Genomic DNA, 461,373 nt, shown 5'->3' with positions numbered 1-461,373 from the left:
TAAAGATTAACACAACGAGCAACACGACAATTCCCGCTGCTGCTACATGTTGAAAGTCAGCTTGTGGGCGTGACGTCCAGTTGTAAATTTGCATCGGCATGACAGTAAATGTATCGAGAATGTCCTGTGGCAAGTACGCCAAAAATGTCGGAATACCTAAAACAACGAGCGGCGCAGTTTCACCAATTGCACGTGACAGCGCCAAAATGCTACCTGTTAAAATACCAGGAATGGCCGCTGGAAGAACGATGCGATAAATCGTCTGCCATTTTGTTGCCCCCATACCATACGATGCTTCACGCAATTGATTTGGCACAGCGCGAATAGCTTCTTGTGCTGCAACGACGATAACCGGGAGAACGAGCAAACTCATTGTCAAACCTGCTGCTAAAATGCTTCGACCTAAATTCAACTCGCGAACGAAAATCGTCAAACCAAGCAAACCGAATACGATCGATGGAACACCTGCTAAGTTAGAAATGTTCGTTTGAATAAAATCAGTGAACCGACTTTTCTTTGCATACTCCTCTAAGTAAATCGCTGTTCCAACCCCGAGAATAAGGGAAACAGGAGCAACGATCACCATCAACCAAAGTGAACCGACCAACCCCGCTTTTATCCCTGCTTTTTCCGGACGACGAGACGGGAAGTTATTTAAAAAGTCCATGTTTAGCCAGCCAAGTGCTTGAGTGAGTATCCGATATAGAAGGACGACGAGAACAATCAATCCGAATAATGTCGCTAAGAAAAACAGAAATTTTAACACATTATTGCGTAACAGACGACCGTTCATATGTTGAACGACACGTTGTTTATCAATTAATTTTTCCATGATTAATACTCCTCCCTAAAGCGACGAGAAATGTATTGTGCGAGTAAGTTCATGGCTAATGTGAACACGAATAACGTCATCCCGACCGCATAAATGCTGTAATAAACTGTTGTTCCATATCCAGCATCTCCCGTTGTCACTTGAACAATGTATGCTGTTAACGTTTGAATCGATTTTGTCACATCAAACGTAAAGACTGGAGACGAACCACCCGCTACTGCTACAATCATCGTCTCACCGACAGCACGAGAAATCGCCAGCATAAACGATGCCGCAATACCTGACGTCGCTGCAGGAAGGACGACTTTTAACGCCACTTCTAACTTTGTTGATCCGAGACCGAGCGCTCCTTCACGAATGGAGTTTGGTACGGAACTCATTGCATCTTCAGATAAAGAAGCAACCATTGGAATAATCATAATTCCCATGACAATTCCTGGGCTTAACGCGTTAAAAATCCCGAGATCTGGAATGATCTTTTGTAAAAGAGGTGTGACGAACGTTAATGCGAAAAATCCGTACACAATCGTTGGAATTCCCGCCAACACTTCTAATATCGGTTTTAATACTTTTCTTGCTTTTTCAGACGCATACTCACTCAAGTAAATCGCTGAAGCTAAACCGATTGGGATGGCTACAACCATCGCAATCGCTGTCGTTAAAAGCGTTCCTGTCACGAGCGGAGCAATGCCGAACGAACCTGTTTTTTCATCCCATGGAAGCCATTCTTTACTCGTTAAAAATTCAACGATTGATACTCGTTCAAAGAAAATAAATGTTTCAAATAACAATGTAAATAAAATGCCGATTGTCGTTAAAACCGAAATGGTAGCTGTTAATAGTAACAATTTTGGCATGAACCATTCCATAAACTGTTGTCCGCTTTGTTTTTTCTTATTTTCTTTAATCATTTCACGGACGGAATATGAACGATTCCCATCTGTCATCGCCATAATGTGAAAACCCCTTTCCAAATTCATGGCAAGATGAGAAGCGACTGTGGTGTCGCTTCTCATCTTTACGTTTCGTTATTTCAATCCTTCAAGCTTTTTCAATTGCTCATCATATTTTTCTTGTGGAAGCGCTACATATCCAACTTCTTCAGCAAACTCCGCACCGTTCTCTAATAAAAATTTCGCGAAATCATATACTTGTGGCTTTTCTTTTAACGCCTTTACGCTTACATACGTAAATAATGGGCGAGAAAGTGGTGCATACTCACCGCTTTGAATTGTTTCATGCGTCGGTTCTACTGGACCGTTTCCGTTATCAATTGGTACAGCTCTCAACTTATCTTTATTTTCAGTGTAGTATGCAAATCCGAAGTAACCGAGCGCATTTTTATCGCCTGCAATTCCTTGAACAAGTACGTTATCATCTTCAGATAATTGCGCTGTTTTGTTTAACGGTTGTCCATCTAAAATGACTTCATCAAAGTAATCAAACGTACCAGAGTCGTGTCCCGGTGAGAACAATTTAATTTCTTCATTTGGCCATTCTGGACGAATGTCTGACCATTTGACTTTGTCATTACCGTTTACCGCACCGGATGTAAAAATTTTCTTTAGTTCATCAACTGTTAAATAATCAACCCAGTCGTTATCTTTATTTACTAAAACAGAAAGACCGTCGAATGCAACTTGGAGCTCTTCAAATTGAATACCGTTTTGCTCAGCAGCTTTCTTTTCTTCATCTTTAATTGGACGAGAAGCGTTTGAAAAGTCTGTTTCTCCTTTTGTAAACTTTTCAAATCCGCCACCTGTTCCGGACAAACCAACAGATACTTTGACATCTGGTTGTTCACCCGCATACGCTTCAGCGGCAGCTTCAACAATCGGATAAACAGTAGACGATCCATCTACAACAACGTTACCGCTTAATTGCTCTCCGCCATTTTCGCCGCCTTGCTCAGCGCCGCCACCACATGCTGTCGTAAATGCTAATACAGCGCTTGTTACACTTGCGAGTGCAAACCATTTGTTTTTATTCATCTTTTGATTTCCCCCTACTTTTTCATTAGTTTTTGTCCCACGAGTTATAGAATAATGGAAAGGTATTAAATTCGTTTTAAACAAATGTTAAGCTTTTGTAAATTCGCTTTCTTTTATCTTTCCATTGTTTGTTCATCATTATTCAACGGTTCAGTAGAGGGTTGCTCTCCGAATTGGCGCTTTGTTTTCAATTCAAAATATGCATCTAAAATTTTTCTTCCAATGTAATTATTGATCGGATAATGGTTTCTCGGATTTTGATATACCCAAGGCACAACAACAGCAAACGCCACTTCCGGATTGTTGTACGGAGCGAAGCCAACTAACGTCAAATTGTATGTTGACGTCATCCGTCTCGACTTGATCGGTCCATCATAAAACGCCTGTGCGGTTCCTGTTTTTCCTGCTGGATCATAAGGGGCGTTTGCGAAAAAGGCACGCGCTGTTCCGTGTGAACCGTGCATAACGCGATAAAATCCTTCACGCACGCGCTCAATATACTCCGTTTTCATATCAACTCGATTTAACACTTTCGGCTCAAACGAATAAATGACATTTCCCATTTCATTTTTTTCGCTAATCGGTTCGCGAATTTCTTTTACGACATGTGGTTGAATGCGATATCCACCGTTAGCGATCGTTGAAACGTATTGCGCCATTTGAATTGGCGTGTATACATCAAACTGCCCAATAGCTAAGTCAAGTAAATGCCCTGGAAGCGTACTTTGTCCAGGCCATCCGATAATTTCCCCAGGCAAATCAATCCCTGTTCTCACACCTAAACCGAACTGATTAAAATATCGCCGCATAATCGAAAACGCTTCTTTTTTAATCGGCAACGGTTGATGCGGACGATATGTAGAACCTGCGATCGCAATAGCTGTTTTAAACATATAAACGTTTGACGACATTTCAAGCGCTTTTAAATCGTTCATCGGTCCCGGACGAATACCGCTATGCGATTTTTTCGGTTTAGTATCCTTAATATATAGCGGTTCATCAGTAAGCACTGTACCAGGTCGAATGACGCCGGTTTGAAAACCGGTTAAAACAGTAGCACCTTTCACTGCTGATCCCATCGCATAAGCAGATGTGATTGTTCCAAGGGCATAATCTTTGAACACTGCTTTCCCATTCTCATCACGTGTATACAGTTTCCCAGCTAGCGATAAAATCTCTCCCGTATTCGGGTCCATCATGACAACGAAAGCGCGATCAAGCAATTCGGTTCCACCGCGCCGTTTCATTGCCGTCAATTCTTCTTCAATAATTTGCTCGACGCGTTTTTGTAGCTCCATATCGATCGTTAAAACGATGTCTTTCCCACGTTGTCCTTGCGATATTTCAATCGTTTCAATAATATTCCCCGCTTTATCGGTCACATTTTTTATTTTTGCTTTTTGTCCGCGCAACACATCTTCATATTGAGCTTCAATGTAACTTTTTCCGACGCGGTCATTTCGGCTGTAATCGCGCGCTAAATAGTAGTCAAGCTTTTCACGCGGTAACCCTTCTTCCGATGATGTAATATTTCCCAGCACGGTACGAAACGTATCACCAAATGCATAATGACGATCCCAATCTGTCGTTACATCTACCCCTGGCAATTCTTCTAAATGCTCGCTAACAACCGCATATTCTTCATTCGTTACCCCTTCATTTTTAATCATTTGTGGCGTCAACGCGTATCCACTATTCATTTCCCGAAAAATAGCGACAACTTCAAGCTCCTTTTCTTTAATTGCTTTTACATCTTCTTCTGTAATGCGCTCAAGTTGCAGTCGATAAATATCTTTATCTCCCAACTTTTTAGCGCGAAACTGTTTCCATTCTTCTTCTGTAATTTTTTCTTTCGCCTTCTCCTCATTTGTTAAAATCCAATAATCTTTTATATCTCGCTCTGTCACACGATCCGTCGGCTTTTCAATATACATTGCTAACTTTTTTGCTACTTCAATCATTTCCGAAGGTTTTGTTGTTTGCGAGCGCGTATACGTGATCGCATGAAGTGGCTCGTTATCGACGACGACTTGATAGTTGCGGTCATAAATTTTTCCGCGCGGTGCTGGTGTATTGACTGTAACATTTTCTGTGCGCTCAACTTCTTTCCGATATTGTTCACCGTAAACAATTTGAATGACACCTAATCGTAAAATAAGCGCAGAAAACAGTAAAAACACAACAAAAAACAATACGTTTAGTCGAAATGGCAACTGCATTCTTTTTTTCTTTTTCTTTACATTTTTAGCTTGTTGTATTTGCTTCAAAACAGGCGAGCACCTCCTTTACTTGCTCCTTCCCCATTGTAAAAGAAACGCTCGCAAATTTCTACATTGAAAGTCGAATGTGCCGCACAAAAAAATAAATGATGAAATGACCAGATCCAACAATTAACATTAATAATGGAATCGCCTCTTTTGCATCAAATAACGTAATGGCTAATAAAAACAATAAGACAGACGTTGCACGGCCACCGTTCAAAAATAATTCTCTCATCACAATATATTCAATGCGCCACTCCTTTGCATGATTGCTTTGTCCAATGACGTCAAATGTAAGCGACAAATATGGGACAAGCAAAATCGGATAACCAACAGCAATAAGCGCACCGTATACGATCAGTTTGAAGTAGGATAAATCGAACACGAGCAAAAATACAGAAGCATACAATAGCACGCCACCAAATAAAATGGCATGCAGTCGCCAGCGTTGCTTTATATATTTAGAGGCAAGCGAATACGTAATAAACGAAACGACCGCATTGACGAAACCAAATACGCCAAGTGCTTTTTCTGTTCCTGTTGCCATAAATAAGAAAATAGAAACGATAAACACAAACGTTCCTTCCCGAAATCCTTGAAAAAAGTGAGCGTTTGTAATCATTCTCCAATTTTTATTTTTCTTTCGTTCGGCATACGCACGTTGTAACATGAAACGGCCTGCAGATTGCCTCCGATGTACAAAAAAGCTACATACAACAGCTGCAATAAATAAACATAAAGAGGATAAAAAAATCGCCATATACCCCGTAAACTTCTCACTTGAAGCGATGACCCATCCAGCAATTGGGGGGCCGATCATTCCTGCCACAGATGTCATTGCTCCAAGCAATCCATTAAATAAATCGCGCGTATTTGGCTCAGTAATTTCAAATGTTAAGACGTTAAATGCAAGCCAATAGAAACCATAACCAACACCAAGCAAACCACCAAGGAAAAACAAATGATCCATCGCTCGATTTCCACTGAATAATACGACTAAAAAAAAGAGTGCCAAAAACGTCACGCCCATTCGTAAAACGATGACGCGATCAATTTTTTTGGCGATTTTCCCAGCAACGATAAATGCAAGCGGCTGCCATGTGACAATCGCTAAATTGTACACACCTAGGGCATGAAAACTGTTCACTTTTTTCCAAACATATACGTTTACAAACGTATTGGACAAAGCGATGCTAAGAGAATACAATCCGCCGATTGCTAGTAAAAGAAACAATTGGCGATGTGTGTGAATGTACGCAATGATTCGTTTCCATCTGTTCATAGGCAAACTCCCTTTCTTGACAGGTAGTTTGCCTACTCTTTTGTAGCGATATGCAAAAAGAGCTCGACAAAAATTTGCCGAGCTCTTCCTCATTATTTTGCTGCTGCGTAACGTTTCGCAACTTCGTCCCAGTTGACAACATTCCAAAACGCTGAAATATAATCTGGACGACGGTTTTGGTATTTTAAGTAGTATGCATGCTCCCATACATCTAATCCTAAAATTGGTGTTTTACCTTCCATTAATGGTGTATCTTGGTTTGGTGTACTTGTTACCTCAAGCTGACCGTTGTGCACAACAAGCCATGCCCAACCAGACCCAAAACGTGTTGCAGCCGCCTTTGAAAATTCTTCTTTAAACTTTTCAAAGCTGCCGAATGTATTGTTAATTGCTTCAGCTAATTCACCTGTAGGCTCACCGCCACCATTTGGTGAAAGAATTGTCCAAAAGAGCGAATGATTTGCATGCCCTCCTCCGTTGTTACGAACGGCTGTACGGATGTTTTCTGGTACTTCGTTTAAATTAGCCATTAGCTCTTCGATTGTTTTGCTTTGTAATTCTGGATGACCTTCAAGCGCTGCGTTTAAGTTTGTTACATATGCGTTATGATGTTTCGTGTGATGAATGTTCATCGTTTCCTTATCAATGTGTGGTTCTAACGCATCGTAAGCATAAGGCAATTGTGGTAATTCAAATGCCATACTTCATTCCTCCTCATTTATTATGTAATTGGTCACAAATGAAACCGATAAATGATATTTAGAAACAGAAAAGTTTCATAAGTGAACCTACTTTAAGAGTACCAAAATAAAACGAATGTTTCAAATTATTTGCAAAAAAACTCGCTAATTCACTTAGCGAGGAAAATGGACCCTGCAGGACTCGAACCTGCGACCAGACGGTTATGAGCCGTCCGCTCTAACCAGCTGAGCTAAGGGTCCGTCATATTCGATGGTAATTTTATCAAAAAAGTCACATACCGTCAATACGTGCAAATGGTGAAACAAAATGGTTGTGTAGCGAACATAAAAAGAAGTAGAATGGGAATGATGATGCGTAAAGGATGTAAAGGATGTGAATGATCATGTGGAAACGGTTGTTACGAAGTCTTTATTCGCCCATACATATTGCCCGCTTTCGCTTTCATCCGATTGGAAAAGCGATTGGCTACGTATTCTTTTTATCGCTTATTGCAACGTTGCCGATTGCCATTTATTTTATAATAAGTATAAACAAAACGATCGACTCAACGCGCGAACTATTGGGCGAGGAGCTTCCCCCATTTGAAGTTGTCGATGGCATATTGATATCGGACGAAAAAAAAACAATTGAGCTCATACATCCTGATGTGACTATTTTATTAGATAGCACAGGTACATTAACTACCGATGACGTAGCGCGCTACACAAATGCAGTGGCGTTTTTAAAAGAAGACTTTTCGCTCGTTGTAAATGGCCACGTTCAATCGTATCCGTATGCCGTCATGCAAGTAGATCGCTTTACAAACAAAGACGTATATGAATTTACACGCACGTTGCAATCATTACTTCCTATCGTCATTTCACTATCATTTTTTGTTTTATACTTTTTCACATGTACAAGCAAATTCCTTTACGTTACCGTTCTCGCATTCATCGGTCTTATTTTCCGTGAAACATTAAATAAGCGCGGGACGTACCGTCATATGTGGAGCATTTCCGCCTACTCCATCACGCTAGCAACAGTCTTTTTTACCATTATGGAGGCATTACAGATTGTCGTTCCATACGCTGTCGCGTTAGATTGGTTCGTTTCTATTACCATTTTGTTCGTGTCTATTAAAGAACTTCCTTCCGTCAAAGAAGCAGGCTGATACGCCTGCTTCTTATAGTTCAAATGATGAATGGGATGTTAAACAAATGTGAAGTGATGTAAAAGAAGTGTAATTTTTGTGCATATATGATAAGGACAAGCCATATGCATGAAGAAAGAAGAACGACAGGTGGGGAAATAGGATGAAAAAAGTAGTTACCCTTCTTATCTTCATTGCTATATGTGCGATTGCTTACCATGATGTAACAGACGGAACGATTCATACGATTCGTGCGGAAAAAACGAACAAGCGGACGAACGAATTACCTTATCGCGAAATAACCGTCCAACGTGGCGATACGCTCCTCTCCATTATCGAACGTGAAATGAACGGTAAATTGCCTGTACCCATCGATCAACTCATTACTGATTTTCAAGCGCTCAATCCACATGTAAATGCGCATTCCCTTCAAGCTGGCAAAACGTATCGTATTCCACTCTATAAACAGAAATAGCAAAAACATTGTCAACAAATAAGAAACATTGCTACAATAAAGAATGATTTGATTAATACGTTAAAGGAGCGATTGACGCGTGAGTGAAATCATTCATCGTTCGAAAACCCGCCCTGTTCGTGTTGGAAACATTACAATTGGCGGGAATAATGAGGTTGTCATTCAAAGCATGACGACAACAAAAACGCATGACGTCGATGCGACTGTTGCCCAAATTCATCGACTTGAAGAAGCTGGATGCCAAATTGTTCGCGTCGCTTGCCCAGATGAAAGAGCAGCAGATGCGATTGCTGAAATAAAAAAGCGCATTAATATTCCACTCGTTGTCGATATTCATTTTGATTATCGCCTTGCTTTAAAAGCGATTGAAAACGGGGCGGATAAAATTCGCATTAATCCAGGAAATATCGGGAAACGCGAAAAAGTTGAAGCGGTCGTTAAAGCAGCGAAAGAACGTGGCGTACCGATTCGCATCGGGGTCAACGCTGGTTCACTTGAAAAGCGCATTTTAGAAAAATACGGCTATCCTACTGCAGATGGGATGGTCGAAAGCGCTCTGCATCATATTCGCATTTTAGAAGACCTCGATTTTCAAGACATTATCGTGTCATTAAAAGCTTCCGACGTTCGTTTAGCGATTGAAGCATACGAAAAAGCCGCTCGTGCATTTGACTATCCGCTACACCTTGGGATTACGGAATCGGGTACGTTATTCGCAGGAACGGTAAAAAGTGCTGCGGGACTTGGTGCGATTTTAAGTAAAGGAATTGGTAACACCGTACGTGTATCCCTTAGCGCCGATCCTGTCGAAGAAGTAAAAGTGGCTCGCGAGTTGTTAAAAGCATTCGGTCTTGCGGCGAACGCCGCAACGTTAATTTCTTGTCCGACGTGCGGGCGAATCGAAATTGATTTAATTAACATTGCAAATGAAATTGAAGAGTATATTGCCCAAATTAAAGCGCCGATTAAAGTAGCGGTTCTCGGCTGCGCAGTAAACGGGCCCGGAGAAGCGCGCGAAGCTGACATCGGCATCGCAGGGGCACGTGGAGAAGGATTATTGTTCCGCCACGGGAAAATCGTTCGTAAAGTACCTGAAGAGACGATGGTGGAAGAGCTGAAAAAAGAAATCGATAAATTAGCGGAAGAATATGCCTCGAAAGGGAAACAAAAATAAGAGGGGACATTCCCCTCTTATTTACAAAAATCGGACGAAAAAGCTTAAAATGATGGAGACAGCACCAATTCCAATCGCCCACGCCCCTAACGTTTCCGCTCCTCGACGGCGAGCGATAAATCCGAAAATAATGCCGGCCGCCCCCATAATGACTGGCATAAGGAAAAGAGAAACAATCGATAAAGCAAGTGCAAGCCAGCCAACGCCACGACCGTCTTCTCCACGCTCTACTTCTCGATCAGAAAATCGAATCGGCTCAGCAATTTCACCTGCTGTTTCTTCCATAAAATCTTGCTCAATGTTTGGAACCGTATCTATTCGTGCGTTGTCATACGCTTGACGCTCATTGTCCATAACAATTCCCTCGCTTTCGTAAAATGAGGAGCACTATTATTATGCAATAAGCGATACGTCATTATAGATGTTACTTTATGTCAATGTTATAATGGGCAAGAAGCACCCGACATGAAAGGATGAGCAAACAATGATCAAGCAACGATTTGGAATCGATATTGATGGAACAGTCACATGTCCAAGTGCGTTTATTCCATATTTAAACAAATCATTCCGAAAAAATTTAACGCTCGATGATATTACTGACTACGATTTAGTTCCTTTTTTAGATACGACAGAAGAAGAACTGAACGAATGGATGGAACGATATGAGCCGATCATTTATAGCGAAGCTCCTCTTGCGAACGGAGCACTAGAGGTCATTAATAGCTGGAAAGATGAATATGAGCTATATTACATTAGTGCACGAGGTCGTCACTTATATGAAATAACAGAAAAATGGTTTCAACAACAAGGCGTTCATTATCATCATATTGAGCTTATCGGTTCGCACAATAAAATTGAGGCTGTGAAAAAATACAACATCGACATTTTTTTTGAAGATAAATACGATAACGCATGCGACATTGCGGAACAATGTATGATCCCTGTCATTTTATTTGATACTCCTTACAATCGTGGTCCGCTACCAAAAGGAGTCATTCGTGTGTACAATTGGCATGAGGCAAAACAACAAGTAGAAAAGTTGCTTACAACAACAAGCTGACATTACACGTCAGCTTGTTGTTTACACATCGGACACGTGCCGTACACTTCAAATTTATGTCCTGAAATGGCGTATCCTTGCAAGTCTTCCGCTAATTCATTCATCGGACACGTAACAAGTTCTTTCGTTTTGCCGCACGTCATGCAAATAAAATGGTGGTGGTGATGGCTCATGTTGCATGTAAACCGAAAATGCTTTTCTCCAGATAGCTCAGTCATTTCTAAAATACCGAGCTCAACGAATAGTGCCAGGTTGCGATAAACGGTATCAAAACTAAGTCCAGGATACCGATCTTTCATCACATCAAGCACATCTTTTGCAGTTAAATATTTATCTGTTTTCGCAAACAATTCAAGCATTTCCTCGCGCTTCCCTGTATACTTAAATCCCTTTTCTTTCATTAATCGTAGCGCTTCAGAAACGTTCACGCTTCTTCATCCTCTCTTCCATTTTTTCCACATGATTGATCCAATTAATATGCAAACCGCTAGCAAAACAATTGTTCCACCGGGAGCTAAGTTTAAATAATAGGAAAGAAATAGCCCAACAATGACCGCAAATTCACCGAACAAAACGGAAAACCATAACGCCTGTTTAAATCCTTTCGCTATTCGAATACTTGCGGCAACAGGAAGCGTCATGAGTGACGAAACAAGCAAAATGCCGACAATTCGCATCGACGCACCAATGACAAGAGCGACTAGCACAATGAAAACAAAATGGAGCGACTTTACTTTTACTCCCGATGCTTGTGCATATTCTTCGTCAAATGACAAAATAAACCATTCTTTATAAAACAGAAAAATGACGGTAAGCACAATGAAAAAAATGATGCTAATCGTCCATACGTCCGTTCGGCTTACTGCGCTTACACTTCCGAATAAATATGAGAACAAATCTGTATTAAAGCCATCCGCAAGCGAAATGAAAATGACGCTTAAACCGATCCCTCCTGATAAAATGATCGGAATCGCTAATTCTTGATAATGTTTATATACCGTACGCAGTTTTTCAATAAATAACGAACCGACAACAGAAAAGGCCATGCCAATATAAATCGGGTTTAATGTTGCAAACGTAAAAAATTTTTTTTGCACAAGTAAGCTTGCTGCAATTCCTGCTAGTGTAACATGGCTTAACGCATCAGCAATAAGCGATAACCTTCTGACGACAATGAACACACCTAAAAGAGGGGCAATAAATCCGATCAATATACCGACAACAAACGCGTTTTGCAAAAACTCATATTGAAATAAAGCTTCTAACATACACACCCCCCTTTCTACGAATGGTCATGAGCAAGTAAATGAAGATGATGCCCATAAAAGGATGCGACATCTTCTGCTTTTAACTGTGCAAACTGCTGCACACTACCATGAAAATGTAAATGTTTGTTTAAACATGCAACATGCGTCACCTTTTCCGTAATTGTTCCGACATCGTGAGTAACAAGAAGCAACGTCATATGCTGTTGTTTATTTAATCGGTCAAGCATATCGTAAAAACTTTGCACATGATGTACATCAACCCCGACAGTCGGTTCATCTAAAATTAAAAACTCTGGTTGCGATACGATGGCCCGAGCGATAAATACACGTTGTTGTTGACCGCCCGAGAGCTCGCCGATATTGCGTCGGATAAATGGGCTCATGCCAACTGCATCAATCGCTTCATATACCGCTTTTTCGTCCTTTTTACTTAACCGACGAAACAAACCGAGCTTTCCTGTTAAACCGCTTGCGACAACTTCATATACGGTTGCAGGAAATCCAGTATTAAAACTGTTTGCTTTTTGAGATACAAAACCGATTTTATGCCAATCTTTAAACTGCTCAATCGGCGTGCCGAACAAAAAAATTCGCCCCGTTTGTGGTTTTAGCAATCGTAAAACACATTTTAACAATGTCGATTTCCCTGACCCATTCGGACCAACTAAACCGACGAACGCGCCTTTTGGAATACGAAAATTAATATGTTGCAATACATCTTCATCATCATACCGAAACGAAACATCTTCAACACGCAAAATATCGTCCATCGTTTGACCACCTTAATTCAAAATGATTCCGATTCATAGTATAGCGCATTTATTTTCATTAATGAATAGCAGACTTAAATTTCGCCCCACGTACTTCTTGTGTGTTCATAATGGTAATAAAAGCATTTTCGTCAATTTCGTATACAATCGACTTCAGCTTCGTCACTTCTAAACGTGTCACGACCGCATAAATGACTTCTTTTTGCTCGTCCGTATATCCGCCTTTTCCCATCAACTTTGTCGTCCCGCGTCCGAGTCGATTTAAGATTGCATCCGACACTTCTTCATAACGGTCTGATACGATCAAAACTGCCTTTGTTTCATCTAACCCTTGAATAACCGTATCAATCGTCTTAAAAGCGATATAATAAGTCAAAACAGAGTACATTGCTTGCTTCGGTCCGAATACAAACGCAGCCCATGTAAAAATAAAGATGTTTGTAAACATAACAAACTCACCGACAGAAAACGGAAATTTTTTCGTCATTAAAATACCTAAAATTTCTGTTCCATCTAACGAACCTCCATGACGAATAACAAGTCCCACACCCGCACCAAGAATCGCTCCGCCAAATACTGTTGCTAAAATGGAATCTGTTGTAAATGGGGATACATGGTGAAACAATCGTTCCATCACAGCTAACATAACGATAGAATATAGTGAGGAAAGCATGAACGTTTTTCCGATCTGTTTATAACCAAAATACACAAATGGTGTATTCAACAAAACGACAAGTGTCGCAAAGTTCAACCATGCGTAATTTGGAAGAATGCGATCAAGAATAAGGGAAATACCGATTATCCCACCGTCAATGATTTCATTTGGCACTAAAAACAGCTCGATGGATACCGCTGCAAGCGTGGCACCAATCGTCATCATCACAAGACGATACAACAAATGGCCAATCGTCTCTTTTTTATGTTGTCTTTTCATCCAAATCCCCCTTCTTTATGTTGTCTTTTCATCCAAATCCCCCTTCATCTATTTTATTATATCATTGCACACCTTCCTTTTCCCGCTCATATCGTAAACAAGGAGGGATGTTACGTGAATGTATATCATAAAATCGTCCAACATAAAATGAAATCCATTACCGCAAATGAGTTGATGATGTATGCAAAAGAATATAACGTTTCGCTTTCACCGAAAGATGCGGAAACGATTGTTCAAATGATGCGCGAGAAAACGATTGATGTGTTTAACGAACAAGCGAGAAAAAATTGGATTCGCGAACTCGCCCATCGCACATCACCACAACTCGCCAAGCAAGCCAATGAGTTCATTCGTCAATTTATACAGTAAGAAGGCTGCCGATGACAGCCTTCTACTCAACAATTTTTTCACGAACATTTGGATCGAATTGTTGTGCACGCAACATAGCAATTTCGAATTTATATGGCGGCTTCGCAGACGTTTTCTCACCGACATATGGCGTTTCTAAAATTTTTGGCACGTGCGTAAGCTGTGGGTGATGCACTATATAATTGAGCGCATCGAAACCGATATAACCAAAGCCGATATTTTCATGACGGTCTTTACGGCTTCCACAAGCATTTTTACTATCATTAATGTGCAATACTTTGAGACGGTCAAGCCCAATGATGCGATCGAATTCATCTAATACTCCGTCAAAATCATGAACAATATCGTACCCGGCATCGTGCGTGTGGCACGTGTCAAAGCAGATAGACAATTTGTCGTTATGTGTCACACCGTCAATGATTTTCGCTAACTCTTCAAAACGACTTCCACATTCTGACCCTTTTCCCGCCATCGTCTCTAAAGCAATTTGTACTTGTTGGTCAGTTGTAATTACTTCGTTTAATCCTTCGATAATTTTTTCAATTCCTGCTTCAATACCTGCGCCAACGTGCGCTCCCGGGTGAAGAACAAGCTGCTTGGCGCCAATTGCTTCCGTTCGTTCAATTTCTGAACGTAAAAAAGAAACACCTAAAGAAAATGTATCGACATTAGTCGTATTACCGATATTAATAATGTACGGGGCATGTACAACAATTTCATCAATCCCATGTTCTTTCATATGGGCAAGTCCTTTTTCAATGTTTAGCTGTTCGATTGGTTTCCGTCTCGTGTTTTGTGGCGCTCCGGTATAAATCATAAACGTATTTGCCCCATACGATACCGCCTCTTTACTCGCGGCTAGCAACATCTCTTTTCCGCTCATCGATACGTGCGAACCAATTTTTAACACGTTCTTCTCTCCCTTATTTCTTTTTCGCTCTTTGTTTTTTCAACTGCTCTCGCAATTTTTTCTTATATCCTGGTTTTACTTTCTTTTGTTTTTTCGCTATTTTTTCAACGAGTTGTCCCACTTCATCGACTTTTTTCTCTTTTTTCCGTCCGTTCCATGCATCAAGTTCGATCCATTCACCTTGACGCAAATCACGATGGAGAAAATGAATCCCTTTCTTTTCTAACTTAACTAACGCATGTTGATCGGATGCTTCATAAATCGTTGCAGCAATCCCCTCGTAACCTGCACGTCCTGTTCGTCCAGCACGATGAACGTAAAAATCTAGGTCTGACGGCAATTCATAGTTAATGACGTGACTGACGCCTTCAATGTCAATTCCGCGCGCCGCTAAATCAGTTGCAACAATATATTGAAATTGCAAATCACGAATCGCTTTCATCATTTTTTTCCGTTCACGTGGTGATAAATCTCCGTGTAACACACCTACTTTTAATCCTTTATCAATTAAGCCATTCGCCACCTCGTCAGCTGTTTTTCTTGTATTGACAAAAACAAGCGCTAAATATGGGTTGTAGCTCACTAATACATCATGTAAAAGTTGTAAACGGTCGCGATGACGAAGTGGGATTAAAATGTGTTCAATCGTTGGTGCTGCGATCTGTTTTGGGGCGATATGAATATGAGTCGGATTCTCCATATACTTTTTCAAAAACGGCTTCAACCTCTCTGGAACAGTAGCAGAAAAGACGAGCATTTGTAAATCTTCAGGCATACGACCCGCGACGCGATCGACATCTGCAATAAACCCCATATCAAGCATCACATCCGCTTCGTCAACGACGAGCATGCGAGCCGTATGAACAAACAACGCTTGTTCGCGAACGAGATCGTCAATGCGCCCCGGTGTACCAATGACAAGATGAGGTTGTGTTTTCAGTTTTTCAATTGAACGTAACTTATCTGTTCCACCGACAAAACAGCGTGCTATAATGCGATGATCGTTCGGGCAAAACTTTGTGATTTTTAACACTTCATGATAAATTTGCGTTGCCAATTCACGCGTCGGTGCAGTAATAACCGCCTGTACTTCAGCTACACGCGGATCAATGCGCTGAATGATCGGCAACAAATAAGCATGTGTCTTTCCTGTTCCCGTCTGTGACTGGCCGATGACGCTTTCACCACGCAACACGGCTGGAATGACACGCTCTTGAATCGGTGTCGGTTTATGGAATTTTAAATGTTGAATCGCCTCTATAATAAACGGATGAAACGGAAAACGCTCAAACATCGTTTCTCATCCCCTTTCTCAGTTCAATAAAAAAATAGACCAGTTACATATTATATACGAACATCAACCGTTCATTCAACTATATGAGCTTTCTTGCATATCGTAATATAGATAAATAAGCATAACACATAAAGAGAGGAGGAACTTCATTGCGACGTCCATTTATGTTTCCACCTTCACATCCACCGATGCCATCTATGTGGCAGCAACCAATGATGTGGCAAGCGCAAGGAGGCATGTTTTCACGATTGTTCGGCAGCCAACTCCCTACACAAGCTTTCGGTGCTCAAGGAGCATTACCGAGCATTGATTCGATGTTAACAAATGTACAAAAAATGTTAAACATGGTCCAAACGATTACCCCGATGGTGCAACAATACGGTCCACTCATTAAAAGCGTACCATCGATGATGCGAATTTTTCGCGAATTGAAACAATCTGACAACATAAACGAAACAACTGAAACAGCCAATGCAACAAGTGCAGCAACAACGGAGAAGCAAATAGAGCAAAAAATACCGAGAAAACAACGCCCCGTTCCAACAATAAAGGAACAAAAAAAACAACAAACGGATGAAAAAGGGAAATCTGTTCCGAAACTATATATTTAACTTTTGTATGTTCGCTTCTTCTTTTATATAATGAAGACGACAAACACGCCAAGAAGGAGCGAATCCATATGGAAGTCATTAAAATTACGCCACGCGGATATTGTTACGGAGTCGTTGATGCGATGGTCATCGCCCGCAACGCTGCGCTCGATCCGACATTGCCAAGACCGATCTACATTTTAGGTATGATCGTTCATAATAAACATGTAACGGACGCGTTTGAAGAAGAAGGAATTATTACACTTGACGGGCCAAATCGACTTGAAATTTTAGAAAACATCGATCATGGCACAGTCATTTTCACTGCCCACGGCGTTTCACCTGAAGTAAAACAACGAGCGAGAGAAAAAGGACTTGTCACCATTGATGCTACATGCCCAGATGTCACAAAGACGCATAATTTGATTCGCGAAAAGGTCGCTAACGGGTATGAAGTCATTTATATCGGTAAAAAGGGACATCCTGAGCCTGAAGGGGCAATTGGCGTTGCTCCACATGCTGTCCATTTAATTGAAACGCCTGAAGATGTAGAACAACTGGATATTCAATCGAAACGCATTATCGTGACAAACCAAACGACAATGAGCCAGTGGGACGTGGCACATATTATGGAAAAAGTAAAAGAAAAATATCCTCATGTCGAGATGCATCGTGAAATTTGTTTAGCGACGCAAGTACGGCAAGAGGCGGTCGCTGAACAAGCGAAAGAAGCAGATGTGACGATCGTTGTCGGTGACCCAAGAAGCAATAACTCGAATCGACTCGCACAAGTATCGGAACAGATTGCCGGAACGAAAGCGTATCGTGTTGCAGATGTAACCGAAATCGACATTGAATGGATTAAAGATGCAAAAAAAGTAGCGGTTACTGCTGGAGCATCTACACCAACGCCAATTACAAAAGAAGTTATCGACTTTTTAGAGCAATTCGATCCAAACAATCCTGAAACATGGAAACGCGAACGAAAAGTACCGCTAACAAAAATTTTACCGAAAGTGAAAAAAAGAGGCGAATAAGCCTCTTTTTTATATGAACGTAAACGGCTCTGTGTTGGCTTGCGATACGTATATATCGATATCAAACTTTTGTTGTGCACACATCGTTTTTAATACGTTTGCAACCCCTTCTTTCATCACCTTTTCGACGTGATGCCCAGGATCAACGACGTTTAAACCGAGCATTAACGCATCATGTGCAACATGATAATATAAGTCACCTGTTACATACACATCAGCACCGCTCATTTTTGCTTGATGAATATATTTATTTCCGTCTCCACCGATAACAGCTACTTTCCGAACGCGATTTGTTAACTCCCCAACAACACGAACTGTCGGCACGCGCAACGATGTTTTCACATGTTGTGCAAATTGCTGTAACGTCATCTCTTCACTTAATGTCCCAATTCGACCAAGTCCATATGTCGTTCCTTTATTGTCAAGTGGATATACGTCGTACGCTACTTCTTCATACGGATGAGCTTGTAACATCGCTTGAATGACTTTTCGTTGCAAACGTGCAGGAACAATCGTTTCGATGCGCACTTCTTCTACCGTCTCTAACTTCCCTTGTTGACCAATAAACGGATTTGCTCCTTCTTCTGGTAAAAACGTTCCCATTCCTTCGCTATTGAATGTACAATGGCTATAGTTTCCGATATGTCCCGCACCGGCATCACCAATGGCTTTGCGCACCGCATCTGCGTGTGTGCGTGGCACATATATAACGAGCTTTTTTAGCGGCTCTTCATATGTTGGAACGAGCACATCTACGTTTTGTAGTTGCAGTGCTTCAGCGAGCCAATCGTTCACACCACCTTTGGCAATATCTAAATTTGTATGCGCAGCATAAATAGCAATATTATGTTTAATACACTTTTCAATCATACGTCCATACGGCTGATCGGTCACAATATGTTTGAGCGGCCGAAAAATCGGTGGATGATGCGCAATAATTAAATCGATCTCATGTTCAATCGCTTCATCGACAACATGTTCTAATACATCTAACGTAATCATAATACGATGAATCGGCTTGTTTAACGTACCGATTTGCAATCCGATTTTATCGCCTTCCACCGCTAAATGTTTTGGAGCAAACTCCTCAAACAACTGGATGATTTCATATCCGTTTGGCGTTTTCATCGTTTTAAAGCCTCCTCTACCATTTGCAATGTTTCGAGAAATTGTTGCTTCTTTTTGATCGCCTCGTCCGTTTTCGCATACTTCAATTGCTCGATGACATTCTGCCAATGTTTCATTTCCATATCCCATTTTTTCCTAAACACTTCATTTCGCTCTTTCAATAAAAACGGACCGAGCAACAGCTCCACATGAAGTTGGGTGTACGGACGATAAGGATCACCACGTTCTGCAACAAGCACTTCGTATATTTGCCCATCCTCTTCCAAGATGCGCTCATCAATTAATTCCCATTCGTTATTTAGTAGCCATTGTCTTACGATATGTGCACCGACATTTGGCTGTAAAATAAGACGTTTTACAGCTTCTAACTTCTCTTTTCCATTTTCTAAAATGTTCGAGATGAGCGTTCCTCCCATTCCGGCTATTGTTACACAATCTACTTCATTAAGCGCTACAACTTGTAGACCGTCTCCTTTGCGAACGGAAATGACGTGAGAAAGCCCGCTCTTTGCGACTTGTTGCTTTGCAGAACGAAACGGTCCATCTGCCACTTCTCCAGCAATGGCTTTTGTTATGTATCCGTGCAAATACGCATAACACGGCAAATATGCATGGTCTGATCCGATATCCGCCAGTACGCTCCCTTTTGGAATAAATGACGCGACCGTTTGTAACCGTTTAGATAGCTGTAATTCGTTCACAAACATCACCCACACTTTTTTCTTCAGTTTATCATGTTTTGCAAAAAACGAAAAATCCCTTCACCGAAGTAAAGGGACTTTTTCGCTTCGTTTATTTTAATTCAGAAAGCCATTTTGCCATTGCGTCCGCTTGGTCTGCAGGAACTAATCCACCTGGCATGCTTCCGCGACCGTTTGTGATGACTTCTTTAATTTGGTCAACAGATAAACGATCCCCGACACCTTTTAATGATGGACCAACGCCACCTTCATAGTTAGCACCGTGACATGCTACACAGCTTTTTTTGTAAATATCTTCTGGACCTGCAGCAGCTGTCTCTTCTGTCTTTGCGCCGCCTTCTTTCTCTTTCGCAACCTCTTTCATATCTCCGAGGCCTTTCACAGACAGAAAGAAAATGAGTCCAATTCCCATCACCATAATAAGTACAAATGGGATTAATGGATTACGATTCATACTTTACCCTCCCTTATGTAATAAAGCATGTTTTTCAAAATGAAAACGTTACAAACAATTTTATTGTACTTTAAATTCCCATAAAGGAAAAGCCCTGTATGTAATTTTTTTAAATGAAAAATGAAGAAATAAAAAGGATGATACCAGCAATCCCGGAAATGATGAAATACGTAAGAGAGAAACGCCAACCAATCAATAACCAGACGAAACAATTGAACATAACTGCAACGGCTAATGCGCTCGTACTGCCTGAAAAGTAAACGTCACACAATCGAATCGAAAAAAGGAGGAGCGACAAAGCCCCAATAATAAGCGCAATATGTGTCAACATTTTGTTTTGTACAAAAAAACGAACAGCTATAAAACAAATTATGACAAAAAGTGACAAAATGAGCGTTTGCAAAACGAACGACAATTCAGTAAAATAAATGACAAGAAGGGCAAACGGTAAACATATGCCGATCATCACCGCGGTTGCGCGAATCGCCCATGTCGGCACTTGTCTCGCTGGCTGTTCAATATCGTCGCGATTTCCTTCCGTATACAACGCAAGCAAAAAGTCGCAATATTGTTCCGGTAGCAATCGCGTTTGTTTCCAATATTTAATTTCATTAATAATGATTTCTTTTCGTTTTTGTTCCATTGAATACGCATTCCTTCCTAAATAAAGAAATAGCTTACTTCCATTGTAAGAAGTAAACTATTTCTTGTAAACGGTTATTCTAAAAAGTCTTTTAAACGTTTGCTTCGGCTTGGATGACGCAGTTTCCGCAACGCTTTTGCTTCAATTTGACGAATGCGTTCGCGCGTGACGCCAAACACTTTTCCGACTTCTTCGAGCGTTCGCGTACGTCCGTCATCAAGACCAAAGCGAAGACGAAGCACATTCTCTTCCCGATCTGTTAGCGTATCTAATACGTCTTCAAGCTGTTCTTTCAATAGTTCATACGCGGCATGTTCAGCTGGAGATGTCGCATCTTGGTCTTCAATAAAATCGCCTAAATGTGAATCATCTTCTTCACCAATTGGCGTTTCAAGCGACACAGGTTCCTGAGCAATTTTTAAAATCTCGCGCACCTTTTCTGGCGTTAAATCCATCTCTTCTGCAATTTCTTCTGGAGATGGCTCGCGTCCTAAGTCTTGTAAAAGCTGGCGCTGAACGCGAATAAGCTTATTAATTGTCTCAACCATATGAACAGGAATACGGATCGTGCGTGCTTGGTCAGCAATCGCCCGCGTAATTGCTTGGCGAATCCACCATGTTGCATATGTGCTGAATTTATATCCTTTGCGGTAATCAAATTTTTCGACCGCTTTAATTAAACCCATATTCCCTTCTTGAATTAAGTCAAGAAAGAGCATACCGCGACCGACATAACGTTTTGCAATGCTCACAACAAGGCGAAGGTTTGCTTCAGCTAGGCGACGTTTGGCTTCTTCGTCACCTTGCTCAATGCGTTTTGCTAACTCAATTTCTTCCTCTGCCGACAATAACGGAACGCGACCAATTTCTTTTAAATACATACGAACAGGGTCATTAATTTTTACACCAGGCGGAACGCTTAAATCGTTTAAATCGAACTCTTCGTCTTTTAAATCATCGAAGTCCGGGTCATCTAAATCCGTATCATCTAGATCAGATTCACCGACAACTTCGATCCCTTGCTCACTTAAATACTCATAATATTCATCCATTTGATCGGAATCGAGATCAAACGGGGATAATCGCTCGGCAATTTCTTCATAGGTAAGAACACCACGTTTTTTACCTAGTTCAACTAATTGTTCTTTTACTTGTTCTAACGTTAAATCGGAATGTGTTGACTTTTCAGCCATTTATTCCCCTCCTTCCAAAATACAAAGACTTTCGCATCGCAATCATTTCGCTAGCAATACGTTTCGCGCGCTCATAATCTTTTTGACGTTCAGCTTCACGCAGTTCTGCTTCTTTTTGTTTAAGCAACTGCTCTTTCGGATAATTGAGCACGCATTGGAGGTAATCTTGTAACTCAGCCGATGAAATATTTTCGTTAATTGGCATCATCGACAATTCCGTAACAATGCGTTTTAGCTGCGAATCATGAATGCGTTCAAGCAACGAGCTCACATCGGGTTCGTGTCCTTCTTCGTAAAACGCATATACATAAGCAGCAATAGCGCGATGCTCCTCGATGTTGAACGCGCCTTCGATCGCCTCTTGTACCGTAAATGCGATCGATTTGTCGCGCAACATATGGGCAATTAACATTCGCTCCGCTTTTTGAAAAGCTGGTAGCAATTTCGCCTTCGCAGGTAAGATGACTGTTTCACGGCGCTCTTGTTTACGCTCTATTTGCTGTTTCTTTCCGTGAATCATCACTTGTTCCCGTAACGCATCGAGAGAGATCGAAAACTCATCCGCTAGTTGTCGCAAATAATAATCGGCTTCGATAGCATTAGATAAGCGACTAATTTCTCTGACTGCTTCTTCAATATAACGAAGCCGTTCGCTTTCATTTTGCAAATGGCGTCCGCGCTTCAAATATTCTAGCTTAAATGCGGTAAGCGATAAGCTCGCGTCAAGCACATGATGACGAAAGCGGTCAGCACCATATTTGCGCACGTACTCATCAGGATCGAGCCCGTCTGGTATCATCGCTACCTTAACATAGCAACCAGCTTCCGTCAGCGTCTCGGAAGCCCGAAGCGCAGCATCTATTCCAGCTCGATCACCATCGTAGCACACAATGACAGATGAAGCATTGCGCCGAAGCATGCGTGCCTGTTCTTCTGATAAGGCTGTTCCCATCGTTGCTACCGCATGGGAAAGGCCAGCTTGCACAGCAGCAATGACATCCGCAAATCCTTCAAATAACACCACTTGCTGCTTTTGGCGCATCGGTAACCGTGCCTCATGGAAGTGATATAAGATGTTGCGTTTGTTGAAAATAAGTGTTTCAGGACTATTTAAGTATTTCGGCTCTTCGTTTCCGATCGCCCTTCCTGAGAAAGCAACCGTCTCTCCGTGATGATTGTGAATCGGAAACATAATGCGGTGTCGAAAACGATCAAAGTATGAGTCCTCGCCTGACTTTTTTACAATTAACCCTGCCCTTTCCATAAGGGGAAGCGAAAAACCTTTATTTGTTAAAAATGTGACGGCCGCATTCCAAGCTGGCAAAGCGTATCCAATCTCAAACTGTTCAATGATTTCGCGGGTAAAGCCTCTTTGAAGCAAATAATTTAATGCTTCTTCTCCTTCATTTGTATGCATAAGCAAATGATGATAAAACTTTTTTAGCAACTCGTGCGCAGCAATCATCGTAGCTGTTTCTGTTCGCTCAGTTGGCAAATGATCATCAACGACGTGCGACAAATCAACATTTGCTCGTGGTGCTAGCCGTTTGACAGCTTCGATAAAAGAAACCCCTTCAATTTCCATCAAAAATGAAAACACATTTCCACCTGCCCCACAACCGAAACAATGGTAAATTTGCTTTTCAGGTGAAACGGAAAAAGAAGGTGTTTTCTCTCCGTGGAAAGGACATAACCCAAAGTAGTTGCGCCCTTGCTTTTTTAGTGAGACATACTGTTGAACGATGTCTACAATATCGACTGAGCGACGGATGTGCTCAACCGTTTCTTCAGGAATGCGTTGTCCCATATTTCAACAACTCCAAACATATTTCGACAAAACGTGTGGCTTTGTCCCAACGGTTTTGTATGTTTTTATTCTCCATCGCGCGAAACAATCCTTCTTTTTAAGAAAAAATATTGTCGAAAATCCCGATGCATTGTCACTTGACAATTAGCTATAAATAGTTTATTCGTCCTATGTTCAGTCTAAACCTGTTTTATCACAATTTTTTATTATAATATAAAAAACGTTAGTTGGCTATACAAATGTTTTTATAAAAAGGAAAAGCACATATCACACGTTGTGACTGTGCTTCACTTGTTTATTTTTCTCTTTTGCGCATAATATTTATAATGACATTCGCTGTTTCTTCAACGGCTTTGTTTGTTACATCGATAACTTCACAACCAATTTTCTTTACAATTTCATCAAAATATTGCAACTCTTCTTTAATTCGGTCAATGTTTGCGTAAATGGCACGATCATCTAATCCAAGTGATTTCAAACGCTCTCGGCGAATTTCATTTAACTTTTCTGGACTAATTTTTAGACCGAAACATTTTTTAGGCGAAACTTGAAATAGTTCTTCAAGCGGATCGACTTCTGGAACGATCGGCACGTTCGCGACTTTAAAACGTTTATGGGCTAAATATTGCGATAGTGGTGTTTTCGAGGTGCGCGATACCCCAATTAAAACGATATCAGCTCGCAAAATGCCACGAGGATCACGTCCATCATCATATTTTACCGCAAATTCGATCGCTTCAATTTTTCGGAAATAGTCTTCATCTAATACACGAACAGGACCTGGTTCACAACGTGGTGCCATTTGAAATAGTTGTTCCATTTGTTCAATGAGCGGTCCAATAATATCGTATACAGGAACTCCTTCACGTGCTGCCTCCGCTAATAAAAATTGACGCATCTCGGGTATAACTAATGTAAAGACGATAATTCCTCGGTTCATTTTTGCTAAAGCGACAACCTCTGATAGCGTTCCAACATCTTCTACGTACGGAACACGACGAAATTGAACGAGCGCTCCTTGAAACTGGCTCGCTGCTGCTTTCACAACGAGTTCGGCCGTCTCCCCTGCTGAATCGGATACGACATATACGATTTGACTCATATTTTTCCCCCTTTAAAGCACGTCTTCTTTTGCTAACGCGACAAGCACCTTTGTCATGTTTGTTTTTGTAATACGTCCAATGACTTCATACCCTTTGTCGACTTTTTTAACGACTGGCATCGCATCAATTTGTTTTTCAATTAGCTTTTGGGCGACATCAATCAACAAATCATCTTTTTCACAAAATGTAATATTCGGCATTCGCGTCATAATGATATTGACAGGAATAGACGTCAACTCCTGTTTTCCGATGCTGGCGCGCAGCAAATCTTTTCGGGATAGCACACCGACAAGCAGCGACTCTTCATCCACAACAAACAACGTCCCGACATCTTCTAAAAACATCGTAACAATCGCATCATAAACGCTCATGTTTTCATGAATGACAACCGGAATGGATTGATAGTCGCTCACCTTCATTTTCTTAATTTTATCAGCAAGCAACTGTGTCCCTGTTTTTCCTGTATAAAAATAGCCAACACGAGGTCTCGCTTCTAAATACCCTGCCATCGTTAAAATCGCTAAATCCGGACGTAACGTCGCACGTGTTAAGTTGAGCTTTTCAGCAATATGCTCCCCAGTAATTGGGCCGTGATCTTTGACGATTTGCAAAATTTGTTCTTGACGTTTATTGAGTTCGATTGTCGCTCACCACCTTACAATAGGCTACATTATAACATCATATTATAATTCATCTTCGTATTTTGCAAACAAAAGTGGGAAGCGGACAACGTTATATTTGTCCGCTTTTACCGTCCAACGTATGTAGTTGCTGTAAAAAACGTTTCGTCTTCAGCGAAAGGCCCGAATATTCGTCGTAATAAGCTGAAATAATCGTTTTTATTTGTTGTTTCGTTTCCGATTTGACAGCGATTTGACCGATGCGAGACAAATCAACGTAGTAAAAAAGGCGAAGTAATTTTAAAACCGATGGGGTCATCGGAATGCGGTGTGGATCGTGCTCAAAACAGCGGTGACACAAAAATCCTCCTTGTGCAATCGAAAAAGCAAACGTCCCTTCTTTTTCTCCGCAAATGGCACAGCCGTCTAACTTCGGATATAGCCCGAATGCCGGAAGCAGCTTCATCTCGTATATATACGTCAACACTTCCGCATCGAGTCCTTCGTTCATATATGTGAGCGTTTGTAAAAGAAGTTCAAATAAATATGGATTCGGGCGTCTTTCTTCCGTTGCTTTATCCGTCAATTCGACAATGTATGAAGCGTATGCTGTTAAAAAAATATCTTCACGTATATAGCGCATCGTTGAAAGCAATTCCCCTTGATGCAAGCTTCCAACCCCGCGACTTTTTTGAATTAAAAATATACCGTATGTAAATATTTGCGTGACAGAAGAAAGGCGGCTGCTCGGCTTTTTTGCTCCACGTGCCATCGCAGCAACCTTCCCCCATTCGCGCGTAAATATTGTGACGATTTTATTCGTCTCTCCATAGTCAATTGTTCGAATGACAATTCCTTCGCATTTTTCAAACATACAACATAACCTTCCAAAGTTACAGGACGTGGTAATCTCGTTCACTTAAATGATACGTAGAATCGCTCGCCTGCTCTTTCGTTTCGCGTTCTAGCTCCTTAAACAAAAGATACGTGTCAATATTTCCTGTTTGACTAAATAGCTTCCACGTAAAATCGAGCATCGAACCACACCTTTCTCTCGTTAGTTGACGGTGATTGAGCAGCTCACTTGTAGTTTGTCCGTTTGTCGCTGTCACAATGTTATTTAAAATTTTACAGCATTAATATTCATCTTCACGATAGCCAAGGTCTCGCAAATGTGCCATTTTATTACGCCAATCTTTTTGTACCTTCACCCACAACTCTAAAAACACTTTCGAACCGAGTAGCGCTTCGATATCAGCACGTGCACGTTGACCGATTTCCTTTAACATTTGACCGCGTTTGCCAATAATAATTCCCTTTTGCGAATCACGTTCAACGATAATTGTCGCCGCCACATATACGGTATCGCTATTTTCCCGACGTTCAATCGAATCGATGACAACTGCAATGGAATGTGGTACTTCTTCGCGCGTTAAATGGAGCGCTTTTTCACGAATAAATTCGGCGATAATAAATCGCTCCGGGTGATCTGTCACTTGATGCGCAGGATAATACTGCGGTCCTTCAGGTAAGTAGTTTTTAATTTGCTGCAACAACGTTTCTACGTTATTTCCTTGCAACGCTGAAATAGGAATGACTTCGGCAAACGAATGGAGTGAGCGATATTGCTCAATCAGCGGTAATAGATCATCAGGATGCACTTCATCAATTTTATTAATGACTAAAAACACTGGCGTTTGTACTTGTTTTAAACGTTCAATAATAAACTCGTCACCGCGGCCGAGCCCTTCTACAGCATTCACCATAAATAAAATTAAATCAACTTCTTGCAACGCGCTTTGCGCTACTTTCACCATAAAGTCGCCAAGCTTATGTTTCGGCTTATGAATGCCTGGCGTATCAATGAAAATGATTTGTGCGTCATCTGTTGTGTATACACCTTGAATTTTATTGCGCGTCGTTTGCGGTTTATCGCTCATAATCGCAATTTTTTGCCCGATGACGCGATTTAAAAATGTAGATTTCCCTACATTTGGTCGTCCGATAATTGCTACGAATCCTGATTTATATCCTTCCTGAATCATAAAAACCTCCATCGCATAAAGTTATGCTTGATTTTTATTTTACCAAAATATGAGCGCGATTTCACTACTATTTATGAAAATGTAAAGAATTTTTAAAAAATACATGTAAATAAGGCAAAAAAATGGAAATGCCAATGATGATAGAAAGAAAAGCAAAGACAAGTACGGCACCAGCTGCTAAGTCTTTTGCTTCCTTTGCCAATGGTCGATACTCATCCGTCACTAAATCGACCGCCCGTTCTATTGCGCTATTGACAATTTCCAGGCTGATAACGATACCGATCGTTATCAGCAACACAAGCCATTCCATTTTCGAAACGCGAAATACCGCTGCAGCGACGATCACAATAATCGCGGCTACGAGATGAATGCGCATATTTCGCTCATAACAAACCGCAAGACGAACCCCATTTAAAGCATACCATACGCTAGTGACAAATCGTTTCCAACGCACAATCGATCATCTCGTTAAGCCGAACTGTTGTAATAATTGCTCTTGTTTTGCAAACATTACTTTCTCTTCTTCTTCCGTTTCATGATCGTAACCGAGTAAATGTAAAAAACCGTGTACAGCTAGAAAACCGAGTTCGCGCATAAACGAATGACCGTATTGTTCTGCCTGCTCACGCGCTTTTGGAACGGAAATAATAATATCTCCAAGCACAGGTGGTACATCTATACCGACAATTTCAATTTCTTCTTCACCCATCTCCTCAAGGGCGAACGAAATAACATCGGTCGGCTGATCTTTTCCGCGATAATCGCGATTAATTTCGCGAATTTTTTCATTATCAACAAACGTGACGCTCACTTCTGCATCATCTGGCACATGCTCCTCTTTTGCAGCGTGTTGCAATAATTGCTCAATGAGATTAATCTGCTCTTCGGTCATCTCATTCGTTTCATCGATAAAATCAATAATTAACATACTCTTCCCTCTCTCCGTTAAAGTGCAAAAAGGACCCACATGAGTGCGGGTCACATTTACATTCCAGCATCTTCATATGCGGCGATAATTTTGCCGACAAGCGGATGGCGTACAACATCAGCTTGCTCCAAAAAGACGAATGAAATTCCGTTTACATTCGTTAAGATATCTTTTGCAATCATAAGCCCAGAACGAACACCTTTTGGTAAATCGACTTGCGAAATATCGCCGGTAATGACCATTTTCGAACCAAAACCAAGACGTGTTAAAAACATTTTCATTTGCGAAGGTGTTGTATTTTGCGCCTCGTCTAAAATGACGAACGCATCATCTAACGTTCTACCGCGCATATAGGCAAGCGGAGCAATTTCAATGGCACCGCGTTCAATTAATCGTTGTGTATGCTCATGACCGAGCACGTCATGAAGCGCATCGTAAAGCGGACGTAAATACGGATCCACTTTTTCTTTTAAATCTCCCGGCAAAAAGCCTAAATTTTCGCCCGCTTCCACAGCCGGACGCGTCAAAATAATGCGTTTGACTTGTCCGTTTTTCAATGCCTGTACAGCCATCACAACCGCTAAATACGTCTTTCCTGTTCCTGCTGGTCCGATGCCAAAAATTAAGTCGTGGCGCTGGATAGCTGATACGTATTGACGCTGACCGAGCGTTTTGACACGAATCGCTTTTCCTTTCGCGTTTTTTCCAATTTCTTCGTTGTATAGTTCAACGAAGTAAGAAATTGTTCCGTTTTTCGCCATTTGTAGTGCATAAAGCACATCTCGCTCGCTAATCACAATACCTTTACGAATAACAAGTAACAAATGGCGAAGCAATTCATCAACAAGCTCAACATGTTGCTTGCTTCCTGACACGCTTATCGCTTCTCCGCGCGTCACAATTGAAACACCGAGCTCCTGCTCAATGCGCTTTAAATGAACATCGTGCGTACCAAATAAAGCAAGCGCTTCATCTGCATTTTGTACGTTAGGGTAAATCGTGACAAACTGTTCCGACATTCCTCAATCTCCTTGAATAATTGGTTGTGGTGTCGCAATGTTTTCAATGACTTGGTAATGCATTTCTACTTTTACTTTACCATTCTCCTTCGTCACATGCAAAACTTTTTCACCTTGGATGGTCGCATCCGAAGGCAGCTGTCGCTTTAACTGTTCACGCGCGATTTGTTTCGCCACTTTCCTTGCTTGATCGTATGAATATTCACGAACAGCGATTTCTTTTTCGTGCCACACTGCTTTTTCATAGCGAATCGGTAACGTCCATGTCAAGAAACGAAACGTTTTTTCATCGACTTGTTTTTCAAATGTTGAAAATTTCTCTTTATGATTCCAAAAAAACGGGATTTTCCACGACCAAAAATGAACGTAATGTGTTTCGCGTTTTTTCCCTGTCAACATATAAAGTTCTGTTTTCATCGGAACGACGACTGTAGACTTGTACCACGTCTCACCTAAAATTTGACCGCGCGCTGGCACGATCTTTGTTTGTCCTTCTTTCCCAATAAATCCAGAAACGAGTAGTTGTCCCGGAACGACATGATCATTTATTTCTACAACTGCTTGCCCTTGCTCAACAAACATATACGTAATAACCGCTTTTTTCTTTGCAACAAGATGTTGGGGGGTATTCGATTTCGTTTCTGTCGGTTGCTTTTTTTCAACGACTCGGCAATATAGCGTTGTTCCACGCCATTCAACACCAATCCATGTTACCGCGTCCATATTCATTAACGTACGCTGGATCGTTTCGGGACTCGGAATCACAAACTGTAGCGCACCACGTTCAACCCCCATCTTTTTTAATTGTTGCCTCACCGTATGTTCTACTTCTGGATTTGCTCCTGTGATTTCAATGCGCCAAATCATATTAGACAATAAAAAAACGATGCATATAAAAGCAACTAGTCCGACAACGATACCGCTATTTTTCCATGACGCTTTCAACCAAAACGGTGCCCCATGTCGCTCAAGCACATATAGCTTACAACCACTTTTACGCATCGCTACTCGCACGTGGCGAATATCGCGAAGAAGTATATAACACGTGAGCGAATGTTCTCCCTCTCGCCTCACGTTCCATACGTATATCCCGCGGCGTGTAAATTCATTTAATAACCGTTCTAATCCTTTTCCAACAATACGTATGCGCAAGTTGCCTGACATTCGATACATCCACTCGTTTTTCACACCCGTCCCCCCCTATTCTTCTAAATATAATACTTGACTAATTTTCCCTTCGAGCAAAATTTCTTCTGGCAAAATCGTTTTAATGCTAAACGATTCCCCTTTAACAAGTAGCTGACCATTTTTTAACAACAAGCGTAATTCGCGATCTGTAAACAGAAGTAAACCGCGATGGTTTTCTATGTAAATATGAATATGCCCAATCATCGTAATGCGGGGGAGGTCAGCGACAACGTCCGCAGGCAGTTCCATTTGATTTGTTAACCATTGTCGCATTTTGTTTTTCCATTTTCCGATCATAAACAAAACCCCCTTTCATCTCATATGTATGAGCGAAATGGGGGTTATAGCACTTATTTTCTACCGTACGGACGCTTTGCGCGCGGCGGACCGAGTACCTCTGAAAAGATCACACCTTGCACGAGCGGATGTGTCGGCAATTGTTTCGTCTTTTTATGTTGCTCTTCTGCTGGCTGTGATACAGTCATTTGCTCTTGCACCTTCTTAACTGGACGCGTCGTCACTTTCGGTTCTACTTCTGTCACAACGACCGTTGTTTTTTGTTCTTGCTGTTGTGTTCGTTCAACTGTTTCCTCCACAGTTTTGATGCGTTTTCCAATCCAAGAAATAAACGCTCCTAAAATAAACACGACAAATATGTTATCAAGAAGCCAATCGATGAGCGTCATCATTTATTCCTCACCTTTTTTCCTCATCTGGGTTTTGTGTAAGTTTCCCAATCGAATCACGCATATTCGTGTCCGCCATAATGTTTTTTAAGTTCATGTAATCCATGACACCAAGCTTACCCGAACGGAGTGCTTCTGCCATCGCAAGCGGCACTTGCGCTTCGGCTTCCACGACTTTCGCCTGCATTTCTTGCACGCGTGCTTTCATTTCTTGTTCAAGTGCAACTGCCATCGCCCGACGCTCTTCCGCTTTCGCTTGTGCAATCTTTTTGTCCGCTTCCGCTTGGTCTGTTTGCAATTCTGCACCAATATTTTTCCCAATATCAATATCTGCAATATCGATCGATAAAATCTCAAACGCCGTTCCTGAGTCTAACCCTTTTGCTAAAACAGTTTGTGAAATCATATCTGGATTTTCAAGCACTTTTTTATGGTCATGTTGGGACCCGATCGTTGATACAATACCTTCCCCGACGCGAGCAATAATCGTCTCTTCCCCTGCGCCACCGACTAACCGATCAATATTAGCTCTCACGGTAATACGTGCTTTCGCCTTCACTTCAATGCCGTCCATCGCCACGCCAGAAATAAACGGCGTTTCAATGACTTTTGGATTGACGCTCATTTGTACCGCTTCTAATACATTTCGTCCTGCTAAATCGATTGCCGCACAACGTTCAAACGTTAAATTAATATTCGCTCGCTGTGCAGCGATTAAAGCGTTAACGACACGGTCAACATTTCCTCCGGCTAAATAGTGGCTTTCTAACTGGTTAGTCGTGACATCAAGCCCTGCTTTTTTTGCCTTAATTAGTGGATTAATGACACGTGATGGAATGACGCGGCGTAAACGCATCCCAATAAGCGTAAAAATACTAATAGGCACACCAGAAGCAAGCGCGGAAATCCAAAGCATAACTGGAACGAACGAAAAGAATACAGCTAATAACACAAGCCCTAACGCAATTGCAATAATAAATAAAAGTTGATCAGGTGTCATACGACTTCCTCCTCTTTTTTACATTCTCGAACGACGACTTTTAACCCATCTACATGAATAACTTCAATTGGTCGATGTCGTTCAATATATTCTCCTTCTGTGACAACATCTACACGTTCGCCATCAATGAGCGCTGTTCCTGCTGGCCGCAATACAGTGATGGCCACTCCGCGTTTCCCGACTAAATCCATACGTGCCTCATGGGACACATATCCTTCTTCATTCCGCTGTTCGTCGGTCAGCACTATTTTTTCAAAAAGCGCCATCTTCTTTTTGCTTACTCGGCTAAGCCATAATCCCATCATAAGCGCACCCACAATGGCTACTGCTAACGACATCGTAACAAATGGGGAATGTTTTGCTGCCAAAAATAAACTCCACACGAGCGTACCGAGCCCGAGAAAACCAATGACGCCACCTGGCACAAACAACTCAATGACTAACAAAATAAGACCAATAGCAAACAACATCATCGCCCCAACGCCGGTTAAACCAGCTGCTAAATGCGATGAGAAAAAAAGCAAAAAGCAAATGAGGCTTACAGTTCCTTTCCATCCCCAACGTGCATCGTATAGTTGCCAAACAAACAACACGCTGCCGGCGATGAGTAAAAGCGCAGCAAGAAACGGATGCGTAAAAGCAATAATGAAACCGGCCATCGTTTTTCCTCCCTTCACCTTTTATTATGTACGTATGGAAAGAAAAAAAGTTTCAAAAATGAAAAAACACCTTACGAACTCGTAAGGTGTTTTTAGCTTAAATGTTGTTGAACAAGTTTGTTCACGAGCGAGCCGTCAGCTTTTCCTTTCACTTTCGGCATGATCGCTCCCATCACTTTACCTATATCCGCTTTTGAGGAAGCACCGACTTCGGCAATCGTTTCTTTTACGATTTGCACAAGCTCTTCTTCGCTCAACTGCTTCGGCATGTAAAGTTCAAGAACCGTAATTTCTTCCTTGACTTTATCAACAAGGTCTGTGCGACCAGCTTTTTCAAATTCTTGGAGGGAGTCTTTACGCTGTTTTAATTCGCGAGAAAGTACGGTTAATTCTTCATCCTCGGTCAACGTTTTGCCAAGTTTAATCGCTTCATTTTGTAAAGCGGATTTCACCATGCGAATGACCGATAATTTGTCCTTCTCTTTGTTTTTCATCGCTTGCTTCATATCATTGTTCAAACGTTCGAGAAGACTCATAAATACACCCTCTTTTAATATTTGCGCTTTCTAGCCGCTTCAGACTTTTTCTTACGTCTTACGCTTGGCTTTTCATAGAATTCGCGCTTTCTTGCTTCTTGCAACGTACCTGTTTTTGAAACCGCACGTTTGAAGCGACGAAGAGCATCTTCAAGCGACTCGTTTTTACGAACGATCGTTTTTGACATCCTACTTCCCTCCCTCCGAACAAAACCGCTAATCCTTGGTACATGTTAAAACATGTACTTTCAAAGTATAATATAACCAAGCTCATAAGTCAACTTCTTTTTATGAGCTTAGCCGAATGGCTTCATGAGCATCGTCAATGACACGAACAAATTCCCCTTCGTTATATGGATAGCCTGCTTTTGTAATTTTCACTTTCACGAGTTGACCGACCATTTCTTCTGTTGCTGGGAATTTCACTTTTAAATAGTTATCCGTATAACCGACATATAATCCGCTCGTTGGATCTTCTTTATAAAGCTCTTCTGGAATGACTTCAAGCACTTGTCCTTCAAACTTTGATGCGTACTCTTTCGCTAGCTGATCGGAAAGTGCAATTAAACGATGCACGCGCTCGTTTTTCACTTCTTCATCGACTTGATCTGGCATTCTTGCGGCTGGTGTGCCTGTCCGTTTTGAGTATGGAAAGACATGCAGTTCGGAGAAGCGTTGCTCGCGAATAAATTCATATGTTTCCATAAATTCTTCTTCCGTCTCCCCAGGGAAACCGACGATTACATCTGATGTTACAGCTAAGTCTGGAAATACTTCACGTAAACGAGCTAGTCTCTCCGCAAAAAATTCAGTTGTATATTTGCGGCGCATTCGCTTTAACACCGCGTTTGAACCAGATTGCAACGGAATGTGTAAATGACGGACGATTTTATCCGATTGTCTCAATACGTCGATCACTTCATCTGTAATTTGGCTCGCTTCAATCGATGAAATGCGCAAACGTTTTAATCCTTTTACTTGCTCATCAATATCGCGCAACAACATGGCGAAATTGTAATCTTTCATATCTTCTCCATATCCGCCTGTATGAATGCCCGTCAATACAATTTCTTTATATCCCGCGTCAACGAGTTGTTGCGCCTGACGAATAACTTCTTTCGGATCGCGCGAGCGCATTAAACCGCGCGCCCATGGAATAATGCAAAACGTACAAAAGTTATTGCACCCTTCTTGAATTTTTAGCGACGCCCGCGTTCGATCGGTAAATGCAGGCACATCAAGCTCTTCATATACACGCGTTTTCATAATATTGCGCACACCGTTAATTGGCTGGCGTTGTTGTTTAAACTGCTCAATGTACTCTAAAATTTTGCTGCGATCTTGTGTCCCGATGACGATATCGACACCAGGAATCGCCATAACTTCCGCTGGAGACGTTTGCGCATAACAGCCCGTTACACAAACGACTGCATCAGGATTGCGGCGCACCGCGCGACGAATGACTTGACGGCTTTTTTTATCGCCTGTATTCGTTACTGTACACGTATTAATAACGTATACATCGGCGTGGCTTTCAAAGTCTTTTCGCTCGTATCCTGCTTGTTTAAATAACTGCCAAATCGCTTCTGTTTCGTAATGATTCACTTTGCATCCTAACGTATGAAATGCAACCGTTGGCATGTAGATCACCTCACCTAAGTTCCCATTCATAAGATACAGCGGATAATGCATATAATGGCGCTGTCTCTGCCCGTAAAATACGTGGCCCAAGACTGCATGCGACGAATCCATGTTCTTTTAATAACGCCACCTCTTGTTCAGAGAGGCCTCCTTCTGGTCCAAAAACGATGAGGAGAGAGTCCTCCTTGCTCATCGTTTGAAGAAGATGAGCAAACGAACGGTGACGTCCTTCTTTCGCCTCTTCTTCATACGCAATATATTTATAATTGATGTCGCGCGCCCATGCAATAAGTTCACGAATCGTCATCGGAGCACAAACAGATGGCATGTAAGCTCTGTGCGACTGTTCAGCCGCTTCTTTCACGATTTTTTGCCAACGTTCCACTTTTTTATCCCCTTTTTTCTCGTCCCATTTCACGATCGAACGAGAGGTGATAAGCGGAAGAAACCCTTTTGCTCCAAGCTCTGTTCCTTTTTGTAAAACGAGTTCGTATTTATCTCCTTTTAGCAATCCGCTTGCGACATATACGTGTACAGGAAGTTCAACGTTTGCCTCTATCCATTGTATAATACGGCAGTGAACAAAATCATTGGAAATTTGTTCGATCTCACAAAGCATCGTTTCACTACGTTCATTACAACAAAGAAGGCGATCCCCTTCATTCATGCGCATCACCCGTCCGATATGATGGACGTCATCGCCAGAAATCATGACGTGATCGCCAACGATTTGCTCGTTACGTACAAAATATCGTTGCAACACGAACACCCTTTTTATTGTTTTTTCGCAATAAACGCAACCCAGTCTTCCATCGTTAACGTTTCTTCAATGGTAAAACCAGCACGAAGAAGCCCTTCCTTCACTTCTTGTTTTTTCGTTTGAATGATACCTGATGTAATAAACACACCATCTGAACGCAACAGACGATACGCATCGTCGACAAAACGAAGAATAATTTCAGCTAAAATATTTGCGACGATGACATCTGCTTGTTCATCCATTCGATCAAGTAAATTGTTTTGCGAAACGGTGACAACATCGTGCACTTTATTCAACTTCACGTTCAATTTTGCACTTTCTACCGCAACTGGATCTAAATCGAGCGCATGGACACGCTTTGCCCCTAACATCGCAGCCGCAATGCTTAAAATGCCTGATCCTGTACCGACATCAACGACTGTATCCCCTTCTTTAACCGTTTTTTCAAGCGCTTGAATACACATAACTGTTGTCGGATGCGTGCCTGTACCAAACGCCATGCCCGGATCTAATTCAATAATTAATTCATCGCTTGAAACCGGTTCATACGTCTCCCATGTCGGAACGATCGTAAATCGCTCAGAAATTTTAACCGGATTGTAATACTTTTTCCACGCTGTTGCCCATTCCTCTTCATTCACTTCGCTAATTGTAATTTTATTTCGTCCAATGTCGATGTTATATAACATTAAGTTATTAATCGCTTGTTTAATTTCTTCGACCGTTTCACCTAAAAAACTATTCACCGGTAAATATGCTTTAATAATGACGCCTTCTTCGGGGTAATCGTCAGGATTGAGTTGGTAGATTTCCCCGTAAGTCGTTTCTCGTTCTTTCGTTAGTTCAAACGGATCTTCAATGACGACACCACCAGCACCTGCTTCGTGTAAAATATTTGAAATTGCCTCGACCGCTTCGTGTGTTGTATGAATGCTTATTTCTGACCATTTCATAAATCTACCAACTCCTCCTTCACGTTACTCCCCTTTAAATGCTCGCTTCACTTTTGCAAAAAAGCTGTCTTCTTGGCCATTCCCTTGACTGAGTTGTTCAAATTCACGCAACAATTGTTTTTGACGTTCCGTTAATTTCGTTGGTGTGACAACACGAACGCGAATATGTTGATCTCCTTTTCCGTACCCATGCACATTCGGTACTCCTTTTCCTTTCAAACGGAATTTTGTTCCTGTTTGCGTGCCAGCTGGAATTTTCAACTTCACTTTACCGTACAACGTTGGCACTTCAATATCCGCTCCGAGCGCGGCTTGTGTAAACGTAATTGGCATTTCACAATAAATGTCATCGCCATCCCGTTCGAAAAACTCATGTGGTTCAACGTGGAAAACGATATATAAGTCTCCGGATGGTCCTCCGTTTATTCCTGGTTCACCTTGACCCGCTAGACGCAATTGTTGGCCATCATCGACACCAGCTGGAATTTTGACATGAATTTTTTTTCGTTTTTTCACACGACCTGTTCCATGACATGTCGAACATTTTTCTTTAATAAACTGTCCTGTACCGCCACAATAATGACAAACGCGGCGGTTTACGATGCGACCAAACGGCGTCGCTTGTTCAATCGTTAATTGTCCTGTACCGTGACAATGTGCGCACGTTTCTTTTTTCGTTCCCGGCTTCGCACCCGAACCGTGGCACGTATCGCACGTTTCTTCACGTGGAATTTCAATATTTGTTTCCTTTCCAAAAACTGCTTCTTCAAACTTCAAACGCATCGTATATTGTAAATCGGCCCCTGCACGTGGCGCGTTCGGATCACGTCGGCGCCCTCCACCAAAAAAGCTACTAAAAATATCTTCAAAGCCACCGAATCCACCAAAATCAAAATCAGCGCCGCCAAATCCACCAAACTGTTGATTCGGATCGGTATGACCGAACTGATCGTAGTGCGCGCGCTTTTGGTCATCGCTTAACACTTCGTATGCTTCTTTTATTTCTTTGAACTTTTCTGCTGCATCGGGCGCTTTATTAATATCTGGATGATACTGTTTCGATAACTTTCGATACGCCTTCTTAATTTCTTCTTTTGTCGCGTTTTTACTCACACCGAGCACTTCATAATAGTCTCGTTTACTCATGATCACCCACTCCCGACTCGTTCACATGAACGTAATTTTATCATTGTCTCAACTTGTTGCGCAATACATTTGATGTTTCCATAGCAAAAAAGTCAAAGCCAAGGCAGGCCTGACTTTGACTTTTTCGTTTGTTTACTTATCTTCTTTCACTTCTTCAAATTCTGCATCGACGACGTTATCGTCTTTTTTGCCTTCGCTTTGTTGAGCTTGCGCTTGTTTAGCTGCTTGCTCGTATAGCTTAATTGAAAGCTGTTGGACAACTTCTTGCAGCGCATTTTTCTTCGCACGAATGTCTTCGATATCTTTTTTCTCAAGCGCTGCTTTTAACGCATCTTTTGCTTCTTGCGCTTTCTTCACATCCGCTTCGTCTACTTTTCCTTCCAATTCTTTTAATGTTTTTTCTGTTGTGAAAATGAGATGATCTGCTTCGTTGCGAAGTTCCACTTCTTCTTTCCGCTTCCGGTCTGCTTCTGCATTTTCTTCTGCTTCTTTAATCATGCGTTGAATTTCTTCTTCAGATAAGCCAGAAGAAGATTTAATTGTAATCGATTGTTCTTTATTTGTACCTAAATCTTTCGCACGTACGTGTACAATACCGTTTGCATCAATGTCAAACGTTACTTCAATTTGCGGCACACCGCGCGGAGCTGGTGGAATGTCTGTTAATTGGAAGCGACCGAGCGTTTTGTTGTCGGCAGCCATTGGGCGTTCACCTTGTAAAACGTGAATGTCTACCGCTGTTTGATTGTCCGCTGCCGTTGTGAAAATTTGCGATTTGCTTGTTGGAATTGTCGTGTTACGTTCAATTAATTTTGTAAAGACGCCACCCATCGTTTCGATACCGAGTGAAAGTGGTGTCACGTCTAACAACACAACGTCTTTCACGTCACCAGCAATGACGCCACCTTGGATCGCTGCACCAATTGCGACAACTTCATCTGGGTTTACGCCTTTATGCGGCTCTTTTCCGATTTCTTTTTTAATTGCTTCTTGAACAGCTGGAATGCGCGTTGAACCACCGACAAGAATAACTTTATCGATGTCCGCAGGCGTCAATCCAGCGTCTTTTAGCGCTTGACGAACAGGACCCATCGTGCGTTCAACTAAGTGTGCGGATAATTCTTCAAATTTTGCGCGCGTCAACGTCATTTCTAAGTGAAGTGGACCGTTTTCGTTTGCGCTAATAAACGGCAATGAAATTTGCGTTTGCATCACGCCAGAAAGTTCTTTTTTCGCTTTTTCCGCCGCATCTTTTAAGCGCTGCAATGCCATTTTGTCTTTCGATAAATCGATGCCGTGTTCTTTTTTAAATTCTTCAACTAAATAGTCGATGATAACTTGGTCAAAATCGTCACCACCAAGATGGTTGTCACCAGCAGTAGCTTTTACTTCGAATACACCGTCACCTAGCTCAAGAATGGAGACGTCAAACGTACCGCCACCAAGGTCGTATACGAGAATCGTTTGATCTTCATCCATTTTATCTAATCCGTACGCTAATGCTGCCGCTGTCGGCTCGTTGATGATACGCTCGACTTCTAAGCCTGCGATGCGGCCCGCATCTTTTGTTGCTTGACGTTGCGCATCGTTAAAGTAAGCTGGGACAGTAATGACCGCACGTGTCACAGGTTCGCCTAAATATGCTTCTGCATATGATTTTAAGTATTGTAAAATCATCGCAGAAATTTGTTGTGGCGTATATTCTTTTCCTTCGATTTGTACTTTATAGTCTGTACCCATATGGCGTTTAATTGAAATGATTGTGTTTGGGTTTGTAATCGCTTGACGTTTTGCGACTTCACCAACTAAACGCTCACCGTTTTTAAACGCAACGACAGATGGTGTCGTGCGACCTCCCTCTGGGTTTGGAATAACTTTTGGTTCACCGCCTTCTAATACAGCAACGCAAGAGTTTGTTGTACCTAAGTCAATACCGATAATTTTGCTCATCCATAATCCCTCCCTATTGATTTACTTTGACCATTGCTGGACGAATAACACGATCTTTTAGTTTGTAACCTTTTTGAAACTCTTCCACAACTGTGTTTGGTTCATAGTTTTGATCGTCGACTTGCATCACCGCTTGGTGCACATGCGGATCGAACGGTTTTCCAACCGATTCGATCGCTTCGACGCCTTCTTTTTTCAACGCTTCGATTAACGAACGATAAACCATTTCCATGCCTTGCAGTAACGATTTTGCTTTTTCATCTTCGACTTGCACTTGTAATGCGCGTTCAAAGTTATCTAAAATCGGCAACAAATCACAAACTAAGCTTTGCGCGCGATATTTTTCAGCCGCTTCCATATCTAAACGCACACGGCGACGATAATTGTCAAAATCAGCATGTAAACGAAGGAAACGATTTTCTGTTTCTGCCAACTTCGCTTCCAATTGAGCAATTTTTTCATAAGCAAGCGTTAACTCATCTTTTTCTTCTTGTTGCGTTGCTTCATTTTCCACTTGCTCTTCTGATGCTTGCTCGCTTTGTGCATCCTCATGTTGTTCAATCGTTTCATCATATGTACGCTGTTCTTTCTCCATCTTCTCACCTCCCTTAAACACTCGAAAAGCGGATGGGGAAATTCCCCATCCATAATATTGACATCGCTAATATTTTTGATACCACATCGTTAACACCTTCGACAAATCCGTTGCAACAAGGTTTAGCAGCGAAATGACGCGCGAATATTCCATACGGGTTGGGCCAAGCACAGCGATTGTGCCAAGTTTCTCCCCACCGACGGAATATGTCGCTGTAATTAAACTGCAGTTTTCCATCCCTTCGACATCGTTTTCGGTACCGATTTTCACCTGGATACCTTGTTGGTTATGCTTTCTTAGTAAACGATAAAACTCTTTTTCTTGTTCAATGATGTTAAATAAAGCACGAAGTTTGTCGATGTCGCTAAATTCCGGCTGACGAAGCATGTTCATCTTTCCGCTTAAAAACATTTGCGCAGGCGCATTTAAATCTAAAGAAGACGAAATCATGCGCAACATGTGGTCGTAGCTTTGGATGTGTTCGCGAAGAACGTGCGCAACTTCCGTTTGAATTTTATCTGTCAAATCTTCTAAAGGGACACCCGTCAACCGTTCATTTAAAATGTTTACCATCTTTTCAACATCTGATGGTGGAATAGATGGCGGGAGCGTCACAACATGTTTTTCAACATAACCTGTATCGGTCACAATAATCGCGACAGCCGTTTCCGCATTGAGCGGAATAATTTGAATCGTTTTTAACTTATGTTCTTTTACTGAAGGACCGAGCACAACCGTCGTATAGTTCGTTAAGTCTGATAAAATTTGCGCCGACTTTTGAATAAGCTTTTCTAATTCGTATATTTGTTCATGAAAAATCGACTGAATCGTTTGCACATCCTTTTGTGTTAACCGAACTGGCGGCAATAAATGGTCAACATAATAACGATATCCTTTTTGAGACGGGACGCGACCAGAGGAGATATGTGTTTTTTCAATAAACCCAAGCTCCTCTAAATCCGCCATTTCATTGCGAATCGTCGCCGAGCTAAACGTAATATCCTCCTTCTTCGATAACGTTCGCGAACCAACAGGATGCCCTGAACGAATAAACTCATCAACAATCACTTTTAAAATTAGCAATTGGCGATCGGATAGCAATGCTCATCACCTCTGTTAGCACTCTAATAAAGCGAGTGCTAAATCTACTATTAAGGTATCAAATTGAGCTTGTCGTGTCAAGATGAAACGCCGAGAAACGACTGAAATACTTCGTTTCCAAGCAATTTGCCACGATGCGTCAAAACAATCGCTTCTTCTGTCTCTTCAAGCAATCCGTTTCGTTTTTGTAAAGCAATCGCTTCATCAAAGACGTCATGCACCGTTTTTCCATATCGTCGAAAAAATTCATCTTTATTTACTCCTTCGCTTTTTCGTAACCCGAGAAACATATGCTCTTCCATTTGTTCCTCTTTTGACACAACATGTGTATTGATATAAGGAAATTGACCTCGTTCAATGAGTTGGATATATTTTTTAATCGGTCCGGCGTTTACGTACCTTACGCCGTTCATATAACTATGCGCTCCCGCACCAAATCCGTAGTAGTACTCGTTATTCCAATATGTCATATTATGGCGGCTGTTAAATCCGTTTTGGGCATAATTGCTTAGTTCGTATTGTTTATATCCGCGTTGTTCCATTTGTTCCATAATGATTTCATACATCTGTGCTTCTTCTTCTTGACTCGGCAATCGTAACGCCTGCTTTTTCATTAAGTTATAAAAAACCGTTTTCGGCTCAATAATTAACGAGTAGGCAGAAACGTGTTGAATGGGTAATGAAAACGTTATGTGTAACGTTTCTTTCAGTTGGTCGATGGTTTGTGTCGGTAATCCGTACATTAAATCGATATTTATATTATGAAAACCGAGTTCGTTCGCCCGTTCAATTGTTTCGATTGCCGTTTCCTTCGTATGTGTACGTCCAATGTGTCGTAGCAGTTCATTATCAAACGTTTGTACCCCGAAGCTAAGGCGATTGACTCCCCATTGCTTGAGCACATACAACTGTTCATCGCTTACTCCATCCGGATTCGCCTCTACGGTAAACTCAACATTCGAAGCGAGCGGAACTGTGCGATGAATGGCGCTCAATAATCGATCAAGTTGTTTAGCAGTAAGCGACGTCGGTGTACCACCACCGATAAACACCGTTTGTAATTGCGAGGTCGGAAAACGTTCAAACGTCCGCTCCATTTCGATGATTAATGCTTCAATGTACGCATCGACCGGTTGCTGGTGTAAAAACACTTTATTGAAATCACAATAATGACAAATGTGCGTACAAAACGGAATATGAATATATGCTGCTTGAATCACTCGTTTCACCCTTTTCTATACAAAAAACCGCAGAATGGTTCTGCGGTTTATTTTTGATCGTCCATCTTTAGTACAGCCATAAATGCTTCTTGCGGCACTTCAACAGAGCCAACTTGCTTCATGCGCTTTTTCCCTTCTTTTTGCTTTTCAAGCAACTTACGCTTACGAGAAATGTCCCCACCGTAACATTTCGCTAATACATTTTTACGCAACGCCTTAATCGTTGAACGTGCAATAATTTTATTGCCGATCGCTGCCTGAACAGGAACTTCAAACTGTTGGCGTGGAATTAAGTCTTTTAATTTTTCAACAATCACTTTTCCACGGTCGTATGCTGAATCGCGATGAACGATAAACGACAAGGCGTCAACTTTTTCACCGTTTAATAAAATGTCCATTTTGACAAGCTTCGATGGCTTATAACCGATCAATTCATAGTCAAACGATGCGTATCCTTTTGTGCTCGATTTTAAAATATCGAAGAAATCGTATACGATTTCAGCAAGTGGTAATTCGTACGTCAACGTCACACGTCGCTCGTCTAAATATTGCATATCACCGAAAATACCGCGTTTCTTTTGACATAGTTCCATAACAGGACCGACGTAATCGTTTGGCACCATAATTGTCGCACGTACATACGGTTCTTCCACACGTTCAATTTTTTGTGGATCTGGCATGTTGGATGGATTATCGACGGCGAGTTCTGTTCCATCTGTCAAATATACTTTATATACAACGCTTGGCGCTGTTGCAATAATGTCAATGTTAAATTCACGTTCTAAACGCTCTTGAATAATTTCCATATGCAAAAGTCCTAAGAAACCGCAACGGAAACCGAAGCCAAGCGCTTGTGACGTTTCCGGCTCAAACTGCAACGCCGCATCGTTTAATTGCAGCTTTTCTAACGCCTCACGCAAATCGTTATAGCGCGCTGTATCGATTGGATACAAACCGCAAAACACCATCGGATTTAAACGGCGATACCCCGGAAGCGGCTCGCTTGCTGGATTGTCTGCGTGCGTAATCGTATCCCCGACGCGCGTATCGCTTACGTTTTTAATCGATGCGGTTAAATATCCAACATCACCAACGGTCAACTCGTCAACGACTTTCGCTTTCGGCGTAAATACGCCCACTTCAACGACTTCAAACTCTTTTCCTGTCGCCATCATTTTAATTTTTTGACCAGCTTTTACTGTTCCTTCGACTACGCGAATGTATGCGACAACCCCTCGATACGGATCGTAAAGCGAGTCGAAAATAAGTGCTTTAAGCGGTGCATCTGGATCTCCGGATGGAGCAGGAATTTTTTGAACGATTTGCTCTAAAATTTCGTCGATCCCGATGCCGACTTTGGCTGATGCCAACACAGCTTCGGATGCGTCAAGACCGATGACATCTTCAATTTCTTGACGAACACGTTCAGGATCGGCACTTGGTAAATCAATTTTATTAATAACAGGTAAAATTTCCAAGTTATTGTCGATCGCCAAATATACGTTCGCAAGCGTTTGCGCCTCAATGCCTTGCGCTGCGTCAACGACTAAAATTGCCCCTTCACACGCCGCTAAACTACGAGATACTTCGTACGTAAAGTCGACGTGTCCCGGTGTGTCAATTAAATGCAGAATGTAATCGTTACCATCTTTCGCCTTGTAATGAAGCTGGACGGCATTTAATTTAATCGTAATGCCGCGCTCGCGCTCTAACTCCATCGAATCGAGCGCTTGCTCTTTCATCTCGCGCTCAGATAGCGCACCCGTCTTTTCAAGAATGCGGTCAGCAAGTGTCGATTTGCCGTGATCGATATGCGCAATAATGGAAAAGTTGCGAATACGATCTCGTCTTTTTAGTCTTTCTTCACGATTCATCTATGTTCCACTCCTATAATTTCCGAAATACGCTAGCTTTGATTATAGCAACAACGTTCGCAATATTCAACGTAAAAAAGAAAAGGCGGATCGTTATCCGGCCTTTTGCGCAAATGAAAGCATATGTTCAACAAGCGAATGAACGAAAGTGGCAAGCTGTTGTCCCGCTTTTGAAAACATGTTAAATGCCTCAATTTGTTGCAGTTTTTCTTTTTTCTCTTCGATGGATTGACCGAGCACGATCGTTTCATCTTTTGATACATGTACAACTTGCTCGAGGGAAGGATCGTTATACCCTTTCATTTTCCGCATTCCTTCGTTCGCTTGCTGCATGCCGAGCAATACCCCGACTAAAAAAATGACGGCGATGAGTAAACTTTGCATCATAAATTTCACCATCTTACTCACCTACTTTTTTTCTGCTGGTTGTGTTGCGTTCACCTTCTCCGCTTGCCAGTAATATTCGCTAAATACGTCCGCTACAGCTGCTGCTGTTCGATACAATTCTTGAAATGTATTATCCACACCGCCAAACTCAATTAAAATGGCGTTTTCCGATAAATCTTGATTGAACTTTCCGTTTGTACCGACTCCTTTTTTCTCAAACGTGCCACGGCTCAAGCCCGGATATTTTTTTTCTAGCAGTTCATGCAATTTTGTTACCAGCTGTAAATTTTTTTTATATTTTGCATTTTCTCCACCGATAATAAACGATACTCGCGCATAATGCACTCCGTTAATCGTCACCGTCGTATCGTTACGGCGTCGAGAATCGCGGTGAATGTCAATCAAATATTGCACGTCACGATTGTTTGCCATCGCTTCAACGACCGTTTTACGCGACATATCATACGCTTGATAATATTCCATGTTATTTTTCAACAACTTCCCTATAAAATCGGTCGTATCAACAACCGTTCCAATGCCGCGCTTTTCTAGCTCTTCTCCTAATTTTTTGCCGACTTTTGTCACATTCACAGTCGGATGATGCGCAAAGTTTGGATTTGTGACCCCTTTTAATGCTGGTAAATACGATTCTTGTGTATGCGTATGATAAATGTAAGCAACTTTCTTCCCTCCTGTCGTTTGCGACGGCGCAGGAGCAGGTGGTGTTTCTTCCTCCTGAAACTGTTCTTGCGCAGCTTCACGCTCCGCAAGCAACACTTCTAAAGGAGGCGGCGATTCATATGGAATGTTTGTAAAGTCCGTTCCCTCGCCCGCTAAAATAATTTCACTATCATACAACGAAAAACCAGGAAGCTCCCGTCCGAGCAAGCTGCGTGGATCGTTCAAATTAACGCTTGTCGTCATTTGAAAAAAATATTGAGAATACGGTAATTGTTGTTTATCTTTCGGCAACGTTTGACTAAAGTACACATTTTCAAAAGAAAGCAAATGCACGAGCGATTCCGTTGAAAAATGATTCGCCACTTCATGAACAGACGAAGAAGAGAGGCGATATGTCGATGTCGCTGTCATCGTGGCGACAACTGTCAACGTTCCCATAAATGTAAACAAAATAAATACAAGCCACTTTTTTATACTCGCTCCGTGAACGGTCACCATCATGTTCATCACTTCACCCTTTCAAAGCTTGTCTACTCTATCAATATGACAACGCTTTGAAAGATAGAACGAAAAAACTAATGCGTATATGCCCCAACGTTTTCTTGATCAATCCGATGGTGCAAAGCAGCATTCAGCCCGCTCGCCAATATGTTCGCCATCTCTTCAATAAATACGTCGACTTCTTTTGGTGTAACCATTAAATTATGACCGATCGGGGCAAGCACTTCATAAATTAACCGTCGCTTTTCTTCGTCATCCAATAGACCGACCATTCCTAAAAAAGCTGAACGATCTGCCTCGCTCGGTAAATCTTCTTCCGTTAACTTTTTTTTCTTTCCAAATACAAGACTTGCTGGCGCAAGCGCACGAGCTGCTCGATTGCCTTCCTTCATCTCGCGACCGAGATGCTTTAGCAACAAATCAATCGTATCGCTTGCAATCGATACAGCATCAACAACCGTCGGTACACCAATCGCAATCACGGGAATACCTAGCGTTTGTTTACTTAACTCTTTTCTTTTATTCCCAACGCCTGCCCCAGGATGAATGCCTGTATCAGAAATTTGAATCGTCGCGTTGACTCGTTCGATTGAACGCGCCGCTAACGCATCAATCGCAATAATAAAATCTGGTTGAGTTTTTTCGACAATCCCTGCAATCACGTCGCTCGTTTCAATTCCGGTCATCCCCATTACTCCTGGGGCGAGCGCACTCACCGAGCGAAATCCGTCTTGAACACTTTCGGGTTGCAACTGAAATAAATGCCGCGTCACTAATAAGTTCGATACAGCTAGTGGACCGAGCGCATCGGGAGTTACTTCCGCATTCCCTAATCCAACAACAAGACAACTTGCCTCTCGTGAGATGCCCAGTTGCTGTAAAAAAGCATAAAAATGTTTAGCAAAAAGCTTTTCTACTTTTTGCTGTAAGTCGGTATCCTGTGTACGAATACCTTGAGCTTCAATTGTTAAATACTTTCCTGCTTTTTTTCCTAACGTTTTTGCCCCTTCTTCCGTCACTTCTACAAATGAAAAATGAACACCATCTTCTTCCCAGTCACGAATCAATACCCCCTCAAGCGAAGTTTCCTGCTTGTTTTGTAGTCGTTCTTCAATCGCTATTTCATGCGCTTCAATCGCTAAATCCGTTCGTACACTATATGGTCGTAAATCGATCATACCGCTTCCTCCATGTATTTTTTATCATTTGTTTTATCCATTTTCCTCCTTTTTCATACAATCGTACTTTTCGTCTTTGCCCTATTGCATAATTAAGAGCAGTTTGGTAGAATATCACTTGTTCTTATTGTTCATCGAACTGTCGCGTATTGAACGTATATATTTGCGATCGGTTAATGGAGGTGAAAAAAATGGCAAACATTAAATCCGCAATTAAACGTGCAAAAACAAGCGAAAAGCGCCGCGCTCATAACGCATCTATGAAATCTGCAATGCGCACAGCAATCAAAAAATTTGAGGCGCTTGTTGAGTTAAAAGACGTGGAAAAAGCAAAAGAAGCTTTCGCATTTGCGACAAAAAAAATCGACAAAGCGGCTAGCAAAGGCTTAATCCACAAAAACGCTGCAAATCGCTATAAATCACGCTTAGCGAAAAAATTAAACAGCATTACAGCATAATGAAAAAACAGCTTGTCATACACGGCAAGCTGTTTTTCTGTTTGGGAGGGGAACATATGCATTGGGTGAAAGAACAGTTAAAAACCATTTCGTTATTTTCTCAACTATCTGATGAAGAATTAGATGCGATTGTACATATTGCAACCGTCCGCACATGCAAACCGAAAACGATCGTCTTTATGCAAGGAGATCCGCTCGATCGTGTTTTTTTCATTGATGTCGAGGCGCTACAACAAAAGCGGTAGATTGTCTCTCTACCGCTGTAACTTTAAGAAAAACAACTGCAACAACAACTGTTTGTCTGTTGCACTACTTTTTAGCGCATAATCTGTTTCCGCTAAATCATATAAAATGTGCATTAACTGCTGTTCCGAAAATCCGCCGGCATAACTTGCCGCCATTTTTACACGAAACGGATGAACACCTAACATCGAGGCTATTTGTTGTTGACCGTATCCTGTTTTCATCAATTCTTTCACTTCATAAATGAGCCGAAATTGGCTAGCCAACAATGCGACAAGCTTAATCGGCTCTTCATTTTGACGTAATAAATCTTGAAGCGTTTGCAACGCATCTGTGATGTTCCGCTTGGCAATCTGTTCAACGAGAACGAAGACGTTTTGTTCAAGTGTACGCGATACAAGCAACCGAACATCGTCAGCTGTAATGGAACGCCCTTCAGCAAAAAGCATCAACTTCTCAATTTCGTTTGCTAATGTCGCTAAATCGGTGCCTGCCAATGCAAGCAACACGTCAATCGCGTCATCATCAATTTGACATTGCCCTTTCACCCATTGTTTTAACTCTTTTTCGTTCAACGGCTTAGCAACGATGACATGCGCTTTTTTTAATAACGCTTTCGTCACTTTTTTTCGTTCATCAAGCTTTTCATACGAACCGACAAACATGACACTTGAAAACGGAGCAGGTTTGTCAATATAGGCTTCTAGCCGTTTCACATCGTGCTCTACTTTTTCTTTTCCTTTTTCCGCTGTCAAAAAATACGGCTGCTTGACGATGACGATTTTCCTCTCCCCAAAAAACGGAAGCGTTTCCGCATCTTCAAGCGCCACTTCAATAGGCGTTTCTTCGCAATCATATGTACTAACATTCCATTCACGTTCTTCGTCTGACAATGCCCGACGAATGATTTGTTCATACGCTTGTTTCATTAAAAAATGCTCCGTACCATATATGACATATAGTTGTTCCATGTTCTCTTCCCCATTCTTCATGACTTTCTTTAAAGAACATACAACGTTTCGGAGCATTTTACAAGGGAGTTAGCAGATGAGAATCGCCAACTCCCATTTATTTAAACGTTGGAAAACAAGCCCTAGGAACTCGTTTATCCAACGGATATCCTTATCTTTTCCGATCTGACGCGAACTATTTGTGACAACTGTTGTCAACGATGTAGATTTTCTTTCTTTTTTCCCTTATACTAATGGGTGAGAAAATAGGAGGGATGGTCATGAACGAATTTGAAAAAAACGTTCAATGTACGCGCAACGACGCCGTTGACTCAGCTGTTGGCTTCATCGTATCATTCGGCTTTTTCGCCACGATGTTCATTATCGCCACACTTGTAAAATTTTTCGGTGCGTAATGGACACCTAAAAGAGATTGCGTGTTGCAGTCTCTTTTTTCTTGTATATTATGGCAAGAACGTCTGAATGGTGCTTATCCGCTTATGAAAACGAATGACGACCGCACCGTGTTCATCGGTGCGAAATATGCGCACGTGATCGTGACGTAAACGTTCGATGACTTCCCGATGCGGATGACCATATCGGTTGCGGCGGCCAGCTGAAATGAGCGCCACTTTGGGACGAATATGTTGTAAAAATGGTTCAGACGTTGACGTTTTGCTTCCGTGATGACCGACTTTTAATATGTCGACTGGCAACGACGGGTACGTTCTCATAATTTGTTGTTCCCCTTTTTCTTCTAAGTCACCTGTAAATAGCCAATATGCTCCTCCCATCCATGCATACAACACAATCGAACCGTCGTTTGTCGTCTCTTCATTTCCAAATGGAGAGAGAATGTAAAATTGCGCTTTCCCAACCGCCCAACGATCGCCACTTTTCACTATTTGCACACGAGCGCCTTTTTTGCTCGCTTGCTCAATTAACGTTTGTTCCAAATCGTTTCGTTGTTGTTGCATACCAACCATCAATTTCCGGACACGAACTGCTTCGAATACATCGCCCGCATCTCCAATATGATCAAAATCTCCATGTGTTGCAATAAGCGCATCGATCGTACGCACACCTTTGGCCTTTAAGAACGGAACGAGCACATCTTCTCCGACACGAAATGACTGCTTTCGCTTTTTCCACAATTCATCGGCAAACGACATCGTTCCCCCGGTATCAATGATATAAATCGCCTTTCGATATGGAAGTTCAATGTATATACTATCTCCTTGTCCAACGTCTAGCATAACCACTTCCCCGCTCGGACGAAAAAACGGTGAAATGAAATGGATAATAATCACAAAAATAAACGAAAAACGAAAAAGATGCGCTCGCTTTTGTTGTTCAAATGAAAGGAACAAAAGACAGATGGAGAGAACATAAGCAACGATCAACAACGCTGGCGGACGACCGAGCGTAAGCATCAACGTATCGGAAAGTGAAGTCACAAGCGCATTTGAATGAGCGATGACTGCCGCCAATCCATATATGATTAACGGGCTAAGAAACGGGATACATATATGGACAAATAACGCTACAAACGAAAGCGGCAAAATAATAAACGAATAAAGCGGAACAAAGATGACATTTAACGGGATCGATAAAAGAGACACTTCGTAAAAATGATAAAGCAAAAGTGGTAATGTACTCATTTGTGCAATAAACGATGTCGCAAACAACTGTCGAATAACAGAGCGTTGATTTTGAATGAATGAGGAACAAATGATTAGCGCAAAACAAACGAGGAAAGATAATTGGAAGCCAAGATGAAACATCGCATACGGGTCTTTTGCTAATAAAACGAGGCAAGCGATGCTTAATGAATCGATTGTGCGCAGACGAGAAGAAGCGAGAAAAAAGCAACTCGTCATAATTGCAGCGCGCATGACTGACGGTGCAGCTCCTGCTAAAATGACGTACAGCGGAATGCATCCAAGCAATATCATCGTCGCTCGTTCCCTTGTTATACCGAGACGAATGAATAAATAAAAACAACCACCGACAAGCAACGTCATATGCAAGCCCGAAATCGCAAGCAGATGAATAAGCCCTAACTTTTGATAACTAGCGAGTACCGTTGGCTCTATATCGCTTCGTTCACCATAAATGAGCGCTTGCATAAACGCACTTACGTCATTTGGAAAGTGATGTTGAATGTAGCGAATACCGTCTTGACGAATCGTCTGAAGCCGTTCCATCCATGTGATGTTGGCGCGCATACAACGTTCGAGTGAAGTCGGACGAACAATCCAATGTATGCGTTGGTGAAATAAATAGCGGCGATAATTGAAGGCATACGGATTAGTCGGCAAAGAAGGCCGCTCAAGCATCCCTTGGAGTGAACACGTTGTCCCTATTTGCAGTTCGTCCCATTGTCGCTTTTCTTCTTCTGTACGGAGACGATAAATCAGTTGCAGCCGTTCATTTTGCCATTGAACGACCGTCTTAACTCGATCGCCGTCAATATAAATCGGAGCAATGAATCGCACAAAAAAGGTTGTCTCATTCCCCGAAAGTTTCGTCACATTATGCGCATCTACCCATTTGCTCCATAACGAGAAAAACAAATAACAGCACATGCACGCGAAAAATAACTCTCGCTTTCGCCAGAGTAAAAAGAAACTATACACAAATGACAACACAAAACAAACAGTTGATTTTGTTAACATAGACAAGACGGCCAAAATGGCCGCCATCGCCACGTAAACGATATCTCATCTCCCCTTTGCGTGCAAAAATGTCGGAATGGATTCCATATCAAACGGGACGTGCTTGACCGTTACGCCTGCTTGTTCGAACAACTGCAAAGCGAACGGGTGGTTTTTATAGTCGTTCGCATAATAAACAGCTTTTATCCCGCTTTGAATGATCGCCTTACAACATTGTAAACACGGAAAATGAGTGACGTATATTTCCGCCCCTTCTGTTGGCACACCAAACTTTGCACATTGTAAGATAGCGTTCATTTCTGCATGAATCGTGCGTACGCAATGATTGTCGATGACATAACATCCTTCATCAATACAATGCGCCCCACCTGCGATCGAACCGTTATATCCCCCAGCAATGATGCGCTTATCGCGCACAATGGTTGCCCCGACGGCTAGCCTTGTGCACGTGCTACGTAACGCTAACAAATGGCTTTGAGCCATAAAATATTGATCCCATGTAATTCGCTCCATCTACTTCTCCCCCCTTGTCCATTATGCCTTTAGTTTATCGTCAATTTTAGCGAACGACAATTTGTTCTTTTATTTTTTCAAGCGATTTCGAACCGATTCCACTCACATTCAACAAATCTTCGACTTTTTGAAACGGTCCATGTTCCTCACGATATGCAATAATGGCGGCTGCTTTCGCAGGTCCAATTCCTTGTAACGTTTGTAACTGTTCAATCGTTGCTGTGTTAATGTTGATTTTTCCACTTGAACTGCCCGTTTGACTCGTTGTTTCCACGATGATGTCTTCGCCTTTTTTCGGCACGTAAATGACCATTTCATCATACACTTTCATCGCCAAATTTACTTTCGTTTCATCTGCTTCTTCGGTTAGCCCTCCTGCCAGTTGAATGACATCGTGAATGCGGCTTTCCGGTGCCACTTCATATACTCCTGCTCGTTTGACGGCTCCTTTCACATCGACAACAACGGAGGCTTGTTCCTCTACTTGTTGTTCTTGCTGTTCTTCTTGTTCTACCTGCTCTAAAGGGAGCGGTTGTACGGGGGTGTCCTCTTGTTGTTGAATGATCCAAATGGTCGCTCCAATGACAATTAAGCCTACATACACCCAACGTTCATACGTTTTTATCCATTTCATGCTTTCACCCTTTCATAAAAAGGATCGTTGTCGCATACATATGACGTATAGTGGTGACGGATAAGGGGGGATACCGTTGAATATAGGATTTATTGGAACAGGAAATATGGGAACGATTTTAATTGAATCGTTCATGAACGGAAATGCCGTAAAACAAGAACAACTATTCATTACGAATCGCACGCTTGAAAAAGCGTACAATATACAAAAACGCTACCCAAACATCCATGTGATGCCGACGAATGAAGAAGTCGTAAAACACGCAACGATTGTTTTTATTTGCACGAAACCGTTGCATATGCCCGATGTTCTAAAGCAACTTCGCCCGCATTTGACCGATCATCATTGCATCGTATCGATTACGAGCCCCATTTCTGTGCAACAACTTGAATCGCTCGTGCCATGTAGCGTCGCTCGCGTCATTCCGAGCATTACAAATCGCGCACTCGCTGGAAGTACGTTAATTACGGTAAGTGAACGTTGCACAGAGGCGGATCGGACAACGATTGAACATTTATTCCGTTCCATTTCTCGTCCAATATACATAGACGAGCCTATTACGCGCATCGCTTCTGATTTAACGAGCTGTGGTCCTGCTTTTTTCAGCTACTTAATTCAAAAGTTTATCGATGCAGCCGTTCAACAAACGTCCATTACGAAAGAACAAGCAACGACGTTAACGACGCATATGATCATCGGGTTAGGTGCATTGCTTGAACAACAATTGTATACGCTACCGACATTACAAGAAAAAGTATGCGTCAAAGGTGGCATTACTGGAGCAGGCATTGAGGTGTTAGAGAAAGAGGTTGGGGATTTGTTCGTTCACCTCTTTCAAAAAACGCATGAAAAATTTTATGAAGAAACAGAAAAGGTGCGCCAACAAATCGACAATATTCGTGATTAACAAAAAAAATCCTGCTTATTTGTTGAAGAAAAATCCCAAAAGTGAGGCACTTTTGGGATTTTATTTTTGCGCAATGAAAAAAATGCGCTCGCTTTCTTTTGTTGGTTGTTGCTCTGTGAAATCCGCCCATACATGCAATACATGAAACCCTGCTTGTTTTAACCACATGACATATTGATCGACATCGTATGTTCGCTGTACGTGCATTTCATCGACTCGTTCATATACACCTTCTTGTAATTGAACGAAAAACGTGAGTTCGTGTTCGACGCTATGTGGCCATGGTCCTTCGTAACAGTTCCATATGTAGCTCACTTGGTCATCATTGCTCGCAAACGTCCCATGATGCAAAAAAACGTTTTCCATTTTAAACAAAGAATGCACATCAAATAAAAACAATCCGCCAGGTCGCAATTGTTCATATACACGCATAAACGTAGCGATAACGTCTTCTTCCTGTAATAAATAATTGAGTGAATCACAAAAAATGACGATTGTATCAAACGGCTCGAACGGGCCAAAATCGCGCATATCTTGCTGAAAAAACGAGAGGTTTACCCCCCGCTCCTCTGCTTTCATCTGCGCAATAGTCAACATTTGTTCCGACAAATCGACACCGGTGACGTCAAACCCTTTTTCCGCTAACCGAATCGCAAGTTCCCCTGTACCGCATCCGAGATCAAGCAGTCGTTTTCCATTGTGATACGAAGTAACCGTTCGTTCAACGAGGGCACACCACGCATCATATGGAGCATCGCTCATTAATTGATCATACCAACTCGCAAATCGTTCGTACGTCATGCCCCAAGATCACTCTCGATCCGCTCAAGCGGTGCGTCGCCCCATAAGCGTTCAAGATTGTAATATTCGCGGTCTTCTTTATGGAAAACGTGAACGACAACATCCCCTAAATCAACTAAAATCCAACGCGCCTCGTCAAATCCTTCAACACGTTTGACTACAACACCATGCTCTTCTGCTTTTTCTTTAATTTCACGCGCGATCGCTTGTACTTGTTTATCGGAATGACCGTGACAAATCATAAAGTAGTCAGCGACAAGCGAAATGCCTTTCATATTTAACGCTACGATGTTTTCGGCTTTTTTGTCATCCGCTGCTTGTACTGCAATACGTAAAATATCTCGTTCTGTCATGAAGAAACCTCCTTCAATTTTTTAGCTATATCATTATACGTATGGAACGTATCTGGGTAAATCGGTTCGCGTTTGTCCATTAAAAATTGGATCGTATTTTGAAGCGCTCGAAACAGCGCACGATCTAGATGTTCTCGCGCCAACACACGCACTTCGTCAACACCAGGAAACGAACGATTCGGCTCAATATAATCCGCAATATATACAATTTTCTCAAGCAGCGTCATATTTGGACGTCCTGATGTATGATAACGTATCGCTTGTAAAATGTCTTCATCTTGAATGCCGACTTCCGTTTGGACTAAATATGCCCCAACAGGCGCATGCCATAACTCTGGGCTATATGCTAACAAATCTTGGGGCATATGTTGTTCGATAATGATGCGCTTCATTTCTTCTTTTGTGCGGAATTTTGCATAGTCGTGAAAAATTGCCGCCAATTCCGCTTTTTGCACATCAGCTCCGTACAATTTCGCCAGTTCAATGGCTGTTTCCATCACGCCTAATGTATGAATATACCGTTGCTCTTTTAATTGTGTGCGCACGATCGCTAACGCTTCTTCACGTTTCATACAACCGATTCTCCTTTATATATAATTGAACCGCTTCCGGCAACAAATACGTGACACTTTTCCCACTTTGAATCCGCTCACGAATAAGCGAAGAAGAAACCGCAAACGTCGGCACATCCACTTCGATGATCGGATACGGTGTACGAAGAGAATAGCCAGGCCGTTTCACCCCGACAAATTGCACAAGCTGAACAAGTTCGTCAATTCGATACCAATTCGGTAAATATTCAACCATATCTCCACCGATAATAAAGTAAAACATCGTATCCGGATATCTTTGCTTCAACAAAACGATCGTATCGTACGTATATGATCGCTCTTTTCGTTCAAGCTCAATCGTTTCAACGCGAAAGTGCGGTTGATTCGCAATCGCCGCCCGCAACATATGAACGCGATGCACGTGATCCGTCACCTGTTTATCTTTATGAGGTGGAATGTAATTTGGCATAAACCATATTTCATCGAGCTGTAACTCCGTTCGTACATCATCCGCAATTAATAAATGTCCGTAATGAGGCGGATCAAACGTCCCACCTAAAATGCCTACTTTTTTCACCACAACGCTCCTATTTCGGTAACACAATTTGTTTATGTTCACGCGATTCTTTATATAATACGATCGTATGCCCAATCAGTTGGACGACTTCCGCCCCTGCACCTTCCGCTAATTGCTCTGCCACTACTTCTTTTTCTTCTTCGCAATTTTTTAATACACTCACTTTAATCAGCTCTCTTGCTTCAAGCGCATCGGCAATTTGCTTAATCATATTGTCATTGACGCCACCTTTTCCCACTTGGAAAATCGGTGTTAAATGATGAGCTAAAGAACGTAAAAATCGTTTTTGTTTTCCTGTTAACATGTTTTTCCTCCTAACTGTTGTATGACAAGTTGTTCCATTCGTTTCGTATTTGGAAAGATCCCTGTCCACTTTTCGAACGCTAGTGCACCTTGATAGACGAACATGCCTACACCGTTTTGCACGCGCGCCCCTTTTTCTTTTGCTTCTTGCAGCCATTTCGTCATGAGTGGATTGTAAATAATGTCGCTTACGATCGTATCTTTTTTTACATGCCGAAGGGACAGCGGCGTCGCATCGACATGCGGATACATGCCGACAGACGTCGTGTTAATAATAATATCGTACTCCCCTACCCGCTCTTCTGCTTCTTCAAGCGAATATACAGATGATTGTTTGACAACAAACGCCTCTGCTTTTTTGACTGTTCGATTACATACATCGACAGCGGCGACACGATGTTTAAGAAGAGAGAAATAAATGCCGCGCGCTGCTCCACCTGCACCGACAAGCAAAATGCGCGCACCTGACAATTCGACGTCCATTTGCTCGCATAGCGCTCGGACAAATCCTTCACCATCTGTATTATAACCAATCCATTTGCCGTTTTCATTGACGACTGTGTTTACTGCCCCCATTTGCTTAGCCGTTTCATCAAGCTCATCCATATATTCCATCACCGCTGTCTTATGCGGGATCGTCACATTAAACCCAGCACATTGTAACGCTTTTAAGCCTTCTACCGCCTTTTTTAACATATGCGGTTCGACATGAAAGGCGTGATAATGCGCATGAATGCCGAGCGATTGAAATGCATCGTTATGCATAAGCGGCGACAACGAATGATGAACAGGACAGCCGATCAGCCCAAACAATTTCAACATCCTCTCCCCCTTTGTGTTAAATGAGCGACTTCCGCAACATGACACCAACGCCTTTTGGCGCATATGCGATGACTTGTGCCCCAGGCTCGTGACACGTCACCCAGCCAAGCCCTGAAAAAACGATATCTGTTTTTGGTTCTTTTAACGTAAAATGATGGGCGACAAGCGGTGGCAATTGCTCGCAATAGCTTTTGCGCGGCGGCTGCAACAATTCACCAAGATGTCTTTCATACAATTCATCGGCATGTTCACGTTTCGTTCGATGAATAAATAATTCATTCGACATATAACATACAAATGGACGTCTCCCACCACTTACATAATCTAATCGAGCAAGCCCACCAAAAAACAACGTCTGTTGTTCGTTCAATTGATATACTTTCGGCTTAATTTCTTTTTTCGGTGTAATGACTTTTAAATCTTTCTTGTCAACGAAATGCGCCATTTGATGATGGTTTATAATTCCCGGTGTATCATAAAGCGCTGAGCCATCATCGAGTGGAATTTCAATCATATCAAGCGTTGTCCCTGGAAAATATGATGTCGTAATGACATTTCCTTTACCCGTCGCTTCTTTAATAATACGGTTAATAAACGTTGATTTTCCAACGTTCGTACAACCGACAACATATACGTCTTTTCCGTTGCGATACTCGTCAATCGCCGTCATGACTTCCTTCATACCATATCCTTTATGTGCACTAACTAAAAAAACGTCACGCGGCTGTAAGCCAAGTTCTCGTGCAGTTTGTTTCATCCAACGCGTGACCTTTTCATGTTTGACGGACTTTGGCAACAAATCCACTTTATTGCCGACAAGTAACACATCTTTTTTTCCGACAAACCGATGCAACCCTGGCAACCAGCTTCCATTGAAATCGAAAATATCAACGATTTTCACGACAAGCCCATCTGCTTGTCCGATGCCGTGCAAAATGTTTAAAAAGTCGTCATCTGTTAATGATACGTCTTGCACTTCGTTGTAATGTTTTAACCGAAAACAACGTTGACAAATAATCGGATCGCGTTCAAGCGCTGAAGGAGGCGCATATCCAATTTTTTTTTCATCTTCTGTTTGAATCGTTACTCCACATCCAATACAAATGACTTGTTCACTCATTTCGATCACTCCCAATGAATCATACCTTTTTTTCGCATCATATTTAAAATTTTTCTTTCTATGTTTCGGTTAATACGAGTAAAAAAGCCGTCTGTTTGTGCAACAGGGACGACTAAAATCGTATGTAATCCGATCCGATTGCCGCCGAATACATCGGTAAGAAGCTGGTCACCGATGACGACAACCTCTTCTTTTTTCAGCTTCATATCGTGCAACGCTTGTTGAAACGCTCGCGTTAACGGCTTGCGCGCCTCGAAAATAAATGGAATGCCGAGCGGTTTAGCGAACGCTTCTACTCGTTTTTTATTATTATTGGATACGACCGTCACTTGAATGCCGCTTTGTTTCATTTGCTCGAACCACCGAACAACCTCTGGCGTCGCAAGCGGACGATCCCATTCAATTAACGTATTGTCTAAATCGGTAATAATTCCTTTTATTCCTTTTTGCTTTAGTCGCTCCGGGGTAATTTCGAAAATGCTTTTTGCATGTTCATTCGGCAAAAAATATTTTAACATCTTTGCTCATCCTTTTTTCATTTTTTACATAAATAAACAAATTACAAAATTTTTCGACAAAATCTGACCATTTTCATAACTTGTGGATAACTTTATACACATATTCCACACTTGTTTTTCAACTTTCTCCATATGTTATAAACAACACATCCACAACTTACCCACAATTACATGTGGATAACCAGAACGATTGTTCTTGTTTTTAATTTATGGTAAAGTGAAGATGAACCTACCATTATATGTATACCTTCATTCATGTATACGTTAAGGAGGCGAAAAAAATGAAATGTTTACCTGACGACTTATTAATTGAATCATACTACAAAGCGAAAGAATTGCAACTGAGCCCAGAGTTTATTCAACTGATCGAACGAGAAATTGTCTGCCGTCGTCTTCACCATAAGCTAAAGCAGTCATCATAAGTTCGGGCTCTCACTCGCTTTTTTCTTTTAGACCGAGGAGCCCGAGCCGTTGTCCCACTTTAACTTCTACCGGCGGAACAATTTGCTCATCTAACGTGAATACTCCTTTTTCGAACAACAATACGACCGTTGAGCCGAACGAAAAATATCCAATTTCTTCTCCTTTTTTGACGTAATCATGTTCGTGCGTTAGCTCAATGCTATTTACAAACATCGCTCCGACTTTCACAATTGCCGTATGCATACCATTTGTACACAGTTCGGTAATTCTTCTGTAATTTTTAGAAAGTGGAGCCTTGCCATATTTCAATCCAAGGCGGTTTACAGGGTATGACTTCCCACCGAGCTCCCACTGCTTCACTACCTCTCCACATATTGGACTATGAATACGATGATAGTGACTCGGACTTAAATACAAAATAATAAACGTACCGTGCAAATACTTTTCAGCGATGCGATCATCGCCAAGCATTTCACGTATAGAGTACGTTTTTCCTTTGACGATGATTTCTTTTTGATCCGTAATGATGCCAACATCTTCAACAACTGCGTCCACAGGGCTGACGACGCTATTCGGATGTTCATCAATTGGGCGAAGTCCTTCTTTCAGCGTACGGGTGAACAGTTGTTGTAGCGTTTCATATTCATGCAGCTTTTTTTCCATTTCTTCTTTATTAATTTTGTATACTTTCGCATAAGATGAAATGAATAACCGACTCCATTTCGATCGTGTGAACGAAGCGAGACATTTAGATGTCATTCGTCGATTTGTTAGTTCAATTAACAAGCGATATAGCCATTTCATGAACGTTTTCCCCCTAAAGTAAAGAATATTCTTTACTAGTTCGCTTATTATCAATAAAATATTAGTAACCGAGTGATATTTTTGGCAAGTGGGTCAGCACGATTTCAATAAAGGAGTGAACTTATATGTTTTTATCCGACTATATTGATCATACCATTAAAAAACTTAAAGCGCATACGGCAAACGTATTGACGTTAACAAACTTAAGCTTAGGCGGTTTCGCGATTTTATTTGCGGTAAAAGGCCAGCTGAACGTCTCTGTATTATTTATCTTTTTAGCTGCACTTGCCGATCGTTTTGACGGAACAGTCGCTCGGAAGATGAATATCGAATCGGATCTAGGCAAACAATTGGACTCAATGAGTGATATTATATCATTTGGAGTAGCACCTGCACTATTGCTTTATCAAGGTTTATTGCACGAATTTGGCGCACCTGGTTCGTTCTTTACAATTTTTTATATCGGTTGTGGAGCATTTCGCCTTGCAAGATTTAATGTTACCGAAAGCAACGGGTATTTTATCGGCTTGCCGATTACAGCAGCAGGATGTTTATTGACGCTAAGCTACTTGACGATTCATTACTTCCCACCTTACGTCTTTATTTTTATTATTTTTACGCTTTCTCTTTTGATGGTTGGCTCATTTAGGCTAAAGAAAATTTAACCCTTGAAGGTTTCCTCTTCAAGGGTTTTTTCGTACAAATTTCCCTTTTCAAACATTCGGATAAATTATATGATAAACTTGGATTTATTTTTCATTCTATAACTTGGGGTGATATCATGGACCGTACGTCCTTAATTGGGCTCATTCTTGGCATTATCGCTGTCGGTGTCGGAATGGTGTTTAAAGGGGTAAGCCCAGCTGTGCTCATTAACCCTGCTGCGATTTTAATCATTTTATTAGGGACAGCGGCCGCAGTAACAATCGCCTTTCCAACGAAAGAAATTTCGAAAGTGCCGAAACTGTTTGGAGTTATTTTTAAAGAGTCGAAAACGCCAAAAATCGAAGAACTCATCCCTCTGTTTGTTGAATGGGCAAACATCGCTCGCCGCGAAGGATTGTTAGCGTTAGAAGCAAAAGTGGCTGAAATTGATGATCCGTTTTTGCGCAACGGATTAAGTTTAGCCATTGACGGACAGTCACAAGAATTTATTCGCGATGTCATGACGGAAGAAATCGAAGCGATGGAAGAACGCCATTTAGCGAATGCGACGATTTTTACACAAGCCGGTACATACGCCCCAACGCTTGGGGTACTTGGTGCCGTCGTTGGATTGATCGCCGCTTTGCAAGATATGTCTGATATTGAACGTCTCGGTCATGCGATTAGTGCGGCGTTCGTTGCGACACTTATGGGGATTTTCACCGGATACGTCCTTTGGCATCCATTTGCGAACAAATTAAAACGGAAATCGAAAGAGGAGATTAAAGTGCGGCAAGTGATGATTGAAGGGGTGCTCTCCATCATCGAAGGACAAGCACCGCGGGCGATCGAACGAAAACTAGCTTCTTACTTGCCGATGAGCGAACGTCAAAAACTTTTAGGACAAGGAGCTCAAAATAATGGCGAAAAAGCATAAAAAACATCATCATGAAGAACATGTCGATGAGAGCTGGTTAATTCCGTACGCCGACTTACTGACGTTGCTGTTGGCTTTGTTTATCGTATTATTTGCCAGCAGTCAAATTGACTCGAAAAAGTTTATGGAAATTGCGCGCGCCTTCAATAACGTATTTACAGGCGGTACAGGAGCGTTGCAATATTTAAGCCCTATTGAGCGGGAAGAAATGGACTCTGTCATTAAAGACTCACCAAACCAAAAACCGTACGTTAAAATTTCAAAAGAAGAATACGAGGAATTAAAAAAGATTCAAAGTAAATTTAACGAATACGTGAAAACGAGTCAATTAAGCGGTAAATTGTCTGTCGCCATGACAGAAGAAGGACTGCTTGTGACGATCGCAAACGACGTATTGTTCGATTCAGGTAGCGCCGATATTAAACCGCAATATCGCGATGTCGCCAAAAAAATATCGAATTTGCTCGTCATGAACCCACCGCGCAACATCGTCATTAGTGGACATACAGACAACGTGCCAATCAACAATGCAAAGTTTGCTTCAAACTGGGAATTAAGCGTCATGCGCGCCGTTAACTTTATGAAACTATTGCTTGAAAATACAAAATTAGATCCGCAACTATTTAGCGCAAAAGGATACGGTGAATTTAAACCGATCGCATCTAACGCAACAGCTGAAGGACGAGCGAAAAACCGACGGGTAGAAATTTTAATTATGCCGCAAGAACCGGCACAATAAAAGCGAGGGGATGCCCCCATAGCCATCAAGTTAAGAATTTGATCTTTTTTCAGCGCCAAAAACATGGTATCCTTTCTAACGAAAATCATCGTTGGAAAGGATTGTTTTTTTTGATGGCAAAAAGCAGCACCCTTTCATTGACTTGTATGCTGTCACGAAACTTACGCAAGGAAGCCCCCGCCTTTAGGCACGAGGAGGAATTGCACCTTACGCAAGTTCCGCCACCCCCTTTCCATAAGCATATCCGTCAAATCGCTGAATGACTTGGACATATCTATAATTTATTCCTTGTGCGATACGCTTTCCGTCCTTGCCTTTAATATCGAAACTTCCAGTCTTTCTACATGCGACTTCGCCAAACCAAACGCCTTGATATTTCCCTCTTGGGACAACAGCCTTAACCATGTCCCCTGTTTGAAAACCAAAGAAGAATTTTTGTCTTGCAAGATAACCTCTTGGGAAGCCATATCTATCTAGGTTTGTACGAGAGCGACTACCACGCCCTTTTGCCTTGATAAATAACACTTCTTTTGTTTTGAAATATAAGTGATTTGTTGTGCTTTCGCCTACACAACAAGCGTCAAAATAATGTGTTTTCGGCAAGTCTAAACGAATACGATTCATTTTTGTTCGTGCACCTGTTCCACACTCGACATCTAATCCTGTCTGCTTTAACACTTCATACGCTTTCCATCTTGTCGAGTTGATAGCACTTGTATCCTTTAATGATTCTTTGACTTGCTTTTGAATGTGCGGATACCCGAATTCTTCTGCTGTCTTACTTCCTTTGCGCTGATTACAGTCATGACAGGCAAGACATAGGTTATCCACTCGGTCTGTTCCACCTCTCGATTTTGGAATGATATGCTCCACTTCAAGTGGAACATTTTCTTTTCCGCAATAACAACACTTCCGCCCAAACTTTTCAAGCAAATACTCCCGTACTTCATATCCTTGTAGCGTGCCTTGTTGATACTCTACACCATTGATTTCAGGATTTCGCATGAGTTGCGTGTCGAATTTGGCATTTTCGTATGATATATACCCAATGGGGCATAACTTCTTTAGGCGGTTAACCCATGTTTGGATATTTTGCACACGACTCTCTAGTGATGACGGCAACCACCCCTCCTTTCGCTTGCGGTTCAGAAAGCGTGGTTTTCTGTATCTTGTTTTTCGATTTCGTCTTGCTCGACGAAAAGCACGCCTTTTATCTATTCTTTCCTTGATGTCTGTGCGATGGTCAAGTTGCCCTAACCATACCACTTCTTGTCCTCGCAAAATCGCTAATCCTGTATGCCTGCTTCCATAGTCGATTTTTAGCCGATATGTTGCTTTAATTTCTGATTCGTCTACTGATTTTTTCAAGATGATGGTAAATGGAAATCGCCTGTAAATCGCCGCCTTCCCTTGTTTCAACAGCTTTCTTGCAACTGCTTCGTGACAAGGAGCAAGCGGACGTTTGTTTGTGTCTAACACAAAAACCATAGGGTTCTCCCCTTTCCTCTGCTTACGCAGGTCATATTCTCCTCGACCATGTTATAGATGCTTGTTATGTGCAAGACACTAGCGCTACCCACCACGCTTGTTTAACCTTGCACGACAGAGGAACGGGCTGGAGAAGCACCCGAACGTGTCATGACATCTATAACGTAGGCTCTGTTTCAAGCCTTGGTCTGGTCAACATGGGGCTTACAAGCCCATGACTTTAGTCATTGGGTTGTTGACTCTTGTTTTTCGCTCTAAATTTCTGTTCTATTTGCCATTATGACGCAAGATGATCAGATAGAGACGCTTTCCGATGTGTGCGGATTGCCCACCATATCGAAACAGCCCAGCCAAATATGATGATTGCGTAAATCGTTGCATACCAGTTGCCAGGAGTTTCCCATGCATGAAGCAAGGTGCGAACGTTTGTGAAAATGATGACTCCTCCAACCAAAACCCCGAGCAAATGGGATGGCATCTTGCGGACAAGCCATGCGGCGATTGGCGCAGCGATGATTCCCCCTAACATAAGCGTTCCTACCCAAAACCAATTGAATTGTTCCCAGCCTAATGAAATGACAAATCCAATGGTAGCAGATAAAGCAACAGCAAATTCCGATGTATCAACTGTTCCCACCACTTTTCTTGCTTCCATTCCTTTATTCGCAAGAAGAACAGGGGTGGAAATCGGGCCCCATCCTCCTCCGCCAGTGGCATCAAGAAAACCGGCCACTAAACCAAGAGGAACAAGCTGCTTATTCGAAAATTTTCGCGGCGGTTGCTGATCCTGTCTAGGAGAAAGAAACAAAAAACGATACATAATATAAAACCCAAGCGCCAACAAAAATAGTGAAATATATGGTTTAATGAAATCTCCTGGAAGATTGCTTAAAAAGCAGGCGCCGACAAACGCGCCAAGCGATCCGGGAATAATTAATTTGATCACCATGTCGCGGTCGACATTTCCAAATTTAATATGAGATACGCCTGAAGCTGCGGTTGTGACCACTTCCGCTAAATGCACCGAGGCGGAAGCGACCGCCGGAGCAATCCCGAACACAAGCAACAGCGTTGTTGATGTAACCCCATACGCCATTCCTAACGAACCGTCGATGAGCTGAGCGATAAACCCAACAATCACAAACACGATTAACTTTTTCATTTTATTCCCTCCACCCAAAATAATCGAAATATTTTTATTAATCTATACGTTAATACCAAGTAATCATAGTTGTCAACTATGAATTATAAAAAAATAAAACGGAGTTCAAACTTATCATTTGAACTCCGTTTTGTCTAAGTGTAAACCAACGGAATTTGACATGTGATCATCTCCCCAAGAGTCGTTTGATGGGCAACAGGTTTATGAGCTTTATTCTTTGCGGTGGCAAATTGAATTGCTGTTTAAAGCGTGGAAGTCCGTTTTTGATTTGGAGAAAGTGAAAAAGATGAAGAAAGAACGGTTCGAATGCCATGTATATGGGACGTTGATTGCCATTTTGGAGACTCAGACCTTTCTGTTTCAAGCTCGAACGTATTGGCAACAAACAGAAGGGATTCAAATCAGCGAACGGAAAGCACTAGATGTTCTCCAATCCTATTGGCAACAACTGCTTTTGCGCCTATCCAAGGAAGAAATCAGCCTTTCTTCTCTCCTCCTTCTATTGAGAAAACATGGAAGAAAGGATCGAAGGAAAGGAAAAGAAACGGCATCGGATCTCTTGGTTAAATTAGGTATTTATTGATTAGATTCATAAAAACGCCAAATAACCCTCTCCAAGAGGGTTATTTGGCATGCCTAAAACATGTGGTATTCTTTTTCTTCAGCTAATGAATCACAAACATTGCGTATGGACACAACGACCCTTAACACTAAACTTGACGGGTATGGGATGCTCCCTCGCCTTTGTTCATCCTGTCAATATATCGCCATTTGGATAACGAATATTTGTTTTTTTCGGCTTCGCAATCGAATAAACAAGCGTCAACGGGCCTAATTTTCCAAACAACATGACGCCGATGATCAGCATTTTTCCTACTGCTGACAAATGCGGAGTCATATTCATCGAAAGCCCAACGGTCCCAAATGCAGATACAACTTCAAATAAAAGAACTAAAAATGGAGCATCTTCGGTAAGCGTTAAAATCATCGTGACAAGGAAAATAAACAACATGCTCATCGATGCAATCGCTAACGCACGCAAAATGATTGTATGACGAATAGTACGCTGCCAAATGACCGTTTCTTCTTTCCCTTTTAAAAAGCTCACCACCGCAAAAACGATCACCGCAAATGTCGTCAGTTTAATTCCTCCACCTGTCGATGTACTTCCTGCCCCGATAAACATAAGGAAAATCATCAGCATCGCTGTCGGCTGGTCAAGTGAGCCTACATCGATCGTGTTAAATCCTGCTGTTCTCGGCGTAATACCTTGAAAGTACGCTGCCCATAGTTGTTCGCGAAACGGAAGCGAACCGAGCGTCTTCGGGTTATTATGTTCAAATAAAAAGATGGCAACAATCGCTAGAACGTTTACAATAAGCGTCATCACTAACATGAGTTTCGTATGAATGGACAATTTTCTCCAACGGCGTTGATATAACACGTCAAATACGACTGTAAAACCGAGTCCCCCAACGATGATTAATAAAGTGATCGTCACGTTGACAATGGGATTGCCGACAAAGCGTGATAAATTGTCAGGCCATAACGCAAATCCAGCGTTATTGAACGCGGCGATCGTATGAAAAAGGCTGTAATATAGCCCTTTCGCCCATCCCATTTTCGGTACCCAATCAATAGCTAGCAAAATCACTCCAATACATTCCATAAACAAAGAAAATAACAGTAAATTGCGCGCCAAACGAATGACACCGCCAAGCGATGGCTGATTTAACGCTTCTTGCATCAACATGCGTTGCTTCATTCCGATTTTTTTTCCAAGCACAATGACGACGAGCACCGCAAACGTCATAATCCCAAGCCCACCAACTTGAATAAGCATCATTAAAACAACTTCTCCAAATACGGTAAACGTAGAGCCTGGGTCGATCGGAGCTAATCCGGTTACCGTTGCGGCAGATGTCGATAAAAAGAACGCATCAAGCCAGCTAATGTCCTTCTCTGTTGCAATCGGCAACTTTAATAACACCCCACCGACAACAACGAGAAAAAGAAACATAATTGCTAACAACTGCGGTGGGTTGAGTTTTAACGGTTTTGTCATTCCTTTTTGCACGACTCATCCTTCCTCGTATAGTATGTTTAGAAAGATTTTTAAATCGAATTTCCAGTTGGATATGCTCCTTGACAATCGCATATGTGTAAGTGATTTGCCCACGGGGGAGGGGCGCGCCCCTCCCCCGTGGATGGCACTACATCGGGGTTGGACTTTTCGCGATGTTCTTGGATAATGGTCTTAGGATCATCGGGGACACTCTTCTCTCTCCTGTAGCTTTGACTACTTAGAAAGTCTGTCTCCCCGGCTCCTGTTCGGACTTCTAACCCGCAGGCTGTTCCCGTTGGTTTCCCATGCTGGAAGGAGCAGCTTCCAGGCAGCCCATGGCCCAACGTGAGTTCTCATATGCGAGGGTGACTGGTCAACAGGCGCGGTCCGGGGGCATCCCGAAGAGTCCCAACCCCACGATCCTACTACGATTGGAGGTGATCTCATGAAACTCTACGTCGGGATTGACGTGAGCTCAACGGACTTATACACGTGTATCATGGATCAAGAAGGAAACACGTGCGCCCAATTCAAGGTGGACAATCATCTCCTTGGCGCGACCTTCCTTCGCGATCAAATCCTCCTGTGGGCCAACAAGCGCCAACCATCCGAAATTCTCATCGGGATGGAAGCCACTTCGGTCTACAGCTGGCATCCAGCGATGTTTTTCCACCAACAGGAGGAGCTGAAGTCTTGGAATGTCAAGGTGTTTACCATCAATCCAAAGCTCATTCGCAAATTTAAAGAAGCGTACACTGACTTGGATAAAACGGACGGCATCGATGCGTGGATCATCGCCGATCGGCTTCGCTTTGGCCGTTTGAAAGTGACAGCTGTCATGCAAGAACAGTTTATCGCCCTTCAACGGCTCACGCGCATGCGCTATCATCTCGTCCATCAGCTGACTCGGGAAAAGCAGTACTTCCTCCAACACTTGTTTTACAAGTGCAGTTCCTTTACCCAAGAGGTGGACAGCTCCGTGTTCGGACATGCCATCTTAGAGCTTCTTCTCGAGTCGTTTAGCTTAGACGAAATCAGTCAGATGGACGTGCAACAGCTCGCTGACTTCTTGCGCCAAAAAGGACGCAATCGCTTTGCCGATCCGGAATGCATCGCCAAGTCCATTCAAAAGGCGGCTCGTTCGTCGTATCGGCTTTCCAAATGTGTCGAGGATTCCATCGACTTGCTTTTAGGGCTATCAATTCAATCCATCCGTAGCCTTCAAGCGCAAATTAAAGAGCTAGATAAAGCGATTACTCGCCATTTGGAAGGCATCCCAAATACGTTACAAACGATTCCCGGCATTGGTCCGGTCTACGCCGCTGGCATCTTAGCCGAAATTGGACAAATCGAGCGCTTTGACAACCAAGCCGCCTTAGCAAAGTATGCAGGTTTGACTTGGTCTAAGCACCAGTCCGGTCGGTTCCAAGCCGAGGAGACTTCCCTCATTCGTTCCGGCAATCGCTATCTCCGTTACTACCTAGTGGAGGCTGCCAACTCGGTACAACGGCATGATGCGTCGTTTCGCACCTATTACCGGAAGAAGTATGAGGAAGTACCAAAGCACCAACACAAACGAGCCCTCGTCCTCACCGCTCGAAAACTCGTGCGTGTGATCGATGCGCTGCTACGCAACGGTCAAATCTACACGCCAAGAAAGGGGGAAGATCGATAGGGGTATCGATCTAACTGATTTTGCATTAAAACCCAGTTAATGACATAAGACAAGACTGGGCTTCTTAAGTATTGCCTTTTTTCGGGTCATCGGACAATCGAATTTCCAATTTCGATGATTTTTCACCTTGACATATTACCGCAGGACTTCACATCATGTTTTTATATTTCACGATTATATATCATTTTCTTCATTAAACAAAGAAGGAAAAAGAAAATAAAGTGTCCAAACACGAACAAGTTTTCTAATGCATATACATACATAAGCAACAAATGACCACCTGTGAGGTGAACGAACATGGGCACGATTTTTTCTGCGCTTGCTTTGTTTGTAAAAGAGCTCGTCTTTTTAGTTTCTTATGTAAAAAACAATGCCTTTCCACAACCGCTTGATGCAAAAGAGGAAGCGATGTATTTGAAACAGATGGCGAAAGGAGATGAACATGCTCGAAACAAGCTGATCGAACATAATTTACGTCTCGTTGCTCACATCGTGAAAAAGTTTGAAAACACCGGAGAAGACCCAGAAGATTTAATTTCAATTGGCACGATCGGGTTAATTAAAGCGATCGAAAGCTACTCAACCGGAAAAGGAACAAAGCTTGCCACATATGCTGCCCGTTGTATCGAGAATGAAATACTTATGCACTTGCGTTCGCTCAAAAAAACAAAAAAAGATGTTTCTCTTTACGATCCAATCGGGCAAGATCGCGATGGAAATGAAATTAGTTTGTTAGATGTATTAAAATCTGAAGACGAAGATATTAGTGATATGATTGAAAAAAATAACGAGCTCGAAAACATCGCCCAACATTTACATGTACTGGACGACCGCGAACGCCAAGTGATTATTAGCCGCTTCGGTTTAAATATGCAACCGGAACTCACTCAGCGCGAAATCGCCAAAGAGCTCGGTATCTCACGCAGCTACGTCTCGCGCATCGAAAAACGCGCATTAATGAAACTGTTTCATGAATGTTATAAACATGATAAAGGAAAAAAAGGATCGTAGTTAAAAAGGTGTCCCACACGCACTCGGGACACCTTTTCATACGTTACTAAGCTTCCGTCTATTTCTTATGCGTTTTTCAATATAATATACAAAAATGATGACTACAGCCCAAAACAAAAAGTGATTGAAAAGGACAAGCAATGGATGGCTGCTCCCCTTCATGAAACTTCTCCGATGGCGCCATCATCCTGTCCGCTTGAGCAACGATGTTTTCAAACTTTGACTGAAACGCTTTTTCATAATGTCTTTTACATCCCACTACGTTCAGTTGAACTACCGCTAGGCTAAAGCCATAGCGGATTCCTACGAACACCGAAATCCTCTTCGGTTATTTAGTAGGCGATCCCCACAGTTCCTGCGGTTAAGAAGCCTAATCGCTTCGTTTTTAATATTGATACTTGCGTTCACATCTCGGTCGTGATGAGTATGGCACACAGGACATTCCCATTCACGCAAAGCAAGATGTTTCACGTCTTTGTTTTGATAGCCACAGCACGAACAAAGCTGGCTAGACGGAAAGTTTTTTGCTACGGTGACAACTTGTTTTCCGTACCATCTAGCCTTGTATTCGATCATGACTTTAAACATTGACCAAGATACCTCTTGAATCGCTTTTGCAAGGTTATGATTTTTTAGCATATGGCTTACAGACAAATCTTCCATCCCGATGATGTCGTGGTTTTTGACAATCTCGGTGGAAATTTTGTGTAAGTAATCATGTCGTGCATCTGTTATTTTTTCGTGCAATCGTGCAACTTTTATTCGTTGCTTATTCCAATTCGATCCACCTTTTTTTCGTCTGGAAAGAATACGTTGTGCTTTTGCTAGCTGTTCTTCTAGCTTACGAAGCCATTTCGGGTTGGCGTATTTTGTTCGATCAGAAAGAACGGCGAATTCCTTCAAGCCAACATCGATGCCAACGGCTGAACCCGTTTGAGGCAACGCTTGCACGTCAGTTTCAACCAAAATGGACACAAAGTATTTCCCGCTCGGATTTCGTCTAATCGTAGCAGACAAGATACGCCCTTCTACTTCACGACTTTTAGCAAAACGAACAAGGCCAAGTTTAGGTAGCTTGATGTGTTGATCTAGCACAGCAATATTCCCATTTGTATGCTTAGTTGTATACGATTGCACAGCATTCTTTTTAGACTTAAAGCGCGGTTTGTCGTTTTGCTTTTTAAAAAAGCGATCGTACGCATCATCCAGATGCTTGAGTGAAGATTGAAGCGCAATGCTATCCACTTCTTTTAACCAAACGAATTGTTTCTTTAATTGCGTTAATTGAGAAGAACAAGCGTTGTAAGTTAATCCCTTGCCCGTTTGCTTATAAGCATCCTCCCATTTCGCCAAAAAATAGTTGAATACAAAACGCGAGCAACCGAATGTTTTCGCGATTAATACTTCTTGTTCTTTATTTGGATAGATGCGAAATTTATATGCCTTATTTACAATCATTGATTTTTCACCTCCTTATTCTCCGAAATGGAGTATTCTTGAAATCGTTAGATTATTGAAGCAACTTACAACCTATCGAATATGGCAAAAGCATAACAAATATCTTTCTCAATATTTTTGGAAAGAAAGAACCTTTTGGAGTGATGGATATTTTTCTTGTAGTATTGGAAATGTAAGCAAAGAGATTATCCAAAAATATATTCAAGAACAAGGTTATTAGGGCTTACATCCCCTAGCCTGAAGGCGTAGGAGTTTTACGCCCATCACCCATAAAACTCAAGCCTTGATAAATTTTATAGTGTCGAACAAATAAACCTGTAATCATTTTATCCCCCAATCAGTAATTTTTTTTCATTGCAAATAACCGTTAGCATAATCGATTGTTGCTCGACTATGATGAGGACAAAAATACATAGATGCTTTTATCGAACGTGTTGATTAACCAATAAAAACAAGTTGACATCGCTCTATTCCTAACTTTTCTGCCGTAGTCGGCAAACGAACCGTTTGCCGACTAGGAGTAGCATGTCCTCCTCGAGCAATGAACGCTTTTCTTGTTTGAGGGAAAAGGCAGAAAAGCTTGTATTCAGCCATATGATTCGATGTTTTTTAGTGAAATAATGGATAATCAACACTCATGATATACTTATTGTATTTTTTACTCTCTTACCTCGATATTCCGCGCCGCTTCATACACCTCATTTAAGAACGCATGTAGTACCGTTTCTTGAAAGTCCTTGTCTGTAAATAGCCGCTTAAATAGCTGTTCGTTAGAGTTTTTGGTTGCTAGGAAGCTTTTTAATGCCTGCGGGGTTTTGGAGCGAATAAAGTTTTCCCGCGAGCTGTTTTTCGCTTGGTGAATCGTGATTTCATCATGAAGCATTTCTTCTTTTGCTTGTTCAAAAAAGACGCGGTCGCTCGGTTTAAAGTCTGTGCCAAAACGCTGATTGATTAATTCGAGAATGGCGCTTAATCGGTCTTTCTTATCTTCTGTCGCTCCTGCTGATCCGCTGTCTGTTAACCCAGTTAGTTCCGATGCTTGGCCTTCTGATAAATCAATCGATCCTTCAAACGTTTTCTCTAACCGATAATACGTTAACTGCACCTCATCATCTAATTGAAGAGCACCTGTATTTGTATTTGGCAGCTTTTTCACAAGCATTTGCACATAAACGAACAGCTTGTGCAGGTTGGCATCGGTAAACGGTGCAATTTGACTAATATACGAATACGAACGAACAAACTTATTTAGGGCGTTTTTACATTCTGCTTGTTCTTCTTCCGGCAACTTGTTATACCGAACAACTGCCTGATCGACGATGCGATGCAGTTCTGCTAATTCCCCTTTGCGCTGGCGGCTTTGCGGTCGGAAAAACACCTCCGCATATTCATCGACTTCCCGTTGTTCAAAAATTTGATAACCGAATACGCGGTTTTTCAAGTCATATATTACGTTTAAGTCTGTTGTTTCCGCCAACTTTGTCGCCTCATAGTACTGTTTAAATGCTTCGTAAATAGTTTCTGCTTCGTTCACAAAGTCAAGAACAAACGTATCTTGCTTTGCTCGATGTGTCCGGTTTAAGCGAGAAAGCGTCTGCACTGCCTGTATGCCGGAAAGTTTTTTATCGACGTACATCGTATGCAGTAATGGTTCATTGAAACCCGTTTGATATTTATCGGCGACAATTAAAAACTGGTATTTGTCCGTTTTAAACTTTTTTGGTAACTCACTTTCCGCAAATCCATTGATTTGAGCTTCCGTTACTTCTTCTCCTGTCACATCGTCATACAGCGTGCCGGAAAAGGCAACTAACACCCCGTACGGATAGCCCTTTTCCTTCATGTACCGTTGCATCGCTCGATAATAGAGAAGCGCTTGCTGGCGGCTTCCGGTGACAATCATTGCTTTTGCTTGTCCAGCGATTTTATGGCGCACGGCTGTTTTAAAATGCTCTACAATAATTTCTACCTTCTGTGCTACGTTATACGGATGCAGCGCCATATATTTTGCCAACGCTTTTTTCGCTTTCTTTTGATCTAATTCTGGGTCATCGTCAATCGCTTTGGAAAGTTTGTAATACGTTTTGTACGTCATATAGTTCGCCAATACGTCTAAAATAAATCCTTCTTCAATTGCTTGGCGCATCGTGTATAGATGGAAAGGGCGCGGCACTTCTCCGTCGTACGTTCCGAACATTTCAAGCGTTTTTGCTTTTGGTGTTGCGGTAAAGGCGAAAAAGCTAATATTAGAAGGGCGACCACGCTTGGACACTTCTTTAATTAATTCCGCTTCACTATCTGTTGTCGCTTCGGCAAGCTCCGCCTCTATTTCTTCCCTTTCGCTGACCGTATAATCGCGCAACGCTTCACGTACTTTTTGCGCTGTTTCGCCTGTTTGGGAAGAATGGGCTTCGTCCATAATAATGGCAAAGCGTTTCCCCTGTTGCTGTTCGATTTTATCAAGAATGAAAGGGAATTTTTGCAGCGTTGTAATAATAATTTTCTTTCCAGTTTGAATCGCTTCGGCTAGTTGTGCAGAGTTTTTGTCGATTTTTTGCACAACGCCTAATGTTTGTTCAAACTGGGCAATCGTCCCCTGCAACTGCCTGTCAAGGACGACACGATCGGTAATGACAATCGTGGAATGAAAAACTGGTTCGTTATTTTTATGAAGACCGCTTAAACGGTGGGCAAGCCAAGCGATTGTGTTGGACTTTCCTGAGCCAGCGGAGTGTTGGATTAAATACGACTCTCCTGCTCCTTTCTCTTTCACGTCGGCGATGATCTTCCGAACGGCATCCAGTTGATGATAACGCGGAAAAATCATCGTAACTTTTTTCTTCCCGTCTTTTTCGTCTACTTCTAAGTGCATAAAGCGCTGCAAAATTTCTAACAAAGAATCGGGAACGAGAACTTCTTTCCATAAATATTCTGTTTGAAATCCAGCAGAAGGAGGATTTCCCGCCCCACCGTTATATCCTTTGTTAAAAGGAAGAAAATACGTCGATTCTCCAGCAAGCTTAGTCGTCATATACACAAGATCGTGGTCAACGGCAAAATGGACAAGCGTCCGAATTGGATGTTTGGTGAACTTAAACATCGTTTCCCTTGGATCACGGTCTTGTTTATATTGCCGTTTCGCATGGTTGACGTTTTGCCCGGTGGGACGGTTTTTCAGCTCCATCGTAACGATTGGAATGCCGTTTACTCCTAACACCATGTCTAGCGATTTTTGGTGTTGGTTAGAGTAGTGTACTTGCCGTGACACGGTAAATCGGTTCGCTTCATAGCGAACCAATGCTTGTTCGGACAGTTCATGCTCCGGTTTAAAATAAACGAGCTTAATTTGTTGCCCAAATAAGTCGATTCCTTTTCTTAACACTTCTAACGTCCCACGAAGCTCCAATTCTTTCACTAATCTCGCGATAATTTGATTGGCTGTATCCGATTTAAAATGTTTTTCGAGCTTTTGCCATACGGCAGGCTGTGATGTTTGGATGAATGTCATTAACGTGTCATGGTCTAAACACGTATCGCGGTTGTAGCCTAGCCCACGTACATACCCGGCTTCTAATAAATCAGCTTCAATCGCTGTTTCAAGCGCTTTTTCTGAACGATCCACTGCCATCCTCATCGCCCCTTACAAAATCGTCTCTAGCTCCTCCTCCGCCTCTTTCCAATCCGAAACATCTATCTGCCCCGTCACCGCTGCGGTAATAAGCGAAGAGCGGTATTCGTCTAGCAACATAATTTGACTTTCCGCTTTTTTTATAACTTCATTTACATCATTCGTTAATTTATCAAGAAACTCTATAATTGCTGCTTGTTCTTTGAGCGGTGGAACAAAAATTTTAAAACTGGAAATTGTTTCTTGAGTCAAGGTAGGCATTACACCACCTCCAGCGAATAGACGAACTTGATTCTGAATTAAATTCGAAACAAGGGAGTAATAGAAATATTTAGTTATCAATTTTATATCTGTAAATATTACTAATTGAGGATTGATAGTTGCAGCATCCTCTAAGCCATCTATCAGAGCTACTTTTCCTATCGATGAACCAGTTTTACAAAATATAATGTCATTATTTTTTATTTGAATTTCAGGGGATTCATAGTATTTTTCCCAAGAAAGATATGTTAAGTTATCTAACGATAAACACTGATCTTTTATATTCGAAGGGCTAAATGTTATTGCTCCTTCTTTTTCACCAACTATGTCTTCTGAGCTATAACCTCTAAATCCAATTCTTCCGTTTATAGAGCAAATGTTTTTAATTCTTTGTACGATCCAATGCTCCGGCACTTCCCCCAACCATTCAATGCCTGAATCTTTCATTGGAACGTTTGGATCGAGTCCTTTTGTGACGGCTTGGGTAATCAACGAGGAACGGTATTCCCTCATTAATTGTATTTTTGTTTTTAATTTTTCCTTAATAATTTCTATTTGGCTCTCTTTCTGTTTTAATATCTCGCCTATTTTTCTTTGTGTTTTAATTGGAATTTTCGGGGTTCTCAAATTTAAAAATTGTTCAGGATATAATCTTAGCCTTGATTCGATTATACCGGTTGAAAAACGGCGAAATTCAACTTTTGAATGCTCAGAACGAAGGTAATAATGTAAAAATACTGTATCCCAATTTTCTGGATCAATTAGACGATATACATTATATGAAGGGCTTACAACACCGTTATAGTCAGAAACACCTAGGCTTCCATTCCAAGCAAGCATGGTATTTATTACTAAATCTCCTTTTTCCACACATTTATATCCTTTTAAGGTACTCGCCCTGCTTAAAAAATCGCCATCTTCTATGAGTTCTGATTTTGGCTTAATCCCACTGTATTGAGATACAGATAATAAATTGGCGTTTTCGTCTTCGTTCGGAGTATTTATTTCTTTCCATATATACTTATTTCGAATGAGAGGCCAGTTATTTTTCATTGAACAATGCCCCCATCATTTCATTTATTTCTTTTTCCAAAGACAATATCTTGTCTCTTAAACTATATATGTCCTCTTGGTTTGGGATATCATAAAAATACCGAGCGAATGAAATCTCATACCCCACCACTGTCTTGTCATGGTCAATCCATGCGTCTGGAACAAATGGTTTGACTTCGCGTTCGAAGTATTGTTCTACATCTTCTTTCAACGGGACGTTTTCGTAGTCGCGCAGTTCTGGATTAGGCTCTAAATTGCCCTTGTTGTCTTTGCAAGGCTCTGCGTCCTCATCATGTTCACCAAAGACAGAGATGATAGCTTTTACAATAGCTGTGCTCAACTTAATGTCTTGTTCTTGGGCAGCCTTTTTTAGTTGTTTTAGGAACGTATCCCGGCTCATAAAAATTTTCCCTTCAAACGAAAGAAGGAGAGTTTTAATTTGTTGCTGCAGACGTTCCCCTTCTTCTATTTCCGCTTTCGCCGCTTCCCCTTTTTTCTTTGACTTTGCTAAGTTAGAAAAAGCACTTTCTTCTTCCAAAGCAGCTAGCTTTTCTTTCGTAACCGTTATTTTTAATTTTAATGGTCGTTCTACTGTAATGCGTCTATATCCAAAATCTTCGTTATCAAAAATTTTGACATGCTTTCCTTCCGTAAAATCACCGTACAACCGCGTAATTTCATGAATATGCTCATCTAACAACTCGTTTCGCTTTTCACCTAAAGGTTTGCGCATTTTTTGGAACAAATGCGTCGCTTGGATTAACTGGATTTTTCCTTTTCGTTTTTCTTCTTTTTTGTTCGTTAATACCCAGATGTACGTCGAAATGCCTGTATTGTAAAAAAGTTGGTCAGGCAACGCGACAATTGCCTCTAATAAGTCGTTTTCAATAATCCATTTCCGAATTTCCGACTCTCCGCTTCCAGCACCTCCAGTAAATAAAGGAGAGCCGTTAAATACGATCGCAATTCGAGAGCCGCCTTCGTACGCTGGCTTCATTTTTGATATCATATGTTGCAAAAATAGTAGCGAACCGTCCGACACACGCGGCAAACCTGCGCCAAAACGCCCTTCAAAACCAAGAGTTTCATGCTCTGCTTTAATGACATCTTGTACTTTTTTCCAGTCCACTCCAAATGGCGGATTAGATAACATGTAATCAAACTTCTCGTTGGCAAGCTGATCTTCTGAAAACGAATTCCCAAGTTTAATATTTTGCGGGTTATCGTTTTTCAAAAGCATGTCGGCTTTACAAATCGCATATGATTCAGGGTTCAATTCTTGTCCAAATGTAATCAACTCAGCCTGCTCATTTAGCTTACGGATATATTCCGAAGCAACAGAAAGCATCCCGCCTGTCCCGCAGGCTGGGTCATAAATCGAACGGATAACTCCCGGCTTTGTGAGTTCATCCGTACCATTAATAAAAAGCAAATTGACCATTAGCTTAATCACTTCACGCGGCGTAAAATGTTCCCCTGCCGTCTCATTCGATTGCTCCGAAAAGCGCCGAATCAGTTCTTCAAATATGTATCCCATTTCCACGTTTGACACACGATCTGGATGCAAATCAAAGTTTGCAAAATTTTGAATGAGAAGATAGAGAAGATTTGCTTTTGCCAAACGGCTAATTTGCTTATCAAAATCAAAATGCTCAATAATATCTCGTACATTTTGCGAAAATCCAAATAAATAGTCTCTAAAGTTGTCTTCAATATGTTGCGGGTCGTCCAATAACTTTTTAAGCGTAAAATTCGACGTATTGTAAAAAGGCTGCTCCGCTGCTTGTTGAAGTAAAAAATCCCCGTCTTCAATCGTCATTCCCATCGCTTTTAATTCTTCCAATTGCGAAAGAACCGCTTCCTTCGTCGGTTCTAGCACCGCATCAATACGCCGAATCACCGTTAACGGTAGAATCACTTTTCCATATTCCGATTGCTTATAATCTCCGCGCAACAAATCTGCATTCGCCCATATAAACGACACTTTATCTTGAAATTGAATGGAATCCATGGTGTTACCTCCTGCAGCTTCTATCTTTCCTTTATTTTACTACTATTATATAACGTTTGTGTGAATAAATTCGACAAAATTCACTATCACGTTTTTAAATATCTAAAAAAATAAAAGTGAAAAAGGATTATCTATCTATCATTGTCAATAAAGGAAATAATCGTGTAAATACATTATAACAAATGTTCATACACTGATGTATAGCCGAACGAAAAGCACGCCAACAAAAGAAAGGTCTCTGGAACGTATAGACAACAAAAAAGCTGTTCCGAACAACACTTCGGAACAGCTTTTTTAATCCTTATAGGTACGATAAAAACATCAAAATGTTTTTTGGCTAACATTTTTTTATTGATATTTCAATTCCTCATAGGTACGATACAAACCCCAAAAAAGTGTTGATATACAAGCACATGGAAAAGATACACACGGCCATTATACAACCATCCGAAAATTCAGTCAATACTCTGTATTTATTGATATCACTAAAAAATTCACAAAAAATGAAGTGTCGTCGATCCCCAGGGGTTTTTGCAAGATTGGAGGTCGACGACAGTTGTGAAGTTTATCACAAATAAATTTTATTAAAAACAGTCTCCTGTTTAGAGACTGTTTTATGCTTCGGCGTTCACTTCCGCGATAATAACAAAACCGATGACAGCTGTAATGACTAAGCCTGTAATCATCCACATCATCGTTTATTCCCCCTTTACCCATTTTCTTTTATTTTACACGTTTTTTCTTTGTACGAAAACAGGGGAATTTACTGTTCATTGTCTAATTTGCGCAAATATGTGTTGGCGCGGTGAGAGAAAATGATCGATGCAAGCATAAGTACGAATACGCCTCCGATTACGAGCGGGCGCTTTGTTGCGTCGATCGCTTCTGGAATGAGTGTGCCGATATATAAAAACGCACTAAGCGCAAATAAAACGAGACTATATGCTTTATAGTCGCGCGCTTTTCCTAACCATTTTTGCTTTTGTTCGTCCAAACCGATCGCCCCCTTTCCTCTTTTCAATGTATCATAGGAGCGGAGAAAGGGGGCGATGTAATTTATGCCAACGCTTGTGCTAAATCTTCAATTAAATCATCCGCATCTTCTAAGCCAACAGAAATGCGAATAAGTCCGTCCGTAATGCCGAGTTCAGCACGACGCTCTTTCGGAATGGAGGCGTGCGTCATTTTTGCAGGGAGGGAAATTAAACTTTCAACCGCTCCTAAACTTTCCGCTAGCGTAAAGTAGCGGACGCGCGTGAGCACTTGTTCTGCTTTTTCGGCGCTGCCGACGTCAAATGACACCATGCCACCAAAGCCGTGCATTTGTTTTTTCGCTACGTCATGATTTGGGTGTGACGGAAGCCCAGGGTAATACACGCGTGTAACAGCTGGATGATTCGTTAAAAATTCAACAATTTTGCTTGTATTTTCCTCATGTTCTTCCATGCGAATGCCAAGCGTCTTCATGCCACGCATCAACAGCCATGAATCTTGCGGACCGAGAATGCCACCTGTCGAGTTTTGGATGAAGTGCAAGTCGGTCGCAAGTTGTTCGCTATTAACGACGACAAGCCCTGCGACAACGTCGCTATGACCACCTAAATATTTTGTTGCGCTATGAATGACGATATCTGCACCAAGCGCAATTGGCGTTTGCCAATATGGTGTGCTAAACGTGTTATCGACGATCGTTAGTAGTCCGTGACGTTTCGCAATCGCTGCTGCCTCTTGGATGTCTGTAATTTTTAAAAGCGGATTCGTCGGCGTTTCGATATAAATGGCTTTCGTATTTGGTTGAATATGCGCTTCAATATTCGCTAGGTCGCTCGTATCGACAAATGTCGATGCAATGCCAAGACGGTTCAACACTTTCGTCATGACGCGGTATGTGCCACCGTATACATCGTCAGTTAAAATGACGTGATCGCCGCTATTGAACAACATCATGACGGCAGTAATGGCTGCCATCCCAGAACTAAACGCAAAGCCAGCATATCCTTCTTCCACATCTTTAATAAGCTCCTCTAGTGCATGCCGCGTTGGGTTGCCTGTGCGTGAATATTCGTATCCTTTATGCACACCGACCGCTTCCTGTTTATACGTGCTCACTTGATAAATCGGAACCGAGACAGCTCCTGTATGCACATCCCCAGCAATGCCACCATGAATCAATTTCGTTTTTCTTCTCACGTTACATCCCGCCTTCATAAATATGTTTACTTAAATATCGTTCGCTGCTATCTGGAAAAACGACGACGATGTTCGTTCCTTCTTTCGCCTGTTCCGCTTCTAATAAAGCGGCATGAAACGCGGCACCAGATGAGCTACCGACAAGCAGTCCCTCTTTTTGCGCAAGCTCCTTGACGCGACGAAACGCATCGTCATCTAAAATCGTATGAATCGCATCAAAGTAGCTTGTATCCATATATGGCGGTAAAAATTCCATGCCGATCCCTTCGGTGCGATGCGGGCCTGGTGCTCCGCCGTTTAAAATGGATCCTTCTGGTTCAACGATGACCGTTTTTATCCGCGCATTTTTCTCTTTTAGAAATTTCGCCGTTCCCATAAATGTGCCGCCTGATCCAGCACCAGCAACGAAAACATCAATTTGTCCGTCCAGTTGCTCCCAAATTTCTGGACCGAGCGTTTTATAATACGTGCGCGGGTTCGCTGGATTAGCAAACTGCTGTGGGCAGTAGGAGTTTGGAATTTCAGCCGCCAACTCTTTCGCTTTTCGGATCGCTCCTTCCATCCCTTCGCTCGTTGGGGTGTTGATTACTGTTGCGCCAAGCGCGCGCATGAGTTGTTGTTTTTCGATGCTGAATTTTTCTGGCACACAAAAAATGACGCGAATGTTTTTTCCGATCGCCGCAAGCGCAAGACCGATCCCTGTATTGCCTGCCGTCGGCTCGATAATCGTTCCACCTTCTTTTAACTTGCCTGTCGCTAGCGCATCGTTTAACAATTCTTGGCCTAGGCGATCTTTGATGCTTCCCCCCGGGTTAAAATATTCCAATTTCGCAAATATGCGTACCCCTTTTGGCAGCGGAAATTGCGTAATTTCAACGATCGGCGTATGCCCGATCAATTCATGCACGTTTTTCGCCACTTTCATATTGTGACCTCCCAAAAGATGAAAAGAAGGAGAGGATGCCTCTCCCTATTTATTTAATTCATTCACGAAACTTACGCAAGGAAGCCCCTGCCTTTAGGCACGGGGAGGAATTGCACCTTATGCAAGTTCCGCCACCCCCTTTCCATAAGCATATCCGTCAAATCGCTGAATGACTTGGACATATCTATAATTTATTCCTTGTGCGATACGCTTTCCGTCCTTGCCTTTAATATCGAAACTTCCAGTCTTTCTACATGCGACTTCGCCAAACCAAACGCCTTGATATTTCCCTTTTGGTACGTTGGCTTTAACCATGTCCCCTGTTTGAAAACCAAAGAAATATTTTTGTCTTGCAAGATAACCTCTTGGGAAGCCATATCTGTCTAGGTTTGTGCGTGAACGACTGCCACGCCCTTTTGCCTTGATAAATAACACTTCTTTTGTTTTGAAATGCAATTGGAGTGGCGTGCTTTTTCCCACGCAACAAGCGTCAAAATAGTGAATTTTCGGTAGTCCTAATCGTATTCGATTCATTTTCGTTCGTGCGCCTGTTCCACACTCTACTTCGCATCCGCTTTGTTTTAACACTTCATACACTTTCCATCGAGTGGCATTCACTACACTTGCGTCTTTTAGCGTTTTTTTGACCATTTCTTGAATATGTGGATACCCGAATTCTTCTGCGGTTTGACTTCCTTTTCTTTGGTTACAATCTCGACACGCAAGGCAGAGGTTATCTATTCTGTCTGTTCCACCTCTCGATTTTGGAATGATATGCTCCACTTCAAGTGGAACATTTTCTTTTCCACAATAACAGCATTTTCGTCCAAACTTTTCGAGCAAATACTCCCGTACTTCATATCCTTGTAGCGTACCTTGTTGATACTCTACACCATTGATTTCAGGATTTCGCATGAGTTGCGTGTCAAACTTTGCGTTCTCGTACGATATATGCTCAATCGGACATATCTTCCTTAAACGTTCCACCCATGTTTTGATATTTTGCATACGACTCTCTAACGATGGTGGCAACCATCCCTCCTTTCGCTTGCGGTTCAGAAAGCGTGGTTTTCTGTATCTTGTTTTTCGATTTCGTCTTGCTCGACGAAAAGCACGCCTTTTATCTATTCTTTCCTTGATGTCTGTGCGATGGTCAAGTTGCCCTAACCATACCACTTCTTGTCCTCGCAAAATCGCTAATCCTGTATGCCTGCTTCCATAGTCGATTTTTAGCCGATATGTTGCTTTAATTTCTGATTCGTCTACTGATTTTTTCAAGATGATGGTAAATGGAAATCGCCTGTAAATCGCCGCCTTCCCTTGTTTCAACAGCTTTCTTGCAACTGCTTCGTGACAAGGAGCAAGCGGACGTTTGTTTGTGTCTAACACAAAAACCATAGGGTTCTCCCCTTTCCTCTGCATAAAGCAGGTCATATTCTCCTCGACCATGTTATAGATGCTTGTTATGTGCAAGACACTAGCGCTACCCACCACGCTTGTTTAACCTTGCACGACAGAGGAACGGGCTGGAGAAGCACCCGAACGTGTCATGACATCTATAACGTAGGCTCTGTTTCAAGCCTTGGTCTGGTCAACATGGGGCTTACGAGCCCATGACTTTAGTCATTGGGTTGTTGACCATTAATTGCACAAGTTCAGATGAGTGAAGAGCTGCTTTTTGTAAAAATTGTTCAAACGATATGTTTGACTCTTTACCAGCGATGTCTGATAACGCGCGAATGACGACAAACGGGACGTTAAACTGATAACATACTTGCGCAATCGCAGCCGCTTCCATTTCAACTGCGTATAAGTCAGGGAATTGCGTGCGTACAAAATCGACGCGCGCTGGATCGTGCATAAATGAATCGCCTGTCGCAATTAATCCTTTTGCCACTTGAATGTCGCGAATATGCGCCGCGCTCGTTTCAGCCGCTTGCACTAACCGCTCATCTGCCGCGTATCGCGCTGGCATGCCCGGCACTTGTCCGTACGCATAGCCGAATGCCGTCACATCCACATCATGATGAACAACTTCGGTTGAAATGACGATATCGCCAACGTTTAGCGACGGCGCAAAACCGCCAGCTGAACCTGTGTTAATGACGACATCTGGCGCAAACCGCTCTAACAAAATCGTTGTTGACATCGCTGCGTTTACTTTTCCAATGCCTGATTTTAATAAAACGACGTTTGCTCCGTCTAACGTGCCGCTATAAAATGAACAATTTGCTACCGTTGTTTCTGTTCGGTTCGCTATTTTTTCTCGTAAAATGGCTACTTCTTCTTCCATCGCTCCAATGATCGCTATGTTCATCGTTTCAACCTCTTTCACTTATTGTTTGACAGCCTCCATCAACCAAACGAAGCGATTCATCGGCGTAAATGTGACCGTAAAACCGTGTGTAGTAAACATGCGGTCAAGGGCTGGAATCGTCGTATAATATTCGCGCTGTAAGTCTTCCGCTAAAGCGACGAATCCTTTTTGTTTCGCTTCTGCAATCATCGCCTCATACGCCTCATGGTCAATAAACGCTGTATCAGCAAACACTATTTTACCACCTTTACGAAGAAGTGCGCTATATTTGCCGATCGCTTCTTCTTTTTCTTGATCTGTTAAATGGTGAAATGCATATGTGCTTACAATCGTATCGATCGGTTCATTTGGCAAAGGAAACTGTAAAAAGTCTCCGTCTTCAATTGACACATGACCGAGTTTTTCTTTGGCGAGCTCACGCATCGGTGCAGACGGCTCAATGCCATATACCGTCTTGTTCGCTTCAATCAATTTTTTCGTTAAATTTCCTGTGCCAACGCCGAACTCTAACACGACGTTGCCGCTTTTTTCAACGACTGTATTTAAAATCGTCTCATATCCGTCAAATACGTCACGATATTGCTCATCGTGCCCGTATACTGACGAATCGTACGACTGTGCCCACGTTTCAAAGATGTCTAAAAACTCACGTCCCATGATGTCACACTCCATTTAAAATATATAATTCCTATAAGTATAGTATGAATTAAATGTACTGCTGTTCTCAATCTATCACATTTTTTTTAGATGTTCAATGGAAATGTGTTAAACTACGTGTAGAGAGGAGGAGGACGATGATTACGTTTGATTTAATCCAAGATAAAGTAGAATGTTTTGAAAGAGGCAGCGTCCGCATTCTCGTGACTTTAGTCATGAGTAAGGACGCTAGCATATGTTATTTATAATGTGGCTATAAAACCAGATAAAATCTTGATTTTCACTCATACACATGTTACCCTACAATTAGGTGATAATATATGGCAAAAATACACTACGGACGAGGTTATGTCTATTCTATTCAATATCATATCGTATGGTGTGTGAAATATAGACGCAAAATATTAACTGACAAAATAGAACAGCGTTTGGTGGAAATATTGCACAAGATTGCCGCAGAAAATGGGTTTGTGATACAAGAAATCAACGGAGATTTAGACCACATACACTTACTCATAGAATGTAGTCCGCAGCATTATATACCAGATATGATTAAGGCATTAAAAGGTGTAAGTGCGAGGTTGTTATTTAAACAATACCCAGAGTTAAAGAAACAACTTTGGGGAGGACATCTTTGGAATCCATCTTATTTTGTCGCAATAGTTAGTGAAAATATAGAAGAACAAATAAGAAATTATATTCACTCCCAAAAGGAAAGGTAGGTGAGTTTATCTATGTTAAGGGCATACAAATATCGCTTATATCCTAATGAAGAACAAAAAATACAATTAGCTAAAACATTTGGTTGTGTAAGATTTGTATATAATTATTATCTCGCTAAAAAGATAGAATTGTATGAAACAAAAAAGAAACAAATGTCTAAAACAGATTGTAATAATCATTGTAATAGGGAGTTAAAAAGCGAATTTGTATGGCTGAAAGAAGTAGATAAATTTGCCTTAACTAATGCGATTTATCATCTGGATAGTGCTTTTCATAATTTTTTTAAAAAACAGTCTGACTTTCCCAAATTTAAAACAAAAAAATCGCACAAATACAGCTATACGACTAATTTCACTAATAACAATATAGAGGTTGATTTTGATAACAACAAAATCAAACTTCCAAAACTTAAATGGGTAAGATGTAAGTTGCATAGAAAGTTTGATGGACAAATAAAGTCTGCCACTATTTCTCAAGTGCCGAGTGGAAAGTATTTTATATCCATATTAGTTGATACTGGAATAGAACAATTACCAAAAAACAATCATGTGTATGCTTTTGATTTGGGGCTAAAAGAATTTCTAATAGACAATCACAACAACCACATAAAAGACCCTAAAGCAATATCAAAGTATGAAAAGAAATTGGCAAAGCTGCAAAGACAACTTGCAAGAAAGAAAAAAGGAAGTAAAAATTGGAACAAGCAAAGAATTAAAATAGCGAAAGTAAACGAAAAAATAAGTAATACTAGAAAAGATTTTCAACACAAGCTATCTTCGAAAATTGTTTACGAAAACCAAGTAATCATTAGCGAAGATTTAGCTGTGAAAAACATGATAAAAAATTCACGTCTCGCTAAAAGAATATCGGATGTAGCATGGGGTGAATTTTGCAGACAGATAGAATATAAGTCGATGTGGTATGGTAGAACATATCATAAAATAAACAGATGGTTTGCATCATCGCAAACTTGTTCAGCGTGTGGGTGTGTAAACAAAAAAGTAAAGTTATTATCCATAAGAGAATGGGTTTGCGATCATTGTGGCACGATTCATCAGAGAGATGAGAACGCTGCAAAAAATATACTACAACAAGGCTTAAAAGAATTAGGTTTATTTGCATAAATATCGTACGGCAGGAACTGTCGGAATCATACGCCTGTGGAGTTAGTAGGTTGCGAGGACGATGAAGCAGGAAATTCTCACTGCGAAGTGAGAAGCCCGCGACTTTAGCCGTGGGAGGTTCACCATAACAAAGCGATTATGCTTGAAGTACATCATGTTTCCTATCAAATGCAACTGCTCGAAAACGGGCAACGTCTTTATAGTGCGATGGTGCATTTTAAAGCAAAAAAATAGAGCGTCACGGACGGCGCTCTATTTCTTTTAATTGCTGTACTTTTGTTGGCTTCCACCCTTCATTTGTCACCCATTCGATAAACACTTTATAATGTTCTGTTTTATCTTTTTTGGAAACGGTAGCAACGGCGTGATTCGGGCTGCCGCCATTTCCGATAAACCAAACGATCAGATCAGAAGATGAAATGCCTGTCGCATAGCTAATCGCATCAATCATTTCTTTCCAATCAACAGAGTTTTTCTCGTATGTTGTCACGTGTGGCTCTGATTGTGTTGTGCCGATCGGTTGCCATGACGGGTTCACAGTTTCACGAATAACGTTTGAGTTTGGATCATCGACAACCGTCTCTTCAACGGTGTCGTTCGATTGTTGCTCATTTGTTTCTGTTTCCGTTTCGGATGGTTGCTCATCGTTTGGCGGCTCATTTGTCTCCACTTCAACCGATTGTGGCGAAGCATTCGTTTCTTTTGTCGGTCGGTCGTTGGCGAACAACCATTTCCATCCGAAAAATAAAATAAGCGCAAATACAAGGGTAATTAACGTATTCAATATGCGGTTTACTTTTCTTTGTTTTGAACGTTTCGCAAAACGGCTGCTCACTCTTCATACCTTCCTTTCTGTTCTAACTCATATGTTGCGCGAACGATATCGGCAAAAATAGCGTTTGTGGCTGAGGCAGATGACGTTGTTTCTAATTGTACCACAACGAGTGCATATTTGGGACGATCGGCTGGGAAATAACCCGCAAACCATTTATTTACGAGTTCTCCTTTCCCTGTTTCTGCTGTTCCTGATTTTCCTGCTACGGCATATGGCAATGATTGAAACGAATGCCCAGTCCCTTCCGGATGCGTCACAACGAGTTGTAATAGCTCTTGTAGTTTGTCGATCGTCTCTTTCTGCAATGAATCCATCGTTAACCGCTTCTCATCAAATGTGAAAAATGTCGTTCCATTTTTATACATCATTTTCTTAGTGATGCGCACTTGTTTTGCCTCACCACCGCGAGCAATCGTTGCCATCATATTCGCCACCGCAAGCGGTGAGAGGCGCACATCTTTTTGCCCAATGGACGTTTGGGCAACGGCAAGAGGAATTTTTTTATCCCGTTCATCTGTCCAAATGTTCCCTTTTTTCTCTTCACGAAGCGGGCGAAATGATGAAAAATGATACACATCCCCTTCCCAACCGACGCGCGGAAGCAAACCGAGCTTTCGAGCATATACGTCAAACATATTTTCGTCTATCGCAATGAGCTGTTTTCCTAGCTCTCCAAACGTTCGATTGCAACTAATCGCAAAGCTATCTTCAAACGAGCGCATCCCTTTCTTTTTCTCTTCTTGTTCACCGTTAATTTTACGATCACAGTTAAACGTCTGTCCGTGAACAAGCCCGTTTTCAAACGCTGCGGCTGCAACGACAATTTTAAAAACAGATCCCGGCACTTGCGGAAGAAGCGCCTTATTTTCCATCGCTCCATCTTTGTACGGATCTCGTTCATCAATGGCGGGAGCGCTCGCTAACGCAACAACATCATTCGTTCGAACATCGAGCAAAACGACCGCTCCTTTTTCCATGCCATGTTGTGCAACGATTTGCTCAACACGTTGTTGCAGAGTACGATCAATCGTCGTTTGTACCGTAATTGGATAAAACGGATTCGCCTGCTCTGTATATTTCACATCCATACCGAACAGCGGTTCACCGCGCGCATCAACATGATACAATAGCTTTGTTTCCCCATCTGGAATGAGAAATTCATCAAAAGAACTTTGTAACCCAGATACACCAATTTTTGTTTTTGGTGATAATGTTTTATCCCCGTACCGTTCTTTCAGCAATTTTTCATTTTCTCCAAGTAAACCGATGACATGTTGCGCATATTTTTGTTTGAGTTCGTACTGTTTATGAACGGCAATGACGCCTGGAATATGCAGTGCATTGATTCGTTCCATTTGCCACGGTTGTAGTTGAATCGGCTGTTGACCATCATGTAAAATGATCGGACCTTTCGCCTCTTCTAGCTGTCGTTTAATTGTTTCTTTTGACACGGAAACGATCGCAGCAATTTGATCGATTGGCCAATCCATTTTCTTTAAAAACGGAAATAAAACGAGCGTTGGAACGTATTCATATGTGAGCGGCTGGCCGTTTCGATCAACAAACACACCGCGACCATCATCGATGACGAGTTGTTCCGTTCGCTGAGCGACGCTTTCCTCAATTAAATTGATCCCATGAAACGATTCGGTGCTCACAAGTTGTAATTGAACGAGTCGACCGATCAAACCGAATATGGCTAGTTGAATCATTATTAATATGATGACCATTCGTTTTTTTACCATAAAAAACACCTCGTCTTCATTGTCGACGAGGTGATGTATTTTAAAACCTATTTGACTGCAACGATTTTGACAACCATGTCGCCGCCAGGTGTATGAACAGTTACTTCTTCACCAACGCGACGACCGATGAGCGATTTGGCAATTGGGGAGTCGTTTGAAATTTTCCCTTCGAACGGATCAGCTTCTGCACTACCGACGATCGTATACGATTCTTCCTCGCCATCTGGAAGTTCGACAAATGTGACTGTTCTTCCAAGCGATACGATGTCTGTCGTTTCTAAATCTTCTTCGATAATTTTCGCATTGCGAATCATATTTTCAAGCATTTGAATGCGTGACTCCACGAACGCTTGCTCATCTTTTGCCGCATCGTACTCCGAGTTCTCCGATAAATCCCCGAAGCTGCGCGCAATTTGAATGCGCTCAACGACTTCTTTTCGTTTCACCGTTTTTAAATATTCAAGTTCTTGCTCGAGTTTCTCCTTCCCCGCTTTCGTCATTGGGTATTCCTTTTCCATTGACATGTCATTCACTCCTTTTTATTTATGTATGGAAAATGTACGAACGAGCAGTTCGTACAAAAGACAAAAAGTTTACATATTATCTATGCTATGGTATTACAAAATAGACTTTTGTTCAAGAATCGTTTGAATTTTTGTAACCATTAAATCGATAGCGACATGGTTATGTCCGCCTTCTGGGATAATAATATCAGCATATCGTTTCGTCGGTTCAATAAATTGATTGTGCATCGGGCGCACGACGTTTACATATTGTTCAATGACCGACTCAAGCGTACGACCGCGTTCTTTAATGTCGCGCAATAAGCGGCGAATGATACGAATGTCAGCATCGGTATCGACGTACACTTTAATATCCATTAAGTTGCGCAATCGTTCGTCTTCTAACACAAGAATACCTTCTAAAATGATGACATCTTTCGGTTCGACGCGAATAACGTCGTTTGAACGCGTATGAAGCGTATAGTCGTATACAGGTTTATCAATCGGCTCATAATTCAACAATTTATGAATATGTTCAATAAGCAAATCATTGTCAAAAGCAAGCGGATGGTCGTAATTCGTTTTTAAGCGCTCTTCAAACGGCAAGTGGCTTTGATCTTTATAATAATAGTCTTGTTCGAGCATTAAAATGGAATGTCCTTGAAAATGTTCATAAATGGCTTTCGTAACGGTCGTTTTCCCCGAACCGGAGCCTCCAGCGACCCCGATGACAACCGGTTTCTTCCTCATGTTAGTGCCCCTTTCTCATCATGTTGTATGGGAAAACTTCGCGATCGACTTTAAAACGAACAATTTGGAGCGGATGACGAGCAGCATCAAGCTCATTTCCTTCCTCATCCCAAATCGTTTCAATGACTTGTGTAAAGTTTTCAATTTCAGGTCCGAAAAATTCCACTTCATCGCCCGGCTTAAAGAAGTTGCGTTGTTGCAACGTCACGATGCCCGTTTCTTTGTCATAGTCAAGCACAAGTCCGACGAAATCGTACGTCGTTTTTTTGCTGTGAACGCCAAACATTTGCTCTTTATAGCCTGGAACACCTTCAAAAAAGGCTGGCGCAGTGTCACGATTTGCACATTTATCAAGCTCATCTAGCCACTCTTTACGAATGACGAAATTGTCAGGGTCAGCGCAGTACGCATCAATGACTTTGCGATACACGCTAACGACGGTTGCGACGTAGTGAATGGACTTCATGCGTCCTTCGATTTTTAAACTATCAATACCGAGCTCAATCATTTTTGGAATCGATTGAATTAAGTTTAAATCTTTCGGGCTCATCGCAAACGGATCGTCTTCTTTGTCAAATAAGGCGACCGCTTGATCGCCTTCAAGCTTGTACAAATCGTAATCCCAGCGGCACGACTGACAACAGCCCCCACGGTTCGAATCGCGCGCAGTCATATGGTTGCTTAGTACGCAACGTCCGGAATACGCAATACACATTGCACCGTGAATAAATGTTTCGATTTCAATATCGACTTTTTCTTTTATTTCGCGAATTTCTTCCGCACTCGTTTCGCGTGCTAAAACAACACGCTCAAGCCCTTCTTCTTTCCAAAATTGCACCGCTTTCCAGTTTGTAAGCGACTGTTGCGTACTTAAATGTACTTCTAATTTTGGTGCAACGCGACGTGCGGTTTCAATAATGAGCGGATCAGCGACGATAATACCATGCACACCAACACGCTCTAAACCGCGCAAATAATCTTCAAGCCCCGGAATGTTTTCGTTATGTGCGTAAATGTTTGTCGTCACGTAAATTTTTGCGCCATATTTTTTCGCAAATTGCACACCTTCCGCCATTTCTTCAAGCGTAAAGTTGTCGGCATTTGAACGAAGACCGTATTCTTGTCCGCCGATAAAGACAGCGTCTGCTCCATAATGAACAGCCACTTTCAACTTCTCTAAGTTGCCAGCAGGAGCAAGCAACTCTGGTTTTTTCACAATGACGCGCTTGCCATTGATAATTTGTGATATGCTCATGAAGGCTCCCTCCTTTTCGTTTAATATACCGTTTCTTTAAAGAAAAAGCCGGTGTCTAACGGGCGATGTGTCGGCTGAATCGCTTCAATGCGCGCAAGCAGTTCACCTTTTTCCTCTTCGTATTGCTCGCGATTTTCTGCACATAAATCAATGGCGCGGCGATATAATTTCGTTACTTCTGTAATATAATCTGGCTCATGAAGGACGCCGTCAATTTTAAAGCTATCGATTTTGGCGTCAATCATGTCTTCAAGTTCATCAATAATGCAAATATCATTAGGGCTCATAATGTGCGTACCGTTTTCATCTTCGAAAATCGGGTATTTGTTGTCGCGTTCTTTGTCGTACAAAAAGAGCCCTTTTGCGTATTTCATTTGTTGAATTTCCATAAACTTGCCTTGATATTCGAAATAGTTACCGATGAGAGAACGTTTCGATTGGAACATGCATGTCATTCCATGTACTTGCACTTCAATTTCCACTTCCGCATGATTTTTAATATCAATGATTTCTTCCATATTCAACTCGCGGGCAAGAACGGCACGTTTTGCCCCTTTTCGTCCCCAATAGTTGCAAGCGTACCAGTTTGTCGCTGTCGTTTCTGTATTCCAATGAAGTTTCATATGCGGTGCGACTTCCCGTACTGTCATTAAGACAGCTGGGTCGCCAAACACGATCGCATCGACTTGTTGCTCTGCTAAAAAGCGGACATAGTCGCTCAGTTCATCAACTTTGTCATTATGAAAAAGTGCGTTCATTGCGACATACACACGTACACCGTGCTTTCGTGCCACGTGCATCGCATCGATCACATCTTGACGTGAAAACTCACCTGCTAAACGCAAGCCGTACCGTTGTTCACCGATGATGACAGCATTCGCTCCTGCTTGTGCGAGTTGTTCAATATGCGCCACGCTCGTTGGCGTAACAAGCAATTCTGGTTTTTTCATTCTATTCACGAAACTTACGCAAGGAAGCCCCTGCCTTTAGGCACGGGGAGGAATTGCACCTTACGCAAGTTCCGCCACCCCCTTTCCATAAGCATATCCGTCAAATCGCTGAATGACTTGGACATATCTATAATTTATTCCTTGTGCGATACGCTTTCCGTCCTTGCCTTTAATATCGAAACTTCCAGTCTTTCTACATGCGACTTCGCCAAACCAAACGCCTTGATATTTCCCTCTTGGGACAACAGCCTTAACCATGTCCCCTGTTTGAAAACCAAAGAAGAATTTTTGTCTTGCAAGATAACCTCTTGGGAAGCCATATCTATCTAGGTTTGTACGAGAGCGACTACCACGCCCTTTTGCCTTGATAAATAACACTTCTTTTGTTTTGAAATATAAGTGATTTGTTGTGCTTTCGCCTACACAACAAGCGTCAAAATAGTGTGTTTTCGGCAAGTCTAAACGAATACGATTCATTTTTGTTCGTGCACCTGTTCCACACTCGACATCTAATCCTGTCTGCTTTAACACTTCATACGCTTTCCATCTTGTCGAGTTGATAGCACTTGCATCCTTTAATGATTCTTTGACTTGCTTTTGAATGTGCGGATACCCGAATTCTTCTGCTGTCTTACTTCCTTTGCGCTGATTACAGTCATGACAGGCAAGACATAGGTTATCCACTCGGTCTGTTCCACCTCTCGATTTTGGAATGATATGCTCCACTTCAAGTGGAACATTTTCTTTTCCGCAATAACAACACTTCCGCCCAAACTTTTCAAGCAAATACTCCCGTACTTCATATCCTTGTAGCGTGCCTTGTTGATACTCTACACCATTGATTTCAGGATTTCGCATGAGTTGCGTGTCGAATTTGGCATTTTCGTATGATATATACCCAATGGGGCATAACTTCTTTAGGCGGTTAACCCATGTTTGGATATTTTGCACACGACTCTCTAGTGATGACGGCAACCACCCCTCCTTTCGCTTGCGGTTCAGAAAGCGTGGTTTTCTGTATCTTGTTTTTCGATTTCGTCTTGCTCGACGAAAAGCACGCCTTTTATCTATTCTTTCCTTGATGTCTGTGCGATGGTCAAGTTGCCCTAACCATACCACTTCTTGTCCTCGCAAAATCGCTAATCCTGTATGCCTGCTTCCATAGTCGATTTTTAGCCGATATGTTGCTTTAATTTCTGATTCGTCTACTGATTTTTTCAAGATGATGGTAAATGGAAATCGCCTGTAAATCGCCGCCTTCCCTTGTTTCAACAGCTTTCTTGCAACTGCTTCGTGACAAGGAGCAAGCGGACGTTTGTTTGTGTCTAACACAAAAACCATAGGGTTCTCCCCTTTCCTCTGCATAAAGCAGGTCATATTCTCCTCGACCATGTTATAGATGCTTGTTATGTGCAAGACACTAGCGCTACCCACCACGCTTGTTTAACCTTGCACGACAGAGGAACGGGCTGGAGAAGCACCCGAACGTGTCATGACATCTATAACGTAGGCTCTGTTTCAAGCCTTGGTCTGGTCAACATGGGGCTTACAAGCCCATGACTTTAGTCATTGGGTTGTTGACCTCGTTTTCTCGATATCGCCATTCCGTCACCGATCGGAATGATGACTGTCTCATAGCGTGGATGCGCCATCAGCCATTCGTTATATGCTTGAATTTTTTTGATAAGCTGACGAATGCGTTTTTGTTCAATCGGTTCGTTTGTTGCTACAAGCCCTTTGAATAGTACGTTATCCGTTATAATAATTCCTCGCTCGCTTAATAGCGGCTCGTACAACTCAAAAAAGCGGCGATATTGTCCTTTTGCCGCGTCAATAAACAATACATCAAACGGAGCATGTTTTTTTACTTCATCGCTTATATGAAGCGCATCGCCAAACAATAACGTCATTTGTGCTTTTGTATTCGTTTGTTCTGCATAAACAAGCGCTTGTTTATAGCGCATTTCATCTCGTTCAATCGTAACAATGTGCGCATTTGGCAACGCTTTTGCCATGCGTATGGCGGAGTATCCGATCGCGGTGCCAATTTCTAAAATGCGCGTCGGTTGAACAAGTTTTAAAATGTGCAACATCGTTTCGATGCCGAGCGCATCCATAATCGGCACATGATGTTCATGTGCATATTGTTCCATCGCTACGATCGCTTCTTCTTTTTTTGGTAGTAATCGTTCTAAATAATGAATCATTTCCTCATTTACCAACGAACTGTCCTCCTCGCAAAAACAAGAGTTCAAACGAATTGAACTCTTGTTTCATCACGATCCATAACTTTATATATACTACCATAAATCAAAACAAAAAGCGAACGTTTTATTGCTTTCCGATATATTTTGCCTTTTCGCGATTATGTTCGTCAAGTGTTTTTGTAAAAATGACATCTCCCGCTGGCGTCGCTAAAAAGTAAAAATAGTCCGTCTCCGCTGGATGAAGAGCCGCTTGAATCGATGCTTCGCCTGCGTTTGCAATCGGTCCTGGCGGAAGTCCTTTATGCATATACGTATTGTAAGGCGAGTTTACTTCTAAGTCTTTGTAGTATACACGCGATTTATGCTGTCCGAGCGCATATAAAACAGTCGGGTCTGTTTGTAATGGCATACCTTTTTCTAATCGATTGTAAAACACGCTTGCGATTTTTTCGCGATCCGCTTTTTCCGTTGCTTCTTCTTCAATAAGTGACGCCATCGTTAGCAATTGATGGACGGTCAAGCCACGCGTTTCCATGTCTTCTGTATATTTTGCTAATACTTCTTCCGTTTTCGCAACCATGGTTTCAATCATTTCTTCAAGCGAAGGTTTTTCTTCTGTAAACGAATATGTCGCTGGGAATAAATATCCTTCTAATGCGTAACGAATGTTTTTATTGAAAATGTCGGACGTCAAAACAGAAGGATATTTTTCCACTAACTCCTCGATATATGAACGATTTGTTAGTTTCGCCATAATCTCTTCGGTCGAATAGCCCGTTTTTTGTGAAATGATCGTCGCAATTTGTGTCAGTTGTTTTCCTTCTGGAACCGTTATTTTTAGCTTCGCTTCTTTCACGACTTTTCCTGTTTTTAGTTGTTCAGCAATTTGTGCTAACGTCATTGCTTTTGTAAATGTATAATTACCCGCTTGAAAATCGGCGTGGTTTTTAAATTTTACATAGTAGCGAAAAATCGTTGCATCTTTCACTATGCCGTTTTTTTCTAATATGTTGGCAATCGTATATATGGATGAGCCGATCGGAATGTCTACTTGAATCGGCGTTCTATCATTCGGATCCACAGGCTGCAATGCGGAACGAATATATACAAACAAGCCAATGCATGCGGCAATTATCAACAATAACAAAGGTGCTGTAATGTATAGGACAATTTTTCGCACCGTCTTCGCTTCATGTTCTTGTAACATACGTCATCCTCCCTCACTTTTCACATTATACTACAAACACCGACACGACATAAATAAAAAAAAAGAAGCTGACGCATAGTCAGCCTCTTATTCTTCGTCTTCTTCCTCTTCACCGAGAAATGTGTTTAGCATTTCTTCGATCATATCCCATTCTTCTTCTGTTTCGATCGGCTGCAATTCTCCTGCCTGCCCATCTTCTCCTGGGATAAAAGAAGATGCGTGAATTTCAATTTCTTCGTTGTCATCTTCTTCTGCACCGATTGGGTAGTACAAAACGTAAGATTTTCCGAATTCTTCAGATTCAAATGTAAATAGTACTTCGCAAAGTTGTTCGTTGCCGTCTTCGTCAACGACTGTAATGTGTTTTTCACCGTGTTCCATCATGTTCACCTCAATTGTTTATGGTCCAAATAAGATTGTAAAATCATCACCGCAGCCATTTTGTCAATCACTTTTTTACGTTTTTTTCGACTAACGTCCGCAGCGATTAACATTCGTTCTGCCGCCATGGTGGACAGTCTTTCATCCCACAAGACGACAGGAAGTGAAAACGTTTGTTTCACTTGTTCGGCAAAGCGTTGTGTCGCCTCGCCGCGCGGTCCGATGGTGCCGTTCATATTTTTCGGAAACCCGATGACGATTTCTTCGACCGCATATTGCTCAATCAATTGCCGCAAACGGTCAAAGCCATATTCACCGTTTTCTTCATCGATACGAATCGTCTCGATGCCTTGAGCCGTCCATCCTAACTCGTCGCTTACGGCAACGCCGAGCGTTTTCGTTCCAAAGTCTAATCCTAAAATACGCATCTGTCTATTCCTCACGATGTGTTCGTAAATAGAATTTCACTAATTCTTCAATTAATTCGTCGCGATCGACTTTGCGAATCAAGTTTCTGGCATCTTTATGGCGAGGGATGTAAGCTGGATCACCAGACAATAAGTAGCCGACAATTTGGTTAATTGGGTTATACCCTTTTTCCTGCAATGCGTCGTATACGGTAAGCAACACTTCCCGAACATCGACGTCCATCGGTTCTTCCGGAAAGTTAAATTGCATTGTGTTATCAAACGAACTCACCGTTCTTTTGCACCCCACTCTCACGTTCCACGAAATCTGGCATATCCATCCTTACATCCATTGTACACGATTTCCACCGTTTATTAAACAGATTTTACCCACTGTTCGACAAATTTAAGTGCTTCATCTACTTTATTCGCATCTTTTCCGCCTGCTTGTGCCATATCCGCTCGGCCACCGCCGCCGCCGCCGCAACGCGTCGCCACTTCTTTAATGAGTTTTCCAGCGTGATAACCGCGGTCGATTAAGTCGTTTGTGACACCAGCAATTAAGTTTACTTTATTTTGTTGTACAGAAGCAAGCACAATGATCGCTGAACCTAATTTTTGTTTTAAATCGTCGACCATTGCACGTAAGCTGTTCATATCGGCGTTGTTCACTTTACTTGTGACAAGTGGAACACCGTTTACTTCTTTTACTTGGTTCACTAAATTTTCTGCTTCCATATGGCTTAAACGCGCAGAAAGCGATTCATTTTCACGTTGCAATTCGCGCATATCGTTCATGAGTGTATCGATGCGCGTTAACACATCTTTCGGATTCGTTTTTAATTTTTCCGCTACTTCTTTTAATAATGCAATTTGATCATTCATTAAACGATACGCAGCTTTTCCTGTAACTGCTTCAATCCGACGTGTGCCTGCCCCAATGCCCGATTCAGAAACAATTTTAAACAAACCGATTTCGGCTGTATTTTTCACATGGCAACCACCACAAAGCTCTAGGCTGTAATCGCCTACTTGCACGACGCGCACGATGTCACCATATTTTTCACCAAATAGCGCCATCGCTCCCATCGCTTTTGCTTCATCAAGCGGTTTATATTCAATCGCAACAGGGAGATTGCGCCAAATTTGCTCGTTAACGATCGCTTCAATTTGCTCGAGCTCTTCTTGCTTTACTTGACCGAAATGCGTAAAGTCAAAGCGTAAACGATCAGGAGCAACAAGCGAACCAGCTTGGTTCACATGCACACCAAGCACATCTTTTAACGCTTGATGCAACAAATGCGTCGCTGTATGGTTTTTCACAATATCGACGCGCGCTGCTTCGTCGACATGTGCGATATATGTGCCGTTCGTTTGAATGGTGCCATGTTCAACGACAATATGATGTAAATGTTGGCCGTTTGGCGCTTTTTGTACGTCTTTTACGTACGCTTTTCCTGTCTCTCCTTCAATCCAACCGCGGTCAGCAATTTGTCCACCGCTTTCTGCATAAAACGGCGTTTCACGTAAAATCAATTGCGCTTCTTGTCCTTCGCTTACCTCGTTGACAAGTTGTCCGTCTTTTACGATTACTTCGACAACAGAAGAAACAGAAAGCTGGTCATAACCGACAAACGTGCTTTCTACTTTAATGTCGCCTAATACACCGCCTTGGACTTGCATCGAATCAACATCTTGACGTGCAGCACGTGCCCGTTCGCGCTGGCGCTCCATTTCACGTTCAAAACCGTCGTGGTCGACTTTCATTCCTTCTTCTTCCGCATACTCTTCCGTTAATTCCACAGGGAAGCCGTATGTGTCGTACAAACGGAATACATCTTCACCATTAATTGTATCGCTACCACGTTGTTTTTCTTTTTCGATGACGCTTGCTAAAATTGCAAGTCCTTCATTTAACGTTTCATGGAAGCGCTCTTCTTCATTTTTAATTACTTTTTGAATGAACGATGCTTTTTCTTTCACTTCCGGATAATAGTCGACCATAATTTCACCGACAACCGGAACGAGCTCATACATAAATGGACGTTGAATGTTTAATTGTTTCGCATAGCGAACGGCACGGCGCAATAAACGACGCAACACATAACCGCGTCCTTCGTTCGATGGCAGCGCCCCGTCGCCAATGGCAAACGTGACCGTACGAATATGGTCGGCAATGACTTTAAATGCCACGTCTTTTTCGGCATCCGTGCGATATGTTTCCCCTGAAATTTGTTCAGTTGCACGAATGATTGGCATAAATAAATCAGTATCAAAGTTTGTCGGAACGTCTTGTAAAATCGAGCACATCCGCTCTAATCCCATGCCCGTATCAATGTTTTTCTTCGGAAGCGGTGTATATGTACCGTCAGGGTTATGGTTAAATTGCGAAAAGACGAGGTTCCATACTTCTAAATAACGTTCGTTTTCTCCACCCGGATATAATTCTGGATCGTTCGGGTCGTTGCCAAATTGTTCCCCGCGGTCGTAGAAAATTTCTGTGTTCGGACCGCTCGGACCTTCCCCGATATCCCAGAAGTTCCCTTCCAATCGAATAATGCGTTCTTCTGGCAATCCAATTTCGTTATGCCAAATGTCAAACGCTTCTTCATCTTCTGGATGAATTGTCACAGAAAGACGGTTCGGATCAAAACCGATCCATTTTTCGCTCGTTAAAAACTCCCATGCCCAATGAATCGCTTCTCGTTTAAAATAGTCGCCGATCGAGAAGTTTCCGAGCATTTCAAAAAACGTATGGTGGCGCGCCGTTTTTCCGACGTTTTCAATGTCGTTTGTACGAATTGATTTTTGCGCATTACAAATGCGCGGATTGTCTGGAATGACGCGGCCATCAAAATATTTTTTTAACGTTGCGACACCGCTATTGATCCATAACAATGACGGATCGTCAATCGGAATAAGCGATGCGCTCGGCTCAACAGCGTGACCTTTTTCTTTAAAAAAGTCTAAAAACATTTGACGAACTTGAGCAGATGTTAGCTTCTTCACGTTTCCTTCCTCCCTTATAAAAATATAAAAACTCCCATCCCTGCTCAGGGACGAGAGCTTGCTCGCGGTACCACCCTGTTTATGGACAAAACGTCCATCACCTCAACCGCCGTAACGTGGCTTCGTCGGCAGGGTTTTCCTGCACTCAGGATTAGCGTTCTGTTACTCTTCATCTGGAATTTCTTTCAGCCACGGAAATTCCTCTCTGTGCGCCGAAAGCGCTTTAAGATGGGCTGTAACATACTCGATCCGTCATCGTTTTTGTATGTATCACTCTTGTGAAAATTATAGACAAGCCCCTTTTTTTTGTCAATTTGTTTTCAACGAGCGAATGTGTACAAATGTCGCTTTAGCAATCGCAACGATCGGAACAGCAACAATTAAACCAATGATGCCACCGATTTCTCCACCAACAAATAGGGAAAACATAATAATAAGCGGATGTAAATGTAAGCTTTTCCCTACAATAAGCGGGGATAAAATGTTTCCTTCAATAAACTGCAATAAAAAGACGATTCCAACAGTAAGAAGCAATTTGTTTACTGATACGGTTGCAGCAATAATCGCCGCTGGAATGGCGCCAATAATTGGTCCGAAATACGGGATGACATTTGTAACCCCGACGATCATGCCAAGCAAGAGGGGATATTTCATATCAATAAGCCAAAACGAAAGCGCAGCAGCCGTTCCGATCAAAAAACAGACGAACAATTGTCCACGAATATATCCACCGAGCGTTTGATCAACGTCGCGTAAAAATTGCATACCTTTATGGCGCCATTTTTTCGGAGTCCATTCCCATGCTGCTTTTTTAATAAGCTCCACATCTTTTAACATGTAAAACGCAATGAAAGGAATAATAAAAAAGATGATGATTCGATTAATGAGTTGTTTCACTCCAATAATCGCACCTGTAACCGCCTCGCTAATAAATGACTCCGCTTCTGTCATCATCGCCTCAATGCGTTGATGGACATCATAAGGCCATGTGGCCGTTTCTTCATGAATATAATTCGTCCATTGTTCATACGTACGAACAAATATCGGTAAGCTTTTATTTAAATCTTCTAGCTGAGCAATAAACAACGGTGCCCCTTTGTAAACAGCAAAACCGATTCCGCCAAAAAATAATGCATAAATGGCAAGAATGGCAAGCGCTCTCGGCATACCTCGCTTATGAACGTATTCAACAACAGGATGCAATAAGTATGTAATGAATGCGGCGATGAGAAAAGGGGTCATAATTTTAATAAATACATGTAAAAACGGCAGCCATACCGACTGAAGCTTTACAATAAAATATAAGCAAACTAAAATGAATAGCAACTTCGTTAAACGAACGAAAAAATGCAGATGTGAATGCTCCAAGACCATCCCTCCTTGTTATAGTGTTAGAATATAAAGGGGATGTTATACAAACAAACGGCAACCTCAAATGAGATTGCCGTTTTTTCGTTACATAAATGGGCGCAACATTTGTTTGCCGACTTTTCGCACATTGCGCATGTTCATGCCGCCGTTTCGTTGCGCTAATTGGTATGCTGCTACTCCTGCACCGATCGCAATTAAAGAAGCGATTGTTCGATTCATCGTCATTCTCCTTTCATTACGAAAACAAAGTTCGTTCCTGTTCGCTAAACAAATCGTCGAGCGAGCTAAGCGTTCCGTCTTCTTCTACCTGATGCGTATAAATCATTCCTTTTTGGACGGTTAGCTCAATAAAGCAATTCCAGCAATAATACTGATTAACGCCGATTTTACCCAAATCTTTACTTTGACAATTCGGACACTTTAACATAAAGGACACACTCCTCTTTATTTTTTCTTCTATCTTTGTCATTTTTTTACGTAAACATACGTCACGGAAAGAAGGAGCGTGCCAATATGTGTGTCCGTCATTATGTTACGTCATTTTCCATAAAGTCATACGGGGTAACACCTTCCATTCCGATGTTTGCATCTTCCATCGGAAGCAGCTGTTGCTCAGGCGAAATAGTATTTGTTAATTTTTCGTACAATGTCGTTTGTCTCGTTCCGTCATCTGTTCGCATGACCCCAAGCTGGAACGCTTCTTCTTCACCGCACAAAATTAAATATCGTTTACTGCGCGTAATGGCTGTGTACAATAAATTGCGCCTTAACATGCGATAATAACTTTTTACAACAGGCAAAATGACGATCGGAAATTCGCTTCCTTGCGATTTATGAATCGAACAACAGTAGGCGTGCGTAATTTGATTCAATTCTTGTTTTGGGTATGTCACTTCGTTTCCATCAAACGAAACGACAACGAGATCTTGTTTTTCTACGTTTTCGTTGGCATAGAAAATCGCAACGATCTCACCGATATCGCCATTAAACACATTTTCATCCGGCTGATTGACTAGCTGCAACACTTTATCGCCTACGCGATAAACAACATCACCAAACGTAAGCTCTCGTTTATGATCATGTTTTGGATTAAATAGCTGTTGCAACGTTTCGTTTAATCGATCAATTCCTGCATGACCGCGATACATCGGTGCGAGCACTTGAACGTCTTTTGCGCGATATCCTTTTTGTTTTGCGTTTTCAGCTACTTTTTTTACGACGTCAACGACTTGTCCGCCCGTGCAACGAATAAATGAACGGTCTTTTTGTGGAAACGTCAAATCGTGAGGAATGTTTCCATCTTTAATCGCATGGGCAAGGGAAATGATCGACGAACCTTCTGCCTGGCGATAAATGTCTGTCAAGCGAACGGTCGGAATGACGTTTGCGCGAAGCAAGTCTTTCAGCACTTGTCCTGGTCCGACGGACGGTAATTGGTCTTCATCGCCAACGAAAATGACTTGCATGGATGATGGAACAGACTTTAATAACTGATTCGCTAGCCACGTATCGACCATGGACATTTCATCGACAATTAACAACTTTCCGTTAATCGGTTCGTCTTCCCCACGTTGAAACCCGTCACCACTCCAGCCGAGCAAACGATGAATCGTCATCGCCGGCAAACCTGTCGATTCCGTCATGCGCTTCGCTGCACGGCCGGTTGGAGCAGCAAGTAAAATCGGAAACGACTCGTCCGTATCATAGCTCGTCGGATCAAGCGATAGCCCGTGCAATTTAGCGAACAAATGAACAATACCATTAATGACCGTCGTTTTTCCTGTCCCTGGTCCGCCTGTTAAAATGAACAACGGGGAACAAAGGGCTTGTTGAATCGCCTCTTTTTGTTTTTGCGAATATTGAATGTTTGCTTCTTCTTCCCATTCACCGAGCGCTAGTAAAAATTCGGCTTCAGAAAACGTAGTCATGCCCTTTTGCTCAAGCAGCCGCTTCACGTTTGACACGATACCTTTTTCCGCAAAATACAAGGAAGGGATGTAAAAACGATCTTCTTCCACAATTAACTTCCCTTCTTCAGATAAATGGATCATTTCACGGGAAATGCAAGCAACTTCAACGACTTCTTGCCGTTTCGCCTCTAACAATTGTTTCACTTCTGTAAGGAGTTGTTCATACGTCATATACACATGCCCTTCTTGCATGCAATGTTGCTCTATGACGTATAAACAACCTGCCCGAATGCGATCCGGATGATTGCCCGAAATACCGAGCTGCAAGCCGAGATCATCAGCGCGACCAAATCCAATTCCTTCAACGTCTTCGACAAGTTGATATGGATTTGTGCGAATGATTTGTAACGTTTCATCTTTGTACACTTGATAAATTTTCATCGATAATTGAGGTCCAAAGCCAAATTGCGACAAAGCAATCATAATTTGTTCTAATCCTTCATGTTCGCGCAACGTCTCATACAGCTGCTTTGCTTTTGCTTTTGTTAGCTTCGGTACGTTCGCAAGCACATCGGGATCTTCTAATATTTTTGAAATCGCTCGCTCACCTAACGTTTCTACGATCGCGGCTGCTGTTTTTTTTCCGATTCCTTTAAACATGCCGCCCGATAAATATTGAATCACTCCTTCTTTCGTTTCAGGAAACTCTTTTCGAAAATGATCAACAACATATTGTTTTCCAAAGCGCGGATGTTCTTTAAATGTGCCGAAAAACGTATATGTATCATACTCACCGAGCAAAGGGAAATAGCCTGTCACAACAACGTCTTTTTCTATATGCGCTTCATTTGTTTCTTCTACGCGTACACGAATAACTGAATATAAATTGTCTTCGTTATGAAAAATGGTACCGACATGGACGCCTTTAATAAACGATCGTCCGTCTAAATCTAACTGTTGTTGCAACGCCATCTCCCCCTTTGTTATTGCAATGCGCGTTCCATTAGCTTTTTCCCATGACCTGCTAACAAATGATCCGGTTGAATAGCCAGCGCCTTTTCAAACATCTCATATGCCGTTTTCGGATCGTCTTTGTATGCATATGCGACACCTAAATTGTAATACGCATCCGCATGTTGCTCGTTTAAATGAATCGTCCGTTCAAAATACGTCATCGCCTCATCCACGAACTGTAGTTGCGCGAAACAAAGCCCGAGCTGAAATGTCGCTTCGACATCGCGCTCGTTTAATTCTACTGCCCGCTGAAAATATGGTAGCGCTAAACGTGGTTGCTCTAAGTACATAAGCGACATGCCAAGCATAAAAAACACATCTCCATCTGCTAATCCGACTCGAATCGCCCGTTCAAATTGTTCTTTCGCTCGTTCAAATTGTTGGCGATTGTAATAAATGGATCCGAGTCCGTAATAAGCGGTCGCTGCTTTTTCATCAAGTTCAAGTGCTTTATGGAAAAAGCGAATCGCTTTTTCTTCTTCACCGACAGCTGCTAATACGTTTCCAAAATTAATGTAACCAACAGGATCGTTCGGTTGTCGTTCAATCGCTTCATGAAAACATTTAACCGCTTCTTCATATTGTCCTTGCTGCATATATTGAATGCCTTGTGCGTTGTAATCCATCTCTATCACCTCATATTCAATATTATAACAAAAAAGCCTTCAACTCGTCTGTTGAGTTGAAGGTTAGCCAACGTATGTGAGTTTTTCTCCATCGCGAAAGACTTGATCGATCGTTCCGCCACCGAGACATTGTTCACCGTTGTAGAAAACGACCGCTTGCCCCGGCGTAACTGCGCGTACGCGTTGGCTAAATGATACGCGTGCCGTCGTTTCATCAATCATTTCTACTGTCACCGGTACATCTGGTTGACGATAACGGAATTTCGCTGTACAAGCAATCGGTTCATTCGGTTTTCGATCGCTGACCCAATTGACGTTCGTTGCAATAATTGCATCAGAATAAAGCAATTCGTTATCAAATCCTTGTGCAACGTATAAAATGTTGTCTTTTAAATTTTTCCCAACAACGAACCAAGGCTCTCCGCTACCACCAATACCAAGTCCGTGGCGTTGTCCGATCGTATAGTACATTAAGCCATCGTGCGTACCTTTTACTTCTCCATCGAGCGTTTGCATCTCGCCCGGCTGTGCAGGTAAATAATTGCTTAAAAACTGTTTAAAATTGCGTTCTCCGATAAAACAAATGCCGGTGCTATCTTTTTTTCCTGCTGTCGCAAGTCCCGCTTCTTTGGCGATTTCACGCACTTTGGACTTTTGTAATTCGCCGATTGGAAACAACACTTTCGATAATTGAGCTTGGCCGAGCTGATTTAAAAAATACGTTTGATCTTTATTTGCATCTAACCCGCGCAACAATTGGTATTCTCCATCGCGATAGGCAACGCGAGCATAATGTCCTGTCGCTAAATAGTCCGCTCCAAGCGCCATCGCATGTTCTAAAAATGCTTTAAACTTAATTTCTTTATTGCACATCACATCTGGATTTGGCGTACGCCCTGCTTTATATTCGTCTAAAAAGTACGTAAATACTTTTTCCCAATATTGCTTTTCGAAGTTGACCGCATAATACGGAATACCAATTTGGTTGCACACACGCACGACATCTTCGTAATCTTCCGTTGCGGTACATACCCCGTTTTCGTCGGTGTCGTCCCAGTTTTTCATAAAAATGCCGATGACATCGTACCCTTGTTGTTTTAATAATAAGGCTGCGACCGATGAGTCAACTCCACCGGACATGCCTACTACTACTCTTGCCATCGTTTTCCCTCCTCGTATAGTATGTTTAGAAAGATTTTTAAATCGAATTTCCAGTTGGATATGCTCCTTGACAATCGCATATGTGTAAGTGATTTGCCCACGGGGGAGGGGCGCGCCCCTCCCCCGTGGATGGCACTACATCGGGGTTGGACTTTTCGCGATGTTCTTGGATAATGGTCTTAGGATCATCGGGGACACTCTTCTCTCTCCTGTAGCTTTGACTACTTAGAAAGTCTGTCTCCCCGGCTCCTGTTCGGACTTCTAACCCGCAGGCTGTTCCCGTTGGTTTCCCATGCTGGAAGGAGCAGCTTCCAGGCAGCCCATGGCCCAACGTGAGTTCTCATATGCGAGGGTGACTGGTCAACAGGCGCGGTCCGGGGGCATCCCGAAGAGTCCCAACCCCACGATCCTACTACGATTGGAGGTGATCTCATGAAACTCTACGTCGGGATTGACGTGAGCTCAACGGACTTATACACGTGTATCATGGATCAAGAAGGAAACACGTGCGCCCAATTCAAGGTGGACAATCATCTCCTTGGCGCGACCTTCCTTCGCGATCAAATCCTCCTGTGGGCCAACAAGCGCCAACCATCCGAAATTCTCATCGGGATGGAAGCCACTTCGGTCTACAGCTGGCATCCAGCGATGTTTTTCCACCAACAGGAGGAGCTGAAGTCTTGGAATGTCAAGGTGTTTACCATCAATCCAAAGCTCATTCGCAAATTTAAAGAAGCGTACACTGACTTGGATAAAACGGACGGCATCGATGCGTGGATCATCGCCGATCGGCTTCGCTTTGGCCGTTTGAAAGTGACAGCTGTCATGCAAGAACAGTTTATCGCCCTTCAACGGCTCACGCGCATGCGCTATCATCTCGTCCATCAGCTGACTCGGGAAAAGCAGTACTTCCTCCAACACTTGTTTTACAAGTGCAGTTCCTTTACCCAAGAGGTGGACAGCTCCGTGTTCGGACATGCCATCTTAGAGCTTCTTCTCGAGTCGTTTAGCTTAGACGAAATCAGTCAGATGGACGTGCAACAGCTCGCTGACTTCTTGCGCCAAAAAGGACGCAATCGCTTTGCCGATCCGGAATGCATCGCCAAGTCCATTCAAAAGGCGGCTCGTTCGTCGTATCGGCTTTCCAAATGTGTCGAGGATTCCATCGACTTGCTTTTAGGGCTATCAATTCAATCCATCCGTAGCCTTCAAGCGCAAATTAAAGAGCTAGATAAAGCGATTACTCGCCATTTGGAAGGCATCCCAAATACGTTACAAACGATTCCCGGCATTGGTCCGGTCTACGCCGCTGGCATCTTAGCCGAAATTGGACAAATCGAGCGCTTTGACAACCAAGCCGCCTTAGCAAAGTATGCAGGTTTGACTTGGTCTAAGCACCAGTCCGGTCGGTTCCAAGCCGAGGAGACTTCCCTCATTCGTTCCGGCAATCGCTATCTCCGTTACTACCTAGTGGAGGCTGCCAACTCGGTACAACGGCATGATGCGTCGTTTCGCACCTATTACCGGAAGAAGTATGAGGAAGTACCAAAGCACCAACACAAACGAGCCCTCGTCCTCACCGCTCGAAAACTCGTGCGTGTGATCGATGCGCTGCTACGCAACGGTCAAATCTACACGCCAAGAAAGGGGGAAGATCGATAGGGGTATCGATCTAACTGATTTTGCATTAAAACCCAGTTAATGACATAAGACAAGACTGGGCTTCTTAAGTATTGCCTTTTTTCGGGTCATCGGACAATCGAATTTCCAATTTCGATGATTTTTCACCTTGACATATTACCGCAGGACTTTCACGCTTTTGTTAGCCGTTTCACAATTTTTGCAATGTCATATGCTGCTCGTTCGACTTGTTCGATCGTATTGCCATATCCAAAGCTAAAACGAACAGAAGAACGAATGCGTTCGGAATCATTTCCGTACATCGCCACTAACACATGTGACGGATCAATGGAACCAGCCGTACATGCCGATCCGCTCGACGCTGCAATGCCTGCTAAATCTAAATTGACAAGCAATGCTTCTACATTTGTTCCGAAAAACGCAACATTTAATACATGTGGCAAACGATTTGTTTCATGACCGTTCACCGCGTAATGAATGCCTTCTCGTTCAAATGTCGTCAACATGATACGTTGAAACTGTTCATATAACGCTCGTTTTTCGGACATCATTTGTTGTGCGAGTTCAGCTGCTTTTTGCAATCCGACAATACCGGGTACGTTTTCTGTCCCTGCACGTCGTTTTCTTTCTTGTTCTCCGCCGTATATGTGTGGCGTCAGACGAACCCCTTCACGTACGTATAAAAAGCCGACTCCTTTTGGTCCGTTAATTTTATGGCTTGATACGGAAAGTAAATCGATGCCGAGTTCGTGCACATCGATCGGAACGAGACCATACGCTTGTACTGCATCCGTATGAAAATACACATCGTGGTCATGAAGCAATTGAACAATATCATGAATTGGTTGCAACACACCTGTTTCATTGTTGCCAAACATGATAGAGACAAGAACTGTATCGTCGCGCAAAGCGCTTTTTAGCTGTTCAATAGAAATGATGCCATGCTCATCCACAGGTAAGTATGTCACTTCAAATCCTTGTTTTTGTAAATATTTGCACGTATTTAACACGGCATGATGTTCGACAGACGTTGTAATGATGTGTCGTCCTCTCTCGCGATTCGCCATTGCTACACCAATGATCGCTAAATTATCCGCCTCTGTTCCACCGCTTGTAAAAATGATTTCGTTCGCTTTTGCCCCGATCGTTTTAGCAATGGTCTCTCTCGCTTCATCAAGGGCACGTCGTGTTTCACGACCAAATGAATGAATGCTTGATGGGTTGCCAAAATATGTTGTCATGTACGGTACCATTGCCTCCACAACTTGCGGATGAACAGGAGACGTCGCTGCGTGGTCTAAATAAATGCGTTCCAAATACATTCTCCTTTCCTAGATATAAAACATATATGCATCACCGTGGTCGTCGGTATGATTTAATAAGTCTTCAAGCGTCGTGCTATCTAATACTTCTTTTACCGCATCGCGAACGCGCATCCATAATTCACGTTTCGCTGGTTCTTCATCTTCTAGTTCTTCAACGACTTGAAGCGGTCCTTCCAACACACGAATAACATCGCCCGCAGTAATTTTTGATGGTTCATCTGCTAAAATGTAACCGCCATACGCTCCGCGAACGCTTTTCACTAAACCAGCGTTTCGCAATGGGGAAATGAGTTGTTCTAAATAATGCTCCGACAAATTATTCGTTTGAGCGATCGATTTTAATGAAATCGGTCCCTCTCCATATCGTTTCGCCAATTCAATCATAATCGTTAAACCGTATCGACCTTTTGTAGATATTTTCAAACGAATCATCCCCTCATTCACTGTCAAAAGAAACACAAGCCATTATAACATAAAAATACGAAACAAAGGAACGTTACTGCTTTTTTCGTTCGCTTAGCCGCTCATAAACGGAAGCGAGTTGCTTTTCTTCGCCGTTTTGTTTCGGTTGATAATATTGCACTCCGATTAAATCGTCAGGGAAGTATTGTTGTGCCACCCAACCGTATGGATAATCGTGTGGATATTTATACCCTATTCCGCGTCCAAGATGTTTTGCCCCCGCATAGTGAGCATCTTGCAAATGAAGCGGAATCGATTGTCCTTTTCCGTTTCGCACATCTATGAGCGCTTGATCGATCGCTTTATATGCACTATTTGATTTCGGTGATAAACACATGTCAATCGTCACGACTGAAAGCGGAATGCGTGCTTCTGGCATACCGAGACGCTCTGCGGCTTCGATCGCGCTCATCACCTTCACACCGATTAGTGGATTGGCTAATCCAATATCTTCATAAGCAATGACTGCAAGGCGACGACAAACAGCGGTAAGATCGCCACCTTCAAGAAGCCTTGCTAAATAGTGAAGCGAAGCATCTACGTCACTGCCGCGAATACTTTTTTGAAAAGCGGAAAGTAAAGAATAATACGTATCTCCTTGTTTATCATACGTTAGCGACTTGTTTTCTACACAAGACAAAACAGCTTGCACATCCACAACAGCATATTGATCCCTTTGTTTCGTTGCATATACGACTTCCTCTAAAATCGTCAATGCCGCTCGAGCATCTCCGTTTGCCCCTTCAGCAATGATCGAAAGTGCCTCATCGCTAATGTCAATATGCCAATCGCCTAATCCTCGTTCACGATCGGCTAAAGCGCGGTGCAATAATGCGAGCGTCTTCTCTTTTGTTAATGGCTGCAACTGTTTTATTTGTCCTAAGCGACTGCGAACAGCCGGATTAATCGAATGAAATGGATTTTCTGTCGTCGCACCAATGAGAGTAATCAAACCACTTTCGACATGTGGTAATAAATAATCTTGTTGCGCTTTTGTGAAACGATGAATTTCATCAATAAATAAAATAACGTTGCCTTCAAAGCGAGCATCCGTCACTATTTCTTCCATTTCTTTTTTTCCTGCCGTCGTCGCATTGAGCGTATAAAACGGACGTTGTACCGTTCCAGCGATCGCATAAGCAAGCGATGTTTTCCCGACACCAGGCGGTCCGTAAAGCAATAACGATGGCACATAACCATTTTTAATCATTCGATATAGCGCTGTATGTGAACCGATCACATCGTCTTGTCCGATGACTTCATCAATCGTACGCGGGCGCATACGATAAGCAAGCGGCTCTTGAGCAAACAACATCTTTTTCTCACCTCACAATGCTAACGCTGCACGTAAGGCAGGAACAAATTGGCGCATATGACTTTGTTGTAAATATAAAAGAAACGCATCAACAATCGCTTTTCTCAGGTCATCCTGTTGTATTTCTGTTTTTAACTGTTTGAGTAGCTCCACCATATGATGATCGCTCGCTTCTTCGATCATCTCCTCAATAAGCGCGAGTGCGCGTGTTTTTTCTGCTTGGACATCGTGGCTTAGCAATGGCATGTCATGCTGTAAACTGTCGACAAGCGCATCAAGCCGCTCGATTAAAAAAGGAGCTAATCGTTGAAAAGGAAACGACTTTTGTTCAAACAGAACAAAAAATAAATATTCTTTTAACATGCCATTTAACATGATGGCACAATCAAGCACATACGGACGAATACGTTCCCCGTATACATCGATAAGTGATTGAACGTACCAGTCAAATAAATGGGAACGAATGCGCAAAACAAGCGCGTGAACGTCTTCACTAACTTTTTGTGCATGATCGCCCATATGCATTTGTACAATTTCTTTATGCTGTTCAAACGCTTCAATTTGTAAAGAAAGCTGTTTTAAAAATTTTTCGCGCGCTGTTAATGAACGGTCTGACGCAATGCGAGCGAATTGCTGAAACAACTGATCGTAATGATACTGAAAAATCGACAACACAATTTCCTCTTTTGACTTAAAGTAATTGTATAGCGATCCTTTTGCTAACTGACTATGTTCGGCAATTTCTTGCATCGATGTCGCGTGATACCCTTTTTTCGCAAACAGTTTCATCGCGACTTCAATAATTTGCTCTTTTCTGCTCATGAGGCTCCATCCTTACTGTTCGTTTCTCGTTTTATTATAACACAACAGGCTGACCGAATTTCAGCCAGCCTGTCTCCAATTATGCTTGTCGTTCTTTTTTCGCTTGTCGGAAGAAAAATAGTTCGTATACAACAGGAACGAGAATTAACGTCAATAACGTTGATGACGTCAATCCACCGATGACCGTAATCGCTAACCCTTTAGAAATGAGCGTTCCCGATGACTTTGTCAACGCAAGCGGAATGAGTGCGGCCACCGTCGCAAATGCTGTCATTAAAATCGGGCGTAACCGCGTTTTACCTGCTTCAATAAGCGCTTGACGGATCGTCATTCCCTTTTGCTCACGATTTTGCCCGATGCGGTCAACGAGAACGATCGCATTCGTTGTCACAATTCCAATGAGCATGAGCAAACCGATCATGACGCTCACGGACATCGGTTCATTCGCAATAAATAAGCCGAGCAACGAACCGATTGGAACGAACACAAGCGATGATAAAATAATAAACGGAATACGCGCTTTTCCAAACGTAATGAGCATCGTAATATACACAAGCCCAATCGCTACAACCATCGCTAAACCAAGCTGTTGGAACGTTTCTACCGTTTCATCGCTTCCACCGCCACCTTCAAACGAAACGTCTTTTGGTAAATCCACATCTTTTTTCACACCATTGATAACATCTTGCGTCACTTGTTGAATGTTATCACCAACAATTTGGGCAGATATGCGAGCAAACACTTTTCCATCAAGTTTTTGAATAGACGTAAACGTATCGACTTCTTTTACTTCTGCCAATTGTTTCACCGGTACAGGTCCAAATTTTGTGAAAATAAGCGTATTTTCTAGCTGTTCAATTGATGTCATTTGTTCGCTATACGACAATTGCACCGTCCGCTCTTCACCATCTAGCATTAACGTACCGACTTGAACAGGGCCTGTTTGATCGGCAATCGTACCAAGAACTTGGAATCCAGAAACACCGTAATGTGCCGCTTTTTGTGGATCAATGTCCACAATGACTTGCTTTTGTTGGTCGGCAAAGTTATTTGTCACATATTTTAAATCGTTACGCTTTTTTAAGTATGCTTCTACATCTTTCGCCGCTTGTTGTAACGCCGTTAAGTTTGTCGAATATAAATCAATATTTACGTCATTGTTTGACGGCGGTCCACCAGATTGCAATTCTTGAACGCCGACTTTTGCACCTTTAACCTCCGCTTGCACAATATTTTCCATATCTCGTTCTAGCTCTTTAATAAACGTGCTGACGTTGGCACTTTCTTTGAGCGTAATAAAGTAGTTCGCTTGATTTTTTCGTTTTAAACCGCTCCGAAAATCGCGCGTACCAATCCCTGCCGTCACTTCTTTAATTTCTTTCTTTTCGTCAAACATTTTCTCCATTTTCAACGATACATCGTTCGTCTTTTCTAACGTTGTTGAAGAAGGAAGCTCAATAGCGGCAATGAGCGTTTTTTGTTCTTCGTTTGGAATAAACGTAAAACCTAGTTTTGGCACAATCGCAAATGAGCCGATTAGCAATAAAATCGATGATAATAATACAGTTTTTTTATGATTCAGCGCCCATTCAATTGCTTTGCCGTAAGCTCGTTGCAATGCGCCTTCTTTTTCTTCTGGCGGCACTTTTTTAAATGAAAACTTCGCTAAAATCGGGACGATCGTAATTGCAACTACAAGCGACATTAAAAGCGAAAACACGATCGTTAACGCAAATGGCAAGAAAAACTCACCGGTCACGCCACCAACGAGGCCGAGCGGTAAAAAGACAACGACGGTCGTGATAGTAGACGATGTAATTGCCTTTAAAATTTCTTTTGTCGAATCTTCGACAAGTTCATCTGTCATCCCGGTGTTTGACTTACGCACGCGACGGAAAATGTTTTCGATGACAACGATGCTGTCGTCAACTACTCGCCCGACCGCAACGGCCATTCCACCTAACGTCATAATGTTTAAAGAAATATCCATCCGCTGTAAGAAAATAGATGCGACTAATAACGAAAGTGGAATGGAAACAATAGCAATGATTGTGGCACGCACGTTTCGTAAAAAGACGAGCACCGCAATGGAGGCAAACAATGCCCCAAGCAATCCTTCACGCACGAGCGTTTCGACAGACTTTTTAATTCCTTCAGCAGAATCAAATCCTATTGCATAGTCTATTTTGTCTTTATATTTGTCAAGTACGTTTATCACTTTGTCCGCTACTTCAACCGTGTTCGCATCTTGCTTTTTCGTAATCGCCATCGATAAAGATGGTTGTAAGTTGTAGCGCGTAATTTCTCCTTGGTCTGTTACAGGTTGAATTGTAGCCACATCTTTTAATGTAATCATAGCTGGCGCTTGTTGAGCGCTTGCTGGCGCGCCTTGTGATGCATTCATAATCGGAGATGACAATGGCAAATTTTCAAGCTGTTTGATCGTTTCGATTTTTTGTTGAACACGAATCGGAATTTGTAATGTCTCTGTCTGTACGTTACCAGCCGGGAAAGCTAAAAACTTTTCATTAATTTGTTCTTTAATTTGCGTTAAGCTCAACCCATATTGCAATGCTTTTTGTTTATCGACTGTAATTTGAATCAAGTTTTCTTCCATCCCGCCAACCGAAATGGAATTGACACCGTTAATTTTTTTCAACTCAGGAACGATCGTATCATCTAGAAATTGCTGGATGTTCGTATCCCCTTTAGCAAACAGCGAAATGTTATAAATCGGGAACGTACCAAACGAGAAGCGATTCACTTTCGTCTGCACATTTTCCGGCAAATTCGCTTCTTTTATTAGCGACTCAACTTGCCGCTCGACTTCTTCCATGTCTGTATTAAATGGAAATTCGAGGTTAATGATTGCGATACTTTCAAACGATGTACTTTGGAGTTTTTTTACTCCTTCAATGGCTTTCAACTTTTCTTCCAATTTTGTTGTTACTTGCTCATTCATATCTTCTGGTGAAGCACCTGGGTAGATGACTTCAACAGACAGCTGCGGAAATTCAATGTTTGGCAACAAGTCTACTTTTAAAGAAGAAAACGAATATAGTCCACCTAATATGAGTAAAAATGAAATGATGAACACAGCGACAGCGTTTTTCAAACTAAACCTCGTTAAAAAATTCATCCCTCTCTTCCTTTCTTTCTTGAAATATGACCAAATGGTCGTTTTATTACGACCACACAGTCATGTTCTCACTATAATTCAAATTCCTTTTCTTTGCAACTAATAATGTGTAATAATGTGCTATAAAAAAAAGCGCAAAGGAGTTCCCTTGCGCTCATTGTTGATCGACACGTTGAATTGGAATATCTTTTAATAATTGTTGTACGACGTGCGCCGCCATAATGAGACCTGCGACAGATGGAACGAACGCATTCGATGACGGCGGCATTTTTGCCTTACGAATGGTTGCCTCATCATTTCCTACTTCTTTTCGCACGTCTTCGCGAATGACAATTGGACTTTCATCCGAGAAAACAACAGTGATGCCTTTTTTAATTCCTTCTTTCCGCAATCTCGTGCGAATAACTTTTGCAATCGGGTCCGTATGTGTTTTTGAAATGTCAGCGATGCGAAAACGGGTCGGATCCATTTTATTTGCCGCACCCATGCTCGAGATGATCGGAATATCGCGCTCTAAACATTGTTTCATTAGATGAATTTTATACGAAATCGTATCCGATGCATCAATGACGTAGTCAATATCGTACGAAAAAATTTGTTCATACGTCTCTTCTGTATAAAACATTTTTAACGCAATGACTTCGCATGCTGGATTAATGTCTGCGATGCGCTCTTTCATCACTTCTACTTTCGGACGCCCAACCGTTGATAACAGCGCATGAATTTGACGATTGACGTTTGTAATGTCAATATCATCCTTATCGATTAAAATGAGACGTCCAACCCCTGAACGAGCAAGCGCCTCAACCGCAAATGATCCGACACCTCCAATGCCAAGAACGGCCACTGTGCTTTCGCTTAATTTTTTTAAACCTTCTTTCCCGATTGCGAGTTCATTACGAGAAAATTGATGTAGCATGTTTTGCCTCCCATATGTAAGTATTTCAATCGGATATACATGCATTATGGCACAAAAAAAGCCTTAACGTAAAGCATGTTCTTTACGTCAAGGCTTTATTCATTTTTGTTTCCTAAGTCCCAATCGTGCCGTCGCTGATGGCCTTTGTTTTGAACCCGCTCTCTCACAGGTGGGTGCCCTGTTTCAAGCTTATGTACGTCCTCTCTATGTAAATGAGGCATGTACGCCACCTGAAAACCCGGGCTCCCGTATCACACATTGTTCGGTCAAAACAATAGGTGATACGACAAACACATCAGGACTTGTCGTTAATTGTATGTTATCACACTTCGAACGTATTTGCAACGTTACAAATTTAGTCTACTTTTTGAACGTCTTTAATTCGCAAATGTAATTCTTCTAATTGCTCTTCGCTAACTGCACTTGGCGCTTCCGTTAACAAGCAACTCGCGCTTGCAGTTTTTGGAAAGGCAATCGTATCACGTAAATTCGAACGCCCCGCAAGCAACATGACAAGTCGGTCTAATCCAAGCGCAATTCCCCCATGTGGAGGCGTACCGTATTCAAACGCTTCTAGCAAAAAGCCAAACTGTTCACGCGCTTGTTCTTCAGTAAAACCGAGCGTTTTAAACATTTTTTCTTGTATATCCCGCTCGAAAATACGGAGTGAGCCTCCACCTAGCTCATATCCGTTTAACACAAGATCGTACGCTTGTGCACGAATGCTTGCTGGGTCTGTTTCAAACTTTGGCACATCTTCACGAACAGGCATCGTAAACGGATGATGCGCTGCATAATAACGACCTTCTTCTTCGTCGTATTCAAATAGTGGCCAATCTATAATCCATAAGAAATGAAACGCTGATTCGTCAATCAACTGTAAATCTTTTCCTAACTTTAAACGCAATGCACCAAGCGCATCGGCAACAACCGATTTTTTATCAGCGACAAATAACAATAAGTCACCCGTTTCTGCTTCAAGTGTCTGCATCATTTGTTTTTGTTCATCTTCAGTGAAAAACTTAGCAATTGGTCCTTTTAAACCGTCTGCTTCAACTTTCAACCAAGCTAATCCTTTTGCTCCATAACGAGCGACATATTCCGTTAGCGCATCAATATCTTTACGCGAATATTTATCCGCTGCACCTTTAACATTGATCGCCTTCACTTGGCCGCCGTTCTGCACCGCGCTTGCAAACACTTTAAACCCGCAATCTTTCACTTGCTCGGATAAATCAACAAGCTCAAGTCCAAAACGCGTATCTGGCTTGTCCGAACCGTAACGCGCAATCGCTTCATCGTATGACATGCGCGGGAACGGAATAGAGATGTCGACTCCTTTTGCGATTTTCATGACGCGCGCCATCATTCGCTCGATCATTGCTAAAATATCGTCTTGACTCATAAACGATGTTTCAATATCGACTTGTGTAAATTCTGGTTGACGGTCAGCACGTAAATCTTCATCGCGGAAACAACGAGCGATTTGATAATATCGTTCAAAGCCAGCGACCATTAATAATTGTTTAAAAATTTGCGGCGATTGTGGTAACGCATAAAACTCGCCTGGATGTACACGGCTTGGCACTAAGTAATCGCGCGCTCCTTCTGGCGTGCTTTTCGTTAAAATCGGCGTCTCTACTTCTAAAAACCCTTCTTCGTCTAAAAAGTCGCGAATCGCTTTCGTTACTTGATGGCGCATTTGAAACGTCTGGAACATCACCGGGCGACGCAAATCTAAGTAGCGATATTTTAAACGAACGTCTTCGGATACATCTGTTTTATCCGAAATCGGAAACGGCGGTGTTTTCGCTTGACTTAAAATCGCCACGTGCGTTGCATGCACTTCAACCGTCCCTGTCGGTAAATTTGGGTTCACTTGCCCTTCTTCACGTTGAACGACCGTTCCTTCTACATCTAGCACGTATTCGCTACGAATCGTTTCCGCTACTTGTAATGCTTCTTTTGACACATCTGGGCTAAATACAATTTGCACAATACCGGTACGGTCGCGCAAGTCAATGAAAATGAGTCCCCCTAAATCGCGACGTTTTTGTACCCATCCTTTTAAACGCACCGTTTGCCCAACGGCTGTATGAGTCACTTCTCCACAATAATGCGTCCTTCCGAACATACTTCTCCCTCCTATTTCAATACGTTTTTCATATGTGGAACAAATGTGTTAAGAGGCACTTCTTGCTGCTCTCCCGTTGCCATATGTTTTACGTTAATGACACCTTTTTGCAACTCATCTTCACCTAAAATTGCAACATACGTCGCATGTAAACGGTCTGCGGCTTTAAGCTGTGCTTTCACTTTTCGATCTTGATAATCTTTTTCTGCCGAAATACCTTCTTTACGTAGCGCAGCAACGAGCGCAACCGCTTCTTCTTTCGCTTGTTCTCCTAAAGCTACAACATAACAGTCAATTCCTTCTGAAATCGGTAACGAAATGCCCTCGGCCTCTAATGCAGCAAGCAAGCGCTCAATGCTTAAAGCGAATCCGATCCCTGGCGTTTCCGGTCCGCCAATTTCTTGAACGAGACCGTTATAACGCCCACCGCCACATAGCGTCGTAATGGCGCCAAACCCTTCCGCCTCGCTCATAATTTCAAATGCTGTATGATTGTAATAGTCTAAACCGCGCACAAGCCGTGAATCGACTTCAAATGCGATGCCAAGCTTCTGTAAATACATTTGCACTTTTTCAAAATATGTGCGCGACTGTTCATTTAAGTAATCAAGAATCGATGGAGCAGTACGCATCAGTTCGTGGTCACGATCTTTTTTACAGTCTAAAATGCGCATTGGATTTTTATGTAACCGCGCTTGGCAATCATCACAAAACTCATGAATGCGAGGTTGGAAATGATCGATGAGCGCTTGGCGATGCGCTTTTCTACTTTCAACATCACCTAAGCTGTTGATGACAAGTTTCAGCTTTTTTAATCCGAGCGTGTGGTAAATGTCCATCGCTAAAGCGATGACTTCAGCATCAATCGCAGGATCGTTACTTCCGAGCGCTTCAACACCAAATTGCACGAACTGACGAAAACGACCAGCTTGCGGACGTTCGTAACGGAACATCGGCCCCATGTAATACAATTTCACTGGCTGATTCGGGTGGCCATACATTTTATTTTCAACAAATGAGCGAACAACTGCTGCTGTTCCTTCTGGACGAAGCGTTAAACTTCGACCGCCACGATCTTCAAATGTGTACATTTCTTTTTGAACAATATCCGTTGTATCACCGACACCGCGTAAAAACAGCTCCGTATGTTCAAAAATGGGGGTGCGAATTTCTTGATAATTGTAACGACGGCAAAGTTCGCGCGCAATGTGTTCAATATATTGCCATTTTGCTGCTTGTTCGGGCAAAATGTCTTGCGTTCCGCGCGGAATTTGAAACGACATATATTTCCCTCCTTCAGTTTTTATGCAAATAAAAATCTCCCACCCCTAATAAATTAGGGACGAGAGACGAGTTCCCGTGGTGCCACCCTAGTTGAAGCGCATGCTTCCACTTTCATCCGATAACGCCCGGAAAGCGTTCTCTCCTACTAACTGACGCGTTCAAAGAGAAACCTACGGAGTGTTCGTTCGTTAAGTCATCATGGAGAAATGCTTCCAGCCTATGGCATTTCCTCTCTGGCCATGTGTACTCTTAACTACTTTTCTCCATCATCGGCGAGATGTTGAATTTTCTTTTTATATTACGTACGAACAAACCATTTGTCAAGATGACCCTATTTTCCGAAATACTGAAGCAATCCATTACAAATCGCCTCTGTCGCTGCTTGTTGGTAGTCTTGTGACATAACAAACAACTCTTCATTCGGATTGCTTAAATAGCCAAGTTCAAGCAAGACAGAAGGGCGGCTATTTTCACGCAACACATGGTAATTACCACTTCGAATCCCGCGTTGCTGAATGCCTGTTAGACGGCTCAGCGGATCAAACATCGCATTAGCGAACGAACGATCAATTGATTTATAGTAATATATCGTTAAACCACTTGCCGTGCGGTTTAATGCGCTATCGTAATGAATGCTAATAAACGCATCTGCTTGATGTTTCCCCGCTATGTAGACACGCTCACTAAGCGATAAAAAGCGATCATCTTCGCGTGTGAAAATGACGTTCGCACCCATTTGCTTTAGTTTTTCACCTAGCAACAATACCGTTTGTAACGTTAACATTTTTTCAATTGTTCCGTTGACTCCAGTCGCCCCATAATCTTTTCCACCATGCCCTGCGTCAATGACAATCGTTTTCCCTACAATCGTTTTTTGAGAAGGCGCAGGTCTCTTTGTTACTTGAACGATCCATTCTGCGACATAACCGATCGTTTGTGCATCTACTTGTATGACGTACCATCGTCCTTCTTTTCGAATGACTGCAAACTGGTCGCCACGTTTTGCTTTAGTAATGATAGAGGACTGTGTTGAAGCAGCAGAACGAATATTTGTATTGTCATATAACATTTGGACGTACGTATTTTGTTCTGCATTTTGTTCTGCATTTTGTTCTGTATTTTGTTCTGTATTTTGTTCTGTGTTTTGTTCTGTGTTTTTTTCAACATTTGCTATGTATGAGCGATGCACCCAACCTTCTTTTCCATCCCAACGCACATACATCCAATCCCCTTGTATCATCGTTGTCGTTCCTTTTTCGTTACGATTGACATACCCGATGATCGCATACGTCGTTCCTGGTCCTTTACGAAGTCGTAATCCGTCTGCTTGGCATACAACAAGTTGTTGTATTTGTTTTTTCTTTTCCATCTGTTCGTTTTGCATTTGCACATATTTACCGTACACCCAACCTGTCCGATTCGAAGCGAGCCGAATTTGCAACCATTCCCCTCGCTTTTGAACGACAGCATATTGCTTTCCTTTCGCTACTTTTCCTTGCATCGGAAATGTCAATCCCGGACCTGTTCGTACGTTTAATCGGTCAACAACGATGCGCACGTTCATTGCTGCTGTCGCAGTTTGCACGATGAGCAGCAAACAACAAAAAACGAACAATGACGCCATAAGCGATTTTTTCATGTTGCAAATCCCCCTACGTTGTCAGTAGTCGCTATTTTATTTCTTCACAAACAAAAAAAATCCTTCTTTGAATGAAAAGGTAGAAAAATTGGGAATAATACGAAAGACATTTGATGCGAAAGGAGATTGATCATGCGCCATAGTGAAAAAGGGGAATTTATTCATTCACAATCCCCACTTATGCACGTCGATTTTCATTCATTTATTCAAAAAGAAAATGATCTCACATCGTTCGAACTCGCTTCTGAATTCGGCCTTACCCTCCGTGACGTACAAAAAATAAAAAAACATTTAGCACGAGGATAAGAAAAAACCGGGCTCGTCCACATGCGAGCACGGTTTTTATTTGCTTTCAACGATGAGCGTCACAGGACCGACGTTCGTCAACGTTACATCCATCATCGCACCAAATACACCTGTTTCTACACGAATTCCTTTTTGACGCAATTGTTCATTAAACGCCTCATAAATGTGTTTCGCGTGTTCTGGTTTTGCTGCATCCATAAAGTTCGGTCTTCTTCCTTTGCGACAGTCTCCGTACAGCGTAAATTGCGAAATTGATAAAATCGCTCCACCAACATCTAAAAGGGATACGTTCATTTTTCCGTGTTCATCTTCAAATATGCGCAAATGAGCAATTTTATCGGCAACAAATGCTGCATCTTCCTCCGTATCATCATGCGTAATGCCAACTAGCAAAACAAGCCCAAAATCAATTTCTCCGACTACTTCGCCAGCTACTGTGACTTTTGCATCTTTTGCGCGTTGAACGACAACTCTCATGGCGACAACCCTTTCTAATTCATGATCCGTCTAACTGAATAAATATCTGGAATTTGTTTAATGCGCTCCACCACTTTTTGAAGATGACTTACGTTATGAATAAAAATCGTCATATGAATCGTTGCCATTTTATTACGATGATCCGTTCTTCCAGATACAGCAGAAATGTTCGTTTTCGTCTCATTGACAGCTTGCAACACTTCGTTCAGCAAGCCACGTCGATCATATCCAGTAATTTCGATGTCGACTGTATATTCCCGTTGACAGTTTGCCCCGCTCTCCCACTGCACAGGAATAAGTCGCTCTTTTGCTTCTTCAACAAGCACGTTCGGGCAATCGGCACGATGAACAGAAACGCCACGTCCTTTTGTAATAAAACCGATAATTTCATCGCCAGGCACCGGATTACAACAACGTGACAAACGAATAAGTAAATTGTCTACTCCTTCCACGCATACACCAAAATCGCGTTTTTTCATTGGTGTGATGGTTTTCGCCTCTTGGAGCATGTCCGACAAGCGTTTCGCCTGTTCTTCTAAATCGCGTTGTTTTCGCCACTTTTCAGTTAAACGATGCGCGACTTGAGCAGCGGTAATGCCGTTATATCCAACAGCAGCATACATATCTTCTTCGTTAGCAAAATTAAATTTTTCCGCTACCCGTTTCATATTTTCAACAGTAAGCACTTCTTTGACATCAAAACCCATGTTGCGAATTTCTTTTTCGACAAGCTCTTTTCCTTTTTCAACGTTTTCTTCACGGCGTTGCTTTTTGAAAAATTGGCGAATTTTATTTTTCGCATGTGATGTTTGGGCGATTTTTAACCAATCTTGACTTGGACCATATGAATGATTGGACGTCAAAATCTCAACGATGTCTCCCGTTTGAAGAGGATGATCGAGCGGAACCATTTTTCCGTTCACTTTTGCTCCAATTGTTTTATTTCCGATTTCTGAGTGAATGCGATACGCAAAATCAATCGGCACCGAACCGGCTGGAAGCTCAATGACATCACCTTTTGGAGTAAAAACAAACACCATATCGGAAAATAAATCCATTTTCAACGTTTCGACAAACTCTTCTGCATTGTTCGTTTCGTTTTGCCACTCAACAATTTCGCGAAACCATGCTAGTTTTTCTTCAAACGTATTCGGTCGAATCGTCTTTCCTTCTTTATACGCCCAATGGGCAGCAATTCCGAATTCCGCAATATGATGCATCTCAAACGTCCGAATTTGCACTTCAAGCGGTTCGCCTTTTGGTCCGACAACGGTCGTATGAAGCGATTGATACATATTTGGCTTCGGCATGGCAATATAATCTTTAAAACGCCCAGGCATCGGCTTCCAACATGTGTGAATGATCCCGAGTACCGCATAACAGTCTTTAATGCTTTCGACGATGATGCGCACAGCAAGCAAATCGTAAATTTCGTTAAATTGCTTATTTTGCAAAACCATTTTCCGATAAATGCTGTAAATATGTTTTGGACGTCCAGAAATTTCGGCCTGAATCCCGACTTCCTGTAACCGTGCACGCATTTCTTGGATGACTTCTTCTAAATATTGCTCACGTTCTGCCCGCTTTTTCTTCATCAAATTGACGATGCGATAATATTGTTGCGGATTTAAATAACGGAGCGCTGTATCTTCAAGCTCCCATTTAATTTTTGAAATTCCAAGCCGATGGGCAAGCGGAGCAAAAATTTCAAGCGTCTCATTCGCAATCCGGCGTTGTTTTTCGATCGGCAAATGTTTTAATGTGCGCATGTTGTGCAAACGGTCCGCCAACTTAATTAAAATGACTCGTATATCTTGCGCCATCGCTAAAAACATTTTGCGATGATTTTCCGCCTGCTGTTCTTCATGCGATTTATATTTAATTTTTCCGAGCTTCGTTACACCATCAACGAGCATCGCTACTTCTTTTCCAAATTCTCTTTCTAAATCTTCTTTCGTCACAGGTGTATCTTCAACAACATCATGTAAAAAGCCCGCCGCAATTGTCGCAGGGTCCATTTCCAAATCGACTAAAATCCCTGCCACTTGAATCGGATGAATAATGTACGGTTCCCCAGACTTCCGATATTGCTCGCGATGCGCTTCTTTCGCAAATTCATATGCCCGTTCGATAAACTGTACGTCGTCTTTCGACAAATAACAGCTCGCCTTTTCAATCACTTGTTCCGCCGTTAATACTTGTTCATTTGCCATGCAATCACCTTTTATTTTAAACGTATTGACAATATTATCTTGAAAATTTTTTCAAATGTAAAGAGCAATGATGCGAAAAAGAGGAGCATTTTGCCCCTCCTTTCTTAAAATTGCATTAATGTTAAAATGTCGTATCCTTTCAATCTTTCGCGACCTTCTAAATATGTTAATTCAATTAAAAATGCAATACCTGCGACAATGCCGCCGAGCTGTTCAACGAGCTTAATCGTCGCTTCAATCGTGCCACCTGTCGCTAGCAAGTCGTCTGTAATAAGAACGCGCTGTCCTGGCTTAATCGCATCTTTATGCATCGTTAATACGTCCTTGCCGTATTCTAAACCGTATTCGACACGAATGACTTCGCGAGGTAATTTTCCTTCTTTACGGACAGGGACAAATCCAACGCCGAGCGCATAAGCAACTGGACAACCGATAATAAAACCACGCGCTTCTGGTCCAACAACGACATCAATTTTCTTTTCACGTGCGTAATTGACGATTTGATCTGTTGCGTACTTGTACACTTCCCCTTTATCCATAATTGTTGTAATATCTTTAAATTGAATTCCTGGTTTTGGGAAATCAGGAACAATCGTGACGTATTGTTTTAAATCCATTGACATTTTCCTCCTCATACAATGAATCAAACCAACGTTTCAGTTGGGAATAAGATGAGTATAAAAACATATGCTCGAGCTCTGCCTGCGCTTGTTTCAGTCGGTAAGAAGGCGATTCCGTTAAATCCCGTTTTTGGACATCGCAAACTAAAGAAACGATTCCGTTTTCAACAGTTATAAAGCCAAGTTCTTTAAACACTTGAATCATAAACAAAATCGTTTCTTTTGTCCATCCGCGCGAGCGAGCTAAGTCATCAGCGTAACGTCGCACATCAAACGGGCTACGCTTATGCAAAAATGAATATAACCACTTAAAATGTTCACGCGTTGGCAATACGCTAAAGAAGTGATTCTCCCTTTGATAGAATAACGCATAAATGCGTTCGGGTAAACTACAACTTAATAAAACTTTAACGATTTGCTGTGACGGAGGCAAATCAAGAAAAACAATATACTTTCCACTTACATCAATTATCGCTTCTTGTTCGTTCGACACATATACAATTTCATCTGCATATGCCGACAATTGCAATGCGTCTACTGTGTCGCGATGAAAAGCGATCAATAACCGCTTTTCTTTCGGTAGCGACGCCATGAACTTACTTGGATGACGAATATGACGCATATCAAACAATTGCCACTCATTCACTGCTATATCTTGAATCATTAACTGTGGCTTTCGAAAGTTGTTCCATTCGTTAATAGCAAGTTCCCCTACGATCGAAAGACGAACGTTCGGTGCAATTTCGTCACCGATGTTGCCAAAACCGAATCCGATCGCTTCTAACGTTTTTCCGTCTTCCGTTAACAACAGTTTTAAGTGGTTTTGATCCGTTCCAATTTTTCGCAACGTATCGAGTTGCACATGTTGGAAAAGGACACGCGGCTTCGGATTCCCCATTCCAAACGGTGCAAGCCGATTCATTTGTTCGATAAGTTCAAGCGAAACGTCTGGGATGGAGCAACATAAATCGATGTGAGTGATAGGAATGAAATGTTCGTCCGTTAATTGTTGCTCCGCTGCTTCGTTTAGGCGACGACGTAATTCATCTACATCATGAAAAGAAAGCGTCATTCCGGCCGCCATCGGATGCCCGCCAAAATGCGGCAAAATATCGCGACAGTTTGACAAGTTCGCAAATAAGTCAAATCCCTCAATACTTCGCGCTGATCCTTTGGCTATTCCTTTTTCTTGATCAATGCTTAACACGATCGTCGGACGATAAAACTTTTCGACTAAACGAGATGCCACAATGCCAATAACACCGACATTCCATCCTTCTTTCGCCACAACTAATACACGATCATCTCTATAATGTTGCTCGACAAGTTGAATCGCTTCTTCGGTTATCTCGTTAACAAGTTGTTGACGTTCGCGGTTCATTGCATCAATTTGCTCCGCTAGCATGTCCGCTTCGTGTGCATCTGTCGTCAACAACAGCTGAACAGCTGGATCAGCGCAATCGAGACGTCCGGCGGCATTAACGCGCGGACCGATCATGAAAGCAATCGTATCTTCTGTCACCGCTGTATGTGATACGCCACATTGTTTACAAAGTGCCTGTAAACCGAGACGGTTCGTTTGACGAAATTGTTCAATGCCCAACCGAGCGAGTAAATGGTTTTCGTCTTGAAGCGGAACGAGATCGGCAATTGTCCCGATTGCAACAACGTCCAACCATTCATACGGCACGCGCCCGATAAGCGCATGAGCAAGCTTAAATGCTACGCCGACGCCAGCTAAATGTTTAAACGGATAATTCGGGCTTATTTTCGGATGGATCGTTGCGTACGCTTCCGGTAGTACCGGACCAGGTTCATGATGATCGGTAATAATTAAATCGATCCCAAGCTGTTTCGCTACGTTGGCTTCATGTAAAGCAGAAATGCCTGTATCGACTGTAATGATAAGCGAAACACCTTGTTGTTTTGCTAGTCGAAACGCTTGTTCATTTGGTCCGTATCCTTCTGTAAAACGATTCGGAATGTAAAAAGACACATTCGCTCCTTTTTCTCGTAATGCGCTGACCATGACGACTGTACTGCTTACTCCATCGGCATCATAATCACCGAAAACGAGAATATGTTCATCGTTTGTAATCGCTTTCTCTATTCGCTCAACCGCTTTTTCCATATCGTTTAATAAAAATGGTGAGTGAAATGATTGCTTTCGCTCAAAAAAAGAACGAGCGGCTTCAACGGTATGGTAGCCGCGGCTAACAAGCAATGAGGCAACGAGCGGAGTGATATGTAGCGCTTGCGCAATCATTTGCACTTGTTGCTCGTTTACTTGTTGAATATTCCAACGGGTTTTCGATGCTAACATGTCATTCACCCCTCAACCTTTTTATTATACAAAACAATAGGCTGAGGGGCAATTCATTGTTCATCGTACGGATTAATATGCACCATCACATTATGCACTTGCGGAAACGTCAGTAGCTTTTCTTTCACTCTTTTCCCGATCTCATGCGCTTCTAAAACTGTTAAATGTGGTGACACAGCAATTTTTAAAACGAGAAGCGAAACGAATAGCCCTGCAACGGGATCTGCATAAACGAGCCATGGTGCATATAATGTTTCACCTAACATCGCGGCAACAATACCAATGCATGCAGCAATCGATGAGAACACATCTGAACGATGCTCGTACGCATTGACGTTATACTTCTGGTTCTGCTTCTAGTTGGTCGCGTTTTTGTGTTCCTGTTTTCAATTGTTTTGCTTTCCAAACAACCCATAGTTGTGAAGCAATAAATAGCGAAGAGTAAACACCACAAACAAGCCCGACTAATAAAGCTAAATTGAAATTGCGAATCGAATCGCTTCCGAAAATCAACAGCGCAATAACGGTAAAAATAACAGTTAATACCGTATTAATGGAACGAGTAAATGTTTGTTGCAATGCTTTGTTCACGATATCTTTTAAATCATCGACTGTTTTCACTTTTCGTTTTTTCATGATATGGCGAATACGGTCAAATGTAACGATCGTATCGTTAATCGAATAACCAATAATCGTTAACACCGCAGCAATAAACGTTAAATCGACTTCTAAACGAGTTAAACTGAAGAAAGCAACGACCAGAAAAGCGTCATGCAATAGCGCAATAATAGCGGCAAGCGCCATATACATTTCAAAGCGAACAGTTACATAAATAATAATGCCAACAGAAGCAATTAAAACGGCGATAAATGCATTGCGCGCTAATTCTTTTCCGACTGTCGGCGACACTACGCTTACGTTCGGTTCTACCCCGTATTTTTCTTTAAAATGCGATTTTAACTTTGAAATTTCTTTTTGATCAAGTACCCCGAGAAAACGAACGATCGCCATGTCGTTGTTATTTCCAGACAGCACGACATCTTTTGGCTCTAAATGTAATTCATTTAATTCGTCCTTCACTTCTTCAATTGTAAGCGGCTTTTTGCTCATTAAATCGACGCGCGTCCCACTTGAAAAGTCAATGCCTAAATTTAATTTTGCTGTCAACAGCAATACGACTCCAATAATAGTAAGTGTTCCTGAAATAGCGAAAAATAGTTTGCTTCGTTTTACAAAATCGAGCCGTTCAAACTTTGTCGGCACGTCTGTGTCATCTGTCACTTTCGCAATATCTAATATGTCTTTCGGATTGACGCCAAAATAACGCGGTTTTTTATCGAATAGGCGGCTTTTCACAAGCAAGCCAAGCAATAGGCGCGTACCGTATATTGCAGTAATAAAGCTCGCTAAAATGCTGATGATGAGCATCGTCGCAAATCCTTTAACAGAGCTCGTCCCATATACAAATAACACGACACCCGCAATAATCGTTGTAATGTTAGCATCAAGAATGGTTCCAAAAGATCCTCGATTTCCGATGCGATACGCCGACATTAACGACTTTCCGAGCTTTAATTCATCTTTTATTCGCTCATATGTAATGATGTTAGCATCGACTGCCATGCCGACGCCGAGAATAAGAGCGGCAATCCCTGGCAATGTCAGTACACCGTTCATCCAGTCAAAAATGAGCAAAATGAGATAAATGTATATGCTTAGCGTGATTACTGCCACAATTCCTGGCAAGCGATAAAAAACAATCATAAATATGAAGATGAGCGCAACGCCAATAATTCCTGCTAAAATGGTTTCTTGTAACGCTTGTTCACCGAACTGGGCACCGACCGATGTTGAATAAATTTCTTTTAACTCAACAGGGAGCGCTCCTGCGTTTAATAAATCAGCTAATTGTTTTGCTTCTTCAACAGTGAAATTTCCAACGATTGAAACATCTGTCTGGTTGAACACTTCGTTCACTTGTGCTGCCGAAATAAACTTCGGATGCTCTTTTCCTACTTCTTTTGCGTATGAGTCAACACCTTCTTCGAAATCGAGCCAAATGACAAGCACGTTGTTCGGTGCCATACTTAATACTTTTTGTGTCACTTCTTTAAACTTGTTGGCGTCTTTTAATTGAATTGCCACGCTTGGTTTCCCTTTATCGTCAAACGTTTGTTTCGCGCCCCCTTCAACGAGGTCGCTTCCGTCCATTAACACGTTATCATGCACGTCACGAAACGTTAATTTTGCTTCCGTCGATAAAATTTCACGCGCTTTATTTTGGTCTTTCACACCTGCTAACTGAACGCGAATACGATTGTTTCCTTCGACATCAATGCGCGGTTCGCTCACTCCGAGCACGTTAATGCGTTTATTTAACGCACTCACTGTGCTAAGCAATACGTCTTTCGTAATTTTTTCTCCTTCTTTTGTCGGCTTCACTTCGTATAAAATTTCGAAACCACCTTGCAAGTCTAGGCCGAGCTTAATATTTTTCACAATTTTCTCTGCTGTTAATCCCATCATGCCGCCTAGTAAAACGACAAGAAGGAAAAAAGCAATGATGCGACTACGTTTTACCATATAAATCCTCCTCTATTCTGGCAGCTGCCAGAATTTTTACCAACAAAACAAATTATGAATGACAGTACACTTTCTGTCAATTTCCAAACGAACAATTAAAACAATTGTTCTAACTCGGAGAGCCCTTCTTCTGTAAACCAATGATCATGTTTTTGTTCCTTTTGAACGACATATGCCATGTAATCACTTGCACGCAATGATAAAATGTCGTTAACAAGTTCAAACAGCCGCTTTTCTTCTTTGTTTTTTCTCCATTTTTTCACCATCAAACAATTCCATACATCTTCAATCGTCGCTTGCTCATAACCGAGCAATTTTAGTTCATCTACTTTACTTTGTAGCGCTGGCATTAATTGTTTTCGATCCACATTCATCTCCCCCATTTTGTCATGCTTGGCCAACATGTGCATATATTTCATTGTATAAAAGATGACCTCATTTGAGAAGGTAGGGAGGAATATGTCTAAATTTTTGAAAGGAACGATCATTTTAATTGTTGCAGGATTGTTGACGCGCATACTCGGTTTTATTAATCGCATCGTCGTAGCTCGTCTCATTGGTGAAGAAGGCGTCGGTTTATATATGATGGCAGTTCCGACACTTGTATTAGCCATTACGATTACACAGTTCGGCCTCCCTGTCGCCATTTCTAAGCTCGTTGCGGAAGCAGAAGCTTTAGGCGACAAAAGAAAAGTAAAAAAAATATTAGTCGTGTCTTTATCCATTACAATTGTTTTAAGTATGATCTTTTTTCCAGCTCTACTTGCCATTGCGCCTGTTCTTTCTCAAACGTTATTTACAGATGCACGCGTTTATTATCCGCTCGTTGCCATTGCACCAGTCGTCCCAATCGTCGCTGTATCTTCCGTTTTGCGTGGATATTTTCAAGGAAAGCAGCAAATGAAACCGTACGCATATTCCCAACTGCTTGAACAAGCTGTACGCATTACGCTTATCGCTGCTTTTACAACCGCTTTTTTGCCGTACGGCATCGAATATGCCGCAGCAGGGGCGATGGTTTCTTCGGTCGTTGGTGAGTTTGTATCGCTCGTTTATTTATTTATTACATTTAAACGAAAAAAGCCGATTCGCATTCGTTATCGCTTTTTCGCTTACGTAAAGGAAGGAAAGGATACGTTCGTTTCACTTATGCGCATTGCTGTACCTACGCTTGGGAGCCGAATGATTGGATCAATCGCCTGGTTTTTTGAACCAATTGTCGTGGCGCAAAGTTTGGCGCTTGCTGGCATCACTACAACCCATGCGACAAAACAATATGGGGAGCTGACTGGATACGCCCTGCCCCTTTTAATGCTTCCATCATTTATTACATATGCGCTCGCCACTTCACTCGTTCCAGCTATTAGTGAAGCGGCTGCTCAAAAGCAACACCGACTCATCGAGTATCGTTTGCATCAAGCTGTGCGGCTATCCCTTTTAGCTGGAGGGCTATCGATTGTTGTGTTGTATGTATTGGCGGAAGAAATAATGCAATTGATGTATGGTGCGAATGGAGCTGCAATTTTTGTGAAAGTGATGGCTCCGTTTTTCATCTTTTATTACTTGCAAGGCCCACTGCAAGCTGTATTGCAGGCACTCGACTTAGCGAAAGAGGCAATGATCAATAGCTTCATCGGAGCAATAATAAAAACAGCGCTCATTTTTTGGCTTGCTTCCCAACCGTCGCTTGGCATTATGGGGGCAGCCCTAGCGATTACGGTCGGCATTATGATTGTGACATTGTTACACGCTGCTACGATCGTTAAAGCGATTTCACTTTCTTTGTATGTGAGACAATATGTCGCTCATTTGATTATCATCGTTTCCGTCGCAACAATTGGACATGTGCTCGTTCCGCTTTTGCCTTTTTCATTGCCTATCAAAACGATTGTCGCAATCATCATCATGACGGCCATTTATATCGTTCTTGCGCGATTGTTTCGTTTAATTCAAAAAGATGAATTTCGTCAGCTATTCCGCTAATTATTCATCCTTTTCGTCAATATAAAATGTTCCGTTTTCATATGTACAGTACGAAATGTGATCGATTCGTTCATATCCGCGCTTCTTCAGTTGCTCGATTAACCAGTTGCACGTTTGATTGATAAGCGCCAAATGCTCCTCTTGAATGACACCGTCTTTAATAAGCGGCAACGCTAAAGACGGTGTTTTCTTTTTTTCTTTTGTAAATACGGACAGTTTGCCAGATGGCTCTAAAATCGCAAATTCAACATCGGCAATGTTTTTAATATTTTTTTCACGCAATTGAATAAGCAAATCATCAAAGTTGTATCGTTGTTTCCGCATCGCTTTTTCATCAATTTTTCCGTTGTTAATAATGACTGTCGGTGACCCGTCAACGAGACGGCGAAACGTTTCGCTTTTTAAAGAAAAAAAAGCAAATGCAATTTGAGCGATCGTCAATACAATCATCGGAACGAGCGTGTGGAAAATCGGATCTTTCGGCTGTTCAATCGCAATGACCGCCATTTCGCCAATCATGATAAACACAACTAAGTCTAAAATGCTTAACTCCCCGATCTCTCTCTTTCCCATCATACGAAAAATAAATAAAATGACACCGTACAATAGTAACGTTCGAAAAATAATCGTGACGTACTCCACATTCATTCCTCCTCGTTTGTTGCTACGTTTTTATTCTAAACAAATAGACAACCGAATATGTTTGTACTAAATGCAGGAAGGAGGGTTACGAATGATTCGTGCCATTTTTTATGGGGTTATAACAATTTTTATAAGTGCTATCATATGCAGCTTTATATTCGCTCTTTTGTTGAAGTTGACAAGTTATGATGAAACATCGTTACGGTGGGTCATGCACGTTCTCGCATTTTTATCGTTATTTTTTGGTGGATTGATAGCGGGGGGGAAAGGAAAGGTTCGCGGCTGGCTGCTTGGCGGGGCAACGGGTGTCATTTTTACAACGATCATTTTTTTATTCCAATTTCTTGGAATGAATCAAATGTTTTCGCCCGAACAATGGGGATACCATGCAGGATTTCTCATCACAGCCATCATTGGCGGAATGATCGGCGTCAACGTAGCGACATCTCGCTCACGAAGCGCATAAAAATAAGACAGGCAACAAACCTGTCTTATTTTTCATTGACGACTTCACGAATAGCCGCACGATCGTATGTAAGGCGCGAACCGTCGCCCGCGCGAATAACGACCGTATTTTCATCAAGTGAATCGATGATGCCATGCAATCCGCCAATCGTAATGACTTTGTCTCCTTTTTGCAAATTTGCCTGCATTTGTTGAACAGCCTTTTGGCGTTTTTGTTGCGGGCGGATAAGCAAAAAGTAAAAAAGCGCAAAGAATAAAATAAGCGGTAATAAGCTTGCTAACGTCTCCATATTTTCACCCCTTTCTAAAAGTTTTTCGCGTTCGGCTTATTGAAACCGTATTGTTCAAAAAACTGTTCTCGGAAATCGCCAAGGCGATCTTCGCGAATCGCTTGTCGCACTTGCTCCATTAATTTTATCAAAAAGTATACGTTATGGTAAGAGGTTAGGCGAATACCGAATGTCTCATCGCATTTAATTAAATGACGAATATACGCCCTTGTATAATTACGGCAAGTATAACAATCGCAATTCGGGTCAAGCGGTGTAAAATCGCGCGCATATTTGGCGTTTTTAATGACGACGCGACCTTCGCTTGTCATCACTGTCCCATTGCGACCAATGCGCGTCGGTAGTACGCAGTCAAACATATCGATACCGCGAATCGCCCCATCGATGAGAGAATCTGGCGAGCCAACTCCCATTAAATAACGCGGTTTATTCGCTGGTAATAGCGGCGTTGTAAACTCTAACACCCGATTCATTACTTCTTTCGGTTCACCAACGGACAAGCCGCCGACTGCATATCCTGGGAAATCGAGCGACACTAAATCTTGCGCGCTTTGTTTGCGCAAATCTTCAAACTCCCCGCCTTGCACAATGCCGAATAGTCCTTGCTCATTCGGACGCTGATGCGCTTTTAAGCATCGCTCCGCCCAACGGCTCGTTCGCTCAACTGACCGCTTCATATACTCATACGTAGCAGGATACGGTGGACATTCGTCAAACGCCATCATAATATCAGATCCAAGCGCATTTTGAATTTCCATCGCTTTTTCTGGCGATAAAAATAGTTTATCGCCATTTAAATGGTTGCGGAAATATACTCCCTCTTCTTCAATGCGGCGAAACTCACTTAAACTAAATACTTGAAATCCACCAGAGTCCGTTAAAATACCGCGATCCCAATTCATGAAGGAATGGAGCCCGCCTGCTTCTTTGACGATCTCATGGCCTGGTCGAAGCCATAAATGATATGTGTTACTTAAAATGACGCCAGCTCCCATTTCTTTTAATTCCTCCGGAGAAAGCGTCTTTACCGTCGCAAGTGTACCGACAGGCATAAACATTGGCGTTTCAAACGAGCCGTGCGGCGTATGAAGAATACCGAGGCGCGCCCCCGTTTGTTTACATGTTTTAATGAGCTCGTATCGGATTGGTGTCACGTATAGTCCCCTTTCTCAACTTATATAATGAGCATTGCATCGCCAAAGCTAAAAAACCGATAACGCTCTTTTACTGCTTCTTCATAAGCGCGCAACACATGCTCTCGACCTGCTAGCGCACTAACGAGCATAATGAGCGTCGACTTTGGCAAATGGAAATTTGTAATCATGCCGTCAATTGCACGAAACGTATAACCCGGATAAATAAAAATGTCCGTCCAACCGCTTTCAGCGACAAACGTTCCATCGTGACGGGATGCAATCGTCTCAAGCGTACGTGTTGAAGTCGTCCCAACAGCGATAATACGTCCGCCTTGCGCTTTCACATCGTTCAGCAATTGCGCAGTTTGTTCTGACATTTGATAAAACTCTGCATGCATATCATGTTCTTCAATGTTTTCTACATTCACAGGACGAAACGTCCCTAATCCGACGTGCAACGTAATGAAGGCGAGATGTACCCCTTTTTTCCGTACATCTTCAAGAAGTTGCTCTGTAAAATGTAACCCTGCTGTCGGAGCCGCAGCTGATCCTGCTTCACGAGCATAAACCGTTTGATATCGTTCGCGGTCATGAAGTTGTGCTTTAATGTAAGGAGGAAGCGGCATTTCGCCAAGCGACTCAAGCACTTCAAGAAAAATACCATCATACGAAAACGAAAGAATGCGTCCACCATGTTCGAGCTCCGCGACACATTCCGCACGTAAACGACCGTCACCAAATGAGATGATCGTTCCAACTTTTACACGCTTCGCTGGCTTGACAAGCGTCTCCCATTGATCGCCATCGAGCTGTTTCAATAAAAGCACTTCGATATGCGCCCCTGTTTCTTCTTTTTCTCCATATAGTCGGGCTGGCAATACGCGCGTATCGTTTAAAACAAGACAATCGCCTTCTTTCAAATACGATAAAATAGAACGAAATGTTGGCTCATGTGTCACTTCGCCTGTTTTTTTATCGAGCACCATAAGGCGTGATGCTTCCCGATTCGGAAGCGGAGTTTGTGCAATGAGTTCTTCTGGTAAATAAAAATCAAATAAATCGATTTTCATCCTATTTCGCGCAGGAGACTCCCGCTTCAACGACCAAAGGGAGTAAGTGGGAGAGGAATGCGCGTTCCCCCTTTCTTTTGTGTATGATATAATAAAGGCGTGGAGAAAACCGTTCAATAAAGGCACTCCAATAACTGCTACTCGATGTATGGAGTTGGTTACAGGAAACGTTGTAACCGTAAAACATCGAGCGTGGGTCCGTCTGTTGTGTGTGGAAGCCAAGTACTGCCAACAGACACACCGAGAGAATCGGTAACGATGCAGGCATGACCTGCGTCGTTGGGTAGTCGTCAACCTGCCCCTGATGCAACCCCAAGTCAAGGAAGGAGGAAGAAGTCCGTTTGCACTTCTGGGGAGTTGCAAGCCCTCACTTCAAGCGTTAGCTAAGTGGGGGTAGTTGACATTCGCGTCCCTTCTTTATTGTATTAACGAAAACGGCCGATAATATAAAAGATAAGCGATAAAACGACACTTAAAATGATTGATGTCATAATCGGAAAATAAAATGTTGCATTTTCTTTTTTAATGACAATATCCCCTGGCAAACGCCCAAGTTTAATAAATTGCATCAAAAAACCAACGACAATAAAAATGACACCGATGAGCATAATTGTTTTTGGCAGGTTCATCATTGTGGCACCTCCAAACCGAAATAGTTGTATGCAAGCGGTGTAACGATTCGTCCACGCGGTGTTCGTTGTAAAAAACCGATTTGTAACAAATACGGTTCATATACGTCTTCAATCGTTTGTGCTTCTTCCCCAATCGTTGCGGCAATCGTTTCTAATCCGACAGGCCCACCGCGAAATTTTTCCATCATACTTTTTAATAGTTTATGGTCAAGATGATCTAATCCTAATCGATCGACTTGCAATTGTTCGAGCGCCTCATTCGCTAAAAGAAACGTGATCGTCCCATCACCGCGCACTTGGGCAAAATCGCGTACACGTCGCAACAGTCGGTTTGCGATGCGCGGTGTGCCCCGTGAACGACGAGCAATTTCAAACGCGGCTTCTTCCTCGATTTGTACTGCAAAAATGTGCGCGGTTCGCTTCACAATATGCGCAAGCTCCTCAGGGGTATAGTATTCTAAACGGCTTAATACACCAAAGCGGTCGCGGAGCGGGGCGGAAAGCGCCCCAGATCTTGTTGTTGCCCCTACGAGCGTAAAAGGCGGTAAATCGAGGCGGACAGAACGAGCAGCTGGTCCTTTACCGATGACAATATCTAAACAAAAGTCCTCCATTGCCGGATACAACACTTCTTCTACTGCTCGCGGCAGACGATGAATTTCATCAATGAATAGCACATCACCAGGTTCAAGCGTTGTTAAAATTGCGGCTAAATCGCCGGGCCGCTCAATCGCTGGTCCCGCTGTTGTACGCAATTGTACCCCCATTTCGTTTGCGATAATCGCAGCAAGCGTTGTTTTTCCAAGCCCTGGTGGACCGTACAACAACACGTGATCAAGCGTCTCCCCGCGCATTTTCGCCGCTTCAATAAAAACCGTTAAGTTTTCTTTCACTTTTTGCTGTCCGATATATTCTCGCAGCTGTTTAGGGCGAAGACTATACTCAAGCGATGCATCGTCGTAGTCAGCTGCGCCTGAAATGAGACGCTCTTCCATCGTGCATCCTCCCTTACTTCAATAGTTTTTGTAAAGCAAGCTTAATATATCCTTCTGTCGATAGCTGCTCTTGTTTTAAAATTGGCGTCACTTTTTGAATTTCTTTTTCCGCATAGCCGAGCGCCTTTAATGCTTCAAGCGCTTCGGAAAGCGCGTTTATTTCTTCAACTGGCTCTGTAAATAAATTCGGGAAAGCATCAGGTACAATGGCTTGCAGTTTTCCTTTTAAATCTAAAATCATTTGCCGCGCCGTCTTCTTCCCGACACCTGGAAACTTACATAAAAACTGATCGTTTTCTGCTTCGATCGCTTCAACAAGTTGCTCAAGCTGACCAGCTGCTAAAATGGCAAGCGCCCCCTTTGGTCCGATGCCCGATACTTGCAATAGTTTAGCAAATAACGTTCGCTCTTGGCGAGTATGAAAACCGTAGAGCGCAAGCACATCTTCACGCACGTACTGATATGTATATACAACAATTTGTTGCTGTTTGTTCATTTGAAATGAAAACGGATTGGGAGTAAAAATTTGATAGCCTACTCCGTTATTTTCGATGACAACATATTCCGGGCAAACGTAATCGACATATCCACGAATAAATTCAATCAACGCCGCGTCCTCCTTTTCTCACGCTCTTCATTTTAGCATAATATAAGAAAAGCGGAAAGCGCGAGCCGAAACGCATATGTTTGAACGTTGGACATAAAAAAAGCCCGCTCTCATTCGCGGACTTATTTTCCGAACGGCTCATACGCTTCGATGACCCGTTTATAATTCCTTTTTGAACGAACAGAAATGCCTTTTTTCAATTTTTCCTGCTCATGACTTTCAAGCTTCTTTACATCAATTTGAAAAAACGACTGAATGACGCGTGAAGACTCGCCCGGTTTCCCTTCAAAAATGGAAAGTGTTCCATCTTTCGTAAGACCAAAATAGCCCGCTTTCGTTAACGGGGAAAGATCGTCAACGTACCGTTGAAAAACAATTTGCTCGTCATCCATATTGATGAGGTGCCACTCTTTATACTTGTTCCATATGTCCTTCATTGATGTCACTGTTTCTTCACGTATTTCTTCGCTTACTTCTCCATCCATATATACCGTTTCTAAAATGACCGTCATCTGTACAGAGGATGAACTCTGTGCAAAAAATAAACTAAGCAACAGTGTCAGTACAATCTTCATCGTTCTCACCTCATTCATATGTTGACCATTTTCTCCAAAATTAAACGGTCTTGCCATCGCAAGACCGTTATTCTAACATAGATTCATCTAAATTATGGTAAATTTCTTGCACATCATCATCATCTTCAAGCATATCAATGAGTTTTAACATTTTCGTTAAATCGTCACCCGTTAACGTCGTATACGTTTGCGGAATCATCGTTATTTCGGCTGTCGCAAACGTAAATCCTTGCGCAGCTAACGTATTTTTTACTTGTTCGAACTGTTCTGGGGATGTATAAATTTCAAATGAATCTTCCGTTGTTTCCATTTCATCTGCCCCTGCTTCAATCGCTTGTAACAGCATCTCATCTTCATCGATATGTAAATTTTCACGTGCGATAACGATTAATCCTTTTCGATCAAATAAATACGAAACACATCCCGTTTCCCCTAAGTTTCCGCCATTTTTTGAAAATGCGACACGAACGTTAGAGGCTGTACGATTTTTATTATCTGTTAAGCAAATGACCATGACCGCTACGCCACCTGGTCCATATCCTTCATAACGAATTTCTTCGTAATGTGTATGTTCTTGATTTCCTGTTGCTTTTTTAATGGCACGTTCAATATTTTCGTTCGGCATGTTCGCCGATTTTGCCTTTTCAATCGCAAGGCGCAACGTAGCGTTTGTTGTTGGATCGCCACCGCCCATCTTTGCCGCTACATAAATTTCTTTTGCCAACTTCATAAATAGTTTTCCGCGTTTCGCATCTTGTGCATTTTTGCGCCGTTGAATATTTTTCCACTTAGAATGTCCTGCCATTCGGATCCCCTCTCATATGTGAAAAATGTCCATAAAAACTATAACAAAAATAGATGAAAAAGAACAGGGGTGAGCCCCTGTTCTTTAGCCGCGATTCATAAATGGCCGTTCGATCATATCGCCCATATCGTTAAATATATCGCGAATATCGCGCTCTAGTTGATCCATCGGACCACCATCGCGAATGTCATTATCTAGCGTACGAATGCGGTTATACATGCTTTCATTTGCCACAACACGAACGGTTTTGCCCGCAGTATATGGAGCGATCGCTTCACGAACGAGACGTTCGATGCGCGCTGTATTTTTTTCTGTCGTCGATACAGCAACAACAACTCGGTCACCTGAGACGACGGCACGTGCATCTTTCACATTTCCTACGTTCGCTGCTCGTTTTGCAATTTTTTCAGCTAACGCTCCGTTATAATTACGGTAATACGACGGGCGCGTGCGTTCATCCATCGCATTTAAATGTCCATGATAGTTGCGATCGGTGCGACTAAAATTTCGATCCACTTGCGGTGTTCGTGTTGTTCGGTTCATGCCACGATCGAGCATTTCCGTAATCGGTCCATCATTGTCACGCACTTGACGAACGTTTCCATTTAAACGCTCTGTGCCGTAACGACCGTATTGAAACCCATTCATGTCGTTTTCATTTGAGTAATATCCAATCGGACGTGTACGGTCAGTATAGCGAGTATCAAGCGCTTGATTATTACAAGCAACCAATCCGCTAAGCGCAATGACTGCCCCGAAAGCTACAATTCGTTTCCGCAAAGGAAAAACCCCCTTTTTGCTTTTGTAGACGATGCGTCTACATCATTAGCTTGACGCAAAAAAGAGGTTTTATCGCTGTTAAAATTTTGGCGGAGCAATGGCTAATTGCCGTTTATGATGTGAACGTTCATGAAGCCGTTCAATAATTTCGCGGTCGCGTTCTGGAATTGGCTCACCTTTTAAATATTTGTCAATCATGTCGTATGTTGTACCCATTTCGTTTTCGTCTGTCTGTCCTTCCCAAAGACCTGCGCTAGGGGCTTTCGTAATAATTTCTTCAGGTACACCGAGAATGCGAGCCATTTCACGCACTTCTCCTTTTGTGAAATGAACAAGTGGGACTAAATCAACGCCACCATCGCCGTATTTTGTAAAGTAGCCTGTATGCCACTCCGCTGCATTATCCGTCCCGACGACGAGGTAACCATAATTATTTGCGACCGCATACAACGTCGTCATACGCAGACGTGCACGTGTATTCGCATCACCAAGGCGCGCAGCTTGCTCGTTCCATTGCCCCTTTTCTTTTAGTTGTTTCTCAATTTCACCGAATAATACGCGATGTGTTTCTGTTAAGTCGATGACATGATAATCAATGCCGCAACTTTCTACAACTTTTAATGCATGTTCTTTATCTTTTGGGTTACTTTTACATGGCATAATGAGCCCTAACGAGTTGTTAGGAAATGCCCGCTTAATTAAATGGGCAACGACCGCAGAATCAATGCCGCCACTAATCCCGACAATCGCTCCGTTCATCCCTGCTTCCTGTACGCGTTCACGAAGCCATGCAATTAGTTTTTCAATTTTTTGTTCCATCTATGTACATCCCTTTCTTTTTTGCATCATCATGTTCATTTTATCACACAAAAAGCAAAAAGAAAAAGAGGCGACATTATTGCCCCTCTTCTTCCTCGCGATACGGAACAGAAAAGTACGGATTCCCTCCATACGGTTGCCCCTGCCACCCTTGTTGCCATCCGTACGGACCATATGGCATAGCTGGTTGTGGCATATACATTTGCTGTGGCATCATCGGCACGTTTTCACCATACATTTGTTGTGGATATGATGCTTGTTGCGGTTGTTGTGAATACTCCCCTGCACCTGTTGGCATCTGCGGCATCATCGGTTGCAACTGTTGAGAATATTCATCTGTTGGCATTTGTGGCATGTATGGTGTCGGTTTCGGTTCACCACATCCGCAATCATCGTTGTTTGCCATGTTTTGTGGATATGTCCACGGCATCATTGGATACATTGGCGGAAACCATGGATAAAATCCATATCCCGGCATCATTGGCGAAATAGGAATGCACGGCATTGGTAATGGCATCGGAACAGGTTGTGGTTGCATTGGCTGCTGCGGCTGCATCGGTTGTTGTGGCTGTTCTTCCATCACTGGCGCTTGTGTTGGTGGAATTGGTGGAATGTCTGGAAACGGTGGCATTTGCACGTCATCGTCATGTTCCATCATATTTGGCATAATATTTGGTGGCTTCGGTGGCAGAAGCGGCATTTCTTGTTTCGGCTCTTCTTTCTTCACCGGTTCCTTTACAATAGGAACTTCTTTTGCAATTGGTTCAACATTGATCGGTTGTTGTAATGGTTGTTCCTTTTTATTTACATGAATATCTACATCGACAGAAACTTGTTGTTGCTGAACGTTTTGTGTTTCTTTTTTTGCTGGCTTGACTGGCGTTACTGGCGTCGGTACTTTAATTTTCATCCCCGGCATAATGTAGTCTGGATCACTTAAATGAGCGTTCATTTTTTTTAGCTCTTCAAAATCAACTCCGTATTTCTCTGCAATTTTCCAAAGGGTATCTCCTTTTTGGACGATATGAATTTTCACGTGTTTCCCCCTCCTATGTTCAGACGTGACACGTATGTCATGCTCAGCTTGTCGCTACTAGGCTTCAACATAACTTATGAACAGAAAGCTTTTTTTATGATAAAAATAAAAAAGACCGGCAAAAAAATGCCGATCCATTTATGCACGTGCTAACATGCGTTCAAGCGCCAAAATGGCCCCGTCTGCTACATCTTTTGGCACAGTAATACGATTGACGACTTTTCCTTCAAGCAATGATTCAAGCGCCCAAAGTAAATGCGGTAAATCAATGCGATTCATCGTTAAACATGGACACATATACGGATTTAATGACACAATTTCTTTATCTGGATGTTGCTTGATGATGCGATTTACTAAGTTCATTTCAGTTCCGATCGCCCATTTGCTTCCTGCTGGTGCGTTGGCAATCGTTTCAATGATATATTTTGTTGAACCTGCATCATCTGCCTGTTGCACAACTTCCCAACTGCATTCAGGATGGACGATAATTTTCATATCTGGCTTCGTTTTTCGAATATGTTCGATATGCTTCACCGTAAAGTTTTCATGAACGGAGCAATGACCTTTCCATAAAATCACTTTGATTTGCTCCATATCACCATCATATTCAAGTGTATTTGTTGTTGGATCCCATACGGCCATTTGTTCAAGTGGGACGCCGAGGTCGTAAGCTGTATTTCTTCCTAAATGTTGATCAGGTAAAAAGAAAATACGTTCTTTTTGCGTAAACGCCCATGCGACCATTTTTTTTGCGTTTGATGATGTGACTGTTGCGCCGCCGTGTAAACCGACGAACGCTTTAATGGCAGCAGTAGAGTTGACGTACGTTAACGGTAAAATCGTGTCGCCAAACCGTTGTTGCAATAGCGGCCAAGCTCGTTCGACTTGTTCAATTTCTGCCATATCGGCCATCGAACAGCCTGCACGCATATCTGGCAAAATGACGATTTGTTCATCGCTCGTTAAAATATCGGCCGTCTCCGCCATAAAATGCACACCACAAAATACGATATATTCAGCATCTTTATTTTTCGCTGCAACTTGTGCTAATTGTAATGAATCACCGGTCGCATCGGCAAATTGAATCACTTCATCTTTTTGATAATGATGTCCTGGAATAAATAATTGTGTACCGAGCTGTTGCTTTACGTCAGCTACTCGCTTTTCCATCTCTTCGACAGACAACTGTTTATATTGTTCTGGCATCGCATCATGTTGTTGCATTAATTGTAATACGTTCATCGTCATTCCTCCTACTGCACGTTTAAACTAATATCTAGCGCTTTCGCCGAATGCGTCAACATACCTAGCGAAATGTAGTCAACCCCTGTATCTCGATAATTAGAAATGTTTTCAAGTGTAATACCGCCTGACACCTCCGTGACGATAGATGATGGAACGAGTTGCACAAACTCGCGAATTTCATCAGGCGTGCGGTTATCGAACATAATGACATCCGCTCCCGCCTCGACTGCTTCGATCACTTGTTGCTTCGTCTCAGTCTCGACTTCAATTTTTACCATATGACCGAGCTTTGAACGGACGCGCTCAACCGCCTTTGCAATAGAACCGCAAAACGCAATATGATTATCTTTAATCATTACCCCATCGTATAAGCCGAAACGATGGTTGTACCCACCTCCGCACGTAACCGCATACTTTTCTAACATACGAAGCCCTGGCGTCGTTTTCCGTGTATCACAAATGCGTGTATGATCGCTATTTAATGCGCGCACAGCCTCATTTGTCAATGTCGCAATGCCGCTCATTCGCTGAAGTACATTTAAAATCACACGCTCCCCGGATAAAATAGGAACGATCGGACCAGAAACGACCGCAATCGTCTCCCCTTTTTTCACGCGTTCTCCATCTTGCTTATACAATTCACATGTAATGGCTTCGTGTAACAGCTTATATCCGATTTCGATGACACATACACCCGCGATAATTCCATCCTCTTTTGCGACAAACATAGCGCTTCCTGTATCTGTAGCTGAGAAAATCGTCTCGCTCGTGATATCGCGATCCCCAATATCCTCTAAGAAAAATTGTTTTAGTAGTTCAGTTAGCTTAACCTCATTCAACGAAATCCCTCCTTGATGAGATGCTCTGTTTTCGTGCGCACGATGCGCCGTTTTTCCCAATACTGTCGCTCAAACGGTTCATCGCTTCGATAATGAGCTCCTCGGCTTTCTCTTCTTTGTAAAGCGGAAGTTGTCACAAGCCAACCAACGATCAACATATTTACGATCGTCCGCTCCTCATCGTCGTACGGTGGCGCACAATGGATTAGTTCAAAAAGCGAATATTGTTCAAACCATTGTTTTGCTTCTAACAGTTGATCATAATTGCGCACAATGCCAACGCATTCGGTCATCGTTTGCTGAATTTGCTCTTTCGTTGGTAACGGGATACATACGTTTTCCCTAGTTTCTTCATATTTGTTTACGCCGGGAAGCTGCTCTTTTTTTTTCAAGATACTATGTGCTGCTCTCCGGCTGAAAACGAGCGCTTCAAGCAACGAATTGCTCGCTAAACGGTTTGCACCATGCACACCTGTACATGCCGCTTCTCCAACAGCATATAACCCCGGCAACGTCGTTTCACCGTCAACATTCACAACGATGCCGCCCATTAAAAAGTGAGCACCTGGCACAACAGGAATGAGACCGCTTCGCCAGTTTATTTGATAGCGCTCACAAAGGGAAGTGATCGTCGGAAAACGGGATGAAAAATGCGGAATCGCTGAAATATCTAAAAAAACGAGATGTCCATTTTTCATTTCACGATCGATCGCTCGCGATACGATGTCACGTGGCGCTAAATCTTTTTGCGGGTGCACCCCATCCATGACGTGTCGACCATCGTCTGTCACTAACGTCGCTCCTTCACCGCGTACCGCTTCGGAAATGAGACCAACTGCCTTTCCATCTACATAAAGCATCGTCGGATGAAATTGTACAAATTCCATATCAGCCACGGCAGCGCCGACCCGATACGCCATGGCAATTCCATCGCCTGTAGCCGTTTCCACATTCGACGTAAACGTATATAACTGTCCAATGCCGCCCGTTGCAACGATTGTCGCTTCGGCTACATACAGGCCGTTTTTTGTTCGCACGCCAACACAACGTCCGTCGTTTACGAGCAAATCAATGACCGGATCGTTTTCAATAAATAAAACACGACTCGAAAGCTTCTCAAATAAAAATTCCACCATCTTTTTTCCAGTCGCATCACCCCCGGCATGTAAAATGCGTCTCATGCGATGCGCGCCTTCACGCCCAAAAAGTAGTTCCCCACGCTCATCAACATCAAATGAAAAACCGAGATGCATAAACTGTTCAATCGCCTCTCGTCCTTCTTGAACTAAAATGCGTACCGCTTCATCATCGTTATGTTCACATCCCGTTGTAATCGTATCTTCATAATGAGATAACCAATGATCCGCAGGGTGAATGGCCGCAGCCACCCCTCCTTGAGCCAGCCAAGAGTTACTTACTTCTTTATTAGACTTCGTGAAAACAATCACATTTTTATGCCCACATAAATGGTAGGCAACCATTAACGCCGCGAGGCCGCTACCAACGATAATCACATCTGCTTTATGCATGATGCTCCTCCATTTCATTCTGTCTTGACACCTATATTGACATATATTTAAACTGATGACAAGACTTTTGTTTTGGGAAGTAGGTGAACGAGATGATTTATTTAGATTACGCGGCAACAACACCGATGAGTGAGGAAGCTTTAGCAGTGTATGTCGAAAGTGCGAAAAAATATTTTGGAAACGCCAGCAGTCTCCATGACATCGGAACAGCAGCAAATGAGTTGCTTACCGTTTGCCGAAAACAAATCGCTCAACTCGTTGGAGGAGAAGAAAAAGGGATATATTTCACAAGCGGGGGAACAGAATCAAACGTTCTTGCTATTCGCTCGCTTGCTTACGCCCATCGTCATAAAGGGAGACATATTATTACATCAAGCGTTGAACACGCTTCCGTTCACGCTGTATGCGCGCAGCTTGAACGAGAAGGATTTTCTATTACGTACGTGCCCGTTGATCGCTTCGGGCAAGTTAATGTTGAAGCGCTTGAACGGGCGTTGACAAATGAAACGATTCTCGTTTCGATTCAGCATGCCAATTCTGAAATCGGCACAATTCAACCGCTAAAACAAATTGGTGAATTGTTAAAGAAAAAACAAATTGTGTTTCATAGCGATTGTGTACAAACTTTTGGTAAAATACCGATAGATGTGAAACAACTTCACCTCGATAGCATATCGATTGCTAGCCATAAAATTTATGGTCCAAAAGGGGTCGGCGCTGTTTACATGAACCCGCGTGTATCTTGGCATATGTGGCTACCAAACACAACACATGAAGGCGGATTTCGACCGGGAACGGTCAACGTCCCCGGCATCGCTTCGTTTACAACAGCCGCAATGGAAGCCGAGAAAAAGAGGGAAGTCACTCAACAAAAAATGAGCGAGTTGCGTCGTTATTTTGTCGAACAAATAAATGAAAAGCAGTTGACAATTACCGTCTTTGAACATCCGACGGATCAACTACCACAAATCATCGGCTGTCTCGTTCACGGCTTTGAGGGGCAATACGTTATGTTACACTGCAATCGCCACGGCATTGCTATTTCTACCGGAAGCGCATGCCAAGTCGGAAAGCAAGCGCCGTCTAAAACGATGATCGCCATCGGCAAAGAAGAGGATGAAGCGAAACAGTTTGTTCGCCTTTCGTTTGGTGTGCATACAACAAAAAGGGAGATTGAAACGGTTGTTTCTGTGCTTGAACAGCTTCAAAAAGAAAGGATGTTACGATGAAAAAAGAGAGAAAACTATTAGGGGAAGAACGACGAACACTTATTTTACAGTGGTTGAAAGAAACAAAACGACCGATGACAGGAACAGAATTGGCAAACAAAACAAATGTGAGCCGCCAAGTCATTGTTCAAGATATTTCGCTGTTAAAAGCAAAAAACGAACCTATTATCGCAACAAGCCAAGGATACTTATATTTGTCTCCCTCTTCTGCCCATACGTATACGCGCATCATCGCTTGTTGTCACACACCAGAACAAACGAAAGATGAACTATATACGATCGTCGACCATGGTGTCACCGTAAAAGACGTAAAAATTGAGCATCCTGTATACGGAGACTTAACAGCGTCCATTATGGTTAGCAATCGGTTAGAAGTCGACGAATTTATTCAAAAGATTAACGAGACGAAATCTGCCTACTTATCTCAACTGACAGGTGGAGTTCATTTGCATACGCTTGAAGCAGATCGTGTAGAAAAGCTCGATGAAGCATGTACAGCTTTAAAACAAGCAGGATTTTTAATCGAATAAAAAACATCCCTTTACACGAGGGATGTTTTTTTTACGGTATAATACGGGTAACTTCCTAACACTTGCACCGTACAGCCGAGCGCTTCTAGCTCCGCAATCGCTCCCGGAATTAAAACGTCATCCATTTTTTGATCGATATCAATAATGAAAAAGTAGTTCCCTAAGCCTGTTTTCGCTGGTCTTGACTCAATTTTTGTTAAGTTGAGCTTTCGCCAAGCAAACGCCGATAACACTTGATGAAGCGCTCCTGCTTGATCTTTTGGCAACATGACCATTAATGTCGTTTTAAACCCGTCCTCTTTCTCTCCCACAGGCAATGTGCAACGCTCACGATGTAAAACGATAAAGCGTGTATGGTTGTAGTCATAATCATGAATGTTTTCTTTCGCAATCGCTAAACCGTATTGTTTTGCCGCGAGTCGATTGCCAATCGCTGCAATTTTTTCTTCTGGCCGCTCGCTAACGTATTTCGCTGCTGCACTTGTTGAAGTGACGTATTCGTACGTGGCATGCTTTAAATGGCGATGTAAAAATTTATGGCATTGTGCAATCGCATGTGAATGGGAATAAATACATTTAATGTGCTTCCAATCGTCCAAATGAGACGGATGAACGAGCAAATGTTGCTCGATCGGTGCAATAATTTCCCCAACGATCGGCAAATTGCATTCATGAATTAAATAGTCAATCGTTAAATTGACAGAACCTTCAAGTGCGTTTTCAAGCGGCACGACAGCAAACGGTACGTCACCGTCACGCACCGCATCCATACATTGTGGAATCGTATGATATGGAATGCTCTCCATGTGGGGAAACACAGCTTCAACGGCCGCATGCGTAAACGTCCCTTTTGGTCCTAAATATCCGATTTTCACATTTCCTCTCCTCTCTACGCCCCTGAACCGAGAATCTCTACTTTTTCAACAAAAGGCAGTTGTTTTAATTGCGAAAGTAGCTCGTCAATCGTCATCGTCATCTCGCTTGTACTGATCGATAACGTAACGTTCGCACGCCCTTGAAGCGGAATCGTCTGGTGAATCGTAAGGACGTTGCAATTGGCTGCTGCAACAACACTTAATAGCTTCGAAAGGGTGCCTGAGCGGTCTTCCAAATGGAAAAAAAGCGTGATGATTTTTTCGCGCACCATCGTATGAAATGGAAAAACGGCGTCGCGATATTTGTAAAACACGCTTCGGCTAACATCGACAAGTTGCACAGCATCAGCGACAGAATCTACTTTTTTACGTTCAATTAATTCTTTTGCGGCCAGCACTTTTTTCATCGCCTCAGGCAACACATCTTCACGTACTAAGTAAAACTTTTTATCCACCGCACAAGCGCCCCCTTTCGCATTAATCAACAAATTCAAATTCGTAATTCAACAGCTTGACAATATCTCCATCTTTTGCTCCGCGAGCGCGCAACGCGTCGTCGACTCCAAGTGAACGCAACTGACGCGCAAATCGACGTACTGATTCTTCGCGTGAAAAATCGGTCATTTTAAATAGCTTTTCAATTTTTTCACCTGATAAAATAAACGTCCCATCATCATCACGCGTAATATGAAACGGAACTTCTTCTTTTTCAAGCTTGTAAACGACGCGATGAATCGCTTCTTCCTCTTGCGGATAGAGCGGAAATTCCGGCGTCGTTTCAAGCAGGTCGGCAATCGCAAATAACAGTTCACGAATCCCTTGGCGCGTGACTGCTGAAATAGGGAAAATCGGAACGTCTTCGTTTAGTTTTTCTTTAAACTGGCGCAAATGTTCTTCAGCATTCGGCATATCCATTTTATTCGCAACAATAATTTGCGGCCGCTCCGTTAATCGTAAATTATACTGCTTTAGCTCTTCGTTAATAACTAAATAGTCTTCATACGGATCCCGTCCTTCGATGGCAGCCATATCAATGACGTGCACAATGACGCGCGTTCGTTCAATATGACGTAAAAACTGGTGCCCAAGCCCAACACCTTGATGAGCTCCCTCAATAAGACCTGGTAAATCTGCCATGACGAAACTGCGGCCATCTTCCGTTTCAACAACACCTAAGTTCGGAACGATTGTCGTAAAATGATAATCGGCAATTTTCGGCTTTGCAGCTGAAACGACAGATAACAAAGTCGATTTACCAACGCTCGGGAACCCGACAAGCCCTACATCAGCAAGCAATTTTAATTCAAGCGTCACGTAACGCTCTTGACCTGGCTCACCGTTTTCAGCAATTTCTGGCGCCGGATTCGATGCAGTTGCAAAGCGAGTATTCCCCCGTCCACCGCGACCGCCTTTTGCTACGACAAATCGTTGTCCATGTTCTGTTAAATCAGCAATGACCTCTTTCGTTTCATCATCAATGACAACCGTTCCCGGCGGCACTTTTACAATTAAATCTTCGGCATTTTTCCCGTGTTGATTTTTCGACATGCCATGCTCGCCACGTGGCGCTTTAAAATGGCGTTGATAGCGAAAATCCATTAACGTACGTAACCCTTCATCAACAACAAATACGACGTCGCCGCCTTTTCCACCGTCCCCTCCAGCTGGGCCACCTTTGGGAACGTATTTTTCGCGCCGAAACGCGACCATTCCGTTTCCGCCGTCGCCACCTTTCACATATATTTTCACTTGATCAACAAACATCGCCTTTCTCCTCCGATCTGTTCATCTTTCATTTAAAAAGATGTAAAAAGATGAAATAGTTGCACATAGCGTTAGTTCATGTTCTTGAATGACATATTCATAAAGCGAGAGCGCCTCATATTGACTATGTTTTTGAATCCATGCTTTCACCGCCTCAAATTTGTGAAGCATACCGCGATAATCAAAAAAGAGGCGCACATCTTTCTTCGTTAAATCAATCGTAATCGTTACATAGTTTTCAACATGTGGAGAAGAACATTCCTCAAGCATATGTAAAAATGTTTGACACCATGTAACAAGCATATGATCATACGCATGTAGCGAGCGTGGCTCTCCTAACACTTCATACTCTAGTTGAATATGGCGAGCTTGCCAATGGTACGTCATCAATAATTCAGCGAACCGTTCCGCTTGTAAATTCGTTAGCTTCGCTTCATGTTCTGCCTCAATGATAATTTGTTGAATAATCTCATTGACGCGATCCATCCGTTGCAACGATAAATTCCCTTTAATGAGCTGAACTTTATTGAGCCAGTCGTGCCTGGAATGACGCAACGCTTCTACAATTGTCCACCGCTTCTCCATCATTCATTCTCCCATAAACATTTTGAGTATAATTATAACATACGCCAACAAAAAGAAAACCCTAACCAAGTCGGTTAGAGTTTTCCACTTCTTTATGCTTCTTTCACGACAGGATAAACACTCACTTTTTTACGATCGCGACCCATGCGCTCGAAACGAACGATGCCATCAACTTTCGCATAAAGTGTGTCATCGCCACCGCGGCCTACGTTCAATCCTGGGTAAATTTTTGTTCCGCGTTGACGGTAAAGAATAGAACCGCCTGTAACGAATTGACCGTCTGCACGCTTCGCGCCAAGACGTTTTGCGATCGAATCACGACCGTTCTTTGTTGAACCTACCCCTTTTTTCGATGCGAAAAACTGAAGATCTAAACGCAACATGTCGTGTCACCTCCTACAACGTTTTCGTCGTTATGTTGACGTATTTTCCGTAATCACGCTCAATCGTTTGGAGCGACACGATCATTCCTTCAAGAAGAAGTTGCACGTCGGCTAACACTTTCGCATCTTCAATTGTCGGAAGTTCACAATGAAGATAGCCGTCCTTTCCTTGTTGAATGATCGGTTTCACATTCGTCAAGGCAATGATTGCATTGACCGCACCAAACGAGATAGCGGATACACCAGCACATACAATGTCTTGCCCACGCTTCGCAAACTGAGCGTGTCCGCTAATGGTAAAGGAACGGATCGTTCCTTCTGCCGTTCGATTAATCGTTATACGAATCATCGCTCATGCCTTACGCGTTAATTTTTTCGATGACAACTTTTGTGTATGGTTGGCGATGACCTTGTTTACGACGATAGTTTTTCTTTGGCTTATATTTGAAAACGATGATCTTCTTTTGACGACCATGTTTTTCAACTTTCGCCGTTACTGTTGCACCAGCGACTGTAGGGTTGCCAACTTTTACGTTTTCGCCACCTACAAATAACACTTTGTCAAATGTTACTGTTTCGCCTTCTGCTGCATCGATTTTCTCGATGTAAATGGCTTGACCTTCTTGTACTTTAATTTGTTTTCCACCAGTTTCAATAATCGCGTACATATTTGCACCTCCTAAATTAGACTCAGACTCGCCAGCTGCGAGGCGGTTCAAGCGAACGCTTAAATAGCCTTAGCTGAGCGGTTGTAGCACGGGTGCTACACAACATAGAAGATGATAGCACAAAAAGAAAACAATTGTCAATACGTATAAAGTAAATGGCCGATCGGTTCATTCGTTCGTTTTTCATGAAAATATGCATACAGCAATTCGTTTTCATCGAGCTCCATTTCCATTTGATTTTTCTTTACAATAATCGCATGTTTTTTCCCTCGATGAAATAAAAGAAGGACGCGAAATAAAGGATCATTTGCATCCACGACAAGACGTTTTAACGCCACATATTCCACTCGCTTGCCGTAATATCTTTCAAGTAAAAAGCGCATCCATACGTATGTGCGTTGCTTCCATTCGAGCCAAATGGCATGTGCTAAAAAACAAACAATGATCCATAAATTGATTTGCATCGGCGCCATCGTCAATAAACAGATAAAACATACGCTTAAAAAAAAGATCGACGCATAAAGCGCTTGTTCATGCGCCCTTCGAAACGATGTACGCATTGTACGGTAAAGGAACAATAACTTTCCTCCATCGAGCGGCCAAATCGGTAATAAGTTAATAAGTAAAATAGATGAATTATATTCAATGATCTGCTGATACCATTCATTAGATAACACGTTTGCCTCGTGAGCGATATACGCCATAAAAAAAATAAATATGTGCTGAAAAGGACCTGCTAGTGTTACGATCAATTCTTCATGAAACGGACGATTTCCATGCTCATCCATTTCGGCAACACCACCGAAAGGCAAGAGTAAAACGCGTTTGACACGCCATGAAAACAAATGAGCTGCAAAAACGTGTCCAAGTTCGTGCCAAAGCACAATCCAAAATAGTAAGAGCAGCGTTTGAAATTGCGCTGTCATAATTGCAATGAGCGCAATGAACCAAAGCAGCGGATGGATGTGAATGTTCATAAACGTAGAGAGCCATTTATTCAAAGGAAATCACCTGAACCGGGTCAATAAAACGATCCCCTTGTTTAATAGCAAAATAAAATACACCTTTCTGATTATTCGCTTCCGCCTTCCCTACTTCTTTTCCCGCTTCAATAAAATCATATAACTTTACAGAAATAGCTGATAATTTTCCATACCACGTTTCACTTCCGTCTGCATGTTGAATAATGACCGTTTTTCCATACGGTTCTTTCACACCGGCGAACACGACAATCCCTTCTTCGACTGCTTTAATGGCTTGATTAGTTTCAATAACAACGCCTTGTCCATTATGTTCGAATGTTTCTACAACACGTGCTGAAGCAGGGAAGGCATACGCTGAAGCGGTTGTCTCTTGTTGTTTTTTTGTTTGAAAAAATGCAAGCGGCTTGCCGAATGTGTTTTCATACCATTGCGCAACGGTCGCAAATTGAAAATCTTTTTCCATCACTTGTTTGACGAATGTGCGTGCCCCTTCTATTTTCGGAGAATCATATTGAAACAAAATGGCAACGCTAAAAAATAACATCGCCGCCAAAAAACTTTTCAATAAAAATATATCTTTACGAAACACCGGCGGCTCCCGATCGCCATCATACGTCACAACAGTCGGATTCCCGTATTTTTCATCCTCGCCCCAATTCGTCAACATCGTTTGAACGTAACGTTCACGCTCCTTTTTTCGCTTGGCGATTCGTTTTCGAATATGTTCAATTCGATCGCTCACACTCCCACCCCTCTCGTCCTATTTGTATTATATGTATGGGGGAGGTCGGGAACATATGAATGAAAAAAGCACCTCCAATCGGAAGTGCTAACGAGCGCTAAACAGTTTTTTAATTTTCGAGAAAAAGCCTTTTTGTTCTTCATCATCAAGCGACATAAGCGGAACCGATTCACCGAGAAGGCGACGGGCGATGTTGCGATACGCCAGGGACGCTTTACTATTCGGATCGAGAACGATCGGCTCGCCATTGTTTGATGCTTTAATCACATGTTCGTCATCAACGATAATGCCGAGTAAATCAATCGATAAGTGCATGACAATTTCATCAATATCTAACATATCATGATTTTTCAACATATGGCTGCGAATGCGGTTAATAATTAAACGTGGTCGTCTCATATGCTCTTCTTTTTCAAGCAAACCGATAATTCGGTCGGCATCGCGAACCGCTGAAATATCTGGCGTCGTCACAACGATCGCTTCATCCGCTCCTGCGACAGCATTTTTATATCCTTGTTCAATACCTGCTGGGCAATCAATTAAAATATAATCGTAATCTTGTCTTAAATCGTCAATGAGCTGTTTCATTTGTTTCGGCGTCACAGCAGACTTGTCGCTCGTTTGAGCAGCTGGCAATAAATAAAGGCGATCCTCAAACCGTTTATCTTTGACGAGCGCTTTTTGAATCGTGCAACGTCCTTCAACAACGTCGACAAGATCATAGATGATACGATTTTCTAACCCCATGATGACATCGAGATTGCGTAGCCCGATATCGGTATCAACGAGACAGACGCGCTTTCCTAGCAAGGCGAGCGCCGTGCCGAGATTGGCTGTCGTTGTTGTTTTGCCAACGCCGCCTTTACCAGAAGTAATAACAATCGCTTCTCCCACTGTCAAATGCTCCTTTCTAATCGGGTTAAATTCGGTCGTAAATGCATCAATAGTTGCAGGCGATCGACAACAATTTGATCGTGTTCATCAATATAGGCGCACTCCATTTCATTTCCTTCATCAGCACGATAGTCTGGTGCTCGATTCATCACATCGCTAATGCGCAACTGTGTCGGCTTCATAACTGACGCAGCAATGATCGCTTGACGATTGCCATCATATCCCGCATGAGCAATGCCGCGTAACGCCCCTAATACAAAAATGTTTCCTGTGGCAATAACAGTTCCGCCAGGATTCACATCACCTATTAACAGTAAATCTCCATCGACATGTAGCACTTGCCCAGAACGAATAATTTTCGCAACAGATACAATTTCATTTTTCTTCTTCCATTCTAACGCCTCTTGTTTCGTCATTACGTTGCTTACAATCGAGTGGACGATTAAGTTTTTTTTCATTCGAATGACATCGCGCAATCGTTCTTCTTGCTCACGCGTCAAATATCTGTTGCCAACATGTACATGCACCGAAACAAGCGGACCTTCTTCGTCGCGAGTTGTTGTCGTCAACAATTCGTCCACTTGCTTTAACAATTCGTCATAGGCGCACGTATCGTCGAGATACAACATCAGTCCTTCTTTCGTTCCTTTCATCGACACATATGCTCTTTTCTCCTTGCCAGCCACAACTTTCACCTCAATGAATATTTCTCCGCATTTTTTTTGTATTCCTTCACACTCGCGACGATTCGTCCTGTTTCTTATGCCACTTTAACAACGTTTGCTTTAGCGGATAGGCGGCGACCAAAATGATTATTGTGTGAATAAACAACGTTGGCAAAAAACGTGCTTGTAAAAACGTTTGGACAGACATGGTTGTTCCACCGATAACAAGTTGGATGGCGTATGCGTACCATTCGACACATGCAATCGCCACAATGGCAAAAAAAGAAGCCGTCCATGCATTTTTATGAAAAACGTTCATCGCCTTTGCAATTAAATAAGCGATGAGCGAAAAGGCAAAGGCATAAGCACCCAATAGTTCCGTATATGCTACATCGTATAATAGACCGAAGATGAATCCGTACGTCATTCCTTCTGTTTGTCCAATAAAAATCGTAATAAACACGATAAAAACGAGTAACATACGCGGAACAAGCAAATAAACATCAAATAACGGGTAGGAAAGCAACTGGACAATGATGCTTTCAAATAAAAACACGACGGTCACAAGAGAAGAAAGAAAGAAGCGATTCATTGCTCTTCCTCCTCTTGCACCATATCAATTTTCCGTTTCACAATGATCACATCATCAATGTCATAAAAATTCGCTGCTGGCTTGATGTAGGCAATTTGTGTAAGTCCGTACTCATCCGCAACGACTTCTTCCACTTCTCCGATAAACAATCCTTTTGGAAAAATTCCGCCAAGTCCTGATGTAAAGACACGCTGCCCTTTCTCGATTTTCGCGTCATATGGAATGCGTTTAAGTAGCAACATCTCCCGCGCTTCATCGTATCCCTCTATTAAACCGAATACGTTTTCATCTCCTTGAATAAATGCGGAAATGCGATTTTGCCGATCTTTTGCGCTTAGCAGTTGCACCGTTGCGCTAAATGGCGATACGCTCCGCACTTTGCCGATTAGTCCTTGTGGTGTAATAACCGCCATATTTTTTTTCACACCGTGCTGTGATCCTTTATTGACAATTAACGTCTCTTCCCAACGATCTGGGTTGCGCCCAATGACTGTCGCCTGAATAGCAACGAAGTCACGTAAACTTTCTTTTTTATCAAGCAGCTCACGCAATCGCTCGTTTTCTTTTTTTAGCGATTCCACTTCCGATTGCAAAAGAACGTATTGTTCTAAATGCTCTTTTAAACGTTTGTTTTCCTCATATGTATGGCGCAAATCACTCACATTTTCAAAGAAGCCCGCAACAAACTGTGCGGGCTTGTGCACGATCGATTGCATAAAAACAACAGTGTCTTTCACAAACTTTTCCATCCAGCTTAATTCGTTTCGCTCTTTCAATGAAAAACCGATCAAGGCGACGAGAAGCATGATACTGACAAGCAATATGATGAGCCGTTTATTTAAGAAAAACTTCGGCATAAAAACACCTTCTTATGCATTAGCGATGGTCTCGCGCTTTATTTTTAAATAAATGAATATGATCAAGCGCTTTTCCTGTACCAATCGCAACGCAGTCGAGCGGGTTTTCGGCAATAATGACCGGCATGTTCGTTTCTTGGCTAATGACTTTATCTAAGTTGCGCAACAACGCTCCTCCACCTGTTAACACGATTCCGCGATCCATAATATCGGCTGCAAGCTCCGGCGGCGTTTTTTCAAGCGTATTTTTCACGGAATCAACGATGGCATATACTGTATCACGCAATGCTTCTGCAATTTCTTCTGCGTGAATTTCAATCGTTTTTGGCAACCCTGTTAATAAATCACGACCGCGAATTTCCATGCTTCCGATTCCTTCTGTATTACCCGCGGAACCAATTTCGACTTTAATCGCTTCCGCTGTACGCTCCCCGATCATTAAATTGTACGTTTTACGAATATATTGAATGATCGCCTCATCCATTTCATCGCCAGCGACACGGATGGATTGACTCGTTACAATGCCACCTAAAGAAATGACAGCGACTTCCGTTGTGCCACCCCCAATATCGACGACCATGCTTCCTGTCGGCTCCCATACAGGCAAGTTCGCACCGATTGCCGCGGCAAACGGCTCTTCAATTGTGTAAGCGTCGCGAGCCCCAGCTTGTCTCGTCGCATCAATCACGGCACGCTCTTCTACTGCGGTGATCCCCGATGGAACGCAAACCATAACATATGGCTTTCCAGCAAACAATCCGCTGTTTTTCGTCGCTTGCTTAATGTAATACTTCATCATAATAGCTGTCGTTTCATAATCAGCGATTACTCCATCTTTCATCGGACGAAGCGCAACTACGTTTCCTGGCGTGCGCCCGATCATTTGTTTTGCTTCATTACCGACCGCAACAATTTGCTTCGTATCTTTTTGTAGCGCAACGACAGAAGGCTCGCGCAACACAATTCCTTTTCCTTTCACATAAACAAGCGTATTCGCCGTACCTAAATCTATTCCGAGATCTTTTGATCCAATGCCAAACATGTTCGTATCTTCCTTTCTGAAACAAAATGCTTTCAAAAACTCATGACAATTTATTATAACGCAATTGTGATAAAAAGAGAATGATTTACACATATCCTTTTTCTTTTAAGCTAACATACGTTTTATCACCAATGATTAAATGGTCGAGTAGCTCAATACCGACGAGACGACCACATTCCACGAGCCTGCGCGTCACTTCAATATCTTCCCGGCTCGGTGTTGGATCTCCTGACGGATGATTATGAATGCAAATAATCGATGCTGCCGAACGTTTTATCGCCTCTTTATATACTTCGCGCGGATGAACAATCGACGCATTTAAACTGCCAATGAATACCGTTTTTTTATGCATCACTTGGTTTTTCGTATTTAAATATAACACAACGAAATGTTCTTGGCTTAAAAAACGCATATCTTCCATGACATAACGCGCACCGTCTTCTGGCGAGCGAATGACGTAGCGATCGTCATATTGCATCTGGTGTACGCGCCGACCAAGTTCAAGCGCTGCAATAATTTGAATCGCTTTTGTTTTTCCGATTCCTTTAATGCTTGTCATTTCTTCGATAGTCGCATCTTTTAGCTGACGAAGTCCTTCGAAATGGGTGAGTAAATGTTGTGCAAGTGTGAGAACAGAATATTGCTTTGTCCCCGTGCGAAGCAATATCGCTAACAGTTCTTGATTTGATAAGCTTTGCGGTCCTTCAGAAAGCAAGCGTTCACGCGGACGGTCATCGGGCGGAACATGACGAATAAGCATACGTTCCCCCCTCTATTTTAACCGTTTTTTAACGAAATGGGTAAAATCCGAATTTTTTTAATTCGCGGGCAAGCCTAGCGATCGGCAAGCCAACAACGGAAAAATAATCCCCATTCACTTTTTGAACGAAAAGTGCCCCGCGTTGTTGAATGCCATATGCCCCCGCTTTATCAAGCGGCTCTTTCGTCGCAATATACGCCCAAATGTCTTCATCTGAAAGCGGCCAAAATGTGACATCCGTCTTCTCAGCAAATGTGACGCATGTGTTTGTCGTACAAATCGCTACACCTGTCCATACTTCATGCGTCGTCCCTGATAAACGTTTTAACATGCGAAAGGCGTCTTGTTCGCTCGCTGGCTTTCCAAGCACATCTCCTTCACATACGACAATCGTATCTGCACCGATGACACACGCATCGCTTGCTTGTTGCCATACCGCATACGCTTTTTTATACGCGAGCTGCTGCACAATTTCACTTGGGGATAGGTCGTCATCGAATGATTCATCGACATCGCTAACGAGGATGTCAAACGGAAGTCCAAGCATACGAAGAAGTTGTTTTCGACGAGGAGAACTAGAAGCTAACACAAGTTGCATCGTCATCACCTTTCTGTCATGAGCGTTTGTTTCAAGGAAGATACACTTGTATCGTACCAAATTTATACACAATATACAACGGTTCGACAAAGAAAAAAAAAGAAGCAGCGCGCTTCTTATTGTAAAACGTGTAATATATGTTGTTGAGCTTCCCATAATTGCTTTTGGTCATTTGATTGACGAAAAGTAAAAAGCGCTTCATATGCTTTTTTCACTTGCTCATTGTGAGGTGAATACGATTGCAGCTGTTTCCATTGTTCATTTTGAAGTTGCTGTCCATTTAACAATCGACTAATAACGGAAACAATCGTTACAAATGGTTCTTTTTCTTTTTCATCAATAGATACATTCCACGATTTCACGTACGTGTCAATGCCGAGCGGTTCATATAAACTTGCCATTTGCTTTGCCTCCTCTTTTGTCAATGCCATACCTAAAAATACGTAAACAGGCTGTTTTCCAATCATGACGCTCGGACGTTGTTGTGCCTTTATTTTTTGTACATATACATTCGCTGCTTTTTCATCTTGAAACACTCCTCCTTGAATGACAAAAACCGTCTCGGTTCGTTGCGCAATCGGGGCTTCTTCTTTTTGTTCTTGTTGCAACGTCGCTGGCGATGCTGTCTTCTCTGCTGTCGGAATAATTGTTAACACAAGGAAGCCAAAGCTTGTCCCAAGAACGACTGCTAAAGCAATCGCGAACAGAAAGGAGCGCCAAGGCGATCGTTTTGTTTTATATTGTTTATCCCATTCAATGAAATCATGTTGTTCTTCGCTTTGTTCCTCATTTTGCTCACTTGACCATTGCGGTAACGCGCTCATCGCAGTCGTGTACGGTTGTTCTTTGCCATTCACTTTAATAATAATTGCTTTTTTCGCTGGCTTGTCCATCTTTTTCCCCTCCCGCTGTCATTCTTCGCCCATCGTAACATAAAAAAAGAAAAAAAAAACGAGACATTTGTCGTCTCGTTGCGGAAGGTTTTCGTCAAATTTCGCACTACTTGTCTCGAATATCATTGACAGACAATTGATCGACAGGCACGCCGTTTTCTTTACAAATTTGCTTTGTTTCCCCTTTTAAACAAACAGCATATGTGATCGTACCGTCGCTTTGTTTTGTCACAATGACGTACGAATCACCGCTCGGCTGCAAACGCTTTGACGTATACGGATCAATGATCACTTCGATGACACCGTCATTCGCTAATTTTTCATACGTTAATCTTTCGCTTTCGTTCGGCGTTAAAAACTCTGCTTTTTGCGCGCCGACATGAAGACGTGCCGCTTCATAGAGCGAATACGCGGCCGCAACAAACGCTTGATCGCGCGACTTTTTTATTACCTCAATGACAGAAATGGTCGCAATCATCATTAAAATACTCAAAATCACAACGACAGCTAACAGTTCGATTAACGTCATTCCGCGCTCATCTTGCATCCCACCGCCCCCTTATTGATCCGTTAGTGAAGGGAATGGATTTCGCTTTTCACTCGGTTGTGGTAAGTCAAGCGGTGGCAATTGCTCAATCCATTGACGCAATTCTGGTGCGTAAAACGTTGAAACCGTAAGGGAATAAGAAAGCTCTGGCACTTCATCCATCACTGTCGTCCATTCTTCATATCCGGTAAACGATAATGAATCAACAGAAACAATGCGCTTCGATCGCTCTAGTACGTCGATGAATTGTTCAAGTGCAAAGTACGAAGGAGAACGAACAGACATGCTGACCGTCAATTTTTGAATAGGAGTTGGAGCTCCTTCGATTTGTTCGCCCTCTTGAAATGAAAGCGACAGCACGATGCTATTTGATACCGCTTCCGCTTTTTCAATTTCTAATAAAAACTGCTCAATAAACGGTTGAACAGGAATGCGTTTTTGCAGTTCGACGATGCTGACGCGCAACTCGTCTGGCGTTTGTTTACTTTGTAACGTTTGTAACAACTTTTTTTCCATTTGTAATTCCGTTTTTAATTGCTCTTGCCGATCATCGAGCGGTTTGTACACGTATATATAAAGCGCAAATGACAGCACGATAAGCAACAAAAGAGAGAGGCTGATCATTAATCCTTTTCTCATGTTTCCCCTCCTTGTTGCTGTTTTTTCCATTCTTCCATATTGAGTTGAACGGAAAATTGCCCGATATATCGTGGCATTGTCCCTTCTTCTTCCGTCTTTCCTTCTGTTGCAGTTAAGCTTGTCAGCTTCACGTCAGCGATAAACGATGCATCTTTTAACGCTTGTAAATATGCGGCACTTTCGCGTGTTGTATCAAATTGGGCCGTTAGTTGAATGGCACCATCACGGGCGTACGAAATGCTCATTAAAAAGCCGCGCTCTGGCAATCGCTCAATCAATTCATGTAAAAGCGCGACCGTATGAACAGGGTATTGTTCCGCCCATTGAATCGCTTCTTGTAACTGTGCGCCGACGGAAGCATTCGAGGCTGTTTTTTGTTTTTCTTCTTCCGCGATGCGTAGCGCCTTCGTTTGATCCAACTCTGTTTTTAATTGCGATATTTGCTGTTCCATATGTTGAATAACGAAATAAAACGTTGTCGCGCCACCGATCAATAAAACAGCTACCACAATCGATATCATTGGGATGATTTGAGATTTCCGTTCACGTTTTGGCAATAAGTTAATTTCTACTAGCATGTGCATTACCCTCTTTTAATCCGAGTCCGATTGGTAAGTAGTAAGCAGGGTCAATCGCAAGCGGCAACGTTAACATTTCTACAACAACATCAAGCCGCTCTTGTAACAAATGGGAAAACGTATGAATGAGTGGATGATCGCCGGTTATAACGATGCGCGTAATTTGCGCTTCGCCCTTTTGCAATGAAAAACGATAAAAGTTCATGACACGCTCGAGCTCTTTATATACGTCTTCAAGCTGTCGCTCTGGTTCACCTTCTTTTAACCATTTCCATCCTTCATTCGTTTTTTCCCAATATGTCCATTGTGAATCAAAGGCAAGCTGTCGTGTAAAGATCGGACGGTGCTGATGAAAGACACTGACGTTTAACGATGATAAATCGAATTGGACAAACAAAAAGTGGTCAACATCGTTCGCTAAATCAAACGTGTAAAATAAGCGATATAAACTAAGCGGAGAAATATCTGCGACAATCGGTTTTAATTTCACCGCTTCAAACAGTTCTGCATATTGCACCACGTTTGCTTCTGGAGCTGCAAATAATAAAACGTGGAGCGCTTCTTCCGTTTTTTCAAGCACCGCATAATCGAATACCGCATCATCAAACGGAAGTGGAATGGTCGCGCCAATTTCCATAAATAAATAACTGCGTATATCTTCGACGTCCACGTCTTTTGGCAATGATATTTTTCGAATGACGACGAGCGGATCAGGAACGAGAAAACGAACGCGGCGATGTTTTATTTTCCATTCGTCCACGCATTGTTCTAACACTTCGGTAAGCTGTTCTTCATTAACAATTTTTCCGTCGCGCACAATCCCTTCTGGAAGCGGCCATTCCTCGCACGTATGCAAGACGAGCGGTTGCTTTTGTTTCAGTTCTACGTAGCGAATGACATGATCTTTTATAACGATATTGCCTATTTTATTTTTTATTGAAAAAAGCCGCATAAGCTCGTTCTCCTTACATCATAACATTGACGTATGCCTCGATCATTGCTTCACCAAAAAAGTAAGCGATCATTGTTCCGACAGCAATCGCTGGCCCAAACGGCATCGGTTCACCACGCTTCACATGCCCCATCGCCATGCCGACAAGCCCGAATATTGTCCCGACGAGCGTCGATAAAAAGAACGCTAAAATCGTCAGTTTGACCCCAAGCGCCAAACCGATCACGGCAAACAGTTTAATATCTCCACCACCCATGCCACCTTTACTTATGAGCGCGATAATAAATAACATCAAAAATCCAACGATGCTGCCTAACAAACTATCCCACCACGGAGTAAGCGGCGCAAACCATAGACGCTCAATAAGAAGAAGTGGGGCGAAAAATAATAAAACACGGTTTGGAATAATCATATAATGCACATCAGAAACGAAAATAATAACGAATAAAGAAATGAGCGTCCAACTAACGATGATTTCCGCTGACCAACCGACAAAAAGTGGGGCAAGCGCAAACAGCATCGCCGTGGACAGCTCAACGAATGGGTAAACAAAGGAAATGCGCGCTGAACATGCGCGACATTTCCCTTTTTGTAACACATACGACACGACCGGAATTAACTCCAACGCCGTCAACGTTCGCTTACAAGACGGACAATGCGAACGCGGCGCAACAATCGACTCCCCTTTCGGCACCCTTAACCCAACAACGTTATAAAAAGAACCGAGAAGAAGACCGAGGAGGAAAGAAATAAAAAACAACATATGCGATCACTCTAATTGTAAATTTATTATAAATTTAGATTGTTTATTTATTCTTTTTTACTTGGCTGTGTCTATTTTTTAATGTCGTTTACTGCATCACGTTTTAAGTTTTTTTCTTCTACAGCAGCTCCACCTGTTCCAAATACACCACGTGAGCTATTAATTAGTTTCACATAATATTTTAATTTTGTGTTTTCATTTTCTATAAGTACATAGGAATAGTCTCCTTTTGGATCACTTTGGGCGGTAATTGGTTCGCCATTATAATCTTTAAGTGCTTTTGTATATGTTGTAGTATCCCCGTCTGGATCTTTTACTGTCTCTAGATAGCCCTTGTTTTCCAAATAAGCAAGCGGAAGTACTGTGTATTTCCCATTAGCCGGAATTAAATCTTTATCCGCCGTTACAGCAATTTTCGCCGCGTTAATCATTTGCTGTGCGTTTGCTACGTGCGCATCTTTTTTCGAGTTGTCAATTAATCCCCCGATGCTCGGAATTGCAATCGCTGCAATAATCCCTAAAATAACGATAACCGCCAACAACTCAATTAACGTTAAACCTTTTTCATTGCGAATCAATTTCTTTAACATAATCCCTCTCCTTTGCAATTTTTATAATCTCTCTCATCATTTTACAACATTAACAATCTAGTTGAAAAGTACTATTTTATTGTTTTTATTGTTGAATGTGATTAAATATATCAAACATCGGGACTAAAATGGATGTGACGATTGTCCCGACAACGCCGGCAAGCAAGACGATCATAAGCGGTTCAATAAGCGATTTTAACCGATCGGTCGCCGCTTCGACCTCTGCTTCGTAAAAATCGGCAACTTTCGCAAGCATCGCATCAAGCGAGCCTGTTTGCTCTCCGATCGCAATCATTTGTGTTACAAGAGGGGGGAACGCCCAATGTCGTTTCATCGGTTCCGTTAACGATTCTCCACGCTCAAGCGCATCACGCGATGTGCGAATGACACGAGCAATCACCTCGTTTTCTACAACCTCTTCAACGATCGTAAGCGCCTGTAAAATAGGGACAGCGCTTGAAAAAAGCGAACTTAACGTGCGCGTCATGCGGGCAAGCACCGCCTTTTGCATCATTCCACCGAAAATCGGCATGCGCAACACGATGACATCGATATAATATTTCGTCTTTTTTTGCCTTCTCAGCAGCATCAGTACCCCATACGTGCTAAGCAACAAAAGAAGAACGCCCCACCAATACGTTTGCATCACTTCACTTGCACGTAGCACAAACTTCGTAATGCTCGGCAAATCCGCACCAAAATCTGCAAACATTGAAACGAATGTTGGAACGACACCGACGAGTAAAAAGATGACAACAATCACAGCAATAATGCCGACAACAATCGGATACGCTAGAGCGGAAACAATTTTTTGCCGCGTGCGGTGCACTTTTTCAAAATGATCAGCTAATCGCTCTAGCGTTTCATCGATACTCCCACTCGCCTCTCCTGCTCGAATCATATTAATGACGAGCGGAGGAAAAATTTTTGAATCGTTCGCCATCGCTACAGATAACGGTTGTCCGCTTCTTAGTTGCTCTTCGATGCGCAACAACGATTTTTTTAGCGCTTTACTTTCCGTTTGTTCCGCTAAAATACGAGTGGCGTCGACAATCGTCACTCCCGCTTTTAAAAGCGTAGCAAATTGACGTAAATAAATAACGAAATGTTGTAGTTTGACGGGGTTACCGAATGTAATTTCTTTCGTTAATAACGTTTGTGGCACTTCGCGTACGTCGATCACTTTCAACCGTTGTTCACGAAGTTTCATCATCACATCGCGACGTGACGAAGCAACAATCGTCCCTTTTTTTACTCGTCCGCGCATATCACGCGCTTCATAGCGAAATTGCGCCATTTGTCATCATCCTTCCTGCAAGTACGGCTCAACCGTTTCTCTTGCAATCAGTCCTTGTTCGACAAGCTCTCTAATGTTCGCCTCAAGTGTATGCATGCCAAGCGCACGGTTCGTTTGCATGACGCTCGGAATTTGATGAATTTTCCCGTTGCGAATTAAATTGGCGACTGCTGCATTGTTTATTAAAATTTCCGTCGCGGCAATCCGCCCGTTGTTTTGGGCGCGCGGAAATAGTCGTTGTGAAATAATGGAAACTAAAACTGTCGCCAACTGAATGCGAATTTGTGCCTGTTGTTCTGGTTGAAATACATCAATAATTCGGTCAATCGTCGCAGGGGCACTTGACGTATGAAGCGTCCCGAAAACAAGATGCCCCGTTTCAGCAGCAGTCACTGCCGTTTGAATCGTTTCTAAATCGCGCATTTCTCCGACTAAAATGACATCAGGGTCTTGGCGAAGAGCAGCGCGCAACCCGTTTGCAAAGCTGCTCGTATCCGTTCCGACTTCGCGCTGATCAATGATGCAGCTGCCATGCTTATGCACATATTCAATCGGATCTTCAAGCGTAATAATATGTTTGCGCATCGTCTTGTTCATATAATCGATCATCGCGGCTAACGTCGTCGATTTTCCGCTCCCTGTCGGCCCCGTGACGAGAATGAGCCCTTGTGGTTTCGTCACCATCTTTTTTAATACGTCCGGCAATTGCAGTTCATCAAGCGTTGGAATTTTCGTCGGTACGATACGAATGGCTAACGATATACATCCACGTTGTTTAAATACGTTCACACGAAAACGTGACACACCTGAAAGACTATATGACAAATCTAATTCGCCGTCTGTTTCAAAGCGCGTCCACATATGCTCTGGAACGATCGCTTTTGCCATTTGTTCTGTATCGGTTGGCGACAACACATCTTGCCCATATCGTTTCAAATCTCCGTTAATACGAAAAATCGGAGGAATACCGACCGTTAAATGAATATCAGATGCTTTTAATTCAAATGCAGCACGCAACATCGCATCTACTTTTTGTTTCATGCTCATCACCTTACCTTATACAATGCTTACACGCAACACTTCTTCTGTTGTCGTCAACCCTTGTTTTACTTTTAACAATCCGTCATCAATTAAAAAAATCATTTTACTTTTTATCGCTATTTCACGCAATTTCGAAAGCGGTTCGCCATTTAAAATGACCTTTCTCATTTCATCAGACATGACCATTAATTCATGCAGGGCGATGCGCCCTTTATACCCTGTCATGTTGCACGTTGGGCAGCCACGACCGCGCATCACTTTTTCAATTTTCAAACCACGGCGAGCAAAAATGTCCACCTCCCGCTTCGTCGGTTCATGTTCCTCTTGGCAATCTCGACAAACGCGGCGCACGAGACGTTGCGACACAACACCAGATAGCGATGTTGCAACTAAAAACGGCTCAACGCCCATATCAATTAAACGCGCGACCGTGCTTAATGCGTCATTCGTATGCAGCGTGCTTAACACTAGATGTCCTGTTAACGACGCACGAATAGCTATTTCCGCCGTTTCGCGGTCGCGAATTTCCCCTACCATAATAATGTTCGGGTCTTGACGTAAAATGGAGCGCAACCCTTCCGCAAATGTCATCCCGACATTTGGATTGACTTGAATTTGGTTGACTCCTTCAAGCTGATACTCGACTGGATCTTCAATTGTAATAATGTTCACATGTTCCCCGTTTAAACGGTTTAACGCTGCATAAAGCGTCGACGATTTTCCTGAACCAGTTGGCCCTGTAATTAAAACGATGCCTGTCGGCTGTTCAATGAGTTGAATAAACCGTTGTAAATTAACTTTATTAAAGCCAAGCTTATTTAAATCGTTTAATGCTGCCCCTAAATCGAGGACGCGCATAACGATTTTTTCGCCATAGATGGTCGGCAATGTTGATACACGCAAATCGACAGGATGAAAATCAATATTCATTTTTATGCGCCCATCTTGTGGGACACGATGTTCCGTAATATCCATATTCGCTAAAATTTTAATGCGCGCCGTTAACATTCCTTGCATATGTTTTGGCAACGCCCGCTCCGTGCGTAAAATTCCGTCAATGCGATAACGAATAACGACTTTCGTCTCTTGCGGGTCAATATGAATATCGCTCGCTCGCTGTTCAACAGCCATTTGTAATATTTGATTGACAAGCTTTACGATCGGCGAATCATCTTCGACAATGTTCTCTTGTTCACGCGGCTCTTGTTGAGGAACGATGTTTAAAAACTCTTCAACCGTGTCGTCAATATCATAATACTTATTAATGGCTCGTAAAATATCGTCCTTTGAGGCAATGGCCACTTCGATATGAAAACCTGTCGACAGGCGCAAATCATCGATCGCAAAAAAATCCATCGGGTCAGCCATGGCGACAAACAATCGATCCCCTTCTCGTTTTAAAGGAATAAGCATATTTCGTTTCGCAAATTCTTTCGGCACAAGGTTCATTAATTTCGGATCAATTGGATAACGATATAAGCTGACATGTGGAATACCGAGCTGAAACTCTAATACTTCAATTAATTGTTGTTCTGTAATATAGCCACGTTGCAACAACGCATCGCCTAATTTTTGCCCCGGCGCTTTTTCCTTTAACGTCTCTTCAAGCTGTTCTTTCGTAATGAGCCCCGCTTCAATTAACAAATCACCTAATCGTTTTCGTTCTTGCTTTTTCATGAGGTCTCATCCTCATTTCCTTTGATTTGCTCGTTTTCATTTCCCCATATGTCTTCTTGCTCTGTTAGTTCTGTTGAAGGCGTTTCGTTTGGTGTTGATGATTCATTGGGTGCTGGTGATTCATTTGGTGTCTCACTTGTCTCGGACCGTAATCCACGCACTTCCACACGATGAATCGGCGGGTAAAAATCTTCCGAAACGAGCACTGTTTCAACTAATGTGCGGTTTCGATCGTACACTTCTTTATATAAGCGAATAAGCATTCCTTTTTTTCCCTCTTCTTTTATTCGTTTTTCGTTCGGCTTCAGCAATGCACTATATTGCACAATCGTTTTCGGATCATAATATTCAATTGGATCTGTTTTTACTGCATATTGGTAAATAAACGGAATTCCCACTAAGGCAACTTTCATTTGTCCATCTTCCGCTCTTACTTCGATCGTATACGATTGATCATTCGGGTTAAAAAATATAAAGTCTTTTTTATTTTGTTCAACAGCCGCTTCAAACCCTGCCTTCACTCCGTTTTGCAATACGGCGCTCGTATGCCGTTCAACAATTTCAAAATTTGTCGGTATTATCGCTTCATATAGTGCAGATGCAAATAACGTCATCGCTTCTTTAGATATACTTAAACCTTGTTTTTTGAAAAAGTCCAAAACAGAAAATATTTGCTTTGGCTCAATTGTCATTGCTGTTTGTGATATTGCACGAAGCTCTTCATGCAATGGAATCATGGCTTGCGATAAAACCGTTTCTTGTTGCATATCTTCCCGAACGTATTGCTGAAGCAATAGTTGAGCAGATGTAAGGGAAGCAGCCTCATGTTCTAACTGAGCTTTTACTTTTTCAACATCCATCCAATCGCTTAATGCGCCGATGGAAGTGATCGCCTGTTGTAACACTTCATGATCAACAGAAACGAGGAGAGGGGTGCGCTTTCCGCTTACCGCCTGTTTCATGCTCTCCTTGATATGAAATGTAAACGCATTCGTTGGCAGCGTCGCTTCTTTTCCTTCGAGTACGAGCGTCATCGTTGCTGATTGCTTCCACTCGTTCACTTTTTCGTTCACTTGTTTATACGCCTCATCAGCCGAACGATTCGATACATCGATCGGACCAATCATCGTCCCTTCAGCAAATTTGTCCCCGCCAGCAAACGACTCGTACGCCCATGTCGCCACTTTTGTAGTTGTCAGTAAATATGAAACGGTCAAAAGCAACGTAAAAAACAACTTTAGCGAAACGTTTTGGCGCATGACATACGCCTCCTTACTCGACATTCATCGACAGCTCAATTACAACATCTGGGCCTTCTTCTTGCGCGCGAATCACATGTTCTTTCGTCAACACCGTATCTTTTGGAAGCAACACTTGACCATTTGCATCAACAATATCTTTTAATAATCGTTTTCCTGTTAACATCTCAATTTGTTTTTGACGCAATTCATCTAGCTCGTTCCCTACCGTTTCTGGAAGCATTTGTTTAATGAGCGGCTCGACTTGTGTTCCTTTTAGCGACAATAACGCGTCAACATTGGAGACGAGTTCTTGTTGCGCATGTTCATGAACAATTAACAACTCTTTTCCATATGTAATGACGTGATCGGCACGAACGATACGAACATCCGATCCGATTTGTACTTCAATGCCTGTAATTTTCCCTGTTTCTTCATCGATATAAAACTCTGTTGCCTCCCCAAGCAATTGTCCTTTTCTCGTCATTACTTTCGCTTGTTTAATCGCAATTTTTTTGTTGACAAGCTCATTTGCAATCGGAATGACGTTTAAATCAAGAACAGCTTTTTCTTCCTCTACTGTTACCGCAAATTCACCAATCCCAATGATATGGCGAAACGGAATCGCTTTCATACTAATTTCCCAATTTTCTTGATCAACAATAAAAAAGTCAACAGTTCCTTTTTCTGGGTTTACAACGAGCGATTTCACTTGCCCAAGTTGAACACCATTTTGAATGCTAATGACTGGAAGACCAATAACTTGTGTACTACTTTTCATTTTTTCCACCCCATTTTTTGTTCAGCATAATGTATCATATGTGCTAATTGTTGTTGGATCATCGGGTAAAGCTCATATTGCCCGTACAATTGTTTCGCGACATCATATAGCTTTTCATATTGTTTCGAAGCAACGTAATGCTCCATTAATACATTGGCAAATGTGTAATAATCTTGTTCGTGTAAGCGAGGATGTAAATGTTTATGAATAAGCTGTTCATATTGTTCGTCCGACAACAATGGACGCATCGCGTATAAAGAAGCAAGTAAATTTTTCATGAACGGTCTCGGGAGCATATGCACCTCTTCATTGTTTTCTTCTACTGTTACACATTCATCATCGGCCGTTCCTTGTTCTTCTTCGCTCACTTGCTCTACTGCTTCCTCAACGCTTTGAATACTTTCTTGTTCTTCTACCATATCAGCACTCGCTTCCGTATGTATATCATCGTCTTCTACAATCGGCTCGATGTTATACAATTCATCGCTCACATGCTCGCTCGTTTCTTCGACAACAGCAATCGTTTCGATGTCGAGTAGCTGACTATCTTTTTCTTCCTTCATTTCATTTTGATCATGTATAATCTCCATATTTTCTTCACTGAGCAAATCAAGCCACTGTTGTTCTGCCACGTCTTCGGTTGTTTCGTTTACACTTGTATCGTCACTGTCTACCATATGTAACGGCTCAATGACGTCATCTACGCTTTCTATCGGCTCAATCATATGATCAAAGTCATTTTCACGGAGCGGTTCAATAGAGGTTTGTTGTTCAATTTCTTCAGGCCATTCCCTTTGAAACCATTCCTCATCGACGTTTTCGATTTCTTCTTGTCGAATCTCCTCATTTTGTTGCTCCACCACCTCTTCTATAGCAGACGGTAGTTCGTCTTTTTCGTCGCCTTCAACAATTAAATCATGTTCATGAATGCGTACATAAAATAAATGACCGAGCTTTTGTTCAAGTAAATATGTGCTTGCAATGACTAAAAGAAAAAGGAATAATGAGGCTTGCCAAAGTGGAAATTGCTCGATCGCAATCATCCCAAACATGCTTAATAAACAAGCAACCGTTAATAAAAGAGCTACTCCTTTTTTTGTCCACCCAAAAGGCAGCCGCATATAGATGGGGATTAATATGAGAAAAAAGATAGCGAAAAATAAATATGGCAAATCGTTCCCCCCATTCGCAAATGATACAACACCTAACTCTAACATATTGTATAATAAAGTTATGTATTTTAAAAGAAGGGGAAGGAAAATGTGTCAAAAGAAAATAAATATTTTTTATAATGAACGTGGATTTACGTTAATTGAAGTGTTATTATCCATTGTTATTTTATCATTCGTTATGGGTGGCATGTTTATGTTTTTTACAAACGCGATGACATACACCGCGTATAATCAATCAAAAACGGTAGCCATCAATATCGCACGTGGGGTCGTTCATTATATGGCACGTCTCGATTTTCAAACGATCAACGCCTATGTTCATGAACATATGACAGAACAAACACCGTTCATACGTTTCGATGCTTCGTCATGTTCCAATAGATCGTTATTTCCTAATGGAGACGTATGTAAAGCTGTTTTTGCACCAACAGTTAACAACGTCACATACGATAAAGAAGACGTACAAGCTTGGTTAATTCCATACAATCAAACGATATGGTCACAAATAAAAAACAACCCACCAAGTGAATTTCCTGATCCTTTAAAACAAACGATTCAAAACGAAAAGGAAATAAAAGAAAATGTAAGCGACTATTTACTTCGTTTATATGTCACCGTCCGTTCGAATAACGAACTGATCGTCTTAAAAGGAGTGATCGCCAATGAAAGTATTCGCTAACGAACGTGGACTGACGCTTATTGAATTGCTTGTTGGGTTAGCGATCACATCACTTATTGCTGCTTCCGCGTATGGCGTATTTACAACAGGGACGAAAGCGTATAAACGAATCGGTATTGAAAATCAGTTGCGAAGCGAAGCGGATATATTGATGACAACGATTTTTAACGAACTATATGCCCTTGCTCCAGACGGCTTAAAGAAGGATGAATCAAACGACTATAAGCTCACATTCGTCAATCAAATAAAAAAAGACATTGATGAGAGTACAGGGCTCGTCGAAGAGAAAGAAGTCGAAGAGAAAGAAAAAGCAGATCAAACGTTACAAATCATGATAGATAAAACAAACGAGACATTACTTATAAATGGGAAACAAGTCACGCCATCCAATTTACGTATCGTTCCCGAACAGTCTGAATTTCAATACAAATGCATGCGAGAACAACAAAACATATGTAAAAGCGGGGTCATTTCGATTCGTTTATCTGTTCAAGACAATGACCATCGCAATCCAGACGATCCGTTATATACTGAACCGTTTACGTTGCAATCACAATTTGGCTTTTAGGGGGGGAAAGAGGTGAACGAGAAAGGATATAGCCTTGTACTCGTTATGTTAACGGTCACTGTCTTTTTTATTATTGGGCTTACCATTTTATCTGTCAGCATATATCAAGCGAAATTTACACAAGTGCGCGTCGAGGATGTCACATCGCTTCACGATGCTGTAAAAGCGGTAGAAGAAACAGTAGCGGAGTTAAAAGCGAAAATTAAAACATTGCCGCTATCGACCCCAACGCAGCTTGACATCGATTTAGGAAATGCACAAACTGGCTTTTTAAGTGAACTCATGAAACGCCATAGCGTCACAATTGAAGATATCACCGATGCAAAAGGAATCGCACGCAATAAATTATTTACGCGCGTATTTCGCATCTCCGCCCCATACGAAAAAAAAACGGTATCACGTGAAGTAATTATTACAAATGCACCGAGCTTTTTAAAATATGCGATTGGCTCGCGTAAGAACGTGACATTGAACGGCGGTTCTTATATTGACGGCAATATATATGCAGGAAATGATATATACGTTACAAACGTCGCGAACTATATTTATAACTCAACGCTTTATTCGGTACAGACAACGTTTCCAACGACAAGTGAAAAAAGTATATTGTTTGTAGAAGGCAACCGTTATACGTGCGATCATGAAAATGGAGCGAGAAGTTGTTACAACCTAAATAACAATAAATTCGAGTACTCATTGCTAAATTACTCAGAACATGAGCTACCACCTTCTCTTCTTATTCAAAAGGAGACAGAAGATTTTATTGACGTGGATTTCTCATGGACGCTAAAGGATAAACTATTGCTAGCAGCTGGAGTTGAACCTTTTAGCTATGAGTATGCGAATTACATTAAAAATTCAGGGGATCCAGAACATCTTTTTAATCAGCTTAAAGAAAACGAGGCTTTTTCTCTTGTAGATGATGTCATGCTTCTTAAAGACTTTATTAAAAACAACCAGAATAGCAAATCTATCGTTCTACAATCTGCTCCTTCCTATGTGTTTGAAAACGAAGAGCTTAACTTAGAAGACAAATGGCTTATTGTAGATGGGGATCTATATTTAGGAAACAACAGTAAGTTAAAGGGAAACATCATTGTGTTTGGGGATTTGATTATAAATGGAAAATCCGGAGTACAGCTTGCTTCTACAATATACGTGACAGGGAAAACGTCAATATATGATACCAATATTTCAGGTCTAGATAATGAACAAGTTGTCATTCTTTCAAAAGGACGTCTAGAGCTTTATCGAGTGAATGAGTTTAATAACAGCTTCAGTTTCGAAAAAGAAAATCTTCAAGGGTACTTCTATACCGAGAGCAATGCTGTAATTTATGCAGTTGGTTCGTATATCAATATTAGAGGAGGATTGTTCGCTAAGGGAAATAGTGAGCAAACAATCGCTGATGGATTCAGCGAGGGAGTGACCATAAACGCTTATCGCGGAGTGGTAACATCGCTGTCAGAACCGCCTAATTCCAATCCAACACTCACAAATGTGTCCGAATCACGTTTTATCATTCGACACGACAAAAACGTCTTGATCGATCGCGGATTAGGTCTTCCATTTTCAAAAAGGTTGCATGTAATTATTGATGAATTGAGCGTAAAATAAAAAGCAGACACGAGTTAAACCCTCGCGTCTGCTTTTTACCATTTATTCCTTTTATCTTCAAACTCATCTCCTAAATTCCTATCTCTTACAATGACAAGCATAGATGCCGAAATCATCTCATTATCTCTAGCTCTCGCCGTGATTGTTGCATATCCTAACTCCTTTGCCTCTAAAACCCATTTTTCGTTTTGTTCAAAAACAGCAACATAACTTGGAGAGCTCGAACTCATATCAATTTTTCTATTTGTTGCATTACTCGGTATGAATTCAATTTCTTCATTGAGGTAAACCTTCGTGCCAACTGTTACATACAAAATCGAACGTTTAAAACGAATTCCTTCTAGCAAAACAATAGGATCTATGACTCGAATTTGTGCACTTTCATACAAATTACTTCCATCTAATGTTCTAACTGTGATGTTCACAACACCTGGTCTCTTCGCCACCACTTTTCCTTGTTGATCAATAGTAGCAATATTCGGGTCACTTGAACTCCACTGTAACTGCTGGTTCGTTGCATCAATTGGAGAAATGACTGGTCGAATAATCTGCTCATCTCCCACATTCATCTCCCTATTGTACTCAAGTCTGATGCTACTAATCAACTTGTTGTATGTCACAAAAACAGATGAGAGGCTAGGCTCTTTTGTAAATCCACCAAATGACTTAACAGAAATCGTCGTTAAACCGTCAACAGTAATCGGAATTTCATACGGCTCAACTAGTGAACTCCAATTGATATTTTGCTTTAAGTTAGCCATTTGATATTGATAAGAAACATTTTCACCTGCCACAAATCCAACAATCCGAACCTTCACAGGCTCTGTTACCACAGATCCACTTGGAATCTCTACGTTGTCAGACTTCAATATTTTTAACTGAGGCTTAAGATTTAATTCAACCGATTCGCCATCCTTGTAAGTTACCAAAATAATATAATCGTCGCTGCCCGACTTAAACGATAATGACTGGATTGGCAACATTCGTAACCCATAATCATTAGGATGCTTCGTTTCAGCAATCAAATTCGTTGTCAGTGGAAGTGTCCGCCATTTAGAAACGAGTCCTCGGCTATCTCCTTCATAATAAATGTTTGGGAACTCTAAAAGTCTCACCTTCATCCCGATTAACTTTGAAGCTATTGGCAATACAGATGATCTTAGACCATAGATACTATCTTCAAAAGAAACTGTCGCCCGAGGCAATTGCACTGCATCCATAGCCCAGTTTACCTGTAATTTTAAATCAACATTCAACAACGTATTATTCAGTTCTTTATAATCAACTTTCTTATCTGGCAACAAAAGTTCCGCATACATTGTACCGTCCTTAGTGTAAACATTAACATTTTGAGAAGCAGCCACCGTTACTCCTTGTGGAAGCGGTTGAATAATTTTTATATTGCTTAAATAGCCTGACTTACCACTTCCAACATAGCCACTAGGAATTAGCGTATATCGTGCAACAAATTGGTTAGAATCACCGTTAGTATTTCCATATTTAATTAGGGCGCTAACATCGTGGGAAACCCCTTGAAGCTCTACTTTTCCGTCAAATGTCGGTGGAACTTCATCCTTTACTACTATCGTAACTTGCTTATTAATAGACGGTTGTGTTACACCATAAACATCCCTATAAACCATCTCTGCATTCAGCGTATATGTTCCTTTTTCCTTGAACGCGATCGGCACAGATACATTTATTGGGGAAGGTGTAGACTGACCAACGTTATAATTGACGTTAAATGAAATGTAAGCATTCGTCTTAGTATCATCAATCCATACATTACCATTTTCAAAAATTTGCACCTTTCCATCGAACGAATGAAGAGGAATGCGAATTGTCCCTGACAATACTGGATCTATTGCAAGTTTTGAAAATTCATGGAAAATTTCTACTAAGTTTTGTGTTGTGCCTTGTTTGGCAATCCCACCAGTTATCGCCGATAACCGCTCTAGATAATTTAAGTCAACATCTCGATTATTTCCGAATCCAATCGAGTAAAGTGTGACATTACTACTACCAAGTTCCTTAGACATATTCAATGCATGACTACGTATTTTCTCTTTATATTTTGCATAATCTGTTGAATTTCGTGATAAAGTTGACTGTCTTCCACTTGGATAGTAGATCACTCTCTCAGAGGTTATACCATCACTAAACAATCTATATTCAACATCTAAATTGGCTGTCTGGTTATAGCATTTCCTCCACAATAATATCCCTTCACATACTTCATATGTCACTTTTTCCTTTACCTTTGATACCGTTGGCTCACCATCAGTTAAAAATATAACATATTTTTTTCGAGTAGAATCATCAAAAAAGGACTGAGCCGTTTGCAACGCAGCTAAGTAGTTTGTTCCCCCACTAGCAACTAAACCATTGGCTGTTTTTAAAATAGTCTCTAAGTGGGATGAAACATTATACACACCCGATGGAAATGGAACAACTCGATCATACTTAACACCATCTGAGAAGGGGACTAGAGCAAATCGGTCACTTGGATTAGCATTTGCCTTGAAATAATGTATAGACGAAGCTAATGCCTGTTTAGCACTTTGAAATTTCATAGGATCCGTTCCCAATTCATCCATTGAGCCGGAGATGTCAAAAACAAACACGACATCAATCGGCGGGCGAACGATGTTATCAATTTTTCCTTTTGGAGTAATGGTTATATCCAGCCGTCCCTTAGCATCCTCATTAGGAGGCTTTGCATATTCATTTTGGGACGGAACAACTGTGAAATCTAATGACGGAGATGTCTGAGCGTGACCCAGTACAGGAAAATAACAGCTGAAGAGGATAACAAAAGAGAAAACAAAAAAGAAATGTAGCAAGCTTCTCCTCACCTACCTCTCCCCCTTTCAAAAATCCTACTTTTTATCTATTATACCAACAATCTCTCGTTTAGTTATATTTATTTTTTATAAAATTTCGTACGTTTGAGATGAAATAAAGTGAACCTGTAATTAAAATGATGTCATCAGTTGCGATTTGTTTTCGCTTTTCTTTCAGCCATTGTTTCCAGTCGTTTGTCCATTGCACATTCGGATGTGTCGCTTGTTCAGCTAGTTGCTCAGCAGAAAGGGCACGCGGAAAATCAAACGTTGTAAACGTCATCGTCTCGGCAATCGATTCTAACTTTCGAATCATCGCAGCAACCGGTTTATCCCCTAACGCTGTAAACAGTACGTGTACACTGCGATTCGGATAATGAGCGTTTATTGTCGCAACGAGGCTATCGATGCCTTCTTCGTTATGCGCCCCATCAATAATGATAAGTGGACGTTCATCCATTTTTTCAAATCGCCCGAGCCATGCTGCTTTTCGAATGCCGTTGTACATATGTTCACGCTCAATCAGAAACGAATAATACGTACGTAAATAGTCGGCAACCATCAGCGCAAGCGCGGCGTTTTTCACTTGATGTGCACCGAGCATCGACGTTGTGACATCGCGATATGTCGTAAACGGTGTTTGTAAAGAAAAACGTTCTCCGTCCGTCGTTGGTTCGTGAGCGAAAATGGTAAAATCGCGATCGAGCACATATGCTTTTGCGCGTACCGATGTCGCTTTCTCTTCTACTACTTGTAGCGCCTCCGGCTGATCAATCGCTGTCATAACAGGGATTCCTGCCTTAATAATGCCCGCTTTTTCAAACGCAATTTGTTCAAGTGTATTCCCTAATATATGTATATGATCGTAACCGATGTTTGTAATCACCGATAAAAGCGGATAAATAACGTTCGTTGAATCTAAGCGTCCGCCAAGTCCTACTTCAAAAATGACAACGTCTTGCACGTTCATTTTGCCAAAATAATAAAGTGCCATGGCGGTAATGACTTCAAACTCTGTCGGCCCGCCTAATTCCGTTTGTTCTAACTCCTCTGCTAAAGGCTGAATGATTTGCACAAGTTTAATCAAATCGACATCGCTAATCGGTTGGCCGTTGATGCTTATTCGCTCGTTAAATTGCTCCACATACGGCGATGTAAATGTCCCGACACGATAACCTGCTTCTTGTAAAATGTGACGTAAAAAGCAAACGGTCGATCCTTTTCCGTTCGTCCCACCGACATGAATCGCTTTAATGCGACGCTCTGGATGATCGAGCTTCTCCATCATCCATTCCATTCGTTTAAGTCCCGGTTTGACCCCTAACTTTAACCGTCCATGAATCCATTCAACTGCTTCTTTATATGTACGAACCATGAAAAAAATCCCCCTTTTACTAAAGTGAAAGACGAATCCAAAATGGATTCGTCTTCATCATAAAACTATTGTTTTAATTGTGCAAGACGAGCGCGAACCGCTTCACGCTTTTCGAGATAATCTCGTTCTTTTTTCCGTTCCTCTTCAACTACGTGCGCTGGCGCTTTCGCTAAAAATCCTTCATTACTTAGTTTCTTTTGCACGCGCTCGACTTCTTGATCGAGTTTTTGTAACTCTTTTTCGAGACGTTTCACTTCTTCTTCAATATTAATTAACCCTTCAAGCGGCAAGCTTAGTTCTGCCCCTGTCACAACAGCGGTCATCGCTTTCTCGACCGTTGGAATCGTCGTGTCGATGACAAGCTCGCTAGGATTACAGAAGCGCTCGATATATGAGCGGTTTTTCTGAAGGGTATTCGCAATTTGCTCGTCTTTCGCTTTAATATGCAGCGTAATTGGCTTGCTTAGCGGCGTATTCACTTCTGCGCGAATGTTACGCACGGCACGAATAATATCAACAAGCAAACGCATTTGTTCGGCTGCTTCATGATTGCTTAGTTCAGAACGGACTTGTGGCCACGAAGCAACTGTAATTGACTCTCCTTCATGAGGAAGTTGTTGCCAAATTTCTTCCGTCACAAACGGCATAAACGGATGAAGGAGACGCATCGTTTGATCAAGCACATAAGCAAGAACAGAGCGCGTCGTTTTCTTCGCTTGTTCATCTTCGCCGTATAGCGGCAATTTCGCCATTTCAATATACCAATCGCATAAGTCGTCCCAAATGAAGTTATATAATACGCGACCGACTTCACCAAACTCGTATTTATCGGCAAGTTTTGTTACCGTCTCAATCGTTTCATTTAAACGTGTTAAAATCCAATGATCGGCAACCGATTTTTCGCCATGTAAGTCGATGTCTTCATACGTGAATCCTTCCATGTTCATGAGCGCAAAACGAGAAGCGTTCCAAATTTTATTGACGAAGTTCCATGTCGCTTCAACTTTTTCTGTGCTAAAGCGCAAGTCTTGACCAGGTGCACTTCCTGTCGCTAAAAAGTAACGAAGCGAGTCGGCACCGTACTGATCGATCACATCCATCGGATCAACGCCGTTACCGAGCGATTTACTCATTTTTCGTCCTTGTGCATCGCGTACTAGTCCGTGAATAAGCACATCTTTAAACGGACGTTTTCCTGTAAACTCAAGCGCTTGGAAAATCATGCGCGATACCCAGAAGAAAATGATGTCATATCCTGTTACAAGCACATCCGTTGGATAATAACGGTTATAGTCTGCCGATGTTTCATCCGGCCAGCCCATCGTTGAAAACGGCCAAAGCGCAGAACTAAACCATGTATCTAATACATCTGGATCTTGTTCCCAATTTTCGATATCAGCTGGTGGCTCATGATCGACATACACTTCGCCTGTTTCTTTATGATACCATGCTGGAATACGATGCCCCCACCAAAGTTGGCGAGAAATGCACCAATCGCGAATATTTTCCATCCAATGTAAGTACGTTTTTTCAAACCGCTCTGGGACGAAGTTTACTTTTCCTTCTGTTTTTTGTAGTTCAATCGCAGCTTCAGCAAGCGGCTTCATTTTCACAAACCATTGCGTCGATAAATACGGTTCTACAACAGCACCACTACGTTCACTATGACCAACCGAATGCATATGTTCTTCAATTTTAAATAGCACGCCTTGTGCTTGTAAATCTTTCACGATTTGCTTACGGCATTCGAAGCGGTCGAGCCCCTTATATTGAAGAGCGTTGTCGTTCATCGTACCATCTTCGTTCATGACGAGAATGCGCGGCAAGTTATGACGGTTTCCGATTTCAAAGTCGTTTGGATCATGTGCTGGCGTAATTTTTACTGCCCCAGAACCGAACGACATGTCAACGTACTCATCACCAATAATCGGAATTTCGCGACCGACGATCGGTAAAATGACTGTTTTTCCGATAAGATGTTTATACCGCTCATCTTCTGGATGAACCGCAACGGCTGTATCACCAAGCATCGTTTCTGGACGTGTCGTTGCCACTTCGATATAACCTGAGCCGTCCGCAAGCGGATAGCGCATATGATATAGCGCACCTTGCACATCTTTATATACGACTTCAATGTCCGATAATGCTGTTTTTGTCACTGGATCCCAGTTAATAATATATTCGCCACGATAAATAAGACCTTTTTTATATAGCGAAACGAACACTTCACGCACCGCTTTAGATAGTCCTTCATCAAGCGTAAAGCGCTCTCGCGTATAATCGAGTCCGAGCCCAAGCTTTGCCCACTGGGAGCGAATATGCCCAGCATACTCTTCTTTCCATTTCCACGTTTCTTCAACGAACTTTTCACGTCCTAAGTCGTAGCGCGTCTTTCCTTCATTGCGCAGCTTTTCTTCTACTTTTGCTTGCGTAGCAATACCCGCATGGTCCATGCCTGGAAGCCATAAGACGTCATACCCTTGCATGCGCTTCATGCGCGTAATAATGTCTTGTAACGTCGTATCCCACGCATGTCCTAAATGGAGCTTTCCTGTTACGTTTGGCGGTGGAATGACGATTGTAAACGGCTTTTTCGTTTCATCACTTGTTGCTTCAAAAAACTTTCCTTTTAGCCACCATGCATAGCGATTCGCTTCTACAGCACGATGATCATATTTTGGCGGTAACATACAAATCCCTCCTTCAATCAAATAAAAAACTCCTTTCATCCGAAAAGGACGAAAGGAGACTCTTTCGCGGTACCACCTTTTTTCTTAAGCGATGCTTAAGCACTCAAATCGATAACGGCGATGCACCGGCTTCTCCTACTTTCGTTCGAAGAAGCAGCTCCAGGGCGACCTTCCGACGACCACAAACCTAGGAAATCTCGCAGCTACTGATTTCCCTCTCTGCAAGGCGGGTTGCGCCGTACTCTTCCCTGTCTTCGCTTTTTTCTATTCATACATAATACTATATAAAAATCATATGAATCGTCAATAAGGTTTGCCACATTTTCACTTCGTTATACATATGATAAAAAATAAGAGCTCCAACATGTGGAGCAAAATTGAAAAGGATGTGAGCATATGCGTAGACGTTACAACCCGTACGCTTGGCCACCGTGGCTAAGAAAACTTCGCTTTATTGCTGAACAATGCATCATCCCGATTACCGTCGTTCAGGCGATTCGAACGATTTTATTTCCAACAACGATTGACGTCATTTTACTCGCTATTTTCATTCTTCTTTCCTTCGCTTTACATTACGATTGGATTTGATGTTGTTGCTTTTCTTCTTCCCATTTTCCAATGACATATTCAATATTTTTCATTTGCCAATATGCCCGTTGCCAAGCAGCTGTCAGTTGCCGGTCATGACGTTGTTGTTCGTACCGATGAATGAGACGAACAAACCGATGTGGATCAACAAGTAAATGAAAAAACAATAACCGTTCATCTTCTTCAAGCGCCAATGTTTGTTCATATTGTGCAAGCCACTGTACCGCTTCATCACACGTCAACGGATACGTATACAAATATTGGCGAAAAAATAAGAGTAAATCATGAAATGGTGGAGCCCAGCGCGCCCGTTCGAAACTAATAAAATACGCTGTGCCATCTTCTCGTTCCACATAATGTTGAAACGATGGTCGACCGTGAATATAGCAAATACGCACCGTCTTTTTTTCACGCATGCGCTCGCGCCATTCATTTAACGTATGTTCAGAAAACGAAATGGCGCGCATAACGTCGAGAAAATGAGTGCAACATTGTAACTGAAACGGGGACATATACCATTGTTTTTCACATTGTTCAATATACTGAGTTAATGTTTGTTTTGCTTTTTCAAGTGAGCTTTTTCGTTTCTTATAATAAGATTCGATTTCCGCTTCAGTCGTTTGTATTTCTTTTAATGAATGTTTATGCCATCGCGCTAAATCGTGAAAAAACGATGAGGCTGGTTGCGTCTTTTCTTTTAGCCATGGCATTGTGTAATACCATTGGCCGCCCCGTTTTTTCGTTTCATAAATCGGAATGGCAAGCGGTATGCGTAAGCGGTAAGCTTGCTCAATCGCCTGCCAATAAGCAAATGAATCGATGCGTTTAATCGCGTATGTTCCATTTGTCGTTTCCCATTTTTGCACGCTCGCTTGTTTCATCACCATTCCGCCCTTTTATACTTTACTTGGCGTTGGAATGTATAGTAACTGACCTTCATGTACATCTGCGCCACTTTCAAGGTGATTTGTACGCAACAACTGTTGAACAGATACGTCGTATCGCTCGGCAATCTTGTCCAACGAATCGCCTTGTTGGACAATACAAATTTTCAAACGAGCAAACGCCTGTTCTTCATTTTTACCAAATAGTTTTGTTAAATATAACGCATTTTCATTTCGCTTTTCGTTCGTTTCCCTTCCTTTTAGTTCAAATTGAAAAGACGTTTCTTCTCGCTTGCTCTCCTGTTCTTCTTCATATCCCTTTTGAGTATCAACCTGTTCTTCTTCATGCTCCCCTTGAACATCAATCCGTTCTTCTTTATGTTCGTCATTATCAGCTACCTGTTCTTCATGGAGCATATAAAATGTCGGTACATTGACGATTGTTTCTTGTTCTTCTTTTTCTTCTTCATATACTTCTTGACGGGCAACAGCTTCAAACGGTTCAAAGTCGTCTGCGTTGTACGCATCCCACTCTTCTTCGTCTTCTCGATCATCATCCATTTGAATACCGTGAATGGCCACTTCAGCAATAAGAAGTAATTCGTTTTTCCGTAAGTCATAATCAAATGATTCGATCAGCACATACACTTGTTCAAGATCATCGACTCGCTCTTTTGGAACAGTTACATCAATTGGAAATTGATGTAAAAATTCACCCGTTTCCTCATCACGCATACGCACTTGTTCAATGTATCGCCCGAGTTCAAATGTTTCAACATCTTCTCCATCTTCTTCACGTTTTATATATTCTCCAGATAGTTCTAGCACACCGCGAATATACACGTAATCTTCTTGTTCCTCGATTGTAATTGTCGGTTGTAGCGAAATCGATAATAGTTGATCGACGTGATGTTCACGTCGAAACGCAATCGCTTCTTCAATTGAAAAACGCAACATGCTCATCTCTCCTTCAACGTCCAAGTCATTTCACATTACTATGGTTATGAGAAGAAAAAAAGAAGTATGCATAAAAAAAGCGATGCCCTAGAGGCAATCGCTAATTTTTGCAAACGCACGTCGCGCTGCTTCAATTGTTTTTTCAATATCTTCATCTGTATGCGCAGTGGACAAAAACATGCCTTCAAATTGCGATGGTGGCAAGAAAATGCCTTCATTCGCCATTTCTTGATAATAACGAGCAAATAAGTCTAAATTGGACGTTTTTGCTGTTTCGTAGTTTGTGACGCGCTCATTCGTAAAGAACATGCCGATCATCGAGCCAGCTTGGTTAATCGTATGTGGAATATCATACGCTTTTGCCGCTTCGCTTAATCCTTCCGCTAAACGATTCGCTTTTTTCTTAAACTGCTCATACGTTTCTGGCGTCAGTTGTCGGAGCGTTTCATAGCCAGCTGTCATCGCCATCGGATTTCCTGATAACGTACCGGCTTGATAAATCGGACCACTCGGTGCAATTTTCTCCATAATATCAGCCCGACCGCCGTATGCCCCGACTGGTAGTCCACCACCGATGACTTTTCCAAGGCACGTCAAGTCTGGCTTGACACCGTAATAACCTTGACCGCTATAATAGTCGACACGGAAACCTGTCATCACTTCATCAAAAATAAGAAGGGCACCGTATTCGTTCGTCACATCGCGCAAACCTTGCAAGAAACCTTGTTCTGGCGGAACGACCCCCATATTTCCAGCAACAGGTTCGACAATAACCGCCGCGATATCTTCACCGAACTTTTCAAACGCGTAACGTACGCTTTGTAAATCGTTGTACGGTACAGTAATTGTATGTTGAGCAACCGTTTCCGGCACCCCTGGGCTATCTGGCAAACCGAGTGTCGCTACACCTGACCCCGCTTTAATTAAAAGCGAATCGCCATGTCCGTGATAGCATCCTTCAAATTTGACGATTTTATTTCGTCCTGTATAGCCGCGTGCTAAACGAAGGGCGCTCATTGTCGCTTCTGTTCCCGAGCTAACCATACGAATGATTTCAATAGACGGCATGCGCTCCATGACGAGTTTGGCGAGTTCGTTTTCAATTAACGTTGGAGCACCAAAACTTGTTCCTGTTTCCGCTACTCGTTTTAATGCTTCAACAACTTGATCGTTCGCATGACCTAAAATAAGCGGTCCCCAAGATAAGACGTAATCAATATACTCATTTCCATCAATGTCGTAAATTTTCGAGCCTTTTCCACGCGCCATAAAAATCGGATCCATTTTTACTGCCCGAAATGCGCGCACTGGGCTGTTTACACCGCCAGGCATAAGCTTAACTGCCTCAGCATATGCCGCTTTGGAACGTTCATAACTACGCATCATTTCCCCTCCTTTAACCATCGAGCAACATCTTTTGCAAAATACGTTAAAATTAAGTCGGCGCCTGCGCGCTTCATGCTTGTTAACATTTCAAGTACAACCGATTTTTCATCGATCCAGCCGTTTTGCGCAGCTGCTTTTACCATCGCATATTCTCCGCTTACGTTATAAGCGACAATCGGCAAATGAAAATGATTTTTGAGGTCGCGAATAATATCTAAATACGACAGCGCCGGTTTAACCATTAAAAAGTCAGCACCTTGCTCCACATCTGCTTCTGCTTCACGAAACGCTTCTAGCCGATTAGCAGGATCCATTTGGTACGTTTTACGATCGCCAAACTGCGGCGCGCTATGGGCTGCATCGCGAAATGGACCGTAAAATGCTGATGCGTATTTTACGGCATAGGACATAATTGGCACATATGTAAATCCTTCTTCATCTAGCGCTTGGCGAATCGCTGCGACAAACCCGTCCATCATGTTAGATGGCGCGATGATGTCCGCCCCCGCTTTCGCTTGACTGACTGCTGTTTTTGCCAATAATTCAAGCGTATCGTCGTTGACAATCGTTCCATTTTCTACGATACCACAATGTCCATGGCTCGTATAATGGCATAAACATGTGTCGGCAATCACGACAAGTTCCGGAAATGCGTCTTTGATCGCGCGAATGGCACGTTGAACGACACCGTGCTCACAATACGCTTGCGAAGCGATTTCGTTTTTCTCGTTTGGTACACCAAATACGATAATCGACCGTACACCTAATTGAACAGCCTCTTTTACATCTTCAAGCGCATAGTCAAGCGACTGCTGATACACCCCCGGCATGGAAGGTACTTCGTTTTTTATGTTTTCTCCTTCAATCACAAAAATCGGATAAATGAAATCTTCCATATGAAGATGTGTTTCACGCACCATAGCTCGTAAATTTGCTGTTTGGCGCAAACGACGATGACGTGCAAATTGCATCTTATTCACTCCTTGTAAAATCTTATAAAATATTGATTCAGCTCCTCGATCATTGCATCGATCGTATATGTATGTGGGCAAACGTGAACAGGAATGCCTAAATGAAGAGCTGTCTGTTTCGTAATCGGACCGATACATGCGATGGTGACAAAAGATAAATCAACGTTTTCCCCTGCGATCGCTTCAACAAAGCTATGTACTGTCGATGAACTTGTAAACGTAATCGCATCGATCATCCGTTGTTGAAGAAGTTCGATTATTTTTGGTTTTGCATCTTCATTGTATGTCGTTTCGTATACGATCCAATCTGTGACGTCTGCGATGCTGCTTAATTGCTCTCGCAACGTATCGCGCGCTAAGTTTCCTTTCACAAGCAACACGCGCGCATGCGTAGAAAGTAACGGTTTTAACGCTTCGACTAAACTTTCAGCGACAAATTCATTTGGAATGAGGTCGACAACAACGTTTCGTTTTTGCAATGCTTTCGCTGTTTTTTCCCCTACTGCAGCCACTTTCGGCCACGTTGGTGGTTTCATTTCGCTAATCAGCTCGAAAAAATATTTAACTCCGTTTTGGCTCGTAAATACAATCCAATCAAACGTATGCCATTTGTGTAATAAGTCTTGACCTACTTGTTTTGCCCGTTCAATGCGAATCAATGGTAACTCAATCGGAATCGCACCGTGTTGTTCTAACGCTTGCGATAACGCTTTTGCTTGCGATTTTTCGCGCGTCACAAGCACCCGTTTCCCCCGAAGCATTTACTCCAGCTCCTTTAATACTCGTTCAATGAGTTGTTTCGCTCCTCGTTCAATTAGCCGTTTTGCCGCTTCCGTACCCACTTTTTCGGGCTCTGTTCCTTTCACAACTTCTTTCAATACTTCTGTTCCATTCGGTGTTGCAACAAGTGCTGTAAGCACAATCGCATCTTCATCAACGTACGCATAACCGGCAACAGGCACTTGACAGCCACCTTCAATATGCTGTAAAAATGCTCGCTCTGCGCGAGTGGCTCGTTCCGTTTGCTTATCGGTCAACTTATTTAACCAATGTAAAAGCTCCGCATCATCTTCGCGACATTCAATAGCCAACGCCCCTTGTCCAACGGCTGGGACGCATATGTCGGTCGATAAATATTGTGTGATGACTTCTTTCGCCCATCCCATGCGATGCAATCCAGCAGCTGCCAGTATAATGGCATCGTACGCATCTGTTTGTAATTTCGCCAAACGAGTGTCAATGTTGCCACGAATCCATTGAATTTGTAAATCTGGACGAACGGCTAACAGCTGCGCGGAACGTCGTAAACTGCTCGTTCCAACAACTGCTCCGCTTGGTAGTTGTTCAAACGGAATATGCCCTTTGGAAATAAGCACATCGCGATGGTCTTCACGCTTCGGTACGCATCCGATCATTAATCCGTCTGGCAAAACAGCAGGCATATCTTTCATACTATGAACGGCAAAATCAATTTCGCGATCTAGCATCGCTTGTTCAATTTCTTTCACGAACAACCCTTTGCCCCCTACTTTCGATAACGTCACATGTAAAATTTGATCGCCTTTTGTGACGATTTCTTTTACTTCAAATTCAAACGGGGCCCCGAGTTGTTTCAGTTGTTCGATGACCCAATTTGTTTGAGTTAGCGCTAACTTGCTACGGCGCGAACCAACAATAATTTTCCTCATTTTTCTTTCCTCCAACAATCGCTAAAAATGAAATTGCGATAACGTACCAAACAAAAAGAAATTAATAAGCAAAATAAGGAACGAGCCGACATTCCAAACTGCCATTTCTTTCCCTTGTATCCCTTTGACAGCTCGCTTATATAAATAAAAACTGTATGTTGCCAATACAGTAAACGAACCGAGCACTTTTGCATCGTATAAAACGAAATGATCTACTTTCATATATGCCCAAACAACACCTAAAATTAAACTCAATAACAAAATCGGAACACCGACACCATTAAGCACGTACGCAAGGTCATCAAACTTGGCTAAATCACCAAGCCGCCATAACCGCTTTCCCCATTTTTTCTTCTTCAATAACTCGTATTGGAGCAAATATAAAAGGGAAAACATAAACGAAATCGAAAATGCCCCGTATGATAAAATAGCCATCGTAATGTGAATAAACAACAGTTCAGACATCAATTGCTCTGCGATCTCAACAGTATACGGCGTCGGTGCGAACGTATGCAATGAAAGAACAAAAAACGCTAATACGTTTGTGAAAAAGACGAGAAAATCAACGCGCAGCCACCTATTAATCGCGAGCGATAACGTAATAAGTAACCACGCGTAAAACGACAGCCCCTCCGCAAGTGTTAAAACAGGGAATTTCCCTGTCTCGACCATTCTCGCAAAAAAGAAAAATGTTTGCATCCCCCAAACAATAGAAAGCAACCCGAAAGCAATGCGGTTTGCCTTCCGGTTGTGATGAAGAAAATCAATAAAATAAAATAAAACGGACGATGCATGTAAAAGAAGCGAGAGTTCATACCATCTCGTCATATCAAACATATGTGATCTTCCTTACGATTGAAAAGATGGTTCTGTCGCTCGCTCGTGAACACAGCTTATCTCTTTTTGTTGCTGCTTCACTTGTTGTTCAATATTGAAAATTTTCATAAACAACTGAAGCGCTTCCTCTGCATTGTCCTCTGCAGCCAATTCTTTTGCGCGCAAAATCGGATCGCGCAACAATTGATTGACGATACTTTTTGTATGTTTGTTTAACACTTTTTTATCGCGTTCCGATAAATGCGGTAATTTTCGCTCTAAACTTTTCATCGTTTCTTCTTGAATAAGCATCGCTTTTTCACGCAAAGCTGCAATAATCGGCACAACTCCGAGCATATGCAACCATTGTTGAAACTCGTCCATTTCCTCAGCAATCATACGTTCAATTTGCTCGGCCGCTTTTTTCCGCTCGGCTAAATTCGCTTCAACAATATCTTGCAAGTCGTCAATATCATATAAAAAGATGCTATCTAACTCAGCAAGCGCAGGATCTAAATCGCGTGGCACAGCAATATCAATCATAAAAAACGGACGACCTTTGCGCATTTTTTCAATGACAGCCATCGTTTCTTTTGTGATGACGTATTGCTTTGCGCCTGTCGAACTAATTAAAATGTCTGCTTCCAACAACGCACATTGCAATTGTGATAATGGCTTGGCGTCCCCTTGGAATCGTTCGGCAAGTTGCTGCGCCTTTTCAAACGTACGATTCACGACCGTCACGCGTTTGACGCCGCTTCCGTACAAGTTTTGCAGGGCCAATTCTCCCATTTTTCCAGCACCTAATATAAGCACATGTTTATTTTTTAGATCGCCAAAAATTTTTTTCGCCAATTCCACCGCTGCATAGCTGACAGATACGGCATTGGCGCCGATTTCTGTTTCGGCATGGGCGCGTTTAGCAAGCGTAATCGCTTGTTTAAATAGCTGTTTAAACACCGTGCCTATTGTGTTTTCTTGTTGCGCTAAAAGAAAACTTGTGCGCACTTGCCCAAGAATTTGTGTTTCACCTAAAATCATCGAATCAAGCCCGCAAGCGACGCGGAATAAATGTTCAATCGCTTCACGCTCTTCATAAATGCGCAAATACGGAGCGATTTGTTCTTTATCAAGGCCAAACCAATCCGCCAAAAATGTTTTTATATAATAACGCCCTGTGTTTAGTTGATCGACAACTGCGTAAATTTCCGTACGGTTACATGTCGATAAGATGACGTTTTCTAACATGCTCTTTTGCTTTTGTAGCGCTTTCATCGCTTCAGCAAGTTCCGTTTGATTAAACGTCAATTTCTCACGAATTTCGACAGGGGCTGTACGATAGTTCACGCTGACAACAACGACATACATTCCCATCACGAAACTTACGCAAGGAAGCCCCTGCCTTTAGGCACGGGGAGGAATTGCACCTTACGCAAGTTCCGCCACCCCCTTTCCATAAGCATATCCGTCAAATCGCTGAATGACTTGGACATATCTATAATTTATTCCTTGTGCGATACGCTTTCCGTCCTTGCCTTTAATATCGAAACTTCCAGTCTTTCTACATGCGACTTCGCCAAACCAAACGCCTTGATATTTCCCTCTTGGGACAACAGCCTTAACCATGTCCCCTGTTTGAAAACCAAAGAAGAATTTTTGTCTTGCAAGATAACCTCTTGGGAAGCCATATCTATCTAGGTTTGTACGAGAGCGACTACCACGCCCTTTTGCCTTGATAAATAACACTTCTTTTGTTTTGAAATATAAGTGATTTGTTGTGCTTTCGCCTACACAACAAGCGTCAAAATAATGTGTTTTCGGCAAGTCTAAACGAATACGATTCATTTTTGTTCGTGCACCTGTTCCACACTCGACATCTAATCCTGTCTGCTTTAACACTTCATACGCTTTCCATCTTGTCGAGTTGATAGCACTTGTATCCTTTAATGTTTCTTTGACTTGCTTTTGAATGTGCGGATACCCGAATTCTTCTGCTGTCTTACTTCCTTTGCGCTGATTACAGTCATGACAGGCAAGACATAGGTTATCCACTCGGTCTGTTCCACCTCTCGATTTTGGAATGATATGCTCCACTTCAAGTGGAACATTTTCTTTTCCGCAATAACAACACTTCCGCCCAAACTTTTCAAGCAAATACTCCCGTACTTCATATCCTTGTAGCGTGCCTTGTTGATACTCTACACCATTGATTTCAGGATTTCGCATGAGTTGCGTGTCGAATTTGGCATTTTCGTATGATATATACCCAATGGGGCATAACTTCTTTAGGCGGTTAACCCATGTTTGGATATTTTGCACGCGACTCTCTAGTGATGACGGCAACCACCCCTCCTTTCGCTTGCGGTTCAGAAAGCGTGGTTTTCTGTATCTTGTTTTTCGATTTCGTCTTGCTCGACGAAAAGCACGCCTTTTATCTATTCTTTCCTTGATGTCTGTGCGATGGTCAAGTTGCCCTAACCATACCACTTCTTGTCCTCGCAAAATCGCTAATCCTGTATGCCTGCTTCCATAGTCGATTTTTAGCCGATATGTTGCTTTAATTTCTGATTCGTCTACTGATTTTTTCAAGATGATGGTAAATGGAAATCGCCTGTAAATCGCCGCCTTCCCTTGTTTCAACAGCTTTCTTGCAACTGCTTCGTGACAAGGAGCAAGCGGACGTTTGTTTGTGTCTAACACAAAAACCATAGGGTTCTCCCCTTTCCTCTGCATAAAGCAGGTCATATTCTCCTCGACCATGTTATAGATGCTTGTTATGTGCAAGACACTAGCGCTACCCACCACGCTTGTTTAACCTTGCACGACAGAGGAACGGGCTGGAGAAGCACCCGAACGTGTCATGACATCTATAACGTAGGCTCTGTTTCAAGCCTTGGTCTGGTCAACATGGGGCTTACAAGCCCATGACTTTAGTCATTGGGTTGTTGACCCCGAAGTTTAAAGTCATCTCATTTCATTATAGCACGTCTACATTGTTTTTTCCTTATAAAGTGTGAATACAATTTGACAACTTTCGATCTTTCTTAAATGGCGCGCATTTAGTAAACTAGGAACAGATGCTGTTTTAAGTGTCGCATGGAATTGGGGGATTTTCAATGAAAAAACGTGGTATTTTTTCTGGCATCATCTTAATCGGTTTTGGGATGTATTTTTTACTTGAGCGATTTTCACTTTTTCCATCTTTCCATACGTGGCCAACGTTGTTGTTCATTACCGGAATCGCTTTTTTAGGTCAAGCGTACATCGGAAAAGACTACTCCGCTATTTTATCCGGTGTTGTGTTCACAGGAATTGGCGTTCATTTTCATCTCGCTTCGCGCCTTTCATCATGGCCGGATCATATAAGCATGGTCACCTTTATTATCGCGCTCGGATTGTTGCTACAGTACATAAAAACGAAACAAGCATTGCTTCCTACCGTTTTACTTTTTGTTTTGTCGATCATTTTTTTATTTTCACATCGGCTTCAACAAGTGTTTACATCCGTAACGTTTGATTCACTCATTCATATTTGGCCATTGTCGTTCATTTTGATCGGATTGTACTTATTATTCATAAAAAAAGGCTAACTATACAAAAAATGTGGGTCAATCACCCACATTTTTTACATCCATTTTTGCAATGCTCCCCACGCTTCATCTTTCCCTTGTCCTGTTTCAGCCGAAAAAATAATAAGTTCGTCATCTGGAACGAGACGCAATGTTTCTTTGGCGACTTTCTCATGTTGTTGCCATTTCCCGCGTGGAATTTTATCCGCTTTCGTTGCGATGACGAGCGTCGGAATGTTGTAATGTTTTAAAAACTCATACATCATCACATCATCTTTCGTTGGGGGATGACGCAAATCAACGATCAACAACGCTGCCTTCAGCTGTTCACGTGTCGTAAAATACGTTTCAATCATTTTCCCCCATGCTTCGCGTTCTGTTTTTGATACTTTCGCAAATCCATATCCCGGCACGTCAACAAAATAAAACGCATCGTTAATGCGATAAAAGTTCAATGTTTGTGTCTTTCCAGGTTTTGACGAAGTGCGCGCAAAATTTTTTCGGTTAATCATTTTATTAATAAACGACGATTTTCCGACGTTTGAGCGCCCAGCAAGCGCAAACTCTGGGAGCTGGCCTGCTGGATATTGTTCTTGCTTCACAGCGCTAATGACCATTTCTACGTTTGTAATTTTCATTTTTCTCCACCTACCAAAGCATGTTCAAGTACATCATCAATATGTGAAACGAGAACAAACTGCAATTGTTTTTTTACAACCTCTGGAATATCTTCTAAATCTTTTTCGTTTTCTTTCGGTAAAATGACTTTCTTTAATCCGGCGCGATGGGCGCTTAACACTTTTTCTTTCACACCACCAATCGCAAGCACACGACCGCGCAATGTAATTTCCCCTGTCATGCCGACAAAGCGACTGACTGGTTTTCCCGTCAATGCAGAAATAAGTGCTGTCGCCATCGTAATCCCTGCTGATGGACCGTCTTTTGGTACTGCTCCTTCTGGCACATGAATATGAATATCTAGTTTTTCATGAAACTCCGGATCAATGCCGAGTTCTTTTGCTTTCGAGCGAATGTATGTAAATGCTGCCTGAGCAGATTCTTTCATCACATCGCCTAATTGACCCGTCAACGTCAGTTTTCCTTTTCCAGGAGCAATGGACACTTCAATCGCTAGCGTATCTCCACCAGCTGTAGTATATGCAAGACCTGTCGCTACCCCGACTTGATCTTCATTCTCTGCCTGTCCGTAATGATATTTCGGTTTTCCTAAAAATTCACTTACATTTTTTTCTGTGACTACGATGCGCTTTCGTCCTTCTGACACGATCGTTTTTGCGGCTTTGCGACAAATCGATGCAAGTTGGCGCTCTAAGTTGCGCACACCTGCTTCGCGTGTATAATAGCGAATCACTTGCATGATCGCATCATCGCGCATATGAAGCATGCGCTTTTGCAAACCGTGTGCTTCCATTTGTTTCGGTAATAAATGTTCTTTTGCAATGTGCAATTTTTCAATTTCTGTATAACTCGGAATCGTGATAACTTCCATTCGATCGAGCAGCGGACGCGGAATTGTCGCGAGCGTATTCGCTGTCGCAATAAACATCACTTTAGATAAGTCATATGGCTCCTCAATATAATGATCGCTAAAGGAATGGTTTTGTTCTGGATCTAACACTTCCAATAGTGCAGCAGAAGGGTCACCGCGAAAATCGCTTGACATTTTATCAATTTCATCAAGCAAAAATACAGGATTGATCGTTCCTGCTTTTTTCATTCCTTGAATAATGCGTCCCGGTAAAGCCCCGACGTACGTGCGGCGATGTCCACGAATTTCCGATTCATCTCGCACCCCACCGAGCGAAATACGAACGAAATGTCGATTTAACGTTTTTGCAATCGAACGAGCGAGCGATGTTTTTCCAACTCCCGGCGGGCCAACTAAACAAAGAATTGGACCTCGCAACGAGTTCGTCAGTTGTTGCACAGCTAAATATTCAAGAACGCGCTCTTTTACCGTTTCGAGCCCGTAATGTTCTTCGTTTAAAATTTTTTCTGCACGGTGAATATCGTGAATATCTTCTGTTTGTTTCGTCCATGGCAAGGCAAGCAACCAATCCAAATAGTTGCGAATGACCCCGCTTTCTGCCGAAGCAGCAGGTACTTTTTCATAGCGATCTAATTCTTTTAACGCCGTAGCTTTAACATGCTCAGGCATTCCTGCTTGTTCAATTTTTTCACGCAACAACTCAATCTCGCCAGCTTTTCCTTCTTTTTCGCCGAGCTCTTTTTGAATGGCCTTCATTTGCTCGCGTAAATAATATTCTTTTTGCGTCCGCTCCATCGACTGTTTCACGCGCTGGCTAATTCGTTTCTCTAAATGTAAAATTTCTTTTTCATTATGAAGAATTTGAATGATTTGATGCACACGCTCTTTCACATCGACCGCTTCAAGCAATCGTTGTTTTTCTTCAAGCTTTAACGGCAAATGGGAAGCGATAATATCCGCCATTCGTCCCGCTTGCTGAATGTCCATGACAGATGTATAAATATCTGCAGACAACTTTTTCGATAGTTTTATGTATTGCTCAAAATATTCAAGCATCGTACGGCGCAATGCTTCAAGTTCCATATCGTCCTTTTCATTGTCGGTAAACTGTTCAATTTGCACGACATAGCAAGGATCTTCACTTACCCATTTTAATACTTTTCCGCGCGATATTCCTTCAACGAGCACACGAAATGTCCCGTTCGGCAACTTCAATAATTGCTTCACCCGCGCAACCGTCCCCATATCATATAAATCTTCAAGTTCCGGATCATCAATTTGTACGTCTTTTTGCGACGTTAATAACACGAGATTGTCTTCAACCATCGCTTTTTCTAACGCCTGCACGGATTTTTCCCGTCCAACATCTAAATGCAATACTGTCGTCGGGAACACAAGTAATCCTCTTAACGGCAAGAGTGGAATCACTTTATTTTTCTTTCTCGCCACAACCCGCACCTCCATCATACTTCTATTGCCCTATTGTATAGTACATTATAGAGTTTGTAAAATCTTTCATCGTAAAAAATCGACTTCAACGCTCCGTTGAAGCCGATCGCTTTCACATCCGCTCTGTTTTTGGTAAATGATGACGCATCGGAACAGAACGAACGTGTTCGTGAAATAAGAAAGAAAGAACATCGCCAATATGGTCAACTGGAACAATTTCAATGCCCGTTACTTGCCTTAAAATTGACTGCATATTCTCCCGTGGAATGATAACCGTTTTTGCACCAGCTTGTTTCGCTGCCTTCACTTTTGGAAAAATACCCCCAACTGGCTTCACGTTGCCATGTACACCAATTTCTCCCGTCATTGCTATTGTTGGATGAACAGGTAAGCGATAAATCGCAGAGTAAATCCCAATCGCCATCGCTACACCAGCAGAAGGGCCGTCAATTGGAACACCACCTGGAAAGTTTACATGAATATCATATTGATCTGCAGGCACACCAAGTGAACGTAAAACAGTAATGACATTTTCAATTGAGCCGCGCGCCATACTTTTGCGACGAATCGACTTGCCCTGGCCACCAATTTGTTCTTCTTCGACAATGCCCGTCATATTGATCGTCCCTTTTTCTTTTGTCGGCAACACCGCTACTTCGATCTCTAGCAACGCTCCGCTATTTGGGCCATAAACTGCTAATCCATTCACTAATCCAATTTTCGCTTCTTGTCCCACTTTTTTCTCATAGCGTGGCGATAATTGACTTGATTGAATAACCCATTCAATATCTTGGCGTAAAATTTTAGAACGTTTCTCAGAAATGACGATTCCCGCCGCGATTTGCAACGTATTGACCGCTTCCCTTCCGTTGCGCGCGTACATCGCTAGCTCATTTACCGCTTGTTCTTCAATCGGGAGGTTTACTTTTTCTGCTGCCTTTTTCACAATTTGAGCAATTTCTTCTTGTTCTAGCTCTCTGAAAAAGACTTCCATACATCGCGAGCGAATGGCTGGCGGTATTTCGTTTGGCGTTCGCGTTGTTGCACCAACGAGCCGAAAATCAGCAGGCAGGCCGTTTTTGAAAATGTCATGAATGTGGTTTGGAATGTTCGGATTTTCTTCGCTATAATATGCGCTTTCGAAAAATACTTTTCGGTCCTCTAACACTTTTAATAGCTTGTTCATTTGAATAGGGTGCAATTCACCAATTTCATCAATAAATAATATGCCACCGTGGGCGTTCGTCACTGCCCCTTGCTTCGGTTGCGGGATGCCGGCTTGTCCCATTGCACCCGCCCCTTGATAAATCGGATCATGCACAGAACCGATGAGCGGATCCGCAATGCCGCGTTCATCAAAGCGGGCAGTCGTCGCATCTAACTCAACGAATACCGCATCTTTTCGAAAAGGGGACAGAGGATTTTTTTTCGCTTCTTCTAACACGAGACGAGCGGCCGCTGTTTTTCCAACACCTGGTGGCCCGTAAATGATGACGTGTTGCGGATTCGGTCCACATAATGCAGCTTTTAATGCTTTTATGCCATCTTCTTGACCAACAATATCATCAAACGTCTTTGGACGCACTTTTTCAGCAAGCGGCTCCGTGAGCGAAATCGAACGCATTTTCCGAAGTTGTTCCATCTCTTTTCGTGCTTCTTTGTCAATCGAAATTTTTTGCGTCCGTTGACTTTTTAATAAGTTTAAAAAATATAGACCGATAATGATCCCGAAAAACAACTGAATAAGCAGCGCAATATTTGTCCAATTCATCCTATTTCGCGCAGGAGACTCCCACTTCAACGACCAAAGGGAGTAAGTGGGAGAGGAATGCGCGTTCCCCCTTTCTTTTGTGTATGATATAATAAAGGCGTGGAGAAAACCGTTCAATAAAGGCACTCCAATAACTGCTACTCGATGTATGGAGTTGGTTACAGGAAACGTTGTAACCGTAAAACATCGAGCGTAGGTCCGTCTGTTGTGTGTGGAAGCCAAGTACTGCCAACAGACACACCGAGAGAATCGGTAACGATGCAGGCATGACCTGCGTCGTTGGGTAGTCGTCAACCTGCCCCTGATGCAACCCCAAGTCAAGGAAGGAGGAAGAAGTCCGTTTGCACTTCTGGGGAGTTGCAAGCCCTCACTTCAAGCGTTAGCTAAGTGGGGGTAGTTGACGGCCGTTCCTCCTGCATATGTACTGTATGCATAGTATCTCCGAGCGAGGAAAGAAATAAACAAAAAAAGATCGACTTTCCGATTCGGAAAATCGATCTTTTTCCATTTACGCAGATGTTTTTCTTTCGTATTCGATAATCGTTCCATCGTGTAAAATGAGAAGCGGCGCTTTTTCTCCGCGTACCGTTTGTGCAGTAATGACACATTTTTTCACATCTTCACGTGATGGCAATTCAAACATAACATCAAGCATAATGCCTTCAATAATGGAACGTAAGCCACGCGCTCCTGTTTTTCGTTCAATCGCACGTCTCGCGATTTCACGAAGTGCCTCTTCTTCAAATTCAAGTTCAACATCGTCAAGCTCAAGCATTTTTTCATATTGCTTCACAAGCGCATTTTTCGGCTTGACTAAAATATCAACAAGCGCATCTTCATCGAGCGGTTGCAAGCTCGTAATGACCGGAAGACGTCCAACAAATTCTGGAATTAATCCGAATTTTAATAAGTCTTCTGGCAACACTTTCGACAACAAGTCCTTTTCTTCAACTTCCGTTTGTGCATCCGAACTAAATCCGATCACTTTTTTACCGAGGCGGCGTTTAATAATTGGCTCTAAACCGTCAAACGCCCCACCGCAAATGAATAAAATGTTTGTCGTGTCAATTTGAATGAATTCTTGGTGCGGATGCTTGCGCCCCCCTTGTGGCGGCACACTCGCAATAGTACCTTCTAAAATTTTTAATAATGCTTGCTGTACCCCTTCACCAGATACGTCGCGCGTAATGGAAGGGTTTTCTGATTTCCGCGCAATTTTGTCAATTTCATCGATGTAAATAATTCCTTTTTCTGCTCGCTCAATATCATAATCTGCAGCTTGAATGAGTTTCAACAAAATGTTTTCAACGTCTTCACCGACATACCCGGCTTCTGTTAGCGATGTCGCATCAGCGATCGCAAATGGCACATTTAAGATGCGTGCAAGCGTTTGAGCGAGCAACGTTTTTCCACTTCCTGTCGGCCCGATCATTAAAATATTACTTTTCGCTAATTCAACATCGTCAATTTTACTGTTTGAATTAATGCGTTTGTAATGGTTGTACACTGCCACAGAAAGCGCTTTTTTTGCCTCATCTTGTCCGATGACGTACTCATCTAAAATTTCGCGAATTTCCTTCGGTTTCGGTACATCTTTAAATTCTACTTCTTCTTCCGATCCAAGCTCCTCCTGCACAATTTCAGTACACAATTCAATACATTCATCACATATGTATACGCCTGGGCCAGCAACAAGCTTGCGCACTTGTTCTTGCGTTTTGCCGCAAAACGAGCATTTTAACTGCCCTTTTTCATCATTAAATTTAAACATGTTTTCACCCCTTATTCCTTTACGATCATATGTACATAAAAATGAAAAAACGTTATGTATTCGTCATTTTATCATAAATCTTTAAAAGTATGCCAATAAAAATGCAAATGTGCGTGAAAAGTTAGAAAACTTCCATAGTGATTTATATGTGGAAAGAACAAGGCACGTGTGGCACCTTGTTCTTTCTCCTCTCATTATGCAACAACTTTGCTGTTTTCAACAAGGAAATCGATCGCTTTGCGCATTTTTAAGTCTTCTTTTAAGCCATCTAATGTGCCTAGAAGCTCTTTTAACTGATCAACAGATAAGTTGTAAAGACTTGCCATTTCTTGCAATTCTTTTTCTACCTCTTCTTCTGTAACATCGATGTTTTCTGCTTTCACAATCGCTTCAAGCGTCAACGTTACACGAACGCGTTTTTCTGCTTCTTCTTTCATTTGTTCGCGAAGTGCTGCTTCATCTTGTCCAGAGAATTGATAGTATAAGTCAAGGTTTAATCCTTGCATTTGTAAACGTTGTTCAAACTCGCGAATCATGCGATCTGTTTCATTTTTCACCATCACTTCTGGAATGTCCATTTGTGCATTTTCTGTCGCCTTTTGAACAACCGCATCGCGAAGTGCTGCTTCTGCTTCTTCTTTTTTCTCGTTTGTTAAGCGCTCTTTAATTTTTTCTTTCAATGCATCTAATGTTTCGACTTCTTCATCTACGTCTTTGGCAAATTCGTCGTCAAGTGCTGGAAGTTGTTTTGTTTTAATTTCATGCAATTTAATTTTGAACACCGCTGGTTTACCAGCTAATTGCTCTGCATGATATTCTTCTGGGAATGTTACTTCAATATCTTTTTCTTCTCCAGCAGCCATGCCGATTAATTGTTCTTCAAATCCAGGAATGAATGTACCTGATCCGACGACGAGCGAATAGTTTTCTGCTTTTCCACCTTCAAACGGTTCACCATCAACGAATCCTTCGAAATCGATGACGACTGTATCCCCGTTCTCTACTGTTCCTTCTTCTTTCACAACAAGCTCAGCGTGGCGCTCTTGCAGGCGTTTTAATTCTTGCTCCACATCTTCGTCTGTTACAGTATCGTCCAATTTTTCAACTTCAAGACCTTTATATTGACCGAGTGTTACTTCTGGCTTCACAGTTACTTTTGCAGTGAAAATTAAGCTTTTTCCTTTTTCTATTTGCTCGACGTCGATTTCTGGACGATCAACTGGCTCAATACCTGTTTCTTCGACAGCTTTTGCGTATGCCTCTGGCAATAAAATATCTAACGCATCTGCGTATAATGACTCAACGCCGAAACGTTTTTCAAATAGAGAGCGAGGAATTTTTCCTTTACGAAATCCTGGAATTTGTACTTTTTTCACTACTTTTTTAAACGCTTCATCTAATCCTTCATTCACTTTTTCAGCGTCTACTTCTACTGTAAGAACGCCTTGGTTACCTTCAAGTTTTTCCCATTTCGCCGACATGCTTCTTTCCCTCCAACTTCAAAAATAAAAATTCATGTAAATGAACTACATATATGTAGGCATACACGGTTTTATGTGTAATACAACCACTATATTATACCATACAATCATATACTTTCAACAGAGAGCCATAATTTTTCTACTTCATAAAGTTTGGAAACGAGCGGACTTGTCGATATCGTCTGTCCCGTTTCACATTGCTCGATATATGTGTATAGCGCATTCGCCCATTGTTGTACCGATTCTGTTGGGAGAAATGGATACATCACAAACATGTAACGAAGCCATATTTGTTTGCACCATTCATACATTGTCGGATTTTGTTTCGCCCACGTTTGTTCGACAATATCAAGTGCTTGTTCAATCCAATCGTTTTGTTTTTGCTCATCAAGCTCGACTGGAGCAACGGTCATCGTTTGACCAAATTTTTTTACGGTTATCAGCTCTGTCACTTGTTCTTTCTTTAATATGTGCAACATGGTCGTCTTTACAATCGGGTGTTTTGTTTCATCACACAAATAGCGAGCAAATATCGGAACAATGCGCAAAACGATGGGCGAATCTAATTGGTGAAGAATGCGCAATTGTTTTGACCATTGTTCGCTTTCAAAAATGGCTTCATATTGTTTTGCTTGTTGTTCGTACTGTGAACGAATCATTTTTTCACTAAACTGTAAAAGCGGTAAAAATGGAGTGCAATCGATTCCTTTTCGTTGAATTTTGTGAATAACTGCAACCACCTCGTCGTATTGTTGTAAATGGACGAGCATCGAGATGTATACGGACCAATCCCCACTGCCGCGCTCTAACAGTTGTTCACATCTTTCTTTCGCTTCTTCGATCTGTCCCATTTCAAATAAACAAACAACAAGCGCCATTTGTACATCATCATCATGCCATTGAAGTTGTTCTAACTGCACGAAATACGTATACGCTTCTTTATATCGCTTTCCTTTTAACGCTTCCATCCCTTCTGCCAACAATCGCTCTTTTAAATGAGGATGTGGAACGATTTTTCGATTTTTCACATATACTCACCTTCGTTCACATTTGTCTTTAAGTGTACCAATGTTTGCGGACAAACTCAACGAAAAACGCCCTCGACAAAATGTCAAGAGCGTGCTTTTTCGTAGGCGATAATATATGGTTCATACACGAACGTTAAATCAATTTCATCCCAGCCTTTTAAAAGGAGCTGTTTTCGATACGGATCGATGTCGAACGAGCTTGTAAATCCTTCATCATCAAAAACAACTTGTTGTTCAAGCGAAATCGTCAGTTCGTAATCTGACCGTTCCGCTTGTTTTAACAAATAAGCGACGTCTTCTTTTGGAAGTTTAATAGGAAGTAAACTATTTTTCAAACAGTTGTTGTAAAAAATATCAGCAAATGAAGGAGCAATAATGGCACGAAACCCGTAATCCGCAAGTGCCCAAGGGGCGTGTTCGCGCGATGAGCCACATCCGAAATTTTCGTTTGCGACTAAAATGGTCGCTCCTTCGTTTTCAGGACGGTTTAACTCAAAATGCGGGTTTGGTGTTCCGTCTGGAAGATAGCGCCAATCGTAAAAAAGAAATCGACCAAATCCGGTGCGTTCAATTCGTTTTAAAAATTGTTTCGGAATAATTTGATCCGTATCTATATTTGCTCGATCTAAGCCAGCCACTTTTCCTTTATGAACGACGAATGGTTCCAACTTTTTCCCTCCTATCTTACCACTTCTTTATACAATGTACGCACATCGACAAAATGCCCGTAAATCGCAGCTGCGGCTGCCATCGCTGGACTCACGAGATGCGTGCGCGCCCCTTTTCCTTGTCGACCTTCAAAATTGCGGTTTGACGTTGAAGCACAATGTTCCCCTGCTGGTACGGTATCTGGATTCATTCCAAGACACATGCTACAGCCGGAATCACGCCATTCAAAGCCTGCGTCAATAAAAATTTGCGCGATCCCTTCTTCTTCCGCTTGTTTTTTTACTTGTTGCGAGCCCGGAACGACAAGCGCTCTTACGCCTGGTGCGACTTTTTTTCCTTTTACAATTTGCGCTGCCTCCCGTAAATCGCTTATGCGCGAGTTCGTACATGATCCGATAAACACATGTTGCACCGCAATGTCCGTCATTTTTGTTCCCGGCTTTAACCCCATATATTGCAATGCTAACTGCACTGCTTTTTGTTCCGTTTCTGTCGCAAACTGTTCTGGATAAGGGACCGTTCCATCAATTGGCGAGCTCATTGCTGGCGTTGTTCCCCATGTCACTATTGGAGCAATTTCACTTCCATCAATATGAACGACACGATCATATACCGCCCCTTCATCCGTACGTAATTGTTTCCACTTTTCAACCGCCTGTTCAAACGCCTCTCCTTTTGGAGCGTATTTTCTTCCGCGTAAATACGCAAACGTCACATCATCTGGGGCAATTAACCCAGCTCGCGCCCCTGCTTCAATCGACATATTGCAAATCGTCATCCGCTCTTCCATTGACATGCGACGAATGACATCTCCCGTAAACTCAAGCACGTATCCTGTGCCAAAATCTACGCCAAACTTGCCAATGATCGCTAAGATGACGTCTTTCGCTGATACGCCCGGCGCTAACGAACCTGTAACGTTAACTTGCATCGTCTTCGGACGGTGTTGCCATAACGTTTGCGTCGCTAATACGTGTTCGACTTCACTCGTTCCGATCCCGAACGCTAATGCCCCAAAAGCGCCATGTGTCGACGTATGGCTATCCCCACACACAATCGTTTTACCCGGTTGCGTCAATCCAAGTTCTGGACCGATAACATGAACAATGCCTTGTTCGGGGCTATTTAAATCGGCAAGCGGAATGCCAAACTCGCGACAGTTCCGCTCTAATGCCGTCATTTGATTTTTCGCTATTTCATCTTCAACGACGAAACGATTAACCGTTGGCACGTTATGGTCCATCGTGGCAAACGTTAAATCTGGGCGGCGCACTTTTCTCCCTTTTTGACGCAATCCTTCAAATGCTTGCGGTGATGTGACTTCATGAACGAGATGTAAATCAATATATAATAAATCCGGCTTTCCATCTTCACGATAAACGACGTGTTCATCCCAAATTTTTTCAATAATCGTTTTTGGCGCCACCTTAATCCCTCCTACACATACACTTGCATAATTCGTTCAATCGCTACATCATCTAAAATCGCATCTTTTACTTTTTCGACCATTTCTGTCGTTGATAATACAAAATCTCCATGTTGAGCGATGTCTGCTGTACGATACCCAGCATTTAACACTTGCTTGACTGCTCGTTCGATGACATCCGCCTCTTCTGTCAGACCGAATGATAGACGAAGCATCATCGCTGCTGACAAAATCGTTGCAAGCGGATTGGCTTTGTTTTTTCCTGCAATATCTGGCGCAGAGCCATGAATCGGTTCATATAATGCAGGTCCGTCAACAGATAAGCTTGCCGATGGAAGCATGCCGAGCGATCCAGTTAACATCGATGCTTCATCGCTTAAAATATCACCAAACATATTTTCTGTGACAATGACGTCAAACTGTTTTGGTGAGCGAATGAGCTGCATCGCAGCATTATCGACAAGCATATGTTCAAGTTGAACGTCTGGAAAACGTTTAGCCACTTGCTCAGCCACTTCCCGCCACATTCGGCTTGACTCTAACACATTCGCTTTATCAACAGACGTTACTTTTTTCTTCCGCTTTTGTGCAAGCGTAAAGGCAAACGTAATGATGCGCTCGATTTCTGCTCGTTTATAAAACAACGTATCAACAACAGCTTCTTCGCCTTCTTCAATGCGTCGCTCACTCGGTTTTCCGAAATATAGGCCTCCGGTTAACTCACGAACGATGACAAAATCTGCTCCTTCAATGACATGCGGTTTAAGCGGTGAAGACGCTGCTAAACTTTCATAAAACGTAACAGGACGAACATTAGCAAACAAATTCATTTCTTTCCGAATTTGCAATAATCCTTTTTCAGGACGAACGTGCGGCGGATTGCTGTCCCATTTCGGCCCCCCGACCGCACCGAGCAATACCGCATCGCTTTGTTTGCACATGTGAAGCGTTTGTTCTGGGAGCGGCGTTCCTTCATGGTCAATCGCTTCTCCACCAATCAAACCGTATGAGAACTGAAACGTATGACCGAAACGATCACTAATTGCTTGTAAAACATTGACTGCCCCCTTTGTCACTTCTTTTCCGATACCATCCCCTGGTAATACAGCGATACGATACATAAAAAATCCCCCTTTGTTATTGCGCAGCAAGCGCTTGTTCTTCTCGCATTTTTTCGATGACAAACATGCGATTGACTGCATGAATATATGCTTTTGCTGATGCTTCTAGCACATCTTGTGCTGTTCCACGTCCGCTCGCTTCTTTGCCATCAAGCGATACTTTGACATATACTTGTGCTAAAGCATCCCGTCCGCTTCCGACGGATTCAATGCGATAATCAAGCAACGTCACAGGCAATTGCAACGCTTTTTCTAAAGCGTTATATAGCGCTTCAACGCTACCTGCTCCTGTCGCTGCCTCTTGAATGTCGTTTCCTTCTCCGTCTTTTAATACAACAACTGCCGTCGGAATTTGATTTGTGCCGTATTGTACTTGAATGGAACATAATTGATAAAAGTTTTTATACGTATCTAGCTTTTCATCTAAAATAAGCGCAATTAAATCATCATCGGTAATGTCTTTCTTTTTATCTGCTAAATCTTTAAAACGAACAAATAAGCGATTGACTTCTTCCTCTGTCAATAAATAGCCAAGCTCTTGAATGCGCGTACGAAACGCATGGCGTCCCGAATGTTTTCCGAGCACCATCGAATTCGATTGCACCCCGACAAGTTGCGGAGATATAATTTCGTACGTTGTTTTTTCTTTTAAAACACCATCTTGGTGAATGCCTGATTCATGAGCAAAAGCGTTTTTGCCGACGATCGCCTTATTTGGCGGAACAATCATTCCTGTTAACTTGCTTACTAAATTGCTCGTTCGTTTAATTTCTTGCAAGTTCAAGCGCGTCTCTGCTTGATAGTAGTCTTTGCGAATATAAAGTGCCACCGCAACTTCTTCAATCGCAGCGTTTCCTGCCCGTTCGCCAATGCCGTTAATCGTTCCTTCAATTTGCGTCGCTCCTGCTTCAATGGCCGCAAGCGAATTCGCAACAGCCATACCTAAATCATCATGACAATGAGCAGATAGGATAATTTTTTCAATATTCCGAACATTTTCCTTTAAAAAAGAGAATATGTCACCATATTGTTTTGGAGTAATATAACCGACTGTATCTGGGATGTTAATGACGTTTGCCCCAGCTTCAATGACTTTCTCAACAATCGTCGCTAGAAACGGGAGATCGCTTCGACATGCATCTTCTGCTGACCATTGTACAATTGGAAAATATTTTTTCGCATAACGAACAGATTCGACAGCTGTTTCAACGACTTGTTCGGGTGTCATTCGCAATTTATATTGCATATGAATAGGTGACGTTGCAATAAATACGTGTAAACGTGGCTCTGCTCCGTCCTTTAACGCTTCCCATGCCGCATCAATATCGGATTGAACTGAGCGTGAAAGACCTGTGACTGAACAGTTACGAACCGTTTGTGCGATCGCTTGAACAGCTTGAAAATCACCTTTTGATGCGGCAGGAAATCCCGCCTCGATGATATCAACACCGAGGCGCTCTAGCTGCCGAGCAATTTCTAGCTTTTCATGCAAGTTTAAATTGACGCCAGCCGACTGCTCACCATCACGCAACGTCGTATCAAAAATGTTAATTTTTCGCACCGACCGTCACCACATCTTTCTGTTTAGCGTTGACAAACGGCATCATTTTTCGTAATTCGCGCCCAACAACTTCAATTAAATGTTCGTTTTCCCGACGGTTGATCGCGTTAAACTCTGGACGATTCGCTTGGTTTTCTAAAATCCACCCTTTCGCAAACTTGCCTGTTTGAATATCTTCAAGCACTTTTTTCATTTCCACTTTTACTGCATCGTTAATGATGCGTGGCCCTGTCACAAAGTCGCCCCATTGTGCTGTATCAGAGATTGAATAACGCATGCCTGCCAAACCACCTTCATACATTAAATCAACGATCAGCTTTAACTCGTGTAAACATTCAAAATATGCAATCTCTGGTTGATATCCTGCTTCAACAAGCGTCTCAAATCCTGCTTTGACAAGGGCAGTTAATCCACCGCAAAGAACCGCTTGTTCACCAAATAAATCCGTTTCTGTTTCTTCTTTAAACGTTGTTTCAATCACACCTGCCCGAGCGGAACCGATCGCTTTCGCATACGCAAGCGCCGTTTCTTTCGCTTCACCGCTCACATCTTGATATACAGCGATCAATGCAGGTACACCTGCCCCTTCCGTATATGTGCGACGCACTAAATGACCAGGCCCTTTCGGCGCGACTAAAAATACATCCACATCGCTCGGCGGAACAATTTGATTGAAGTGAATATTAAATCCGTGCGCAAACACGAGCGCGTTTCCAGACTGCAAGTTTGGTGCAATTTCTTCTTTATATACTTTCGGTTGATGTTCATCTGGAAGTAAAATCATCACAACGTCAGCTTGTTTTGTCGCTTCACTGACAGGCAAGACGACAAAGCCATCTTGCTCTGCTTTTTCCCATGACTTCCCTTTTCGCAATCCAATGATGACATCAACACCGCTATCACGGAGATTTTGCGCATGGGCATGACCTTGGGAACCGTAGCCGATAATTGCTACTTTTTTTCCTTGAATATAAGCTTCGTTTGCATCGCCATTGTAGTATACTTTTACCATAATAAAATCCTCTCCTTTTAAATAATAAATAGTGACTTATTTGTTGATGATGCGCGTTGCGAACCGCGCGGAAACGCCGTTGTTCCTGTTCTTGCAACTTCCTTTAATCCATATGGCTTTAATAAGTCGATGAGCGCATCAATTTTTTCTGGTTCACCTGTCACTTGAACGACGAGACTATCGCGTGCTACATCGACAATTGCGGCACGAAACGGCTCAATAAGCGTATAAATTTCGCCGCGCGTCGCTGGGTTAACCGCCACTTTAATTAAAGCAAGCTCTCGAACAATAATCGCTTGATCTGTAATATCAACCACTTTTAATACGTCAATCTGTTTGTTCAGTTGTTTTGTAATTTGTTCGGCAATGCGTTCATCCTCTACATTGACGACAAACGTCATACGTGAAATGCCTTCTGATTCGGTATGACCAACTGTAATACTTTCAATGTTGTAATGTCGCTTTGTAAATAGACCTGTAATACGATTTAACACGCCCGGACGATTATTTACCGTCATTGTAATAATGCGCTTCACCATTTCACCCCCACCATCTCATGTAATCCTTTTCCAGGCGCAACCATCGGATATACGTTTTCACCTGGACAAACGTGAAAATCAAGTAAAACTGGCGCATTTGTTGCAAATGCTTCTTTCAATACGCATTCCGCCTCTTCCTCCGTTGTCGCACGCATCGCTTTCATCCCATACGCTTCTGCTAAGCGAACGAAATCTGGTTGATTCGGAATGAGGGAATGAGAATATCGTTTTTCGTAAAAAATTTCTTGCCATTGACGAACCATACCGAGCGCCTGATTGTTGACAATGACAATTTTAATCGGCAAATTTAGCTCTTGAATGACAGATAGCTCTTGTAACGTCATTTGGAACCCACCGTCACCAACGATCGATACGACCGTTGCCTCTGGCTGTGCCAATTGCGCTCCGATTGCCGCTGGCAATCCAAATCCCATCGTTCCTAACCCACCGGATGTCACCCAGCGATGCGGCTGTTTAAATTTATAATATTGAGCCACCCACATTTGATGTTGACCGACATCCGTTGTGACAATGGCTTCACCGTTTGTATATTCATGAATCATTTCAATGAGCCGTTGCGGTTTTAATACACCTGGTTCACGTTTATACATAAGCGGATATTCCCGTTTCCATTCGTTCAACTGTTTAAGCCAATCCGATACATCTGGTCGTTTTCCATTTTGTTCAATAAGCTGAATAAGCGCTTCTTTCGCATCGCCAACAATTGGAATTTTTGTCGGTACATTTTTTCCGATTTCCGCTGGGTCGATATCGATATGAGCAACTGTCGCTTTCGGTGCAAAATGTGCTAAATTGCCAGTAACCCGATCATCAAATCGCGCGCCGACATTAATGAGCAAATCACATTCATACAGCGCCATGTTTGCTGTGTACGTCCCATGCATTCCCGCCATTCCAAGAAATAATGGATGATCAGCAGGAAATCCACCAAGCCCTAAGAGCGTATGGATCACGGGAATATGTTGTTGTTCAGCGTATTGTTTTAACTGTTCATGAGCATTCGCATGAAGAACACCTGCTCCGGCTAAAATGACCGGTCGTTTCGCTTGACTGACCGCCTCAACGAGCTTGCGAATTTGTAAATGATTCGGTTTTGTAGTTGGCTGATAACCTGGCAACTGGACTTCTTGTTCATAGTCAAACTCTGCTTCTGCGACAGCCATATCTTTCGGAATGTCGATTAATACAGGTCCCGGACGTCCAGTCGTTGCGATATGAAACGCTTCTTTAATAATTTTTGGCAGCTCGTGTACATCACGTACTTGGTAACTATGTTTTGTAATTGGCATGGTAATGCCGAGCACATCCGCTTCTTGAAAGGCATCAGATCCAATGACGCTAGAAGCTACCTGCCCTGTAAAAACAACGAGAGGGATAGAATCCATCATCGCATCCGTTAAACCTGTCACAATATTTGTCGCACCCGGTCCCGAAGTCGCAATAACGACACCTGGTTTTCCAGAGATGCGCGCATATCCTTCTGCCGCATGAATCGCACCTTGTTCGTGACGCGTGAGCACGTGAAACACACCCGACTCATACAATTTGTCGTAAATTGGTAATACAGCTCCTCCTGGATAACCGAAAATCACCTTCACATTCTCTGCCTTGAGCGCCTCGATCAACATAAGTGCTCCACATAACGTTTGTTTTTTTGCCACTCTTTCTTTCACTTTCATATTCGCTGCCATTTTTTCACCCCTAAAAGAAATGTGAAATAAGAAAAGCCTTCTCACCCCTCCATCAGTCCGTGCGGACCAAAGGGGCGAAAAGGCTTGCATCCTTCCCGCGGTACCACCCTTCTTCGTGGCAAAGCCACCTCAGGAGCGCGCGACGATCGTCGCATCGCTCGTTTTAATAACGAGTGACGTGCACCCGTCCGTCCCTACTAGAGTCGATCGTTCAGGACGGCGCTCCGAGGGGAGTTCACAAACGGAGACATCACCGGTTTTCAGCTACCCCGGCTCTCTGTGGATGCCTAACCCGTCAGCTACTTATCCTCTTCAACGCTTTTTCTTTATTGATTTGTTACCCAGCATTGACATTTTGTGAAGCATATACTTTTACACCTTCAGAAACAACACGTTTGCGAAATTCTTCTAACAGTCGTTTCGTATGTTCGCCTGGCACTCCGTCACCGATAACACGACCATCGACCTTAACGACCGCAATCACTTCTGCTGCGGTTCCCGTTAAAAACACTTCATCTGCTGTGTACACATCATGACGAGTAAACGGCTCTTCTTTGACGACATAGCCGAGATCTTTAGCGATGTCGATAATCGCATCGCGCGTAATGCCTTCAAGCGCCCCGACATATCCTGGTGGTGTATATAACACGCCATTTTTAACGATGAACACGTTGTCTGCTGACCCTTCAGCCACATATCCTTGGTCATTGAGCATGAGCGCTTCGCTGACGTTTGCTAAGTGTGCTTCAATTCGGACTAATACGTTATTTAAGTAGTTTAAAGATTTTACTTTCGGGCTTAATACATCTGGACGATTCCGTCTTGTTGCTACGGTAATTACTTCAATGCCTGTTTCATACAAATGTTTTGGGAAGATCGCGAGCGGTTCAACGATAACAACAACTTGTGGCTTCGGACATTTGTACGGATCGAGTCCAAGGTCGCCAACACCACGCGACACAATGACACGAATATACGCATCTTCAAAGCCGTTTTTTTGCACCGTCTCGACGATAATATTTGTTAATTCTTCTTTTGTGTACGGAATGTTTAACAAAATGGATTTCGCTGAATTGTATAAACGGTCAATATGCTCTTTCATACGAAACACATTACCGCTATATACTCGAATTCCTTCAAACACCCCATCCCCATAAAGAAAACCGTGATCGTATACAGAGATTTTTGCATTTTCTTTTGTCACAAATTCATCGTTTAGAAAAATCCACTGTTCACTCAATGCTTTTCCCCTCTTCCCCTGCTCGCCGTCTCTTGCCTCTTCTGTTGATTACGACTTTTGTTAGATTTATTTGAAAATTATCATACGCTCATTTACGAGAACAGTCAATACCATTTCATCGAATTTTTTGATTATTTCGATTAGTTAAAACGTTTTGTATCCGTTTACATAATTGATACATCAAGGAAAAGAGTGAAAATAAAAAATTTGAACATTTTTTGACTAAACAAAAAAAATCCCCTTGCCTATGCAAGAGGATCGTCAGCGTCCCAGGAGAGATTCGAACTCCCGACCGACGGCTTAGAAGGCTTTGTCGTCCCGCACTCTGTTTCGTTTACTCAAGATGCGGTTCGTGCGGTACGCTGATGTGTATTCAACGAAGAACGCTCAAACGTGCTCTATCCAGCTGAGCATGTAAAATAAAAATCCCCTTGCCCATGCAAGAGGATCTTTAGCGTCCCAGGAGAGATTCGAACTCCCGACCGACGGCTTAGAAGGCTTTGTCGTCCCGCACTCTGTTTCGTTTACTCAAGATGCGGTTCGTGCGGTACGCTGATGTGTATTCAACGAAGAACGCTCAAACGTGCTCTATCCAGCTGAGCCATGACATATAAAAATAAAAATCCCCTTGCCTATGCAAGAGGATCGTCAACGTCCCAGGAGAGATTCGAACTCCCGACCGACGGCTTAGAAGGCCGTTGCTCTATCCAGCTGAGCTACTGGGACATATATAGACATATCACAAACATATCATCGTGGTTTGGACAATTGTTATTGTAATGATGTTTATGAAAAAAGTCAATAGGGGCGATGGAATTTTCTTGCCCCTATTTTGTTGTATATGTCGTTGTTAAATCATGGAGCGGTTTGCCGTCGATATTGTAAAAATGTACGGTTGTAGTTGCTTCGTCTATATGAAGTATGGCGTATGTTTTTTCGCGACGCATGCGCGGTAAGAAAATGCTTCCTGGATTAATGAAAAGAACGTCATCGATTTGTTCACACCCTGCAATATGGGAATGGCCGAAGCAAACGATGCGTGCCCCGACTTCTTTCGCTTTATAATATAAATTCATGAGCGTCATTTTGACGTTGTACAAATGACCATGTGTAATGAAAAAGCGAACGCCGTTTACTTCTTCAACAAGATCGGTTGGAAAACGACGTTCGTTGTCGCAATTTCCTCGCACAACAAGCATGCCTTGCAACGCTTCGTGGTCGCTTGTTAACTCAGAGTCACCGCAATGAATGATTGCATCAACATGTTGTTTGTGACGTGAAACGATCGTCTGTAATTCTTTGGTTAATCCGTGGCTATCGCTTACAATTAATACGTTCACGACTCATTCTCCTTTTCAAACAGCTTGTCCCATATATGCAAAAGATGTTGTAGCGCTTTTGCCCGATGGCTAATTTTATTTTTCTCTTCTTTCGTCAATTGGGCCATTGTCCGTTGTTTTTCTGGAACGAAAAATATCGGATCGTACCCAAAACCGTTTTCACCAACCGGTTCTTCTGTTATATATCCTTCACATACGCCATCTACTGTCGTCACATCTCCGTTTGGTTTGGCAACAGCGAGCGTACAATGAAAACGGGCGGTTCGTTGTTCAAAAGGCACACCTTGTAACTTTGTCAGCACTTTTTCAATGTTTGCTTGATCATTTTTTCCTTCGCCGGCGTAGCGAGCCGAGTATACGCCCGGCTCGCCGTTTAGCGCGTCAACGATTAATCCTGAGTCATCTGCAATGACCGTTTCATGAAACATGTTCGCTATTGTCGTCGCTTTCAATATCGCGTTTTCTGCAAACGTCTTTCCTGTTTCTTCAACATCCGGCACGTCATCGTAGTCAAGAAGCGAACGAATTTCGACTCCCTTTTTGGCAAACAGTTGCTGAAACTCAGCGATTTTCCCTTTGTTTTTTGTGGCGATAATTATTCGTTTCACTTCGTTTCTTCTCCTTCCGAACGGTTTTGCACAATTTGTTCAGCGAGCGACCCGAGCGCTTCTTTTTGCAAGGCGATAAGTTCATAAATGCCCTTTTCAGCAACAGTTAGTAAATCGAGCAACTGTTCGTATGAAAATGTTGCTTCTTCCCCTGTTCCTTGAATTTCAACAAAGCGACCTGATCCAGTCATGACAATATTCATATCGACATGCGCTTTCGAATCTTCCGTATAGTTTAAATCTAAAATAATGCCATGTTCTTCATCAATGCCAACAGATGTGGCAGCTAAAAAGTCTGTAATAGGGAGCATCGGCAACTTTTTGTCTTCGACCATTTTCCCGAGCGCTAACGCCATTGCAACGAATGCACCGGTTATTGAAGCGGTACGCGTTCCACCGTCCGCTTGAATGACATCACAATCGATCCAAATGGTTTTCTCACCTAACTTTTGTAAATCAACAACAGAACGAAGCGCACGACCGATTAATCGTTGAATTTCCATCGTTCTTCCTGATAACTTTCCTTTACTTGCTTCGCGAATATTTCGTTGTTCAGTCGCGCGCGGAATCATCGCATACTCCGCAGTAATCCATCCTTTCCCCCCTCCACGCATAAACGGCGGGACTTTATCTTCGATGCTTGCTGTACAAATCACTTTCGTATCACCAATCGAAATAAGCACAGACCCTTCCGGATGTTTTAAATAGTTCGGTTCAATATGTACAGGACGAAGTTCGTCATTTGTTCTACCATCTACTCTCACACAAAATCCTCCTCAATATATGATCACGAAATAAGAGGCAGGGATGCTGCCTCTCGACGATGAATCTTTATATAGTATAGCAAAAAATTGGTTTCAAAAACTACCTGTGTTCACATTTTGCGGTCTTGTTACCGGTTCTGATAACGGTTTTCCACTTTCATCAACTAATTCTGCTTTTCCGTTGACTGTAATTGCGACGCTTTCCACACCTGGCTGTTCTGTTAATGACAAGACTAAACAATTAAGGACATGTGTCGATACAACATTTTTCTCAACGCTACCGTAAATTGCTTCGTTAAAGTTTAACGTTACTTTTCCATTTTCATATTTTGGTGCTTCTAACAATTTTGCATCTGCTTGAAAATCGCTTAACAATCCAGAACCGTAACTTGGCCCTTTAATAAGTTCCTTCACAACTGCAGCTAACTCATCTTGCTCGCTATTCGGTACGCGTCTTGTTACCGGCACATAATACGTTTGCTCACCTTCTTGTGCTAAAAAGTAGACAATGACAGGATGTGTATTCGTAATATCGACAACGCCGTTTGTTTCAATGTTAATTCCGTCATCTCTGCTTAGTTCTTCGCTAATTGGCGTTCCATTGACCGGCATCACATTTTGATCGTGGCCGTTCATACGAATTTTTACACGTTTCACATTATCAAATTGCGTCACTGTCCATGTGATCGCTTGTAAAATGCGCTTTTCATCTTCTGGACGATAATTCGCAAATTCTTTCGAAAAATCAATGACAAGCGTGCCGTCTTGTTTTAAGTTAACGCTTAATACTTGTGTGTCAGCTGGGAGAACCGCACGGAATCCGTTCGGAAGCAACTGTGAAATCGGACCGTTTTCTACTAAATATTCGAGCACTTGTTTTGCAGCTGCGTTCGTTTTTGGCAAGGCAAACGTTTGTGGAACGACAAAACCGTTTTTATCAATTAAATACAATTCCCGTTGAACCGTTTCTGTCGCTTTTTCTTTTTCTGCCGTTTCTTGCTCTTGCAGCGCCCTCTCATCTTCTACATACGTCACATCTTTCGGTGGATCAATTTCCTTTGTTGCTTTTTCACCTCCAAATAGCCCACATCCTGATAACATAAAGATAAACATTGTTACAATGACCCACGCACGGCGCATGGACTCCCCTCCTCATACGGTTTGTACTACTATGTATACGAACCGTCCAAAAAAATAGAACAAAAAAAATCCTTCGGCGGATGCGAAGGATTTTAAGATAATTGAATCGTTTCGACATGTTCAATCGGGTGACCGAACCATTTCGAAGCAATTTGTTGGAACGTTTCTTTCGATCCAGTCGTGAAAAATATATGCTCGCGGCGCTTATTCCCCGTATAAAGCAAACCGCTATGATGTAAAATTGTACTCACTTCACGCGCTGTTTCATCGCCAGAACAAATGAGCTTCACGTGCTCGCCCATATATTGTTGAATGAGTGGGCTTAAAAGTGGATAGTGCGTACATCCTAAAATAAGCGTATCAATCGGCCGATTTTTTAGCGGTGCAAGCGATTCGGCAACAATTTGCTTTGCTTCTTCTCCTTCAAATTGTCCGCTTTCCACTAAAGGAACAAACTTTGGACAAGCTAAACTTTCTACTTTCACATCGCTATTGATCGATTTTAATGCTTGCTCATAAGCACCACTTTTCACCGTTCCAACCGTGCCGATAACACCGATATGATAGTTTTTTGTAATTTTCAATGCGGTGCGAGCGCCGGGATGGACGACGCCAATGACAGGAATGTTGAGCGTATCACGAATTTCTTCTAAAGCGACAGCTGTGGCAGTATTACATGCAATGACGAGCATTTTTATATCATATCCAAGTAAATAGTTCGTCATTTCCCATGTAAATTGTCGAATTTCTTCTCGTGACCTCGGTCCGTATGGACAACGTGCCGTATCTCCTAAATATACAATTTGTTCTTTTGGTAGCTGGCGCATAATTTCCTTTGCGACCGTTAATCCACCAACACCTGAATCAATTACTCCAATAGGTCTTTCCAATGTATTCGCCTCATTCTTTGTTGATGTATGACAAAACATTTTTCATTATATCATACATCAAATCAATAGAGAACCGGCTGCCTAAAACGAAAAGGCGAGCCGGTTCTCTCTATAGTTCAAGTTCCCCCATTCGAAGCAATTCAACAACAGCTTGTGAGCGCCCCTTTACTCCAAGCTTTTGCATCGCATTCGAAATGTGGTTGCGAACTGTTTTTTCGCTAATGAAGAGCTCACTAGCAATCTCTTTCGTCGTCTTGTCTTGGAGCAACAGTTCGAATACTTCCCTTTCTCTTTTTGTGAGCAGCGGCTTCTGATTCAAGTGAATAACCCTCCTTGCTTTTACCAGACCGAAACGGATGGGTATATATTTAGTCGACATATCGTATGCAAGAAGGGCGTGAACGGTTACATGTTTTCTATTAATCGCGCACGAGCGTTTTCGTCCCATGCGACCCCTTTTCCTGTCGTTTTAGACATTTGCACCATCGTTCCCCGACCTGTAAATGCAATCGCTCCATTTTGTTTTTTTCCTACATAATGTAAATCAACAGAAGAGTTGCCGATATGTGCAACTTTTACACCGATTTGTAACTGTTCACCGAAATATACTTGTTGTAAAAAATCGCATTGTAGATTAGCAACGACTGGGATCGCATCGTGTTCTTTTCCTAACCAGTCATTCATAAAGCCAAGATGTTCGAAAAATGCGATGCGCGCTTCTTCAAAATATACAAAAGGTACCGTGTTGTTCAAATGACCAAACATATCCGTTTCTGAAAAACGAACGCGCACCGGATGAAAAAAAGAAAAACGTTGTTCCCATTCTTTTATGTCATCAATATAAGATACTTTCAATTTCCCTCTCCCCCTCTATAAAGCAATCTAGCATCATAGATGAAACGTAAGGCCGACTCTTGAAGAGCCGACCTTTTTGTTACACTTCATCGCTACCGAAGAAATTGCGGAACATTTGAATCGTTGCTGCGCGGTTCAATGCCGCAATCGATGTTGTAAGCGGGATGCCTTTCGGACAAGATTGCACACAGTTTTGTGAATTTCCGCAATTCGCTAATCCACCATCACCCATAATCGCTTCAAGACGCTCTGCTTTATGCATCGCTCCTGTTGGATGTGCATTAAATAAACGTACTTGCGATAGCGGCGCTGGACCGATAAAGTTTGACTTACTATTGACGTTTGGACAAGCTTCTAAACATACCCCGCACGTCATACATTTTGATAGCTCGTATGCCCATTGTCGTTTACGCTCTGGCATGCGCGGTCCCGGACCTAAATCATACGTTCCATCGATTGGGATCCACGCTTTCACTTTTTTCAACGAATCAAACATGCGACTACGATCCACTTGTAAGTCACGAATGACAGGGAATGTGCGCATCGGCTCTAAACGAATCGGTTGCTCGAGCTGATCGATCAGTGCGGTACACGATTGGCGTGGCTTGCCGTTAATGACCATTGAACAAGCGCCACACACTTCTTCCAAACAGTTCATTTCCCAAGCAACAGGCGTCGTTTTTTCCCCTTTCGCATTGACCGGATTGCGCCGAATTTCCATGAGCGCCGAAATGATGTTCATATTCGGACGATACGGAATGACAAACTCTTCTTCATAAGGGGCTGTATCCGGACGGTCTTGTCTTGTGACGATAATCCGAATCGTTTTATTTTCGCTCATGATTTCACTTCCCCTTTCTTTTTCGTGTAATCGCGTTTGCGTGGCTTAATAAGCGATGTATCCACTTCACGATAATGGAACGATGGACCATCCGGTGTAAAGCTTGCCATCGTTGTTTTTAACCATTCTTCGTCGTTTCGCTCAGGAAACTCTGGCTTATAATGCGCTCCACGGCTTTCGTTACGGTTGTAAGCACCAAGCGTAATGACGCGAGCAAGTTGCAACATGTTGTAAAGTTGGCGTGTAAACGACGCACCTTGGTTGCTCCATTTCGCTGTGTCGTTAATGTTAATATTTTTATAACGCTCAAGTAATTCCTGAATTTTCTCATCCGTCTTTAATAATTTATCGTTATAACGAACGACTGTGACGTTATCCGTCATCCATTCACCGAGCTCTTTATGCAAAACGTAGGCGTTTTCTGTACCATCCATCGCCATAATTTGCGCCCATTTTTCTTCTTCTTGTTTTAAATAGCGGTCGTATAAAGAAGAAGGCATCGCATCGGCAGATTTCTCGAGTCCTTTCATATATTCAACAGCTTTTGGACCTGCTACCATTCCGCCGTAAATGGCAGATAATAACGAGTTCGCACCGAGACGGTTCGCACCGTGCATCGAGAAATCGCACTCGCCCGCTGCAAACAACCCTTTAATGTTTGTCATTTGATCGTAGTCCACCCATAATCCACCCATTGAGTAGTGAACAGCTGGGAAGATCTTCATCGGCACTTTTCTTGGGTCTTCACCCATAAACTTTTCATAAATTTCAATAATGCCGCCTAACTTAATATCCAGCTCTTTCGGATCTTTGTGCGACAAATCTAAATAAACCATGTTTTCGCCGTTAATGCCGAGCTTTAAGTCTACGCAAACATGGAAAATTTCACGCGTTGCAATATCGCGCGGAACAAGGTTTCCGTAAGCCGGATATTTTTCCTCTAAGAAATACCAAGGCTTCCCGTCTTTATACGTCCAAACTCGTCCACCTTCTCCGCGTGCTGATTCACTCATTAAGCGGAGTTTATCATCGCCTGGAATGGCTGTCGGGTGAATTTGAATAAATTCTCCGTTTGCATAATACGCACCTTGTTGATAGACGATCGATGCTGCTGATCCTGTGTTAATAATAGAGTTTGTGGACTTACCAAAAATGATCCCCGGACCACCTGTGGCCATGATGACAGCATCAGCCGGGAATGCTTTAATCTCCATTGTTGTTAAGTTTTGCGCGACAATTCCGCGACATACTTGTTCGTCATCTAAAACAGCACCTAAAAATTCCCAACCTTCATATTTTGTCACAAGTCCAGCGACTTCGTGACGGCGCACTTGTTCATCAAGCGCGTAAAGAAGCTGTTGGCCTGTTGTCGCCCCTGCGTATGCAGTACGGTGATGTTGTGTTCCACCAAAGCGACGGAAATCAAGCAATCCCTCCGGCGTACGGTTGAACATGACGCCCATGCGATCAAGCAAATGAATAATTCCCGGAGCAGCTTCACACATCGCTTTTACCGGAGGTTGGTCAGCTAAAAAGTCTCCTCCGTACACTGTATCATCGAAATGCTCCCACGGAGAATCTCCTTCTCCCTTTGTGTTAACTGCACCGTTAATGCCACCTTGTGCACAAACAGAGTGAGATCGCTTCACCGGAACTAACGAAAACAAATCTACTTTTACGCCTGCTTCGGCAATCTTAATCGTTGCCATTAAGCCGGCAAGACCTCCACCAACAACAATAATTTTTCCTTTACTCATGTCTCCTCACTCCTCCTTGTGGATTAAACGAATGCTAAAATCGCGCGTATACCAACGATCGAAAGCGCGACAAAAATCCCCATTGTCACGTATGTAGAAATTTGTTGTGAACGAGGAGTTACTGTAATTCCCCAGCTAACAAAAAACGACCATAGCCCGTTCGCAAAGTGAAACACCGCCGAAACGATTCCAACAATATAAAATGCAAGCATAAATGGGTTCGCAACGATGTTCGCCATCATGTCATAGTTCACTTCTGCACCAAACGCAGCTTGAACGCGCGTCTCCCATACGTGCCAGACGACGAAAATGAGCGTAATAATCCCCGTTAAGCGTTGCAACATAAACATCCAGTTACGGAAATACCCGTAGCGACTTACATTATTTTGCGCTGTAAACGCAATGTACAGTCCGTAGATGGCATGGAACAATAGCGGAAGAAAAATAACGAAAATTTCCAAAAAATACCGAAACGGTAGCTGCTCCATAAAAGCTGCCGCCTTGTTAAATGCATCTGCTCCTCTTGTTGCAAAATGGTTAACAACTAGATGCTGTGTTAAAAACAGCCCGACTGGAATAACTCCAAGCAATGAATGGAGTCGACGATAAAAAAACTCGCGATTTTGTGCCATACATAACCCCCCTTAAATTTGTCATCTTCCTTTTCTATGTGCTCCCATCCACATCTACTAGACTATGACCAACAGAAGTGTAAACACTTCCATTTCCATCGGTCATTGTCACATTCATTGTACTCCCAGAATGTAGGAGCGTCAAGAAAAGGTGTTCACGAAATGTTCAATCATTTCAAAAATTAAAATAACTACACTTCTAGTGAAGTCCGAAATGAGAGAAAAGTCAATACTGTTTTTCACATTGTTGTTCGTTATAATGAAAAATAGAGAGGGGATTTGATCGTGAGCGGATACGAACAATGGAAACAAACGAGCATTTCTGCTTTTAGCGACTTTTTATTTCGGCAAGAACTACTACCAAATTTATTTGGAAAAGAAACTCCATTTATTTTATATTGGGCAGGAAAAGATTTAGCGAGAAAATACCCACTAGCTACAATCGACGATGTCATTTCTTTTTTCGAACAAGCTGGCTGGGGGAAGTTATCGGTACTTGAAGAGAAAAAAGATGAATGTGAACTTCAATTAGAAGGGCCGCTTGTTGCGATGCGGTTCGATTATGGTGGGGAGTGCACGTTTCAACTTGAAGCAGGCTTTCTAGCCCAACAGTTTGAGCAACAAAAAGGATATGTCACAGAAGCGTTTGAACAGCAAAAGCGGCGCGCCAAAACCGTTTTGTTCACAGTCAAGTGGGATCGAAAAGATGAAGCTGACCGATGATGGTCAGCTTTCGTACGTTTGAAGCGCTTCGTAAACTTTTTGGGCGATGTGTTTTGGAATATTTGCTTCTTGTATTTGTTCAACGGTCGCTTCTTTCATTTTTTTTATCGATCCGAAATGTTGTAATAACGCTTGTTTTCTTTTTGTACCAACCCCTGGAATTTGATCGAGGATGGAATGGAATGCAGATTTTGAACGAACTTGACGATGAAATGTAATCGCAAAACGATGCACTTCTTCTTGCATGCGCTGTAGCAAATAAAACTCTTGACTATTTTTTTCTAACGAAATGACGCTTGGCGGATCGCCGAACAATAAATGTGATGTGCGATGTTTATCATCTTTCACTAAACCAGCGATTGGAATCGATAATCCAAGCTCGCATTCTAACACTTCTTTTGCGGCTTGTATTTGCCCCTTTCCTCCGTCGACAACAATGAGATCGGGAAGCGGTAACCGTTCGCGCAACACGCGCGTATATCGCCGCCGAATCACTTCGCGCATCGACTCATAATCGTCCGCTCCTTGCACCGTTTTTATTTTATATTTACGATATTCTTTTTTTTCCGGCCTTCCATCAATAAATACAACCGTCGCAGCAACAGCATCTGTTCCTTGAATGTTGGAATTGTCAAACACCTCGATACGATGAGGCGTTGAAATCCCAAGCGCTCCACCTAGCCGTTCGACGGCACGAATGGTTCGTTCTTCATCACGTTCAATTAAAAAGAACTTTTCTTGCAGTGCAATTTGTGCATTTTTACATGCTAAATCAACGAGTTCTTTCTTTTTCCCGCTCTTCGGCTGCGTGACGCTCACCTCAAGCAATTTCATCGCCATTTCACCATCGATTTCTCGAGGTAATACGATTTCACGTGGCTTTAAATGGTAATGTTTACTGTAAAATTGGCCTAAAAATGTTAAAAATTCTTCTTCTGGTTCTTGGTATAGTGGAAACATTGATACATTTCGTTCGATGAGCTTTCCTTGCCGGATGAAAAAAACTTGTACGCACATCCATCCTTTATCGTATGCATACCCAAAAATGTCTCGATCAACAAAGTCGTGTAAAATCATTTTTTGTTTTTCCATCAATGCCTCAATGTACGCAATTTGGTCACGGTATTCTTTCGCCCGCTCAAACTGTAACTGTTCGGCTGCTTCCATCATTTTTTCTGTTAATGCCTCTTTTACTTCTTTATACCCACCGTTTAAAAAACGCGTAATTTGTTCAACAATTTGTTTATTTTCTTCCTCTGACACTTTATATTCGCACGGTCCTAAACATTGTCCCATATGATAATATAAACAAACTTTTTTTGGCATTTTCTCACATTTTCTTAATGGATATAAACGATCAAGCAATTTTTTCGTTTCATGGGCCGCTTGGGCATTTGGATACGGACCGAAATATTTCCCCTTATCTTTTTTTACCGTTCGCGTAATGATGAGACGCGGATGCGTTTCCCCTGTAATTTTAATAAACGGATAGCTTTTGTCGTCTTTTAACATGACGTTATATTTCGGATCGTATTTTTTAATTAAATTCATTTCCAAAATAAGCGCTTCTAAATCCGAGGACGTCACAATGTATTCAAAATCAGCGATTTCATTCACTAACCTGAGCGTTTTTCCATCATGTGTGCCGGTAAAATAAGATCGAACACGATTTTTCAGCACCTTCGCCTTTCCGACATAAATGACTGTGCCATGAGCGTCTTTCATTAAATAACATCCCGGTTGATCAGGTAAAATGGCCAACTTTTGTTTTAATTGTTCATTCACGTTTTTCCTCCTCTCTCCATTCATATACGGTGATGCGCCCATACACAGGGTCAGATAATAAACTCGATTCATACGTTCGAACAAAATGAATATATGGACGAACGTCTATGCCTTGCGCTTGAAACCCTTTAACGACATGATCAGTAACATACACTTTCGCATGTGGAAATGCCGCTTTTTCACGTTGAAAAACATCAAAAGAGAATACACGTTCATGCGGAAAAGAAACACGCAAATATTCAAGCACGCGCGTTTCCTCCCATGTGAGTAAAATAAAAGGCTTTTCTTTCTGTTCAAAATCATACGCCAACTGATATGTCGCTGGCAACTGTGTCGCTTGACGCTTAACCCCTTGTATGCCGATAATCGTTTGTGAGAGAAGTAAAATAAGCATAACAGTCAATCGAAAACGTGATGACGATTGAAGGACACTGACAAACAAAAAGAATGAAACAATGACGACAATCGGCAATATATGTCTTGGCTTTTCGATGTTTTGCGCAAACAACGCCCATAAAAAATATGTCAATAAAAATAAACGATACAAAGGTGGAAGCGTTATTCGTTTCCAAGTCATAACCAACAAAACAATAAAGCAACTCAGCAACCATATTGACTGCTTAGCCATACCTGTCCAAATGATATTATAAAAAATAAGCATAATAGCTCGTTTCCAAAACGGTGCTTCATCTGTTGAAATCGCTCCACCCCATTGTGTAAAATGCCCTGTTGTAAATGAAAAAGCTAACTGCAAAAACCCCTCTCCCTCCGTCGTAGCCACTGCCATAATCCAAATAAATTGAAATGCAACCGCAATGAGACTGTATAGCAGAAGTTTCTTGAAGCGATATGCTCGCTTCCACCAAACATATAAAATACCAATCCCAAAAGGAATGTACGATAAACGAATACCAAGCATAACGCTAAATAGCCATAACGGAAGCAATTGCACACCGACACGATCCGAGTGAAGCGCACGTTGTAAACTCCATACGTACCACCATAAAACAGCGAGTGCGCTTCCTTCCGACATCGGTTGTGAAACGATTAACATGACGTAGCTAAGCGATTGGACGAGTGCAGTAACGACCCATGCGTACTTTTTTTCCACAAATGTTTTGGCAAGCAAATAAATAGGGATCGTCGCACTCATCATGAGCAAACCGTTCCAAATGGCCAACGCTTTAGCGGGATTGTCGACAAATGAATGAACAAGCATCCCCCCAAAAATAAAATACGGATACCCTGGGAAATGCGGCTGCATCGCAAGCAAATCATACCGATCAAGCGCCAAAGCAAAGTCCACTTCATCCCACGTTGCAGCAAACGGACTAGCATAGACGAAACATGATATATACACAACAACTAGCACAATAATTGAAACGATTCGCACAATAAACCCTCCTAAGCAAAAAAGTACAAGGTTCCCCTTGTACTTTACATCACTTGTTGTTCAAGCACCTTCTCATTTTGTTCGTTTTTTTCTTCTTTTTTGCCATAACGTGTTTTTACAAGTAAATAAATGACGATAAAATAGCCGATGTACGCTAATACTTCTTCAAGTGACGGCATCGATGAGTAACCGAATAACGCCTTAAGGAAAATGCCAACATCCCCAGATAGAATAGGCTCTTGACCTGTGTCGCGCACGAAATGTTCGTGGTCAATCGGGTGTTCCGGCATAAACCAAGTAATATCATAAACGTGCGGCATGACGCTGCCGATTATTTTTAAATCTTGTAGCATCGAAATGCCTTGTACGAGCAATCCGGCCGCAATCAAAATAATAAATGCACCTGTCACTTTAAAAAACGTTTTTAATGGTACACGCATCGTTCCTTTAAAGAACATATAACTTACAACAGCAGCAATCGTTAACCCTGTAATCGCACCCCATCCTTGCACCGCCGCTCCGATGTTTCCACCTGTAATAGCAGCGAAGAAAAAGACCGTCTCCACTCCTTCACGCAAAACAACTAAAAACGAATGCATGACCATACCAAATACGTCGCCTTTGGACACATATTTGCTCATTTTTCCTTCCATACTACTTTTTATATCTTTACTATGTTCCGCCATCCAAAAAACCATTTGCGTCAACAAGATGGAAGAAATAAAAATAATGCTCACTTTTAAGTACATTTCGCTTGCCATCGTTGAAAAGCCAGTAAGTACGACTTGAAATAACAAGGCGACAATCGCACTTGCAAACACGGCTAACCCTGCACCGAGCCAAACATATTTCACATAGCGCGATTGATCAATGCGCTTTAAATACGATGTAATAATCCCAACAATTAATAGCGCTTCTAACGCTTCACGAAACGTAATGAGCAGTGCTTGAACTTCCAAACTAAACGCCCCTTTCTTTACTTCCGTTTCCTTACGGCATACACAACAACCGCCACAATGACCATAACGATAGCAATAATCGGTATCCAGTTTTTCACATCAGACAAATCCGTCCATTCTTGCTTTTTTGCAGCAGCTAGTCGCTCTAAATCTTCTTCAGTAAAATGACCCGTTTCAATATTTTCTAATTCAAATTGATCTTGCAATGCTTGCAAAATGACCTTCTTGCTTTCCTTAAATTGATTGATGTTTGACTCTTTTTTTCCTACTCCGAACAACCCTGGATTTCCGAGCGATTGAAGAGCAATGTCAAACTGTTGTTTTAATTGTTCATCAAGCTCCGCATCTTTTTGTTGCACGATTGGAGAAAGTGCTTTATATGTAGCAAATGCTTTTGCTAACAAACGTTTGCTTGTATCATAGTTATCGAAGTTTTTCTCTATATTTTCTAAACGGCGGGCAACGTTTAACACAAGCACTTTTTGCATCGCTGAAACGATCGTATCTACATCTTTATTTTCAATTGCCTCCAAAATAATGGCAGAAGGTTCTGGCCCCATATGCATATCAATTTCTTCTTGTACCGTTTCATAAATCGCCTTTACTTCATCGAATTTTTTTTCTTGTGCTTTTGCCACCATTTCTTTATAAGCTTCAGCAACTGCTTCTTCGTTCGGATCACCGTATGAATAAGCGAACGAAGAAATAGGGGCTGAAGTGAAAATTAATATCATCGACAAATAAAAAAGTAAAAAGTGTTTCACTCCGATCTCCTCCTTCGATGATAATGATAATAATTATCATAATTATTGTCAAGAAAAAAATGCTAGAGAATCACTCTCTAGCGTTGCTGAACAGAACGTATTTGTTTTCGCTTCGTCGAACGGCACATTTCTTTCACAATAGCCGGGATGACATGCTTAAGATAAGCTGTAAATTTAATAAACGATTGCCCTGTCGTTCTTACTTGATATACAATCGGTACTTCTTTTAACCGAAATCCTTTCCGCACTAGGTTTAACGTCAATACTTGTGCATAGTTGTAGTCATGAATAATTTCTGCTTCTTCCATCGCTTGTCGCGAAAAAGCTCGCATGCCTGATTGACCGTCGTAAATCCATGTTTTTAATAACAGCGATTGAATAAACGTGAATATATAATTTCCAATGCGGCGATGCCACTTCATTCCGTGAATCGTCCCTAAAAAACGGGATCCCATCGTATAATCTGCTTCGCCACGTAAAATAGGCATAATGAGATCAGGAATTTGTTCGGGTGGATATTCATTATCGGCATCAATCATCACACCGATATCTGCACCGAGTTCAACACATTGTTGTAAGCCGGTACGTACAGCAGCCCCTAATCCGCGATTTCGTTCGTGTCGATAAACAAAATCGGCTCCTGCTTGTTTTGCTACATCAACGGTTCGATCCGTTGATCCATCGTCGACAACAAGGACAGACACTTCTATATTCGGTTGCATTTGTCTTGGAATACGGCGGATCACCTCACCAATCGCTTCTTCTTCATTATGTGCAGGCAAAAATATAACGACTTTCATCATTTCCCCTCTTTCTTTAGCGCTTCAACTAATACAGGGCCACGACTATGGCTCGGATATGGTGCCCCTAGCAAATAAGCAATCGTTGGAGCAAGAGAAACGAGACTATGTTTTTCGTCAATGCGTTTCCCTTTTTCAATCATTGGACCGTACATGAAAAATGGAACGTATCGCTCCCCCTCATCTAAATGACCATGTCCCCCAATTCCGTCTGCTTGTCCATGGTCCGCACAAACGATAAATGTCGTATTTTCTGCTTTCCCTTGTTCATGCAACCATTCGAAAAATTGTTTGATCAATTGATCAACTTCTTCAATTTTTTGTACATACTCATCATAATGTACACCGCGGCTATGACCCGTTTGGTCCGTTCCAATAAATTGAACGACAAATAAATGTAAATCTTGTTCGGTCATGATTTGTTTCGCACGCTCCATAATGTTACGATCTGCGACATCGTTATGCATGACAGCTGTAACCGTTTCGACATCATTTCCTAGGGAATCGACAAGATGAGCGATGCCGAGCACTTTTCCTTTTTTTCCTACTTTTCGGAGCGAATCAAAAATACTTTCGACACGAATACCTAGTTTCCATACCATATTTGAACGAATGCCGTGTTCAAATGGGTATGTTCCTGTAAGCATCGATGTAAAACAGACGACCGTACGTGCAGGATATACCGTTTCCATTTGCGTAAAGTCCGTCCCATTCGCACGAAGCGACTTTAAAAATGGGGCGTTTGCTTGCTCGAAACGATCTTTCCTCATTCCATCAACAACGAGCACAATGACGCGATCGCTCAACGGTTGATCATTTGGAGGCACGTTGTCCGTATAACGTTCAATCACTTTCGGTTTCCAATCAAATAAATAACGGTGCAAAATAAACGACCATACAAAAACAAAGGCGTAAAAAGCAATAAATGACGGAACATGTATGTCATGTTGTACTCCATATTCCCATACAGAAAGAAGAAGCAATACTTTTGGCAATTGTTCCTGTGCATTCCCACTTGTTGAATCACTATTTTTCAATACAAGTTTCCAAAAACGAGTAAAATTCAACCACGTTGTTCCAATACGTAAATGATAGTATAATGTTCCCCAAAAGAAAACGGTGAAAAAGAAATAAAGACTAACAGCAAGCAAAAGTAAACCTGTCGGAACAAACGACCAAATCATTAGAAACACAACGTACGGAACCCATAAATAGTTACGTAAAAATAACGGATAGTCATATACGTAGTACAATACAAAAAGCGGGATAGTAAACAGTAAGCTATTCCATAACTGCTTTCCTTCTTCAAAAGTGATACCATCAAACAAATGAAAAAGAACCATCGTTCCTATAACAAAAATCGGAGTAAATGGCTTTCCTTCATTTAATAAATTCCAACATCTTGCTGCTACTTTTTCAAATTTTGATGCCTTTTTCACGCTGCCTCCTCCTTTCGAACGAATGCCCATAGCGTCGGGATGCGCCACCATACGTATAGCCCAACGACATAAGAAAATAAAAATTTAAATAAATGAGTCGCCAATGCAAGAGCATATGCTTGTTCCCAATATGAATGAATACGAGTTAACGCGAACGCCATAACTGCCTCATATGTCGCTAGTCCTCCTGGCGTCATTTGAAATACTTGTCCACCAACCGCCATACTATTTACCCACAACGCTTCGGAAAACGACAGAGGAAAAGCGACCATTTTCGCCATTTCAAACAAAACGACCGCTTCACATATCCAACTAAAAACAATAGCAACAACAATCAACACAAAACGACGGCTTTTCCATATCATGTTCCAATGTTGTTTATGTTTTTGTAACCATGACAAATCGATGCGTCGAAGGAGGAAAAACAAAAAAACAATACCACCAAAAATGAGGGGGAAAATCATGGCGGAACGGATAATCATATGCATGTAAACAATTGCTCCTAAAAAAGCAAAGAAAAATAACACGATCAAATCTAAAAGGCGCAATACAATGACCGACTCGGCAACAATCGAAAATGGAATGCGATTTTGTTTTGCACATATGCCAACGCGAGCGACATCGCCGATTTTAATTGGAAATATATGATTTATGAATAAACTAGCAAATAACCCATCAATGCACGTTTGAAAACGGGCTTGCGGCAAATACCATTTCCACGCCATAGCACGTAACACAAAAGCAAAACTATACATGACAACCATATAACCTGTATGCCACGGTTGTGAAACAAGCTTGTGCATCAGATCAAACAACAGTTGGGCATCAAAGTGGTGAATCGTCATCCATATAAACGCTACAATACATATGAGGCTAATGAGTCGCATCAAAATCTTTATTTGTTTATTTTTCATATTGCTTCGCCCATTCAATCGTCTTTGCCAATCCTTCCCGCAACGATACGCGCGGCTCGTACCCGATTTTTTCTTTCGCTTTTGTAATATCAGCCCATGTAGCGACAACATCGCCAAGGCGAGGCGGTTCGTAATGAACGCGCATATGCGGAAAATGATTGCGCAACTCCGCAAGCAATTGCTTCATCGTCACAGGTTGACCAGCCCCTAGGTTAAAAACATCACTTTCGCCTTTTCGTTCTATTGCTTGAATCATTCCAGCAACAATGTCATCAATGTACGTATAATCGCGTGCTGTATGATCACCGTAAACGGTAACTGGCTCATCACGTAACAATTTGCGAATAAACTTACTAATCGCCATATCCGGACGTCCCCACGACCCATATACTGTAAAATATCGAAAAATTGTCATCGTATAGCCATATATGTGCGCATATGCGTGGCAAAACGATTCGGCACTATATTTCGCCGCTGCATACGGAGAAATGACTTGACCGGTTGCCATTTCTTCTTTTAATGGCTGAAACGCTCGATTGCCGTATACGGAAGAAGAAGAAGCAAATAACACATGTTGAACTTCCGCTTCTCCTGCTGCTTGTAATACATTGACGGTTGCTTTCACATCGTAATCAATATATGCTAATGGCCTCGATAACGATGGCTGCACGCCTGGTAGCGCGGCTAAATGGAATACAATATCTGGTCGATGATGGAAGAAAATTTGTTTCAACGAATCCAATTGTAAAATGTCTACATTGTAAAAATGAAAAAAGCCAACATTCTCTATTTGTTGAAGCTGACGTTGTTTCCGACGCGTTGAATAATATGGATGAAAATTGTCGATCACGATAAGCTCATGCTCAAGTTCAAGCAATTTTCTCCCTAAATGACTGCCGATAAAACCTGCTCCACCTGTAATACATACTTTTGCCATTTGTGTAACTCCTTCATCGTTCGTCGCCTTACTATTGTATCACAACAAAAAAGCCGCGTGTTATGCGCGGCTCTTCTATTTATTGAACAATAGTACTTACAGCATCAAGCACAGCTTTACTATGTTGAGCAGCTTCATCTTTTTTGTTTTCTGCAATAGCGTTATACCATTTTTCTGCCGTAGCAAACACGTCTGCAGCTTTTTGCTCGCCCAATTTTGCTTTCACATCTAATTCAATTGCCTTTAAGAACATGTTTCCTTCTAACGCTTTTACTTTCGCTTCAACAACGTTATTCTCATCTAACTGCGCCGGTGCTTTTTCATGATAGCCTTTCATTTTACCAAACAACGCTTTGGCGAATAATGCACCCACTTCTTCTGCTTTAATGTTTTTATAATCGTTATTTAATGATAAAATTTCATCTAAGCGAGTTGTCGCCGCTTCATCTCCTTCAGCTAAAGAGCCTTTGATCGCTTGTAAAAAGCCCCATGCTTCAGCTTGTTGACCTTTGAGTTCATCTTCTGCCTTACCTTCTTTCACACCAGCTTCAATTTTTTCAGCATATGATTTAGACGCTAAATAGTAACTACGATAAATAGATTTATCTGTCAATTGGATGTACACTTTAAAATCATCTACGTTATTCGCTTTTAACGCTTCTTCTTGCGCTGCTAAACCAGCGTTAATGCTTTGCTCGAGGCTAGATTCTCCCGTTAATTGATAATACTCATCCCGTTTCATTGCCGTTGGAACGAAAATTTCCGCTGCTAGCAACTTAATTTGGTCAAACAATGTTGTCGCTTTTTGTTGATCACCAGCTTCAAGTGCTGCTACAACATCTTTTTGCAGTTTCTTTTGCAATTGATAAAAATACGATTGCGTTACTTTATCAACAATTTGACGGGCTGGATGAACGTTTAACTCTCCGCTTTTTCCACCTTGAATCGCGGCTTCAATCGTTTGCGCAAATGTACCATCTAGTTCGTTAATTGGTTTTTGCAACTGCTCGACATATGTTTTTTCTACAAGATTCCAGTCAACTGGCTGTCCTTCTTTTGCTTTCTCGGTTTCCGCTTTGATTGCTTTATAAGCATCAATGAACGTTTGAACATTTACTTGTTCTTCCGCTTGTTCGGTTTCAGCAGGTTGTTGCTCTTCCTGTTTTTCTTCTACTTTTGTTTCTTCCTTCTTCTCTGTCGTTTCTGTTTTCTCCGCATTTCCGCAACCAGCCAGCACGCCACCTGCTAATAAAAACATGGCAAACACAGCTTTTAATTGACGTTTTTTCATTTCGTATGTATCCCCCTTTTTTGATAACGATTATCATTAACCGTTATCATTATAGTAGAGAACGATTTTCAGTGTCAATATAAAATTTCAAAAAAAATACCTCGGATGTCTCCGAGGCATGTCGATTATAAATGTTTGCTTAAAAGACCAACAAGCGATTCTTTCGGTTGGAAGCCAACAGTCTTGTCGACTACTTCTCCATTTTTGAACACGAATAGTGTTGGGATGCTCATCACACCGTATTTTCCAGCTGTTTCTGGGTTATCATCTACATTGACTTTTACTACTTTCACTTTGCCGGCAAGCTCGCGATCTACTTCTTCCAATACAGGTGCAATCATTTTGCAAGGTCCGCACCAAGGTGCCCAGAAATCAACGAGCACAACACCATCTTTTACTTCGTTAACAAATGTTTGATCTGTTGCATTTACAATAGCCATGTTTCATTCCTCCTTAAATATTTCCGTTCCATGCACATAGTATACCATTGAACGTATTCATTGCGCCAATCTTTTGCTTCGCTTCTACTATTTCCTTGTCGCAAAAAAATATGCTGAAAAGAAAAGGCAAAGCATGATGCTCTGCCTTATGCATGTACTTTTATTTTTTTAAATTCTTCGATTAAAAGTGGAACGACTTCAAACAAGTCACCAACAATCCCATAATCCGCCACTTTAAAAATATTCGCTTCAGGGTCTTTATTAATCGCCACGATTACTTTTGAGTTAGACATGCCTGCTAAATGTTGAATCGCCCCTGAAATACCGCACGCAATGTATAAATCCGGCGTAACAACTTTTCCTGTCTGTCCAATTTGAAGCGAATAATCACAATATCCTGCATCGCATGCCCCACGCGATGCTCCAACCGCACCGCCAAGCACGTTCGCTAATTCTTTCAACGGCTCAAATCCTTCCGCACTTTTCACGCCGCGACCGCCGGCAACGATCACTTTCGCTTCAGATAAATCGACGCCTTCCGCTGTTTTTCTCACAATATCACGAACGATTGTGCGTAAGTCTTTAATGTCTACTTGCACATCGACAACCGCACCTGTGCGACTTTCATCTTTTTCAAGTGGAGCGATATTGTTCGGACGAACAGTCACAAACATAAGACCGTCTGTCACGATTTTCTTTTCAAACGCTTTACCAGAATAAATCGGTCTTGTAAAGACGATATTTCCACCTGTTGCTTCAACAGCGACAACATCAGACACAAGACCAGACTGCCATTTAGCCGCAAGTTTTGGCGATAAGTCTTTTCCGAGCGCTGTATGTCCAAAGACGATTCCTTCTGGTTTCTCTTGCTCAACAACAGCTTGCAATGCTTGGGCATAACCGTCTGGCGTATACGTCGCCAATTTTTCGTGTTCAACAACAATCACTCGATCCGCACCGTAAGCAATCAGCTCAGGAGCTAATGAGCGAACGCTCGCTCCGACAACGACAGCGACAACTTCTCCGCCTTCAGCGATCGTTTTTGCAGCGGAAATTGCTTCAAATGATACGTTACGCAATGCACCGTCACGCACTTCTGCTAATGTTAATACTTTTCTTGCCATGCTCCCCATCCCCCTATTAAATGACTTTTGCTTCTGTATGAAGAAGTGAAACGAGTTCTTTTACTTGATCGGCAATATCTCCTTGCAAAATTTTTCCCGCTTCTTTTTTCGGTGGTAAAAAGATTTCAATCGTTTTCGTTTTCGCTTCTACGTCCTCTTCCTCCAAATCTAAATCATCAAGCTCTAGTTCTTCTAACGGTTTCTTTTTCGCTTTCATAATGCCCGGCAATGACGGATAACGCGGCTCATTTAATCCTTGTTGTGCTGTTACTAATAATGGTAAAGATGTTTCAATAACTTCCTCGTCACCTTCAACATCGCGCACAACTTTCACGTTTGTTCCGTCAATTTCTAACTTCGTAATTGTCGTGACATAAGGAATACCTAGCAATTCAGCAACGCGTGGTCCAACTTGTCCAGATCCGCCGTCAATCGCTACATTTCCAGCTAAAATTAAATCAGCTTCTTTATCTTTTAAATATTCCGCAAGCACTTTTGCTGTTGTATATTGGTCACGATTTTCTACATCATCTTCAATGTTAATGAGCACGGCTTTATCTGCCCCCATGGCAAGCGCTGTACGAAGCTCTTTTTCTGCATCTTCGTTCCCAATTGTAACAACTGTCACTTCGCCACCGTGCTGATCGCGCACTTGAATCGCTTCTTCAATCGCATATTCATCGTATGGGTTGATGATGAATTCGGCTCCTTCTTCGCTTACTTTTCCGTTTTGAATGACAATTTTTTCTTCCGTATCAAATGTACGCTTCATTAATACGAAAATGTTCATGATTCTCTCCCCCTTTTATTTTCCTTGAAACTGTGGTGTCCGTTTTTCGATAAATGCTGAAATGCCTTCTTTCGCATCTTCCGTGACAAAAACTTGTCCAAACAGTTGCGCCTCTTTTTCAACGCATTCATGGAACGTTTTTGTGCGAGCTTCATTAACTAGCTTCAATACCGCTTGAACAGAAATCGGGCTCTTTTGAGCAATTTTTTGTGCAAGTTGCTTCGCTGTATCAAGCAATTGTTCTTCTGGGACGGCTTTGTTTGCTAGTCCCCATTGAACAGCTTCTGTACCTGTGATCGGTTCGCTTGTCCACATCATTTCTAGCGCTTTTGCCATACCGACATGACGCAATAAGCGTTGTGTTCCTGCAAATCCCGGAATGATGCCGAGCTGCAATTCTGGTAAGCCAAGTTTGGCGTTTTCTGCTACGATGCGCAGATGGCAACTCATAGCTAACTCGAGCCCTCCGCCAAGTGCAGCACCGTGAATCGCTGCAATAATTGGTTTCGGAAACTGTTCAACTTTTTCCATTATTTGTTGACCGGCACGAGCAAGTTCCGCTGCTTGTTCGCTCGTTTCAATCGCTGTAAACTCTTTAATATCGGCACCAGCTGAAAAAAATCTTCCTTCTCCGTGAAGAACGATGACACGTACTTGTTCGTCTTCTTTTAATGCATCAAGTCGTTCTGAAAGCTCTTTCAAAACAGAAGATGCTAAAGCGTTTGCTGGTGGCCGGTGAAGTGCTAAAATCGCCACATACCCCTCTTGTTGAACGGAAAACATGTTCCCCCTCCTTCGTGTATATCGGAAGGTTGTCGTATTTACACACAACAACCTTTCGTTAACAATTGATGAACCGGTTTCGCTAATGCAACGAGATCATATTTTTGCTCATTCATGACCCATGTTGTCACCATTTCGTCAATCGTTCCAAAAATCATTTGACGAGTGAGACGCACATCTAAATCTGAACGAAATTCCCCTTTGTCAATTCCTTCTTGCACAATGCGATCGACAACTTTTAAGTATCGTTTCAAAATTTCATTAATTTTCAGACGTAATGACTTATTCGATTGGCGAAGCTCCAACTGAGTAACAATCGCTAAATGTGGATCTGCCGCTAGCATTTCGAAATGCTTTTGAATCAACAAGAACAACTTCTCCGATGGGCTCGAAATTCCTTCTATTTCTTCTTCAATTTTTTCGATGAAGTAGCCCATTTTTTCTTGAAACAATGAAATTAAAATATCCTCTTTATTTTTAAAATACAAATAGATCGTCCCATCCGCTACACCGGCTTGTTTCGCAATTTTCGATACTTGCGCTTGATGGTAGCCGTTTTCAGCAATGACAATCACAGCTGCATCAATAATTTGTTTAAACTTCGGTTTGTCACGTTTCAACTTTGCATTCTCCCTTTTAAAAATATGAATGAATAATCATTCATATTTTTATTTTAAAGAGAGACCAAAAGCGTGTCAAGAAAAAAACAATCGCCGCTCATTTTTGTTTTTCTTTTTCTTCTTCCACAAGCGTACGGCGCAATATTTTACCAACTGCTGTTTTTGGCAATTCTTTTCTAAATTCATAAATGCGCGGCACTTTATAAGCAGCTAATTTACTTCTCATAAATTGGTCAAGTTCTTCTTCTGTACACTGCTCTCCTTCTTTAAGCACAATAAACGCTTTCACCGTCTCACCACGATAAACATCTGGTACACCGATGACGACTGCTTCTTGCACTTTCGGATGCTCATACAACACTTCTTCTACTTCGCGTGGATATACGTTATAACCGCTTGCGATAATCATATCTTTTTTTCGATCTACAACAAAGAAATAACCTTCTTCATTCATATACCCTAAATCGCCCGTATACAACCAACCGTCACGAAGTGTCGCTGCTGTTTCTTCTGGTCGGTTCCAATATCCTTTCATGACTTGTGGTCCACGAACGACAATTTCACCGATTTCATTTACGTTTGCTTTCTCTCCTGTTTCTAACGAGACGATCATCGCCTCTGTGTCTGGCCAAGGCACACCGATACTTCCTTTGATTCGTTTTCCGTCCCAAATAAAGTTGGAATGCGTCACAGGGGATGCTTCGGTTAAGCCGTAACCTTCAACAATCTTCCCACCTGTTACTGTTTCAAATTGCTCTTGCACTTCAACTGGAAGCGGAGCTGAACCGCTAATACATATTTTAATTGACGATAAGTCGTATTTTTTTAAATTCGGGTGGTTGAGCAGCGCAATATAAATCGTTGGAGCGCCTGGAAATAGCGTTGGTCGTTGTTTTTCAATCGTTTTTAACGTCGTTTCGACATCAAACTTCGGCAATAAAATCATTTTATATCCTTCCATAATGGATAAGTTCATGACAGCTGTCATCCCGTATACATGGAAAAACGGAAGTACACCAAGAATCGATTCGTTCCCGCGTTCACATTTATACATCCACTTCGCACACATAAACGTGTTTGCTGTTAAGTTGTAATGTGTTAACATAGCAGCTTTCGGAAATCCAGTTGTTCCGCCTGTATATTGGAGGAGGGCAATGTCTTCTATCGGATCCACATCCGTCTCTTTCACTTTCCCACTCGCAAGCGATAAGGCTTTTGTGAATAAGTGGCAATCTCCTTCATGTTTGACGCGTACAATCATCCCTGTTTGTTTCTTTTGTACAAATGGATATAACACATTTTTCGGAAATGGTAAATAATCTTTTATACTTGTAATGATCACATGTTCAATTTTTGTATGCGCTTTCACCTTTGTGATTCTTGGATAAAGTAAATCAAGGCTGATAATGACTTTCGCACCGCTATCATTTAACTGATATTCTAACTCTCGTTCCGTATATAACGGGTTCGTTTGAACAACGATGCCACCAGCAAACAAAATAGCGTAGTAACTGATGACAGCTTGCGGACAATTCGGCAACATAATGGATACACGATCCCCTTTTTGTAACCCGAGCTGTTGCAAATATGAGGCTAGCTTGATCGCTTGCTCGTATATTTCTTTATATGTCAGCTCCTTCCCCAAAAAGTGAATAGCTGTTTTTTGCGGAAACTGCTCCGCCGCTTCCCTCAAAAATTGTTGCAACGGCTTGCGCGGATAATCAATGGAATGAGGAACTTGTTGAGGATATAACGCTAGCCATGGCTTCTCCATATCGTTTCCCCCTTTGTTATAAGATTATTTATATTTTATAATATTTTCTGAAATTTTTGTATTAAAAAATAAAAAAGGTGCCTGCTGACACCCTTTTATGCAAAAAACGTGAGATATATGACACCAATAAGCAAAAATACACCGCACAATACGAGCAATACTTTCGCTAACGTTTCCATCTGTTTCTCCTCTCACCTTATACTTGCTCCGATAACAAACGACAAGCCGATAGAAATAACCATAGAAATAAATCCTACCGCGCGATTATCGTTGGCAATCTCCTCATCAACATTAAATTTCGGAGTTAAAAACTCGTAAATAAAATAGCCAATGAGCAGTAAGACGAAGCCATAAATTCCCCAGCCAATCATCGTTAAAAGTGAATCATGATGCCCAATCGCATAACGGAAAATATTTGCAATACCAAATATTTTCCCCCCGGTTGCCATCGCTACTGCCATATTTCCTTTTTTGATTTCTTCCCAGTTTTTGTACTTTGTCACAAGTTCAAAAATAGCTAGAAATAAAACTAAACATAAAATAACAACGCTAAAATTAGCGGCAATATAAATGATCTCATTTTCCCAAAAAGTGCTCATAGTTCCTCCCGTTATTGTAATTCGACAATGGTGACGCCTGTTCCCCCTTCAGTCGCCTCACCAAATCGAATGCTTTTTACCGAGCGGTGGTTTTGTAAATATTGTTGCACTCCTTTTCGAAGTGCTCCTGTTCCTTTTCCATGAATGATAGACACGCGCGGATATCCTGCCAACACCGCATCATCAATATATTTTTCGACACGAAGTAACGCATCTTCATATCGCTCACCACGCAAATCTAATTCTAGTGGAACGTGATAGTCGCGTCCTTTTACGGTCGCAATTGGCTTTGTTTCAATCGGTGCTGGGCTGCTTACATACAGCAAATTTTCTTCATCCACTTTCATTTTTAAAATGCCGATTTGCACAAGCCACTCTTTATCGGATACTTTCTCAATCAACTGCCCTTTTTGATTGAGATGAATGACTTTCACTTCATCGCCTGGGTGTAATGATTGCTTTGCTTTTTGCGCTTGTTTTTTCTTTTTTGTATCGATTTGCGGAATCGCTTCTTCTAACTTTTTACGTGCATGAATAAGTTCGTGTTCTTTTAAGACAGCCGCTTGCTGTTTTTGCATATCGCGCAAATGTTGAATCACTTCTTCGGCAGTTTTCATCGCTTTTTTTACAATTTCTTCAGCTTGCTCTTTCGCTTTTTCCAACAAGCGATCGCGCTGTTCATTCAGCTCGTTCCACTGCCTTTCTAGTTCATTTCTCAATTGCTCTGCTTCGTGGCGGAGCCGCTCAGCCTTCTCCCATTCTTCTTCCGCGCGCTTTTTACTTTGTTCTAATGAAGCAATCATATTTTCAACTTCATTGCTTTCCGCGCTAATGTACGTACGGGCACGCGCAATAATATGCTCGTCTAATCCGAGGCGACGAGAAATATCAAGCGCATTGCTTCGTCCTGGAATACCGATCAATAGTTTATACGTTGGACTTAACGTTTCGATGTCAAATTCGACACTTGCATTCATGACGCCACGACGATTGTATCCGTACGCTTTTAATTCCGGATAATGCGTCGTTGCTACAACCCGCGCACCGCGATTGTGCACTTCATCTAAAATGGCAATTGCTAATGCTGCACCTTCTTGTGGATCCGTTCCTGCTCCAAGCTCATCAAATAAAACAAGGCTATGCTCATCCACTTGTTTTAAAATGTCGACGATATTGACCATATGAGACGAGAACGTACTTAAACTTTGTTCAATTGACTGTTCATCGCCAATATCAGCATACACCGCGCGAAATACAGCTAATTGTGATCCATCTAACGCCGGCACTTGCAATCCTGCTTGCGCCATAACGGTGAACAAGCCGATTGTCTTTAACGTGACTGTTTTTCCCCCTGTGTTCGGTCCTGTGATCACCATCGTCGTGTAATCACTTCCTAGTTCAATATCATTCGGGACAACTTGATCAGGCGAAATGAGCGGATGGCGAGCTTGGATGAGACGAATATATCCGCGCTCGTTCATCGTCGGTTTTGTTGCTTTAATCGCCTTTGCATATTTTGCTTTCGCAAACAAAAAGTCAAGCTGCGCAAGCACTTCAACGTTTTCCATAATTGTTGTCGCTAACTCGCCGACAAAAGCTGACAATTCACTTAAAATTCGCTCCACTTCTTGTTTTTCTTTCATGCGCAATTGTTGGAGCTCGTTGTTTAATTCGACAACCGACTGCGGCTCGATAAATAACGTAGCCCCAGATGAAGACTGATCGTGTACAATGCCGCCATACGTATGGCGATATTCTTGTTTCACTGGGATGACGTACCGATCGTTACGAATCGTAATGATTGCATCTGACAATGTTTTTTGCGCTGATGATGAACGAATAATACTCTCTAACTTATCGCGCACTCGTCCTTCAATCGTGCGCAACTGTTGGCGCAATGAACGCAGGCGGTCGCTCGCCCCGTCAAGTATTTCCCCACCTTCATCAATACAGCGGTATATATGTTGCTCAAGCTCAATGAGCGGAACGATTTGCTCGGCATATGCCATCATATACGTGAGTTCTGCCTCTGTTCCTTCTACAAATTTTTTTAATTGTCTCGCCGCTCGCATCGTGCTTGCGATATCAAGCAGTTCATGTGGACTGAGCATTCCTCCGATGCTTGCACGTTTCGTTTGCATCCGTATGTCAAATATACCACCAAGCGGAACATGGCCACGTAAACGAAGAACCGTTGCAGCTTCATCCGTTTCTTCTTGCCAGCGCACCACTTCTTCTACATGTGATGATGGCATAAGCGCTACGACTTTTTCTTTTCCTAACGAAGAAGATACATATTCCGCAAGCTGTGCTTTCACTTTATCAAACTCAAGAATGTGTAATGTTTTTGCGTGCACTAAGTAACCCTCCAGCTGTTTATTTTCGCAAAAAAGAGATAAGTTGTTCGATATCCCATGTGTTGATGACCGTTTCTTTTCGAATCCAACCTTTTCGAGCAAATGCAACACCAAGTTCCATATCATCAAGCATACGAACGTTGTGTGCGTCTGTATTAATCGCAATTTTCACACCAAGCTGCTGTGCTTTTTGTAAATAGGCATACGTTAAATCGAGACGGTGTGGATTCGCATTCAGTTCTAGCACCGTGTTTGTTTCTTTCGCAAGTTGAAGCAATTCGTCTATATTTACATCGTATCCGCTACGTTCCCCAATTAATCTTCCTGTCGGATGGGCGATCATATGAACGTATGGATTCATAAGCGCTTCTCTTAGACGTTTCATAATCGTTTCTTGCGGCTGTGAAAAAGCAGAATGAATCGACGCAATGACAAAATCAACCGTTTGTAATACATCATCTGGAAAATCTAACGTTCCATCTGGTAAAATATCCATCTCAATGCCAGATAAAATAAGAAAATCGTCGTACTTTTCGTTTAGGCGGGCAATTTCTTCTTGCTGCCGTTTTAATCGTTCAACCGTTAGTCCATTGGCTACTTTTAAAAACTGTGAATGATCGGTAATCGCAATATACTCATATCCTTTCTGACGACATGCTTCTGCCATTTGCTCAATTGAAAACGCCCCGTCGCTCCACGTCGTATGCATATGTAAATCGCCGCGTATATCAGATAAAGAAAGGAGCGGCGTGCCGTCATATGCATCGACTTCTTTTCCACTTTCCCGCATTTCTGGCGGAATAAACGGCAAACGAAAGTAAGCAAAAAATTGTTCTTCTGTCGCGAACGTTTTCACTTCACCTGTTTGCACGTTTTCTACGCCATACTCGCTAATTTTTTCCCCCCGCTCCTTCGCTAACTGGCGCATGCGAACGTTATGGTCTTTTGAACCGGTAAAATGATGGAGCGTTGTGGCAAAATGTTCAGGAGAAACGAGACGAAAATCAACGTTGACAATATAATCGTATTGCAATTGCAACGATACTTTCGTTTCACCGTTTGCAACAACGTCATAAATATGCTCAAGTTGCAACAACTGCTTTCGAACGAGCGCATCGTCTGTTGTTGCAATAATAAAATCTAAATCTTTCACCGTCTCACATACGCGGCGCAAACTGCCCGCCCGTGAAAACTGAATAATGCCATCGAAGTTTTCTAGCTGACGCTCGATGTCAGAAGCAACTTCCAACATAAACGCAATTGGTAAACGTTCAGGGCGTGCATTCATGTGGGCAAGTGCAGCTAAAATATTTTCTTCAGTTTTTGCACCGAAGCCGCTTAATTGTCGCACACGTTGAGCTAAACATGCTTCTTTTAATGTTTCTATATCGGTCACGCCTAGCTCATGATACAGTTTGGCAATTTTTTTGCCGCCAAGTCCCGGCAATTTTAAAAGTGGAAATAGCCCTGCTGGAATTTCTTTTTTTAACTGTTCAAGCACATCACTCGTTCCTGTCTGCAACCATTGCTGTAAAACGGCAGCTGTTCCTTTTCCGATGCCAGCAATGGACGTAAAATCATCGATGTCGGTCAAAGCACGTTCATCACGTTCTAGCGCTGAAGCTGCTTTACGAAAAGCGGATACTTTAAATGGATTTTCCCCTTTGATTTCCATATATAAAGCGATCGTTTCAAGCAGGCGAATCGCCTCTTTTTTATTTTTTTCCATCCCTTTCACTTCCTTTCGACGAAAAAACTTCTCTCGGACGGAGAAGTTTTTACGCCATATATTGCACGAGCATATTTTTTACAAAATTCGATAAAAAAGGTGTATGTTTGACGATTAAACTTGCGATGAATGAGTCGTGAAGTGGCTGTTGAATGATAGACATAGGAACAAGTGCACTCACATATAAAAGTACAAATAAAAGCAAATACACTTCTATAAAACCAAGCGCCCCACCAGCCCAACGGTTTACGCTTTTTAAAATGGGGAGCTGTGCGATGAAGTCTAGCATTGAGCCGATCACTTGCATCACAATTTTTGCAGCGAAAAATAAAACAGCAAACGCAATCGCACGATAGTACGCTTCATCTAAATTTGTGCTTTCAATGAGCAATTTTATCGTTTCCCCATCGCCAAAACTCGGATATGGCACCCATAATTTTAGTCTTGGTGCTAGTTGATCATAATAGTTATATGCAACAATAAACGCGATCAAAAAACCGGTCATATGAATAAATTGCAAAATGAATCCTCGTTTCAATCCAATCAACAGTCCCATGAGAAGGATGAAACAAATAAGCAAATCAATCATCGCTGTCATCATCCTTTTCTTTATTCATTTTTCGCAAAAGGCGTTCGTATTCATCTTTTAGTTTAATATATTCATGAACGATATTGACTGCCGTTAATACAGCGAGTTTACTCGTATCAAGCGTCGGATTTTTGGCACTAATTTCACGCATTTTGTCATCGACAATGGAAGCAACAAGCCGAATATGGCTGGAGCTTTCCGTTCCGACGATCGAATATTGTTGTCCGTATATATCTACCGTAATACGCGTTTTTTTCTGCTCCGCCAAATTATTTCCCCCATTCATCCGATCTCCCGTTCCGGCAAAATTCTACCTTTTATCTTAACATGATTTGTAGATATATGAAAAGATATACGAAAAGAAGAGCGGGCATGATCCCGCTCTTACCTAAAACCATTGCTTCAGTTGTTCGCTCGTTCCATCTTTTTTCGCCATTTGTTTCATATATGTCCAATCCAGCCGCTCCTTATGAAGAAGAACCATTCTTTTTGCCCATTCGCAATCGGATTTCGATTTCCAATGGACACATGCGCGCAGGCGATCTAATATAATGTCTTCAATTCCGATGACATATACATGCAACCCATCTTCTAACTTCAACTCAATTACTTTATCATCATCAGCATCTTCTAGTACATCGTTTGGAATTTCCACACTAACAAACAATTCATCGTGATACCAATGTCTTCCTGACGGAGTGAAACCAAGTTTAGTGAGCAATTGTCCCGCTTTTTCACGATCACTAACAATTAAATCGATATCTACAGTCGTATAATCGCCACGCGTATATATTTCAACCGCAAGCCCGCCAACAATAATGGGACGTATGCGATGTGGCTCCAACAACTTCGTTAAAATGGCTGTCACTTGAACCATTTTCTCAAACGATGTTTTCGTTCGAAGCGACTGAAGTTTTTCTTTCGCCTCTTTAATCGAATTCATAATACCACACTCGTTCATTCAAATATCGAATTTTTCCTTCTTGTTCAGCTTTTTTCCATCTTTTGATGCATAATTCATCTAATATACACATTTCCTCTTTGTCACGTGGACGTAAACGCACATGTTGCTCTCTTCCACCTTTTAATATATCTCGTTCCACATTTCCTTTGCGTGAAAAAATCCAATCGTTTAGTTCAGACATATTCATTTTTCTCACTTCGTTTCACTCCAACAACTATTTTTCACATTATATCACAAAAGAGCGGGCATCGACACCCGCTCTTACTTCATAAATGGCCACCAATTCGCCCGTCCAAACGTTTTCACCATTACCGGAATAAATAATGGCAAAACGACAAGGGCGTATAAAAATAACCCTGTTAAAATAATCGTTGCAATTTGCAATAGCGATAATACGCCAGATGGATACATCGCCGCAAACGTTCCACCTAAAATGATGGCTGCGGAAATGATGACTGTTCCCATATGACGCATCGCTTCAAGCATCGCTTCTTGAACGGTTTTGTCGCGATATTCATTAAAGCGATCCATAAGGAAAATGCTATAGTCAATACCGAGCGCCATTAAAATGACGAATGCGAAAAACGGAACAGCCCAGTTTATCCCTTCGTATCCGAGCACATCGACAAACACAAGTTCGGTAAACGCCATCGATGTATAATATGTTAAAATTAGGGATAACATTAAATATACTGGCATAATAAACGAGCGAAGAAGAATGATTAAAATGACCGCAATGCCCACAAGCATAAATACAGATGTTCGGGCATAATCAGCGGCAGAAATGTCGCGCAAATCGGAATAAATGCTCGTCACGCCACCAACGCCTACTTTCGCATGCTCAAGTTTTGTGCCATTCACCGCCCGAGCAATCGCTTCTTTCACTTCTGCGATTTTTTCCATCGTCGTCGTTTCATACGGATTGGATGAAAAGACAACATCAAACGTTATAACTTTTCCATCTTTCGACATATATTCTTCCTTCGCTTGGGCAAATTCCTCGCTCGTCAACAATTGTGGCGGCATATACCACCCTGCCATTTCTTCATCTGGCGCATTCGCTAAGTCAGAAACGTACTGTTTTGCGGACTGCAATCCTTTTTCTACTCGTCGCAATCCATTGACGCTTTGATTTAGTCCTGAAATGAGTTGATCCATTTGACCATTGAGTTGCGAAAAACCTGTAAGCAATTGCTGTTGTCCGTCGTTTACTTTCGCTAGCCCGTTTGTCACTTCTGGCAATCGTTGAACAATTTGCCCTTGACCATCCGCTGCTTGCTCTAAACCAGAACGAAGCTTTCCAAGTCCAGAGATCACTTCATCCATTCCAGTAATAAGCGCTTGCTGTCCGTTTGTTATTGTCGCAAATGATTCATTTGCTTGTTGTAAACCACGTTGAACATTTTGTAACGCGTCGTTCACTTGAACAAGTGCATCAGATAACGTATTCATTTGTGCGCTCATCTGTTGAACAGCTTGCTTTACATGTGCATACTCCGCATCTTCACGCAAGCCCGTATGACGCTCTTCAATACGATTCAACGACTGAGAAAGAAGCGGCAACTGTTCAGAAATAGCTTGCAATCCACTTTCAATTTGTTCATATCGTTCACTTAATTGACGCAGTCCACCGGTTGCTTGCTCATATCCTTTTCGCAATTCATCCGCTCCATCATGCAGCTTTTTCATATTCGTTTGTATCGTTTGCAATCCTTTTTCAAGATCAGCAGCTCCGATCGCTCCGCTTCGCACCCCATCTTCGAGCTGCTTCAATGCTTGTTGTAAATCAGTCATTCCCGTTTTCAATTTTGACGTTCCGTTGACGAGCTCGCGAATACCTCCGGTCGCTTGCTCTAGCTTCGGAGCTGACTTTGCCATTTCGCTGCTCGCTTCACTTAAACCGGAACGAATTTGTCCGATGCCGTCCGCTCCTTTTCCAAGTCCATCTTTTAACTGTTCCGCTTGCTTTGTCACAAACAATTGATCAATCGGCTCTCCAAGCGGGCGAGTTACTGAACGAACGGCTTCCACGCCATCAATATTTGCCACTTCGCGACTAATTTTTTCTATTAAATAGTAGTATTGCTCGTCATCCATCGCTTCATCATTTTTCATGACGATTTTCGTCGGCATCGCTTCCCCTTCACTAAAGTGGGCTGAAATGATGTTAAATGCTTTAACAGACGCGTAACGATCCCCGATTTCCGCCATCGAATTAAAAGAAAGTTTGCCATCGTACGTCAATAAAATCGGCAATGTGATGATCGCGACAATTGCAAGCGCCCATAACGGACGAGCGAAAGAAAAACGACCCGCCACATCCCATAATTTGCTCGGTTTATGTTCAAGCGCCCCTTTCATCGGCCAAAACAGCTTTTCACCAAGTGTAGCCATAAAAAACGGCACAAGCGTAACAAGGGCAACAAGTAACACAACGACACCGACCGCTACGGCTGATGCAGACTGATACAGTTTAAACGTCGATAAGCCGATGGACGCAAATCCGATCATGACCGCTAATCCGCTGAAAATAACCGTTTTTCCTGCTGTTTTATACGTCGCGATAATCGCTTCAGTTCGATCTTCCCGCTTCGCTAACTCTTCTTTAAAGCGACTAAGCAATAAAATGCAATAGTCTGTGCCAATTCCGAATAAAACGGCAACTAAAAACGTTTGTGTAAACGTAGAAAGTGGAAAATCAACACGATCAACAAGAAAAGCAACAATCGCTTGCGACACGATATACGTCAATCCGACCGTTAACAACGGGACAAACGGAGCAACGAGCGAACGGAACACAAGAAATAAAACGACTAAAATAAAAACGACGGTAATGCCTTCCGTTTTTTTCAATCCTTCTTGTGAACTTTGCACGACATCTTCATCAATCATCCAACTACCTGTGTAATAGTACGGCACATCAATATGCTCGATCGCCTCATAAAGGGCTGTGCTTATTTCTTTTGCTGTACGTTTGTTTCGTTCTAATTGAAGGGAGACAAGCACCGTTGTCCCGTCTTTTGACACAAGTTTTTCTTTTAGCTGTCCGTCATCAAGCGGCGAAACGATTTGTATTAAACCGAGCGATTCTTTTTTCGCTTGCAGCTGCTCTACAGCTTTCTCTATTTCTTTCCAATCCTTCTCTTGTAATCTCTCTTTGCGATGAAAGACGAGGACGGCACTCATTTCTCCTTCCTTATTTTCTTGCTTTTGCACTTCTTTTAATAACTCGCTTGCAAGCGAAGACGAATAGCCGTCTGGGACGGTAATTTGCCCTTTTTCACGCACAAGTTGTGCCATATTCGGAGCAGTCATAACGAGCACGACAGTGGCGACAACCCACGCGAGTAAAACGACCCATCTCCCACGAACGATCGCTTTCATTTGTTTTCCTCCATTTCTTGTAAAATCATTGCTAGCTTCTCATACGTTTGAATAAACTGTTCAATTTCTTCATGTGAAAGCTTTGTCATCATTGTTTCAACAAGTTCATATACTTTTCGTTCTGTTTCAACGAGCCATTGTTCACCTTTTTCCGTAAGCGAAAGAGCAATAATACGACGATCGTCTTCATCTTTGCCACGTGCAATCATTCCTTTTTCAACAAGACGGTTTGTCATCGCCGTAATCGCACTTTTATTTACCGCAAACACGTCCGCCAATTCCGTCGATGTGCACACCCCACGCTTATATATGTAGCGCAATACATAATATTGATCGTGCGTGATATCGTCTAATTCACACTTCATCAACGCCGCCCCTCGTTTATTGACAAGAAACGAAACAGATAAATATCGCTCAATAAATTGTTGTATGCTTCGCTCCATCGGTCAATGCCTCCCATCCATATAGTTCAATTATTTAACTATTTAACAATATAACGATGAAACACGAAATGGTCAATGACGAAGTGATGTGTGGTATAATATTGAAAAAAGTGAGGGATACGCGATGAATCCACAATCATCCAAACTGTATACGCATGCCGATTATGTTCAATGGGACGGGCGTTGGGAGCTCATTGACGGGAAAGCTTACAACACGAGCCCTTCACCAACATGGGAGCATCAATTTACTGTCATGGAACTATCGTTTGCGTTTCGTTCGCATTTTCAAAATAAAAATTGCTACGTTCCCATAGCTCCGTTTGATGTTTGTCTCTCTGACAGCGATGACTACACGTATGCAAAACATGTTGTGTAACCAGATATTTCCGTCATTTGCAATCGAAACAATTTAACACCAAACGGCTGTTTAGGCGCACCAACACTCATTGTCGAAGTTCTTTCTCCATCTACAGCTTTAAAAGACCGAAATGAAAAATTTAAGCTATACGAGCAGTTTAACGTGCAAGAATATTGGATTGTTGATCCCGTGTATAAAACGGTTGAAGTATTTGGGTTGGAGGATGGTTTTTTTAAAAAAAGAGAGGCATTTGGAGAAAACGACACAATCACGTCCTTTATATTTACAAACTTTTCTCTCGAAGCGAAGCAATTATTTTTTCAATAAAAAAGGCTGCCAATAACCGCATAACAAGCGAATTGGGCAGCCTTTTTCTTTTTATCATTTAAGCCGCGACGTCGCGTTTTTGGAACATCCACCATGTCACCGCATTAAAAACAGAACGAGCTTTAAAAATTTGATAACCAACTCGTAGTGCTAGTTGAGAATTAATCTCTTCCATTGATATGGTTTGAGGTGTTAAAAAATCTTAATATTATGAAAATGGACAAGGGAGCTAGGTGTACAACATATGCGTGTTATTTATCTTTCGCTACGAAAAATCCCGTCATCCCCACAGTAAAGCTTGGTGCCAAACTCCAAAGGAAAAATCCCCACCTGTTTGTCAATAAGGAAATGACTAAGAAAATCAACGGCACGAACAACATTACTCCTATGGCAATTTTCTGATATCGATTCATTCGGCTTCCTCCCTTCCCCTCCATGCCCTTATTGACCGTTCCTCCCCTTTGGAGAGTGTTGGTCAAGGGCGAATCCGATGCCATCATCCTTTTTAAATACCTTAAAAAGGAATGTAAAAAGGTCTTTTCATAGATTTTTTGACACTACCGAGCGAAAAAAGATTAGGCAATTTCGTTTCCTCCCGTCATTTCTAGAAATCTTTCTTCCAACGATTTCGCGAGCACATGAATGCCGTATACGTTGATTCCTTCCGCGACAAGCATAGCATTTAGCCGAGGAATATCTTTATAATCGAGCGTCACTTCCAATCCTTGTTCGACGAGGCGAACATCGAGATGCGGATCGTGCGCTTTCACCATTTGCGCCGCCTTCTCCTTCGGCCCGACGATAAACAGCACCTTCTCCGTTTGTTGCGACAGCTCTTGTACCGATTCGATCGTCACAAGCTTGCCATGCTGAATGATCACAAAGCGGTCGCACATCATCTCCATTTCTGATAGAAGATGGCTCGATACGACGACTGCCAATCTTTCCTCCCTTGCTAGCTTGCGCAAATAGTCGCGAATTTCACGAATGCCGGCCGGGTCCAGTCCGTTTGTTGGTTCATCCAAAATAAGAACAGACGGGCGGTGAAACGGTATTGGATCTTGGTACAACTTGCGTATGTGTACAGCATGTTCAAGTCGAACAGCAATGTTTCGGATGGGCTCGATCTCCTGCGCAAGCGAAAAGGACATTGCCTCGTGGCACGGCTGTTGATTATCCAAAATTAGGCATACTCCTCCCATATATTCGGGCATACTCAAATAAGACAGCTGCCATCTCGGATTTCCATTCGAGAGGAAGTTGCCCAGAGAAAAAACGACGGACAAACGAAAGAAAGGTAAGGGACGAGGTTGTCCGTTTTTCCGTTCGATGATATAGCCATCTCAGTAACACATAAGCGATAAATGCCGCAAAAAGTTGGTTGTATACCGCATGCTCGTTGGTGCCAAATAAGGTCGGAACGTTTAGATATTGCTTGATCCATCGGAAAAACACTTCCACTGTCCAACGTTCTTGATACATCTCGGCAATCTTTTCCGCCGATGCCTCTAAGACGTTCGTGACCACACGGATTTCATGCCCGTTCGCATCCTGAAAGATCACGACGCGATGGCGCTTTTTGGAACGACATTGTTTCGTTCCTAACTGGCAAGTAAAATCCGCCACAATAGAAGAAGAGGAGGAAGAAAGGCGCTTTAGGCTCTTTTTTTGATGGATCTCGACATTGTCTTTCATCCGAATCACAAACGGTTGCTTCTGTTCGACAAACCGATCGAGGCGTTCAATTTTAAAGTACGCTCGATCTTCGACAAGAACCGTTTGTACGTCTGTGAGCCGCTCTCCCACCGGTCCATCGTGGCGCAACCCTACGGTTTCTACGATGTCGCTCGGCATTTGTTGCTCAGGGGAATACGCGACGTGCATTTTCACTCCGGATCGTTCCCCATGATAGGGTGCCCATGTCAGGCGGTTTTTCCCCACGGTGACGGTCGTGGAGTCTACTATACGCAATGCTTTTGGAAAGCGAAGCGAACGGCGGGTTTGGCGATTGCACTTAGAAACAACCAAAGCAAATAAGCGCTTCATCACCTCGTACGGAACTTCTTTCGCTTTCTTAGAAACCGTCGAGTAATGAAACGTCGGCAATCCGTACATTTTCGCCACATCGGCACCATGACGGAAACTTTTCCATTCGTGAAGTGCCGCCAGCAGAAAAAAATCAACCAACGTGCGCACCGTAAACGTCCGCGAAGTGTCATGGTAGCCAACGGCTTCGGTAATCGACTGGAGATCTTCATCAGAAACAATTTTTTGCATCAAATTTGGGAGTGTGGTATGCTTGTGCATAGAGAGCACCTCCTAGATTTGTTTGTGTTGTTACTTACATTCTACAGGAAAGGTGCTCTTTTTTCTATGTTTTTTATGGATATTATTGGTTAATCAACACGCCTGGCCTCGTGGAGTTCATTTACAGCGCAGCGAAACAAAATATTCCCCTTGATACCGTGAAAAAACAGATCCACGTTGCATAAGGGGTGCCCTGTTTGTTCCTTTTTTAAATAGTAATTATTGTAACAAAAATCGCTCAACTACAGTTATTATTATAAAAAATACTCAACTACAGTTGACTTCATTTATAAAGAAAGTGATCATTGACATCCCCCAAACAACGTTGAATTTCTGATGACTGCATGTATGCAATCAACGGTCAGATGGCAAGCAGTGTGATCAAGAAATCAAGCTTTTCATTCGCCCTCGTAATTTGTACAGACCAAAACCGATAACGGCTCCACTCATGTTCAAAATGATATCATCAACATCGAGGCTTCTTTCACTAGGGTATTCAGCAAATTTTCCATCCATCAACGCTGTCATAAATTGAACGGATTCAATACCGCTCGAAACCAGCAAGGCAAGGAGAAGAAACGGTTTGATACGTGCAAAATAGGGATGAATCAAAGGAACAAAGATGCCCAACGGAAGCAACAGAAAGATGTTTCCCCAAATATTCACAGGAGTAATACTTGTTTCCAAAATCGTTTTAAACGGGATTAAATTATAATGGGGAAACACCTGTTCCTCTGGCGGCAGCACTGGTTGGGTCATAAAGCGCCAATAAGGAATATATAAAACCGTATAATACAAAACAAAAAACAAGTAAACATAAAAGCAAGCGTGAATCACCATATTCAACCCAATCCATTGCCGCACTTTGGACACACTCCAGCATACAAACACAAAGATGGGCAATAGATTGAGACAAATATGAATGAACACAATCCAAACCGATATGCCAGGAAAATTTCCATAGACATGATCCCAAGTCTTGAGACAAGCTACCATGACAAAAGGAATAATCGTGATGGTTTTTCGAATCATTTACCGCTTCAGCTCCTTTATTCTTTGCTTGTATTCCCTTTTTAGTTCCTTGTAACCGTCTTCGACTGAAATATTTTTATTTAGTATAATAGGAAAATATTCCCTTTCTAGTTCGTGGAAAATAGAGAGTTGTTCCAGAGTCATTGATTCTTTAATATAAGGTCCTTGTTTTCCATAATAAAATACATTTTTTACATCTATTCCTGGATATAAGTTTTCATAGGCACGAATAGTGTCTGAATCATAGTATGCAGGAAAATTTCCACCAAATGTATTTCCCCCATTATAGATTATTGATAAAGCATAGTCCTTTCCCATAGCATATCTTATAACTTCCCAAGCCAAATTCTTTTTCTCAGATTGATTAGATAATGCGATATTATGAACTTCAATACTAGCAACTTCTGGTTTATTACTATAATAAGGAGCTGGATAAATTCTAAATTCGAACTTAGCTGGATTAAATCCTAGTCCTAGATCTGCCCTTGCTTTTTTATACAACCATTGAAGTTCGTGAGGATAAGTGATTCTCATTGCCACTTTACCTGTAAAAAAAGCTCTGTCTTCAGCCATATTACGTACTCCATATTTTTGATGCATTGTTATAAACCATTTAAACCATTTCCCCCAAGACGGATGGTTATAGATCTCTTCCTTCTCCTGAAGTGGAAGCTCAAGTGGAGTGGTTAGAAGTTGAAAGTCCATAAATAATCCTTCTTCTCCTCCAGGACCAAATGAGATAGCATAAATTTTTCTGTTATGTGGATTTAGGTTCTTCCGATTAATTTTTTCAGCTATATATTCCAATTCTTCCCAAGATACTGTTTCTTCTGGAATAGGCACCTTCAAAGTCTTGAAAATGTCAAGATTAACAACTAATAGCTTTGTAGAAAAAGTTGGGGAAAGAAAATAGTAATGTCCATTCCCAGCCTTTTTGGCAATATCTAAAACCGGACTGTATAAATTTTTAACATCTATTCCACTCTGTCCAACCATAAATGTATCCAATTCAGCTAACAGATTTTTTTTAATCAATTTTTCAAAATAAGAGGTTGGCACCCCTGCAATTAAATCAATCTCTTGGTCCCTAAGTTTTTTTTCAATAGCGCTATGTATTTTAGACCAAAGGTGCTTATAATCATGTTTAATAGTATCATCCCAAATATAATCAAGTTGAATTTTGATGCCTTTTGCTTTTTCAAACTCCTTAGCAAACACTTCATACTTATCCCAATCACTTTTTAAGAATATTGCCATTTTTACATGCTCTTCTTGCCTTGAACAAGAAACGAGAAAGAAGGTCGTGAATAATGCTAAGAAAATATAATATACTCTCATATATTTTCTCACTCCCTCTAGCAATGTTCATATATCAAGGTTTCTTGGCGTCTCAGGGGGTGTCAAAAAAATTTTTTCCGACAAAAACCCATACACACATTTTCATTTTTGTTGATATCTAACCGTCTATGGTGCGCTTCGTGTTCGCTTATAGATATTTTGTAGGTTTATATGTATACGTTACACCTTGGATCGCTGCGTTTCTGATGAGTACAAACCCTCCCATGTCTCTGGGCATCCACGCGCCAACATTCCTTCGTTCGGTCTCTTCACCAGGCAGAGGCCGACTAAGATCCTATAGGAACTCAAAGTCGAATATGAAATCGTGTGCCAGCTTCTCCGTGTCATCCACCCGGTTGTTCAGACCGTTCTTTTCACGAAAGGAGGTGGCTCTAGGCTGCCTAGGCTTGGAGTGGAGAAAAGATATCTCGCATCATTCATTCCCCATTAAACGCTTGCTGTTTCACGCAAACCGCGTATAGAACCTTCCATAGCTTTACTGCATAACACCACGATCGATTGCTTCTTACGCAACGGGTTGATGGGGCGTATCATATAGTACTGGTGTGAGGCCCGGAACGCTTCGTTATAAGCAAATCAATGGCATCATCATCCGAAAGAGAAGGGGGCGCAGCCATTTTCGTCCTCGTTTCGAGATTCGCTTCTGTCCTTCCGATTTCCGATAACAGCTCCATGATCGTCGCCTCTCCTAGTCCCGGAATCGTTTAGAGCCATTCGTATTCGACGGTCGTTTGCACAAGGGCCGTCAACTCTTCGGTCAAAGCAGTGATCTCTTGTTCCAATTGGCGATACCGGCGGACGAGCGTGGCGATTTCGATACGAGCCATCGGTTTTCCTTCCGTGATCCCAATCGCATAGTGTGAAACCTCTATCAGCTTTTGAATTTTCGGTTTTTGCGGACATTTGAGTCCTTCTCTTTGACGATACCGCTCCATGAACCCTTCGACCGTCTGATCAGCGATATCTACCGGAAATGGCGTGTTCTCTAATATCGCTAATACCATTTTGCCAAACGACGGGAACACCTGTACAAACTCAGGAAAATAGCGATCGAGCCAATGAATCATTTGATTGTAGATGATATTCCGTTCCTTGAACAGCGACTCTCGAAACGTGCTTCCTGTCCGTAATTCCACTTTCACCTCTTGGAAAATGCGGAGATAGCTAAAGCATCCATCTTTGATTAGTCTGGCGATAACGAGGGCATCTTTGGCATCGTGCTTCGTTTGGTAAGTTGTCGTCGAGCTCTTTCGACCGTTTGACGTGCATCAGGTTGACCATCACCAATGGGATCTTTCCTCGAGGAAATAGGCGAGGTGCAACCAGTTATGCCCGGTCGGTTCCATACCGACGATGATCTCCGTCTTGCCAAATTCTCTTTTGCTTCTTCAATCGACACGTAGAATTGTTCGAATCCGATTCGCGATTGGAACACAGGAAACGGCTTTTTCAGTTCTCTTCCTCGTTCATCCACCATCGCTGCGTAGTGTTTGTGTTTGGCAATATCCATTCCAATTACTAAAATTTGTTCTGTCACTTGTTCAATTTTGCGATTTTGTGTACAATTCATCTCGTAGTCTTCCTTGGTCTGATGTTGGTGTTTGGTGTACCCCTACATTTATATTAAGGGGCTTTTTTCTTTCAAGTCCCTGAAAACCTTTCTAACAGGAATGCTCCTAAAAGAAAGGGACATGATCTCAATTCATAGTAGCTAGTACTTAATCTATCTTTCTAGTCAGAGATCATGCCCCTTTATTTCCAAACTATTCATATAAAACATAGGCTCCGCAAAAGCAAAAAATATTTAATAATAAAACTTTCCAGAGGCTGTTTGAGGAGTACTCTCGTTATATGCATTTCTTAAATACGCTTTCTTTTTCCCATTATAACCATTCAAGTCATTTCCTGTATCAATAGAACCAGCCCCATACTTCCAACTTACTTTTAAAACGGTTCCGTCTGTTGAACGAATTTGATAACCGACTCCGCAAGCACTGTTACTATAATACGGAGCTTGAGTTCCAATAAATCTTGCTTTGCCATCAAGTTCAAATGTTTGTCCGTATCCACCACCAAGATAAACCCCATAATCAAAGTAGTTAGAGGCATAATTGTAAGTAGCAGCATCTACTAGACTTACACTTCCCATTAAGAGTGCGCAACTTAATGCTCCTCCAGCTAAAAACTTTTTGACTTTTTTCATCTTGGATTTCTCCTCCCTTACAAATATTTTTCCTATTCAACCTGATTATACCTCCACTTTCCCCCCCTTTCACCGCCAACATGGTGTCGAACCCCGCCATTTTTTTGTCGGATACCGACACGAAATGGCGGACTTCAAAAAGAAAATGCCCTCACCGATCCGGTGAAGGCATTCACAACATATGATGCTCTGGAATGAGCCCTAATTTTTTTGCTTTTTCCACCGCTTCTATTCGGGAAGATACATGCAACTTTATGAAGATGCGTGACAAGCGTCTTTCCACTGTCCGTTGACTAATATGATATTTTTTAGCAATATCTTTATTACATAAGCCGTTGGCAACTTCCATCAGTAACTCTAGCTCGCTATGACCTAGTACAGCTGGTTGTTCGTCCCCTTCCACCTTTTCCTTTACTCCACAACAATATAGCTGATATAGCACGTGTACAGGAATGACTGCTTCATCTCGTAAGGCACAACGAATCGCTGTGACTAATTGCTCGCTTGATGCGGTTTTGCTAACAAAACCGGTAATGCCGAATTCAACGAAATAATTTAAAAAGGGAACAACATCATATCCGGTATAGATGACAATTTTCGCAGTTGGCTGTTTTTCGAGAATTCGTTTACTCAATTCGATACCGCTCATATCCGACATACACCAGTCAAGTAAACATATATCATACGCACGTTGCTCGATCATTTGTTCTGCTTCGCTCGCAGATGTCGTAATGTCTACTTGAAAATCTCCTTCACGTTCAAGCACATTTCTCGTACCTTCGCAAACAAGGAGATGATCGTCGACGATTAAAATGTGAATCATTCCATCAATTTCTCCTTTCCGTACGTTTATAATGGAATGGTTACCGTTATCTCTAATCCAGATCCATGCGATGACGCGATTTTGCATGTTCCACCTAATCCTTGCACACGCTCTTTTATTCCAAATAATCCTAAATTACCATGATGATCATTTAATTTTTCCATCTCTATTCCTACTCCATCGTCCACATAACGAAGTTGAACAGCCTCATCTTGCGCATCGAATACGAGTTGGATCGTTGATGCTTGAGAATGTTTTACGGCGTTGTTTAACAATTCTTGTATGATCCGATACATCGCCAGTTCCTGTTCTTCTCCTAATTTAGCTTGTATGTGAACATTCCACTTTACTTTTATATTCGTACGTAAATGAAATCGGTCAATAAGCTGCGAGATTGCTTGTTTTAGTCCCATCTGACTCAAAAACGGCGGTCTTAATTCATGACATATTTCTCTTGTTACATCAATGATATCGAGGATCTCCTCGTCGATATCGTTTAGCTGTTTTTGTATATCTTCCACGCATAGAGGTTGAACAAGCAAGTTTTCCACTTTTCGTCTTAACAAAATTAAATCTTGAAGCAATGTATCATGCAAATCGATCGCCAGTTTTTTTCTTTCCCTTTCTGACCATTGGAACATCAACCGAGTAAACAAAATCGAATGTTCTTTCTCTTTTAATCGATCTAACTCTTTCAATAGATCCTCCACTTTTAACATGTTTTCGATCGTCATGCTTGTATAATAAACAATGGTAGATAGCCAATCTTTTTGCTCGGTGCGAAATGAAAGAGGATGTTTCTTTTTCCCTACTAGCCATAAAGGTGTTTGACGAAATGAACCGATAAACATGACAAATAAGGAGCGATGTTCCATTACGCGACCGATCGAAAGTGGGGCACCATTTATTTTTTTGACGATATTCGCCCAATATGCTTCATTGTACTCAAAAGGAAGCGGTTCGTCTATGGACTGAATCACCTTTATTTTTTCCACGTCCAAAATTTCTTGCAATTCCTTTTCCAAACAATACATGGCTCCTTCTACTGTACGCTGTTTTTTCAGTTGTTCACTTATGCGATACAAACTCTCTTCATAAAAATGTTTTTGCATACGTAATTTTGTCCGCCATTTGCGGTCTAACCATTCTTTTATGTAAAAAGTAGCAAGGACGATGATGTAAACGATAGAAAATAAAACAACAAGTTCAGCCCATTTGCTAGAGTGATGGATCCATTGATTGTACACAATCATTATAAAAAAAGATGGGAATAATGCGAACAAACCGAGATACTTCAACCGCCCGATGGAAAATGGCAGTTGAAACAGTTGATCTGTTGCCATTAAATAAAAGAAAACGGTCGGTAAGGCGAAAAGAAAGATAACCGTTAATTCCGCTGGCAATATCCATTTTTTCATTACTAGCATAGGAAGACTATAAAAGAAAAGAAACGGGATCGTCGATAAACTAATTGCCAATACAATTCCTTTTATCGTATGTTGCAGTTCATCCCCCCTAAGCTTTCTCCACCCTTTCCCTAGCGAAGTAAAAACAGATGACATGTTGATAAAATATGCGAGCAATAGCGCGTTTGTCTCATCGATGGAATGAAACGGTGCCGTAAGCGAAACAAAAACTAACAAAATATTTAATCCATAAAGAAGAAAGACACTTGTTTTCGCAAACCACACTTTTTTCTCTTTCTCAAAATATTCATAAACAAAATGTAAAAAGACGGTAGGTAAAGCTAAAAATGTACCGTTAAACACTTGTCTTCCAATCGGTTCATATTTTGCTGATAGGCTGGCGCTCACATAACAAAGCCCCATCAACAATAACAAATAAATAAGCACAGTCGCTGATTTACCATGCGGTCGCAACTGAAGCAAAAAAATGCTAAAACGGATGGTAAATAAAAAGAAGACCGTCGGTAAAAGGATGTAATATACCCATTGTGCAACCCCATGCGACTTCATATCCACTCTCAACGTTTGAACTTGATTCCATCGTTGAATGGTTATCGTTTTTGCTTGTTCGATGACGTGATATTTTTCGACAGTAAAGTGGGAGAGTGGATGTTTTCCATTTATCTTTAATACTCGGTCATTCGGTCGAATGCCATGTTGCTTCGCCCAGCCGAACTCGTAAACACCGCTTACAACAACATCACCATTTTTCTTTTCAACTACATCAATGCCGAACAAGGGGTACGTTACATTTAAAATGGTTAAATATACTGCCACAACAAAAGCACCAATGATTACGATAACTTCTCGGTTCATCGCCATGATTTATCTCCAATATCCAAGCGGTCTAGTCGATTCGCTAAACACCTTTATCACCGCTTTTACCTCTAACTCACTTAAACCGATCAGGCTCACCGTACCATTTTGTAATTTTTCGATGACTTCCGGATGTTCTACTAAAAAGCGAATGATTTGTTGCATCACAATCTCCCTCCAACATTCTCAAATAAATGTTTTCAGCGCAGATTTATACGCATCATCTACATCTAGTTTTTCGATTTCTTGCAAAGCCTTTTCCTTGTAAATCTGGCTCATCACTTTTGCATAGTAAAACGCTCCTTCCTGTTCCATTTGCTGAAGCGCTTTTTCTTTTTGGACATACATCCTATCGTAGTCTATATCGTTGTTGAAATACTGCTTCCATAAGTTATCGTTCTTGCTTTCTAGCATATACAAAATCGGAAGCGACTTTTTCTTTGCTTGAATATCAGCTTTTTTATCCCAGTTGTATAGCGCATCAAGATCATTGTCGATTTGTGCTGCAATACCGATGTAGCGAGCATATGTTTCAAGCGTTGCGATGTCCTCTTTTCCTGCTAATAATGCTCCGATTACACAAGCCATCGCAACAAGAGAGCCTGATTTTTTCTCTACCATTTTTATATATTCTGCTTCTGTTTGTACGTCACACGCCACATCGAGCTGTTGTCCGTGTACACTTTGCAACAAGCAAGACGTAACATATGACAGTGCCTTTAATTTTTTATTACTAGGAATCGGTACATTCGCAATCGCTTGCTGGCCAAGCAGCAAGAACCCGATCGCAATATGAAGAGGAATAGCTGTATCCTCGAAACGATCTTGATCGACTACATCATCAAGTAAATCGCCAGCAAGCACGATCAATTCAATAGCCGCTGCGATATATGTTGAGTGATTTCCTTGTGTCGAAAACAAGTCATAATGCAAGTAAGCCAACCGTCCAAACAACAAATCGCTCTCTTTCATATGTTGCTCGATTGCCATCAACATGTGTGCTTTCAGTTGCGGTTCCGACATAAATTGTTCCACGATTTCCTTTATTTTTTTCGCTATTTTTTCTTTTTCACTCATCCTATCGCACCTTACACAAATATTTACAAATAGGGAATGTTCGACAAGTTCAATAAAATTCCTTCCTGAAAAATAAAAAGACTTGTCGAAGATTGTGACAAGTCTTTTGCTTTGCTATCACTTACTACCCAATAGAACGATTAGCATTGCAATAAAACTCTATACTTGTTGAAATCGTATATGTTGCACCATTATAGGAATATTTTCCTGACACAGTAATGACATATGTGCGCCCACTGTCAATTAATTCCACACTATATCCTGTCTGTGTCCACGTCCCACTGCCGGATGCTTTTGAGGAAATCGATTTAACTCCCGAAAACAGTTGCCTTTTATGAACATCACTATACTGAGTTTCAAAAGTTCCTGTCACATACAAAGTTTGAACTGTTTGTCCAACTTGGATCGTGGTTGTTTTCGTCTTTGATGCAATCGATTGAGGAGTAACCGCCCCCGATTCTTTTATCCCTTTTTGATTCGAAGTTGCCAATGAATCTTTTCCTATGCCAAATAAAATTCCTCCAACAAGCATTACCGCTACTGCTATGTTTACAAATTGACGAATCATCTTAAAAATTCTTCCTTTCGTTTTAATAGTTTGATTATACTTCACTTTTTTTCCATTCTTCACCGCCAACTTATGTTGGAACCCCGCCTTCTTTTGGCGGTGTGCACGCCAATTTTGGCTGACTAGATAAAAAACGCCCCCACCCATCCGACAAGGACATAAAAACCCCCATCCAATGCCCGTGCATCAGATGGGGGTTTCGTTTTACCCACGCAATGTAGCGCCGAATTGTTGTTCGACCGCTTTGATGACTTGTTCGTGAACGTTTGTGACTTCTTCGTCCGTCAATGTCCGCTCTGGGTCATAGTAACGGAGCGAGAAGGCGATCGATTTTTTGCCTTCTGGAAGGCGATCGCCTTTGTAAACGTCGAAAATCGATACGTCTTTCAACAGTTCACCGCCTGCTTCAATAATTGCTCGCTCGAGGTCACCTGCTACAATATGCTCGTCAACGACAAGAGCAATGTCCCGCGTAATGGATGGGAAGCGTGGAATCGCTGTATAGCGAATGTCATCTACTTCCTCTTTTAATAACGCTTCAAGATCTAGCTCAAATACATATGTTTCTTTTAAATCAAATTGTTTTTGCACGTTCGGATGTAGCTGACCGACAAAACCGATTGTCTTATGATCTAATAAAATTTCTGCTGTACGCCCTGGATGAAGGTGCTCGCGTTTTGCTTGCTTGTATGCAATGCGGTTCTCTAATCCTAGCAACGCAAACAAGCCATCTACAATGCCTTTGACAACATAAAAATCAACTGCTTTTTTCTCTCCTTGCCATAAATGAGCGTGCCATACACCTGTCAAAACGCCTGCGAGACGCTCTTTTTCGCTCGGCAGTTCATGTTCACCGTTAGCTAAGTATACCGAGCCGATTTCGTATAATGCTACGTTTTCGACTTGGCGGGCGCGGTTATAGCTTGCTGCTTCCAATAAGTGCGGCACTAAGCTTTGGCGCAAGACGCTGCGCTCTTCGCTCATCGGAAGAGCAAGACGGATCGGTTGCGCCGTTTCAAGCGCAAACATCGTCGCTTTTGCTTCGTTTGTGAGCGAGTACGTAATCGCTTGGAATAATCCCGCATCTTCTAAATAACGGCGCACGTGGCGACGCTTTGCTTGATATGGTGTGAGTTTCCCTGGCTTTGCTTCCCCGATCGGCAATGTCGCTGGCAAATGGTCGTATCCGTATAAACGCGCTACTTCTTCGATGATGTCTTCTTCAATTGTAATATCTGCACGACGTGACGGAATAGTAATCATAAACGTGCCGTCATGTTCCGTAAATGTAAATTGCAAGTTCGTTAAAATGCCTGCGACTTCTTCTTTCGTAATTGTTGTGCCAAGCACGCGATTGATACGATCTAACGTAATCGTAACGACGACTTCTTTTTTTGTCAGTGTGTTGACTTCCACAACGCCGCCAACGACTTCTCCGCCAGCATATTCCGCCATCAACGCCGCTGCACGATCAAGCGCTTCTTTCGTGCGCGCAGGATCAATGCCTTTTTCAAACCGTGTGCTCGACTCACTGCGCAATCCATGATCTTTGACCGCTTGGCGAATCGTCGCTCCGTTAAAATATGCTGCTTCAATAAATACGTTTACTGTTTCATCACATACTTCCGAATTGGCACCGCCCATCACACCAGCTAAAGCGACAGGCTCTTTCCCGTTCGTAATGACAAGATGATCTTCTGTCAACGTGCGCTCTACATCATCAAGCGTCACGATTGTTTCACCGGCTTTTGCACGGCGAACGACAATTTCGTTTGAGCCGAGGCGATCGTAGTCAAACGCATGAAGCGGCTGACCGTATTCAAGTAAAATGTAGTTCGTAATATCGACGACATTGTTGTGCGGTCGAATGCCAGCCGCCATTAAACGCGCTTGCATCCAAAGCGGCGATGGGCCAATTTTTACGTTTTTCACGATGCGCCCTGCATATAAAGGATTATCTTCTTGTGCATCGACGCGAACAGAAATATAATCATGAACATTTTCATTGTTTTCGTGAAGTTCGATGGTCGGAAGCTTCACGCTTCTTCCTAAAATCGCTGCCACTTCATAAGCGACGCCAATCATGCTTAAACAATCGGCACGGTTTGGTGTTAAACTAAGTTCTAACACTTCGTCATCCAAGTAAAGGAGTTGTAGCGCATCCGCTCCGACCGGTGCATCGCTTGGGAAAACGAAAATGCCGTCGGCGTATTCTTTCGGCACTAATTTTGACTCCACGCCAAGCTCTTGCAACGAACAAATCATGCCGTTCGATTCTTCACCGCGCAGTTTTGCGCGTTTAATTTTAAAGTTGCCAGGCAATACGGCACCAACTTTAGCAACGGCAACCTTTTGTCCTTTTGCGACGTTCGGTGCCCCGCAAATAATTTGCACTGGCTCCCCTTCCCCGATATCGACTAAACATTTGCTTAATTTATCAGCGTTCGGATGTTGTTCGCGCTCAATTACATGTCCGATGACAACACCTTGTATTCCTTTATTGCGCACCTCAACGCTTTCTACTTCAATCCCTGCTTTCGTAATGCGGTCGGCTAATTGTTTTGCCGTAATGCCTGTTAAATCCACATATTCCTGTAGCCATTTATATGAAACGAACATCGCCAACCCCTCCTTTTACACCCGACGAAATTGTTGCAAGAAACGAAGATCGTTTTGGTAAAAATGGCGAATATCATCAATGCCATATTTGAGCATTGCGATACGCTCTGGACCCATACCAAACGCAAAGCCTGTATATTTTTTCGAATCAAATCCTGCCATTTCAAGTACGTTCGGATGGACCATCCCTGCCCCTAAAATTTCAATCCAACCTGTTCCTTTACATACGTTACAGCCGTGCCCGCCGCAATTAAAACATGATACGTCGACTTCAACAGACGGTTCGGTAAATGGGAAGAAGCTTGGTCGGAAGCGAATGTCGCGATCTTCGCCAAACATTTTGCGGGCAAATTCACGCAACGTTCCTTTTAAGTCGCTCATGCGAATGTTTTCGTCCACCACGAGCCCTTCAATTTGCGTAAATTGATGGGAATGCGTTGCATCGTCGTTGTCACGGCGGTACACTTTTCCCGGACAAATGATTTTTACCGGACCGCGCCCTTGATGTTTTTCCATTGTGCGCGCTTGCACCGGAGACGTATGTGTACGTAATAAAATTTCCTCTGTAATATAAAATGAATCTTGCATATCGCGCGCCGGATGACCTTTTGGCAAATTGAGCGCTTCAAAGTTGTAGTAATCTTGCTCTACTTCTGGACCTTCAGCAATCGTATATCCCATGCCGATAAACAAATCTTCAATTTCTTCAATAACGAGCGTGAGCGGATGATGATTGCCGCGTCTGATCGGGCGACCCGGAAGTGTCACATCAATCGCTTCAGATGCCAATTTTTTCTCTACTTCTTCTTGTTCAAGCGTTGCTTGCTTTGCTTCAAGTGCTGTTTGAATCGCTTCGCGCACGTCGTTGACAAGCGCTCCCATGAGCGGGCGCTCTTCAGGCGACAATGCCCCCATCCCGCGCAGCACTTCTGTAATGGGGCTTTTTTTTCCAAGATACGCCACACGTACGTCATTGAGCGCTTTTAAATCGTTTGCTTGTTCAATTTTTTCAAGCGCTTCTTGTTGAAGCTGTTGTAACCGCTCCTTCATATGGAAATCCCTCCTTGTTATGTATAAAAAATAAAAAACTCGCCCCTTAAGTAAGGGACGAGTGCACTCGCGGTACCACCCTTGTTAGCTATGTCGTTCGCATAGCTCACTTCATTCAGATAACGGTTTACACCGGAACGCCTTTACATTTTGCATGCGCAAAATGGTCCAAGCGCCAACTCCCGAGGTGAATTCACTTGCTTCCACCATAAAAACGCTCGCAGTCTATGGCGTTTTCTCCCTGAATGGCGATCGGCAAGCTACTCTTCTCGATCATCGTTTTTTGTATGATGAAATTCTTCATTTATTATAAGCAAATGGGGAATAACGTGCAAGGTTGCGTTTATTTTTTCTGTAAATGGTAAAGTAAAATCCCTGTTGCAACGGCTACGTTTAACGATTCTGCCTTCCCATAAATCGGCACATATAAGTTGGCAGTTGTTTGCTGTAGCCACTTATCGTTCACACCGCTTCCTTCGTTTCCAACGATTAATGCAAACGATGACGAAGGAGATACAGATCGATAGTCTACTCCGTTTTGAAGCGATGTTCCATAAATCGGAATATGCCTGTTTTGAAAATGGGCGATCCATTGTCCAATATCTCCTTTTATCACAGGGAAATGAAACAACGAACCTTGTGTTGCACGAATCACTTTTGCGTTATATATATCGACGCTTCCTTCTCCGACGACAACAGCGTCTATTCCAGCAGCATCTGCCGTGCGAATGATCGTCCCTACATTCCCAGGATCTTGTACGGCGTCAATGAACAATGCCGTTTGTATATCATCCACGTTCCAATGCATTTGTTTACATACCGCTGCAATGCCTTGCGGTGTTTCTGTATCGCTAATCGCTTTGATCACTTCATCGGTCACGATCGTCATCGGAATATGAGAAATATTCCAACTAGCTGGGATGACCGCATGCTCCGCAACAATCAGTTCTTCGATATGAACACCACTTTTGACCGCCTCTTCTACTAAATGAAATCCTTCAATGAGAAACAGCCCGGTTTTGTCGCGTCCTTTTTTCGTTAAAAGCTTTTTCCATTGCTTCACTCGTTCATTTTTTGGCGATTCAATTCGTTTCACTCGTTTTTCCCCCAATGTTTCGCAATAAATTCATCGCGTCCAGATGCCGCTCGGTCTTCTTTATAATGTTTCGGATTTTTCTTATGGTAATTTTGATGATAGTCTTCTGCTGGATAAAACGTTGTCGCCGGTAAAATTTCTGTCACGATCGGCTTGGAAAAACGACCGCTTTCTTCTAGTTGTTTTTTCGATTGCTCCGCTAATGTTTTTTGTCGCTCATTATGATAAAAAATCGCAGTTCGATATTGTGGACCACGATCATGAAATTGTCCACCGTCATCCGTTGGATCAATTTGACACCAATACAACTCTAACAATTTTTCATACGGAAATACATCGGGATCAAACGTAATTTGTACCGCTTCATAATGTCCTGTCGTTCCTGTTTTCACTTGTTCATACGTCGGATGTTCCACATGACCGCCTGTGTATCCGGAAACAATGCCATAAATGCCGTCAAGTTCTTCAAACGGAGTGACCATGCACCAAAAACATCCGCCCGCAAATGTTGCTTTTTCCATTTCCCTCTCTCCTCGTATAGTATGTTTAGAAAGATTTTTAAATCGAATTTCCAGTTGGATATGCTCCTTGACAATCGCATATGTGTAAGTGATTTGCCCACGGGGGAGGGGCGCGCCCCTCCCCCGTGGATGGCACTACATCGGGGTTGGACTTTTCGCGATGTTCTTGGATAATGGTCTTAGGATCATCGGGGACACTCTTCTCTCTCCTGTAGCTTTGACTACTTAGAAAGTCTGTCTCCCCGGCTCCTGTTCGGACTTCTAACCCGCAGGCTGTTCCCGTTGGTTTCCCATGCTGGAAGGAGCAGCTTCCAGGCAGCCCATGGCCCAACGTGAGTTCTCATATGCGAGGGTGACTGGTCAACAGGCGCGGTCCGGGGGCATCCCGAAGAGTCCCAACCCCACGATCCTACTACGATTGGAGGTGATCTCATGAAACTCTACGTCGGGATTGACGTGAGCTCAACGGACTTATACACGTGTATCATGGATCAAGAAGGAAACACGTGCGCCCAATTCAAGGTGGACAATCATCTCCTTGGCGCGACCTTCCTTCGCGATCAAATCCTCCTGTGGGCCAACAAGCGCCAACCATCCGAAATTCTCATCGGGATGGAAGCCACTTCGGTCTACAGCTGGCATCCAGCGATGTTTTTCCACCAACAGGAGGAGCTGAAGTCTTGGAATGTCAAGGTGTTTACCATCAATCCAAAGCTCATTCGCAAATTTAAAGAAGCGTACACTGACTTGGATAAAACGGACGGCATCGATGCGTGGATCATCGCCGATCGGCTTCGCTTTGGCCGTTTGAAAGTGACAGCTGTCATGCAAGAACAGTTTATCGCCCTTCAACGGCTCACGCGCATGCGCTATCATCTCGTCCATCAGCTGACTCGGGAAAAGCAGTACTTCCTCCAACACTTGTTTTACAAGTGCAGTTCCTTTACCCAAGAGGTGGACAGCTCCGTGTTCGGACATGCCATCTTAGAGCTTCTTCTCGAGTCGTTTAGCTTAGACGAAATCAGTCAGATGGACGTGCAACAGCTCGCTGACTTCTTGCGCCAAAAAGGACGCAATCGCTTTGCCGATCCGGAATGCATCGCCAAGTCCATTCAAAAGGCGGCTCGTTCGTCGTATCGGCTTTCCAAATGTGTCGAGGATTCCATCGACTTGCTTTTAGGGCTATCAATTCAATCCATCCGTAGCCTTCAAGCGCAAATTAAAGAGCTAGATAAAGCGATTACTCGCCATTTGGAAGGCATCCCAAATACGTTACAAACGATTCCCGGCATTGGTCCGGTCTACGCCGCTGGCATCTTAGCCGAAATTGGACAAATCGAGCGCTTTGACAACCAAGCCGCCTTAGCAAAGTATGCAGGTTTGACTTGGTCTAAGCACCAGTCCGGTCGGTTCCAAGCCGAGGAGACTTCCCTCATTCGTTCCGGCAATCGCTATCTCCGTTACTACCTAGTGGAGGCTGCCAACTCGGTACAACGGCATGATGCGTCGTTTCGCACCTATTACCGGAAGAAGTATGAGGAAGTACCAAAGCACCAACACAAACGAGCCCTCGTCCTCACCGCTCGAAAACTCGTGCGTGTGATCGATGCGCTGCTACGCAACGGTCAAATCTACACGCCAAGAAAGGGGGAAGATCGATAGGGGTATCGATCTAACTGATTTTGCATTAAAACCCAGTTAATGACATAAGACAAGACTGGGCTTCTTAAGTATTGCCTTTTTTCGGGTCATCGGACAATCGAATTTCCAATTTCGATGATTTTTCACCTTGACATATTACCGCAGGACTTTTATGAATAGTAGTTATCATTATAGCAAAAACTACTTACGCAATACATAAAGAATGGAGTGAGTCAAATGGACTTTAACTTACGTGGTGCCGTCATGGCAAACGTTGCAAACAGCTCAAAAGACCAGCTTCAACATACGATCGTTGATGCGATTCAACAAGGTGAAGAAAAATATTTACCTGGTCTTGGTGTCTTATTCGAAGCACTATGGAATCACGCGACAGAAGAACAAAAACAATCGATGCTTGAAACATTAGAAAAAGCAGTAAAAAAATAGCCTTCGCATTGAAGGCTATTTTTATCGTAAAATAAAACGTTCCATGATGTTAATAGGACACACGAAACGTATATTTTGTTGTCGATGAATACAATTGTCCTGCCTGCAATATACAAGACGGAAAATGAGGATGATGAACCGCATCTGGCAACGCTTGTGTCTCTAAACAAATGCCTAAATACTTTCGAGATTGTAGACCATTCATTTTTTCACCATGAGGGATTTGGTTCCCAGTATATACGACGACACCAACTTCATCCGTTTCAACAACTAATGTTCGCCCACTTTCACGGTCAAATAAGACAATTTCTTCATCATGATGAGTATTTAAAATAAATGGATGGTCATATCCTTGTCCGACTAAACGAATTTGCGGATCAGTTGACTCAATGACTTCTCTCAACTTTTTCCCTTGACGTAAATCAAAAGGTGTACCTGTCACATCTTTTATTTCCCCAGTCGGGATAAATTCATGATCTAACGGTAAAAAACGGTCACTTTTCATTTTTAGTTCGTGTTGCAAAATATCTTTTTTTACGTTACCGCTCAAATTAAAGTACGTATGATTCGTTAATGTAAACGGCGTATCTTCATCAGAAATGGCTTGATAAGAAATAATTAGTTCGTTTTCATTGTTTAATGTATATGTGACTTGCACATCGACGTTCCCAGGATATCCTTCTTCCCCATCAACACTCCGATGTGAAAAACAGACACCAACTTCTTCTTTTTTCGAAAATCCTGCTGCTTGCCAAATGATGTGATGAAACCCTTTCTTTCCACCGTGCAGATGGTTTCCATTTTCATTTGCATATAATCTATACGTTTTTCCATTTAACTCAAAACAACTATTTTTTATTCTCCCGGCTACCCTTCCGATGACAGCTCCTAAATACGGACGGTTTGTCAAATACGAAGAAAAGTCATCAAACGCTAAGACAACATTTTCATATTTTCCATTTTTATCAGGCACAAGTATACTTGTAATGATGCACCCGTAGTTTAAACAAGTGATTTCCATTCCATGATCATTTGCAAGCGTAAATGCGATGATCGGGTGACCGTTGATTTCCGTTCGTTGTTCTTGTACAAGCTTCATGCGCTTTTTCTCCTTTTCGTTCATATCATAAAAGAAATAGCCTTCGCCAAAGCGGAAGCTATTTCTTTACTGTGTAGATACAACTACTTTCCCTCACAACAAGTTTTGTTGGAACAACAATTTTTTTCGGTATTTCTCTTTTCGTTTGAATTTGTTCAACAAGCAATTCAACGGCCGTCTCGCCCATAAATTCCGTATAAACTTGCACAGTCGATAACGGTGGTTGAACAAATTTCGATGTAGGAAGATCGTTAAAGCCTACGATGGCCACTTCATTTGGTACATCAATTCCAGCTTCATGTAGCGCCCGCAACGCTCCAATCGCCATCGAATCGCTTGCGATAAAAAACGCAGTTGGACGATTTGGTAGCTGAAGTGCTTGTTTCATTAACATATATCCATCTTCAGCAATAAAACGTCCGGTGAATACATACTCTGGAATGAACATGCCGCGCAAATATAAATATTCATAAAATGTACGTTCACGCTCATCTTGAACTAGTTGACCATCACCAACATATTCGCGCCCTCCAATATAACCGATATGCTTATGACCGAGATCCATCAAATATTGAAGAACACGAACAGTTGCTTTCCGAAAATCAACAACGACAGAATCAAAGCGATCTTCATCGGGAGAGTAGTCAACAAAAACAATATGTTTTGTGACTGACATGAATAAGTCAATATTTTGTTTCCCAAACTTCCCAACAGCAATAATTCCATCTAAACCTGTTAACCATTCTGATTCATACGAACCATCTTTCTTAAACAACTTGACGAGCTCAATTTGGCGATGAAAACATTCCTTTTCTACACCGAGACGGATTGCCATATAATATGGATCGTCAAGCTCTTGAGATTCCGAGTACCAGTTGACAACGCCAAAACGAAGCCGTTCTTTCGCGCTCATTTGATTGCGTTCCCTAGGCGTTTTATAGTTAAGCTCTTGGGCAATTTCAAAAATGCGCTTTCTCGTTTCGTCCGATACAGATAACGTCATATCATAATTTAATACACGCGATACAGTGGCAACGGACACCCCTGCCTTCTCTGCGATTTCTTTCAATGTAGCCATTGATGCAACCCCTTTATTATGCTAAATTTTAACGATTTGACTATCATACGGTTTGAGGGTCAAATTGTGAAACCGTTTTTCTTGATCTGTATAGTTTAAGATGAACATGTACTCACCATCATCACATACACGTCGATACACTTCAACACCTTCGTCGCTTTCTACATGCCATATGTGATGTTTTTGCACAATTTCCTTTGCAAGGTCATTCAGCACATCGTCATCTATGCCCCCACCAATATAATAAACGTTCCCATCACCATATTCATTTTCAGTTATCGCGGCGAGCGGATAAAATTTTTTTATGAAGTCGATCTGTTTCTCAAAATTCTTTTGTCGATCCGGATTGCCTTTCGCCAATGTGTAGGTCGGCCGTGTCCACGACAGCCCTTTGCGGTGCAGGAGTTTTCGCAACGCTTCGCGGGAAATGCAAACACCGAAGTGCTTTTCGACATAGGATTGCAGGAGTTTGGTGTTCCACGCCGAAGCGACGTCCCAGCCCAGTTCTACGGGAGTGGTGGTCAACACAAGCTGTTTGATCTCTTCCTGCTGTTCTTCGGTGAGAAACGGCTCCCGCCCGGGGGCGAAATCCCGATGAAGCAGGAGTTCAAGGCCGCCTTCGTTGAACAGCGACACATAATGGGAAACGGTTTGTCGGCACACGTTGACCATGGAGGACACCTCTTTGCCCAAATAGCCTTCCATGACCAGGCGAACCGCCATCACCCGTTGGCGAAGAAGGGTGTTTTTGATTTTCCGTTCCTGTTTGCGAAGTGTCCGAGGTGTCCATCCGTGATCGTTGGTGATGCACAAACGCTTCATGAATGATCCTGCTCCTTTTCCATTGGTTTCCTTAGGAACAGGATCATTGGAGTGTGCACGAGTAATTAAGAAGATTAGTTTTTAATGAACACATATTGTTAGGGCAATTTTTATTTTTCAAGATAAATGAAAACGCTAAGATGAGAAGTTTACATCATGATGCTGTTGTCGCTAAACTTTATGAATCATAAACTCAAATTCCATGTCTTGATCTGCCTTTATGACGTATTCATCGTGAACTGGGGCGCCCCAGCTGTCGTCCCCGCCAACTCCCATTTGTCGACCTGCTACCGTGACAACCGTATAATGAATATTGGGCAGCTCGTAATGATGATTGGCATGTTCAAGTTCAAAAGCTGTGTATGGCGAAAAGTTGCATTCCAACGGTTCAGTTATAGAAGAAATTTTTATTCCCTGTCCATTGTTGTTCGTTAAGCTTACTCTACGAACACCTGTTCTGTTTCCTGATTCCTGCGGTTTGAGATAGCGCGATACATTGTCAGATACTTGATTTCTAAAAATTCCAAGTCTTGCCCCCTTTGAGCGATCGACATAGTTTTCTTCGGGCCCCATTGCATACCACTCGAGTTGATTATAGTCGGCTGGAACCTTGAATGATACCGCAAAAATCGGCATTGACGGAAGATTCTCGACTCCATGATAGACCGCCTTCACGCGAATGCTGCCATCAGCATAAACGGTATAACCAATTTTCACTTCCAATTCAGGGTTAATGGAAAATTTGTAAGTAAAGGTGACATTTACTTGGGCTGCTTCCTCTTTCACATCGACTTTTACACATTTACGCGCCAAACTCGCCGCATACCAAAGCCCCGAATAGAAGTCTTGCAAAAAACCTCGGTCATTATCAGTCGTAGCCCTCCAAAACAATGGTGCAGGAGGGACCGCAATCATCTCCTTGCCTGCGTAATTCATTGAAACTAGGCTTCCTGCCTGTTTGGAAAACATGATCGTAAAATCTTTGCCGTGCACCCCAATGTTGACATCACCATGGACAACTTTTAACTTTCCGCTAGGAACAACGAACTCCTTGGAACCAATCTGGAATACAAATTGGCCGAATGCCACCTCATAACCAACATCAGCCCAAAGTGTTTTTTCTTTCAATTTAAATGATGCATGAATGCAATATTCACCTGCATCTGCCATCATCCCAAGGGGCCAGTCGAACTCGACTCTTTTCTCTTCCTGCGGTGCTACCGATACATTCAGCTTGCTTCGATACAACTCTCTCCCTTCAAGGAATAGGACGTATTCTAAATCATATTCACTTGTGTCAGTAAAAAGACTTTCATTTCTAATATTAACACCGTATTGATCCGGTGAAAGCTTAAAGTTTTGATAAAGATATTTTACTTCCTGCATCTTCGGTGACAACTCCCGGTTGGCATAGACAATTCCGTTCGCGCAGAAACCGTAATCGGTTGGACGGTCGCCAAAGTCCCCTCCATATGCCAAAAATTCTTTTCCATAACGATCTTTTTTCACAAGGGCTTGATCAATGAAATCCCAAATAAAACCACCTTGATACATCGGATACTTTTGTTCCAAATCCGTATATTTGTACATCCCGCCGAGCGAGTTCCCCATTGCATGCATATATTCGCAGCTGATATACGGTTTATCCGGATTTTCTGTTAAATACTTTTCAATTTCATGAGGCTTTGCGTACATACGACTTTCTATGTCGCTTATATCATTGTACTCGCGGGCGTGGAATACTCCTTCATAATGGACAAGACGGCTCGGATCGACTGACCGAAAATAGTTGGCGACGTTTAACAGAACTTCCCCAGCATACGATTCATTTCCACATGACCAAATCAGGATGGAAGGATGGTTCTTATCCCTTTCAAACATTGAAATCGCCCGGTCCATAACAATGTCTTGCCATTCTCGATTGTTCCCCGGAACATTCCATGTGGGGTCGACACGGCCCATTTTTTGCCACGTTCCGTGCGTTTCCAAATTCATTTCATCAATGACATAGATGCCGTATTCATCGCATAGTTCATACCAATAGCTTTGATTCGGATAGTGTGACGTACGGACTGCGTTAATGTTATGACGCTTCAACGTTTTAATATCCCATAGCATATCCTCCTTTGTGATCGCCCGGCCTCTTCGGCAATGAAATTCATGTCGGTTAACGCCTTTAAATACAATCCGTTTTCCGTTAAGGTGCATAACTTTATTGATGATCTCGAATCTTCGAAAACCGACCTTCTGTGGAACAACCTCTACCAATTGGCCAAACTCGTTAAAAATCTGAATATATAGCTTATACAAATACGGTTTCTCCGCGCTCCATAATTCCGGTTCATCGACCGCAATGGAAAATGTCCCCTTTTCGCCATGAAGCTCTCCGTCTTTTTTGGCGACAAGGTCGCCTTTCGCATCATACAGTTCAGCGATAAACCTAGAGCCGGCAGGTACCGGAGACAAAAAGGTAAGGTCCGCCGTTAACATGCCTCTCGTATAGGACGAATCCAATTCGGCGCGAACATGTAAATCATAGACATGAATATCTGGCACTGTATAAAGGTATACATCGCGAAAGATTCCAGAAAAACGCCAGAAATCCTGATCCTCAAGCCAACTTCCGGTGCTGTACTGGTAAACCTCAACCGCGAGCTTATTCTCTCCATCCTTTATAAAAGGTGTAAGTTCAAATTCTGCCGGCGTGAAAGAGTCCTCACTATACCCAACAAACTGCCCGTTCAACCAAACATAAAACGCTGACTCTACTCCTTGAAAAGAAATATACACCGGTTTATCTTTCATGCTTTTAGGGAGATTAAAAATTTTTATATAGCTTCCTACTGGATTATAATCCATAGGAACTTCTGGAGGATGAACATCGCAATGACCATCCCACGGATACATTACATTTACATACTGGGGAGTTCCATAACCTTGCAACTGAATATGTCCTGGTACGGAAATATCACTCCAGTTTGAGCAGTCAAAATCGAGCTGATAAAATTCCGCCGGTCGGCTAGCTGGATTGACTGCATAGTGAAACTTCCAATTCCCATTCAACTCATAGCGCATCGACATGGAAACTCCACTTTTTGCTTCTTCCAACGTCTCATAATAAATATGGTCCGAATGGGCAGGCAGGCGATTAACACCGAACACACGAGGATCTGAAAGCCATTCTAATGTGGGGGTTGTTAATGTTTTTTTCATTATTTCCACACTCCTTACTCATTATTTTACTGAACCGAGCATCCCAGCAACGAAGTGCTTTTGCATGAAAAAGAAGATTAGCGCCGTCGGCAAGGTAGCGATCACAACAGCGGTCATGATCATTCCAAAATCCGGATAATGACTCGATCCGAGGTTTGATATAAGCAATGGCACCGTCTGGTTCTCCGGGGACTGTAATATGACAAGTGGCCATAAATAGCCGTTCCAGCTCGACATAAATGTAATAATGGCCGCGGCTGCATAGGTTGTTTTCATGGTAGGGACATACAGCCTGAAGAAGATCCCCCATTCAGACAATCCATCAATTCGGCCCGCTTCAATAATTTCCTTCGGGAACATTTTCGTGTTTTGGCGGAAGAAAAAAATCAGAAATGCCGTTGTGACTGTCGGCAAAATAACGGCCGTCATTGTATCAATACCGATGCTTGGAAATATTTGTGATATTGTCCCAAACATTCTAAACAACGGGACCATTAAAGCAGCAAAAGGTATCATCATTGAAAGCAACAAGAAATTAAATACAAAATCTTTTGTTTTGCTTTTAAAAATTTCAAATCCGTAACCAGCCAAAGAGGAGACCAACAATGCAAGTAAAGTTGTTACAATCGCGATTTTTGCCGAATTCATTAATGCATTGACCAGATTAGTGCTATCAAGCAGGTTGCGGAAGTTTTCCATAAAGTGACTACCTGGCAATAACCGCCCTTTCGTCACTTCTACTGATTTATTCGTTGCACTAACAACCATCCACAAAAATGGAAACACAGAAACAATAGATGCAATGGTTAAAGCAGTATAGTTGAATACGTTTTTAAGATTACTCATTTTTATCACCTGCCACTTTAAACTGAATAATAGAAAAGAATACAATCATAATCACAATCGCATACGAAACTGTTGCCGCATAACCGAAATCAGGAGTATATTTAAATGAAAGATTGTAGATATATTGAGAAATCGTCATCGTTGCATTTCCCGGTCCCCCTTGCGTAATGTTCACTACTTCATCGAACAGCTGGAGCGTACCGATTGTTGAAGTGATTGACGTAAACAAAATCACAGGCTTTAACAATGGAATCGTAATTTTAAAAAACTGCTGAACTGGCGAAGCACCATCAATTTTAGCGGCTTCATAAATGGATTGATCAATATTTTGTAGAGCAGATAAGTAAAAAATCATATTATATCCTGCCCATCTCCACGTAAGAGCAATAATAATGGTCACTTTAGCCCAAAAAGGATCACCTAGCCAGTTGATTGGCTCAGATATAAGGGAAAATTTCGTCAACATAACGTTGATCAATCCATCTTCGCTAAACAAATATTTAAATATGACAGAATACGCAACTAGGGAAGTGACACATGGTAAAAAGATTGCTGTTCGGAACAATCCTCTCAGCTTTAATTTCGGATTATTCAATAGTACGGCTAAGAATAAAGCGACAATAATCATAATCGGAACTTGAATAATAAGGTATATCACTGTATTTTTTACAGTTGTTAAAAAGGTAGGATCGTTAAATAGACGAGCATAATTTTTCAGTCCAACAAAAGTTAGATTCGCACCCGAACCTGATTGTAACGAAAGAATCAATGCCTGAACCATTGGATAGAAATAAAATACGCAAATCATAATAGTAGCCAATATCACAAAAGACCATCCAACTATTGTGCTCTTAATACGGTGTTTCCGATTAATATTTCGACCTGTTTTAATCGTCAAATCTATATTCATCTTTGTTGACGGAATCACTCTATCTCAACTCCCTATCACTATTGATAACAAAAAATCCATGAACAAACTTTTACTCTCCTTCCGCGCATGAAAATAACAACTCAAGGCGCACCTCTTCACTGAAAAGCCCCGAACCACTCCGCTTCCTACGGAATGGTGCTAGTATAAAAACCAGACAGGACGGCGGAATCCCGGGGCTTAATTCATAAAACAATTGATAGATGTTCTGTATATTTATTTAACTTGTTGTTCTGCCTGTTTTTGTGCATCTTCCAACACTTTATCAAGATCTTTGCCTTTTAAGTAATCTTGCAACGCAACTGCTAAAATATCTTCGATCACATACGTATGTGCACCATAGTTTACTTGAGGAATTTCTGTCATCCATTTGGAGAAATCAGCTGTTACTTTTTGACCTCCAAAAAACTCATCTGCAACCTTATAGGCCTCACTATTAGCAGCTGGTTTGTATGTGCCAATTGCACCAATTTCTTTGTTTAGCGCTTCATAAAACTCAACATTTGATCCAAACGTTTTAGCTAGAAATTCTGCCGCCTTTTCTTTTCCAGGAATGTTAAGTACATACCAAGAACTTCCACCTAGGTTCGTAGCATTAACAGAGTTAGGAATGCCCGATTGTTTCGGAAAAGGCACAACAGCCCACTTACCAGCCTGAGAAGCTTCGGCTTTAACAGAAGCTGTAATCCAGTTTCCTGTCGGGATCGATGCAACTGCTCCACTATTAAAAGAGGAAATAAATTGACCCCAGTCAGAAACAGGTTTCGATATCCCTGCGTTTACAATTTCTTTGTAAGTTTTAAATGCTTCCTTCAGCGGCTCATTGTCTGCCAAATTCAGGGTTACTCCGTCTTCTTTCACATACCATGAACCACTACTTTGAATCATCTCACGAATAATCCCCAGATTTTTAGGATCGAGTGCAAGCATATATTTACCCGTTGCTTGTTTTACCTTTTTCCCAATTTCAATATATTTGTTCCAGTCCAATCCTTGTAAATCATCAACAGTATATCCCGCTTTTTGCAAATAATCTGTTCTCACATATAACCCAGCAACCCCTGTATCAAACGGAAGCCCATAATGTTTACCATTTAAGCTAGTAGAAGCAAGTTTATATTCAGCAAAATCTTCCGCTTTGAAATATTTTGATAGGTCATAGAATGCATCAGGATACGATTTAAGGAAGCTCTGTGCACTATAGTCTTCAATTAATACGATATTTGGCAAGCCTTTTGTTGTGCCAGAACTTAAACTTGTATTAAGCTTTTGAACGACATCCTTTTGAGCATTTTCAATAATTTTTAATTTAAAATTAGGATTCTCTTTCTTATAAAACTCTTCTGCAATTTTCATCGCTTTTACGTTAAAATTTGGATCCCACGTCCACACTGTTATTTCATTCGTACTTTTTGTGCTATCTGCAGCTCCACCGTTTTTCGTTTTTGAAGAACAAGCAGTTAATAGAAGAATACTTACTAAAAATAGTGTCAAAATCTTTTTCAAAGAAAATCCCTCCTGTTTTTTTAATTCTTATGAACTTTTGGTGAAAAAGGAGTCTAATTAAGAATATACAGCCGAAAAACATACATTTTTCAGTTGTTGTCTTAATGAAATGAGCCTTTTCACTAAGTGCGTAAGATCCAATGTTTATAGACATTGTCATCTTATGCATATTATGTTGCCAACTGTCGGAACGAGACTTCTCTAAACCTTCCCGGCTTCATCATGCTCTCTTAACACTGCTACATCAACCCCTTGAATCCTCAATTCACCTCCTCGAAAGCATTTCCCATCAATATCGCATGTTGAGGGTACAAACAGTTCCAAATAGCCATTTGCCCCCATCTTCTGACCGTTTTCACACCCATTCTTCGAATATCTTCTTCAATCATTTCTTTTGATCAGTATTCTGGATAATAGTCTACACCGATATACATCTTTTTTCCCCATCTTTATTCATTTCGTTCCTGAAGGTGTTGAATAAAGCGATGAAACGCTCGCTTTCCTTCTTCCGTCCGCTTAAACACTCCCGCATGTTCGAGTACTTGTTCAAATCGTTTTCCTACTTCTTCTTTTAATAATTCATGTACATCATCAAAAACATAGTGTCTTTCCATTATGTCTTGCACCCATTCCCAATGTTTCAATAACGACGGTTCCCATTGCTCTTTTGGCGTTTGATTTTTCATATATCGTGCGATATGGTCTAGCTCATCCGCCAATCGACTAGGCAATACCGCTAACCCCATGACTTCAATTAAACCGATATTTTCCTTTTTAATATGGTGCAATTCCTCATGCGGATGAAAAATACCGTACGGATATTGTTCTGATGTGCGATTGTTTCTTAACACGATGTCCATCTCGTACAACTCCCCACGTCGACGAGCAATTGGCGTGACTGTATTGTGCGGCACATCGTTTGTTTGTGCATATATATCCACTTGAGGATCGCTATATTTTTTCCATTCTTTATAAATCAAATCACTCACTTGTAATACATCATTCTTTGCTCCACGTATACGTATAACTGACATCGGCCAACGAACAATGCTCATTTGTACGTGAGGATAAGCTGGCAATGTAAACGAAAAATCAGATGGAGCTTTTTCAATCGCAAACGTATATTTTCCACCTTGAAAATGATCGTGCGATAAAATAGATCCTCCTACAATTGGTAAATCAGCATTAGAGCCGATAAAATAATGTGGAAATTGATCGACAAAATCAAGCAACCGCTCAAACGTTTTTCTTTCCATTTTCATCGGCACATGTTTATCGCGTAATACGATGCAATGTTCATCATAATAAACGTAAGGGGAATATTGGAAAAACCAACGTTCACCGCATAAATGAAGTGGGATGATGCGATGATTCGCTCGCGCAGGATGACGAATCGTTCCTGCATACCCTTCATTTTCAATACATAATAAGCAAGTAGGATAACGTTGTTCTTTTACATCCTTCATGCGCGCAATGTCCCGTGGATCTTTCTCGGGTTTGGATAAGTTAATCGTGATATCCATATCCCCATATTTCGTACGCGCTTTCCATCGTCTATTTTTCATCACTCGGTCTACGCGAATGTAATTGGATGCTTGACTAAGCTCATAAAACCAAGTTGTTGCTTCTTGCTTATTGCGTTTATATTTCTCGTAAAACGTTTGAATGATCGTTGATGGACGCGCTACAAAACAATTCATAATCTCTGTATCAAATAAATCGCGATCAGTAACTGTCTTTCCAACAAGCCGTCCATGTTCTTCAGCCCAATGGATCATCCGTTGTAAGATGGAAACAAGTGGGCGATCCGAAGAAGGCATCACGTCAACTTGTTGCCATTCGTCTAATTTCAACAACGCTAATATTCGATTGCGTGTATAAATGACATCTTCTCGTTCAATTAAACGATGATGTAGCGCATATTGAATAAGCGCTTCAATTTCTTCATAAATGTTTACCATCGCTTACACCTCTTCATATCCGTTCGGATTCGCTTGATGCCACTCCCATGCTGAAGCAACAATTTCTTCAATAGATGTGTATATCGGTTTCCAGCCAAGTTCACGTTTTGCTTTTTCCGATGAAGCAACTAAACGCGCAGGATCTCCAGGTCGTCTCGGCACAACTTTTTCAGGAATCGGATGTCCCGTCACGCGTCGTGCAGCCTCAATGACTTCTTTTACAGAAAAACCGTTGCCATTTCCTAAATTGTATATGTTGCTTTCCCCACCGTTTCTTAGTTTTTCTACCGCTAATAGATGAGCATCGACTAAATCTAGCACATGAATGTAGTCACGAATGCACGTGCCATCAGGCGTGTCGTAATCATCTCCAAAAATATGAATCTCTTCTCGTTTCCGTAACGGTACTTGCAAAATAAGTGGAATTAAATGGGTCTCCGGACGATGATCTTCACCAAGCATCGTTCCATACGCTCCAGCAACATTAAAATATCGTAAAGAAATATAGCGAATACCGTGTGCAACGTTCACCCATTTCATCATTTTTTCCATCGCTAGTTTTGTTTCTCCATACGGACTTTCAGGGTTTGTTTCATCTGCCTCTTGAATCGGAATTTGTTTTGGTTCCCCATACACCGCAGCCGTTGATGAGAAAACAATTTGTTTTACGCCATATTCATTCATCACATCAAGCAGCACTTCTGTACCATAAACATTGTTATTGTAATAAGCTAACGGCTGTTTCACACTTTCACCAACAAGAGAGTTGGCTGCAAAATGAATAACTGTATCGATTTCATGCTTTTTAAATACGTTGCTTAAAAAGTGGCGATCACGAATATCACCTTCATAAAATATCGCCTCTGGATGAACAGCTTTTCGATGTCCTGTTTGTAAATTATCCACGACAGCAACTCTTTCTCCTTTTTCGATTAAACGATACACTGCATGACTTCCAATGTATCCAGCCCCACCGCAAACGAGAATCATCGCGCACTCTCTCCTTCTTTCGTAAGCTGTTTTGCCCCATCGCCAATTTTAGCTACATAAAAACTTGGGGCATAACCAATCTCCATTTCATACATTTGACCGACTTGCTCAATAAACGATGGAATATGATCGTCCTTTACAATATTTACAGTACAACCACCAAAGCCTGCCCCCGTCATACGTGCTCCTATTGTACCTTCATGTTTCCATGCCGCTTCAACAAGCGTATCTAACTCTTTTCCCGTCACTTCATAATCATCACGCAATGATTCATGTGATTGGCGCATCAATTGTCCAAATGTATGCAAATCTCCTTGGCGTAAAACAAAAGCTGCTTGCTTTGTCCGTTCATTCTCTGAAACGACATGTCGCACCCGTTTTTGTTCGATCGGAGACAATACATGTGCATATTGATTAAACTGTTCCATCGTCATATCTCCAAGCGAGTTGATGCGTACATATTGTTGTAATTTCGTCAACGCCTGCTCGCATGTCGCACGTCGCTCGTTATATGCTGAATCAGCTAATCCCCTCTTTTTATTCGTATTTGCAATGACGATCGAGCAATCTTCCAAAGACAGGGGCAAATACTCGTATTGAAGCGTTTGGCAATCAAGCAGTAGCGCATGACCTGCTTTTCCCATTCCAACCGCAAATTGATCCATAATGCCACAATTAACACCGATATATTCGTTTTCTACTTGTTGGCTAATCTTCACTAATTCCAACATCTCGATATTTAATTCAAACAAATGGTTCAACATGACGGCCGTAACGAGCTCAATCGACGCAGACGAAGATAATCCAGCCCCATTCGGAATATTGCCATAGTATAAGACGTCAATCCCATTTTGTACATCTTTCGGCATAAGCGCTCGAATGATTCCCTTTGGATAATTCGCCCATCCATGACGTTCGTCATATGAAAGTTCGTCTTTTGTGACGGAGACAATTCCATCTTCATGAAAGTTTTTTGAATAGAGCCGAATCATCCCATCATCATTCAACCGAGCGACCGCATATGTTCCGATATGCAATGAGCAAGGTAACACATATCCGCCGTTATAATCTGTATGTTCTCCAATTAAATTGACACGGCCGGGGGCGAAGAAGACAGATGATCTTCCATATCCCCCTTGAAATGCTTTTATATATTCATTTTTTAAATGTTCAATCATTCTAGATCACCACTTTTGCTTAAATTTATTTTAATACTAGTTACCTAAATAATCAGAAATCCTTCTCCCATTCCTTTAATACCCAAGTAAAACTCATGAAGTCTCCTAGAATATATGGAATATTTATCCCCACATACATCAACTCATCACCACCATATACTTCCCCTTTTCCAACTAGATAGTATTGTTTACGGTGGTTCAGTCCTTTCAGACGAATAGAAGAAATTGGAGCGTTCGCCTCCGCTAATACCCTAAAGTAAGCGACAAACGCTTCGGATTGGTCTTCTGAAACGAACATCCACACCGTTTCATTAATAACCTTTTCTTATTCATTGTTATCTCCCACTAGAAATAAGTTTTATTTTAGTAAGCGCTTACTTCTGTTAATAAAAATTTTAGTAAATTATTTAACTTAAGTCAATAAAAATTTTCTAAAAAAAAGTAAAAAGTCGACCCTATTCGAGTCGACTTCTCTTCTCTTAATCAAACGTAATTTCTTTCACTTTTTCTTCATCGAGACGCTTAATGACTTCGACTAGTAGTTTTACTGTTTGTTCGTAGTCATAATAAAAGTGCCTCAGTGTATAACTGAGACACCTTACTTTTTCACCATGTTATTTCTTCTTAGCGTGCTTACGCATATCAAATGCTACAGCTAAAATGATTATTAAACCTTTCACAATAAATTGGATATATGGACTTACCCCAAGGAAGGTCAAACCGTAGTTAATAATTTGAAAAATTAAAACTCCCGCTATTACACCCGAAACGGTCCCGATACCCCCAGATAGTGAAACTCCTCCCACTACACAAGCTGCGATTGCATCTAATTCGTACATATTTCCAGTATTATTTGTAGCACTACCTACTCGTCCAGCTTCTAATGTTCCAGAAAAACCATAAAGAATTCCTGCAATTGTATAAATAATAATAAGGTTTTTCGTCACATTTACTCCTGAAACTTTGGCAGCCTCTGGATTACCACCGATTGCATACATATTTTTCCCTAACTCTGTTTTATTCCAAATAACCCATATAATAACGGATACAACTACTGCATAAATAATAAGGTAAGGAACTTCATATTGACCAACAGGGATGCCTCTTTGCGCAAATTTGATAAAACTTTCACTTAATCCACCAATCGGTTGGGCTCCATAAGGCGGACGATCGAAATAAATAGACGTGATTCCATACACCCCGATCATCATCCCTAACGTAGCAATAAAAGGCGGAACATGAAATTTTGATACGATAATACCATTTAACGCACCCAACACCCCTGTTGCTACCATAGCAATTAAAATAGGTATAAATAAAGGCAATTCAGGTAAATTAGGGTACATTTTATATGCATAATCTGGTGCTTGTAGAAGAGAAGCAGAAATTACTGCTGCAAGTCCAACCATTCTTCCTGCCGACAAATCTGTACCGGCAGTAATTAAAATTCCCGCCACGCCAAGTGCAATAATGATCCGTGATGATGACTGACTTAGTATGTTAATTAAGTTCGTAATCGATAAAAAGTCAGGAGATATAACAACAATTCCTGCCACAAGAAGTACTAAAACTACGTATATAACATTATCGACAAACCACTTTATAACGGTTGAGTTTTTTATATCTTGAGTCATCTCCTCATCCTCCTAATACAACGCTGATAATCGCATGATTTCTTCTTGAGAAGTTTTAGCAGTATCAACAATTCCTGCAACTTTCCCATTACTCATCACTAAAATTCTATCAGTAACCCCTAATAACTCAGGCATTTCTGAAGAAACCATAATAATACCTTTTCCTTCTTTAGCTAGTTCATTAATTAACTGATAAATTTCAAATTTAGCTCCTACATCAATACCACGTGTCGGTTCATCTAATAATAAAATGTCTGGTTTGGTGAGTAGCCATCTGCCAATAATGACTTTTTGTTGATTTCCACCTGATAAGCTTCGAATTGGTGTTTTTTGCGAAGGAGTCTTTACTTTCATTGAATCAATAACCCATTTTGTATCGTTATGCATTTCACTATCAGATACAAATAACCATTTTGTTTTATATTTCCGTAAATTCGAAATGATAGAATTAAATCTAACACTTAGATCAGGAAATATCCCCGTTGTTCTTCTTTCCTCTGTTACAAGTGCGAATCCGTTTTCAATTGCCTCTTGTGGTGATTTATTATTAATAGTCCGCCCGTGAATCTCGATTGTTCCAGATCGAATAGCCCTCAGTCCAAATAATGATTCGAGTAATTCTGTGCGCTTTGAACCCACTAATCCGGCAACACCCAAAATCTCACCTTTTCTTAATTCAAAGCTGACATTAGAAAAAGACGGTTGGGTTTCAGCAGTCAAATCCTTTACTCTTAGAATGACATCTCCTGGTTTATTTGTTTTCGGAGGAAAGCGTTGCGATAATTCTCTTCCTACCATGAGCCTAATTATCTCATCTGTTGTTAGTTCCTTTGCGCTCTTCGTTGTGATATATTGACCATCACGCATAATCGTCACTTCATCAGATATTTTTAAAATTTCTTCCATCTTGTGTGATATATAAATAATACTTATATTTTCCTGCTTTAACTTTCCAATGATTTTAAATAAATGCTCTACCTCTTTTTCAGTCAGAGAAGAAGTTGGCTCGTCCATCACAATCACTTTTGACTGATAAGAAACCGCTTTTGCGATCTCTACCATCTGCATTTCAGAAACAGATAGAGTACTAACTTTTCTACGAGGATCAATATGAATATCTAATCCTTTAAAAATCTCTAAAGTATCTTCATACATTTTCTTTTCATCTATCAGAACACCTTTTTTCGGATAGCGCCCCAGCCAGATGTTATCCATAACACTTCGTTGGCGAACTTGGTTAAGTTCTTGATGTACCATCGAAACTCCATTTTCTAGCGCCTGCTTCGGATTTTCAAATTTCACTTCTTTCCCATCTAATAAAATTTGACCTTCATCCATCGAATAAATCCCAAATAAACATTTCATTAGAGTAGATTTACCTGCCCCGTTTTCTCCCATTAATGCATGAACAGTTCCTGGCTTAACTTTTAATGTAACATTTTGCAAAGCAACTACTCCCGGAAATCTCTTTGTTACGTTTTTCATTTCTAGTATGTAACTAGCGCTAGATGCCGACGACATAATTAACCCTCCTACATAAACCTTATTAAAAAGGGGCTGTTTTAAATCTCTATTGAGAAAGCGCCCTAGCCACCATATATCCGATTGCACTAAGGCGCTACCTTCTTTCAATATCTACTTATTTGTAAGAATCCTTACCTACTTGGATATTTTCTTTAGTTATTGCGACATAAGGAACTCGAACAGCCTTCGTTTCATCTAATTTCCATTCAGTTCCTTCTAAAACATCTTTACCATTTGCAGCGTTTGTTGCAAGCTCAATCGTTGCTTTTCCTTGGTTTTTCGCATCGTTCAATACCGTGCCAATCATTTTTCCTTTTTCAATCATCTCAAGAGCCTCTGGAATTGCATCAACACCGACGACCGGAATAAATTTATCCCCGTTGAAATATCCAGCTTTTTCAAGAGAAGCAACTGCACCAAGTGCCATCGCATCATTATTACAAATAACAAATTCAATTTTGTCATTAAATTTTGAGATCCACGCATCCATTTTCTCAGTCGCTTTCGTTGCATCCCACATAGCAGTGTCCATTGCTAATTCTTCAACTTCAATACCTTTTTGTTTGACTGTTTCAATAGAATATTTTGTCCGTGCTTCTGCGTCAGGATGCCCTGGCTCACCCTTTAATAATACGTATTGAATCTTCCCGTCTTTATTCTTATCGTATTTGTCTTTATTAGTTTCCCACGCTTTTGCAATCAATTCCCCTTGAATGATCCCAGACTCTGCTGAGTTCGTTCCTACATAATACGCTTTATCATAGCTAGCTAACACACTTGCATCTGGCTCTTTGTTAAAAAAGATAACCGGAATATTTTTTGCCTTAGCTTTATCAATAACTGTTTGAGCAGCCTTCGGATCTACGAGGTTAATAGCTAACGCTTTTGCTCCTTTTGCTATTAACGTATCAATTTGCTCAATTTGTTTTGACTGATCGTTTTGGGAATCGTTTAGCATAAGATTAATTTTTCCTTTTGCTGTCTCTTCCATAGAACGACGTACATAAGACATAAAGTTATCATCAAATTTATAAATTGTAGCACCAACCATCGGTAGAGAATCATCTTTACTATCCCCACCACTTGTGTTATTGTTACATCCTGTTGCCATGAAAATGCTAGATGCCACTATTAAAGATAATGCTAAACCTTTTTTTCCTTTAAACATGACTTTAGTTCCCCCTTTTTTCTTTATGTAAACCCTTTCATAAAAACCTACAAAAATTTTTAAAAATCTAAAATCATAACGCGGAGATAATAGCAGATACTTTATTAAATCACCACCCTCCTTTTTTAGTCAATTTTACTTAATGTTTAAGTAAAATATAACAAAAAACATCCATGTTATCAATGTTTTTTTATAAATGTTTGTATTTTTTAAATATGTAAGACTTTTTCGCAGTATTCATTATTTATATTGAAAAATAGAAAATGTAACTAATTATCCTAATCTAGTATGTAAGGGAAAGAAGCATAAAGCCTTTCATATCACTTATAAACAAAGTGGCTTCTTATTCACGATGAACTGTTACTTGCGAAGTAGCTCATCAAGCAATAAAAAATCAACGGATTCCATCAGCTAATTGCTTCTGTTTAGAAAAAATAGAAATCCCGCCCCATAAGTGAGACGGGGCGGGTGCTGTTTATTAGAGAACAGTGCTTAACAATGAGATGAAAATAAAAGCTACCACCGAGATGATCGTCTCCATCACAGTCCAAGTCATTAATGTTTCTTTCACTGTCATACCGAAATATTCTTTAATCATCCAAAAACCAGAGTCGTTAACGTGCGATAAAATCAACGAGCCAGCACCAGTCGCCAACACAAGTAGCTCCACATTTGTACCCGACATACTGGCAGCGATTGGCGCAACAATACCGGCAGCAGTCATCATCGAAACAGTAGCTGAACCGGTCGCGATGCGGATGAGAGCAGCAATCCCCCACCCTAACAAAAGCGGAGATAAATCCGAATGTTTCGCTGCTTCTGCAATTTGTTGGCCGATGCCAGAATCAAGAAGCACTTTATTAAACGCTCCTCCCGCTCCGATAACAAGCAAAATATTTGCCACTGGTCCAAGGCAGTCATTGGCAAATTTCTGTACGCTGTCGCGGTTAAAGCCGCGGGCATAGCCTAGGCTAAAGAACGAATAAATCGTGGCAATGAGTAGTGCAACAATTGGGTCACCGATAAAACGTAATATTTTTGCTGCTTCGGATGTTTGATCAAGCGTGACGTTAGCAATCGAGGCAATAAGCATTAAGATGACTGGAAGCAAGATTGTAAATAGCGTATTTCCGAATCCAGGAAGTTCTCTTGTTTCTTTATGCTGTACGAGTTGTTCAGCAATTTCCGCTGGTACCTTTTTGTACATGCGCGAACCAATCCATTTTCCATACAACGGTCCGGCAATGATTGCCGTCGGCAGACCAACGATGATCGAATAAAGAATCGTCTTTCCAACGTCCGCTTTAAAGATACCAACAGCCGCCATCGCTGCTGGGTGCGGTGGAACAAGACCGTGCACGACCGATAAACCAGCGACAAGTGGAATTCCGATTGTAATGAGCGAAATACCTGTTTCCATCGCAATCGTAAAGACGAGAGGAATAAGCAACACAAATCCCACCTGGAAAAACACCGGAATCCCAACCAAAAAAGCAACGACCATCATTGCCCAATGAACACGTTTTTGACCAAAACGATCAATTAACGTTTTGGCAATCCGTTCAGCTCCACCGGATTCCGCCATCATTTTCCCAAGCATCGTTCCAAGCGCCAACACAATCGCTAAAAAACCAAGTGTATTTCCTAATCCAGCCTTAATCGAATCAATAATGCCCGGTGTTTCCGGTGACGGTGCAATAAGCGGCATCCCCATCGCTAGACCGACACCAACAGAGACTAAAATAAGTGCGACAAACGGATGCATTTTCGCTATAGCAATCAATAGCAATAACGCAATAATAGCAACAACAACAATGGCAATCCCCATTCCTTGTTCCCCCTTTGTTTTTTTGCACAGAATGACGAAATGAAATTTCTCACTTTCGTAAACGCTTTCAGTTTCCAACTATAAAACTGTAAAGCTACCTAAATCGGTTTAGTAACGATTCGCTGGGAAACTAAACCGATTTAGATGATAAACCTTTCCATCTGTCCCGTCGCTGAAACATTGCGATCGTATCAAATTCCTCTTTCAATCGATCATACAACCGCACATACAAATCAAACAATTCAGCGTAAATAAGTGTATGAGCTTCATTTGGTTCATGTCGAGCCGTCGTGTCAATCCATGTCTTTACCATTCCCAATGAAGACAACTCACCTAAAGCATGAATTGCTACAGCAGCAGCTCCTAATGCAGATGCTTCGTGCGTCTGTGGCACAATGAGCGGTTTTCCAAGCATATCCGAAAGTATTTGCCGCCAAAATGGCGATTTAGCAAACCCACCCGACACACGAATTTCCTCCATCGGTCCGGTCACATCACGAATGGCAAGTGCTACTGATAAAATGCTAAAACAGACTCCTTCCATCACCGCGCGGATGAAATGTTCGCGCTTATGATGAAGACTAAGACCAAAAAATGTCCCACGTGCATTTGCATTCCAATACGGTGCACGTTCTCCCGATAAAAACGGTAAAAACACAAGTCCCTCTGCCCCAGGCGGAACATGTTCAGCGTATTTTGTCAATAAGTCATACGGATCTATTCCAAGTTTTTTCGCCACTTCTCGCTCTTGCGCACCAAATTCATCGCGTAGCCACCGAAGCAAAATTCCTCCATTATTCGTTGGTCCACCAACGACCCAATACCCAGGTGTCAAGGCATAACAAAACGTTCTACCTTTTTCATCCGTCGTTGGTTTGGCTGCAATTGTTCTCACCGCCCCGCTCGTTCCGATCGTAATGGCAGCCTCGCCTGGAAGCACAGCCCCGACCCCGATGTTTGCAAGCACACCATCGCTTGCCCCGATAATGACCGGCACATCAGAAGATAATCCCATTTTTTCCGCCCATTCTTTTTTCATTCCTTGCAAAATGTGCGTCGCCGGCACAAGGCGCGGCAAATGTTCACGACCGATGCCAAGGAAGGATAGGACGTCCTCATCCCAATCGAGTGTAGCAAGGTTAAATAGACCGGTCGCTGAAGCGAGCGAGTGATCGGTGACATAGTTTCCATATAGGCGATACAGAACGTAGTCTTTTACCGAGACAAAACGTCGGGCATTTCGAAATACATCTGGCTGTTCTTCTTTCAGCCATAACAGTTTCACTAGTGGTGACATCGGGTGAATCGGCGTTCCCGTCCGCCGGTAAATATCCAGCCCGTTTTGTTTCTTAAGTAGCTTTTCTGCTTGAGAAACGCTTCGATTGTCAGCCCAGATGATGAGGCGAGTAAGCGGCTTCTCCTCCTTATCAACCGCCATAACCGAGTGCATGGCTGCGCTAAACCCTAATGCTTTCACTTGTTCAGGACGGATGGCATAGCGAACGGTCACTCCTCCTACCGCTTGAATGACCGCTGCGAACAACTCATCCGGATCTTGTTCTGCCCAGCCGGGATGTGGCTGAATAATCGGATAATCGACAGCATAAGAGGCTAGCACCCGACCTCGTTCACCAAAAACGACTGCTTTTGTGCTCGTCGTTCCAATATCGACTCCAATGACGACTTTTTCTTGAATGGCCATCGTTTCTCCTCCCTTCTTCGTCATTTATCCTTTCGTCTAATTGATGTTCGTTCCTTCAGTATCGGAGGGAAACGAAACACACGCGGCTTGCCCTTCCGCTTTTGATCAATTTGCGCAAATACCCGTTCGGATGCTTTTTTTCCCATGGCAAATGTCGGCTGGGCGATCGTCGTCAGCACCGGGGTGTAAATATCAGCAAACGGCACATCATCGATGTTAATTACCCCTAGATCTTCTGGCATGCGAATGTCGGTTTCTTTCGCAAATCGCAAAATGCCCATTAAAGTCAAATCGTTAATGGCAAACAAAGCGTTTGGTCGTTCCGGTTTAGTAAACCTTTTTTTCAGCTCTTCAGATAACACGGCGGGATTAGCAGTAATCACATTCATGTCGCCGACATCCAATCCTCTTTTCTTCATTGCTTTACAAAACCCTTCAAACCGTTCCATCCGAGGCACGTTATGAGCCACAAGTGGCGGAGTGACGATAGCGATGCGGTCATACCCATGTGTGATTAAATAATCAACAGCCATTTCTGCCGCCATAAAATTGTCCAACAATACGCTATCTATCTCTACCCCTGGCACCATCCGGTCGACAAATACAAGCGGAAAATGTTCCTCTGCAAGATGACGATACATCTCTTCGTTTTTTCCTGTCGGAAAGACAATTAGTCCATCAACCTGTTTCGCTAGAAGCATGTCAACATATTTTTTTTCCTTTTCTGGGTCATCGTCTGAGTTGCAGACAATGACATGAAATCCGCGCTTCTGGCATTCCTCTTCAACGGCATGTAGCACTTCTGTCGTCAACATATGGAGCATATTAAATACAATTACACCGATGGTGGCTGTCGTTTTTTGCTTTAGACTTCGGGCGATTACATTTGGCTGATAGCCAAGCTCCTCAATTGCTCGGGCGATGCGCTTTCTCGTTTCCTCGCTCATATATTCATAGCGTTGATTCAAGTATTGTGATACTGTGCTTTTGGAAACGTTGGCCAACTTTGCGACATCAGCCATCGTGACTTTTTTCAACGGGATCCCTCTTTCTCAATACTAAATCGATTTAGTTCAGAAAACGTTTTCATAAACCGGTTTAGTGCTATTATAAACGAAATGGAAAAGATGTGCAATATTTCTTAATACAAAAATTCTTCTAACTTTTCCTGACGTATTTAATGAGCTAAAATCTCACTACTTTTCAACAAAGCACAGTTTTTCTATTCAAGCAAACAAATAAATTTGTCACATGTTTAGGGCCTCACTATTGTACAAAAACACTTATAAAAAAGTCGACCCTGTTCGAGTCGACTTCTCTTCTCTTAATCAAACGTAATTTCTTTCACTTTTTCTTCATCGAGACGCTTAATGACTTCGACTAGTAGTTTTACTGTTTGTTCGTAGTCATCGCGGTGAAGAAGGGCAGCGTGAGAGTGAATGTAGCGCGTTGGGATGGAAATGGTGAGCGCTGGAACGCCGCGCATCGTCATATGGATCGCACCAGCGTCTGTTCCGCCACCTGGCATCGCGTCAAAGCGGTACGGGATGTTCATTTCCTCCGCAACACTAACGACAAATTCTCGCAATCCTTTATGAGAAACGAGCGTTGCATCGTATAAAACGATATGCGGTCCGCCGCCAAGTTTACCCATGGCTTCTTTTTCTGACACACCTGGTGTATCACCAGCAATGCCAACATCAACCGCAAATGCAATATCTGGTTCGATCGCAAAAGCAGATGTTCGCGCACCGCGCAAGCCTACTTCTTCTTGCACTGTACCAACGCCATACACGACGTTTGGATGCTCCACATCTTTTAATTGTTTCAACACATCGATCGCAACGGCGCAACCGATGCGGTTATCCCATGCTTTCGCAAGCAACATTTTTTCATTGTTCATAACCGTAAATTCAAAATATGGTACAATCGCATCGCCAGGGCGCACTCCCCACTCGATCGCTTCGTCACGGCTCGAAGCTCCGATGTCAATAAACATATCTTTTATTTCAACAGGCTTTCTTCTTGCTTCTACAGGTAAAATGTGCGGCGGTTTTGAACCGATGACACCTGTGATGTCGCCTTTTTGCGTCACGATCGTCACACGTTGAGCGAGCATGACTTGGCTCCACCAGCCGCCAAGCGGTTGGAAACGAATAAAGCCTTTTTCATCAATTTGCGTCACCATAAAACCAACTTCATCTAAATGACCAGCAATCATCACTTTTGGTCCATTTTCTTTTCCTACTTTTTTCGCAATTAAACTTCCGAGGCGGTCCGTCGTCACTTCATCGGCATACGGAGCGATATACGATCTCATCACTTCACGTACTTCCCGTTCATTCCCTGGAACGCCTTTTGCATCCGTTAACGCCTTCAACATCGTTAACGTTTCATCGAGCTTTTTCACATCTGTCACTCCTCTCTATGTACAACATTCATTATACTAAACATTTCGATAGTTGTTAATAATTGTGGCTTTGCCGTTCATGATTTACTTCGTTTTTCGCGATGTACGCACGTTCAATTTGCTGGGCAGTAAAAGAGAGAGCATGAGCAAGCTGGGCGTACGCATATACTAGTTGATTGTATGCTTCTTCATTTAGCTGTCCACGAAACGCGTGAACCGCCTCAAATACGCGTAAAAATTGATCAACAAGCGGTCGGCTTTCTTGTACGTTTGGCCATTGTACACCCTCATGTAAAGAAAGGTCGAGCCCGAGCGATAAAATAAAGTGAAGACCGTCAACATATTCTTCTAAAATCGTTTCGACTGCTGCTGGTGGCTTCGAACTCCAAAACTTGAAGCAACGCGTTTCATTCGCAAGTTCCCCGATTTCAACAAGAAGAGCTAACAACTTGCGCTCGACTAAACGTTCACCACGCAATCCGCGCTCCGTCTCAATTCGTTCGTCCAATTGCCGCTGCATATCGAATAATTTTCTTATATCCATTTTTTCTCCCCCTCTTACAAAAAATGACCATCCCCTCAAGGGAGAATGGTCATTTCCTTTATTACTTGTTTAAATTTTCTTTTGCGATGTTTGCAAGTTGTGTGAATGCCGCTGCATCGTTTACTGCTAAATCAGCAAGCATTTTGCGGTTTACTTCAATACCTGCAAGTTTTAATCCGTGCATTAAACGGCTGTAAGAAAGACCGTTCATGCGCGCTGCTGCGTTAATGCGCGTAATCCAAAGTTTACGGAAGTCGCGTTTACGTTGACGACGATCGCGATACGCGTACATTAACGATTTCATCACTTGTTGGTTTGCAACTTTATATAAACGATGTTTCGAACCGAAATATCCTTTTGCAAGTTTAAGAATTTTTTTACGACGTCTGCGTGTGACTGTACCGCCTTTTACACGTGGCATAACATTTCCCTCCTAAAATTATTTTACGTTATCTAACAATTGACGAATGCGTTTGAAGTCGCCTTTTGATACAAGCGTTGCTTTACGAAGTTTACGCTTTTGTTTTTGTGTTTTGTTAGCGAATAAGTGGCTAGTGAATGCGTGTGAACGTTTTAATTGACCAGTTCCTGTCTTTTTGAAACGCTTCGCTGAGCCTTTGTGAGTTTTCATTTTTGGCATAAGGTGTTCCTCCCTTTTGTTATTTGTCGTTTTTCGGTGCTAGCACTAAAAACATACTGCGGCCATCCATTTTTGGAGCCGTCTCAACCGTACCAATATCCGCACATGCTTCAGCAAATCGATCAAGCACGCGCTGACCAATTTCTTTATGCGTAATCGCACGTCCTTTAAAGCGAATTGTCGCTTTCACTTTATCTCCTTTTTCAAGGAACTTCCGCGCGTTGCGCAATTTCGTGTTGAAGTCATGTTCTTCGATCGTTGGGCTTAAACGAACTTCTTTTACGTTAATCACTTTTTGCTTTTTACGCGCTTCTTTTTCCTTCTTTTGTTGCTCGAAGCGGAACTTGCCATAATCCATAATGCGGCATACTGGCGGTTTCGCATTTGGTGCAACCATCACTAAGTCTAAATTTAAACGCGCTGCAATTTCTAACGCTTCTTGTTTCGTCTTAATCCCAAGCTGCTCTCCATTTGGATCGACTAAACGAACTTCACGTGCCCGAATGTTCTCATTAATAATAAAATCTTTGCTAATAACTAGCCACCTCCACGGTTTTTTCAAACTTGTTTGTTAAAGCAGAACGCACACAACAAAAAACGTGTGGGTACAATACACCCACACGTCTCACTCACAACATTTGTTTTGTCATGAACCTGTTAACAGCCCTACGGCGTCCATCAGGTGAGAAGCGGGTGCTTCTGCTTGTGTCAAACAAGTATTTATTTTTACTCTAACATATATACCATAAATGTCATGTTATTGTCAACCGATGTTAATTGATTACAACAAGTAACACTATAGCAAACATCGAGAGAAAATGCAACTATTTTCGTACTTCTTTTTCGATGAGATCGACAAACGCATGAAGCGGCATCGTTTCACTTGTTTGTTGGCCGTATTTTCTTACGTTTACCGCCTTCTCCTTTACTTCGTTATCGCCGACAACAAGCATGTACGGAATTTTTTGCATTTGTGCTTCACGAATTTTATAGCCGATTTTTTCTTCACGCTCATCGACTTCAACACGAATACCTGCAGCTTGTAGCGCATGCTTCACCTCATACGCATAATCCATATGGATAGATGGAGCGACCGGAATGACTTGTACTTGCACTGGTGCTAGCCAAGTCGGGAACGCTCCTTTATACTCCTCGATTAAAAAGGCAACGAAACGCTCCATCGTCGATACAACACCACGATGAATAACGACTGGGCGATGCGGTTTTCCGTCTTCACCGATGTACGTTAAATCAAAACGTTCCGGCAACAAGAAGTCAAGCTGAACAGTCGATAACGTCTCGTCTTTTCCTAGCGCCGTACGCACTTGAACATCTAACTTTGGACCGTAAAACGCCGCTTCACCTTCCGCTTCGTAATAGTCAAGCCCAAGCTCGTCCATTGCCTCTTTTAGCATGCTTTGTGCTTTTTCCCACATCGCATCGTCATCATAATATTTTTCTTTATCTTGTGGATCACGATACGACAGGCGGAATGAATAATCTGTTAAACCGAAGTCTTTATATACGTCTAAAATTAAATTAACGACACGCTTAAACTCGTCTTTAATTTGATCTGGGCGTACGAAAATATGTGCATCATTTAACGTCATGCCGCGCACACGTTGCAAACCTGTAAGCGCTCCAGACATTTCATAACGGTGCATCGTGCCGAGTTCTGCGATGCGAATTGGCAGTTCGCGATAGCTATGAATTTTATGTTTATATACCATCATATGATGTGGACAGTTCATCGGACGTAATACAAGCTGCTCATTATCCATCTCCATCGGTGGGAACATCCCATCTTTATAATGATCCCAATGGCCAGACGTTTTATATAATTCCACGCTACCGAGCACAGGCGTATATACGTGTTGGTAACCAAGCGACAACTCCTTATCGACGATATAACGCTCAATTGTTCGGCGAATTGTCGCCCCTTTTGGAAGCCAAAGCGGCAATCCTTGTCCAACTTTTTGTGACGTCATAAATAAGTCGAGTTCTTTTCCAAGCTTACGATGATCGCGCTCTTTCGCTTCTTGTAAAAGGCGCAAATATTCGTCTAAGTCTTCCTTTTTGAAAAACGCTGTGCCGTAAATGCGTTGCAACATTTTGTTTTTGCTGTCGCCGCGCCAGTACGCGCCTGCTACACTTAACAGTTTAAACTCTTTTATTTTTCCTGTTGACGGCACATGAACCCCGCGACAAAGATCGAAAAATTCTCCTTGCTCGTAAATGGAGACAACTTCTCCTTCTGGAATATCGTGAATGAGTTCAATTTTCAACGGATCGCCAATTTCTTCATAAAGACGAATCGCTTCTTCACGGCTCACTTCTTTACGAACGATGTCCAAGTTTTCTTTTACAATTTTTTTCATTTCTTGTTCGATTTTTGGTAAGTCTTCCGCTGTAATTGGGACATCGACATCAATATCGTAGTAAAAGCCGTTTTCAATGACAGGACCAACGCCAAGCTTTACATCTTTATATAATCGTTTAATGGCTTGGGCCATTAAATGCGCTGTGCTATGACGCAAAATGTCAAGTGCTTCTGGCATATCTTGTGTAATAATTGAAATGGCGCCATCTTCTTCAATCGGTGTGCGTAAATCGATCATGCGCTCATTTAGCTTTCCTGCAATCGCTTTTTTCTTCAGTCCTGGGCTAATGGAAGCCGCAATGTCTTCCGTTGTCACCCCTTTCGGAAACTCCTTTACTGCTCCATCTGGAAATGTAATTTTTACTACATCCGCCAAAGCTATTCACTCCTTTTTTAAAAATAAAAAAACTCGTCCCAAAAACGAGGGACGAGTTGGCTTCGTGGTTCCACCCTTCTTTCCGTCTATACAAATACAAAACGAGCGTATAAACGGCTTCATTTCGATAACGGCGCAAACCGTCAGCAATTACTGAACGGGCAATCGTCCCATTGTTCACTGCTGAAGTTTAGAGGTGGTAAGTGCATTTTCCGTGTTAGGAAGGTTTCAGCCTATGCCTTCCCTCTCTGTGAACCGTAAAAATACACCCGTGTCCTCATCATCACTTTTGGCTTTATTCATTATGTATGTCATTATAAGCATACTTTTTTGGAAAATCAAGAGGTGTTCGTAGCTCAATTCGCTCTTGAAATACGTTTTGAATCGTTTGAATCATCCCAACATCTGTCACATCGGTATATATCCATATTTTTTCTGGCGCAATAGAGACGAGCGGTGCTAATACAGATGTATCAATATACATCGGCTGACTCACCATCAATCTACGGTCAATCCACTGCTTCAGCTGCTGAGGTGACAAGTAGACGAATCGCTCATCGAAAAATTGAAACGATCCGTGCTCATATAATACGTGAAGAGCATTCATTTGCGGCGGGCGTGATGCAACAATTTCACGCAACATATGAACAAATGATTGGTATTCTTGCTCTAATTTGTATTCGTCAATGGCTAATTCGACATAATGCATAAGACGGTCATAATACGGCTTCAAACGAAAAGTCATAAGCGATTCAAACGAAAACAACCCTTCATGCAAACATTCATGCAACGATTGCGCAATTAATTGCTCACGCGGCATATTCGTTTTTTTTCCAAGGCGATAGTAATGTCTCTCACCGTCAATAAACGAATAAGCGAGCTGTAAAATTTGTTGTTGTTCTTCTTCGTTTTCATAAAAAAATGTGCGCGAAATGATCGATAAAAGCCAACGTGCTTCAAATGCTCGAATGATGCATGAAGTAAAAATCGGAATGAACAATGCGCGCATATGCGCAACATTCGATTCATGAAAAAAAACGGTAATCGTCTTGTCGTCGTAAAGCAATTTTCCATATGGTTGTGGCGCTTTACTTAATTCTGCAAATAGTCGTTGTGCATCTTGTCCATCTTGAAATACGATATAAATCAACGGTGCCCCCCCTTTTCCCGAAACATGCTTGTTTTATATATATGGGGGACACCGTCTGTTTATCACATGTCGATTCGGCGATTTTTTCCTTTCATTTCGATCGGAGTAGCTAAATAGACAATTCGTTCAATGATTCGCGCTGCTTTCACTTGCTCTTCTTCACCGCGCTGCGAATGGGCAAGATGGTGAGTAAGACGTTTTAAATCGAAATTTGATGTAAAGCATGTCGGCAAATGCTCAAGCATGCGATATTGCAAAATCGGACCGAGCACCTCATCGCGCCACCAACTTGACATTAATTCTGCTCCTAAATCATCAAGCATAAGCACAGGCACTTGCTTCGCATATTCGATCGTATCTTGAAACGCGTCCGTTTGAAGTGCCGATTTTAATGAACGAACAAATTCCGGCACGTACACAAGAAATGAAGCAATATGTCTTTGAGCTAATTCATTCGCCATCGCTGCTAACAAGTATGTTTTTCCTACTCCAAATGATCCATATAAATATAGCCCTTTTATTCGTTTACCTACTTCATACGTCGATGCAAATGTATTCGCAAGTTCGATCGCTTCAATACGCCCAAGATCGTCCGTTTCTAGCTTATCAAATGATGCTTGTAACATATCACGCGGGATAAACAAACTACGAATGAGCGATTGTTGTTTTTTTCGTTCATCTTCTTGCACTTTGCGAGCGCAGCGCTCGTATTGCACATCAATGTTTTTCCCTTGCCAAATTAAATGTGGTGTATAACCTTTCAGCAAATTAGGACACTGTTCTAAACTTGAACAACGCTCACAATGTTTACTTTGTTGTACAAACTCATACAATTTGCCAAGATGGCGATTTAACATCGCATCTGTCACATCATGACCACGTAAAAACGATTGAACGTGTGGATCGTTTAAAATATCGCGTTTCATCGCCTCATATCGCTCTTTAAAATCATGACGATTCATCAAATGGTGGATAGTTTCCCGAATTGGTTTCATCATTTATCCCCTAACTTTTCGGCTTTTTCAACCGTTCTTCCAACTCGCGCCGTTTTTGTTCTAGCTCTTCTTCCGATCTCATTTGTTTTCGTTCAAATTGTGAATAGTCTGTTTGTAACCAATCTGGCAACATCTCAGTACGAATCGGCTTTTTCGACCCTTTTTCCTCTTTTTCTTTCATAAATGTTTCGTATTCACGCGCTTCTTTTTTCGCCAATTCCATCGCTTGTTTGACCGTACGCACTTTTTTTCTCGCCCACGAACTAGCAATTTTTTCTACATATTTTTTCGGAAGCTTCATATCTGTACGTAACATGACGTAATAAATAAGCACATTCATGACGCCTGGTGGCAGTTTTTGCTTAAACATCATTTCTTCAATTAGCTGCAAATCCGCTAACGCCGGTTCAGCTCCACCAGAAAAGTCCATAAGCAACTGTCTCGGTGAAACGGTTTCGAGCTGTTTCATTAAATATTCTTCTTCGTTTTTTGGCTCGACATGCGCCATCGTCCGCTCCGCTAACGGTTGCACGCGATCATATAGCCGCGGAAGCGCCTCACCACGTTCAAATTGATACCATTCTTGCGCCGCTTTTCTTAATGATTCGATATCAATTTGTTCTGAGGGATCGATGACGCTCATCACAATTTTTTGCATGTCAAGCGGACCAATGCCATATAAAAAAGCTAGCTTTTTGATCGCATCTTTCACTTTTGCAGTAATCGCACGACGTGGGACGAGATGATGAGACAGTCCTGCATAAAATGCGTCAAAATCAAATATATCATCTTGCATCGTATACATCGCTTGTTCTTTTCCTATATACTGATGCCCGTCTTGGAGCGTTACTTCTTGCTTCGCTTCGTCGCCTAACTTATGAATCATTTTTTCAGGCTGGATCGATGAAAATACATCGTGAAATGAGCGCGTCACAGGTACAAAAGAAGTGCGATCGATAGCACGATCAGAAAAAAACTTTTTCAACTTTTGAAATTTCGTTTTTCCTACACGATCATATAAAAATACATTTAACACACCATCAGTGAAAAATTGTTCTGGTGTAAGGGGAAGGCGAAGCTCGTAAATAAATACGCGTTCATCATCTGCATTCGTTCGCTTCATATACGTATTTAACAACCCGATTCCCTCAAGTTTTAAACGTTCAGCGTATATCGTTGGCAAACTGCATTGCATAATTGCCATTAAACTATGGTGTGTCGTCTCTTCACTCCATAAGCGTGTTTGCTCAAGTTCGCTCCATAACGTCATATATAAACTATACGCTTGCGCACCAATTAACGGTTGATATAACAGTGTCAATACTTTCCGATCTAGTTCACTTAAAACACCATTGGCGTGGACAATATATCGGTCGACCGCAATTAATTCTTTCCAACTATATTCCATATTATCGACCTTCTTCATATGAAAAAGAGCATATTATGCCCTTTCTCCTTGTTCTTTTTTTATTAGTTCTTTTAATTCCTCGATAAAGACGTTTAAATCTTTAAACTGGCGGTATACAGAAGCAAAACGAACATAAGCGACTTCGTCAATTTTGGACAATCGTTCCATCACCATTTCACCGATCGTTTCGCTTTTCACCTCATTCATGCCGCTATTGCGTAATTCCCGCTCAATTTGCCGCGTTACTTCTTCTAATTGTTCAAGGGCAACCGGACGCTTTTCGCACGCTTTAATGAGACCGCGCAATATTTTTTCACGGCTAAATTCTTCTCGTGTTCCTTCTTTTTTGACAACAATAAGCGGCGATTCTTCCACTTTCTCAAACGTTGTAAAGCGAAAATGACAACGTTCACATTCACGACGGCGACGAATAGAACGCCCTTCATCAACAGGACGCGAGTCGAGCACACGCGTTCCGTTGTGGTGACACGACGGGCATTTCATATATATCAGCTCCCTAGCAGTAATTTTACTTTTATAGTAGACAAAAAAAGGACGATGTACAACTACTTCTCTCCATATGTTTGAGTCAAGACTTTGTGGGAGATTTTTTTCTCGACCGATTTTTTTGGTTATATATGGTTTTATAAAATCGTTATATGTAAGCGCTTTTACTTACTCTCATCCTGTAGGTATGTGCGTTTTCTCTCGTTTTAAAAACCTTTCAATGCTTGCAATGCCTCGTAAATCGGTGTCCCTGAAGATTGGCGAAGGTATGGGATGTTATCTCGTACCACTTCTGTCATTTGCGTTTGCACGCGCTTCAGTGCCTTTTTCACGATCGTTTCTCGTTTCGTTTCTTCTCGTTCTTCCACGCCATACATCACTCCATCGCGTGTCCGAATGAGTAACGTATCTTTTATCGCGACGATCGCTCGCAACATCGCTTCAATCCCTGCATCCCTCCAACTTCGACCGTTTTTACTTCGTTTCGCAAACACATGCATCGTTGCTTCCGCACTCCCCATCGCCCTCATGTTTGTCGTGTCAATCCCTTTTTCCTTCAACCATACGCGATAGTCACGCAAACATCCTGGCATCTCCTCGATTCGACGAACAAGCGCCTCGAGTTGCTTTTCCTTCTCCTCATGTTCTAACGTACCGATGGCACTTGTGAGTTCTCGTAACACGCCTTCTTCATCCCATGATGCTAACTTCTTTCGAATCACCCGATATCTCGCATGACCTCGGAACAATTGACGAATCTCTCTTGCCACATGGAACCGATCAAGCTGAAAGTACCCCCTGTCCCCGAAATATTCTCGACACGCTGTAATCCATGGGGCTCCATCTCCATTGATGACCACCCAATCCTCAAACGGATCATAGCTGTATTCCTTCATCAGAAAATTCTCTACAGCTTCCCAAATCGGTTCATTCGTTTGATGAACCATATACCGTCGATTCACTAAGGATACGCGTTTCCCGTTTTTCTCCCATCCTTGGTGAATCGTGATGATCTTTTCTTCTTTTCCTTTGATGCGGCTTCGTTGACGTTTCACGTACAACCCGTCTGCTTCGATAAAAAACACGCGCCCTTTTTTCTCCATCGCACGGTGCCCTTCCACCTCTGCCTCGATGATGGACTGGCGAATCGTTTCGTGACTCATACATGCATACCCCACCAGCTTTTCAAGCGACTGCGCAGCCTGTCGATACGAAGAACCCGTCACGGCGAGATGAATCGCTGTCTCCTCTAATAGCGGACTCACTCCATGCGCCCCATCGAACTGAAGAAAGACATCGAGTAAAGACGTATACACCTTTTTTTCACGGTCAAAGTAGTAGTTTCGCTTCACTTCCACCTCTCCAAATAGCGTTTGGAGTCGGATCGTCCGCTTATCTTTGAGCGCATATCGTTTCTTGTCCCGCTGTTCTGCCAATGTGCGGTCGATCTCCTCCAACACCTGTTGAAGGAGATGACCATATTGTTTTTGCATATGTCTAAATAAAGACTGTTCGATCTCTTTTAATGTCAAGCCGTTTGTGATATAATCCTGCATGGGCTCCACTCCTTTCTTTGGTTGTATTTTTTTCGCACTTACTACCTTACCAGGAAGAGAGCCCGTTTTTCATCTATTTTGCTTACATATCTGACAGGTTCCTTATTATACCAAATCAGGAACCTGTCTTTTTTTCTCCCACAAACATTTTACTCATACTCTCCATATATTCCCGACCCGATGTATGTTAATCGTTTCGCTAATTCGTCATACAAGCGGATGATGAGCTGGCGACTAAATCCGAAATCAACAGGAAGCCATGTTGTTTCCGTTGTCACTGAAAAGTCAATTGCTGTTTCAAACGGTCGAACAGAAATAACCGTCACGACGATAAACGCTTTTTTTCCTTTCGTTAGCGATACGCTCATTTCTCCTCGTTCTTCTGATATCGCTACAATACGACACCCATCCATCTGTTCAAACATTTCTTTCACTACTTGTAATGCAGTGGATTGTGTCGTTTTGTAATAACGGCTTTTTAGCTGTTCATCCGAATGACGTTCAGATGTTTCATTATGATTTGTTAGTATATGCTTCCATTTCACTGTTCGTCTCCTCACTTTTCAATGAATGATAAAAAAGAGGTGCAGAATCTACACCTCTTTTTCTCTTACACTTTATTATAAAGCTTTTGCTTGTTTAATTTCAATTGGACCCATACCACGAGGCAATTCAATTGTTTCACGCGTTTGCGCACCTAATGCTTCAGCGATGTAATCCGCCGCAATCGTTGGATCTAAATCACCACATGTGTACACATCAATGCTAGCATAGCCATGCTCAGGAAAACTATGGATAGTTAAATGTGATTCAGAAATGATGACAACACCGCTAACGCCTTGTGGTGCAAATTTATGAAACGCAACTTCACGAATTTCAGCACCAGACTTTAACGCTGCATCAACAAATGTTTTTTCAATAAACTCCATGTCATTTAACTTATCAAAATCGCATCCCCAAAGTTCTGAGATAACGTGACGACCCATTGTATCCATGATCGTATCCCCCTTTTATAAATTTTGAAAAAAATAAACGATGAATTTCTTTTGCTTTCTGGAATGTATAACTACCACGGGGGAAAGTTAGTCCAAAGAGGTCCTAACCCTTTAAGTAGTCACATTACCACGCGTTCAAGAAGTTCACGAAACATAGTATACTTCGTTTATATATTTTTTTCAATATCGTTTTTTATTTTTTTATCAAATGGGCAGAAAAATAACGCTGGGAACCCCAGCGTTATACATTCGCAACCGCTTCATTTTTTAACAATTGTTTCGCAACTAGTTTTGCTAAATCAACAACGCGACAAGAATAGCCCCATTCGTTATCATACCATGCTAACACTTTTACTTTCCGATTTTCGATCACCATTGTCGATAACCCATCAACAATCGCAGAATGTGGATTTGTATTAAAATCAATGGATACAAGCGGTTCCATCGTCACGTCTAAAATGCCTTTTAACTCCCCGCGAGCTGCTTGCATAAATGCTTCATTCACTTCATCGACTGTCACATCTTTTTTCACATCGACAACGACGTCAACAAGTGAAACGTTTGGCGTCGGAACGCGCAACGCCATGCCGTGCATTTTTCCTTTTAAATGTGGCAATACAAGTGCTAAGGCTTTAGCCGCACCTGTTGTTGTCGGAATGATCGATTGTGCGCATGAACGTGCTCGACGTAAATCTTTATGTGGATTGTCGATGTTTTTTTGATCGTTTGTGTAGGCATGAACAGTTGTCATAAGTCCATTTTCGATGCCAAACGCTTCATCAAGCACTTTCACAACGGGCGCTAAACAGTTTGTTGTACATGAAGCGTTTGAAATGATGACGTGCTCTGGAGAAAGCATATGTTCATTGACTCCCATTACAATCGTGACATCCTCATCTTTTCCTGGTGCAGTTAAAATAACACGCTTTGCTCCCGCTTCGACGTGCATCATCGCCTTTTCTTTTGCGTTAAACTTTCCCGTTGCTTCGATAACGATATCGATTTGAAGCTCTCCCCACGGTAATAGTCGTGGATCACGTGAATTTAATAGTTGTACTTTTTTTCCATTTACAATTAAACCATCTTCAACAGGAACGACATCCCCATCAAATTTACCATGGTTCGAATCATATTTTATTAAATGAGCTAACGTTTCAGGCGGATAGCTCGCATTAATGGCTACAATGTCAACATCATTGTCCATAATAGCTTTTCGGAACACCATACGTCCAATGCGTCCGAACCCGTTAATCGCTACTCTCGCTTTCATTATATAGCCCCTTTCAGTATATATGTTATACTATTTATCTGTTATTCACAAAAATAGTATAACATTTTTAAGGTGTTTATGCTATAAAAAAATAAAAAAGGGCGTCCTATTTTTCAAGGATACCCCAACGCATTAAACATGCATGCAATTGTCGTTTCGTTTCTTCAATCGTTCCGTTATTATCGATGACAGCATCTGCTTTTTTTCGTTTTTGTTCGAGCGGCATTTGCGATTTTATACGCGCCCATGCTTCTTCAACGGAAAAACCGTTACGCTCACAAAGACGCCGTAGCTGCGTTTGTTCGTCTACATATACGACAAGAATACGATCAACGAGATGTTCTAATTTACTTTCAAATAAAAGCGGAATATCGAGAACAACAGATTTTTCCCCTCTTCTTGCATATTGCTCTTTTTGTTGTAGCATATGTTTACGTACGAGCGGATGAACGATGGCATTTAACTGTTTTCGCTTTTGTTCATCATGAAATACAATCGCACCAAGCTTACGTCGATCAATCGCACCATTTGAGTCTAAAATGTCGCTTCCAAACGTTTCAACAATTGATTGATACGCCTCACCGTCGATGGCTGTGACACGGTGAGCGATTTCATCTGCATCAATGACAGGAATATGTAAGTCACGGAACATCGCCGCGACCGTACTTTTTCCACTAGCGATACCCCCTGTTAATCCGATCGTTAACAACGCCTTCACCCCTATCTCATTTTAAAAATACCAATGACAATAAGCATAATCCCAGGTAAAAACGAGTATTTTTGTAGCCAGTCATACTTTCTAAACGATTTTCCAATTTTCAATCCGCTAAATAAGAAACTAAAGCTAAGCAAGCAAACGAGAAATGTAGTAAACGCTACCGAATAGTTTAAAAGCGCCGCGCTTACGCCTGCTCCAAACGCATCGAGCGACAAGGCGATTCCTAAAAATACAGCCTCCATCCCTGTAATCGTTCCTGAACGGTCAAAATCAGCCATCGTTGGTTTGTGCAAAATTTGAATGACAATGCCGAGCGAACGAATTTCTACGTTCATTAAAAATTTTTCTTCATTTTTATCTCTCTTGAGCACGGATTGAATAATCATCCATAATCCTAATATGATTAATATCCCCCCACCCATTGCGTTGGCAACGGTTGGCGAAAAAAACATATATAACATGCGACCAATGCCCATCGCTACTACAAATGTCATGCATGAAAAAAACGAAATAATCAGCAACGAACGAAGAGGAACATGTACATTCCGCATACCATACGTAATACCGACAGTCAACCCATCAATGCTTACAGCAAACGCAAGCAAAAATAAAGACCATGTAATCATATACGCCCGCCCCTTCCTTGAAAAGCTACCATAGTATATGGAAGAGGTCTAGGCAATGTTCTTACATTACGTTTGACAATGTTTACAATAATGTGTGCCGCGATTGGCTACAGTTGTTTTGGAAATGGGATTTCCACAACGACGGCATGGCATGTTGGCACGGCCGTATACATACAATTGCGTTTGAAACGTCCCTGTCTTCCCTTGCGTATTCACATATGTTCGAACGGTACTTCCACCTTTTTCAATCGCTTCTTGTATCGTTTGAACAATTGCCTCATGTAATGCTTCGATTTCCCGTATCGTTAACGTCGTTGCTGTCCGCTCTGGATGAATGGACGAACGAAATAATACTTCATCGACATAAATATTGCCTAATCCTGCGACAATCGTTTGATCAAGCAATGTCGCTTTTATTGTACGTTTTGTTCGTTGAAGTCGATCTGTAAGCCATGCAACCGTAAATTGCTCATCGAACGGCTCAACCCCAATACTTGATAAAGGAGGGACACGGAATTCTTCACCTTTATTAAATAAATGCATCGTACCAAATTTGCGCACATCGCGATAACGAAGTTCCGTCTGATCTGTGAATGTAAAAAAAATGTGTGTATGTTGATCAAATGGAGCATCTTCTTTTTCATATATATAACGTCCTTCCATCCGCAAATGAGAAACGAGGACGACATCATCCAATTGAAAGAGTAAAAATTTACCTCTCCGCTGAATATCGTGAATCGTCTGTCCTTTCAGACACTCACAAAACGTAGCTACATCAGGGTGCTGAATAATTTTTGACCAATGCACTTTCACACGTTCGATCGTTTTACCAACAACAAGTGGAAGCAATGTCCGCCTCACCATTTCGACTTCAGGTAATTCTGGCATGGTTGCTCCCCCCTTTCGTTACTTCGCATCATACCATGTTGGACCAAAATGATAGTCGACTTTTAACGGAACACGTAATGATACTGCGTTCTCCATCACATCTGGTACGATTTTTTTCAACAATTCAATTTCTTCTTTTGGTGCTTCTAAAATCAATTCGTCATGTACTTGCAGCAACAAACGAGTTTGCAGTCGTTCTTCATGCAGACGCTTAGCTAAATCAATCATCGCTTTTTTAATAATATCCGCAGCGCTTCCTTGAATTGGCGTGTTCATCGCTGTTCGCTCAGCAAAACTGCGAACGTTAAAGTTACTACTTGTAATATCCGGCAAATAACGGCGACGATGAAGCAATGTCGTCACATATCCTTTTTGTTTTGCATCTTGTACGATCTCTTCCATATACCGCTTTACACCCGGATAACTTCGAAAATATCGTTCAATAAATTCGGCTGCCTCTTTGCGCGTGATGCCTAAGTTTTGCGATAATCCGTAGTCGCTAATCCCGTAAACGATGCCAAAATTGACTGCTTTCGCTTGACGGCGCATATGAGCGGTCACTTCGTCTTCCTTGACATGAAAAATATCCATCGCCGTTTTCGTATGAATATCAAGGTCGTGGTGAAACGCGGCAATTAAATTTTCATCATTAGCAATATGCGCTAAAACGCGCAACTCGATTTGAGAATAATCAGCTGCAAAAATAACCCAATCGTCTGAGGATGGGACAAACGCTTGACGAATTTTTCTTCCTTCCTCAATACGAATAGGGATATTTTGTAAATTAGGCTCTGTAGAGCTTAAACGTCCCGTTTGAGTCAACGCTTGTTGAAAAATCGTATGCACTTTTCCTGTATCTTTTCGGACGACTTTCATTAATCCTTCGACATATGTGGATTGTAATTTTCCGAGCTGACGATAGTGTAAAATTTGCTCAATAATTTCATGGTATGGCGCTAACTTTTCTAGAACGTCCGCGGAGGTAGAGTAACCCGTTTTCGTTTTTTTCACAATCGGCAACTGAAGTTTTTCAAATAAAATCGTTCCTAGTTGTTTCGGGGAATTAATGTTAAACGTTGTTCCTGCAAGTTCATAAATGCGTTGCTCAATTTGTTCGAGTTGAGCAGTGAACTCTTTTCCCATCTGTTCCAAACGATCAACATCCACTTTCACACCGTAAAATTCCATTTGTGCTAAAATAAACGTAAGCGGTAATTCTAAATGTACAAGCAATTCAAATTGTTCATTTCGCTTTAGTTCTTGAATATATGTTTCTTTCAACGAAGCGATCGCTTTCGCCTTTCGTACGAGATGTTCAGCTAATACATTTGTCGGCGGAATAGCTTGTTTCGCTCCTTTTCCATATACTTCTTCGTCGCTTTGTACATCCGTATATTGCTTCGTTTTTGCAACGGCCGCCACATCCCCATTCGCATCGGTCGGATTGAGCAAGTATGCAGCTAATAATAGATCAAAATCGACACCTTTAAGTTCAATACCGTTCCACTTCAGCGCAACGATCGCTCGTTTGGCATCAAACACACTTTTTTTACATTGCTCATCTTCAAGCCATCTTTTAAATCGTGATGAAGCGAGAGCTATGTCCGTCGGAATAAAAAAGTGTCCACGCTCATTCACAAGCGCAAAGCCAAGAATAGGCGCTTGATGATAATTCGCATCCATCACTTCAACAACAAGTGCACCTTCTTTTGTCAACATGTGCTCATCAATCGCTTGAACCGTAACAAACGAAATATCGGTTAATGATAGTTGTTCTTGTGAAATTTGACCAATTTTGTCCATAAGCGAAGTGAAACCGAGCTCTTGGAATAACGCTGCCACCCGCTCGCTATCATATGACTCCCATGCTAACTCATCGAGCGATAGTGTCAATGGAACATCACGATGAATGGTTGCCAACTGTTTACTTAGTAACGCTTGTTCACGGTACGTTTGTAAGTTTTCCTTCAATTTTTTTCCAGAAATATGTTCAAGTGAGGCAAGTACATGTTCAATCGTTCCATATTCTTTTAATAATTTTAATGCTGTTTTCTCTCCGACTCCCGGAACGCCTGGAATATTATCTGATGCATCGCCCATTAATCCTTTCAAATCAACAATTTGTGCAGGCGTTAGCCCATACTTCTCAAATACGTATTCCGGTGTATATCGCTCCATATCTGTTATGCCTTTTTTCGTGACATGAACATGAATACGTTCCGACGCTAATTGTGTCAAATCGCGATCTCCCGAAATAATGACGACGTCAAACCCTTCTTTTTCTGCTTTGGTGGCAAGCGTTCCGATAATATCGTCTGCTTCATAATTTTCAAGTTCGTACGTACGAATGTTATATGCATCCAGCAGTTCGCGTAAAAACGGAAACTGTTCCGATAATTCTGGTGGCGTTTTTTGTCTCCCACCTTTATATTCTGTATATACTTCATGACGAAATGTCGTTTTTCCTGCGTCAAACGCGACAAGCATATGCGTCGGCTTTTCTTCTTCAATGAGTTTCATTAACATCATTGTAAAACCGTAAATGGCGTTTGTATGAATGCCTTTATCGTTATGTAAGAGCGGCAATGCAAAAAAAGCGCGATAAGCGATGCTATTACCATCAATTAAAACGAGTTTGTTTGCCAAACCGAAAACCTCCTCTTGTATTCATTTACGCTTATTTTACCATGATTGCCTCCAAAAAAGAAAAAAGACGAGAACGTTCGCTGTCCTCGCCTATTCCAAGACAATCGGATTCTTGGATGAAGGGGTTTTCACCTGTTATGTTATCAATATTTTTTTAATATATGGTAAATCAATTGTAAATATATCGTTAAAAATCATTCATTGCTGTAAGCGTCAACATGGAAATGAACAGTAAACGTCGTACCTACTCCCACTTTGCTTTTTACGGAAATTGTACCGTGATGCGCCTCCACTAAATGTTTCACGATCGCTAATCCAAGACCCGTACCACCTGAGTTGCGACTTCGTGCTTTGTCCACACGATAAAATCGTTCAAAAATACGTGGAATTTCTTTTTGTTCAATTCCAATTCCTGTGTCACTTACATGAACGTGTATCTCTTTATCATCTTTCTCCACATAGACCGTTACGCGTCCACCAGCTGGTGTATAAGCGATCGCGTTATTAATTAAATTAATAAAAATTTGCTTTAAACGATGTAAATCGCCATACATATAACAAAGCGGTGCATTCGATGTACATTCCAATGTGATTTGTTTATCGTTTGCTTTCGCTTCAAGCATAACGATAACTTCCTTCAATACTTCATGCAAGTCAACAACGGATATATTTAACGTAAATCCTTGCTGTTCGATTTTTGACAAATCAAGCAAATCTTGAATTAAATGTTGAAGACGCTCACTTTCCTTTAAAATAATCGTTAAAAAGTATTCAAGCGTTTGAGCATCGTGCATCGCCCCATCTAACAACGTTTCTGCAAAACCTTTAATGGACGTAATCGGTGTTTTTAACTCGTGAGAAACATTGGCGACAAAATCTTTGCGCATTTGTTCAAGTTTTTTTAGCTCAGTAATATCATGGAACACAACGATAATTCCTTTCCATTCGTCGTTTGTCCCAATAATTGGCGTTCCGTACACTTCAAAATGTTTCCGTTCAATGTCGATCGGAAGGAGCATTTGTTTACGTACATTTACCTCTGTCATAAATATTTCTTCTACAAGTGCAATCACTTCCTTATATGGGAACGCCTCATAATATAAACGATGAACATAGTCAGACGGATCGATATGGAACATTTCTTTATATGCGCGGTTCATGAGAGAAATGTAGCCTCGCTGATCGATTAAAATTAAGCCGCTCCCTATATTTTCGATGAGGGCACGCAAGCGGTCTTGTTGCATCTCTTGCATCCGTACCATCTCCTGCAAATTCCGCGCCAAAATGTTTAACGACTGGCTGAGCATCCCTGTTTCATCTTCTCTACTTTCATACGTCCGCGCTTTATAATTGCCGCGCGCCAACTCCATCGCTACTTTTGTTGCCGCTTCAATCGGCTTTGTATATTGATTTGTAATTTTAATACCTAATAAAAGAATAATGAAAAAAGCAATGCTTAAGCTAAGCGTAAGCAACAGCCAAATTTGTTCATCTACCTGCTCGATCGCATCCATAGATAAACTCATGACAATATGTCCGAGCTTCTGGTCACGCTGCCAAAATGGTACAGCATAATAATATACATTTTGTTCTTCTTGAAAAATAACAGGACGATCTTCTTGTTTTAGTAACGTTCGAATGAATGTTTTATGACGTTTTTCATCAATTGATACGTAATTGTTTGTATCAAACATGATCTGTCCTTCACGATCAACAATCGTGATGCGCGCCGACAACGTGTCGCTAATTGCTTGTAATTGTTGCTTAAACATATTAGATTGGAACGATTTATTTTCCATGTATAAAGCCAAAAGTTTTGCCTCTTTCTCTATTCGATCATGTACCGTGTCTGCATAAAATTTTTGAAACAATTGACCTAATAACAAACCTAGGCCAAACAACACGGATAAAATGACGGAAACAAGCCCAATCAGTAGGCGAGAGCGAAATTTATTCATCCGCTTTCGGCTCCTCCAGTTTATACCCTAAGCCACGTATCGTTTTAATATACACAGGCTTTCGCGTATCATGTTCGATTTTGTCACGCAAATGACTAATATGCACATCGACAATGCGTGTATCCCCAGCAAAATCGTAGTTCCATACTGCACTTAATAATTGATCACGTGTTAAGACACGACCTTTATATTTCGCTAAGTATGCTAGTAGTTCAAATTCTTTCGGGGTGAGTTCTAATCTTTGTTGTGCAAAATAAGCTTCATAACGATCAGGGAAAATTTTTAGTTGTCCGACAACGAGCGAATCGTCACTATGATTTTGCTTTTCCTCTTGTTCATGAATCACCGTTCGACGTAAAATCGCCTTCACACGTGCTACTACTTCACGTGGGCTAAACGGCTTTGTCATATAGTCATCGGCACCTAATTCAAGACCAAGCACTTTATCAAATTCGTCATCTTTTGCTGTCAACATTAAAATAGGGGTCATCACTTTTTGTTGACGCAAATGTTTACATACTTCAATTCCATCTAATTTCGGTAGCATTAAATCGAGAATGATGAAATCAGGGCGTTCCTCTAACGCTTTATGAAGTCCTTGTTCTCCATCATAAGCTGTCAATACAATAAACCCTGCCTGCTTTAAATTGTACTCTAGCAACGTGACGATCGACTGCTCATCATCGACAACTAACACACGTTTCGACATAGCCATCCTCCAACAACGTAAATTTGTTACATTTTTATTATAACGAGTTATTTGAAAAGAAAAAAACAAAAAAGAGGCAAAAGCCTCTTTTTAAAAGTTATCTAACGCTTTCTCTTCAACGAACGGATATGGCGGAACGACACGCAATGACCCAACTAATATTTCTTCACGAACACTTGCGCAAGGAAGCCCCTGCCTTAAGGCACGGGGAGGAATTGCACCTTACGCAATGTTCATTCCCTCCCTTCGATATGTGTATCCGTCGAATCGCTGAATGACTTGGACATATCTATAATTTATTCCTTGTGCGATACGTTTACCGTCCTTACCTTTAATATCGAAACTTCCAGTCTTTCTGCATGATACTTCGCCAAACCAAACGCCTTGATATTTCCCTCTTGGGATAACAGCCTTAACCATGTCCCCTGTTTGAAAACCAAAGAAGAACTTTTGTCTTGCCAAAAATCCTCTTGGAAAGCCATACTTATCAAGATTTGTACGAGAGCGACTTCCGCGTCCTTTTGCCTTGATAAATAATGCTTCTTTTGTTTTGAAATGCAATTGGAGTGGCGTGCTTTCGCCTACACAACAAGCATCAAAATAGTGAATTTTCGGTAGTCCTAATCGTATTCGATTCATTTTCGTTCGTGCGCCTGTTCCACACTCTACTTCGCATCCGCTTTGTTTTAACACTTCATACACTTTCCATCGAGTGGCATTCACTACACTTGCGTCTTTTAGCGTTTTTTTGACCATTTCTTGAATATGTGGATACCCGAATTCTTCTGCTGTCTTACTTCCTTTGCGCTGATTACAGTCATGACAGGCAAGACATAGGTTATCCACTCGGTCTGTTCCACCTCTCGATTTTGGAATGATATGCTCGATTTCAAGCGGAACGCCTTCTTTTCCACAATAACAGCATTTTCGTCCAAACTTTTCGAGCAAATACTCCCGTACTTCATATCCTTGTAGCGTACCTTGTTGATACTCTACACCATTGATTTCAGGATTTCGCATGAGTTGCGTGTCAAACTTTGCGTTCTCGTACGATATATGCTCAATCGGACATATCTTCCTTAAACGTTCCACCCATGTTTGAATATTTTGCACACGACTCTCTAACGATGGTGGCAACCACCCGTCTTTTCTCCTACGATTAAGAAAACGTGGTTTTCTGTATCGAGTTTTTCGCTTTCTTCTTGCACGACGAAACGCCCGTCTTTTGTCTAATCGCTCTTTGATGTCTGTGCGATGGTCAAGTTGTGCAAGCCACAACACTTCTTCTCCTCGCACAATCGCAAGTCCTGTGTGTTTACTTCCGTAATCGATTTTGAGCCGATACGGTGTTTTCGGTCGAAAATTATCGACAATTTCTTTTAAAATAATCGTAAATGGATAGCGTTTGTAGATCGCTGCTTTTCCTTGCTTTAATAACTTTCTTGCGACCGCCTCATGACAAGGGGCGAGTGGACGCTTATTTGTATCTAATACAAAAACCATAGGGTTCTCCCCTTTCCTCTGCATAAAGCAGGTAATATTCTCCTCGACCATGTTATAGATGCTTGTTATATGCAAGACACTAGCGCTACCCACCACGCTTGTTTAATCTTGCACGACAGAGGGTAGGGCTGGAGAAGCACCCCACCGTGTCATGACATCTATAACGTAGGCTCTGTTTCAAGCCTTGGTCTGGTCAACATGGGGCTTACAAGCCCATGACTTTAGTCATTGGGTTGTTGACCTTTGTTTGACCATATGCAAAAATTCGGGGGAACCCCCGAATTTTTGTTATTGTAATACTTTCATTACATTTTTCACCGACTCAACAGATTTTGCTAATGCCGCTTTTTCTTCCTCTGTTAACTCGAGCTCAATAACTTTTTCGATTCCGTTGCCACCTAAAATCGTTGGCACACCTAAATAAATTCCTTCATACCCGTATTCGCCTTCTAAATAAGCGATGGCTGGAAGAACTCGGCGCTGGTCTTTTACGATCGCTTCAACCATTTCAGCAAGGGATGCAGCTGGCGCATAATAGGCACTACCGTTACCAAGTAAGTTGACAATTTCACCGCCACCTTTGCGCGTACGTTCAACAATGGCATCTAACCGCTCTTTTGGGATTAACGTTTCAAGCGGAATGCCACCTGCATACGAATAGCGCACAAGCGGCACCATGTCATCTCCATGACCGCCTAAAACAAACCCTGTAATATCTTTCACAGATAAATTCAACTCTTGTGCAACAAATGTACGGAAACGTGCGGTATCTAATACTCCAGATTGACCGATGACGCGGTTTTTCGGAAAGCCAGATTCTTTAAAAACCGTATATGTCATCGCATCAACAGGATTCGTTAATACGATAATAAAGCAGTTCGGCGAATACTTGACTACTTCTTTCGTGACCGCCTTCATAATTCCTTGGTTTGTCGTGACTAAGTCATCGCGGCTCATGCCTGGTTTGCGCGCAATGCCCGCAGTGATGACAACAACATCCGAATCAGCGGTATCCGCATAATCCGACGTGCCAATAATGTTAGCGTCGAATCCGAGAACAGGGCTTGACTCAAGCATATCGAGCGCTTTTCCTTTTGTCGGATTTTCTAATTGTGGAACGTCGACAAGAACGATGTCCCCAAGCTCTTTTTGCGCTAAAATGAACGCCGTCGTCGCTCCCGTAAATCCAGCACCGATAATTGAGATTTTTTTTCGTTTCATACCCACGTTCTTCCATCCCCTTTTTTATTTTATTCTCCCATGTTTTGAATGAGAGCATCTGCGAATTCCGAACATTTCACTTCTGTTGCGCCTTCCATTAAACGAGCGAAGTCATATGTGACGACTTTTGAGGCAATCGTCTTCTCCATAGAGTCAACGATCAGTTTTGCCGCCTCATTCCAACCAAGATGTTCAAACATCATGACACCAGATAAGATGACCGACGATGGATTTACTTTATCCAATCCCGCATATTTTGGTGCAGTTCCGTGCGTTGCTTCAAAGATTGCATGGCCTGTTTCATAGTTAATATTTGCACCTGGTGCAATACCGATGCCACCTACTTGTGCTGCCAACGCATCAGAAATGTAGTCACCGTTTAAGTTCATTGTTGCAACAACATCGAACTCGCGCGGACGAGTTAAAATTTGTTGCAAGAAAATATCTGCAATCGCATCTTTCACAATGATTTTTCCTGCTGCTTCTGCTTCCGCTTGCGCGCGGTTTGCAGCTTCTTTTCCGTGCGTTTCAACGATGCGGTCATACTCCGCCCAAGTAAACACTTGATCGCCGAATTCTTGCTCAGCTAATTCATAGCCCCAGTTTTTGAACGCACCTTCTGTATATTTCATAATGTTTCCTTTATGAACGAGCGTGACAGATTTGCGACCATGTTCAATGGCGTATTTAATTGCTGCGCGCACTAATCGTTTCGTACCTTCTTCTGAAATTGGCTTAATACCGATTCCCGAGGTTTCAGGGAAGCGAATTTTACGCACACCCATTTCATTTTGCAAGAAATCAATTAATTTTCTCACTTCTGGTGTTCCTTTTGCATACTCAATTCCCGCATAAATGTCTTCCGTATTTTCACGGAAAATCACCATGTCTGTATCTTCAGGACGCTTGACCGGAGAAGGTACTCCTTTAAAATAACGAACTGGGCGTAAGCACACAAATAAATCGAGCTCTTGACGAAGCGCAACATTCAATGAACGAATTCCACCGCCTACTGGTGTTGTCAGCGGTCCTTTAATCGCAATTATGTATTCACGAATCGTATCAAGCGTTTCTTGTGGCAACCATTCACCAGTCAACTTAAACGCTTTTTCACCAGCAAGCACTTCTTTCCAAACGATTTTGCGCTCCCCTTTATAAGCTTTTTCCACAGCTGCTTCTAATACGCGAGATGCGGCTGCCCAAATATCGGGACCTGTCCCGTCCCCTTCAATAAATGGAATAATCGGATAGTTTGGAACGTTTAATACCCCGTTTGTAACCGTAATTTTTTCACCTTGCATCACAATAACGACCTCCAAATGATGTAGTATAAAAAAGGTGGGAAAGGCGAGTTTCTCACCTTGAGCAACCACTGTTATGCATGTTATGCACGTTCTTCAAGCGGCACGTATACTTGTCTCGTAGGTCCTGTATATTCGGCACGTGGACGGATGAGACGGTTGTTTTCGTACTGCTCTAAAATGTGCGCAAGCCATCCAGACATGCGACTAATCGCAAAAATTGGTGTAAATAAATCATGATCAATTCCTAAACTATGGTAAACAGAAGCGGAGTAGAAGTCAACATTTGGCGGCAAACCTTTCGTCGATGTAACAATCTCCTCAATTTTCACCGACATATCATACCAATGTGGTTCACCTGTTAACTTCGTCAATTTTTCAGACATTTTCTTCAAGTGCTTTGCACGTGGGTCTCCATGACGATACACACGATGACCAAAGCCCATAATTTTTTCTTTATTATTTAATTTGTTATGAATGTATGTTTCCACATTTTCAAGTGTGCCGATTTCCGTCAACATTTTCATTACCGCTTCATTTGCTCCACCATGAAGCGGGCCTTTCAATGCTCCAATCGCCGCTGTAATGCCTGAATATACATCAGACAAAGTAGCAACACAGACGCGCGCTGTAAACGTTGACGCATTCAACTCGTGATCCGCATGAAGCACGAGTGCTTTATTAAACGCTTCCTCAGCAATTGGATCTGGCTCTTTACCCGTTAGCATATATAAAAAGTTTGCCGCAAAACTTAAATCTTTGCGCGGTGGCACAGGTTCTAATCCTTTACGAACGCGCGAAAACGCAGCAACAATTGTTGATACTTTCGCCTGTAAACGAATAGCTTTGCGATAGTTCGCTTCGGGGTTCATTGCTTCCGCTTCTTCATCGTATAAGCCAAGAAATGAAATCGCTGTACGAAGCGCCGCCATCGGATGAACTTGATCAAGCGGATACATTTTAAAGTGATCAATGATTTGTTGCGGAATATCGGCATGTTCCGCCAACTGCTTTGTTAACGTTTCTAGCTCTTTTTTGTTTGGCAATTTGCGATGCCAAAGCAAATAAACGATCTCTTCAAACGTAGCATGTTCTGCTAAGTCATCGATATTATACCCAACATATGTGAGCGTATCATCGATGATTGAACTAATTGTGGAAGTGGTTGCTACAACCCCTTCGAGACCGCGAGTTACTGTCATCTTACATCTCTCCTTTTTTTCTTTTATTCCCCTTTTCCCATGTTAAAACGCGTCGTCGAGCGATTGCTCAAAACGGCTGAATAAAAATGCAAAGAAAATGCTTACATTTTGTTATATATTCACCTAGTCGCTTCACGAAGCGAGCAGGGGAATATACACGATAGTTTCGTACATGCTCCACTATTATTATAAACAATTATCAGACTTTTGTGAACTAAAAGACATCATAATTCAAAAATATTATTATAAAAAAGCAATCAATCATGAAAATATATCCACTATTTTCATGATTACATAAGCAATACCTGCGCCTATTAACGGGCCGACAGCCACTCCTTTGAATAAAGATACGGCTAAAATAGTACCAAGAACGAGCGCAGTCGTTACATGCGGATCTTTCGCAAGCAATGTCACGCCTCCTTTTGCCAACAAAGCAACAGCAATACCCGATAACATCGCAATCCAAGCATAAATTGAGCGAACAGAGTCCGTTAGTTCTTTAAATCCTATTTTTCCAGTTGCAATCGGAACTAAGACCGCAATCGTAATGATTGTTACACCAAGATGGATTCCTTTTTGCTCTAAATACGGCAGTACTTTAGAACTTAATCCGATACTTTTCACAATAAGTAAAAATAGTACAGCGATTATGAGGGATTGATTTTTCGCAATGATACCGACAGCGAAAAGAATAAATAAAAAAATGAATGGCTGCATGAAATATGCCCCCTTCTTTGAAACTTTTTCTTTCTTTGCATTGTATATTATAATAGTCATAAATGACAAAAGACGGGAGGTGAGGACATGTCAACTCACTACGTATATCGCTCCCTTCGCTTTTTATTTGTCATCTTTGTCATCATTGCCGGGTTAGCGAGCTTATACTATGTATCAACGCTAACATATCCGTTTTTAATTGCGTTAGCGATTGCTTACTTTATTAACCCGGTCGTTGATGTATTAGAGAAGAAAGCGAAAATGCCAAGGGCGTTGGCGGTCATCGTTGTTTTAATTCTTTTACTTGCACTCGTTGCTGGGCTCGTTACCCTCCTTGTTGCGGAAATCGTGACTGGAACACAATATTTAGCGACAGTTGTGCCAAATCATTTTCAAAAGCTTGTCATTTATATAGAGCAGTTTGTGGCAAGCCAAATCATTCCGCTCTATAACCAACTAGCGGCACTCTTTAAAAATTTAGACACATCTCAACAAGACACGATTATGGCAAACATTCAATCCGTTGGAACAAAAATTGCTACAACGGTCGGGCAATTTATCCAAAACATATTACAAAATATTCCTTCCATTATTGGATGGTTGCCTAATTTTGCAACAATTTTTATTTTCTCGTTGCTTGCCACGTTTTTTATAAGCAAAGACTGGTATCGGCTAAAAGCGTTGTTTCAAAAATTGTTACCAACCAAAGTGCAGTCGAGTACGACAAAAGTGTTTGCCGAATTAAAAAAGGCGCTATTTGGCTTTCTTAAAGCACAGGCGACACTCATTTCCATTACGACGCTCATCGTATTAGTCGGATTGCTTATTTTGCGCGTAGAATATGCGATTACTATCGCCCTTATTATTGGCATTGTCGATGTTTTACCTTACTTAGGAACGGGATTAGTATTCGTTCCATGGATCATTTATGCCGCAATAAGTGGTGAAACTCATTTTGCGATCGGACTTAGCGTGCTGTATATTGTCGTTCTCGTACAACGGCAGGTGATGGAGCCGAAACTTCTTTCTTCGAATATCGGACTTGATCCGTTAGCAACGTTGATCGCTTTATTCGTCGGTTTCAAATTGATCGGGTTTCTCGGTTTAATCGTTGGGCCGGTATTGCTCGTCATTGGGCGAACGTTGCATCATGCTGGCGTCTTTCAAGATATTTGGAACTTTATTATCGGAAAAAAAGAAGCATAAGCGGCGAGCTTATGCTTTTATTTTCGAATGTAAATCCATGTTTTTGTATAAAAAATCCATTTAAATACGCGCACAAGCCACGGTTTTATTTTTTCACGCGCAAATGGGAGAAGTAAAATAAAACCTACTGTATCAGTAATAAACCCTGGTGTTAACAACAACGTCCCACCGACTAAAATACAAACACCGTCTAATAACGCATCGCTCGGTATACGCCCGTTCATCAACTCATGCTTCGCCCGTTCAAGCGTATATAATCCTTGTCGCTTCGCTAAAAACGCACCGATGATGCCCGTGGCGACAATAAGCGCAAATGTCGGCCAAACCCCGATCGCCTGTCCCGACAAAACAAGAACGACAATTTCTAGCGCTGGAATAACGATAAAAAGAAGAAAAAAGATGTTTCGCACACACATCCCTCCAAAATAATAAAGAAGGGGATGTCCCCCTTCTTTATTATAGCACGCTCGCATGACCGCGATAAATAGCACCGAAGCTTGCATCTACCGTAATGTCTTGTCCATCTTTTAAAATAGATGTCGCATGGTTTACCCCAACAATTACCGGGATCCCTAAGCTTAAACCAACGACAGCCGCATGGCTTGTTAAGCCACCTTCTTCCGTAATGATCGCGACAGCTTTTTCTAACGCTTTCATCATGTCTGCATCCGTTGCAGGCGCCACTAAAATACCGCCTTCAACCATTTTTTCAAGCGCTTCTTCTGCTGTTTTCGCTACAACAACTTTCCCGAATGCGGATTTACGGCCAATCCCTTGCCCTTTCGCAATCATATCGCCAATCATATGCACTTTCATTAAGTTGGTTGAACCTGTTTCTCCAACTGGAACGCCCGCTGTAATGACAACAAGGTCGCCATGTTTCACGATGCCTGTATCAAGGGCTGCCTCAACAGCAATATCGAGCATTTCATCCGTTGACGTTGCGTGTTGAGCGACGCGTGGATAAACACCCCAAACAAGTGCTAATTTACGTGATACAGCTTCATTTGATGTCACGGCGATAATTGGCGCTTTTGGGCGATATTTCGAAATCATCCGGGCGGTATGACCGCTTACTGTCGGCGTCACAATCGCTGCGACATCTAAATTTAATGCGGTGTGAGCAACCGATTGCCCGATTGCATCTGTAATCGTCGTACCGCTCTGTTTGCTTCGTTTCGATAATAAGTCGCGATATTGTAACGCTTGTTCTGTGCGCAGAGCAATGCGGTGCATCGTTTGTACCGCTTCGACTGGATAAGCACCTGCCGCTGTCTCACCTGAAAGCATAATCGCATCTGTTCCATCAAAAATGGCGTTTGCCACATCGCTTGCTTCAGCACGAGTCGGCCGTGGGTTGCGTTGCATCGAATCAAGCATTTGTGTCGCCGTAATGACCGGTTTTCCGAGCGCATTACATTTTTTAATTAACTCTTTTTGGACAAGTGGCACTTCTTCCGCCGGAATTTCGACGCCTAAATCCCCGCGTGCAACCATTAAACCGTCTGCTACTTCTAAAATTTCATCAATATTGTCTACGCCTTCTTGATTCTCAATTTTCGGGATGATTTGAATGTGTAACGCGTCATGCGCCTCAAGCAATTCCCGAATTTCGAGCACGTCGGAAGAGCGTCGAACAAATGATGCAGCGATGAAATCAATCCCTTGTTCAATACCAAAATGAATGTCCTCTGCATCTTTTTCCGTAATACCCGGTAGTTTTACTTTTACACCCGGAACGTTTACACCTTTTTTATTTTTTAATACGCCACCGTTTAATACTTTTGTTTTTATTTCTTTCGCTTCTTTATCAACAGCTAATACTTCTAAACCAATGAGTCCGTCGTCTAACAAAATCGTTGAGCCGACATGCACATCGTCAATTAGCCCTTCATACGTAATCGAAAATTTTTCTGGCGTACCGAGCACTTCCGTCATCGAAATAGTGACTTCAGCGCCCGCTTTCAATTCAATCGCACCATTTTCCATGTCATGTGTACGAATTTCTGGACCTTTCGTATCCAATAAAATCGCAACCGTTTTTCCAGTCATTCTCGATGCTTCGCGAATGTTGCGAATGCGCGCTGCATGTTCTTCATGACTTCCGTGCGAAAAGTTGAGGCGGGCAACATTCATCCCTGCCTCAATGAGTTGCACAAGCTTTTCTACACTTTCGCTCGCTGGACCGATCGTACAAACAATTTTCGTTTTGCGCATAAATACCCTCCTACACTTTGTATATGGAAACGATACCATAAATATACATTAAATTGAAAGTTCTTTTGATAGTTGATACATTTTTTGGTCAACTGTATGTTTTTGTGCTAACGCTTCAATGATGTCGTGGTCGACGAGATGATTGTTTTGGATGCCAACGCAACGTCCACCTTTTCCTTCGAGTAACAATTCCACTGCGCGCGCACCTAAACGGCTCGCAAGCACACGGTCAAACGCTGTCGGTGATCCACCGCGCTGTACGTGCCCTAGCACAGTTACACGCGTTTCAAATCCTGTTGCTTCCTCAATGCGCTTACCGAAGTCTACACCGCTGCCGACACCTTCCGCAACAATAATGATACTATGTTTTTTGCCGCGTTCATGTCCACGTTTGAGACGCGCGACTATTTCGTCCATATCATAGTCTGCTTCTGGAATTAAAATACTTTCTGCTCCGCCTGCAAGACCTGCCCAAAGCGCAATATCCCCCGCATGACGTCCCATGACTTCAATCACATATGTACGTTCATGAGATGTCGCTGTATCGCGAATTTTGTCAATGGCATCAATGACCGTATTTAACGCTGTATCAAAACCAATCGTAAAATCTGTTCCTGGAATGTCGTTATCAATTGTTCCCGGCACACCAACACACGGATAACCGTGTTCTGTTAACTTTTTCGCACCTTGATAAGAGCCGTCGCCACCAATGACAACAAGCCCCTCAATACCGTGTTTTTTCAACTGCTCAATTCCTTTTAACTGTCCTTCTAACGTTTTGAATTCTGGGCAACGAGCAGTGTATAACATCGTTCCGCCGCGATGAATAATGTCGCCAACATCGCCAATCTCAAGCTTCTTTATATTCCCGGCAATCAATCCAGCATATCCGTGATAAATGCCGTACACTTCTAAGCCGTGGTAAATCGCTTTCCGAACAACCGCACGAATAGCGGCATTCATTCCTGGCGAATCGCCACCGCTCGTAAGCACACCAATTCTTTTCATCGCTCTTCACCTCTTTAAAAAAAATAAAATAAGAAGTATGACCTCTTACTTTAAGATAACACGAAGGTATATCGAACACAATACATAATGAAATGTTTCACAAAACGTTGATTTTTTTTCACTACAAAAAGTTTACCCAAAGTCGTCTATTTCATGTAAAAAGGCCATCCGATAATGACCTTTTTACATAACCGATACATGTTGTTGAGATTCAATAAAATCGCCAATCTTCTTATATTTTTCATATCGCTGCGCAATCAGTTGTTCAGCGCTTAATGGAAGCAATTGACGCAATGAACGTTGCAGCACATCGTCAATATATTTCGCTTGTTCATCGACATTTCGGTGTGCCCCTCCACGCACTTCTGGAACGATCTCATCAATGACGCCGAGCTTTTTTAAATCTTTTGCTGTAATTTTCATCGTTTCGGCAGCTTTTTTTGCGAGCGATGCATCTTTCCATAAAATTGCGGCCGCTCCTTCCGGCGAGATGACGGAATACGTCGAATTTTCAAGCATATGAACGTAGTTGCCGACACCAAGAGCAAGCGCGCCACCGCTTCCTCCTTCGCCGATCACGATGCATACGACAGGAACTGTCAACCCTGCCATTTCAAATAAGTTCCGTGCGATTGCTTCACTTTGACCTCGTTCTTCTGCTGCTTTCCCCGGATACGCCCCTTTCGTATCAATGAAACAAATAATGGGGCGCCCAAATTTCTCCGCTTGTTTCATTAAACGGAGCGCTTTTCGATATCCTTCGGGATGTGGCATACCAAAATTACGGCGAATATTTTCTTTCGTATCTTTCCCGCGCTGATGGCCGATTACCGTCACAGGCAATCCGCGATATTTAGCAATTCCTCCTACGATCGCTTCATCATCACCAAAACAACGGTCACCGTGACATTCGAAAAAGTTTGTAAACAATCGTTCAATATAATCAAGCGTTGTTGGTCGATTCGGATGGCGCGCAATTTGCACACGATCCCACGGGCTTAAGTTCGCATAAATGTCGTTTTCCAGCTTTTCAAGTCGAGCTTCTAATTTATTAATTTCATCGGAAAAGTCAACATCGCGATGCTTTGTAAATTCTTTTAACTCACTAATTTTTTTTCGCAATTCTACAAGCGGCTTTTCGAATTCTAACTCGTACGCCATTCGTCTCCACCTCGCGATTGGTGAATGTCTAATACATTCGTTAATGTGTCTTTTAGTTCATGACGCGGGATCACCGCATCTAGTTGTCCATGTTTCAATAAAAATTCCGCTGTTTGAAAGTCATCCGGCAATTCCTCACGAACGGTTTGTTCAATGACGCGCCGTCCTGCAAAACCGATGAGCGCCCCTGGCTCAGCAAAATTGTAATCTCCAAGCGAGGCGAAACTTGCTGATACACCACCTGTCGTCGGATGAGTCATCACTGAAATAATAAGCCCGCCTTGTTCGCTAAACAGTTTTAACGCAGCACTTGTCTTCGCCATTTGCATCAAACTTAATACACCTTCTTGCATCCGCGCTCCACCGGAAGCGGTAAAAATAATAAAAGGTACCGATTTTTCCATCGCTCGCTCAATAGCACGTGCAATTTTTTCTCCGACAACTGATCCCATACTGCCCATGCGGAAACGGGAATCCATTACGGCAATAACGACCGAGAAACCGTTTATTGTTCCTTCACCAGTCACGACTGCTTCATTTAGTTTTGTTTTTTCGCGATCTTCCTCAATTTTTTCCATATATTGAGGGAATTCGAGCGGGTTTTTAGAAAGAAGGTGACGATCGTATTCATGAAACGTTCCTTCGTCTAACAAACACGCAATGCGTTCAGGAGCAGACATTGGATGATGATAGCCGCACGATATACAAACGCGTAAGTTTTTCACTAGTTCTTTCGTATACATGATTTTTTTGCACTTCGGACATTTCGTCATAATGCCTTCTGGCACGTCTTGCTTCGCTTGTTCAGATGGAATGGTCGCATATTTCTTCTTTTTGGAGAACAAATCTTTCAGCACATGTTTCCCTCCCCTACTTCGTCCATTTCTACTTTACCGAATAAAAACAACTTTGTTTGTCATATTGTGTCAGTTCTCTTTCGACATTTTTTGCATCACGAAACTTACGCAAGGAAGCCCCTGCCTTTAGGTACGGGGAGGAATTGCACCTTACGCAATGTTCATTCCCTCCCTTCGATATGTGTATCCGTCGAATCGCTGAATGACTTGGACATATCTATAATTTATTCCTTGTGCGATACGTTTACCGTCCTTACCTTTAATATCGAAACTTCCAGTCTTTCTGCATGATACTTCGCCAAACCAAACGCCTTGATATTTCCCTCTTGGGATAACAGCCTTAACCATGTCCCCTGTTTGAAAACCAAAGAAGAACTTTTGTCTTGCAAGATAACCTCTTGGGAAGCCATATCTATCTAGGTTTGTGCGTGAACGACTACCACGCCCCTTTGCTCTAATGAATAACACTTCTTTTGTTTTGAAATATAAGTGATTTGGTGTGCTTTCTCCCACGCAACAAGCGTCAAAATAGTGTGTTTTCGGCAAGTCTAAACGAATACGATTCATTTTCGTTCGTGCACCTGTTCCACACTCTACTTCGCATCCGCTTTGTTTTAACACTTCATACACTTTCCATCGAGTGGCATTCACTACACTTGCGTCTTTTAGCGTTTTTTTGACCATTTTTTGAATATGTGGATACCCGAATTCTTCTGCGGTTTGACTTCCTTTTCTTTGGTTGCAATCTCGACACGCAAGGCAGAGGTTATCTATTCTGTCTGTTCCACCTCTCGATTTTGGAATGATATGCTCCACTTCAAGTGGAACATTTTCTTTTCCGCAATAACAACACTTCCGCCCAAACTTTTCAAGCAAATACTCCCGTACTTCATATCCTTGAAGCGTGCCTTGTTGATACTCAATGCCGCTGATTTCAGGATTTCGCATGAGTTGCGTGTCGAATTTGGTATTTTCGTATGATATATACCCAATGGGGCATAACTTCTTTAGGCGGTTAACCCATGTTTGGATATTTTGCACGCGACTCTCTAGTGATGGCGGCAACCACCCGTCTTTTCTCCTACGATTAAGAAAACGTGGTTTTCTGTATCGAGTTTTTCGATTTCGTCTTGCTCGACGAAAAGCACGCCTTTTATCCATTCTTTCCTTGATGTCTGTGCGATGGTCAAGTTGCCCTAACCATACCACTTCTTGTCCTCGCAAAATCGCAAGTCCTGTGTGTTTGCTTCCGTGATCGATTTTGAGCCGATACGGTGTTTTCGGTCGAAAATTATCGACAATTTCTTTTAAAATAATCGTAAATGGATAGCGTTTGTAGATCGCTGCCTTCCCTTGTTTCAACAGCTTTCTCGCAACTGCTTCGTGACAAGGAGCAAGCGGACACTTATTTGTGTCTAACACAAAAACCATAGGGTATTCCCCTTTCCTCTGCATAAAGCAGGTCATATTCTCCTCGACCATGTTATAGATGCTTGTTATGTGCAAGACACTAGCGCCACCCACCACGCTTGTTTAATCTTGCACGACAGGGGGTAGGGCTGGAGAAGCACCCCACCGTGTCATGACATCTATAACGTAGGCTCTGTTTCAAGCCTTGGTCTGGTCAACATGGGGCTTACAAGCCCATGACTTTAGTCATTGGGTTGTTGACGTATTGTTCATACATCGCTATTGCTTCTTCGCACGACCGTTTTTGTAACGCCACCCACATTTGTTCATAAAATTCGGAAGGGAGAGTCAACGTATAGATGTGTTTAAAAAAGTCGGTTAATACGAGCCAAATGCGTAGCAACAAATAGTTATCCGTCGCTTCTACAATTCGCCGAAAAAATGAATGATACGTATGTTCCTCCCGTTTGATACGCTCAAGCTTCTCATCCGTCAGTCGTTCGCAGGCAAGCTGCAAACATATTTGTTCGATAAGAACTTTTGTTTCGATTAAATCTCGTTTTTCCCGATTTCCTTGTAAAATAAACGAGCTGAGCAAATGAATAAGCTGATGATCCCCAAATGGCTTCATAAACGTTCCTTCTCCACGACGCGTTTCAATTAATCCGAGCAACTCCAACGCCCGCAACGCTTCACGAACAGAAGAGCGTCCGACTCCTAATCGGTCGGCTAGCTCTCGTTCAGATGGAAGCCGATCACCTGGTTGAAGACCTGCTTCCTCGATCATGCGATGAATTTGCCAAAACGTTTCAATGTACACTTTAGAAGTCGTCATCGTTGTGCTCACCTGCAATAGCTACTAATTGTCGCGTTCGTTGTTCTACCTCTTTTGGATCGAGCATCGTGCGTGCGACCCCTGTTTCAATTGCTGCTTTCGCCACAGCAGCGGCAACGGCTGGAGCAACACGAGGATCAAACGGAGCTGGAATGACATAATCGGCGCGCAATTCGTCTTCTGTAATTAAGTTGGCAATCGCTTCAACGGCGGCTATTTTCATTTGTTCATTAATTTGCTTGGCGCGCACATCAAGCGCCCCTCTAAACATACCAGGAAACGCCAAAACGTTATTTACTTGATTCGGATAGTCAGAGCGTCCTGTTCCGACAACCGTCGCCCCTGCTTGTAGCGCCTCTTCAGGCATAATTTCTGGCATCGGGTTTGCCATCGCAAAAATAATCGCATCCCGATTCATCGTTTCAACCATGCCAGCTGTCAATGCTCCTGCAACAGACACACCAATAAATACATCCGCACCAACGATCACTTCTTGTAACGTCCCTGATTTTTTCTCTACGTTTGTCCATTGCGCAATTTCATGTTTGATGTCATTCATTCCGTACGGACGCCCCTCATAAACGGCCCCTTTTGAATCGCACATAATCATATGTTTGACTCCGTAACAGCGGAGCAACTTCATGATCGCAATGCCTGCCGCACCTGCTCCGTTAATCACGACTTGAATATCTTCCATCTTTTTGTTTACTAACTTTAACGCGTTGACTAGACCCGCAACAGTCACAATCGCTGTTCCGTGCTGGTCGTCGTGAAAGACAGGAATGTTCATTTCTTCCTTTAACCGCTCTTCAATAATAAAACAATGCGGAGCAGCAATATCTTCTAAGTTGATGCCACCAAACGTCGGTTCAAGCAGTTTAACTGTTTGAATGATTTGTTCCACATCTGATGTATTTAAACAAATCGGAAAGGCATCAACTCCGGCAAAACTTTTAAAAAGCACAGCTTTTCCTTCCATAACCGGCAATGCTGCTTCTGCTCCAATATTTCCAAGTCCTAATACCGCACTTCCATTCGATACAACAGCTACCGTGTTCGCCTTTAATGTATAATCGTATATTTTAATTGGATCGTGAGAAATAGCTTTGCACGGTTCGGCCACACCAGGAGAATACGCCAAACTTAAATCATAGGCGTTCCTTAATGGCACTTTCGCTTTTACTTCTAGCTTCCCTTGATAACGTTCATGCATACGAAGCGCTTCTTCAAACAACGACACAACATCTTCCTCCTTAACAAGTAGTCACTGGTCTGACCACTTAACTTCTATAAAAATATAATAAAAATGAGAAATAGTAAAGCATTTTTATTTCACAACGACATTCCCATCGCCAAGCAATGCTGTCAATTGCCGAATGCTCTCATCGTTTAGGGATACTGCGTACTCATGGGAGAGCTGCACTTTTTTTCGTTCCGTTTCATAATACAAAATGACAGGTGCATGTCCATGATGAGCGGTTAGCACATCCTTCAACTGCTTTAACACAACTGGCGATGCATGCTGTTCATCAATTTTGATATACACACATACTGGTTTTCTCACTTGTTGTACAATGAGATGCCACCCACTCGATCGCTGTTCTATTTTCCCTTCCATATACAGTATGCTTCCTTGTTGCAATAAATCATGAAACCGCCGATAACTCGTCGGAAATACGACCGCTTGCCATTCATCGCTGTCATCACAAATTGTAAGAAACGCCATTTCTTCCCCTTTTTTCGTCCGTTTTCTCGTCACCTCCTCAACATATACAATTACTTTTCCATGATTCACATTTTCTTTCGTCCATTCATACATGCGCTTTGCTCCCCACATCGAATAAAAATGTGAGAATGATTCAACAGGATGAGGGGACACGTATACGTTCAGCCATTGTTTTTCATATTTTAGTTGATCGATAAGCGATAACGGCTCAGCTTGAACGTATTTTGGTTGTACATGAAGAGAGAAATTCATCAACTCCGCATGCTCAAACGCCACATCGATGCTTGCATAAAGGGTAGCACGCTCGATACGAAATTCATCAAAGCAACCAGAAAAAATGAACGCTTCAACCATTTTTCTTTGTGAAGGTTCGAGTCGTAGTCGGGAAACAAAATCAAAAAAATCGGAAAATGGACGTTTTTGACGCTCTCGAATCACTTCTTTGACAAAAGCAACGCTCACTTGCTTAATCGCTAACAATCCAAAGCGAATACCGTTATCATCAACAGTAAAGTGCCCTTCGCTCCGTGCAACGGAAGGAGGGAGTAGCCGTATTTTTTTGCTCCGAAGTTCGTGTACACATTGCATCATTTTTTCTTTTTGCCCACTTACGTTTGTTAGTACAGCAGCATAAAAATCAAGCGGATAATGTGCTTTAATATACGCAAGCATATATGCGATGTAGCTATATGCTACCGCGTGGCTACGGTTAAACCCATATCCAGCAAAACGAACGATAAGCTCATACAATTCGTTTGCGAGATGCGCATCATACCCATTTTGTATGCATCCCTCAATGAAGTGTTTTTTCTCTTTTTCCATTTGTCCAACGTCTTTTTTACTTATTGCTCGACGTAATAAATCTGCCTGAGCTAATGAAAATTTCGCCATTTGTTCAGCGATTTTCATAATTTGTTCTTGGTACACGATGACGCCATATGTCGATTGCAAAATCGATTGCAAATCATCATGCATGTAACGGATCGGTTCACGGCCATGTTTACGAGCAATATATGTTGGAATTTGTTCCATCGGTCCCGGACGAAATAAGGCGTTTACTGCAACAATATCTTCAAACGTTGTCGGTTGTAATTCGCGCAATACCCGCTTCATCCCTTCTGACTCAAGCTGAAACACACCAAATGTATCTCCTCGGCTTAAAAGTGCATACGTTTTTTGATCATCAATTGACATGTTTTCAAAACTCAAACGATGACCTGTACGTTGTTCAATGCTTTGAATCATTTGTTCGATCATTGTTAAATTTTTAAGCGCAAGTAAATCGAATTTCAGTAGTCCTAGTCGTTCAAGCGCATCCATTGCATATTGTGTCACATATGTTGTCGTCTGCCCGCTTTGAAGAGGGATGATGTCCGTTAATGGACGGGGGCTGATCACAATACCGGCAGCATGAACGGACGTATGCTTCGGTAATCCTTCAATTCGTTGTGCAACGTAGTGCCATGGGCGCGTATGATCAAAGCTTCCGGTTGCTAGCGTTTGTTGGATTTCGCGTTCATCGACATCAAAAACACGACCAACTTCACGAACAGCAGAACGCATCCCGAAAGTTCCAAACGTCACAATTTGTGCAACGTGGTCGGATCCGTATTTTTGTTCAATGTAACGAATCACTTCTTCACGACGATCATCAGGAAAATCGATATCAATATCTGGGAGAGATAAACGTGCTGGATTTAAAAAACGCTCAAACAATAACCCATATTGCAAAGGGTCGACTTGGGTAATACCGAGTATGTAAGCGACGAGCGATCCAGCGGCTGATCCACGTCCCGGTCCCGTTAGTATGCCTCGTTCACGAGCAAAACGTACAAAATCAGCAACGATTAAAAAATAGTCACTAAAATTCATCTGTTGAATGATTTGCAGTTCATATTGCAATCGAGCGACATATGCTTGTGGTCGATCAGGAAACCGTTTCGTTAGTTGCTCCCAACACCACGTTTGCAAATATTCGTCAGCTGTTTTCCCCGAAGGAACAGGATAGCGCGGCATAAACCATTTTTTAGACTCAAACGTCACATGACATCGTTGCGCAATGCGTACCGTCTCCTCGACCGCTTCATAACCATTTGAAAATAACGCGGCCATTTCATAAGCGCTTTTTAAAAGATATTCATTTGTTGCTAAACGCGGACGTGTCGGGTCAGCCATTTTCTTTCCGTGTTTCATCGCAAGTAAACATTCAAGAGCAAGTGCATCCTCTTTATACATGTAGCGTACATCGTTTGTCGCCACGAGCGGAATGTCCCATCGTTTACTATGTTCAAAAAGTAGTGACAACAAATGCTCTTGTTCTTGTAAGCCATGTCGCTGCACGTTTATATAAAAATCGCCACGTTGAAACAGCTTCGCATACGTTTGAACGATCGCCTCAGCTTGCTCAATTTCGCCGTTCAATAAATGTTGCTCCACCCGACCGTATACCCCACATGTCATACCGATGAGTTCGCTCGTATGATGTGAGAAATCAAGTAAAGAAATGCCCTTTCCATCATTCATTTGAATAGCTGTAGCAATATGGACAAGTTGACGATACCCGTCGTTATTTTTTGCTAACAGCACGAGCTGATCAGTATGGCCATGTTCATCCATAATCGTTGCCATCATGCCGATAATTGGCTTAATTCCATGCGCTTGACACGCCTCATAAAAAGGCATAACGCCATAGAGGACGTTTTCATCTGTTAAAGCGATTGCTGGAAATTGAAGTTCACGTGCGCGCGTGACAAGTTCCTCTATTTTGACTGTGCTACTTAATAAGCTATAACCACTCCGCACTTGTAGATGGATAAACGACAATGTGTCTCCCACCTTTTCTATTTTTTTCTATTATATGCTCTATAAAAGCCGAAAAGCAAAACATACCTTGTTTATTTGTCCCATATACATAGTATACAGAAGGAGTGAGCGAGATGGAGATGAAAACGGCGTTTTTACCTGCTTTTATTCAAAGCTATTTCATTGCTTTAGGCGTGTTAGTTGGAGGGGCGCTCATCGGAGGATTCGGGGCTTTTTTGTCTGGTGAACCGCCGCTGACGATGATGTATCGCTTTGCGAGCAGTTTAAAAATTTGGGCGTTAATTGCAGCTATTGGTGGTACGTTTGATACGTTTTACAGCATGGAACGCGGATTTTTCCAAGGGGAAACGCGTGATGTCATTAAACAATTTTTACTTATTTTATCGGCAACTGGCGGGGCACAAACAGGTATGACATTCATTCGCTGGTTTACACAGGAGCATGGCGCATGAGAGTTCCACCGTACACACGCGATCCAGGCTGGCAACGCTTTTTCGCTGGAACGGCAATTGGTGCACTTATCAGTTGGATCGTTTTCTCACAAATCTTCGGCATTTTACAAGAAAAACAAGTGCGCCTGCTCAAAATGCAACAAGAAATTATTGCGCAATTAAAACATGATTTAAACATTTGGCAACAAGATTACATTCAGCTAAACAAAGAAAATAAAAAGCGACTAACAATCCAATCAATTGATGTAAAAGTGATCAATGCCAAATCTTATGGTATCGACACGTATACAACTTTTCGCATGGAAGAAGATATAAAAAAAGACATTCAACATATCACCGCAAAAGATATTGAAACGGTATATAAAAGCAGAGAGCTATTAAAAAAAGCAATTGAAAATAAAACGTACATCATCGATAATCGAACGTACCATCTCGATATCGAAACGATTTTATTTTTCACTAATATATCTATTGAACTAAAATTAAAGCAACAGTAGAAAGCGTTCTACTGTTGCTTGCATACTTCGTTTAAATCTGCCAATACGCGTTTAACTTCTTCCCACGAATAAATCGACGCACCTGCTGCTAGCGGATGACCTCCGCCACGGTATTTTTTCGCCACTTCATTGACAATCGGACCTCTTGAACGAAGACGAACACGAATTTGATCATCTTCCTCCACGAAAAATACCCACACCTTTATTCCTTCAATATTTCCAAGCACGCTCACAAGTTGTGAAGCCTCCGATGGCGTTGCGTCATACTGCTTCAACAACTCTTTTGTTAATACAATATGAGCCACTCCATATTCAGATAGCTCGAAATTTTGCAACACATATCCGCTTAAATGTGCGATCGATAATTTCGTTCGATAAAGTTGATCGTATAAATCGACAAACGAAAACCCGTATTCAACTAACTCGCTTGCGTATTTAAATGTTTTCGGATTTGTACTTGGGAAAAGAAAGCGTCCTGTATCACCGACAATGCCCGCGTAAATGAGCCGAGCAGCTTCTTTCGTTAAAATGAGACCATGTTCTTTTCCAATTAAGTATAACTCATAAATCATTTCGCTAACGGAGCTTGCATTTGTATCTACCCATAAGATGTCGCCGTACGGATCTTCATTTGGGTGGTGGTCGATTTTAATAATTTTTTTCCCTAGCTTATAGCGTTGATCACATACCCGTTCTTCGTTTGCTGTATCGCAAACAATGACAAGTGCATCGTTATACATTTCATCCGGAACAACATCCATCTTACGTAAAAATTCAAGCGACGGCTCATCTTTTCCAACCGTATATACTCTTTTTTCTGGAAACGACGCTTGAATAAGCTCCGCTAATCCTCCTTGTGAACCGTACGCGTCGGGATCAGGACGGACGTGACGGTGAATAATAATCGTATCAAATTGTCGAATATGATCAATAATTTCAAGAACTTTTTGTTCCATGGCGCTTCTCCCTTTTTTTCTCCATTAAAACATATTTTATTATGATTCGAAAAGATGTAAAATAATCACGCAACAATTTTTTCTTTTGGAGGACTGAATATGCCAATATTTGTTATACTTATCGTTTTTTCGCTTTCGTTTTATTTGTATTACAAAATAAAATATGTCCGCAGTAAAAAGCCGATGGAACGAAAATGGATTAGCGCAAAATCAAGCATGGCGCTCGGGTCGTTTGTATTTTTCTTTGCGATCAACCAATTTTTCATTCATCGGTCGACAGTATCTCTCATCGTTGGCATTGTGCTTCTTCTCGTCGGTGCAGGGAGCATATGGGCAGGATACCGAGCTCATCGCTATTATTTTCCGCTTGCTGTAAAAGAAGCGGAAGAAACGAAATAGGCTGCCGTACGCAGCCTATTGTCGTTCAAGCAATTGACACATCATTAATGCCTTTCCGACGAGCGTTCCTTCATTAAATACTTCAACATCAACCTTTCCGAATTTACGTCCAATTTCTAACAACTTCGGTTTAATATCGATGACGCTATCAATTTGTACAGGCTTAATAAAGTAAATGGTAATATTCTCTACAACAAGATCACCACGTTTATGGAGGCGTAGAGCTCGCGTAGCTGCCTCAGTTACAATCGTTGTAAACACTCCGTACGATAACGTTCCTAAATGGTTCGTCATTTGCGGAGTAATGTTACAGCGAAAAACGCCGTCAACTGTTTCAGTTAAAAATTGGGTCGTTACAATATCGTCAATCGTCTCGCCCACTTGCGGCTGACGTTGCACCATTTGCAACGCTTTCAATACGTCTTGGCGGCTAATAATTCCTTGGAGCCGACCATATTCATCGACTACCGGCAACACTTCGATGCCTTCCCACACCATCATATGTGAAGCGGAAGCGACTGACGTTTTCCCGCTTACCGTAATCGGATGTTTCGTCATTACTTTTTCAATAAGCACATCGCGCTCATACCCCATCACATCTTTCGCCGTCACAATTCCTTGCACTTTTAATTGTTGATCAATGACTGGAAAACGGCTATGAGTCGTTTCACGATTGAGCTCATACCACCTCTCAACTTGGTCGGTCACATACAAATATGCCGTTTTTTCAAATGGTGTTAAAATATCCTCAACGAGCACGATTTCTTTTTTAATCAACTGGTCATAAATGGCGCGATTAATCATCGTGGCAACCGTAAATGTATCGTAACTTGTCGAAATGATCGGCAACTGTCGCTCATCCGCTAATTTTTTCACGTGTTCTTCGGTATCAAAACCACCTGTAATTAACACACCCGCCCCAGCTTCAAGCGCTAATTCATGCGCTTTCGTTCGGTTCCCAACAATCAACAAATTCCCTGCACCTGTATAGCGCATCATCGCTTCGAGCTTCATTGCTCCGATCACAAATTTATTTAACGTTTTATGTAATCCTTCTTTCCCACCGAGCACTTGCCCATCCACGATATTAACGACTTCGGCATACGTTAACCTTTCAATATTTTCTTTCTTTTTTTGTTCAATTCGAATCGTTCCAACACGCTCAATCGTGCTTACATACCCTTTTGTTTCAGCGTCTTTAATGGCACGATAAGCCGTTCCTTCACTTACTCCCATTTCTTTTGCGATTTGGCGAACGGATATTTTTTCTCCGATCGGTAAACTCTCAATATATTGCAAAATTTGTTCGTGCTTCGTAATCGTCAAGTTGCCCCACCCTTTTTCGACAGTTTATTACTTTTTATTATAAGGGTGTGCCTGACTGCATTCAATGAACGTTTTCATAGTTCTATGCTTTCGCCAACATGCAATACGCGGCCAACACCTTCGATCATCGCCACAAACCGTTGCGGATCTTGTTGAATGACAGGGAATGTATTGTAATGAATTGGAACAACCATTTTCGCCTTTAACCATTTTGCTGCGATCGCCGCATCCTCCGGTCCCATCGTAAAGTTATCCCCAATTGGTAAAAACGCCACATCAATATCATTCATTTCACCAATAAGTTTCATATCAGAAAATAACGCTGTATCCCCGGCATGATAAATCGTCTTTCCTTCCGCGCTAAACAAAATACCGCTTGGCATTCCTGTATAAACAATCGTTTCGTTTTCTTCTACATAGCTTGAGCCATGAAACGCTTGCGTCAATTTTACTTTCCCAAAATCAAAAGAAAACGATCCACCGATGTGCATTGGGTGAACGCGAACACCTTTCCAGCTCAAATACGTAGCTAATTCATACGGAGCAATGACGAGGGCATCGTTCTTTTTCGCTAATGAGACCGTATCACCGACATGATCATTATGGCCATGTGTTAATAAAATGACATCAACATGAACATCCTCTGCTTTTAAGTCAGTTAGCGGGTTTCCTGTAATAAAAGGATCAATGAAAATTGTTTTGCCGTTCGTTTCAATTTTTACAACAGAATGTCCGTGATAAGTGACTTTCATATTTCGTGCTCCTTTCTTTGTTTTTAACATGATTTTGTTTCTTCGTTTTTGCACTATTTCCTTCTTTTTTTGTTCATGATAAGCTGAAAAAGAAAGGATGTGAACAGGATGGAACGAATAAGTAAACTCCAACAAAAATTGAAAGAAACAAACGCGTCATGGGCGTTCATTACATCGACAGCAAACGTTTTTTATTTTAGCAACTTTTACAGCAATCCACATGAACGATTGTTAGCTATTGTCATTTTTCCAGATGAAGAACCGTTTCTTATTTGTCCCGAAATGGATGCAAATCAAGCAAAACAGTCAGGGTGGGCGTATAGAATTGTTAGTTATGACGACGTTCACGATCCGTGGCATATGTTAAGCAACGAGTTAAGTAAACGAAATGTACAAAATGAGCGTATCGGTATCGAAAAAAATCATTTAACAGTCAATCGCCTCGAACGACTTCAAACATGTTTTTTACATGCCTCATTTGTCGATTTGACCGATACGCTTCATGAGTTACGAATGATCAAAGATGAAAAAGAGCTACAAACACTTCGTCAAGCGGCGGAATTAGCTGATTTTGCTGTCGATATCGGTGTTCATTCCATAAAAGAAGGAAGAACAGAATTAGAAATCATTGCTACAATTGAGTACGAGTTAAAGAAAAAAGGAGTGCGCACGATGGCATTTGATACGATGGTCCTCGTTGGAACAAATAGCGCACATCCTCACGGTGTCCCAGGAATGAATCGCATTCAATCGGGGGATTTTGTTTTGTTTGACCTTGGTATCGTGCTTGATGGATATTGTTCCGACATTACGCGCACAGTCGTATTCGGGCAACCAACAGAAGAACAAAAACGCATATACAGCACCGTCTTACAAGCACAGCAAGCTGCGATTCATGCATGTCAAATTGGTGCATCCATCGGAAGCATTGACAAGGCAGCTCGTTCACGAATTGAACAAGAAGGTTACGGGGCGTACTTCCCACATCGAATTGGTCATGGCCTCGGCATCGATGTTCATGAATACCCTTCGATGAACGAATCAAACACGGCCCCTCTTCAAGCAGGAATGGTATTTACAATTGAGCCCGGTATTTACGTCCCATCAGTCGGTGGCGTACGCATTGAAGACGATGTATATATGACTGAAAAAGGACCTCTTCTTTTAACAACATATCCAAAAGAACTACAAATTGTATAGGCTGTCACAATGGCAGCCTATTTTCGATAACGATGAATGACATCAAGACCACCTGTCACTTCAATGACTGCTCCTGTAATCATATCAGAACAATCATCACATAAAAACTCCACAACACGAGCAATATCCTCTCCCGTCCCTGAACGGCCAATCGGCGTTATATCGTCTTTCATCTGGCGAGCATATGCAATTGTTGCTTCTTTCATTTCTCCAACAATATTCCCCGGACATACCATATTCGCTGTAATGCCATACTCCGCTTCTTCAAGTGCAATCGTTTTTGTTAATGAAACAAGCCCAACTTTTGCCGCGCTAAATGCTGAACGGTACATCCATCCTGGTGCGTGATCTGCTCCTTGAAAACCGTATGTCACAATGCGCCCAAAACGTTGATTTCGCATAATTGGTACAACCCGCTTAAATAAATGAAACATCGCACTTAAATTCCCTTCAATCATTTCATACCATTCGTCATCCGTATAATCGGCTAACTTTTTTCGCTCAAATATGTAAGGACCCGCATTATGAATTAAATAATCGATGCGTCCGAATTTGACAACTGCTTCATCAACAATGCGAATTAAATCTTCTTTCTTCGTCACATCGCCTTGGACAAAATGAAGACGCTCATGACAGCCACGATACATTTCTTTTAACGCTTCAACAGCCTTTATGTCGCTTCGGTAATGGACGGTAACAGCATATCCTTTGTTTAAAAATCGTTCCGTTACTTTTTTTCCGAGCCCTTTCGCCCCTGCCGTTACAATCGCATGCCTCACATTCATCCCTCCATCCATGCTTTGCTATGTTTATCGTACTACAAACAGGCGGAGGAACACACTTATTATGCTTGTTAGAAACAAAAGAGGCATCATCGCCTCTTTTGTTCATCGTCCTGTTCAATGACGCCGCTAATGTATGCGTCTGTAATTTGTTCAGTCACTTGCGCGATCCCTTCTTCATCATAATAAAGTTGTTCTTTTTGTTCCTTCTCACGCATCGTTCTACCCCTTTCGTCATAAATTTTTCGACAATACGTAGTGTTTGTTTTACAAAAAATGATATACTTGAATTGTAAGGAAAATTTTTTATTGGGGGGAGTATATATGTACAAGTATAAAAAAATTTTAGTGGCAGTTGACGGCTCAAAAGAAGCGGAATGGGCGTTTAAAAAAGCAATTGAAATTGCCAAACGAAACGATGCTTCACTCGTTCTTTCACACATTATCGACGTTCGTTCGTTCGCAACGATCGAAGCATACGATCGTACAGTTGCCGAGCGAGCAGAAAAGTTTGCGAAAGAATTATTGCAATCGTATGAAAAACAAGCTGTTGATGCAGGCGTCAAAGAAGTCGTCATAGATATTGAGTACGGTTCCCCAAAAGTAAAAATTTCGAAAGAAGTCGCTCCAAAATATGAAGTTGATTTAATCGTTTGTGGTGCAACAGGAATGAGTGCTGTAGAACGTTTTTTCATCGGAAGCGTTTCCGAACATATTACACGGTATGCGAAATGCGACGTGCTTGTCGTACGCACACCTGAACAAACAGAGGCATAAAAGCGTTTGCTTTTATGCCTCTAACATTTGTTTTACTTTTTCAATTGCTTTTTTCACTTCTGTAAATCCTGTGCCCCCCGCGCTCGTGCGGCGATTCACTGCATTGTACGGATCAAGCGCTTCATAAATATCTTCTTCAAATAAAGGCGAAGCTTGGCGATATACATCAAGCGGCAAATCCATTAAAAATATTCCTCGCTCTAAACATGTAAGCACAAGCTTCCCAACGATTTCGTGCGCCTCGCGAAACGGCACGCCCTTTTTTGCTAAATAGTCTGCTAGTTCTGTCGCATTTGAAAAATCTTGTTTCGTCGCTTTTTCCATCATATCTACACGAACGGTCATCGTTTCAATCATACCCGCAAAAATTTTTAAGCTACCGATCACCGTCTGAACAGTATCAAACATTCCTTCTTTATCTTCTTGCATATCTTTATTGTAAGCAAGCGGCAACCCTTTCATAACGGTCAACAACGCGATAAGGTGACCATACACCCGCCCCGTTTTTCCACGAATGAGTTCAGCCATATCTGGATTTTTCTTTTGCGGCATAATACTGCTTCCTGTCGCAAATGTATCATCTATTTCAATAAACTGAAACTCTTGGCTTGACCAAAGAATAAGTTCTTCACAAAAACGGGATAAATGCATCATCAACATAGAACTATGACTTAAAAATTCAATAATAAAGTCCCGGTCGCTCACCGCATCTAAGCTATTTTCATAGATGCTGTCAAAACTAAGAAGCTTGGCGGTCAAGTGGCGATCAATCGGGAACGTCGTCCCTGCGAGCGCTCCAGCACCGAGGGGTGATTTGTTAATGCGCTTTAACGACTCTGTAAACCGTTCGCGATCCCGTTCAAACATCCATACGTACGCCATGAGATGATGGGCAAACGAAATCGGCTGCGCCCGTTGCAAGTGCGTGTAGCCTGGAATAAGCGTCTCCACATGTCGCTCTGCTTTTTCAACAAGCACACGTTGCAATTGCCGAATCAGTTCGATAATCTCGATAACCCGTTTTCGCAAATATAAATGCATATCTGTCGCGACTTGGTCGTTTCGACTTCTTCCAGTATGAAGCTTTCCTCCAACTGGACCAATTTCATCAATTAACATTTTTTCAATGTTTAAATGGATATCTTCATAGGCAACAGAAAAGGAAAGTTCTCCGTTTTTCGCTTTCTCTAATAACTTTGTTAATCCTTTTTTAATCGTCTCGACATCTTCTTTCGGTAAAATACCGCACTCGCCGAGCATCGTCACATGGGCGATGCTTCCTTCGATATCTTCTTCAACGAGCTGTTGATCAAAATGGATCGATGCTCCGAAGTCATCGACCCATTGTGCAGCTGTTTTTGTAAATCGTCCACCCCATAACTTTTTCACACGTTCACCTTCTTTTGGCTATTGACGATGCTATATACTTTCGTAGGCAAGCCAAATAAAGAAATAAATCCGACCGCTGCTTGATGATCGAATTCATCTTCTGCTGTATACGTCGCTAATTTTTCATCATATAACGAAAACGGAGATTTCCGACCTTCTACAATCGCATGACCCTTAAATAATTTCACGCGTACAACGCCTGTAACATTTTTTTGTGTTTCCTTTAAAAATGCAACGAGCGCATCTTTTAATGGTGAAAACCAAAGGCCGTTGTAAATGACTTCCGCTATTTTTTGTTCAATGATCGGCTTGAAGTGAGCGACTTCTTTCACAAGTGTTAAATCTTCTAACTCTTTATGTGCTTTTATGAGCGTTATCGCTCCTGGGCATTCATATACTTCGCGCGATTTAATGCCCACAAGTCGATTTTCCACATGGTCGATGCGGCCAACGCCATGCTTTCCAGCTAACGCATTAAGCTCAAGAATAAGCGCTGCAAGCGGGTACGCCTTTCCATTAATCGTTTTTGGTACTCCTTGCTCGAAACCAATTTCGATAATATCCGGTTCATTCGGTGTATGTTCAAGTGAAGCTGTCAATTCATACGCCTCTTCTGGCGGCGCTGCCCATGGATCTTCTAAAATGCCGCACTCGTTACTTCTTCCCCATAAGTTTTGATCGATCGAGAACGGGCTATCTAAGTCAATCGGAATCGGAATGTGATGTTGTTTCGCATATTCAATTTCTTCTTCACGCGACCATTTCCATTCACGAACAGGTGCAATCACTTTTAAATTCGGATTTAATGCTTGAATCGATACTTCAAAGCGCACTTGGTCATTTCCTTTTCCGGTACAACCGTGCGCAACAGCAACAGCACCTTCTAGTTCAGCAATTTCAACAAGCTTTTTTGAAATTAACGGACGGGACAACGCAGAGACAAGTGGGTATTTTCCTTCATATAGCGCATGGGCTTGTAAAGCAATTAACGCATATTCATTCGCAAACTCTTCTTTTGCGTCAATCATGTATGACTTGACAGCACCAACTTTTAGCGCTTTTTCTTTTACAAATTCTAAGTCTTTTCCTTCACCCACATCTAAGCAACAAGCAACAACATCATATCCTTGTTCTTGTAGCCATTTAATCGCTACCGATGTATCTAAACCTCCAGAATAAGCGAGCACTACTTTTGGATTTGCCATGATCGTTCCTCCTTAAAGAATAAAAATACTAGCAATTTAATATTTATTCATTTTGCATATTAATAATGTAACAGCTATTTTTCTTTTTTTCAATAACTATTTTGATTAAAATAAAAATTAATAAGCAAAAAGGATGGGGGAATAATATGAGTACACATTTTATATATGATGAACGCCTTGGCATTCGCCTGCCACATTTAGAGAAGGAATGGGACATGTACACAAAAGAAGAACAAGCAGAAATTTTATTGGAATGGGAGACGATTCGTGGCAAAATTCCTGATCGAATTATCGAGCTAGAGCAACAAATTAATGAAAAACAAAGGCAACTCGGAGAAGAAAATGATTTTGCTCTCTCATGTATGCTCAATTCAGAAATCGCCTCGCTCGCTTCAATGATTAACGATTTATGGATTTGGTATCGAATGAATCAAACCGTTACAAATCGCATACATCAATAAAAAAGGTGCCCATACGGACACCTTTTTTACGCTAAATTCGCCAATCTCATCACATCACGGGCGATCATAACCTCTTCATTTGTCGGGATGACTAATACTTTTACTGGAGAATGCGGATAGTTAATAAACGCTTCTTTGCCGCGCACTTTATTTAATGCTGGATCCCAGTAGACACCCATAAATTCAAGACCACGCAACACTTTCGCGCGTACGACATCGCTGTTTTCACCAATGCCTGCTGTGAAAATAATGGCATCAACCCCGCACATGCGCGCTGCGTATGAGCCGATGTATTTATGAATGCGCCCAGCAAACACTTCGAGCGCCAACTCTGCACGTCGATCGCCTTTTGAAGCCGCTTCTTCAATATCGCGTAAATCGCTCGAAAAACCAGTTAAGCCGAGCATTCCGCTCTTTTTATTTAAAATATCAATGACTTCCTCGGCTGTTTTCCCTGTTTTTTGCATAATGTACGGGATTAGCGCTGGGTCGATGTTTCCTGAGCGCGTCCCCATCGCTACACCTGCAAGCGGTGTAAAGCCCATCGACGTATCGATCGATTTCCCGCCCTCTACCGCTGCAATACTTGCTCCATTTCCTAAATGACAAGAAATGAGACGAAGTTGCTCAATTGGGCGGCCTAACAATTCAGCTGCTCGCTGTGTCACATATTTATGTGATGTGCCATGGAAGCCATATTTACGAATGCCGAACTTTTCGTAATACTCATATGGCAAGCTATATAAAAACGACTGTTCTGGCATCGTCTGATGGAATGCTGTATCAAATACTGCAACCGCTGGTACGTTCGGTAACACTTCACGAAACGCTTTGATGCCGACAACGTTTGCTGGGTTGTGCAATGGCGCTAAATCAGATAAGTCTTCAATTTCTTTTAGCGTCTCATCTGTAATTAAAACGGAGTCGCTAAATTTCTCTCCACCATGTACAACGCGGTGACCAATTCCTTCGATTTCGTCAAACGATTGAATAATACCAAGTTCAATTAATTTATCAAGCAACATTTTTACAGCAACCGCATGATCCGGAATTGGCGTTACTTCTTTTATTTTTTCACCATTGACTGTAATATTAAAAATCGCATCTTCAAAACCAATTCGCTCAACAACACCTTTTGTTAATACTTCCTCGCTCGGCATGTTGAACAATTGAAATTTTAACGAAGAACTTCCTGCATTGATCGCAATGACTTTTGGCATTTGATTAAACAGCTCCTTTAACATCGTTCACAATTATTGTATGCAAATATGCGAATTTCATCGGTACGTCTCTCATTTTACGGGTCGTTCGTCGCTCTTTTCAAGTATACAAATTGGACGAAAACGTTTTCTTCACATATTTGTTATATTCTGAAGGTTATGAACAATTTTCTTTCAGCCATTGTTCGAATTTTAGCACCATGGCTTGCATCGCCTGCTTATTCGAAAAGCTAGGGAGCTGTGCAAGCAATGCTTGTTTCGGTGCTTTTGCATGCGCGCCTTTTTTTTGCAAAATAAAAATACTTTTCGCTGCCTTTTCATTTTTAAACATCGAAAGTGGAAGCTGCAATAAGCCTTGAATAAACGTTTCTTCTTTGATGAGCGCATGCAACTCTTTCGATTCATCTGACGTAAACAGCGTATTTGGAATTAAGAAAAATAAATACCCACCTTCTTTCGTATAACGAATACTTTGTTCAATGAACAAATAGTGAGCGTATGAATGGCCACTTTTCGCATGTAAACGAAATGACTTGGCATTTTCATCATCTGGATAATATCCGATCGGCAAATCGCACACGACTACATCAACCGGCTCAATAAACAACGGCTTTAAGCTGTCTTGATGAAATAATTGAATTTCATGTTGTTGTAAATTTGCATTCACATAAGCGAGTTTCAATAGTAAATCGTCTGCATCCGCTCCGTAACTTCTTGCTTTTTTATTCGTCAGTTGATTTAATACAGCCGTCATTAAATTTCCTGTTCCAATGGCAGGATCGAGAAGCGATAACGAAAAATACGTTTTTGTAAATTCATCAACTAAATAACCGATAAATACTGATACTGCATCTGGTGTCATTTGATGGTGTGGCTGTACGTACTCCTTCATTCCTTTCAACATCGCTAATTGCAACGCTTTACGGATGTGTTCATTTTTCCATTCATGCAAATGAACAGATGCATACGTCTTTTGTAACCGTTTCTTTAACAACTCGCTCACTTCTTCTTGCAGTACATCCCCGTGAAATAAATTCTCTCCAGTTTCAGCAACTGCTTCTAAATATGAACAATTTAATTCTTCTTGTAACCATGTCGCCGTTTCATCAATGACTGTAAATAGCTTTTCCAATACACTTCACTCCTTTCTGTTCGACATTTTATTTTAGAAAATATAAACGAAAAAGGCTATCCCTTTTTGAGATAGCCTCAAACAATTATTGTTGAGCCGCTTGTTTTGCCGCTTCAATGGCCGCTTCGTAGTTCGGATGATTCGTCGCTTCCGATACATACTCGACATATGTCACACGATCATTGCGATCTACAACAAATACAGCGCGAGCAAGTAAACGCAATTCTTGCATAAGCACACCATATGCTTGACCAAACGATACGTCACGATGATCAGACAGTGTGACAACGTTTTCTAACCCGTTTGCAGCGCACCAACGTTTTTGCGCAAATGGTAAATCAACGCTAATCGTTAATACTTTCACTCCTTCAATGCTTCCTGCTTCTTCATTGAAACGACGTGTTTGTGCATCACAAACTCCTGTATCGATCGACGGCACAACACTAATTAACCGAACAAATCCTTTTGTATCGTCTAATGTCACCGGTGATAAATCGTTGGCAAGTACGGTGAAATTCGGTGCTACATCACCGACTTTTACCTCATTACCGATCAACGTGACTGGATTCCCTTTAAATGTAACCTTCGCCATAGTCAGCCTCCTCTTTATATAAGATACAGGCTCATCATAACGTAATTAGATGAAAAATTCAATTATTTCGATTGATACTAAATATCAAAGTCTGGCGCTCCGTTATGTTGTTGCTTCGGCTTTTCTTTTTTCTCAAACATATGCTGGATCTTTTCAATCGCTTGTGGAGCTAAGTCTAAAATTTTCTCGTATAAGTGCGTGCTTTCGTCCACATGCAACAATTTCACACCGGAACTGTTAACAATTAAAAAAGCAATCGGTGTGATCGATACTCCGCCACCACTTCCTCCACCGAACGGATGTGCTTCTTTTTGTTGTTCGTTTCCATTGTTTAATATAAACTCACTACCGCCTGCAGCGAAGCCAAATCCGACTTTTGAAACAGTTAAAATGACACTTCCATCAGGTGTTTCGACAGGATCACCAATAATTGTATTGACATCGATCATTTCTTTTAAATTTTCCATCGCCGTCGTCATTAATCCTTCAATTGGATGTCCATTCATTTTCATTCCTCCTAACAACTGTCCACATCATTTGTGGCTCACATGTCTTTTTTCCAATGTTTAACGACCTTCAGTCCTGCTAATATAGCGTAACCAATTCGAAATCGGATCATACATGTAAATGACGTACGCGATACAGCTCCTTGGAAAAAAGGAACGATAGAAATGGAAGGAGTGATACAAACGTTCATATATTTACTTATCATTGCCACCACATAATATTTTACCGACCATCCGACCCCGACAAACACGGCGGTTTTTGCCGCGTCACCGACACCTATTTGTGTGTGCCATTGAAACTGTAAAACCGACACATGTTGCAAAAACTTTTTCATGATCGTATGTAAATGAACGATTTGGTTTAGCCATTGTTTCAATTGCGCTAGAAGTTCGCGAGCGTCGGTGACAGTAAACGTTGTTTTTTCGTCTTTTCCTGTCGTTGTTTTTTGCTCTGTCACTACTCCAGCTTCCTTTTTCGATATTTCAATGGGCGGAACAACAAATCGGTAATGAAATATGCGAAGGATACGAACATCAATGGTGAATTGATCATTATCTTGTGCATGTTGAAATCGAATCGTCATGTATACATGTAAAAAAGGAATGGACGTTAAGAAGGCAACAAAGATGATGGCAATAATAAAAATCATCGGTTTTTCACTTCCTTCCCGATGACATTTTCGACAAAAACGAGCAAAATTAAACGAATAAATTCGCAATGAATGGAAAATAAATGATAAAATAAACGTGAGGACATTTTAACGGAGGGAAAACAATGACTGAACGCCGTAATCGCATGTACTTTTTTCATAAACATGATGAAGAAACGACAAAGCAAGTCCAACCACTTATTGAACTCGCCAAACAGTATGGATTTCAAGTCATGGACGATGCGAAGCATGCAAACATTATTGTAAGCGTAGGTGGCGATGGGACATTTTTACAAGCAGTCAGAAAAACAGGCTTCCGTGACGACTGCTTATATGCCGGTATTTCAACGTCGGGTTCATTAAGTATGTATTGCGATTTTCATATTCACGATACAGAAAAAATGATTGAAGCAATGACAACAGAACAAATTGAGGTGCGTAAATATCCAACGATTTATGTCACAGTCAACGACTCGACATCATTTTATTGTTTGAATGAATGTTCGATTCGTTCAAGCATTATTAAAACGTTTGTGATGGACGTATTTATTGACAACTTGCATTTCGAAACATTCCGTGGAGATGGAATGATCATTGCTACACCTACAGGAAGTACCGCCTACAGTAAATCGGTTAATGGGGCAGTCGTCGATCCGATGCTCCCTTGCTTTCAAGTAAGCGAATTAGCGTCGTTGAACAATAACCGTTATCGCACCCTCGGCTCATCATTTATTTTAAGCGGAAATCGCAAATTAACACTAAAAGTTGTACAAGATGGCAACGATTATCCGATTATCGGGATGGATAATGAAGCGTTAAGTATTCAACATATCGAAAAAATTGATATTGCATTAAGTGGAAAAGTCATAAAAACGGTCAAATTAAAAGATAATTCATTTTGGGAAAAAGTAAAACGAACATTTTTGTAAAAAGAGGCATTTCGCCTCTTTTTACCATTTCCTTTGATCAACGAGGCAGCGATTCGATGATGTATAAAATTTTGTGTAAAGCATTTTGCTAGACCAAAAGAAAAAAGGTAGGGTATTCTCTGATTGGACGAAAAACATTCCAGAGAAAGGAGAACCCTACCTATGTCTAAAAGTATATCGAATATCGACTGGGCAAATCAACTGGAAAATGCCATTCGTCAGTTTGTAAAAGAAAAATTAGAACTGATTATGCGGGAAGAAATCAAACATTTCCTCGAAATCGAACAGGCTGGAACGCCGAATATGAGAAACGGCTACTATCAGCGAAATCTAGATACGCAATATGGCCGGATTGAGGGTCTTTTGGTCCCAAGAGATCGAAATGGGGAATTTCAAACACAGTTGTTTGCCCCTTATCGAAGCCACACCGGCTGGCTGGAGGAAGCCATCATCAGGATGTATCAAAGTGGCATGAGTACGCGTGAAATTGGCAAGTTTATTGAACGAATTTTAGGCAATGCCTATTCTCCTGCAACGATCAGCCGTATTACCGATGTCGTAAAGGAAGACATCGAGAAATGGCGCACTCGTCCACTACACAAGCGTTATTCCGTCTTATATTTGGATGGTTTATACGTAAAACTTCGTCGCGAAACCGTGGAGAAAGAAGTCATTTATGTGGTGTTAGGAGTAAATGAAGAAGGATATCGCGAAATTCTTGATTTTTTCGTGGGAGGACAAGAAAGCGCCTATGTATGGCAGGAAATTCTTCAAAACCTCTACCAAAGAGGCGTCAAGGAAGTGCTTCTTGGCGTCTTCGATGGCCTTCCGGGGCTGGAGGAAGCTTTTCGCTCGGTTTATCCGAAAGCCGATGTGCAGCGCTGTGTCGTGCACAAAGTCCGCAACACCCTCAGCCGTGTTCGGAAAAAAGACCAATTCGAAGTGGCCGAGGATCTCAAGCTGATTTATCGCGCGCCGAATAAGGAGATGGCGTTACAAATGTTTCAACAGTTTGAGTCGAAATGGTCCAGCAAATATCCAAGAGAAGTTCAATCTTGGGCCAATGAGTTGGATGTCCTCCTTACATTTATGGATGATCCAAGCAGTATTCGAAGTGTGATTTATACGACCAATGCCATCGAACGAACGATCAAGGAAATTCGGAAACGTCTAAAACCGATGAACAGTTTGAGCAGTTTAGAAGCTGCGGAAAAAGTCGTGTATTTAACCATTCAAGATTTTAATGAGAAATGGGCAGGGCGAAAGTTGCGAGGATTTGCCGAAGCGCATGAAGCACAGGAGACTGAATATTCAGTCTCCTGTGTGGAGAAAATCAGTCCCCTATCAATTCAAATCCATTTCAGAGAAACCCTACCCCATTTACATTACACAAAATTCTTGACGGTACCAGTCCATATAATTGTGTAAAAAGGGAAATAGAAAAAGAGCCATGTTGCTTCCCCTTTGGTAGAATAAACAGTGAACACAAAACACCAAACATAAGGAGGAATGCAACAACGGCACAATATCATGAGAGGGGGCATTTCTTTCTTATAACTAGTCATATAATATACATTGAGTTTATTGTAATCCCCCTGCTTAGTCCCCTGTCCTTCATGTCAACTTAGACTTAACTAAGATTTCTAAACAATCATGTAAAAAAATTCAAACATAATATAAAAATAATAATAATCAACATAGCCGTTAGAGATATTGGAAGAATACCTCGTACCAATTGTCCCTCATTTCCTGAATTTTTTGTAATGGAAGCAACTAATGCAACCCTAGATGGTGAAGCCATAGTCATATTAGATGCTGAAACATTTTGGGATGTAGCATACAACAGTTCTGAACTATGTAATTTATTTGCCATTGTGCTTTGAAAATGTGAGAACATTGCATTAGAAGCACTGTTGCTACCACTCATAAATCCACCGATTGCACCGATTATAGGAGATGCAATAATAAACCAAGAACCCAATAAAGCGGCCACATTTGTCGCGATAAAATCTGTCATTCCAGATTGTTGCATTACACTGGACATAGCAACAAATCCGATTGTTGCCATACTTGCTGGATATACTTGTTGTATCGTTCTAATAATGCAGGATTTGATCTGAAACATTTTTAAGCGGTATATCCCAATGGTCACAATAGAAGCTAAAAACAATGCAAATCCCGGGCTATACAAGAGTTCTAAATGAAAATTATATTTTGGTAATCTAACCACCATTACATTAGTAAGGATTAATTTCAAAGACGAATAAAAATGTGATATAAAGATATAAGTCGTTAAAATAAGGTAAGGTATAATAGCTTTTAGAAAATCCCTTTTATTTGTTAGAAGAGTTGATTTTGATACCGCAACTTCTTTAGCAAATTTTTTGTAAATTAACTCTTTTAATTTCCAATAAGTTATCAAACATAAAGAGGATGTAAGTCCTGCTAATACACCAGCTAATTCCGTTGAAACATAAGCGCTTATCAACCATGTAGTTAATGATAACGTTGTTGAAACAATTAATATCTCTAAAAAGTAATTTTTTATAGCTCTCTTCCCTCCACTAATGATAACTACCATTACTGTATAAAAAAAATAAAGAGGAATACTTACTAAGGCGCTATACTTTCCCAGTTCATTGAGGGGGACACTCGATAATTCAGCGTTGATTACTGTTCCAATAGCAAGCGCCCCCCATGGAACAGCAGACTGCGTCAATAAAGACAAGAGAGCCGCCTTTCTTGGTTGAAAGCCTAACGAAAGATATAGGGGGGCGGCTATAACAATTCCGATACCAAAACCACTAGTTGCTTCAAGAAAAGGACCTAATGCTGAGGAAATTAGTAACCCTTGTTCTACCGGTGAGCTACAAAAAAAAGATAATCTGTTAGAAATAATGTTAATAGCCTGGCTTTCACTTAATACGTTATATAAAAGTAACCCAAATATCAAAACATAAATAACAGTAATTGATATCAATAAACCTTGGATAGAGGAATGTAATAAATCTTTTAATGATGTTTCAAAATGGAAAGGCAACAGTGATACGATAACCGACAACAAATATGAATATATTGCTGTGTACATTCCTGAAATTTTTAACCAAATCAAACAAACTAGAGCTAATAAAATTGGTGATACAGACAGTATAAAGTTAAAAAAAAGTTGCATTGTATCTTATCACCCCTATGTATTGTTATTGATAACAATAGTCTTTAAAGTTTTGTTGTGTTAACATTGGAGAATTAATAAATATCACTTTTTCCATAGTTTAAATTCCACTATAGCGGATATGTTTCCATATTATTACTAATTATCATGAAAGTCAAGACAAAAATTCCACTATAGTGTAATATAGTTATGTATCAAATTGATTTTCCGCCATATAATGAAACTTTCCATTCGATCTTTTGCTTAACTTAAACATTTATATTATATCTTTTTTTCAATCTGAACTTATAGCAGGAGGGATTCATCATGAGTTTCGGGGAAAACGTTAAAAAAGCTAGAAAATCTAAGTCACTTTCTTTACAGGAATTATCTGATCGTTGTGGAGTAAGTCGCTCTATGCTTTCGCAAATCGAAAGAGGGGAAAAAAACCCTACTATCCAAGTGGCTTGTCAAATTGCAGAAGGTTTAGATATGACCCTTTCACAATTATTAGGAGAAGATGCTAGAAAAGAGGTGATTGTTATAAAAAAGGAGGAAAGATATATTTATAAGGATGAACATAGTGGTTTTGAAAGACATCTTTTATCTCCTTCTTTCCCATCAAGGGGGATCGAATTTATTTTAAATATTATTCCTTATAAAAAAGCTTCAGGAATTTTCCCAAAGCACAAAAAAGGAGTTAAGGAGTATATCTCGGTAGCTAAGGGTAAATTAAGAGTAAAATTAGGAAATGAAACGTATGACCTAGAAGAAGGCGATTCCATGTATTATGAAGCAGATATTGAACATAGTTTTACCAATATAGGTGATGAAGACTGCCACTATTATCTAGTGATTGATTCGAACAATGTATATTTGTAAGCAGTTTCTAAATAATAATTCATTATAGTAAACAAAACTACTTTTACAATAACTAATATCTAACTATCTCCTAACACTCAGTTGCAGGAAAGGTTGTTTCATTTACGTATTCTTAAACAAAAAGATATTCTTTCGTTCTTACTCATCCTGTACTAATGGTGTTATGTCAAGAAACTAGACACAGAAAATAGAGACTTTTTTACCGCACTTCGCATGCTGACCTTGTCAAGGAATGAAAAGTATTATCATCTCTCATCCCCTGACAAGGAAATAGATTACTGGTATTGCGATGATGTATAAAATTTTGTGTAAAACTCGTGGTGCTAGATAAACTCGAGTAAGCATAAAAATAGCCCTTGCTTGTGGATCTCCCGTAGAATGAAAGTGCCAACCAACATTCGAAGGGAGAATTCCCATGCAAGAGCACTTTCATTTTACTACGGATCAAGCAAAGATTCAAAAACAATATGCAGCCATTTTTTTCTTTGTTTCTGCTCAACTGCCATCGATTCAAATGTATTTGCAACGTCGCAATCGTCATTTGGTGAAACAAGGAGATACGGTAATCATTGCTATTCATCTTTTAGGGAAGCTGCTTGGCTTCTCTTCCGAACGTGCATGGCATCGCTTTGTGACCGGGAACTTGTTTACGGATGGACATTTTCTCGAACGTTCTCGCTACAATCGTCGTTGTCGAGCGCTACGCTTTGCGATCAAATGGATTCGCCATGGGCTAGCCAAACGTGGGCAGCACCACGCCTATGCGGTCGTAGATAGTATGCCACTCGGGTTGTGCCATGCCGCAAGAATGTACCGTGTCAAACGATTCCAAGGGATCGCGGACATCGGGCTTTGTGGGTCGAAGAAGCAGTGGTACTATGGGTTTAAGCTTCATCTTCAAGTGACCGACCAAGGACTGCCGATGGGGTACGTGGTAACGGAGGCGTCCTGTCACGATCGAATCGCAGCGGAAACCGTCATGACTCAAATTCCTCATCCTTTTAATTTGGGTGACAAAGGATTTATCAGTAGCGAATTGCAAAAAAAAGTTGTATGAAGCGTACCAAATCGCTTTTTGGACCCCATCTCGCAAAAATCAGAAACACCGCCCATCTGAATCATGGGAGAAATGGCTCAAACAAAAACGGAAAGTCATTGAAACGGTGTTCTCTGTCCTCGTTGACCAGTATCGTATCACAGAAATTCGTGCGAATTCGATTGCGGGATTTGAAGTGGCACTAGATGGCATATTGTTGGTGTATTCACTTGTAACACTCGTGCTAGTTGAGCGCTAGCGCTCAACTAGCACCACGGGTTAAGAAAATAAAATAAAAAATTAGATTCATGATTAACTTCTCAAACTTGCTTACTCCATCGCCTTACGAATATGCTCTGGAATCATCACTACTTCTGTCGTGATCATAGGTTCGTTATATTCCTCATCAATACACTCATACCAGAACGCCAAATGTTTTTTATCAATTTCGTGTTCGGACTCTTCTACGGAAATCCCGCCTTCTCCCTGAACAGAGAACCAGTAAAGAAACTCTCCTTCCTCATTTCGCTCGCGGAAGATCGCTTCGACATGCATTTTTTCATCTTTGAGCGTCAACAGCACCTCGTTCATATGTGTGTTTAATAATTCCATCCATTCATCCACCCGCTTCGATTTTCCTTCCTTTACGCGAAATTTGCTTAATTCTACTTTCATCTCATGCTTCCACCTTTCTATTTATTGATGAGCTTCAAAATATAGAAAGAAAGCAGTATATCTTGTATGCCATGCCGAAAACGGTGGAGATAAGCGTCGCATAATAGTCATCAATGTGACCGTGCGCCACATGCCAGACAACTAACAGAAGCTGCAAATATTTTTCTGGCTCAAACCGACCGTAGTACACAAATCCTGTCGCTCCAGAGACAAGCGTCGATAAAAACGGGCTCCATACCCATTTTTGCCACCCTGGACTTGCTGTTGCCCACACAAGATCCCCTTCTTCAATACAAAGCCAATTTTTTGCTGCTGTTCGCAAATGCGCATATGCCCAAGCGTGCGTATGCACTACACCTTTCGGATTGCCTGTCGTCCCTGATGTATAAGATAAAAACGCCATATCTTCACGAGATGTCTCTACAGCAACAAATGCATCACTTTGTTTTGCCATTTCTTCATGTAAATCGAGCCATCGCTCAGTCGAACCGCCGACCGAAAATGCGACCATATTTTCCATACCCTCAACAGGAATGAATTGCTCAACATACGGAAAATAAGCAATAACCCCTTTTACTTCCCCATGCGAAATCCGATATTGCAAATCTTTTGTACGCAACATCTCGGAACTCGGAATAACGACAAGCCCGGCTTTCAACGCACCTATATATACCGCATACGCTTCTAACAAACGCGGGAGCATCACGAAACTTACGCAAGGAAGCCCCTGCCTTTAGGCACGGCGAGGAATTGCACCTTACGCAAGTTCCGCCACCCCCTTTCCATAAGCATATCCGTCAAATCGCTGAATGACTTGGACATATCTATAATTTATTCCTTGTGCGATACGCTTTCCGTCCTTGCCTTTAATATCGAAACTTCCAGTCTTTCTACATGCGACTTCGCCAAACCAAACGCCTTGATATTTCCCTCTTGGGACAACAGCCTTAACCATGTCCCCTGTTTGGAAGCCAAAGAAGAATTTTTGTCTTGCAAGATAACCTCTTGGGAAGCCATATCTATCTAGGTTTGTACGAGAGCGACTACCACGCCCTTTTGCCTTGATAAATAACACTTCTTTTGTTTTGAAATATAAGTGATTTGTTGTGCTTTCGCCTACACAACAAGCGTCAAAATAATGTGTTTTCGGCAAGTCTAAACGAATACGATTCATTTTTGTTCGTGCACCTGTTCCACACTCGACATCTAATCCTGTCTGCTTTAACACTTCATACGCTTTCCATCTTGTCGAGTTGATAGCACTTGCATCCTTTAATGTTTCTTTGACTTGCTTTTGAATGTGCGGATACCCGAATTCTTCTGCTGTCTTACTTCCTTTGCGCTGATTACAGTCATGACAGGCAAGACATAGGTTATCCACTCGGTCTGTTCCACCTCTCGATTTTGGAATGATATGCTCCACTTCAAGTGGAACATTTTCTTTTCCGCAATAACAACACTTCCGCCCAAACTTTTCAAGCAAATACTCCCGTACTTCATATCCTTGTAGCGTGCCTTGTTGATACTCTACACCATTGATTTCAGGATTTCGCATGAGTTGCGTGTCGAATTTGGCATTTTCGTATGATATATACCCAATGGGGCATAACTTCTTTAGGCGGTTAACCCATGTTTGGATATTTTGCACACGACTCTCTAGTGATGACGGCAACCACCCCTCCTTTCGCTTGCGGTTCAGAAAGCGTGGTTTTCTGTATCTTGTTTTTCGATTTCGTCTTGCTCGACGAAAAGCACGCCTTTTATCTATTCTTTCCTTGATGTCTGTGCGATGGTCAAGTTGCCCTAACCATACCACTTCTTGTCCTCGCAAAATCGCTAATCCTGTATGCCTGCTTCCATAGTCGATTTTTAGCCGATATGTTGCTTTAATTTCTGATTCGTCTACTGATTTTTTCAAGATGATGGTAAATGGAAATCGCCTGTAAATCGCCGCCTTCCCTTGTTTCAACAGCTTTCTTGCAACTGCTTCGTGACAAGGAGCAAGCGGACGTTTGTTTGTGTCTAACACAAAAACCATAGGGTTCTCCCCTTTCCTCTGCATAAAGCAGGTCATATTCTCCTCGACCATGTTATAGATGCTTGTTATGTGCAAGACACTAGCGCTACCCACCACGCTTGTTTAACCTTGCACGACAGAGGAACGGGCTGGAGAAGCACCCGAACGTGTCATGACATCTATAACGTAGGCTCTGTTTCAAGCCTTGGTCTGGTCAACATGGGGCTTACAAGCCCATGACTTTAGTCATTGGGTTGTTGACTCTCCCATTTCAACGCCATTCGGTTTGGATCGTCCGCATACTTTTCAAACTCGCTTGTTAAATTGTACTTTTCTGGTGCAATTAAATTCATTTTCCTCTCCCCCTTACCGTATGATACAAAAAAATTATACAAAAAAATCGAATAATTTTGTATAATTTTTCTAAAAATTTTTAAAAAATAAAAAACTCGGTAGGATGAACTACCGAGTTTTTTCACCTAACATTTATTTTTGGCTACCCAATTGTTGTTCTGCCATTTTCACGAGGCGTTTCGTAATCTCACCACCGACAGAACCGTTTGCTCGCGCAGTCGTATCTGCGCCTAACTGCACGCCAAACTCTTGAGCGATTTCATATTTCATTTGGTCAATCGCTTGTTGCACACCAGGGACGAGCAATCGATTTCGATTTGCCATTTGTCTTCACCCCCTTGTAACGATAGGTTGTGCAAAACAAATGGACTCTATGCATCTCCTCGTTAAAATAGCTCGTCCAATGGTTGATCTGGTTTCAATGTAATCGTTTCGACGCGAGCAACTGTTTCAGCAATCATCTCATCTAAAGGTAAAAATTGTTCATATTGGATTACCTTCTCTTTTTTCGGCTTCGTTTTTGGTGCTTTTGGCGTAAAAATTGTACAGCAATCTTCATACGGTCGAATCGAAATATGATGTGTACCAATTCGCTCAGCGATCGCAATAATTTCCGTTTTGTCCATCGAAATAAGCGGACGAAGAATTGGCGTCGTTGTTACATCGTTGACAACGACCATACTTTCGAGTGTTTGACTAGCCACTTGCCCTAAACTTTCTCCGGTTACAATCGCCAATCCATTTTCTTTTTTGCGAATTTCATCTGTAATGCGCAACATCGCACGCCGCGTAGCGATCAACGAATAATTTTCCGGCACTTGTTTATAAATGGCTTGTTGCAACTCTGTAAACGGTACAATATGAAGACGGATCGTACCACCAAATTCCGTTAAACGCTGCGCTAAGTCGATCACTTTTTGCTTCGCTCGCTCACTTGTAAACGGTGGGCTAAAAAAGTGAACAGCCTCAATTTGCAAGCCGCGCTTCATTGCTAAGTATCCAGCTACAGGGCTGTCGATTCCGCCTGAAAGCATCAACATCGCTTTTCCGCTTGTTCCAACAGGTAAACCACCCGCTCCTGGTACATCGTATGCAGTAATATACGTTCCTTCTTTTCGCACTTCTACGCGAACATCTATGTCTGGATGATGGACATCAACCGTTAAGCCCGTTGTGTTTTTCAGCACATAACTGCCCAGCTCATAGTTTAATTCATTTGTCGTAACTGGAAATTGTTTATCTGCTCTTCTTGCTGATATTTTGAATGTTTTCCCTTCGTATGGAAATTGTTTCACGAAAAATAATGTTGCTTCTTTTATTTTTTGCAAGTCGTTCTCTGTCTTTAATGCCAAACTTAACGATTGAATACCGAACACTTCTTGCAATTTTTCGATGACAGGTTGCGGTGGTGTATGATGTAGTCGAATGTACATCCGATCGCGCAACGCTTCAATTTGAAGGTTCGGAAAATGTTTCAATTTTTTTGCTATATTTCGTTTTAAACATCGTACAAATTGTAAACGATTTTTTCCTTTTGTCGACATTTCACCGTAACGAATTACAATATGATCATACGTCATTTCGTTCCCCTCGCTACTATTTTTAATCGTTCATATGCTTGCTCAATGGCTTCAATAATGATCGGGACATGCTCCATTTGTTGTTCGTATGATAAACTTATGCGAATCGAACGCTCCGCCCGCGTTTTTTCGATTCCCATCGCTAACAATGTTTTACTTGGCGCTTTTTTGCGAGATGAACAAGCTGATGTTGTCGATACGTATATATGTTGCTTTTCTAATTCGTGAACAAACGTTTCTGATTTTATTCCTTCTAGTGAAAAATGAATAATATGTGGAGCTGATTGTTCAAATGGCGTGTGAACACGAATACCTTCAATCGTTTGTAAGCGTTCGATGAGCGCTCGTTTCATTTTCTCAAGTCGATCATATGCCTCATGATACTTTTCCACCGATAATCGTAACGCTTTCGCCATCGCAACAATAGCAGCGACATTTTCTGTTCCTGAGCGCAATTGCATTTCTTGTTCCCCGCCCGATAAAAGCGGAGAAAGGCGCACACCTTCGCGAACGTACAAAACTCCTGCTCCTTTTAATCCATGAAATTTATGAGCAGATATCGTATATAAATCCACATTCGCTCGTTTTAAATGAAGCGGCACCTTCGCCGCACCTTGCACTCCATCAACGTGAAACAACACTTTCGGATATTTTTTCAACATCGCACCAATTTCTTCAATTGGTTGGATAGAGCCGACTTCGTTATTTACATGCATAACGGAAACGAGAATTGTATCATCACGCAACGCTTGTTCAATGTGCAACGGCGAGACAATCCCACGCTCATCAACAGGTACATATGTAACTTGAAACCCGAGTTGTTCAAGCTGTTTGCACGCTTCTGTTACAGACGGATGTTCAATCGCTGTTGTAATGATATGGCGGCCACGTTTTTGATGCTGCCAAGCCACCCCTTTAATCGCTAAATTGTTTCCTTCCGTCCCACCTGATGTAAAAATAATCTCGGTTGGTTTGACGCCGAGCAAACGCGCAACTTGTTCTCTTGCTTGCGTGAGCAATCGCTCTGCTTGCATGCCTAGTCCATGTAGCGACGAAGGATTTCCAAAATGGTCGCTGGCTACCTTCAAAAATGACTGTAATACTTCTTGAAAAGGTTTTGTTGTGGCGCTATTGTCCAAGTACATCATCGCCCTTGCCTCCATTACGTTCGTATACAAACAGCCTTCTTATATTATCACATCCTTATGCAAAAAGGAAATAATCAAAGAATATTGGTTCATCACCACAACATGTACTTGACAAGCGGGGGATTTTCTTGAGCCGCCGTGTACGAAAAATCTGATTTACTGATTTTTCCTTATAAGTACAGAGAAGGCGTGTTCTGAAATAGTCAAGTACAACTTTCGGTGAAGAGCCAGAATATTTTAAAGATTGAAACTTTTTATAAAAACGACAAAATTTTTATTTTGTATGGTAGTATATGCTGGTACGGAGAAAACAAAGGAGGATCAGCATGTCGAAAAAAGATTTAATAGCTGTCGGTTTTATGTTATTTGCTTTATTTTTTGGCGCTGGTAACATGATTTTCCCTCCAGCTCTCGGGCAAGCAGCAGGGGAAAACATGTGGCTTGCCATCGTAGGTTTTTTAATTACCGGTGTCGGATTGCCAGTTTTAGCAATAATCGCGATTGCAAGGACAGGGAACGACTTGCAACAATTAGCCAGCCGAGCACATCCAGTATTTGGTATCACCTTTACGATCGTTATGTATTTAGCCATCGGTCCGTTTTTTGGTATTCCACGAACAGGTACGGCATCATTTGAAATTGGTGTGACACCATTTTTACCTGAAACGGTCGATCGATCCGTCATGTTAGCGGTGTATACTGTTGTTTATTTTAGCATATCCCTTTGGTTAGCGTTAAACCCTTCGAAATTAGTTGACCGAATTGGCAAGTTGTTAACACCTCTTTTACTCATCGGTCTTGCTTTATTTTTTGTCAAAAGCATATGGACGCCTATGGGAGACATTCAACCGCCAACGGATGCATATACAGACGCCCCGTTTTTTAAAGGGTTTGTTGACGGGTACTTAACGATGGATGCGATCGCGGCACTCGTTTTTGGTATCATCGTCATTCAAGCTATTCAACAAAAAGGAATTACAAATAAAAAACAATTAACGAAGCTTTGTATTCAGGCCGGGTTCGTGGCTGCTTCTGGATTAACGCTCGTGTATGTATCGCTCGCTTTTATTGGAGCATCGAGCGTACAAGCGATCGGTTATCGCAATAACGGCGGCGAAATCATTAGTCAAACCGCGACCTATTTATTCGGTCAAGCGGGTACAATCATTTTATCGATCATCATTATGCTTGCGTGCTTAACGACATCAGTTGGTTTATTATCTTCTTGCGCAAGTTATTTTTCTAAAATTTCGCCAAATCTTTCCTATCGGATGCTCGTCATTGTTATGAGCTGCTTTAGCGCATTCACCGCAAATGTCGGTTTAACGAAACTCATTTCGTTATCCGTTCCTGTGCTTATTATTATTTATCCATTAGCCATGACCCTCGTCGCCCTATCGTTTCTCCATGACTATTTCAGGGGAAAACAAACCGTTTACATCGGGGCCCTCGCTGGTACGCTTCTCGTCAGCATCGTTGATGGACTGAAGGCAGCAGGATTTGATGTATCGTCCATCTTACATGTATACGAAAAAACATTGCCGCTCTTTGAACAAGGGATCGGCTGGCTTACACCAGCACTCATTGGCGGGGTCATCGGTTTATTACTAAACAAAACAAATCGTGTCACACGTACCGAAAGAAAAGCAAGTTAAAACGAGTGAATAGGTTCCCCCTTTCACCTTACGCAAGTTCCGCCACCCCCTTTCCATAAGCATATCCGTCAAATCGCTGAATGACTTGGACATATCTATAATTTATTCCTTGTGCGATACGCTTTCCGTCCTTGCCTTTAATATCGAAACTTCCAGTCTTTCTACATGCGACTTCGCCAAACCAAACGCCTTGATATTTCCCTCTTGGGACAACAGCCTTAACCATGTCCCCTGTTTGAAAACCAAAGAAGAATTTTTGTCTTGCAAGATAACCTCTTGGGAAGCCATATCTATCTAGGTTTGTACGAGAGCGACTACCACGCCCTTTTGCCTTGATAAATAACACTTCTTTTGTTTTGAAATATAAGTGATTTGTTGTGCTTTCGCCTACACAACAAGCGTCAAAATAATGTGTTTTCGGCAAGTCTAAACGAATACGATTCATTTTTGTTCGTGCACCTGTTCCACACTCGACATCTAATCCTGTCTGCTTTAACACTTCATACACTTTCCATCTTGTCGAGTTGATAGCACTTGCATCCTTTAATGATTCTTTGACTTGCTTTTGAATGTGCGGATACCCGAATTCTTCTGCTGTCTTACTTCCTTTGCGCTGATTACAGTCATGACAGGCAAGACATAGGTTATCCACTCGGTCTGTTCCACCTCTCGATTTTGGAATGATATGCTCCACTTCAAGTGGAACATTTTCTTTTCCGCAATAACAACACTTCCGCCCAAACTTTTCAAGCAAATACTCCCGTACTTCATATCCTTGTAGCGTGCCTTGTTGATACTCTACACCATTGATTTCAGGATTTCGCATGAGTTGCGTGTCGAATTTGGCATTTTCGTATGATATATACCCAATGGGGCATAACTTCTTTAGGCGGTTAACCCATGTTTGGATATTTTGCACACGACTCTCTAGTGATGACGGCAACCACCCCTCCTTTCGCTTGCGGTTCAGAAAGCGTGGTTTTCTGTATCTTGTTTTTCGATTTCGTCTTGCTCGACGAAAAGCACGCCTTTTATCTATTCTTTCCTTGATGTCTGTGCGATGGTCAAGTTGCCCTAACCATACCACTTCTTGTCCTCGCAAAATCGCTAATCCTGTATGCCTGCTTCCATAGTCGATTTTTAGCCGATATGTTGCTTTAATTTCTGATTCGTCTACTGATTTTTTCAAGATGATGGTAAATGGAAATCGCCTGTAAATCGCCGCCTTCCCTTGTTTCAACAGCTTTCTTGCAACTGCTTCGTGACAAGGAGCAAGCGGACGTTTGTTTGTGTCTAACACAAAAACCATAGGGTTCTCCCCTTTCCTCTGCATAAAGCAGGTCATATTCTCCTCGACCATGTTATAGATGCTTGTTATGTGCAAGACACTAGCGCTACCCACCACGCTTGTTTAACCTTGCACGACAGAGGAACGGGCTGGAGAAGCACCCGAACGTGTCATGACATCTATAACGTAGGCTCTGTTTCAAGCCTTGGTCTGGTCAACATGGGGCTTACAAGCCCATGACTTTAGTCATTGGGTTGTTGACTCGTTTTCTTTTAACCACTGGCGGATGCGTTCGAACGCCCCTTCTTCGACTTGTTCTACCGCGGCGATGGCTTTTTGTAACGCCAGTTCGTATTCGTATCGTCGGAATAGTTGTTCCGCTTCCTCTAATCCCGCATTTACCGCATGAAAACGGCGACGATAGCGGTTGCCGTATTGAATCACGCTCTCCGCTAATTGAGCTTGCTCAATCATTTCTTTCGTTTGATCATATACGTTTTGCACGGAAACAATTGCCTCATCCAACGCTTGATGAACAGCTTCCATATTTAACGGTTTCCCATCTAGCGTAAGGGAAACGCGTGTTAAGCTTTCGCGCGCCTCGCTTACTTGCAACATATAAGATTCTGGCAACCCAGGAAGTTTGCTTTTTTTCACGAGTCGAATCGCTTCAGACAATTGTTTTTTCATTTCTGCTAACTTTTCGCGCGCCGCTAGCTCGTCTTTGCGTAACGCATATAAATGCTCGCGAAACTGGGCATGCTTCTCTTTTACTGTAGCAATTTGCGCTAAAATTTCTTCAAGCTCTTCACGAATGAGCGAGTAAGCTAAACCCCCCTCAATCATTTTCTTTTGAATTAACATAAACCGCTTCATTAACTGTTGCACTTGCTTCTCGATTTGTCGATATTTATCTAAGTCGCTTTGCGATAAATGATAGCTTTGTTGTACAAACAACGTCTCATCACGCGTTTCTTTCGTTTCTTCTTCCAAATCGTAAAGCGTTTGTTCAATTTTCTCCGTTTCTTCATGGACAAAACGTTCTGCATATACTTCTTTCTCTAACAAATCGTACAGCGTGTCCACATCTTCTTGCACCTCACGAAGCAGTTTTTCTGCTTCATCTACAGCAAGCGTTTCTAACAACGCAAGCACTTCCGATACTTTTCCACGGATCGCTTCCACTTCTTTTTCCACCGGAAGATGATCAAGTACATATTCTTTTTCTAACAATTCACGATATCCTTCAATAATGTTGTCCAGTTGTGCTGGAATTTCAACTTGCACATCGCTTAACAAAAGCGGAATGTGTTCAATAAAACGATTTAATTCATTTAGTTCGTTTTGAATAAGCAACACAACTTCACGAGCAGCCAAATAATTTCCTTCCGTCGTTAGCTGCTCAAATGATTGAAACTGTTGTTGAAGCTCGTTTAATCTTGCCTCAAGCGCAGCTTCCGTACGTCCAAACGTATGGCGTTGGGTAAGCATCGCTTTTTTCACGTGACGATACTTTTCTTTTAACTGTTCAATTTCTTCACGATTTTTCTCTTCACTTCCAACTAATTCTTGTAATTCAAGTAAAATACGTTGAATGTTCCCTTCAATTTCTCGTAGTTGTTGCTCCGTTTGACGTAACGCCTCTTTTGCTTTCATAAATCGGTATTTGACAACCGCTTCTTCAATATCAAATAGCTTTTCTTCAATATTCGGCAATTGAACAGCAACAATATCATCCCATTCATTCCGCCACTTTTCAAACAGCTGCTCCGTTTCTCCCATCATATTTAATGATTTGATTTTTGACAGCTCTTCTGGAACAGGACGATTCATTAAAGAAATTTTCCACTGCTCCAATTGATCGATTTGTTTATATAAACGTTTTCGATGCACATATGTATATGTAAGTCCTCCGATGACGAGGAGCGCACTAATCGCTACAAATTCCATAATGGGCCTCCTTGTTGTCAAACTTTCTTTTTTTATGGAGAAGGCATTTTCTTTTCAATGATTTTATGATACCATGTTAGCAACATTTTTTGAGCAAAAATTTTAATTTTTTTCCTAAAAAACGTGATTTTTGTCGAAGTTTGCGCCTAAAGGAGTGACTAATGTGCGCGATGGGCATATTCATACACCATTTTGCCCTCACGGAAGCGACGATGCGCTCCATGAATATATTGAAAGAGCCATTTCGCTCGGTTATACAGATATTTCATTTACTGAACATGCACCGCTTCCGAAAGGATTTATAGACCCAACCCCCTACCAAGATAGCGCGATGAAAGAGGAACAGCTAGCGTCGTACGTATCCATTTTACAATCATTAAAAAAACAGTACGAAAGACATATTCGTATTCGCATCGGATTAGAAGTTGATTTCATTCTCGGATATGAACAAAAAACGAAGGAGTTTTTAAATGAAATTGGTCCACAATTAGATGACAGCATTTTATCTGTTCATTTTTTACACGTTGACGATCGATACATGTGTATCGATTATAGTGAAGACATGTTTGGCGACATCGTTACATCGTTTGGTTGCATTGAACGAGTGTACGATGCATATTATCGTACTGTTTTAGCTTCTGTTGTAGCCGATTTAGGGGTGCACAAACCAAAACGCATCGGACATATAACACTCGTCCGCAAGTTTCATCGCGCATATCCGTGTGAATACGATGCAACAAACATCATCGCACACATTCTCGATGAAATGAAAAATCGTCAACTTGAGCTTGATTATAACGGCGCTGGCGCAGTAAAACCGCTTTGTTTAGAGCCATATCCACCTCATTGGGTAGTCAAGGAAGCCGTCAAACGCGGCATCCCTCTTGTGTATGGCTCAGATGCCCACTCGGTCGCTGGCCTTCACCAAGGAATTGAACATATGTTGATGTATAAGGAGTGAAAAACATGTTTCATACACAAGCATACACAGGGACAAGAGAGGAAAATTATACACTTGTCATCGAACAACTGAAAGCGTTAATTTCAGATGAAAAAAATGTTGTAGCGAACTTAGCGAACGCTTCCGCTTTATTGAATTATTTTTTGCACGATATTAATTGGGTCGGTTTTTATATAGCCGAAGGAAACGAACTCGTTCTCGGGCCGTTTCAAGGGTTACCGGCTTGCGTGCGCATTCCATTCGGCAAAGGGGTATGTGGAACGGCCGCTGCTGAAAAGCGCACAGTACGTGTTGCCGATGTTCACACGTTCCCAGGTCATATCGCCTGCGACGCAGCGTCCCAATCTGAAATTGTCGTTCCCATGATCAAAGACGGTCACGTTATCGGTGTGCTCGATATTGACAGCCCGATCAAAAATCGCTTTGATGAAATAGATGAACAATATTTACAACGTTTTGTTGAAACGCTCGTTCGCTACCTTGACATATAAGAAAGAGGCCGATGAATAGGGCCTCTTTCTTGTTTAATATTCTTGAACAACGACGCGGTTTTTTCCTGTCCGTTTCGCTGTATATAACGCTTCATCAGCGCGATTAAATAGCTCCTTGACCGAGTCAGCGCGATTTTTTTTCCAATACGATACTCCACATGAGATCGTCACAGGAGGGTTTGTTAATTCACGCACTTTTTGTACGAGACGATTCGCAATAGATAAACCAGCGTTAACAGATACTTTTGGTAAATAAATGGCGAGTTCTTCTCCTCCCCATCGAGCACCAATATCGTTTTGGCGAATGTTTACTTTAATAATGTTTGCCACTTGAATAATAATTTCGTCACCTACTTGATGTCCGTACGTGTCGTTTACTTTTTTGAAGTTATCAATGTCTATTAAAATAAACGTACCTAATCCATCCTCTTCCATCGAACGTTGGATGCGTTCATCTAAGTAATGACGTGCGTATAAATTCGTTAACCGATCGGTAATGACCATCCGTTCAAGTTCTTCACGCAACGCTGCATTTGTGAACGCCAATGTCGAGTGATGAATAAGCGACTGCAACAATTTAAACATATCAAACGAAAAATGATATGCCTCTTGATGCAATACAACCGCTACACCTTTCATCATACCACACATCATCGGCACAGCCATAAGCGAGCGAAAACGTTTCGTATCATTGCTATGGATTTTCACATCACCTAAAAATAACGTATCACGTGGATGTTGAATACGATGAAAAACGAAATCTACATATGCCTTTGCTTCACGTGATTGGAAAAAAGCCGTACTACCCGGAAGCACTTTCTGCTCTTTTTCTTGTAAAATAATAAAACCGACTTCTTCCGCATCAAACGATGTTTTAATTTTTTCGATCATAAACTGCAAGGCGTCTTGGAAACGTAAATTTGTGTTCAAGTGGTGAATCGTTTCATTAATGAGTTGTAAGTCAGCAATTAATCGTTTCGATTGTTCATACAATTTTGCATTTTCTAAGGCGCTACCAGCTGTATTTGCCAGCAAGGAAATAAAACGCATCTCTCGCTCTGGAAGTTCAATAACTGTCGGAGCAATCATTTCGATGACGCCATAAATCCCTTGCGCCCCTTTAATCGGAGCATAGATGACAGACTTTTTATGGTCAAGCGAATCGTGGAGCTGAATTTGTCCAGTAACATATGCTTTCATCGCACCCATATGCTCGTCTTCGTTTTCAAACGTAAGTAGTTTGATCGGCAAATCGCGATCTGTCGTGCTGTCATACGACAAAAACAAGTGGCAAGTAAACGCCGGATACACTTCCTTTAACGTTTTCACAATTTCTTCAAGCACATCACCAATATTCATCGAGGCATGAATTTTTGTTGTCGCTCGATGCAACTGTTCATATCTTTTTTCCTCACTCAATACTTCAGATACTTTACGAATACGGGCAAACACTTTTAAAAAATCGTGTTTCATTTGTTTAATAAACGATGTTGGTAGCATATCCCGCTCATGTATGCGAAAACGAACAAGACTGCATGAATCTTCTGAAAAATACACCCCAAACTGCACCGTTTTAATCTCGCTTCCGTCATCAATAATCATAACGTCGTCAAACTGTTCTTTTAGATGACTATCAAATGGAATCAAGGCATGTTCCCGGCGCTGCTTAATCATACAGTCAGTCGTCACTTCAGGCTCAAAAGCATGTTTAAACGGGTTAAGTACGTAAAAGGTGACATCTAACAAATGAAACTCTTTTTGCAATAAGGTGATGAGCGCTTGAATGATGCGAGGTAAATCGGTAAAATCTTCTTCACTTAAAAACCAATCAAAAAACTTTTGTTTAAATATTGCGTATTGATCGCGCTCTTGAACGTTCATTTTTTTCACTCACCCGCACATACTTCCTCTCTTTATGTGTAAAAAACATATAAATCCTGAATCCGTGACAAAACATCTTTACAATGGTCGCAAACCGTTGATACGATAAGGGAAAACGACGTTGACGATTCTTCATCAAGTAGGTGAATGTGATGAAAGATTTCCCGATTCGGTTTGTATTGACAGATGAAGCGATTACTCCAAGTGCTGGGCTTGCTCTCGTGGGCTACTTACTGCACCAAACGAAGCTGGATAAACGAGTAAACGCCCTTCGGCTCCCAACGGTTCGTCGAGATGTGCACATTTCCCATAGCGACGTCATTCGCTCGATGATTGGCTTGCTTGCCACAGGAAAAACGGATTTTGATCATATCGAAGCGTATCGTCAGGACGATATCTTTTCGACATCAATGGGCATTCGGCACGTACCTTCCTCCCCAACGTTGCGACAGCGACTCGATCAGCTCGCTTGTCTTCCGATGACCGAAACCATCATTTGGGAGGAATCGATGCGTCTGTTGGTTCGACAACACGCTACCTTGTCCCCTTGTTGGGCGAAAGGGAAAACGACATGGCTTCCCCTTGATATAGATGCTTCCCCATTTGACAACTCCGATACGAAGAAAGAAGGAGTGAGTCGAACGTATAAAGGATTTGACGGTTTTACGCCGTTGTTTGCGTATGCAGGGAAGGAAGGGTATATCGTTCATGCCGAGCTGCGTCCAGGGAAACAACATGTACAAGACAACATGCCTTCGTTTTTAACTACCGCCATCCGTCGAGCTCGTCCGCTGACCTCGTCTCGTCTGCTTGTCCGCATGGATGCAGGAAACGATGCGGAAGCGAATGTGCACGTATGTCTAAAGGAAGACGTGGACTTTGTCATCAAGCGAAACTTACGCCGAGAATCGAAAGCGCTTTGGTTCCAGATCGCTTCGCAAAAGGGCAGACGCGTCGATGATGGACAAACAGAAGGAGTACAAACGTATGAGTTATGCCTTCCACAGACAGCAGCAATTGATGGACACACGTATACGTACGTTCAAGTCACCCAAGTGACGGAACGAACGATGGAACGAAATGGACAGCTGATGCTCGTTCCTAATTACGAAGTCGAAAGCTACTGGGTGCGCCTCGAAGGATACGAGCATGTTCGAATGAGTGATGTGCTCGCATTGTATCACGATCATGCGACATGCGAACAGTTTCATAGCGAACTGAAAAGCGACTTAGATTTAGAGCGACTTCCATCAGGGAAGATGAAAACGAATGCGCTCGTGTTAGTCATGGGAGCATTCGTGTACAACCTTCTTCGTCTGATTGGACAAGATCTATTAAGCGATCCGAGACATCCATTACATCATAAAGTGAAACGCCGCCGCATCAAGACGATTATTCAGACGGTGATCACGATGGCAGGTCGACTCGTCCGCCGATCACGACAGATCTGGATGAAACTGACGCGAAGGAGTGGCTATAGCGAGCCCCTTCTGAACATTTACATAAAATGGAGAGAAGGAGCATAACGAACGATTGTTCGCAATTCTGTACTCATCCTAACCCTCTGTCCTTTTTTGTTTTTTCTTTGGTTTATATACCTAAAAAAGATATTTATTTCATTTCTGAGAGTGAAGATGACATCTGTTTTAAACATAAAAAGGGAATGGTGGATCACACATCCATAAAACCAGCAAAAAAGTCAAAGTCGATGTCAATCCATCACGGATTCAGGATAAATAAAAAAATGAGAGTTTCTGTAATATCCCTAAAGCTTAAGACCTATTAACTACATCATACCATAATCCTTATTACAAAGACCATACAAAAATGATTGACTCAGACGCAAAAAAAAACTATAATAGCCTTTGTGTAAAATATTGCAGCCTTTGTGCTCACATTTGTATGTCCATTTTGTTCCCCTTAGAGACGTGCGTCTCTAATTGGAGGCTGTATCGTGTAACTCTCAGCTGCTAGGGCGAGGATACATGAAAACAAAATGGCGATAAATGGTGAGGCACGACTGTTTTTATTTTACCAAAAATAAAAACAAAGGAGGAGCATTTATGGCTCGTTATACAGGTCCAACATGGAAAATTTCTCGCCGCCTTGGCATTTCATTAAGCGGCACTGGTAAAGAATTACAAAAACGTCCTTACCCACCAGGTCAACATGGTCCAGGACAACGCAAAAAATTATCTGAATATGGCATGCAACTTCAAGAGAAGCAAAAGCTTCGCCATATGTACGGTGTCAATGAACGTCAATTCCGTAAAACGTTCGAAGAAGCAGGAAAAATGGCTGGTAAGCACGGTGAAAACTTCATGATTTTACTTGAGTCCCGTTTAGACAACCTTGTTTACCGTTTAGGTTTTGCGCGCACTCGCCGTCAAGCTCGCCAATTAGTAAACCATGGTCACATTTTAGTTGACGGCAACCGTGTGGATATCCCATCTTATCGCGTGAAACCAGGTCAAACAATTTCTGTTCGCGAAAAGTCTCGCAACCTTCAAATTATTAAAGAAGCGCTTGAAGTGAACAACTTCGTACCTGACTATTTGACACTTGACGCAGACAAATTAGAAGGTACTTACACTCGCTTACCAGAGCGTTCTGAATTACCTGCTGAAATTAACGAAGCATTAATCGTTGAGTTCTACTCTCGTTAATAAAAAAATCCTCTCTGCCAAAGCAGAGAGGACTTTTTTATGCGTAACGAATTAAATAATATTTTTTCTTACCGCGCCGAATAATTGTAAAGCGACCTTCAATACGATTTGCGTCTGTCATGACTTTATTCACATCTTGCACACGTTCACCATTGACATAAATGGCCCCGTTTGTAACATCCTCACGAGCTTGACGCTTCGATGGGCAAATACCGCTTGCTACAAGTAAATCAACAAGCGCTATCTCCTGTTCTTCGCATACATACGATGGTACATCTTTAAACCCTTGTTCAATTTCATCCGCTGTTAGTTTGGCTACATCTCCGCTAAAGAGCGCTTCAGAAATGTTGATCGCCTGCTGCAACGCTTCTTCCCCATGAACAAGGCGTGTCATCTCAGCAGCTAACGCTTTTTGCGCTGCACGTTTTTCCGGTGCTTCAGCCGTTTGTCTTTCCAATTCGATAATTTCTTCATGGGATAAAAACGTAAAGTATTTTAAATATTTCACAACATCACGATCATCAGTGTTAATCCAAAATTGATAGAACTCATATGGCGACGTTTTATCAGCATCAAGCCATACTGCCCCACCTTCTGTTTTTCCAAATTTTGTTCCATCTGCTTTCGTTACGAGCGGAACGGTTAATCCAAGCACTTTCGCATCTTCTTCTGTTTTCCGAATGAGCTCTAATCCTGCTGTAATGTTTCCCCATTGGTCACTGCCACCTACTTGCAACTTACATCCATACATTTCATATAACTTTAAGAAATCGTATGCTTGCAAAATCATATAGCTAAATTCTGTAAACGAAATTCCTGTTTCCAATCGTGATTGGACTGATTCTTTTGCGAGCATGTAGTTAATCCCAAAGTTTTTCCCAACATCGCGCAAAAATGTAATGACATCAAGCGAACCAATCCATTCATAGTTATTTGCAATAATGGCTGGATTGTCGACTTTCTCAAAATCTAAAAAACGGCTTAGCTGTTGTTTAATTCGCTCACTGTAATAAGCGACTGTCTCTTTTTCATTTAATTTTCGCTCTGTTTTCTTTCCGCTTGGGTCTCCAATGAGTCCTGTTGCCCCACCGACGAGCGCAATCGGTTGATGCCCTGCTTGTTGAAAACGACGCAACATTAAGATCGGAAGCAAGTGACCGATGTGCAAACTATCCGCCGTCGGATCAAAACCACAATATACTTTTACGCTTTCTTCTGCCAACAACGCTTTCAATCCATCTTCATCTGTCATCTGATTAATTAAACCACGAAATTGTAAGTCTTGAAGCAAATCCATCTCAACCATCCTTTCTGTTTTAGATTCAAACAAAAAAACTCGTCCTTCACATGAAGGGACGAGTTTATGTCGCGGTACCACCCTACTTAGAGAACGCCTATGTTCTCTCACTTCATTGCCATAACGGTCGACACCGTCTTTTGCTACTTGGCACACGCCGTTCGCAAAAGATGCTCCCGGAGGTAATTCATGCTCATCTATGCGCTAGTTCGCACCAACCACTAGCTCTCTGTTCGCAGGGAGATAAGCACTACTCGTTCCGCTCATCGCTCGATTATTTACATGTCGGTATATCCTCTTTTATCATAAAACGCCAACTGTTGTCAAGATCTTCAAACAAATTTAGACATTTACCGATATGAAAAGACAAATTATGATATAATAATGAAAATATAATACAGATGGGAGGTCACTATGTCAGAAAAACAAGTGCGATTCTCATGGCAAAAACTATGGCGTCATTTTACGATCACATACGAAGTCGTCTGGAACGTATGTTTAATTATATTCATCGTAAGTTTATGTGCGTTCAGCTTTGCTTTCGGTGTCGGGGCAGGATATTTCGCCTCGCTCGTGAAAGATGCCAAGCCGATTCCATACAAAGAAATGAAAAAAGATATTTATAACTATGAAGAAACAACACATATTTACTTCGCCAATCGCGAATATCTCGGCTATTTTCGTTCAGACCTAGAACGCGATGAAGTCAAACTTTCGCAAGTTTCCCCTTATTTCATTCAAGCCGTCATTGCGACGGAAGATGAACATTTTTATGAGCATAAAGGGGTTGTACCAAAAGCTATTATACGTGCCATTTTTCAAGAAGCAACAAATTCCTCTACACGTAGTGGAGGAAGTACATTAACACAACAACTTGTAAAAAATCAAATTTTAACGAGCGAAGTGTCATTTGAGCGCAAAGCAAAAGAAGTGTTACTTGCTTTACGCCTTGAGAAATTTTTTACGAAAGATGAAATTTTAGAAGCCTACATTAACGTTGTAACGTTTGGACGAAACGCATCCGGACGAAATATTGCTGGCGTTCAAGCTGCTGCAAAAGGCGTTTTCGGCATCGATGCGAAAGAACTCACATTGCCACAAGCGGCTTTTTTAGCAGGATTGCCACAAAGTCCATTTCGCTATACACCTTTTACAAGCAAAGGGGAGTTGAAAAACGATTTATCCCCAGCGTTAAATCGGATGAAAACTGTATTATCGCGCATGAAAAAAGCAGGATACATTTCGGAAAAACAATACAAAGAAGCGCTAGCGTATGACATTACAAAAGATTTTGTGTCTTCCTTACCCTCTCCTGTTGAAAAGTATCCTTGGCTCACGTTTGAAATCGAACGACGTGCAAAAGATATTTTTATTGATTTATTAGCGAAAAAAGACGGATACGAACGACAAGATGTACGATCAAATGATCAACTATATAGGGAATATGCTGAAAAAGCGGAAAAACAACTGCGTCAAAATGGGTATACAATTTATACGACAATTGATAAAAACATATATGAACGAATGAAAGCAATTGTTGAAAAATATCCTTACTTTGGAAGCGATACGATTGTACGAAAAAAGGATGAAAAAACAGGACAAATCGTTTCTGTTCGTCAACCAGTCGAAGTGGGAGCGATTTTAATCGAAAACAAAACAGGCCGGATCATTAGTTTTGTCGGCGGACGAGATTATAAACGGGAACAGCTCAATCACGCAACACAAGCATATCGTTCAAACGGTTCAACGATGAAGCCACTTCTTGTTTATGCACCAGCGATGGAAATGGGCATCGTTCAGCCTGGCTCTGTTATCCCAGATATCGAGTTGGAAATCCCAACGAAACAAGGTCCGTACCGACCGAAAAACGCGGATGGAAAAACGCATGGCTTAACATCCGTACGTCATGCGTTGAAAAAGTCGTATAACATTCCTGCCATTCGGACGTATGCGCGCATCATCGACCAACGACCAATTTCATATTTAGAGAAAATGGGCTTTACAAGTTTAACAACAGGAGATGGACACAACTTGTCACTTGCGCTTGGCGGATTAACAAAAGGCGTAACGATTGAGGAAAATGTAAACGCATATGCTACGTTTGCGAATGGTGGGAAGTTCGTTGATGCGTATTTAATTGAAAAAATCGTCGATAAAAACGGAAATGTCGTATACGAGCATGAAACAAAGCCGGTAGAAGTATTTTCGCCACAAACGACCTATTTAACGATTGATATGATGCGCGACGTCATTCGCTCCGGCACGGCCGCCTTTTTAAATGGCAAGCTGAAATTTTCGGCCGATTGGGCGGGAAAAACAGGAACGAGTCAAAATACGAAAGATGCATGGTTTGTAGCAACAAATCCAAATGTCACGTTTGGCATTTGGATGGGATACGATACACCGAAATCGCTCGAAAAAAATTATAAAGGGTTATCATATTCGCAAAGAAACTTATTGTTATGGGCACAGTTAATGAATGGGGCATATGATATTCGCCCAGAACTCATTGCGCCAAAAGAGCGATTCCGCATGCCTGGCGGAATTGTTAAACGTTCGTATTGTGCTATTTCTGGGTTACTTCCATCAGAGACGTGTAAACGATTTGGACTGATAGAAACTGACTTGTTTAATACCGCATTTGTGCCAAAACAAGAAGATCGGTACTTAATCAACGGTACTTTCGTTGAACTAAACGGGGAACGATACGTTGCCTTGCCGACAACACCAAAAGAATTTACAAAAGAAGGGGTCATGATTGACACTTCGTTACTTGAACAATGGGGAATTCAACATATAAAAGATATGAGCCAACTGCTTCCTCGAAACGACAAGTGGAAACATGTATTTGTAGCAAAAACACTTCAAGAAAACGGTAAAAAACCAGATCCGCTTGCAGTGCAACAAAAAGGAGCAAAGCTCGTCTGGGGCGAACATCACGAACAAGACGTCATTGGTTATCGCGTATATTACACAGCATCAGAAACAGCACCGTTTCAAGTCATCGCAACAATACGTAGAGGAGAACAAAAAAGCATACCGTTAAAACAAGGAATATATTATGTTACTGCTGTCGATATCGCTGGATTGGAATCAAATCCGTCAAATATCGTTCGCATGCTGCCTGCTACACCACCTGAGCAATCAACCGATGAACAACCGATAGACATACCGACCGAAGAGCAACCGATAGACATACCGACCGAAGAGCAACCATCAACCAATTAAAAAAATCGGGCCATGCCCGATTTTTTTAATCTTCCATTGTTGATAAGTCACCTGTCGGTAAGTTTAGCTCCCAAGCTTTCAAGACGCGGCGCATAATTTTTCCGCTTCTCGTTTTTGGAAGTTTGTCACGAAACTCGATTTCACGCGGTGCGGCATGTGCTGCTAAGCCTTTTTTCACAAAGTTACGAATATCTTCTTTTAATTCTTCTGACGGCTCGTACCCCTCGCGTAAAGCTACAAACGCTTTAATAATTTCACCGCGCACTGGATCCGGTTTTCCGATGACACCTGCTTCTGCAACAGCTGGATGTTCAACGAGCTTGCTTTCTACTTCAAACGGACCGACACGCTCTCCTGCTGTCATAATGACGTCATCAATTCGTCCCTGGAACCAAAAATATCCGTCTTCGTCCATGTACGCAGAATCACCAGATACATACCAATCACCAGGCAAGAAATATGACTCATATTTTTGTGGATTGTTCCAGATAGCACGCATCATGGACGGCCAACCCTTTTTAATCGCCAAATTCCCCATACGATAAGGCGGCAACTCATTCCCTTGATCATCGACGATCGCAGCTTTTACCCCTGGAATCGGCTTGCCCATCGATCCCGGTTTAATTTCCATACATGGATAGTTGCAGATGAGCTGACCTCCCGTCTCTGTCATCCACCATGTATCATGAATGCGACGGTTGAACACTTTCATTCCCCAGCGAACAACTTCTGGATTGAGCGGTTCACCGACACTTAAAATATGGCGAAGTGAACGTAAATCAAATTTTTTCACAAGCTCGTCCCCAGCACCCATTAACATGCGGAAAGCTGTCGGTGCACTATACCATACTGTCACACCATAGTCTTCAATCGTTTTGTACCACGCTTCAGGGTTAAAACGTCCCCCTACAATCACATTTGATGCTCCACAAAGCCATGGACCGAAAATACCATACGATGTGCCTGTCACCCAACCTGGGTCAGCTGTGCACCAATATACATCGTCCTCTTTTAAGTCTAACACCCATTTTGCCGTTTGATAATGCTGGATCATAGCGTTATGCACGTGCAATACACCTTTTGGTTTTCCTGTTGATCCAGATGTATAGTGTAAAATGAGTCCATCTTCACGTCCGACCCACTCAATATCGAAATGTTTGCTTGCGGCATTCATCCGTTTTTTCAAATCAAAAAATGGGCCTTCTTCTTTCACGTCATCTCCGACTAAAAATACGTATTTTAATGCCGGCAACTCATTTACAGGTACACGCGGCAACAGTTCAGGTGTTGTAATAATCACTTTTGCCTCGCTATCTTCTAAACGGTCACGCACAGCTCCTTCCATGAATGCCTCAAAAAGCGGCCCAACAATTGCACCAAGTTTAATTGCACCAAGCACAGAGAAATATAATTCTGGTGAACGAGGCATAAAAATAAAGACGCGATCACCTTTTTCAACATCAGCCACTTCTTTTAACACGTTGGCTACTTTGTTCGAAAACTCTTTCATTTCTTTAAATGTGTACTTTTCTTCTCTTGTCGCATCGCGATAGTAAAGAGCTACTTTGTTTTTTCGGAACGTTTCTACGTGGCGATCAATTGCTTCATACGCCATATTCACTTTTCCAGTTTCGTACCAAGAAAAGTTTTTCTCCGCCTCTGACCAGTCAAACGTTTGATACGTTTCTTCATAGTTTTTCAAGTTAAAATCCCCTTGAATGACTGGTAGCGCTTCCACTTTAATCATCCCAAACTCCCCCTTGTTTGAAGTCTTTACACTCGTATTATATTATACTATAAATGATTTCTCAATTTTTAAAAAATTTTCATTTATGTTTATTATGAAAACGATTTAATTTTTATTTTTTTATGTATAATTGAAATGAGATCATTTCAGTAGGCGGTGGGGTAATGGAGCATAAAAAAACATATAACGCAAAACAGTTAAAAACACCGAAAGGAACGTTAATTATTGAAGGGCCGATTTCTCCCGAAAAACTAGCTAGTTATGAATTTCATCACGATTTAACAGCATTTCGTCAGCCGCATCAACAACATCAAGCGCTCATTGAAATTGCTGGCCTTCCAGAAGGACGAATTATTATTGCTCGCCACGGTCATACGATCGTTGGCTACGTGACCTTTTTATATCCCGACCCGCTAGAAAGATGGTCGCAAGGGAAGATGGAAAATTTAATCGAACTTGGTGCAATTGAAGTTATCCCAGACTTTCGAGGCTACGGTGTCGGAAAAAATTTGTTGAAAGTGGCTATGATGGATGATGCGATGGAAGATTACATCATTATTACAACAGAATACTATTGGCATTGGGATTTAAAACGAACGGGTTTAAACGTATGGGAATATCGAAAAGTAATGGAGAAAATGATGAACGCAGGTGGACTCGTCTGGTACGCAACGGACGATCCAGAAATTTGTTCACATCCAGCTAATTGTTTAATGGCTCGAATCGGAAAACGCGTCGATCAGCAATCTATTCAAAAATTTGACCAATTACGCTTTATGAACCGCTTCATGTATTAAAAACAAAGGGGATGGGGAAATGATTGTCGAACAAATGATGAAAACGGATGTCATTGCACTAAAGCCGTCAAACACAATCGCTGACGCACTAAACATTGTTAAGCAAAAAAATATTCGACATTTACCGATTGTTGATGATGAATATCGTGTTGTTGGTATCGTTACGGATCGCGATTTGCGCGATGCAAGTCCATCGATTTTCCATGCAAATGAACATCTCGAAGATTTGCAAAAACCGTTAAGCACCATTATGAAAACAAACGTCATTACAGGACATCCACTTGATTTTGTCGAAGAGGTCGCGGCTTTGTTTTACGAACACCGTATTAGCTGCATGCCCATTGTCAAAGAAAATAAACTTGTCGGCATCATTACAGAAAGCGATTTGTTGTACACACTTGTGCAACTGACAGGGGCTCACCAACCTGGATCGCAAATCGAAATTAAAGTGCCGAATCGGGCAGGAATGTTAAGCGAAGTCGCTTCTGTTTTCCAAAAACGTAACATCAATATTTCAAGTGTTCTCATCTATCCTGATCAAAATGAAATGTATAAAGTACTTGTTTTTCGTATTCAAACGATGAACCCGATGGCGATTATTCATGATTTAAAGGCACAAGGATACGACGTTTTATGGCCGAACTTGCCGGGGGTTTCATCATGAGTAAAAACAGCGTATTCGTTTATTCCGATGCGTTTCAAACGTATAAATTCCATGATCGCCATCCATTTAATCAATTACGTGTCAAACTGACGTATGACCTGTTGCAAACGCTCGGTGCACTTCATGATACACAAATTGTAGCACCACGTCTAGCAACAGACGAAGAGTTAGCACTTGTTCATGATACCGATTACATTGAAGCAGTAAAAAAAGCAGGAAGAGGACAACTGCCAGAAGAAGTTGCCCTCAATTATGGATTAGGTACAGAAGATACACCGATTTTTCCAAATATGCATGAAGCGAGCGCTCTTCTTGTTGGCGGAACATTAACAGCAGTTGATTACGTACTTTCCGGCAAGGCTGAGCATGCGCTCAGTTTGGGGGGAGGGCTCCATCATGGATTTCGTGGCAAAGCATCAGGTTTTTGCATCTACAATGATAGCTCTGTCGCCATTAAATATATGCAAGAAAAATACGGTGTCCGCGTTTTATATGTGGATACAGATGCGCATCATGGAGATGGGGTGCAATGGACGTTTTATGACGATCCAAATGTTTGTACATTTTCGATTCATGAAACAGGACGCTATTTATTTCCGGGAACAGGAAATGTGAATGAACGAGGACAAGGAAAAGGATATGGCTACTCTTTCAACATTCCCGTTGATGCGTTTACAGAAGATGAGTCGTGGTTAGCAGCATATACAGAAGCGCTAATCGAAATTGCTGACTTTTTCCGTCCGGACGTCATCTTGACTCAAAATGGAGTGGACGCACATTATTATGATCCATTAACACATTTGTGTGCAACGATGCGTATTTATCGCGAAATTCCAAAAATCGCGCATCAAATCGCGCATCAATATTGCAACGGCCGTTGGATTGCGGTCGGAGGAGGAGGGTATGACATTTGGCGCGTTGTTCCACGTGCATGGGCGTTATTATGGCTTGAAATGACAGAACAATCCGATATTTCTGGAGATTTACCGAAGGAATGGATTGCCCGCTGGCAACGGCACGCTCCCGTTTCTTTACCACTCAAGTGGGACGATCCAGAAGACTTATACCCACCTATTCCGAGAAAGGCTGAAATTACAGAAAAAAATGCCCAAACTGTCATGAAGGCACTTCATCCTATTCGAAGTAATAAACAACGATTAAACTTATAACAAAATAACAAGGGTGTTCCGAAAGTAGCGAACACCCTTTTCTGTGTTCGTACGCACAGTTAGCTGCGCCGCCTATTTTGTCGAATCGCGATATTCAATGCGATGCGGCAACACAACGATGTGATTGTCGACATGTTCTTTATTCATATATTTCGTTAATAAACGCATCGCCACCGCACCAATATCGTACATCGGTTGCACAACTGTCGTCAGCTTCGGACGAACCATGGTGGCTAAACGTGTATTATCAAAACCGACAACTTCCAATTCATCAGGAATGCGTACGCCGCGATCTTGCGCACCATGAATGACCCCGAGAGCCATTTCATCTGTTCCAACAAAGATCGCTGTTGGACGCTGTGCAAGTTCGGCTAACTTGTCATACGCTTCGATGCCAGAGTCATATGTGTAATCCCCTTCAACAACAAGCGCATCATCATAAGCAATACCCGCTTCTTCCAAGGCACGACGATAGCCAGCTAATTTTTTTAATCCGTTAATTGGATCATTTAAAGGGCCTGTTACATAAGCAATGCGTTTATGCCCTTTTTCGATTAACATATGTACCGCATCATACGCTGCTTGCTCGTAGTCAATGTTGACGGACGGAATAATATTATTTTTTTCAATTGTGGCAGCTAATACGATCGGTACATCTGACTTTTTAAACTGCTCGACATGTTCTTCTGTTACGTCGCCACCCATAAATAAAATACCATCAACTTGTTTAGCGAGCATCGTGTTTAATAAATGCAATTCTTTTTCCTTATTTTGATCCGAGTTACTTAAAATGATGTTATACTTGTACATTGTTGCAATGTCTTCAATTCCGCGTGCCATTTCTGCAAAAAAGATGCTCGAAATATCCGGAATAATGACGCCGACTGTTGTCGTTTTTTTACTTGCTAATCCGCGCGCTACCGCATTCGGACGATAACCAAGCCGTTCAATCACTTCCAACACTTTTTTGCGCGTCGAAGGCTTTACATTTGGGTTCCCATTCACAACACGTGAAACGGTTGCCATCGACACGTTTGCTTCTCTTGCTACATCATAAATTGTTACATTCATCACATACACTCCTTTTTTACGCTCTATATATCGAAAACTGTCGTACATCGCAATTTTATGTAAAATTATCATACGATAAATGATTGCCTAAGTGCAACGTTTTCACAAATAAATTCATAAGAAAAGCTGGTGAACAATCACCAGCTTCTCTTATGCTTTGACAAATTGTTTTTGGAATGATTTTAATTCTTCCATAAACTCATTGAATTGATTAATATCCATTTGTTGTGCGGAATCAGATAACGCAACCGCAGGATCTGGATGTACTTCCGCCATGACCCCGTCTGCTCCGATGGCAAGCGCAGCTTTCGCGCAAGGTAAAAGTAAGTCACGACGTCCTGTTGAATGCGTTACATCGACAAAAACAGGCAAATGCGTTTCTTTTTTCAAAATCGGTACGGCTGAAATATCAAGCGTGTTGCGCGTCGCCTTTTCATATGTGCGGATGCCACGCTCGCATAAAATGATTTGCCCATTTCCTTGCGACATAATGTACTCCGCTGCATGAATAAACTCTTCGATCGTTGCAGCTAATCCCCGTTTTAATAATACCGGTTTATTCACTTGACCCGCGGCTTTTAACAACTCAAAGTTTTGCATATTGCGCGCTCCGATTTGAATAACGTCAATATAATCGAGCGCTGTTTCAATATCTGCTGGCGTTACAATTTCACTAATGACTGCTAAATCAAATTCATCTGCTACACGCTTTAAAATTTTCAATCCTTCTACGCCGAGTCCTTGGAAGTCATACGGTGACGTACGTGGTTTGTAAGCGCCGCCGCGCAACAATTTTAAGCCGTGGCGTTTAATTGCTTGTGCAACTTCCGCTACTTGTTCATAGCTTTCAACCGCACATGGCCCCATAACGAAATATTGATTACCATCGCCGATTTTTTCCCCTTTTACATCGACAATCGTATCCTCCGGCTTTTTCTTTCTTGATACAAGCAACGCCTTTTTATGGTCATCTTCTTGCAAATCAAGCCCTGCTTTAAAAATTTCTTTAAAAATATGTTTTAACGTCGCCGTATCAAACGGTCCGTCGTTATGTTCTAGAATTAAATCTAACATTTTTCTTTCACGAACAGGGTCATAAAAGTACGTCCCTTGAGCATCTTTAATTTTCCCAATTTCTTGAACAACACGTCCGCGTTCATTAATTAACTTTAACAGCTGTAAATTCAACTCATCAACCTTTGCTCTCAGCTCGTCTAATCTTTCGTTACTCATACATCTCATCCTTTCTTTATATAAGATAAAAAATATGGTACATTTCTATATAATTAGAGATTATTATAAACGAAGTGGATAAAGTTGTCACCCCTTTATTTATAAAACGCGTTTAAGTAATAAAGAATTTTTTAATTTTCGAAAAAGAAGGTGGGAAGCTTGATTTTTGCATTAGACATTGGCACACGTTCAGTAGTTGGCATTATTTTAAAGGAAACAGACGGACGATATCAAGTTGAAGACATTGTCATAAAAGAACATGAAGAACGAGCGATGCTTGACGGACAAATTCATGACGTACTTGCTGTTTCTAACGTCATTCTCGACATAAAGAAAACGTTAGAGGAGCGGCACGGGCCTTTGACGCGCGTATGCGTCGCAGCAGCAGGTCGTTCATTAAAAACAGAAAAAGGAAAAGCAACGATTTCAATTAAAGGAAAGCCGCTTTTAACTCATGAAGATGTCGCGTACTTAGAACTCACCGCCGTACAGCAAGCTCAAATGACGTTAGCAGAAAAATCAGCGAATGAAAAAAGTTATCACTATTATTGCGTCGGTTATTCCGTCACGCGCTATGAAATTGACGGCGAAGAAATTGGTAACTTAATTGATCAGCAAGGAGACGAGGCAAGCGTTGAAGTGATCGCTACATTTTTACCGAGACTCGTTGTTGAGTCACTTCTTGCAGCACTACAACGCGCTCATTTAGAAATGGAGGCGCTAACACTTGAGCCGATCGCCGCACTAAACGTGCTTATTCCTCCAACGATGCGACGATTAAATGTAGCACTTGTAGACATTGGCGCAGGAACGTCTGACATCGCCATTACCGATCTCGGTACAGTCATCGCCTACGGCATGGTACCGATGGCAGGAGATGAAATTACTGAGGCCATTTCAGACGCATATCTGCTTGATTTCCCTCTCGCTGAACAAGCGAAACGCGACTTGCATTCGAAAGAAACGGTAACAATCACAGACATTCTCGGGTTTGAAACAGAAGTGACTCGCGAACAAATGATTGCCACGATTTCAGATGCCATTGATCGACTTGCTGATGCGATTAGCAAAGAAATTTTACGATTAAATAATCATCAATCTCCGAAAGCAGTTATGCTTGTTGGAGGAGGGAGCTTGACGCCTGAACTTCCAAAACGGCTTGCTCACAAGCTTCATCTTCCAGAAAATCGCGTTGCTATTCGTGGTATTGATGCCATTCAAAAATTGCATATCGATCGTGAAGAAATGAAACATCGACCAGAACTCGTCACCCCGATCGGCATCGCAATTGCCGCAAAGCAAACACCGATCCAGTACGTGACAGTCCATGTAAATGAACAAACAATTCGCCTATTTGACATGAAGCAACTAACAATCGGTGATGCCTTACTCGCTGCAGGCATTCAACTACATAAACTATATGGAAAACCTGGCTTAGCGTGTGTCGTTACGTTGAATGGACAGGTTATTACAGTTCCCGGGACACACGGAGAACCACCAACCATTATAAAAAATGGTGAGCTAGCGACATTTGATACACCAATTAAAAATAATGACGAGATTGTCATTGAAAAAGGAAAAGATGGACAACAAGCAACGATTCGGCTCCGTGATTTGCTCGAATCATTGCCGACAAAGCATGTAACAATAAACGATCAACATTACAACATTGAACCACTTGTATTACGAAACGGAGAAGCTGTTTCTCTTGATGTCGTCTTATGTGATCGTGATGACATTGTCATTCATATGCCTGAAACGATTGAGCAGCTTCTAAAAGCAACAAAAAACGACCACCTTCTGAAACAACTTGAACCGTTTACAATCACGTTAAACGGAAAACAAATAAAATTTCCTGAATGGTGCGGAACAGTGTATCGCAACGGGCTAGAGTGCCAACGTTATACAACGTTTGAAGACGGCGATCATATTACTGTTCACGAACAAAAGCCGCGCACCATCGCTCAAATTGCTGAAGCAAAACAAATAAAGCTTCATTATACGATGCCGATTATATTTCATGGCGAAACATTTACATTGACAAAGCCGATCGGTATATTTTATCGCAACGGTGAACAGCTCAAAGAAGATGGTCTCGTTCACCATGAAGATGAGCTCCAATTTCATGAACAAAAAATCGAACCGTTCATTTTTCAAGATATATTTCAATATGTCGAAGTTGATATTCCTCACGGGGCATCAACAGCATTTACATTGCTAAAAAATGGAGAACAAACAACATTTTATGAACCGCTTACCCCAGGAGATCAACTTGAAATTGTTTGGCATAAGAAAAAGCAACTATGAGCAAGTCATAGTTGCTTTTTCTTTATTTTAAGTTTTCTGGATTTAATGGCTCTAGCTCAGGGAGAACAAAACGGCCGTCTTTTCGGATGAGCACACCGTCAAAATATATTTCACCGCCGCCATATTCTGGACGTTGAATCATAACCATGTCCCAATGAATATTCGAGTGATTGCCGTTGTACGCTTCGTCATAACATTGTCCCGGCGTAAAATGGAAGCTTCCATCAATTTTTTCATCAAACAAAATATCTTGCATTGGATGTTGAATATATGGGTTTACTCCGATCGCGAACTCACCAATGTAACGCGCACCTTCATCTGTATCAAAAATTTGATTAATGCGTTCTGTGTCGTTTGCTGTTGCTTCAATAATTTTTCCATCTTTAAATGTTAATTTCACGTTTTCAAACGTAAATCCTTGATAAGGCGAAGGCGTATTAAACGTAATTGTGCCGTTGACTGAATCACGAACAGGGGCTGTATACACTTCTCCGTCTGGAATGTTCATTTGCCCTGAACATTTTACCGCAGGAATATCTTTAATAGAGAATGTTAAATCAGTACCTGGTCCTGTAATGCGTACTTGATCCGTTTTATTCATTAACTCAACGAGAGCATCCATCGCTTTATCCATTTTTCCGTAGTCTAAGTTACATACATTGAAATAAAAATCTTCAAACGCCTCTGTGCTCATTCTTGCAAGCTGTGCCATCGATGGATTCGGATAGCGGAGCACAACCCACTTCGTTTTCGGTACACGAATGTCACGATGTACTTTTTGCATAATTGTTTTTCCATGAATTTTCATTTTATCCGCTGGCACGTCAGCAAACTCATTAATGTTGTCCCCAGCACGTAAGCCGATATAAGCATCCATCTCTTTCATAACATTCGCTTCGAACTCAGCCATCATGTTAAACTGTTCTTCTTGTGCTCCAAGCAAAAGGGCACGATCAACTTGGTGGTCTTTTAATGAAACGAACGGATGCGCACCTACCGCATATGCTTCACGCACAAGCGCGATCACAAGCTCTCGTTGCAAACCGAAGTTTTCGATTAATACTTTTTCTCCTTTTTGTAAACGCAGCGAGTAATGAATTAAATTTTTCGCTAGCTTTTCAATACGTGGATCTTTCATTTGTCTTCCTCCATTCCATCATATGTACATGTATATTGTAACCGATCTACAAAAAATTTGGAGTTTTTTGCAGGATTTTTTCTTTTTTTGTCGAAAGAAACATGGGATAGACAGAAAGGAGTTTTTCACAATGAATATTGTTTTGTATGGCAGTATTGCACTCATCGCGATCGCCTTTCTTATTTTAGTCGTTTATGTCGTCCAAACATTAAAAACGCTTCAAACAACGTTGCAACATGTTGCAAAAACCGTTGAAGAAGTTGAAAAACAAATGCATGAAATCGGAAAAGAAACGGCACAATTACTACATAAGACGAACGCGCTTGCGGATGATGTGCATAAAAAAGCAGAAAGTTTGCAAGGGGTATTTGATGCAGTCAAACAAGTAGGAGTCACCGTTCAAACATTTAGCGACTCCATTTCTAAAACGTTAACAACAAATGAAAAAAAAATTACACAAGCCATTCAATGGGGACAAACGCTTGTAGAAATATGGACAAAATGGAAAGGGAAACGAAAATAAGGAGGGTTTCATATGGCTAAAAATAGTTCTTTTCTACTTGGGACAATTGTCGGGGGAATTGCAGGCGCAGCAACAGCACTATTCTTGTCAAGCGAACGTGGAAAGCAGTTATTAACCGAATCAGCACAACATGGAAAACAACTGCTGAATGATTTAAAAGAAAGCAATATAAATGAATGGAGAAAAAGTGAAGAAAAAGAAGAACTGATAAAAAGCGAACAAGAGAAATCACATTCCGTTTCATCTATTCCGATTCCGCTTCCTTCATCAGATGTGGAACAGTTGTTAAAAGAGACAGAGGAAGCTGTGAACGATGTGGAAAAACATTTAAATAAAGGAATGGACACGCATGGAGAAAATTGAGACAGTAGAACAGTTTGAACAAATTTGTTTGTCCCATCGTCCATTTTTATTGATGAAACATAGTCTCACGTGTCCGATTAGCCATCGAGCATGGGGGGAGTTCGAACGTTTCACAAAAGATTTTCCGCACATTCATGCATATTATTTACATGTACAACACGCACGCCCATTGTCGCAACATATTGCAGAAACGTTTCATGTTAAACACGAATCTCCTCAAGTGTTATGGGTGACAAATGACGGAGTAGCGTGGCATGCTTCGCATTGGAACATCACATACGAACAAATGCAAAAAGCAACTATGAACGCATCATAGTTGCTTTTTGCTTATACGTGAACGGATTGTTCATATCTTTGTTGAAATTTTTGAATATCGCCTGCTCCCATAAAAATAAGCACAGCGTTATCATGTTGCTTTAATACATCGACTTGCTCCTCGTCTAAAAGCTTTGCCCCTTCGATTTTAGCACGCAAATCCTCGATAGATAATTTCCCTTGATGCTCACGAGCAGAGCCAAAAATATCGCACAAATATACAGCATCAGCTAACGATAAGCTTTCAGCAAATTCATGTAAAAATGTTTGTGTACGCGTGTATGTGTGCGGTTGAAAAATCGCAACAATTTGACGATCTGGATACTTTTGTCTTGCTGCTTCGATCGTTGCACGTATTTCAGTCGGATGATGCGCATAATCATCAATAAGCACTTGTGAGCCAAACGTTTTCTCATGGAAGCGACGTTTCACGCCAGGAAACGTTTTTAATCGCTCTTGAATAATGCTTACATCGATCCCTTCATAATGGCAAAGCGCAATGACAGCAAGCGCATTAAGCACGTTATGATCGCCATATCGCGGAATATGGAAAGAAGCAAAAAACGTATGGCGCACAAACACATCAAACGATGTCCCTTCTGGTGTTTTCACAACATTTCGGGCTTGAAAATCGTTATCTTCACCGAACCCGTAAAAAACGACAGGAACTTTAGCTTGAATTTTTTGTAAATATTCATCATCCCCACAAGCAATAATTCCTTTTTTCACTTGCCACGCCATTTGTTGAAATGCTGAAAACACATCTTCAATATTTACAAAGTAATCTGGATGATCAAAATCAATATTTGTCATAATCGCATAATCAGGGGAATATGCTAAAAAATGACGGCGATATTCACACGCTTCAAATACAAAATACTTGCTCCCTTCTCTTCCTTTTCCAGAACCATCACCGATCAAATACGACGTCGGTTCTGCTCCCTGCATTACATGAGCAAGCAATCCTGTTGTTGATGTCTTCCCATGGGCGCCTGTCACAGCGATACTCGTAAATTTTTGTAAAAATTCACCTAAAAACTGATGGTAACGAATGACGGGTACACCGAGTTCACGAGCGGCTACAATTTCTTCATGTGTATCAGGAAAGGCGTTACCAGCAATCACAACCATATTTTTCTGAATATTTTGAGCACTAAATGGAAAAATCGGTATCCCACGTGCTTCTAAAGCTTCTTGCGTGAAAAACCGCTTATCATAGTCCGATCCTTGCACGACGCATTTCATATCATGTAATACTTGTGCGAGTGCGCTCATTCCAGTTCCTTTAATGCCGACAAAATGGTAAATAGTCATAAGAAAACCTCCACCAACTATCGTTGATCTATATCACAGTATATGACATAAATTCCGTTTTGCTATTTTCACGATATGTAACAAACTTCATTATACCATCGTTTGCCCACGATGATAAGAAAAACTGATAGAAGAACGTTCTTCTATCAGTTTTTCCGTGTTATTGAGGCGTATACTCCACTTTTTCAAGACGCGGATTTGGACGATAACGCCGTCCTGCTTTCGCTTGATGTTTTCCATTTAACAATACATTATCTCCTGTAAAACCAATGTGCACTTTCAATAAACTACTTCCCACACCATACATATCAACTGGCACACCTTGTTTTTCAAACTCAATAATGCGCTGTTCATTGAATCCGCCACTAACAACGATTTTAACATGTTCAAATCCTTCGCGATCAAGCGCTTCGCGTAAAGCAAAAATAAGCGGTGGATTGACACCACGTGGATCAAATGTGCCAAGCACTTCTGGATGGCGAATAAAATATTGATCGATCATCGTCCGAGACGTATCAACGCGAACAGCCTTTAACTTATCGCCAAATTCACGGGCCACTTTCAGCGCATCTGTAATACAGTCATTGTTGTAATCAACAAGAACAATTAAATCATCATCTGGATATTTTGCATGATACGCTTTTGCTGCCGCAACTACATCGCCATCAAATAATTGAATGAGCGCATGCGGCATCGTGCCCATACCTTGTTTTCCCCACCATTCGTTCATCGCATGGGTCGCTTGAGCGGTGGAACCACCAATAAACGCAGCATATCCATCACCCGCTTGCATCATAAAATGATCATCCCGATCCCCCATGAAAATGACCGGCTTTTGCACACCAGACAATGCCGCTGCTTTAACTACATTGTATACGTTTGTTGCTACAGATGTTCGGCGCGCTAAAATTCCATCAATAATGCCTTCTAAATATCCAAAATTTTGATACGGCCCCGTAATCGTAAGCACCGTCTCAAATGGACTAATTTTGTCTCCATCTTTTAACGAATAAATCTCTAATTTTTCTGGTTCATCTGCAAACGTATGCAACAAGGCGATCACTTCATCGGTGCCACATAAAACAGCATGTTCTTTTTGAAAAAATTGCATTGTGACGATATTATCCGAACGAAATTCTTTGACGATTTCACGCGTTTTCAAAAAATATACAGCAGAAAACCATCCATCTCGCACACGCTCATCAAATTTAAACGTTTTATTTGTTAGTCGTTTAATTTTTCCTTGTAGTTTCAATTCGATTTCTTTCATTTTTCTTTCCCCTTCAGCCGTCGTTTTCACGTCTTTAGCATAGCACGTTTTCTATTTCACGACTACTCCGTCTAAATTGTATCTTGTAGTTGCTCAAGATCTTGCTCGTCAATTAGCACATCGCGTGGCTTGCTTCCTTTTGGTGCCGATACAATCCCACGCTGCTCCATCATTTCAATTAAGCGCGCTGCCCGATTATAGCCGATACGAAAACGACGTTGCAAACTCGACGTCGAAGCACCACCTTGTTGAACAACAAACTCACATGCTTCATAAAAGAGCTCATCATCTTCCTCAGCTTGTACATGTTGTTGCAACAACTCATCGTGTTGAAATAAATAAGACGGTTCCATTTGTTGACGCACATGGGCAACGACGCGCTCAATTTCTTCATCCGATACAAAATTGCCTTGTAAGCGAATTGGTTTTGCTGTTCCGTTTTCTAAAAATAACATATCGCCTCGCCCAAGTAATTTTTCAGCACCGTTTATATCAATAATTGTACGTGAATCAATTTGTGACGATACAGAAAAGGCAATGCGCGTTGGGATATTTGCCTTAATTAAGCCGGTAATGACATCAACAGACGGTCGTTGTGTAGCAACAAGTAAGTGCATCCCACACGCCCGCGCTTTTTGGGCAATACGGCAAATAGCTTCCTCTACATCGGCTGGAGCAACCATCATTAAATCCGCAAGTTCATCAATGACAATAACGATATACGGTAAGTGTTGTTCTGGTTTTTGTGCTTTTCGTATTAACTCATTATAACGAACAATATCGCGCACCCCTGTATGTGCAAACAACTCATATCGCCGCTCCATTTCAGATACAGCCCATTTTAATGCTGCTGTTGCTGCTTTTGCATCTGTAATAACTGGGCTAACTAAATGTGGAATATGATTGTACGGTGCAAGTTCGACCATTTTCGGGTCGATCAATAATAACTTCACTTCGTGCGGTGTTGCTTTATATAACAAACTTACTAACATCGCATTCATGCAGACGCTTTTCCCTGATCCAGTTGCTCCCGCAATCAATCCGTGCGGCATCTTTTTTAAATCAGTAACAACTGGTCTCCCTGAAATATCTAATCCTAAGGCAACGGCTAACGGAGATTGTGATTGTTGGAACACCTCGCTTTGTAATACTTCACGAATGAAAACAGGGCGGCTTGAGCGATTAGGCACTTCGATTCCGATCGTGTTTTTCCCAGGGATAGGCGCTTCGATACGAATATCTACAGCCGCTAAATTTAATTTGATATCATCCGCTAAATTCGTAATTTTATTCACTTTCACTCCAAGTTCTGGTTGCACTTCAAAACGAGTCACCGTCGGACCTTGAGTCACGTGAACGACTGTTGCTCCAACGTTAAAATTTTTAAACGTCTCATTTAACCGCTCTGTTTGCTCTTTTAGCCACGTTTCATCGCCCTCATGTTGAATCGCTGGAGCATGCAATAGCGATAACGGCGGAAACGTATAAGATCGCTGTTGCTGTTGCTGTCGCTCTTTCCATTTTTCTCGATCTTGTTTTAACATCATCACGTTATATGGCACACCGCTTCTCTTTCTCTCCCGTTCTTCGTTCGTTTGTTCAATTTTTTCTTCTCTACGCTCCTGCTCTTTACTTTCTCCTACCTGTATTTGCGTAACTTGTTCTTCACCAGCTTCCCTCTGCACTTCTTCTTGTTGCATTTCTTCTTTTTCATGAGCAACATCTTTCTCTTCATGATGAATTGGCTCACTTGCTGGCATATGCACATGTTCGTTTGTTTCAGCTTCTTCAACGATCGGAAGTTCAAATTCAACAACCGCATCATGTTCTTTTTTTCGCTCAACACGCTCCATTCGCTTATAACCAAATATAGGCGATGGCACATCTGTCGGACGAAACGTGCGTGATTCGTTTACTGTGCGCTCTATGCGTGTTATTTTTTTCTCAGAGGAAACGGTCTGCGGTGATGAGCGCTTTTGTTCATATATTCGCTCTTTTTGTCTTTCTTTTGGTTCATCTGGAATTAATGGAAAGCGAAATTTCCCTTTCGGATATTCATAAACAACTTTTGCCTCCACATGTTTATGATCATTTTTTTGTACGGAAGGGGGGCGTTTGTGCGTTTCTTTTTCCTTATCATTTTCTCCAAATAAATAACGAAGTAGTGCCTTAAACCAACCCATTTAATCCTCACTCTTTCTCTTATACATTCGGTTTTATTTTACCACAAAAAAAGCTGACTGCCGTGATGGAAGTCAGCTAAAAAATGGTTGACCTACTTCGTACTCATCATCTAAAACGAGAATCCCTTTCTCTTGTGGGGCGTTTGGCAAATCGAGTTCACGGGCAGAACAAATCATTCCGTAAGACTTCACCCCACGAAGTTCTGCCTCTTGAATGACTAGACCGCTTGGCATGACTGCTCCGACTTTTGCGACAACGACTTTTTGTCCTGCTTCTACGTTTGGAGCCCCGCATACAATTTGCAATGTTTCCGTACCAATGTCTACTTGACAAACACTTAATTTATCAGCATTCGGGTGCTTCTCCTTTTCTTTCACGTAACCGACAACAAATTTTGGTGAAAAATCAGCCTTTAATTGTTCATTTACACCATTTTTTTGCAATATGTCGTTAATCGTAGCGATTACTTGTTCGTTTAGTTCGACGACTCCATTTCCTTCAAATGTGCTATATGTAGACGCATGAAAAATATTGTAACCAACTGTTTCACTTGTTTGCTCATCATAAATGCGCACAACATCCCCTTTTTTCTCAAAAGCACGCACTTGTGGATCAACAACTTTTAAAGTAATGAGCAACGTGTCGCCAATGCCTTCTCGATTGTAAAATACGTTCATCATTTCTCATCCTTTCGATGATTTTTTCCAAGAATAAAAATCGGTTGCAATTGCCCACCTTCATATAAAAATGAAAGCGCAGTAATCGGCACTCTGCCACTTGCAAAAAAACTCATCGTTAACTGCGCAAGTACATCATAGCCGATTTCGTTTTCAATGTCAGCAATAATGAGCACATCTTGATGAGGAACCGCAAGCAACATCGTTCCTTTTATTTTTTCGGAAAAACTTTTCAAAAAAGCATCATTCAATATGCGACTTGCATCATATCCATCGTTTGTATTCAAAAAATAAAACGTATTGCCACCGACACGATCTTCTTTTACTGTCGTAGGCAACGAACGAACGTTAAAACGGGCAATTTCTTTCAATTGTTGCACATTCCAACGCTCGGATTCAACTAAACGTTCATCAATGAGCCGATACGTTGTTCCTAAATCGAGCGCATAATAAATGCGCGTTTCTGCTGTATGCTCGTCATAAATAAACGCAGCGCCTTCGTTCGTCGTTGTCGGAAATGAGGTAGAACGAATGACCGGATATATATGTTTTTCTTTTCCATGTAACGGCGAATCATCATGTAATGCCGTTAACGTTTGTTCGACATAATAAACAATTTCGTCAATGGCACGCTCTTTCTCAACCTCCCATTTTGCGATAATAGGGGGTAACGAAATCGTCACCCCTTTTTTCGTGTCACGATGCTCAATGCGAAGTGTATCTTTTTTTCGATCCCATCGAAATTCCCATGGGTAGTGGGATAATCGTTGTTGAATATGCTCGCTTATTTGCTTACTATTCATCACGCTCACCTAAACTTTGAATAAAAGCGACGATTTCTTCTTTCGTTTTCCGATCTTTGCTGACAAATCGCCCTTTCTCTTGGCCATTTTCATATGCAATAAAACTCGGAATGCCAAAAACGTTGTGCTCCGCAAACAAGTCGAGCAATTGATCGCGATCGACCGCATAAAACGTATAATCGGAAAATTGCGCTTCAATTTCTGGTAAAACCGGTTTGATGAATTGACAATCCCGGCACCAATCAGCCGTAAACATCATAATCACTTTTCCACGCTGAATGACTTCATTGTATTGCTCGATGCTTTCAATCATTTTCATCTATTTATCCACCCTTTCTTATGCTCATATTGCCCTTTTAACATATAAACAATATGTGTATACATCGTTGTTCGGTCGATGGCTCCGTTCGTCAAAATGCCGATCGCCCCTTCATTAGAACGGACATCGCGACGATCGGCGTATTCGTCTATCACTTCAGCTAATTCTTTCCCAGTTTTTAATTGTTCACTAATTTCAGCAGGAAGCGGAATGCGCGCCCCTCCTGCCACAACGACAACGCCGTCCCGATCTACAAGCGCACCCCAATTACATAGCCAGACTGTTCCATTACGTGCAGCAAATACGCCTCCTTCTAAACCTATTCCGATATGTGCTTGTTGTTCATGAACAGCTAACGTTGCACGCTCAATCGCACCTTGCAACGTTTCTTCATCGGAAAACGGCTGTTTTGACACGTTCGGCTGCACGTCACTCGCTATAATCGCATGATGCGCCTCATGAAATACAGCTTTTACCGCTTTTACTTTCGTGTTGTTTTTTGTTCCAACTGCAATTTTCATCGCCCAATCACCTTAACCGTTATGATGAATCGCATCGACTGTCGCACGGTCACATTGTTTTACAAGGGCGATTAATAACTGTTTTGCCGCTTCATAGTCATCCACATGAATGATAGAAGCATGTGTATGAATATAGCGTGCACAAATGCCAATGACAGCTGAAGGAACGCCGCTATTCGCGATATGCACTCTCCCCGCATCTGTTCCCCCACCTGGTGAAATAAAATATTGGTATGGAATATTGTTCGTTTCCGCTGTATCTAAAATAAATTCGCGCATGCCGCGATGAGTAATCATTGTACGATCATAAATGCGCACGAGCGCCCCTTTCCCAAGATGCCCGAACTCTTTTTCGTCTCCTGTCATGTCGTTCGCTGGGCTTGCATCTAGCGCAAAGAAAATATCCGGTTTAATCATCGTTGCTGCCGTTTGTGCACCGCGCAATCCGACTTCTTCTTGAACCGTTGCTCCAGAATATAATACGTTCGGCAACGTTTCATCTTTTAATTCCTTTAACAACTCGATCGCCAAGCCACAACCGTAACGATTATCCCATGCTTTCGCCATAATTTTTTTCTCGTTTGCCATCGGTGTAAACGGACAAAGCGGTACAATTTGTTGCCCCGGACGGATGCCCATGCGCTCTGCATCGGTACGGTCATCTGCTCCAACATCAATCAGCATATTTTTCATATCCATCGGCTTTTTTCGTTGCTCTTCATCAAGCAGATGAGGCGGGATCGAGCCGATGACTCCAACAATCGGACCTTGATCTGTTATGATTTGTACACGTTGAGCGAGCAGTACTTGACCCCACCAACCTCCAAGCGGTTGAAAGCGAATCATTCCTTGTTCTGTAATGGTGGTGACCATAAAACCCACTTCATCCATATGCCCTGCAACCATCACAACTGGACCATCTTCCGTTCCGCGCTTCACTCCAAAAATGCTCCCAAGCCGATCTTGCACAATTTCATCGGCATATTTTTGTAACTGTTCACGCATGAAGGCGCGCACCGCATGTTCATTTCCCGGTGCTCCCGGCAATTCCGTTAACGTTCGAAATAACTGCAAATCCATCGCTATATCCCCTTTCTTTTCTCGCTATTTGTCATTGTAGCGAATTTTACATGTAGTTTCCACTCGAACAATTCGGTATACTAAAAGAAAAAGTGGAGGAATGCATATGCGCATGAAAACATTTCTTACCGGTATCGTTGTCGGTGCAACAGCAGCATACATATTTGACCAATGGCAACATAGACGTTTGATTTCATCTGAACAAGCGCTCCAAAAAGCGAAAGAAGCTTTTCAACAAACGGGTGACATTACAGGATCGTGGATTCAAACAACCGTTGAAATGATTGAAAAAAACGGGTTGCGCTATACTGTCTATCGAGGAGGAGTCACTCGTCCAACCGATGCTTATGAATGTCTCATTGATGCAAAAACAGGGACGATTATTGAAGCACGAAAATTGTAAAACCCAAGCAAAGCCGCTTGGGTTTATTGACGTTTAAGCGATTCAACAATATAAAATCGGGTCGGTACGAAGCGGAATTTGGTTATGTTCGTTGCATGGGTATTTTTTCGTCCAAAGAGGCTTTGGTACAACCCCAAACATCGCTCCCCCGTCTAAATGTGTAATTCCCCCATTCAGCCACGTCATCGTTGCTTGACCGATCGTTAATTTCTCCATCTCTTTTCCCCCTTGTCCTCTTTCACTCTCCATTTTAACATTACAAAAATATTCAGAAAAGAGAAAAACCTATGCCAGATTTACGACATAGGTTTTCGATATTTTGCTTCACAACGATAAATCGGGTTTCCTTTTTCCGAAAACTTTTGTTCATATTCTGTCATCACATTTCCTTCGAAGCCGCTTCGATGAAGATCGATACTAACATACTGAAGAACTAAACCGTATTGCGAAAAACTAACAAGGGAATATTCAAACAGCCCGCGATTATCCGTTTTGAAGTGAATTTCCCCTTCATCCACTAAAATGTTTTCATATAGCTCTAAAAATGCACGATAAGTTAAGCGGCGCTTTTCGTGTCGCTTTTTTGGCCATGGATCAGAGAAGTTTAAGTAAATGCGCTCTACTTCTCCTTTAGCAAAAATATTCGTTAAGTCTTTTGCATTGACATTTAATAAACGCAAATTTGGCAAATTGTTCTCGATCAATTTGTCGAGGGCGCATACAATGACGCTCTCATATAACTCAATTCCAACATAGTTAATGTGAGGATTCATTTTTGCCATTTCGGTAATAAAACGGCCTTTCCCTGTCCCAATTTCGATATGAATCGGATGACCGTTTGAAAACAATTCATGCCAACGTCCTTTATATTGCTCTGGTTGTGGAATAATGTATTGTGGATATGCTACAATTTTTTCTTTCGCCCAAGGCTTATTTCTTAAACGCACATTTCATCCTCCGTTTCTTTGCATATAAAAAGATAAAAATGGCCATATTAATAAGCGAATAGGGGGATGAACATGGCCATTAATCATGAACATCAATTAACTGTGTTAAAAGACATTTTATCGGAACATCACCTTGATCGTTCAGGAACCGTTTCAGAATGTGAACAAATTGAACGGCTCGCCAAATCATTGATGGCGAACGATGCTATCCACTCCGAACTCAAACAAACATTGTCTCATATTTACACATACAGTCAAAACGGTAAAAATGCAACCGATCTTTCTTTACACATCGATCAACACGAACAGCAACTTGCGAATTGGATGGATCAATTAACGTAGCACATGTTCAAGGAAATGCAACAGTCGTTGCATTTCCTTTCCATTATTTCGCCCTTTATGCCATGCAAGCAACACAATCGTTTGAGCGACAGTATACCATTTCATACGTAACTGTAGTTGTTCATCGAACTCCATACCATATTCTTCTAGCCAACTCGCCCACTGCTCTCTTGGAATGTAAGCATATAACAACATTCCGATATCAATCGCCGGATCGGCAATCATTGCGCTATCCCAGTCAATTAAATACAATTGATCATCTTCTGTTAAAAGCCAGTTATTATGATTCATATCGCAATGACAAACGACATAATCCATACAATACACATCATCTACGTGTCGCTCTAAAAATGCCAATGCGTCCCGAACGGTCGGATGCGCCTTTAATTCAACGTATTCATTTTGCTTTACTTCCTCTAGCAAACGATGAGGTACTAAAGGTTTTTTACCAAGGCGCTCCATCATTCCCAACAATTCTTTCGAGCAATGAATTTTCCGAAGCAATTGAGCAACTTGTTTGCTAGTCATATCACTCGGCTTTAATTCACGCGCTTGTAAAAATTGTTGGGCGGTAATTACGTCTCCATTTTCCATTCGTTTCGTCCATACTAATTTTGGGACGATTCCTTCCGCTGATAAAACAGCTAAAAATGGTGAAGAATTGCGCTTTAAAAACAACTTCTTCCCATCGTACTCCGCAATATATGCATCCCCTGTCGCACCACCTGCCGGGGAAATTTCCCACTCCTTACCTAGTAACTGTTCCAAGTGAGCTCACCTTTCGACTTAGTCAAAATAAAAATTGCAATTGTCATCTTACTAGATTTTATCTTTCCCATCGTTTCCCCGTCAACATTCAATTAATACCCACGTCCCGATTCCATTAATTTCAATAAAGTGTTCGCACTTTTTCTCTACTTCTTCCCGATTTGAGCTGAAAACGACTTTCCATTTTCCTTCAGAAAGAGGTAATGTCGTTTTTTTCTCCTCATTATGATGAACGACAACAATTTGTTCCCATGGACCATACACACCCACATCGACAAGCTGATAGGCGATCACAGATGGATGGGTATCATAAAACTTGATATGACGCCGAACTTGATCGGCAGTAAAAAAACGAAACGCAGCATGTTTTTTACGAAGCGCAATGAGAGCCGTTATCTCCCGAATATCTTCTTCCCATTCACTTTTCCGCTCCCAATCGATTCGATTCACTTCATCAGGAGCGTTATAGCTGTTTTCAATTCCTTGTTTCGTTCGATAAAACTCTTGACCGCTGTGCAAAAATGGAATACCTTGGGATAATAAAACGATCGCGGTCGCTAGCTTTTGGCGCTTTCGACGAATATATTCGCTCTCATGCGCATTAGCAATCATCATTTTATCCCATAATGTATGGTTATCGTGACATTCGACGTAATTGACACTTTGCCTTGGCGAAAAAAATAGATGGATGCTTCCTCGAATAACTTCCATTACCGCTTCCTTATATGAACAATCACCTAACGCAAATCCTCGATCGTGGACTTGAAACGTACTTCCTTTTACATAATCCCGAAATCGATCGTTAAAATAAGCAATACGAGGCGTATGTTTCGCGTTTGCAATCGTTGTCTTTTTTTCTTGAGGTAATGGAGTAGCTAACTCCCATCCCTCTCCAAGAACAAGAACAGTCGGATCAATTGCATCGATAGCTCGGCGAACGTCATTCATCGTGTCTATATCTAAAATGCCCATTAAATCGAAACGAAATCCATCGACACCATATTCACTTAGCCAATACGTCACCGAATCAACGATAAATTTTCGTACCATTTTCCGCTCAGATGCTAAATCATTCCCAACTCCTGTTCCATTCGATGGATAACCGTTTGATTCGTATCGGAAATAATAACCCGGTACAAGCTGTTCAAACGATGATGTTTCTCGAATATATACGTGATTATAGACGACGTCTAAAATGACGCGAATGCCTTCTTGTTGAAACGCACGAATCGCCTGCTTTAACTCGATGATACGTGCATATGGATCGGTTGGATCCGTTGCATAACTTCCTTCTGGAGCGTTGTAATGAACCGTGTTATATCCCCAGTTGTATTCAAATGGCTCGAGCTCATCCACTCCTTCGAAATCTTGCACAGGCATAAGTTGAACATGTGTCACGCCGAGCTGTTTTACGTACGAAAGACCCGTCACCTTTCCGTTTGGTCCTAATGTATCCTGCTCCGCTAAACCGAGATATTTCCCTTTATGTTCCACGCCACTTTTAGGATGGATCGTAAAATCACGAACATGCATTTCATAAATGATCGCATCCGTCATAGAAATAAACGGGGGCATCGTTGGTTTTTTTATGTTTGTCTTCGAAAGGTCAACAACAACACCGTATGTGCCGTTAACTGAAACTGCTTTTGCATAAGGATCCACTGCTTCTCGCCAAACAAAATTGATATATGTCTGATACGTATACAAAAAATATTCTATATTTTCATAAACGGTATATGTCCATATTCCTTTTTGTTCGCGCACCATGGCATAAGTCGTTTCTTCTTTCGTCTTCGGATGAATAAGCTTTAATAACACGTTTGTTGCCGTCGGCGCCCACACTTTAAACGTCGTTTTTTCCGGTTTGTACGTTGCACCAAGATCATTTCCGTCATATGCGTATAAATCGTCAAACGCTTTTGTTCGCATCACCGCCCCTACCAGTAAAGGTGTTTGCCATCCTTCTTCTGTATAGACGACATATCGTTTCCCTAATGGAACGATAAAAGAGACGAGACACTCATATTTTGTAAATGAGTGTTGTTTCTCACTTGGACGAACTGTTAAACGGTATGCTGTTTGTTCTTCATCGCATAAAAAAAATATTGGTGCACGTTCTTGAACAACATCGTTCGGTACCAAAATAGTAATTAACGTCAACTCATCTAAATAGGCTTCAAACGAGTGTTGTTTTGTCATCATTATCGGTCACCAACTTCCAGTTTTGAAGTCAATTATTTTTATTTTAAAATGAACTCAATAAAAAAGAGGGGGAAAATCATGCATTCATGTATTTCATGTAGCGTTCCATTTCCGCTTTTACCATCTGGTTACTTACTTATTATGCAAGAAGAACAAAAAAAGTATTTATCCTTACCATAATTATAAAAAATCGAAAAAGAGGCTACGCTTCATTCGTCAGCCTCTCCTATTTCTTCAATAACGAGCGAATCGTAATAGCGTGCATCACAATATGTGAGCAATGATTGCGCCGCCTTCAGTTGCGTATGTTTCAATGGCATCGTCAACTGTCTGAGTGACATAAACCATGTCTCATAATGACGGCGATCGACGATATCAAGATCGCTCGGTGCGTAGCGATAATCAATATACCCTTCTCGATTAATCAACACTTTTTTGATCGGCATATCGACGGAAAATTGCTTATAAATCGTTTGAACAACTTTTTCCGTTCGATGAAGCGAAATCATCGGATTGACGATTTTTCTCTCCACATCATCGACAATCTCCGTCCAAAAACGTTCAGCTGAGCCAACAATAATGTTATTTTTCCGTTCTTCCGTAAACGCAACGCACCACGTCGTTGTTGGACTAATCAAAATCGTATTAAGCTCGACAGGAGCTTTTTTCAATAAAAATACAGGCTTGTACATACATAAGTATGTATCTGGAAAACGTTGCGAAAAATATTTTAAATATACGTCATAATAATATTTCGGATCAATAACGGATTCTTCCGTTAACGTCGAGCTCGCCCAACGAATTTGCAGTTGAAACAACTTTTCTAAAAATAATATTTTCAATTCTTCAATCGTTCTTGGTTCGGACGGAATAGAAAACATAAAGTCTTCCTCTTCTTGCGACTGTTCATTTTCATCCGCCACATCTTTTATGTTTTTCCGTTTCCATATGCGCTTAATCTTATCAAAAAGTGACGGTTCCTCTTCAAGCCATTTCCATGACTCATGTACATGCGACTCCACTTGTGGCACCAATTGACCCGTCTCCCATGCATGCTTCATTCGTTCCCATTGCTTCTTTTTTAAACGAATAAACTCGCTCGGATAATGATAAATATCTAGCTCGTAGCGCGAAATATAGTCTTGAAGCTTAATGAGCTGTCCCACGCCTTAACCTCCAGCAATCAATTGTTACTTTCATTCTACAACAAAAGCAACAACGGGCAAAGAAGAGAAGCGAAAATTGCACTTAATGTCATCGCTACCGAGCTAATTGCTGCTTCTTTTTTGCCAATTTCAAGCGCTTTGGCGGTGCCAATGCCATGCGAAGCCGCACCTAGTCCGCTTCCGACCCCTAAAGCTGTTGTAATGTGCAAGCGCTGAAAAACAATCGGACCAAACATCGCCCCAAAAATTCCCGCAATCATGACATATACAGCAGCAAGCGTCGGGATGCCGCCAATGAGTTTTGCTATATCCATCGCAACAGGCGACGTGACTGATTTCGGAATGAGAGAGCGAACAACTTGTTCTGGCAAATGAAAAAAACGGGCAAATAATAAACCGCTTCCCATTCCAATGATCGTGCCGAAAAATGTACTACATAACAACGGCCATAAAAACTGTTTTAACGTATGCCGATGTTGGTAAAGCGGCAAAGCTAAAGCGACGACTGCAGGACCGAGCAAATGAACGAGCCATTTTCCTCCAGTCATATATTGCTCATATGAGACACGAAAAATCGATAACGTAACGATCATCACGACTGTACTTGTAGCAATCGGCACGAGCAATGGAAAATAAAAGCGGGCATACAATTTGCGCATAGACATATAGACAAAAATCGTCCACAAAAGCATAATTGCGCCGATCATGCTCCTTTCACCTCATGCATTCGCTTTTGTTCACGTGTTTGTGCCCATTGACCGATGAAACCAGCAAACAACATGACGATCATTGTACTCACGATGACAACGAAAATAGACCATATCCCTTTCCCTAAAAAAAGTTCAACATAATCAATGATGCCAACAGTTGCCGGAATAAACAAAAGTGTTAAATGAGACAAAAGCATGTTAGCACCACGGGAAATCCACTCTTCCTTCACCATTCCGGTCATTAACAATAAAAATAGCAACAACATCCCTATCATACTACCTGGAATAGGGATGTGTAGCAGTTGCTGAATAATTGAACCAAAAATATACAGCATATACAATACCCCGATTTGAATGACCGTAATCCCCATTTTTTCCCCCCTGTTATTGAATTATGAAAGAGGAAAACGCATCAACGGCTTATATTTCGGCGTTTGATCCATATGTGTTTCGTATAGCACAACGTCGTGTACGAAAAAGCGAATGTCCTCTCCTTCAATCTTTCTCGGATATGTTTCAAGTGAGAACGGAAACGATCCGTTCCATTTTTTCGCCAACGTAATATGTGGCGTGAACGGTCGAGCATCAAGAGAAAAACCTATCTGCCGGCAAACGTCATACACATCTTGACGAAGGGAAAACAAACGGGACTCTTCTTTTACGCCATACCATAAAATACGAGAACCAAACGAATAAACTTCGCTCAGCTGTAACGAAAATGACTGATGTTTTCGAACTACTTTTGGCATATACTCTGCAATTTGTTTCCGCTCTTCTTCCGTTGCCCTCCCTAAAAATGCAAGTGTAATATGATAATCTTCTTCATGAACGAACAAACGAAATGGCGCTTTCCATTCAGATATAAAGCTATGCAACTGCTTTTTTACTTCATTTGGCAAAGGTATTGCCAAAAAGTAATGCATATATCGTCCCACCTTTAATTTTCTAAATTTTATCAAAATTCATGTAGTTTTCGCAACGTCTTTTTTGCTTGCCAAGCAAAAATCACCATTCCTCCAAGGGTCAATAGACCAAAAAATAAATACACATGTTCAATCGTCCAACGTTCTAAAATATACCCTCCTACAAATGTACAAAACCAACTACCCAGTCCATTTCCAACCGTGGCATAAAGCGATACAGCCGTCGTACGCACGTGTGCAGGGGTAATGTCACGCACATATTGAAGGGCAGCTGGGATAAACAAACCGACAGACGCCCCTTGTACAATTGTCGTGGCATACACGATCATTAAAGGTGGTTCAAAAAAATAAAACAACCAACGAGCACAAGACAAAGCTGTCGCAACGAATAACACATTCATCATCCCAAACTTTCGGACGACGCCGTCAGCAAATTTCATAAACGGCGCTTCACTTCCCGCCGCTAATAAAAAAGCAAGTCCTACCCCTGTAAGCGTTCCACCTAAATCAGTAATCAAAATGCCGAAATAAAAATTGTTGGCATAAACGGGACCGAAAACGAGAAACGTCGTTAACAAAAATAAAAGAAACCGAGGAATATGAATTAACTCTTTCATTCCTTCTCGGATGTTCACTTTTGCACTTGACTGTTCTCGCGGCAACTTCCATGCAAGCACGCTCGAAACAACGAGCAAGGCAACGAAAATAAAAAAGATGAAACGAAGATGAAACAACTCAGCTACTTGCCCAGCAACTGGAACAGCAGCAGCAAACCCAAGCGCCCCCCACAAACGAATTGAACCGTACCGTTCATTCGCTTTTTGTGCATAATGAAGGGTAATACTATCGGACAACGGAACGATACCACTTTGCATGACAGCAAGCAGTGCGGCAATCACAAGCAACCATGCATATGAATGAACGAGCGAATACATAAAGCCAAAAAAAGCCGTCCCTAATAAAGAGACAATTAACACTTGAACAGGTTTTCGTGTATAATCGCTAATCATTCCCCAAATCGGTTGAATAAAAATCATGACGATCGGGCTAATCGACATAATCATCCCAATTTCTGTTCCCGACAATCCGACTTCATCTTTTAAATACACAGATAACAACGGAAACAGCGAACCGAAACTAAAAAACTGCAAAAAGTAAAATGCGCGAAAAATACGTGTATACACAAAAAATCCCCCATATCAATTAAAATGACGAAAAGTACCGTCATGATCGACGGCACTTTTCATTATAACATATTTTTGGAAAATATCATTTTGCTAACTCATAAATCGCTTGGGCATAAATGGCTGTTGCTTTGAACAAATCGTCAATAAACATATACTCATCTTTTTGATGTGCAACATCTGGACGATTCGGGAACAGCGGCCCAAACGCCACCCCTGCTTGTAAAGAACGCGCATATGTCCCACCGCCGATGGCAAGTAGTGACGATCGTTCACCCATCTGCTCTTCATAGACGCGTTGCAACGTTTGAACGAGCGGATGATCTTTTGCTACATAATGGGGCGAAGAGTTAGAAAAGTTTGTTAACATAAAGTGATGACCGTTTGCGACTCGCTCGATCACTTCTTTCGTATGGGCAATGTCGCTCGTCACAGGGTAACGTAAATTGATACCTATTTTCCCACCATGCTCACGCGTATATGAAAGAATACCGACATTGATCGTTAAATCTCCTAATTCCTCATTTGTATGCGCAACCCCTAATTGCTTTCCGCGCGTATCGCCATAAAAGTATTGAGAAACGAAACGAACAAATTCGTTTGCTTGTGGATCGAGTGTTTCATCTGCTAAAAATTTTGCAAGCCATAGCCCCGCATTCACTCCGTCGTCTGGTTCCATCCCATGCACAGAAACACCGCGAACACATAACTTCATCGTTTCGCCATCTATATACGCCTCACCTTCAAGTGTGTGTACTTGTAAAAATTCAGTAAAACGACCTTTCATATCGTTTCCGTTCGTTAACTGCAAAACAGCCTCTGCAAAATCTGGAACCATATTGTATCGACGACCAGCTTGAAACGACAGAAGAACACAATCAGCCGTTTGCTTGTTTATTGGCTGTTGAATGAGATCAAAATCGGCAATCCCTTTTTCAGCGTAAATAATCGGGAAATCGGCATCTGGCGCAAATCCGAGCGTCGGCATTGGCTCAGTTTGAAAATATCGTTCGACGCATTGCCAATCGCTTTCTTCATCTGTCCCAATAATCATGCGTACACGCTTAGATAGCGGTAATCCTAGCTCTTTTACAATTTTCATCGCATAAAATGCAGCAATCGTCGGCCCTTTATCATCTAATGCACCACGTGAGTAAATTTTCCCATCTACAATCGTTGCCCCAAACGGATCAAACGTCCAACCATCTCCAGCGGGAACAACATCTACATGACATAATATGCCTACAATCTCTTCACCATTGCCCATTTCCAAATGACCAGCTAGTCCGTCAACGTTTTTTGTGACAAACCCTTCTTCTTCACCACGCTTTAGCATGTAACAAAGCGCTTCATACACCTCTTTTCCTAGCGGGGCTTCTTCTGTTGCTGTTTGTTCATTTCGTACGCTTGGAATGCGCAAAAATGTTTGCAAATCTTTCAAAAGCGCTGACTCCCGTTTTTTTACTTCTTCCATCCAGTTCATATTCATCGTCGCTTTCACCTTTCCTTAAGAAAAATATGGTATTAATTGTGTTAATATTGTGTAAAATTCAGCAAATTTATAGCATTTTTCTCATGTTTTCGTGTAAAATAGATGGTAAGACATCTAGTTTTTCATCTTTGTTGTACCATGCGAATGATGTAACGATAGGGAGTGATCATTTGAAACCATCTACCGATCGCATGCTAACCCGTATTAAGTCCGTCTACATGTTCATTAGCGAAAGAGGAACAGTGACAACGCAAGAGCTCGTGGAAGAATTCGGTATTACACCACGAACAATTCAGCGGGATTTAAACGTGTTAGCATATAACGATTTAATTCACAGCCCTAGCAAAGGTAAATGGACAACAACTAAAAAAAGAGTGAAGATGTCATCGTAACAACATGGATATAGACGGAACCTGATTCGTGCAGGTTCCTATTTTTTGTCTTCTCCCTTTAATAAAGCAATTTCTTCATCTGTCAATTCCCGGTACTCTCCCGGTTCTAACTTTTCATCAAGCGGTATCGGTCCCATTTTTATGCGCTTTAAGTAAATGACACGTTTACCGACCGCTTGAAACATTCGTTTAATTTGATGAAACTTTCCTTCTGTAATTGTAATTCGTACGTCTGAACGCAAACCCGAGCGGATGACCACAAGCTCTGCCGGCTTTGTTTCGTATCCATCATCGAGCACAACACCACGTTGAAATGTGACAACATCATCTTCAGTCACTTCCCCATCAATAATTGCTTCATATATCTTCGGCACATGTTTTTTCGGCGACAATAGCTGATGGGCCAGTTGTCCATCATTCGTTAACAGCAACAACCCTTCCGTATCTTTGTCAAGCCGTCCGACCGGAAACGGATTGAACATACGATCTTCCTCTTCTAACAAATCAACGACTGTTTCTTCTACCGCATCTTCTGTTGCTGAAATCACCCCTTTTGGCTTGTTCATCATTAAATAAATGAACGGTTTATACTCCACTTCTTCTCCCCACACAGTAACAACTTGTGCTTTTGGATCGACATGCGTTTTTGCATCTTTAACGATCGTTCCATCAACTTTAACAACGCCTGCTTTCAATAACTTTTTCACTTCTTTTCTCGTTCCATATCCCATGTTTGCTAACAGTTTATCAATTCGCAGCACTAAAACCCCTCCTAATGTTTTTCGTTTTTAGGCATCCGTCCATACACCAATGTCAATTGTCACATATACTGCCTACGTAACAACTAAAGCGAAAGGAGTTTTCCAAATGGATGAACGCCAACAACAGCAACAAATGCCAGGCATGCCTTATTACGGAGGTACTCCGTTTATGCCAGGATTCCCTGGAACACCGGGTTTTCCAAGCGGCTCACTTGAACGTCGAGTCGACCGCCTTGAGCGCATTACCGAGCGACAACAACAACAAATTAACAATTTAAATCGACGTCTCCAACGCGTTGAGCGTCAGCTTGGATTCCCGTTTAGCAGCGACTTCTAATAGAAAGAAGAAGGCTATGACACAGCCTTCTTTTCTTTTTTTCGTAAAAATGAAAACCGATTTCCAAATAACATATACAGCAAGTTTGAACGTTCACTAAAGTAAAAATAAACAGCCGCTCCGATGAGTCCACCAACCGCGACGATCATGACCGATTGAATCATGCTGCCATTGTAATGAAGGAAACGATCGAGAAGTTTCACAATCGGCCAAACAACAGCGCACATGATCGCCGTCAAAATCCCCATAAACAATATACGCTTTGCGACAAAATGATACCGATAATTTGTATAACGTTGGATGACCCATAAGTTTAACCCAACTGACAATGCATATCCGATTGTCGTCGCCAAAATAGCTCCTGTCGTTTCAAACGAGACGATAAGTATATAGTTAAAAAATAATTTGAACCACAGTCCAATGGTTAAACTAATCACAGTAAATTTTTGTTTATTAATCCCTTGCAAAATAGCAGCTGTCACAGAAAATAAAGCAAAGAAAATCGCCGTTGGCGCATATGCCCGCAACACTTCCGTTCCGAGTGGATCATAGCTGTAAAAAGCCGCATATACGTATTCAGATAAAAGCGCCATACCAATGACTGCAGGCAACGTAATAAACATAACAACTTGAAACGTATCGTTTAAATATTTGCGTAACTGTTTCTTCTCCCCTTGCACATATGCTTTCGTAATCGTCGGAATAAGCGTTAAACTAAACGACGTTGCTAACGTGACCGGAATAATAACTAGCTTTTGCGCCCATACATTAAAAATACCGTATGCGTCCTCTGAAATAGCACCGAGCCCGATGCTTGCCATCGCTTTGTTAAATGTAAATTGATCAATAAGCTGATATAACGGCATCGCCAAACCAACAAAAGCAAATGGAGCTGCATAGGCAATCAGTTCTTTATACATATCTTTTAACGACATATGGATCGTGCCACGATCTTGCTTTAATAGTTCATCTAAAAACGATTTTCGCTTAAACCAATACATGAATAAAACAGCTAGTCCACCGACAGCGCCAATAAAGGCAGCAAACGTTGCAACTTGAATGGCAGTCACAAGCGAACCATCAAAAATACGTAAAACGATATAGCTACCTGCAAGCAAAAAGATGATGCGGACAAGCTGTTCGATAACTTGAGACAACGCTGTCGGTCCCATTGATTCATGCCCTTGAAAAAAGCCGCGAATTAAACTCATCATCGGCACAAGCAATAAAGCGAAACTAACCGCGCGAATAACAGAAGTAACATCGGCAATCGAGTTGCCGTGTCCGTCATCATTGACAACAAACGGTGCTAATAGTGGTGCACTCATATATAAAATAAGCCAAGCGAGAAAACCGGTGACCGCCATTAACATGATCCCTGAACGAAACAACTTTCGTCCAATCGCATATTCCCCAAGTGCATTGTATTTCGAGACAAATTTGGATACTGCAAGCGGCACTCCCATCGTTGCGATGCTAATAAATAGTGTGTATGGAACGTAACCGTAAGAATAAAGTGCTCCTCCTTGTTTGCCAACAAGTTGGTAAAATGGGAAGACGTATATAAGCCCTAATATGCGTGACAAAAACACGCCACCAGTTAAAATAAACGTGCCACGCAATAACTTTGATGATGACATAACATCCCTTCCTTAACGGATTCATTGCTTCACTTATTTTAGCACACTTTTTTCTTTTTCATAAAATCATTTATAATCGTAACAGAAAGGACGTGAAAGTGATGCTATATGATGTCGTAATCATAGGAGGGGGACCGTCAGGATTAATGGCAGCCATCGCTGCTGGCGAACAAGGTGGACGCGTTCTCCTTCTTGATAAAGGTGATAAACTCGGGAGAAAATTAGCCATTTCAGGCGGTGGTCGTTGTAATGTAACGAACCGAAGACCAGTCGATGAACTCATTCAACATATTCCGGGAAACGGCCGTTTTTTATATCGTGCCTTTTCGGCATTTAATAATGAAGATATTATTCGCTTTTTTGAACGGCTTGGCGTTCCGTTAAAAGAAGAGGATCACGGTCGCATGTTTCCGGTCAGCGATAGTGCGCAATCTGTCGTACAAGCCCTTCTTCGCGAGTTAAAACGATTGCGCGTCGACATTCGCGTTCATACGCCTGTCAAAGACATTGAATATAAAGATGGATCCGTATATGGAGTGACGCTGCAAACAGGGGAAATGATTCGAGCAAAAGCGGTTGTCGTTGCCGTTGGTGGCAAATCTGTGCCACATACCGGTTCGACAGGCGACGGTTACGCATGGGCAGAAAAAGCGGGACATACAATTACAGAGCTATTTCCAACGGAAGTGCCGATTATTTCACATGAACCATTTATTCAAAAGCGAACGTTACAAGGACTATCATTGCGTGATGTTGCATTAAGCGTATTAAACGAAAAAGGAAAACCAACCGTCACACACCGAATGGATATGATTTTTACACATTTCGGTATTTCAGGACCTGCTGCATTACGATGTAGCCAATTTGTTGTGAAACAGTTAAAAAAACAATCTTCTGTGACCATGGTGATTGATGCGTTGCCAGATGAAAAAGAAGAGACATTATTTCAACGTATTGTGCGCGCCATGAAAGAAGAACCGAAAAAAACAATAAAAACCATTGTTAAAGCGACGCTTCCTCTCCCAGAGCGATATGTATTGTTTTTACTCGAGCAAGCAACAATTGATCCACAAACGGTCGCAAGCACGTTAAGCCATGACAAAGTGCGCACATTTATTGCGGCATGTAAAACATTCACTTTTTCTGTTCATGGAACGTTGCCGCTTGAAAAAGCGTTCGTCACAGGCGGTGGAGTATCCGTCAAAGAAGTACATCCGAAAGAAATGGCATCTAAACTGATGAAAGGCTTATATTTTTGCGGAGAAATTTTAGATATTCACGGTTACACAGGCGGTTATAACATTACTGCAGCGCTCGTTACCGGCCGTCTTGCTGGCATGCATGCTGCGATATATGCGAAACAATAAGATCGTAAACAAGCGATCTTATTGTTTCTAGGGCAATCATGACATTTCAATTACTCCAGTTCACCATCCCAGCCGAGCATCCCGTCAATGACGTTACACACATCGTAACCATGCGCCTCTAAATAACGACACACATGTTCACTACGAACACCGGAACGACAAATAATAATATACGTTTCATTTTTGTCTAGCTCGTTCATTCTTTCCGGAATATCCCCCATTTTTATATGTATCGCTGATGGAATCATTCCAAAGGCGACTTCTTCATCTTCGCGTACATCGATGACGTGAACGCGCTCGCCTGCTTGTATCATTTGTTTTAGCTGTAATGCTGTTATTTCTTTCATCGATCTCTCCCTTTCTTTTAACGAAAGCCTCCCACCGCATATGTGAGAGGCTTGTTTGCGATTAATTTGCAACAATGTTTACTAATTTCCCTGGGACAGCGATCACTTTACGTACGGTTTTCCCTTCAATTTGTTCTTTAATTTTCTCGTCTTCCATTGCCAATTGCTCGAGTTGTTCTTTTGTTGCATCAGCAGGAACGTGTAGTTTCGCACGCACTTTTCCGTTTACTTGAATGACGATTTCAACTTCATCTTCAACTAATTTCGCTTCATCGTATGCTGGCCAAGCTTCGTATGCAATCGTATTGTTATGTCCGAGCTTCTCCCATAATTCCTCAGCAATATGAGGACAAACTGGCGACAATAACTTCACGAATCCTTCCATATACACTTTCGGTAATACAGGCGCTTTATATGCTTCGTTAATAAACACCATTAATTGTGAAATTGCTGTATTGAAACGAAGCGCCTCGTAATCTTCTGTTACTTTTTTCACCGTTTGATGATATACACGTTCAAGCGTATCTGTTTCTGGATTGTCAACGATTTTCGGATTTAATTGGCCGTCTTCTTCAACAAATAGACGCCATACGCGATCTAAGAAGCGACGTGCACCGTCAAGACCTTTTGTCGACCACGCGATCGACGCTTCTAAAGGACCCATAAACATTTCGTATAAACGCAACGTGTCCGCTCCGTGACTTTCCACAATATCGTCCGGATTCACAACATTTCCTTTCGACTTACTCATTTTCTCATTGTTTTCTCCAAGAATCATTCCTTGGTTAAATAGCTTTTGGAACGGTTCTTTCGTTGGCACAACGCCGATATCGTATAAAAATTTATGCCAAAAACGTGCATACAATAAGTGCAACACCGCATGTTCTGCCCCGCCAATGTAAATGTCGACCGGCAACCATTTTTCAAGCTTTTCAGGATCAGCTAATTGCTTATCGTTATGTGGATCGATGTAACGCAAATAGTACCAACAACTTCCTGCCCATTGCGGCATCGTATTCGTTTCACGACGTCCTTTTTTGCCTGTTTTCGGGTCAACGACGTTCACCCATTCTTCGATGTTCGCAAGCGGTGATTCTCCTGTTCCTGATGGCTTAATTTCATCTGTTTTCGGCAACACAAGCGGCAACTCTTCTTCTGGCACTGGCGTCATCGTTCCATCTTCCCAATGGATGATCGGAATCGGTTCGCCCCAATAACGTTGACGGCTAAATAACCAATCGCGAAGGCGATACGATACTTTCTTCTCCCCTTTTCCGTTTGCCTCTAGCCATTCAATCATTTTTTTCGTTGCCTCTTCTTTATTCAAGCCGTTTAAGAAATCAGAGTTTACATGTTCGCCGTCTCCAGTATAGGCCTCTTTTGAAATGTCCCCACCAGCAACAACTTCTTTGATTGGCAAATGAAATTTTTTCGCAAATTCATAATCGCGCTCATCATGTGCTGGAACAGCCATAATTGCCCCTGTGCCGTAGCTCATTAACACGTAATCGGCGATCCAAATCGGCAATTTCTCACCGTTCGCTGGATTGATTGCATACGCCCCCGTAAATACACCCGTTTTTTCTTTCGCTAAATCGGTCCGTTCGAGGTCGCTTTTACTTTGAATTTGTTTTAAATAAGCATCAACAGCTTCTTTTTGTTCTGGTGTTGTAATTTTTTCAACGAGCGGATGTTCAGGTGCTAGCACCGCATAAGTGGCACCGAATAACGTGTCTGGACGCGTTGTAAACACCGTAAACGTTTCATTATGCCCATCGACTTGGAAATGAATGTTTGCTCCTTCCGAACGACCGATCCAGTTGCGTTGCATTTCTTTAATGCTTTCTGGCCAATCAAGTTCTTCTAAATCTTCAAGCAAACGATCCGCATATGCTGTAATGCGAAGCATCCATTGTTTCATCGGCTTACGAATGACCGGATGTCCCCCGCGCTCACTTTTTCCATCGATCACTTCTTCGTTCGCCAATACCGTTCCTAGCGCTGGGCACCAGTTCACCGGCACTTCATCCATATACGCTAATCCTTTTTCATATAACTTTAAGAAAATCCATTGCGTCCATTTATAATAGTTCGGATCGGTCGTATTCACTTCACGATCCCAGTCATATGAAAAACCTAATGATTTAATTTGGCGGCGGAAGTTGTTAATGTTTTTTTCTGTAAATTCAGCTGGGTCATTTCCTGTATCTAGCGCATATTGCTCGGCAGGCAATCCGAACGCATCCCACCCCATTGGATGCAATACGTTATATCCTTGCATGCGCTTCATACGCGCTAAAATGTCCGTCGCTGTATATCCTTCTGGATGACCGACATGCAATCCTGCGCCGGATGGATACGGGAACATGTCGAGTGCATAAAACTTCCGCTTTCCGTCATCTTCCGTCGTTTTGAACGTTTTATTTTCTTCCCAATACTTTTGCCATTTTTTCTCGATTTCACGATGATTAAAACTCACGTGACAAACCTCCTTTTTATCCATTTTAAACAAAAATGAAAAACAAAAAACCTCCCATCCCAAAAAGGGACGAGAGGATTCTCCCGCGGTACCACCCTTGTTAGCGCACGAACCGTGCACTCACTTTCATCATTAACGCAGATTCACGGCGCATGCTACTTCATTCGCACACGCGACTCCAAGGCGAGTTCGTAAACAAACTTCGGTTGACTCGCACCACCCGTCAACTCTCTGCCGACCATTTGTTTACTACTACTCCTTTTCACTGTCATTTTCTATTATTTCATTATACACATTATTTTAAAAAATTTACGTCCACGTTGCAAGTGTATTCAAGTATGGGTTTGAGTCAAGACTTTGTGGGAGATTTTTTTCTCGACCGATTTTATTGGTTATATATGGTTTTATGGACTTGTTTCATGTAAGCGCTTTTATCTACTCTTATCCTGTAGGTATGTGCCTATATCTGTGTTTTTAAAAACCTTTCAATGCTTGCAATACCTCGTAAATCGGTGTCCCTGAAGATTGCAAAGGTATGAGATATGATGTCGTACCACTTCTGCCATTTGCGTTTGCACGCGCTTCAGTGCCTTTTTCACGATCTCTTCTCGTTTCGTTTCTTCTCGTTCTTCCACGCAACACATCACTCCATGGCGTGTCCGAATAAGTAACGTATCTTTTATCGCGGCGATCGCTCGCAACATCGCTTCAATTCCTGCATCCCTCCAGCTTCGACCGTTTTTACTTCGTTTCGCAAACACATGCATCGTTCCTTCCGCACCCCCCATCGCTCTCATGTTTGTCGTGTCGATCCCTTTTTCCTTCAGCCATATGCGATAGTCACGCAAACATCCTGGCATCTCCTCGATTCGACGAACAAGCGCCTCGAGTTGCTTTTCCTTCTCCCCATGTTCTAGCGTACCGATGGCACTTGTGAGTTCTCGTAACACCCCCTCTTCATCCCATGACGCGAATGTTTTTCGAATCGCCCGATATCTCGCATGACCTCGGAACAATTGCCGAATCTCTCTCGCTACATGGAACTGATCGAGCTGAAAGTACCCTCTATCTCCAAAATATTCACGACAACCCGTGATCCATGGGGCACCATCTCCATTGATGACGACCCAATCTTCTAGTGGATCATACCCATATTCTTCCACCAAGAAGCTCTCGATGGCTTCCCAGATTGGCTCATTCGTTTGATGAACATAGTTAGCGTCGGTTCACCAAAGAAACTCGTTTGCCGTTTTTCTCCCATCCTTGGTGAATCGTCACAATTTTCTCTTCTTTTCCTTTCATGCAGCTTCGTTGCCGTTTGACGTACAACCCGTCCGCTTCAATGAAAAACACCCGACCTTTTTTCTCCATCTTGCGGTGTCCAACGACTTCAGCCTCGACAATCAACTGACGAATCGTTTCGTGGCTCATGCACGCATATCCCACCAGTTTCTCTAAGGACTGGGCAGCTTGTCGATACGATGAACCTGTCACTGCCAGATGAATCGCTGTTTCTTCTAACAACGGACTGACTCCATGTGCCCCCTCAAACTGAAGAAAAGCATCCAACAGACAGACATACCTCCGTTTTTCCCGATCGAAGTAATAGTTCCGCTTGACTTCCACTTCTCCAAACATCGTCTACATCCGTATCCCTCGTTTATCTTTGAGCGCGTATCGTTTTTTATCTCGTTTTTCCGCAAATGTGCGGTCGATATCCTCCAACACCTGTTGAAGCAGTTGACCATATTCTTTTTGCATATGCCGAAACAATAACTGTTCAATGTCTTTCCATGTGACTCCATCTGTGATATAATCCTGCATGGGCTCCAATCCTTTCTTTGGTTATTTTTTCGCACTTACTACCTTACAGGAGGAGAGCCCATTTTTCATCTATTTTGCTTACATATCGGACAGGTTCCTGATTATACCAAATCAGGAACCTTTCTTTTTTTCTCTCACAAACATTTTACTCATACCTGAAATGTGCTGGATTGACGGGTAAGCTCTTTAAGCATCGGGCATAGGAATAAACTAGGTGCCACGACCAATGCCATTCCGAGAAATGGGAATCCAGGTGAATACAAGTACAAGTATCCACTGACAAGTGTTAAAACCCCAGTGGTTAAACTCATGGCAAGTGATGCGTAGAGTCCATGAGCTGAAGGAATTTTGTCCTTACTAATATATTGATTAACAAAAGTCATGAATGCAAAGTGCGTGAGACCAAATGTTAAAGCGTGCAACGGTTGAGAAAACACAAAAACCAGTGGATTCTCAAAAAAATAGACACTTGACCAACGGATAATTGATGCAATCCCGGCCAATAGAAACATAGTCGCTACATCGAACTTAGTGAATACTCGGTTTGAAATGTAAAAGAACCCGATTTCAGCTAAGACAGCCAAAACAAGGATTCCACCAATATAAACACTATTGATTCCTATGTGTTTAAGATAAATAACTCCGTAATTATAATAGGCAGCATGGGTACCTTGTAAAACCATACTCAGGAGGAGACATATTAAAAATGATTTTGATTTCAGTAATTCAAAGGAACCTCCTGCCCGTTGAGAAAGCTTAACTCTTAAGCTTGATGGAGATCGAATTAATGATAGGATTAAAATGAATAGATTACCGAGTAAAAACAAATAGATAATATTGTTCGCATTTTTTGAGGCTACCCATCCTGTTAACACTGATGAGAGAATAAAACCGAACGATCCCCATAATCTGCATTTTCCATAGTCAATCCCATTTTCTTCTTTTGATAGAATGGAGGCCTTTGTCTCGTTGATAGGTAACAACATGGGATAGATGAGGCTGAAAAAGACCATTACTAACATAAGCCCTGCCAAATTATTAAAAGGCAAAAAACATACTAGGATGATTAGAGATAAAAAAGCGACTATAAGCGAAACGTGTGATAACCAATACCTTTTGCACAAGGCAGGAAAAATGTACGAAGTTGAAAAAGCTCTTACTAGTAATCCGATGGATATCACGATCCCTGCTTGTTGAGCAGTTAACCCTTTTGTAATCAGCCAAACGGTCCAGTACGGTAAGAAAATCCCCCAGGTGAAGAAAAATACAAAAAAGTTTGTGGATAACCATGTTTGTTTCATAACACTTCCCCTCATGTCAATACATTTTTTTTCGTTTTCTGAATGGTTTCAATAAGTTGTAGGGACAGTTCAAAAGCCTTTCTTTCTGAATCCGGATGATAGTTATCGGAGAAGGGATTAGCGAACCCGTGCTGTCCTTTAAACAACTCGACTTTTATCCCTGATTTACAGGATAATTGCTCGATGAGCCAGTTAACATTAAATGACTTTTCGTGCTCAGAAAACAGTAATAGTACGGGTAGTTTTGGGAATAAATTGAGATAGTCTCTAATCCGTGATCCATAGTAACCTATGGCCGCATCTCCTATGCCATAATGTTCGCAACATAACCAAGCTACGGTTGCACCGACGCTATACCCCCAGAACACAATGGTTTTGTATCGAGACTTTAAGGAATCTACTAAATTTAAAACTTGTTTTTTCGCTTTTCCAAATCCAATTTCATTTTTGAAATATTGGTAAGCATCTGCCTCATCATCATAATGAAAATGATCTCGATTTAATAAATTGGGGCAGTATACATCATACCCTTTAGTGGCAATCATTTGAGCTACGTGTTTCATATGATCGTTAATCCCATAGATTTCATGTATTAGGATGACAGCAACATCAGAATAATTACAGTGTTTTAACATGATATGACAAACTCCTTATCCTTATAATTAAAGATAGAGGGGGTGTCGCACTCCCCCTCAGTATAGGAAGTTAGTATTTGATCGGCATTGTAACAATACCATGAAAGGTAGGGTTAGGCGTCCACTCAGGTCTTTCAAGATTATATAAAGGTGTAATGTGAGAAAAACGTTGAATAACTTCTTTTAAAATTTCGGCGATTTCTACGCGAGCAAATGCTGCAGCAATGCATGCATGATAACCACCACCAAAACCAATATGCTGTTTACCTGTCCGATTGATATCAAATTTTTCTGGATTTTCAAAAACGCGTTCATCACGACCAGCGGAACCGAGGAAGAAATAGACCGAATCTCCTTCACGAATAAGTTGGTTATGAATAGTAATATCTTGGGCAGCGTGTCTTGTTATGTATTGAATTGGTCCTTCAAGTCGCATAGCCTCATCCAAGACCTTAGGAATTAGAGACAGATCTTTTTTGAGTTCATCAAATACTTTTGGATGTTTGAACAATAGATGCAACGTATTACTTAACATGAACTGCGGAATTTTATGTCCACCAAAAATTAGATGAATGGTTTGTGCGATAAGTTCATCGTCACATAATTCTCCTTCCTCACCCGGATTATCTGAGATTAAACGGCTTAACAAATCGTTGCGTTTTTTGATGCGTCTTTCAGCAATTGCTTCTGAAAGAAACATGTACATTTCTTTCATACTTTTTTTGGTTTGATCGCTGATATCTTTGTCAGGGACGTGGGAAACAACAAAGTTTTGCATAAATTGAGCAATGTCATCTGACCAACGGATAAAACGTTCAACCTCTTCACCTGGAATACCAAGCATTTTACAAAGTACCAACGCCGGAATTGGATGAGCAACTTCAGAAACGAAGTCAAACTCGTTCGAATGTTTTTCAACCACTTGATCTAAAACTGATGTTACAATTTTCTTGATTTCAGGAGTGATAGCCTCAATCTCTTCTTTCCAAAAAGCACGGTTCATGTATTTTCTTAAACGTGTATGGATTGGACGGTCGTTATAAATCATCCATGTGGATATAATGTCGATGATCTCCTTAAAGTGCTTGTCTTCGCCTTCAGGGAGATTTTTCAGCTTCTTCTTCCCTTTTAAGAGGTATTACATTTTTATGTTTAAGAAGCGCGGCTACAGTTCTTAATGTAACATTATGAGATTCTTCAGTTACAATTCTTATTGTTTGAGCATTGGATTCAAATCCCCCAAAGCATTTCATTATATTATCAAGACTTCTTTCGGCACTATGACCAAAAGGAGGATGTCCTATATCATGCGCAAAGGTTGCCGCATGAATAAGTTTCAAATCAATAGTTGGTAAATCATTTTTTAACAAATGATTGTTTACTCTTTCAGTAATTATTTCTGCGATTTCGTTGACTTCCAAAGAATGAATCAATCTATTCCGTAAATTATGGTTATGAGGAAATGGAATAAGTTGTGTTTTAGTATGTAAAATACGAAAGTATGGTGATCTTAGTATTCGTTGGTAATCGCATCTAAACTCTGAAATCGAAATCTTTTCTTGTTCTGGTGAAAATCTGCTTTTGTCATATTTTTTATACATTAACCTCTCCCACTCTACAAAAATAGTTTTCTGAATAAATAGTAAAAACCCAAGAGGATAGGTTTCTATTAATGTTTCACGAGTGAAAACCTATCCTCTTGGGTTGATGTCTTCGATACTATATGTACAACTTATAAATAGGTATATGAATCCCGTCCATATCCCTTCATCTTTCTTAATTACTGAATAAAATGGACTTAGATTCACTTTCACTCGTAGTCCAGCAATTTAAGGTTGCCGGGTAGAAACTCTCAGACCATATTTCTGAGGATATACGAGCAAGTTTTTATTAAAATATTCATTTTTATTAATAATTATATAGATTGTAAAAATTTATGTCAACAAAAAATGGAATTATAACCCGTGGTACTATATACATGCACCTTAAAACCATGACTTCTGTATGAACACCTTTTTTCATGGCTATACTGCTCCTAAATATTTCTATACAAAAGGAGCGGAATTGGCATGAAACGTTTGAAAATCACAAATGATCACGGCTGGACGCCTCGAACACTTCGGAAACAAGAACGGAAAATCAAAGATGCTTCGCTTCGTGTTCGGGTGACCGCTGTTCGTCTTGTCATGGAAGGTCACCTCGGTAAAGATGTCGCGAAAATGGTCAATCTGTGCCGTCAATCCGTTGCCATCTACGTTGCACGGTTTAATCAAGGTGGGCTCGATCATCTACTCGATCGTCGGTTGCCGCCTGGTCGTGTGCCGTTTCTTACGGAAGAACAACAACAAGAAATTAGACAACTCGTGTTAACTACTACACCTGTGGATGCTGGCTGGGGCATCGCTTCGTCATGGAACACGCGCATTTTACAATCTTACATTCAACAAACCTATGGTGTTTCCATGTCACGGGAAGGGATTCGCAAGTTGTTGCATCGTTTGCGTTTGTCATGGACACGTCCGACTTACAAGCTAGTCAAAGGAGACGCCAAGCGTCAAGCCGCCTTTCAAAGAGAACTTGAATTTATATAAAAAAAACTAATTACTGAGAATGTTACGCTGTTTTATGTGGATGAGACGCATGGTCGTGCTTATCAAGCGCTACGTACGACATGGGCAGAAGTAGGAAATCAAAAACAAGTGCCAAGCTACGGTCACCATGCCCACGTTTCTATTTTTGGCGCCGTCGATGTTCAACAAGGCGATGTGGTTTTCCATCGTGCTTCATCTGCCAATGCCGAAACGTTCCTGGACTTTTTGCGCCGATTGAAAGAGAAATATGCCGATCGATTCCTCGTGCTTGTGTTAGACAATGCGCGCATTCATCATGCCAAGATGGTGCAAGCCTTTCTTGATGGCGAGGAAGGTGCTGCTTTTCATTTCATCTTTTTGCCACCGTATTTTCCACAGTTGAACCCGATTGAACGGTTATGGAAGTGGTTGAAAGATGAGGTGATTGCCAATGTTTTTCACAAGGATCAAAACGACATTGCCCAATCCATTACTCGTTTTGAACAATACGTTCTACAACACTCGGATGAGGTGTTGCGCCGCATCGGGTGTACTGTGTGAATCGGAGGTTAAAATTTTAAATTGGATGTATATAGATAAAATCGAGTAAGCATAAAAATAGCCCTTGCTTGTGGATCTCCTGTAGAATGAAAGTGCTATCCAACATTCGAAAGGAGAATCCCCATGCAAGAGCACTTTCATTTTACTACAGATCAAGCAAAGATTCAAAAACAATATGCAGTCATTTTCTTTTTTGTTTCTGCCCAGCTGTCACAAATTCAATTCTATCTTCAACGTCGCAATCGTCATTTGGTGAAACAAGAAGATACGGTGATCATTGCTATTCATCTTTTAGGAAAGCTGCTTGGCTTCTCTTCCGAACGTGCATGGCATCGCTTTGTGACTGGGAACTTGTTTACGGATGGACATTTTCTTGAACGTTCTCGATACAATCGCCGTTGCCGAGCGCTGCGCTTTGCGATCAAATGGATTCGTCATGAACTAGCGAAACGTGGTCAACACCATGCCTATGCGGTCGTAGATAGTATGCCACTCGAGTTGTGCCATGCCGCAAGAATGTACCGTGTCAAACGATTCCAAGGAATCGCGGACATCGGACTTTGTGCGTCGAAAAAGCAGTGGTACTACGGATTTAAGCTCCATCTTCAGGTGACCAACCAAGGACTGCCCATGGGATACGTGGTAACGGAGGCGTCCTGTCACGATCGAACTGCAGCTGAAACCGTCATGACTCAAATTCCTCACCTCTATAACTTGGGTGACAAAGGATTCATCAGTAGCGAATTGCAAGAAAAGTTGTATGAAGAGTACCAAATCGCTTTTTGGACTCCATCTCGCAAAAACCAGAAACACCGCCCATCGGAATCATGGGAGAAATGGCTCAAACAAAAACGTAAAGTTATAGAGACGGTGTTCTCCGTCCTCGTTGACCAGTATCGTATGACAGAAATTCGTGCGAATTCGATTGCGGGATTTGAAGTAGCACTAGATGGCATCTTGTTGGCATATTCACTTGTCACACTTGGGCTAGTTGAGCGCTAGCGCTCAACTAGCACCACGGGTTATACACATTATTTTAAAAAATTTACACCCTCGTTGCAAGTGTATTTAAGCATGGCTACTCAATCATATAGATGATACACATGATACAAAAAGTATAAAATAATTAAAAATATTTCAGGTAGTTATTTTATTATGATTAGGTTATTATACACTAAAATGAAAGGGAGTTGACAATAAATGATGAAAAAATTTTTTCTCATCTTCTCTATTCTCATCAGTTTTCTTATTCTCGGATGCCAGTCGGAACACATAAAAGGATTTATTGTTTTTGGGAAATGGGACGGTGTATATGTAGCAAAAAAAGATGCTCCTTTTGTTCTTAACTTCATTTTATTAAGTGACAGCCCTCTAACAAACGTAACATCTATCGATTTTCCCGAAATCTCACACGCAATCGATGACATGCAATATGATCTTATCAAAGGTGATAAATACAAAGACTTTCAATTATTTAATATCGCTGTAAATTTACGTTTAAAAGAAGTAAGTAGCGCGACACTATCTAAAATAACTCTCATATTTGATCAAAAATATAAAGAGACATTCCCGATCGGTCAAATCAAGTTAGCTGTAGACGAGAAAGGAATATTTACTCCACAAAATGAGTATGTGACAGCTTATCCAAATACGCAATTTTTTCAAGCAAAGCTGAAAAACGTTTCAAAGCATACGATCCAAATAAAGGGTGTAACTGTAGAAAACACTTATTTACAGACAAAAGATGTAAAGATAAACGATAAATCGGAAAAACAGAGTGTAAGTCCGAACGAAACAATAAATATGTATTTTACTTTTGCTGAAAAGGCGGAACAAAGCGCTCACTTTTATATTGTTTCACCAAAAATTGAATATGAATTAGCAGGAAAAGCATCAAGCACATATATTGATCCTGTTTTTTACGGTGTGACAAACCTTACCAAAGAAAAACTAGATGACATTTTGAAGCAAAACTAAACTATCCCCCACCCGGAGCATGTCCGAGTGGGGAAATTACGTTTCATTATGATATTCTGCTTTCGCTTCTTGCCCTTTTTTCGCATTCCTTTGTTTCACTTCTTTTACCGGATCACCAAAATCTTTCGCATGCAATGTTTTTTGTTCTGGATTGTTTTGTTTCGAACGTTTTTTCATCGTTTTCCTCCTAGTGACGAAGTAAAATCATATCGTTTTGTAATTGTTCAAGCTGCAGGCGCATGCGATGCAATTGCTCGCGCTGTTGGGCGTTACAACTTAACGAAAAATGCGCCAAATCGGTCACCGCATGTTCAAGCATTTGCTGGGCTTTTACATATTCTGTATCGTTATAATGTTCAAGCTTGCTTGCTTCCGTATATTGCTCTTTTGCATAGCGAAGCACATCTTCACAATGTTGTAAAAACTCATCCATTGACTGTCGTGTTGCCATACGCATCCCTTCCTTTCTTTCGTATCGCTTTATAGTTTGTACATTTTCTTGTCATTTATCACAGCACCGTTGAGTTTCTCGTTTGAAACGTGCTACAATGCTAAAATGATGCGAGGTGATCAAAATGAATCCTTTTCCATATACAAACGATAAGAAACGATACCATACATGGAACTACCACCTACGTCAAACATTTGGTGAAAAAGTGTTTAAAGTGTCGCTTGATGCAGGATTTGATTGTCCGAATCGTGATGGCACCGTCGCGTATGGCGGTTGCACATTTTGTAGCGCTGCCGGTTCTGGTGATTTTGCAGGTAGACGGACGGACGACTTAGTAACGCAATTTCATACGATTAAAGAAAAAATGCATACGAAATGGAAAGATGGCAAATACATCGCCTATTTTCAAGCGTTCACAAATACGCACGCTCCCGTTGACGTCTTGCGTGAAAAATTCGAATCGGTGTTACATTTAGAAGGAGTCGTCGGTTTATCAATCGCTACACGCCCCGATTGTTTACCTGACGATGTCGTTGACTATTTAGCCGAATTGAATGAGCGAACGTATTTATGGGTCGAGCTTGGCTTGCAAACCGTTCATGAACAAACCGCTACTTTAATTAACCGCGCACATGACTTTTCGTGCTATGTAGAAGGAGTACAAAAGCTACGTAAACATAGCATTCGCGTTTGTGCCCATATTATTAACGGATTACCGCTTGAAACGTATGACATGATGATGGAAACAGCAAAGACGGTCGCTCATTTAGATGTGCAAGGCATTAAAATTCATTTACTACATTTGCTAAAAGGAACTCCGATGGTGAAGCAATATGAAAAAGGAATGCTTCGCTTTTTAACGTTCGACGAATACGTGCAACTCGTTTGTGATCAGCTAGAGGTATTGCCGCCAGAGATGATCGTTCATCGGATTACAGGAGACGGTCCGATCGATTTAATGATCGGTCCGATGTGGAGCGTCAACAAATGGGAAGTGTTAAACGCCATCGATGCCGAATTAGAGCGACGCAATAGTTATCAAGGGAAAAAATATGTACGAAAGGGAGAAAGATGATGAAACTCATGCGCATTTTGCCGTTTGCGCGCTCGCTCATCGACTTAGCTGTCAAAGAGGGAGATATCGTCGTCGATGCAACGGTTGGCAACGGTCATGATACGCTTTATTTAGCGGAACGTGTCGGGCCGTCTGGGCATGTGTTTGGCTTCGATATTCAAGCGCAAGCGATTGAAAATACGACAAAACGACTGCGTGAACATCGTATGGAAGAACGGGTCACGCTCGTACAAGCAAGCCATGCAGAACTTTATGCGCATATTCCTTCCGAATATAAAGGACGCATTACCGGTGCGATGTTTAATCTCGGCTACTTGCCTGGGGGAGATAAACAAATTGTTACAAAACCAAACTCAACGATTGCTGCGATTGAACAATTGCTGGACATCATGGCTCCGGAAGGAATCATCGTTCTCGTCATTTACCACGGTCATCCCGAAGGAGCAATCGAGCGTGATGCTCTTTTACAATACGTTTCAACAATCGATCAACAGCGCGCACACGTCATTCGATACGAATTTATGAATCAAATCAATCATCCACCGTTTATCGTTGCGATTGAGAAGAGGTAAAAAAGTAGCGATCGGTCTTCCCTATCGCTACTTTTGCTTTGTTAGTGAAATATTTCTTCTAAATGAACAAACAAACCTGGAAAGCAAACAGATTGAACAGTTCCAACACTTACTTTAATATCCGCCTGCTCGTATAGCCCCTCTTCATTTAATACATAAACGGTCACGGCTTGTTTCATTGGATTGACAATCCAATATTCTTTTACACCATATTCCATATATAAATTAAACTTCGTCACTAAATCGTACGCTTGATTCGAAGGACTGAGTATTTCAACAATTAACGTCGGAACACCGACATATTTTGTGTCTGTAAATCCGGTTTGATCACAAATAATGCTTAAATCAGGAATGACGAGCTTTCTTTCAGAACATGTTTCACTCACTAGCTCAATGTCCGTAGGGGCAGCAAATACTTTACATGTCTTTCCTTTCAAATAACTCCCGAATATTGTATGAAGATTGCTTGATACGAGTTGATGCTGGATGCTCGGTGAAGGTGTCATATAAACGACGCCATCAATATATTCTAATCTTTCATCACTATGTTGACGCATAATTAGATATTGTTCATACGTGACGTGTGAAAAGCGAGGTAACGACATATTCATCCCTCTCTTCTTTTCTTCCATTATACACCCGTTTTCTTCACGCATACATCCATCTTTGCCATTTTCGATACATTCTGCCGTTCCAATAAAAGAAGTGGGACGTCATGCCACCGGAACGCAACAATTGTTTCGCTAGCTTATGAATACCTTCTTGCTCGTGTACTTTTTCATCTGATAAATATAATCCGAGCAAGCCACGATGAATAAAGCGATGAAATTCACGATGTGGCAATTGTGCAATATGGCGATCTGCCTCTTCAATGAAATGACGCAAACGGGCAAATAGCGTCTCCTCATTCGGATAATAAAAACAAAAATTTAAATCTCCACCTTGTCGGTCTTCCTCTTGATCAATGAAATAATCAAGCAAAATGTGCAGCCCTTGTACGTATGGAAAATAGCTGTTGCGCACACGTTGTGCAAGAAGCTGATCGAACGCATCGTTGCAGGCGTAAGCAACTAGACAAAAAATACCGAGCGTTGAACCAGAACAAGCGGAAAATTCGTACCACTCCATTTTCGGCAACGATGCTTCATGTTTAGCGAACCATTGCTTCAAGCGCGGAATGCGCTCCTCTTTTTTTACATGTTTATGTACTTGTAAGTCACAATAATATGATGCAAGTTCATGTAAAAATGGAGCAATGACGTCATAATGTTTCACTTCTTGCAACATTTCTTGGCACGTATCGACAAGGGCATGCAAATAGCCACCGTCATCTTGTTCGGCACGATAACGATAATATGCCTCTTTTTTTGCCCCGACCGTTAACGCATGGATCATTGAATCGTGCAACGCACGAAAGTCAGTCGGATCAAGCGACGTACTGCGATCGCATAAATTATCGAGGTAATCGCTAATCGTTTGATAAGCAACGATAAAACGAATGCATCGCTCCATTTCTTTTCCCGCCAGTAAAGCTAAAATCGCGCCCCCTTCGCAATGAAACGTTTTTGTTGCGATGCTCGCTAACGCTTGTTTGCGCAATTCTTCGTTCGGAATAGCTTCTGCTCTTTTTTTCCAAACGGCTAGTTCCCGGTGAACAAGCGGAAAAACGCGATGATAGACAGCTCGCATTAGACTAAACGGATTTGTTGGAACGTTCAATGAGTTCACCCCTTTGCAGCTGCAAAGTTAAAAACGTATGGGCATATAAAAATACTTGTTCACGTTCAGGTTCGTTAAAAATTTCATGATACAGTTTTGGCCATTCTTTATACACTTTTTCACTTACCGTCAACTGATCAAACCATGATTTGACTGCATGTTTATCGACAATTTTATCATCTCCCGCCTGCATGACAAGCATCGGAACGTCTGGTAAGTCCGCAATTTTATCATGAGCAATCTGAATGGCTTTGACTAGCTCACGATACCAGCGAACAGACACTTTCGTCACGTATAATGAATCGTTTTTATCCATCTCACGCACTTCTTCATTTCGAGTCGCCATCTCCACCGTTAACCCTAATGGAAAACGCTTTTTCGGATGAATGACATTTAAAATGTGCGAAGCGATTTCAAGTGCTTTGGACGGATAGTGAACGAGCCCTAAACATGGAGAGGATAAAATGACACCGCGCACAGGAAGACGCTTTTCTTGCAATGTACGAATGACGACGAGCCCACCCATGCTGTGACCGAGTAAAAAAACAGGCTGCTCATACACGCTTGCTTCATGCACCCAACTGGCAACCGCTTCGATATATTCGTCAAAGGAATCAATATGTCCTCTTCGACTGCGTGATGTCGTTCCTTGCCCTGGTAAATCTCCTGCAACAACATGAAAACCGTGCATGCGAAACATTTCAATAAGCCATTTATATCGTCCATGATGCTCAGCTGCACCGTGAACGATCACAATCGTTCCTTTTGCGTTTTCTCCTTCCCATTTCCACATATACACCCCTCCTTTTTATATTTACGAATAGACGAAAAATTTGTACACTAAATATAACAAATTGAACTGAAAGGGACGAGTGAAATGATTTATCCATATAAAGAACATACACCAAACATTGCACCTTCCGCCTTTATTGCAGATTACGTTACTATTACAGGCGATGTAACGATCGGAGAAGAAACGAGCATTTGGTTCAACACCGTCATTCGTGGAGATGTCGCACCAACGATCATCGGCAACCGTGTAAACATCCAAGACAACTCTGTCCTTCACCAAAGCCCAAACAATCCACTCATCATTGAAGATGATGTCACCGTTGGCCATCAGGTCATTTTACATAGTGCCATCGTGCGAAAAGGCGCCCTCATCGGCATGGGCTCCATCATTTTAGACGGTGCTGAAATTGGTGAAGGTGCTTTTATCGGCGCTGGCAGCCTCGTTCCACAAGGAAAAAAAATCCCGCCACGCACACTTGCATTCGGTCGCCCTGCGAAAGTGATTCGTGAACTAACCGAAGAAGACGAGCGTGAAATGGCACGCATTCGTCGCGAATATGTCGAAAAAGGACAATATTATAAATCACTTCAAGTAAACAAACCACGCGACAAATAAGCGTGGTATTTTTACATTGTTTTATTATTGACTTCACATATGTATTTTATCATAAAATCAGGGGGATTTGCTTATGTTACGAAAATGGTACGATTGGGAGTGCAAGTTATTTTACAGCATTAATCGTTATTTTGATCAAAAATGGCTAAACACCTATTTTCGTTCAATTACACACGTTGGAGGGGCTACATTTTCAATTACATCGGTTATGCTAGCCATTTGGCTATTGCGGGATGAATGGCGCGATACTGCTATCGCAAGTGCGATCGCCTTAGCACTTAGCCATATTCCTGTCGCAATGATGAAAAAAATATATCCTCGCAAACGACCGTATATTTCACTGCATAAAACGAAAGTAACAAAAAACCCATTAACTGACCATTCATTTCCATCAGGACATACGACTGCAATATTTTCTGTCATCGTTCCGTTTTTACTATACGCTCCAGCGCTTGCTGTTTGTCTTTTACCTATTGCTGTTAGCGTTGCCGTGTCGCGCATTTACTTAGGGCTTCATCCTATTTCGCGCAGGAGACTCCCACTTCAACGAACAAAGGGAGTAAGTGGGAGAGGAATGCGCGTTCCCCCTTTCTTTTGTGTATGATATAATAGAGGCGTGGAGAAAACCGTTTAATAAAGGCACTCCAGTAACTGCTACTCGATGTATGGAGTTGGTTACAGGAAACGTTGTAACCGTAAAACATCGAGCGTGGGTCCGTCTGTTGTGTGTGGAAGCCAAGTACTGCCAACAGACATGCCGAGAGAATCGGTAACGATGCAGGCATGACCTGCGTCGTTGGGTAGTCGTCAACCTGCCCCTGATGCAACCCCAAGTCAAGGAAGGAGGACAGAGTCCGTTTGCACTTCTGGGGAGTTGCAAGCCCTCACTTCAAGCGTTAGCTAAGTGGGGGTAGTTGACTTTCTGTTCTTACTTAAAAAATAGGAAAGGAGAGCTACATCTTGTAACTCTCCTCTTTTCCTTACTTCGCTAACTCTAATGCTTGTTGTTTTAACGCTTCCGTTTTATCTGTACGCTCCCAAGGAAGGTCGATATCTGTGCGACCAAAGTGGCCATAAGCTGCTGTTTGCTTATAAATCGGGCGACGGAGATCGAGCATTTTAATAATGCCTGCTGGGCGAAGGTCGAAGTTGTTGCGCACCACTTCAATTAATACATCTTCAGACACTTTGCCTGTGCCGAACGTGTCGATTGAGATCGATACAGGTTGCGCCACACCGATCGCATATGCTAATTGCACTTCACATTTATCCGCAAGACCTGCTGCGACAATATTTTTCGCTACGTAACGAGCCGCATATGCTGCCGAGCGATCTACTTTCGTTGGGTCTTTTCCTGAGAAAGCCCCACCGCCGTGACGAGCATAACCACCGTAAGTGTCAACGATAATTTTGCGTCCTGTTAACCCTGCGTCACCTTGTGGACCACCGATGACGAAACGACCTGTTGGGTTAATGAAATATTTTGTGTTTTCATCGATCAACTCCGCTGGAACGACAGGTTGAATGACATGTTCTTTAATGTTGCGCACAATTTGATCTTGTGTAATTTCTGGATGATGTTGTGTAGAAACAACGATCGTATCGATGCGTACAGGTTTGCCGTTTTCATCATACTCCACTGTCACTTGCGTTTTTCCGTCCGGGCGTAAGTATGGTAAAATGTCTTCTTTACGCACTTCTGCTAAACGGCGCGCAAGTTTATGGGCAAGTGAAATTGGAAGCGGCATAAGCTCTTTCGTTTCGTTGCACGCGAAACCAAACATTAATCCTTGGTCTCCTGCACCGATCGCTTCGATTTCTTCATCTGTCATTTGTCCTTCACGAGCTTCTAACGCTTTATCAACACCCATCGCAATATCTGGGGATTGTTCATCAATGGATGTTAATACGGCGCACGTATCTGCGTCAAAACCGTATTTTGCACGCGTATAGCCAATTCCACGAATCGTTTCACGGACAATTTTCGGAATATCTACATATGTAGATGTTGTAATTTCTCCGCTCACTAAAACAAGTCCTGTTGTTACACTCGTTTCGCACGCAACACGCGCATTTGGATCATTTGCTAAAATCGCATCTAAAATCGCATCGGAAATTTGGTCACAAATTTTATCCGGATGCCCTTCCGTTACAGATTCAGATGTAAACAGACGACGTTTAGGCATTCAAACATTCCTCCTCAGTATAATGACAAATGATACGGTACTCATCCCTCTTATTATGGTCTATCGTGAAAAAAACCTTTCCCTCAGAGGAAAGGTTTTTGCATTTGTCTGCGCCTTTCACTCTTATCGTTCAAGGGCGTTCCCTTGCCACAGGTTAGCACCTTTTCACGTATGTGACGGTTGCTGGGTTTCATCGGGCCTGTCTCCCTCCACCAACTCGGGATAAGAGTATCCGTTCATCTCAGCATCATATCACATCTGTACGAAACGAGTCAACGTTTTTCTATATGGATTATTTTGAAATTAAACTGAAGAAAAATACAATAATTAGTATGGACTATTTATCAAAATGTGTTATACTTTTTACATAAAGATAAATCAAACAAAGGTAGGTTTTGTCCAATGAATTCCATTGAACTGACAAACAAATTATCAACACTCTTACAAAGGGATGGGGTTTTTCATAACTTATCTGTACCACGACTAGTAGAAAAAGTACTAGCTCGGAAAGAAGGCATCCTAACTTCATCAGGAGCAATTTGTGCAAAAACTGGAAAATATACAGGCCGTTCTCCAAAGGATAAATATATTGTCGAAGAACCGTCTGTGAAACATAAAATTGATTGGGGAACTGTCAATCAACCTATTTCTGGAGAGGTATTTGATAAGCTTTACAACAAAGTGATCGATTATTTAATGACAAAAGAAGAACTATTTGTATTTAATGGCTTTGCAGGCGCAGATCCAGCTTATCGTTTGCCGATTCAAGTTGTCAACGAATTTGCTTGGCATAACTTATTTGCCCATCAATTGTTCATTCGTCCAACAGCGGAAGAATTACAAACACATGAACCACAATTTACAGTCATTTCTGCACCAACATTTAAAGCTGATCCATCTATTGACGGCACGCGCTCAGAAACGTTTATTATCATCTCATTCGAGCGCCGCACTGTACTAATTGGTGGAACAGAATATGCTGGTGAAATGAAAAAATCCATTTTCTCTGTCATGAACTTTTTATTGCCAGAACAAGGAATCTTCCCGATGCACTGTTCAGCAAACGTCGGTCAAGAAGGTGATGTCGCGCTCTTTTTCGGTTTATCTGGTACAGGAAAAACAACGCTTTCTGCTGATCCAAACCGTCGGTTAATTGGCGATGACGAGCACGGTTGGTCAAACAACGGTGTTTTTAATATTGAAGGTGGATGTTATGCCAAATGCATTAACTTATCACGTGAAAAAGAGCCACAAATTTTTGATGCGATTCGCTTCGGCTCTGTATTAGAAAACGTCATCGTTGACCCAGACACGCGCATACCAAACTATGACGATGCAACATTAACTGAAAATACGCGCGCAGCATATCCGCTCGAAGCGATGGATAATATTGTTCAACCAAGCATTGCAGGTCATCCGCATACGATCGTCTTTTTAACAGCAGATGCATTCGGGGTATTGCCGCCAATTAGTAAATTAACGAAAGAACAAGCAATGTATCATTTCTTAAGCGGATATACAAGCAAGTTAGCGGGCACAGAGCGCGGAATTACAGCACCGGAAGCAACGTTCTCTACATGCTTCGGTTCACCGTTTTTACCGCTTCCTGCAACGCGTTACGCAGACATGCTTGGTCAAAAAATTGACGCCCACGGTGTTCAAGTGTTTTTAGTAAACACCGGTTGGACTGGTGGTGGATACGGCGTTGGTGAACGAATGAAGCTATCGTATACACGCGCGATGGTAAAAGCAGCGTTAGAAGGGGAATTAAACAACGTAGAAACCGTTCAAGATCCTATTTTCGGTCTTCATATCCCGCTTCACGTTCCCGGTGTGCCTGATGAAGTGTTACAACCGAAAAGCACATGGGCAGATCAGGAAGCATATGAACAAAAAGCAAAAGAGCTTGCGGCGAAGTTCCAGGAAAACTTTAAAAAATTCACAAACATTGATCCACGCATCGAAAAACTCGGTGGGCCAATCGCGTAAACAACAAAAGCTGCCTGTTTCGGCAGCTTTTTTCTTTTTTTTATTGTTTGTACAAAGTTTGTACAAACCATTTACGAAATGGAACATATAGTAGTATACAAAAACGAACAAAAGGAGGCTAAAAAATGACGAGAAGACGAAAAATTATATTAAAAGCAAATTAAAAGAAAAAATGAAATAGCTTTCAATGACACATCTCCCCTATAATAAAACATGCAAGAAAATAATAAGACGTGGCGAATTGTCCACGTCTTGTTTTCTTTATAAAAACAAAAAGCGCCGAGATGCAACGCTTTATTTTTCTTTTACCATTTTTCCTATAACATTTTCTTTCACTTTATGCGAAAGGTCATCTATATTTAATCCATATCCAAGCGTGCCGTATACATATCCTTCACGCGGCTCGATTAGTTCTGTTTGTTCGTGATAAAGCCGTGGTGTTTTCCATAGCGCAATTAACGCTTTTGTCATCGGCATTTCATAATAACGATCCGGCCATAGTTGTTTAATATATTGTTTAACGAGCGGATAATATTTTGAACTCATCGCTGGGAACAAATGATGTTCTGTATGGTGCGAAAAGTTAAAATGCAATACGTCGACCCACTTCGGAACGATGACAGTTAAGCTGTTTGCTAATGGATCGTTAACTGGAACGAGCGGATTTAAGCGATGGTTCGTTGAAATGTATCCCATCACGATCGTATTTCCAATAAGTAGTGGAAGAACGAACGCAAAGAGCCATTTTTCTACTCCGATCATCAACAATAACCCAATCCATACCGACCATGGTAAGACAAATTGCCAGAATACGGCACGACGATTTCCTTTTTCAAAATCCTTCCAAAAATGAAGAAGCATATGAAGCGAATGAACTGTAAACATCCCTGCTAAAGACAAGAACGAAAAAGCCGCACGAATCGGAAACGGAATGCGATAAATCCAACGGAGGAAACGACTTTGAGCTAAACGTTTGATCGTCGGCCACGCATCCGGATCAAGTTCCTCATGTTGTGTATGCACATGATGCGTTGCGTTATGCCATTTTCTCCACAACTTTGGACCTGTGCAAAGTGGCAAAAATGCAATGCCTCCTAACAAATCACGAAGCCACGCCCGTTTGACAACTGTTCCATGCAAAATTTCATGTCCTAAAAACCCTAAACCAGCAAAACAAAATCCAATAACAACTGAAAGCAATCCGTTCCATAACCAATGGAGATCAAATAAAGAAATCGTGACAATGCTGCTAACTAAAACGAGCATGTAAGCAAGACCACCAAACAGACGAGACGGAACAGGACGGAACGCTTCCTCAGGCAAATACGGGGCAATGCGAGCCGCATACCACCCAAATGAATGAAATTGTTTCATGTAATAAAAAACTCCCCTCATACGTGAACACTTCGCTTTAAAAAGAAATGAATATTCAAACATCTCTCTTTCAAACTTATTGTCATCGTATCATTTACATTCTTGTCCTGTCAATAAAATTTATTACTAGGTCATATGATTTATTTATGTGATATAGTATCAATATATGAAATGCAGTTGTGTAATCGTCATAAATGTGTTTCAATGAAGGTAAAAATGTGGAATATGGAGTGATCCTATGGGTATGCCGTTAGAAGTACAAACAATGATCGTCACAAATGGAAAAGAAAAACGAATTGAACACAACTTATTTGTATTACAAAAAGAAGGCTATCGTTTATATCCGCTTGATGTCCCATTAGAAGTAAGACGAACAAAACACGGAGAAACAACGGGAAAAGCGATTGTCAAAAAACTTGTTCTTGAAAACGAAACAACGATCGTTACATATGAATTAATTGCTTTGCATTCGATTAATTAAACCGTCGTGTCATCTGCCACGGCGGTTTTCTTTTTCGGGCATTCACACATTTTTATTAGGCGCATACGATAAAGCAAACGAAAGGAAAGAGGGGAAGAGGATGCGAAAATGGGGATTTTTGTTCATTATTTTCATGTTTTTACTTACAGCCTGCTCATCAAATGATGTAAAAACGTTGCGCATTGCCGAAGTAACTCGTTCGATTTTTTACGCACCTCAATACGTCGCGATTGAGAAAGGTTTTTTTGCTGAAGAAGGGCTTCATATCGAACTGAATACGACGTGGGGCGGCGATAAAACAATGACGACACTTTTATCGAACGGAGCGGATATTGCGCTCGTCGGTTCCGAAACGTCCATTTACGTGTATAGTCAAGGAGCAATAGATCCTGTTATTAACTTTGCCCAGTTGACACAAACAGACGGAACATTTTTAGTTTCACGAAAACCAATCGCCAACTTTACATGGGATCAATTGAAAGGAAGTACATTTTTAGGGCAAAGAAAAGGCGGCATGCCACAAATGGTCGGAGAATACGTTCTCAAACAACACGGCATTGACCCACACAAAGACTTAAATCTCATCCAAAATATTGATTTTGCTAATATTGCCAATGCATTTGCAAGCGGAACAGGCGATTTCGTCCAACTATTTGAGCCAACTGCTAGCATTTTTGAACAAGAAGGAAAAGGATATATTGTCGCTTCATTCGGAACGGAATCTGGTCATCTCCCATATACGACATTTATGGCAAAACAAAGTTTTATCGACAAAAATAAAGATGTCATCGAAAAATTTACGCGTGCCCTTTATAGAGCACAACAATGGGTACAAACACATGATGCGAAAGAAATTGCAACAGTCATTCAACCGTACTTTGAAAATACAGATATCGCTCTCATTGAAAAAGTCGTCGATCGCTATAAACAACAAGGTTCATACGCAACTGATCCGATTTTAGATGAAGAAGAATGGAACCATCTTCAAAACATTATGAAAGAAGCAAACGAGTTGCCATCGTACATTGAGCATTCCATTTTAGTGAATACATCGTTCGCTGAAAAAACGAAAAAGAGGTGAACATCATGCCCATTTTAACGATTGATCAAGTGATGCACGCCTACGTCACAAAGCAATCTGCCGTATTGGCGCTTGATCATCTATCGCTAACTGTCGAGAGAGGAGAGTTTGTCTCCTTTCTCGGCCCAAGCGGCTGTGGAAAAACAACACTTCTTTCAATTGTGGCGGGGCTCATCAAACCAACAAAAGGTCGTGTGCTTATCGAAGGAAAAGAAATTCACACGATGAGCCAAACGATCGGATATATGCTCCAACACGATTATTTGTTTCCATGGAAAACGATTGAACAAAACGTGACACTCGGATTAAAACTGACAGGCAAATATAGCGAAAAAGCGAGAAAGCAAACGCTCTCCCTTCTACATCAAATCGGTTTGCGTGACGTGGACGATCGTTACCCTTATGAATTATCGGGAGGAATGCGTCAGCGCGCAGCACTTGTTCGCACACTCGCAACCGATCCGAAAATTTTATTGTTAGACGAACCGTTTTCAGCACTCGATTACCAAACAAAGCTTAAACTTGAAGATCTTGTATGGGAGACGTTAAAACAATATCGAAAAACAGCACTTCTTGTCACGCACGATATTGGTGAAGCGATTGCGATGAGCGATCGGATCGTTTTATTTACTGCAAAACCCGGAAAAATTAAACGAATTGTTACCGTTCCAGATTCGTTAAAAGCGTGTACACCGTTTCAAGCCCGCCAACATCCAGATTTTTCACCGCTCTTTCAAATGATTTGGAAGGAGTTAGAGAGCATTGAACAAACATGAGTGGTTGCAACGTATATATGATCAATATATGGCATATGAAAAACGCGAAAAACGAATCGTCCGCTTTTTTCAAGCGATCATTGTCATTGCATTTTTCAGCTTATGGGAAATCACGAGCCGCCTTCATTGGATCGATCCTCTTTTATTTAGCTCACCGTCTTCGATTTGGCATTTGTTTACTACAAAAATACGTGATCACACATTGCTTTCACATACAACTGTCACATTAACTGAGACGGTGCTAGGTTTTATTGTTGGTACGATGATTGGCGTTTGTTTTGCTGCAATACTTTGGTGGTTTCCTCGCGTCTCAAAAATCGTTGATCCGTATTTAGTCATTTTAAACGCAATGCCAAAAGTAGCGCTCGGCCCGATTTTAATCGTCGCACTCGGACCAAATATGACATCGATCGTCGCCATGGGAGCGATCATTTCCATTATTATTACAACGATTGTCGTTTACACATCATTTAAAGAAGTCGATGCAAACTATATAAAAGTGCTTCAAACATTCGGAGCAACGAAGCGACAATGGTTTACAGAAGCGATTTTACCTGCTTCCTTTCCAACGATCATTTCAACGCTAAAAGTGAACGTTGGCTTATCTTGGGTTGGGGTCATCGTCGGTGAATTTCTCGTCTCTAAACAAGGGCTCGGCTATATGATTATTTACGGCTTCCAAGTGTTTAACTTTACGCTCGTTTTATTAAGTTTGCTTATGATTGCTTTACTCTCTAGCATCATGTACCAGCTTGTCAGTTGGTTTGAAAAAAAATTAATAAAACGCGCATAACCCCACACGCAAAGAAAAAGCGGTGGGGTTTTACGACATTCCCCGCCGCTGTAACTCTTGTTTTGTATACATCCATACGCCATCTTTCATAATAAAACTAAATCGTTCATCTTTCGCTACGTCATCTGGTATATGCTCAATGAGCACAGGACCATTTGTTTCAAAATACGACTCCCTTTGTTCCAAAGATTTAACATGGGCAAAATAAATATTTTTTACAATCGTTTCATTTGGACGTTTCACTTCATACTGTCCGATATACGTGATTGTCTGAACGATGCCTCCTGTTTCTTCCCTTACTTCACGAATAGCTGCCTCTTCTGCCGTCTCTCCCTCTTCTACTTTGCCACCCGGAAACTCCAAGCCACGTACAGCGTGATTTGTCAATAACCAACGACCACCGTACCGACAAATAACGAAAACATGTTTCGGTTGCTTCGAGAAAGGATGGTCAGAAAAAGAAAGTCGAACGTTGTATCCGTAGTAATCTTGAAATACAATCATCACCGTCTACCCTCAACTGTATGTTTTCTTCATTGTACCACACAGTGAAGTAGTCGACAGCTTTTATAACTGTATGACACCCATCGTTTCAATTTGTTGTTTCGCTTCCTCATCGCCAAGTTCATAAATCATTTCATACACTTTTTTCATTGCGTTGTCATACCCGTCGTTCGGCCGATCATAATGATATTGCACATATGGCACATGTGCACGCCAAAACGATTGCCAATCGGATGAATACATTTCATCAAAATACTCCCGTAATTGAATGATTTCTTCATCCGTCGCCTCAATGCGAAATTCCCACGGCGAAGCCGTTTTCACTTGTGAAATTTCGCCACGCGCCACCGAAACATAATACGTTTTTTTCATCGACCCACCTCTTTTTCGTTTGTTACAGTTAGTGTGAGTCGATTCATTTATTTTCATGCAACAAAAGCACTCATCTGCGAATGAACATGCAAATAAGGTGGGGCCACTCCCACCTTATCCGAGAAACGATTTGAGCATCCATACATGTTTTTCTAAACTTTGATGAATGCCTAAAAGCATATCGCCTGTTGTTTCATCTCCAATTTCTCCGGCGTAGTCCATGCCAGCTTTCAATTCTTTAATCATCGTTTCAAAATCGCGAACAATTTCCGCTACCATTTCTTCCGCCGTTTCATTTCCTTTTGCTTCATGTACGGATGCTACCGCTAAATAATCTTTCATCGTTGCTAGCGGTTTTCCACCTAATGCTAATAAACGTTCTGCTAACTCATCAATATGTAGTGCCGCTTCATTGTACAACTCTTCAAATTTTGTATGCAACGTAAAAAACTGCGGCCCTTTCACATACCAATGGTAGTTGTGTAATTTTACATATAACACGTTCCAGTTTGCAATTTGTTTGTTGACAATATCAATTAATTTTTCTTTCACACTAATTCCCTCCTCGATTATAAACTTCCCCCTCTTTCATTATAGCAAACAAAAAAAATTTTGGAAAATGATATGTTTTTGCATGAACAATGTAGAGAGACATGTAACCATCATTGTATTGGTAGTGACCGCTTCGAAAGCGTAGTTGATAAATTGCCGGGTGAAAAAAATAAAGGTTCAGACATGTAACATCTGAACCTTTATTTTTAGCCAAACACTTTTTTCAATTCTTCTTTTGGCTGCGATAGCCAATATCGCATAAGTCGCTTAGCTCCTTCTAAATCGTGCAATTTCGCTTGACCGCACTCTTTTTCCGTTGCAGCTGGCACTTCTGTAACCGTCAATGCCTCATTCATCGTCGCCTCAAGCAAATCAATAATTTCTTCGACTGTTGGCGTGCCACTAACGACTAAATAATACCCCGTTTGACATCCCATCGGAGAAATATCGATAATATCAAAATGAGCGTATTTTTCAGCATGCTTACGAATGTGCACCGCTAGTAAATGTTCAAGTGTATGAATCGCTGCCGGTTGCATCGCTTCTTTATTTGGTTGACAAAAGCGAATATCAAATTTATTCACAACACCGTCGCTACCGACTTGATGAACACCACAATGGCGAACGTACGGCGCTTTGACCGCACAATGGTCTAGTTCAAAGCTTTCTACTGAAGGCATATTTCTCACCTCTTTTTCAATTGTCACGTTTTTATCATACACAAAAGTCCGACTTTTTTCATCTTTTTTTGTTGGAATTGTTTCGTCCAACTATGTTACAATAAGAAAAAATAGGGGCGGGCGTATTACATGAAACATATATTCATCTTACTCATTCGTTTTTATCAACGATTTATTTCCCCTTTAAAACCACCGACATGTCGCTTTTATCCGACTTGTTCGCATTACGGATTAGAAGCGATTCGTCGCTTCGGTGCACTTAAAGGAGGCTATTTAACAATCAAACGCATTTTAAAATGCCATCCATTTCATCCAGGTGGATTTGATCCTGTTCCAGAGAAAGAGCAAAAATAGTTGTTCTTTCTCTTTTTTTTCGTTATGATAAACAATGTAAATCGTAATAATTACGTTTGAAGATTGGTCTACTTTTGTCGATCCACTTCCACCATTTACGGCTATTTCATAGTTTTCAAATCGTAACGATTACGATATAATAAAACAGGAGTGAGAAAGATGTTATTTGACGATCAGAAACATCTTTCTTTATTTGGAAGGAGGAAGAAGATGAAGGTAAAAACCATTTTATCCATTATACTTACGAGCACACTGCTATTGTTTGGATGCTCGCAACAAGAACAGACGAATGAATCGAAGAATGAGGAAAAAAACGATCAACTTATCGTTTATACAACTGTATACCCTCTTCAAGACTTTACTGAAAAAATTGGTGGCAAGCACGTTCAAGTGGAAAGCGTATATCCTCCCGGCGTTGATGTGCACACATACGAACCGACGGCAAAAACGATGCAACAAATCGCAGATGCTGACGCTTTCATTTACATCGGTCAAGGAATGGAAGGATTTGTTGATCGCGTTGTCGAAACGCTAGAGAATGAACACGTCAAGTTCGTGGAAGCAACAGCTGGGACGGAATTTCTTCCAGCCAACGATACTCATGGGGACGAACATGCTCATGAAGATGAACACGCCCATGAAGATGAGCATGATCACGGAGATGTAGATCCTCATGTCTGGTTAGATCCGATATATTCAATCCAAATGGCTGAAACAATTAAACAAACGTTAACGGAACTAAAACCTGAGGCAAAAAATGATTTTGAACAAAACTTTGCCTCGTTAAAACAGCAGCTTGAACAGCTCGATAGCCAGTTCCAACAATTGATAAAAGGCGCGAAAAGAAAAGAAATTCTTGTCGCTCATGCGGCTTACGGCTATTGGGAGAAACGATATGGCTTAAAACAAATAAGCGTGACTGGGCTATCGCCAACAAACGAACCGTCACAAAAGCAGCTTGCTTCGATTATTCAAATCGCCAAAGACCATGACATACACTATATCTTTTTTGAGCAAAACGTAACATCGAAAATTGCTGAAGTTGTGAAAAACGAAATCGGAGCTGATGTACTTATCCTTCACAACTTAGAAGCACGAACAAATGATGATATAAAAAACAACAAAGACTATTTTGCGATTATGAATGACAACATCTCTGCACTAAAAAAAGCTCTACAATAAGCGATCATAACGATCGCTTATTTTTGACCGTCTATTTACAAGCCCTCATGAATATGCGTTTATTGCCTTTGCGATTACAAGCACACTTTTTCTCTCTTCGCTTTTGAAAGATCGACGCTATGTAGCAAAGGATGAAAAATAACGATTGCAAATGTTGAGATTTTTCGCTATAGTTTTAAACGTAAACCTTTTTCGTACAATATATTGTGATAATCGCACGAAATAATAACTATATATTGAAACCGACAAGTGAAGGTGTCCAAACGGACTTAATAGGGAATCTGGTGCGAATCCAGAACTGTCCCCGCAACTGTGTGCGCAGACGAAATGGAAATAACACCACTGTATATGTCAGCTATTTATGGCACATATATGGGAAGGAATCCAAAGTAGGAAGAAGCGCAAGTCAGGAGACCTGCCTTCCTTGTATCGTTTCATATTCTTCGGGGATTGAGAAGATGAAACGATGGTGAAAGCATGCCTTTTTCCATCGTTTCATCCGCTCAACGAGAGCGGATTTTTTTATTTTCTAGGGGAAGGGATGTTATATGGTGTACATAAAACAACAAACAGAAGTAAATGAAGAAACGATCCGCACATTATTGTTTCATATTTTCAAAGACTTTCCACACTTATCAAGCGCGCGATACATCGAGCGTACGATACGGTCGCTGACGTATACAAAATCATACGATGACATGATGAACAAACTCATTTTAAATGCACTTGACGAAATCACCGTAGAACAACCTGATTGGACGTTTGTCGCAGCACGCCTTTATTTACAACAGCTGTACAATGAAGCAGCAACCAATCGTGGCTATGATGTATCCGACACATACCACTACTTTTATGAGTTACAAACAATGCTCGTTGATCTCGGTATTTACGATCCGTTTGTACTTGAACGATATACGAAAGAAGAACTACAAGAAGCGGGGACATGGATCGATTCGAAAAAAGACGAGCAATTTACCTATATCGGATTACGCACACTCGTTGATCGTTATTTAGCGAAAGGATATGACGGAGAAATTTATGAGTTGCCACAAGAACGCTTTTTAACCATTGCTCTTACGCTGATGGTGAATGAGCCAAAAGAAAAACGAATGGAGCTTGTCAAAGAAGCGTATTGGGCGTTATCAAACCAATATATGACGGTCGCTACACCAACGTACGCCAACGCAGGTAAATCTTACGGTCAATTATCGAGTTGTTTCATTGATACGGTCGACGATAGCTTAATCGGCATTTATGAATCGAATACAGACATCGCTCGCCTCTCCAAAGGCGGTGGGGGAATCGGCGTCTATTTAGGAAAAATTCGGGCACGCAACTCGGATATTAAAGGATTTAAAGGCGTATCGTCTGGTGTCATCCCATGGATGCGCCAATTAAACAATACCGCTGTATCGGTTGATCAGCTTGGTACGCGACAAGGAAGTATTGCCGTCTATTTAGACGTTTGGCATAAAGACATTTTCTCTTTCTTAGACGCAAAATTAAACAACGGCGATGAACGGCAAAAATGCCATGATTTATTTTATGGCGTATGCATCCCTGATTTATTTATGGAACAAGTCGAAAAGCGGGGCGATTGGTATTTATTTGACCCACATGAAGTGAAAAAAGTGATGGGGTGGAAAGATAAAGATGGGAATCCGCTAGGTCTTGAAGATTTTTACGATGAAGAACGAGGACATGGCTCCTTCCGCGAAAAATACGAAGAATGTATCAACCATCCAGAGTTAAGTAAAGAACGTGTACCTGCCATTGAAATTATGAAGCGCATTTTAAAATCACAATTAGAAACGGGTACACCTTATATGTTTTATCGCGACGAAGCGAATCGCATGAATCCAAATAAACATGCGGGCATGATTTATTCTAGCAATTTATGTACGGAAATTATGCAAAATATGAGCGCGACTACCGTAACAAAAGAGTATACGCAAGATGGTGAAATCATTATTCATAAAAAACCAGGCGACTTTGTCGTTTGTAACTTATCTAGCATTCATCTCGCTCGCGCCGTACAAGACGATGTACTAGAACGATTAATTCCGATTCAAGTGCGTATGCTTGATAACGTCATCGACTTAAACGAAAATCGCATTGAAGTGTTGCAAGCGGTGATGACAAATAAAAAATATCGGGCAATCGGTCTAGGTGCATTTTCATGGCATCACTTATTAGCGTTAAAAGGAATTAAGTGGAATAGTGAAGAAAGCGTTGATTTCGCTGACAAGCTATTTGAAAAAATCGCTTATTTAACGATTCGAGCAAGCATGGAATTGGCGAAAGAAAAAGGTGCATATCCGGCGTTTGCAGGTTCTGATTGGCATACAGGAAAATATTTTGAGCTTCGCGGTTATCATTCCCACGATGAGTTAGATTGGGATGAGTTAAAAGAGCAAGTGATGAAGTATGGTGTTCGCAACGGTTATTTAATGGCTCCTGCGCCAAACGCTTCGACATCCGTTTTAGCAAACGGAACGGCGTCATGCGATCCTGTCTTCAATCGCTTATATTTTGAAGAAAAGAAAAATTATAAAATCCCTGTAACCGTTCCTGATTTAAATGCCAAAACATTTTGGTTTTACGAAAATGCCTATGAAGTGGATCAAAAGATGAGCATTCGTCAAAATGCCGCTAGACAAAAACATGTCGATCAGTCGTTAAGTTTTAATCTTTACGTATACAACACGATTAAAGCGAAAGATCTTTTGGATTTACATTTAACGGCATGGAAAGAACGGTTAAAATCGACGTATTACGTTCGCAGCACTGCCGTAACGATTGAAGAATGCGACGTTTGCTCATCGTAGGAGGAAAAAGCGTCAACAACCCAACGACTAAAGCCGTGGGCTTGCAACTCCCCAGAAGTGCAAGCGGATGTTATCCTCCTTCCTTCACTTGGGGTTGCATCAGGGCAGGTTGACAACTACCCAACGACGCAGGTCATGCCTGCATCGTTACCGATTCTCTCGGTGTGTCTGTTGGCGGTACTTGGCTTCCACACACAACAGACAGACCTACGCTCGATGTTTTACGGTTACAACGTTTCCTGTAACCAACTCCCTACATCGAGTAGCAGTTATTGGAGTGCCTTGATTCAACGGTTTTCTCCACACCTTTATTATATCATACACAAAAGAAAGGGGGAACACGCATTCCTCCCCATGCTTGAAAGCAGGGGTTTCTTGCGTGATTAATCATGAACGTTCTCATTTGCTATACATCCAAAACGGGAAACACAAAAGAAGTCGCCCTATTGATCGAAGAAGCTTTTCGCTCATATGGACATGCGGTGAAAACGATCGATATTGAACATATATTTGCGATCGAATCGCTCATTCATGAGGCGCATCTTCTTTTATTCGGTTCATATACGTGGGGAAATGGACAACTTCCAGATGAAATGAGGAAGCTACTTCGTTTTCTTATCAAAGAACGAAAACTTCCTTTGCCTCCTGTTGCGGTATTTGGCACAGGAGATCAAATGTGGCCGTACTATTGCCGTGCGGTCGATGAAATGGAGTACCATTTGCGAAAAGTGACGACGGTGCTCGGCACGCTAAAAATTGAACAATCACCACGCGGCCATCAACAACATTTACCGACTGTATTCGTACAACAGCTACTAGAGGAGGTTGACCGTTTTGTTATTGGCGAAAGTAAAATTGCTCGAGCCGTCGCATCCAAATAAAGCAACGAGCATTATCAATGGAAAAGCAAGCGGCATTTTAAACTGGAACGATATTAAATATAGCCATTTTTACGATATATACAGAATGTTGCTCAGCAACTTTTGGACGCCGTTTGAAATTAATATGTCGGATGATATTAAACAATGGCATGAGTTAAGTGAACGGGAACGGGATGCATTTTTACACATTATCGGCTTGCTTTCAATTTTAGATTCTGTTCAACCAAATTTTATTGGGGCGATGAAAGAATACATTACCGATCCGAGCGTCAAAGCAATTTTTTCGATTATCGAACAGCAAGAAGTCGTTCATAATCAATCGTACTCGTACGTTCTTGCTTCGATCGAAAAATTATCCGAGCAACATCGTGCGTTTGAAATGGCACGAACAAATCCGCACATTTATAAGCGAAATGAACACGTCATTCGCGTATATGAAGCATTTCGCGAGCAACCAACGGTGGAGACGTTTTGCCGCGCGCTCGTCGCTTCGCTCGTCTTAGAGGGGATTAATTTTTATTCTGGGTTTGCCTTTTTTTACAATTTGGCAAGAAACCAGAAAATGCTCAAAACATCAACGATGATTAGTTATATTAATAAAGATGAGCTATGCCATAGTTACTTTATTTCTCAACTTGTACGCGCAGTGTTATGGGAAAATCCACAAATTGATGAAAATGGAGCGTTTTCTGCGTGGATATATGACTATATCGACGAAGCCATTCGTTACGAAACAGAATGGTCGCGCTTTGTGTTGCGCGATATTGATGGCATTGACGTTATCGAAATGGAAAAATATATTGAATACCTTGGAAATAAACGGTTGCGCATGCTTGGATTAGACGATCGCTATGACGCGGATGAAAATAGCATGCCTTGGATTCGCGTCTTTAGCGATGAAAATGTGAACTTAGGCAAAACCGACTTTTTTGAAGCCCGGCCACGTTCATATACGAAAACAACCGATGTGAATGGGTTTGACGAATTGTAAAAAACCGGGTGAACTACCCGGTTTTTTCACAATATGTTTCATTTGTAAAGGTAACATAACATAAACGATTTTTCATTACATGATGTATTGTTATTGTGTTCGGTTTTTGACCAAAATGCTTTTCAAATTGTTGTAGTGCATCCAATGGGGACATATGATCAACAACAAAAACGTTTATACATGATGGGACAATGCATGTGTTAGACGTACATGATGTAGTAATAAAAGCATCATGAGCATCTAATATGTGAACAAACGACTGATCGTTCGCAACAAAGCGAAGCAAGTAATCCGTCATTTGTGCAATCATTTTATAGTATGTAACGAGAGAAGTACAATAAGCGATCGAAAACGATGATGTTGCCCGTTCAATTCCCTTTAGCAACGTAAGCGATGAACGATGAGGTGGAGATATGTTGTAATGATAAGTTAACACTTCATTCAAAAACGATTGCCACAATGTCATCTACCCCTTTAGTTTACTTGTTTCAATTCCCCCATTTGCTCAATGACAGCCTGAATGGAACTCCATGAACGCTTTACAAAATAAATCGGCTTATGTTGATCTTTTGCTTTTTGTTTAATGACCTTTGCTAAATTGTGGTTAATGTAATCGGTCATGACAAATACGATATCGACATGCTCTGGAATTTGTCGCTTCACCATATTCACTTTTCGACCATCTAAATGAATAATCTCCTGAAATCCTGAGTTTTTTAATTTATCGGTAATGTTTCCTAAATGATCTGCTCCAACAACTAATAATGATGACATATAACTCCCTCCGAATTTTTGTCTTATATTGCGCAATTTCATTCTAATTGAGAATGATTATCTATGTCAACATATAATGATAAAAATTCTCACTATTTTTGCTCATTTTTTCATGTTATGTCTTGCCAATGTTTTGTCTACACTATCATCAACATAAAGAAAGGAGGGAATGGTTGTGGTAAAAGATGTACTTTGTGAGGTGCAAAACTGTCAGTTTTGGTCGCAAGGCAATCGATGTAGTGCAGACGTAATCTATGTCATAAGCCATGCCGGTACAACAGCGACGAGCTCGACAGAAACAGACTGTAAAACGTTCCAACCAAACGAATAACTAAACACCCCTTGCCTATCGCAAGGGGTTTTCCACTTTTTCATGTTAAAAACAATGAATAGACACATTTTTTTAAAATTATCGCCACAGTTTTGCAACATTTCCCTCACCTCTTCTTCACGTATTGAGGTTACTCTTATACGTAGTAAAAAACATTTTGTATGTTGGAGGGGGACTTATGAGCGATGTACTTTTGTTAAGCCGTTTTCAATTTGCCATTACGGTTTTTTATCATTTTTTATTCGTCCCGTTGACCATTGGTCTTATTGTTTTAATTGCATGGATGGAAACACAACATGTGCGAACAAAAAATCCGCTTTATCGACAAATGGCAGATTTTTGGGGGAAATTGTTTGCTATCAACTTCGTCCTTGGCGTAGTCACAGGCATTACGATGGAATTTCAATTTGGTACAAACTGGTCTGAGTATTCGAAATATATGGGGGATATTTTCGGATCTCCGCTCGCCATTGAAGCGCTCGTTGCTTTCTTTTTAGAATCAACATTTATGGGCATTTGGCTATTTGGGAAGGATAAAATTTCACCAAAACTTCGTGCGTTTTCGATTTGGATGGTTGCGCTTGGTACAAACATTTCAGCGCTTTGGATTATTACAGCAAACGGCTTTATGCAAAATCCGGTTGGGTATATTGAAAGAAACGGACGTATCGAACTACAAAACTTTTGGGAAGTGGTAACAAATCCATACGCATGGTATATGTTCGTTCATACCGTCGTCAGCTGTTATATCGTTGGAGCGTTTTTTGTCATGGCAGTGAGCGCATGGCACTTATTACGAAAACAGCATGTCGAATTTTTTAAAAAATCGTTTCAATATGGACTCATCTTAGGATTGATCGCCGCAACAGCAACACCATTTATCGGTCATAAATCAGCATCGTTTGCGGCAAAGATGCAGCCTGCTAAAGGAGCAGCACTAGAAGCTGTTTGGGAAACGAAAGAGGGATTACCTTTTCATATTATTCAAATTCCGGATCCAAAAAACGAACGAAATATCGTTGAATTTTTAACGATTCCGAAGCTCGGTAGCTATTTTTACACACGTTCGTTTGATGGGAAAGTCGTTGGATTTGATCAAATTCCAAAAGATGAACGTCCGAATGTTAACATCGTCTTTTATTCATTTCGTTTAATGGTGGCTCTCGGTTTATATTTTGTCGCTCTATTTTGGTACGGATTTTACTTATATCGCAAAAACAAATTAGTGGAATCACGACGTTTCTTAAAACTTGTGATGTATTCTGTATTGCTTCCGTATGTCGCTATCAACGCTGGCTGGGTCGTTGCGGAAGTCGGACGTCAACCGTGGACTGTTTATGGTCTCATGCGTACAGCTGAGGCAGTATCGCCAATCTCGCTCTCACAAATCCTTTTCTCGCTCGTCAGCTTAGTCGTGTTTTATACGATTTTGCTTATTGCTGACGTGTACTTAATGTTGAAATATGCAAAAAAAGGACCGTACACATCCGCGGCTACGAAAGGTGGGGAAATGCAACATGTCTTATGAAATAGTTGCGATCATTTGGTTTGGTCTATGGGGACTTATTTGGACGATATACTTTGTATTAGATGGATATACGCTCGGGACGGGCATGTTGTTTCCGTTTTTAGCGAGAAACCGTCAAGAGCGAAATCAACTACAAGAAGCGGTTGGACCGTTTTGGGGTGGCAATGAAGTATGGTTAATTACAGCGGGCGGAGCTACATTTGCTGCATTTCCTGCTGTTTATGCTGACTTATTTAGCTTCTTATATACGCCGATGATGCTCATTTTATTCGCGCTCTTTTTCCGTGCTGCTGGATTGGAATTTATGCATAAAGACGATGCACCGCTTTGGCAAAAAAGTTGGAAATGGGCATTTACAATTAGCAGTTTTGCTTTAGCACTTTTATTTGGCGTTGCCTTTGCGAATTTGTTTTACGGCTTAAAAATTGGCCCATCTGGATATGAAGGAACGTTTTTTAGTTTACTTCATCCGTACGGTTTGTTAGGCGGATTATTGTTTATCAGTTTATTTATCGTCTCTGGTGCTCTCTGGGTCATGCTAAAAACGGTTGGAGAGGTAGCGGAGCGAGCGTATGCAGTCGCTCGCCCTGCTGCTATTGTTGCAACGGTCATATTATCCCTTTTCTTCGTTGCAACAAGTAATCGGACACCTTTGTTTCACAACTTTACAAAAGCATCAATTCTTTGGGTCGTTCCAGCGCTTACTTTCGTATGTGCATTACTGATGTTATTGTTCGTTTGGCAAAAACGAATTGGACTTGCATTTACGAACATTTGCTTGACGATTTTCACACTTATGGCAACTGGTTTTATCGGCATGTTCCCAAATATGCTTCCTTCCCGCATCAACGATGAATATAGCACAACGCTTTTTGAAGCAGCAGGAAGCGAATTGAACTTAAAAATTATGCTCGGCGTCGCCATCGTTATGGTACCGATCGTCGTAGGCTATCAACTTTGGAGTTATAAACTGTTTAAAGAAAAAATTACGAAAGAAACAGCGAAAGGATATCAATAAGAGGAGGCTTTTTACGCCTCCTCGACCCATTTTTTTAGCTTATGGCGCATCAGTTTGTTTGTAGCATTGCGCGGCAAATGATCAACAATGTAAATTCGCTTTGGCACTTTATATTTAGCCAATTTACTCATACAAAACAACTTTAATTGTTCTTCCGTTGCTGTCCCATCATATAATACAACAAATGCATGTGGCACTTGTCCCCATGTTTCATCAGCAACTCCAATGACGCCTGCTTCTTTTACTGCCTTATGTTCCAAAAGTACCGCCTCAATTTCAGCTGGATATACGTTTTCACCACCGGAAATAATTAAATCCGAGCGACGATCGAGCACATATAAAAATCCTTCTTCATCCATATATCCAATATCTCCGGTATATAACCAACCATCTTTTAAAACCGCATTCGTTTCCTTTTCGTTTTGCCAATACCCTTTCATGACGCTCGGACCTTTGACAACAATCTCTCCTACTTCATTGGCATTCAGCTGGTGTCCGTCTTTTTCAATGCGAATACCCATATGAAACAGCGGCTTTCCTGCTGAGCCATGTTTATGACGAGCATCTGGAGATAATGTAGCCACTTGAGAAGCAGTTTCTGTCATACCATATGTTTGATATACAGGTATATTCCAATTAGCACACGAATGCAATAACGGTTGCGAAACAGGTCCTCCTCCAACGAGCATACAACGAAATGACGGAGGGTACGGCTGCTTGAGTTGCTGAATTATTTGTTGCACCATGGTGCTGACAGCGGACATCATCGTAACTTTCCCTTGCAAAATAAGCTCATTGCTACGTTTCGCGTCAAATGATGACATAATATAAACACTCATGCCATAAATGACGCTCCTCATTAAAATCGACAAACCACTCACATGAAAAAAAGGAACAGCGGCAAGCCAACAATCATTTTCATGCAAGCCAAGATTTAAAGCGGAACCAATCGCACTCCACCAATGATTCCCATATGTTTGCATAACCCCTTTTGGCTTTCCTGTCGTCCCTGATGTATACATAATGGTTGCTACATCATCAAGATGGTACATCGTTTGCCATTCTCCATCTCGTTCTCGGAGTTTTATAAATTCATTCCACTCAATTACTCGTTCGTCTGGAAATGGCGCATCACAAATGACGAAACGCGCCCCACTATGATCCAACTGCCACTTTATTTCTTCTATCGACAAGCGTACGTTTTGTAACAAAACAATCGCTCCGATATAATGAAGCGCATGAATGACTTCGACCATATGTATACTATTTTTCATTAAGATAGCTACAATGTCGCCTTTTTTTACACCGAGATAAACAAATTGCCTTGCCCGTTTTACTGTCCGATCATGAAGTTCCGCAAATGAAATCGATTGTGTGTCGTCGTATAGCGCTACACGATTCGGAGTTAAATGTGCACGTTGACGTAACCAATTTGGAATCATGTTCACACCACCTTTAAAAAAACAGCTTGATGTATGCACATCAAGCTGCTTTATTTTTATGGAAAACGCGGGAACTGCTTGAAGTCCGGTTTTCTCTTTTCTTTAAATGCATCGCGTCCTTCCTTAGCTTCATCCGTTGTATAGTAAAGAAGCGTTGCATCTCCAGCAAGTTGTTGAATGCCTGCCAATCCATCAGTATCAGCGTTGAACGCAGCTTTTAAGAAGCGAATAGCTGTCGGGCTTTTTTCTAAAATTTCTTCCGCCCATCTCACCGTTTCTTCCTCTAACTGTTCAAGCGGAACAACTTTATTCACTAATCCCATTTCTAACGCTTCTTGGGCATTGTATTGGCGACATAAATACCAAATTTCACGCGCTTTTTTATGACCGACAATGCGCGCTAAATAGCCGGCTCCATATCCTCCATCAAAGCTGCCCACTTTCGGACCTGTTTGACCAAAAATCGCGTTATCTGCTGCAATCGTTAAGTCACAAACAACATGTAGCACGTGACCACCACCGATCGCATAACCTGCAACCATCGCAATAACCGGCTTCGGAATGACACGAATTAAACGTTGCAAATCTAATACGTTTAAGCGCGGAATTTGATCATCCCCCACATATCCACCATGTCCACGCACTTTTTGGTCGCCACCCGAACAAAACGCTTTGCCGCCTGCACCTGTTAAAATGATGACACCAATATTAGAGTCGTCACGTGCATATGCAAACGCATCAATTAATTCCATTACTGTTTTTGGACGAAACGCATTATGTACTTCAGGACGATTAATTGTGATTTTTGCAATGCCGTTATACGTTTCGTACAAAATATCTTCATATTCCCTCTCTTTTATCCATTCAATCGCCATGCAATAAACCTCCTCTTAGCACAAATTGTTGAACAAGCGTACCAAACCGCTCACGCTGCTCCATATGCACAACGTGTCCAGCTTGCGGAACGGCAATGAGCGTTCCGTTTGGTAATAATTGTACCATTTCTGACGCAATTCGACAAAACTTTTCATCGTCTTCTCCACAAATCAACAATGTCGGCATATGTAATTGATGCAATGCCCCCCACCAAGAAGGTTGTGCGCCTGTCCCCATCCCACGTAAACTGTTAGCTAGTCCAATCGCTGTATGCTGTAACCGTTCTTCTCGGAGCCGTTGTTGTACACTTTTTGGTAACCGTTGAAGAGAAGAAAATAACGGAATGTTCTCCCAGCGATCGACAAATGAAGCGACGCCATGTTGTTCAATAAACTGCGCTAATCGTTCATCTTCTTCACACCGCTTTATTCGCTCTTCTTCCGTTTTTAATCCCGGGGAACTACTTTCTAATATTAATGTTTGAACGTACTGCGGATAACGAATCGCAAACGTTAACGCAAGCCGCCCCCCCATTGAATATCCAAGCACATGAGCTTTTTTTATTCCTAATCGATCAAACAACATCGCAATATCTTTCGCCACCGTTTCAATATCGTAGCGCTGTACAGCTGAAGGAGCATCCGTTCGTCCGTGACCGAGAATGTCAATGGCGATGCACTGTATATGTTGGCTCCACGTTGAAATAAACGGATGCCACGTTTGACAGCTGCCTGTAAATCCGTGTAGTAACAACAGCGGTTGTCCATTACCGTACATTTCCACATAATACGTTTGTCCTCGAACGACAAACTTCATGCCCATTCCCCTTTATTCAACAAGTTGGACATTTCCTGGGAAACATCTTTCCACAATTTCCGATGGATTTTGACATTATATTCACGTGATGTCGGAACTTCAATGACGTTTAATGTCGGGCGTGAAAGAGCGTCCGTCATCGCTCGTCGAAAATGTTCCCACGTCTCTACTTTTTCATAATGCCCATTATACATGTCAACAGCATGCTGAAATGATAAATGTGTCGGCGTACCAAATAACCGTTCGAAATGCTTTGGTTCATTCGCTTGCGGTAAGAAAGAGAAAATACCTCCGCCGTTATTGTTTAACACGATGATTGTCGCATGTAGCTGTTGTAATTTCGCTGCCAACAAACCGTTTAAATCATGATAAAATGACAAATCGCCAATCACTAACACAAGTGGTTGGGAAACGTAACTTGCCCCAAGAGCACTAGATACAACTCCATCAATGCCGTTTGCTCCTCGATTCGCGAGTAAACGGATTCGTTTACTCGATGACATAAAAAACGTATCCGCATCACGAATAGGCATACTGTTGCCAACGTAGAGTGTTGCTTTGTCTGGCAATAGGTTGGCAAGTTCAATAAATATTTTCCCTTCAAACATATCCGTCTCTTCTTCTGCTTTCAACAAAATGTGTTTTGCACGTTCATTCATATATTGCCACTTGCTCATCCATTGCGACGAACGAAGGGAATGTGAGGCACGTTGCGCTAAATCATAACAAAACTGAACCTCATTTGCTTCTATCAGTACTTGAAGCGACAACGTTGGATCGCGCCATTGTCCCGCTTCATCGACAACTATTTGTTTTACTTGTTTATGCTTCTGCAACCAAACATAAAGCGATTTCGATACAGGCATCGCTCCGAACCGAATAGCGACATCTGGAACAAACCTATCCGCAAACGTTTCATTTTTTAACATCGCATCATACGATTCAATAATACATCGTTTCTCGTGTATACCTGTCCGCAATGGAGAGAGAGGATCTGCTAAAATAGGGTATTGCAATGCTTCCGCTAACTTCACAACTGCCTCAGAAAAACCTTCGATATGCAAATCTCCGCATATAATGACCCCTTTTTCGACACCGCTCAACTCCGCATACAACTCATCGATCATCTCTTCACAAAGATGCTTATTTCCTTTATACACGATGCGAGCTGGAGAAGATGGCAAAAACAACGGCTCATCGATCGTTGGAACGAGTGGTTCGCGCAACGGTACGTTAATATGAACCGGTCCTTTTGGGACAGACGATGCAACGTATACCGCGCGAGCAGCAACCATTTCGGCATAACGAAGCATTCGCTCATTTCCTTCTGGAAGCGCCATATCAACAAACCATTTTACATATGAACCATACATATGTAACTGGTTAATTGCTTGTGGGGCGCCAACATCACGCAGTTCATGAGGGCGATCAGCCGTAATCACAACGAGTGGGACACGTGCATAATAAGCTTCAACGATTGCTGGATAATAATTTGCTACTGCTGTCCCTGATGTACAAACAAGAGCAACTGGCTCTCCAGAAGCCTTCGCCATGCCCAATGCGAAAAAAGCAGCGGAACGTTCATCAATATGAACATGAATATTTAACGTTGGATGTTCAGCCATAACCATCGCTAGAGGAGTGGAGCGAGAACCTGGGCTAATTACAACTTGTCGGACGCCCATATGAGCTAATTGCTCAACGAAAGCTGTGACATACGCTGTCATTTCATTCATCTCCATCCCCCCCTAACGCTGATAACATCGGTTTAAACTTTACATTCGTTTCCTCGTATTCATTATGTGGATCAGAATGGGCGACAATGCCACATCCTGCAAACAAATGTGCTTTATTGTCTTCAAGCAATGCCGAACGAATCGCAACAGCAAACTCTCCGTTTCCGTTCGCATCAACCCAACCAATCGGAGCGGCATACCATCCACGATCAAGCGGCTCAATCTCCCGAATCGTCTGTACCGCCTTTTCTTTCGGAAATCCCCCGAGCGCAGGGGTTGGATGAAGCCGTTCAACGAGTGAAAAAATCGAGACGCCTTCCTTCACTTTCGCCTGAACAGGCGTATATAAATGTTGAATATGTCTCATTTTCAGAAGCGTTGGTTCGTTCGGAATGACAACTTCCGTACATACTTCATTCATTGCTTGTTTAATCATATCGACAACAAACGCATGCTCGCGGCGATTTTTATCGTCTTGAAGCAACCAACGTCCAAGCTCTTCATCTTCTTTCACCGTATGTCCACGGCGAATCGATCCCGCCAAACAGGCTGTTTCACACATATGCCCATTCTTTCTCACAAGTTGCTCCGGAGAAGCCCCGATGAAGCAAGTAGAGCCATTTTCAAAAGCAAAAATGTAGCTCATCGGTTGTTGTTCACGCAATGAGCGTAACACATGAGAACGATCAATTCGCTCAGAAAAAGAAAGAAATAGCTTCCGTGCTAAAACAACTTTCTCAATTGCATCATTTCGAATAAGATCTGTCGCGTAATGAACGGAACGGAGCCATTGGTCGCGAGCAACTTCTTCTTTTTTCACAATGTGAGCACGATGCGAATCGCTCTCATCGCGTGTGTGAAATAAAGAATCGATCATTTCTTCAATCTGATTGAGCGATTCATGAACAACATTGACTGTTAACCATATTTCATCTCGCTGCTTTGTTAACAAAAATGTAGGTACAACAAACTGGGCAGAAGGAAATTCAATCCAATGTTCATCCGACTGTTTCAGCGGGTCAAAGGCAAATCCTCCAAACATTAGCGGCCCTTGCCCTTCAATGAAAGCGCCTTCTACAATTTGTTTCCATTCTCGTTCGACGTCACGAAACCGCTTTTTCGTCTTTTCATTGCTTTTTATAACTTGAGCTCGTCCAAGTCCAACAAATGTTCGTTCGTGCAAGCAATCCGACCAGTAAAAACGTTGCCCATAAAATAACGTTTCACCCGCAGAGAAAAAAGCAAGCGGATCGATTTGTTCCATTCTTATGGTAATACTAACCATATGCTCTTTTTTCCCTAATACATGACGCAATTGGTCAATAACTTTGTTTTGATATAAAGTAACCACCTTTTATCACGCCTATACTTAAACTTTTTGTCCCTTTTCCATTATAATATTGTTTTTTAGAGATAGGAAACAATTTATATTGTCAAGACATTGACACATTTTCCCCACTTCCCTAAACTTATTGTGAACGACATTTTACTTAAAGGAGAAGAATGGTATGCCCACACCAGTACGTTCAAATACTCAAACGGTTCATTATAAACGAGACTGGCGCGTTTGGTGGCGTTTATTGCGACCACATACGCTAACTGCAGCGTTCGTTCCCGTTTCCATTGGTACTGTGCTTGCAGTAGACGAAGCACCAATTCGCTTCTCTTTATTTTTGGCCATGCTTATTGCCTCATTGTTTATTCAAGCGGCAACAAATATGTTTAATGAATATTACGATTATAAACGTGGTCTCGATACACCAGAGTCCGTCGGTATCGGTGGAGCAATCGTGCGCGATGGCATTTCTCCAACAACTGTCTTGTTTCTCGCATGGTCTTTTTTTGCTGTTGCTATGCTACTTGGCGTTTATATTTGTGTCAATAGTAGTTGGTGGCTAGCTGTAATCGGAACGATTTGCATGGCCGCTGGATATTTTTATACGGGCGGACCTGTTCCGATCGCCTATACCCCATTTGGTGAATTAGCAGCAGGGTTTTTCATGGGTCTTACCATCATTTTAATTTCATTTTTTATTCAAACGGGCACAATTACATCAACACCTGTTCTTGTTTCTGTTCCCATCTCTATTCTAGTTGGTGCTATTTTATTAGCCAATAACATTCGCGACTTAGATGGAGACAAAAAAAGCGGACGAAAAACGTTAGCCATTTTACTCGGTAGAAAACGTGCCATTTGGTTGTTAGGCGGCATGTTTGTCACATCGTTTTTATGGATTGTGTTACTTGTTTTTACAAAAACGATTTCACCATGGACATTGCTCGTATTTTTCAGTGTCCCAAAAGCGTGGCGAGCAACGAAGGGGTTTATTGGAAAAACGAAACCGATCGACATGATGCCAGCCATGAAAGCGACCGCTCAAACGAATACGCAGTTCGGATTTTTACTCGTTGTCGGTCTATTTATTCATTATTGGATGCAATAATTGTTAAGAAAAACCATAGCCTTGACGCTATGGTTTTTTCTTTTTAGTCCATACTATGCGTAGTTAGAACTTGAAGGAGGGAATTTATTGTGCAGGATATATCTGCTTTACGTGACCGTTTATTGCAAGAAAAACGACAAATTGAGCAACGGTTGAAACAAAACGATCATTTCGGTCTCACCCGAACATCTAATCATGATTCAGTTGGCGAATTATCGAATTATGACAATCATCCTGCTGATACTGGCACAGAATTATATGAACGAGAAAAAGATATTGCGCTGAACGAACATACAGAACGAGAGCTTCACGATATCGAGCTTGCACTTCAAGCGATGGAAGATGGGACATACGGGGTTTGCCAAGTATGCGGAAAATCGATCCCATGGGAACGTCTTGAGGCCATCCCAACAACAACGTTTTGTAAGGAACATAGCACCGATCAAGTCGTTTCACAACATCGTCCAATAGAAGAAAGTGTTTTGTCTCCTCCATTTGGCGAATTTGTCGTTCATGACGATGTAGAAACTTTTGATGCCGAAGATAGCTGGAAAAAAGTTGCACGTTTCGGTACATCAGAAACACCTTCGGATCTACAAGAGGATACTGTGCATTACGATCGAATGTATATCGATGCAGGAGAACAAATCGGTTACGTCGAACCGTTTGAAACATTTGCGGCAACCGATCTTTATGGAACGGGCATTACGATTTATCCAAACATTGTACATGAACAATATGAACAAATGCTCGATGACGAACAATTAATGTCTCCACTCGGTGATCTTCCAGCTTATGAAAAAGATCCTTATACTTCATAAGAAAGTCCTGTGAGCATATGCTTACAGGACTTTTCCGTTAGTGAATATTCCAAATGTCTTGAGCGTATTCTTCAATCGTTCGATCGCTTGAAAAATACCCTGAACAAGCGATGTTCGTCACGCTCATTTCTAACCACTTTTGGCGATTTTCATACGCTACTCCCAATCGTTGTTGTGCATCAGCATACGATGCGAAATCCCGTAGGACAAAATATTGATCATTATGAGCAAGCAACGAATCGTAAATCGGCTCGAAGTGATCATATGCATCTGGAAAAAAGCCATTTACAAGCTGATTGACGACTTGATGAATACGTTGATCATGGTGATAATACTCATATGAATGATATCCACCGTTAGCATAATAGTGCAACACTTCTTCTGCAGTCAATCCAAAAATAAACATATTGTCATGACCGACACGTTCTAAAATTTCAATGTTAGCCCCATCGAGCGTTCCGATCGTCACAGCTCCATTCATCATAAATTTCATGTTTCCGGTCCCTGATGCTTCTTTGCTTGCCGTCGAAATTTGCTCACTTACATCAGCGGCTGGAAAAATTTTTTCTGCCAATGAGACACGGTAATTTTCTAAGAAAATAACTTTTAACCGCCCATTAATTTGTTCGTCGCTGTTCACCTTTTGTGCAACAGAATTGATTAACTTAATAATCCGCTTCGCATAATGATATCCCGGCGATGCTTTCGCGCCAAAAATAAACGTACGTGGATACATATCGAAATGTTCATCTTCTTTTAATCGGTTATATAAATGCATAATGTGGAGTACATTTAACAACTGTCTTTTATACGCATGTAACCGTTTCACTTGTACATCAAAAATCGATGAGTCGTCTACAGTCACCCCTGTTTTTTCGTAAATATATTTAGCTAACTTTTGTTTATGGTGATGTTTCACTTTTTCTAATCGTTCTTGAAATGCATGATCAGTTGCATACTTTTTCAACTGAATAAGCTGCTCAGGTTGCTTTATCCATTCCGTTCCGATCGCTTCGGTAATAAGAGAAGAAAGCTCCGGGTTTGCTTTAAGCAACCAACGACGATGTGTAATGCCATTCGTTTTATTATTAAATTTTTCTGGAAAATATTCGTAAAATAACTTCATTTCCCGATGCTTTAAAATTTCAGAATGTATTTTCGCCACACCATTCACACTATAGCTCCCTACAATCGCTAAATGAGCCATTTTCACAAGCCCATGAGCAATAATCGCCATCTCCTCGATTCTTTTCCAATCGCCAGGATATCGATTCCATAAATCACGACAAAATCGTTCATTAATTTCTTGCACAATCATATAAATTCGCGGCAGTAGCGGTTGGAAAATGTAAATAGGCCATTTTTCCAACGCTTCAGACAATGTTGTGTGATTTGTATAAGAGATCGTATTTGTCGTAATGTGCCACGCTTCATCCCATCCCATTCCTTCCTCATCTAACAAAATTCGCATCAGTTCTGGAATGGCTAGAACTGGGTGGGTGTCATTCACATGAATCGCTACGTGTCGATGGAAATGTTGTAAATGTCCGTATCGTTGCCGATAGTCGCGCACAATGCTCCCGATGCTTGCAGCAACAAGAAAATATTGCTGTTTTAACCTTAAAATTTTTCCTTCATCATTTGTATCATCAGGGTACAAAAATTCAGAAATAGCTTCCGTTTCTCGTTTATATTGCATGACATGTTTATGAAGCGGAAACTTCGCGGGCTCGGCACTCCACAATCGCAACGTATTTACAGTCGTCGTATCATACCCGATGACAGGCATATCATAAGGAACCGCCATCACTTTTTCTACATCATAATGTCGAAACGTTAATCGCCCATCTTGTTCGTAGCATTCTACTTTTCCCCAAAAATTAACTTCTACCGCTAAATCTTCTTTTTTTACTTCCCAAACGTTCCCGTGACGCAACCATTGTTCAGGGAGTTCGACTTGATAACCATTCACTATTTTTTGATCAAACAAACCGTGCTTATAACGAATTCCTTGACCATGTCCAGGCAAATCAAGAGAAGCAAGAGAATCTAAAAAACAAGCAGCTAATCGACCAAGCCCTCCATTTCCGAGACCTGCATCTATTTCCACTTCTTCGATATGAGCCAATTCAATGCCAAGCTCTTTTAATCCTTGCTCCACGACATCGCGTATACCAAGATTCATTAAATTGCTGCCCAACAAGCGACCTAGCAAAAATTCAATCGACAAATAATACACTTGCTTTTTATGTTCAGCACGATATCGTTCGTTCGTTTGAATCCAATGTTTGCTAATGTACTCACGAATCATATGCCCTAGCGTATTGTATTGATCCAGGACCGTCGATTCCCAAAACCGCTTTCCATACATCATTTCTAATCGCCTCAAAAACGTTTGTTTAAATTCTTCCTTATCCGTGAACATAGATGTCACTCCCAGCCATTAGTTCGTCATATAGTTGATTGTATTTAAATGCCGATTTTGCCCAGCTGTAATCGCGACTCATTGCCCGCTTCATAATCGTTTCCCATATTTCTTTTTGTTCATAAAATGAACGAGCTCGCTGAATTGTATATAACATGTCATGCGCATTAAAGTTTTTAAACGTAAAACCTGTTCCTTCTTTCGTAAATTCGTTAAAAGATTGTACCGTATCATTTAATCCACCTGTTTCGCGAACGATCGGCACAGCTCCGTAACGCATCGCAATCATTTGTCCAAGCCCACATGGTTCGAACTGTGACGGCATTAAAAACATGTCCGCACCAGCATAAATTTGATGAGCAAGCTGTTCGGAGAATCCAATATATACGCGAACCCGATCTGGATATGTCATCGCCATCTCATGAAAGAAATGTTCGAACTCCCATTCCCCTGTTCCGAGAATGATCATTTGGACATTTTGAGCAATGATCTCATGAAATACACATGTCACTAAATCTAGGCCTTTTTGTTTTGTGAGCCGCGAAACAATAGCGATAATTGGGATATCTTCTTCTGACGGCAATGAAAAATGTTGTTGGAGAGCTCGTTTATTAATGCTTTTTCGCGCAATTGTCGTTACATCATACGGCACTGCAATATACGGATCTTTTTTTGGATTATATATTTCATCATCAATCCCATTTAAAATGCCAACTAAATGCGAACTTCTCGCTCGCAACAGCCCGTCAAGCCGTTCACCATAATATGGCGTTTGAATTTCCTCTTTATACGTTGGACTGACCGTTGTAATCATATGCGCCGAGACAAGCGCCCCTTTCATAAAACTGACGTTTCCATAAAACTCTAAATGTTCAATAGAGAAATAACGGTCGCTTAAATTCAGCAAGTCCCCTAAAATTTCGCGTGGGAAAATACCTTGAAATTGTAAATTATGAATCGTAAATACCGTTTTCATTCGTGCGTAAAATGAATTGTTCGTATATTCTTCACGCAATAAAAATGGAATCATACCTGTATGCCAATCATGGCAGTGGATTACATTCGGTTGAAAATCAATGATCGGAAGAGAATCGAGTACGGCGCGACAAAAATATGAAAAACGCTCGCCGTCATCGTAATGTCCATATAATGAATCTCGCTTAAAGTAATACTCATTGTCGACGAAATAATATGTAATTCCTTCATATTCTAATTGTTCAATTCCACAATATTGTCTTCTCCAACCAACACGAACGACAAGCTCAGCAATTTTATGCATTTTTTTTCGCATATGTTCTGGAATTAACCCATACTTTGGTAACATGACACGTACATCTGTCCCAAGCTTTTTCAACTCTTTTGGTAATGCACCAGCCACATCTGCTAACCCGCCTGTTTTTACGAATGGTACACATTCTGATACGACAAATAATACTTTCACGATTTCATCAGCGCTCCTTGTATTGTTCCTTTTCGAATGACGATTGGCTCCTTCGGTGTCCCAATTAATTTCACCCCATCGCCAATTCGGGCATCTTTATCAACAATGACATATTCAAGATGACAGTTCTCTCCAATTTGACTTTTTTGCATAATAACGCTATGTTTCACAACAGCTTCTTTTCCTATTTTTACTGATCTCGAAATAATGCTATTTTCAATTTCCCCTTCGATGACGCATCCGTTTGCGATCATTGCATTACGCACGCAAGCATGCGATGTATATTTTGTCGGTGGTTCGTCTTTTACTTTTGTATAAATCGGTCTTCCTTTTAAGAACAATTGTTTCCACACATCTGGTTGAAGAAGTTCTAAACTATGATGAAAATAACGTTCGATACTATCAATGACCGCAACATACCCATCATATTCATAATCACATACTGTTAATCCATTTGTTTGATCATTGACAACATCAACAATACTTTGATAATGATTTCTTTGTTGGTTAGCGATCAAATCGAGTAACAACGATGTTTCTAAAATAAACATGTCGAGGGATTGACCATGATGACATATACGAGTAATATCGCACTCGTTCATGATGTGGCGTCGCAGCACTTCTTCATAATCGATGTTACATACTGTATAACTATTGCAAATGAGAGCGTACTTTTGTGTACTTCGCAAAAAATAATCGATATGTTGCTGGAAATGTTGAAATGATCCAATATGAGAAATCGGGAGATCTGTTGAAGGAAAAAAGAATAAGCCATCGCGTTTTCGATTCAAATCCCAATTTTTACCCGAACCTAAATGATCCATTAACGAACGATATTGATATTTTGGGAAAATAGCGACACTTTCAATCCCTGAATTAACCATATTTGATAAAACAAAATCGATTAATCGATAGCGCCCAGCGAACGGAACAGCGGCAATAGAACGTTGAAGCGTCAAATCATTCATTTCACGCTTATATGTCGTTGCATCAATAACCCCGAGCATTAATTTTCCCACGCTTTCTCATCCTCTCTCTCTGAAAAATGTCCCAAAAGCTCCTCTGTCACAAGAATAACTTCCCCGTCAAATTGATCGGCACAAATGAACGTTCCATCGGGAATTTCCATGTTTGGTGGAACAATCGCTTTTTCAATATATACATTTTTACCAATTACAGCATTAGGCATAACAACGCAATCTTTTACTGTTGCACCTTGTGCAACATACACCCCTTGAAACAAAACAGAATGCTCCACATTCCCCTCAACAATGCATCCTTCATTCACTAAAGACTCTTTCACATGCGCATACGGAGCAATATATTGTGGCGGTTCATTCGGATTCACTGAATAAATACGCCACGTATGATCAAATAAATTTAACGCTGGGGTATCTTCTAGTAAGTCCATATTTGCTTCCCATAAACTTTTTACCGTTCCGACATCTTTCCAATATCCTTTAAATGGATAAGCAACGAGTCGCTTTTTTTCATCAATTAACAAAGGAATAATATCTTTGCCAAAATCATGACTTGAGCGATCATTTCGATTATCCATTTCCAAATATTCTTTCAAAATCGACCATTTAAAAATGTAAATGCCCATCGAAGCTAAATTATTTTTCGGATGTGCTGGCTTTTCTTCAAATTCGACAATTTCCATCTCTTCATTTGTATTCATAATTCCAAAACGGCTCGCTTCTTCCCACGGTACTTCAATAACAGAAATCGTCACATCTGCCTTCTTTTCAATATGATATTGCAACATATCTGCATAATTCATTTTGTAAATATGATCGCCAGAAAGAATGAGCACATACTCCGGATCATACTGCTTTAAATAGTTTAAGTTTTGATAAATCGCATTTGCTGTCCCTTTATACCATCTCATTTCCGACGATTCAGCATATGGGGGGAGAACCGTTACCCCTCCGTTTTTCCGATCCAAGTCCCATGCACTTCCAATCCCAATATACGTATTTAGCTCCAACGGCTGATATTGAGTGAGTACCCCAACTGTATCAATACCAGAATTGGCACAATTGCTTAGTGTAAAATCAATAATACGATACTTTCCTCCAAACGGAACAGCCGGTTTAGCTACATTTTTTGTTAATGAGCTTAATCTACTCCCTTGCCCCCCCGCGAGTAGCATAGCGACGCACTTTTTTCGTACCATGGTTTCCCTTCCCTTCTCTTTTTCTTGTAGGTCGTAAAATAGTGATAGCATACGGCGGAATCGTCATTCGAATGTGGTACGGCTTTCCGTGATATGATTCTTCACATGCCTTAAGTGGCTTTTTGTTTATATGTCCCGCACCACCGTACATCACATCATCGCTGTTGAATACTTCTCGATATGATGTCAGAAATGGCACACCAATTTTGTAATTGTCATATACAACATTTGTAAAGTTACAAACAACAATTAGCGTATCTTCCTCTTTTTTTCCGCGCCGAATAAAAGAAAAAATACTTTGTTCAGCGTTGTTCACATCAATCCATTCAAACCCATTTGGATCATGATCATATTCGTATAGTGCTTTTTGTTTTTTATAAAAATACGTGAGGGATTTCACGTAATCATCCATTTTTCGATGCATATCAAAATCAAATAGCACCCAGTCGAGTTGTTCTAAATCTTTCCACTCATCAAACTGTCCGAACTCTCCACCCATAAATAATAGTTTTTTTCCTGGATGAGTTATAAAATAGCCGTAAAGCAAGCGAAGTTGGGCGAATTTATCCCAATAATCGCCGGGCATCTTATTCAACAACGATTTTTTTCCGTGTACCACTTCGTCATGAGATAAAGGTAAAATAAAGTTTTCCGTATAAGCATAAAGTAGAGAAAATGTCATTTTGTGATGCATATGTTTTCGTTCACTCATGCCCGTTTCCATATAAGTTAGTACATCATTCATCCAGCCCATATTCCATTTGTAGTTAAATCCTAATCCACCGTCGTACGTCGGTGCTGTTACTTTCGGCCAATCAGTTGAATCCTCTGCAATCATTAATACGTTTGGATCAAAAGCAAAGACAACTTCGTTTAACTTTTTTAAAAATGAAATGGCATATGGATTTGGATGTAATACGTCACTATTTGGCCAATAAAGCATATTCGCCACCGCATCTACACGAAAACCGTCAATATGATAGTATTGTAACCAAAACAAAGCATTCGAAATTAAAAAGCTGTGCACTTCCGGCTTCCCTAAATCGAAATTAGCTGTTCCCCAAACAATATTTTCCCGATCTTGCATATTCACATATTCATACGTTGGTTCGCCATCAAACATATATAGCCCATGCGCATCTTTACAAAAATGTCCCGGAACCCAATCTAAAATAACACCGATTCCTTCTTGATGACAGCGATCGATAAAATACATAAGATCGTGGGGCGTCCCATAGCGACTCGTTGCAGCATAGTAACCCGTTCCTTGATATCCCCATGAACGATCAAGCGGATGCTCAACAAGCGGTAACAGTTCAATATGAGTAAATCCATGCTCAACAACATAAGGAATTAACTCATCTGCCATCTCCGCATATGTGTAACATTGCCCATCTTCTTTCTTTTTCCACGTTCCGAAATGAACTTCATAAATAAACATCGGTTGCTTATAAATAGGCTTTCGCTTCTTTTTTCTTTGCCACGCTTGATCGTTCCATTTGTATCCATTCAACTGATATACAATAGAGGCTGTATGGGGGCGTTCTTCAGCATAAAAAGCATATGGATCTGCTTTAAGAAGAGTACGTCCATCTTTTGTTATAATTTCGTATTTATATAAATATCCTTCTAAATTTTCTGGAACAACAATCATCCATACTCCTTGATCGTTTATTTTTGTTAATTCATATTCCTCTCCGTTCCAATCGTTAAATGTCCCAACAAGCCGAACTTTTTTGGCATGTGGGGCCCATACACAAAAACGCGTTTCCGTTCTCCCGTCTCGTTTCACAAGATGTGCACCGAATAAATGATAGCTTTCATAAAACGTTCCTTCGTGAAATAAATGCAACTGCAAATCGGTTGGACTCATCGTTAACAAATGTTCATCCTTCCTTTCCTAAAGGAATACAAAATCACTCCGTACTGATATATTACACTACGCCATGTAAAATTCCTGTAAGAAAATTAAGATATTTTTCGACAATGTTCAACAAATCACATGCTAAATGTGGCGAAATGAAAAATCAATACGAACGTCCATAAAATTGTCGTTTGATTATCAAATGATAATTATATAGAATATTTTATAGTAATTGTTTTTTATATTTTTTTATATTTATTATAAATAATGAGGGGGCGTTTATATGTACGATTTTCATCATTTACCGCATGTAAAAGTGCAGACAACATCAAAAAAAGCACTTTGGACGACATTATTATTAACCGCTTTTTTCACGATTGTGGAAGTCATAGGGGGCATTTTATCAAATTCCCTTGCTTTATTGTCAGACTCAGCACACATGGCGTCCGATGTGATTGCATTAGGGTTAAGTATGATTGCTCTTTATTTAGCTTCTCGTCCGCCAAATAAAAAATTTACATTTGGTTATTTACGATTTGAAATTATCGCCTCATTTTTGAATGGGCTTGCACTTGTCGTTATTGCGGTGGGGATTTTTATCGAAGGAATCCGTCGTTTCATTCATCCCGAAACCATTCAATTTTCCTTCATGTTAACGATCGCAACAATCGGATTTATCGTTAATCTTGTGTTAACAATCGTTTTAAGCCGGAGCATGAAAGAAGAAGAAAATTTAAATGTAAAAAGCGCTTTATGGCACTTTATTGGTGATTTACTAAGTTCCATCGGTGTTATCATTTCAGCTATTTTAATTTACTTTACAGGTCTATATGTATTTGATCCCCTCATCAGCGTCGTTATCGGTACCATTATCTTCGTAGGTGGGGCAAAAATTGTTCGAGAGTCGTATTTTATTTTAATGGACGCAGTCCCGGACGAATTTGATATCGAACGCATTCGCGCGGATATTTTATCTGTTGAAGGAGTCGAAGATGTACATGAATTGCATATTTGGTCTATTTCCACCGATCATTATTCTTTAACTGCACACGTTCTCATTCATGAACGCATCCAGCCATTTTGCGTCATTTTGGCGATCAATGAAATGTTAAAGGAACGATACAATCTTTCCCACGTCACCGTTCAAGTTGAGCACCCATCGATTCATCAACATGGCGAGTATGGCAAGAAATTTTTAGAGAGGAAAAATAAAATGGATATGAGTGGAGAAGACGTTGCTCATGTTGAGTAGCGTTTTTTTCTTTTTTTATGTTCTAATAACTTTATAGATGAATACAATATATGAGTTCGTTAAAATGAGGCTTTTCATCACTTATACAGGGGGAATGGAATATGAGGAGAGCAATGATTGCAATTTCTTTAAGCGTTCTATTAATGGCATTAGTGATTAGTTCTTTTTCTTACTGAATATCAAACCAGATACTTCTCACATTACCAAGGCTCAAAAGCTGGCTGAATATTCAAAACCAGCTGTTGTCAGAATTGTGGACTACGCCATCGTCAAGTGGGACTTCGTAGATGATAATCCAGCTGTCTCAAACTACTTGCAACAAATGAATAATCAAACCATTATAGGTGGATCCGGCTCTGGTGCGATTATTAGTTCAAATGGTTATATCGTGACGAACGCTCACGTTGTCGAATTTTCTAAAATGGATGATGAACAAATCGCGTACGCCGCTTTTAAACAAATGGTTCAAGGAATTGCCGATTATTTTCAAGTAGACGTGAACGCAGCATACGATTATATGATTGATTATACGCAATATGTAGACATCAAAAGAGGATTGAAAGTAATACTACCTGGTGGAGATGTACTCGATGGAGAAATTAAAAGCTATGGCGCACCGATTAACGAAGGAAAAGATGTTGCTGTATTAAAAATAGAAAGGAAAAATTTTCCTACATTAAAACTAGGAAATTCTGATGACGTACAAAATCAAGACAACATTTGGGTGATCGGTTATCCTGCTGCTGCTGATTCCGATTTATTATCTCCTGATTCCTCACTCGTTTCCTCAATGAACACTGGTCATATCTCTGCCGCTTCTAAAAAAACTGAACAAGGGAGCCCTGTCATTCAAATTGACGCTGCAGCTACACACGGAAATAGCGGAGGGCCAGTCATTAAGGCTCTATAATATTTGGTGTTGGTGAGTAAAAACCAGCACCAAATATTATGGAGCCAAATAATTCAAAAGGGACATCTCTTCTTAAGAGATGTCCCTTTTTCTAGTGACCCGTACGGGATTCGAACCCGTGTTACCGCCGTGAAAGGGCGGTGTCTTAACCACTTGACCAACGGGCCATATGTGGCAATGGCGGAGAAGGCGGGATTTGAACCCGCGCGCCGCAAAACGCGACCTAACGGTTTAGCAAACCGTCCCCTTCAGCCACTTGGGTACTTCTCCAAATGGCTCCGCAGGTAGGATTCGAACCTACGACCGCTCGGTTAACAGCCGAGTGCTCTACCACTGAGCTACTGCGGAACGAAAATAAAGATTATAATGGGCCTAAGTGGACTTGAACCACCGACCTCACGCTTATCAGGCGTGCGCTCTAACCAGCTGAGCTATAGGCCCATGTAAGCGGGTGATGGGAATCGAACCCACGACATCAGCTTGGAAGGCTGAGGTTTTACCACTAAACTACACCCGCACGTCGAATTTTATAATAAGCAACACTCATCACGCTCAGTCATGCCTCTTCCTCTACTAGCATATTCAAAGATGATGGATGCGTCGAGGCAACTCGTGGTTTACTCGACGAAGCGTCGCTCGTGGCTGAGGTTTTACCACTAAACTACACCCGCATATTTGAATTTGCAAATGTTATGGGGCGACTAGTGGGAATCGAACCCACGAATGCCAGAGCCACAATCTGGTGCGTTAACCACTTCGCCATAGCCGCCACAATGATGCCGGCTGCAGGACTTGAACCCGCAACCTACTGATTACAAGTCAGTTGCTCTACCAATTGAGCTAAGCCGGCATAATATAAAGCGATATGAAACTGTATATGGCGGAGGAGGAGGGATTCGAACCCCCGCGCGCCTTTCGACGCCTCTCGGTTTTCAAGACCGACCCCTTCAGCCAGACTTGGGTACTCCTCCGTATAATATAACATGGTGGACCTTGTAGGACTCGAACCTACGACCGGACGGTTATGAGCCGTCTGCTCTAACCAGCTGAGCTAAAGGTCCTAAGCTAGTAGCGGCGGAGGGAATCGAACCCCCGACCTTACGGGTATGAACCGTACGCTCTAGCCAGCTGAGCTACGCCGCCATTATAAATATATGGTGGAGCCTATCGGGATCGAACCGATGACCTCCTGCGTGCAAAGCAGGCGCTCTCCCAGCTGAGCTAAGGCCCCTTGAAAATGGTCGGGAAGACAGGATTCGAACCTGCGACCCCATGGTCCCAAACCATGTGCTCTACCAAGCTGAGCTACTTCCCGTCCTCATAATGATATAAACATGGCGCGCCCGAGAGGATTCGAACCCCTAACCTTCTGATCCGTAGTCAGATGCTCTATCCAATTGAGCTACGGGCGCATATAAAGTGCCGAGGGCCGGACTCGAACCGGCACGGTAGTCACCTACCGCAGGATTTTAAGTCCTGTGCGTCTGCCAATTCCGCCACCCCGGCATGGCATATTGGAGCGGAAGACGGGACTCGAACCCGCGACCCCCACCTTGGCAAGGTGGTGTTCTACCACTGAACTACTTCCGCATTATGCGGGTGGAGGGACTTGAACCCCCACGCCAGAGGCGCCAGATCCTAAGTCTGGTGCGTCTGCCAATTCCGCCACACCCGCATCATGGTGAGCCATGGAGGACTCGAACCTCCGACCCTCTGATTAAAAGTCAGATGCTCTACCTGCTGAGCTAATGGCTCAAAAACAATCTGGTGCCGGCTGCAGGACTTGAACCCGCAACCTACTGATTACAAGTCAGTTGCTCTACCAATTGAGCTAAGCCGGCATATTATATATATATTTAAATGAAGCCGACATTATTCAAAATGGTGGCTCGGGACGGAATCGAACCGCCGACACAAGGATTTTCAGTCCTTTGCTCTACCGACTGAGCTACCGAGCCATACATGGCGGTCCCGACGGGACTCGAACCCGCGATCTCCTGCGTGACAGGCAGGCATGTTAACCACTACACTACGGGACCAATTTGGTTGCGGGGGCAGGATTTGAACCTGCGACCTTCGGGTTATGAGCCCGACGAGCTACCTGGCTGCTCCACCCCGCGATGATTGTTCATACATGGTGGAGGATGACGGGATCGAACCGCCGACCCCTTGCTTGTAAGGCAAGTGCTCTCCCAGCTGAGCTAATCCTCCATAAAAGATAAAAGATGACCCGTACGGGATTCGAACCCGTGTTACCGCCGTGAAAGGGCGGTGTCTTAACCACTTGACCAACGGGCCATATATTATTTCCAAAGTGGCTGGCGGAGAGCAAGGGATTCGAACCCTTGAGACGCTCATCGCGTCTACACGATTTCCAATCGTGCTCCTTCGACCACTCGGACAGCTCTCCGTAAATGGCTCCGCAGGTAGGATTCGAACCTACGACCGCTCGGTTAACAGCCGAGTGCTCTACCACTGAGCTACTGCGGAATAACATATTGTTTTGCCCGGCAACGTCCTACTCTCGCAGGCGGTGTCCCGCCAACTACCATCGGCGCTGGAGAGCTTAACTTCCGTGTTCGGGATGGGAACGGGTGTGACCTCTCCGCCATCGTCACCGAGCAATAATGCTTTAGACAAATGTTATTATAACGGAATATTTTTTGTTGTCAAGCATTTTTTTATTCCTTCAAAACTAGATAACAGAACAGTCGCCTTCGCTTTTCGTGATGTCTAGCTTCGAACTAACATCCTCCTACGCCTTTCGCTTTTTCCGTTCGACGTGCACGCACGTCTTCGTCAAAAGCTCTCGGCTCCGTCGGACGTTTCCTTGGCTTCGCCAAGGACCGTTCTCAGCTTTTCTTGATGTCTAGCTGCGGCTCCTAGCCCCTCGAACCGCTTCAGTCCTGCTGTGGCGGCAACAGCCTCCTCGCAGGCCTTTCGCGTTCTTCGTGGCTGGACAGTCGCCTCCGCTTTTCGTGTGTGTTTAGTTAAGTCCTCGATCGATTAGTATCCGTCAGCTGCACGTGTCGCCACGCTTCCACCTCGGACCTATCTACCTTGTCATCTTCAAGGGATCTTACTCGCTTGACGCGATGGGAAATCTCATCTTGAGGGGGGCTTCACGCTTAGATGCTTTCAGCGCTTATCCCTTCCGCACATAGCTACCCAGCTGTGCCCCTGGCGGGACAACTGGTACACCAGCGGTGCGTCCATCCCGGTCCTCTCGTACTAAGGACAGCTCCTCTCAAATTTCCTACGCCCGCGACGGATAGGGACCGAACTGTCTCACGACGTTCTGAACCCAGCTCGCGTACCGCTTTAATGGGCGAACAGCCCAACCCTTGGGACCGACTACAGCCCCAGGATGCGATGAGCCGACATCGAGGTGCCAAACCTCCCCGTCGATGTGGACTCTTGGGGGAGATAAGCCTGTTATCCCCGGGGTAGCTTTTATCCGTTGAGCGATGGCCCTTCCATTCGGAACCACCGGATCACTAAGCCCGACTTTCGTCCCTGCTCGACTTGTAGGTCTCGCAGTCAAGCTCCCTTCTGCCTTTACACTCTTCGAATGATTTCCAACCATTCTGAGGGAACCTTTGGGCGCCTCCGTTACGCTTTGGGAGGCGACCGCCCCAGTCAAAC

The 461,373-nt window shown here is 41.8% G+C and carries 435 protein-coding genes, 27 tRNA genes, 2 rRNA genes, 1 other RNA gene, 13 pseudogenes, 3 riboswitches and 8 other annotated features (2 of these 489 only partly in view); of the genes and pseudogenes, 92 read left to right on the top strand and 386 right to left on the bottom strand.

Annotated features, from left to right (window positions below; genetic code table 11):
• The 7 genes from pstA to NSQ23_RS05170 form a co-directional block, all read right to left on the bottom strand.
• Positions 1-832 carry the 5' portion of a phosphate ABC transporter permease PstA gene (pstA, locus tag NSQ23_RS05200; protein ID WP_339173502.1) on the bottom strand. Its footprint begins 50 nt before the window's first position, so only the first 832 of its 882 coding nucleotides appear in the window; its start codon is at positions 830-832; its stop codon lies off the left edge, out of view.
• Between the two features lie 2 nt (positions 833-834).
• Positions 835-1,785: a phosphate ABC transporter permease subunit PstC gene (gene pstC / locus NSQ23_RS05195; protein WP_077428776.1), complete on the bottom strand. Its 951-nt coding sequence runs from the start codon at positions 1,783-1,785 to the stop codon at positions 835-837.
• A 75-nt stretch (positions 1,786-1,860) separates the two neighbouring features.
• Complete coding sequence (locus tag NSQ23_RS05190) at positions 1,861-2,823, bottom strand: PstS family phosphate ABC transporter substrate-binding protein (RefSeq protein WP_339173499.1); 963 nt, start codon at positions 2,821-2,823, stop codon at positions 1,861-1,863.
• A 113-nt stretch (positions 2,824-2,936) separates the two neighbouring features.
• The gene (locus NSQ23_RS05185; RefSeq protein ID WP_339173496.1) at positions 2,937-5,090 is read right to left on the bottom strand and encodes a penicillin-binding protein 2; all 2,154 of its coding nucleotides are present in this window, start codon (positions 5,088-5,090) and stop codon (positions 2,937-2,939) included.
• A 61-nt stretch (positions 5,091-5,151) separates the two neighbouring features.
• Positions 5,152-6,366 (bottom strand): MFS transporter, encoded by a 1,215-nt coding sequence (locus NSQ23_RS05180; protein ID WP_339173493.1) that lies wholly within the window; start codon positions 6,364-6,366, stop codon positions 5,152-5,154.
• Between the two features lie 92 nt (positions 6,367-6,458).
• Positions 6,459-7,067: a superoxide dismutase SodA gene (sodA, locus tag NSQ23_RS05175; protein WP_004889507.1), complete on the bottom strand. Its 609-nt coding sequence runs from the start codon at positions 7,065-7,067 to the stop codon at positions 6,459-6,461.
• Positions 7,068-7,233: 166 nt separating this feature from the next.
• Positions 7,234-7,307, bottom strand: a tRNA-Ile gene (locus NSQ23_RS05170).
• Between the two features lie 143 nt (positions 7,308-7,450).
• Here NSQ23_RS05170 and NSQ23_RS05165 point away from each other — a divergent pair.
• The 3 genes from NSQ23_RS05165 (at position 7,451) to ispG (ending at position 9,846) form a co-directional block, all read left to right on the top strand.
• Positions 7,451-8,218 carry a DUF1189 domain-containing protein gene (locus NSQ23_RS05165; RefSeq protein WP_230456168.1) on the top strand — a complete coding sequence of 256 codons (768 nt, stop codon included), beginning with the start codon at positions 7,451-7,453 and terminating at the stop codon, positions 8,216-8,218.
• A 142-nt stretch (positions 8,219-8,360) separates the two neighbouring features.
• Positions 8,361-8,672: a hypothetical protein gene (locus tag NSQ23_RS05160; protein ID WP_004889503.1), complete on the top strand. Its 312-nt coding sequence runs from the start codon at positions 8,361-8,363 to the stop codon at positions 8,670-8,672.
• A gap of 79 nt (positions 8,673-8,751) precedes the next feature.
• The gene (ispG, locus tag NSQ23_RS05155; RefSeq protein ID WP_339173488.1) at positions 8,752-9,846 is read left to right on the top strand and encodes a flavodoxin-dependent (E)-4-hydroxy-3-methylbut-2-enyl-diphosphate synthase; all 1,095 of its coding nucleotides are present in this window, start codon (positions 8,752-8,754) and stop codon (positions 9,844-9,846) included.
• Positions 9,847-9,867: 21 nt separating this feature from the next.
• Here ispG and NSQ23_RS05150 read toward each other — a convergent pair whose 3' ends face one another.
• The gene (locus NSQ23_RS05150) at positions 9,868-10,200 is read right to left on the bottom strand and encodes a hypothetical protein (protein ID WP_004889501.1); all 333 of its coding nucleotides are present in this window, start codon (positions 10,198-10,200) and stop codon (positions 9,868-9,870) included.
• Between the two features lie 130 nt (positions 10,201-10,330).
• Here NSQ23_RS05150 and NSQ23_RS05145 point away from each other — a divergent pair, with 130 nt between their 5' ends.
• Positions 10,331-10,906 (top strand): hypothetical protein, encoded by a 576-nt coding sequence (locus NSQ23_RS05145; protein ID WP_192953965.1) that lies wholly within the window; start codon positions 10,331-10,333, stop codon positions 10,904-10,906.
• Between the two features lie 2 nt (positions 10,907-10,908).
• On the opposite strand, the gene NSQ23_RS05140 is transcribed toward NSQ23_RS05145, so the two are convergent.
• Genes NSQ23_RS05140 through NSQ23_RS05125 form a run of 4 tightly spaced genes read right to left on the bottom strand, consistent with a single transcriptional unit; the run spans position 10,909 to position 13,878 of the window.
• Complete coding sequence (locus tag NSQ23_RS05140; protein ID WP_004889498.1) at positions 10,909-11,334, bottom strand: Fur family transcriptional regulator; 426 nt, start codon at positions 11,332-11,334, stop codon at positions 10,909-10,911.
• A gap of 6 nt (positions 11,335-11,340) precedes the next feature.
• On the bottom strand, positions 11,341-12,174 hold the full coding sequence (locus tag NSQ23_RS05135; RefSeq protein ID WP_339173484.1) for a metal ABC transporter permease: 834 nt from the start codon (positions 12,172-12,174) through the stop codon (positions 11,341-11,343).
• Positions 12,175-12,188: 14 nt separating this feature from the next.
• Positions 12,189-12,944 (bottom strand): metal ABC transporter ATP-binding protein, encoded by a 756-nt coding sequence (locus NSQ23_RS05130; protein ID WP_192953964.1) that lies wholly within the window; start codon positions 12,942-12,944, stop codon positions 12,189-12,191.
• Positions 12,945-13,002: 58 nt separating this feature from the next.
• Complete coding sequence (locus NSQ23_RS05125; RefSeq protein ID WP_192953963.1) at positions 13,003-13,878, bottom strand: YitT family protein; 876 nt, start codon at positions 13,876-13,878, stop codon at positions 13,003-13,005.
• 114 nt (positions 13,879-13,992) lie between these two features.
• Between NSQ23_RS05125 and NSQ23_RS05120 the strand changes: the two genes are divergently transcribed.
• Entirely contained in the window at positions 13,993-14,247 is a 255-nt protein-coding gene (locus NSQ23_RS05120; RefSeq protein ID WP_004889494.1) for a DUF2624 domain-containing protein, read from the top strand.
• Between the two features lie 22 nt (positions 14,248-14,269).
• Here NSQ23_RS05120 and NSQ23_RS05115 read toward each other — a convergent pair whose 3' ends face one another.
• Together NSQ23_RS05115 and NSQ23_RS05110 are read right to left on the bottom strand one after the other, a co-directional pair.
• Positions 14,270-15,157, bottom strand: a complete 888-nt coding sequence (locus NSQ23_RS05115) for a deoxyribonuclease IV (RefSeq protein ID WP_064221250.1) — start codon at positions 15,155-15,157, stop codon at positions 14,270-14,272.
• Between the two features lie 13 nt (positions 15,158-15,170).
• Entirely contained in the window at positions 15,171-16,451 is a 1,281-nt protein-coding gene (locus tag NSQ23_RS05110) for a DEAD/DEAH box helicase (RefSeq protein WP_192948250.1), read from the bottom strand.
• A gap of 149 nt (positions 16,452-16,600) precedes the next feature.
• On the opposite strand from NSQ23_RS05110, the gene vrrA reads away from it, so the two are divergent.
• Positions 16,601-17,062, top strand: coding sequence for a VrrA/YqfQ family protein (vrrA, locus tag NSQ23_RS05105; RefSeq protein ID WP_339173482.1), 462 nt, complete (start codon positions 16,601-16,603; stop codon positions 17,060-17,062).
• A gap of 68 nt (positions 17,063-17,130) precedes the next feature.
• Positions 17,131-18,078: a 4-hydroxy-3-methylbut-2-enyl diphosphate reductase gene (locus NSQ23_RS05100; RefSeq protein ID WP_004889489.1), complete on the top strand. Its 948-nt coding sequence runs from the start codon at positions 17,131-17,133 to the stop codon at positions 18,076-18,078.
• Between the two features lie 9 nt (positions 18,079-18,087).
• Here the strand turns inward: NSQ23_RS05100 and NSQ23_RS05095 are convergent, their stop codons facing one another.
• From NSQ23_RS05095 to gpr, 33 genes are all read right to left on the bottom strand, one after another.
• Positions 18,088-19,206 (bottom strand): Nif3-like dinuclear metal center hexameric protein, encoded by a 1,119-nt coding sequence (locus NSQ23_RS05095; protein WP_339173479.1) that lies wholly within the window; start codon positions 19,204-19,206, stop codon positions 18,088-18,090.
• On the bottom strand, positions 19,203-19,913 hold the full coding sequence (locus tag NSQ23_RS05090) for a tRNA (adenine(22)-N(1))-methyltransferase TrmK (protein ID WP_339174298.1): 711 nt from the start codon (positions 19,911-19,913) through the stop codon (positions 19,203-19,205). The genes NSQ23_RS05095 and NSQ23_RS05090 overlap by 4 nt, the downstream gene beginning before the upstream one ends.
• An 85-nt stretch (positions 19,914-19,998) precedes the next feature.
• The gene (gene cccA / locus NSQ23_RS05085; protein ID WP_004889486.1) at positions 19,999-20,361 is read right to left on the bottom strand and encodes a cytochrome c550; all 363 of its coding nucleotides are present in this window, start codon (positions 20,359-20,361) and stop codon (positions 19,999-20,001) included.
• A gap of 109 nt (positions 20,362-20,470) precedes the next feature.
• Positions 20,471-21,004 (bottom strand): hypothetical protein, encoded by a 534-nt coding sequence (locus tag NSQ23_RS05080; RefSeq protein WP_339173476.1) that lies wholly within the window; start codon positions 21,002-21,004, stop codon positions 20,471-20,473.
• Between the two features lie 74 nt (positions 21,005-21,078).
• A complete protein-coding gene (gene rpoD / locus NSQ23_RS05075; RefSeq protein WP_192953960.1) occupies positions 21,079-22,197 on the bottom strand; it encodes an RNA polymerase sigma factor RpoD in 1,119 nt (372 codons plus the stop codon).
• Complete coding sequence (dnaG, locus tag NSQ23_RS05070) at positions 22,190-24,004, bottom strand: DNA primase (protein ID WP_339173473.1); 1,815 nt, start codon at positions 24,002-24,004, stop codon at positions 22,190-22,192. The genes rpoD and dnaG overlap by 8 nt, the downstream gene beginning before the upstream one ends.
• A 295-nt stretch (positions 24,005-24,299) precedes the next feature.
• Positions 24,300-25,106 carry a pyruvate, water dikinase regulatory protein gene (locus NSQ23_RS05065; protein WP_339173471.1) on the bottom strand — a complete coding sequence of 269 codons (807 nt, stop codon included), beginning with the start codon at positions 25,104-25,106 and terminating at the stop codon, positions 24,300-24,302.
• Positions 25,107-25,118: 12 nt separating this feature from the next.
• Positions 25,119-25,748 carry a helix-turn-helix transcriptional regulator gene (locus tag NSQ23_RS05060; protein ID WP_171699729.1) on the bottom strand — a complete coding sequence of 210 codons (630 nt, stop codon included), beginning with the start codon at positions 25,746-25,748 and terminating at the stop codon, positions 25,119-25,121.
• A gap of 91 nt (positions 25,749-25,839) precedes the next feature.
• On the bottom strand, positions 25,840-26,601 hold the full coding sequence (recO, locus tag NSQ23_RS05055) for a DNA repair protein RecO (protein WP_004889478.1): 762 nt from the start codon (positions 26,599-26,601) through the stop codon (positions 25,840-25,842).
• A gap of 19 nt (positions 26,602-26,620) precedes the next feature.
• Positions 26,621-26,764, bottom strand: coding sequence for a YqzL family protein (locus tag NSQ23_RS05050; RefSeq protein WP_004889477.1), 144 nt, complete (start codon positions 26,762-26,764; stop codon positions 26,621-26,623).
• A 99-nt stretch (positions 26,765-26,863) separates the two neighbouring features.
• Entirely contained in the window at positions 26,864-27,772 is a 909-nt protein-coding gene (gene era / locus NSQ23_RS05045) for a GTPase Era (RefSeq protein WP_171699695.1), read from the bottom strand.
• A 67-nt stretch (positions 27,773-27,839) separates the two neighbouring features.
• Positions 27,840-28,226, bottom strand: a complete 387-nt coding sequence (locus tag NSQ23_RS05040; RefSeq protein ID WP_004889475.1) for a diacylglycerol kinase family protein — start codon at positions 28,224-28,226, stop codon at positions 27,840-27,842.
• Between the two features lie 6 nt (positions 28,227-28,232).
• Positions 28,233-28,700 (bottom strand): rRNA maturation RNase YbeY, encoded by a 468-nt coding sequence (ybeY, locus tag NSQ23_RS05035; protein ID WP_129000576.1) that lies wholly within the window; start codon positions 28,698-28,700, stop codon positions 28,233-28,235.
• Positions 28,701-28,756: 56 nt separating this feature from the next.
• A complete protein-coding gene (locus NSQ23_RS05030) occupies positions 28,757-29,719 on the bottom strand; it encodes a PhoH family protein (protein WP_339173466.1) in 963 nt (320 codons plus the stop codon).
• A 3-nt stretch (positions 29,720-29,722) separates the two neighbouring features.
• Entirely contained in the window at positions 29,723-30,907 is a 1,185-nt protein-coding gene (gene yqfD / locus NSQ23_RS05025; protein WP_339173464.1) for a sporulation protein YqfD, read from the bottom strand.
• A gap of 12 nt (positions 30,908-30,919) precedes the next feature.
• Entirely contained in the window at positions 30,920-31,204 is a 285-nt protein-coding gene (gene yqfC, locus NSQ23_RS05020; RefSeq protein ID WP_004889469.1) for a sporulation protein YqfC, read from the bottom strand.
• Between the two features lie 53 nt (positions 31,205-31,257).
• Entirely contained in the window at positions 31,258-31,596 is a 339-nt protein-coding gene (locus NSQ23_RS05015) for a hypothetical protein (protein WP_004889468.1), read from the bottom strand.
• Positions 31,597-31,603: 7 nt separating this feature from the next.
• Positions 31,604-32,593: a flotillin-like protein FloA gene (gene floA, locus NSQ23_RS05010; RefSeq protein ID WP_339173459.1), complete on the bottom strand. Its 990-nt coding sequence runs from the start codon at positions 32,591-32,593 to the stop codon at positions 31,604-31,606.
• The gene (locus NSQ23_RS05005) at positions 32,590-33,252 is read right to left on the bottom strand and encodes an NfeD family protein (protein ID WP_339173457.1); all 663 of its coding nucleotides are present in this window, start codon (positions 33,250-33,252) and stop codon (positions 32,590-32,592) included. Before NSQ23_RS05005 ends, floA begins: the two co-directional genes overlap by 4 nt.
• Positions 33,253-33,344: 92 nt before the next feature.
• Positions 33,345-33,788, bottom strand: coding sequence for a GatB/YqeY domain-containing protein (locus NSQ23_RS05000; RefSeq protein WP_004889461.1), 444 nt, complete (start codon positions 33,786-33,788; stop codon positions 33,345-33,347).
• Positions 33,789-33,802: 14 nt separating this feature from the next.
• The gene (gene rpsU / locus NSQ23_RS04995) at positions 33,803-33,976 is read right to left on the bottom strand and encodes a 30S ribosomal protein S21 (RefSeq protein WP_003393897.1); all 174 of its coding nucleotides are present in this window, start codon (positions 33,974-33,976) and stop codon (positions 33,803-33,805) included.
• A 100-nt stretch (positions 33,977-34,076) separates the two neighbouring features.
• Positions 34,077-35,429, bottom strand: coding sequence for a tRNA (N(6)-L-threonylcarbamoyladenosine(37)-C(2))-methylthiotransferase MtaB (gene mtaB, locus NSQ23_RS04990; RefSeq protein WP_004889459.1), 1,353 nt, complete (start codon positions 35,427-35,429; stop codon positions 34,077-34,079).
• A 10-nt stretch (positions 35,430-35,439) separates the two neighbouring features.
• Complete coding sequence (locus NSQ23_RS04985) at positions 35,440-36,189, bottom strand: 16S rRNA (uracil(1498)-N(3))-methyltransferase (RefSeq protein ID WP_339173453.1); 750 nt, start codon at positions 36,187-36,189, stop codon at positions 35,440-35,442.
• 14 nt (positions 36,190-36,203) lie between these two features.
• The gene (gene prmA / locus NSQ23_RS04980; protein ID WP_064214127.1) at positions 36,204-37,142 is read right to left on the bottom strand and encodes a 50S ribosomal protein L11 methyltransferase; all 939 of its coding nucleotides are present in this window, start codon (positions 37,140-37,142) and stop codon (positions 36,204-36,206) included.
• 24 nt (positions 37,143-37,166) lie between these two features.
• Positions 37,167-38,288: a molecular chaperone DnaJ gene (gene dnaJ, locus NSQ23_RS04975; RefSeq protein WP_339173450.1), complete on the bottom strand. Its 1,122-nt coding sequence runs from the start codon at positions 38,286-38,288 to the stop codon at positions 37,167-37,169.
• Between the two features lie 132 nt (positions 38,289-38,420).
• Entirely contained in the window at positions 38,421-40,238 is a 1,818-nt protein-coding gene (gene dnaK, locus NSQ23_RS04970; RefSeq protein WP_339173448.1) for a molecular chaperone DnaK, read from the bottom strand.
• A gap of 13 nt (positions 40,239-40,251) precedes the next feature.
• Positions 40,252-40,833, bottom strand: coding sequence for a nucleotide exchange factor GrpE (gene grpE, locus NSQ23_RS04965; RefSeq protein ID WP_339173446.1), 582 nt, complete (start codon positions 40,831-40,833; stop codon positions 40,252-40,254).
• Between the two features lie 66 nt (positions 40,834-40,899).
• The gene (gene hrcA, locus NSQ23_RS04960; RefSeq protein ID WP_192948247.1) at positions 40,900-41,934 is read right to left on the bottom strand and encodes a heat-inducible transcriptional repressor HrcA; all 1,035 of its coding nucleotides are present in this window, start codon (positions 41,932-41,934) and stop codon (positions 40,900-40,902) included.
• 77 nt (positions 41,935-42,011) lie between these two features.
• Entirely contained in the window at positions 42,012-43,163 is a 1,152-nt protein-coding gene (gene hemW, locus NSQ23_RS04955; protein WP_080601127.1) for a radical SAM family heme chaperone HemW, read from the bottom strand.
• 38 nt (positions 43,164-43,201) lie between these two features.
• Positions 43,202-45,028: a translation elongation factor 4 gene (gene lepA, locus NSQ23_RS04950; protein WP_004889450.1), complete on the bottom strand. Its 1,827-nt coding sequence runs from the start codon at positions 45,026-45,028 to the stop codon at positions 43,202-43,204.
• Positions 45,029-45,121: 93 nt separating this feature from the next.
• Positions 45,122-45,427 carry a YqxA family protein gene (locus tag NSQ23_RS04945; protein WP_004889449.1) on the bottom strand — a complete coding sequence of 102 codons (306 nt, stop codon included), beginning with the start codon at positions 45,425-45,427 and terminating at the stop codon, positions 45,122-45,124.
• Between the two features lie 9 nt (positions 45,428-45,436).
• Positions 45,437-46,597 (bottom strand): stage II sporulation protein P, encoded by a 1,161-nt coding sequence (locus NSQ23_RS04940; protein ID WP_339174295.1) that lies wholly within the window; start codon positions 46,595-46,597, stop codon positions 45,437-45,439.
• 74 nt (positions 46,598-46,671) lie between these two features.
• A complete protein-coding gene (gpr, locus tag NSQ23_RS04935; RefSeq protein WP_192948245.1) occupies positions 46,672-47,775 on the bottom strand; it encodes a GPR endopeptidase in 1,104 nt (367 codons plus the stop codon).
• Positions 47,776-47,966: 191 nt separating this feature from the next.
• Between gpr and rpsT the strand changes: the two genes are divergently transcribed.
• Together rpsT and NSQ23_RS04925 are read left to right on the top strand one after the other, a co-directional pair.
• Positions 47,967-48,233, top strand: a complete 267-nt coding sequence (gene rpsT, locus NSQ23_RS04930; protein ID WP_004889444.1) for a 30S ribosomal protein S20 — start codon at positions 47,967-47,969, stop codon at positions 48,231-48,233.
• Positions 48,234-48,289: 56 nt separating this feature from the next.
• Positions 48,290-48,448, top strand: a pseudogene (locus NSQ23_RS04925) (cyclic nucleotide-binding domain-containing protein); the annotation flags it as partial.
• Positions 48,449-48,487: 39 nt separating this feature from the next.
• Here the strand turns inward: NSQ23_RS04925 and holA are convergent.
• Positions 48,488-49,468, bottom strand: a complete 981-nt coding sequence (holA, locus tag NSQ23_RS04920; RefSeq protein ID WP_004889442.1) for a DNA polymerase III subunit delta — start codon at positions 49,466-49,468, stop codon at positions 48,488-48,490.
• A 239-nt stretch (positions 49,469-49,707) separates the two neighbouring features.
• On the opposite strand from holA, the gene NSQ23_RS04915 reads away from it, so the two are divergent.
• The gene (locus NSQ23_RS04915) at positions 49,708-49,842 is read left to right on the top strand and encodes a YqzM family protein (protein ID WP_003393868.1); all 135 of its coding nucleotides are present in this window, start codon (positions 49,708-49,710) and stop codon (positions 49,840-49,842) included.
• A gap of 48 nt (positions 49,843-49,890) precedes the next feature.
• Here NSQ23_RS04915 and NSQ23_RS04910 read toward each other — a convergent pair whose 3' ends face one another.
• The 3 genes from NSQ23_RS04910 to NSQ23_RS04900 are packed head-to-tail and all read right to left on the bottom strand — an operon-like array spanning position 49,891 to position 53,251.
• A complete protein-coding gene (locus tag NSQ23_RS04910; protein WP_339174292.1) occupies positions 49,891-52,104 on the bottom strand; it encodes a DNA internalization-related competence protein ComEC/Rec2 in 2,214 nt (737 codons plus the stop codon).
• Positions 52,105-52,149: 45 nt separating this feature from the next.
• Entirely contained in the window at positions 52,150-52,617 is a 468-nt protein-coding gene (locus NSQ23_RS04905) for a ComE operon protein 2 (protein WP_004889439.1), read from the bottom strand.
• Positions 52,618-52,663: 46 nt separating this feature from the next.
• Positions 52,664-53,251: a helix-hairpin-helix domain-containing protein gene (locus NSQ23_RS04900; RefSeq protein ID WP_339173438.1), complete on the bottom strand. Its 588-nt coding sequence runs from the start codon at positions 53,249-53,251 to the stop codon at positions 52,664-52,666.
• Between the two features lie 76 nt (positions 53,252-53,327).
• Between NSQ23_RS04900 and comER the strand changes: the two genes are divergently transcribed.
• Positions 53,328-54,158 (top strand): late competence protein ComER, encoded by an 831-nt coding sequence (gene comER / locus NSQ23_RS04895; RefSeq protein ID WP_004889436.1) that lies wholly within the window; start codon positions 53,328-53,330, stop codon positions 54,156-54,158.
• A gap of 60 nt (positions 54,159-54,218) precedes the next feature.
• Here the strand turns inward: comER and NSQ23_RS04890 are convergent, their stop codons facing one another.
• Genes NSQ23_RS04890 through NSQ23_RS04855 form a run of 8 tightly spaced genes read right to left on the bottom strand, consistent with a single transcriptional unit; the run spans position 54,219 to position 59,203 of the window.
• Positions 54,219-54,959 carry a class I SAM-dependent methyltransferase gene (locus tag NSQ23_RS04890; protein WP_339173434.1) on the bottom strand — a complete coding sequence of 247 codons (741 nt, stop codon included), beginning with the start codon at positions 54,957-54,959 and terminating at the stop codon, positions 54,219-54,221.
• On the bottom strand, positions 54,956-55,312 hold the full coding sequence (rsfS, locus tag NSQ23_RS04885) for a ribosome silencing factor (RefSeq protein ID WP_064214131.1): 357 nt from the start codon (positions 55,310-55,312) through the stop codon (positions 54,956-54,958). The genes NSQ23_RS04890 and rsfS overlap by 4 nt, the downstream gene beginning before the upstream one ends.
• Positions 55,309-55,884 carry a bis(5'-nucleosyl)-tetraphosphatase (symmetrical) YqeK gene (gene yqeK, locus NSQ23_RS04880; RefSeq protein WP_064214132.1) on the bottom strand — a complete coding sequence of 192 codons (576 nt, stop codon included), beginning with the start codon at positions 55,882-55,884 and terminating at the stop codon, positions 55,309-55,311. The genes rsfS and yqeK overlap by 4 nt, the downstream gene beginning before the upstream one ends.
• On the bottom strand, positions 55,874-56,440 hold the full coding sequence (locus NSQ23_RS04875; protein WP_004889430.1) for a nicotinate-nucleotide adenylyltransferase: 567 nt from the start codon (positions 56,438-56,440) through the stop codon (positions 55,874-55,876). Before NSQ23_RS04875 ends, yqeK begins: the two co-directional genes overlap by 11 nt.
• Before the next feature lie 10 nt (positions 56,441-56,450).
• Entirely contained in the window at positions 56,451-56,744 is a 294-nt protein-coding gene (gene yhbY / locus NSQ23_RS04870; protein WP_004889429.1) for a ribosome assembly RNA-binding protein YhbY, read from the bottom strand.
• Positions 56,738-57,565 (bottom strand): shikimate dehydrogenase, encoded by an 828-nt coding sequence (aroE, locus tag NSQ23_RS04865; protein ID WP_339173430.1) that lies wholly within the window; start codon positions 57,563-57,565, stop codon positions 56,738-56,740. Before aroE ends, yhbY begins: the two co-directional genes overlap by 7 nt.
• A 16-nt stretch (positions 57,566-57,581) precedes the next feature.
• A complete protein-coding gene (gene yqeH / locus NSQ23_RS04860; RefSeq protein ID WP_004889426.1) occupies positions 57,582-58,685 on the bottom strand; it encodes a ribosome biogenesis GTPase YqeH in 1,104 nt (367 codons plus the stop codon).
• A gap of 5 nt (positions 58,686-58,690) precedes the next feature.
• The gene (locus NSQ23_RS04855) at positions 58,691-59,203 is read right to left on the bottom strand and encodes a YqeG family HAD IIIA-type phosphatase (protein WP_339173427.1); all 513 of its coding nucleotides are present in this window, start codon (positions 59,201-59,203) and stop codon (positions 58,691-58,693) included.
• Positions 59,204-59,484: 281 nt separating this feature from the next.
• On the opposite strand from NSQ23_RS04855, the gene NSQ23_RS04850 reads away from it, so the two are divergent.
• Positions 59,485-59,625: a sporulation histidine kinase inhibitor Sda gene (locus NSQ23_RS04850; protein WP_035018531.1), complete on the top strand. Its 141-nt coding sequence runs from the start codon at positions 59,485-59,487 to the stop codon at positions 59,623-59,625.
• Between the two features lie 10 nt (positions 59,626-59,635).
• On the opposite strand, the gene NSQ23_RS04845 is transcribed toward NSQ23_RS04850, so the two are convergent.
• The gene (locus tag NSQ23_RS04845; RefSeq protein ID WP_339173423.1) at positions 59,636-60,430 is read right to left on the bottom strand and encodes a phosphatidylserine decarboxylase; all 795 of its coding nucleotides are present in this window, start codon (positions 60,428-60,430) and stop codon (positions 59,636-59,638) included.
• A 125-nt stretch (positions 60,431-60,555) separates the two neighbouring features.
• Here NSQ23_RS04845 and pssA point away from each other — a divergent pair, with 125 nt between their 5' ends.
• From pssA to motB, 3 genes are all read left to right on the top strand, one after another.
• Positions 60,556-61,095, top strand: a complete 540-nt coding sequence (gene pssA / locus NSQ23_RS04840; protein WP_339173421.1) for a CDP-diacylglycerol--serine O-phosphatidyltransferase — start codon at positions 60,556-60,558, stop codon at positions 61,093-61,095.
• Between the two features lie 116 nt (positions 61,096-61,211).
• Entirely contained in the window at positions 61,212-62,012 is an 801-nt protein-coding gene (motA, locus tag NSQ23_RS04835) for a flagellar motor stator protein MotA (protein ID WP_339173419.1), read from the top strand.
• Entirely contained in the window at positions 61,996-62,751 is a 756-nt protein-coding gene (motB, locus tag NSQ23_RS04830) for a flagellar motor protein MotB (RefSeq protein WP_339173417.1), read from the top strand. Before motA ends, motB begins: the two co-directional genes overlap by 17 nt.
• Before the next feature lie 207 nt (positions 62,752-62,958).
• Here the strand turns inward: motB and iscB (NSQ23_RS04825) are convergent, their stop codons facing one another.
• Both iscB (NSQ23_RS04825) and NSQ23_RS04820 read right to left on the bottom strand, forming a co-directional pair.
• Positions 62,959-64,239: an RNA-guided endonuclease IscB gene (iscB, locus tag NSQ23_RS04825; protein ID WP_339173415.1), complete on the bottom strand. Its 1,281-nt coding sequence runs from the start codon at positions 64,237-64,239 to the stop codon at positions 62,959-62,961.
• A gap of 277 nt (positions 64,240-64,516) precedes the next feature.
• Entirely contained in the window at positions 64,517-65,401 is an 885-nt protein-coding gene (locus tag NSQ23_RS04820) for a sulfite exporter TauE/SafE family protein (protein WP_339173414.1), read from the bottom strand.
• A 217-nt stretch (positions 65,402-65,618) separates the two neighbouring features.
• Between NSQ23_RS04820 and NSQ23_RS04815 the strand changes: the two genes are divergently transcribed.
• Complete coding sequence (locus tag NSQ23_RS04815; RefSeq protein WP_339173412.1) at positions 65,619-65,984, top strand: transposase; 366 nt, start codon at positions 65,619-65,621, stop codon at positions 65,982-65,984.
• 165 nt (positions 65,985-66,149) lie between these two features.
• Here NSQ23_RS04815 and NSQ23_RS04810 read toward each other — a convergent pair whose 3' ends face one another.
• Positions 66,150-67,478 carry a TrkH family potassium uptake protein gene (locus tag NSQ23_RS04810; RefSeq protein WP_339173410.1) on the bottom strand — a complete coding sequence of 443 codons (1,329 nt, stop codon included), beginning with the start codon at positions 67,476-67,478 and terminating at the stop codon, positions 66,150-66,152.
• 433 nt (positions 67,479-67,911) lie between these two features.
• Here NSQ23_RS04810 and NSQ23_RS04805 point away from each other — a divergent pair, with 433 nt between their 5' ends.
• Both NSQ23_RS04805 and sigK read left to right on the top strand, forming a co-directional pair.
• Entirely contained in the window at positions 67,912-69,141 is a 1,230-nt protein-coding gene (locus NSQ23_RS04805; RefSeq protein ID WP_339170721.1) for an IS110 family transposase, read from the top strand.
• Between the two features lie 297 nt (positions 69,142-69,438).
• Positions 69,439-70,152 (top strand): RNA polymerase sporulation sigma factor SigK, encoded by a 714-nt coding sequence (gene sigK / locus NSQ23_RS04800; RefSeq protein WP_339173407.1) that lies wholly within the window; start codon positions 69,439-69,441, stop codon positions 70,150-70,152.
• Between the two features lie 76 nt (positions 70,153-70,228).
• Here the strand turns inward: sigK and NSQ23_RS04795 are convergent, their stop codons facing one another.
• Complete coding sequence (locus NSQ23_RS04795) at positions 70,229-70,465, bottom strand: hypothetical protein (RefSeq protein ID WP_339173404.1); 237 nt, start codon at positions 70,463-70,465, stop codon at positions 70,229-70,231.
• Positions 70,456-71,610: an IS200/IS605 family element RNA-guided endonuclease TnpB gene (gene tnpB, locus NSQ23_RS04790; RefSeq protein ID WP_339173401.1), complete on the bottom strand. Its 1,155-nt coding sequence runs from the start codon at positions 71,608-71,610 to the stop codon at positions 70,456-70,458. Before tnpB (NSQ23_RS04790) ends, NSQ23_RS04795 begins: the two co-directional genes overlap by 10 nt.
• Between tnpB (NSQ23_RS04790) and tnpA (NSQ23_RS04785) the strand changes: the two genes are divergently transcribed.
• Positions 71,579-71,830 carry an IS200/IS605 family transposase gene (gene tnpA / locus NSQ23_RS04785; RefSeq protein WP_318274890.1) on the top strand — a complete coding sequence of 84 codons (252 nt, stop codon included), beginning with the start codon at positions 71,579-71,581 and terminating at the stop codon, positions 71,828-71,830. The two genes, tnpB (NSQ23_RS04790) and tnpA (NSQ23_RS04785), sit on opposite strands and share 32 nt — an antisense overlap.
• 438 nt (positions 71,831-72,268) lie before the next feature.
• Here tnpA (NSQ23_RS04785) and NSQ23_RS04780 read toward each other — a convergent pair whose 3' ends face one another.
• From NSQ23_RS04780 to NSQ23_RS04740, 9 genes are all read right to left on the bottom strand, one after another.
• On the bottom strand, positions 72,269-75,238 hold the full coding sequence (locus NSQ23_RS04780; RefSeq protein ID WP_339173398.1) for a type I restriction endonuclease: 2,970 nt from the start codon (positions 75,236-75,238) through the stop codon (positions 72,269-72,271).
• 12 nt (positions 75,239-75,250) lie between these two features.
• A complete protein-coding gene (locus tag NSQ23_RS04775) occupies positions 75,251-76,552 on the bottom strand; it encodes a restriction endonuclease subunit S (RefSeq protein WP_192952471.1) in 1,302 nt (433 codons plus the stop codon).
• Entirely contained in the window at positions 76,542-78,563 is a 2,022-nt protein-coding gene (locus tag NSQ23_RS04770; protein ID WP_339173393.1) for a class I SAM-dependent DNA methyltransferase, read from the bottom strand. Before NSQ23_RS04770 ends, NSQ23_RS04775 begins: the two co-directional genes overlap by 11 nt.
• Before the next feature lie 763 nt (positions 78,564-79,326).
• Positions 79,327-79,557: a YrhC family protein gene (locus tag NSQ23_RS04765; RefSeq protein WP_339173390.1), complete on the bottom strand. Its 231-nt coding sequence runs from the start codon at positions 79,555-79,557 to the stop codon at positions 79,327-79,329.
• Positions 79,558-79,619: 62 nt separating this feature from the next.
• The gene (locus NSQ23_RS04760) at positions 79,620-80,753 is read right to left on the bottom strand and encodes a bifunctional cystathionine gamma-lyase/homocysteine desulfhydrase (protein ID WP_339173388.1); all 1,134 of its coding nucleotides are present in this window, start codon (positions 80,751-80,753) and stop codon (positions 79,620-79,622) included.
• 1 nt (position 80,754) lies between these two features.
• Positions 80,755-81,678, bottom strand: a complete 924-nt coding sequence (locus tag NSQ23_RS04755; RefSeq protein WP_339173386.1) for a cysteine synthase family protein — start codon at positions 81,676-81,678, stop codon at positions 80,755-80,757.
• Between the two features lie 117 nt (positions 81,679-81,795).
• On the bottom strand, positions 81,796-83,076 hold the full coding sequence (gene iscB, locus NSQ23_RS04750; RefSeq protein ID WP_192952236.1) for an RNA-guided endonuclease IscB: 1,281 nt from the start codon (positions 83,074-83,076) through the stop codon (positions 81,796-81,798).
• 205 nt (positions 83,077-83,281) lie between these two features.
• Positions 83,282-83,995 carry a 5'-methylthioadenosine/S-adenosylhomocysteine nucleosidase gene (gene mtnN, locus NSQ23_RS04745; protein WP_339173383.1) on the bottom strand — a complete coding sequence of 238 codons (714 nt, stop codon included), beginning with the start codon at positions 83,993-83,995 and terminating at the stop codon, positions 83,282-83,284.
• 18 nt (positions 83,996-84,013) lie between these two features.
• The gene (locus NSQ23_RS04740; RefSeq protein ID WP_091704350.1) at positions 84,014-84,652 is read right to left on the bottom strand and encodes a class I SAM-dependent methyltransferase; all 639 of its coding nucleotides are present in this window, start codon (positions 84,650-84,652) and stop codon (positions 84,014-84,016) included.
• A 320-nt stretch (positions 84,653-84,972) separates the two neighbouring features.
• Here NSQ23_RS04740 and tnpA (NSQ23_RS04735) point away from each other — a divergent pair, with 320 nt between their 5' ends.
• The 3 genes and pseudogenes from tnpA (NSQ23_RS04735) to NSQ23_RS04725 form a co-directional block, all read left to right on the top strand.
• Positions 84,973-85,374: an IS200/IS605 family transposase gene (tnpA, locus tag NSQ23_RS04735; protein WP_339173377.1), complete on the top strand. Its 402-nt coding sequence runs from the start codon at positions 84,973-84,975 to the stop codon at positions 85,372-85,374.
• A gap of 12 nt (positions 85,375-85,386) precedes the next feature.
• A complete protein-coding gene (gene tnpB / locus NSQ23_RS04730) occupies positions 85,387-86,499 on the top strand; it encodes an IS200/IS605 family element RNA-guided endonuclease TnpB (RefSeq protein WP_339173376.1) in 1,113 nt (370 codons plus the stop codon).
• A gap of 114 nt (positions 86,500-86,613) precedes the next feature.
• A pseudogene (locus NSQ23_RS04725) lies at positions 86,614-86,733 on the top strand (DUF2536 family protein); the annotation flags it as partial.
• Between the two features lie 4 nt (positions 86,734-86,737).
• Here NSQ23_RS04725 and NSQ23_RS04720 read toward each other — a convergent pair.
• The 19 genes from NSQ23_RS04720 to mnmA form a co-directional block, all read right to left on the bottom strand.
• Positions 86,738-87,334 carry a YrrS family protein gene (locus tag NSQ23_RS04720; protein ID WP_339173374.1) on the bottom strand — a complete coding sequence of 199 codons (597 nt, stop codon included), beginning with the start codon at positions 87,332-87,334 and terminating at the stop codon, positions 86,738-86,740.
• A complete protein-coding gene (locus tag NSQ23_RS04715) occupies positions 87,331-89,079 on the bottom strand; it encodes a penicillin-binding protein 2 (protein WP_339173371.1) in 1,749 nt (582 codons plus the stop codon). Before NSQ23_RS04715 ends, NSQ23_RS04720 begins: the two co-directional genes overlap by 4 nt.
• A 47-nt stretch (positions 89,080-89,126) precedes the next feature.
• Complete coding sequence (greA, locus tag NSQ23_RS04710) at positions 89,127-89,603, bottom strand: transcription elongation factor GreA (RefSeq protein WP_339173369.1); 477 nt, start codon at positions 89,601-89,603, stop codon at positions 89,127-89,129.
• A 93-nt stretch (positions 89,604-89,696) separates the two neighbouring features.
• Positions 89,697-90,332, bottom strand: coding sequence for a uridine kinase (udk, locus tag NSQ23_RS04705; RefSeq protein WP_339173367.1), 636 nt, complete (start codon positions 90,330-90,332; stop codon positions 89,697-89,699).
• Position 90,333: 1 nt separating this feature from the next.
• Positions 90,334-91,587 carry a U32 family peptidase gene (locus NSQ23_RS04700; protein WP_339173366.1) on the bottom strand — a complete coding sequence of 418 codons (1,254 nt, stop codon included), beginning with the start codon at positions 91,585-91,587 and terminating at the stop codon, positions 90,334-90,336.
• A gap of 20 nt (positions 91,588-91,607) precedes the next feature.
• Positions 91,608-92,537 carry a peptidase U32 family protein gene (locus tag NSQ23_RS04695; protein ID WP_339173363.1) on the bottom strand — a complete coding sequence of 310 codons (930 nt, stop codon included), beginning with the start codon at positions 92,535-92,537 and terminating at the stop codon, positions 91,608-91,610.
• Positions 92,538-92,597: 60 nt separating this feature from the next.
• Entirely contained in the window at positions 92,598-93,878 is a 1,281-nt protein-coding gene (iscB, locus tag NSQ23_RS04690) for an RNA-guided endonuclease IscB (RefSeq protein WP_006321416.1), read from the bottom strand.
• A gap of 221 nt (positions 93,879-94,099) precedes the next feature.
• Complete coding sequence (locus NSQ23_RS04685; protein WP_088223713.1) at positions 94,100-94,759, bottom strand: O-methyltransferase; 660 nt, start codon at positions 94,757-94,759, stop codon at positions 94,100-94,102.
• A 109-nt stretch (positions 94,760-94,868) separates the two neighbouring features.
• Entirely contained in the window at positions 94,869-95,951 is a 1,083-nt protein-coding gene (mltG, locus tag NSQ23_RS04680) for an endolytic transglycosylase MltG (protein ID WP_004889320.1), read from the bottom strand.
• Positions 95,952-96,038: 87 nt separating this feature from the next.
• Positions 96,039-96,332: a DUF1292 domain-containing protein gene (locus tag NSQ23_RS04675; RefSeq protein ID WP_004889318.1), complete on the bottom strand. Its 294-nt coding sequence runs from the start codon at positions 96,330-96,332 to the stop codon at positions 96,039-96,041.
• A gap of 5 nt (positions 96,333-96,337) precedes the next feature.
• The gene (gene ruvX, locus NSQ23_RS04670) at positions 96,338-96,760 is read right to left on the bottom strand and encodes a Holliday junction resolvase RuvX (protein WP_004889317.1); all 423 of its coding nucleotides are present in this window, start codon (positions 96,758-96,760) and stop codon (positions 96,338-96,340) included.
• A gap of 4 nt (positions 96,761-96,764) precedes the next feature.
• Positions 96,765-97,031 carry an IreB family regulatory phosphoprotein gene (locus tag NSQ23_RS04665; RefSeq protein WP_004889315.1) on the bottom strand — a complete coding sequence of 89 codons (267 nt, stop codon included), beginning with the start codon at positions 97,029-97,031 and terminating at the stop codon, positions 96,765-96,767.
• A gap of 83 nt (positions 97,032-97,114) precedes the next feature.
• Complete coding sequence (gene alaS / locus NSQ23_RS04660; protein WP_339173355.1) at positions 97,115-99,748, bottom strand: alanine--tRNA ligase; 2,634 nt, start codon at positions 99,746-99,748, stop codon at positions 97,115-97,117.
• Between the two features lie 309 nt (positions 99,749-100,057).
• Complete coding sequence (locus NSQ23_RS04655) at positions 100,058-101,116, bottom strand: AI-2E family transporter (protein WP_006320531.1); 1,059 nt, start codon at positions 101,114-101,116, stop codon at positions 100,058-100,060.
• Between the two features lie 87 nt (positions 101,117-101,203).
• Positions 101,204-101,344 carry a YrzQ family protein gene (locus tag NSQ23_RS04650; RefSeq protein ID WP_006320530.1) on the bottom strand — a complete coding sequence of 47 codons (141 nt, stop codon included), beginning with the start codon at positions 101,342-101,344 and terminating at the stop codon, positions 101,204-101,206.
• A 10-nt stretch (positions 101,345-101,354) separates the two neighbouring features.
• A complete protein-coding gene (locus NSQ23_RS04645) occupies positions 101,355-101,546 on the bottom strand; it encodes a hypothetical protein (RefSeq protein WP_021093919.1) in 192 nt (63 codons plus the stop codon).
• Between the two features lie 100 nt (positions 101,547-101,646).
• Positions 101,647-104,001, bottom strand: coding sequence for an ATP-dependent RecD-like DNA helicase (locus tag NSQ23_RS04640; RefSeq protein WP_339173348.1), 2,355 nt, complete (start codon positions 103,999-104,001; stop codon positions 101,647-101,649).
• Positions 104,002-104,012: 11 nt separating this feature from the next.
• A complete protein-coding gene (locus tag NSQ23_RS04635; RefSeq protein ID WP_339173345.1) occupies positions 104,013-104,669 on the bottom strand; it encodes a tetratricopeptide repeat protein in 657 nt (218 codons plus the stop codon).
• Positions 104,670-104,732: 63 nt separating this feature from the next.
• Positions 104,733-105,830 carry a tRNA 2-thiouridine(34) synthase MnmA gene (gene mnmA / locus NSQ23_RS04630; protein WP_339173343.1) on the bottom strand — a complete coding sequence of 366 codons (1,098 nt, stop codon included), beginning with the start codon at positions 105,828-105,830 and terminating at the stop codon, positions 104,733-104,735.
• A 432-nt stretch (positions 105,831-106,262) separates the two neighbouring features.
• On the opposite strand from mnmA, the gene NSQ23_RS04625 reads away from it, so the two are divergent.
• On the top strand, positions 106,263-107,492 hold the full coding sequence (locus tag NSQ23_RS04625; RefSeq protein ID WP_339170721.1) for an IS110 family transposase: 1,230 nt from the start codon (positions 106,263-106,265) through the stop codon (positions 107,490-107,492).
• Between the two features lie 149 nt (positions 107,493-107,641).
• On the opposite strand, the gene NSQ23_RS04620 is transcribed toward NSQ23_RS04625, so the two are convergent.
• The 10 genes from NSQ23_RS04620 to NSQ23_RS04575 form a co-directional block, all read right to left on the bottom strand.
• A complete protein-coding gene (locus tag NSQ23_RS04620) occupies positions 107,642-108,787 on the bottom strand; it encodes a cysteine desulfurase family protein (RefSeq protein ID WP_339173342.1) in 1,146 nt (381 codons plus the stop codon).
• A 15-nt stretch (positions 108,788-108,802) separates the two neighbouring features.
• Complete coding sequence (locus NSQ23_RS04615) at positions 108,803-109,219, bottom strand: Rrf2 family transcriptional regulator (RefSeq protein ID WP_004889303.1); 417 nt, start codon at positions 109,217-109,219, stop codon at positions 108,803-108,805.
• A gap of 73 nt (positions 109,220-109,292) precedes the next feature.
• Positions 109,293-110,573: a replication-associated recombination protein A gene (locus NSQ23_RS04610; RefSeq protein ID WP_339173341.1), complete on the bottom strand. Its 1,281-nt coding sequence runs from the start codon at positions 110,571-110,573 to the stop codon at positions 109,293-109,295.
• Between the two features lie 12 nt (positions 110,574-110,585).
• Positions 110,586-111,395, bottom strand: a complete 810-nt coding sequence (locus NSQ23_RS04605; RefSeq protein ID WP_339173339.1) for a helix-turn-helix domain-containing protein — start codon at positions 111,393-111,395, stop codon at positions 110,586-110,588.
• 79 nt (positions 111,396-111,474) lie between these two features.
• Positions 111,475-114,534 carry an efflux RND transporter permease subunit gene (locus NSQ23_RS04600; protein ID WP_339173336.1) on the bottom strand — a complete coding sequence of 1,020 codons (3,060 nt, stop codon included), beginning with the start codon at positions 114,532-114,534 and terminating at the stop codon, positions 111,475-111,477.
• Between the two features lie 154 nt (positions 114,535-114,688).
• A complete protein-coding gene (locus NSQ23_RS04595; protein WP_064214432.1) occupies positions 114,689-115,453 on the bottom strand; it encodes a tRNA threonylcarbamoyladenosine dehydratase in 765 nt (254 codons plus the stop codon).
• 112 nt (positions 115,454-115,565) lie between these two features.
• A non-coding RNA gene (gene ssrS / locus NSQ23_RS04590) (6S RNA) lies at positions 115,566-115,758 on the bottom strand.
• A 50-nt stretch (positions 115,759-115,808) separates the two neighbouring features.
• Positions 115,809-117,587, bottom strand: a complete 1,779-nt coding sequence (gene aspS / locus NSQ23_RS04585) for an aspartate--tRNA ligase (RefSeq protein ID WP_339173333.1) — start codon at positions 117,585-117,587, stop codon at positions 115,809-115,811.
• An 11-nt stretch (positions 117,588-117,598) separates the two neighbouring features.
• Positions 117,599-118,870: a histidine--tRNA ligase gene (hisS, locus tag NSQ23_RS04580; RefSeq protein ID WP_339173330.1), complete on the bottom strand. Its 1,272-nt coding sequence runs from the start codon at positions 118,868-118,870 to the stop codon at positions 117,599-117,601.
• 52 nt (positions 118,871-118,922) lie between these two features.
• Positions 118,923-119,150, bottom strand: a binding site (T-box leader).
• 52 nt (positions 119,151-119,202) lie between these two features.
• A complete protein-coding gene (locus NSQ23_RS04575; protein WP_339173328.1) occupies positions 119,203-120,510 on the bottom strand; it encodes an N-acetylmuramoyl-L-alanine amidase in 1,308 nt (435 codons plus the stop codon).
• Positions 120,511-120,642: 132 nt separating this feature from the next.
• On the opposite strand from NSQ23_RS04575, the gene NSQ23_RS04570 reads away from it, so the two are divergent.
• Positions 120,643-120,816 (top strand): hypothetical protein, encoded by a 174-nt coding sequence (locus tag NSQ23_RS04570; protein ID WP_035018505.1) that lies wholly within the window; start codon positions 120,643-120,645, stop codon positions 120,814-120,816.
• Between the two features lie 36 nt (positions 120,817-120,852).
• On the opposite strand, the gene dtd is transcribed toward NSQ23_RS04570, so the two are convergent.
• From dtd to NSQ23_RS04535, 7 genes and pseudogenes are all read right to left on the bottom strand, one after another.
• Positions 120,853-121,293 carry a D-aminoacyl-tRNA deacylase gene (gene dtd / locus NSQ23_RS04565; RefSeq protein WP_004889288.1) on the bottom strand — a complete coding sequence of 147 codons (441 nt, stop codon included), beginning with the start codon at positions 121,291-121,293 and terminating at the stop codon, positions 120,853-120,855.
• A gap of 14 nt (positions 121,294-121,307) precedes the next feature.
• Positions 121,308-123,506 (bottom strand): bifunctional (p)ppGpp synthetase/guanosine-3',5'-bis(diphosphate) 3'-pyrophosphohydrolase, encoded by a 2,199-nt coding sequence (locus tag NSQ23_RS04560; protein ID WP_339173322.1) that lies wholly within the window; start codon positions 123,504-123,506, stop codon positions 121,308-121,310.
• 104 nt (positions 123,507-123,610) lie between these two features.
• On the bottom strand, positions 123,611-124,123 hold the full coding sequence (locus NSQ23_RS04555; RefSeq protein WP_339173320.1) for an adenine phosphoribosyltransferase: 513 nt from the start codon (positions 124,121-124,123) through the stop codon (positions 123,611-123,613).
• Positions 124,089-126,449 carry a single-stranded-DNA-specific exonuclease RecJ gene (recJ, locus tag NSQ23_RS04550; RefSeq protein WP_339173317.1) on the bottom strand — a complete coding sequence of 787 codons (2,361 nt, stop codon included), beginning with the start codon at positions 126,447-126,449 and terminating at the stop codon, positions 124,089-124,091. The genes NSQ23_RS04555 and recJ overlap by 35 nt, the downstream gene beginning before the upstream one ends.
• A 53-nt stretch (positions 126,450-126,502) precedes the next feature.
• Positions 126,503-126,784: pseudogene (locus NSQ23_RS04545) on the bottom strand (cation transporter dimerization domain-containing protein); the annotation flags it as partial.
• A gap of 1 nt (position 126,785) precedes the next feature.
• On the bottom strand, positions 126,786-129,032 hold the full coding sequence (gene secDF, locus NSQ23_RS04540) for a protein translocase subunit SecDF (protein WP_339173315.1): 2,247 nt from the start codon (positions 129,030-129,032) through the stop codon (positions 126,786-126,788).
• Between the two features lie 95 nt (positions 129,033-129,127).
• Positions 129,128-129,406, bottom strand: a complete 279-nt coding sequence (locus NSQ23_RS04535; protein WP_339173313.1) for a post-transcriptional regulator — start codon at positions 129,404-129,406, stop codon at positions 129,128-129,130.
• Between the two features lie 85 nt (positions 129,407-129,491).
• Here NSQ23_RS04535 and spoVB point away from each other — a divergent pair, with 85 nt between their 5' ends.
• A complete protein-coding gene (gene spoVB / locus NSQ23_RS04530; protein ID WP_339173311.1) occupies positions 129,492-131,015 on the top strand; it encodes a stage V sporulation protein B in 1,524 nt (507 codons plus the stop codon).
• On the opposite strand, the gene NSQ23_RS04525 is transcribed toward spoVB, so the two are convergent.
• Positions 131,016-131,657, bottom strand: coding sequence for a DUF421 domain-containing protein (locus tag NSQ23_RS04525; protein WP_339173309.1), 642 nt, complete (start codon positions 131,655-131,657; stop codon positions 131,016-131,018).
• A gap of 91 nt (positions 131,658-131,748) precedes the next feature.
• Between NSQ23_RS04525 and NSQ23_RS04520 the strand changes: the two genes are divergently transcribed.
• Positions 131,749-132,123: a TIGR04086 family membrane protein gene (locus tag NSQ23_RS04520; protein WP_004889272.1), complete on the top strand. Its 375-nt coding sequence runs from the start codon at positions 131,749-131,751 to the stop codon at positions 132,121-132,123.
• A gap of 25 nt (positions 132,124-132,148) precedes the next feature.
• On the opposite strand, the gene yajC is transcribed toward NSQ23_RS04520, so the two are convergent.
• The 14 genes from yajC to nadB all read right to left on the bottom strand — a co-directional run bounded on the left by yajC (position 132,149) and on the right by nadB (position 144,480).
• Positions 132,149-132,412 carry a preprotein translocase subunit YajC gene (gene yajC, locus NSQ23_RS04515; RefSeq protein ID WP_064220452.1) on the bottom strand — a complete coding sequence of 88 codons (264 nt, stop codon included), beginning with the start codon at positions 132,410-132,412 and terminating at the stop codon, positions 132,149-132,151.
• 14 nt (positions 132,413-132,426) lie between these two features.
• Positions 132,427-133,566 (bottom strand): tRNA guanosine(34) transglycosylase Tgt, encoded by a 1,140-nt coding sequence (gene tgt, locus NSQ23_RS04510; RefSeq protein ID WP_339173305.1) that lies wholly within the window; start codon positions 133,564-133,566, stop codon positions 132,427-132,429.
• A gap of 20 nt (positions 133,567-133,586) precedes the next feature.
• Positions 133,587-134,618: a tRNA preQ1(34) S-adenosylmethionine ribosyltransferase-isomerase QueA gene (gene queA / locus NSQ23_RS04505; protein WP_077429382.1), complete on the bottom strand. Its 1,032-nt coding sequence runs from the start codon at positions 134,616-134,618 to the stop codon at positions 133,587-133,589.
• A gap of 425 nt (positions 134,619-135,043) precedes the next feature.
• Entirely contained in the window at positions 135,044-135,250 is a 207-nt protein-coding gene (locus NSQ23_RS04500) for a DUF2905 domain-containing protein (protein WP_339173303.1), read from the bottom strand.
• Entirely contained in the window at positions 135,247-136,245 is a 999-nt protein-coding gene (gene ruvB / locus NSQ23_RS04495) for a Holliday junction branch migration DNA helicase RuvB (RefSeq protein ID WP_339173301.1), read from the bottom strand. The genes NSQ23_RS04500 and ruvB overlap by 4 nt, the downstream gene beginning before the upstream one ends.
• Positions 136,246-136,258: 13 nt before the next feature.
• The gene (gene ruvA / locus NSQ23_RS04490) at positions 136,259-136,852 is read right to left on the bottom strand and encodes a Holliday junction branch migration protein RuvA (RefSeq protein WP_339173299.1); all 594 of its coding nucleotides are present in this window, start codon (positions 136,850-136,852) and stop codon (positions 136,259-136,261) included.
• Between the two features lie 122 nt (positions 136,853-136,974).
• Entirely contained in the window at positions 136,975-137,427 is a 453-nt protein-coding gene (locus tag NSQ23_RS04485; protein WP_230456161.1) for an intercompartmental signaling factor BofC, read from the bottom strand.
• A 67-nt stretch (positions 137,428-137,494) separates the two neighbouring features.
• The gene (locus tag NSQ23_RS04480; protein WP_004889261.1) at positions 137,495-138,232 is read right to left on the bottom strand and encodes a YebC/PmpR family DNA-binding transcriptional regulator; all 738 of its coding nucleotides are present in this window, start codon (positions 138,230-138,232) and stop codon (positions 137,495-137,497) included.
• A gap of 84 nt (positions 138,233-138,316) precedes the next feature.
• Positions 138,317-139,012 carry a YhcN/YlaJ family sporulation lipoprotein gene (locus NSQ23_RS04475; protein WP_339173296.1) on the bottom strand — a complete coding sequence of 232 codons (696 nt, stop codon included), beginning with the start codon at positions 139,010-139,012 and terminating at the stop codon, positions 138,317-138,319.
• A 78-nt stretch (positions 139,013-139,090) separates the two neighbouring features.
• The gene (nadE, locus tag NSQ23_RS04470) at positions 139,091-139,831 is read right to left on the bottom strand and encodes an NAD(+) synthase (protein WP_091702216.1); all 741 of its coding nucleotides are present in this window, start codon (positions 139,829-139,831) and stop codon (positions 139,091-139,093) included.
• A 76-nt stretch (positions 139,832-139,907) separates the two neighbouring features.
• Positions 139,908-140,867 carry a SafA/ExsA family spore coat assembly protein gene (safA, locus tag NSQ23_RS04465; RefSeq protein ID WP_339173294.1) on the bottom strand — a complete coding sequence of 320 codons (960 nt, stop codon included), beginning with the start codon at positions 140,865-140,867 and terminating at the stop codon, positions 139,908-139,910.
• A 138-nt stretch (positions 140,868-141,005) separates the two neighbouring features.
• Positions 141,006-142,109, bottom strand: coding sequence for a quinolinate synthase NadA (gene nadA / locus NSQ23_RS04460; RefSeq protein WP_339173292.1), 1,104 nt, complete (start codon positions 142,107-142,109; stop codon positions 141,006-141,008).
• A gap of 11 nt (positions 142,110-142,120) precedes the next feature.
• Positions 142,121-142,951, bottom strand: a complete 831-nt coding sequence (gene nadC, locus NSQ23_RS04455; RefSeq protein WP_339173289.1) for a carboxylating nicotinate-nucleotide diphosphorylase — start codon at positions 142,949-142,951, stop codon at positions 142,121-142,123.
• Positions 142,948-144,480: an L-aspartate oxidase gene (gene nadB, locus NSQ23_RS04450; RefSeq protein ID WP_339173287.1), complete on the bottom strand. Its 1,533-nt coding sequence runs from the start codon at positions 144,478-144,480 to the stop codon at positions 142,948-142,950. Before nadB ends, nadC begins: the two co-directional genes overlap by 4 nt.
• A gap of 92 nt (positions 144,481-144,572) precedes the next feature.
• Between nadB and NSQ23_RS04445 the strand changes: the two genes are divergently transcribed.
• Positions 144,573-145,709, top strand: a complete 1,137-nt coding sequence (locus NSQ23_RS04445; RefSeq protein ID WP_339174285.1) for an IscS subfamily cysteine desulfurase — start codon at positions 144,573-144,575, stop codon at positions 145,707-145,709.
• Positions 145,706-146,239, top strand: coding sequence for a transcription repressor NadR (locus NSQ23_RS04440; RefSeq protein WP_091702199.1), 534 nt, complete (start codon positions 145,706-145,708; stop codon positions 146,237-146,239). Before NSQ23_RS04445 ends, NSQ23_RS04440 begins: the two co-directional genes overlap by 4 nt.
• Before the next feature lie 11 nt (positions 146,240-146,250).
• On the opposite strand, the gene pheA is transcribed toward NSQ23_RS04440, so the two are convergent.
• The 29 genes from pheA to NSQ23_RS04295 all read right to left on the bottom strand — a co-directional run bounded on the left by pheA (position 146,251) and on the right by NSQ23_RS04295 (position 169,764).
• On the bottom strand, positions 146,251-147,114 hold the full coding sequence (gene pheA / locus NSQ23_RS04435; protein ID WP_339173285.1) for a prephenate dehydratase: 864 nt from the start codon (positions 147,112-147,114) through the stop codon (positions 146,251-146,253).
• A gap of 14 nt (positions 147,115-147,128) precedes the next feature.
• Entirely contained in the window at positions 147,129-147,569 is a 441-nt protein-coding gene (locus NSQ23_RS04430; RefSeq protein WP_004889247.1) for an ACT domain-containing protein, read from the bottom strand.
• A 22-nt stretch (positions 147,570-147,591) separates the two neighbouring features.
• Positions 147,592-148,878, bottom strand: a complete 1,287-nt coding sequence (gene obgE, locus NSQ23_RS04425) for a GTPase ObgE (protein ID WP_004889246.1) — start codon at positions 148,876-148,878, stop codon at positions 147,592-147,594.
• Between the two features lie 21 nt (positions 148,879-148,899).
• On the bottom strand, positions 148,900-149,466 hold the full coding sequence (locus NSQ23_RS04420; RefSeq protein ID WP_339173281.1) for a Spo0B C-terminal domain-containing protein: 567 nt from the start codon (positions 149,464-149,466) through the stop codon (positions 148,900-148,902).
• A gap of 89 nt (positions 149,467-149,555) precedes the next feature.
• The gene (gene rpmA, locus NSQ23_RS04415) at positions 149,556-149,846 is read right to left on the bottom strand and encodes a 50S ribosomal protein L27 (RefSeq protein ID WP_003396301.1); all 291 of its coding nucleotides are present in this window, start codon (positions 149,844-149,846) and stop codon (positions 149,556-149,558) included.
• A gap of 13 nt (positions 149,847-149,859) precedes the next feature.
• Entirely contained in the window at positions 149,860-150,195 is a 336-nt protein-coding gene (locus NSQ23_RS04410) for a ribosomal-processing cysteine protease Prp (RefSeq protein ID WP_004889244.1), read from the bottom strand.
• A 10-nt stretch (positions 150,196-150,205) separates the two neighbouring features.
• Positions 150,206-150,514 (bottom strand): 50S ribosomal protein L21, encoded by a 309-nt coding sequence (rplU, locus tag NSQ23_RS04405; protein WP_003396311.1) that lies wholly within the window; start codon positions 150,512-150,514, stop codon positions 150,206-150,208.
• 14 nt (positions 150,515-150,528) lie between these two features.
• Positions 150,529-150,607, bottom strand: a sequence feature (ribosomal protein L21 leader region).
• A 44-nt stretch (positions 150,608-150,651) separates the two neighbouring features.
• A complete protein-coding gene (locus NSQ23_RS04400) occupies positions 150,652-151,515 on the bottom strand; it encodes a M50 family metallopeptidase (protein ID WP_339173276.1) in 864 nt (287 codons plus the stop codon).
• Positions 151,508-152,239: a M23 family metallopeptidase gene (locus NSQ23_RS04395; protein WP_339173273.1), complete on the bottom strand. Its 732-nt coding sequence runs from the start codon at positions 152,237-152,239 to the stop codon at positions 151,508-151,510. Before NSQ23_RS04395 ends, NSQ23_RS04400 begins: the two co-directional genes overlap by 8 nt.
• Before the next feature lie 87 nt (positions 152,240-152,326).
• Entirely contained in the window at positions 152,327-153,133 is an 807-nt protein-coding gene (gene minD / locus NSQ23_RS04390; protein ID WP_004889241.1) for a septum site-determining protein MinD, read from the bottom strand.
• A 2-nt stretch (positions 153,134-153,135) separates the two neighbouring features.
• Complete coding sequence (gene minC, locus NSQ23_RS04385; RefSeq protein WP_035018497.1) at positions 153,136-153,828, bottom strand: septum site-determining protein MinC; 693 nt, start codon at positions 153,826-153,828, stop codon at positions 153,136-153,138.
• 37 nt (positions 153,829-153,865) lie between these two features.
• On the bottom strand, positions 153,866-154,390 hold the full coding sequence (mreD, locus tag NSQ23_RS04380) for a rod shape-determining protein MreD (RefSeq protein WP_339173269.1): 525 nt from the start codon (positions 154,388-154,390) through the stop codon (positions 153,866-153,868).
• Positions 154,387-155,247 carry a rod shape-determining protein MreC gene (gene mreC / locus NSQ23_RS04375; RefSeq protein WP_339173266.1) on the bottom strand — a complete coding sequence of 287 codons (861 nt, stop codon included), beginning with the start codon at positions 155,245-155,247 and terminating at the stop codon, positions 154,387-154,389. Before mreC ends, mreD begins: the two co-directional genes overlap by 4 nt.
• 19 nt (positions 155,248-155,266) lie before the next feature.
• Positions 155,267-156,289, bottom strand: a complete 1,023-nt coding sequence (locus NSQ23_RS04370) for a rod shape-determining protein (protein WP_339173264.1) — start codon at positions 156,287-156,289, stop codon at positions 155,267-155,269.
• Positions 156,290-156,374: 85 nt separating this feature from the next.
• On the bottom strand, positions 156,375-157,049 hold the full coding sequence (gene radC, locus NSQ23_RS04365) for a DNA repair protein RadC (RefSeq protein WP_003396335.1): 675 nt from the start codon (positions 157,047-157,049) through the stop codon (positions 156,375-156,377).
• Between the two features lie 28 nt (positions 157,050-157,077).
• Positions 157,078-157,647, bottom strand: a complete 570-nt coding sequence (locus NSQ23_RS04360; protein WP_339174281.1) for a Maf family protein — start codon at positions 157,645-157,647, stop codon at positions 157,078-157,080.
• 116 nt (positions 157,648-157,763) lie between these two features.
• Positions 157,764-158,540, bottom strand: a complete 777-nt coding sequence (locus tag NSQ23_RS04355; RefSeq protein WP_339173260.1) for an SPOR domain-containing protein — start codon at positions 158,538-158,540, stop codon at positions 157,764-157,766.
• 106 nt (positions 158,541-158,646) lie between these two features.
• The gene (locus NSQ23_RS04350) at positions 158,647-159,087 is read right to left on the bottom strand and encodes a type II secretion system protein (RefSeq protein WP_339173258.1); all 441 of its coding nucleotides are present in this window, start codon (positions 159,085-159,087) and stop codon (positions 158,647-158,649) included.
• A 12-nt stretch (positions 159,088-159,099) separates the two neighbouring features.
• A complete protein-coding gene (gene pilO / locus NSQ23_RS04345; RefSeq protein ID WP_339173256.1) occupies positions 159,100-159,726 on the bottom strand; it encodes a type 4a pilus biogenesis protein PilO in 627 nt (208 codons plus the stop codon).
• Positions 159,723-160,304, bottom strand: a complete 582-nt coding sequence (locus NSQ23_RS04340) for a PilN domain-containing protein (RefSeq protein WP_339173254.1) — start codon at positions 160,302-160,304, stop codon at positions 159,723-159,725. The genes pilO and NSQ23_RS04340 overlap by 4 nt, the downstream gene beginning before the upstream one ends.
• Positions 160,288-161,256, bottom strand: coding sequence for a pilus assembly protein PilM (pilM, locus tag NSQ23_RS04335; RefSeq protein ID WP_339173251.1), 969 nt, complete (start codon positions 161,254-161,256; stop codon positions 160,288-160,290). The genes NSQ23_RS04340 and pilM overlap by 17 nt, the downstream gene beginning before the upstream one ends.
• Positions 161,257-161,269: 13 nt before the next feature.
• Entirely contained in the window at positions 161,270-162,019 is a 750-nt protein-coding gene (locus NSQ23_RS04330) for an A24 family peptidase (RefSeq protein WP_339173248.1), read from the bottom strand.
• A gap of 71 nt (positions 162,020-162,090) precedes the next feature.
• Positions 162,091-162,609, bottom strand: a complete 519-nt coding sequence (locus tag NSQ23_RS04325) for a prepilin-type N-terminal cleavage/methylation domain-containing protein (protein WP_064214441.1) — start codon at positions 162,607-162,609, stop codon at positions 162,091-162,093.
• An 85-nt stretch (positions 162,610-162,694) separates the two neighbouring features.
• Positions 162,695-163,906 carry a type II secretion system F family protein gene (locus tag NSQ23_RS04320; protein WP_339173245.1) on the bottom strand — a complete coding sequence of 404 codons (1,212 nt, stop codon included), beginning with the start codon at positions 163,904-163,906 and terminating at the stop codon, positions 162,695-162,697.
• 6 nt (positions 163,907-163,912) lie between these two features.
• Complete coding sequence (locus NSQ23_RS04315) at positions 163,913-164,947, bottom strand: type IV pilus twitching motility protein PilT (RefSeq protein WP_339173243.1); 1,035 nt, start codon at positions 164,945-164,947, stop codon at positions 163,913-163,915.
• Positions 164,948-164,962: 15 nt separating this feature from the next.
• Positions 164,963-166,624, bottom strand: coding sequence for an ATPase, T2SS/T4P/T4SS family (locus tag NSQ23_RS04310; RefSeq protein ID WP_339173240.1), 1,662 nt, complete (start codon positions 166,622-166,624; stop codon positions 164,963-164,965).
• Positions 166,621-167,883 (bottom strand): VanW family protein, encoded by a 1,263-nt coding sequence (locus NSQ23_RS04305; RefSeq protein ID WP_339173237.1) that lies wholly within the window; start codon positions 167,881-167,883, stop codon positions 166,621-166,623. Before NSQ23_RS04305 ends, NSQ23_RS04310 begins: the two co-directional genes overlap by 4 nt.
• Before the next feature lie 13 nt (positions 167,884-167,896).
• The gene (locus tag NSQ23_RS04300) at positions 167,897-168,643 is read right to left on the bottom strand and encodes a PRC-barrel domain-containing protein (RefSeq protein ID WP_064214444.1); all 747 of its coding nucleotides are present in this window, start codon (positions 168,641-168,643) and stop codon (positions 167,897-167,899) included.
• On the bottom strand, positions 168,640-169,764 hold the full coding sequence (locus NSQ23_RS04295; protein ID WP_339173235.1) for a hypothetical protein: 1,125 nt from the start codon (positions 169,762-169,764) through the stop codon (positions 168,640-168,642). The genes NSQ23_RS04300 and NSQ23_RS04295 overlap by 4 nt, the downstream gene beginning before the upstream one ends.
• A gap of 139 nt (positions 169,765-169,903) precedes the next feature.
• On the opposite strand from NSQ23_RS04295, the gene NSQ23_RS04290 reads away from it, so the two are divergent.
• From NSQ23_RS04290 to NSQ23_RS04280, 3 genes are read left to right on the top strand one after another with little or no spacing between them, the layout of a single operon-like run.
• Complete coding sequence (locus NSQ23_RS04290) at positions 169,904-170,494, top strand: prepilin-type N-terminal cleavage/methylation domain-containing protein (RefSeq protein WP_339173233.1); 591 nt, start codon at positions 169,904-169,906, stop codon at positions 170,492-170,494.
• Positions 170,478-171,062: a prepilin-type N-terminal cleavage/methylation domain-containing protein gene (locus tag NSQ23_RS04285; RefSeq protein ID WP_339173230.1), complete on the top strand. Its 585-nt coding sequence runs from the start codon at positions 170,478-170,480 to the stop codon at positions 171,060-171,062. The genes NSQ23_RS04290 and NSQ23_RS04285 overlap by 17 nt, the downstream gene beginning before the upstream one ends.
• 12 nt (positions 171,063-171,074) lie before the next feature.
• Complete coding sequence (locus NSQ23_RS04280; RefSeq protein WP_339173227.1) at positions 171,075-172,679, top strand: hypothetical protein; 1,605 nt, start codon at positions 171,075-171,077, stop codon at positions 172,677-172,679.
• Positions 172,680-172,714: 35 nt separating this feature from the next.
• On the opposite strand, the gene NSQ23_RS04275 is transcribed toward NSQ23_RS04280, so the two are convergent.
• The 3 genes from NSQ23_RS04275 to NSQ23_RS04265 form a co-directional block, all read right to left on the bottom strand.
• Entirely contained in the window at positions 172,715-175,534 is a 2,820-nt protein-coding gene (locus tag NSQ23_RS04275; protein ID WP_339173225.1) for a VWA domain-containing protein, read from the bottom strand.
• 58 nt (positions 175,535-175,592) lie between these two features.
• Positions 175,593-176,897, bottom strand: a complete 1,305-nt coding sequence (locus NSQ23_RS04270) for a folylpolyglutamate synthase/dihydrofolate synthase family protein (RefSeq protein ID WP_339173222.1) — start codon at positions 176,895-176,897, stop codon at positions 175,593-175,595.
• A 65-nt stretch (positions 176,898-176,962) separates the two neighbouring features.
• Complete coding sequence (locus NSQ23_RS04265; RefSeq protein ID WP_339173219.1) at positions 176,963-179,587, bottom strand: valine--tRNA ligase; 2,625 nt, start codon at positions 179,585-179,587, stop codon at positions 176,963-176,965.
• A 41-nt stretch (positions 179,588-179,628) separates the two neighbouring features.
• Positions 179,629-179,851: a binding site (T-box leader), on the bottom strand.
• Positions 179,852-179,983: 132 nt separating this feature from the next.
• On the opposite strand from NSQ23_RS04265, the gene NSQ23_RS04260 reads away from it, so the two are divergent.
• The gene (locus NSQ23_RS04260) at positions 179,984-180,175 is read left to right on the top strand and encodes a hypothetical protein (RefSeq protein ID WP_091704493.1); all 192 of its coding nucleotides are present in this window, start codon (positions 179,984-179,986) and stop codon (positions 180,173-180,175) included.
• Here NSQ23_RS04260 and NSQ23_RS04255 read toward each other — a convergent pair.
• The 9 genes from NSQ23_RS04255 to iscB (NSQ23_RS04215) form a co-directional block, all read right to left on the bottom strand.
• Positions 180,160-181,056: an aminoglycoside phosphotransferase gene (locus NSQ23_RS04255; RefSeq protein WP_339173216.1), complete on the bottom strand. Its 897-nt coding sequence runs from the start codon at positions 181,054-181,056 to the stop codon at positions 180,160-180,162. The genes NSQ23_RS04260 and NSQ23_RS04255 overlap by 16 nt on opposite strands.
• Positions 181,057-181,071: 15 nt before the next feature.
• Positions 181,072-182,016 (bottom strand): LysM peptidoglycan-binding domain-containing protein, encoded by a 945-nt coding sequence (locus tag NSQ23_RS04250; protein ID WP_339173213.1) that lies wholly within the window; start codon positions 182,014-182,016, stop codon positions 181,072-181,074.
• 87 nt (positions 182,017-182,103) lie between these two features.
• The gene (hemL, locus tag NSQ23_RS04245; RefSeq protein ID WP_339173210.1) at positions 182,104-183,399 is read right to left on the bottom strand and encodes a glutamate-1-semialdehyde 2,1-aminomutase; all 1,296 of its coding nucleotides are present in this window, start codon (positions 183,397-183,399) and stop codon (positions 182,104-182,106) included.
• Complete coding sequence (gene hemB / locus NSQ23_RS04240; protein WP_339173207.1) at positions 183,399-184,382, bottom strand: porphobilinogen synthase; 984 nt, start codon at positions 184,380-184,382, stop codon at positions 183,399-183,401. Before hemB ends, hemL begins: the two co-directional genes overlap by 1 nt.
• Positions 184,379-185,134: a uroporphyrinogen-III synthase gene (locus NSQ23_RS04235; RefSeq protein ID WP_339173204.1), complete on the bottom strand. Its 756-nt coding sequence runs from the start codon at positions 185,132-185,134 to the stop codon at positions 184,379-184,381. The genes hemB and NSQ23_RS04235 overlap by 4 nt, the downstream gene beginning before the upstream one ends.
• Positions 185,135-186,061, bottom strand: coding sequence for a hydroxymethylbilane synthase (gene hemC, locus NSQ23_RS04230; RefSeq protein ID WP_339173201.1), 927 nt, complete (start codon positions 186,059-186,061; stop codon positions 185,135-185,137).
• A 21-nt stretch (positions 186,062-186,082) separates the two neighbouring features.
• A complete protein-coding gene (ccsA, locus tag NSQ23_RS04225) occupies positions 186,083-186,898 on the bottom strand; it encodes a cytochrome c biogenesis protein CcsA (protein ID WP_339173199.1) in 816 nt (271 codons plus the stop codon).
• 12 nt (positions 186,899-186,910) lie between these two features.
• Positions 186,911-188,245: a glutamyl-tRNA reductase gene (hemA, locus tag NSQ23_RS04220; protein ID WP_339174279.1), complete on the bottom strand. Its 1,335-nt coding sequence runs from the start codon at positions 188,243-188,245 to the stop codon at positions 186,911-186,913.
• A 60-nt stretch (positions 188,246-188,305) separates the two neighbouring features.
• Positions 188,306-189,586, bottom strand: a complete 1,281-nt coding sequence (gene iscB / locus NSQ23_RS04215; RefSeq protein WP_096226206.1) for an RNA-guided endonuclease IscB — start codon at positions 189,584-189,586, stop codon at positions 188,306-188,308.
• Positions 189,587-189,993: 407 nt separating this feature from the next.
• Between iscB (NSQ23_RS04215) and NSQ23_RS04210 the strand changes: the two genes are divergently transcribed.
• Positions 189,994-190,467, top strand: a complete 474-nt coding sequence (locus NSQ23_RS04210) for a DUF5668 domain-containing protein (protein WP_035018485.1) — start codon at positions 189,994-189,996, stop codon at positions 190,465-190,467.
• Between the two features lie 35 nt (positions 190,468-190,502).
• Here the strand turns inward: NSQ23_RS04210 and yihA are convergent, their stop codons facing one another.
• From yihA to NSQ23_RS04085, 25 genes are all read right to left on the bottom strand, one after another.
• The gene (gene yihA, locus NSQ23_RS04205; protein ID WP_339173195.1) at positions 190,503-191,084 is read right to left on the bottom strand and encodes a ribosome biogenesis GTP-binding protein YihA/YsxC; all 582 of its coding nucleotides are present in this window, start codon (positions 191,082-191,084) and stop codon (positions 190,503-190,505) included.
• A complete protein-coding gene (lon, locus tag NSQ23_RS04200) occupies positions 191,081-193,420 on the bottom strand; it encodes an endopeptidase La (protein ID WP_192948206.1) in 2,340 nt (779 codons plus the stop codon). The genes yihA and lon overlap by 4 nt, the downstream gene beginning before the upstream one ends.
• 97 nt (positions 193,421-193,517) lie before the next feature.
• Entirely contained in the window at positions 193,518-195,176 is a 1,659-nt protein-coding gene (lonB, locus tag NSQ23_RS04195; protein WP_339173192.1) for an ATP-dependent protease LonB, read from the bottom strand.
• Between the two features lie 508 nt (positions 195,177-195,684).
• A complete protein-coding gene (clpX, locus tag NSQ23_RS04190) occupies positions 195,685-196,947 on the bottom strand; it encodes an ATP-dependent protease ATP-binding subunit ClpX (protein ID WP_339173190.1) in 1,263 nt (420 codons plus the stop codon).
• A 194-nt stretch (positions 196,948-197,141) separates the two neighbouring features.
• Positions 197,142-198,428, bottom strand: coding sequence for a trigger factor (tig, locus tag NSQ23_RS04185; RefSeq protein ID WP_004889189.1), 1,287 nt, complete (start codon positions 198,426-198,428; stop codon positions 197,142-197,144).
• 107 nt (positions 198,429-198,535) lie between these two features.
• A complete protein-coding gene (locus NSQ23_RS04180) occupies positions 198,536-199,456 on the bottom strand; it encodes a DUF3196 family protein (protein WP_339173188.1) in 921 nt (306 codons plus the stop codon).
• Between the two features lie 83 nt (positions 199,457-199,539).
• Positions 199,540-200,124: a 3-isopropylmalate dehydratase small subunit gene (leuD, locus tag NSQ23_RS04175; RefSeq protein ID WP_339173187.1), complete on the bottom strand. Its 585-nt coding sequence runs from the start codon at positions 200,122-200,124 to the stop codon at positions 199,540-199,542.
• Positions 200,125-200,135: 11 nt separating this feature from the next.
• Positions 200,136-201,551, bottom strand: a complete 1,416-nt coding sequence (leuC, locus tag NSQ23_RS04170; RefSeq protein ID WP_339173185.1) for a 3-isopropylmalate dehydratase large subunit — start codon at positions 201,549-201,551, stop codon at positions 200,136-200,138.
• Between the two features lie 11 nt (positions 201,552-201,562).
• Positions 201,563-202,672 (bottom strand): 3-isopropylmalate dehydrogenase, encoded by a 1,110-nt coding sequence (leuB, locus tag NSQ23_RS04165; RefSeq protein ID WP_339173182.1) that lies wholly within the window; start codon positions 202,670-202,672, stop codon positions 201,563-201,565.
• A gap of 16 nt (positions 202,673-202,688) precedes the next feature.
• Positions 202,689-204,233, bottom strand: coding sequence for a 2-isopropylmalate synthase (locus NSQ23_RS04160; protein ID WP_339173178.1), 1,545 nt, complete (start codon positions 204,231-204,233; stop codon positions 202,689-202,691).
• A complete protein-coding gene (gene ilvC / locus NSQ23_RS04155) occupies positions 204,220-205,245 on the bottom strand; it encodes a ketol-acid reductoisomerase (RefSeq protein WP_339173176.1) in 1,026 nt (341 codons plus the stop codon). The genes NSQ23_RS04160 and ilvC overlap by 14 nt, the downstream gene beginning before the upstream one ends.
• 17 nt (positions 205,246-205,262) lie before the next feature.
• Entirely contained in the window at positions 205,263-205,781 is a 519-nt protein-coding gene (gene ilvN, locus NSQ23_RS04150; RefSeq protein WP_339173173.1) for an acetolactate synthase small subunit, read from the bottom strand.
• Positions 205,778-207,496, bottom strand: a complete 1,719-nt coding sequence (ilvB, locus tag NSQ23_RS04145; protein WP_339173170.1) for an acetolactate synthase large subunit — start codon at positions 207,494-207,496, stop codon at positions 205,778-205,780. Before ilvB ends, ilvN begins: the two co-directional genes overlap by 4 nt.
• A gap of 67 nt (positions 207,497-207,563) precedes the next feature.
• Positions 207,564-207,821: a binding site (T-box leader), on the bottom strand.
• Between the two features lie 12 nt (positions 207,822-207,833).
• Positions 207,834-208,736: a branched-chain-amino-acid transaminase gene (ilvE, locus tag NSQ23_RS04140; RefSeq protein WP_004889176.1), complete on the bottom strand. Its 903-nt coding sequence runs from the start codon at positions 208,734-208,736 to the stop codon at positions 207,834-207,836.
• A gap of 652 nt (positions 208,737-209,388) precedes the next feature.
• Positions 209,389-209,462: transfer RNA gene (locus NSQ23_RS04135), tRNA-Arg, on the bottom strand.
• A gap of 101 nt (positions 209,463-209,563) precedes the next feature.
• The gene (locus NSQ23_RS04130; RefSeq protein ID WP_339173168.1) at positions 209,564-210,076 is read right to left on the bottom strand and encodes a metallophosphoesterase; all 513 of its coding nucleotides are present in this window, start codon (positions 210,074-210,076) and stop codon (positions 209,564-209,566) included.
• Positions 210,073-210,684, bottom strand: a complete 612-nt coding sequence (locus NSQ23_RS04125) for an XTP/dITP diphosphatase (RefSeq protein WP_339173166.1) — start codon at positions 210,682-210,684, stop codon at positions 210,073-210,075. Before NSQ23_RS04125 ends, NSQ23_RS04130 begins: the two co-directional genes overlap by 4 nt.
• On the bottom strand, positions 210,681-211,448 hold the full coding sequence (gene rph / locus NSQ23_RS04120; RefSeq protein WP_339173163.1) for a ribonuclease PH: 768 nt from the start codon (positions 211,446-211,448) through the stop codon (positions 210,681-210,683). Before rph ends, NSQ23_RS04125 begins: the two co-directional genes overlap by 4 nt.
• Positions 211,449-211,541: 93 nt before the next feature.
• Positions 211,542-212,588 carry a GerMN domain-containing protein gene (locus NSQ23_RS04115; protein ID WP_339173160.1) on the bottom strand — a complete coding sequence of 349 codons (1,047 nt, stop codon included), beginning with the start codon at positions 212,586-212,588 and terminating at the stop codon, positions 211,542-211,544.
• 92 nt (positions 212,589-212,680) lie between these two features.
• Positions 212,681-213,478, bottom strand: coding sequence for a glutamate racemase (racE, locus tag NSQ23_RS04110; RefSeq protein WP_339173157.1), 798 nt, complete (start codon positions 213,476-213,478; stop codon positions 212,681-212,683).
• 109 nt (positions 213,479-213,587) lie between these two features.
• The gene (locus NSQ23_RS04105; RefSeq protein WP_032100525.1) at positions 213,588-213,803 is read right to left on the bottom strand and encodes a response regulator transcription factor; all 216 of its coding nucleotides are present in this window, start codon (positions 213,801-213,803) and stop codon (positions 213,588-213,590) included.
• Positions 213,804-213,883: 80 nt separating this feature from the next.
• A complete protein-coding gene (locus NSQ23_RS04100) occupies positions 213,884-214,333 on the bottom strand; it encodes a thioesterase family protein (RefSeq protein WP_004889165.1) in 450 nt (149 codons plus the stop codon).
• Between the two features lie 79 nt (positions 214,334-214,412).
• A complete protein-coding gene (sdhB, locus tag NSQ23_RS04095) occupies positions 214,413-215,174 on the bottom strand; it encodes a succinate dehydrogenase iron-sulfur subunit (protein WP_003396476.1) in 762 nt (253 codons plus the stop codon).
• Positions 215,171-216,931, bottom strand: a complete 1,761-nt coding sequence (gene sdhA, locus NSQ23_RS04090) for a succinate dehydrogenase flavoprotein subunit (RefSeq protein ID WP_004889163.1) — start codon at positions 216,929-216,931, stop codon at positions 215,171-215,173. The genes sdhB and sdhA overlap by 4 nt, the downstream gene beginning before the upstream one ends.
• A gap of 23 nt (positions 216,932-216,954) precedes the next feature.
• Positions 216,955-217,563 carry a succinate dehydrogenase cytochrome b558 subunit gene (locus NSQ23_RS04085; protein WP_006320322.1) on the bottom strand — a complete coding sequence of 203 codons (609 nt, stop codon included), beginning with the start codon at positions 217,561-217,563 and terminating at the stop codon, positions 216,955-216,957.
• Positions 217,564-217,848: 285 nt separating this feature from the next.
• On the opposite strand from NSQ23_RS04085, the gene NSQ23_RS04080 reads away from it, so the two are divergent.
• Positions 217,849-218,286, top strand: a complete 438-nt coding sequence (locus NSQ23_RS04080) for a YslB family protein (RefSeq protein ID WP_064221038.1) — start codon at positions 217,849-217,851, stop codon at positions 218,284-218,286.
• A 3-nt stretch (positions 218,287-218,289) separates the two neighbouring features.
• On the opposite strand, the gene uvrC is transcribed toward NSQ23_RS04080, so the two are convergent.
• The 24 genes from uvrC to NSQ23_RS03960 form a co-directional block, all read right to left on the bottom strand.
• Complete coding sequence (gene uvrC, locus NSQ23_RS04075; protein ID WP_339173154.1) at positions 218,290-220,071, bottom strand: excinuclease ABC subunit UvrC; 1,782 nt, start codon at positions 220,069-220,071, stop codon at positions 218,290-218,292.
• The gene (locus tag NSQ23_RS04070) at positions 220,064-221,464 is read right to left on the bottom strand and encodes a nucleoporin-interacting protein (protein WP_339173151.1); all 1,401 of its coding nucleotides are present in this window, start codon (positions 221,462-221,464) and stop codon (positions 220,064-220,066) included. Before NSQ23_RS04070 ends, uvrC begins: the two co-directional genes overlap by 8 nt.
• A gap of 44 nt (positions 221,465-221,508) precedes the next feature.
• Positions 221,509-222,423 carry an FTR1 family protein gene (locus NSQ23_RS04065; RefSeq protein ID WP_077427939.1) on the bottom strand — a complete coding sequence of 305 codons (915 nt, stop codon included), beginning with the start codon at positions 222,421-222,423 and terminating at the stop codon, positions 221,509-221,511.
• 17 nt (positions 222,424-222,440) lie between these two features.
• Positions 222,441-223,187, bottom strand: coding sequence for a hypothetical protein (locus tag NSQ23_RS04060; protein ID WP_339173147.1), 747 nt, complete (start codon positions 223,185-223,187; stop codon positions 222,441-222,443).
• 77 nt (positions 223,188-223,264) lie between these two features.
• Positions 223,265-223,987 carry a glycosyltransferase family 2 protein gene (locus NSQ23_RS04055; RefSeq protein ID WP_077427935.1) on the bottom strand — a complete coding sequence of 241 codons (723 nt, stop codon included), beginning with the start codon at positions 223,985-223,987 and terminating at the stop codon, positions 223,265-223,267.
• Positions 223,987-225,426: an ectonucleotide pyrophosphatase/phosphodiesterase gene (locus NSQ23_RS04050; RefSeq protein ID WP_339173143.1), complete on the bottom strand. Its 1,440-nt coding sequence runs from the start codon at positions 225,424-225,426 to the stop codon at positions 223,987-223,989. The genes NSQ23_RS04055 and NSQ23_RS04050 overlap by 1 nt, the downstream gene beginning before the upstream one ends.
• A complete protein-coding gene (locus NSQ23_RS04045) occupies positions 225,423-226,340 on the bottom strand; it encodes a lysylphosphatidylglycerol synthase transmembrane domain-containing protein (RefSeq protein ID WP_339173140.1) in 918 nt (305 codons plus the stop codon). Before NSQ23_RS04045 ends, NSQ23_RS04050 begins: the two co-directional genes overlap by 4 nt.
• Positions 226,330-227,277 carry an NAD-dependent epimerase/dehydratase family protein gene (locus NSQ23_RS04040; RefSeq protein WP_339173137.1) on the bottom strand — a complete coding sequence of 316 codons (948 nt, stop codon included), beginning with the start codon at positions 227,275-227,277 and terminating at the stop codon, positions 226,330-226,332. Before NSQ23_RS04040 ends, NSQ23_RS04045 begins: the two co-directional genes overlap by 11 nt.
• 79 nt (positions 227,278-227,356) lie before the next feature.
• Positions 227,357-228,568 (bottom strand): hypothetical protein, encoded by a 1,212-nt coding sequence (locus tag NSQ23_RS04035; RefSeq protein WP_339173134.1) that lies wholly within the window; start codon positions 228,566-228,568, stop codon positions 227,357-227,359.
• Between the two features lie 125 nt (positions 228,569-228,693).
• On the bottom strand, positions 228,694-229,008 hold the full coding sequence (gene trxA, locus NSQ23_RS04030) for a thioredoxin (protein WP_339173131.1): 315 nt from the start codon (positions 229,006-229,008) through the stop codon (positions 228,694-228,696).
• 146 nt (positions 229,009-229,154) lie between these two features.
• Positions 229,155-230,132 carry an electron transfer flavoprotein subunit alpha/FixB family protein gene (locus NSQ23_RS04025; protein ID WP_091701400.1) on the bottom strand — a complete coding sequence of 326 codons (978 nt, stop codon included), beginning with the start codon at positions 230,130-230,132 and terminating at the stop codon, positions 229,155-229,157.
• A gap of 16 nt (positions 230,133-230,148) precedes the next feature.
• Positions 230,149-230,922, bottom strand: a complete 774-nt coding sequence (locus tag NSQ23_RS04020) for an electron transfer flavoprotein subunit beta/FixA family protein (RefSeq protein WP_004889143.1) — start codon at positions 230,920-230,922, stop codon at positions 230,149-230,151.
• A gap of 15 nt (positions 230,923-230,937) precedes the next feature.
• Positions 230,938-231,705 (bottom strand): enoyl-CoA hydratase, encoded by a 768-nt coding sequence (locus NSQ23_RS04015; protein ID WP_339173128.1) that lies wholly within the window; start codon positions 231,703-231,705, stop codon positions 230,938-230,940.
• A 38-nt stretch (positions 231,706-231,743) separates the two neighbouring features.
• Positions 231,744-232,325 (bottom strand): TetR/AcrR family transcriptional regulator, encoded by a 582-nt coding sequence (locus tag NSQ23_RS04010; protein WP_339173125.1) that lies wholly within the window; start codon positions 232,323-232,325, stop codon positions 231,744-231,746.
• A gap of 97 nt (positions 232,326-232,422) precedes the next feature.
• A complete protein-coding gene (locus NSQ23_RS04005; RefSeq protein WP_339173122.1) occupies positions 232,423-234,099 on the bottom strand; it encodes a long-chain-fatty-acid--CoA ligase in 1,677 nt (558 codons plus the stop codon).
• Positions 234,100-234,290: 191 nt separating this feature from the next.
• Positions 234,291-234,698 (bottom strand): DUF350 domain-containing protein, encoded by a 408-nt coding sequence (locus tag NSQ23_RS04000; RefSeq protein WP_339173119.1) that lies wholly within the window; start codon positions 234,696-234,698, stop codon positions 234,291-234,293.
• A gap of 11 nt (positions 234,699-234,709) precedes the next feature.
• Positions 234,710-237,055: an endonuclease MutS2 gene (locus NSQ23_RS03995; protein ID WP_339173116.1), complete on the bottom strand. Its 2,346-nt coding sequence runs from the start codon at positions 237,053-237,055 to the stop codon at positions 234,710-234,712.
• Between the two features lie 19 nt (positions 237,056-237,074).
• Positions 237,075-238,784, bottom strand: a complete 1,710-nt coding sequence (gene polX, locus NSQ23_RS03990) for a DNA polymerase/3'-5' exonuclease PolX (protein WP_339173113.1) — start codon at positions 238,782-238,784, stop codon at positions 237,075-237,077.
• 49 nt (positions 238,785-238,833) lie between these two features.
• Entirely contained in the window at positions 238,834-239,373 is a 540-nt protein-coding gene (locus NSQ23_RS03985) for a CvpA family protein (RefSeq protein WP_064221053.1), read from the bottom strand.
• A complete protein-coding gene (zapA, locus tag NSQ23_RS03980; RefSeq protein WP_041637971.1) occupies positions 239,366-239,641 on the bottom strand; it encodes a cell division protein ZapA in 276 nt (91 codons plus the stop codon). Before zapA ends, NSQ23_RS03985 begins: the two co-directional genes overlap by 8 nt.
• 120 nt (positions 239,642-239,761) lie before the next feature.
• Positions 239,762-240,316, bottom strand: coding sequence for a DUF6036 family nucleotidyltransferase (locus tag NSQ23_RS03975; protein ID WP_339173110.1), 555 nt, complete (start codon positions 240,314-240,316; stop codon positions 239,762-239,764).
• Positions 240,303-240,524: a hypothetical protein gene (locus NSQ23_RS03970; RefSeq protein WP_339174275.1), complete on the bottom strand. Its 222-nt coding sequence runs from the start codon at positions 240,522-240,524 to the stop codon at positions 240,303-240,305. Before NSQ23_RS03970 ends, NSQ23_RS03975 begins: the two co-directional genes overlap by 14 nt.
• A 74-nt stretch (positions 240,525-240,598) precedes the next feature.
• Entirely contained in the window at positions 240,599-243,721 is a 3,123-nt protein-coding gene (locus tag NSQ23_RS03965) for an efflux RND transporter permease subunit (RefSeq protein WP_339173107.1), read from the bottom strand.
• Positions 243,718-244,164 (bottom strand): MarR family transcriptional regulator, encoded by a 447-nt coding sequence (locus NSQ23_RS03960; protein WP_339173104.1) that lies wholly within the window; start codon positions 244,162-244,164, stop codon positions 243,718-243,720. Before NSQ23_RS03960 ends, NSQ23_RS03965 begins: the two co-directional genes overlap by 4 nt.
• Before the next feature lie 124 nt (positions 244,165-244,288).
• On the opposite strand from NSQ23_RS03960, the pseudogene NSQ23_RS03955 reads away from it, so the two are divergent.
• Positions 244,289-244,849: pseudogene (locus NSQ23_RS03955) on the top strand (Uma2 family endonuclease).
• A gap of 251 nt (positions 244,850-245,100) precedes the next feature.
• On the opposite strand, the gene NSQ23_RS03950 reads toward NSQ23_RS03955, so the two are convergent.
• The gene (locus NSQ23_RS03950) at positions 245,101-245,262 is read right to left on the bottom strand and encodes a hypothetical protein (RefSeq protein WP_164875862.1); all 162 of its coding nucleotides are present in this window, start codon (positions 245,260-245,262) and stop codon (positions 245,101-245,103) included.
• Positions 245,263-245,883: 621 nt separating this feature from the next.
• Between NSQ23_RS03950 and NSQ23_RS03945 the strand changes: the two are divergent.
• A pseudogene (locus NSQ23_RS03945) lies at positions 245,884-246,009 on the top strand (IS701 family transposase); the annotation flags it as partial.
• A 13-nt stretch (positions 246,010-246,022) separates the two neighbouring features.
• Here the strand turns inward: NSQ23_RS03945 and NSQ23_RS03940 are convergent.
• The 14 genes and pseudogenes from NSQ23_RS03940 to msrA form a co-directional block, all read right to left on the bottom strand.
• On the bottom strand, positions 246,023-247,156 hold the full coding sequence (locus NSQ23_RS03940) for an IS4 family transposase (protein ID WP_088223289.1): 1,134 nt from the start codon (positions 247,154-247,156) through the stop codon (positions 246,023-246,025).
• A gap of 381 nt (positions 247,157-247,537) precedes the next feature.
• A complete protein-coding gene (locus tag NSQ23_RS03935; RefSeq protein ID WP_231106971.1) occupies positions 247,538-248,020 on the bottom strand; it encodes a VanZ family protein in 483 nt (160 codons plus the stop codon).
• 168 nt (positions 248,021-248,188) lie between these two features.
• Positions 248,189-249,526, bottom strand: a complete 1,338-nt coding sequence (locus NSQ23_RS03930; protein ID WP_339173097.1) for an extracellular solute-binding protein — start codon at positions 249,524-249,526, stop codon at positions 248,189-248,191.
• 437 nt (positions 249,527-249,963) lie between these two features.
• Positions 249,964-251,117, bottom strand: a pseudogene (locus NSQ23_RS03925) (transposase).
• Positions 251,118-251,351: 234 nt separating this feature from the next.
• Positions 251,352-251,750 (bottom strand): hypothetical protein, encoded by a 399-nt coding sequence (locus NSQ23_RS03920; protein WP_004889120.1) that lies wholly within the window; start codon positions 251,748-251,750, stop codon positions 251,352-251,354.
• A gap of 172 nt (positions 251,751-251,922) precedes the next feature.
• The gene (locus NSQ23_RS03915; protein ID WP_004889118.1) at positions 251,923-252,573 is read right to left on the bottom strand and encodes a response regulator transcription factor; all 651 of its coding nucleotides are present in this window, start codon (positions 252,571-252,573) and stop codon (positions 251,923-251,925) included.
• A 26-nt stretch (positions 252,574-252,599) separates the two neighbouring features.
• Positions 252,600-254,861: an ATP-binding protein gene (locus NSQ23_RS03910; RefSeq protein WP_230456157.1), complete on the bottom strand. Its 2,262-nt coding sequence runs from the start codon at positions 254,859-254,861 to the stop codon at positions 252,600-252,602.
• Between the two features lie 3 nt (positions 254,862-254,864).
• Positions 254,865-255,020 carry a competence pheromone ComX gene (gene comX / locus NSQ23_RS03905; RefSeq protein ID WP_004889116.1) on the bottom strand — a complete coding sequence of 52 codons (156 nt, stop codon included), beginning with the start codon at positions 255,018-255,020 and terminating at the stop codon, positions 254,865-254,867.
• A 21-nt stretch (positions 255,021-255,041) separates the two neighbouring features.
• A complete protein-coding gene (locus NSQ23_RS03900; protein WP_004889114.1) occupies positions 255,042-255,932 on the bottom strand; it encodes a polyprenyl synthetase family protein in 891 nt (296 codons plus the stop codon).
• 124 nt (positions 255,933-256,056) lie between these two features.
• Positions 256,057-256,647 carry a hypothetical protein gene (locus NSQ23_RS03895; protein WP_339173094.1) on the bottom strand — a complete coding sequence of 197 codons (591 nt, stop codon included), beginning with the start codon at positions 256,645-256,647 and terminating at the stop codon, positions 256,057-256,059.
• A gap of 57 nt (positions 256,648-256,704) precedes the next feature.
• The gene (gene pheT, locus NSQ23_RS03890) at positions 256,705-259,119 is read right to left on the bottom strand and encodes a phenylalanine--tRNA ligase subunit beta (RefSeq protein WP_339173091.1); all 2,415 of its coding nucleotides are present in this window, start codon (positions 259,117-259,119) and stop codon (positions 256,705-256,707) included.
• Positions 259,120-259,134: 15 nt separating this feature from the next.
• Positions 259,135-260,169 carry a phenylalanine--tRNA ligase subunit alpha gene (pheS, locus tag NSQ23_RS03885; protein WP_004889110.1) on the bottom strand — a complete coding sequence of 345 codons (1,035 nt, stop codon included), beginning with the start codon at positions 260,167-260,169 and terminating at the stop codon, positions 259,135-259,137.
• Positions 260,170-260,219: 50 nt separating this feature from the next.
• Positions 260,220-260,455 (bottom strand) — a binding site (T-box leader).
• A 57-nt stretch (positions 260,456-260,512) separates the two neighbouring features.
• Complete coding sequence (locus tag NSQ23_RS03880; protein WP_004889109.1) at positions 260,513-261,265, bottom strand: RNA methyltransferase; 753 nt, start codon at positions 261,263-261,265, stop codon at positions 260,513-260,515.
• Positions 261,262-261,786, bottom strand: coding sequence for a peptide-methionine (S)-S-oxide reductase MsrA (msrA, locus tag NSQ23_RS03875; protein WP_004889108.1), 525 nt, complete (start codon positions 261,784-261,786; stop codon positions 261,262-261,264). The genes NSQ23_RS03880 and msrA overlap by 4 nt, the downstream gene beginning before the upstream one ends.
• A 432-nt stretch (positions 261,787-262,218) precedes the next feature.
• Here msrA and NSQ23_RS03870 point away from each other — a divergent pair, with 432 nt between their 5' ends.
• On the top strand, positions 262,219-263,448 hold the full coding sequence (locus NSQ23_RS03870; protein WP_339170721.1) for an IS110 family transposase: 1,230 nt from the start codon (positions 262,219-262,221) through the stop codon (positions 263,446-263,448).
• 216 nt (positions 263,449-263,664) lie between these two features.
• On the top strand, positions 263,665-263,874 hold the full coding sequence (gene sspI, locus NSQ23_RS03865; RefSeq protein ID WP_035018475.1) for a small acid-soluble spore protein SspI: 210 nt from the start codon (positions 263,665-263,667) through the stop codon (positions 263,872-263,874).
• Between the two features lie 49 nt (positions 263,875-263,923).
• Here the strand turns inward: sspI and NSQ23_RS03860 are convergent, their stop codons facing one another.
• The 43 genes and pseudogenes from NSQ23_RS03860 to NSQ23_RS03650 form a co-directional block, all read right to left on the bottom strand.
• Entirely contained in the window at positions 263,924-264,973 is a 1,050-nt protein-coding gene (locus NSQ23_RS03860) for an aldose epimerase family protein (protein ID WP_339173088.1), read from the bottom strand.
• Between the two features lie 58 nt (positions 264,974-265,031).
• On the bottom strand, positions 265,032-266,051 hold the full coding sequence (locus tag NSQ23_RS03855; RefSeq protein WP_268852343.1) for a LacI family DNA-binding transcriptional regulator: 1,020 nt from the start codon (positions 266,049-266,051) through the stop codon (positions 265,032-265,034).
• 21 nt (positions 266,052-266,072) lie between these two features.
• Positions 266,073-266,159 (bottom strand): hypothetical protein, encoded by an 87-nt coding sequence (locus NSQ23_RS03850; protein WP_339174272.1) that lies wholly within the window; start codon positions 266,157-266,159, stop codon positions 266,073-266,075.
• A 189-nt stretch (positions 266,160-266,348) separates the two neighbouring features.
• Positions 266,349-266,873 (bottom strand): annotated as a pseudogene (locus NSQ23_RS03845) (winged helix-turn-helix domain-containing protein); the annotation flags it as partial.
• A gap of 171 nt (positions 266,874-267,044) precedes the next feature.
• Positions 267,045-270,086 (bottom strand): glycoside hydrolase family 2 TIM barrel-domain containing protein, encoded by a 3,042-nt coding sequence (locus tag NSQ23_RS03840; RefSeq protein ID WP_339173085.1) that lies wholly within the window; start codon positions 270,084-270,086, stop codon positions 267,045-267,047.
• Positions 270,087-270,107: 21 nt separating this feature from the next.
• Entirely contained in the window at positions 270,108-270,932 is an 825-nt protein-coding gene (locus tag NSQ23_RS03835; protein WP_339173082.1) for a carbohydrate ABC transporter permease, read from the bottom strand.
• Positions 270,925-271,842, bottom strand: coding sequence for a sugar ABC transporter permease (locus tag NSQ23_RS03830; RefSeq protein ID WP_004889100.1), 918 nt, complete (start codon positions 271,840-271,842; stop codon positions 270,925-270,927). Before NSQ23_RS03830 ends, NSQ23_RS03835 begins: the two co-directional genes overlap by 8 nt.
• 234 nt (positions 271,843-272,076) lie before the next feature.
• Complete coding sequence (locus tag NSQ23_RS03825) at positions 272,077-273,366, bottom strand: extracellular solute-binding protein (RefSeq protein WP_339173079.1); 1,290 nt, start codon at positions 273,364-273,366, stop codon at positions 272,077-272,079.
• 449 nt (positions 273,367-273,815) lie between these two features.
• On the bottom strand, positions 273,816-275,327 hold the full coding sequence (gene galT / locus NSQ23_RS03820; RefSeq protein ID WP_339173077.1) for a UDP-glucose--hexose-1-phosphate uridylyltransferase: 1,512 nt from the start codon (positions 275,325-275,327) through the stop codon (positions 273,816-273,818).
• 3 nt (positions 275,328-275,330) lie between these two features.
• Complete coding sequence (gene galE / locus NSQ23_RS03815; RefSeq protein WP_339173074.1) at positions 275,331-276,317, bottom strand: UDP-glucose 4-epimerase GalE; 987 nt, start codon at positions 276,315-276,317, stop codon at positions 275,331-275,333.
• Entirely contained in the window at positions 276,314-277,495 is a 1,182-nt protein-coding gene (locus tag NSQ23_RS03810; protein ID WP_339173072.1) for a galactokinase, read from the bottom strand. The genes galE and NSQ23_RS03810 overlap by 4 nt, the downstream gene beginning before the upstream one ends.
• A 52-nt stretch (positions 277,496-277,547) precedes the next feature.
• Positions 277,548-277,808 (bottom strand): annotated as a pseudogene (locus NSQ23_RS03805) (GH36 C-terminal domain-containing protein); the annotation flags it as partial.
• A 301-nt stretch (positions 277,809-278,109) separates the two neighbouring features.
• On the bottom strand, positions 278,110-279,129 hold the full coding sequence (gene mglC, locus NSQ23_RS03800; protein WP_339173069.1) for a galactose/methyl galactoside ABC transporter permease MglC: 1,020 nt from the start codon (positions 279,127-279,129) through the stop codon (positions 278,110-278,112).
• 12 nt (positions 279,130-279,141) lie between these two features.
• A complete protein-coding gene (gene mglA / locus NSQ23_RS03795) occupies positions 279,142-280,650 on the bottom strand; it encodes a galactose/methyl galactoside ABC transporter ATP-binding protein MglA (protein WP_339174269.1) in 1,509 nt (502 codons plus the stop codon).
• A gap of 118 nt (positions 280,651-280,768) precedes the next feature.
• Positions 280,769-281,821 (bottom strand): galactose/glucose ABC transporter substrate-binding protein MglB, encoded by a 1,053-nt coding sequence (mglB, locus tag NSQ23_RS03790; RefSeq protein WP_339173067.1) that lies wholly within the window; start codon positions 281,819-281,821, stop codon positions 280,769-280,771.
• A 478-nt stretch (positions 281,822-282,299) separates the two neighbouring features.
• The gene (locus NSQ23_RS03785) at positions 282,300-283,649 is read right to left on the bottom strand and encodes a GntP family permease (protein WP_339173064.1); all 1,350 of its coding nucleotides are present in this window, start codon (positions 283,647-283,649) and stop codon (positions 282,300-282,302) included.
• A gap of 130 nt (positions 283,650-283,779) precedes the next feature.
• Positions 283,780-285,351, bottom strand: a complete 1,572-nt coding sequence (gntK, locus tag NSQ23_RS03780) for a gluconokinase (RefSeq protein WP_339173061.1) — start codon at positions 285,349-285,351, stop codon at positions 283,780-283,782.
• Positions 285,352-285,371: 20 nt separating this feature from the next.
• Positions 285,372-286,388: a LacI family DNA-binding transcriptional regulator gene (locus NSQ23_RS03775; RefSeq protein WP_339173059.1), complete on the bottom strand. Its 1,017-nt coding sequence runs from the start codon at positions 286,386-286,388 to the stop codon at positions 285,372-285,374.
• Between the two features lie 287 nt (positions 286,389-286,675).
• A complete protein-coding gene (locus NSQ23_RS03770) occupies positions 286,676-287,761 on the bottom strand; it encodes a M42 family metallopeptidase (protein ID WP_339173056.1) in 1,086 nt (361 codons plus the stop codon).
• Between the two features lie 55 nt (positions 287,762-287,816).
• On the bottom strand, positions 287,817-288,305 hold the full coding sequence (locus tag NSQ23_RS03765) for a dUTP diphosphatase (RefSeq protein ID WP_339173053.1): 489 nt from the start codon (positions 288,303-288,305) through the stop codon (positions 287,817-287,819).
• Between the two features lie 61 nt (positions 288,306-288,366).
• Positions 288,367-288,726, bottom strand: coding sequence for a 50S ribosomal protein L20 (rplT, locus tag NSQ23_RS03760; RefSeq protein WP_003397837.1), 360 nt, complete (start codon positions 288,724-288,726; stop codon positions 288,367-288,369).
• 18 nt (positions 288,727-288,744) lie between these two features.
• Positions 288,745-288,945, bottom strand: a complete 201-nt coding sequence (rpmI, locus tag NSQ23_RS03755) for a 50S ribosomal protein L35 (protein ID WP_003397838.1) — start codon at positions 288,943-288,945, stop codon at positions 288,745-288,747.
• 19 nt (positions 288,946-288,964) lie between these two features.
• A complete protein-coding gene (infC, locus tag NSQ23_RS03750) occupies positions 288,965-289,507 on the bottom strand; it encodes a translation initiation factor IF-3 (protein ID WP_004889092.1) in 543 nt (180 codons plus the stop codon).
• A 25-nt stretch (positions 289,508-289,532) separates the two neighbouring features.
• Positions 289,533-289,656: a sequence feature (ribosomal protein L20 leader region), on the bottom strand.
• Between the two features lie 113 nt (positions 289,657-289,769).
• The gene (gene thrS / locus NSQ23_RS03745) at positions 289,770-291,701 is read right to left on the bottom strand and encodes a threonine--tRNA ligase (RefSeq protein ID WP_339173050.1); all 1,932 of its coding nucleotides are present in this window, start codon (positions 291,699-291,701) and stop codon (positions 289,770-289,772) included.
• A gap of 295 nt (positions 291,702-291,996) precedes the next feature.
• On the bottom strand, positions 291,997-292,851 hold the full coding sequence (gene ytxC / locus NSQ23_RS03740) for a putative sporulation protein YtxC (protein ID WP_339173047.1): 855 nt from the start codon (positions 292,849-292,851) through the stop codon (positions 291,997-291,999).
• A 62-nt stretch (positions 292,852-292,913) separates the two neighbouring features.
• Entirely contained in the window at positions 292,914-293,846 is a 933-nt protein-coding gene (dnaI, locus tag NSQ23_RS03735; protein ID WP_339173044.1) for a primosomal protein DnaI, read from the bottom strand.
• Between the two features lie 10 nt (positions 293,847-293,856).
• Complete coding sequence (locus tag NSQ23_RS03730; protein ID WP_339173041.1) at positions 293,857-295,254, bottom strand: replication initiation and membrane attachment family protein; 1,398 nt, start codon at positions 295,252-295,254, stop codon at positions 293,857-293,859.
• A gap of 33 nt (positions 295,255-295,287) precedes the next feature.
• Positions 295,288-295,758 (bottom strand): transcriptional regulator NrdR, encoded by a 471-nt coding sequence (gene nrdR, locus NSQ23_RS03725; protein ID WP_004889087.1) that lies wholly within the window; start codon positions 295,756-295,758, stop codon positions 295,288-295,290.
• Positions 295,759-295,967: 209 nt separating this feature from the next.
• Positions 295,968-297,317, bottom strand: a complete 1,350-nt coding sequence (locus NSQ23_RS03720; protein WP_339172569.1) for an ISLre2 family transposase — start codon at positions 297,315-297,317, stop codon at positions 295,968-295,970.
• 149 nt (positions 297,318-297,466) lie between these two features.
• Positions 297,467-297,862 (bottom strand): cytosolic protein, encoded by a 396-nt coding sequence (locus tag NSQ23_RS03715; RefSeq protein WP_339173038.1) that lies wholly within the window; start codon positions 297,860-297,862, stop codon positions 297,467-297,469.
• Between the two features lie 75 nt (positions 297,863-297,937).
• On the bottom strand, positions 297,938-298,312 hold the full coding sequence (speD, locus tag NSQ23_RS03710; RefSeq protein WP_091702459.1) for an adenosylmethionine decarboxylase: 375 nt from the start codon (positions 298,310-298,312) through the stop codon (positions 297,938-297,940).
• Between the two features lie 241 nt (positions 298,313-298,553).
• Positions 298,554-299,582 (bottom strand): glyceraldehyde-3-phosphate dehydrogenase, encoded by a 1,029-nt coding sequence (locus tag NSQ23_RS03705; protein WP_339173033.1) that lies wholly within the window; start codon positions 299,580-299,582, stop codon positions 298,554-298,556.
• 106 nt (positions 299,583-299,688) lie between these two features.
• Positions 299,689-300,291 (bottom strand): dephospho-CoA kinase, encoded by a 603-nt coding sequence (gene coaE, locus NSQ23_RS03700; protein WP_339173029.1) that lies wholly within the window; start codon positions 300,289-300,291, stop codon positions 299,689-299,691.
• Between the two features lie 11 nt (positions 300,292-300,302).
• On the bottom strand, positions 300,303-300,926 hold the full coding sequence (gene ytaF, locus NSQ23_RS03695) for a sporulation membrane protein YtaF (RefSeq protein WP_339173026.1): 624 nt from the start codon (positions 300,924-300,926) through the stop codon (positions 300,303-300,305).
• Positions 300,927-300,992: 66 nt separating this feature from the next.
• The gene (gene mutM / locus NSQ23_RS03690; RefSeq protein WP_004889081.1) at positions 300,993-301,814 is read right to left on the bottom strand and encodes a DNA-formamidopyrimidine glycosylase; all 822 of its coding nucleotides are present in this window, start codon (positions 301,812-301,814) and stop codon (positions 300,993-300,995) included.
• 18 nt (positions 301,815-301,832) lie between these two features.
• Complete coding sequence (polA, locus tag NSQ23_RS03685) at positions 301,833-304,460, bottom strand: DNA polymerase I (protein WP_339173023.1); 2,628 nt, start codon at positions 304,458-304,460, stop codon at positions 301,833-301,835.
• Positions 304,461-304,654: 194 nt separating this feature from the next.
• A complete protein-coding gene (locus NSQ23_RS03680; RefSeq protein WP_339173020.1) occupies positions 304,655-306,418 on the bottom strand; it encodes an ATP-binding protein in 1,764 nt (587 codons plus the stop codon).
• Positions 306,411-307,127 (bottom strand): response regulator transcription factor, encoded by a 717-nt coding sequence (locus NSQ23_RS03675; RefSeq protein WP_004889078.1) that lies wholly within the window; start codon positions 307,125-307,127, stop codon positions 306,411-306,413. The genes NSQ23_RS03680 and NSQ23_RS03675 overlap by 8 nt, the downstream gene beginning before the upstream one ends.
• Positions 307,128-307,349: 222 nt before the next feature.
• Positions 307,350-308,630 carry an RNA-guided endonuclease IscB gene (iscB, locus tag NSQ23_RS03670; RefSeq protein WP_339174266.1) on the bottom strand — a complete coding sequence of 427 codons (1,281 nt, stop codon included), beginning with the start codon at positions 308,628-308,630 and terminating at the stop codon, positions 307,350-307,352.
• 288 nt (positions 308,631-308,918) lie between these two features.
• Positions 308,919-309,857, bottom strand: a complete 939-nt coding sequence (gene mdh / locus NSQ23_RS03665) for a malate dehydrogenase (protein ID WP_129000708.1) — start codon at positions 309,855-309,857, stop codon at positions 308,919-308,921.
• 23 nt (positions 309,858-309,880) lie between these two features.
• Positions 309,881-311,155 carry an NADP-dependent isocitrate dehydrogenase gene (gene icd, locus NSQ23_RS03660; protein WP_035020117.1) on the bottom strand — a complete coding sequence of 425 codons (1,275 nt, stop codon included), beginning with the start codon at positions 311,153-311,155 and terminating at the stop codon, positions 309,881-309,883.
• An 80-nt stretch (positions 311,156-311,235) separates the two neighbouring features.
• Positions 311,236-312,354, bottom strand: coding sequence for a citrate synthase (gene citZ, locus NSQ23_RS03655; RefSeq protein ID WP_339173014.1), 1,119 nt, complete (start codon positions 312,352-312,354; stop codon positions 311,236-311,238).
• Positions 312,355-312,615: 261 nt separating this feature from the next.
• Positions 312,616-313,071 carry a DUF441 domain-containing protein gene (locus NSQ23_RS03650; RefSeq protein ID WP_339173011.1) on the bottom strand — a complete coding sequence of 152 codons (456 nt, stop codon included), beginning with the start codon at positions 313,069-313,071 and terminating at the stop codon, positions 312,616-312,618.
• Between the two features lie 87 nt (positions 313,072-313,158).
• Between NSQ23_RS03650 and ytvI the strand changes: the two genes are divergently transcribed.
• A complete protein-coding gene (gene ytvI / locus NSQ23_RS03645) occupies positions 313,159-314,277 on the top strand; it encodes a sporulation integral membrane protein YtvI (protein ID WP_339173008.1) in 1,119 nt (372 codons plus the stop codon).
• A 17-nt stretch (positions 314,278-314,294) separates the two neighbouring features.
• On the opposite strand, the gene NSQ23_RS03640 is transcribed toward ytvI, so the two are convergent.
• From NSQ23_RS03640 to dnaE, 9 genes are all read right to left on the bottom strand, one after another.
• On the bottom strand, positions 314,295-314,687 hold the full coding sequence (locus tag NSQ23_RS03640; protein ID WP_339173006.1) for an FxsA family protein: 393 nt from the start codon (positions 314,685-314,687) through the stop codon (positions 314,295-314,297).
• A 46-nt stretch (positions 314,688-314,733) separates the two neighbouring features.
• Positions 314,734-316,494, bottom strand: coding sequence for a pyruvate kinase (gene pyk, locus NSQ23_RS03635; RefSeq protein ID WP_339173003.1), 1,761 nt, complete (start codon positions 316,492-316,494; stop codon positions 314,734-314,736).
• A gap of 48 nt (positions 316,495-316,542) precedes the next feature.
• A complete protein-coding gene (gene pfkA, locus NSQ23_RS03630; protein ID WP_003397971.1) occupies positions 316,543-317,502 on the bottom strand; it encodes a 6-phosphofructokinase in 960 nt (319 codons plus the stop codon).
• Positions 317,503-317,685: 183 nt separating this feature from the next.
• Positions 317,686-318,663, bottom strand: a complete 978-nt coding sequence (gene accA / locus NSQ23_RS03625; protein ID WP_004889069.1) for an acetyl-CoA carboxylase carboxyl transferase subunit alpha — start codon at positions 318,661-318,663, stop codon at positions 317,686-317,688.
• Positions 318,648-319,520 (bottom strand): acetyl-CoA carboxylase, carboxyltransferase subunit beta, encoded by an 873-nt coding sequence (gene accD / locus NSQ23_RS03620; protein WP_339172996.1) that lies wholly within the window; start codon positions 319,518-319,520, stop codon positions 318,648-318,650. The genes accA and accD overlap by 16 nt, the downstream gene beginning before the upstream one ends.
• Positions 319,521-319,670: 150 nt before the next feature.
• Positions 319,671-320,951 carry an RNA-guided endonuclease IscB gene (iscB, locus tag NSQ23_RS03615; protein WP_339174264.1) on the bottom strand — a complete coding sequence of 427 codons (1,281 nt, stop codon included), beginning with the start codon at positions 320,949-320,951 and terminating at the stop codon, positions 319,671-319,673.
• Between the two features lie 205 nt (positions 320,952-321,156).
• Positions 321,157-321,765 carry a GntR family transcriptional regulator gene (locus NSQ23_RS03610; protein ID WP_339172994.1) on the bottom strand — a complete coding sequence of 203 codons (609 nt, stop codon included), beginning with the start codon at positions 321,763-321,765 and terminating at the stop codon, positions 321,157-321,159.
• A complete protein-coding gene (locus NSQ23_RS03605; RefSeq protein ID WP_339172991.1) occupies positions 321,752-323,005 on the bottom strand; it encodes a malic enzyme-like NAD(P)-binding protein in 1,254 nt (417 codons plus the stop codon). The genes NSQ23_RS03610 and NSQ23_RS03605 overlap by 14 nt, the downstream gene beginning before the upstream one ends.
• An 87-nt stretch (positions 323,006-323,092) precedes the next feature.
• Positions 323,093-326,314, bottom strand: coding sequence for a DNA polymerase III subunit alpha (gene dnaE / locus NSQ23_RS03600; protein WP_339172988.1), 3,222 nt, complete (start codon positions 326,312-326,314; stop codon positions 323,093-323,095).
• 113 nt (positions 326,315-326,427) lie between these two features.
• On the opposite strand from dnaE, the gene NSQ23_RS03595 reads away from it, so the two are divergent.
• Entirely contained in the window at positions 326,428-326,766 is a 339-nt protein-coding gene (locus NSQ23_RS03595) for a YtrH family sporulation protein (RefSeq protein ID WP_004889062.1), read from the top strand.
• Positions 326,763-327,263 (top strand): sporulation membrane protein YtrI, encoded by a 501-nt coding sequence (gene ytrI, locus NSQ23_RS03590; protein WP_004889061.1) that lies wholly within the window; start codon positions 326,763-326,765, stop codon positions 327,261-327,263. Before NSQ23_RS03595 ends, ytrI begins: the two co-directional genes overlap by 4 nt.
• 8 nt (positions 327,264-327,271) lie before the next feature.
• On the opposite strand, the gene NSQ23_RS03585 is transcribed toward ytrI, so the two are convergent.
• A complete protein-coding gene (locus NSQ23_RS03585) occupies positions 327,272-328,219 on the bottom strand; it encodes a bifunctional oligoribonuclease/PAP phosphatase NrnA (protein ID WP_339172982.1) in 948 nt (315 codons plus the stop codon).
• A gap of 99 nt (positions 328,220-328,318) precedes the next feature.
• Here NSQ23_RS03585 and NSQ23_RS03580 point away from each other — a divergent pair, with 99 nt between their 5' ends.
• A complete protein-coding gene (locus NSQ23_RS03580) occupies positions 328,319-328,618 on the top strand; it encodes a YtpI family protein (RefSeq protein WP_006320844.1) in 300 nt (99 codons plus the stop codon).
• Positions 328,619-328,633: 15 nt separating this feature from the next.
• Here NSQ23_RS03580 and NSQ23_RS03575 read toward each other — a convergent pair whose 3' ends face one another.
• Positions 328,634-329,944: a CBS domain-containing protein gene (locus NSQ23_RS03575; protein WP_339172980.1), complete on the bottom strand. Its 1,311-nt coding sequence runs from the start codon at positions 329,942-329,944 to the stop codon at positions 328,634-328,636.
• 74 nt (positions 329,945-330,018) lie between these two features.
• Entirely contained in the window at positions 330,019-330,696 is a 678-nt protein-coding gene (locus tag NSQ23_RS03570; protein WP_339172977.1) for a metal-dependent hydrolase, read from the bottom strand.
• A gap of 108 nt (positions 330,697-330,804) precedes the next feature.
• On the opposite strand from NSQ23_RS03570, the gene NSQ23_RS03565 reads away from it, so the two are divergent.
• The gene (locus tag NSQ23_RS03565) at positions 330,805-331,896 is read left to right on the top strand and encodes a Xaa-Pro peptidase family protein (RefSeq protein ID WP_339172975.1); all 1,092 of its coding nucleotides are present in this window, start codon (positions 330,805-330,807) and stop codon (positions 331,894-331,896) included.
• Positions 331,897-331,913: 17 nt separating this feature from the next.
• Here NSQ23_RS03565 and NSQ23_RS03560 read toward each other — a convergent pair whose 3' ends face one another.
• Entirely contained in the window at positions 331,914-332,681 is a 768-nt protein-coding gene (locus tag NSQ23_RS03560) for an SDR family oxidoreductase (protein WP_231110094.1), read from the bottom strand.
• 86 nt (positions 332,682-332,767) lie between these two features.
• Positions 332,768-332,896 (bottom strand): hypothetical protein, encoded by a 129-nt coding sequence (locus tag NSQ23_RS03555; protein WP_255573176.1) that lies wholly within the window; start codon positions 332,894-332,896, stop codon positions 332,768-332,770.
• A gap of 106 nt (positions 332,897-333,002) precedes the next feature.
• Between NSQ23_RS03555 and NSQ23_RS03550 the strand changes: the two genes are divergently transcribed.
• Complete coding sequence (locus NSQ23_RS03550) at positions 333,003-333,455, top strand: universal stress protein (protein WP_339172971.1); 453 nt, start codon at positions 333,003-333,005, stop codon at positions 333,453-333,455.
• 12 nt (positions 333,456-333,467) lie between these two features.
• On the opposite strand, the gene argH is transcribed toward NSQ23_RS03550, so the two are convergent.
• Both argH and NSQ23_RS03540 read right to left on the bottom strand, forming a co-directional pair.
• On the bottom strand, positions 333,468-334,844 hold the full coding sequence (gene argH, locus NSQ23_RS03545; protein WP_339172968.1) for an argininosuccinate lyase: 1,377 nt from the start codon (positions 334,842-334,844) through the stop codon (positions 333,468-333,470).
• Positions 334,841-336,049, bottom strand: a complete 1,209-nt coding sequence (locus NSQ23_RS03540) for an argininosuccinate synthase (protein ID WP_339172965.1) — start codon at positions 336,047-336,049, stop codon at positions 334,841-334,843. Before NSQ23_RS03540 ends, argH begins: the two co-directional genes overlap by 4 nt.
• Before the next feature lie 146 nt (positions 336,050-336,195).
• On the opposite strand from NSQ23_RS03540, the gene NSQ23_RS03535 reads away from it, so the two are divergent.
• Positions 336,196-336,510 carry a hypothetical protein gene (locus NSQ23_RS03535; protein ID WP_004889049.1) on the top strand — a complete coding sequence of 105 codons (315 nt, stop codon included), beginning with the start codon at positions 336,196-336,198 and terminating at the stop codon, positions 336,508-336,510.
• Positions 336,511-336,536: 26 nt separating this feature from the next.
• Here the strand turns inward: NSQ23_RS03535 and NSQ23_RS03530 are convergent, their stop codons facing one another.
• The 5 genes from NSQ23_RS03530 to NSQ23_RS03510 form a co-directional block, all read right to left on the bottom strand.
• The gene (locus NSQ23_RS03530; RefSeq protein ID WP_192951024.1) at positions 336,537-337,730 is read right to left on the bottom strand and encodes an acetate kinase; all 1,194 of its coding nucleotides are present in this window, start codon (positions 337,728-337,730) and stop codon (positions 336,537-336,539) included.
• 157 nt (positions 337,731-337,887) lie between these two features.
• The gene (locus NSQ23_RS03525; protein WP_339172962.1) at positions 337,888-338,862 is read right to left on the bottom strand and encodes a class I SAM-dependent methyltransferase; all 975 of its coding nucleotides are present in this window, start codon (positions 338,860-338,862) and stop codon (positions 337,888-337,890) included.
• 85 nt (positions 338,863-338,947) lie between these two features.
• Positions 338,948-339,454 (bottom strand): thiol peroxidase, encoded by a 507-nt coding sequence (gene tpx / locus NSQ23_RS03520; RefSeq protein WP_339172960.1) that lies wholly within the window; start codon positions 339,452-339,454, stop codon positions 338,948-338,950.
• A 77-nt stretch (positions 339,455-339,531) separates the two neighbouring features.
• Positions 339,532-339,960: a GerW family sporulation protein gene (gene ytfJ / locus NSQ23_RS03515; RefSeq protein ID WP_003398006.1), complete on the bottom strand. Its 429-nt coding sequence runs from the start codon at positions 339,958-339,960 to the stop codon at positions 339,532-339,534.
• Positions 339,961-339,998: 38 nt separating this feature from the next.
• The gene (locus tag NSQ23_RS03510) at positions 339,999-340,610 is read right to left on the bottom strand and encodes a DUF2953 domain-containing protein (protein ID WP_339172958.1); all 612 of its coding nucleotides are present in this window, start codon (positions 340,608-340,610) and stop codon (positions 339,999-340,001) included.
• A gap of 125 nt (positions 340,611-340,735) precedes the next feature.
• On the opposite strand from NSQ23_RS03510, the gene NSQ23_RS03505 reads away from it, so the two are divergent.
• Together NSQ23_RS03505 and NSQ23_RS03500 are read left to right on the top strand one after the other, a co-directional pair.
• Positions 340,736-341,539 carry an NAD kinase gene (locus NSQ23_RS03505; protein ID WP_339172956.1) on the top strand — a complete coding sequence of 268 codons (804 nt, stop codon included), beginning with the start codon at positions 340,736-340,738 and terminating at the stop codon, positions 341,537-341,539.
• 162 nt (positions 341,540-341,701) lie between these two features.
• A pseudogene (locus tag NSQ23_RS03500) lies at positions 341,702-342,835 on the top strand (IS256 family transposase); the annotation flags it as partial.
• 355 nt (positions 342,836-343,190) lie between these two features.
• On the opposite strand, the gene NSQ23_RS03495 reads toward NSQ23_RS03500, so the two are convergent.
• Positions 343,191-344,711 (bottom strand): L-lactate permease, encoded by a 1,521-nt coding sequence (locus NSQ23_RS03495; RefSeq protein ID WP_268852786.1) that lies wholly within the window; start codon positions 344,709-344,711, stop codon positions 343,191-343,193.
• 306 nt (positions 344,712-345,017) lie between these two features.
• On the opposite strand from NSQ23_RS03495, the gene NSQ23_RS03490 reads away from it, so the two are divergent.
• On the top strand, positions 345,018-345,572 hold the full coding sequence (locus NSQ23_RS03490) for an XRE family transcriptional regulator (RefSeq protein WP_095860155.1): 555 nt from the start codon (positions 345,018-345,020) through the stop codon (positions 345,570-345,572).
• Positions 345,573-345,987: 415 nt separating this feature from the next.
• Positions 345,988-346,867 (top strand): annotated as a pseudogene (locus NSQ23_RS03485) (IS982 family transposase).
• A gap of 71 nt (positions 346,868-346,938) precedes the next feature.
• Here the strand turns inward: NSQ23_RS03485 and NSQ23_RS03480 are convergent.
• The 6 genes and pseudogenes from NSQ23_RS03480 to NSQ23_RS03455 form a co-directional block, all read right to left on the bottom strand.
• Complete coding sequence (locus NSQ23_RS03480; RefSeq protein ID WP_129000730.1) at positions 346,939-347,283, bottom strand: DUF6176 family protein; 345 nt, start codon at positions 347,281-347,283, stop codon at positions 346,939-346,941.
• 145 nt (positions 347,284-347,428) lie between these two features.
• Positions 347,429-347,989, bottom strand: a pseudogene (locus NSQ23_RS03475) (AMP-binding protein); the annotation flags it as partial.
• Between the two features lie 51 nt (positions 347,990-348,040).
• Positions 348,041-349,321, bottom strand: a complete 1,281-nt coding sequence (gene iscB, locus NSQ23_RS03470) for an RNA-guided endonuclease IscB (RefSeq protein ID WP_339174263.1) — start codon at positions 349,319-349,321, stop codon at positions 348,041-348,043.
• Between the two features lie 465 nt (positions 349,322-349,786).
• Entirely contained in the window at positions 349,787-349,978 is a 192-nt protein-coding gene (locus NSQ23_RS03465; RefSeq protein ID WP_339172950.1) for an alpha/beta-type small acid-soluble spore protein, read from the bottom strand.
• A gap of 62 nt (positions 349,979-350,040) precedes the next feature.
• Positions 350,041-351,234, bottom strand: coding sequence for a tRNA uracil 4-sulfurtransferase ThiI (gene thiI / locus NSQ23_RS03460; RefSeq protein WP_339172948.1), 1,194 nt, complete (start codon positions 351,232-351,234; stop codon positions 350,041-350,043).
• Complete coding sequence (locus NSQ23_RS03455; RefSeq protein ID WP_339172946.1) at positions 351,231-352,382, bottom strand: cysteine desulfurase family protein; 1,152 nt, start codon at positions 352,380-352,382, stop codon at positions 351,231-351,233. The genes thiI and NSQ23_RS03455 overlap by 4 nt, the downstream gene beginning before the upstream one ends.
• A gap of 326 nt (positions 352,383-352,708) precedes the next feature.
• Here NSQ23_RS03455 and brnQ point away from each other — a divergent pair, with 326 nt between their 5' ends.
• A complete protein-coding gene (gene brnQ / locus NSQ23_RS03450) occupies positions 352,709-354,037 on the top strand; it encodes a branched-chain amino acid transport system II carrier protein (RefSeq protein ID WP_339172944.1) in 1,329 nt (442 codons plus the stop codon).
• Between the two features lie 28 nt (positions 354,038-354,065).
• On the opposite strand, the gene iscB (NSQ23_RS03445) is transcribed toward brnQ, so the two are convergent.
• Both iscB (NSQ23_RS03445) and ezrA read right to left on the bottom strand, forming a co-directional pair.
• Positions 354,066-355,346, bottom strand: a complete 1,281-nt coding sequence (iscB, locus tag NSQ23_RS03445) for an RNA-guided endonuclease IscB (protein ID WP_192949727.1) — start codon at positions 355,344-355,346, stop codon at positions 354,066-354,068.
• 225 nt (positions 355,347-355,571) lie between these two features.
• Positions 355,572-357,275, bottom strand: coding sequence for a septation ring formation regulator EzrA (gene ezrA, locus NSQ23_RS03440; RefSeq protein WP_339172942.1), 1,704 nt, complete (start codon positions 357,273-357,275; stop codon positions 355,572-355,574).
• A 163-nt stretch (positions 357,276-357,438) separates the two neighbouring features.
• On the opposite strand from ezrA, the gene hisJ reads away from it, so the two are divergent.
• Together hisJ and NSQ23_RS03430 are read left to right on the top strand one after the other, a co-directional pair.
• Complete coding sequence (gene hisJ, locus NSQ23_RS03435; RefSeq protein WP_339172939.1) at positions 357,439-358,236, top strand: histidinol-phosphatase HisJ; 798 nt, start codon at positions 357,439-357,441, stop codon at positions 358,234-358,236.
• 5 nt (positions 358,237-358,241) lie between these two features.
• Positions 358,242-358,727 (top strand): GAF domain-containing protein, encoded by a 486-nt coding sequence (locus tag NSQ23_RS03430; protein WP_339172937.1) that lies wholly within the window; start codon positions 358,242-358,244, stop codon positions 358,725-358,727.
• Between the two features lie 33 nt (positions 358,728-358,760).
• Here NSQ23_RS03430 and NSQ23_RS03425 read toward each other — a convergent pair whose 3' ends face one another.
• Positions 358,761-360,608, bottom strand: coding sequence for a sensor domain-containing diguanylate cyclase (locus NSQ23_RS03425; protein WP_339172933.1), 1,848 nt, complete (start codon positions 360,606-360,608; stop codon positions 358,761-358,763).
• Positions 360,609-360,760: 152 nt separating this feature from the next.
• On the opposite strand from NSQ23_RS03425, the gene NSQ23_RS03420 reads away from it, so the two are divergent.
• Both NSQ23_RS03420 and rpsD read left to right on the top strand, forming a co-directional pair.
• Positions 360,761-362,134, top strand: a complete 1,374-nt coding sequence (locus NSQ23_RS03420) for an IS1380 family transposase (RefSeq protein ID WP_088223286.1) — start codon at positions 360,761-360,763, stop codon at positions 362,132-362,134.
• Between the two features lie 537 nt (positions 362,135-362,671).
• Entirely contained in the window at positions 362,672-363,274 is a 603-nt protein-coding gene (gene rpsD / locus NSQ23_RS03415) for a 30S ribosomal protein S4 (protein WP_003398030.1), read from the top strand.
• A 37-nt stretch (positions 363,275-363,311) separates the two neighbouring features.
• Here rpsD and tyrS read toward each other — a convergent pair whose 3' ends face one another.
• Entirely contained in the window at positions 363,312-364,571 is a 1,260-nt protein-coding gene (gene tyrS, locus NSQ23_RS03410) for a tyrosine--tRNA ligase (RefSeq protein WP_339174259.1), read from the bottom strand.
• A 51-nt stretch (positions 364,572-364,622) separates the two neighbouring features.
• Positions 364,623-364,847, bottom strand: a binding site (T-box leader).
• A gap of 138 nt (positions 364,848-364,985) precedes the next feature.
• On the opposite strand from tyrS, the gene NSQ23_RS03405 reads away from it, so the two are divergent.
• A complete protein-coding gene (locus NSQ23_RS03405; RefSeq protein WP_339172931.1) occupies positions 364,986-367,799 on the top strand; it encodes a transglycosylase domain-containing protein in 2,814 nt (937 codons plus the stop codon).
• A gap of 25 nt (positions 367,800-367,824) precedes the next feature.
• Here NSQ23_RS03405 and acsA read toward each other — a convergent pair whose 3' ends face one another.
• On the bottom strand, positions 367,825-369,543 hold the full coding sequence (gene acsA, locus NSQ23_RS03400) for an acetate--CoA ligase (RefSeq protein ID WP_339174256.1): 1,719 nt from the start codon (positions 369,541-369,543) through the stop codon (positions 367,825-367,827).
• Between the two features lie 167 nt (positions 369,544-369,710).
• On the opposite strand from acsA, the gene NSQ23_RS03395 reads away from it, so the two are divergent.
• The 3 genes from NSQ23_RS03395 to NSQ23_RS03385 are packed head-to-tail and all read left to right on the top strand — an operon-like array spanning position 369,711 to position 372,176.
• Positions 369,711-370,343: a GNAT family N-acetyltransferase gene (locus NSQ23_RS03395; protein ID WP_004889005.1), complete on the top strand. Its 633-nt coding sequence runs from the start codon at positions 369,711-369,713 to the stop codon at positions 370,341-370,343.
• Between the two features lie 19 nt (positions 370,344-370,362).
• Positions 370,363-371,007, top strand: a complete 645-nt coding sequence (locus tag NSQ23_RS03390; RefSeq protein ID WP_004889004.1) for an acetoin utilization AcuB family protein — start codon at positions 370,363-370,365, stop codon at positions 371,005-371,007.
• Positions 371,004-372,176, top strand: a complete 1,173-nt coding sequence (locus NSQ23_RS03385) for an acetoin utilization protein AcuC (protein WP_339172927.1) — start codon at positions 371,004-371,006, stop codon at positions 372,174-372,176. Before NSQ23_RS03390 ends, NSQ23_RS03385 begins: the two co-directional genes overlap by 4 nt.
• A 72-nt stretch (positions 372,177-372,248) precedes the next feature.
• Here the strand turns inward: NSQ23_RS03385 and ccpA are convergent, their stop codons facing one another.
• Together ccpA and NSQ23_RS03375 are read right to left on the bottom strand one after the other, a co-directional pair.
• Positions 372,249-373,247: a catabolite control protein A gene (ccpA, locus tag NSQ23_RS03380; protein WP_004889002.1), complete on the bottom strand. Its 999-nt coding sequence runs from the start codon at positions 373,245-373,247 to the stop codon at positions 372,249-372,251.
• A gap of 150 nt (positions 373,248-373,397) precedes the next feature.
• Complete coding sequence (locus NSQ23_RS03375) at positions 373,398-374,480, bottom strand: bifunctional 3-deoxy-7-phosphoheptulonate synthase/chorismate mutase (RefSeq protein WP_004889001.1); 1,083 nt, start codon at positions 374,478-374,480, stop codon at positions 373,398-373,400.
• Positions 374,481-374,630: 150 nt separating this feature from the next.
• Between NSQ23_RS03375 and NSQ23_RS03370 the strand changes: the two genes are divergently transcribed.
• Entirely contained in the window at positions 374,631-376,787 is a 2,157-nt protein-coding gene (locus NSQ23_RS03370; protein ID WP_339172925.1) for a cell division protein FtsA, read from the top strand.
• Between the two features lie 22 nt (positions 376,788-376,809).
• On the opposite strand, the gene NSQ23_RS03365 is transcribed toward NSQ23_RS03370, so the two are convergent.
• Complete coding sequence (locus tag NSQ23_RS03365; protein ID WP_339172922.1) at positions 376,810-377,925, bottom strand: aminopeptidase; 1,116 nt, start codon at positions 377,923-377,925, stop codon at positions 376,810-376,812.
• Positions 377,926-378,055: 130 nt separating this feature from the next.
• Between NSQ23_RS03365 and NSQ23_RS03360 the strand changes: the two genes are divergently transcribed.
• The 3 genes from NSQ23_RS03360 to ytxJ are packed head-to-tail and all read left to right on the top strand — an operon-like array spanning position 378,056 to position 379,127.
• Positions 378,056-378,448 carry a DUF948 domain-containing protein gene (locus NSQ23_RS03360; RefSeq protein WP_339172920.1) on the top strand — a complete coding sequence of 131 codons (393 nt, stop codon included), beginning with the start codon at positions 378,056-378,058 and terminating at the stop codon, positions 378,446-378,448.
• Between the two features lie 12 nt (positions 378,449-378,460).
• On the top strand, positions 378,461-378,811 hold the full coding sequence (locus NSQ23_RS03355) for a hypothetical protein (protein WP_004888997.1): 351 nt from the start codon (positions 378,461-378,463) through the stop codon (positions 378,809-378,811).
• The gene (ytxJ, locus tag NSQ23_RS03350) at positions 378,798-379,127 is read left to right on the top strand and encodes a bacillithiol system redox-active protein YtxJ (protein WP_004888996.1); all 330 of its coding nucleotides are present in this window, start codon (positions 378,798-378,800) and stop codon (positions 379,125-379,127) included. Before NSQ23_RS03355 ends, ytxJ begins: the two co-directional genes overlap by 14 nt.
• Before the next feature lie 11 nt (positions 379,128-379,138).
• Here ytxJ and murC read toward each other — a convergent pair whose 3' ends face one another.
• From murC to NSQ23_RS03310, 8 genes are all read right to left on the bottom strand, one after another.
• Positions 379,139-380,440 (bottom strand): UDP-N-acetylmuramate--L-alanine ligase, encoded by a 1,302-nt coding sequence (gene murC, locus NSQ23_RS03345; protein WP_077429263.1) that lies wholly within the window; start codon positions 380,438-380,440, stop codon positions 379,139-379,141.
• Between the two features lie 160 nt (positions 380,441-380,600).
• The gene (locus tag NSQ23_RS03340; RefSeq protein WP_339174253.1) at positions 380,601-381,710 is read right to left on the bottom strand and encodes a nicotinate phosphoribosyltransferase; all 1,110 of its coding nucleotides are present in this window, start codon (positions 381,708-381,710) and stop codon (positions 380,601-380,603) included.
• Positions 381,711-381,781: 71 nt separating this feature from the next.
• A complete protein-coding gene (locus tag NSQ23_RS03335; RefSeq protein ID WP_339172915.1) occupies positions 381,782-383,893 on the bottom strand; it encodes a DNA translocase FtsK in 2,112 nt (703 codons plus the stop codon).
• A 72-nt stretch (positions 383,894-383,965) separates the two neighbouring features.
• Positions 383,966-384,571: a YtpR family tRNA-binding protein gene (ytpR, locus tag NSQ23_RS03330; protein ID WP_035018444.1), complete on the bottom strand. Its 606-nt coding sequence runs from the start codon at positions 384,569-384,571 to the stop codon at positions 383,966-383,968.
• Positions 384,571-385,374, bottom strand: a complete 804-nt coding sequence (locus NSQ23_RS03325) for a DUF1444 domain-containing protein (protein ID WP_339172913.1) — start codon at positions 385,372-385,374, stop codon at positions 384,571-384,573. The genes ytpR and NSQ23_RS03325 overlap by 1 nt, the downstream gene beginning before the upstream one ends.
• On the bottom strand, positions 385,367-385,693 hold the full coding sequence (locus NSQ23_RS03320; RefSeq protein ID WP_004888990.1) for a thioredoxin family protein: 327 nt from the start codon (positions 385,691-385,693) through the stop codon (positions 385,367-385,369). The genes NSQ23_RS03325 and NSQ23_RS03320 overlap by 8 nt, the downstream gene beginning before the upstream one ends.
• Positions 385,690-386,214 (bottom strand): DUF84 family protein, encoded by a 525-nt coding sequence (locus tag NSQ23_RS03315; RefSeq protein ID WP_339172909.1) that lies wholly within the window; start codon positions 386,212-386,214, stop codon positions 385,690-385,692. The genes NSQ23_RS03320 and NSQ23_RS03315 overlap by 4 nt, the downstream gene beginning before the upstream one ends.
• A gap of 12 nt (positions 386,215-386,226) precedes the next feature.
• Positions 386,227-387,294, bottom strand: a complete 1,068-nt coding sequence (locus NSQ23_RS03310) for a M42 family metallopeptidase (protein WP_339172907.1) — start codon at positions 387,292-387,294, stop codon at positions 386,227-386,229.
• A 100-nt stretch (positions 387,295-387,394) separates the two neighbouring features.
• Here NSQ23_RS03310 and NSQ23_RS03305 point away from each other — a divergent pair, with 100 nt between their 5' ends.
• Positions 387,395-387,697: a PepSY domain-containing protein gene (locus tag NSQ23_RS03305; RefSeq protein ID WP_339172905.1), complete on the top strand. Its 303-nt coding sequence runs from the start codon at positions 387,395-387,397 to the stop codon at positions 387,695-387,697.
• A gap of 51 nt (positions 387,698-387,748) precedes the next feature.
• Here NSQ23_RS03305 and NSQ23_RS03300 read toward each other — a convergent pair.
• A pseudogene (locus tag NSQ23_RS03300) lies at positions 387,749-387,913 on the bottom strand (MBL fold metallo-hydrolase); the annotation flags it as partial.
• Positions 387,914-387,993: 80 nt separating this feature from the next.
• Positions 387,994-388,644 (bottom strand): tRNA (guanosine(46)-N7)-methyltransferase TrmB, encoded by a 651-nt coding sequence (trmB, locus tag NSQ23_RS03295; RefSeq protein ID WP_339172902.1) that lies wholly within the window; start codon positions 388,642-388,644, stop codon positions 387,994-387,996.
• Between the two features lie 72 nt (positions 388,645-388,716).
• Between trmB and NSQ23_RS03290 the strand changes: the two genes are divergently transcribed.
• Entirely contained in the window at positions 388,717-388,986 is a 270-nt protein-coding gene (locus NSQ23_RS03290; RefSeq protein WP_064214285.1) for a YtzH-like family protein, read from the top strand.
• On the opposite strand, the gene NSQ23_RS03285 is transcribed toward NSQ23_RS03290, so the two are convergent.
• The 8 genes from NSQ23_RS03285 to pepV all read right to left on the bottom strand — a co-directional run bounded on the left by NSQ23_RS03285 (position 388,978) and on the right by pepV (position 397,428).
• A complete protein-coding gene (locus NSQ23_RS03285) occupies positions 388,978-389,754 on the bottom strand; it encodes a phosphotransferase family protein (protein ID WP_064214286.1) in 777 nt (258 codons plus the stop codon). The two genes, NSQ23_RS03290 and NSQ23_RS03285, sit on opposite strands and share 9 nt — an antisense overlap.
• An 81-nt stretch (positions 389,755-389,835) precedes the next feature.
• Positions 389,836-391,956: a type I pullulanase gene (gene pulA, locus NSQ23_RS03280; RefSeq protein ID WP_339172899.1), complete on the bottom strand. Its 2,121-nt coding sequence runs from the start codon at positions 391,954-391,956 to the stop codon at positions 389,836-389,838.
• Between the two features lie 209 nt (positions 391,957-392,165).
• Positions 392,166-393,122, bottom strand: a complete 957-nt coding sequence (locus tag NSQ23_RS03275; RefSeq protein WP_339172896.1) for an NERD domain-containing protein — start codon at positions 393,120-393,122, stop codon at positions 392,166-392,168.
• Between the two features lie 35 nt (positions 393,123-393,157).
• On the bottom strand, positions 393,158-393,829 hold the full coding sequence (locus NSQ23_RS03270) for an LrgB family protein (RefSeq protein ID WP_339172892.1): 672 nt from the start codon (positions 393,827-393,829) through the stop codon (positions 393,158-393,160).
• Entirely contained in the window at positions 393,826-394,203 is a 378-nt protein-coding gene (locus tag NSQ23_RS03265; protein WP_004888980.1) for a CidA/LrgA family holin-like protein, read from the bottom strand. Before NSQ23_RS03265 ends, NSQ23_RS03270 begins: the two co-directional genes overlap by 4 nt.
• A gap of 21 nt (positions 394,204-394,224) precedes the next feature.
• Positions 394,225-394,755 (bottom strand): RNA 2',3'-cyclic phosphodiesterase, encoded by a 531-nt coding sequence (gene thpR, locus NSQ23_RS03260; protein ID WP_077429250.1) that lies wholly within the window; start codon positions 394,753-394,755, stop codon positions 394,225-394,227.
• A gap of 32 nt (positions 394,756-394,787) precedes the next feature.
• On the bottom strand, positions 394,788-395,939 hold the full coding sequence (locus NSQ23_RS03255; RefSeq protein ID WP_339172889.1) for a major facilitator superfamily domain-containing protein 6: 1,152 nt from the start codon (positions 395,937-395,939) through the stop codon (positions 394,788-394,790).
• 85 nt (positions 395,940-396,024) lie between these two features.
• A complete protein-coding gene (pepV, locus tag NSQ23_RS03250; protein WP_339172887.1) occupies positions 396,025-397,428 on the bottom strand; it encodes a dipeptidase PepV in 1,404 nt (467 codons plus the stop codon).
• Positions 397,429-397,601: 173 nt separating this feature from the next.
• Between pepV and NSQ23_RS03245 the strand changes: the two genes are divergently transcribed.
• On the top strand, positions 397,602-397,823 hold the full coding sequence (locus tag NSQ23_RS03245; RefSeq protein ID WP_004888976.1) for a DeoR family transcriptional regulator: 222 nt from the start codon (positions 397,602-397,604) through the stop codon (positions 397,821-397,823).
• 38 nt (positions 397,824-397,861) lie between these two features.
• On the opposite strand, the gene NSQ23_RS03240 is transcribed toward NSQ23_RS03245, so the two are convergent.
• Positions 397,862-398,584, bottom strand: a complete 723-nt coding sequence (locus NSQ23_RS03240; RefSeq protein ID WP_339172884.1) for a pseudouridine synthase — start codon at positions 398,582-398,584, stop codon at positions 397,862-397,864.
• 106 nt (positions 398,585-398,690) lie between these two features.
• On the opposite strand from NSQ23_RS03240, the gene NSQ23_RS03235 reads away from it, so the two are divergent.
• Positions 398,691-398,921, top strand: coding sequence for a hypothetical protein (locus NSQ23_RS03235; RefSeq protein WP_339172881.1), 231 nt, complete (start codon positions 398,691-398,693; stop codon positions 398,919-398,921).
• A 14-nt stretch (positions 398,922-398,935) separates the two neighbouring features.
• Here the strand turns inward: NSQ23_RS03235 and NSQ23_RS03230 are convergent, their stop codons facing one another.
• Entirely contained in the window at positions 398,936-400,561 is a 1,626-nt protein-coding gene (locus NSQ23_RS03230; protein ID WP_339172878.1) for a polysaccharide biosynthesis protein, read from the bottom strand.
• Between the two features lie 101 nt (positions 400,562-400,662).
• On the opposite strand from NSQ23_RS03230, the gene NSQ23_RS03225 reads away from it, so the two are divergent.
• Positions 400,663-401,928, top strand: coding sequence for an NAD(P)/FAD-dependent oxidoreductase (locus tag NSQ23_RS03225; RefSeq protein ID WP_339172875.1), 1,266 nt, complete (start codon positions 400,663-400,665; stop codon positions 401,926-401,928).
• Between the two features lie 50 nt (positions 401,929-401,978).
• Here the strand turns inward: NSQ23_RS03225 and NSQ23_RS03220 are convergent, their stop codons facing one another.
• From NSQ23_RS03220 to NSQ23_RS03190, 7 genes and pseudogenes are all read right to left on the bottom strand, one after another.
• Entirely contained in the window at positions 401,979-402,275 is a 297-nt protein-coding gene (locus tag NSQ23_RS03220) for a rhodanese-like domain-containing protein (protein ID WP_009361594.1), read from the bottom strand.
• A gap of 61 nt (positions 402,276-402,336) precedes the next feature.
• Positions 402,337-404,754, bottom strand: a complete 2,418-nt coding sequence (gene leuS / locus NSQ23_RS03215; RefSeq protein WP_009361595.1) for a leucine--tRNA ligase — start codon at positions 404,752-404,754, stop codon at positions 402,337-402,339.
• Between the two features lie 62 nt (positions 404,755-404,816).
• Positions 404,817-405,029 (bottom strand) — a binding site (T-box leader).
• Between the two features lie 199 nt (positions 405,030-405,228).
• A pseudogene (locus tag NSQ23_RS03210) lies at positions 405,229-406,578 on the bottom strand (ISLre2 family transposase).
• Between the two features lie 149 nt (positions 406,579-406,727).
• Positions 406,728-407,879, bottom strand: a complete 1,152-nt coding sequence (locus tag NSQ23_RS03205; protein ID WP_339172870.1) for a 3-phenylpropionate MFS transporter — start codon at positions 407,877-407,879, stop codon at positions 406,728-406,730.
• Between the two features lie 11 nt (positions 407,880-407,890).
• Positions 407,891-408,514 carry a dienelactone hydrolase family protein gene (locus NSQ23_RS03200; RefSeq protein WP_004888968.1) on the bottom strand — a complete coding sequence of 208 codons (624 nt, stop codon included), beginning with the start codon at positions 408,512-408,514 and terminating at the stop codon, positions 407,891-407,893.
• A gap of 70 nt (positions 408,515-408,584) precedes the next feature.
• Positions 408,585-409,562 carry a cytochrome P450 gene (locus NSQ23_RS03195; RefSeq protein ID WP_339172867.1) on the bottom strand — a complete coding sequence of 326 codons (978 nt, stop codon included), beginning with the start codon at positions 409,560-409,562 and terminating at the stop codon, positions 408,585-408,587.
• Between the two features lie 49 nt (positions 409,563-409,611).
• The gene (locus tag NSQ23_RS03190) at positions 409,612-410,115 is read right to left on the bottom strand and encodes an HD domain-containing protein (protein WP_339172865.1); all 504 of its coding nucleotides are present in this window, start codon (positions 410,113-410,115) and stop codon (positions 409,612-409,614) included.
• Positions 410,116-410,311: 196 nt separating this feature from the next.
• A riboswitch (purine riboswitch) is annotated at positions 410,312-410,413 on the bottom strand.
• Positions 410,414-410,583: 170 nt separating this feature from the next.
• On the opposite strand from NSQ23_RS03190, the gene NSQ23_RS03185 reads away from it, so the two are divergent.
• The 4 genes from NSQ23_RS03185 (at position 410,584) to NSQ23_RS03170 (ending at position 413,622) form a co-directional block, all read left to right on the top strand.
• Positions 410,584-411,105, top strand: coding sequence for a winged helix-turn-helix domain-containing protein (locus tag NSQ23_RS03185; protein ID WP_339172862.1), 522 nt, complete (start codon positions 410,584-410,586; stop codon positions 411,103-411,105).
• A gap of 36 nt (positions 411,106-411,141) precedes the next feature.
• Complete coding sequence (locus NSQ23_RS03180; RefSeq protein ID WP_339172860.1) at positions 411,142-411,645, top strand: IS630 family transposase; 504 nt, start codon at positions 411,142-411,144, stop codon at positions 411,643-411,645.
• Positions 411,646-411,768: 123 nt separating this feature from the next.
• Positions 411,769-412,647: an IS982 family transposase gene (locus NSQ23_RS03175; RefSeq protein WP_004888965.1), complete on the top strand. Its 879-nt coding sequence runs from the start codon at positions 411,769-411,771 to the stop codon at positions 412,645-412,647.
• 198 nt (positions 412,648-412,845) lie between these two features.
• Positions 412,846-413,622 carry a hypothetical protein gene (locus NSQ23_RS03170; protein WP_004888964.1) on the top strand — a complete coding sequence of 259 codons (777 nt, stop codon included), beginning with the start codon at positions 412,846-412,848 and terminating at the stop codon, positions 413,620-413,622.
• Between the two features lie 36 nt (positions 413,623-413,658).
• Here NSQ23_RS03170 and NSQ23_RS03165 read toward each other — a convergent pair whose 3' ends face one another.
• Together NSQ23_RS03165 and NSQ23_RS03160 are read right to left on the bottom strand one after the other, a co-directional pair.
• Entirely contained in the window at positions 413,659-413,799 is a 141-nt protein-coding gene (locus NSQ23_RS03165; RefSeq protein WP_006320695.1) for a hypothetical protein, read from the bottom strand.
• Positions 413,800-413,809: 10 nt separating this feature from the next.
• On the bottom strand, positions 413,810-414,073 hold the full coding sequence (locus NSQ23_RS03160) for a YtzC family protein (protein ID WP_003397789.1): 264 nt from the start codon (positions 414,071-414,073) through the stop codon (positions 413,810-413,812).
• A gap of 124 nt (positions 414,074-414,197) precedes the next feature.
• On the opposite strand from NSQ23_RS03160, the gene NSQ23_RS03155 reads away from it, so the two are divergent.
• On the top strand, positions 414,198-415,148 hold the full coding sequence (locus tag NSQ23_RS03155) for a TIGR01212 family radical SAM protein (RefSeq protein ID WP_064214612.1): 951 nt from the start codon (positions 414,198-414,200) through the stop codon (positions 415,146-415,148).
• On the top strand, positions 415,148-415,720 hold the full coding sequence (locus tag NSQ23_RS03150) for a class I SAM-dependent methyltransferase (RefSeq protein ID WP_339172853.1): 573 nt from the start codon (positions 415,148-415,150) through the stop codon (positions 415,718-415,720). The genes NSQ23_RS03155 and NSQ23_RS03150 overlap by 1 nt, the downstream gene beginning before the upstream one ends.
• Positions 415,721-415,761: 41 nt before the next feature.
• Here NSQ23_RS03150 and NSQ23_RS03145 read toward each other — a convergent pair whose 3' ends face one another.
• Genes NSQ23_RS03145 through NSQ23_RS03135 form a run of 3 tightly spaced genes read right to left on the bottom strand, consistent with a single transcriptional unit; the run spans position 415,762 to position 418,232 of the window.
• Complete coding sequence (locus NSQ23_RS03145) at positions 415,762-416,325, bottom strand: Uma2 family endonuclease (RefSeq protein WP_339172850.1); 564 nt, start codon at positions 416,323-416,325, stop codon at positions 415,762-415,764.
• A 43-nt stretch (positions 416,326-416,368) separates the two neighbouring features.
• Positions 416,369-417,439, bottom strand: a complete 1,071-nt coding sequence (locus NSQ23_RS03140; RefSeq protein WP_339172849.1) for a tetraprenyl-beta-curcumene synthase family protein — start codon at positions 417,437-417,439, stop codon at positions 416,369-416,371.
• Positions 417,414-418,232 (bottom strand): alpha/beta hydrolase, encoded by an 819-nt coding sequence (locus NSQ23_RS03135; protein ID WP_339172846.1) that lies wholly within the window; start codon positions 418,230-418,232, stop codon positions 417,414-417,416. Before NSQ23_RS03135 ends, NSQ23_RS03140 begins: the two co-directional genes overlap by 26 nt.
• Before the next feature lie 84 nt (positions 418,233-418,316).
• Here NSQ23_RS03135 and NSQ23_RS03130 point away from each other — a divergent pair, with 84 nt between their 5' ends.
• Positions 418,317-418,847, top strand: coding sequence for a gamma carbonic anhydrase family protein (locus NSQ23_RS03130; protein WP_339172843.1), 531 nt, complete (start codon positions 418,317-418,319; stop codon positions 418,845-418,847).
• Positions 418,848-418,920: 73 nt separating this feature from the next.
• Entirely contained in the window at positions 418,921-419,451 is a 531-nt protein-coding gene (locus NSQ23_RS03125; protein WP_339172841.1) for a phosphatase PAP2 family protein, read from the top strand.
• Between the two features lie 376 nt (positions 419,452-419,827).
• Here the strand turns inward: NSQ23_RS03125 and metK are convergent, their stop codons facing one another.
• Positions 419,828-421,033, bottom strand: a complete 1,206-nt coding sequence (metK, locus tag NSQ23_RS03120; protein ID WP_339172837.1) for a methionine adenosyltransferase — start codon at positions 421,031-421,033, stop codon at positions 419,828-419,830.
• 120 nt (positions 421,034-421,153) lie between these two features.
• Positions 421,154-421,262: riboswitch (SAM riboswitch) on the bottom strand.
• Between the two features lie 173 nt (positions 421,263-421,435).
• Here metK and pckA point away from each other — a divergent pair.
• A complete protein-coding gene (gene pckA / locus NSQ23_RS03115; RefSeq protein WP_339172835.1) occupies positions 421,436-423,022 on the top strand; it encodes a phosphoenolpyruvate carboxykinase (ATP) in 1,587 nt (528 codons plus the stop codon).
• A 294-nt stretch (positions 423,023-423,316) separates the two neighbouring features.
• Here the strand turns inward: pckA and NSQ23_RS03110 are convergent, their stop codons facing one another.
• On the bottom strand, positions 423,317-424,396 hold the full coding sequence (locus NSQ23_RS03110) for an acyl-CoA desaturase (protein WP_339172832.1): 1,080 nt from the start codon (positions 424,394-424,396) through the stop codon (positions 423,317-423,319).
• Between the two features lie 238 nt (positions 424,397-424,634).
• On the opposite strand from NSQ23_RS03110, the gene NSQ23_RS03105 reads away from it, so the two are divergent.
• The 4 genes from NSQ23_RS03105 to NSQ23_RS03090 all read left to right on the top strand — a co-directional run bounded on the left by NSQ23_RS03105 (position 424,635) and on the right by NSQ23_RS03090 (position 427,527).
• Entirely contained in the window at positions 424,635-424,877 is a 243-nt protein-coding gene (locus tag NSQ23_RS03105; protein WP_339172830.1) for a DUF2584 domain-containing protein, read from the top strand.
• A 100-nt stretch (positions 424,878-424,977) separates the two neighbouring features.
• Positions 424,978-425,958 carry an ABC transporter substrate-binding protein gene (locus NSQ23_RS03100; RefSeq protein ID WP_339172827.1) on the top strand — a complete coding sequence of 327 codons (981 nt, stop codon included), beginning with the start codon at positions 424,978-424,980 and terminating at the stop codon, positions 425,956-425,958.
• 5 nt (positions 425,959-425,963) lie between these two features.
• Positions 425,964-426,734, top strand: a complete 771-nt coding sequence (locus NSQ23_RS03095; protein WP_238802941.1) for an ABC transporter ATP-binding protein — start codon at positions 425,964-425,966, stop codon at positions 426,732-426,734.
• Positions 426,721-427,527, top strand: coding sequence for an ABC transporter permease (locus tag NSQ23_RS03090; protein WP_339172823.1), 807 nt, complete (start codon positions 426,721-426,723; stop codon positions 427,525-427,527). Before NSQ23_RS03095 ends, NSQ23_RS03090 begins: the two co-directional genes overlap by 14 nt.
• 30 nt (positions 427,528-427,557) lie before the next feature.
• Here the strand turns inward: NSQ23_RS03090 and ytkD are convergent, their stop codons facing one another.
• The 4 genes from ytkD to NSQ23_RS03070 all read right to left on the bottom strand — a co-directional run bounded on the left by ytkD (position 427,558) and on the right by NSQ23_RS03070 (position 429,635).
• A complete protein-coding gene (ytkD, locus tag NSQ23_RS03085) occupies positions 427,558-428,031 on the bottom strand; it encodes an RNA deprotection pyrophosphohydrolase (RefSeq protein WP_339172820.1) in 474 nt (157 codons plus the stop codon).
• Positions 428,032-428,094: 63 nt separating this feature from the next.
• Entirely contained in the window at positions 428,095-428,403 is a 309-nt protein-coding gene (locus tag NSQ23_RS03080; protein WP_004888947.1) for a hypothetical protein, read from the bottom strand.
• 114 nt (positions 428,404-428,517) lie between these two features.
• Positions 428,518-428,955 carry a Dps family protein gene (locus NSQ23_RS03075; protein WP_004888946.1) on the bottom strand — a complete coding sequence of 146 codons (438 nt, stop codon included), beginning with the start codon at positions 428,953-428,955 and terminating at the stop codon, positions 428,518-428,520.
• A 206-nt stretch (positions 428,956-429,161) separates the two neighbouring features.
• The gene (locus NSQ23_RS03070; protein ID WP_128356597.1) at positions 429,162-429,635 is read right to left on the bottom strand and encodes an S-ribosylhomocysteine lyase; all 474 of its coding nucleotides are present in this window, start codon (positions 429,633-429,635) and stop codon (positions 429,162-429,164) included.
• A gap of 129 nt (positions 429,636-429,764) precedes the next feature.
• Here NSQ23_RS03070 and yidD point away from each other — a divergent pair, with 129 nt between their 5' ends.
• The 5 genes from yidD (at position 429,765) to NSQ23_RS03045 (ending at position 435,871) form a co-directional block, all read left to right on the top strand.
• The gene (yidD, locus tag NSQ23_RS03065; protein ID WP_004888944.1) at positions 429,765-429,989 is read left to right on the top strand and encodes a membrane protein insertion efficiency factor YidD; all 225 of its coding nucleotides are present in this window, start codon (positions 429,765-429,767) and stop codon (positions 429,987-429,989) included.
• Positions 429,990-430,199: 210 nt separating this feature from the next.
• Positions 430,200-431,171 carry a metal ABC transporter substrate-binding protein gene (locus tag NSQ23_RS03060; RefSeq protein WP_339172817.1) on the top strand — a complete coding sequence of 324 codons (972 nt, stop codon included), beginning with the start codon at positions 430,200-430,202 and terminating at the stop codon, positions 431,169-431,171.
• A gap of 236 nt (positions 431,172-431,407) precedes the next feature.
• A riboswitch (cobalamin riboswitch) is annotated at positions 431,408-431,609 on the top strand.
• A 110-nt stretch (positions 431,610-431,719) separates the two neighbouring features.
• Complete coding sequence (locus NSQ23_RS03055) at positions 431,720-433,999, top strand: ribonucleoside-diphosphate reductase subunit alpha (protein ID WP_339172815.1); 2,280 nt, start codon at positions 431,720-431,722, stop codon at positions 433,997-433,999.
• A 389-nt stretch (positions 434,000-434,388) separates the two neighbouring features.
• The gene (locus NSQ23_RS03050; protein ID WP_339172814.1) at positions 434,389-434,880 is read left to right on the top strand and encodes a flavodoxin domain-containing protein; all 492 of its coding nucleotides are present in this window, start codon (positions 434,389-434,391) and stop codon (positions 434,878-434,880) included.
• Entirely contained in the window at positions 434,834-435,871 is a 1,038-nt protein-coding gene (locus NSQ23_RS03045) for a ribonucleotide-diphosphate reductase subunit beta (RefSeq protein ID WP_339172812.1), read from the top strand. Before NSQ23_RS03050 ends, NSQ23_RS03045 begins: the two co-directional genes overlap by 47 nt.
• Before the next feature lie 13 nt (positions 435,872-435,884).
• Here the strand turns inward: NSQ23_RS03045 and NSQ23_RS03040 are convergent, their stop codons facing one another.
• Both NSQ23_RS03040 and NSQ23_RS03035 read right to left on the bottom strand, forming a co-directional pair.
• Positions 435,885-436,337: a diverged REC-like domain-containing protein gene (locus tag NSQ23_RS03040; RefSeq protein WP_339172810.1), complete on the bottom strand. Its 453-nt coding sequence runs from the start codon at positions 436,335-436,337 to the stop codon at positions 435,885-435,887.
• A gap of 8 nt (positions 436,338-436,345) precedes the next feature.
• Entirely contained in the window at positions 436,346-436,645 is a 300-nt protein-coding gene (locus tag NSQ23_RS03035) for a DUF2325 domain-containing protein (RefSeq protein ID WP_012574098.1), read from the bottom strand.
• 175 nt (positions 436,646-436,820) lie between these two features.
• On the opposite strand from NSQ23_RS03035, the gene NSQ23_RS03030 reads away from it, so the two are divergent.
• The 3 genes from NSQ23_RS03030 (at position 436,821) to cydB (ending at position 439,522) form a co-directional block, all read left to right on the top strand.
• Entirely contained in the window at positions 436,821-436,976 is a 156-nt protein-coding gene (locus tag NSQ23_RS03030) for a DUF1540 domain-containing protein (RefSeq protein ID WP_339172807.1), read from the top strand.
• Positions 436,977-437,154: 178 nt separating this feature from the next.
• On the top strand, positions 437,155-438,504 hold the full coding sequence (locus tag NSQ23_RS03025; RefSeq protein ID WP_339172804.1) for a cytochrome ubiquinol oxidase subunit I: 1,350 nt from the start codon (positions 437,155-437,157) through the stop codon (positions 438,502-438,504).
• Positions 438,494-439,522 (top strand): cytochrome d ubiquinol oxidase subunit II, encoded by a 1,029-nt coding sequence (gene cydB, locus NSQ23_RS03020; protein ID WP_004888933.1) that lies wholly within the window; start codon positions 438,494-438,496, stop codon positions 439,520-439,522. The genes NSQ23_RS03025 and cydB overlap by 11 nt, the downstream gene beginning before the upstream one ends.
• Positions 439,523-439,533: 11 nt before the next feature.
• Here the strand turns inward: cydB and NSQ23_RS03015 are convergent, their stop codons facing one another.
• The 5 genes from NSQ23_RS03015 to NSQ23_RS02995 are packed head-to-tail and all read right to left on the bottom strand — an operon-like array spanning position 439,534 to position 445,743.
• Positions 439,534-440,964 carry an o-succinylbenzoate--CoA ligase gene (locus tag NSQ23_RS03015; protein ID WP_035018425.1) on the bottom strand — a complete coding sequence of 477 codons (1,431 nt, stop codon included), beginning with the start codon at positions 440,962-440,964 and terminating at the stop codon, positions 439,534-439,536.
• Positions 440,965-441,020: 56 nt separating this feature from the next.
• Positions 441,021-441,839, bottom strand: a complete 819-nt coding sequence (gene menB, locus NSQ23_RS03010) for a 1,4-dihydroxy-2-naphthoyl-CoA synthase (RefSeq protein ID WP_004888931.1) — start codon at positions 441,837-441,839, stop codon at positions 441,021-441,023.
• Entirely contained in the window at positions 441,829-442,656 is an 828-nt protein-coding gene (gene menH / locus NSQ23_RS03005) for a 2-succinyl-6-hydroxy-2,4-cyclohexadiene-1-carboxylate synthase (protein ID WP_339172799.1), read from the bottom strand. The genes menB and menH overlap by 11 nt, the downstream gene beginning before the upstream one ends.
• On the bottom strand, positions 442,653-444,392 hold the full coding sequence (gene menD / locus NSQ23_RS03000) for a 2-succinyl-5-enolpyruvyl-6-hydroxy-3-cyclohexene-1-carboxylic-acid synthase (RefSeq protein WP_339172796.1): 1,740 nt from the start codon (positions 444,390-444,392) through the stop codon (positions 442,653-442,655). The genes menH and menD overlap by 4 nt, the downstream gene beginning before the upstream one ends.
• Positions 444,385-445,743, bottom strand: a complete 1,359-nt coding sequence (locus tag NSQ23_RS02995) for an isochorismate synthase (RefSeq protein WP_339172794.1) — start codon at positions 445,741-445,743, stop codon at positions 444,385-444,387. The genes menD and NSQ23_RS02995 overlap by 8 nt, the downstream gene beginning before the upstream one ends.
• Positions 445,744-445,900: 157 nt before the next feature.
• Between NSQ23_RS02995 and NSQ23_RS02990 the strand changes: the two genes are divergently transcribed.
• Together NSQ23_RS02990 and NSQ23_RS02985 are read left to right on the top strand one after the other, a co-directional pair.
• On the top strand, positions 445,901-446,836 hold the full coding sequence (locus NSQ23_RS02990) for a 1,4-dihydroxy-2-naphthoate polyprenyltransferase (protein ID WP_339172791.1): 936 nt from the start codon (positions 445,901-445,903) through the stop codon (positions 446,834-446,836).
• A gap of 89 nt (positions 446,837-446,925) precedes the next feature.
• Positions 446,926-447,657 carry a yteA family sporulation protein gene (locus NSQ23_RS02985; protein WP_339172789.1) on the top strand — a complete coding sequence of 244 codons (732 nt, stop codon included), beginning with the start codon at positions 446,926-446,928 and terminating at the stop codon, positions 447,655-447,657.
• Positions 447,658-447,694: 37 nt separating this feature from the next.
• Here NSQ23_RS02985 and NSQ23_RS02980 read toward each other — a convergent pair whose 3' ends face one another.
• The 5 genes from NSQ23_RS02980 to glgB are packed head-to-tail and all read right to left on the bottom strand — an operon-like array spanning position 447,695 to position 455,575.
• A complete protein-coding gene (locus tag NSQ23_RS02980) occupies positions 447,695-450,082 on the bottom strand; it encodes a glycogen/starch/alpha-glucan phosphorylase (protein WP_339172787.1) in 2,388 nt (795 codons plus the stop codon).
• Positions 450,069-451,523 (bottom strand): glycogen synthase GlgA, encoded by a 1,455-nt coding sequence (gene glgA, locus NSQ23_RS02975; protein ID WP_339172784.1) that lies wholly within the window; start codon positions 451,521-451,523, stop codon positions 450,069-450,071. The genes NSQ23_RS02980 and glgA overlap by 14 nt, the downstream gene beginning before the upstream one ends.
• Positions 451,520-452,542 carry a sugar phosphate nucleotidyltransferase gene (locus NSQ23_RS02970; protein ID WP_339172782.1) on the bottom strand — a complete coding sequence of 341 codons (1,023 nt, stop codon included), beginning with the start codon at positions 452,540-452,542 and terminating at the stop codon, positions 451,520-451,522. The genes glgA and NSQ23_RS02970 overlap by 4 nt, the downstream gene beginning before the upstream one ends.
• Entirely contained in the window at positions 452,530-453,702 is a 1,173-nt protein-coding gene (locus tag NSQ23_RS02965) for a glucose-1-phosphate adenylyltransferase (protein WP_339172780.1), read from the bottom strand. Before NSQ23_RS02965 ends, NSQ23_RS02970 begins: the two co-directional genes overlap by 13 nt.
• Positions 453,650-455,575 carry a 1,4-alpha-glucan branching enzyme gene (glgB, locus tag NSQ23_RS02960; RefSeq protein ID WP_339174250.1) on the bottom strand — a complete coding sequence of 642 codons (1,926 nt, stop codon included), beginning with the start codon at positions 455,573-455,575 and terminating at the stop codon, positions 453,650-453,652. The genes NSQ23_RS02965 and glgB overlap by 53 nt, the downstream gene beginning before the upstream one ends.
• A gap of 274 nt (positions 455,576-455,849) precedes the next feature.
• Here glgB and NSQ23_RS02955 point away from each other — a divergent pair, with 274 nt between their 5' ends.
• Together NSQ23_RS02955 and NSQ23_RS02950 are read left to right on the top strand one after the other, a co-directional pair.
• Positions 455,850-456,818 (top strand): cation diffusion facilitator family transporter, encoded by a 969-nt coding sequence (locus NSQ23_RS02955; protein ID WP_339172778.1) that lies wholly within the window; start codon positions 455,850-455,852, stop codon positions 456,816-456,818.
• Positions 456,819-457,071: 253 nt separating this feature from the next.
• Positions 457,072-457,728, top strand: coding sequence for a serine protease (locus NSQ23_RS02950; RefSeq protein ID WP_339172775.1), 657 nt, complete (start codon positions 457,072-457,074; stop codon positions 457,726-457,728).
• 95 nt (positions 457,729-457,823) lie between these two features.
• Here the strand turns inward: NSQ23_RS02950 and NSQ23_RS02945 are convergent.
• From NSQ23_RS02945 to NSQ23_RS02815, 27 genes are all read right to left on the bottom strand, one after another.
• A tRNA-Glu gene (locus NSQ23_RS02945) sits at positions 457,824-457,895 on the bottom strand.
• Positions 457,896-457,906: 11 nt separating this feature from the next.
• Positions 457,907-457,998 (bottom strand) — tRNA-Ser (locus NSQ23_RS02940).
• 3 nt (positions 457,999-458,001) lie between these two features.
• Positions 458,002-458,076: transfer RNA gene (locus NSQ23_RS02935), tRNA-Asn, on the bottom strand.
• A gap of 19 nt (positions 458,077-458,095) precedes the next feature.
• Positions 458,096-458,169 (bottom strand) — tRNA-Ile (locus NSQ23_RS02930).
• 5 nt (positions 458,170-458,174) lie between these two features.
• Positions 458,175-458,245, bottom strand: a tRNA-Gly gene (locus NSQ23_RS02925).
• 176 nt (positions 458,246-458,421) lie between these two features.
• Positions 458,422-458,497, bottom strand: a tRNA-His gene (locus tag NSQ23_RS02920).
• Positions 458,498-458,505: 8 nt separating this feature from the next.
• A tRNA-Thr gene (locus NSQ23_RS02915) sits at positions 458,506-458,578 on the bottom strand.
• 28 nt (positions 458,579-458,606) lie between these two features.
• Positions 458,607-458,699 (bottom strand) — tRNA-Ser (locus NSQ23_RS02910).
• A gap of 13 nt (positions 458,700-458,712) precedes the next feature.
• A tRNA-Ile gene (locus tag NSQ23_RS02905) sits at positions 458,713-458,789 on the bottom strand.
• An 8-nt stretch (positions 458,790-458,797) separates the two neighbouring features.
• Positions 458,798-458,871, bottom strand: a tRNA-Met gene (locus NSQ23_RS02900).
• Between the two features lie 12 nt (positions 458,872-458,883).
• Positions 458,884-458,959: transfer RNA gene (locus NSQ23_RS02895), tRNA-Ala, on the bottom strand.
• Between the two features lie 7 nt (positions 458,960-458,966).
• Positions 458,967-459,043, bottom strand: a tRNA-Pro gene (locus tag NSQ23_RS02890).
• A 20-nt stretch (positions 459,044-459,063) separates the two neighbouring features.
• Positions 459,064-459,140, bottom strand: a tRNA-Arg gene (locus NSQ23_RS02885).
• A gap of 8 nt (positions 459,141-459,148) precedes the next feature.
• Positions 459,149-459,234 (bottom strand) — tRNA-Leu (locus tag NSQ23_RS02880).
• Between the two features lie 9 nt (positions 459,235-459,243).
• Positions 459,244-459,318 (bottom strand) — tRNA-Gly (locus NSQ23_RS02875).
• A gap of 4 nt (positions 459,319-459,322) precedes the next feature.
• Positions 459,323-459,403, bottom strand: a tRNA-Leu gene (locus NSQ23_RS02870).
• Positions 459,404-459,407: 4 nt separating this feature from the next.
• Positions 459,408-459,483 (bottom strand) — tRNA-Lys (locus NSQ23_RS02865).
• A gap of 10 nt (positions 459,484-459,493) precedes the next feature.
• Positions 459,494-459,569, bottom strand: a tRNA-Thr gene (locus NSQ23_RS02860).
• Between the two features lie 41 nt (positions 459,570-459,610).
• Positions 459,611-459,686: transfer RNA gene (locus NSQ23_RS02855), tRNA-Phe, on the bottom strand.
• A gap of 5 nt (positions 459,687-459,691) precedes the next feature.
• Positions 459,692-459,767: transfer RNA gene (locus tag NSQ23_RS02850), tRNA-Asp, on the bottom strand.
• 4 nt (positions 459,768-459,771) lie between these two features.
• Positions 459,772-459,848: transfer RNA gene (locus tag NSQ23_RS02845), tRNA-Met, on the bottom strand.
• 15 nt (positions 459,849-459,863) lie between these two features.
• A tRNA-Val gene (locus NSQ23_RS02840) sits at positions 459,864-459,939 on the bottom strand.
• Positions 459,940-459,954: 15 nt separating this feature from the next.
• Positions 459,955-460,026: transfer RNA gene (locus NSQ23_RS02835), tRNA-Glu, on the bottom strand.
• Positions 460,027-460,047: 21 nt separating this feature from the next.
• Positions 460,048-460,138 (bottom strand) — tRNA-Ser (locus NSQ23_RS02830).
• A 5-nt stretch (positions 460,139-460,143) separates the two neighbouring features.
• Positions 460,144-460,218: transfer RNA gene (locus NSQ23_RS02825), tRNA-Asn, on the bottom strand.
• Positions 460,219-460,233: 15 nt separating this feature from the next.
• A 5S ribosomal RNA gene (gene rrf / locus NSQ23_RS02820) occupies positions 460,234-460,350 on the bottom strand.
• Positions 460,351-460,714: 364 nt separating this feature from the next.
• A 23S ribosomal RNA gene (locus NSQ23_RS02815) occupies positions 460,715-461,373 on the bottom strand; it runs 2,267 nt beyond the window's last position.

The organism is Anoxybacillus sp. FSL W8-1294 (genome assembly GCF_037965005.1).
GTDB lineage: Bacteria > Bacillota > Bacilli > Bacillales > Anoxybacillaceae > Anoxybacillus > Anoxybacillus flavithermus_G.
The sequence above is the reverse complement of the archived record's forward strand: the minus strand, read 5'-3'. Positions and strand labels throughout refer to the sequence as shown.

Coding starts and splice junctions, on each gene's coding strand:
- NSQ23_RS04520 (WP_004889272.1), top strand. CDS start 131,749: ATGATTCGTGCCATTTTTTATGGGGTTATAACAATTTTTATAAGTGCT.
- NSQ23_RS03610 (WP_339172994.1), bottom strand. CDS start 321,765: ATGACGACTTCTAAAGTGTACATTGAAACGTTTTGGCAAATTCATCGC.
- ruvB (WP_339173301.1), bottom strand. CDS start 136,245: ATGGAAGAGCGTCTCATTTCAGGCGCAGCTGACTACGACGATGCATCG.
- NSQ23_RS04270 (WP_339173222.1), bottom strand. CDS start 176,897: ATGGTTCGTACATATAAAGAAGCAGTTGAATGGATTCATGGACGGTTA.
- NSQ23_RS04355 (WP_339173260.1), bottom strand. CDS start 158,540: ATGGACAAGCCAGCGAAAAAAGCAATTATTATTAAAGTGAATGGCAAA.
- pheT (WP_339173091.1), bottom strand. CDS start 259,119: ATGTTCGTTTCATATAAATGGCTACAGGAATATGTGGATTTAACAGGC.
- NSQ23_RS03765 (WP_339173053.1), bottom strand. CDS start 288,305: ATGGATATAAGAAAATTATTCGATATGCAGCGGCAATTGGACGAACGA.
- pckA (WP_339172835.1), top strand. CDS start 421,436: ATGAATTCCATTGAACTGACAAACAAATTATCAACACTCTTACAAAGG.
- NSQ23_RS04555 (WP_339173320.1), bottom strand. CDS start 124,123: ATGGATTTAAAACAATACGTCACGATTGTTCCTGATTTCCCAAAACCA.
- ybeY (WP_129000576.1), bottom strand. CDS start 28,700: ATGTTAATTATTGATTTTATCGATGAAACGAATGAGATGACCGAAGAG.
- NSQ23_RS04850 (WP_035018531.1), top strand. CDS start 59,485: ATGAAATGTTTACCTGACGACTTATTAATTGAATCATACTACAAAGCG.
- NSQ23_RS04310 (WP_339173240.1), bottom strand. CDS start 166,624: ATGAAAAAGCAAGAACGAAAACGATTAGGTGATTTGTTAATTGAAGCG.
- iscB (WP_339174264.1), bottom strand. CDS start 320,951: ATGGTTTTTGTGTTAGACACAAATAAGTGTCCGCTTGCTCCTTGTCAC.
- NSQ23_RS04890 (WP_339173434.1), bottom strand. CDS start 54,959: ATGACGTACGAACGATTTGCGAGTTGGTATGATCAATTAATGAGCGAT.
- NSQ23_RS03315 (WP_339172909.1), bottom strand. CDS start 386,214: ATGAAAATTGCAGTTGGAACAAAAAACAACACGAAAGTAAAAGCGGTA.
- NSQ23_RS04025 (WP_091701400.1), bottom strand. CDS start 230,132: ATGGCAAGAAAAGTATTAACATTAGCAGAAGTGCGTGACGGTGCATTG.
- NSQ23_RS02965 (WP_339172780.1), bottom strand. CDS start 453,702: ATGGTACGAAAAAAGTGCGTCGCTATGCTACTCGCGGGGGGGCAAGGG.
- NSQ23_RS05100 (WP_004889489.1), top strand. CDS start 17,131: ATGGAAGTCATTAAAATTACGCCACGCGGATATTGTTACGGAGTCGTT.
- NSQ23_RS03040 (WP_339172810.1), bottom strand. CDS start 436,337: ATGACATTGTGGCAATCGTTTTTGAATGAAGTGTTAACTTATCATTAC.
- NSQ23_RS05090 (WP_339174298.1), bottom strand. CDS start 19,913: ATGTTTGTGAACGAATTACAGCTATCTAAACGGTTACAAACGGTCGCG.
- NSQ23_RS03190 (WP_339172865.1), bottom strand. CDS start 410,115: ATGTATAAAAAATATGACAAAAGCAGATTTTCACCAGAACAAGAAAAG.
- NSQ23_RS03850 (WP_339174272.1), bottom strand. CDS start 266,159: ATGTTCATCTTAAACTATACAGATCAAGAAAAACGGTTTCACAATTTG.
- NSQ23_RS03320 (WP_004888990.1), bottom strand. CDS start 385,693: ATGAAAATGATTGAAAGCATCGAGCAATACAATGAAGTCATTCAGCGT.
- dnaG (WP_339173473.1), bottom strand. CDS start 24,004: ATGGGACAACGCATTCCTGAAGAAACGGTTGAGCACATCCGTCGCTCA.
- NSQ23_RS04855 (WP_339173427.1), bottom strand. CDS start 59,203: ATGTTAAAATATTTTTTGCCGAATGAACATGCAAAAAGCATTTTCGAA.
- NSQ23_RS04820 (WP_339173414.1), bottom strand. CDS start 65,401: ATGAAAAAGTTAATCGTGTTTGTGATTGTTGGGTTTATCGCTCAGCTC.
- ruvX (WP_004889317.1), bottom strand. CDS start 96,760: ATGCGTATTTTAGGATTAGACTTTGGAACGAAAACGCTCGGCGTTGCC.
- obgE (WP_004889246.1), bottom strand. CDS start 148,878: ATGTTTGTTGATCAAGTGAAAATATATGTGAAAGGTGGCGACGGCGGA.
- queA (WP_077429382.1), bottom strand. CDS start 134,618: ATGAAAATCGATTTATTTGATTTTTATTTACCAGAAGAACTCATTGCA.
- NSQ23_RS05000 (WP_004889461.1), bottom strand. CDS start 33,788: ATGAGTCTTCTCGAACGTTTGAACAATGATATGAAGCAAGCGATGAAA.
- NSQ23_RS03360 (WP_339172920.1), top strand. CDS start 378,056: ATGAATATTGTTTTGTATGGCAGTATTGCACTCATCGCGATCGCCTTT.
- gntK (WP_339173061.1), bottom strand. CDS start 285,351: ATGGCCATTCAAGAAAAAGTCGTCATTGGAGTCGATATTGGAACGACG.
- NSQ23_RS04575 (WP_339173328.1), bottom strand. CDS start 120,510: ATGAAAAAATCGCTTATGGCGTCATTGTTCGTTTTTTGTTGTTTGCTG.
- NSQ23_RS04500 (WP_339173303.1), bottom strand. CDS start 135,250: ATGATGAACCTGCCAAAAACAATTATGCTCATCGGTGTCATTTTTATT.
- ytxJ (WP_004888996.1), top strand. CDS start 378,798: ATGGAGAAAATTGAGACAGTAGAACAGTTTGAACAAATTTGTTTGTCC.
- NSQ23_RS03900 (WP_004889114.1), bottom strand. CDS start 255,932: ATGAGTGAAAAAGAAAAAATAGCGAAAAAAATAAAGGAAATCGTGGAA.
- holA (WP_004889442.1), bottom strand. CDS start 49,468: ATGAAGAATGGGGAAGAGAACATGGAACAACTATATGTCATATATGGT.
- NSQ23_RS04640 (WP_339173348.1), bottom strand. CDS start 104,001: ATGGCGTTGCAACAACAGTTAGATTTAGACGGACGATCGTTTATTAAA.
- pheS (WP_004889110.1), bottom strand. CDS start 260,169: ATGAAGGAGCGGTTACAACAGCTTCAACAAGAAGCGCTTGAAAAAATT.
- NSQ23_RS03130 (WP_339172843.1), top strand. CDS start 418,317: ATGATTTATCCATATAAAGAACATACACCAAACATTGCACCTTCCGCC.
- mglC (WP_339173069.1), bottom strand. CDS start 279,129: ATGACTCAAGATATAAAAAACTCAACCGTTATAAAGTGGTTTGTCGAT.
- NSQ23_RS04560 (WP_339173322.1), bottom strand. CDS start 123,506: ATGGCAAATGAACAAGTATTAACGGCGGAACAAGTGATTGAAAAGGCG.
- nadB (WP_339173287.1), bottom strand. CDS start 144,480: ATGCATAAAGCAGATGTGATTATCGTTGGTAGCGGCCTCGCGGCGTTA.
- polX (WP_339173113.1), bottom strand. CDS start 238,784: ATGGAAAAAAATAAAAAAGAGGCGATTCGCCTGCTTGAAACGATCGCT.
- yqfC (WP_004889469.1), bottom strand. CDS start 31,204: ATGATCGGAAAATGGAAAAACAAAATGCGACAATGGTTAACAAATCAA.
- NSQ23_RS04015 (WP_339173128.1), bottom strand. CDS start 231,705: ATGTTTTCCGTTCAACAAGAGGGGTATGTGGCGATTTTAGCACTTCAC.
- NSQ23_RS03860 (WP_339173088.1), bottom strand. CDS start 264,973: ATGAAGCTTGTACAAGAACAACGAACGGAAATCAACGGTCACCCGATC.
- NSQ23_RS04210 (WP_035018485.1), top strand. CDS start 189,994: ATGAAAAAACGTGGTATTTTTTCTGGCATCATCTTAATCGGTTTTGGG.
- NSQ23_RS04440 (WP_091702199.1), top strand. CDS start 145,706: ATGAAAAAAGAGAGAAAACTATTAGGGGAAGAACGACGAACACTTATT.
- rsfS (WP_064214131.1), bottom strand. CDS start 55,312: ATGACAGAACGAGATATTTTACGTATTGCAGTACAAGCAGCGGATGAC.
- NSQ23_RS04260 (WP_091704493.1), top strand. CDS start 179,984: ATGCGTAGACGTTACAACCCGTACGCTTGGCCACCGTGGCTAAGAAAA.
- NSQ23_RS05110 (WP_192948250.1), bottom strand. CDS start 16,451: ATGTTTGAGCGTTTTCCGTTTCATCCGTTTATTATAGAGGCGATTCAA.
- NSQ23_RS03100 (WP_339172827.1), top strand. CDS start 424,978: ATGCGAAAATGGGGATTTTTGTTCATTATTTTCATGTTTTTACTTACA.
- NSQ23_RS05050 (WP_004889477.1), bottom strand. CDS start 26,764: ATGCTCGATTTTACGTGGAAGCTATTTAGTCAAACAGGAAATATTGAC.
- nrdR (WP_004889087.1), bottom strand. CDS start 295,758: ATGAAATGCCCGTCGTGTCACCACAACGGAACGCGTGTGCTCGACTCG.
- NSQ23_RS05065 (WP_339173471.1), bottom strand. CDS start 25,106: ATGAGTCAAATCGTATATGTCGTATCCGATTCAGCAGGGGAGACGGCC.
- NSQ23_RS04535 (WP_339173313.1), bottom strand. CDS start 129,406: ATGAATGTGGATCGAAAACAATTAATGCCAGCGCTACAAAGTAAAGTA.
- NSQ23_RS03555 (WP_255573176.1), bottom strand. CDS start 332,896: ATGCGTGAGAAGGAACAAAAAGAACAACTTTATTATGATGAAGAAGGG.
- NSQ23_RS04410 (WP_004889244.1), bottom strand. CDS start 150,195: ATGATTCGTATAACGATTAATCGAACGGCAGAAGGAACGATCCGTTCC.
- NSQ23_RS04845 (WP_339173423.1), bottom strand. CDS start 60,430: ATGAAATGGCTATATCGCTTGTTAATTGAACTAACAAATCGACGAATG.
- iscB (WP_096226206.1), bottom strand. CDS start 189,586: ATGGTTTTTGTGTTAGACACAAACAAACGTCCGCTTGCTCCTTGTCAC.
- NSQ23_RS03145 (WP_339172850.1), bottom strand. CDS start 416,325: ATGTCGTTACCTCGCTTTTCACACGTCACGTATGAACAATATCTAATT.
- nadE (WP_091702216.1), bottom strand. CDS start 139,831: ATGGAACAAAAAATTGAAAAACTAATTGCATGGCTTCGTGAACGCGTA.
- NSQ23_RS03550 (WP_339172971.1), top strand. CDS start 333,003: ATGTACAAGTATAAAAAAATTTTAGTGGCAGTTGACGGCTCAAAAGAA.
- NSQ23_RS03570 (WP_339172977.1), bottom strand. CDS start 330,696: ATGAAAGTCACTTATCACGGACATTCTGTTGTAAAAATTGAAACGAAC.
- ytpR (WP_035018444.1), bottom strand. CDS start 384,571: ATGAACGTATTTTACAATCGAGAAGGCATTGGCGACACGTTGCTCATT.
- NSQ23_RS05150 (WP_004889501.1), bottom strand. CDS start 10,200: ATGGACAATGAGCGTCAAGCGTATGACAACGCACGAATAGATACGGTT.
- rpsU (WP_003393897.1), bottom strand. CDS start 33,976: ATGTCAAAAACGATCGTTCGTAAAAACGAGTCGCTTGAAGATGCTCTT.
- metK (WP_339172837.1), bottom strand. CDS start 421,033: ATGCCTAAACGTCGTCTGTTTACATCTGAATCTGTAACGGAAGGGCAT.
- NSQ23_RS03680 (WP_339173020.1), bottom strand. CDS start 306,418: ATGAATAAATTTCGCTCTCGCCTACTGATTGGGCTTGTTTCCGTCATT.
- NSQ23_RS03355 (WP_004888997.1), top strand. CDS start 378,461: ATGGCTAAAAATAGTTCTTTTCTACTTGGGACAATTGTCGGGGGAATT.
- NSQ23_RS04900 (WP_339173438.1), bottom strand. CDS start 53,251: ATGAAATGGATAAAAACGTATGAACGTTGGGTGTATGTAGGCTTAATT.
- NSQ23_RS05130 (WP_192953964.1), bottom strand. CDS start 12,944: ATGGACGATATTTTGCGTGTTGAAGATGTTTCGTTTCGGTATGATGAT.
- leuB (WP_339173182.1), bottom strand. CDS start 202,672: ATGTATCGTATCGCTGTATTACCAGGGGATGGTATCGGAAAAGAAGTG.
- ytvI (WP_339173008.1), top strand. CDS start 313,159: ATGTCAACTCACTACGTATATCGCTCCCTTCGCTTTTTATTTGTCATC.
- NSQ23_RS04115 (WP_339173160.1), bottom strand. CDS start 212,588: ATGCGCCGTGCGTGGGTCATTGTAACAATGTTTATCTTTATGTTATCA.
- NSQ23_RS04235 (WP_339173204.1), bottom strand. CDS start 185,134: ATGCTTCGGGGGAAACGGGTGCTTGTGACGCGCGAAAAATCGCAAGCA.
- dnaI (WP_339173044.1), bottom strand. CDS start 293,846: ATGAAACCAATTCGGGAAACTATCCACCATTTGATGAATCGTCATGAT.
- rpmI (WP_003397838.1), bottom strand. CDS start 288,945: ATGCCAAAAATGAAAACTCACAAAGGCTCAGCGAAGCGTTTCAAAAAG.
- NSQ23_RS04035 (WP_339173134.1), bottom strand. CDS start 228,568: ATGAAAAAACGTCAATTAAAAGCTGTGTTTGCCATGTTTTTATTAGCA.
- tyrS (WP_339174259.1), bottom strand. CDS start 364,571: ATGGATTTGCTTCAAGACTTACAATTTCGTGGTTTAATTAATCAGATG.
- gpr (WP_192948245.1), bottom strand. CDS start 47,775: ATGATCGATTTACGACCATATAGTGTACGAACGGATTTAGCGATTGAA.
- pilM (WP_339173251.1), bottom strand. CDS start 161,256: ATGCGGCTTTTTTCAATAAAAAATAAAATAGGCAATATCGTTATAAAA.
- iscB (WP_339174263.1), bottom strand. CDS start 349,321: ATGGTTTTTGTGTTAGACACAAACAAACGTCCGCTTGCTCCTTGTCAC.
- NSQ23_RS03535 (WP_004889049.1), top strand. CDS start 336,196: ATGAGTACACATTTTATATATGATGAACGCCTTGGCATTCGCCTGCCA.
- NSQ23_RS05135 (WP_339173484.1), bottom strand. CDS start 12,174: ATGTTAGAAGCTTTATTTCAATATGAGTTTTTGCAAAACGCGTTTGTT.
- NSQ23_RS03385 (WP_339172927.1), top strand. CDS start 371,004: ATGAGTAAAAACAGCGTATTCGTTTATTCCGATGCGTTTCAAACGTAT.
- NSQ23_RS03840 (WP_339173085.1), bottom strand. CDS start 270,086: ATGAAAAAAACATTAACAACCCCCACATTAGAATGGCTTTCAGATCCT.
- iscB (WP_192949727.1), bottom strand. CDS start 355,346: ATGGTTTTTGTGTTAGACACAAACAAACGTCCGCTTGCTCCTTGTCAC.
- NSQ23_RS03530 (WP_192951024.1), bottom strand. CDS start 337,730: ATGCCAAAAGTCATTGCGATCAATGCAGGAAGTTCTTCGTTAAAATTT.
- NSQ23_RS04605 (WP_339173339.1), bottom strand. CDS start 111,395: ATGAGCAGAAAAGAGCAAATTATTGAAGTCGCGATGAAACTGTTTGCG.
- NSQ23_RS04320 (WP_339173245.1), bottom strand. CDS start 163,906: ATGGCGCAATTTCGCTATGAAGCGCGTGATATGCGCGGACGAGTAAAA.
- msrA (WP_004889108.1), bottom strand. CDS start 261,786: ATGGAAAAAGCAACATTTGCGGGCGGATGTTTTTGGTGCATGGTCACT.
- secDF (WP_339173315.1), bottom strand. CDS start 129,032: ATGGTAAAACGTAGTCGCATCATTGCTTTTTTCCTTCTTGTCGTTTTA.
- ezrA (WP_339172942.1), bottom strand. CDS start 357,275: ATGGAATTTGTAGCGATTAGTGCGCTCCTCGTCATCGGAGGACTTACA.
- NSQ23_RS04485 (WP_230456161.1), bottom strand. CDS start 137,427: ATGAAGATTGTACTGACACTGTTGCTTAGTTTATTTTTTGCACAGAGT.
- NSQ23_RS04005 (WP_339173122.1), bottom strand. CDS start 234,099: ATGGAGAAGCCATGGCTAGCGTTATATCCTCAACAAGTTCCTCATTCC.
- NSQ23_RS04265 (WP_339173219.1), bottom strand. CDS start 179,587: ATGTTACCGCCAAAATATGATCATCGTGCTGTAGAAGCGAATCGCTAT.
- NSQ23_RS04645 (WP_021093919.1), bottom strand. CDS start 101,546: ATGTTAAAGTGTCCGAATTGTCAAAGTAAAGATTTGGGTAAAATCGGC.
- NSQ23_RS04325 (WP_064214441.1), bottom strand. CDS start 162,609: ATGTTAAAGAAATTGATTCGCAATGAAAAAGGTTTAACGTTAATTGAG.
- NSQ23_RS05095 (WP_339173479.1), bottom strand. CDS start 19,206: ATGAAAACGCCAAACGGATATGAAATCATCCAGTTGTTTGAGGAGTTT.
- greA (WP_339173369.1), bottom strand. CDS start 89,603: ATGTCAATGGAAAAGGAATACCCAATGACGAAAGCGGGGAAGGAGAAA.
- NSQ23_RS03970 (WP_339174275.1), bottom strand. CDS start 240,524: ATGAATATGTCTGAACTAAACGATTGGATTTTTTCACGCAAAGGAAAT.
- NSQ23_RS04350 (WP_339173258.1), bottom strand. CDS start 159,087: ATGCAAGATGAGCGCGGAATGACGTTAATCGAACTGTTAGCTGTCGTT.
- yihA (WP_339173195.1), bottom strand. CDS start 191,084: ATGAAAATTACAAACGTAGAAATGGTCATTAGCGCTGTGAAGCAAGAA.
- NSQ23_RS05145 (WP_192953965.1), top strand. CDS start 10,331: ATGATCAAGCAACGATTTGGAATCGATATTGATGGAACAGTCACATGT.
- pyk (WP_339173003.1), bottom strand. CDS start 316,494: ATGCGCAAAACGAAAATTGTTTGTACGATCGGTCCAGCGAGCGAAAGT.
- NSQ23_RS03730 (WP_339173041.1), bottom strand. CDS start 295,254: ATGGAATATAGTTGGAAAGAATTAATTGCGGTCGACCGATATATTGTC.
- NSQ23_RS03150 (WP_339172853.1), top strand. CDS start 415,148: ATGAAACTCATGCGCATTTTGCCGTTTGCGCGCTCGCTCATCGACTTA.
- ilvB (WP_339173170.1), bottom strand. CDS start 207,496: ATGGCAGCGAATATGAAAGTGAAAGAAAGAGTGGCAAAAAAACAAACG.
- iscB (WP_339173415.1), bottom strand. CDS start 64,239: ATGGTTTTTGTGTTAGACACAAACAAACGTCCGCTTGCTCCTTGTCAC.
- mglB (WP_339173067.1), bottom strand. CDS start 281,821: ATGTTTAAAGGAAAAAAAGGTTTAGCATTATCTTTAATAGTGGCATCT.
- NSQ23_RS04675 (WP_004889318.1), bottom strand. CDS start 96,332: ATGGAACACGGTGAAAAACACATTACAGTCGTTGACGAAGACGGCAAC.
- NSQ23_RS03105 (WP_339172830.1), top strand. CDS start 424,635: ATGGGTATGCCGTTAGAAGTACAAACAATGATCGTCACAAATGGAAAA.
- prmA (WP_064214127.1), bottom strand. CDS start 37,142: ATGAAATGGTCAGAAATAAGCATTCATACAACACACGAAGCGGTCGAG.
- cccA (WP_004889486.1), bottom strand. CDS start 20,361: ATGAATCGTAATCCATTAATCCCATTTGTACTTATTATGGTGATGGGA.
- NSQ23_RS03975 (WP_339173110.1), bottom strand. CDS start 240,316: ATGAATTCGATTAAAGAGGCGAAAGAAAAACTTCAGTCGCTTCGAACG.
- NSQ23_RS03325 (WP_339172913.1), bottom strand. CDS start 385,374: ATGAATAGTAAGCAAATAAGCGAGCATATTCAACAACGATTATCCCAC.
- NSQ23_RS04700 (WP_339173366.1), bottom strand. CDS start 91,587: ATGAGCATATCACAAATTATCAATGGCAAGCGCGTCATTGTGAAAAAA.
- NSQ23_RS04695 (WP_339173363.1), bottom strand. CDS start 92,537: ATGAAAAAACCAGAATTGCTTGTTACGCCAACGAGCGTGGCGCATATT.
- NSQ23_RS03035 (WP_012574098.1), bottom strand. CDS start 436,645: ATGTCATCATTATTAGTTGTTGGAGCAGATCATTTAGGAAACATTACC.
- nadA (WP_339173292.1), bottom strand. CDS start 142,109: ATGAACGTATTACAATTAATGCAACAACATGATGCGATGCCAGAACAA.
- ytaF (WP_339173026.1), bottom strand. CDS start 300,926: ATGATTACATGGTCTTTATTTTTGCTTGCGTTTGCTGTAAGCATTGAT.
- NSQ23_RS03235 (WP_339172881.1), top strand. CDS start 398,691: ATGGATGAACGCCAACAACAGCAACAAATGCCAGGCATGCCTTATTAC.
- NSQ23_RS03055 (WP_339172815.1), top strand. CDS start 431,720: ATGGTGTACATAAAACAACAAACAGAAGTAAATGAAGAAACGATCCGC.
- grpE (WP_339173446.1), bottom strand. CDS start 40,833: ATGGAGAAAGAACAGCGTACATATGATGAAACGATTGAACAACATGAG.
- NSQ23_RS03265 (WP_004888980.1), bottom strand. CDS start 394,203: ATGGGGATTACGGTCATTCAAATCGGGGTATTGTATATGCTGTATATT.
- NSQ23_RS04085 (WP_006320322.1), bottom strand. CDS start 217,563: ATGGCACAAAATCGCGAGTTTTTTTATCGTCGACTCCATTCATTGCTT.
- NSQ23_RS03225 (WP_339172875.1), top strand. CDS start 400,663: ATGCTATATGATGTCGTAATCATAGGAGGGGGACCGTCAGGATTAATG.
- NSQ23_RS03595 (WP_004889062.1), top strand. CDS start 326,428: ATGGAGATGAAAACGGCGTTTTTACCTGCTTTTATTCAAAGCTATTTC.
- rpmA (WP_003396301.1), bottom strand. CDS start 149,846: ATGTTGCGTTTAGATCTTCAGTTTTTCGCATCGAAAAAAGGGGTAGGT.
- NSQ23_RS04915 (WP_003393868.1), top strand. CDS start 49,708: ATGAACGAATTTGAAAAAAACGTTCAATGTACGCGCAACGACGCCGTT.
- NSQ23_RS03455 (WP_339172946.1), bottom strand. CDS start 352,382: ATGATGTACTTGGACAATAGCGCCACAACAAAACCTTTTCAAGAAGTA.
- thiI (WP_339172948.1), bottom strand. CDS start 351,234: ATGACGTATGATCATATTGTAATTCGTTACGGTGAAATGTCGACAAAA.
- NSQ23_RS03390 (WP_004889004.1), top strand. CDS start 370,363: ATGATTGTCGAACAAATGATGAAAACGGATGTCATTGCACTAAAGCCG.
- NSQ23_RS02955 (WP_339172778.1), top strand. CDS start 455,850: ATGTACGATTTTCATCATTTACCGCATGTAAAAGTGCAGACAACATCA.
- aroE (WP_339173430.1), bottom strand. CDS start 57,565: ATGTTGAAATTGTTTGGGCTGATCGGCTGTCCTGTTCATCATTCGTTG.
- NSQ23_RS04770 (WP_339173393.1), bottom strand. CDS start 78,563: ATGGATTCCATTCAATTTCAAGATAAAGTGTCGTTTATATGGGCGAAT.
- aspS (WP_339173333.1), bottom strand. CDS start 117,587: ATGTTCGGAAGGACGCATTATTGTGGAGAAGTGACTCATACAGCCGTT.
- mtaB (WP_004889459.1), bottom strand. CDS start 35,429: ATGCCAACGGTTGCATTTCATACGTTAGGATGCAAAGTGAATCATTAC.
- NSQ23_RS04000 (WP_339173119.1), bottom strand. CDS start 234,698: ATGAGCACTTTTTGGGAAAATGAGATCATTTATATTGCCGCTAATTTT.
- NSQ23_RS03425 (WP_339172933.1), bottom strand. CDS start 360,608: ATGAACGTTCAAGAGCGCGATCAATACGCAATATTTAAACAAAAGTTT.
- ccpA (WP_004889002.1), bottom strand. CDS start 373,247: ATGAATGTAACAATTTATGATGTAGCAAGAGAAGCAAACGTGTCGATG.
- NSQ23_RS03070 (WP_128356597.1), bottom strand. CDS start 429,635: ATGCCTTCAGTAGAAAGCTTTGAACTAGACCATTGTGCGGTCAAAGCG.
- NSQ23_RS03135 (WP_339172846.1), bottom strand. CDS start 418,232: ATGTGGAAATGGGAAGGAGAAAACGCAAAAGGAACGATTGTGATCGTT.
- NSQ23_RS03940 (WP_088223289.1), bottom strand. CDS start 247,156: ATGCACAAGCATACCACACTCCCAAATTTGATGCAAAAAATTGTTTCT.
- NSQ23_RS03220 (WP_009361594.1), bottom strand. CDS start 402,275: ATGAAAGAAATAACAGCATTACAGCTAAAACAAATGATACAAGCAGGC.
- ytrI (WP_004889061.1), top strand. CDS start 326,763: ATGAGAGTTCCACCGTACACACGCGATCCAGGCTGGCAACGCTTTTTC.
- NSQ23_RS03960 (WP_339173104.1), bottom strand. CDS start 244,164: ATGGAGCGAAGCATACAACAATTTATTGAGCGATATTTATCTGTTTCG.
- NSQ23_RS04755 (WP_339173386.1), bottom strand. CDS start 81,678: ATGAAAGTGGCGAAAAACGTGCATGAATTGATCGGGCATACGCCGATC.
- NSQ23_RS04715 (WP_339173371.1), bottom strand. CDS start 89,079: ATGGTAAAAAAACGAATGGTCATCATATTAATAATGATTCAACTAGCC.
- NSQ23_RS03510 (WP_339172958.1), bottom strand. CDS start 340,610: ATGATTTTTATTATTGCCATCATCTTTGTTGCCTTCTTAACGTCCATT.
- yqeH (WP_004889426.1), bottom strand. CDS start 58,685: ATGAGTGAACAAGTCATTTGTATTGGATGTGGAGTAACGATTCAAACA.
- NSQ23_RS03160 (WP_003397789.1), bottom strand. CDS start 414,073: ATGGCAACACGACAGTCAATGGATGAGTTTTTACAACATTGTGAAGAT.
- spoVB (WP_339173311.1), top strand. CDS start 129,492: ATGTCTAAATTTTTGAAAGGAACGATCATTTTAATTGTTGCAGGATTG.
- NSQ23_RS03430 (WP_339172937.1), top strand. CDS start 358,242: ATGTTTCATACACAAGCATACACAGGGACAAGAGAGGAAAATTATACA.
- NSQ23_RS03165 (WP_006320695.1), bottom strand. CDS start 413,799: ATGAAAAAACGTTCGAAACAAAACAATCCAGAACAAAAAACATTGCAT.
- tnpB (WP_339173376.1), top strand. CDS start 85,387: ATGTTAAGGGCATACAAATATCGCTTATATCCTAATGAAGAACAAAAA.
- NSQ23_RS04420 (WP_339173281.1), bottom strand. CDS start 149,466: ATGATGGAGAAGCGGTGGACAATTGTAGAAGCGTTGCGTCATTCCAGG.
- NSQ23_RS03310 (WP_339172907.1), bottom strand. CDS start 387,294: ATGGATTTGCAGTTATTTCGAACGTTAACGGAATTGCCGGGAGCACCG.
- NSQ23_RS04600 (WP_339173336.1), bottom strand. CDS start 114,534: ATGAATTTTTTAACGAGGTTTAGTTTGAAAAACGCTGTCGCTGTGTTC.
- NSQ23_RS04360 (WP_339174281.1), bottom strand. CDS start 157,647: ATGCAACTTGTGTTAGCTTCTAGTTCTCCTCGTCGAAAACAACTTCTT.
- thpR (WP_077429250.1), bottom strand. CDS start 394,755: ATGCATTACTTTTTGGCAATACCTTTGCCAAATGAAGTAAAAAAGCAG.
- NSQ23_RS03080 (WP_004888947.1), bottom strand. CDS start 428,403: ATGAAAAAAACGTATTATGTTTCGGTGGCGCGTGGCGAAATTTCACAA.
- NSQ23_RS04780 (WP_339173398.1), bottom strand. CDS start 75,238: ATGGCAGTGGATCGTTCAGAAAAAGCGCTTGAAACAGCGATTGAAGCT.
- floA (WP_339173459.1), bottom strand. CDS start 32,593: ATGACACCTGATCAACTTTTATTTATTATTGCAATTGCGTTAGGGCTT.
- NSQ23_RS04045 (WP_339173140.1), bottom strand. CDS start 226,340: ATGAAAAATAAACAAATAAAGATTTTGATGCGACTCATTAGCCTCATA.
- NSQ23_RS03910 (WP_230456157.1), bottom strand. CDS start 254,861: ATGGCGATGAACCGAGAAGTTATCGTAATCATTGGTGCTTTTGTTGTG.
- NSQ23_RS03465 (WP_339172950.1), bottom strand. CDS start 349,978: ATGGCAAATCGAAATCGATTGCTCGTCCCTGGTGTGCAACAAGCGATT.
- rpoD (WP_192953960.1), bottom strand. CDS start 22,197: ATGGCTGAAAAGTCAACACATTCCGATTTAACGTTAGAACAAGTAAAA.
- murC (WP_077429263.1), bottom strand. CDS start 380,440: ATGACTATTTACCATTTTGTCGGCATTAAAGGAACTGGAATGAGCGCA.
- trxA (WP_339173131.1), bottom strand. CDS start 229,008: ATGGCTATTGTAAATGCAACAGATCAAACATTTGTTAACGAAGTAAAA.
- accA (WP_004889069.1), bottom strand. CDS start 318,663: ATGGCGTACGAGTTAGAATTCGAAAAGCCGCTTGTAGAATTGCGAAAA.
- pssA (WP_339173421.1), top strand. CDS start 60,556: ATGTTTTTATCCGACTATATTGATCATACCATTAAAAAACTTAAAGCG.
- NSQ23_RS04740 (WP_091704350.1), bottom strand. CDS start 84,652: ATGGGACGTGAGTTTTTAGACATCTTTGAAACGTGGGCACAGTCGTAC.
- NSQ23_RS03205 (WP_339172870.1), bottom strand. CDS start 407,879: ATGAAACAAACATGGTTATCCACAAACTTTTTTGTATTTTTCTTCACC.
- mreD (WP_339173269.1), bottom strand. CDS start 154,390: ATGAATCGCTTCTTTCTTTCTTCTCTTGTGACCGTCGTGTTTTTATTT.
- NSQ23_RS03830 (WP_004889100.1), bottom strand. CDS start 271,842: ATGAATATAGATTTGACGATTAAAACAGGTCGAAATATTAATCGGAAA.
- NSQ23_RS03175 (WP_004888965.1), top strand. CDS start 411,769: ATGCAAGAGCACTTTCATTTTACTACAGATCAAGCAAAGATTCAAAAA.
- NSQ23_RS05190 (WP_339173499.1), bottom strand. CDS start 2,823: ATGAATAAAAACAAATGGTTTGCACTCGCAAGTGTAACAAGCGCTGTA.
- NSQ23_RS03810 (WP_339173072.1), bottom strand. CDS start 277,495: ATGATTGAACATTTAAAAAATGAATATATAAAAGCATTTCAAGGGGGA.
- era (WP_171699695.1), bottom strand. CDS start 27,772: ATGATTCAGGAAGGATATAAATCAGGATTCGTAGCAATTATCGGACGA.
- NSQ23_RS05125 (WP_192953963.1), bottom strand. CDS start 13,878: ATGAAAAGACAACATAAAAAAGAGACGATTGGCCATTTGTTGTATCGT.
- mutM (WP_004889081.1), bottom strand. CDS start 301,814: ATGCCAGAATTACCTGAAGTCGAAATGGTGAGGCGGACATTGCTTCCA.
- lonB (WP_339173192.1), bottom strand. CDS start 195,176: ATGAATTGGACAAATATTGCGCTGCTTATTCAGTTGTTTTTCGGGATC.
- ccsA (WP_339173199.1), bottom strand. CDS start 186,898: ATGTTTGATATGACGAGATGGTATGAACTCTCGCTTCTTTTACATGCA.
- ytfJ (WP_003398006.1), bottom strand. CDS start 339,960: ATGAATGGACATCCAATTGAAGGATTAATGACGACGGCGATGGAAAAT.
- motB (WP_339173417.1), top strand. CDS start 61,996: ATGGCGAAAAAGCATAAAAAACATCATCATGAAGAACATGTCGATGAG.
- NSQ23_RS03270 (WP_339172892.1), bottom strand. CDS start 393,829: ATGATCGGCGCAATTATGCTTTTGTGGACGATTTTTGTCTATATGTCT.
- NSQ23_RS04775 (WP_192952471.1), bottom strand. CDS start 76,552: ATGAAAAATAACTGGCCTCTCATTCGAAATAAGTATATATGGAAAGAA.
- sigK (WP_339173407.1), top strand. CDS start 69,439: ATGGGCACGATTTTTTCTGCGCTTGCTTTGTTTGTAAAAGAGCTCGTC.
- yhbY (WP_004889429.1), bottom strand. CDS start 56,744: ATGTTAACAGGAAAACAAAAACGATTTTTACGTTCTTTAGCTCATCAT.
- NSQ23_RS03950 (WP_164875862.1), bottom strand. CDS start 245,262: ATGAATCGATATCAGAAAATTGCCATAGGAGTAATGTTGTTCGTGCCG.
- NSQ23_RS03580 (WP_006320844.1), top strand. CDS start 328,319: ATGCCAATATTTGTTATACTTATCGTTTTTTCGCTTTCGTTTTATTTG.
- NSQ23_RS04610 (WP_339173341.1), bottom strand. CDS start 110,573: ATGTTGTTTGCTCAAGAGCCGCTTGCTTATCGTATGCGCCCGCGTACG.
- radC (WP_003396335.1), bottom strand. CDS start 157,049: ATGCTTATTCGTCATGTTCCGCCCGATGACCGTCCGCGTGAACGCTTG.
- NSQ23_RS03405 (WP_339172931.1), top strand. CDS start 364,986: ATGTCAGAAAAACAAGTGCGATTCTCATGGCAAAAACTATGGCGTCAT.
- NSQ23_RS03675 (WP_004889078.1), bottom strand. CDS start 307,127: ATGTCGAAACGTGTGTTAGTTGTCGATGATGAGCAGTCGATCGTCACG.
- iscB (WP_006321416.1), bottom strand. CDS start 93,878: ATGGTTTTTGTGTTAGACACAAACAAACGTCCGCTTGCTCCTTGTCAC.
- rplT (WP_003397837.1), bottom strand. CDS start 288,726: ATGCCACGTGTAAAAGGCGGTACAGTCACACGCAGACGTCGTAAAAAA.
- NSQ23_RS03060 (WP_339172817.1), top strand. CDS start 430,200: ATGAAGGTAAAAACCATTTTATCCATTATACTTACGAGCACACTGCTA.
- clpX (WP_339173190.1), bottom strand. CDS start 196,947: ATGTTTAAATTTAATGATGAAAAAGGGCAGTTAAAATGCTCGTTTTGC.
- NSQ23_RS05005 (WP_339173457.1), bottom strand. CDS start 33,252: ATGGCCGGTTTCATTATTGCTTTTACGCATCCGTTTCTTGCTGCGCTT.
- pulA (WP_339172899.1), bottom strand. CDS start 391,956: ATGATGACAAAACAACACTCGTTTGAAGCCTATTTAGATGAGTTGACG.
- NSQ23_RS02990 (WP_339172791.1), top strand. CDS start 445,901: ATGCCCACACCAGTACGTTCAAATACTCAAACGGTTCATTATAAACGA.
- NSQ23_RS05160 (WP_004889503.1), top strand. CDS start 8,361: ATGAAAAAAGTAGTTACCCTTCTTATCTTCATTGCTATATGTGCGATT.
- NSQ23_RS04595 (WP_064214432.1), bottom strand. CDS start 115,453: ATGCTACATCAATTTTCTCGTAATGAACTCGCAATCGGGAAAGAAGGT.
- NSQ23_RS03650 (WP_339173011.1), bottom strand. CDS start 313,071: ATGCAGCCATTCATTTTTTTATTTATTCTTTTCGCTGTCGGTATCATT.
- motA (WP_339173419.1), top strand. CDS start 61,212: ATGGACCGTACGTCCTTAATTGGGCTCATTCTTGGCATTATCGCTGTC.
- NSQ23_RS04250 (WP_339173213.1), bottom strand. CDS start 182,016: ATGTTGCGTTTTTCAATTGAAGAAGCGATTGCGTTTCGACGTGAACAT.
- galT (WP_339173077.1), bottom strand. CDS start 275,327: ATGGTAAACATTTATGAAGAAATTGAAGCGCTTATTCAATATGCGCTA.
- NSQ23_RS04650 (WP_006320530.1), bottom strand. CDS start 101,344: ATGACGATGAATCGAACAATCGCTTCTTTAATTGCGATCGGTGCAGGA.
- recO (WP_004889478.1), bottom strand. CDS start 26,601: ATGTTTGAAAAATGCGAAGGAATTGTCATTCGAACAATTGACTATGGA.
- NSQ23_RS04315 (WP_339173243.1), bottom strand. CDS start 164,947: ATGAAACAAAAAGTAGATGCGATGTTGCGTGCTGCATTTGAATTAAAA.
- NSQ23_RS03395 (WP_004889005.1), top strand. CDS start 369,711: ATGGAGCATAAAAAAACATATAACGCAAAACAGTTAAAAACACCGAAA.
- mltG (WP_004889320.1), bottom strand. CDS start 95,951: ATGTTACAAGAACATGAAGCGAAGACGGTGCGAAAAATTGTCCTATAC.
- NSQ23_RS03365 (WP_339172922.1), bottom strand. CDS start 377,925: ATGAAAGATCCACGTATTGAAAAGCTAGCGAAAAATTTAATTCATTAC.
- NSQ23_RS03375 (WP_004889001.1), bottom strand. CDS start 374,480: ATGAGTAACGAAAGATTAGACGAGCTGAGAGCAAAGGTTGATGAGTTG.
- NSQ23_RS03155 (WP_064214612.1), top strand. CDS start 414,198: ATGAATCCTTTTCCATATACAAACGATAAGAAACGATACCATACATGG.
- NSQ23_RS04910 (WP_339174292.1), bottom strand. CDS start 52,104: ATGTTAACAAAATCAACTGTTTGTTTTGTGTTGTCATTTGTGTATAGT.
- NSQ23_RS05180 (WP_339173493.1), bottom strand. CDS start 6,366: ATGAACAGATGGAAACGAATCATTGCGTACATTCACACACATCGCCAA.
- tig (WP_004889189.1), bottom strand. CDS start 198,428: ATGTCGGCGAAATGGGAAAAACTTGAAGGTAACCAAGGCGTTCTTACA.
- rpsT (WP_004889444.1), top strand. CDS start 47,967: ATGGCAAACATTAAATCCGCAATTAAACGTGCAAAAACAAGCGAAAAG.
- NSQ23_RS04635 (WP_339173345.1), bottom strand. CDS start 104,669: ATGGATTACAACGCACAAGGCATTCAATATATGCAGCAAGGACAATAT.
- mnmA (WP_339173343.1), bottom strand. CDS start 105,830: ATGGCAAGAGTAGTAGTAGGCATGTCCGGTGGAGTTGACTCATCGGTC.
- NSQ23_RS03505 (WP_339172956.1), top strand. CDS start 340,736: ATGACTGAACGCCGTAATCGCATGTACTTTTTTCATAAACATGATGAA.
- NSQ23_RS03565 (WP_339172975.1), top strand. CDS start 330,805: ATGGAACGAATAAGTAAACTCCAACAAAAATTGAAAGAAACAAACGCG.
- dnaK (WP_339173448.1), bottom strand. CDS start 40,238: ATGAGCAAAATTATCGGTATTGACTTAGGTACAACAAACTCTTGCGTT.
- NSQ23_RS03230 (WP_339172878.1), bottom strand. CDS start 400,561: ATGTCATCATCAAAGTTATTGCGTGGCACGTTTATTTTAACTGGTGGC.
- NSQ23_RS03720 (WP_339172569.1), bottom strand. CDS start 297,317: ATGCAGGATTATATCACAAACGGCTTGACATTAAAAGAGATCGAACAG.
- NSQ23_RS03495 (WP_268852786.1), bottom strand. CDS start 344,711: ATGCAACTTTTTTTTAACTTTATACTGTCTGTATCACCAATTTTATTA.
- NSQ23_RS05165 (WP_230456168.1), top strand. CDS start 7,451: ATGTGGAAACGGTTGTTACGAAGTCTTTATTCGCCCATACATATTGCC.
- tnpB (WP_339173401.1), bottom strand. CDS start 71,610: ATGATTGTAAATAAGGCATATAAATTTCGCATCTATCCAAATAAAGAA.
- ytkD (WP_339172820.1), bottom strand. CDS start 428,031: ATGATTGTATTTCAAGATTACTACGGATACAACGTTCGACTTTCTTTT.
- NSQ23_RS03985 (WP_064221053.1), bottom strand. CDS start 239,373: ATGATTGATTTGCTTATTTGTTTCATCCTTCTCATGGGACTGTTGATT.
- iscB (WP_192952236.1), bottom strand. CDS start 83,076: ATGGTTTTTGTGTTAGACACAAACAAACGTCCGCTTGCTCCTTGTCAC.
- NSQ23_RS04330 (WP_339173248.1), bottom strand. CDS start 162,019: ATGTTGTTTTTTATTTCTTTCCTCCTCGGTCTTCTTCTCGGTTCTTTT.
- NSQ23_RS03915 (WP_004889118.1), bottom strand. CDS start 252,573: ATGATTCACATTTTAATCGTCGACGATCATCTCCTTGTTTGCGAAGGT.
- NSQ23_RS04055 (WP_077427935.1), bottom strand. CDS start 223,987: ATGAAAGTCGTTATATTTTTGCCTGCACATAATGAAGAAGAAGCGATT.
- NSQ23_RS03855 (WP_268852343.1), bottom strand. CDS start 266,051: ATGGCTACATTGAAAGAAATCGCAGAGAAGGCAGGGGTGTCCGTTGCC.
- NSQ23_RS03170 (WP_004888964.1), top strand. CDS start 412,846: ATGATGAAAAAATTTTTTCTCATCTTCTCTATTCTCATCAGTTTTCTT.
- NSQ23_RS03420 (WP_088223286.1), top strand. CDS start 360,761: ATGAAAGATTTCCCGATTCGGTTTGTATTGACAGATGAAGCGATTACT.
- brnQ (WP_339172944.1), top strand. CDS start 352,709: ATGTCGAAAAAAGATTTAATAGCTGTCGGTTTTATGTTATTTGCTTTA.
- NSQ23_RS03050 (WP_339172814.1), top strand. CDS start 434,389: ATGAACGTTCTCATTTGCTATACATCCAAAACGGGAAACACAAAAGAA.
- NSQ23_RS04285 (WP_339173230.1), top strand. CDS start 170,478: ATGAAAGTATTCGCTAACGAACGTGGACTGACGCTTATTGAATTGCTT.
- NSQ23_RS04300 (WP_064214444.1), bottom strand. CDS start 168,643: ATGAAAAGTAGTACACAAGTTATTGGTCTTCCAGTCATTAGCATTCAA.
- NSQ23_RS03895 (WP_339173094.1), bottom strand. CDS start 256,647: ATGGGTGGGGGCGTTTTTTATCTAGTCAGCCAAAATTGGCGTGCACAC.
- NSQ23_RS03560 (WP_231110094.1), bottom strand. CDS start 332,681: ATGAATGTGAGGCATGCGATTGTAACGGCAGGGGCGAAAGGGCTCGGA.
- lepA (WP_004889450.1), bottom strand. CDS start 45,028: ATGAATCGTGAAGAAAGACTAAAAAGACGAGATCGTATTCGCAACTTT.
- NSQ23_RS03305 (WP_339172905.1), top strand. CDS start 387,395: ATGCATATGCGCATGAAAACATTTCTTACCGGTATCGTTGTCGGTGCA.
- NSQ23_RS04570 (WP_035018505.1), top strand. CDS start 120,643: ATGCGCCATAGTGAAAAAGGGGAATTTATTCATTCACAATCCCCACTT.
- NSQ23_RS04625 (WP_339170721.1), top strand. CDS start 106,263: ATGAAACTCTACGTCGGGATTGACGTGAGCTCAACGGACTTATACACG.
- NSQ23_RS04945 (WP_004889449.1), bottom strand. CDS start 45,427: ATGGTGAAATTTATGATGCAAAGTTTACTCATCGCCGTCATTTTTTTA.
- NSQ23_RS03540 (WP_339172965.1), bottom strand. CDS start 336,049: ATGGCAAATCCAAAAGTAGTGCTCGCTTATTCTGGAGGTTTAGATACA.
- NSQ23_RS03025 (WP_339172804.1), top strand. CDS start 437,155: ATGAGCGATGTACTTTTGTTAAGCCGTTTTCAATTTGCCATTACGGTT.
- NSQ23_RS03095 (WP_238802941.1), top strand. CDS start 425,964: ATGCCCATTTTAACGATTGATCAAGTGATGCACGCCTACGTCACAAAG.
- menH (WP_339172799.1), bottom strand. CDS start 442,656: ATGAAGTTTGTCGTTCGAGGACAAACGTATTATGTGGAAATGTACGGT.
- hemA (WP_339174279.1), bottom strand. CDS start 188,245: ATGTATGTCGTTGTTGTCAGCGTGAACTATCGTACAGCCCCTGTCGAA.
- NSQ23_RS03705 (WP_339173033.1), bottom strand. CDS start 299,582: ATGAAAGCGAGAGTAGCGATTAACGGGTTCGGACGCATTGGACGTATG.
- NSQ23_RS03870 (WP_339170721.1), top strand. CDS start 262,219: ATGAAACTCTACGTCGGGATTGACGTGAGCTCAACGGACTTATACACG.
- sdhA (WP_004889163.1), bottom strand. CDS start 216,931: ATGAGTAAAGGAAAAATTATTGTTGTTGGTGGAGGTCTTGCCGGCTTA.
- NSQ23_RS04040 (WP_339173137.1), bottom strand. CDS start 227,277: ATGGCAAAAGTATGTATTACAGGTGGAGCAGGTTTTATCGGCAGTCAT.
- hemC (WP_339173201.1), bottom strand. CDS start 186,061: ATGAGGAAAATTATTGTTGGTTCGCGCCGTAGCAAGTTAGCGCTAACT.
- sspI (WP_035018475.1), top strand. CDS start 263,665: ATGGACTTTAACTTACGTGGTGCCGTCATGGCAAACGTTGCAAACAGC.
- NSQ23_RS03785 (WP_339173064.1), bottom strand. CDS start 283,649: ATGGGGATTGCCATTGTTGTTGTTGCTATTATTGCGTTATTGCTATTG.
- cydB (WP_004888933.1), top strand. CDS start 438,494: ATGTCTTATGAAATAGTTGCGATCATTTGGTTTGGTCTATGGGGACTT.
- NSQ23_RS04480 (WP_004889261.1), bottom strand. CDS start 138,232: ATGGCAGGACATTCTAAGTGGAAAAATATTCAACGGCGCAAAAATGCA.
- NSQ23_RS03585 (WP_339172982.1), bottom strand. CDS start 328,219: ATGGAACAAAAAGTTCTTGAAATTATTGATCATATTCGACAATTTGAT.
- galE (WP_339173074.1), bottom strand. CDS start 276,317: ATGATTCTCGTTTGCGGTGGGGCTGGATACATTGGAAGTCATGCAGTG.
- dnaJ (WP_339173450.1), bottom strand. CDS start 38,288: ATGAGTAAACGAGACTATTATGAAGTGCTCGGTGTGAGTAAAAACGCG.
- NSQ23_RS04370 (WP_339173264.1), bottom strand. CDS start 156,289: ATGTTTGGCATTGGATCAAAAGATCTCGGAATAGATTTAGGTACGGCG.
- NSQ23_RS03185 (WP_339172862.1), top strand. CDS start 410,584: ATGAAACGTTTGAAAATCACAAATGATCACGGCTGGACGCCTCGAACA.
- NSQ23_RS04340 (WP_339173254.1), bottom strand. CDS start 160,304: ATGCTAGTAGAAATTAACTTATTGCCAAAACGTGAACGGAAATCTCAA.
- tnpA (WP_339173377.1), top strand. CDS start 84,973: ATGGCAAAAATACACTACGGACGAGGTTATGTCTATTCTATTCAATAT.
- speD (WP_091702459.1), bottom strand. CDS start 298,312: ATGGATACAATGGGTCGTCACGTTATCTCAGAACTTTGGGGATGCGAT.
- NSQ23_RS04305 (WP_339173237.1), bottom strand. CDS start 167,883: ATGCGCCAAAACGTTTCGCTAAAGTTGTTTTTTACGTTGCTTTTGACC.
- NSQ23_RS03965 (WP_339173107.1), bottom strand. CDS start 243,721: ATGAAAGCGATCGTTCGTGGGAGATGGGTCGTTTTACTCGCGTGGGTT.
- NSQ23_RS03110 (WP_339172832.1), bottom strand. CDS start 424,396: ATGAAACAATTTCATTCATTTGGGTGGTATGCGGCTCGCATTGCCCCG.
- NSQ23_RS03195 (WP_339172867.1), bottom strand. CDS start 409,562: ATGATTTATAACGACCGTCCAATCCATACACGTTTAAGAAAATACATG.
- NSQ23_RS04805 (WP_339170721.1), top strand. CDS start 67,912: ATGAAACTCTACGTCGGGATTGACGTGAGCTCAACGGACTTATACACG.
- NSQ23_RS05080 (WP_339173476.1), bottom strand. CDS start 21,004: ATGGAACAAAAACGAAAAGAAATCATTATTAATGAAATTAAATATTGG.
- comX (WP_004889116.1), bottom strand. CDS start 255,020: ATGCAACAAATCATTCGCTTTTTAGTAGAACATCCGGAAGTCATCGAA.
- tnpA (WP_318274890.1), top strand. CDS start 71,579: ATGCGAAATTTATATGCCTTATTTACAATCATTGATTTTTCACCTCCT.
- mglA (WP_339174269.1), bottom strand. CDS start 280,650: ATGTCGTCGGCATCTAGCGCTAGTTACATACTAGAAATGAAAAACGTA.
- hemL (WP_339173210.1), bottom strand. CDS start 183,399: ATGCGTAGTTATGAACGTTCCAAAGCGGCATATGCTGAGGCAGTTAAG.
- mreC (WP_339173266.1), bottom strand. CDS start 155,247: ATGCCGAAGTTTTTCTTAAATAAACGGCTCATCATATTGCTTGTCAGT.
- yqeK (WP_064214132.1), bottom strand. CDS start 55,884: ATGAAACGTGAAGAAGCGTTAGCGATCGTGCGCACACAATTAAAAGAG.
- NSQ23_RS03835 (WP_339173082.1), bottom strand. CDS start 270,932: ATGAGTAATCTTAAAAACGTATTCAACTATACTGCTTTAACCATTGCA.
- NSQ23_RS04905 (WP_004889439.1), bottom strand. CDS start 52,617: ATGGAGCGAATTACATGGGATCAATATTTTATGGCTCAAAGCCATTTG.
- mtnN (WP_339173383.1), bottom strand. CDS start 83,995: ATGAACATAGCGATCATTGGAGCGATGGAAGAAGAAGTAGCCATTTTA.
- sodA (WP_004889507.1), bottom strand. CDS start 7,067: ATGGCATTTGAATTACCACAATTGCCTTATGCTTACGATGCGTTAGAA.
- rplU (WP_003396311.1), bottom strand. CDS start 150,514: ATGTACGCGATTATTGAAACTGGTGGAAAACAAATTAAAGTACAAGAA.
- citZ (WP_339173014.1), bottom strand. CDS start 312,354: ATGACAGTAACTCGCGGTCTCGAAGGGGTTGTAGCAACCACTTCCACA.
- rpsD (WP_003398030.1), top strand. CDS start 362,672: ATGGCTCGTTATACAGGTCCAACATGGAAAATTTCTCGCCGCCTTGGC.
- NSQ23_RS04255 (WP_339173216.1), bottom strand. CDS start 181,056: ATGAAACAAGCGAGCGTGCAAAAATGGGAAACGACAAATGGAACATAC.
- iscB (WP_339174266.1), bottom strand. CDS start 308,630: ATGGTTTTTGTATTAGATACAAATAAGCGTCCACTCGCCCCTTGTCAT.
- sdhB (WP_003396476.1), bottom strand. CDS start 215,174: ATGAGCGAAAATAAAACGATTCGGATTATCGTCACAAGACAAGACCGT.
- pepV (WP_339172887.1), bottom strand. CDS start 397,428: ATGAATATGAACTGGATGGAAGAAGTAAAAAAACGGGAGTCAGCGCTT.
- NSQ23_RS03290 (WP_064214285.1), top strand. CDS start 388,717: ATGGCCATTAATCATGAACATCAATTAACTGTGTTAAAAGACATTTTA.
- hisS (WP_339173330.1), bottom strand. CDS start 118,870: ATGTCGTTTCAAATTCCGCGCGGAACGCAAGACATTTTGCCCGAACAA.
- glgB (WP_339174250.1), bottom strand. CDS start 455,575: ATGAGTCCAACCGATTTGCAGTTGCATTTATTTCACGAAGGAACGTTT.
- NSQ23_RS02980 (WP_339172787.1), bottom strand. CDS start 450,082: ATGTTCACGGATAAGGAAGAATTTAAACAAACGTTTTTGAGGCGATTA.
- NSQ23_RS04295 (WP_339173235.1), bottom strand. CDS start 169,764: ATGCGGCTGCCTTTTGGGTGGACAAAAAAAGGAGTAGCTCTTTTATTA.
- NSQ23_RS03930 (WP_339173097.1), bottom strand. CDS start 249,526: ATGAGAGTATATTATATTTTCTTAGCATTATTCACGACCTTCTTTCTC.
- yidD (WP_004888944.1), top strand. CDS start 429,765: ATGAAACATATATTCATCTTACTCATTCGTTTTTATCAACGATTTATT.
- NSQ23_RS04290 (WP_339173233.1), top strand. CDS start 169,904: ATGTGTCAAAAGAAAATAAATATTTTTTATAATGAACGTGGATTTACG.
- NSQ23_RS03490 (WP_095860155.1), top strand. CDS start 345,018: ATGAGTTTCGGGGAAAACGTTAAAAAAGCTAGAAAATCTAAGTCACTT.
- pstC (WP_077428776.1), bottom strand. CDS start 1,785: ATGGCGATGACAGATGGGAATCGTTCATATTCCGTCCGTGAAATGATT.
- NSQ23_RS05015 (WP_004889468.1), bottom strand. CDS start 31,596: ATGATGACGCTCATCGATTGGCTTCTTGATAACATATTTGTCGTGTTT.
- NSQ23_RS04445 (WP_339174285.1), top strand. CDS start 144,573: ATGATTTATTTAGATTACGCGGCAACAACACCGATGAGTGAGGAAGCT.
- NSQ23_RS04020 (WP_004889143.1), bottom strand. CDS start 230,922: ATGAACATTTTCGTATTAATGAAGCGTACATTTGATACGGAAGAAAAA.
- NSQ23_RS03200 (WP_004888968.1), bottom strand. CDS start 408,514: ATGTTAAAACACTGTAATTATTCTGATGTTGCTGTCATCCTAATACAT.
- pfkA (WP_003397971.1), bottom strand. CDS start 317,502: ATGAAAAGAATTGGTGTGCTTACGAGCGGTGGCGATTCGCCAGGAATG.
- NSQ23_RS03335 (WP_339172915.1), bottom strand. CDS start 383,893: ATGGGTTGGTTTAAGGCACTACTTCGTTATTTATTTGGAGAAAATGAT.
- udk (WP_339173367.1), bottom strand. CDS start 90,332: ATGAGGAAGAAACCGGTTGTCATCGGGGTCGCTGGAGGCTCCGGTTCG.
- pilO (WP_339173256.1), bottom strand. CDS start 159,726: ATGAGAAAAGGATTAATGATCAGCCTCTCTCTTTTGTTGCTTATCGTG.
- menD (WP_339172796.1), bottom strand. CDS start 444,392: ATGAATGAAATGACAGCGTATGTCACAGCTTTCGTTGAGCAATTAGCT.
- NSQ23_RS03480 (WP_129000730.1), bottom strand. CDS start 347,283: ATGAAAGTAGAATTAAGCAAATTTCGCGTAAAGGAAGGAAAATCGAAG.
- ilvC (WP_339173176.1), bottom strand. CDS start 205,245: ATGGTAAAAGTATACTACAATGGCGATGCAAACGAAGCTTATATTCAA.
- tpx (WP_339172960.1), bottom strand. CDS start 339,454: ATGGCGAAGGTTACATTTAAAGGGAATCCAGTCACGTTGATCGGTAAT.
- dtd (WP_004889288.1), bottom strand. CDS start 121,293: ATGAGAGTTGTCGTTCAACGCGCAAAAGATGCAAAAGTCACAGTAGCT.
- menB (WP_004888931.1), bottom strand. CDS start 441,839: ATGGCGATTGAATGGATAAAAGAGAGGGAATATGAAGATATTTTGTAC.
- recJ (WP_339173317.1), bottom strand. CDS start 126,449: ATGTTAGCATCGAAAACCCGTTGGAATATTCAACAAGTAAACGAGCAA.
- NSQ23_RS03015 (WP_035018425.1), bottom strand. CDS start 440,964: ATGATTCCAAATTGGTTACGTCAACGTGCACATTTAACTCCGAATCGT.
- NSQ23_RS03125 (WP_339172841.1), top strand. CDS start 418,921: ATGTTACGAAAATGGTACGATTGGGAGTGCAAGTTATTTTACAGCATT.
- NSQ23_RS05030 (WP_339173466.1), bottom strand. CDS start 29,719: ATGTCGGAACAGTTTGTCACGATTTACCCTAACGTACAAAATGCAGAT.
- NSQ23_RS03340 (WP_339174253.1), bottom strand. CDS start 381,710: ATGAAAGAAATCGAATTGAAACTACAAGGAAAAATTAAACGACTAACA.
- yajC (WP_064220452.1), bottom strand. CDS start 132,412: ATGGAGACGTTAGCAAGCTTATTACCGCTTATTTTATTCTTTGCGCTT.
- lon (WP_192948206.1), bottom strand. CDS start 193,420: ATGGAGGTGCGGGTTGTGGCGAGAAAGAAAAATAAAGTGATTCCACTC.
- NSQ23_RS03920 (WP_004889120.1), bottom strand. CDS start 251,750: ATGAAAAAAGTCAAAAAGTTTTTAGCTGGAGGAGCATTAAGTTGCGCA.
- NSQ23_RS04940 (WP_339174295.1), bottom strand. CDS start 46,597: ATGATGGTGACCGTTCACGGAGCGAGTATAAAAAAGTGGCTTGTATTT.